The sequence below is a fragment of the Pseudomonas sp. KBN12P06040 genome, assembly GCF_037574965.1.
In the GTDB taxonomy this organism is placed as follows: domain Bacteria; phylum Pseudomonadota; class Gammaproteobacteria; order Pseudomonadales; family Pseudomonadaceae; genus Pseudomonas; species Pseudomonas aeruginosa.
Genome location: NZ_JBBELS010000001.1, coordinates 2068557 through 2507222 on the forward strand (window position 1 = coordinate 2068557; position 438666 = coordinate 2507222).

General features: G+C 66.5%; 438 protein-coding genes, 14 tRNA genes, 1 pseudogene and 5 riboswitches (2 of these 458 running past the window's edge). Of the genes and pseudogenes, 269 read left to right on the plus strand and 184 right to left on the minus strand.

The window, feature by feature from the left end:
• The 3 genes from VQ067_RS09795 to VQ067_RS09805 all read left to right on the plus strand — a co-directional run.
• Positions 1 to 612 carry the 3' portion of an MraY family glycosyltransferase gene (locus tag VQ067_RS09795; RefSeq protein ID WP_023093916.1) on the plus strand. The gene continues 414 nt to the left of window position 1, outside the view, so 612 of the gene's 1026 nt are visible here — the last part of the coding sequence; the start codon falls outside the window, past its left edge; it ends in the stop codon at positions 610 to 612.
• Between the two features lie 12 nt (positions 613 to 624).
• The gene (locus tag VQ067_RS09800; RefSeq protein ID WP_021265047.1) at positions 625 to 2622 is read left to right on the plus strand and encodes a polysaccharide biosynthesis protein; all 1998 of its coding nucleotides are present in this window, start codon (positions 625 to 627) and stop codon (positions 2620 to 2622) included.
• A gap of 190 nt (positions 2623 to 2812) precedes the next feature.
• Positions 2813 to 3142: a ComEA family DNA-binding protein gene (locus VQ067_RS09805; protein ID WP_003091430.1), complete on the plus strand. Its 330-nt coding sequence runs from the start codon at positions 2813 to 2815 to the stop codon at positions 3140 to 3142.
• Positions 3143 to 3214: 72 nt separating this feature from the next.
• On the opposite strand, the gene VQ067_RS09810 is transcribed toward VQ067_RS09805, so the two are convergent.
• Both VQ067_RS09810 and VQ067_RS09815 read right to left on the minus strand, forming a co-directional pair.
• A tRNA-Asn gene (locus VQ067_RS09810) sits at positions 3215 to 3290 on the minus strand.
• Positions 3291 to 3358: 68 nt separating this feature from the next.
• A complete protein-coding gene (locus VQ067_RS09815) occupies positions 3359 to 4555 on the minus strand; it encodes an amino acid aminotransferase (protein WP_003104588.1) in 1197 nt (398 codons plus the stop codon).
• 187 nt (positions 4556 to 4742) lie between these two features.
• On the opposite strand from VQ067_RS09815, the gene uvrB reads away from it, so the two are divergent.
• Positions 4743 to 6755, plus strand: coding sequence for an excinuclease ABC subunit UvrB (uvrB, locus tag VQ067_RS09820; RefSeq protein ID WP_003104590.1), 2013 nt, complete (start codon positions 4743 to 4745; stop codon positions 6753 to 6755).
• Positions 6756 to 6758: 3 nt separating this feature from the next.
• Here uvrB and VQ067_RS09825 read toward each other — a convergent pair whose 3' ends face one another.
• Together VQ067_RS09825 and VQ067_RS09830 are read right to left on the minus strand one after the other, a co-directional pair.
• Positions 6759 to 8258, minus strand: a complete 1500-nt coding sequence (locus tag VQ067_RS09825) for an MDR family MFS transporter (protein ID WP_003130539.1) — start codon at positions 8256 to 8258, stop codon at positions 6759 to 6761.
• 49 nt (positions 8259 to 8307) lie between these two features.
• The gene (locus VQ067_RS09830) at positions 8308 to 9342 is read right to left on the minus strand and encodes an HlyD family secretion protein (protein WP_033990415.1); all 1035 of its coding nucleotides are present in this window, start codon (positions 9340 to 9342) and stop codon (positions 8308 to 8310) included.
• A 102-nt stretch (positions 9343 to 9444) separates the two neighbouring features.
• On the opposite strand from VQ067_RS09830, the gene VQ067_RS09835 reads away from it, so the two are divergent.
• The 11 genes from VQ067_RS09835 (at position 9445) to VQ067_RS09885 (ending at position 16398) form a co-directional block, all read left to right on the plus strand.
• The gene (locus VQ067_RS09835; protein WP_003091419.1) at positions 9445 to 10365 is read left to right on the plus strand and encodes a LysR family transcriptional regulator; all 921 of its coding nucleotides are present in this window, start codon (positions 9445 to 9447) and stop codon (positions 10363 to 10365) included.
• Between the two features lie 37 nt (positions 10366 to 10402).
• On the plus strand, positions 10403 to 11887 hold the full coding sequence (gene gltX, locus VQ067_RS09840; RefSeq protein ID WP_003104596.1) for a glutamate--tRNA ligase: 1485 nt from the start codon (positions 10403 to 10405) through the stop codon (positions 11885 to 11887).
• A gap of 201 nt (positions 11888 to 12088) precedes the next feature.
• A tRNA-Ala gene (locus VQ067_RS09845) sits at positions 12089 to 12164 on the plus strand.
• Between the two features lie 48 nt (positions 12165 to 12212).
• Positions 12213 to 12288: transfer RNA gene (locus VQ067_RS09850), tRNA-Glu, on the plus strand.
• Between the two features lie 93 nt (positions 12289 to 12381).
• Positions 12382 to 12457, plus strand: a tRNA-Ala gene (locus VQ067_RS09855).
• A 46-nt stretch (positions 12458 to 12503) separates the two neighbouring features.
• Positions 12504 to 12579, plus strand: a tRNA-Glu gene (locus tag VQ067_RS09860).
• 158 nt (positions 12580 to 12737) lie between these two features.
• Complete coding sequence (locus VQ067_RS09865; protein WP_003091415.1) at positions 12738 to 13280, plus strand: TetR/AcrR family transcriptional regulator; 543 nt, start codon at positions 12738 to 12740, stop codon at positions 13278 to 13280.
• Positions 13281 to 13291: 11 nt separating this feature from the next.
• The gene (locus VQ067_RS09870) at positions 13292 to 14149 is read left to right on the plus strand and encodes an alpha/beta fold hydrolase (protein ID WP_003160693.1); all 858 of its coding nucleotides are present in this window, start codon (positions 13292 to 13294) and stop codon (positions 14147 to 14149) included.
• A 112-nt stretch (positions 14150 to 14261) separates the two neighbouring features.
• Entirely contained in the window at positions 14262 to 14909 is a 648-nt protein-coding gene (locus VQ067_RS09875; protein ID WP_003091412.1) for a bifunctional 4-hydroxy-2-oxoglutarate aldolase/2-dehydro-3-deoxy-phosphogluconate aldolase, read from the plus strand.
• Positions 14909 to 15346 (plus strand): acyl-CoA thioesterase, encoded by a 438-nt coding sequence (locus VQ067_RS09880; protein WP_003107647.1) that lies wholly within the window; start codon positions 14909 to 14911, stop codon positions 15344 to 15346. Before VQ067_RS09875 ends, VQ067_RS09880 begins: the two co-directional genes overlap by 1 nt.
• Positions 15347 to 15438: 92 nt before the next feature.
• A complete protein-coding gene (locus VQ067_RS09885; protein ID WP_003104220.1) occupies positions 15439 to 16398 on the plus strand; it encodes a tRNA dihydrouridine(16) synthase DusC in 960 nt (319 codons plus the stop codon).
• Between the two features lie 14 nt (positions 16399 to 16412).
• On the opposite strand, the gene VQ067_RS09890 is transcribed toward VQ067_RS09885, so the two are convergent.
• A complete protein-coding gene (locus VQ067_RS09890) occupies positions 16413 to 17159 on the minus strand; it encodes an SDR family oxidoreductase (RefSeq protein ID WP_003104218.1) in 747 nt (248 codons plus the stop codon).
• 16 nt (positions 17160 to 17175) lie between these two features.
• On the minus strand, positions 17176 to 17979 hold the full coding sequence (locus tag VQ067_RS09895; protein ID WP_003091406.1) for a glyoxalase/bleomycin resistance/extradiol dioxygenase family protein: 804 nt from the start codon (positions 17977 to 17979) through the stop codon (positions 17176 to 17178).
• Positions 17980 to 18136: 157 nt separating this feature from the next.
• On the opposite strand from VQ067_RS09895, the gene VQ067_RS09900 reads away from it, so the two are divergent.
• Positions 18137 to 18586 (plus strand): Hsp20 family protein, encoded by a 450-nt coding sequence (locus VQ067_RS09900; RefSeq protein WP_003091405.1) that lies wholly within the window; start codon positions 18137 to 18139, stop codon positions 18584 to 18586.
• 43 nt (positions 18587 to 18629) lie between these two features.
• Here the strand turns inward: VQ067_RS09900 and VQ067_RS09905 are convergent, their stop codons facing one another.
• Positions 18630 to 19958: an SGNH/GDSL hydrolase family protein gene (locus VQ067_RS09905; RefSeq protein WP_023109814.1), complete on the minus strand. Its 1329-nt coding sequence runs from the start codon at positions 19956 to 19958 to the stop codon at positions 18630 to 18632.
• 111 nt (positions 19959 to 20069) lie between these two features.
• Here VQ067_RS09905 and VQ067_RS09910 point away from each other — a divergent pair, with 111 nt between their 5' ends.
• Entirely contained in the window at positions 20070 to 20981 is a 912-nt protein-coding gene (locus VQ067_RS09910; RefSeq protein ID WP_003138496.1) for a LysR substrate-binding domain-containing protein, read from the plus strand.
• Positions 20982 to 21061: 80 nt separating this feature from the next.
• Entirely contained in the window at positions 21062 to 21439 is a 378-nt protein-coding gene (locus VQ067_RS09915; RefSeq protein WP_003115018.1) for a RidA family protein, read from the plus strand.
• A gap of 92 nt (positions 21440 to 21531) precedes the next feature.
• On the opposite strand, the gene VQ067_RS09920 is transcribed toward VQ067_RS09915, so the two are convergent.
• Complete coding sequence (locus VQ067_RS09920) at positions 21532 to 22425, minus strand: LysR family transcriptional regulator (protein ID WP_033990418.1); 894 nt, start codon at positions 22423 to 22425, stop codon at positions 21532 to 21534.
• A 162-nt stretch (positions 22426 to 22587) separates the two neighbouring features.
• On the opposite strand from VQ067_RS09920, the gene leuC reads away from it, so the two are divergent.
• The 16 genes from leuC (at position 22588) to VQ067_RS10000 (ending at position 40881) form a co-directional block, all read left to right on the plus strand.
• Complete coding sequence (leuC, locus tag VQ067_RS09925; RefSeq protein WP_003091399.1) at positions 22588 to 24012, plus strand: 3-isopropylmalate dehydratase large subunit; 1425 nt, start codon at positions 22588 to 22590, stop codon at positions 24010 to 24012.
• A gap of 11 nt (positions 24013 to 24023) precedes the next feature.
• Entirely contained in the window at positions 24024 to 24662 is a 639-nt protein-coding gene (leuD, locus tag VQ067_RS09930) for a 3-isopropylmalate dehydratase small subunit (protein ID WP_003091398.1), read from the plus strand.
• A 71-nt stretch (positions 24663 to 24733) separates the two neighbouring features.
• Positions 24734 to 25495, plus strand: coding sequence for a class I SAM-dependent methyltransferase (locus VQ067_RS09935; RefSeq protein ID WP_003091396.1), 762 nt, complete (start codon positions 24734 to 24736; stop codon positions 25493 to 25495).
• Positions 25496 to 25553: 58 nt separating this feature from the next.
• Positions 25554 to 26636 carry a 3-isopropylmalate dehydrogenase gene (gene leuB, locus VQ067_RS09940; RefSeq protein ID WP_003091395.1) on the plus strand — a complete coding sequence of 361 codons (1083 nt, stop codon included), beginning with the start codon at positions 25554 to 25556 and terminating at the stop codon, positions 26634 to 26636.
• Between the two features lie 69 nt (positions 26637 to 26705).
• Positions 26706 to 27818, plus strand: coding sequence for an aspartate-semialdehyde dehydrogenase (gene asd, locus VQ067_RS09945; RefSeq protein WP_003111187.1), 1113 nt, complete (start codon positions 26706 to 26708; stop codon positions 27816 to 27818).
• Between the two features lie 101 nt (positions 27819 to 27919).
• Entirely contained in the window at positions 27920 to 28930 is a 1011-nt protein-coding gene (locus tag VQ067_RS09950) for an aspartate-semialdehyde dehydrogenase (protein ID WP_003091393.1), read from the plus strand.
• 168 nt (positions 28931 to 29098) lie between these two features.
• Positions 29099 to 31858: a motility hub landmark protein FimV gene (fimV, locus tag VQ067_RS09955; protein WP_023111552.1), complete on the plus strand. Its 2760-nt coding sequence runs from the start codon at positions 29099 to 29101 to the stop codon at positions 31856 to 31858.
• 21 nt (positions 31859 to 31879) lie between these two features.
• Positions 31880 to 32737 carry a tRNA pseudouridine(38-40) synthase TruA gene (gene truA / locus VQ067_RS09960; protein WP_003091390.1) on the plus strand — a complete coding sequence of 286 codons (858 nt, stop codon included), beginning with the start codon at positions 31880 to 31882 and terminating at the stop codon, positions 32735 to 32737.
• Positions 32738 to 32826: 89 nt separating this feature from the next.
• A complete protein-coding gene (locus VQ067_RS09965) occupies positions 32827 to 33462 on the plus strand; it encodes a phosphoribosylanthranilate isomerase (protein WP_003091389.1) in 636 nt (211 codons plus the stop codon).
• A gap of 268 nt (positions 33463 to 33730) precedes the next feature.
• Entirely contained in the window at positions 33731 to 34603 is an 873-nt protein-coding gene (gene accD / locus VQ067_RS09970) for an acetyl-CoA carboxylase, carboxyltransferase subunit beta (protein WP_003104199.1), read from the plus strand.
• Positions 34600 to 35889, plus strand: coding sequence for a bifunctional tetrahydrofolate synthase/dihydrofolate synthase (gene folC / locus VQ067_RS09975; protein WP_015502644.1), 1290 nt, complete (start codon positions 34600 to 34602; stop codon positions 35887 to 35889). The genes accD and folC overlap by 4 nt, the downstream gene beginning before the upstream one ends.
• Before the next feature lie 3 nt (positions 35890 to 35892).
• A complete protein-coding gene (locus VQ067_RS09980; RefSeq protein WP_015502645.1) occupies positions 35893 to 36546 on the plus strand; it encodes an SPOR domain-containing protein in 654 nt (217 codons plus the stop codon).
• 73 nt (positions 36547 to 36619) lie between these two features.
• A complete protein-coding gene (locus VQ067_RS09985) occupies positions 36620 to 37162 on the plus strand; it encodes a CvpA family protein (RefSeq protein ID WP_003113932.1) in 543 nt (180 codons plus the stop codon).
• Positions 37163 to 37383: 221 nt separating this feature from the next.
• Positions 37384 to 38889 carry an amidophosphoribosyltransferase gene (gene purF, locus VQ067_RS09990; protein ID WP_003091383.1) on the plus strand — a complete coding sequence of 502 codons (1506 nt, stop codon included), beginning with the start codon at positions 37384 to 37386 and terminating at the stop codon, positions 38887 to 38889.
• Between the two features lie 16 nt (positions 38890 to 38905).
• Positions 38906 to 40117 carry an O-succinylhomoserine sulfhydrylase gene (locus tag VQ067_RS09995; protein ID WP_021265035.1) on the plus strand — a complete coding sequence of 404 codons (1212 nt, stop codon included), beginning with the start codon at positions 38906 to 38908 and terminating at the stop codon, positions 40115 to 40117.
• Positions 40114 to 40881, plus strand: coding sequence for an SDR family oxidoreductase (locus tag VQ067_RS10000; protein ID WP_003091381.1), 768 nt, complete (start codon positions 40114 to 40116; stop codon positions 40879 to 40881). Before VQ067_RS09995 ends, VQ067_RS10000 begins: the two co-directional genes overlap by 4 nt.
• Positions 40882 to 40975: 94 nt before the next feature.
• Here the strand turns inward: VQ067_RS10000 and xcpQ are convergent, their stop codons facing one another.
• A complete protein-coding gene (gene xcpQ, locus VQ067_RS10005) occupies positions 40976 to 42949 on the minus strand; it encodes a GspD family T2SS secretin variant XcpQ (protein ID WP_022580543.1) in 1974 nt (657 codons plus the stop codon).
• A gap of 4 nt (positions 42950 to 42953) precedes the next feature.
• Positions 42954 to 43661, minus strand: a complete 708-nt coding sequence (gene xcpP, locus VQ067_RS10010) for a type II secretion system protein N (RefSeq protein ID WP_003119750.1) — start codon at positions 43659 to 43661, stop codon at positions 42954 to 42956.
• A 219-nt stretch (positions 43662 to 43880) separates the two neighbouring features.
• Here xcpP and xcpR point away from each other — a divergent pair, with 219 nt between their 5' ends.
• From xcpR to VQ067_RS10070, 12 genes are all read left to right on the plus strand, one after another.
• Entirely contained in the window at positions 43881 to 45389 is a 1509-nt protein-coding gene (xcpR, locus tag VQ067_RS10015) for a GspE family T2SS ATPase variant XcpR (protein ID WP_003091377.1), read from the plus strand.
• A complete protein-coding gene (xcpS, locus tag VQ067_RS10020; protein ID WP_033990419.1) occupies positions 45389 to 46606 on the plus strand; it encodes a GspF family T2SS innner membrane protein variant XcpS in 1218 nt (405 codons plus the stop codon). Before xcpR ends, xcpS begins: the two co-directional genes overlap by 1 nt.
• 4 nt (positions 46607 to 46610) lie before the next feature.
• Complete coding sequence (gene xcpT, locus VQ067_RS10025) at positions 46611 to 47057, plus strand: GspG family T2SS major pseudopilin variant XcpT (protein WP_003130409.1); 447 nt, start codon at positions 46611 to 46613, stop codon at positions 47055 to 47057.
• Positions 47058 to 47063: 6 nt separating this feature from the next.
• Positions 47064 to 47582 (plus strand): GspH family T2SS minor pseudopilin variant XcpU, encoded by a 519-nt coding sequence (gene xcpU / locus VQ067_RS10030; RefSeq protein ID WP_003110066.1) that lies wholly within the window; start codon positions 47064 to 47066, stop codon positions 47580 to 47582.
• Positions 47579 to 47968, plus strand: coding sequence for a GspI family T2SS minor pseudopilin variant XcpV (gene xcpV / locus VQ067_RS10035; protein ID WP_003091373.1), 390 nt, complete (start codon positions 47579 to 47581; stop codon positions 47966 to 47968). Before xcpU ends, xcpV begins: the two co-directional genes overlap by 4 nt.
• Positions 47965 to 48678: a GspJ family T2SS minor pseudopilin variant XcpW gene (xcpW, locus tag VQ067_RS10040; RefSeq protein ID WP_003110067.1), complete on the plus strand. Its 714-nt coding sequence runs from the start codon at positions 47965 to 47967 to the stop codon at positions 48676 to 48678. Before xcpV ends, xcpW begins: the two co-directional genes overlap by 4 nt.
• Positions 48675 to 49676 carry a GspK family T2SS minor pseudopilin variant XcpX gene (xcpX, locus tag VQ067_RS10045; protein WP_003138522.1) on the plus strand — a complete coding sequence of 334 codons (1002 nt, stop codon included), beginning with the start codon at positions 48675 to 48677 and terminating at the stop codon, positions 49674 to 49676. The genes xcpW and xcpX overlap by 4 nt, the downstream gene beginning before the upstream one ends.
• Positions 49673 to 50821 carry a GspL family type II secretion system protein XcpY gene (gene xcpY / locus VQ067_RS10050; RefSeq protein ID WP_023100918.1) on the plus strand — a complete coding sequence of 383 codons (1149 nt, stop codon included), beginning with the start codon at positions 49673 to 49675 and terminating at the stop codon, positions 50819 to 50821. The genes xcpX and xcpY overlap by 4 nt, the downstream gene beginning before the upstream one ends.
• 1 nt (position 50822) lies before the next feature.
• Complete coding sequence (xcpZ, locus tag VQ067_RS10055) at positions 50823 to 51347, plus strand: GspM family type II secretion system protein XcpZ (protein ID WP_003091369.1); 525 nt, start codon at positions 50823 to 50825, stop codon at positions 51345 to 51347.
• A gap of 138 nt (positions 51348 to 51485) precedes the next feature.
• Positions 51486 to 51561: transfer RNA gene (locus tag VQ067_RS10060), tRNA-Val, on the plus strand.
• Positions 51562 to 51577: 16 nt separating this feature from the next.
• Positions 51578 to 51654: transfer RNA gene (locus VQ067_RS10065), tRNA-Asp, on the plus strand.
• A 114-nt stretch (positions 51655 to 51768) separates the two neighbouring features.
• Positions 51769 to 51845: transfer RNA gene (locus VQ067_RS10070), tRNA-Asp, on the plus strand.
• A 287-nt stretch (positions 51846 to 52132) separates the two neighbouring features.
• On the opposite strand, the gene VQ067_RS10075 is transcribed toward VQ067_RS10070, so the two are convergent.
• Both VQ067_RS10075 and VQ067_RS10080 read right to left on the minus strand, forming a co-directional pair.
• Positions 52133 to 53170 carry an AraC family transcriptional regulator gene (locus VQ067_RS10075; RefSeq protein ID WP_003130614.1) on the minus strand — a complete coding sequence of 346 codons (1038 nt, stop codon included), beginning with the start codon at positions 53168 to 53170 and terminating at the stop codon, positions 52133 to 52135.
• On the minus strand, positions 53167 to 54285 hold the full coding sequence (locus VQ067_RS10080; protein WP_033990420.1) for a carbon-nitrogen hydrolase family protein: 1119 nt from the start codon (positions 54283 to 54285) through the stop codon (positions 53167 to 53169). The genes VQ067_RS10075 and VQ067_RS10080 overlap by 4 nt, the downstream gene beginning before the upstream one ends.
• Positions 54286 to 54499: 214 nt before the next feature.
• Here VQ067_RS10080 and VQ067_RS10085 point away from each other — a divergent pair, with 214 nt between their 5' ends.
• The 3 genes from VQ067_RS10085 to VQ067_RS10095 all read left to right on the plus strand — a co-directional run bounded on the left by VQ067_RS10085 (position 54500) and on the right by VQ067_RS10095 (position 59252).
• The gene (locus tag VQ067_RS10085) at positions 54500 to 56539 is read left to right on the plus strand and encodes an NADPH-dependent 2,4-dienoyl-CoA reductase (RefSeq protein ID WP_003110070.1); all 2040 of its coding nucleotides are present in this window, start codon (positions 54500 to 54502) and stop codon (positions 56537 to 56539) included.
• Positions 56540 to 56875: 336 nt separating this feature from the next.
• Positions 56876 to 58315, plus strand: coding sequence for a chromosome partitioning protein ParA (locus VQ067_RS10090; RefSeq protein ID WP_074241308.1), 1440 nt, complete (start codon positions 56876 to 56878; stop codon positions 58313 to 58315).
• 37 nt (positions 58316 to 58352) lie between these two features.
• On the plus strand, positions 58353 to 59252 hold the full coding sequence (locus tag VQ067_RS10095) for a 1-aminocyclopropane-1-carboxylate deaminase/D-cysteine desulfhydrase (RefSeq protein ID WP_023094586.1): 900 nt from the start codon (positions 58353 to 58355) through the stop codon (positions 59250 to 59252).
• Here the strand turns inward: VQ067_RS10095 and VQ067_RS10100 are convergent, their stop codons facing one another.
• The gene (locus tag VQ067_RS10100; protein ID WP_010793219.1) at positions 59253 to 60218 is read right to left on the minus strand and encodes a DUF1853 family protein; all 966 of its coding nucleotides are present in this window, start codon (positions 60216 to 60218) and stop codon (positions 59253 to 59255) included.
• Between the two features lie 124 nt (positions 60219 to 60342).
• Between VQ067_RS10100 and VQ067_RS10105 the strand changes: the two genes are divergently transcribed.
• The 10 genes from VQ067_RS10105 to VQ067_RS10150 all read left to right on the plus strand — a co-directional run bounded on the left by VQ067_RS10105 (position 60343) and on the right by VQ067_RS10150 (position 74429).
• Entirely contained in the window at positions 60343 to 61230 is an 888-nt protein-coding gene (locus VQ067_RS10105; protein WP_003104985.1) for an NAD(+) kinase, read from the plus strand.
• Positions 61230 to 62210 carry a metallophosphoesterase gene (locus VQ067_RS10110; RefSeq protein WP_033938054.1) on the plus strand — a complete coding sequence of 327 codons (981 nt, stop codon included), beginning with the start codon at positions 61230 to 61232 and terminating at the stop codon, positions 62208 to 62210. Before VQ067_RS10105 ends, VQ067_RS10110 begins: the two co-directional genes overlap by 1 nt.
• Positions 62207 to 63067, plus strand: a complete 861-nt coding sequence (locus VQ067_RS10115; RefSeq protein WP_003091333.1) for a rhomboid family intramembrane serine protease — start codon at positions 62207 to 62209, stop codon at positions 63065 to 63067. Before VQ067_RS10110 ends, VQ067_RS10115 begins: the two co-directional genes overlap by 4 nt.
• Before the next feature lie 83 nt (positions 63068 to 63150).
• Positions 63151 to 63414, plus strand: coding sequence for a YeaC family protein (locus tag VQ067_RS10120; RefSeq protein WP_003104989.1), 264 nt, complete (start codon positions 63151 to 63153; stop codon positions 63412 to 63414).
• Positions 63414 to 64247, plus strand: a complete 834-nt coding sequence (locus tag VQ067_RS10125; protein WP_003091329.1) for a DUF2797 domain-containing protein — start codon at positions 63414 to 63416, stop codon at positions 64245 to 64247. Before VQ067_RS10120 ends, VQ067_RS10125 begins: the two co-directional genes overlap by 1 nt.
• 18 nt (positions 64248 to 64265) lie before the next feature.
• Positions 64266 to 66923 (plus strand): aminopeptidase N, encoded by a 2658-nt coding sequence (pepN, locus tag VQ067_RS10130; RefSeq protein ID WP_042852711.1) that lies wholly within the window; start codon positions 64266 to 64268, stop codon positions 66921 to 66923.
• Positions 66924 to 67368: 445 nt separating this feature from the next.
• Positions 67369 to 69333 (plus strand): DUF1302 domain-containing protein, encoded by a 1965-nt coding sequence (locus VQ067_RS10135; RefSeq protein WP_003110074.1) that lies wholly within the window; start codon positions 67369 to 67371, stop codon positions 69331 to 69333.
• 58 nt (positions 69334 to 69391) lie between these two features.
• On the plus strand, positions 69392 to 70759 hold the full coding sequence (locus tag VQ067_RS10140) for a DUF1329 domain-containing protein (protein ID WP_003091320.1): 1368 nt from the start codon (positions 69392 to 69394) through the stop codon (positions 70757 to 70759).
• A 179-nt stretch (positions 70760 to 70938) separates the two neighbouring features.
• The gene (locus VQ067_RS10145; protein WP_023111556.1) at positions 70939 to 72036 is read left to right on the plus strand and encodes a WD40/YVTN/BNR-like repeat-containing protein; all 1098 of its coding nucleotides are present in this window, start codon (positions 70939 to 70941) and stop codon (positions 72034 to 72036) included.
• A gap of 11 nt (positions 72037 to 72047) precedes the next feature.
• Positions 72048 to 74429: an efflux RND transporter permease subunit gene (locus VQ067_RS10150; RefSeq protein ID WP_003138533.1), complete on the plus strand. Its 2382-nt coding sequence runs from the start codon at positions 72048 to 72050 to the stop codon at positions 74427 to 74429.
• A gap of 71 nt (positions 74430 to 74500) precedes the next feature.
• Here VQ067_RS10150 and cprS read toward each other — a convergent pair whose 3' ends face one another.
• The 9 genes from cprS to VQ067_RS10195 all read right to left on the minus strand — a co-directional run bounded on the left by cprS (position 74501) and on the right by VQ067_RS10195 (position 84479).
• Positions 74501 to 75796 carry a cationic peptide sensor histidine kinase CprS gene (gene cprS / locus VQ067_RS10155; RefSeq protein WP_003110077.1) on the minus strand — a complete coding sequence of 432 codons (1296 nt, stop codon included), beginning with the start codon at positions 75794 to 75796 and terminating at the stop codon, positions 74501 to 74503.
• On the minus strand, positions 75793 to 76464 hold the full coding sequence (gene cprR, locus VQ067_RS10160) for a cationic peptide response regulator transcription factor CprR (protein ID WP_003091311.1): 672 nt from the start codon (positions 76462 to 76464) through the stop codon (positions 75793 to 75795). The genes cprS and cprR overlap by 4 nt, the downstream gene beginning before the upstream one ends.
• A 61-nt stretch (positions 76465 to 76525) precedes the next feature.
• Positions 76526 to 77605 carry an alpha/beta hydrolase fold domain-containing protein gene (locus VQ067_RS10165; RefSeq protein WP_003112115.1) on the minus strand — a complete coding sequence of 360 codons (1080 nt, stop codon included), beginning with the start codon at positions 77603 to 77605 and terminating at the stop codon, positions 76526 to 76528.
• A gap of 53 nt (positions 77606 to 77658) precedes the next feature.
• Complete coding sequence (locus VQ067_RS10170) at positions 77659 to 79290, minus strand: BatD family protein (protein ID WP_003113945.1); 1632 nt, start codon at positions 79288 to 79290, stop codon at positions 77659 to 77661.
• Positions 79287 to 81047 carry a VWA domain-containing protein gene (locus tag VQ067_RS10175; protein WP_023081481.1) on the minus strand — a complete coding sequence of 587 codons (1761 nt, stop codon included), beginning with the start codon at positions 81045 to 81047 and terminating at the stop codon, positions 79287 to 79289. The genes VQ067_RS10170 and VQ067_RS10175 overlap by 4 nt, the downstream gene beginning before the upstream one ends.
• Positions 81044 to 82066 carry a vWA domain-containing protein gene (locus tag VQ067_RS10180; RefSeq protein ID WP_023096545.1) on the minus strand — a complete coding sequence of 341 codons (1023 nt, stop codon included), beginning with the start codon at positions 82064 to 82066 and terminating at the stop codon, positions 81044 to 81046. Before VQ067_RS10180 ends, VQ067_RS10175 begins: the two co-directional genes overlap by 4 nt.
• On the minus strand, positions 82059 to 82553 hold the full coding sequence (locus VQ067_RS10185; protein ID WP_003113947.1) for a DUF4381 domain-containing protein: 495 nt from the start codon (positions 82551 to 82553) through the stop codon (positions 82059 to 82061). The genes VQ067_RS10180 and VQ067_RS10185 overlap by 8 nt, the downstream gene beginning before the upstream one ends.
• Positions 82550 to 83488, minus strand: a complete 939-nt coding sequence (locus VQ067_RS10190) for a DUF58 domain-containing protein (RefSeq protein ID WP_003091295.1) — start codon at positions 83486 to 83488, stop codon at positions 82550 to 82552. Before VQ067_RS10190 ends, VQ067_RS10185 begins: the two co-directional genes overlap by 4 nt.
• Before the next feature lie 10 nt (positions 83489 to 83498).
• Positions 83499 to 84479 carry an AAA family ATPase gene (locus VQ067_RS10195; protein WP_003091294.1) on the minus strand — a complete coding sequence of 327 codons (981 nt, stop codon included), beginning with the start codon at positions 84477 to 84479 and terminating at the stop codon, positions 83499 to 83501.
• Positions 84480 to 84819: 340 nt separating this feature from the next.
• Between VQ067_RS10195 and VQ067_RS10200 the strand changes: the two genes are divergently transcribed.
• From VQ067_RS10200 to pelG, 9 genes are all read left to right on the plus strand, one after another.
• Positions 84820 to 85590, plus strand: coding sequence for a hypothetical protein (locus tag VQ067_RS10200; RefSeq protein ID WP_003116459.1), 771 nt, complete (start codon positions 84820 to 84822; stop codon positions 85588 to 85590).
• Between the two features lie 272 nt (positions 85591 to 85862).
• Positions 85863 to 90725 (plus strand): NAD-glutamate dehydrogenase GdhB, encoded by a 4863-nt coding sequence (gdhB, locus tag VQ067_RS10205; protein WP_003109600.1) that lies wholly within the window; start codon positions 85863 to 85865, stop codon positions 90723 to 90725.
• A gap of 561 nt (positions 90726 to 91286) precedes the next feature.
• Entirely contained in the window at positions 91287 to 94133 is a 2847-nt protein-coding gene (locus VQ067_RS10210) for a bifunctional glycoside hydrolase 114/ polysaccharide deacetylase family protein (protein WP_033990423.1), read from the plus strand.
• Positions 94111 to 97692, plus strand: a complete 3582-nt coding sequence (locus tag VQ067_RS10215; RefSeq protein ID WP_033990426.1) for a tetratricopeptide repeat protein — start codon at positions 94111 to 94113, stop codon at positions 97690 to 97692. Before VQ067_RS10210 ends, VQ067_RS10215 begins: the two co-directional genes overlap by 23 nt.
• Positions 97693 to 97731: 39 nt before the next feature.
• On the plus strand, positions 97732 to 98250 hold the full coding sequence (locus tag VQ067_RS10220; protein WP_003091288.1) for a pellicle/biofilm biosynthesis outer membrane protein PelC: 519 nt from the start codon (positions 97732 to 97734) through the stop codon (positions 98248 to 98250).
• Between the two features lie 5 nt (positions 98251 to 98255).
• Positions 98256 to 99623, plus strand: coding sequence for a PelD GGDEF domain-containing protein (locus VQ067_RS10225; protein WP_023108513.1), 1368 nt, complete (start codon positions 98256 to 98258; stop codon positions 99621 to 99623).
• Positions 99601 to 100590: a tetratricopeptide repeat protein gene (locus VQ067_RS10230; RefSeq protein ID WP_003091286.1), complete on the plus strand. Its 990-nt coding sequence runs from the start codon at positions 99601 to 99603 to the stop codon at positions 100588 to 100590. The genes VQ067_RS10225 and VQ067_RS10230 overlap by 23 nt, the downstream gene beginning before the upstream one ends.
• A complete protein-coding gene (pelF, locus tag VQ067_RS10235; protein ID WP_023120393.1) occupies positions 100587 to 102110 on the plus strand; it encodes a GT4 family glycosyltransferase PelF in 1524 nt (507 codons plus the stop codon). The genes VQ067_RS10230 and pelF overlap by 4 nt, the downstream gene beginning before the upstream one ends.
• Before the next feature lies 1 nt (position 102111).
• Complete coding sequence (pelG, locus tag VQ067_RS10240; RefSeq protein WP_003091283.1) at positions 102112 to 103482, plus strand: exopolysaccharide Pel transporter PelG; 1371 nt, start codon at positions 102112 to 102114, stop codon at positions 103480 to 103482.
• Between the two features lie 40 nt (positions 103483 to 103522).
• Here the strand turns inward: pelG and VQ067_RS10245 are convergent, their stop codons facing one another.
• Complete coding sequence (locus tag VQ067_RS10245) at positions 103523 to 103753, minus strand: hypothetical protein (protein WP_003091282.1); 231 nt, start codon at positions 103751 to 103753, stop codon at positions 103523 to 103525.
• A gap of 125 nt (positions 103754 to 103878) precedes the next feature.
• Here VQ067_RS10245 and VQ067_RS10250 point away from each other — a divergent pair, with 125 nt between their 5' ends.
• Both VQ067_RS10250 and VQ067_RS10255 read left to right on the plus strand, forming a co-directional pair.
• Positions 103879 to 104355, plus strand: a complete 477-nt coding sequence (locus tag VQ067_RS10250; protein WP_009313801.1) for a helix-turn-helix domain-containing protein — start codon at positions 103879 to 103881, stop codon at positions 104353 to 104355.
• 37 nt (positions 104356 to 104392) lie between these two features.
• Entirely contained in the window at positions 104393 to 104869 is a 477-nt protein-coding gene (locus tag VQ067_RS10255) for a helix-turn-helix domain-containing protein (protein ID WP_033990429.1), read from the plus strand.
• Positions 104870 to 104973: 104 nt separating this feature from the next.
• On the opposite strand, the gene VQ067_RS10260 is transcribed toward VQ067_RS10255, so the two are convergent.
• The 3 genes from VQ067_RS10260 to VQ067_RS10270 all read right to left on the minus strand — a co-directional run bounded on the left by VQ067_RS10260 (position 104974) and on the right by VQ067_RS10270 (position 109000).
• Entirely contained in the window at positions 104974 to 106878 is a 1905-nt protein-coding gene (locus tag VQ067_RS10260; protein WP_033990432.1) for a M14 family metallopeptidase, read from the minus strand.
• 167 nt (positions 106879 to 107045) lie between these two features.
• Positions 107046 to 108047: an alpha/beta fold hydrolase gene (locus VQ067_RS10265; RefSeq protein WP_003091278.1), complete on the minus strand. Its 1002-nt coding sequence runs from the start codon at positions 108045 to 108047 to the stop codon at positions 107046 to 107048.
• 71 nt (positions 108048 to 108118) lie between these two features.
• Positions 108119 to 109000 carry a DUF6685 family protein gene (locus VQ067_RS10270; RefSeq protein WP_003452519.1) on the minus strand — a complete coding sequence of 294 codons (882 nt, stop codon included), beginning with the start codon at positions 108998 to 109000 and terminating at the stop codon, positions 108119 to 108121.
• Positions 109001 to 109152: 152 nt separating this feature from the next.
• Here VQ067_RS10270 and VQ067_RS10275 point away from each other — a divergent pair, with 152 nt between their 5' ends.
• Positions 109153 to 109374 carry a DUF2835 domain-containing protein gene (locus VQ067_RS10275; RefSeq protein WP_003103227.1) on the plus strand — a complete coding sequence of 74 codons (222 nt, stop codon included), beginning with the start codon at positions 109153 to 109155 and terminating at the stop codon, positions 109372 to 109374.
• 56 nt (positions 109375 to 109430) lie between these two features.
• Complete coding sequence (locus VQ067_RS10280; protein WP_033990434.1) at positions 109431 to 110459, plus strand: quinone-dependent dihydroorotate dehydrogenase; 1029 nt, start codon at positions 109431 to 109433, stop codon at positions 110457 to 110459.
• A gap of 87 nt (positions 110460 to 110546) precedes the next feature.
• Here VQ067_RS10280 and rmf read toward each other — a convergent pair whose 3' ends face one another.
• The gene (gene rmf, locus VQ067_RS10285; RefSeq protein WP_003103238.1) at positions 110547 to 110759 is read right to left on the minus strand and encodes a ribosome modulation factor; all 213 of its coding nucleotides are present in this window, start codon (positions 110757 to 110759) and stop codon (positions 110547 to 110549) included.
• Between the two features lie 460 nt (positions 110760 to 111219).
• Between rmf and rlmKL the strand changes: the two genes are divergently transcribed.
• The gene (gene rlmKL, locus VQ067_RS10290; protein WP_003116467.1) at positions 111220 to 113397 is read left to right on the plus strand and encodes a bifunctional 23S rRNA (guanine(2069)-N(7))-methyltransferase RlmK/23S rRNA (guanine(2445)-N(2))-methyltransferase RlmL; all 2178 of its coding nucleotides are present in this window, start codon (positions 111220 to 111222) and stop codon (positions 113395 to 113397) included.
• A gap of 69 nt (positions 113398 to 113466) precedes the next feature.
• On the opposite strand, the gene dacB is transcribed toward rlmKL, so the two are convergent.
• Entirely contained in the window at positions 113467 to 114897 is a 1431-nt protein-coding gene (gene dacB / locus VQ067_RS10295; protein ID WP_003091272.1) for a D-alanyl-D-alanine carboxypeptidase/D-alanyl-D-alanine endopeptidase, read from the minus strand.
• 310 nt (positions 114898 to 115207) lie between these two features.
• Here dacB and VQ067_RS10300 point away from each other — a divergent pair, with 310 nt between their 5' ends.
• The 3 genes from VQ067_RS10300 to VQ067_RS10310 all read left to right on the plus strand — a co-directional run bounded on the left by VQ067_RS10300 (position 115208) and on the right by VQ067_RS10310 (position 118841).
• Positions 115208 to 115552, plus strand: coding sequence for a YggL 50S ribosome-binding family protein (locus VQ067_RS10300; RefSeq protein WP_003091271.1), 345 nt, complete (start codon positions 115208 to 115210; stop codon positions 115550 to 115552).
• 426 nt (positions 115553 to 115978) lie between these two features.
• Positions 115979 to 116602: a response regulator transcription factor gene (locus VQ067_RS10305; RefSeq protein WP_003091268.1), complete on the plus strand. Its 624-nt coding sequence runs from the start codon at positions 115979 to 115981 to the stop codon at positions 116600 to 116602.
• 13 nt (positions 116603 to 116615) lie between these two features.
• A complete protein-coding gene (locus VQ067_RS10310) occupies positions 116616 to 118841 on the plus strand; it encodes an ATP-binding protein (protein ID WP_033990437.1) in 2226 nt (741 codons plus the stop codon).
• Between the two features lie 10 nt (positions 118842 to 118851).
• Here VQ067_RS10310 and VQ067_RS10315 read toward each other — a convergent pair whose 3' ends face one another.
• From VQ067_RS10315 to VQ067_RS10330, 4 genes are all read right to left on the minus strand, one after another.
• Positions 118852 to 120183 carry a deoxyguanosinetriphosphate triphosphohydrolase gene (locus tag VQ067_RS10315; protein WP_003091265.1) on the minus strand — a complete coding sequence of 444 codons (1332 nt, stop codon included), beginning with the start codon at positions 120181 to 120183 and terminating at the stop codon, positions 118852 to 118854.
• Between the two features lie 116 nt (positions 120184 to 120299).
• Positions 120300 to 120623: a hypothetical protein gene (locus VQ067_RS10320; protein WP_003103249.1), complete on the minus strand. Its 324-nt coding sequence runs from the start codon at positions 120621 to 120623 to the stop codon at positions 120300 to 120302.
• 13 nt (positions 120624 to 120636) lie between these two features.
• Complete coding sequence (locus VQ067_RS10325; RefSeq protein WP_003091263.1) at positions 120637 to 121017, minus strand: phage holin family protein; 381 nt, start codon at positions 121015 to 121017, stop codon at positions 120637 to 120639.
• A gap of 3 nt (positions 121018 to 121020) precedes the next feature.
• Positions 121021 to 121350 (minus strand): DUF883 family protein, encoded by a 330-nt coding sequence (locus VQ067_RS10330; RefSeq protein WP_003091262.1) that lies wholly within the window; start codon positions 121348 to 121350, stop codon positions 121021 to 121023.
• A 469-nt stretch (positions 121351 to 121819) separates the two neighbouring features.
• Here VQ067_RS10330 and VQ067_RS10335 point away from each other — a divergent pair, with 469 nt between their 5' ends.
• Positions 121820 to 123028, plus strand: a complete 1209-nt coding sequence (locus tag VQ067_RS10335) for an ammonium transporter (protein ID WP_023095388.1) — start codon at positions 121820 to 121822, stop codon at positions 123026 to 123028.
• Positions 123029 to 123212: 184 nt separating this feature from the next.
• On the opposite strand, the gene opdQ is transcribed toward VQ067_RS10335, so the two are convergent.
• The 4 genes from opdQ to VQ067_RS10355 all read right to left on the minus strand — a co-directional run bounded on the left by opdQ (position 123213) and on the right by VQ067_RS10355 (position 127058).
• Positions 123213 to 124478, minus strand: coding sequence for a porin OpdQ (gene opdQ, locus VQ067_RS10340; RefSeq protein ID WP_009313808.1), 1266 nt, complete (start codon positions 124476 to 124478; stop codon positions 123213 to 123215).
• Positions 124479 to 124646: 168 nt separating this feature from the next.
• Positions 124647 to 125513: an MBL fold metallo-hydrolase gene (locus tag VQ067_RS10345; protein WP_023875104.1), complete on the minus strand. Its 867-nt coding sequence runs from the start codon at positions 125511 to 125513 to the stop codon at positions 124647 to 124649.
• Positions 125513 to 126445, minus strand: coding sequence for a pyridoxamine 5'-phosphate oxidase family protein (locus VQ067_RS10350; RefSeq protein WP_016263268.1), 933 nt, complete (start codon positions 126443 to 126445; stop codon positions 125513 to 125515). The genes VQ067_RS10345 and VQ067_RS10350 overlap by 1 nt, the downstream gene beginning before the upstream one ends.
• 16 nt (positions 126446 to 126461) lie before the next feature.
• On the minus strand, positions 126462 to 127058 hold the full coding sequence (locus tag VQ067_RS10355; RefSeq protein WP_003091251.1) for a glutathione S-transferase family protein: 597 nt from the start codon (positions 127056 to 127058) through the stop codon (positions 126462 to 126464).
• Positions 127059 to 127223: 165 nt separating this feature from the next.
• Between VQ067_RS10355 and VQ067_RS10360 the strand changes: the two genes are divergently transcribed.
• From VQ067_RS10360 to VQ067_RS10370, 3 genes are all read left to right on the plus strand, one after another.
• Entirely contained in the window at positions 127224 to 127781 is a 558-nt protein-coding gene (locus VQ067_RS10360) for a TetR/AcrR family transcriptional regulator (protein ID WP_003138570.1), read from the plus strand.
• Positions 127782 to 127826: 45 nt separating this feature from the next.
• Positions 127827 to 128066 carry a glutaredoxin family protein gene (locus tag VQ067_RS10365; RefSeq protein ID WP_317951518.1) on the plus strand — a complete coding sequence of 80 codons (240 nt, stop codon included), beginning with the start codon at positions 127827 to 127829 and terminating at the stop codon, positions 128064 to 128066.
• 366 nt (positions 128067 to 128432) lie between these two features.
• Entirely contained in the window at positions 128433 to 129836 is a 1404-nt protein-coding gene (locus VQ067_RS10370) for a cytochrome b6 (RefSeq protein ID WP_009876767.1), read from the plus strand.
• Positions 129837 to 129893: 57 nt separating this feature from the next.
• Here the strand turns inward: VQ067_RS10370 and VQ067_RS10375 are convergent.
• From VQ067_RS10375 to mobA, 3 genes are all read right to left on the minus strand, one after another.
• Positions 129894 to 129970, minus strand: a tRNA-Pro gene (locus VQ067_RS10375).
• 153 nt (positions 129971 to 130123) lie between these two features.
• Positions 130124 to 130345, minus strand: a complete 222-nt coding sequence (locus VQ067_RS10380; protein ID WP_003091247.1) for a YgdI/YgdR family lipoprotein — start codon at positions 130343 to 130345, stop codon at positions 130124 to 130126.
• A gap of 130 nt (positions 130346 to 130475) precedes the next feature.
• Positions 130476 to 131072, minus strand: a complete 597-nt coding sequence (gene mobA / locus VQ067_RS10385) for a molybdenum cofactor guanylyltransferase MobA (protein WP_003109495.1) — start codon at positions 131070 to 131072, stop codon at positions 130476 to 130478.
• A gap of 66 nt (positions 131073 to 131138) precedes the next feature.
• Between mobA and moaB the strand changes: the two genes are divergently transcribed.
• Together moaB and VQ067_RS10395 are read left to right on the plus strand one after the other, a co-directional pair.
• A complete protein-coding gene (gene moaB / locus VQ067_RS10390) occupies positions 131139 to 131678 on the plus strand; it encodes a molybdenum cofactor biosynthesis protein B (RefSeq protein WP_003091240.1) in 540 nt (179 codons plus the stop codon).
• Positions 131675 to 132892 (plus strand): molybdopterin molybdotransferase MoeA, encoded by a 1218-nt coding sequence (locus VQ067_RS10395; protein ID WP_033990440.1) that lies wholly within the window; start codon positions 131675 to 131677, stop codon positions 132890 to 132892. The genes moaB and VQ067_RS10395 overlap by 4 nt, the downstream gene beginning before the upstream one ends.
• A 28-nt stretch (positions 132893 to 132920) precedes the next feature.
• Here the strand turns inward: VQ067_RS10395 and gliR are convergent, their stop codons facing one another.
• A complete protein-coding gene (gliR, locus tag VQ067_RS10400) occupies positions 132921 to 133952 on the minus strand; it encodes an AraC family transcriptional regulator GliR (protein ID WP_003091237.1) in 1032 nt (343 codons plus the stop codon).
• A 176-nt stretch (positions 133953 to 134128) separates the two neighbouring features.
• Here gliR and VQ067_RS10405 point away from each other — a divergent pair, with 176 nt between their 5' ends.
• The 5 genes from VQ067_RS10405 (at position 134129) to VQ067_RS10425 (ending at position 140782) form a co-directional block, all read left to right on the plus strand.
• On the plus strand, positions 134129 to 135724 hold the full coding sequence (locus tag VQ067_RS10405) for an FAD-binding oxidoreductase (protein ID WP_003162439.1): 1596 nt from the start codon (positions 134129 to 134131) through the stop codon (positions 135722 to 135724).
• A 5-nt stretch (positions 135725 to 135729) separates the two neighbouring features.
• Entirely contained in the window at positions 135730 to 137310 is a 1581-nt protein-coding gene (locus VQ067_RS10410; RefSeq protein ID WP_033990443.1) for a glycerol-3-phosphate dehydrogenase/oxidase, read from the plus strand.
• A gap of 20 nt (positions 137311 to 137330) precedes the next feature.
• Entirely contained in the window at positions 137331 to 138890 is a 1560-nt protein-coding gene (locus VQ067_RS10415) for an FGGY-family carbohydrate kinase (RefSeq protein ID WP_003109491.1), read from the plus strand.
• Positions 138891 to 138964: 74 nt separating this feature from the next.
• Positions 138965 to 139873 (plus strand): lipid kinase YegS, encoded by a 909-nt coding sequence (yegS, locus tag VQ067_RS10420; protein WP_003091230.1) that lies wholly within the window; start codon positions 138965 to 138967, stop codon positions 139871 to 139873.
• Between the two features lie 102 nt (positions 139874 to 139975).
• Positions 139976 to 140782, plus strand: coding sequence for an MOSC domain-containing protein (locus tag VQ067_RS10425; protein ID WP_003113973.1), 807 nt, complete (start codon positions 139976 to 139978; stop codon positions 140780 to 140782).
• A gap of 43 nt (positions 140783 to 140825) precedes the next feature.
• Here the strand turns inward: VQ067_RS10425 and VQ067_RS10430 are convergent, their stop codons facing one another.
• Positions 140826 to 141212, minus strand: coding sequence for a lysozyme inhibitor LprI family protein (locus VQ067_RS10430; RefSeq protein ID WP_003091225.1), 387 nt, complete (start codon positions 141210 to 141212; stop codon positions 140826 to 140828).
• A 56-nt stretch (positions 141213 to 141268) separates the two neighbouring features.
• Positions 141269 to 143197 (minus strand): lytic transglycosylase Slt, encoded by a 1929-nt coding sequence (slt, locus tag VQ067_RS10435; protein ID WP_033990444.1) that lies wholly within the window; start codon positions 143195 to 143197, stop codon positions 141269 to 141271.
• Between the two features lie 225 nt (positions 143198 to 143422).
• Here slt and VQ067_RS10440 point away from each other — a divergent pair, with 225 nt between their 5' ends.
• Both VQ067_RS10440 and VQ067_RS10445 read left to right on the plus strand, forming a co-directional pair.
• A complete protein-coding gene (locus VQ067_RS10440) occupies positions 143423 to 145345 on the plus strand; it encodes an ATP-binding cassette domain-containing protein (RefSeq protein ID WP_033990445.1) in 1923 nt (640 codons plus the stop codon).
• A 150-nt stretch (positions 145346 to 145495) separates the two neighbouring features.
• Positions 145496 to 146182: a DUF6901 family protein gene (locus VQ067_RS10445; RefSeq protein WP_003091213.1), complete on the plus strand. Its 687-nt coding sequence runs from the start codon at positions 145496 to 145498 to the stop codon at positions 146180 to 146182.
• A 29-nt stretch (positions 146183 to 146211) separates the two neighbouring features.
• On the opposite strand, the gene VQ067_RS10450 is transcribed toward VQ067_RS10445, so the two are convergent.
• Positions 146212 to 146649, minus strand: a complete 438-nt coding sequence (locus tag VQ067_RS10450) for a universal stress protein (RefSeq protein ID WP_003091210.1) — start codon at positions 146647 to 146649, stop codon at positions 146212 to 146214.
• A gap of 207 nt (positions 146650 to 146856) precedes the next feature.
• Here VQ067_RS10450 and VQ067_RS10455 point away from each other — a divergent pair, with 207 nt between their 5' ends.
• Positions 146857 to 147291 carry a hypothetical protein gene (locus VQ067_RS10455; protein WP_003109487.1) on the plus strand — a complete coding sequence of 145 codons (435 nt, stop codon included), beginning with the start codon at positions 146857 to 146859 and terminating at the stop codon, positions 147289 to 147291.
• 16 nt (positions 147292 to 147307) lie between these two features.
• On the opposite strand, the gene VQ067_RS10460 is transcribed toward VQ067_RS10455, so the two are convergent.
• Complete coding sequence (locus tag VQ067_RS10460) at positions 147308 to 148126, minus strand: hypothetical protein (protein WP_003138583.1); 819 nt, start codon at positions 148124 to 148126, stop codon at positions 147308 to 147310.
• Positions 148127 to 148553: 427 nt separating this feature from the next.
• Between VQ067_RS10460 and fadB the strand changes: the two genes are divergently transcribed.
• The 6 genes from fadB (at position 148554) to VQ067_RS10490 (ending at position 156125) form a co-directional block, all read left to right on the plus strand.
• Entirely contained in the window at positions 148554 to 150701 is a 2148-nt protein-coding gene (gene fadB / locus VQ067_RS10465) for a fatty acid oxidation complex subunit alpha FadB (RefSeq protein WP_003091204.1), read from the plus strand.
• A 30-nt stretch (positions 150702 to 150731) separates the two neighbouring features.
• A complete protein-coding gene (gene fadA / locus VQ067_RS10470; RefSeq protein ID WP_003091203.1) occupies positions 150732 to 151907 on the plus strand; it encodes an acetyl-CoA C-acyltransferase FadA in 1176 nt (391 codons plus the stop codon).
• Between the two features lie 193 nt (positions 151908 to 152100).
• Positions 152101 to 152364, plus strand: a complete 264-nt coding sequence (locus VQ067_RS10475) for a DUF1653 domain-containing protein (RefSeq protein ID WP_003109484.1) — start codon at positions 152101 to 152103, stop codon at positions 152362 to 152364.
• A gap of 90 nt (positions 152365 to 152454) precedes the next feature.
• Positions 152455 to 155061 carry a type I DNA topoisomerase gene (gene topA, locus VQ067_RS10480; RefSeq protein ID WP_003091201.1) on the plus strand — a complete coding sequence of 869 codons (2607 nt, stop codon included), beginning with the start codon at positions 152455 to 152457 and terminating at the stop codon, positions 155059 to 155061.
• 106 nt (positions 155062 to 155167) lie between these two features.
• Positions 155168 to 155686 carry a DUF6586 family protein gene (locus VQ067_RS10485; protein WP_003091199.1) on the plus strand — a complete coding sequence of 173 codons (519 nt, stop codon included), beginning with the start codon at positions 155168 to 155170 and terminating at the stop codon, positions 155684 to 155686.
• A gap of 205 nt (positions 155687 to 155891) precedes the next feature.
• Positions 155892 to 156125 carry a hypothetical protein gene (locus tag VQ067_RS10490; protein WP_003109483.1) on the plus strand — a complete coding sequence of 78 codons (234 nt, stop codon included), beginning with the start codon at positions 155892 to 155894 and terminating at the stop codon, positions 156123 to 156125.
• Positions 156126 to 156146: 21 nt separating this feature from the next.
• Here VQ067_RS10490 and sulA read toward each other — a convergent pair whose 3' ends face one another.
• Together sulA and lexA are read right to left on the minus strand one after the other, a co-directional pair.
• Positions 156147 to 156632, minus strand: coding sequence for an SOS-induced cell division inhibitor SulA (sulA, locus tag VQ067_RS10495; protein ID WP_003091197.1), 486 nt, complete (start codon positions 156630 to 156632; stop codon positions 156147 to 156149).
• A gap of 11 nt (positions 156633 to 156643) precedes the next feature.
• Entirely contained in the window at positions 156644 to 157258 is a 615-nt protein-coding gene (gene lexA, locus VQ067_RS10500; RefSeq protein ID WP_003091196.1) for a transcriptional repressor LexA, read from the minus strand.
• Between the two features lie 231 nt (positions 157259 to 157489).
• On the opposite strand from lexA, the gene psrA reads away from it, so the two are divergent.
• From psrA to VQ067_RS10515, 3 genes are all read left to right on the plus strand, one after another.
• Positions 157490 to 158191 (plus strand): transcriptional regulator PsrA, encoded by a 702-nt coding sequence (gene psrA, locus VQ067_RS10505; protein ID WP_003091195.1) that lies wholly within the window; start codon positions 157490 to 157492, stop codon positions 158189 to 158191.
• Between the two features lie 201 nt (positions 158192 to 158392).
• Positions 158393 to 159391 carry a beta-N-acetylhexosaminidase gene (gene nagZ, locus VQ067_RS10510; RefSeq protein ID WP_003118092.1) on the plus strand — a complete coding sequence of 333 codons (999 nt, stop codon included), beginning with the start codon at positions 158393 to 158395 and terminating at the stop codon, positions 159389 to 159391.
• Between the two features lie 11 nt (positions 159392 to 159402).
• Entirely contained in the window at positions 159403 to 160140 is a 738-nt protein-coding gene (locus VQ067_RS10515; RefSeq protein WP_003091193.1) for an S-methyl-5'-thioinosine phosphorylase, read from the plus strand.
• 45 nt (positions 160141 to 160185) lie between these two features.
• On the opposite strand, the gene VQ067_RS10520 is transcribed toward VQ067_RS10515, so the two are convergent.
• Both VQ067_RS10520 and mfd read right to left on the minus strand, forming a co-directional pair.
• Positions 160186 to 160815 (minus strand): CsiV family protein, encoded by a 630-nt coding sequence (locus VQ067_RS10520; protein ID WP_033990446.1) that lies wholly within the window; start codon positions 160813 to 160815, stop codon positions 160186 to 160188.
• Between the two features lie 10 nt (positions 160816 to 160825).
• Positions 160826 to 164272, minus strand: coding sequence for a transcription-repair coupling factor (mfd, locus tag VQ067_RS10525; protein ID WP_003091189.1), 3447 nt, complete (start codon positions 164270 to 164272; stop codon positions 160826 to 160828).
• Between the two features lie 139 nt (positions 164273 to 164411).
• Between mfd and VQ067_RS10530 the strand changes: the two genes are divergently transcribed.
• From VQ067_RS10530 to sthA, 11 genes are all read left to right on the plus strand, one after another.
• On the plus strand, positions 164412 to 165878 hold the full coding sequence (locus tag VQ067_RS10530; RefSeq protein ID WP_042852707.1) for a glyceraldehyde-3-phosphate dehydrogenase: 1467 nt from the start codon (positions 164412 to 164414) through the stop codon (positions 165876 to 165878).
• 101 nt (positions 165879 to 165979) lie between these two features.
• The gene (locus VQ067_RS10535; protein ID WP_003091187.1) at positions 165980 to 167389 is read left to right on the plus strand and encodes an amino acid permease; all 1410 of its coding nucleotides are present in this window, start codon (positions 165980 to 165982) and stop codon (positions 167387 to 167389) included.
• Between the two features lie 258 nt (positions 167390 to 167647).
• Positions 167648 to 168985: a Na(+)-translocating NADH-quinone reductase subunit A gene (locus VQ067_RS10540; protein ID WP_003109479.1), complete on the plus strand. Its 1338-nt coding sequence runs from the start codon at positions 167648 to 167650 to the stop codon at positions 168983 to 168985.
• 3 nt (positions 168986 to 168988) lie between these two features.
• Entirely contained in the window at positions 168989 to 170200 is a 1212-nt protein-coding gene (locus tag VQ067_RS10545; protein ID WP_003109478.1) for an NADH:ubiquinone reductase (Na(+)-transporting) subunit B, read from the plus strand.
• On the plus strand, positions 170193 to 170978 hold the full coding sequence (locus VQ067_RS10550) for a Na(+)-translocating NADH-quinone reductase subunit C (protein ID WP_003091184.1): 786 nt from the start codon (positions 170193 to 170195) through the stop codon (positions 170976 to 170978). The genes VQ067_RS10545 and VQ067_RS10550 overlap by 8 nt, the downstream gene beginning before the upstream one ends.
• The gene (gene nqrD / locus VQ067_RS10555) at positions 170975 to 171649 is read left to right on the plus strand and encodes an NADH:ubiquinone reductase (Na(+)-transporting) subunit D (RefSeq protein ID WP_003119802.1); all 675 of its coding nucleotides are present in this window, start codon (positions 170975 to 170977) and stop codon (positions 171647 to 171649) included. The genes VQ067_RS10550 and nqrD overlap by 4 nt, the downstream gene beginning before the upstream one ends.
• On the plus strand, positions 171649 to 172257 hold the full coding sequence (gene nqrE / locus VQ067_RS10560; protein ID WP_003091182.1) for an NADH:ubiquinone reductase (Na(+)-transporting) subunit E: 609 nt from the start codon (positions 171649 to 171651) through the stop codon (positions 172255 to 172257). The genes nqrD and nqrE overlap by 1 nt, the downstream gene beginning before the upstream one ends.
• A 10-nt stretch (positions 172258 to 172267) precedes the next feature.
• Entirely contained in the window at positions 172268 to 173491 is a 1224-nt protein-coding gene (gene nqrF, locus VQ067_RS10565; RefSeq protein ID WP_003091181.1) for an NADH:ubiquinone reductase (Na(+)-transporting) subunit F, read from the plus strand.
• Positions 173484 to 174512 carry an FAD:protein FMN transferase gene (locus VQ067_RS10570; protein ID WP_003091179.1) on the plus strand — a complete coding sequence of 343 codons (1029 nt, stop codon included), beginning with the start codon at positions 173484 to 173486 and terminating at the stop codon, positions 174510 to 174512. The genes nqrF and VQ067_RS10570 overlap by 8 nt, the downstream gene beginning before the upstream one ends.
• Positions 174509 to 174736: a (Na+)-NQR maturation NqrM gene (gene nqrM, locus VQ067_RS10575; RefSeq protein ID WP_003091178.1), complete on the plus strand. Its 228-nt coding sequence runs from the start codon at positions 174509 to 174511 to the stop codon at positions 174734 to 174736. Before VQ067_RS10570 ends, nqrM begins: the two co-directional genes overlap by 4 nt.
• 178 nt (positions 174737 to 174914) lie before the next feature.
• The gene (sthA, locus tag VQ067_RS10580) at positions 174915 to 176309 is read left to right on the plus strand and encodes a Si-specific NAD(P)(+) transhydrogenase (RefSeq protein ID WP_003091177.1); all 1395 of its coding nucleotides are present in this window, start codon (positions 174915 to 174917) and stop codon (positions 176307 to 176309) included.
• Between the two features lie 42 nt (positions 176310 to 176351).
• Here the strand turns inward: sthA and VQ067_RS10585 are convergent, their stop codons facing one another.
• Genes VQ067_RS10585 through VQ067_RS10595 form a run of 3 tightly spaced genes read right to left on the minus strand, consistent with a single transcriptional unit; the run spans position 176352 to position 177988 of the window.
• Positions 176352 to 177074, minus strand: coding sequence for a glycerophosphodiester phosphodiesterase (locus VQ067_RS10585; protein ID WP_003091176.1), 723 nt, complete (start codon positions 177072 to 177074; stop codon positions 176352 to 176354).
• Entirely contained in the window at positions 177071 to 177379 is a 309-nt protein-coding gene (locus tag VQ067_RS10590) for a hypothetical protein (RefSeq protein ID WP_003091175.1), read from the minus strand. The genes VQ067_RS10585 and VQ067_RS10590 overlap by 4 nt, the downstream gene beginning before the upstream one ends.
• A 9-nt stretch (positions 177380 to 177388) precedes the next feature.
• A complete protein-coding gene (locus VQ067_RS10595; protein ID WP_003091172.1) occupies positions 177389 to 177988 on the minus strand; it encodes a PilZ domain-containing protein in 600 nt (199 codons plus the stop codon).
• A 102-nt stretch (positions 177989 to 178090) separates the two neighbouring features.
• On the opposite strand from VQ067_RS10595, the gene VQ067_RS10600 reads away from it, so the two are divergent.
• From VQ067_RS10600 to VQ067_RS10610, 3 genes are all read left to right on the plus strand, one after another.
• Positions 178091 to 179341, plus strand: coding sequence for a lipoprotein-releasing ABC transporter permease subunit (locus VQ067_RS10600; RefSeq protein ID WP_340080825.1), 1251 nt, complete (start codon positions 178091 to 178093; stop codon positions 179339 to 179341).
• A complete protein-coding gene (gene lolD, locus VQ067_RS10605; RefSeq protein ID WP_003091168.1) occupies positions 179334 to 180017 on the plus strand; it encodes a lipoprotein-releasing ABC transporter ATP-binding protein LolD in 684 nt (227 codons plus the stop codon). Before VQ067_RS10600 ends, lolD begins: the two co-directional genes overlap by 8 nt.
• Before the next feature lie 69 nt (positions 180018 to 180086).
• Entirely contained in the window at positions 180087 to 181331 is a 1245-nt protein-coding gene (locus VQ067_RS10610) for a lipoprotein-releasing ABC transporter permease subunit (RefSeq protein WP_003105198.1), read from the plus strand.
• 87 nt (positions 181332 to 181418) lie between these two features.
• On the opposite strand, the gene VQ067_RS10615 is transcribed toward VQ067_RS10610, so the two are convergent.
• Positions 181419 to 181952, minus strand: coding sequence for a DUF2062 domain-containing protein (locus VQ067_RS10615; RefSeq protein WP_033990447.1), 534 nt, complete (start codon positions 181950 to 181952; stop codon positions 181419 to 181421).
• A gap of 130 nt (positions 181953 to 182082) precedes the next feature.
• On the opposite strand from VQ067_RS10615, the gene VQ067_RS10620 reads away from it, so the two are divergent.
• The 8 genes from VQ067_RS10620 (at position 182083) to murB (ending at position 188918) form a co-directional block, all read left to right on the plus strand.
• Positions 182083 to 184308, plus strand: coding sequence for a DNA internalization-related competence protein ComEC/Rec2 (locus tag VQ067_RS10620; protein ID WP_058147062.1), 2226 nt, complete (start codon positions 182083 to 182085; stop codon positions 184306 to 184308).
• A 72-nt stretch (positions 184309 to 184380) separates the two neighbouring features.
• The gene (locus VQ067_RS10625; protein ID WP_003091163.1) at positions 184381 to 185016 is read left to right on the plus strand and encodes a MotA/TolQ/ExbB proton channel family protein; all 636 of its coding nucleotides are present in this window, start codon (positions 184381 to 184383) and stop codon (positions 185014 to 185016) included.
• Positions 185013 to 185453 (plus strand): ExbD/TolR family protein, encoded by a 441-nt coding sequence (locus VQ067_RS10630; protein WP_003091161.1) that lies wholly within the window; start codon positions 185013 to 185015, stop codon positions 185451 to 185453. Before VQ067_RS10625 ends, VQ067_RS10630 begins: the two co-directional genes overlap by 4 nt.
• A complete protein-coding gene (gene lpxK, locus VQ067_RS10635; protein ID WP_003130692.1) occupies positions 185453 to 186451 on the plus strand; it encodes a tetraacyldisaccharide 4'-kinase in 999 nt (332 codons plus the stop codon). Before VQ067_RS10630 ends, lpxK begins: the two co-directional genes overlap by 1 nt.
• Before the next feature lie 37 nt (positions 186452 to 186488).
• On the plus strand, positions 186489 to 186674 hold the full coding sequence (locus tag VQ067_RS10640) for a Trm112 family protein (RefSeq protein WP_003091157.1): 186 nt from the start codon (positions 186489 to 186491) through the stop codon (positions 186672 to 186674).
• Positions 186674 to 187438, plus strand: a complete 765-nt coding sequence (kdsB, locus tag VQ067_RS10645) for a 3-deoxy-manno-octulosonate cytidylyltransferase (RefSeq protein WP_003091155.1) — start codon at positions 186674 to 186676, stop codon at positions 187436 to 187438. Before VQ067_RS10640 ends, kdsB begins: the two co-directional genes overlap by 1 nt.
• Positions 187438 to 187902, plus strand: a complete 465-nt coding sequence (locus VQ067_RS10650; RefSeq protein WP_003091154.1) for a low molecular weight protein-tyrosine-phosphatase — start codon at positions 187438 to 187440, stop codon at positions 187900 to 187902. The genes kdsB and VQ067_RS10650 overlap by 1 nt, the downstream gene beginning before the upstream one ends.
• Positions 187899 to 188918 (plus strand): UDP-N-acetylmuramate dehydrogenase, encoded by a 1020-nt coding sequence (gene murB, locus VQ067_RS10655; protein ID WP_003124431.1) that lies wholly within the window; start codon positions 187899 to 187901, stop codon positions 188916 to 188918. Before VQ067_RS10650 ends, murB begins: the two co-directional genes overlap by 4 nt.
• A gap of 156 nt (positions 188919 to 189074) precedes the next feature.
• Here murB and rne read toward each other — a convergent pair whose 3' ends face one another.
• Positions 189075 to 192248 (minus strand): ribonuclease E, encoded by a 3174-nt coding sequence (rne, locus tag VQ067_RS10660; protein ID WP_033990805.1) that lies wholly within the window; start codon positions 192246 to 192248, stop codon positions 189075 to 189077.
• Between the two features lie 576 nt (positions 192249 to 192824).
• On the opposite strand from rne, the gene rluC reads away from it, so the two are divergent.
• The 3 genes from rluC to sppA are packed head-to-tail and all read left to right on the plus strand — an operon-like array spanning position 192825 to position 195439.
• Entirely contained in the window at positions 192825 to 193781 is a 957-nt protein-coding gene (rluC, locus tag VQ067_RS10665; protein WP_003104143.1) for a 23S rRNA pseudouridine(955/2504/2580) synthase RluC, read from the plus strand.
• Positions 193774 to 194466 (plus strand): HAD-IA family hydrolase, encoded by a 693-nt coding sequence (locus VQ067_RS10670; protein ID WP_003091148.1) that lies wholly within the window; start codon positions 193774 to 193776, stop codon positions 194464 to 194466. The genes rluC and VQ067_RS10670 overlap by 8 nt, the downstream gene beginning before the upstream one ends.
• Positions 194459 to 195439: a signal peptide peptidase SppA gene (gene sppA / locus VQ067_RS10675; RefSeq protein WP_003091146.1), complete on the plus strand. Its 981-nt coding sequence runs from the start codon at positions 194459 to 194461 to the stop codon at positions 195437 to 195439. The genes VQ067_RS10670 and sppA overlap by 8 nt, the downstream gene beginning before the upstream one ends.
• An 82-nt stretch (positions 195440 to 195521) precedes the next feature.
• Here the strand turns inward: sppA and VQ067_RS10680 are convergent, their stop codons facing one another.
• Positions 195522 to 196100: a Maf family protein gene (locus tag VQ067_RS10680; protein WP_003110197.1), complete on the minus strand. Its 579-nt coding sequence runs from the start codon at positions 196098 to 196100 to the stop codon at positions 195522 to 195524.
• A gap of 109 nt (positions 196101 to 196209) precedes the next feature.
• Here VQ067_RS10680 and VQ067_RS10685 point away from each other — a divergent pair, with 109 nt between their 5' ends.
• The 13 genes from VQ067_RS10685 (at position 196210) to VQ067_RS10745 (ending at position 206260) form a co-directional block, all read left to right on the plus strand.
• Positions 196210 to 196746 carry a YceD family protein gene (locus tag VQ067_RS10685; protein WP_003091144.1) on the plus strand — a complete coding sequence of 179 codons (537 nt, stop codon included), beginning with the start codon at positions 196210 to 196212 and terminating at the stop codon, positions 196744 to 196746.
• Positions 196747 to 196759: 13 nt separating this feature from the next.
• Complete coding sequence (gene rpmF, locus VQ067_RS10690; RefSeq protein ID WP_003091143.1) at positions 196760 to 196942, plus strand: 50S ribosomal protein L32; 183 nt, start codon at positions 196760 to 196762, stop codon at positions 196940 to 196942.
• Positions 196943 to 196945: 3 nt separating this feature from the next.
• The gene (gene plsX, locus VQ067_RS10695; protein ID WP_071533934.1) at positions 196946 to 197956 is read left to right on the plus strand and encodes a phosphate acyltransferase PlsX; all 1011 of its coding nucleotides are present in this window, start codon (positions 196946 to 196948) and stop codon (positions 197954 to 197956) included.
• A gap of 105 nt (positions 197957 to 198061) precedes the next feature.
• Entirely contained in the window at positions 198062 to 199000 is a 939-nt protein-coding gene (gene fabD, locus VQ067_RS10700; RefSeq protein ID WP_033990807.1) for an ACP S-malonyltransferase, read from the plus strand.
• Between the two features lie 20 nt (positions 199001 to 199020).
• Complete coding sequence (gene fabG, locus VQ067_RS10705) at positions 199021 to 199764, plus strand: 3-oxoacyl-ACP reductase FabG (RefSeq protein WP_003091137.1); 744 nt, start codon at positions 199021 to 199023, stop codon at positions 199762 to 199764.
• Between the two features lie 195 nt (positions 199765 to 199959).
• Positions 199960 to 200196 (plus strand): acyl carrier protein, encoded by a 237-nt coding sequence (gene acpP / locus VQ067_RS10710; protein WP_003091135.1) that lies wholly within the window; start codon positions 199960 to 199962, stop codon positions 200194 to 200196.
• Between the two features lie 128 nt (positions 200197 to 200324).
• Entirely contained in the window at positions 200325 to 201569 is a 1245-nt protein-coding gene (gene fabF / locus VQ067_RS10715) for a beta-ketoacyl-ACP synthase II (RefSeq protein WP_003104132.1), read from the plus strand.
• Positions 201569 to 202384, plus strand: coding sequence for an aminodeoxychorismate lyase (gene pabC, locus VQ067_RS10720; RefSeq protein ID WP_033990808.1), 816 nt, complete (start codon positions 201569 to 201571; stop codon positions 202382 to 202384). The genes fabF and pabC overlap by 1 nt, the downstream gene beginning before the upstream one ends.
• 5 nt (positions 202385 to 202389) lie before the next feature.
• Entirely contained in the window at positions 202390 to 203439 is a 1050-nt protein-coding gene (gene mltG, locus VQ067_RS10725) for an endolytic transglycosylase MltG (protein WP_003130717.1), read from the plus strand.
• A gap of 28 nt (positions 203440 to 203467) precedes the next feature.
• The gene (gene tmk / locus VQ067_RS10730) at positions 203468 to 204100 is read left to right on the plus strand and encodes a dTMP kinase (RefSeq protein WP_003122486.1); all 633 of its coding nucleotides are present in this window, start codon (positions 203468 to 203470) and stop codon (positions 204098 to 204100) included.
• Entirely contained in the window at positions 204093 to 205079 is a 987-nt protein-coding gene (locus tag VQ067_RS10735) for a DNA polymerase III subunit delta' (RefSeq protein WP_033990809.1), read from the plus strand. The genes tmk and VQ067_RS10735 overlap by 8 nt, the downstream gene beginning before the upstream one ends.
• Positions 205080 to 205112: 33 nt before the next feature.
• The gene (locus tag VQ067_RS10740) at positions 205113 to 205469 is read left to right on the plus strand and encodes a PilZ domain-containing protein (protein ID WP_003091119.1); all 357 of its coding nucleotides are present in this window, start codon (positions 205113 to 205115) and stop codon (positions 205467 to 205469) included.
• A gap of 14 nt (positions 205470 to 205483) precedes the next feature.
• Positions 205484 to 206260 (plus strand): TatD family hydrolase, encoded by a 777-nt coding sequence (locus VQ067_RS10745; RefSeq protein ID WP_003091117.1) that lies wholly within the window; start codon positions 205484 to 205486, stop codon positions 206258 to 206260.
• A 225-nt stretch (positions 206261 to 206485) separates the two neighbouring features.
• Here VQ067_RS10745 and VQ067_RS10750 read toward each other — a convergent pair whose 3' ends face one another.
• Positions 206486 to 207619 (minus strand): aminotransferase class V-fold PLP-dependent enzyme, encoded by a 1134-nt coding sequence (locus VQ067_RS10750; RefSeq protein WP_003138612.1) that lies wholly within the window; start codon positions 207617 to 207619, stop codon positions 206486 to 206488.
• Positions 207620 to 207704: 85 nt separating this feature from the next.
• On the opposite strand from VQ067_RS10750, the gene VQ067_RS10755 reads away from it, so the two are divergent.
• The 4 genes from VQ067_RS10755 to VQ067_RS10770 all read left to right on the plus strand — a co-directional run bounded on the left by VQ067_RS10755 (position 207705) and on the right by VQ067_RS10770 (position 210665).
• A complete protein-coding gene (locus VQ067_RS10755) occupies positions 207705 to 208343 on the plus strand; it encodes a TetR/AcrR family transcriptional regulator (RefSeq protein WP_003091114.1) in 639 nt (212 codons plus the stop codon).
• A 166-nt stretch (positions 208344 to 208509) separates the two neighbouring features.
• The gene (locus VQ067_RS10760; protein ID WP_003091113.1) at positions 208510 to 209406 is read left to right on the plus strand and encodes a radical SAM protein; all 897 of its coding nucleotides are present in this window, start codon (positions 208510 to 208512) and stop codon (positions 209404 to 209406) included.
• 64 nt (positions 209407 to 209470) lie between these two features.
• Entirely contained in the window at positions 209471 to 210103 is a 633-nt protein-coding gene (locus tag VQ067_RS10765) for a DUF4823 domain-containing protein (RefSeq protein ID WP_003091112.1), read from the plus strand.
• Positions 210096 to 210665, plus strand: coding sequence for a DUF1285 domain-containing protein (locus VQ067_RS10770; RefSeq protein ID WP_009313837.1), 570 nt, complete (start codon positions 210096 to 210098; stop codon positions 210663 to 210665). The genes VQ067_RS10765 and VQ067_RS10770 overlap by 8 nt, the downstream gene beginning before the upstream one ends.
• Before the next feature lie 49 nt (positions 210666 to 210714).
• Here VQ067_RS10770 and VQ067_RS10775 read toward each other — a convergent pair whose 3' ends face one another.
• Positions 210715 to 212370: an electron transfer flavoprotein-ubiquinone oxidoreductase gene (locus VQ067_RS10775; RefSeq protein ID WP_003091109.1), complete on the minus strand. Its 1656-nt coding sequence runs from the start codon at positions 212368 to 212370 to the stop codon at positions 210715 to 210717.
• A 320-nt stretch (positions 212371 to 212690) separates the two neighbouring features.
• Between VQ067_RS10775 and VQ067_RS10780 the strand changes: the two genes are divergently transcribed.
• From VQ067_RS10780 to fabV, 3 genes are all read left to right on the plus strand, one after another.
• A complete protein-coding gene (locus VQ067_RS10780; protein ID WP_003091107.1) occupies positions 212691 to 213440 on the plus strand; it encodes an electron transfer flavoprotein subunit beta/FixA family protein in 750 nt (249 codons plus the stop codon).
• Positions 213440 to 214369, plus strand: coding sequence for an electron transfer flavoprotein subunit alpha/FixB family protein (locus tag VQ067_RS10785; RefSeq protein WP_003091099.1), 930 nt, complete (start codon positions 213440 to 213442; stop codon positions 214367 to 214369). The genes VQ067_RS10780 and VQ067_RS10785 overlap by 1 nt, the downstream gene beginning before the upstream one ends.
• Positions 214370 to 214553: 184 nt before the next feature.
• Positions 214554 to 215750, plus strand: a complete 1197-nt coding sequence (gene fabV / locus VQ067_RS10790) for an enoyl-ACP reductase FabV (protein WP_003102929.1) — start codon at positions 214554 to 214556, stop codon at positions 215748 to 215750.
• Positions 215751 to 215822: 72 nt separating this feature from the next.
• Here the strand turns inward: fabV and VQ067_RS10795 are convergent, their stop codons facing one another.
• From VQ067_RS10795 to VQ067_RS10815, 5 genes are all read right to left on the minus strand, one after another.
• Positions 215823 to 216770 (minus strand): alpha/beta fold hydrolase, encoded by a 948-nt coding sequence (locus tag VQ067_RS10795; RefSeq protein ID WP_003091085.1) that lies wholly within the window; start codon positions 216768 to 216770, stop codon positions 215823 to 215825.
• A 128-nt stretch (positions 216771 to 216898) separates the two neighbouring features.
• Positions 216899 to 217651, minus strand: coding sequence for a precorrin-4 C(11)-methyltransferase (cobM, locus tag VQ067_RS10800; protein ID WP_003102926.1), 753 nt, complete (start codon positions 217649 to 217651; stop codon positions 216899 to 216901).
• Entirely contained in the window at positions 217648 to 218076 is a 429-nt protein-coding gene (locus tag VQ067_RS10805) for a cobalamin biosynthesis protein (RefSeq protein ID WP_003110203.1), read from the minus strand. Before VQ067_RS10805 ends, cobM begins: the two co-directional genes overlap by 4 nt.
• Before the next feature lie 72 nt (positions 218077 to 218148).
• The gene (locus VQ067_RS10810; RefSeq protein ID WP_009313838.1) at positions 218149 to 218850 is read right to left on the minus strand and encodes a CbtA family protein; all 702 of its coding nucleotides are present in this window, start codon (positions 218848 to 218850) and stop codon (positions 218149 to 218151) included.
• Positions 218851 to 218867: 17 nt separating this feature from the next.
• Complete coding sequence (locus VQ067_RS10815) at positions 218868 to 219050, minus strand: CbtB domain-containing protein (RefSeq protein ID WP_003091059.1); 183 nt, start codon at positions 219048 to 219050, stop codon at positions 218868 to 218870.
• A gap of 102 nt (positions 219051 to 219152) precedes the next feature.
• A riboswitch (cobalamin riboswitch) is annotated at positions 219153 to 219302 on the minus strand.
• 58 nt (positions 219303 to 219360) lie between these two features.
• Positions 219361 to 219551: riboswitch (cobalamin riboswitch) on the plus strand.
• Positions 219552 to 219672: 121 nt separating this feature from the next.
• Here VQ067_RS10815 and cobW point away from each other — a divergent pair.
• Positions 219673 to 220725 carry a cobalamin biosynthesis protein CobW gene (gene cobW / locus VQ067_RS10820; RefSeq protein WP_009313839.1) on the plus strand — a complete coding sequence of 351 codons (1053 nt, stop codon included), beginning with the start codon at positions 219673 to 219675 and terminating at the stop codon, positions 220723 to 220725.
• Between the two features lie 75 nt (positions 220726 to 220800).
• Positions 220801 to 224547 (plus strand): cobaltochelatase subunit CobN, encoded by a 3747-nt coding sequence (gene cobN / locus VQ067_RS10825; protein ID WP_033990812.1) that lies wholly within the window; start codon positions 220801 to 220803, stop codon positions 224545 to 224547.
• Between the two features lie 28 nt (positions 224548 to 224575).
• Here the strand turns inward: cobN and VQ067_RS10830 are convergent, their stop codons facing one another.
• On the minus strand, positions 224576 to 225670 hold the full coding sequence (locus VQ067_RS10830) for a 3-deoxy-7-phosphoheptulonate synthase (RefSeq protein WP_003091055.1): 1095 nt from the start codon (positions 225668 to 225670) through the stop codon (positions 224576 to 224578).
• Positions 225671 to 226240: 570 nt separating this feature from the next.
• On the opposite strand from VQ067_RS10830, the gene VQ067_RS10835 reads away from it, so the two are divergent.
• The 3 genes from VQ067_RS10835 to VQ067_RS10845 all read left to right on the plus strand — a co-directional run bounded on the left by VQ067_RS10835 (position 226241) and on the right by VQ067_RS10845 (position 229180).
• A complete protein-coding gene (locus VQ067_RS10835; protein WP_033990813.1) occupies positions 226241 to 227254 on the plus strand; it encodes an ATP-binding protein in 1014 nt (337 codons plus the stop codon).
• A gap of 20 nt (positions 227255 to 227274) precedes the next feature.
• Positions 227275 to 227919, plus strand: a complete 645-nt coding sequence (locus VQ067_RS10840; RefSeq protein WP_003130735.1) for a vWA domain-containing protein — start codon at positions 227275 to 227277, stop codon at positions 227917 to 227919.
• A gap of 121 nt (positions 227920 to 228040) precedes the next feature.
• A complete protein-coding gene (locus VQ067_RS10845; RefSeq protein ID WP_003110287.1) occupies positions 228041 to 229180 on the plus strand; it encodes a thiolase family protein in 1140 nt (379 codons plus the stop codon).
• Positions 229181 to 229266: 86 nt separating this feature from the next.
• On the opposite strand, the gene paaP is transcribed toward VQ067_RS10845, so the two are convergent.
• Entirely contained in the window at positions 229267 to 230877 is a 1611-nt protein-coding gene (paaP, locus tag VQ067_RS10850) for an aminopeptidase PaaP (protein ID WP_003101464.1), read from the minus strand.
• A gap of 428 nt (positions 230878 to 231305) precedes the next feature.
• On the opposite strand from paaP, the gene VQ067_RS10855 reads away from it, so the two are divergent.
• A complete protein-coding gene (locus VQ067_RS10855; RefSeq protein ID WP_009313844.1) occupies positions 231306 to 232835 on the plus strand; it encodes a nucleobase:cation symporter-2 family protein in 1530 nt (509 codons plus the stop codon).
• 55 nt (positions 232836 to 232890) lie between these two features.
• Here the strand turns inward: VQ067_RS10855 and VQ067_RS10860 are convergent, their stop codons facing one another.
• Positions 232891 to 233139 (minus strand): hypothetical protein, encoded by a 249-nt coding sequence (locus VQ067_RS10860; protein WP_016254239.1) that lies wholly within the window; start codon positions 233137 to 233139, stop codon positions 232891 to 232893.
• Positions 233140 to 233294: 155 nt separating this feature from the next.
• Positions 233295 to 233876 carry a cytochrome b gene (locus VQ067_RS10865; protein WP_003110288.1) on the minus strand — a complete coding sequence of 194 codons (582 nt, stop codon included), beginning with the start codon at positions 233874 to 233876 and terminating at the stop codon, positions 233295 to 233297.
• A gap of 458 nt (positions 233877 to 234334) precedes the next feature.
• Between VQ067_RS10865 and VQ067_RS10870 the strand changes: the two genes are divergently transcribed.
• Positions 234335 to 234466, plus strand: a complete 132-nt coding sequence (locus VQ067_RS10870) for a hypothetical protein (protein ID WP_003091046.1) — start codon at positions 234335 to 234337, stop codon at positions 234464 to 234466.
• A gap of 19 nt (positions 234467 to 234485) precedes the next feature.
• On the opposite strand, the gene cif is transcribed toward VQ067_RS10870, so the two are convergent.
• The 3 genes from cif to VQ067_RS10885 form a co-directional block, all read right to left on the minus strand.
• Positions 234486 to 235445 carry a CFTR inhibitory factor Cif gene (cif, locus tag VQ067_RS10875; protein WP_003110290.1) on the minus strand — a complete coding sequence of 320 codons (960 nt, stop codon included), beginning with the start codon at positions 235443 to 235445 and terminating at the stop codon, positions 234486 to 234488.
• Positions 235446 to 235466: 21 nt separating this feature from the next.
• Positions 235467 to 236645: an MFS transporter gene (locus VQ067_RS10880; protein WP_003091044.1), complete on the minus strand. Its 1179-nt coding sequence runs from the start codon at positions 236643 to 236645 to the stop codon at positions 235467 to 235469.
• A 65-nt stretch (positions 236646 to 236710) separates the two neighbouring features.
• A complete protein-coding gene (locus tag VQ067_RS10885) occupies positions 236711 to 237820 on the minus strand; it encodes an alkene reductase (protein ID WP_033990815.1) in 1110 nt (369 codons plus the stop codon).
• A gap of 125 nt (positions 237821 to 237945) precedes the next feature.
• Here VQ067_RS10885 and VQ067_RS10890 point away from each other — a divergent pair, with 125 nt between their 5' ends.
• Entirely contained in the window at positions 237946 to 238536 is a 591-nt protein-coding gene (locus VQ067_RS10890; RefSeq protein ID WP_033990817.1) for a TetR/AcrR family transcriptional regulator, read from the plus strand.
• Positions 238537 to 238546: 10 nt separating this feature from the next.
• Here VQ067_RS10890 and VQ067_RS10895 read toward each other — a convergent pair whose 3' ends face one another.
• Positions 238547 to 239473: a LysR family transcriptional regulator gene (locus VQ067_RS10895; RefSeq protein WP_033990818.1), complete on the minus strand. Its 927-nt coding sequence runs from the start codon at positions 239471 to 239473 to the stop codon at positions 238547 to 238549.
• Between the two features lie 65 nt (positions 239474 to 239538).
• Between VQ067_RS10895 and VQ067_RS10900 the strand changes: the two genes are divergently transcribed.
• Together VQ067_RS10900 and VQ067_RS10905 are read left to right on the plus strand one after the other, a co-directional pair.
• Entirely contained in the window at positions 239539 to 240153 is a 615-nt protein-coding gene (locus VQ067_RS10900; protein WP_033990819.1) for a LysE family transporter, read from the plus strand.
• Between the two features lie 122 nt (positions 240154 to 240275).
• Positions 240276 to 241784 (plus strand): PA2928 family protein, encoded by a 1509-nt coding sequence (locus VQ067_RS10905; RefSeq protein ID WP_033990820.1) that lies wholly within the window; start codon positions 240276 to 240278, stop codon positions 241782 to 241784.
• Positions 241785 to 241835: 51 nt separating this feature from the next.
• Here VQ067_RS10905 and VQ067_RS10910 read toward each other — a convergent pair whose 3' ends face one another.
• A complete protein-coding gene (locus tag VQ067_RS10910) occupies positions 241836 to 243167 on the minus strand; it encodes an esterase/lipase family protein (protein ID WP_033990822.1) in 1332 nt (443 codons plus the stop codon).
• Between the two features lie 99 nt (positions 243168 to 243266).
• On the opposite strand from VQ067_RS10910, the pseudogene VQ067_RS10915 reads away from it, so the two are divergent.
• Positions 243267 to 243479: pseudogene (locus VQ067_RS10915) on the plus strand (GNAT family N-acetyltransferase); the annotation flags it as partial.
• 9 nt (positions 243480 to 243488) lie between these two features.
• Here the strand turns inward: VQ067_RS10915 and VQ067_RS10920 are convergent.
• Genes VQ067_RS10920 through VQ067_RS10940 form a run of 5 tightly spaced genes read right to left on the minus strand, consistent with a single transcriptional unit; the run spans position 243489 to position 247746 of the window.
• Positions 243489 to 244256, minus strand: coding sequence for an ABC transporter ATP-binding protein (locus tag VQ067_RS10920; RefSeq protein ID WP_003091036.1), 768 nt, complete (start codon positions 244254 to 244256; stop codon positions 243489 to 243491).
• 20 nt (positions 244257 to 244276) lie between these two features.
• Positions 244277 to 244990 carry an ABC transporter permease gene (locus VQ067_RS10925; protein ID WP_003091035.1) on the minus strand — a complete coding sequence of 238 codons (714 nt, stop codon included), beginning with the start codon at positions 244988 to 244990 and terminating at the stop codon, positions 244277 to 244279.
• Positions 244987 to 245676: an ABC transporter permease gene (locus VQ067_RS10930; protein ID WP_003091034.1), complete on the minus strand. Its 690-nt coding sequence runs from the start codon at positions 245674 to 245676 to the stop codon at positions 244987 to 244989. The genes VQ067_RS10925 and VQ067_RS10930 overlap by 4 nt, the downstream gene beginning before the upstream one ends.
• 55 nt (positions 245677 to 245731) lie before the next feature.
• Positions 245732 to 246517: an ABC transporter substrate-binding protein gene (locus VQ067_RS10935; RefSeq protein ID WP_022580239.1), complete on the minus strand. Its 786-nt coding sequence runs from the start codon at positions 246515 to 246517 to the stop codon at positions 245732 to 245734.
• A gap of 59 nt (positions 246518 to 246576) precedes the next feature.
• Positions 246577 to 247746, minus strand: coding sequence for a M20 aminoacylase family protein (locus VQ067_RS10940; protein WP_003114014.1), 1170 nt, complete (start codon positions 247744 to 247746; stop codon positions 246577 to 246579).
• Between the two features lie 100 nt (positions 247747 to 247846).
• On the opposite strand from VQ067_RS10940, the gene VQ067_RS10945 reads away from it, so the two are divergent.
• Together VQ067_RS10945 and VQ067_RS10950 are read left to right on the plus strand one after the other, a co-directional pair.
• A complete protein-coding gene (locus VQ067_RS10945) occupies positions 247847 to 248836 on the plus strand; it encodes a LysR family transcriptional regulator (protein ID WP_003130750.1) in 990 nt (329 codons plus the stop codon).
• Between the two features lie 84 nt (positions 248837 to 248920).
• Positions 248921 to 250558: a methyl-accepting chemotaxis protein gene (locus tag VQ067_RS10950; protein ID WP_003091029.1), complete on the plus strand. Its 1638-nt coding sequence runs from the start codon at positions 248921 to 248923 to the stop codon at positions 250556 to 250558.
• An 11-nt stretch (positions 250559 to 250569) separates the two neighbouring features.
• Here VQ067_RS10950 and VQ067_RS10955 read toward each other — a convergent pair whose 3' ends face one another.
• Both VQ067_RS10955 and VQ067_RS10960 read right to left on the minus strand, forming a co-directional pair.
• Complete coding sequence (locus VQ067_RS10955; RefSeq protein ID WP_003091028.1) at positions 250570 to 250827, minus strand: hypothetical protein; 258 nt, start codon at positions 250825 to 250827, stop codon at positions 250570 to 250572.
• A gap of 53 nt (positions 250828 to 250880) precedes the next feature.
• Positions 250881 to 251654 carry an SDR family oxidoreductase gene (locus VQ067_RS10960; RefSeq protein ID WP_003091027.1) on the minus strand — a complete coding sequence of 258 codons (774 nt, stop codon included), beginning with the start codon at positions 251652 to 251654 and terminating at the stop codon, positions 250881 to 250883.
• Between the two features lie 210 nt (positions 251655 to 251864).
• Between VQ067_RS10960 and VQ067_RS10965 the strand changes: the two genes are divergently transcribed.
• The 3 genes from VQ067_RS10965 (at position 251865) to VQ067_RS10975 (ending at position 254331) form a co-directional block, all read left to right on the plus strand.
• A complete protein-coding gene (locus VQ067_RS10965) occupies positions 251865 to 252701 on the plus strand; it encodes an AraC family transcriptional regulator (RefSeq protein WP_003091026.1) in 837 nt (278 codons plus the stop codon).
• Between the two features lie 50 nt (positions 252702 to 252751).
• Entirely contained in the window at positions 252752 to 253345 is a 594-nt protein-coding gene (locus VQ067_RS10970; RefSeq protein WP_014603924.1) for a LysE family translocator, read from the plus strand.
• Between the two features lie 119 nt (positions 253346 to 253464).
• Entirely contained in the window at positions 253465 to 254331 is an 867-nt protein-coding gene (locus tag VQ067_RS10975) for an MBL fold metallo-hydrolase (RefSeq protein WP_003091024.1), read from the plus strand.
• On the opposite strand, the gene VQ067_RS10980 is transcribed toward VQ067_RS10975, so the two are convergent.
• Genes VQ067_RS10980 through VQ067_RS10995 form a run of 4 tightly spaced genes read right to left on the minus strand, consistent with a single transcriptional unit; the run spans position 254332 to position 259316 of the window.
• Positions 254332 to 255363: a FecCD family ABC transporter permease gene (locus VQ067_RS10980; RefSeq protein WP_023099424.1), complete on the minus strand. Its 1032-nt coding sequence runs from the start codon at positions 255361 to 255363 to the stop codon at positions 254332 to 254334.
• Positions 255360 to 256331: an ABC transporter substrate-binding protein gene (locus VQ067_RS10985; protein WP_003091020.1), complete on the minus strand. Its 972-nt coding sequence runs from the start codon at positions 256329 to 256331 to the stop codon at positions 255360 to 255362. Before VQ067_RS10985 ends, VQ067_RS10980 begins: the two co-directional genes overlap by 4 nt.
• Positions 256328 to 257101, minus strand: coding sequence for an ABC transporter ATP-binding protein (locus VQ067_RS10990; RefSeq protein ID WP_003091019.1), 774 nt, complete (start codon positions 257099 to 257101; stop codon positions 256328 to 256330). Before VQ067_RS10990 ends, VQ067_RS10985 begins: the two co-directional genes overlap by 4 nt.
• Positions 257102 to 257153: 52 nt before the next feature.
• Positions 257154 to 259316, minus strand: a complete 2163-nt coding sequence (locus tag VQ067_RS10995; RefSeq protein WP_033990824.1) for a TonB-dependent receptor — start codon at positions 259314 to 259316, stop codon at positions 257154 to 257156.
• A 99-nt stretch (positions 259317 to 259415) separates the two neighbouring features.
• A riboswitch (cobalamin riboswitch) is annotated at positions 259416 to 259620 on the minus strand.
• A gap of 157 nt (positions 259621 to 259777) precedes the next feature.
• A riboswitch (yybP-ykoY riboswitch) is annotated at positions 259778 to 259944 on the plus strand.
• 8 nt (positions 259945 to 259952) lie between these two features.
• Between VQ067_RS10995 and mntP the strand changes: the two genes are divergently transcribed.
• A complete protein-coding gene (gene mntP, locus VQ067_RS11000; protein ID WP_003091017.1) occupies positions 259953 to 260522 on the plus strand; it encodes a manganese efflux pump MntP in 570 nt (189 codons plus the stop codon).
• Between the two features lie 53 nt (positions 260523 to 260575).
• On the opposite strand, the gene VQ067_RS11005 is transcribed toward mntP, so the two are convergent.
• The 3 genes from VQ067_RS11005 to VQ067_RS11015 are packed head-to-tail and all read right to left on the minus strand — an operon-like array spanning position 260576 to position 263641.
• Positions 260576 to 261304, minus strand: coding sequence for a cobalt-precorrin-6A reductase (locus tag VQ067_RS11005; RefSeq protein ID WP_003138663.1), 729 nt, complete (start codon positions 261302 to 261304; stop codon positions 260576 to 260578).
• Positions 261301 to 262401, minus strand: coding sequence for a cobalt-precorrin-5B (C(1))-methyltransferase (locus VQ067_RS11010; RefSeq protein ID WP_004363317.1), 1101 nt, complete (start codon positions 262399 to 262401; stop codon positions 261301 to 261303). The genes VQ067_RS11005 and VQ067_RS11010 overlap by 4 nt, the downstream gene beginning before the upstream one ends.
• Complete coding sequence (locus tag VQ067_RS11015; RefSeq protein ID WP_033958116.1) at positions 262394 to 263641, minus strand: bifunctional cobalt-precorrin-7 (C(5))-methyltransferase/cobalt-precorrin-6B (C(15))-methyltransferase; 1248 nt, start codon at positions 263639 to 263641, stop codon at positions 262394 to 262396. Before VQ067_RS11015 ends, VQ067_RS11010 begins: the two co-directional genes overlap by 8 nt.
• 85 nt (positions 263642 to 263726) lie before the next feature.
• Positions 263727 to 263977, plus strand: a riboswitch (cobalamin riboswitch).
• A 90-nt stretch (positions 263978 to 264067) separates the two neighbouring features.
• Here VQ067_RS11015 and cobG point away from each other — a divergent pair.
• The 13 genes from cobG (at position 264068) to VQ067_RS11080 (ending at position 275954) form a co-directional block, all read left to right on the plus strand.
• Complete coding sequence (gene cobG / locus VQ067_RS11020; protein WP_033958118.1) at positions 264068 to 265438, plus strand: precorrin-3B synthase; 1371 nt, start codon at positions 264068 to 264070, stop codon at positions 265436 to 265438.
• A complete protein-coding gene (locus tag VQ067_RS11025) occupies positions 265435 to 266061 on the plus strand; it encodes a precorrin-8X methylmutase (protein ID WP_003107929.1) in 627 nt (208 codons plus the stop codon). The genes cobG and VQ067_RS11025 overlap by 4 nt, the downstream gene beginning before the upstream one ends.
• Entirely contained in the window at positions 266058 to 266810 is a 753-nt protein-coding gene (locus VQ067_RS11030) for a precorrin-2 C(20)-methyltransferase (protein WP_074241074.1), read from the plus strand. The genes VQ067_RS11025 and VQ067_RS11030 overlap by 4 nt, the downstream gene beginning before the upstream one ends.
• Positions 266803 to 268482 (plus strand): precorrin-3B C(17)-methyltransferase, encoded by a 1680-nt coding sequence (gene cobJ / locus VQ067_RS11035; RefSeq protein ID WP_033958127.1) that lies wholly within the window; start codon positions 266803 to 266805, stop codon positions 268480 to 268482. Before VQ067_RS11030 ends, cobJ begins: the two co-directional genes overlap by 8 nt.
• 69 nt (positions 268483 to 268551) lie before the next feature.
• Complete coding sequence (locus tag VQ067_RS11040) at positions 268552 to 269400, plus strand: substrate-binding periplasmic protein (protein ID WP_003091009.1); 849 nt, start codon at positions 268552 to 268554, stop codon at positions 269398 to 269400.
• On the plus strand, positions 269397 to 269756 hold the full coding sequence (locus VQ067_RS11045; RefSeq protein ID WP_003091008.1) for a DUF4398 domain-containing protein: 360 nt from the start codon (positions 269397 to 269399) through the stop codon (positions 269754 to 269756). The genes VQ067_RS11040 and VQ067_RS11045 overlap by 4 nt, the downstream gene beginning before the upstream one ends.
• Positions 269756 to 270565 carry an OmpA family protein gene (locus VQ067_RS11050; RefSeq protein ID WP_003091007.1) on the plus strand — a complete coding sequence of 270 codons (810 nt, stop codon included), beginning with the start codon at positions 269756 to 269758 and terminating at the stop codon, positions 270563 to 270565. Before VQ067_RS11045 ends, VQ067_RS11050 begins: the two co-directional genes overlap by 1 nt.
• Before the next feature lie 193 nt (positions 270566 to 270758).
• Complete coding sequence (locus VQ067_RS11055; protein WP_003091005.1) at positions 270759 to 271397, plus strand: response regulator transcription factor; 639 nt, start codon at positions 270759 to 270761, stop codon at positions 271395 to 271397.
• An 86-nt stretch (positions 271398 to 271483) separates the two neighbouring features.
• Positions 271484 to 271852: a hypothetical protein gene (locus VQ067_RS11060; RefSeq protein ID WP_003091004.1), complete on the plus strand. Its 369-nt coding sequence runs from the start codon at positions 271484 to 271486 to the stop codon at positions 271850 to 271852.
• 221 nt (positions 271853 to 272073) lie between these two features.
• Positions 272074 to 273513, plus strand: coding sequence for an aminotransferase-like domain-containing protein (locus VQ067_RS11065; protein WP_003091003.1), 1440 nt, complete (start codon positions 272074 to 272076; stop codon positions 273511 to 273513).
• Positions 273514 to 273840: 327 nt separating this feature from the next.
• Complete coding sequence (gene sbrI / locus VQ067_RS11070; RefSeq protein ID WP_003119848.1) at positions 273841 to 274425, plus strand: ECF family RNA polymerase sigma factor SbrI; 585 nt, start codon at positions 273841 to 273843, stop codon at positions 274423 to 274425.
• Entirely contained in the window at positions 274422 to 275186 is a 765-nt protein-coding gene (gene sbrR / locus VQ067_RS11075; RefSeq protein ID WP_033990828.1) for an anti-sigma factor SbrR, read from the plus strand. The genes sbrI and sbrR overlap by 4 nt, the downstream gene beginning before the upstream one ends.
• A gap of 345 nt (positions 275187 to 275531) precedes the next feature.
• A complete protein-coding gene (locus tag VQ067_RS11080; protein ID WP_003091000.1) occupies positions 275532 to 275954 on the plus strand; it encodes a hypothetical protein in 423 nt (140 codons plus the stop codon).
• A gap of 13 nt (positions 275955 to 275967) precedes the next feature.
• Here VQ067_RS11080 and VQ067_RS11085 read toward each other — a convergent pair whose 3' ends face one another.
• The 8 genes from VQ067_RS11085 to VQ067_RS11120 all read right to left on the minus strand — a co-directional run bounded on the left by VQ067_RS11085 (position 275968) and on the right by VQ067_RS11120 (position 287327).
• Positions 275968 to 277794: a long-chain-acyl-CoA synthetase gene (locus tag VQ067_RS11085; protein ID WP_003138713.1), complete on the minus strand. Its 1827-nt coding sequence runs from the start codon at positions 277792 to 277794 to the stop codon at positions 275968 to 275970.
• 162 nt (positions 277795 to 277956) lie between these two features.
• A complete protein-coding gene (locus tag VQ067_RS11090; RefSeq protein ID WP_033990830.1) occupies positions 277957 to 278781 on the minus strand; it encodes an SDR family oxidoreductase in 825 nt (274 codons plus the stop codon).
• A gap of 51 nt (positions 278782 to 278832) precedes the next feature.
• Positions 278833 to 280818 (minus strand): geranyl-CoA carboxylase subunit apha, encoded by a 1986-nt coding sequence (gene atuF, locus VQ067_RS11095; protein WP_023095412.1) that lies wholly within the window; start codon positions 280816 to 280818, stop codon positions 278833 to 278835.
• Between the two features lie 45 nt (positions 280819 to 280863).
• The gene (atuE, locus tag VQ067_RS11100) at positions 280864 to 281658 is read right to left on the minus strand and encodes an isohexenylglutaconyl-CoA hydratase (RefSeq protein ID WP_003090995.1); all 795 of its coding nucleotides are present in this window, start codon (positions 281656 to 281658) and stop codon (positions 280864 to 280866) included.
• 20 nt (positions 281659 to 281678) lie between these two features.
• Positions 281679 to 282839, minus strand: a complete 1161-nt coding sequence (atuD, locus tag VQ067_RS11105; protein ID WP_003101733.1) for a citronellyl-CoA dehydrogenase — start codon at positions 282837 to 282839, stop codon at positions 281679 to 281681.
• Positions 282840 to 282955: 116 nt separating this feature from the next.
• Positions 282956 to 284572, minus strand: a complete 1617-nt coding sequence (atuC, locus tag VQ067_RS11110) for a geranyl-CoA carboxylase subunit beta (protein ID WP_003114738.1) — start codon at positions 284570 to 284572, stop codon at positions 282956 to 282958.
• A gap of 1 nt (position 284573) precedes the next feature.
• Positions 284574 to 285452 (minus strand): SDR family oxidoreductase, encoded by an 879-nt coding sequence (locus tag VQ067_RS11115; protein ID WP_015502704.1) that lies wholly within the window; start codon positions 285450 to 285452, stop codon positions 284574 to 284576.
• A 72-nt stretch (positions 285453 to 285524) separates the two neighbouring features.
• Positions 285525 to 287327, minus strand: coding sequence for an acyclic terpene utilization AtuA family protein (locus VQ067_RS11120; RefSeq protein ID WP_003101727.1), 1803 nt, complete (start codon positions 287325 to 287327; stop codon positions 285525 to 285527).
• A 253-nt stretch (positions 287328 to 287580) separates the two neighbouring features.
• On the opposite strand from VQ067_RS11120, the gene atuR reads away from it, so the two are divergent.
• Positions 287581 to 288204: an atu genes transcriptional repressor AtuR gene (atuR, locus tag VQ067_RS11125; protein WP_003114740.1), complete on the plus strand. Its 624-nt coding sequence runs from the start codon at positions 287581 to 287583 to the stop codon at positions 288202 to 288204.
• Here the strand turns inward: atuR and VQ067_RS11130 are convergent, their stop codons facing one another.
• Both VQ067_RS11130 and VQ067_RS11135 read right to left on the minus strand, forming a co-directional pair.
• Positions 288205 to 288969 (minus strand): CPBP family intramembrane glutamic endopeptidase, encoded by a 765-nt coding sequence (locus VQ067_RS11130; RefSeq protein ID WP_003090986.1) that lies wholly within the window; start codon positions 288967 to 288969, stop codon positions 288205 to 288207.
• A 232-nt stretch (positions 288970 to 289201) separates the two neighbouring features.
• Positions 289202 to 289369 carry a DUF2897 family protein gene (locus tag VQ067_RS11135; protein WP_003090984.1) on the minus strand — a complete coding sequence of 56 codons (168 nt, stop codon included), beginning with the start codon at positions 289367 to 289369 and terminating at the stop codon, positions 289202 to 289204.
• 236 nt (positions 289370 to 289605) lie between these two features.
• On the opposite strand from VQ067_RS11135, the gene VQ067_RS11140 reads away from it, so the two are divergent.
• Positions 289606 to 290907: a sensor histidine kinase gene (locus VQ067_RS11140; RefSeq protein ID WP_016254237.1), complete on the plus strand. Its 1302-nt coding sequence runs from the start codon at positions 289606 to 289608 to the stop codon at positions 290905 to 290907.
• Position 290908: 1 nt separating this feature from the next.
• Positions 290909 to 291820: a response regulator gene (locus tag VQ067_RS11145; RefSeq protein WP_003090981.1), complete on the plus strand. Its 912-nt coding sequence runs from the start codon at positions 290909 to 290911 to the stop codon at positions 291818 to 291820.
• 8 nt (positions 291821 to 291828) lie between these two features.
• On the opposite strand, the gene VQ067_RS11150 is transcribed toward VQ067_RS11145, so the two are convergent.
• Positions 291829 to 292299, minus strand: a complete 471-nt coding sequence (locus VQ067_RS11150) for a multidrug/biocide efflux PACE transporter (protein ID WP_003101714.1) — start codon at positions 292297 to 292299, stop codon at positions 291829 to 291831.
• A 91-nt stretch (positions 292300 to 292390) separates the two neighbouring features.
• On the opposite strand from VQ067_RS11150, the gene VQ067_RS11155 reads away from it, so the two are divergent.
• Positions 292391 to 293281, plus strand: a complete 891-nt coding sequence (locus tag VQ067_RS11155) for a LysR family transcriptional regulator (protein WP_003090978.1) — start codon at positions 292391 to 292393, stop codon at positions 293279 to 293281.
• Positions 293282 to 293304: 23 nt separating this feature from the next.
• On the opposite strand, the gene VQ067_RS11160 is transcribed toward VQ067_RS11155, so the two are convergent.
• On the minus strand, positions 293305 to 293946 hold the full coding sequence (locus VQ067_RS11160) for a DUF924 family protein (protein ID WP_019371654.1): 642 nt from the start codon (positions 293944 to 293946) through the stop codon (positions 293305 to 293307).
• Positions 293947 to 293992: 46 nt separating this feature from the next.
• Between VQ067_RS11160 and VQ067_RS11165 the strand changes: the two genes are divergently transcribed.
• The 7 genes from VQ067_RS11165 (at position 293993) to VQ067_RS11195 (ending at position 301458) form a co-directional block, all read left to right on the plus strand.
• Positions 293993 to 294886: a LysR family transcriptional regulator gene (locus VQ067_RS11165; protein ID WP_003101696.1), complete on the plus strand. Its 894-nt coding sequence runs from the start codon at positions 293993 to 293995 to the stop codon at positions 294884 to 294886.
• A 96-nt stretch (positions 294887 to 294982) separates the two neighbouring features.
• Positions 294983 to 295681 (plus strand): orotidine-5'-phosphate decarboxylase, encoded by a 699-nt coding sequence (gene pyrF, locus VQ067_RS11170; RefSeq protein WP_003090975.1) that lies wholly within the window; start codon positions 294983 to 294985, stop codon positions 295679 to 295681.
• Positions 295682 to 295939: 258 nt separating this feature from the next.
• The gene (locus VQ067_RS11175) at positions 295940 to 296857 is read left to right on the plus strand and encodes an AAA family ATPase (protein ID WP_003090974.1); all 918 of its coding nucleotides are present in this window, start codon (positions 295940 to 295942) and stop codon (positions 296855 to 296857) included.
• Positions 296857 to 297810, plus strand: a complete 954-nt coding sequence (locus VQ067_RS11180) for a DUF58 domain-containing protein (protein WP_023091607.1) — start codon at positions 296857 to 296859, stop codon at positions 297808 to 297810. Before VQ067_RS11175 ends, VQ067_RS11180 begins: the two co-directional genes overlap by 1 nt.
• Complete coding sequence (tgpA, locus tag VQ067_RS11185) at positions 297807 to 299813, plus strand: protein-glutamine gamma-glutamyltransferase TgpA (protein ID WP_033990832.1); 2007 nt, start codon at positions 297807 to 297809, stop codon at positions 299811 to 299813. Before VQ067_RS11180 ends, tgpA begins: the two co-directional genes overlap by 4 nt.
• On the plus strand, positions 299810 to 300580 hold the full coding sequence (locus VQ067_RS11190; RefSeq protein ID WP_003110280.1) for a CHAD domain-containing protein: 771 nt from the start codon (positions 299810 to 299812) through the stop codon (positions 300578 to 300580). Before tgpA ends, VQ067_RS11190 begins: the two co-directional genes overlap by 4 nt.
• Before the next feature lie 80 nt (positions 300581 to 300660).
• Positions 300661 to 301458 (plus strand): acyl-CoA thioesterase, encoded by a 798-nt coding sequence (locus tag VQ067_RS11195; protein ID WP_003090970.1) that lies wholly within the window; start codon positions 300661 to 300663, stop codon positions 301456 to 301458.
• An 8-nt stretch (positions 301459 to 301466) separates the two neighbouring features.
• Here the strand turns inward: VQ067_RS11195 and VQ067_RS11200 are convergent, their stop codons facing one another.
• The 5 genes from VQ067_RS11200 to VQ067_RS11220 form a co-directional block, all read right to left on the minus strand.
• Positions 301467 to 303044, minus strand: a complete 1578-nt coding sequence (locus VQ067_RS11200) for a GGDEF domain-containing protein (RefSeq protein ID WP_009313873.1) — start codon at positions 303042 to 303044, stop codon at positions 301467 to 301469.
• Positions 303045 to 303053: 9 nt separating this feature from the next.
• Complete coding sequence (locus VQ067_RS11205; protein WP_020750795.1) at positions 303054 to 303542, minus strand: molybdopterin-dependent oxidoreductase; 489 nt, start codon at positions 303540 to 303542, stop codon at positions 303054 to 303056.
• Between the two features lie 86 nt (positions 303543 to 303628).
• The gene (locus VQ067_RS11210) at positions 303629 to 303988 is read right to left on the minus strand and encodes an Mpo1-like protein (protein WP_003101677.1); all 360 of its coding nucleotides are present in this window, start codon (positions 303986 to 303988) and stop codon (positions 303629 to 303631) included.
• 125 nt (positions 303989 to 304113) lie between these two features.
• Positions 304114 to 305586 carry a methyl-accepting chemotaxis protein gene (locus tag VQ067_RS11215; protein ID WP_003110283.1) on the minus strand — a complete coding sequence of 491 codons (1473 nt, stop codon included), beginning with the start codon at positions 305584 to 305586 and terminating at the stop codon, positions 304114 to 304116.
• Positions 305587 to 305724: 138 nt separating this feature from the next.
• Positions 305725 to 306528, minus strand: a complete 804-nt coding sequence (locus tag VQ067_RS11220; protein WP_016852691.1) for a TatD family hydrolase — start codon at positions 306526 to 306528, stop codon at positions 305725 to 305727.
• Between the two features lie 246 nt (positions 306529 to 306774).
• Between VQ067_RS11220 and VQ067_RS11225 the strand changes: the two genes are divergently transcribed.
• Positions 306775 to 308205, plus strand: coding sequence for an MltF family protein (locus VQ067_RS11225; RefSeq protein WP_003138728.1), 1431 nt, complete (start codon positions 306775 to 306777; stop codon positions 308203 to 308205).
• A 98-nt stretch (positions 308206 to 308303) separates the two neighbouring features.
• A complete protein-coding gene (locus tag VQ067_RS11230) occupies positions 308304 to 308738 on the plus strand; it encodes a DoxX family protein (protein ID WP_003090958.1) in 435 nt (144 codons plus the stop codon).
• 167 nt (positions 308739 to 308905) lie between these two features.
• Here VQ067_RS11230 and VQ067_RS11235 read toward each other — a convergent pair whose 3' ends face one another.
• The 3 genes from VQ067_RS11235 to thpR form a co-directional block, all read right to left on the minus strand.
• Positions 308906 to 309928, minus strand: coding sequence for a lipase secretion chaperone (locus VQ067_RS11235; RefSeq protein WP_003110995.1), 1023 nt, complete (start codon positions 309926 to 309928; stop codon positions 308906 to 308908).
• A 49-nt stretch (positions 309929 to 309977) separates the two neighbouring features.
• Positions 309978 to 310913, minus strand: coding sequence for a triacylglycerol lipase (lipA, locus tag VQ067_RS11240; protein WP_003090955.1), 936 nt, complete (start codon positions 310911 to 310913; stop codon positions 309978 to 309980).
• A 195-nt stretch (positions 310914 to 311108) separates the two neighbouring features.
• Positions 311109 to 311657 carry an RNA 2',3'-cyclic phosphodiesterase gene (gene thpR, locus VQ067_RS11245; protein WP_033990839.1) on the minus strand — a complete coding sequence of 183 codons (549 nt, stop codon included), beginning with the start codon at positions 311655 to 311657 and terminating at the stop codon, positions 311109 to 311111.
• Positions 311658 to 311833: 176 nt separating this feature from the next.
• Here thpR and VQ067_RS11250 point away from each other — a divergent pair, with 176 nt between their 5' ends.
• On the plus strand, positions 311834 to 312151 hold the full coding sequence (locus VQ067_RS11250; RefSeq protein WP_003090952.1) for a hypothetical protein: 318 nt from the start codon (positions 311834 to 311836) through the stop codon (positions 312149 to 312151).
• A gap of 12 nt (positions 312152 to 312163) precedes the next feature.
• Here VQ067_RS11250 and greB read toward each other — a convergent pair whose 3' ends face one another.
• From greB to VQ067_RS11265, 3 genes are read right to left on the minus strand one after another with little or no spacing between them, the layout of a single operon-like run.
• Positions 312164 to 312670, minus strand: coding sequence for a transcription elongation factor GreB (gene greB, locus VQ067_RS11255; protein ID WP_033953980.1), 507 nt, complete (start codon positions 312668 to 312670; stop codon positions 312164 to 312166).
• A 51-nt stretch (positions 312671 to 312721) separates the two neighbouring features.
• Positions 312722 to 315214 (minus strand): ABC transporter permease, encoded by a 2493-nt coding sequence (locus VQ067_RS11260; RefSeq protein ID WP_003122524.1) that lies wholly within the window; start codon positions 315212 to 315214, stop codon positions 312722 to 312724.
• A gap of 8 nt (positions 315215 to 315222) precedes the next feature.
• Complete coding sequence (locus VQ067_RS11265) at positions 315223 to 315906, minus strand: ABC transporter ATP-binding protein (RefSeq protein ID WP_003090949.1); 684 nt, start codon at positions 315904 to 315906, stop codon at positions 315223 to 315225.
• 10 nt (positions 315907 to 315916) lie between these two features.
• On the opposite strand from VQ067_RS11265, the gene tesA reads away from it, so the two are divergent.
• From tesA to VQ067_RS11280, 3 genes are all read left to right on the plus strand, one after another.
• A complete protein-coding gene (gene tesA, locus VQ067_RS11270) occupies positions 315917 to 316522 on the plus strand; it encodes an esterase TesA (protein ID WP_003119867.1) in 606 nt (201 codons plus the stop codon).
• 55 nt (positions 316523 to 316577) lie between these two features.
• On the plus strand, positions 316578 to 316856 hold the full coding sequence (locus VQ067_RS11275; RefSeq protein WP_003090947.1) for a hypothetical protein: 279 nt from the start codon (positions 316578 to 316580) through the stop codon (positions 316854 to 316856).
• A gap of 77 nt (positions 316857 to 316933) precedes the next feature.
• Positions 316934 to 317905 carry a L,D-transpeptidase family protein gene (locus VQ067_RS11280; RefSeq protein ID WP_003090946.1) on the plus strand — a complete coding sequence of 324 codons (972 nt, stop codon included), beginning with the start codon at positions 316934 to 316936 and terminating at the stop codon, positions 317903 to 317905.
• 123 nt (positions 317906 to 318028) lie between these two features.
• Here the strand turns inward: VQ067_RS11280 and oprI are convergent, their stop codons facing one another.
• Both oprI and VQ067_RS11290 read right to left on the minus strand, forming a co-directional pair.
• A complete protein-coding gene (gene oprI / locus VQ067_RS11285) occupies positions 318029 to 318280 on the minus strand; it encodes an outer membrane lipoprotei OprI (protein ID WP_003090944.1) in 252 nt (83 codons plus the stop codon).
• Positions 318281 to 318697: 417 nt separating this feature from the next.
• Positions 318698 to 318787 (minus strand) — tRNA-Ser (locus VQ067_RS11290).
• A 155-nt stretch (positions 318788 to 318942) separates the two neighbouring features.
• On the opposite strand from VQ067_RS11290, the gene earP reads away from it, so the two are divergent.
• Together earP and efp are read left to right on the plus strand one after the other, a co-directional pair.
• Positions 318943 to 320073, plus strand: coding sequence for an elongation factor P maturation arginine rhamnosyltransferase EarP (earP, locus tag VQ067_RS11295; protein ID WP_033990835.1), 1131 nt, complete (start codon positions 318943 to 318945; stop codon positions 320071 to 320073).
• Between the two features lie 42 nt (positions 320074 to 320115).
• Positions 320116 to 320682 (plus strand): elongation factor P, encoded by a 567-nt coding sequence (gene efp / locus VQ067_RS11300; protein ID WP_003090942.1) that lies wholly within the window; start codon positions 320116 to 320118, stop codon positions 320680 to 320682.
• Between the two features lie 84 nt (positions 320683 to 320766).
• Here the strand turns inward: efp and ohrR (VQ067_RS11305) are convergent, their stop codons facing one another.
• The 3 genes from ohrR (VQ067_RS11305) to VQ067_RS11315 all read right to left on the minus strand — a co-directional run bounded on the left by ohrR (VQ067_RS11305) (position 320767) and on the right by VQ067_RS11315 (position 322837).
• A complete protein-coding gene (gene ohrR / locus VQ067_RS11305) occupies positions 320767 to 321195 on the minus strand; it encodes an organic hydroperoxide resistance protein OhrR (protein WP_003090941.1) in 429 nt (142 codons plus the stop codon).
• A gap of 144 nt (positions 321196 to 321339) precedes the next feature.
• Complete coding sequence (gene ohrR / locus VQ067_RS11310) at positions 321340 to 321795, minus strand: hydroperoxide stress response transcriptional regulator OhrR (protein WP_003090940.1); 456 nt, start codon at positions 321793 to 321795, stop codon at positions 321340 to 321342.
• 85 nt (positions 321796 to 321880) lie between these two features.
• Complete coding sequence (locus VQ067_RS11315; protein ID WP_009313879.1) at positions 321881 to 322837, minus strand: LysR family transcriptional regulator; 957 nt, start codon at positions 322835 to 322837, stop codon at positions 321881 to 321883.
• Positions 322838 to 322937: 100 nt separating this feature from the next.
• On the opposite strand from VQ067_RS11315, the gene VQ067_RS11320 reads away from it, so the two are divergent.
• The gene (locus tag VQ067_RS11320; protein ID WP_003114755.1) at positions 322938 to 323687 is read left to right on the plus strand and encodes a sulfite exporter TauE/SafE family protein; all 750 of its coding nucleotides are present in this window, start codon (positions 322938 to 322940) and stop codon (positions 323685 to 323687) included.
• A gap of 1 nt (position 323688) precedes the next feature.
• Here VQ067_RS11320 and VQ067_RS11325 read toward each other — a convergent pair whose 3' ends face one another.
• On the minus strand, positions 323689 to 324543 hold the full coding sequence (locus VQ067_RS11325) for a LysR substrate-binding domain-containing protein (protein ID WP_003090936.1): 855 nt from the start codon (positions 324541 to 324543) through the stop codon (positions 323689 to 323691).
• A 96-nt stretch (positions 324544 to 324639) separates the two neighbouring features.
• On the opposite strand from VQ067_RS11325, the gene VQ067_RS11330 reads away from it, so the two are divergent.
• Together VQ067_RS11330 and VQ067_RS11335 are read left to right on the plus strand one after the other, a co-directional pair.
• Positions 324640 to 324873, plus strand: a complete 234-nt coding sequence (locus VQ067_RS11330; RefSeq protein WP_003090935.1) for a DUF1127 domain-containing protein — start codon at positions 324640 to 324642, stop codon at positions 324871 to 324873.
• Positions 324874 to 324955: 82 nt separating this feature from the next.
• On the plus strand, positions 324956 to 326164 hold the full coding sequence (locus VQ067_RS11335; RefSeq protein WP_003110986.1) for a winged helix-turn-helix domain-containing protein: 1209 nt from the start codon (positions 324956 to 324958) through the stop codon (positions 326162 to 326164).
• A 40-nt stretch (positions 326165 to 326204) separates the two neighbouring features.
• Here VQ067_RS11335 and VQ067_RS11340 read toward each other — a convergent pair whose 3' ends face one another.
• Positions 326205 to 327551 (minus strand): class II 3-deoxy-7-phosphoheptulonate synthase, encoded by a 1347-nt coding sequence (locus VQ067_RS11340; protein WP_003117352.1) that lies wholly within the window; start codon positions 327549 to 327551, stop codon positions 326205 to 326207.
• 174 nt (positions 327552 to 327725) lie between these two features.
• On the opposite strand from VQ067_RS11340, the gene VQ067_RS11345 reads away from it, so the two are divergent.
• Positions 327726 to 328475, plus strand: a complete 750-nt coding sequence (locus tag VQ067_RS11345) for a spermidine synthase (RefSeq protein WP_033984787.1) — start codon at positions 327726 to 327728, stop codon at positions 328473 to 328475.
• 26 nt (positions 328476 to 328501) lie between these two features.
• Here VQ067_RS11345 and VQ067_RS11350 read toward each other — a convergent pair whose 3' ends face one another.
• Entirely contained in the window at positions 328502 to 329293 is a 792-nt protein-coding gene (locus VQ067_RS11350) for a crotonase/enoyl-CoA hydratase family protein (protein ID WP_003090929.1), read from the minus strand.
• 310 nt (positions 329294 to 329603) lie between these two features.
• On the opposite strand from VQ067_RS11350, the gene VQ067_RS11355 reads away from it, so the two are divergent.
• The gene (locus tag VQ067_RS11355; protein WP_003119873.1) at positions 329604 to 331307 is read left to right on the plus strand and encodes a DEAD/DEAH box helicase; all 1704 of its coding nucleotides are present in this window, start codon (positions 329604 to 329606) and stop codon (positions 331305 to 331307) included.
• Positions 331308 to 331673: 366 nt separating this feature from the next.
• Here the strand turns inward: VQ067_RS11355 and VQ067_RS11360 are convergent, their stop codons facing one another.
• The 6 genes from VQ067_RS11360 to VQ067_RS11385 form a co-directional block, all read right to left on the minus strand.
• On the minus strand, positions 331674 to 332444 hold the full coding sequence (locus tag VQ067_RS11360) for a DODA-type extradiol aromatic ring-opening family dioxygenase (RefSeq protein ID WP_003109673.1): 771 nt from the start codon (positions 332442 to 332444) through the stop codon (positions 331674 to 331676).
• A gap of 90 nt (positions 332445 to 332534) precedes the next feature.
• Positions 332535 to 333506: a LysR family transcriptional regulator gene (locus tag VQ067_RS11365; protein ID WP_033990836.1), complete on the minus strand. Its 972-nt coding sequence runs from the start codon at positions 333504 to 333506 to the stop codon at positions 332535 to 332537.
• 36 nt (positions 333507 to 333542) lie between these two features.
• Positions 333543 to 334982, minus strand: a complete 1440-nt coding sequence (locus tag VQ067_RS11370) for an efflux transporter outer membrane subunit (RefSeq protein ID WP_003090923.1) — start codon at positions 334980 to 334982, stop codon at positions 333543 to 333545.
• Positions 334979 to 336043: an HlyD family secretion protein gene (locus VQ067_RS11375; RefSeq protein ID WP_052150381.1), complete on the minus strand. Its 1065-nt coding sequence runs from the start codon at positions 336041 to 336043 to the stop codon at positions 334979 to 334981. Before VQ067_RS11375 ends, VQ067_RS11370 begins: the two co-directional genes overlap by 4 nt.
• An 11-nt stretch (positions 336044 to 336054) precedes the next feature.
• Positions 336055 to 337656, minus strand: coding sequence for an MFS transporter (locus tag VQ067_RS11380; protein ID WP_034019610.1), 1602 nt, complete (start codon positions 337654 to 337656; stop codon positions 336055 to 336057).
• 137 nt (positions 337657 to 337793) lie between these two features.
• Positions 337794 to 338726: a LysR family transcriptional regulator gene (locus VQ067_RS11385; RefSeq protein ID WP_003090919.1), complete on the minus strand. Its 933-nt coding sequence runs from the start codon at positions 338724 to 338726 to the stop codon at positions 337794 to 337796.
• 156 nt (positions 338727 to 338882) lie between these two features.
• Between VQ067_RS11385 and VQ067_RS11390 the strand changes: the two genes are divergently transcribed.
• Both VQ067_RS11390 and VQ067_RS11395 read left to right on the plus strand, forming a co-directional pair.
• Positions 338883 to 339329, plus strand: a complete 447-nt coding sequence (locus VQ067_RS11390; protein ID WP_034019615.1) for a universal stress protein — start codon at positions 338883 to 338885, stop codon at positions 339327 to 339329.
• Positions 339330 to 339384: 55 nt separating this feature from the next.
• A complete protein-coding gene (locus VQ067_RS11395) occupies positions 339385 to 340041 on the plus strand; it encodes a thiopurine S-methyltransferase (RefSeq protein WP_033991748.1) in 657 nt (218 codons plus the stop codon).
• 31 nt (positions 340042 to 340072) lie between these two features.
• Here the strand turns inward: VQ067_RS11395 and VQ067_RS11400 are convergent, their stop codons facing one another.
• From VQ067_RS11400 to VQ067_RS11415, 4 genes are all read right to left on the minus strand, one after another.
• Positions 340073 to 341200, minus strand: a complete 1128-nt coding sequence (locus VQ067_RS11400; RefSeq protein WP_003130825.1) for a M14 family metallopeptidase — start codon at positions 341198 to 341200, stop codon at positions 340073 to 340075.
• A gap of 140 nt (positions 341201 to 341340) precedes the next feature.
• Entirely contained in the window at positions 341341 to 342216 is an 876-nt protein-coding gene (htpX, locus tag VQ067_RS11405) for a protease HtpX (protein WP_003090915.1), read from the minus strand.
• Positions 342217 to 342349: 133 nt separating this feature from the next.
• A complete protein-coding gene (locus tag VQ067_RS11410; protein ID WP_003115276.1) occupies positions 342350 to 342802 on the minus strand; it encodes a hypothetical protein in 453 nt (150 codons plus the stop codon).
• A gap of 50 nt (positions 342803 to 342852) precedes the next feature.
• Positions 342853 to 344064: a pyridoxal phosphate-dependent aminotransferase gene (locus VQ067_RS11415; protein ID WP_003090913.1), complete on the minus strand. Its 1212-nt coding sequence runs from the start codon at positions 344062 to 344064 to the stop codon at positions 342853 to 342855.
• Positions 344065 to 344248: 184 nt separating this feature from the next.
• Here VQ067_RS11415 and msrB point away from each other — a divergent pair, with 184 nt between their 5' ends.
• From msrB to ospR, 3 genes are all read left to right on the plus strand, one after another.
• The gene (msrB, locus tag VQ067_RS11420; RefSeq protein WP_003090911.1) at positions 344249 to 344647 is read left to right on the plus strand and encodes a peptide-methionine (R)-S-oxide reductase MsrB; all 399 of its coding nucleotides are present in this window, start codon (positions 344249 to 344251) and stop codon (positions 344645 to 344647) included.
• A 111-nt stretch (positions 344648 to 344758) separates the two neighbouring features.
• A complete protein-coding gene (locus tag VQ067_RS11425; protein ID WP_003090910.1) occupies positions 344759 to 345244 on the plus strand; it encodes a glutathione peroxidase in 486 nt (161 codons plus the stop codon).
• Complete coding sequence (ospR, locus tag VQ067_RS11430) at positions 345241 to 345732, plus strand: hydroperoxide stress response transcriptional regulator OspR (RefSeq protein ID WP_003090908.1); 492 nt, start codon at positions 345241 to 345243, stop codon at positions 345730 to 345732. Before VQ067_RS11425 ends, ospR begins: the two co-directional genes overlap by 4 nt.
• Positions 345733 to 345750: 18 nt before the next feature.
• On the opposite strand, the gene sagS is transcribed toward ospR, so the two are convergent.
• Entirely contained in the window at positions 345751 to 348111 is a 2361-nt protein-coding gene (sagS, locus tag VQ067_RS11435) for a two-component system sensor histidine kinase/response regulator SagS (protein ID WP_003130830.1), read from the minus strand.
• 82 nt (positions 348112 to 348193) lie between these two features.
• Between sagS and VQ067_RS11440 the strand changes: the two genes are divergently transcribed.
• Positions 348194 to 349084 (plus strand): ATP-binding protein, encoded by an 891-nt coding sequence (locus tag VQ067_RS11440; RefSeq protein ID WP_003090906.1) that lies wholly within the window; start codon positions 348194 to 348196, stop codon positions 349082 to 349084.
• On the plus strand, positions 349081 to 349563 hold the full coding sequence (locus tag VQ067_RS11445; protein WP_003090905.1) for a GAF domain-containing protein: 483 nt from the start codon (positions 349081 to 349083) through the stop codon (positions 349561 to 349563). The genes VQ067_RS11440 and VQ067_RS11445 overlap by 4 nt, the downstream gene beginning before the upstream one ends.
• Positions 349564 to 349572: 9 nt before the next feature.
• Here VQ067_RS11445 and VQ067_RS11450 read toward each other — a convergent pair whose 3' ends face one another.
• The gene (locus tag VQ067_RS11450; RefSeq protein WP_033991724.1) at positions 349573 to 350235 is read right to left on the minus strand and encodes a glutathione S-transferase family protein; all 663 of its coding nucleotides are present in this window, start codon (positions 350233 to 350235) and stop codon (positions 349573 to 349575) included.
• A 61-nt stretch (positions 350236 to 350296) separates the two neighbouring features.
• The gene (locus VQ067_RS11455; protein ID WP_003090903.1) at positions 350297 to 351070 is read right to left on the minus strand and encodes a hypothetical protein; all 774 of its coding nucleotides are present in this window, start codon (positions 351068 to 351070) and stop codon (positions 350297 to 350299) included.
• A 217-nt stretch (positions 351071 to 351287) separates the two neighbouring features.
• Between VQ067_RS11455 and VQ067_RS11460 the strand changes: the two genes are divergently transcribed.
• The 3 genes from VQ067_RS11460 (at position 351288) to VQ067_RS11470 (ending at position 351601) form a co-directional block, all read left to right on the plus strand.
• Positions 351288 to 351363, plus strand: a tRNA-Glu gene (locus tag VQ067_RS11460).
• Positions 351364 to 351365: 2 nt separating this feature from the next.
• Positions 351366 to 351441: transfer RNA gene (locus tag VQ067_RS11465), tRNA-Gly, on the plus strand.
• 84 nt (positions 351442 to 351525) lie between these two features.
• Positions 351526 to 351601, plus strand: a tRNA-Gly gene (locus VQ067_RS11470).
• Positions 351602 to 351810: 209 nt separating this feature from the next.
• Here VQ067_RS11470 and VQ067_RS11475 read toward each other — a convergent pair.
• The 13 genes from VQ067_RS11475 to VQ067_RS11535 form a co-directional block, all read right to left on the minus strand.
• A complete protein-coding gene (locus VQ067_RS11475; protein WP_003108983.1) occupies positions 351811 to 352131 on the minus strand; it encodes a RebB family R body protein in 321 nt (106 codons plus the stop codon).
• A 62-nt stretch (positions 352132 to 352193) separates the two neighbouring features.
• Positions 352194 to 352514 (minus strand): RebB family R body protein, encoded by a 321-nt coding sequence (locus VQ067_RS11480; protein ID WP_003108980.1) that lies wholly within the window; start codon positions 352512 to 352514, stop codon positions 352194 to 352196.
• Positions 352515 to 352664: 150 nt separating this feature from the next.
• Positions 352665 to 353210, minus strand: coding sequence for a hypothetical protein (locus VQ067_RS11485; protein WP_003090901.1), 546 nt, complete (start codon positions 353208 to 353210; stop codon positions 352665 to 352667).
• A 53-nt stretch (positions 353211 to 353263) separates the two neighbouring features.
• The gene (locus VQ067_RS11490) at positions 353264 to 353503 is read right to left on the minus strand and encodes a hypothetical protein (RefSeq protein ID WP_003116567.1); all 240 of its coding nucleotides are present in this window, start codon (positions 353501 to 353503) and stop codon (positions 353264 to 353266) included.
• A gap of 23 nt (positions 353504 to 353526) precedes the next feature.
• Positions 353527 to 353721: a hypothetical protein gene (locus VQ067_RS11495; protein ID WP_021264258.1), complete on the minus strand. Its 195-nt coding sequence runs from the start codon at positions 353719 to 353721 to the stop codon at positions 353527 to 353529.
• Between the two features lie 10 nt (positions 353722 to 353731).
• Positions 353732 to 355873: a hypothetical protein gene (locus VQ067_RS11500; protein ID WP_033991722.1), complete on the minus strand. Its 2142-nt coding sequence runs from the start codon at positions 355871 to 355873 to the stop codon at positions 353732 to 353734.
• A 50-nt stretch (positions 355874 to 355923) separates the two neighbouring features.
• The gene (locus VQ067_RS11505) at positions 355924 to 356556 is read right to left on the minus strand and encodes a hypothetical protein (RefSeq protein ID WP_003108962.1); all 633 of its coding nucleotides are present in this window, start codon (positions 356554 to 356556) and stop codon (positions 355924 to 355926) included.
• Between the two features lie 30 nt (positions 356557 to 356586).
• Positions 356587 to 356829, minus strand: coding sequence for a RebB family R body protein (locus tag VQ067_RS11510; RefSeq protein WP_003090893.1), 243 nt, complete (start codon positions 356827 to 356829; stop codon positions 356587 to 356589).
• A gap of 68 nt (positions 356830 to 356897) precedes the next feature.
• Entirely contained in the window at positions 356898 to 357491 is a 594-nt protein-coding gene (locus VQ067_RS11515) for an RNA polymerase sigma factor (protein ID WP_003090892.1), read from the minus strand.
• A 65-nt stretch (positions 357492 to 357556) separates the two neighbouring features.
• The gene (locus VQ067_RS11520) at positions 357557 to 358282 is read right to left on the minus strand and encodes a Crp/Fnr family transcriptional regulator (RefSeq protein WP_003108957.1); all 726 of its coding nucleotides are present in this window, start codon (positions 358280 to 358282) and stop codon (positions 357557 to 357559) included.
• A 264-nt stretch (positions 358283 to 358546) separates the two neighbouring features.
• The gene (locus VQ067_RS11525; RefSeq protein WP_003090890.1) at positions 358547 to 358957 is read right to left on the minus strand and encodes a PA2817 family protein; all 411 of its coding nucleotides are present in this window, start codon (positions 358955 to 358957) and stop codon (positions 358547 to 358549) included.
• Positions 358958 to 359015: 58 nt separating this feature from the next.
• The gene (locus tag VQ067_RS11530; protein WP_003119883.1) at positions 359016 to 359396 is read right to left on the minus strand and encodes a PA2816 family glutamine-rich protein; all 381 of its coding nucleotides are present in this window, start codon (positions 359394 to 359396) and stop codon (positions 359016 to 359018) included.
• A gap of 128 nt (positions 359397 to 359524) precedes the next feature.
• The gene (locus VQ067_RS11535; RefSeq protein WP_003108955.1) at positions 359525 to 361972 is read right to left on the minus strand and encodes an acyl-CoA dehydrogenase; all 2448 of its coding nucleotides are present in this window, start codon (positions 361970 to 361972) and stop codon (positions 359525 to 359527) included.
• Between the two features lie 152 nt (positions 361973 to 362124).
• On the opposite strand from VQ067_RS11535, the gene VQ067_RS11540 reads away from it, so the two are divergent.
• From VQ067_RS11540 to VQ067_RS11555, 4 genes are all read left to right on the plus strand, one after another.
• Positions 362125 to 362796: a transglutaminase-like domain-containing protein gene (locus tag VQ067_RS11540; RefSeq protein WP_003119884.1), complete on the plus strand. Its 672-nt coding sequence runs from the start codon at positions 362125 to 362127 to the stop codon at positions 362794 to 362796.
• A gap of 114 nt (positions 362797 to 362910) precedes the next feature.
• On the plus strand, positions 362911 to 363531 hold the full coding sequence (locus tag VQ067_RS11545) for a glutathione S-transferase family protein (protein ID WP_003108953.1): 621 nt from the start codon (positions 362911 to 362913) through the stop codon (positions 363529 to 363531).
• A gap of 75 nt (positions 363532 to 363606) precedes the next feature.
• Complete coding sequence (locus tag VQ067_RS11550; protein ID WP_003090885.1) at positions 363607 to 364539, plus strand: ABC transporter ATP-binding protein; 933 nt, start codon at positions 363607 to 363609, stop codon at positions 364537 to 364539.
• Entirely contained in the window at positions 364536 to 365315 is a 780-nt protein-coding gene (locus VQ067_RS11555) for an ABC transporter permease (protein WP_003090884.1), read from the plus strand. The genes VQ067_RS11550 and VQ067_RS11555 overlap by 4 nt, the downstream gene beginning before the upstream one ends.
• Before the next feature lie 49 nt (positions 365316 to 365364).
• Here VQ067_RS11555 and VQ067_RS11560 read toward each other — a convergent pair whose 3' ends face one another.
• Both VQ067_RS11560 and VQ067_RS11565 read right to left on the minus strand, forming a co-directional pair.
• Positions 365365 to 366696 (minus strand): sensor histidine kinase, encoded by a 1332-nt coding sequence (locus VQ067_RS11560; RefSeq protein WP_033991720.1) that lies wholly within the window; start codon positions 366694 to 366696, stop codon positions 365365 to 365367.
• Entirely contained in the window at positions 366693 to 367373 is a 681-nt protein-coding gene (locus VQ067_RS11565) for a heavy metal response regulator transcription factor (RefSeq protein WP_003098784.1), read from the minus strand. The genes VQ067_RS11560 and VQ067_RS11565 overlap by 4 nt, the downstream gene beginning before the upstream one ends.
• 125 nt (positions 367374 to 367498) lie before the next feature.
• Between VQ067_RS11565 and ptrA the strand changes: the two genes are divergently transcribed.
• The 3 genes from ptrA (at position 367499) to queF (ending at position 369418) form a co-directional block, all read left to right on the plus strand.
• Positions 367499 to 367690 (plus strand): T3SS anti-activator PtrA, encoded by a 192-nt coding sequence (gene ptrA, locus VQ067_RS11570; protein ID WP_003090881.1) that lies wholly within the window; start codon positions 367499 to 367501, stop codon positions 367688 to 367690.
• Positions 367691 to 367861: 171 nt separating this feature from the next.
• Entirely contained in the window at positions 367862 to 368470 is a 609-nt protein-coding gene (gene copI / locus VQ067_RS11575; RefSeq protein ID WP_022580256.1) for a copper-resistant cuproprotein CopI, read from the plus strand.
• Between the two features lie 117 nt (positions 368471 to 368587).
• Positions 368588 to 369418, plus strand: a complete 831-nt coding sequence (gene queF / locus VQ067_RS11580) for an NADPH-dependent 7-cyano-7-deazaguanine reductase QueF (RefSeq protein ID WP_031685677.1) — start codon at positions 368588 to 368590, stop codon at positions 369416 to 369418.
• Between the two features lie 66 nt (positions 369419 to 369484).
• Here the strand turns inward: queF and VQ067_RS11585 are convergent, their stop codons facing one another.
• The 3 genes from VQ067_RS11585 to VQ067_RS11595 form a co-directional block, all read right to left on the minus strand.
• Positions 369485 to 369748 carry a DUF4404 family protein gene (locus VQ067_RS11585; RefSeq protein ID WP_003090878.1) on the minus strand — a complete coding sequence of 88 codons (264 nt, stop codon included), beginning with the start codon at positions 369746 to 369748 and terminating at the stop codon, positions 369485 to 369487.
• A gap of 73 nt (positions 369749 to 369821) precedes the next feature.
• Positions 369822 to 370403, minus strand: coding sequence for a phosphonate degradation HD-domain oxygenase (locus VQ067_RS11590; RefSeq protein ID WP_003090877.1), 582 nt, complete (start codon positions 370401 to 370403; stop codon positions 369822 to 369824).
• Positions 370400 to 371143 (minus strand): HAD family hydrolase, encoded by a 744-nt coding sequence (locus tag VQ067_RS11595; RefSeq protein WP_031685678.1) that lies wholly within the window; start codon positions 371141 to 371143, stop codon positions 370400 to 370402. The genes VQ067_RS11590 and VQ067_RS11595 overlap by 4 nt, the downstream gene beginning before the upstream one ends.
• 133 nt (positions 371144 to 371276) lie before the next feature.
• Between VQ067_RS11595 and VQ067_RS11600 the strand changes: the two genes are divergently transcribed.
• On the plus strand, positions 371277 to 371996 hold the full coding sequence (locus VQ067_RS11600; RefSeq protein WP_003104061.1) for a UTRA domain-containing protein: 720 nt from the start codon (positions 371277 to 371279) through the stop codon (positions 371994 to 371996).
• Between the two features lies 1 nt (position 371997).
• On the opposite strand, the gene VQ067_RS11605 is transcribed toward VQ067_RS11600, so the two are convergent.
• Positions 371998 to 372402 (minus strand): acyl-CoA thioesterase, encoded by a 405-nt coding sequence (locus VQ067_RS11605; RefSeq protein ID WP_003108942.1) that lies wholly within the window; start codon positions 372400 to 372402, stop codon positions 371998 to 372000.
• Positions 372403 to 372504: 102 nt separating this feature from the next.
• Here VQ067_RS11605 and VQ067_RS11610 point away from each other — a divergent pair, with 102 nt between their 5' ends.
• The gene (locus VQ067_RS11610; protein ID WP_003090872.1) at positions 372505 to 373209 is read left to right on the plus strand and encodes an MlaA family lipoprotein; all 705 of its coding nucleotides are present in this window, start codon (positions 372505 to 372507) and stop codon (positions 373207 to 373209) included.
• A 57-nt stretch (positions 373210 to 373266) separates the two neighbouring features.
• Here VQ067_RS11610 and pilZ read toward each other — a convergent pair whose 3' ends face one another.
• Positions 373267 to 373566, minus strand: a complete 300-nt coding sequence (gene pilZ, locus VQ067_RS11615; RefSeq protein WP_003104055.1) for a cyclic di-GMP-binding protein PilZ — start codon at positions 373564 to 373566, stop codon at positions 373267 to 373269.
• 246 nt (positions 373567 to 373812) lie between these two features.
• Between pilZ and rssB the strand changes: the two genes are divergently transcribed.
• Positions 373813 to 374997, plus strand: coding sequence for a two-component system response regulator RssB (gene rssB, locus VQ067_RS11620; RefSeq protein WP_009313899.1), 1185 nt, complete (start codon positions 373813 to 373815; stop codon positions 374995 to 374997).
• Entirely contained in the window at positions 374994 to 375476 is a 483-nt protein-coding gene (gene rssC, locus VQ067_RS11625; protein ID WP_003104052.1) for an anti-sigma factor antagonist RssC, read from the plus strand. The genes rssB and rssC overlap by 4 nt, the downstream gene beginning before the upstream one ends.
• Positions 375477 to 375561: 85 nt before the next feature.
• Here the strand turns inward: rssC and tal are convergent, their stop codons facing one another.
• Both tal and dusA read right to left on the minus strand, forming a co-directional pair.
• Positions 375562 to 376485 carry a transaldolase gene (gene tal / locus VQ067_RS11630; protein ID WP_003090868.1) on the minus strand — a complete coding sequence of 308 codons (924 nt, stop codon included), beginning with the start codon at positions 376483 to 376485 and terminating at the stop codon, positions 375562 to 375564.
• Positions 376486 to 376564: 79 nt separating this feature from the next.
• Positions 376565 to 377545, minus strand: a complete 981-nt coding sequence (gene dusA / locus VQ067_RS11635; protein WP_074241064.1) for a tRNA dihydrouridine(20/20a) synthase DusA — start codon at positions 377543 to 377545, stop codon at positions 376565 to 376567.
• Positions 377546 to 377688: 143 nt separating this feature from the next.
• Between dusA and VQ067_RS11640 the strand changes: the two genes are divergently transcribed.
• Positions 377689 to 378843 (plus strand): site-specific integrase, encoded by a 1155-nt coding sequence (locus VQ067_RS11640; protein WP_171891557.1) that lies wholly within the window; start codon positions 377689 to 377691, stop codon positions 378841 to 378843.
• Here the strand turns inward: VQ067_RS11640 and VQ067_RS11645 are convergent.
• The 4 genes from VQ067_RS11645 to VQ067_RS11660 form a co-directional block, all read right to left on the minus strand.
• Positions 378817 to 379092 (minus strand): pyocin activator PrtN family protein, encoded by a 276-nt coding sequence (locus VQ067_RS11645; RefSeq protein ID WP_003130859.1) that lies wholly within the window; start codon positions 379090 to 379092, stop codon positions 378817 to 378819. The genes VQ067_RS11640 and VQ067_RS11645 overlap by 27 nt on opposite strands.
• Positions 379093 to 379195: 103 nt before the next feature.
• A complete protein-coding gene (locus tag VQ067_RS11650) occupies positions 379196 to 379408 on the minus strand; it encodes a hypothetical protein (protein WP_003130860.1) in 213 nt (70 codons plus the stop codon).
• Positions 379405 to 380007, minus strand: coding sequence for a DNA cytosine methyltransferase (locus VQ067_RS11655; protein WP_171894645.1), 603 nt, complete (start codon positions 380005 to 380007; stop codon positions 379405 to 379407). The genes VQ067_RS11650 and VQ067_RS11655 overlap by 4 nt, the downstream gene beginning before the upstream one ends.
• A gap of 88 nt (positions 380008 to 380095) precedes the next feature.
• Positions 380096 to 381258 (minus strand): IS3-like element IS222 family transposase gene (locus tag VQ067_RS11660; protein WP_087920907.1). Its coding sequence is split into 2 segments (ribosomal slippage): positions 380096 to 381003 and positions 381003 to 381258, totalling 1164 coding nucleotides; the frame shifts between segments, so codons are not numbered across the junction.
• Between the two features lie 39 nt (positions 381259 to 381297).
• Here VQ067_RS11660 and VQ067_RS11665 point away from each other — a divergent pair.
• The 3 genes from VQ067_RS11665 (at position 381298) to VQ067_RS11675 (ending at position 382820) form a co-directional block, all read left to right on the plus strand.
• Complete coding sequence (locus VQ067_RS11665) at positions 381298 to 381633, plus strand: hypothetical protein (RefSeq protein ID WP_317951521.1); 336 nt, start codon at positions 381298 to 381300, stop codon at positions 381631 to 381633.
• Positions 381634 to 381780: 147 nt separating this feature from the next.
• Positions 381781 to 382185 (plus strand): hypothetical protein, encoded by a 405-nt coding sequence (locus VQ067_RS11670; RefSeq protein ID WP_071536348.1) that lies wholly within the window; start codon positions 381781 to 381783, stop codon positions 382183 to 382185.
• Between the two features lie 50 nt (positions 382186 to 382235).
• Positions 382236 to 382820: a tail assembly protein gene (locus tag VQ067_RS11675; RefSeq protein ID WP_023115896.1), complete on the plus strand. Its 585-nt coding sequence runs from the start codon at positions 382236 to 382238 to the stop codon at positions 382818 to 382820.
• A 26-nt stretch (positions 382821 to 382846) separates the two neighbouring features.
• Here the strand turns inward: VQ067_RS11675 and VQ067_RS11680 are convergent, their stop codons facing one another.
• Positions 382847 to 383290 carry a hypothetical protein gene (locus VQ067_RS11680; protein WP_123809178.1) on the minus strand — a complete coding sequence of 148 codons (444 nt, stop codon included), beginning with the start codon at positions 383288 to 383290 and terminating at the stop codon, positions 382847 to 382849.
• Between the two features lie 145 nt (positions 383291 to 383435).
• Between VQ067_RS11680 and VQ067_RS11685 the strand changes: the two genes are divergently transcribed.
• From VQ067_RS11685 to VQ067_RS11760, 16 genes are all read left to right on the plus strand, one after another.
• Positions 383436 to 387002 carry a phage tail protein gene (locus tag VQ067_RS11685; protein ID WP_003130899.1) on the plus strand — a complete coding sequence of 1189 codons (3567 nt, stop codon included), beginning with the start codon at positions 383436 to 383438 and terminating at the stop codon, positions 387000 to 387002.
• A 959-nt stretch (positions 387003 to 387961) separates the two neighbouring features.
• Positions 387962 to 389086 carry a phage tail fiber protein gene (locus VQ067_RS11690; RefSeq protein WP_224790188.1) on the plus strand — a complete coding sequence of 375 codons (1125 nt, stop codon included), beginning with the start codon at positions 387962 to 387964 and terminating at the stop codon, positions 389084 to 389086.
• A 44-nt stretch (positions 389087 to 389130) separates the two neighbouring features.
• A complete protein-coding gene (locus VQ067_RS11695; RefSeq protein WP_033990692.1) occupies positions 389131 to 389760 on the plus strand; it encodes a glycoside hydrolase family 19 protein in 630 nt (209 codons plus the stop codon).
• Positions 389757 to 390125, plus strand: coding sequence for a hypothetical protein (locus tag VQ067_RS11700; RefSeq protein ID WP_033990690.1), 369 nt, complete (start codon positions 389757 to 389759; stop codon positions 390123 to 390125). Before VQ067_RS11695 ends, VQ067_RS11700 begins: the two co-directional genes overlap by 4 nt.
• Positions 390122 to 390385: a hypothetical protein gene (locus VQ067_RS11705; protein WP_033990688.1), complete on the plus strand. Its 264-nt coding sequence runs from the start codon at positions 390122 to 390124 to the stop codon at positions 390383 to 390385. The genes VQ067_RS11700 and VQ067_RS11705 overlap by 4 nt, the downstream gene beginning before the upstream one ends.
• Before the next feature lie 35 nt (positions 390386 to 390420).
• Complete coding sequence (locus tag VQ067_RS11710; RefSeq protein ID WP_003160542.1) at positions 390421 to 390684, plus strand: hypothetical protein; 264 nt, start codon at positions 390421 to 390423, stop codon at positions 390682 to 390684.
• A gap of 104 nt (positions 390685 to 390788) precedes the next feature.
• Positions 390789 to 391277, plus strand: coding sequence for a hypothetical protein (locus VQ067_RS11715; RefSeq protein WP_021263881.1), 489 nt, complete (start codon positions 390789 to 390791; stop codon positions 391275 to 391277).
• The gene (locus tag VQ067_RS11720) at positions 391274 to 391519 is read left to right on the plus strand and encodes a hypothetical protein (RefSeq protein WP_004354886.1); all 246 of its coding nucleotides are present in this window, start codon (positions 391274 to 391276) and stop codon (positions 391517 to 391519) included. Before VQ067_RS11715 ends, VQ067_RS11720 begins: the two co-directional genes overlap by 4 nt.
• A gap of 129 nt (positions 391520 to 391648) precedes the next feature.
• On the plus strand, positions 391649 to 391996 hold the full coding sequence (locus VQ067_RS11725) for a DUF2388 domain-containing protein (RefSeq protein ID WP_021263882.1): 348 nt from the start codon (positions 391649 to 391651) through the stop codon (positions 391994 to 391996).
• Positions 391997 to 392088: 92 nt separating this feature from the next.
• Positions 392089 to 392472, plus strand: a complete 384-nt coding sequence (locus tag VQ067_RS11730; protein ID WP_023094651.1) for a DUF2388 domain-containing protein — start codon at positions 392089 to 392091, stop codon at positions 392470 to 392472.
• A 247-nt stretch (positions 392473 to 392719) separates the two neighbouring features.
• Positions 392720 to 393882 (plus strand): IS3-like element IS222 family transposase gene (locus tag VQ067_RS11735; protein ID WP_087920907.1). Its coding sequence is split into 2 segments (ribosomal slippage): positions 392720 to 392975 and positions 392975 to 393882, totalling 1164 coding nucleotides; the frame shifts between segments, so codons are not numbered across the junction.
• Positions 393883 to 394231: 349 nt separating this feature from the next.
• Positions 394232 to 394513, plus strand: coding sequence for a hypothetical protein (locus tag VQ067_RS11740; RefSeq protein WP_123809176.1), 282 nt, complete (start codon positions 394232 to 394234; stop codon positions 394511 to 394513).
• Between the two features lie 34 nt (positions 394514 to 394547).
• Positions 394548 to 394697 (plus strand): hypothetical protein, encoded by a 150-nt coding sequence (locus VQ067_RS11745; protein WP_228846173.1) that lies wholly within the window; start codon positions 394548 to 394550, stop codon positions 394695 to 394697.
• 1047 nt (positions 394698 to 395744) lie between these two features.
• Positions 395745 to 396779, plus strand: coding sequence for a hypothetical protein (locus VQ067_RS11750; protein ID WP_317951522.1), 1035 nt, complete (start codon positions 395745 to 395747; stop codon positions 396777 to 396779).
• A gap of 79 nt (positions 396780 to 396858) precedes the next feature.
• Positions 396859 to 397455: a hypothetical protein gene (locus tag VQ067_RS11755; RefSeq protein WP_023097445.1), complete on the plus strand. Its 597-nt coding sequence runs from the start codon at positions 396859 to 396861 to the stop codon at positions 397453 to 397455.
• A gap of 93 nt (positions 397456 to 397548) precedes the next feature.
• Positions 397549 to 397839 (plus strand): hypothetical protein, encoded by a 291-nt coding sequence (locus VQ067_RS11760; protein WP_021205181.1) that lies wholly within the window; start codon positions 397549 to 397551, stop codon positions 397837 to 397839.
• Between the two features lie 100 nt (positions 397840 to 397939).
• Here VQ067_RS11760 and VQ067_RS11765 read toward each other — a convergent pair whose 3' ends face one another.
• Together VQ067_RS11765 and VQ067_RS11770 are read right to left on the minus strand one after the other, a co-directional pair.
• Positions 397940 to 398425: a hypothetical protein gene (locus VQ067_RS11765; RefSeq protein WP_074241234.1), complete on the minus strand. Its 486-nt coding sequence runs from the start codon at positions 398423 to 398425 to the stop codon at positions 397940 to 397942.
• A gap of 434 nt (positions 398426 to 398859) precedes the next feature.
• A complete protein-coding gene (locus VQ067_RS11770; protein ID WP_003130917.1) occupies positions 398860 to 399939 on the minus strand; it encodes a hypothetical protein in 1080 nt (359 codons plus the stop codon).
• 243 nt (positions 399940 to 400182) lie between these two features.
• Between VQ067_RS11770 and mcpN the strand changes: the two genes are divergently transcribed.
• Entirely contained in the window at positions 400183 to 401778 is a 1596-nt protein-coding gene (mcpN, locus tag VQ067_RS11775; RefSeq protein ID WP_031685681.1) for a nitrate chemoreceptor McpN, read from the plus strand.
• Positions 401779 to 401799: 21 nt separating this feature from the next.
• On the opposite strand, the gene VQ067_RS11780 is transcribed toward mcpN, so the two are convergent.
• The 8 genes from VQ067_RS11780 to VQ067_RS11815 form a co-directional block, all read right to left on the minus strand.
• Positions 401800 to 403038 (minus strand): M20/M25/M40 family metallo-hydrolase, encoded by a 1239-nt coding sequence (locus tag VQ067_RS11780; RefSeq protein ID WP_003090852.1) that lies wholly within the window; start codon positions 403036 to 403038, stop codon positions 401800 to 401802.
• A 66-nt stretch (positions 403039 to 403104) separates the two neighbouring features.
• Positions 403105 to 403572 carry a GAF domain-containing protein gene (locus VQ067_RS11785; protein ID WP_003130919.1) on the minus strand — a complete coding sequence of 156 codons (468 nt, stop codon included), beginning with the start codon at positions 403570 to 403572 and terminating at the stop codon, positions 403105 to 403107.
• 114 nt (positions 403573 to 403686) lie between these two features.
• Entirely contained in the window at positions 403687 to 403905 is a 219-nt protein-coding gene (locus tag VQ067_RS11790; RefSeq protein ID WP_003090850.1) for a helix-turn-helix domain-containing protein, read from the minus strand.
• An 8-nt stretch (positions 403906 to 403913) separates the two neighbouring features.
• Positions 403914 to 404471 (minus strand): DUF2975 domain-containing protein, encoded by a 558-nt coding sequence (locus VQ067_RS11795; protein WP_003090849.1) that lies wholly within the window; start codon positions 404469 to 404471, stop codon positions 403914 to 403916.
• A gap of 170 nt (positions 404472 to 404641) precedes the next feature.
• Positions 404642 to 406441, minus strand: coding sequence for a metalloendopeptidase Mep72 (mep72, locus tag VQ067_RS11800; protein ID WP_003130921.1), 1800 nt, complete (start codon positions 406439 to 406441; stop codon positions 404642 to 404644).
• Positions 406442 to 406518: 77 nt separating this feature from the next.
• Complete coding sequence (gene bamI, locus VQ067_RS11805; RefSeq protein ID WP_033939290.1) at positions 406519 to 407178, minus strand: biofilm-associated metzincin protease inhibitor BamI; 660 nt, start codon at positions 407176 to 407178, stop codon at positions 406519 to 406521.
• Positions 407179 to 407655: 477 nt separating this feature from the next.
• Entirely contained in the window at positions 407656 to 407997 is a 342-nt protein-coding gene (locus VQ067_RS11810) for a PA2781 family protein (RefSeq protein WP_003119898.1), read from the minus strand.
• Entirely contained in the window at positions 407994 to 408338 is a 345-nt protein-coding gene (locus VQ067_RS11815) for a helix-turn-helix domain-containing protein (protein ID WP_003115217.1), read from the minus strand. The genes VQ067_RS11810 and VQ067_RS11815 overlap by 4 nt, the downstream gene beginning before the upstream one ends.
• A 405-nt stretch (positions 408339 to 408743) precedes the next feature.
• On the opposite strand from VQ067_RS11815, the gene VQ067_RS11820 reads away from it, so the two are divergent.
• The 3 genes from VQ067_RS11820 (at position 408744) to VQ067_RS11830 (ending at position 411142) form a co-directional block, all read left to right on the plus strand.
• Positions 408744 to 409142 (plus strand): PA2779 family protein, encoded by a 399-nt coding sequence (locus tag VQ067_RS11820; protein WP_003090843.1) that lies wholly within the window; start codon positions 408744 to 408746, stop codon positions 409140 to 409142.
• The gene (locus VQ067_RS11825; protein ID WP_034020060.1) at positions 409127 to 410104 is read left to right on the plus strand and encodes a PA2778 family cysteine peptidase; all 978 of its coding nucleotides are present in this window, start codon (positions 409127 to 409129) and stop codon (positions 410102 to 410104) included. Before VQ067_RS11820 ends, VQ067_RS11825 begins: the two co-directional genes overlap by 16 nt.
• Before the next feature lie 81 nt (positions 410105 to 410185).
• On the plus strand, positions 410186 to 411142 hold the full coding sequence (locus VQ067_RS11830) for a formate/nitrite transporter family protein (RefSeq protein WP_009313936.1): 957 nt from the start codon (positions 410186 to 410188) through the stop codon (positions 411140 to 411142).
• 50 nt (positions 411143 to 411192) lie between these two features.
• Here the strand turns inward: VQ067_RS11830 and VQ067_RS11835 are convergent, their stop codons facing one another.
• Positions 411193 to 412476 (minus strand): NAD(P)/FAD-dependent oxidoreductase, encoded by a 1284-nt coding sequence (locus tag VQ067_RS11835; RefSeq protein ID WP_009313938.1) that lies wholly within the window; start codon positions 412474 to 412476, stop codon positions 411193 to 411195.
• A gap of 183 nt (positions 412477 to 412659) precedes the next feature.
• On the opposite strand from VQ067_RS11835, the gene VQ067_RS11840 reads away from it, so the two are divergent.
• The 4 genes from VQ067_RS11840 (at position 412660) to VQ067_RS11855 (ending at position 414677) form a co-directional block, all read left to right on the plus strand.
• Positions 412660 to 412736, plus strand: a tRNA-Val gene (locus VQ067_RS11840).
• 191 nt (positions 412737 to 412927) lie between these two features.
• Positions 412928 to 413365 (plus strand): type VI secretion system immunity protein Tsi4, encoded by a 438-nt coding sequence (gene tsi4 / locus VQ067_RS11845; protein ID WP_019485083.1) that lies wholly within the window; start codon positions 412928 to 412930, stop codon positions 413363 to 413365.
• A gap of 4 nt (positions 413366 to 413369) precedes the next feature.
• Positions 413370 to 413957, plus strand: coding sequence for a type IV secretion system toxin Tse4 (gene tse4, locus VQ067_RS11850; RefSeq protein WP_003138819.1), 588 nt, complete (start codon positions 413370 to 413372; stop codon positions 413955 to 413957).
• A gap of 198 nt (positions 413958 to 414155) precedes the next feature.
• Positions 414156 to 414677, plus strand: a complete 522-nt coding sequence (locus VQ067_RS11855; protein ID WP_003119901.1) for a hypothetical protein — start codon at positions 414156 to 414158, stop codon at positions 414675 to 414677.
• Between the two features lie 92 nt (positions 414678 to 414769).
• Here VQ067_RS11855 and VQ067_RS11860 read toward each other — a convergent pair whose 3' ends face one another.
• The gene (locus VQ067_RS11860) at positions 414770 to 414940 is read right to left on the minus strand and encodes a hypothetical protein (protein ID WP_003099153.1); all 171 of its coding nucleotides are present in this window, start codon (positions 414938 to 414940) and stop codon (positions 414770 to 414772) included.
• Positions 414941 to 415203: 263 nt separating this feature from the next.
• Here VQ067_RS11860 and VQ067_RS11865 point away from each other — a divergent pair, with 263 nt between their 5' ends.
• Positions 415204 to 415425 (plus strand): hypothetical protein, encoded by a 222-nt coding sequence (locus tag VQ067_RS11865; protein ID WP_003114427.1) that lies wholly within the window; start codon positions 415204 to 415206, stop codon positions 415423 to 415425.
• 6 nt (positions 415426 to 415431) lie between these two features.
• Here VQ067_RS11865 and VQ067_RS11870 read toward each other — a convergent pair whose 3' ends face one another.
• Entirely contained in the window at positions 415432 to 416457 is a 1026-nt protein-coding gene (locus tag VQ067_RS11870; protein ID WP_003114426.1) for a diguanylate cyclase, read from the minus strand.
• A gap of 329 nt (positions 416458 to 416786) precedes the next feature.
• Between VQ067_RS11870 and VQ067_RS11875 the strand changes: the two genes are divergently transcribed.
• From VQ067_RS11875 to VQ067_RS11885, 3 genes are all read left to right on the plus strand, one after another.
• Positions 416787 to 417026, plus strand: a complete 240-nt coding sequence (locus VQ067_RS11875) for a hypothetical protein (protein ID WP_003099145.1) — start codon at positions 416787 to 416789, stop codon at positions 417024 to 417026.
• A gap of 101 nt (positions 417027 to 417127) precedes the next feature.
• Positions 417128 to 417907, plus strand: a complete 780-nt coding sequence (locus VQ067_RS11880; protein WP_003108892.1) for a PhzF family phenazine biosynthesis protein — start codon at positions 417128 to 417130, stop codon at positions 417905 to 417907.
• Positions 417908 to 417928: 21 nt separating this feature from the next.
• Complete coding sequence (locus VQ067_RS11885) at positions 417929 to 418339, plus strand: nucleotide triphosphate diphosphatase NUDT15 (protein ID WP_003138822.1); 411 nt, start codon at positions 417929 to 417931, stop codon at positions 418337 to 418339.
• 150 nt (positions 418340 to 418489) lie between these two features.
• Here VQ067_RS11885 and VQ067_RS11890 read toward each other — a convergent pair whose 3' ends face one another.
• Together VQ067_RS11890 and VQ067_RS11895 are read right to left on the minus strand one after the other, a co-directional pair.
• Positions 418490 to 418972: a DUF6632 domain-containing protein gene (locus VQ067_RS11890; RefSeq protein WP_003099136.1), complete on the minus strand. Its 483-nt coding sequence runs from the start codon at positions 418970 to 418972 to the stop codon at positions 418490 to 418492.
• Between the two features lie 5 nt (positions 418973 to 418977).
• A complete protein-coding gene (locus VQ067_RS11895) occupies positions 418978 to 419946 on the minus strand; it encodes an enoyl-CoA hydratase/isomerase family protein (protein ID WP_015502739.1) in 969 nt (322 codons plus the stop codon).
• Positions 419947 to 420033: 87 nt separating this feature from the next.
• On the opposite strand from VQ067_RS11895, the gene VQ067_RS11900 reads away from it, so the two are divergent.
• Both VQ067_RS11900 and VQ067_RS11905 read left to right on the plus strand, forming a co-directional pair.
• Entirely contained in the window at positions 420034 to 420615 is a 582-nt protein-coding gene (locus VQ067_RS11900) for a TetR/AcrR family transcriptional regulator (protein ID WP_003090825.1), read from the plus strand.
• Between the two features lie 341 nt (positions 420616 to 420956).
• Complete coding sequence (locus tag VQ067_RS11905; RefSeq protein ID WP_073660286.1) at positions 420957 to 421856, plus strand: Dyp-type peroxidase; 900 nt, start codon at positions 420957 to 420959, stop codon at positions 421854 to 421856.
• Positions 421857 to 421903: 47 nt separating this feature from the next.
• On the opposite strand, the gene VQ067_RS11910 is transcribed toward VQ067_RS11905, so the two are convergent.
• Complete coding sequence (locus VQ067_RS11910) at positions 421904 to 422599, minus strand: alpha/beta hydrolase (RefSeq protein ID WP_003090823.1); 696 nt, start codon at positions 422597 to 422599, stop codon at positions 421904 to 421906.
• A gap of 348 nt (positions 422600 to 422947) precedes the next feature.
• Here VQ067_RS11910 and VQ067_RS11915 point away from each other — a divergent pair, with 348 nt between their 5' ends.
• Positions 422948 to 423139: a hypothetical protein gene (locus VQ067_RS11915; protein ID WP_003099127.1), complete on the plus strand. Its 192-nt coding sequence runs from the start codon at positions 422948 to 422950 to the stop codon at positions 423137 to 423139.
• Between the two features lie 14 nt (positions 423140 to 423153).
• On the opposite strand, the gene VQ067_RS11920 is transcribed toward VQ067_RS11915, so the two are convergent.
• Positions 423154 to 423342 carry a hypothetical protein gene (locus VQ067_RS11920; protein WP_003090821.1) on the minus strand — a complete coding sequence of 63 codons (189 nt, stop codon included), beginning with the start codon at positions 423340 to 423342 and terminating at the stop codon, positions 423154 to 423156.
• A 269-nt stretch (positions 423343 to 423611) separates the two neighbouring features.
• Here VQ067_RS11920 and VQ067_RS11925 point away from each other — a divergent pair, with 269 nt between their 5' ends.
• Together VQ067_RS11925 and VQ067_RS11930 are read left to right on the plus strand one after the other, a co-directional pair.
• Complete coding sequence (locus VQ067_RS11925) at positions 423612 to 423821, plus strand: hypothetical protein (protein ID WP_003090820.1); 210 nt, start codon at positions 423612 to 423614, stop codon at positions 423819 to 423821.
• 111 nt (positions 423822 to 423932) lie between these two features.
• Complete coding sequence (locus tag VQ067_RS11930) at positions 423933 to 424277, plus strand: cupin domain-containing protein (protein WP_003090818.1); 345 nt, start codon at positions 423933 to 423935, stop codon at positions 424275 to 424277.
• Between the two features lie 42 nt (positions 424278 to 424319).
• On the opposite strand, the gene VQ067_RS11935 is transcribed toward VQ067_RS11930, so the two are convergent.
• Together VQ067_RS11935 and VQ067_RS11940 are read right to left on the minus strand one after the other, a co-directional pair.
• Positions 424320 to 424691: a hypothetical protein gene (locus VQ067_RS11935; RefSeq protein ID WP_003090816.1), complete on the minus strand. Its 372-nt coding sequence runs from the start codon at positions 424689 to 424691 to the stop codon at positions 424320 to 424322.
• A 156-nt stretch (positions 424692 to 424847) separates the two neighbouring features.
• Positions 424848 to 426128 carry an OprD family porin gene (locus tag VQ067_RS11940; protein ID WP_003090815.1) on the minus strand — a complete coding sequence of 427 codons (1281 nt, stop codon included), beginning with the start codon at positions 426126 to 426128 and terminating at the stop codon, positions 424848 to 424850.
• 364 nt (positions 426129 to 426492) lie between these two features.
• Here VQ067_RS11940 and VQ067_RS11945 point away from each other — a divergent pair, with 364 nt between their 5' ends.
• The gene (locus tag VQ067_RS11945) at positions 426493 to 426807 is read left to right on the plus strand and encodes a hypothetical protein (RefSeq protein ID WP_003090814.1); all 315 of its coding nucleotides are present in this window, start codon (positions 426493 to 426495) and stop codon (positions 426805 to 426807) included.
• 210 nt (positions 426808 to 427017) lie between these two features.
• Here VQ067_RS11945 and VQ067_RS11950 read toward each other — a convergent pair whose 3' ends face one another.
• Positions 427018 to 427905, minus strand: coding sequence for a LysR family transcriptional regulator (locus VQ067_RS11950; protein ID WP_003090813.1), 888 nt, complete (start codon positions 427903 to 427905; stop codon positions 427018 to 427020).
• A 102-nt stretch (positions 427906 to 428007) separates the two neighbouring features.
• On the opposite strand from VQ067_RS11950, the gene VQ067_RS11955 reads away from it, so the two are divergent.
• Both VQ067_RS11955 and VQ067_RS11960 read left to right on the plus strand, forming a co-directional pair.
• A complete protein-coding gene (locus VQ067_RS11955; protein ID WP_003090812.1) occupies positions 428008 to 428451 on the plus strand; it encodes a PACE efflux transporter in 444 nt (147 codons plus the stop codon).
• 186 nt (positions 428452 to 428637) lie between these two features.
• A complete protein-coding gene (locus tag VQ067_RS11960) occupies positions 428638 to 429024 on the plus strand; it encodes a hypothetical protein (protein ID WP_003160516.1) in 387 nt (128 codons plus the stop codon).
• Between the two features lie 52 nt (positions 429025 to 429076).
• Here the strand turns inward: VQ067_RS11960 and eco are convergent, their stop codons facing one another.
• Entirely contained in the window at positions 429077 to 429547 is a 471-nt protein-coding gene (gene eco, locus VQ067_RS11965) for a serine protease inhibitor ecotin (protein ID WP_023090486.1), read from the minus strand.
• A 348-nt stretch (positions 429548 to 429895) separates the two neighbouring features.
• Entirely contained in the window at positions 429896 to 430126 is a 231-nt protein-coding gene (locus tag VQ067_RS11970; RefSeq protein WP_003090806.1) for a DUF2789 domain-containing protein, read from the minus strand.
• 179 nt (positions 430127 to 430305) lie between these two features.
• On the opposite strand from VQ067_RS11970, the gene VQ067_RS11975 reads away from it, so the two are divergent.
• Positions 430306 to 430503 (plus strand): hypothetical protein, encoded by a 198-nt coding sequence (locus tag VQ067_RS11975; RefSeq protein WP_003090804.1) that lies wholly within the window; start codon positions 430306 to 430308, stop codon positions 430501 to 430503.
• Positions 430504 to 430568: 65 nt separating this feature from the next.
• Here the strand turns inward: VQ067_RS11975 and VQ067_RS11980 are convergent, their stop codons facing one another.
• Both VQ067_RS11980 and VQ067_RS11985 read right to left on the minus strand, forming a co-directional pair.
• Positions 430569 to 430898 carry a DUF883 family protein gene (locus VQ067_RS11980; RefSeq protein WP_003090802.1) on the minus strand — a complete coding sequence of 110 codons (330 nt, stop codon included), beginning with the start codon at positions 430896 to 430898 and terminating at the stop codon, positions 430569 to 430571.
• A gap of 110 nt (positions 430899 to 431008) precedes the next feature.
• Complete coding sequence (locus tag VQ067_RS11985; protein WP_003090800.1) at positions 431009 to 431383, minus strand: DUF5064 family protein; 375 nt, start codon at positions 431381 to 431383, stop codon at positions 431009 to 431011.
• A 134-nt stretch (positions 431384 to 431517) separates the two neighbouring features.
• On the opposite strand from VQ067_RS11985, the gene VQ067_RS11990 reads away from it, so the two are divergent.
• Together VQ067_RS11990 and VQ067_RS11995 are read left to right on the plus strand one after the other, a co-directional pair.
• Positions 431518 to 431961 carry a YqaA family protein gene (locus VQ067_RS11990; RefSeq protein ID WP_003114414.1) on the plus strand — a complete coding sequence of 148 codons (444 nt, stop codon included), beginning with the start codon at positions 431518 to 431520 and terminating at the stop codon, positions 431959 to 431961.
• Positions 431962 to 432116: 155 nt separating this feature from the next.
• Positions 432117 to 432434 carry a hypothetical protein gene (locus VQ067_RS11995; RefSeq protein WP_003099112.1) on the plus strand — a complete coding sequence of 106 codons (318 nt, stop codon included), beginning with the start codon at positions 432117 to 432119 and terminating at the stop codon, positions 432432 to 432434.
• Here the strand turns inward: VQ067_RS11995 and VQ067_RS12000 are convergent.
• Complete coding sequence (locus VQ067_RS12000) at positions 432424 to 433323, minus strand: YihY/virulence factor BrkB family protein (RefSeq protein ID WP_003090797.1); 900 nt, start codon at positions 433321 to 433323, stop codon at positions 432424 to 432426. The genes VQ067_RS11995 and VQ067_RS12000 overlap by 11 nt on opposite strands.
• A 222-nt stretch (positions 433324 to 433545) precedes the next feature.
• On the opposite strand from VQ067_RS12000, the gene VQ067_RS12005 reads away from it, so the two are divergent.
• Together VQ067_RS12005 and VQ067_RS12010 are read left to right on the plus strand one after the other, a co-directional pair.
• On the plus strand, positions 433546 to 433779 hold the full coding sequence (locus VQ067_RS12005; protein ID WP_003090796.1) for a DUF3509 domain-containing protein: 234 nt from the start codon (positions 433546 to 433548) through the stop codon (positions 433777 to 433779).
• 65 nt (positions 433780 to 433844) lie between these two features.
• Complete coding sequence (locus VQ067_RS12010) at positions 433845 to 434075, plus strand: hypothetical protein (protein ID WP_003090795.1); 231 nt, start codon at positions 433845 to 433847, stop codon at positions 434073 to 434075.
• On the opposite strand, the gene VQ067_RS12015 is transcribed toward VQ067_RS12010, so the two are convergent.
• Positions 434050 to 434568 (minus strand): thermonuclease family protein, encoded by a 519-nt coding sequence (locus VQ067_RS12015; protein WP_023119350.1) that lies wholly within the window; start codon positions 434566 to 434568, stop codon positions 434050 to 434052. The genes VQ067_RS12010 and VQ067_RS12015 overlap by 26 nt on opposite strands.
• Positions 434569 to 434586: 18 nt before the next feature.
• Entirely contained in the window at positions 434587 to 435300 is a 714-nt protein-coding gene (locus tag VQ067_RS12020; RefSeq protein ID WP_003099106.1) for an endonuclease, read from the minus strand.
• A gap of 156 nt (positions 435301 to 435456) precedes the next feature.
• Between VQ067_RS12020 and VQ067_RS12025 the strand changes: the two genes are divergently transcribed.
• The 4 genes from VQ067_RS12025 (at position 435457) to VQ067_RS12040 (ending at position 437230) form a co-directional block, all read left to right on the plus strand.
• Complete coding sequence (locus VQ067_RS12025) at positions 435457 to 435678, plus strand: ParD-like family protein (RefSeq protein WP_003114412.1); 222 nt, start codon at positions 435457 to 435459, stop codon at positions 435676 to 435678.
• A complete protein-coding gene (map, locus tag VQ067_RS12030) occupies positions 435675 to 436457 on the plus strand; it encodes a type I methionyl aminopeptidase (protein ID WP_003090687.1) in 783 nt (260 codons plus the stop codon). The genes VQ067_RS12025 and map overlap by 4 nt, the downstream gene beginning before the upstream one ends.
• A gap of 53 nt (positions 436458 to 436510) precedes the next feature.
• Positions 436511 to 436744 carry a hypothetical protein gene (locus VQ067_RS12035; protein WP_003090686.1) on the plus strand — a complete coding sequence of 78 codons (234 nt, stop codon included), beginning with the start codon at positions 436511 to 436513 and terminating at the stop codon, positions 436742 to 436744.
• A gap of 198 nt (positions 436745 to 436942) precedes the next feature.
• Positions 436943 to 437230: a DUF3509 domain-containing protein gene (locus VQ067_RS12040; protein WP_003090684.1), complete on the plus strand. Its 288-nt coding sequence runs from the start codon at positions 436943 to 436945 to the stop codon at positions 437228 to 437230.
• Positions 437231 to 437555: 325 nt separating this feature from the next.
• On the opposite strand, the gene VQ067_RS12045 is transcribed toward VQ067_RS12040, so the two are convergent.
• A complete protein-coding gene (locus VQ067_RS12045; RefSeq protein WP_003099098.1) occupies positions 437556 to 437732 on the minus strand; it encodes a hypothetical protein in 177 nt (58 codons plus the stop codon).
• Positions 437733 to 437816: 84 nt separating this feature from the next.
• Positions 437817 to 438143: a hypothetical protein gene (locus tag VQ067_RS12050; protein WP_003090681.1), complete on the minus strand. Its 327-nt coding sequence runs from the start codon at positions 438141 to 438143 to the stop codon at positions 437817 to 437819.
• Positions 438144 to 438334: 191 nt separating this feature from the next.
• Here VQ067_RS12050 and VQ067_RS12055 point away from each other — a divergent pair, with 191 nt between their 5' ends.
• Positions 438335 to 438666, plus strand: the 5' portion of a protein-coding gene (locus tag VQ067_RS12055) for an alpha/beta fold hydrolase (protein ID WP_033991168.1). The gene runs 532 nt beyond the window's last position; only the first 332 of its 864 coding nucleotides appear in the window; it begins with the start codon at positions 438335 to 438337; its stop codon lies off the right edge, out of view.

The following is a 438666-nucleotide window of genomic DNA, read 5'->3' on the forward strand; positions in this document are numbered from 1 at the left end:
TTTGCTTTCTATCTCGTGTGGTTGCTGAATCTCTATAACTTCATGGATGGGATCGATGGACTTGCTAGCCTTCAGGCCATTTTTGTCTGTGTTGGTGGGGCATTATTATACTGGCTGAATGGCCAACTGACGCAGGCTTTGCTCCCCTTATCGCTAGCTTTTGCCGTTTTTGGATTCTTGTTCTGGAATTTTCCACCCGCAAAAATTTTCATGGGAGATGCGGGTAGTGGTTTTCTGGGGATTGTTTTAGGAATTCTTTCCATTCATGCCATGTGGATGAATACGAATTTTTTCTGGGCATGGTTGGTCCTGTTAGGCGTTTTCATCGTCGATGCGACCTATACCCTGATTCGTCGCTTGCTGAGAGGGGACAAGGTGTATGAGGCTCATCGAAGCCATGCCTATCAATACGCAAGCCGATACTATGGAAAGCATGCTCCTGTTACGATTGGCGTCACGGCATTGAACGTCATCTGGCTCCTCCCTATAGCCTTGTTGGTCGGGAGTGGGTCTCTAGAGCCTTTGATGGGCATCGTCATAGCCTACGTCCCTCTCGTTTTTCTGGCAGTGAGGTTCAAGGCGGGTAAGCTAGAGTCGTCCGCTCAGGCCTAAAGGAGTAGGGGAATGCTAGATCGTTTAAGAGTAAAGTTGTTATCCATGCCTCGTCGCTGGAAACGTTTGCTTCAAGTGGCTACGGATATCCTTCTGGTATGGCTGTCTCTGTGGCTCGCTTTTGTGGTCCGTCTAGGCACAGACGATATGATCGACGTGTTCGGCGAGCATGCATGGCTTTTCATCACTGCGCCGGTCATCGCCATTCCACTATTCATTCGCTTCGGCATGTATCGCGCGGTGATGCGCTATCTCGGTAACGACGCATTGATCGCCATCGCCAAGGCGGTGACCATCTCGGCTCTGGTGCTGTCGCTGGTGGTGTACTGGTATCGTGGCGCGCCGGCGCCGGTGCCGCGTTCCCTGGTGTTCAACTACTGGTGGTTGAGCATGCTGCTGATCGGCGGCTTGCGTCTGGCCATGCGCCAGTATTTCATGGGCGACTGGTACTCTGCTGTGCAGTCGGTACCATTTCTCAACCGCCAGGATGGCCTGCCCAGGGTGGCTATCTATGGCGCGGGGGCGGCCGGCAACCAGTTGGTTGCGGCGTTGCGTCTCGGTCGGGCGATGCGTCCGGTGGCGTTCATCGATGACGACAAGCAGATCGCCAACCGGGTCATTGCCGGTCTGCGGGTCTATACCGCCAAGCATATCCGCCAGATGATCGACGAGACGGGCGCGCAGGAGGTTCTCCTGGCGATTCCTTCCGCCACTCGGGCCCGGCGCCGAGAGATTCTCGAGTCCCTGGAGCCGTTCCCGCTGCACGTGCGCAGCATGCCCGGCTTCATGGACCTGGCCAGCGGCCGGGTCAAGGTGGATGACCTGCAGGAGGTGGACATCGCTGACCTGCTGGGGCGCGACAGCGTCGCACCGCGCAAGGAGCTGCTGGAACGGTGCATCCGCGGTCAGGTGGTGATGGTGACCGGGGCGGGCGGCTCTATCGGTTCGGAACTCTGTCGGCAGATCATGAGTTGTTCGCCTAGCGTGCTGATCCTGTTCGAGCACAGCGAATACAACCTCTATAGCATCCATCAGGAACTGGAGCGTCGGATCAAGCGCGAGTCGCTTTCGGTGAACCTGTTGCCGATCCTCGGTTCGGTGCGCAATCCCGAGCGCCTGGTGGACGTGATGCGTACCTGGAAGGTCAATACCGTCTACCATGCGGCGGCCTACAAGCATGTGCCGATCGTCGAGCACAACATCGCCGAAGGCGTTCTCAACAACGTGATAGGCACCTTGCATGCGGTGCAGGCCGCGGTGCAGGTCGGCGTGCAGAACTTCGTGCTGATTTCCACCGACAAGGCGGTGCGGCCGACCAACGTGATGGGCAGCACCAAGCGCCTGGCGGAGATGGTCCTTCAGGCGCTCAGCAACGAATCGGCGCCGGTGCTGTTCGGTGACCGGAAGGACGTGCATCACGTCAACAAGACCCGTTTCACCATGGTCCGCTTCGGCAACGTCCTCGGTTCGTCCGGCTCGGTCATTCCGCTGTTCCGCGAGCAGATCAAGCGCGGCGGCCCGGTGACGGTCACCCACCCGAGCATCACCCGTTACTTCATGACCATTCCCGAGGCGGCGCAGTTGGTCATCCAGGCCGGTTCGATGGGGCAGGGCGGAGATGTATTCGTGCTGGACATGGGGCCGCCGGTGAAGATCTTGGAGCTCGCCGAGAAGATGATCCACCTGTCCGGCCTGAGCGTGCGTTCCGAGCGTTCGCCCCATGGTGACATCGCCATCGAGTTCAGTGGCCTGCGTCCTGGCGAGAAGCTCTACGAAGAGCTGCTGATCGGTGACAACGTGAATCCCACCGACCATCCGATGATCATGCGGGCCAACGAGGAACACCTGAGCTGGGAGGCCTTCAAGGTCGTGCTGGAGCAGTTGCTGGCCGCCGTGGAGAAGGACGACTACTCGCGGGTTCGCCAGTTGCTGCGGGAAACCGTCAGCGGCTATGCGCCTGACGGTGAAATCGTCGACTGGATCTATCGCCAGAGGCGGCGAGAACCCTGAGTCATCGTTCTCCGGAAAAGGCCGCCTAGCGGCCTTTTTTGTTTTCTCCGTACGATGTTTCCGGTGCCGGACCAGGAAGCGACTGCTTTGCTGGGGCTGTCGATCCAGGTGCGTTCCACGGCGATAAGGTGGTTTCGTGGATGGGCATGAAGCCCTCTACGTGGTCATTCATCTCTGAAGGAGTGCACCCATGCACCTAATCAAATCCGCTCTGCTTCTCATCCTGTTCGCCTGTCTTCCGTTTTCGGCTTCCGCCGCACCGGTCGCCGTCGCCAAGAATCCGCTGGCCGCAACGACACCTGCGACGACCGTGTCGCCGGGGGAGCAGGTCAATATCAATACGGTCGATGAGGCCGCCCTGATACGGGGGCTCAACGGTGTCGGCGAGGCCAAGGCCAGGGCGATCCTCGAGTATCGTGCGGCCCATGGTCCGTTCGTCTCGGTGGATCAACTGCTGGAAGTGAAGGGGGTAGGCCCGGCGTTGCTGGAGAAGAACCGGTCGCGGATCGTCATCGAGTGAGGTGCGACTGAAGGGGCGAACTTTCGTCCCGATAACGAAAAAGCCCCCGGCATGTGCCGAGGGCTTTGAATTTGGCTCCGCGACCTGGACTCGAACCAGGGACCCAATGATTAACAGTCATTTGCTCTACCGACTGAGCTATCGCGGAACAGCGAGGCGTATGTTACTGATTAAAAAGGGGAAGTCAAGCCTCTCCCGATGACTTCCCCTTTTTCCCTACAGGACCTGGACGATGGCCTTGGTGATGGTCTCCAGGTTCGATTTGTTCAGCGCGGCGACGCAGATACGGCCGGTGCTGACGGCATAGATACCGAACTCGGTCTTCAGGCGCTCGACCTGGTCGGCGGTCAGGCCGGAATAGGAGAACATGCCACGCTGGCGACCGACGAAGCTGAAGTCGCGCTTGGCGCCGTGGGCTGCCAGTTGCTCGACCATCGCCAGGCGCATGTCGCGGATGCGGTCGCGCATCTCGCCCAGTTCCTGCTCCCAGAGGGCCCGCAGTTCCGGGCTGTTGAGCACGGAGGAGACGACGCTGGCGCCGTGGGTCGGTGGGTTCGAATAGTTGGTGCGGATCACCCGCTTCACCTGGGACAGCACGCGGGCCGATTCATCGCGGCTTTCGGTCACGATCGAGAGGGCGCCGACGCGTTCGCCATAGAGCGAGAAGGATTTGGAGAACGAGCTGGAAACGAAGAAGCTCAGGCCCGACTGGGCGAACAGGCGCACCGCGGCGGCGTCTTCCTCGATGCCGTTGCCGAAGCCCTGGTAGGCGATGTCGAGGAACGGCACGTGGCCCTTGGCCTTGAGCACGTCCAGCACCTGTTTCCAGTCGTCCAGCTCGAGATCGACGCCGGTCGGATTATGGCAGCAGGCGTGCAGGACCACGATCGAGCGGGCCGGCAGGGCATTCAGGTCTTCCAGCAGGCCGGCGCGGTTCACGCCATTGCTGGCGGCGTCGTAATAGCGGTAGTTCTGCACCGGGAAGCCGGCGGCTTCGAACAGTGCGCGGTGGTTTTCCCAGCTCGGGTCGCTGATGGCCACGGTGGCGTCGGGCAGCAGGCGCTTGAGGAAGTCGGCGCCGAGCTTGAGGGCGCCGGTGCCGCCGACGGCCTGGGTCGTGACCACACGGCCGGCGGCCAGCAGCTCGGACTCGTTACCGAACAGCAGTTTCTGTACGCCCTGGTCGTAGGCGGCGATCCCTTCGATCGGCAGGTAGCCGCGCGGCGCGTGGGCCTCGATGCGGGCCTTCTCGGCAGCCTGCACGGCACGCAACAGCGGAATGCGCCCCTCCTCGTTGTAGTACACGCCCACGCCCAGGTTGATCTTGCCCGGACGGGTATCGGCGTTGAAGGCTTCGTTCAGGCCAAGGATGGGATCACGCGGTGCCATTTCGACGGCAGAAAACAGACTCATTTTGCGGCTGCTCGGAGTGTGAAGAGAGGAGGGCAACGCAACCCGTTATGCGGGGGCGCAAAGGGTTGCGCAAACGGGGGGTTATTATAGACACCCCTTGATGCATGCGGCGACATTTAGGTGCATGCTTTCAGCTATTTCTGACGCCGGATTTTCCTTGGCGTCACAGCTCCCTGCGAGGTTTTTCATGGATACGTTCCAACTCGACTCGCGCTTCAAGCCCGCCGGCGACCAGCCGGAAGCCATCCGGCAGATGGTCGAGGGGCTGGAGGCGGGGCTTTCGCACCAGACCCTGCTGGGGGTGACGGGCTCTGGCAAGACTTTCAGCATCGCCAACGTGATTGCCCAGGTGCAGCGCCCGACCCTGGTCCTGGCGCCGAACAAGACCCTGGCGGCCCAGCTCTACGGGGAGTTCAAGACGTTCTTCCCGCACAATTCCGTGGAGTACTTCGTTTCCTACTACGACTACTACCAGCCGGAGGCCTACGTACCGTCTTCCGATACCTATATCGAGAAGGACTCCTCGATCAACGACCATATCGAGCAGATGCGCCTGTCGGCGACCAAGGCGCTGCTCGAGCGTCCGGATGCGATCATCGTCGCCACCGTGTCGTCCATCTACGGCCTCGGTGATCCCGCGTCCTACCTGAAGATGGTCCTGCACCTGGACCGCGGCGACCGCATCGACCAGCGCGAACTGCTGCGGCGACTGACCAGCCTGCAGTACACCCGCAACGACATGGATTTCGCCCGTGCGACTTTCCGTGTGCGTGGCGATGTGATCGACATCTTCCCGGCCGAATCCGATCTCGAGGCGATTCGTGTCGAGTTGTTCGACGACGAGGTGGAAAGCCTCTCGGCCTTCGACCCGCTCACCGGCGAGGTGATCCGCAAGCTGCCGCGCTTCACCTTCTACCCCAAGAGCCACTACGTGACCCCGCGCGAGACCCTGCTGGAGGCGGTCGACCAGATCAAGGCCGAACTCAAGGAACGCCTGGACTACCTGCGCAACAACAACAAGCTGGTGGAAGCGCAGCGCCTGGAGCAGCGCACCCGTTTCGACCTGGAGATGATCCTCGAACTGGGCTATTGCAACGGCATCGAGAACTACTCGCGCTATCTTTCCGGGCGGGCCCCCGGCGAGCCGCCGCCGACGCTCTATGACTACCTGCCGGCCAACTCGCTGCTGGTTATCGACGAATCGCACGTCAGCGTTCCGCAGGTCGGCGCGATGTTCAAGGGCGACCGCTCGCGCAAGGAGACCCTGGTGGAATACGGTTTCCGCCTGCCTTCGGCGCTGGACAACCGGCCGCTGCGCTTCGAAGAGTGGGAGGCGGTGAGTCCGCAGACCATCTTCGTCTCCGCTACCCCGGGCCCCTATGAGGCGGAACATGCCGGGCGGGTCATCGAGCAGGTGGTGCGTCCCACCGGGCTGGTCGATCCGGAGATCGAGGTACGCCCGGCGATGACCCAGGTGGATGACCTGCTCTCGCAGATCCGCCAGCGTGTGGCCAAGGACGAGCGGGTGCTGGTGACTACCCTGACCAAGCGCATGGCCGAGGACCTCACCGATTATCTCGGCGATCACGACGTGCGGGTGCGCTACCTGCACTCGGACATCGATACCGTCGAGCGAGTGGAGATCATCCGCGACCTGCGCGCCGGTGCGTTCGACGTGCTGGTGGGGATCAACCTGCTGCGCGAAGGCCTGGACATGCCCGAGGTGTCGCTGGTGGCGATCCTCGACGCGGACAAGGAAGGCTTCCTGCGCTCGGAGCGCTCGCTGATCCAGACCATCGGTCGTGCCGCGCGCAACCTGCACGGCAAGGCGATCCTCTACGCCGACAACGTCACCGGCTCGATGCAGCGTGCGATCGACGAGACCGAGCGGCGTCGGGCCAAGCAGATCGCTTTCAACGAAGCCCATGGCATCGTGCCCAAGGGGGTGCGCAAGGACATCAAGGACATTCTCGAAGGCGCCGTGGTGCCCGGCGCGCGCGGCAAGCGCAAGGGCGTGGCCAAGGTGGCGGAGGAGAGCGGGCGCTACGAGAACGAACTGCGCTCGCCGAGCGAGATCAGCAAGCGCATCCGCCAACTGGAGGAAAAGATGTACCAGTTGGCCCGCGACCTGGAGTTCGAGGCGGCGGCGCAACTGCGCGACGAGATCCAGACGCTGCGCGAGCGCCTGGTCAACGTCTGAACCTCAGTGAGCCCCGGCGTCGGCGCGGGCGCCGATGCCGGCCGGCAGCGAGCGGGTCAGCAGCACCGCGAGCATGCTCACTGCGAGCACCATGCCGATGACATGGAAAGCATCGTTGTAGGCCATGATCATCGCCTGCTGGTGGGTGATCTCGCTGAGTTTGCCCAGCGCCGCCTGCTGGCTGCCCAGTTGCGCGGCGAGTTGCGCGAGGCGTTCGTCGACCTGCGGGTTGGTCGGCACCAGGGCTTCGCGCAGATAGTCGAAGTACACCTTGGCGCGACTGTCGAGCAGGGTCGCGAGCAGGGCGATGCCGATGGCGCCGCCGAGGTTGCGCAGGATGTTGAACAGGCTCGAGGCCGAGCCGGCATCCTGTGGCTGCAGGTAGGCGGTGGCGATCAGCGAAATGGTCACCATGATCATCGGCTGGCCGAGGGCGCGCAGTAGCTGGATCTGGTTGAACTGCGGTCCGGCGAAGTCCGGGTTGAGCACTCCGGAGAAGAAGCTGGCAAGGCCGAACAGGCCGAAGCCGGCGGCGCAGAGCAGGCGCGGCGAGACCAGCTTCATCAACTTCGGGACCAGCGGGATCAGGAACAGCTGGGGAATGCCCATCCACATGATCACCTCGCCGATCTGCATGGCGTTGTAGCCCTGGATTTGCGCTAGGTACAGCGGCAGTACGTAGATCGAGCCGTACAGGCCCATGCCCAGACCGATGCTGGAAATGCTCGCGAGGCCGAAGTTGCGGTTGCGCAGGATGCCCAGGTCGATCAGCGGGTTCGGCCGCGACAGCTGCAGGATGACGAACAGGACCAGGCTGAACAGGGCGACGCTGCCGAGGCTGACGATCAGTTGCGACTCCAGCCAGTCCTTGCGGTGACCTTCCTCGAGGAAGACCTGCAGGCAGCCCAGGCCGATGCCGAGGGTGACGATGCCGGCGTAGTCGGTACTCTTCAGCAGTTCCCAGTGCGGCGCCTTTTTCTCCAGGCCGTAGAGCAGCCCGGCGATCATCAACAGGCCCGGCGGCACGTTGATATAGAAGATGTATTCCCAGCCGAAGTTTTCCGTCAGCCAGCCTCCCAGGGTCGGTCCGATGGAGGGCGCGAAGGTGGCGGTGATGGCGAACAGCGCCATGCCCTTCGGACGGTGGTGTTCCGGCAACTTGACCAGGGCCAGGGTGAACGCCAGCGGAATCAGCGCGCCGCCGGTGAAACCCTGCATGGCGCGGAACACGATCATGCTTTCCAGGTTCCAGGCGAACGAGCAGAGCAGCGAGGACACCAGGAAACCCACCGAGATCATCACCGCCAGGCGCCTTGCCGAGAGCAGCTGCACCAGCCAGGCGGTCATCGGGATCATGATGATCTCCGCCACCAGGTAGGAGGTGGAGATCCACGAGCCTTCCTCGAGGGTCGCCGCCAGCGCGCCCTGGATGTCCTTCAGCGAGGAGTTGGTGATCTGGATGTCGAGCACCGCCATGAATGCGCCGAGCATGGCGCTGAGCACCGCGATCCAGTCGCGCCGGGTCGGTTCGCCAAGCGGCCGGGCCAGCGCCTCAGCGGTCACGGAGCTCGACCTCGGCTTCGACGGACATGCCGGGGCGGATGCGGCCATGCAGCGGGTTGTTGGCGTCGAACACGATCTTCACCGGGATGCGTTGCACCACCTTGGTGAAGTTTCCGGTGGCGTTGTCCGGTGGCAGCAGGCTGAACTGCGCGCCGGAAGCGGCGAACAGGCTATCGATGCGGCCGTCGATAGGCGTGTCGGGGAAGGCGTCGAAGGTCAGGCGCGCCTTCTGCCCGTCGCGCATGCGGCCGACCTGGGTCTCCTTGAAGTTGGCCTGGACCCAGATGTCTTCGTCCGGCACCAGCGACAGCAAATGGGTACCAACCTGCACGTACTGGCCGTTGCGTGCGCTGCGCTGGCCGACCAGGCCGTTGATCGGCGAATGGATCAGGGTGCGTGACAGGTTGATTTCGGCTTGCGCCAGTTCGGTGCGGGCGCTGGCGATCTGCGCTTCCAGGCGCTTGATCTCGGCGCCCAGGGTGTCGCGCTGGACGCGTTGTGCCTCGAGGTCGGCGCGGGCCTTGGCCAGTTGCGAGCGGGCCACGTGGTTGTCGGCGGTGAGGGTGGTGACCCGTTCCTCGGAAACGTAGCCGGGCTTGCGCAGGGCTTCGGCGCGGTTCAGGTCGATCTGTGCGCGGCCGAGGGTTGCCTGGCTGGCGTTGACGTCGGCGGCGCTGGCGGCGATCAGGCTGTCCTGCTGCACCAGCTTGCTGCGCGCCTGGGCCAGTTCCGCCTCGCGGGTGGCCAGCGCGGCCTGGGCGCGCTCGACGGCGAGCTTGAAGTCGGCGTCTTCCAGGCGTACCAGTAGCTGCCCCTTGTCCACGTGCTGGTTGTCGCGCACCAGGACTTCCTCGACCCGCGCGCCCAACTGGCTGGCCACCCGCGTGATCTCGCCCTGGACGTAGGCGTTGTCGGTGCTTTCCACGTGGCGGCCGATGAACCACCAGTGGAGGAAGAAGGCCAGGGCGATCAGGCCGACGGCCACCAGGAAGACGGTCAGGCGACGTTTGAGTTGGGCGGGCATGGGTGGAGTGTTCCGTCGGCAAAATTCGGCCAATCTAGCAGTGTTCCGCCGGACGTTATAGGCGCTACACTTCGGACTCTTTGTTGCTTATAGGGAACAATAATGGGGCTTGATGATGCGCTGATCTTCACCCGCGTGGTGGAGTACCACAGCTTCACCCAGGCCGCGCAGAGCCTGGGCATGCAGAAGTCCACGGTGAGCCGGCGCATCGCCCTGCTGGAGGAGCGCCTGGGCGTGCGCCTGCTCAATCGCACCACCCGCAAGTTGCGCCTGACCGAAGTAGGGCAGGCCTACTACGAGCGCTGCCGGCAGATCATGCACGATTTCGCCGAGGCCGAGCAGGCGGTCATGCAGTTGCAGCAGGCGCCGTCGGGATTGCTGCGGATCACCTCGCCGATAGAGTTCGGCCAGATGTTCCTCGCCAGCCTGCTGGGCGACTTCATGCGCCAGTACCCGCAGATCACCGCCGAGGTCGAGCTGGCCTCGCGCAGCGTCGATCCGCTGCAGGAGGGCGTCGACATCGTGATCATGGTCGGCCAGCCGGAGGATTCCACCCTGGTGGCCCGTCGCCTGCTCTCTACCAGCCGCTGGCTCTGCGCCAGCCCCGACTACCTGGCGGCGCACGGCACGCCGACATCGGTGGCCGAGCTTGCCGGGCATCGCGCGGTCCTTCTGTCCACCGACTCCCAGCGCTACTGGCCGCTTTCTGGAGACAGCCTGCCCTGCCAGCGGGTGCTGTCCTGCAACAACATCACCTTCGCCCGCGAGGCGGTGGTCGCCGGTGCCGGCATTGCCGCGCTACCGGCGCTGATCTGTGCGGAGAGCGTGCACAGCGGGCGTCTGGTGCGTTTGCTGGCGGACGTGCCGTTGCCGGTCGGCGAACTGTATGCGGTCTATCCTTCGCGGCGTTTCCAGGCGATGAAGGTCAAGGCCTTCCTCGATTTCCTGATCAGCCGCCTGCCGGCCGACACCGGTCGTTTACTGGAGCCGGAGGCGGCCCGCCTGATAACATCGCGCCCCTGAATTTCCGTTTTAACTTCCGCTTGGCAAGAGAGTCTCCATGACCACTGTTCGTACTCGCATCGCCCCGTCGCCGACGGGCGACCCGCACGTCGGTACCGCATACATCGCGCTGTTCAACCTGTGCTTCGCGCGTCAGCACGGCGGTCAGTTCATCCTGCGCATCGAGGACACCGACCAGCTGCGTTCGACGCGGGAGTCCGAGCAGCAGATCTACGACGCCCTGCGCTGGCTCGGCATCGAGTGGGACGAGGGCCCGGACGTCGGCGGCCCGCATGGCCCGTACCGGCAGAGCGAGCGCGGGCACATCTACAAGAAGTATTCGGACGAACTGGTCGAGAAGGGCCATGCCTTCACCTGCTTCTGCACGCCCGAGCGCCTCGATGCGGTTCGCGCCGAGCAGATGGCGCGCAAGGAAACCCCGCGCTACGACGGCCACTGCATGCACCTGCCGAAGGATGAGGTGCAGCGCCGCCTCGCCGCCGGCGAGTCCCATGTCACCCGCATGAAGGTGCCGACCGAGGGTGTCTGCGTGGTGCCGGACATGCTCCGCGGCGATGTCGAGATTCCGTGGGATCGCATGGACATGCAGGTGCTGATGAAGGCCGACGGCCTGCCCACCTACTTCCTCGCCAACGTGGTCGACGACCACCTGATGGGCATCACCCACGTCCTGCGCGGCGAAGAGTGGCTGCCGTCGGCGCCCAAGCTGATCAAGCTCTACGAGTATTTCGGCTGGGAGCAGCCGCAGCTGTGCTACATGCCGCTGCTGCGCAACCCGGACAAGAGCAAGCTGTCCAAGCGCAAGAACCCGACCTCTATCACCTTCTACGAACGCATGGGCTACCTGCCGCAGGCGCTGCTCAACTACCTTGGGCGGATGGGCTGGTCGATGCCGGACGAGCGCGAGAAATTCACCCTCGCCGAGATGATCGAGCATTTCGACCTGTCGCGCGTCTCCCTGGGCGGACCGATCTTCGACCTGGAGAAGCTCTCCTGGCTGAACGGGCAGTGGATCCGCGAGCAGTCCGTGGAGGAGTTCGCCCGTGAGGTGCAGAAGTGGGCGTTGAATCCCGAATACCTGATGAAGATCGCTCCGCACGTGCAGGGACGGGTGGAGAACTTCAGCCAGATCGCACCGCTGGCCGGATTCTTCTTCAGCGGCGGGGTGCCGCTGGACGCTTCGCTGTTCGAACACAAGAAGCTCGATCCGACCCAGGTCCGCCAGGTTCTGCAACTGGTGCTGTGGAAACTCGAATCCCTGCGCCAGTGGGAGAAGGAACGCATCACCGGCTGCATCCAGGCTGTCGCCGAACACCTCCAGCTCAAGCTGCGCGACGTGATGCCGCTGATGTTCCCGGCCATCACCGGGCATGCCAGCTCGGTTTCGGTGCTGGACGCCATGGAGATCCTTGGTGCCGACCTGTCGCGCTATCGCTTGCGCCAGGCCCTGGAGCTGCTGGGCGGGGCGTCGAAAAAGGAAACCAAGGAATGGGAGAAGATCCGCGACGCCATTCCCGGCTGACCGGCTTTCTTCTACAGTCGATGACGAGGCCCGCCCAGTTGCGGGCCTCGTTTTTTGGGGAGGGGAGGTAAGTGATTGTTCTTCCGGTAAAATTTTTTAGGTTTCGATGAAAAATAATGTTGACAGCCTCAAGCCTCGCCCTTAGTATGCGCCCCGTCTTCACGACGAACTCAACGAAGTGAAGCGATCCAGCGGTACTTTGGGGCTATAGCTCAGCTGGGAGAGCGCTTGCATGGCATGCAAGAGGTCGACGGTTCGATCCCGTCTAGCTCCACCAAATTGCCGGGAATACGCGGTTGGTTTTGCGGATTCCTACGAAGGTTTCGTCCCCTTCGTCTAGTGGCCTAGGACACCGCCCTTTCACGGCGGTAACAGGGGTTCGAGTCCCCTAGGGGACGCCACTTCATGTTCATCCGTCCCAGCAATGGATGAGCGTGTCGATGACCGGAAGGTTGTCGAAGCGATCGGAAGATCGCCCGCCTGATGGCGAATTCGGGGCTATAGCTCAGCTGGGAGAGCGCTTGCATGGCATGCAAGAGGTCGACGGTTCGATCCCGTCTAGCTCCACCACATTCCAAGGCCAGCATCGCTGGCCTTACTTTTCGAAGGTTTCATTGTCCCCTTCGTCTAGTGGCCTAGGACACCGCCCTTTCACGGCGGTAACAGGGGTTCGAGTCCCCTAGGGGACGCCACTTTTTCCCGCTCTGCGGGGCTCTATAGGGCCATTCCGAATTGGAATGGCCCTTTTGTTTTTTCCCTTTTCGAATTTCCTGACAGACGGTCCGGCCGTACGCTTGCCGATTTTTATTATGTATATAATATTTCACTCATAATATTTTCGGAGATCGTCATGAGCGACAAGAAAACCCAGACCCGTGCCCGCATCCTCGGTGCCGCCACCCAGGCCCTGCTCGAGCGGGGCGCCGTCGAGCCTAGCGTCGGGGAAGTGATGGGCGCGGCGGGGCTCACCGTCGGCGGCTTCTATGCCCACTTCCAGAGCAAGGATGCGCTGATGCTCGAGGCATTCGAGCAATTGCTCGGCAAGCGCCGCGAACTGCTCGGCGAACTCGACCCCGGATTGTCGGGAAAGGAGCGTCGGGCCTTGGCGGCCGCCTTCTACCTGTCGCGCAAGCATCGGGACGCACAGGTCGACGCCGGTTGTCCGCTGCCGGCGACCCTCGCCGAGGTGGCGCGCCTGCCGGAGGGGTTTCGCGAGGTCTTGAGCAGGCATGTCGAGATCATGGTCGCCAGCCTGGCGGAAAGTCCCGAGGAAACCGACGTCGCCCTGGCCGACCTGGTGTTGATGATTGGCGGTTTGGCGCTGGCCCGGGCATTGGGGCCGGGCGAGCTGTCCGACCGGGTTCTGCGTGCCGCCAAGCAGGCGGTGAACTGAGGAGGTGCGAGATGAGCAGCCTGACCTGGATTCGCGGTTTCAACGGGACGATCGGCCGCATCGCGCCGCGTTGGACGGCCGAGCGTATGCGTCGGGCGTTCATGATGCCTGGCGAGTGGCCGCCGAAGGATTGGGAGCTGCCGCTGCTGGCCAGCTCGGAGCGCGTCACTCTGCGCTTCGGGCTGTCGGTGTTGCGCTGGGGCGAGGGGCCGGCAGTCCTGCTGCTGCATGGCTGGGCCGGCAGGCCGACACAGTTCGCCCATCTGATCGAGCAACTGGTCGGCGCGGGTTATTCGGTGTATGCCCTCGATGCGCCGGCCCATGGCCGCTCGCCGGGCAGGGAGGCGAACGTGGTGCTGTTCGCCCATGCCTTGCTGGAGGCCGCTGGCGAGTTGCCGCCGCTGCGTGCGGTGGTCGGTCATTCCCTGGGTGGCGCGGCGGCGTTGCTGGCGGCCCAGATGGGGCTGCGCAGCGAAGCGCTGGTGACGGTCTCGGCGCCGTCGCGGATTCTCGAACAGTTGCGCCTGTTCGCTCGTTTCGTCGGTTTGCCGGCCCTGGCTCGCTCGCATTTCATCCGCCTGGTCGAGCGGCAGGCGGGCATATCCGCGGCGTGCCTGGATGTGGCGCGCTACCGTCTGGAAATGCCCGGACTGGTGGTGCATGCCGACGACGACACGCGCGTAGCGGTGGAAAATGCCGAGCGCATCCATGCCGCCTGGCCGGCCAGTCGCTTGCTGCGCCTGCCGGGCGGCGGCCACCACCGACTGCTCGGCGAGCGCAGGCTGAGCGAGTCGCTGCTGGCGCTGCTCGAGGAGCGCCCGGCGATGCGCGCTTGCCGGCGCGTGGAAAAGACGGCGAGCGCTTCCTGAGGCGCGTAGCAGAGGGGTTGTCGTTGTCCTGACCTCGGTTCTTCGGTAAAAAGCGCTGTGGCCCGCGCGGAGCGATCCGGCGGGGCGAGCCGTTTCGAATCGAGGAATGCCCATGACATTGCCGCTGGATCGGGTCCTGCTGCAGGCCAGCCCGGTATTGCCGGTGCTGGTGATCGAGGACGTGGCGCTGGCGCCCGACCTGGCGCGCGCGTTGTATGCGGGCGGCGTCACGGTGTTGGAAGTGACGCTGCGCACGCCGCAGGCGCTGGACGCGATCGCCGCCATCCATCGCGAGGTGCCCGAGGTCCTGCTGGGGGCGGGTACCCTGATTCACACCGAGCAGTTTCTCGAGGCACGCGACGCGGGCGCGCAGTTCGCCGTCAGCCCCGGATGCACGCCGCGCCTTGCCGCCGCCGCGGAGGATGCCGGCCTGCCATACCTGCCCGGGGTGATGACGCCTTCGGAAGTGTTGCTGGCGCTGGAGTACGGTTATCGCTCGCTGAAGCTGTTCCCGGCCGATGGCACTGCCAGCGTGAAAATGCTGAAAAGCCTGAAGGGGCCGTTCACCGGCATCCGCTTCTGCCCGACCGGCGGGGTCAACCTGGACAACCTGCTGAATTTCCTCCGCCTGCCCAATGTCGCCTGTGTCGGCGGCACCTGGCTGGCGCCGCCGAGCCTGATCCGGGCGCGGGCCTGGGATCAGATCACACAACTGGCCAGGGAAGCGCGCGAACTGGCCGGCAGCCTGGAGCAGCATTGATGAATTGGGACTACGCCGATCCGTTCGTGATCGACCTCAGGGTCCTCGCCGAGGACATCGACGGGCTCGGCCACGCGAACAACGCCGTCTACGTCAGTTGGTTGGAGCGCTGCGCCTGGCGCCACTCGCAGCGGCTGGGCCTGGACCTGGCCGAGTACCGCCGGCTGGACCGGGCGATGGCGGTGCTGCGCCACGAGATCGACTACCTGGCCGCGGCCTACGAGGGCGACGAACTGCAACTGGCGACCTGGATCGTCGAGTCCGACCAGCGCCTGCGGATGAACCGGCGCTTCCAGTTGGTACGCCCGGCGGATGGCGCCACGCTGCTGCGGGCGCAGACCACCTTCGTCTGCATCGAACTGTCCAGCGGCAAGCCGAAGCGGATGCCGGCGGAGTTCATCGACGGCTACGGCCAGGCTCTGCTCGCCGGGGCCTGACCCGTCGCGCGTCGGCCGGCAGGCATTCGCACTTTGTTCCGGGCGGCGGATTCTCTAGAATCCGCCGCCTGTCATTTTCGAGGTAGTGGTTCGTGCAAATCGCCCTGGCGCCGATGGAAGGTCTGGTGGATGAAATCCTCCGCGACGTGCTGACCCGCGTCGGCGGCATCGATTGGTGCGTCACCGAATTCATCCGCATCACCGATCGCCTGCTGCCGGCCACGGCTTTCCACAAGCTGGCGCCGGAGCTGCGCGACGGCAGCCGGACCCGCGCCGGGACGCCGATGCGTGTGCAGTTGCTCGGCTCCGATCCTGCGTGCCTGGCGGATAACGCCGCGTTCGCCTGTGAGCTGGGCGCCCCGGTGATCGACCTGAACTTCGGTTGTCCGGCCAAGACCGTGAACCGCTCGCGCGGCGGCGCGGTATTGCTCAAGGAGCCGGAGCTGATGCACGACATCGTCGCCGCCGTGCGTCGCGCGGTGCCTAGCGAGATTGCGGTGACCTCGAAGATGCGCCTGGGCTACGACAGTCCCGACGGCGCCCTGGATTGTGCGCGGGCCCTGGCCGACGGCGGCTCGGCCCATGTAGTGGTGCATGCCCGGACCAAGGTCGATGGCTACAGGCCGCCGGCGCACTGGGAGTGGGTGGCGCGGGTGGCCGAGGCGGTGCGCGTGCCGGTGTTCGCCAATGGCGAAGTGTGGACGCTCGACGACTACCTGCGTTGTCGCGAGGTCAGCGGGGTGGAGGACATCATGCTCGGTCGCGGCCTGGTCTCGCGTCCTGGCCTGGCTCGGCAGATCGCCGCCTGGCGCGATGGCGGCGAAATCCGCGAGATGCCCTGGAGCGAGCTGTTGCCGCTGCTGCGCGACTTCTGGCTACAGGCCCGGCGCAAGCTCGCCCCGCGCTATGCCCCGGGCCGTCTCAAGCAGTGGCTGGGCATGCTCACGCGCACCTATCCCGAAGCCGTCGAGCTGTTCGCGCGGATTCGCCGGGAAAGCGATTGCGAAACCATCGACCGGCTGTTGCAGGTGTCGTTCAGCCAGGCGGCCTAGCTTGCGTAGCAGGCCTAGCGGCCGCCGCTGACATCGATGAAGGTGCCGGTGCTGTAGCTGGCTTCGTCCGACGCCAGCCAGAGAATCGCCCGCGCGACTTCCTCCGCCGTGCCGCCGCGTCCTAGCGGTATGCCGCCCTTCAGGCGTTCGATACGGCCGGGCTCGCCGCCGCTGGCGTGGATCTCGGTATCGATCAGTCCGGGCCGCACCGCGTTGACCCGGATACCCTCCGCCGCCACTTCCCTGGCCAGCCCGATGGTCATGCTGTCGATGGCGCCCTTGGCGGCGGCATAGTCGATGTATTCGTTGGGCGATCCCAGCCGCGAGGCCATCGAGGATACGTTGACGATGCTGCCGCCGCGCCCGCCGTGGCGGGTCGACAGGCGCTTCACCGCCTCGCGGGCGCAGAGGAAGCTGCCGGTCACGTTGGTCGCGAATACCCTGTGCAGGCGCGCCGCGTCGATGTTTTCCAGGCGCGTCTGCGCTTCCAGCATGCCGGCGTTGTTGACCAGCACATCGAGGCGGCCGAAACGTTCGTCGATGGCAGCGAACAGCCGCTCGACATCGCCTTCCTCGGCTACGTCGGCCGCCACCGCCAGGGCTTCGCCGCCCTGGCGCTCGATGCGCTGGCGCAGCGCTTCGGCGGCCTCGCGGTTGCGCAGATAGTTGAGGACGACCGCATAGCCGCGTTCGGCGGCGAGCAGAGCGGTGGCGGCGCCGATGCCGCGGCTGGCTCCGGTGATCAGCATGACGTTGCGCATGATGATGCTCCCCAGGTCAGTAGCGAGTGAAGGTCAGGTAGTCGGCGTCCCAGCCCAGGCCCTGCCAGAACAGGTTGGACAGCGGCGCGTCAAGGGCCGATTGCGCGCGGATCAGGCCGGCGCCGCGCGAGCGCAGGGCCTCCTCGGCGCTGCCCACCAGTTCCCGGGCCAGGCCCTGGCGGCGGGCCTGCGGCAGTACGTAGAGCTCTGCGATCTCTCCGACCCGTGCCTGACCGTCCTCGATCTGCCACAGGTGGGCGAGGACGAAACCGCGGGGATGCTGCTGGGCCTCCGCCAGCCAGAGCAAGCGGTTGCGCGAGGCGGCCAGGAGCAGTGCCTGGATCGCCTGTTGGTCGCCGGCATCCAGGGTTTCCCCGGCTTCGCGGACATTGGCTTGCCAGAGCGCGGCCACCGCGGGGACGTCGTCGGCGCTGGCCAGGCGAACCCGGTGTTGCTCTGGCGTCGCATCGAGCTCCTGGCCGACCCGCAGCAGGTTGCCGTCGGGATCGACCAGGGCGAATTCGCGCATACCCCAGGGCTGGTCTTCCAGGGCCGTGATGCGTGGAATCCCCTGGCCGCCCAGGCCGAGGGCCGCGGCCTGGCGATGCAGCGCCTGGGCGTCCTCCAGGCGCAGGTAGGCAGCGCTGCAATTGGTCTTCGGTTCGAGCGCTTCGAACAGCGACAGGTGCAGCTCCAGGGCGCCGCGCTGGAGGATGGCGTAGGTCGGATAGCGAGCGCCAAGGTGGAAGCCGAGGGACTGGTAGAAGGCGCTGGCGCTGTCCAGATCGCGGCAGGGGAAGGTCGGGATTGCGCGTTCCATGGCGACGGTTCTCGAAAGGATGAGTTTCGATCTGAGCACGACGAACGGTCGTTCTCAAGGCTCTTGAAATACTTCCGACGATCCCTATCTAGTTCGTGCGGGATGCCGAAGACGGGTTCCGCATCAGAGTACTTGCTGATAATTCAGGAGATTCGCAATGAGCAACGCTTTTTCCCTCGCCCCGCTGTTCCGTCATTCCGTAGGCTTCGATCGCTTCAACGATCTGTTCGAGTCGGCCCTGCGCAATGAGGCCGGGAGTACCTACCCGCCCTACAACGTCGAAAAGCACGGTGACGACGAGTATCGCATCGTCATCGCCGCCGCCGGCTTCCAGGAGGAAGACCTGGACCTGCAGGTCGAGCGCGGCGTGCTGACCGTCAGTGGCGGCAAGCGCGAGAAGTCCACGGACAACGTGACCTACCTGCACCAGGGCATCGCCCAGCGCGCCTTCAAGCTGTCGTTCCGCCTGGCCGACCATATCGAGGTCAAGGCGGCTTCGCTGGCCAACGGCCTGCTGAACATCGACCTGGTCCGGCTGGTTCCGGAAGAAGCCAAGCCGAAGCGTATCGCCATCAATGGCCAGCGCCCGGCACTGGACAACCAGTAACCGTCAGCGGTGATCGAAAAAAGGCGCCTTCGGGCGCCTTTTTTCATTTCGTTGCGCTATCGGCCCGGGGCTCTGCCGGTGTGCCGTCAGGCACCTCGTCCAGCAGGACGTCGAGGTCGACGGCGGCCGCCATCGCCCGGTTGCCTTCGTCGCTGGGGTGCAGATGGTCGCCGGAGTCGTAGCGCGCGGCGAGCCGCGACGGCTGCTCTGGATCGCGCAATGCCGCGTCGAAGTCGATCACCGCATCGAAGGCGCCGGCATGACGGATCCACTCGTTAACCTGCCTGCGCAGGGCTTCCTTGGCGGGCTGGTAATAATCGCTCAACGGCGTGCCGGGCAGTGCGCCCTCGAACGGCGTGAGGGTCGCGCCGACGACCCGGATACCCCGGTTGTGCGCCCGTTCGATCAATTGCCGGTAGCCGGCGATCAGCGCTTCCAGGGTGGGCGGTGCGGCATTCCGGGCGAAAGCGGTACCGGGCCAGGCAATGTCGTTGATGCCGAGCATCACCACCATGCTGCTTGCGCCTGGCTGGGCCAGTACGTCGCGGTCCAGACGTGCCAGCGCGCTCGCGCCCATGCCGTCGCTCAGCAGACGGGCGCCGGAAATCCCCGCATTGACCACGGCGACGCCATGCGGGGCCAGGCGTTCGGCGAGGAAGTCCGGCCAACGGCTGTTCCGGTCGAGGCTGGCGCTGGCTCCGTCGGTGATCGAGTCGCCGAGCGTCACCAGAGCCCGCGTTGCCGTTTCGGTTTCGACCAGGATACCTGTCAACAGCAGGCGCGCGGTGGTGCTCTGGCTGTCCGCCGCGGCCAACTGCAATGCGTGGCTTTGGGTCTGCTCGCCGGCGACGATCCAGCCCGTCTGGCGGCCGTCCCAGTGGAAGGTTTCCATGGGCGTGGCGGCCGGCAGGTAGAGACTCACCAGCACCTGCGAGAGCGCGGCCACCGGCATCGCCACCGGATCGCTGAGTAGCGTGGCGCCGGGCGCGATGGTCGCCGTCCGGCGTCCGCCAAAGGTCACGTCATGCAGGCTGCCGGTGGCGACCGCGGCGCGCTCGGAACCCGGTTTGGCCAGGGTGGCCTGGCCGATCCGGATCGGGCGCCTTCCATAGGTATTTGCCAGGACGATGCGCACGCGTGTTCCTCCCAGGCTGATTCGCGCCAGTTGCCGCACCGTCTGGTCGTGCAGTTCGGCCGGCACGTTGCTGGGAAACAGGAAGTCCTCAGCCCAGACCGGCTGCGGGCTGGCCTGCCAGCTGGCGGTCCAGGAAGCGGCCGGCGCGGCGCAGGCGTACAACAGGCTCGTCGCGAGCGCGAAGGCCCGGGTTGCGCTGGAGGTCGCGGCGGGAAGTCTTTCGATGGGTCGTTTCATGTCGTTGAATTCAGTGGTTATCCTGTAGCTGATGATGAATTCAAAGATTTAAGGGAAATAGACCGTAGCGGGGAACATCATTTATGAAGCGAAATCATCAGGCAGGGCGCCATGGCCCGGCTTGAAGTCAACCGTTCCGGCGAACTGGAGGTGTTTGCCCGGGTCGTCGAGTCGGGGGGCTTTTCCGCCGCCGCTCGACGTTGCGGCATGACGCCCTCGGCAGTCAGCAAGCTGATCACCCGGCTCGAACAGCGCCTGGGAACCCGCTTGCTGAACCGCTCCACCCGTCAATTGCAACTGACGCCCGAGGGATGCACGTTCTACGAGCGCGGGGTGCGTATCCTGGCCGACCTGGAGGAAGCCGAGCGGTGTGCGAGCGAAAACGCGGCGCCGCGCGGGCGCTTGCGAGTCAACGCCAACGTGCCTTTCGGACATCATTTCCTGCTGCCGCTGGTGCCCGAGTTCCTCGCGCAGCATCCCGAGGTGACGCTGGATATCGTGCTGACCGATGAGGTCGTCGACATCCTCGAGCAGCGCACCGACGTGGCCGTGCGCGCGGGGCCGCTGAAAAGCTCGAGCCTGGTGGCGCGCAAGCTGGGGAGCACGCGCATGCTGATCGTCGGTGCGCCGGCCTACCTGGCCCGGCATGGCATGCCGGCCACGCCGCAGGCGCTGCTGGGGCACAACCGCCTCGGCGCCAACTATGTGCGAACGCGCTCCGGCTGGCCGCTGCGGGACGCCGGCGAGGAACTCGTGGTGCCGTTGTCGGGCAACGCCCAGGCCAGCGATGGCGAGGCGCTGCGCCGTCTGGCCGTGGCCGGCCTGGGCCTGGCGCGGCTGGCCGCGTTCCAGGTGCGCGAGGACATAGCCGCCGGTCGCCTGATTCCCGTGCTCGAGGCATACAACCCGGGCGACCTGGAGGAAGTCCACGCCGTCTACGTCGGCCAGGGCGGCTATCTGCCGCTGCGCGTGCGGGCGTTCCTGAACTTTCTGGCGGAGCGCGTCGATATGAGCCAGGGTTGATTCGCTGTGCCGCATGAATCCACCGATTTCGCGGCCGAAGGCTTTTCTTCCTAGCGCTTCAGTAACAGGAGGCAATCCAGATGAGCGATGACATCCAGCGTTACCCCAGCAGCCTGCCGTTTCCCTTTTCCCGCGCGGTGCGGGCCGGCGGCTTCCTGTTTCTTTCCGGACAGGTGCCGATGAGTCCGAGCGGCGAGGTGGTACGTGGCGATATCCAGACCCAGACCGAAGCGGTGATGGCACGCATCGGCGAGACCCTGGAGAGCTGTGGCGCGCGTTTCGACCAACTGGTGAAGGTCACCGTCTGGCTGTCGGACATGGCTCACTTCGCCGGTTTCAACGAGGTCTACCAGCGTCATGTGCAGGGGGCCTTGCCGGTACGCTCGACGGTGACCGCCGGGCTGGCGCTGGGGGTCGACGTGGAGGTCGAGGTGCAGGCGTGGGTCGGCGAGGGCTGAGTCGCGAGGGCATTGGCATGCAGGTCGGGTGAGCGCTGGCCGCGGACGGCGAAGAGGGGAGGGCCTCCCCGTGGCGTTCGACCTGAATCGCTTCAGGCCGCTGGAGTGCCGTTGCCGAATGCCTGTTCGTCGAGCAGGCGCATGAAGGCGCGCGCGGCGTTCGACAGGGTCCGCTCGGTGTGCAGGATGTAGCCGAGCTGGCGGCTGAGCTGGATGTCCTGTAGCGGCAGGCGCACCACCTGGTCGTCGAGCATGGTCCGCGGCAGCACGCTCCAGGCCAGGCCGATGGAGACCATCATCTTGATGGTCTCCAGGTAGTTGGTGCTCATGGCGATGTTCGGCGTCAGCCCTTCGGCTTCGAACATGCGCCGCACGATGTGGTGGGTGAAGGTGTTGCCGCCGGGGAATACCGCGGGGTGCTTGGCGACGTCGGCGAGGAACACCGTGCCCTGTCGGGCCAGCGGGTGCTCCGGGGCGGCGACGAAGTCCAGCGGGTCGTTCCACACCGGGACTGCGCGCACCGGTTCGGCGGTTTCCGGGGCCAGGGTGATCACTGCCAGCTCCGCACGGCCATGAAGGATCTCCTCGTAGGCCACTTCCGAATCCAGGAACTGGATATCCAGCGCCACCTGCGGATGCGCCCGGGTGAAGGCGCGCAGCAGCGGCGGCAGGCGATGCAGGCCGATGTGGTGGCTGGTGGCCAGGACCAGCCGGCCGCTGACCTCGCCGGTGAGGTTGTTCAGCGCCCGGCGGGTGTCGTCGAGCACGTTGAGCAACTGGTAGGCGCGCGGCAGCAGGGCGCGCCCGGCCTCGGTGAGGTTGACCTCGCGGCCGACCCGGTCGAACAGCCGGGCATTGAGCTGCTGTTCGAGGGCGGCGATGCGCTTGCTCACCGCCGGTTGGGTCAGGTGCAGGCGCTCGCCGGCTTCGGAGAAGCTGCCGGTCTCGGCAATGGCGATGAAGGTGTTGAGGCTGTTCAGGTCCATTGCGGGCCTCCGCTGGTTTCGGCTGCCCGGAGCTTAGCGCCAATGGATTCCTGTTGGGAATGCTTTGGATGAAAAATATGAATTTGAGTTATTCGTAGACAAGCCATAGGATCATCCTCACAAGCCCTGTGGGCATAGAAATAAGCTGATGAGGAAATCCCGATGGCCGGCAAGACCCTCTACGACAAACTCTGGGACATGCACCTGGTCAAGCAGCGCGACGACGGTTCGGCGCTGATCTATATCGACCGCCATATCCTGCACGAAGTGACCTCGCCGCAGGCCTTCGAGGGTCTTCGCCTGGCCGGGCGCAAGCCGTGGCGGATCGACGCCAACATTGCCACCCCGGACCACAACGTGCCGACCACCCGCACCGAGCGCAAGGGCGGCATCGCCGCCATCGCCGACGAGGTCTCGCGCCTGCAGGTGCAGACCCTCGACGAGAACTGCGACGACTTCGGCATCACCGAATTCAAGATGAACGACGTGCGCCAGGGCATCGTCCATGTGGTCGGTCCGGAGCAGGGCGCGACCCTCCCGGGGATGACCGTGGTCTGCGGCGACTCGCACACTTCCACCCACGGCGCCTTCGGCGCGCTGGCCCACGGCATCGGCACTTCCGAGGTCGAGCATGTGCTGGCGACCCAGTGCCTGGTGGCGAAGAAGATGAAGAACATGCTGGTCAAGGTCGAAGGCAGGTTGCCGGCCGGCGTCACGGCGAAGGATATCGTCCTCGCGGTGATCGGCAGGATCGGCACCGCCGGCGGCAACGGCCACGCCATCGAGTTCGCCGGCAGCGCCATCCGCGACCTGTCCATCGAAGGGCGGATGACCATCTGCAACATGTCGATCGAGGCGGGCGCCCGCGTCGGCCTGGTCGCCGTCGACCAGAAGACCATCGACTACGTGAAGGGCCGGCCCTTCGCGCCGAGCGCCGAGCAATGGGACCAGGCCGTCGCCTGCTGGCAGGGACTGGTGTCGGACGCCGATGCGCGCTTCGATACCGTGGTCGAGCTGGACGCCGCGCAGATCAAGCCGCAGGTCAGCTGGGGCACGTCGCCGGAAATGGTCCTGGCCGTGGACCAGAACGTGCCGGACCCGGCCCGCGAGAGCGACCCGATCAAGCGCGGTTCGATCGAGCGCGCCTTGAAGTACATGGGCCTGCGGCCGAACCAGGCGATCACCGACATCCAGCTGGACCGGGTATTCATCGGTTCCTGCACCAACTCGCGGATCGAGGACCTGCGCGCTGCCGCCGAAGTGGCCAGGGGCCGCAAGGTCGCCGCGACCATCAAACAGGCGCTGGTGGTGCCGGGTTCCGGGTTGGTCAAGGAGCAGGCCGAGAAGGAAGGCCTGGACCGGATCTTCATCGAGGCCGGCTTCGAATGGCGCGAGCCGGGCTGTTCCATGTGCCTGGCGATGAACCCGGACCGGCTGGAGAGCGGCGAACACTGCGCCTCGACCTCCAACCGCAACTTCGAGGGCCGTCAGGGCGCCGGTGGCCGTACCCACCTGGTCAGCCCGGCGATGGCCGCCGCCGCGGCCGTCAACGGCCGCTTCATCGATGTCCGCGAATTGCTCGCCTGAGGAGAACCGAGATGAAACCCTATACCCAGACGACCGGTCTCGTCGCTCCGCTGGATCGCGCCAACGTCGATACCGATCAGATCATTCCCAAGCAATTCCTCAAGTCGATCAAGCGCACCGGCTTCGGCCCCAATCTGTTCGACGAATGGCGCTACCTGGATGTCGGGCAGCCGGGACAGGACAACTCGAAGCGTCCGCTGAACCCGGACTTCGTCCTCAACCAGCCGCGCTACCAGGGCGCCAGCGTACTGCTGGCGCGGGAGAACTTCGGCTGCGGCTCGTCCCGCGAGCACGCGCCCTGGGCGCTGGACGAGTACGGTTTCCGCACGGTGATCGCACCGAGCTATGCCGACATCTTCTTCAACAACAGTTTCAAGAACGGCTTGCTGCCGATCATCCTGCCCGAGGCCGAGGTGGACGAACTGTTCCGCCAGGTCGAGGCGAACGAAGGCTACCAGTTGTCCATCGACCTGGCGGCGCAGACCGTTACCCGTCCTGATGGCAAGGTGCTGGGTTTCGAGGTCGACCCGTTCCGCAAGCATTGCCTGCTCAACGGCCTCGACGACATCGGCCTGACGCTGCAGGACGCCGATGCGATCCGCGCCTTCGAGGACGGCTACCGCCAGCAGCAGCCCTGGCTGTTCCGCTGAGCGGCACGCGAGTCCCCTTGCCGGGCGCATCCTGGGTAGGGTGCGCCCGGTTTTTCTCCTGGAGTAGGTTCATGAGCGACCACGATGACGTTGTCCAGCGCCAGTTCGGCGCCCAGGCTGCGGCCTACCTGAGCAGCGCCGTGCATGCCCAGGGCGAGGAATTCGCCTTGCTGCGCGACGCCCTGGCCGGGCGCCCGGAAGCGCGGGTCCTCGACCTGGGTTGCGGCGCCGGCCACGTGAGCTTCCAGGTCGCCGCCCTGGCAGGGGAGGTGGTGGCCTACGATCTTTCCGCCGAGATGCTCGCCGTGGTGGCGCAGAGCGCCGCGGAACGGGGCATGGCGAACATCCGCACCGAGCAGGGCAAGGCGGAGAGCCTGCCCTTCGCCGACGGCGAGTTCGATTTCGTCTTCAGTCGCTATTCCACCCATCACTGGCGCGACGTCGGCCTGGCCCTGCGCGAGGTGCGGCGGGTGCTCAAGCCCGGCGGGGTGGCGATCTTCGTCGACGTGGCGGCGCCCGGGCAGGCCTTGCCGGACACCTTCCTGCAGACCGTCGAGCTGCTCCGCGACACCAGCCATGTGCGCAACTACTCGCCGGCCGAGTGGGCGCGCCTGAGCGGCGAGGCTGGCTTGCTGGTCACCGGAAGCCGGCGCCAGCGTCTGCGCTTGGAGTTCCAGTCGTGGGTCGAGCGGATGCGTACGCCGGAGGTGTTCCGCCAGGCGATCCGCAGCTTGCAGCTGGCGGTGGGCGAGGAAGTCAGGGAGTATTTCGAGATTGCCGACGACGGCTCGTTCAGCACCGACGTGCTGGTGCTGTGGCTGCGTCGGGAGTGACGGTTCGATCACGGCGGCGCATGCCCGCCGTTCAATGAATGAAGGACAAGAGGGTGTTATGAGCAAGCAGATCCTGGTTCTCCCCGGTGACGGTATCGGCCCGGAAATCATGGCGGAAGCGGTCAAGGTGCTGGAACTGGCCAACGACAGGTTCCAGCTCGGCTTCGAACTGGCCGAGGACGTCATCGGTGGCGCGGCCATCGACAAGCACGGCGTGCCGCTGGCCGACCAGACCCTGCAGCGCGCGCGCCAGGCCGATGCGGTGCTGCTGGGCGCGGTAGGAGGGCCGAAATGGGACAGGATCGAACGCGATATCCGTCCCGAGCGCGGTCTGCTGAAGATTCGTTCGCAACTGGGCCTGTTCGCCAACCTGCGTCCGGCCATCCTCTACCCGCAACTGGCCGCGGCCTCCAGCCTGAAGCCGGAAGTGGTCGCCGGGCTGGACATCCTCATCGTCCGCGAACTGACCGGCGGCATCTACTTCGGCCAGCCCCGCGAGCAGCGCGTGCTGGAGAACGGCGAGCGCCAGGCCTACGACACCCTGCCGTACAGCGAGAGCGAAATCCGTCGTATCGCCCGCGTCGGTTTCGACATGGCCCGCGTACGCAACAACAGGCTCTGCTCGGTGGACAAGGCCAACGTCCTCGCCTCCAGCCAGCTGTGGCGGGAAGTGGTGGAAGAGGTGGCGAAGGACTACCCGGACGTCGAGCTTTCCCATATGTACGTGGACAACGCCGCCATGCAGCTGGTGCGCGCGCCCAAGCAGTTCGACGTGATGGTCACCGACAACATGTTCGGCGACATCCTGTCGGATGAGGCTTCCATGCTGACCGGTTCCATCGGCATGCTGCCTTCTGCCTCGCTCGACGCGAACAACAAGGGCATGTACGAACCCTGCCACGGTTCCGCCCCGGACATCGCCGGTCAGGGCATCGCCAACCCGTTGGCGACCATCCTCTCGGTCTCGATGATGCTGCGCTACAGCTTCAGCCAGGCGACCGCCGCCGACGCCATCGAGCAGGCGGTGAGCAAGGTCCTCGACCAGGGGCTGCGCACCGGCGACATCTGGTCCGAAGGCTGCCGCAAGGTCGGCACCCGGGAAATGGGCGATGCCGTAGTCGCGGCACTCAAGAATCTGTAATCTGACGGGCTTGGCCGGCGCCATGATGGCTGCCGGCCAGCTCACTTCTCTCATATAGGTGTAGTTGCGATGAAGCGTGTAGGTCTGATCGGTTGGCGCGGGATGGTGGGTTCCGTACTCATGCAGCGGATGCTGGAAGAGCGGGACTTCGACCTGATCGAGCCGGTGTTCTTCACCACGTCGAACGTCGGTGGCCAGGGCCCGGAAGTGGGCAAGGACATCGCTCCGCTGAAGGACGCCTACAGCATCGACGAGCTGAAGACCCTCGACGTGATCCTGACCTGCCAGGGCGGCGACTACACCAGCGAAGTATTCCCCAAGCTGCGCGAGGCCGGCTGGCAGGGCTACTGGATCGATGCCGCCTCCAGCCTGCGCATGGAAGACGACGCGGTGATCGTCCTCGACCCGGTCAACCGCAAGGTCATCGACCAGGCCCTGGACGCCGGCACCCGCAACTACATCGGCGGCAACTGCACCGTCAGCCTGATGCTGATGGCCTTGGGCGGGCTGTTCGACGCCGGCCTGGTCGAGTGGATGAGCGCCATGACCTACCAGGCCGCCTCCGGCGCCGGTGCGCAGAACATGCGTGAACTGCTCAAGCAGATGGGCGCCGCCCATGCATCGGTGGCGGATGACCTGGCCAACCCGGCCAGCGCGATCCTCGACATCGACCGCAAGGTGGCGGAGACCCTGCGCAGCGAAGCCTTCCCCACCGAGCATTTCGGCGCGCCGCTGGGCGGCAGCCTGATCCCCTGGATCGACAAGGAACTGCCCAACGGGCAGAGCCGCGAAGAGTGGAAGGCCCAGGCGGAGACCAACAAGATCCTCGCCCGCTTCAAGAACCCGATCCCGGTCGACGGTATCTGCGTGCGCGTCGGCGCCATGCGTTGCCACAGCCAGGCACTGACCATCAAGTTGAACAAGGATGTGCCGCTGACCGACATCGAGGGCCTGATCAGCCAGCACAATCCCTGGGTCAAGCTGGTGCCGAACCACCGCGAGGTAAGCGTGCGCGAGCTGACCCCGGCCGCCGTCACCGGCACCCTGAGCGTTCCGGTCGGGCGCCTGCGCAAGCTGAACATGGGCTCCCAGTATCTCGGCGCCTTCACCGTCGGCGACCAGTTGCTGTGGGGCGCTGCCGAGCCGCTGCGGCGCATGCTGCGGATTCTGCTGGAGCGCTGATCGATCCGGCGCCGCCCGCAATGGGCGGCGCCTCGATTGCCTGGGCGAAGGTGGGCAAGTAAAGTGCCACGCCTATTTCGCAGACCGCCGAGGCTTTTCCCATGTCCCAGCCCCTCAATGTCGCAGTCGTAGGCGCCACCGGATCGGTTGGCGAGGCTCTGGTCGGTCTCCTCGACGAACGCGACTTCCCGCTTCATCGTTTGCACCTGCTGGCCAGCGCCGAGTCGGCCGGGCAGCGCATGGGTTTCGCCGAAAGCAGCCTGCGCGTCGGCGATGTCGATAGCTTCGATTTTTCCAGTGTCGGCCTGGCCTTCTTCGCCGCGGCAGCCGAGGTGTCGCGTGCCCATGCCGAGCGCGCCCGCGCGGCGGGTTGTTCGGTGATCGACCTGAGCGGCGCCCTGGAACCGAGCGTCGCACCGCCGGTCATGGTTTCGGTGAATGCCGAACGCCTGGCCTCGCAAGCGGCGCCGTTCCTTTTGTCCAGTCCTTGCGCCGTAGCCGCCGAACTGTGCGAAGTGCTGGCGCCACTACTGGCCACGCTGGATTGCCGGCAACTGAACCTGACAGCCTGCCTCTCCGTCTCCAGCCTGGGGCGCGAAGGGGTCAAGGAACTCGCCCGGCAGACCGCCGAACTGCTCAATGCGCGCCCCCTGGAGCCGCGTCTCTTCGACCGCCAGATCGCCTTCAACCTGCTGGCGCAGGTCGGCGCGGTGGATGGCGAGGGGCACAGCGCCATCGAGCGGCGCATCTTCGCGGAGGTGCAGGCCTTGCTTGGCGAGCGTATCGGACCGTTGAACGTTACCTGCATCCAGGCGCCGGTATTCTTCGGCGACAGCCTCAGCGTGACCCTGCAGTGCGCGGAACCGGTGGACCTGGCCGCGGTGACGCGGGTCCTCGATGCGACGAAAGGTATCGAATGGGTCGGCGAGGGCGATTATCCGACGGTGGTCGGCGATGCCCTCGGCCAGGACGAGACCTATGTCGGCCGGGTGAGGGCGGGGCAGGCTGATCCCTGTCAGGTCAATTTGTGGATTGTGTCTGATAATGTGCGAAAAGGTGCCGCGCTGAATGCCGTGCTCCTGGGTGAGTTGTTGATAAAACACTATCTGTAAAAGATACTTACCCACAGATTTGTAGAATTATTCGAGCTTGTTAATACTGGTTCGATCCGCTGCTGCCGGGGAGCGTCCGTCCATGCATGGCTGGGCGAGCGGACAGCAAGCACCGACGCACTCCCTCTCGTGAAACGAGAAAAGATATTAAAACCAAGGGATTACACTATGGTTCGGCTTCGTACACTGGTTCGGGCAATCGCGGCGGCCTCGGTCCTGACTTCCGGCATGGCGCATGGATTGGGACTGGGGGAAATCACCCTGAAGTCGGCGTTGAACCAACCGTTGGATGCCGAGATCGAGCTGCTCGAAGTTCGTGACCTGGGTTCGGGCGAGGTGATCCCGAGCCTGGCGTCGCCGGAAGAGTTCAGCAAGGCGGGCGTCGATCGCCTGTACTACCTCACCGACCTGAAGTTCACGCCGGTGGTGAAGCCCAACGGCAAGAGCGTCATTCGCGTGACCTCGTCGAAGCCGGTGCAGGAGCCCTACCTGAACTTCCTGGTCCAGGTGCTCTGGCCGAACGGCCGCCTGCTGCGCGAGTACACCGTCCTGCTGGATCCGCCGCTGTACTCCCCGCAGGCCGCGGCAAGCGCTCCGCAAGCGCCGGTCAGCGCGCCGCGCGCGACCGGCGCCCCGCGAGCCCCGCAGGCGCCGGCTCCGGTGCGTACCACCGCGCCGGCAGGCAGCGACACCTATCGCACCGTTTCCAACGATACGCTCTGGGAGATCGCCCAGCGCAACCGTACCGATCGCGTTTCCGTACCCCAGGCGATGCTTGCGTTCCAGGAACTGAATCCGGGCGCCTTCGTCGATGGCAACATCAACCGGCTGAAGAGCGGCCAGGTCCTGCGCATTCCCACCGAACAGCAGATGCTGGAGCGCTCGCCGCGCGAGGCGCTGTCCCAGGTGCAGGCGCAGAACCAGAGCTGGCGCGGCAGCCGCAATCCGGCCGCGGGCAGCGCTGGCGCCAGGCAGTTGGATGCGACCCAGCGCAATGCCGCCGGGTCGGCGCCATCCAAGGTCGACGCCACGGACAACTTGCGCCTGGTGTCTGGCGAGGGCAAGGCCAGCAAGGGTGCCGACAAGGGCGGGAAGGGCGACAGCAAGGCGATCGCCGATACCCTGGCGGTGACCAAGGAAAGCCTCGATAGCACTCGCCGCGAGAACGAAGAACTGCAGAGCCGCATGCAGGATCTGCAGAGCCAGCTGGACAAGCTGCAGAAGTTGATCCAGTTGAAGGACGCCCAGTTGGCCAAGCTGCAAGGGCAGTTGGGCGCCGAAGGCCAGGGCGCAGCCCAGCCGAACGCAGCCCTGCCGGATGCGTCCCAGCCCAATGCAGCCGCGCAGGCGCCGGCTCAGCCCGGGACTCCCGCTGCGGCAGCGCCGACTCCTGCTCCGGCCGGAGAAGCACCCGCCGCTCCGGCGCAGCCTCCGGTGGCGCCGCCGCCCGCGCCAGTTGCCGAGAAGCCTCCGGCACCTGCCGTTCCGGCGCCCGCTCCGGTACAGGCGGCAGAACAGCCGGCACCGAGCTTCCTCGACGAACTGCTGGCCAACCCGCTGTGGCTGGCGGTGATCGGCGGTAGCGCACTGCTGGCGTTGCTGGTGCTGCTGATGATCCTGTCGCGGCGCAATGCGCAGAAAGAGAAGGAAGAAGCCCAGGCTTTCGCCGCGGATGCCGGCGAGGAACAGGAGGATGCGCTGGACCTGGGAAAGGACGGCTTCGACGACCTGACCCTCGACGAGCCTGAACCGCAGGTCGCAGCCGCTGCGCCGCAGGTCGAGAAGACCACTGCGCAGACTTCCGATGCGCTGGGCGAGGCCGACATCTATATCGCCTACGGGCGTTTCAACCAGGCCGCCGAACTGTTGCAGAACGCCATCTACGACGAGCCGCAGCGCACCGACCTGCGCCTCAAGCTGATGGAAGTCTATGCCGAGATGGGCGATCGCGAAGGTTTCGCTCGCCAGGAAAACGAGCTGCGCGAAATCGGCGGCGCACAGCCGCAGGTCGAGCAGCTCAAGTCGCGCTACCCGGCAATGGTCGCGGTCGCCGCGGTTGCCGGCCTGGCCGGCGCCAAGCTGGCGCAGGACGAGCTGGATAGCTTCAGCCTCGACGATCTGTCGCTCGACGACAGCGGTCACGCGGCCAAGCCGGATGCGGCAGGACAGGATCTCGACGACGCCTTCGACCTGAGCCTGGACGACCTGGGCGGCGACGACGTGCAGGCTGACCTCAAGTCCGACAGCGGGGCGCTGGACGACCTGACCCTGGACAGCGATCTGGACCTGGCGGCCTCGACCGCGGCGGACAAGCCTGTCGACGATCTCGACTTCGGCCTGGATTTCGCGGAGTTGGCAGAGACTCCGAGCCAACCCAAGCATGACGACCTGGGCGATTTCTCCCTGGATCTCGATGCGCCGGAAGACAAGCTTTCGGACGACGACTTCCTGCTTTCGCTGAACGACGAAGTGCCCGCCGCGGCGCCCGCCGACAACGAATTCACCCTCGATACCGAGGCTGCCGAAGAGCCGGCGTTGTCCCTGCCGGACGACTTCGACCTGTCGCTGGCCGACGAGCCGACGGAGCCGGCCGCTCCGGAGAAGGGCGAGGACAGTTTCGCCGCCCAGTTGGACGAGGTGAGTGCGCAGTTGGACGAGTTGGCCAGCAACCTTGACGAGCCGAAGAGCGCGGCGCCGAGTTTCTCCGCCGAGGATGCAGCGGTCGCCTCCGCCCTGGACGGAGACGCCGACGATGACTTCGACTTCCTCTCCGGTGCCGACGAAGCGGCGACCAAGCTGGATCTGGCTCGCGCCTACATCGACATGGGCGATAGCGAAGGCGCGCGCGATATCCTCGACGAAGTCCTGGCCGAAGGTAACGACAGCCAGCAGGCGGAAGCCCGCGAGTTGCTGGAGCGCCTGGCCTGATCCGGAAATGAAGCGACCCTCATGAACGATGTTGTTCCGCCAGCGGCAGCCGAATCGGCTGCCGCTGGCGTTTCCAGAATCGCCCTCGGCATCGAGTACAAGGGCTCCCGCTATCGTGGCTGGCAGCGCCAGGAAGCCGGCGTGCCTTCCGTGCAGGAAGCGCTGGAGCGCGCCTTGTCGAAGGTTGCCGCCGAGCCGGTCGGGGTGATCTGCGCCGGCCGTACCGACGCTGCCGTTCATGCCAGCGGCCAGGTGGTGCATTTCGACACCGCGGTGGAGCGCCCGTTGAAAGCATGGGTGATGGGCACCAACGCCAACCTGCCCGCGGATATCAGTGTGACCTGGGCGAGAGTGATGCCGGCGCATTTCCACGCGCGCTTCTCGGCCATGGCCCGGCGCTATCGCTACGCCATCTACAACGATCCGATCCGCCCGGCGCACCTGGCCGAGGAGGTCACCTGGAACCATCGGCCGCTGGATATCGGGCGGATGCGCGAGGCGGCCCAGGTACTGGTCGGCACCCATGACTTCACCTCGTTCCGGGCGGTGCAGTGCCAGGCCAAGTCGCCGGTCAAGACCATGCATCACGTGCGCTTGTTGGAGCATGGTCGGTTGATCGTGCTGGACATCCGCGGTAACGCTTTCCTTCACCATATGGTGCGCAACATCGCTGGCGTCCTGATGACCATCGGTGCCGGCGAGCGGCCGATCGAATGGGCGAAGGAGGTGCTCGAGGCGCGCGACCGGCGCGCCGGTGGGGTCACCGCTCACCCCTACGGACTCTATCTGGTGCGGGTGGAGTACCCCGGGGAGTTCGAGTTGCCCGAGCGCTACCTGGGGCCGCATTTCCTTTCCGGATTGCCCGATATCGTCGGCTGACGTCGAATCGGGCTTTTGCTACCATCGAGAATTCCCGCCGGACCGGCCGTCCGGCGGTTCGTCGCTCACTCGCCGAGGATTCTCCGTCGTTGCCAGCCGTTCGCATCAAGATCTGCGGTATCACCCGAGTCGAGGACGCCCTGGCCGCCGCCGCGGCGGGCGCCGATGCCATCGGCCTGGTGTTCTATGCGAAGAGCCCGCGGGCGGTGGATATCCATCGGGCGCGGGAAATCGTTCGTGCCCTGCCGCCGTTCGTGACCAGCGTCGGCCTGTTCGTCAACGCCAGCCGCTGCGAACTGGGCGAGATTCTCGATGCGGTGCCGCTGGACCTGCTGCAATTCCATGGCGACGAGCGCGCCGAGGACTGCGAGGGACATCGGCGACCCTACCTGAAAGCCCTGCGGATGAAGCCCGGCGACGACATCGTCGGGCGCGCGGCGGCATATCCGGGAGCTGCCGGGATTCTCCTGGATACCTATGTGGAAGGCGTGCCCGGCGGCACGGGGGCGGCGTTCGACTGGTCGCTGGTGCCGGCCGACCTGGGCAAACCCCTGGTGCTGGCCGGCGGTCTGACGCCGGATAACGTCGGCAGGGCAGTCGAGCAGGTCAAGCCCTACGCGGTGGACGTCAGCGGTGGCGTCGAGGCGAGCAAGGGAATCAAGGATGCGGCGAGGGTCCGCGCGTTCGTGGACGCGGTGCGTTCGCGGCGCCGCGACGAGACATGATGTGACGACGGGCGGCCCGCCGCCGTCCACTAGCGTGTCGCCGTTTCCGCGACAACGCCCGGCCGCCGATAGGGAGGCCAGATATTTCGCGATAGCCGCTCGCCGGGTATCGCCCAGGTGACCGCGCAGGCGGGGGATGGGACAGGCCGCGAAACGCTTCGCAGCCGTGGGGCCCACCGCTGCCGGCGGTCACGAAGATGAATTTGCTCAGGGACGCCGTCACCGGATCGGTGCGGCCATCCCGACCTTGCACTGGAGAACAAAGAGCATGAGCAACTGGCTGGTAGACAAGCTGATCCCTTCCATCATGCGTTCCGAGTCCCAGAAGAGTTCGGTACCGGAAGGCCTGTGGCACAAATGCCCGTCCTGCGAAGCCGTGCTGTACCGTCCGGAGCTGGAAAAGACCCTGGATGTCTGCCCGAAGTGCGACCACCACATGCGCATCAACGCGCGTACCCGCCTGGACATCTTCCTCGATGAGGACGGTCGCGAGGAGCTGGGTGCCGACCTCGAGCCGGTGGACCGCCTGAAATTCCGCGACAGCAAGAAGTACAAGGATCGCCTCGCCGCGGCACAGAAGGACACCGGCGAGAAGGACGCGCTGATCGCCATGAGCGGCAAGCTGCAGGGTATGCCGGTGGTCGCCTGCGCCTTCGAGTTCTCCTTCATGGGCGGTTCGATGGGCGCCATCGTCGGCGAGCGCTTCGTTCGCGCGGCCAACGTCGCCCTGGAGAAGCGCTGCCCGCTGATCTGCTTCTCCGCCTCCGGCGGCGCGCGCATGCAGGAAGCGCTGATCTCGCTGATGCAGATGGCCAAGACTTCGGCGGTCCTGGCGCGCCTGCGCGAAGAAGGCATCCCGTTCGTCTCGGTATTGACCGACCCGGTCTACGGCGGCGTTTCCGCCAGCCTGGCGATGCTCGGCGACGTGATCGTCGGCGAACCCAAGGCGCTGATCGGCTTCGCCGGTCCCCGCGTGATCGAGCAGACCGTCCGCGAGAAGCTGCCGGAAGGCTTCCAGCGTAGCGAGTTCCTCCTCGAGCATGGCGCCATCGACATGATCGTGCATCGTGCCGAGTTGCGGCCGCGCCTGGCCAATCTGCTGTCGGCCTTCACTCATTCGCCGAGCCCCGTATCCGCATGACCCAGCGTTCCCTGGCCGATTGGCTGAGCTATCTCGAACAACTCCATCCGACGGCCATCGACATGGGCCTGGAGCGTTCCCGCGAGGTAGCGCGCCGGCTCGGCCTGGGAAGGCCGGCGAAACGCGTGGTCACCGTTACCGGGACCAACGGCAAGGGCTCTACCTGCGCCCTGCTCGCCGAGCTGCTGCGTGAGCAGGGGTTGTCGGTCGGGGTCTACAGCTCGCCGCACCTGCTGCGCTACAACGAGCGGGTGCGGATCGACGGCATCGAGGCCGGCGATGCGCAACTGTGCGACGCCTTCTCCGCGGTGGAGGCCGCACGCGGCGAGATTTCCCTGACCTATTTCGAAATGGGCACGCTGGCCGCCTTCTGGCTGTTCGAGCGCGCCGGGCTGGACTTCGCGGTGCTGGAAGTCGGCCTTGGCGGGCGCCTGGATGCGGTCAACCTGATCGACGCCGACCTGGCGCTGATCACCAGCATCGGCCTGGACCATGCCGAGTGGCTGGGCGATACCCGCGAAAGCGTGGCTTTCGAGAAAGCCGGTATCCTGCGCGCCGGCAAACCGGCCCTGTGCGGCGATCTCGATCCCCCGCAGCCATTGCTGGAGCAGGTGGCTGCGCTGGGGGCACCGCTTTACCTGCGCGGTCGCGACTACGACCTGGCGCTCGCCGATCATGGCTGGCACTGGCGCGGGCTGGCCGCGGACGGCCAGGCGCTGGCGCTGCACGATCTGCCGTTGCTCGAGTTGCCCATGGAAAACGCCGCGCTGGCCCTGCAGGCCTACGCGTTGCTCGAGTTGCCCTGGCAGGCGGAGCGCCTGGCCGAGGCGCTGCGGCGGACCCGGGTGACCGGTCGCCTCGATCGCCGCGACCTGTCCTGGAACGGCCAGCCACGCCAGCTCCTGCTGGACGTCGGGCACAATCCCCAGGCCGCCCAGTACCTGGCGCAACGCCTGCGTGCCGCAGCGCCACGAGGACGCTACCTGGCGGTCTTCGGCCTGCTGGCGGACAAGGACCTGGATGGCGTACTGGAACCCTTGACCGGCTTGGTGCAGGATTGGGCCGTTGCACCGTTGCCGACCCCGCGTTCGCGGCCGGCCGCGGAGCTGGAGGCGGCGCTGATCCTGCGCCAGGTTCCGGCGAGCAGCCATGCGGATATCGCCGCCGCCCTGGACGCGCAGTGCGCCAAGGCTACCGCGGATGATGTCATTCTGCTGTTCGGATCGTTCTATAGCGTGGCCGAAGGCCTGGAATGGCTGGCCCGTAGAACGGATAAGGGGGAGTAAATCATGGCCTTGCTGGAAAGAGGGCTGAAGCAGCGCATCGTCGGGGCGTTGGTGCTGATCGCCCTGGCGGTGATCTTCCTGCCGATGCTGTTCACCCGCGAAGACGAGTCGCGCCAGGTCGTGGTGGAAGCGCCGCCGCGCCCGCAAGCGCCGGCCATGCCCAGTGTCGAGGTGCAGCCGACCGAGGTGCCGGAACTGCAGCCCGGCGAAGAAGACATCGCTCCCGAGATCGTCGAGGAAGGCTCCCCGGCCGCCGCCGGCCAGCCCAGCCAGCCGATCGGCGGCCTGCCGGCGACCCCGCCGGCCACCCAGCCGCCCGCCCAGGCCCAGGCCGCCAGCCCGCCGCCAAGCCAGCCGCAACCGCCCGCTGCGCCGCCGAGCCCGCCGCCTGCGGAGAAGCGCCTGGACGCCAACAACCTGCCGCAGAGCTGGTCGGTACAGCTTGCCAGCCTGTCCAACCGGGCGCGCGCCGAGGAACTGCAGAAGACCCTGCGCTCCCAGGGCTACAACGCCTACATCCGCAGCTTCGACGGGATGAACCGGGTCTTCGTCGGGCCGGTGATCCAGCGCGCCGAGGCGGATCGCCTGCGCGACCAACTGAGCAAGCAGCAGAAGCTCAACGGCTTCGTCGTGCGCTTCCAGCCGGAACGCGGTTGACCGCGACCCGCGGCTTACCGTCGCGGGCGCGCTCTGCTAAAATGCAGCGCCTTTTCTGCTTGTGGGCTGCATAGTGGCATTTACCTGGGTCGATTGGACGATGGTCGCCATCATCGTCGTTTCCAGCCTGATCAGTCTGAGTCGCGGCTTCGTCAAGGAAGCCTTGTCCCTGCTTACCTGGATAGTCGCCGGCGCGGTGGCCTGGATGTTCGGCGGGGCGCTGGCGCAGCACCTGGGCGAATACATCCAGACCCCCTCGGCCCGCATCATCGCAGCCTGCGCGCTGCTGTTCATCGCGACCCTGCTGCTCGGGGCGCTGGTCAACTACCTCATCGGCGAACTGATCCGGGTCACCGGCCTGTCCGGCACCGACCGCTTCCTCGGCATGGTCTTCGGCGGTGCGCGCGGCGTACTGCTGGTCGTGCTGCTGGTCGGCCTGCTCAGCCTGGCCCCGGTACAGCAGGACCCTTGGTGGCAGCAGTCGGTGCTGATGCCGCATTTCCTGATGGTCGCCGACTGGTCGAAGAACTTCATTCTCGGTTTCGCCGGCCAGTGGTTGCCGGCCGCGCCGATAACGCCGCCGAGCGGCATCGGCGGGCTGCTTCCCAGCCAGTGATTTTGGCGGGACACTGGCCGAGGCCGGGTCCCGCGGTTTTCCAGGGCGGCGCGTCGATGGCGCGGCGCCGGCGGCACAGGACGTGCCGCGAGCCAGTCGGCGGCGAAGGTCGCCGATTCGCGGGAGCCAGCGGCCCACAGGCCCTGGTCAGCTCGATGGTCCGGGACGGACCGATCGCGCTTCCCATCTTTCCAGCTTGAGCCAAGTAGGGGTTGCGTCACATGTGTGGCATCGTCGGTATCGTGGGCAAGTCGAACGTCAATCAGGCGCTGTATGACGCGCTCACCGTCCTCCAACATCGCGGCCAGGACGCTGCCGGTATCGTCACCTGCCATGACGATAAGCTGTACCTGCGCAAGGACAACGGCCTGGTCCGCGACGTCTTCCAGCAGCGCCACATGCAGCGCCTGATCGGCAGCGTCGGCATCGGCCATGTGCGTTACCCGACCGCCGGCAGCTCCAGCTCGGCGGAGGCGCAGCCGTTCTACGTCAACTCGCCCTACGGCATCACCCTGGCGCACAACGGCAACCTGACCAATGTCGAGCAGTTGGCCAAGGAAATCTACGAATCCGACCTGCGCCACGTGAACACCAACTCCGATTCGGAAGTGCTGCTCAACGTGTTCGCCCACGAGCTGGCGGTGCGCAACAAGCTGCAGCCCACCGAGGAGGACATCTTCGCCGCGGTTTCCTGCGTGCACGACCGTTGCGTCGGCGGCTACGCGGTGGTGGCGATGATCACCGGCCACGGCATCGTCGGTTTCCGCGACCCCAATGCGATCCGTCCGATCGTCTTCGGCCAGCGGCATACCGAGAATGGCGTCGAATACATGATCGCCTCCGAGAGCGTGGCCCTGGACGTACTCGGCTTCACCCTGATCCGCGACCTGGCGCCGGGCGAGGCGGTATACATCACCGAGGAAGGCAAGCTCTACACCCGCCAGTGCGCCAAGGCGCCGAAATACGCGCCGTGCATCTTCGAGCACGTCTACCTGGCGCGTCCGGATTCGATCATGGACGGCATCTCGGTGTACAAGGCGCGCCTGCGCATGGGCGAGAAGCTTGCCGACAAGATCCTCCGCGAGCGTCCCGACCACGATATCGACGTGGTCATCCCGATCCCGGACACCAGCCGCACCGCGGCGCTGGAACTGGCCAACCGGCTCGGCGTGAAGTTCCGCGAGGGCTTCGTCAAGAACCGCTACATCGGCCGCACCTTCATCATGCCCGGCCAGGCGGCGCGGAAGAAATCCGTGCGGCAGAAGCTCAACGCCATCGAGCTGGAGTTCCGCGGCAAGAACGTGATGCTGGTGGATGACTCCATCGTCCGCGGCACCACCTGCAAGCAGATCATCCAGATGGCCCGCGAGGCCGGGGCGAAGAACGTCTACTTCTGCTCCGCCGCGCCGGCCGTGCGCTACCCCAACGTCTACGGCATCGACATGCCGAGTGCGCACGAGCTGATCGCGCACAATCGCAGCACCGAGGACGTCAGCAAGCTGATCGGCGCCGACTGGCTGGTCTACCAGGACCTGCCCGATCTGATCGACGCGGTCGGCGGCGGCAAGATCAAGATCGATCACTTCGACTGCGCCGTGTTCGACGGCGAGTACGTGACCGGCGACGTCAACGAGGCCTACCTGAACCGGATCGAACAGGCGCGCAACGATGCGACCAAGGCCAAGAGCCAGGCGGTCAGCGCGATCATCGATCTGTACAACGACTGACAAAGGGGAGAGCGGCATGACTCAGGACTGGGATGCCGGGCGTCTCGACAGCGACCTGGAAGGCGCGGCCTTCGACACCCTGGCGGTTCGCGCCGGGCAACGGCGGACGCCGGAGGGCGAGCACGGCGAGGCGCTGTTCACCACCTCCAGCTACGTCTTCCGCACCGCCGCCGACGCGGCCGCGCGGTTCGCCGGCGAAGTGCCGGGCAACGTCTATTCGCGCTACACCAACCCCACGGTACGCACCTTCGAGGAGCGCATCGCCGCCCTCGAAGGAGCCGAGCAGGCGGTGGCCACGGCGTCGGGCATGTCGGCGATCCTCGCCCTGGTGATGAGCCTGTGCAGCTCCGGCGACCACGTGCTGGTCTCGCGCAGCGTGTTCGGCTCGACCATCAGCCTGTTCGACAAGTACTTCAAGCGCTTCGGCATCCAGGTCGACTATCCGCCGTTGAGCGATCTCGCGGCCTGGGAGGCGGCGTGCAAGCCGAATACCAAGCTGTTCTTCGTCGAGTCGCCATCCAACCCGCTGGCCGAGCTGGTGGATATCGCCGCGCTGGCCGAGATCGCCCACGCCAAGGGCGCACTGCTGGCGGTGGACAACTGCTTCTGCACGCCGGCGCTGCAACAGCCGTTGAAGCTCGGTGCGGACGTGGTGATCCACTCCGCGACCAAGTACATCGACGGCCAGGGCCGGGGCATGGGCGGGGTGGTCGCCGGTCGCGGCGAGCAGATGAAGGAAGTGGTCGGCTTTCTCCGCACCGCCGGACCGACCCTCAGCCCGTTCAACGCCTGGCTGTTCCTCAAGGGCCTGGAAACCCTGCGTATCCGCATGCAGGCGCACAGCGCCAGTGCCCTGGCCCTGGCCGAATGGCTGGAGCACCAGCCGGGCATCGAGCGGGTCTACTACGCGGGCCTGCAGAGCCATCCTCAGCATGAGTTGGCCCGGCGCCAGCAGAGTGGCTTCGGCGCGGTCGTCAGCTTCGACGTGAAGGGCGGGCGCGATGCCGCCTGGCGCTTCATCGACGCCACCCGGATGGTCTCGATCACCACCAACCTGGGCGACACCAAGACCACCATCGCCCACCCGGCGACCACCTCCCACGGTCGGCTGTCCCCCGAGGACCGCGCGCGCGCCGGGATCGGCGACAGCCTGATCCGGGTCGCGGTCGGCCTGGAGGATCTCGACGACCTCAAGGCCGACATGGCCCGGGGGCTGGCCGCGCTGTGATCGAACCCAATCTGCGAGGCAACGGCAAGGTCGCCCTGGTCACCGGGGCGGCCCGGGGCATTGGCCTGGGCATCAGTGCCTGGCTGATCGCCGAGGGCTGGCAGGTAGTGCTTGCCGACAACGACCGTGAACGCGGTGCCAGGGTGGCCGAGGCGCTGGGCGAGCACGCCTGGTTCGTGGCCATGGACGTGGCCCAGGAGGGCCAGGTGGCGATGAGCGTGGCCGAGGTGCTCGGTCAGTTCGGCCGCCTCGACGGCCTGGTCTGCAACGCCGCCATCGCCAATCCGCGCAATACGCCGCTGGAGGCGCTGAGCCTCGGCGAGTGGACCCGCACCCTGGCGGTCAACCTGACCGGTCCGATGCTGCTGGCCAAGTACTGCACGCCTTATCTACGCGCGCACAACGGCGCCATCGTCAACATCGCCTCGACTCGTGCCCACCAGTCGGAGCCTGACTCCGAGGCCTACGCCGCGAGCAAGGGCGGGTTGCTGGCGCTGACCCATGCCCTGGCCGCCAGCCTGGGCCCGGAGATCCGTGTCAATGCGCTCAGCCCCGGCTGGATCGATACCCGCGAGGCCGCCGAGCGCGAGGCTGCGCCGCTGACCGAGCTGGACCACGACCAACACCTGGTCGGCCGGGTCGGAACGGTGGAGGATGTCGCGTCGCTGGTGGCCTGGCTGCTCTCCGAGGACGCCGGTTTCGTCACCGGCCAGGAATTCCTGGTCGATGGCGGCATGACCCGGAAAATGGTCTACCTCGACTGAGTGTTGCCATGTCGATGTGAAAAAGGCGCTGACCCGCAAGGGGCCGCGCCTTTTTTGTTGTCCTCCGCTGTCTCGCAGGAGAGCCTGAGGAACGTTACTCCGCTTTCAGGTCGCGCAGGTCGACGGTCTGACCGTCGAACAATTGTCCGGCGCTGCTCGGCAAGATGCTCCCACGGCCTTCTGGGCTGCGACGGCCGTCGAGCACGCGGATGTCGCTGTACTTCTTCCCGGAAATCGCCGCCAGGCCTGCGCCGTCGAGCACTACGGTCGGGCGCAGGAAGACCATCAGGTTGCGCTTGGTGTGAGTGTCCTTGGTCGAGCGGAATAGCTTGCCCAGCCAGGGAATGTCGCCGAGCAGCGGTACCTTGGACTCTGCCTGCACCACGTCGTCCTGGATCAGGCCGCCGAGCACGATGACCTGGCCGTTCTCGGCGAGGATGGTGCTCTTGATCGAGCGCTTGTTGGTGATGATGTCGGTGTTGCTGACCTGCTGCACGCTGGGGGCGATGGAGGAGATTTCTTGCTCGATCTCCAGGCGCAGGGCCGCGCCGTCGTTGATGTGCGGGGTGACCTTGAGGTTGACGCCGATGTCCTTGCGTTCGACCGTGGTGAAAGGATTGCTCGAACCTTCGCTGTTGGTAGTGTAGGAGCCGGTATTGAAGGGGACGTTCTGACCGACCAGTATTTCCGCTTTCTGGTTGTCCAGGGTCAGCAGGCTCGGGGTCGACAGCAGGTTGCTCTTGCTGTTCGCCGACAGCGCGGTGACCAGCGCGCCGAAGCTGCTGCTGCCGATACCGACGATGGCGCCGTCGGGAAGCGCCGGCGGCTTGTCGTCCTTGAGCGCTTGCAGCAGGGTGCCGATGGACAGCCCGGTATTGCCGAAGTTGGTCCTGGTCCCGCCCATGCCGCCCTTGTTGATCGCCCATTGCACGCCGACGGCATCCTGGATGTCGCCGGAGATTTCGACGATGGCCGCTTCCACCAATACCTGGGCGCGCGGCACATCGAGCTGGCGAACGATGTCCTCGAGGGCGTTGACCGTATCCGGGTCGGCCAGCAGGATCAGCGCATTGGTGCTTTCGTCGGCACGGATCAGGATGTTGCTCGGTCGGCCGCCGCCGGTCTGTTCGCCGCCCTGGCCGCCGTTGTTCTTCATGCCTTCGGAAATCTGGCCGAGGGTTTCCGCGAGGGTCTTGGCGTCGTTGTGGCGCAGGCGGATCACCCGGGTATTGGCCGAGCGCGCGGTCGGGGTGTCCAGCGACTGCGCCAGTTGCACCAGCTTGGCGCGCGCCTGCGGCGGGCCGAGGATGATCAGGCGGTTGGTGCGCGCGTCGGCGATCACCTGGGCGCCCGCCGCGCCCTTGGCCTGGCCGCGGCTCATGGCGTTGTTGAGCACCTCGGCGGCGTCCATCACCCAGCCGTAGCGCAGGTTGATCACGCTGTAGTCGTGGCTGCCCTTCTGGTCGAGTTGGCGGATCACGTCTTCGATTCGCGCGATATTGGCGCTGCGGTCGCTGATGATCAGCGCGTTGGCCGAAGGCACCGCGGCGAGGTGGCCATATTGTGGGACCAGCGGACGGATCAGCGGGATGAGTTCCGATACCGGGCTCTGCTGCACCTGGATCACCCGCGTCTCCAGGCGATCCGGCGCGCTCTGGCCGCCGCCGGCCTCGGTCTTGGCCTCGGCGTTGGGCACGATGCGCGCCTGGTCGCCCTGGGCGACCACGGTGAAGCCGTGGGTGCTCATCACCGAGAGGAACAACTGGTAGACCTCGCTCAACGAGAGCTGGGCCTTGGAGACAACGCTGACCTGGCCCTTGACCCGCGGGTCGACGACGAAGGTCTCGCCGGTGATTTCGGAAATCTGGTCGATGAATTCGCGGATGTCGGCATCCTTGAGGTTGATCGTCCAGTGCGCCTCCTGCTGGTTGCCGGCGGGGACGAAGGCGTTCCTGCCGCTGTCTTCGGCGTGCGCCACCTGGATGCCGAGGGCCAGGCTGAGAAGGACGGCGGGAACGTACGAACGACTGGAAGGGGCAAACAGGGCGCGGAGCAAAGGCTGGGACATCGGGTCAGTCGCTTTCCGTAGGCGTGGTCGTGGGCTCGCTCGAGTCTTCTTCGGCGGGTTCTGCGATGGGCGTGGCTTCCATCTGCTGGCGCAAGGCGTCCAGGCGCTCGCGCAATGCTGCAGCGTTCTCATCCTGCAGGCTTTGCAGTTGTTCGATCGAGTCGTTCTCGCTTGTAATGTCGTCCGCGCTGGCCAGCAGTCCCCCGGAACGGTGCGGGAAGGGCAGGCTTTCCAGGCGCCCGCCGCGCTGCAGTTCGACGCGGTCGCGGTAGACCGCGTGCAGCTTCACGCCGTCGCTGATCTCGCCGCCGACCGCGTAGCGGTGCGGCTTGTCGCCCTGGCGCTGGATGATCGCGCTGGACAGCTTGGGATCGCTCTGGACGAAGCTGCCCTTGAGCACCAGGTCGAGGTTGGTGGCCGGTGGCGGGGCGTTGGGGTCCTGGGCGCTGGTGCCGAAGAGGCGCGCCAGGCGGGTCGGATCGCTGCGGATAGACTCGTGGCTGACCGGCGAGGCGGCGACGGCTACCGGGCTGCGTTGCAGGCGCAACCAGCCGGCCGCCTGCCAGGCGAGGCTGATGCTCATGGCGATGATCAGGGCAACAGCCAGAAGGGCCGGGGCGTACCGCTGCAACCAGCGGGAAGAGGCGCCGGAGAAAGGCAATACATCACTCCTGGTCTTTATCGTTATGTCTGAAGATCGCCGAGGGATCATAGCAGTTCGTTGCCGGTAGGCTACCTACTTCTATCAATAGGTGTGACTGGCCGGGCCAGGCACGCTTGTGCTTAAGATAACGGCTCGCCAGGATACTTCTGCAAGAGGAACTCGGGATCGGCCGCACAAAACGACTAACAACTAACAATACTGACGGTAACCGTTCAGTGGTCATATACGACCAAGATACTTCTGTAAGGTTACCGCTATAAGGCATCCATGATGACAGCCCCATTACCCGACATCGCCGCGCCGGCCGCACCGCCACGGCGTCTGCCGTTCAGCTTCGCCAAGCGCCAGGGCCTGTTGTTCCTGTGCCTGGAGGAGCAGTACTGGCTGGCCTGCCGGCCGCAGGTGGAGCTGGCGGCGATTGCCGAGGCGCAGCGCTTCGCCGGCCGCCGCCTGCCGCTCAAGGCGCTCGGCGAGGACGCCTTCAACCAGGCCCTGGCGGCCTCCTACCAGCACGATTCCTCGGCGGCCATGCAGCTCGCCGAGGACCTCGGCGGCAGCCTGGATCTCGCCGCGCTGGCCGACCAGGTCCCGGAAACCGAGGACCTGATGGAGCAGGAGGACGACGCGCCGATCATTCGCCTGATCAACGCGATCCTCGGCGAGGCGATCCGCGAGAACGCCTCGGACATCCACCTGGAAACCTTCGAGAAACGCCTGGTGGTGCGCTTCCGCGTCGACGGCGTGCTGCGCGAGGTGCTGGAGCCCAAGCGCGAGCTGGCGGCCTTGCTGGTATCGCGGATCAAGGTCATGGCGCGGCTGGACATCGCCGAGAAACGCATTCCCCAGGATGGACGGATTTCCCTGCGGGTCGGCGGGCGCGAGGTGGACATCCGCGTCTCGACCCTGCCCTCGGCCAACGGCGAACGGGTGGTGCTGCGTCTGCTCGACAAGCAGGCCGGGCGCCTGAACCTGCAACACCTGGGCATGAGCGAGCGCGACCGCAAGCTGATGGACGAAACGGTGCGCAAGCCGCACGGCATCCTGCTGGTCACCGGCCCCACCGGCTCGGGCAAGACCACCACCCTGTACGCCAGCCTGACCACGCTCAACGACCGCACGCGGAACATCCTCACCGTCGAGGATCCGATCGAATACCACCTGGAGGGCATCGGCCAGACCCAGGTCAACGCCAAGGTCGACATGACCTTCGCCCGCGGCCTGCGGGCGATCCTCCGGCAGGACCCGGACGTGGTGATGGTCGGCGAGATCCGCGACCGGGAGACCGCCGAGATCGCGGTGCAGGCTTCGCTGACCGGCCACCTGGTGCTATCGACCCTGCACACCAACAGCGCCATCGGCGCGATCACCCGCCTGGTGGACATGGGCATCGAGCCGTTCCTGCTGTCCTCCTCCATGCTTGGCGTGCTGGCCCAGCGCCTGGTGCGGGTGCTCTGCCCGGCGTGCAAGGAGCCCTACCGCGCCGACGAGGCCGAGTGCGCGCTGCTCGGCGTCGATCCCGCCGCGCCGCCGACCCTGCATCGCGCCCGCGGCTGCGGCGAGTGCCACCAGCATGGCTATCGCGGGCGTACCGGTATCTATGAACTGGTGGTGTTCGACGACCACATGCGCTCGCTGATCCACAACGAATCCTCCGAGCAGGAAATGACCCGGCATGCCCGCACCAGCGGACCGAGCATCCGCGACGACGGTCGGCGCAAGGTGCTGGAAGGCGTCACTACGGTCGAGGAAGTCCTGCGCGTGACCCGGGAAGAATAATGGCCGCCTTCGAATACCTCGCCCTCGACCCCAGTGGTCGCCAGCAGAAGGGCGTGCTGGAGGCGGACAGCGCGCGCCAGGTCCGCCAATTGCTGCGCGAGCGCCAATTGGCGCCGCTCGATGTGAAGCCCACCCGTACCCGCGAGCAGAGCGGGCAGGGCGGGCGCCTGACGTTCGCCCGCGGACTGTCCGCGCGCGACCTGGCATTGGTAACCCGCCAACTGGCCACCCTGGTCCAGGCCGCGTTGCCGATCGAGGAGGCGCTGCGCGCCGCCGCGGCGCAGTCCACCTCGCAGCGCATCCAGTCGATGCTCCTCGCGGTGCGCGCCAAGGTCCTCGAAGGCCACAGCCTGGCCGGCAGCCTGCGCGAGTTTCCCACCGCCTTTCCCGAGCTGTACCGGGCGACGGTTGCTGCCGGCGAGCATGCCGGGCACCTCGGCCCGGTGCTGGAGCAACTTGCCGACTACACCGAGCAGCGCCAGCAGTCGCGGCAGAAGATCCAGCTGGCGCTGCTCTATCCGGTGATCCTGATGGTCGCTTCGCTGGTCATCGTCGGCTTCCTGCTGGGCTACGTGGTGCCCGACGTGGTCCGGGTGTTCATCGACAGCGGGCAGACGCTGCCGCTGTTGACCCGCGTGCTGATCGGCGTCAGCGACTGGGTCAAGGCCTGGGGCGCGCTGGCCTTCGTCGCGGCGATCGGCGGGGTGATCGGCTTCCGCTACGCGCTGCGCAAGGATGCCTTTCGCGAGCGCTGGCATGGCTTCCTGCTGCGCGTGCCGCTGGTCGGTCGGCTGGTGCGTTCCACCGACACCGCGCGCTTCGCCTCGACCCTGGCGATCCTCACCCGCAGCGGCGTGCCGCTGGTGGAGGCGCTGGCGATCGCCGCCGAGGTGATCGCCAACCGGATCATCCGCAACGAAGTGGTCAAGGCCGCGCAGAAGGTCCGCGAGGGCGCCAGCTTGACCCGCTCGCTGGAAGCCACCGGGCAGTTCCCGCCGATGATGCTGCACATGATCGCCAGCGGCGAGCGCTCCGGCGAGCTGGACCAGATGCTGGCGCGCACCGCGCGCAACCAGGAGAACGACCTGGCGGCGCAGATCGGCCTGATGGTCGGCCTGTTCGAACCGTTCATGCTGATATTCATGGGCGCGGTGGTGCTGGTCATCGTCCTGGCCATTCTTCTTCCGATCCTTTCTCTCAACCAACTCGTGGGGTAATCGCGTGAATCAGAGCCGCCCATTGCAGCGTCGCCAACAGTCGGGCTTCACCCTGATCGAAATCATGGTCGTGGTGGTCATCCTCGGCATCCTCGCCGCCCTGGTGGTGCCGCAGGTAATGAGCCGTCCCGACCAGGCCAAGGTCACCGTGGCCAAGGGCGACATCAAGGCCATCGCTGCCGCGCTGGACATGTACAAGCTGGACAACTTCGCCTATCCGAGCACCCAGCAGGGCCTCGAGGCGCTGGTGAAGAAGCCCACCGGCAACCCGCAGCCGAAGAACTGGAACAAGGACGGCTACCTGAAGAAGCTGCCGGTCGATCCGTGGGGCAATCCCTACCAGTACCTGGCGCCGGGCACCAAGGGCCCGTTCGACCTGTATTCGCTGGGCGCCGACGGCAAGGAAGGCGGCAGCGACAACGACGCCGAAATCGGCAACTGGGACAACTGACCGGACATGCAGGCTTCACGCGGCTTCACCCTCATCGAGCTGATGGTGGTGATGGTCATCATCAGCGTGCTGATCGGCCTGGCGGTGCTCAGCACCGGCTTCGCCAGCACCTCGCGGGAGCTGGACAGCGAGGCCGAGCGGCTCGCCGGGCTGATCGGCGTGCTGACCGACGAGGCCGTGCTGGACAACCGCGAGTACGGCCTGCGCCTGGAGCGCGATGCCTATCAGGTGCTGCGCTACGACGAAGCGAAGGCGCGCTGGTTGCCGGTGGCGCGCGACAGCCACCGCCTGCCGGAGTGGGCGGAGCTGACCTTCGAGCTGGACGGCCAGCCGCTGGTGCTGGCCGGCAGCAAGGGCGAGAAGGAGCAGAAGAAAGGCACCGATCAGCCGCAATTGCTGATCCTTTCCAGTGGCGAACTCAGCCCGTTCCGCCTGCGCCTGGCCGAGCGCGGACCCGAGGGGCGGGCGTTGTCGCTGAGCAGCGACGGTTTCCGCCTGCCACGGGTCGAGGTGGCGCGGCGATGAGGCGCGCGCGTGGTTTCACCCTGCTGGAAGTGCTGGTGGCCCTGGCGATCTTCGCCATGGTCGCGGCCAGCGTGCTCAGTGCCAGCGCGCGCAGCCTGCAGAACGCCTCGCGACTGGAAGACAAGACCCTGGCGATGTGGATCGCCGACAACCGTCTCAACGAATTGCAACTGGAACAGACGCCGCCCTCCAGCGGCCGCAACCAGGGCGAGCTGGAGTTCGCCGGGCGCCGCTGGGAGTGGCGCACCCAGGTCGACAGCACCGCCGAGCAGGATATGCGGCGGGTGATCGTCTGGGTCGCGGCGAAGCCCCTTGGCCGCGAGCGTGGCAGCATCGAGGAACGCGCCGCGGCGCGCCTCGTCGGTTTCCTCGGGAGCCAGCCATGAGGCTACAGCGGGGCTTCACCCTGCTCGAGCTGCTGATCGCCATCGCCATCTTCGCCCTGCTGGCCCTGGCCACCTACCGCATGTTCGACAGCGTGATGCAGACCGACCAGGCGACTCGCGTGCAGGAGCAGCGCATGCGCGAGCTGGTGCGGGCGATGGGCGCCCTGGAGCGCGACCTGACCCAGGCGGTCGAACGTCCGGTACGCGACGAACTGGGCGATAACCGTGGCGCCTTCCTCAGCGAGGGCGAGAACGACCAGATCGTCGAATTCACCCGTGGCGGCTGGCGCAACCCGCTCGGCCAGGCGCGCTCGCGCCTGCAGCGGGTGCGCTGGTCGCTGTCCGGGGAGACCCTCGAACGCCGCTACTGGCTGGTTCTGGACCGCGCCCAGGACAGCAAGCCACGGGTGCAGCAGGTGCTGGACGGGGTTACCGCGCTGAGCTGGCGCTTCCTCGACAAGGAGCACAACTGGCAGGGCCACTGGCCGACCGACGAAGGCAGCGAGGAGGAGCGCCTGGAAAGCCTGCCGCTGGCGGTGGAGATGACTCTGGAGCACCGCCACTACGGCAAGCTGGTGCGCGTCTGGCGTCTGCTCGATCCGCCGCTCAAGCAGGACCAGCCGCAGGGCCAGCCGGGCGGCGAGAATGGCGAGAACGGCGAGGGCGGGGTGCCGCAGCCGCCGGAAGGCATGCCGGGGGCGCCGGAATGAGGCGCGGGCAGAGCGGCGTCGCGCTGATTACCGTTCTGCTGGTGGTGGCGGTGGTGACCATCGTCTGCGCCGGGCTGATCATCCGCCAGCAGTTGGCGATACGCAGCAGCGCCAACCAGTTGCACGTGCGCCAGGCCTGGCACTATGCGCTGGGCGGCGAACGCCTGGCGGAAGCGGTGCTGCGCCGCGACCTGCGCCAGGGCGGCGAGAATACCCGCGAGCCGGTGGACCACCTGGGCGAGGCCTGGGCGCGACCGATGACGCCGTTCAAGCTGGATGACGGCGGCGAGCTGCGGGTGCGGATCGAGGACCCCAGCGGGCGTTTCAACCTCAACGGACTGGTGCGCAAGCGCAAGGTCAAGCCGGATTCGGTGAAGCAGTTCCGTCGCCTGCTGGCCACCCTGGGGATGAAGGAAGAGATCGTCCAGGGCTTGCCGGACCGGCTGGCCGACTGGCTCGACGCCGACCAGAATCCGCAGGGCGAGCAAGGCGCCGAGGACAACCAGTACCTGCTGGAGGCGCCGGCCTACCGCGCCGCCAACCGCAGTTTCAAGGACGTGTCCGAGCTGCGCCTGCTGAAATTGTCGGAAGCCGACTATCGACGCCTGCTGCCGTTCGTCAGCGCCTTGCCCGAAGATGCGCCGCTGAACGTGAACACTGCCAGCGTGCCGGTGCTGGCCGCCATGTTCGAGATCGATCCGGGACAGGCGGAAAACATCGTGGCGGCTCGTGGGCGAGAAGGCTTCCAGGAGAAGACTGAGTTCAGCAAGCACCTGAACGAGTTGGGATCAAAGGCAAGTAACGTCAACTTTGCCGTCGGCACCCGCTACTTCCAGGTGATCAGCGAGGTCAGCCTGGGCGACCGCCGGCAGGTGCTGGTGAGTACCTTGCAGCGGGGCAAGGACGGCAAGATACGCGTGATGGCCCGCGACATGGGGCAGGGCGGCCTGCCCATCCCGTCGACGGGCGGCGACGATTGGAAGAAGGACGAGCGATGAGTGGAGTGAGTGCGCTGTTCCTGCCGCCCGCCAGCACGGCGGGGGCCGATGGGGAACTGGCGGTATGGTGGGTGCAGGATGGCGAGTGCCGGCGCGCGCCGTTCGCCCAGGCGCTGGCGGAAATCCGTGCGCCCTGGCGGCTGTACCTGCCGGTGGAGGCGGTGACCGCCTGCGCGGTGAACCTGCCTACGCAGAAGGCGCGCTGGTTGCGCCAGTCGCTGCCGTTCGCGGTGGAGGAACAACTGGCCGACGATGTCGAGCAGATGCACCTTGCCCTTGGTCCGGCGCTGGCCGACGGCCGCCACCGGGTATTCGCCGTGCAGCGCACCTGGCTCGCCGCCTGGCTGGCGCTGGCCGAGGGCGCGGGCAAGGCGCCGGCTTCGCTGCATGTCGATGCCGATTGCCTGCCGGGCGAGGGCAGTTGCCTGTTCTGGCTGGAAGAGCGCTGGTTGCTCGGCGGCAGCGGCGCCGTACGCCTGGCCTGCGGCAGCGAGGATTGGCCGGTACTGCGCGACAGTTGCCCGCCGCCGCAGCGGGCCTTCGCCGCGCAGGAGGTGGCGCCCCCGGAGGGAGTGGAAGTCCAGGCCCTGGCGGGCAATCCGCACGTCTGGCTGAGCGAGCAGCCGCTGGGCACCGACCTGGCCCAGGCCGAGTTCGCCGCGCGCCAGCAGAGCAGCCAGTGGCGCCGTTGGCGGCCGCTGCTGGGGCTGGTCGGGCTGTGGCTGGTGTTGCAATGGGGCTTTACCCTGGTCCAGGCCTGGCAGTTGCAGCGCGAAGGCGACCGCTACGCGGCGCAGAGCGCAGAGCTCTACCGCCAGTTGTTTCCCGAGGACCGCAAGCTGATCAACCTGCGCGCGCAGTTCGACCAGCACCTGGCCGACAGCGCCAGCAGCGGCGGCGAAGGTCAGTTGCTCGGCCTGCTTGGCCAGGCCGCCACGGTGATCGGCGGCGAGCCAACGGTGAGCGTCGAGCAACTGGACTTCAGCGCCGCTCGCGGTGACGTCGCCCTCCAGGTGCGGGCTCCCGGTTTCGACGTGCTGGAACGGCTGCGTTCGCGTCTCAGCGAGTCCGGGTTGGCGGTGCAGCTGGGTTCGGCCAGCCGCGATGGCTCGACGGTCAGCGCGCGCCTGGTGATAGGAGGTTGAGATGAAGGTGATGACGCAATTCCACGAGCGCCTCAGGGCCCAGGCGGAAACCTCGCAGCTGGCGATCCGCTGGCGCGGGCTGCCGGCGCGGGACCGCCTGGCGCTGCTCTGGCTCGGTGCGTTCCTCCTGCTGGTGGTGCTCTACCTGGCGCTGTGGCGCCCGGCCGAGCGCCATCTGCAGTCGGCGCGGCAGTACTTCACCGAACAGCGCGCGCTGCATGCCTACATCCAGCAGCAGGCGCCCAACGTGCGCCAGGCCGATGCCGCGGCGCCACAGGCGCAGATCGACCCGGCGGCGCTGCAGGGCATGGTCACGGCTTCGGCGGCCCAGGCCGGACTGAGTGTCGAGCGCCTCGACAACGAAGGCGAGGGCGCCGTGCAGGTGGCCCTGCAGCCGGCGCCATTCGCCAAGCTGCTGCCCTGGCTGGAGCAGTTGAACGGGCAGGGCGTGCAGGTGGCGGAGGCCGGCCTGGACCGCCAGGTCGACGGCCGGGTCTCGGCGCGCCTGAGCCTGCGGGTCGAGTGAGCGGCCCGTGGCTGGGGCCGGCATGGGCCCCGGCGCCGACCTTGGCGACAGGCGATCGCCGAAATTTCAAAAAAAATTCAATCAGGGCATTGACTTAGGTTTTTCGGTCGGTAGAATGCGCCCCACTTCGAGAGTGAAGGGTGATTAGCTCAGCTGGGAGAGCATCTGCCTTACAAGCAGAGGGTCGGCGGTTCGATCCCGTCATCACCCACCAATCTCGCAAGTTACGCGCAGCGGTAGTTCAGTCGGTTAGAATACCGGCCTGTCACGCCGGGGGTCGCGGGTTCGAGTCCCGTCCGCTGCGCCATTCACTTCCCCTCCCGAGTTCACCACCCCGAACTCGCCGTCTTCCGCCAGAAGGCGGGCAGCCAGGCTGCAACGAGAGGAAGTCGCTTTACCGGGCATCTTGCCCAGCCGACGCGCAGCGGTAGTTCAGTCGGTTAGAATACCGGCCTGTCACGCCGGGGGTCGCGGGTTCGAGTCCCGTCCGCTGCGCCATACATCTTCACCACGCCGAGGCGGGGTGAGCCACGAAGAAAGCGGCCAATGGCCGCTTTTTTCGTTTCCGTCGTCCCCTGCGCCTTCCGTTTTCTCCTTGTTTGCCGGGTTTCCTGCTCCGTCGGTCCGCGCGCGGTAATCCCGCTGTCATCTTCCTCGTCTACAGCTGAAAGACACAGACGAACGAAAGGTGATCCGCGATGGACGACTACCAGGAAGAACTGCTGGAGCAGCATGCCGCCGAATGCGACCTGCCGGAGCCGGCGGACGACGCCACCGAGATGTGATCAGGCGCTCTGTCGCTGGGCGCGGCGGAATTCGCCGGGCGTCTGCCCGCTCCAGCGCTTGAAGGCGCGCTGGAAGGCTTCCGCCGAGGCGAAGCCGAGCAGGTAGGCGATTTCGCCGAAAGCCAGGTCGGTCTCGCGGATGTAGACCATCGCCAGGTCGCGGCGGGTGTCGTTGAGGATGCTGCGGAACTGCGTGCCTTCCTCGGCCAGCTTGCGCCGCAGGGTCCAGGTCGGCAACTTGAGGCGCGCGGCGACTTCCTCGAGGTCCGGCTCGCGGCCATTGAGCATCGGCCCCAGCAGGCGGCTGACGCGCTCGCGCCAACTGCGGGTGCGGGTCAACTGCTCCAGTTCGCGGTTGCAGAGTTCCAGCATCTGGTTCCAGGTGCTCGGACAGTGCTCGGCATTCGCCAGGGCCAGGCTGGCCTGGCTCAGGCGCAACTGGTTGGTCGGCGCGCCGAATTCCACCGGGCAGCCGAAGAATGCCTCGTAGCGCTCGGCCCAAGGCGGCGCTGGATATTCGATCTCCACCCGCTCCGCTTTCAACGGCTGCCTTGCCAGGGCGCCGAGATGGCTGATCCAGCCTGCCAGCACCGAATCGACGACGAAGCGGTTGTAGGCGTTGTAAGGGCTGATCGAATAGAAGCGCAGCCAGGCGCCGCCGGCGTCTTCCACCAGGCTCGACTGGCCCCGGTAGTTCTGCGCGTAAAGCGGTTCCAGGTGGATCATTGCCCGCGCGGCGGCGCGCAGGTTGGGCGCCTGGGCGACGCTGACGCCGGCCAGGCCCATCTGTCCGAGACGGCTCAGGCGGCCCATCTGCAGGCCGAGGGCGGGGTCGCCGCTGAGCTGTATGGCGGCATGGCCGAGGCGCATGTAGCGAGGGATCGACAGGCGCGCCCCGGGTTCGGCCAGGCGCCGCTGGTCGAGGCCGTACTGTTCGAGCAGTGGCGCGGGCTCGACGCCGGCGGCGAGCAGGGCGTCGGCCAGCGCCTGGACGAAGCCGACCGAGAGGTCGCCGAGGCGAACCCGGGGCGCGCTCATAGCCAGAGATTGACCAGTTGCGCACCGCCGACGGGATTGGCCTGGCGCATGCCCTGCGGCGAGCCGAGCAGGCTCTGGCCGTCTTCGGTGACGTTCCACAGGCGGCTATGGGCGAAGGCCACGGCGGCGCCGCGTGCACCGCTGGCCAGCAGGCGCTCGCCGACCGCCAGGCGCTGCCAGGCCTCGGCGTTGCTCAGGCTGTTCGGCGCCAGGCGCACGTCGCCGGGAACCAGCTCGGCATCGAAGCCGGGCCAGGGTTGCTGCCAGCGACCGCTCTGGTTCAGGGCGGCGGGGATCGCCAGCAGTTCGACGCGCTGTTCGACCAGGGTGGCGTAGGTGTCCGGGTACCAGCTGTCGGTGCCGATCAGCACGCCCAGGCGTCCTGCCGGCGTATCCAGCACCTGCAGGCGCTCGCCGCGACCGTTGTTGAGGTAGCTCAGTTCGTGGCGGGTCGGGAACACCTTGCGTTGCGGCTGGCCGAGCGGCCGGCCGTCGGGACCGAAGGTCAGGCTGACGTTGTACAGCTGGCCGGTGCCGGGACGCAGCTCGCCGTCCTCGACCTCGGGGTCGGGCAGGACGATGGAGCCGGCGACCACCGTCACCTTGAAATCATGGGCGAGCCCGCCGAACAGGGTCTGGTAGTCGTGGGCCATGTCCACCGCCTTCATCCGGAACAGGGTGTCGGTGAGACGCTGATCGCCGCGCGCGGTGATCCAGCCGCGCGCCACCTTCAGCGGGTTGCTCGCGGCCATCCAGTCCATCGCCGTGGGCCAGTCGGCGGCGGCATAGACCTCGGGCTTCTCGCCGCTGGCCACCAGCCAGGTGCCGACATGCTCGGGGAACACCACCACCGTGCGCTCGTTGAGCAGGCCCTGGCGGCGGGCATTTTCCAGGTAGGCGTGGAATTTCAGCTGCAACCGTTCGGCGCTCTGGTAGTCCGGCGTGAACAGTTCCGGTTGGACCGCCAGCAGGTTGCCGCGCTCGCCGGGCTGGCCCTGGACCACGCTGACCTGGCTGCGCAGGTCGGACAGGTAGTGGCCTACCGGGCGGCGTTCGGCCCAGCCGGCGTAGGCGGCGAAGAGGGTGATGAGGATCAGGAAGATCAGCTTGCGCATGCGGGTCTCCAAGGCAGCCCACAGGGTAGGGGAGTGGCGTCGGCTTGCCAAGCATCCCTGTGCATTCCGATCAGTAACTTGTCATTTAGGATCATTGAGCGCTCCGGTGGCGCTCCTTAGAGTCGTCGCCATACCGACCGCTGCCCGTCCCGCGCATTGCGCCCGAGGCCGCGGCATATCCGTGAACGCGTTTCGCCCGATGTGGAGACCCCCGATGACCGCCGCCGTTCCCTATCCGCACCTGCTCGCCCCGCTGGACCTCGGCTTCACCACCCTGCGCAACCGCACCCTGATGGGGTCCATGCACACCGGTCTGGAAGAGAAGCCGCAAGGCTTCGAGCGCATGGCGGCGTATTTCGCCGAACGCGCCCGTGGCGGCGTCGGCCTGATGGTCACCGGCGGCATCGGCCCGAACGAAGAGGGCGGCGTGTATTCCGGCGCGGCCAAGCTGAGCACGCCGGAAGAGGCGGAGAAGCACAGGATCGTGACCCAGGCGGTGCACGAGGCGGGCGGCAAGATCTGCATGCAGATCCTGCATGCTGGCCGCTACGCCTACAGCCCGAAGCAGGTGGCGCCGAGCGCGATCCAGGCGCCGATCAATCCGTTCAAGCCCAAGGAACTCGACGAGGAAGGCATCGAGAAGCAGATCGCCGACTTCGTCAACTGCGCCAGCCTGGCCCAGGTCGCCGGCTACGATGGCGTCGAGATCATGGGGTCGGAAGGCTACTTCATCAACCAGTTCCTCGTGCAGCACACCAACCAGCGCACCGACCGCTGGGGCGGCAGCTACGAGAACCGCATGCGCCTGCCGGTGGAGATCGTCCGCCGGGTGCGCGAGGCGGTGGGGCCGAACTTCATCATCATCTATCGCCTGTCCATGCTCGACCTGGTCGAGGGCGGCAGCAGCTGGGACGAGATCGTGCTGCTGGCCAAGGCCGTCGAGAAGGCCGGCGCGACCCTGATCAACACCGGTATCGGCTGGCACGAGGCGCGCATCCCGACCATCGCCACCAAGGTGCCGCGCGCGGCCTTCACCAAGGTCACCGCCAAGCTGCGTGGCGAGGTCGGCATCCCGCTGATCACCACCAACCGCATCAACACTCCCGAGGTGGCGGAGAAGGTCCTGGCCGAGGGCGATGCCGACATGGTCTCCATGGCCCGGCCGTTCCTCGCCGACCCGGACTTCGTCAACAAGGCCGCCGCCGGCCACGCTGAACGGATCAACACCTGCATCGGCTGCAACCAGGCCTGCCTCGACCACACCTTCGGCGGCAAGCTGACCAGTTGCCTGGTCAACCCGCGCGCCTGCCACGAAACAGAGCTGAACTACATTCCCACCGCCAGGCCGAAGAAGATCGCCGTGGTCGGCGCCGGTCCGGCCGGCCTGGCCGCCGCCACCGTGGCCGCCGAGCGCGGGCACCGGGTCAGCCTGTTCGACGCCGCCGGCGAGATCGGCGGGCAGTTCAACGTGGCCAAGCGGGTTCCCGGCAAGGAAGAGTTCCACGAGACCCTGCGCTACTTCCGCAACAAGCTGGAGAGCACCGGCGTCGAGCTGCACCTGAACCGCCGGGTCGGCGTGGACGATCTGGTCGCGGGCGGCTACGACGAGATCGTCCTCGCCACCGGCATCGTCCCGCGCACGCCGGCGATCCCCGGCATCGAGCATCCGAAGGTGATCAGCTACCTGGACGCGATCCTCGAGCGCAAGCCGGTGGGCGGCAAGGTGGCGGTGATCGGCGCCGGCGGCATCGGCTTCGACGTCTCCGAATTCATCACCCATGCCGGTCCGTCCACCAGCCTGGAGCGCGAAGCGTTCTGGAAGGAGTGGGGGATCGATACCCGCCTGGAGGCCCGCGGCGGCATCGCCGGGGTCAAGGCCGAGGTGCATCCGGCAGCGCGCCAGGTGTTCCTCCTGCAACGCAAGAAGAGCAAGGTCGGCGACGGCCTCGGCAAGACCACCGGCTGGATCCATCGCGCCGGCCTGAAGAACAAGCAGGTGCAGATGGTGAATGCCGTGGAGTATCTCGGGATCGACGACGCCGGCCTGCATATCCGCGTTGCCGAGGGCGAGCCGCAGGTGCTGCCGGTGGATACCGTGATCGTCTGCGCCGGCCAGGACCCACTGCGCGAGTTGCAGGACGGCCTGCTGGCGGCCGGCCGGAGCGTGCACCTGATCGGCGGCGCCGATGTCGCCGCCGAGCTGGATGCCAAGCGCGCCATCAACCAGGGTTCGCGCCTGGCTGCCGAACTCTGAGAACCTGTCCGCGATCTGTTACGTAGCGGAGAAACTGCGTTGAAAACGGCTTTTCTCCAGCTCGCACAGGTTCTGCGTATCGTCCCTGTCCGCGCTCGTCGGCGCGGCGGGGCGCTGCGCACCGGTTTGGTGAACGGTGGCGCTCTGCCACGGTGATCTCCGTCCGCTCAAAACCCGACCGCTTCACAATTTCCCCTACCGCTCGGCGGGCCGTCCGGCATCGCCCGGGTGTCTGCCAACCCAGTCACATTGCCCGCGACATTTTTTCCCCTAGACTTGCCCGAACAACGAGATAGCGCCTGTTTTTCAGGTGACATGCCAGATGGGTACTGCCGGATGCGGGCCGCCTCGCCAGGCGTTCGAGGGTTAGCGATGAGCATGCAGAAAAAGCCACAGATGGCGGAGGCCGTGCTGTTCTTCAACGACAGCGGCGTCTGCAAGGAAATGCTGTATCCCGAATTCGAGGCGCTGCTCGATGGTCTGGTACGCATGCCGGAATACGCCGACCGGCAGATGCACCTGGCCTATGTGTTGATCAATCCGCGCCTGCAGGCGCGGGCAGCGGTGTTCTTCTATCTCGATTTCGACGAGCAGGGCGGCGCCGACACCGGCTGGAACCTGCCTCTGCGCAACCTCGCCGAACGCGCCGGACGCGGCCCCGACATGGGCGGCGGGCCGATCCGCCTGGCCTGTCGCAGCCAGTGCCCGGTGTCCTGGCACCAGATGCACCTGTGGGACCCGGAGAGCAGCGCCGGACGCAACCATTTCGTACTCATCCGCGACGCGCTCAGGCGCAACCAGCTCGGCCTGCTGGTGGACGAGGAGCCTGCCTCGGTGGAGCCGCAGCGGCTGCAGATGGCCGCCGAAGAACAATGGTACGCCGCCGGTCCCGCCGCCCCAAAGGCAGCGCCCGCGGAGCCTCCGCGCAAGCAGGAGGACGAGCAGGCGGCGCGCCTGGCGCAACTGGTCAAGCAGCAGCGGCAACAGCTCGCCGCCCTGGCCCGGCAGCAGGAGCAGCGCCTGGCCGGGCTCGCCCGGCAGCACGAAGAGGAACTGGCCAGGCGCGAACAGGACGCCCGCGGGCAACTGGACATCCTGCGCAGCGAAGTGCTCAGCCTGAAACAGGCCCTGGAACGGCAGGCGCGGGAGAACGCCGAGTTGCAGCAGCGTCTGCTGGAGCAGGGCGAGCAGTTCCAGCGCAACCGCGAGGAACTGACCCGGCAACTGCGTTTCATCGAGAACCAGGGGCGCAACGAGACCGACCTGCTGCGCTCGGAGTTCGCCGACGAACTGGAGGCTCGGGTGGCGGTGGCGGTGGCCGGCTACAAGGAGCAGGTCTCGATCCGCGACGTCGAACTGGCCTACCGCAACGAGCTGGACCAGCAACTGGAGCAGGAACTGGCCGAGCTGCGCGCCGAGCGCGACCGTCTGGCCGCCCAGGGGCCGGAGCAACTGCTGGAGCGTCTATCCGGCCAGGGCGTGGTATTCGTCGCCTACCATCCCGGCGCCGGGCACCTGACCATCCCCTTGCAGGACATCCCGCGTTACCAGGACAATCCGCTGGCCTACGCGGCGGCCAAGTGCTTCGTCTCCGAGAGCCAGTACCGCCAGTGGCTGGACCACTTCCAGCAGCCGCGCTGCGAGGCGCTGCTGCCCGGCGGCGAACGCTGCAACCTGCCGCTCGACCGGGTCGACAACCCGGCGCGCTTCGTCGCCGGCGACACCAACTGCTGCGCCCGGCACAAGACCACGGGGCGCCTGCGCACCGTGAGCTGACTCCTTGCCGTTTCCCCACTGGTCACCGCATACACCCTTGCAGCGTCTCGAACTCGACTGGCTGCAACGGGCCGGGGTCGAACTGGCGCTGCTGCGCCTGGACCAGGCCGATCCGTTGATCTCCGGCAACAAGGGGTTCAAGCTCGCGCCACACCTGGCGCTGGCCCGCGAGCAGGGGCTGGACGGCCTGATCAGCCTCGGCGGCGCCCACTCCAACCACCTGCACGCGCTGGCCGGCGCCGGCGCGCGTTTCGGTTTCCGTTGCGTCGGCCTGTTGCGCGGACACGAAGTCGATACGCCGACGGTGCGCGACCTGCGCAGTCTCGGCATGGAACTGCACTGGCTCGGCTACGGCGGCTATCGCCAGCGGCATGCCGCCGGCTTCTGGCTTCCCTGGCGGGAACGTTACCCAGGCTTGCTGCCGGTCGCCGAGGGCGGTGGCGGGCTGCTGGGCGCGCGCGGTTGCATCGGGCTGGTGGAGCGCATAGCGACCCAGTTGCCGACGCTCGGCTGGGACGATTACGACGCGATCTGGGTGGCCGCCGGTACCGGCACGACACTGGCCGGCCTGGTGCTCGGCGAGGCCGGGCGGCATCCCGTGGTGGGCGCGCTGGCGGTGCCGGAGGACCATGGCGTCGCCGCCCAGGTCGCGGCGACCCTTGCCGAGGCGGGCTGGGCCGATGCCGGCTATCGCCTGCTGGACGCCAGCCGTGGTGGTTTCGCCCGCCTCGATGGGCGATTGGCGCGGTTCATCGTCGAGTTCGAGACGGCCAGCGGCGTCGCCCTCGAACCGCTGTACACCGGCAAGCTGCTGCTCGCCCTGCGCGAGGCTGTGGAGAGCGGCGCGGTGGCTCGCGGCAGCCGGCTGGTGGCGCTGCACAGCGGAGGCCTGCAGGGCCGCCGGGCATTGCAGGAGCGTTTGCTGGCGTTGCTCTGATCAGGCATCCGCGGCCTGGCGCGCGCTACCCCACAGGCTGAGCCCCGGCGGCCAGTCGTCGCTGGCCAGGAACAGGCGCTCGGCCTCTACCCAGTAGCCGTCGCGCGGCACCACCCTTACCAGCATTTGCGGACGTGCCTCGCCGGCGAAGGCGATGTTCCAGCAGGCGCCGTCGCGCGGTGGGTCGAGCGGGTCCTGCCGCCGCATGGCCGGCGCCAGCCAGTGCTCGCGCGACAGATGCAGCCAATGCTGCCCGGCCTGCGGTCCGGCCAGGCTGGCCAGGTACGCCGGCCAGTCGCGCTGGCGGAGCCAGCGGCCACGCAGATGCCGTGGCTCGATGTCGGCGGGCAGGCTGCCCGGCCCGGGCCAGGGATGGAACAGGTAGCCGCTCAGCCACAATGCGGAAACGGCCGATTCGGCGCCATGGGCGGCCAGCACCTGGCGACCCTCGCGGGTCGCCGCCAGCGGCAACTGGTGTCGGCAGAGGTGTTCCAGCTTGCGTGACAGGCGGTCCTGGCCGCCGGGCCCGAGCCAGTCGCCGGGGCCGGACTGGGGCCCCAGGTAGAGTTTGATCGCCAGTTCCAGGTGGTGGATGCCGTCGTCGTCCCGCAGCAGCAGGTCGAGTTCGCCAAGGGTATGCCCGCCGTCGCGCACCGGCAGGTTGGCGGCGATCAGGCGCACGTCCGGGGCCTGTTCCAGGGCGAATTGCCAGAGATGTTCGTAGTACAGGCCGAGACGCTGCCGTGGCCATTGCGCGAGCCAGGCGGCGAGGTGCTGCGGCTGTCGCTCCTGTTCGCGCAACCAGGCGGCCAGGCGCTCCGGTTCCTGGCGCCAGCGGCTGGCGGCGAGCGGATGGCGCTGCGGCTCCGGGGTCCGGCGCAGCAACGGCGGGGCGAGCAGGGTCCAGGCCAGGTCGCGGACGGCCGGGTGGCGCAATTCGTCGAGCAATTCGGTCAGCAGCGTCATACTCAGAGGTTAGCCGGGTTGCGCCACTCGCGGCGATTTCCCGTACATGCGCGGGTTTGCCGCTGTCCGCGGCTTTCGCCCATAATCCGCTCTATCCCGCCCGCCAGCTTTTCGCAGGAACCGCATGGAACCCTTTCGCAATATCGGCATCATCGGCCGCCTCGGCAGCACCCAGGTGCTGGACACCATCCGCCGGCTGAAGAAATTCCTGATCGATCGCCACCTGCATGTGATCCTCGAGGACACCATCGCCGAAGTCCTGCCCGGACACGGCCTGCAGACCTGCTCGCGGAAGATCATGGGCGAGATCTGCGACCTGGTGGTGGTGGTCGGCGGCGATGGCAGCATGCTCGGCGCGGCCCGCGCGCTGGCCCGGCACAAGGTGCCGGTGCTGGGGATCAACCGCGGTAGCCTGGGCTTCCTCACCGACATCCGTCCGGACGAACTGGAGGTCAAGGTCGGCGAGGTGCTGGACGGCCAGTACATCGTCGAGAGCCGCTTCCTCCTCGATGCCCAGGTGCGTCGCGGTATCGACTCGATGGGGCAGGGCGATGCGCTCAACGACGTGGTCCTGCACCCGGGCAAGTCGACCCGGATGATCGAGTTCGAGCTGTATATCGACGGCCAGTTCGTCTGCAGCCAGAAGGCCGACGGCCTGATCGTCGCCACGCCCACCGGTTCCACCGCCTACGCGCTGTCCGCCGGTGGTCCGATCATGCATCCGAAGCTGGATGCCATCGTCATCGTGCCGATGTACCCGCACATGCTTTCCAGCCGCCCGATCGTGGTGGACGGCAACAGCGAGCTGAAGATCGTCGTGTCGCCGAACATGCAGATCTACCCGCAGGTCTCCTGCGACGGGCAGAACCATTTCACCTGCGCCCCCGGCGATACCGTGACGATCAGCAAGAAGCCGCAGAAGCTGCGCCTGATCCACCCCATCGACCACAACTACTACGAGATCTGCCGGACCAAGCTCGGCTGGGGCAGCCGCCTGGGCGGAGGCGACTGATGCAACTCGACCCCGGACTTGGCTACGACCTGATCGGCGATGTCCACGGCTGCGCGCATACCCTGGACCGCCTCCTCGACCTGCTCGGCTACCGCCTGCAGGGCGGCGTCTGGCGCCATCCGCGGCGCCAGGCGCTGTTCCTCGGCGACATCGTCGACCGCGGCCCGCGCATCCGCGAGGCCCTGCACCGGGTGCACGCGATGGTCGACGCCGGCGAGGCGCTGTGCATCATGGGCAACCACGAATTCAACGCGCTCGGCTGGAGCACCCCGGCGGCGCCCGGCAGCGGCCGCCAGTACGTCCGCGAGCATACGCCGCGGCATGCCCGGCTGATCAAGGAGACCCTCGAGCAGTTCGAGGGCCACGATGCCGACTGGCGCGACTTCCTCGGCTGGTTCCAGCAACTGCCGCTGTTCCTCGATGCCGGGCGCTTCCGCATGGTCCATGCCTGCTGGGACGGCGAGCTGATCGCGACCCTGCGCCGGCAGTTCCCCGACGGGCGGATCAGCGAAGCCTTCCTGCAGGAGTCGGCGGAGCCCGGCAGCTTCGCCGACCTGGCCTGCAACCGCCTGCTGCGCGGCACCGACATGCGCCTGCCGCACGGCGCCACCCTGACCAGCAGCGATGGCTATACGCGCGCCTTCTTCCGCACCAAGTTCTGGGTCGAGGACGAGGCGCCGCGCACCTACGGCGATATCGTCTTCCAGCCCGACGCATTGCCCGAAGCGATCGCCCGCGAGCCGCTCAGCGAGGAGCAGAAGTCCAGCCTGCTGACCTACGGCGCCGACGAACCGTTGTTGTTCGTCGGCCACTACTGGCGACGCGGCACGCCGGCACCGATCCGGCCGAACCTGGCCTGCCTGGACTACAGCGCGGTGATGTACGGCAAGCTGGCGGCCTATCGCCTGGATGAGGAAACCCGCCTGGACCGGCACAAGTTCGTCTGGGTCGAAGTGAAGCGGCCGGAGGCTGACGAGTGAGCGCGGTGCAGGTCCTGAAGTTTCCCCTGTCGGTCGACCTGGCCGGCTTCGTCGGCCTGCTGCGGCGTCTGAACGTGCCGCACCGGGTCAGCGAGGAATCCGGCCAGCAGGTCCTCTGGGTGCCCGACGAGCGGCTCGCCGAGCAGGTCCGCGAGTTGTACCGGCGTTATCCCGAAGGCGATCCGCAGGCGACCCTGGAGGCCGCGCCGCGACCGGCGGGGCAGGGTTTCGTCCGGCAACTGCGGATGAGCCCGATGACCGCCGCGGTGTTGCTGCTGACCTTCGTCGTCGCCGCCGTCACCTACCTTGGCGACAACTTCGCGACGATGCGCTGGCTGACCTTCCAGGACTTTCGTATCCAGGGCCAGTACGCGCTGTTCACGCCGTTGGCCGAGAGCCTGGCGGCGGGTCAATGGTGGCGGCTGTTCACGCCGATGCTGATCCACTTCGGCTGGCTGCACCTGGCGATGAACGCCATGTGGTTCTGGGAGCTGGGCCGGCGCATCGAATTCCGCCAGGGCGGCCCGATGCTGCTCGGCCTGACCCTGCTGTTCGGCCTGGTGTCCAACGTGGTGCAGTACGCGGTGAGCGGCGCCAGCCTGTTCGGCGGGTTGTCCGGGGTGCTCTATGGCCTGCTCGGGCACTGCTGGATCTTCCAGTACCTGGCGCCGAACCAGGCCTATCGCCTGCCCAGGGGCGTCGTGGCGATGATGCTGATCTGGCTGCTGGTGTGCCTGTCCGGGGTGATCGACCTGCTCGGTTTCGGCTCCATCGCCAACGGCGCGCACGTTGGCGGGTTGCTGGTCGGTTGCCTCAGCGGTTTGCTGGGCGGCCTGCTGGCGCGGCGTCGCCGTTGAGCGAGGGGCTGCGGCAGCTTCGATGTGCGCCGCCGGCCCCGGCCCGGTAGAATGGCCGGTACGCCTTTTCACCGGAGCCGGCCATGTCGTCCTTCAACCAAGCGATCGAGAACATCACTCCAGAGATCTACCAGAACCTCAAGCTGGCCATCGAGATCGGCAAGTGGCCGGACGGCCGCAAGCTGACCCAGGAGCAGAAGGAACTCTGCCTGCAGGCGGTGATCGCCTGGGAGCTGCAGAACCTCCCCGAGGAGGAGCGCACCGGCTACATGGGCCCGCAGCACTGCTCCTCGCATTCCGACGAGCCGATCCCGAACATCCTGTTCAAGTCGGACTCCGTGCACTGATGGAAGAAATCGCCCGCGGCGCGCTGAGCAAGATGACGGCGCGCCTGGAAAGCAATGCTCCCGTGCAATACGCCTTCCGCCTCGACGACCGCGAAGTCGCGGTGAACCCGCTGATCGGCCGGCCGCTGCGCCTGGAGTACCTCGGCAGCATCTTCTGCACCCATTGCGGCCGCAAGACGAAGAAGAGTTTCAGCCAGGGCTATTGCTATCCTTGCTTCACCCGGCTGGCGCAGTGCGACAGTTGCATCGTCAGCCCGGAGAAGTGCCACTACGAGCAGGGCACCTGCCGCGAACCGGAGTGGGGCGAGCGGTTCTGCATGACCGACCACGTGGTGTACCTGGCCAACTCCTCCGGGGTGAAGGTCGGCATCACCCGCGCCAGCCAGATTCCCACCCGCTGGATCGACCAGGGCGCGCGCCAGGCGCTGCCGATCCTGCGCGTGGCCACCCGTCAGCAGTCCGGCCTGGTGGAAGACCTGCTGCGCAGCCAGGTCGCCGACCGCACCAATTGGCGGGCCATGCTCAAGGGCGAAGCCGAGCCGGTCGACCTGGCGGCAGTCCGCGAGCAGTTGTTCGACCAGTGCGCCGACGGCCTGCGCGAATTGCAGCAACGTTTCGGCCTGCAGGCGATCCAACCGGTTATCGATCTCGATCCGCTCGAGATCGCCTACCCGGTCGAGGCCTACCCGAGCAAGGTCGCCAGCCTCGACCTGGAAAAAACGCCTATCGTCGAAGGCACGCTTCGCGGTATCAAGGGCCAGTACCTGATCCTCGACACCGGGGTGATCAACATTCGCAAATACACGGCCTACCAGATCGCCGTGCATCACTGAGCAGAAGGGCCACAAGCCATGCGCACCGAGCAACCGAAAGTCATCCACCTCAAGGACTATCAGGCGCCGGACTACCTGATCGACGAGACCCACCTGAAGTTCGAACTGTTCGAAGACCACAGCCTGGTGCACGCCGAGTTGAAGCTGCGGCGCAACCCCGAGCGCGGCGCCGGCCTGCCGCCGCTGTTGCTGCATGGCCAGCAACTGGAGCTGTTGGCGCTCGAACTGGACGGCCAGGCGCTCGGCGCGGACGACTACCAGCTGGACGACGAGCAGCTCGGGGTGCAACCGCGGCAGGCCGAATTCGTCCTCAGGAGCACGGTGCGTATCCATCCGGAGAGCAACACTGCGCTGGAAGGCCTGTACAAGTCCGGCAAGATGTTCTGCACCCAGTGCGAGGCCGAGGGTTTCCGCAAGATCACCTATTACCTCGACCGTCCCGACGTGATGAGTCGCTTCACCACCACCGTCAGCGCCGAACAGCAGCGCTACCCGGTGCTGCTCTCCAACGGCAACCCGGTGGCCAGCGGTTCCGAAGGCAACGGCCGGCACTGGGCGACCTGGGAAGACCCGTTCAAGAAGCCGGCCTACCTGTTCGCCCTGGTCGCCGGCGACCTCTGGTGCGTCGAGGACAGCTTCCGCACCATGAGCCAGCGCGACGTGGCGCTGCGCATCTACGTCGAGCCGGAGAACATCGACAAGGTCCAGCACGCCATGGACAGCCTGAAGAAGTCGATGCGCTGGGACGAGGAGGTCTACGGCCGCGAGTACGACCTGGACATCTTCATGATCGTCGCGGTCAACGACTTCAACATGGGCGCGATGGAGAACAAGGGCCTCAACATCTTCAACTCCAGTTGCGTCCTGGCCCGCGCCGAAACCGCCACCGACGCCGCCCACCAGCGGGTCGAGGGCGTGGTGGCGCATGAGTATTTCCACAACTGGTCGGGCAACCGGGTGACCTGCCGCGACTGGTTCCAGCTGTCGCTCAAGGAAGGCTTCACCGTATTCCGCGACTCGGAATTCTCCGCCGACATGAACTCGCGCACGGTCAAGCGCGTCGAGGACGTCGCCTTCCTGCGCACCAACCAGTTCGCCGAGGACGCCGGGCCGATGGCGCATCCGGTGCGCCCCGACTCGTTCATCGAGATTTCCAACTTCTACACCCTGACCGTCTACGAGAAGGGCTCGGAAGTGGTGCGGATGATCCACACCCTGCTCGGCGCCGAAGGCTTCCGCAAGGGCTCGGACCTGTACTTCCAGCGCCACGACGGCCAGGCGGTGACCTGCGACGATTTCGTCAAGGCCATGGAAGACGCCGATGGCGTCGACCTGACCCAGTTCAAGCGCTGGTACAGCCAGTCCGGCACTCCGCGCCTGGCGGTGGAAGGCGAGTACGACGCCGCCGCCCGCCGCTACACCCTGACGGTGCGCCAGAGCTGCCCGCCGACTCCCGGCCAGCCGAGCAAGGAACCCTTCGTCATCCCGCTGGAGCTGGGCCTGCTCGACGGCCAGGGCCACGAACTCCCGCTGCGCCTGGAAGGCGAGGCCGCGGCCCAGGGCGGCAACCGCGTGCTGGCGGTGACCGAGGCCGAGCAGCGCTTCGTCTTCGTCGAGGTGCCGGAGCAGCCGCTGCCATCGCTGCTGCGCGGCTTCTCCGCGCCGGTGAAACTGAGCTTCCCCTACAGCCGCGACCAGTTGCTGTTCCTCATGCAGCACGACAGCGACGGCTTCAACCGCTGGGAGGCCGGCCAACAGCTTTCGGTGCAGGTCCTGCAGGAGCTGATCGGCCAGCACCAGCGCGGCGCGCAACTGGTACTCGACCCGCGCCTGATCGAGGCCTACCGCACCCTCCTGGCGGACGAGGCGCTGGACCAGGCGATGGTCGCCGAGATGCTCTCGCTGCCCAGCGAGGCCTATCTCACCGAGATCAGCGAAGTCGCCGATGTCGACGCGATCCATGCCGCCCGCGAATTCGCCCGCCAGCGTATCGGCGAAGCGCTGTTCGAGCCGCTGTGGCAGCGTTACCAGGCCAACCGCAAGATTTCCCGCGACACCGCCTACCTCGCCGAGGCCTCGCACATCGCCCGGCGCAGCCTGCAGAATATCGCGCTGTCCTACCTGTCGCTGTCGGGCCGGGAGGAAATCCTCGCCGCCTGCCTGGAGCAGTACGAAGGCTGCGACAACATGACCGAGCGCCTGACCGCCCTGGCGGTGCTGGTCAATTCCGGCTTCGAGGCGGAGAAGGGCAAGGCCCTGGCCATGTTCGCCGACTACTTCAAGGACGACCCGCTGGTGATGGACCAGTGGTTCAGCGTGCAGGCCGGCTCGCCGCTGCCGGGCGGGCTGGAGCGGGTCCAGGCGCTGATGCAGCACCCGGCCTTCACCCTGAAGAACCCGAACAAGGTGCGCGCGCTGATCGGCGCGTTCGCCAACCAGAACCTGGTCAACTTCCATCGTCCTGACGGCGCCGGCTATCGCTTCCTCGCCGACCAGGTGATCGTGCTCAACGCACTCAACCCGCAGATCGCCTCGCGCCTGCTGATGCCGCTGACCCGCTGGCGCAAGTACGACGAGGCGCGGCAGGCGCTGATGCGCGGCGAGCTGGAACGTATCCTGGCCTCCGGCGAGCTGTCCAGCGACGTCTACGAAGTGGTGAGCAAGAGCCTGGCCTGATCCGCCAGCTTCTCCCGGAAGAGGGTGTTACTGGCCACTGGCTGGTAACGCCCTTTGTTACTTCTGGGAATCGCTTCACTGTTTTCCATTGATGGAGCCCGCTTAATCGTGTTTCGCGAACCACCCTGCGCAGGCTCTGCGAAGGGACTTTTCGCGCCATTGGCGGAATTCGCCTGGCGCGTTTTGTCGGACACTTCCTGTTTTCTGGTCAGTGAATGAACAGTCATCTGGCAGGAAGTCCTGTTTTGTCGCAATCCATTGAATTCCCTGGAGGATTCCGTTGAATTGGCATCCCGGTTGCACTGCCTCGTCGCGCGGTTCCCTTTCGTCGACGCGAGGCCGGTGACGCCGCGACCACCCATAACAAGGCCGCAGAGAAACGGCCGAACGGCGAACCGCCCGCAGTGGCGGCGCCCAACGCATGACCACATGGAGTGAGTTCCCGATGTACATCCCCAACCGCCAGCCCCGGCTGCGCTCCGCGCCGGCCCGGGCCGGCTTCGCCTTCGCCGGGCTGCTGCCGCTGCTGGGCGGCCAGGCCCAGGCCGTCGAATTCAGCTTCCTCGACAACGAGGTGTCCGGTTCGCTCGATACCACCCTGTCCTACGGCACCCTGTGGCGGGTGCAGGGGCAGGACAAGAGCAACAACGACATCAACACCAACGACGGCAACCGCAACTTCGATACCGGCCTGGTTTCCGAGGTCTACAAGATCACCTCGGACCTGGAGGCGACCTGGCGCAACTATGGCGTGTTCATCCGCGGCACGGCGTTCTATGACACCCAGATCATGGACAAGCGCAACGACTACTACAGCCACAACGATCCATCGCAGCCGAGCCAGAGCTATCCCCACGACGACCGTTTCACCAGCCAGACCCGCGACATCGCCGGGCACAAGGCGGAAATCCTCGACGCCTACGTCTACGGCAGCTGGGACATCGGCAACATGCCGCTGAGCGCGCGCTTCGGCCGCCAGGTGTTCAACTGGGGCGAGGGCATCTTCTACCGTGGCGGGGTCAACACCACCAACCCGGTGGACGCCGCCAAGTACCGCCTGCCCGGTTCCGAGCTCAAGGAAGTGCTGATGCCGGTGGAAGCGCTGAGCTTCAACATCGGCCTGACCGACAACCTGTCGATGGAAACCTTCTACCAGTGGAACTGGAAGGAAACCCGCCTCGACCCGGTCGGAACCTTCTTCTCCGAGACCGACCTGTTCGCCGACGGCGGCAACACCGGCTACAGCGACTTCACCGGCACCGCGCTGGACACCCCGGTGCCCGGCTTCGGCAACGTCATCGGCCTGTACCAGGCGCTGGGCAACAATCCGCTGCTCAGCGGCGCGCTGAAGAACACCGGCCTCTATGCCAACGGCGTGACCCCGGCCTACGGCAACGTGATGAAGGTGTCGTCCATCGGCAAGGACATCAACGCGCGCAACGACGGCCAGTTCGGCGTGGCCTTCCGCTACATCGCCGAGGAACTGAACAGCACCGAGTTCGGCTTCTACTTCGTCAACTACCACTCCAAGGAGCCGACCCTGTACGCCGACATCGGCGACTATGCCGGGGCCGACCTGGCGGCGCTGGCCAACACCCTGCGGCCGATCGCCGGTAACCTCGCCGAAGCCCTGGCCAACGGCCTGGTGACCGCCGACGTGATGGGCAACATCAATGCCCGCCGCGAGTTCGCCGAAGACATCCGCATGTACGGCTTCAGCTTCAACACCACGGTGGGCGACGCCTCGGTGTTCGGCGAGCTGGCCTACCGGCCGAACCTGCCGATCGGCATCGCCGCCACCAACGACCTGATCGGCGACCTCGCCCACGGTGCGGCGGAAGCCGCCAACGGCGGGCAGATCAACGTCGGCGGGCAGATGGTCGGCCTCGGCGGGCAGATCCACAACTACGAGCGGGTCGAGGCGTTCAACACCTCCCTCGGGACCATCTACAACTTCGGCCCGTCACTGAGCTTCGACTCGTTGACCGGCGTCGCCGAGTTGGCCTCGGAACACCTGCGCGGCAGCAGCCTGAAGTACACCGCCTATGACGGCAGCACCCGCTACTACGCCGGGCGCGGCAACAGCTCGTACGTTTCCGGCGGCGACCGTGGCGACCAGGTGAACCGCAACGCCTACGGCTACACCCTGCTGCTCAGCGGCACCTGGAACGACGTGTTCGCCGGGGTCAACGTGTCGCCCTACGTGGTCTACAAGGACGACTTCGAAGGCAACTCCTACCAGACCGGCAACTTCATCGAAGGTCGCAAGGCCTACACCCTGGGGGTCAAGGCCACCTACCTGAACAGCCTGGAAGGCGAACTGCAGTACACCGAGTTCTACGGCGGCGGACAGAACAACAACATCCGCGACCGCGACAACATCGGCCTGACCGTCAAGTACTCCTTCTGACCGAACCGATAACGACACGGGCGCCGCGAGCGCCCGGCACCTCACACGGAGAACCCTCATGTTGAACAAGCACCTGCTGATCGGCGCTTCCCTGGCGCTGGCACTGGGCAGCGGCGGCGCGCTGGCCGGCGTTTCCGCCGGCGAGGCGGCGCAACTGAAGTCGAGCCTCACCCCGCTGGGCGCGGAGAAGGCCGGCAACGCCGCCGGCAGCATTCCCGCCTGGACCGGCGGCATCACCCAGGCGCCGGCCGGCTACAAGCCGGGCCAGCACCACCCGGACCCGTTCGCCGCGGACAAGCCGCTGTTCACCATCGACAAGGCCAACCTGGAGCAGTACAGGGAACACCTGACCCCGGGCCAACTGGCGCTGTTCAAGACCTACCCGGACAGCTTCCGGATGCCGGTCTACCCCAGTCGCCGTTCCGGCTCGGCGCCGCAGTGGCTGTACGACAACACCTTCGCCAATGCCACCAGCGCCAGGCTGCTGGACGGCGGCAACGGGTTCGCCGACGCCTATGGCGGGGTGCCGTTCCCGATTCCGAAGAGCGGCGTGGAGGCGCTGTGGAACCACGTCGCCCGCTACCGCGGTACCTATGTCGTGCGCCGCGCCTCGGAAGTCGCGGTACAGCGCAACGGTAGCTACTCGCTGGTGACCTCGCAGCAGGAAGCGCTGTTCAAGTACTACCTCAAGGGCGGCAGCTTCGCCGACCTGAACAACCTGATGTTCTACTACCTGTCGTTCACCAAGAGCCCGGCGCGCCTGGCCGGCGGCGCGGTGCTGGTGCACGAGACCCTCGACCAGGTCAAGGAGCCGCGCCAGGCCTGGGGCTACAACGCCGGCCAGCGCCGTGTGCGGCGTGCGCCGAACCTTGCCTACGACACGCCGATCGCCGCCGCCGACGGCCTGCGCACCGCCGACGACACCGATATGTTCAACGGCGCGCCGGACCGCTATGACTGGAAGCTGCTGGGCAAGAAGGAAATCTACATTCCCTACAACAACTACAAGGTCAGCAGCCCCGAGGTGAAGTACGAGGAACTGCTCAAGCCGGGCCATCTCGATCCGCAATACACCCGCTACGAACTGCACCGCGTGTGGGTGGTGGAAGGTACCCTGAAGCCGGGCGCGCGGCATATCTACTCCAAACGCACCCTGTACCTCGACGAGGACAGCTGGAGCGCGGCGGTGGTCGACCAGTACGACGGTCGCGGCGAACTGTGGCGGGTGTCCATGGCCTACCTGAAGAACTTCTACGACCTGCCGTACACCTGGAGCGCGCTGGACGTGTTCCACGACCTGCAGGCGCGTCGCTACCACGTGCAGAACCTGGACAACGAGGAGCCGGGTACCATCGACTTCACCCAGGCGATACCGGACGACTCCTACTTCAAGCCCTCGGCCCTGCGCCGCCGCGGCACCCGCTGATCGCTCCGCTCGCCGGCGCCGACCGCTTCCCTCCGGGGAGGAGGGCGGCGCCGATCCCCCGTTACAGACGGCTTACACGCTTAACAAAAGATAACGTGGCTTCAATTGTCTCCGTCGCCAAACGCTGGCTATATAACGCTCACCACGAACCACTAATAACAACAACGGGGACGGTATCCATGCGTGAGCCCATGACGTGGCGCACTTCGCCCGGCCAATCCGCGGACGCTTCGCGGCATCCGGCCATTTCTTCCAGATCGCCCCTGGCCAGCAGGGCCCTGTCGTTTCTCGGGGCGCTTTCTCTTCTGACCTTCGCCGCGACCCCGGTCCTGGCCGAGTCGACGCCAACCGCCGCGCCGCCGCAATTCGCCGTGGAATCGCCGAAGGCCGCCAGCAGCCTGCTGCTCAGCGTCGCCCATGCCGGTAAGCGGCTGGTCGCGGTCGGCGACCGTGGGCATATCCTGCTCTCCGACGACGACGGCAAGACCTGGACCCAGGCCAAGGTGCCGACCCGCCAGTTGCTCACCTCGGTGTTCTTCGTCAACGAGCGCAAGGGCTGGGCGGTCGGGCACGATGCGCAGATCCTCGTCAGCGACGACGCCGGCAGCACCTGGACCAGGCAGTTCGAGGACCTCGGCCGCGAAGCGCCGTTGCTGGACATCTGGTTCGCCGACGAACAGCACGGCCTGGCCGTCGGTGCCTATGGCGCGCTGCTGGAGACCCGCGACGGCGGCCAGCACTGGGAAGACGTCAGCGAGCGCCTGGACAACGAGGACCAGTTCCACCTCAACGCCATCGCCGCGGTCAAGGACAACGGCCTGCTGGTGGTCGGCGAAGCCGGCAGTCTGTTCCGCTCGAAGGACTGGGGCGCCACCTGGGAAAAACTCGAAGGCCCCTACGAGGGCTCGCTGTTCGGCGCCATCGGTACCGCCGATGCGGGCGGCGTGCTGGTCTACGGCCTGCGCGGCCACCTGTTCCGCTCCGCCGATTTCGGCGACAGCTGGGAAGAGATACCGCTGAAGGCGGCGTCCGGCGACCTGGAATTCGGTCTCTCCGACGGCGCGCTGCTGGCGGACGGGCGTATCGTCGTGGTCGGCCACGGCGGCAGTGTCCTCGAAAGCTCCGACGGCGGGCGCAGCTTCAGCGTGTTCAACCGTCCCGACCGGCTGTCCCTGGCCGGCGTCAGCGCCACCGGCGACGGCCACCTGATCCTGGTCGGCCAGGGCGGCGTGCACCTCGCTGCGGCGAACGGTGCCGCGCTCGAACAACCACAATAAGGCGGGGTCGCATGAGTGCCATGAACCAGCATCAGCAAAACAAGGCGAGCCTGCTCGAACGCCTGATCTTCAACAACCGGCCGGTGGTGATCTTCCTCTGCCTGCTGGTCAGCGTCTTCCTGTTCTACCAGGCCACCCAGGTGCGGCCGTCCACCAGCTTCGAGAAGATGATCCCGCTGGAGCACCCGTTCATCCAGAAAATGCTCGAGCACCGCAACGACCTGGCCAACCTCGGCAACACCGTGCGCATCTCGGTGGAGGCGGTGAACGGCGACATCTTCACCAAGGAGTACATGGAGACGCTCCGGCAGATCCATGACGAGGTGTTCTACATCCCCGGCGTCGACCGTTCCGGCCTGAAGTCGTTGTGGAGCCCCAGCGTGCGCTGGACCGAAGTGACCGAGGAAGGCTTCGCCGGCGGCGAGGTGATCCCGCAGACCTACGACGGTTCGCCGCGGGCGCTGGAGGAACTGCGCAACAACGTGCTCAAGTCCGGGCAGATCGGCCGCCTGGTAGCGAACAACTTCAAGTCGAGCATCGTCGACGTGCCGCTGCTGGAGATGTACCCGAATCCGAAGAACCAGAGCGAACTGATCAAGCTCGACTACCGCCAGTTCTCCCATGAGCTGGAAGAGAAGATCCGCGACAAGTACCAGTTGCAGAACCCCAACGTGAAGGTGCACATCGTCGGCTTCGCGAAGAAGGTCGGCGACCTGATCGACGGGCTGGTGATGGTGGTCGGCTTCTTCGGTATCTGCCTGCTGATCACCCTGGTCCTGCTGTACTGGTTCACCAAGTGCATCCGCAGCACCATCGCCGTGCTGATCACCACCCTGGTGGCGGTGCTCTGGCAGCTCGGCCTGCTCAACCTGGTCGGTTTCGGCCTCGATCCCTATTCGATGCTGGTGCCGTTCCTGATCTTCGCCATCGGTATTTCCCACGGCGTGCAGAAGATCAATGGCATCGCCTTGCAGTCCAGCGGCGCCGACAATGCGCTGATGGCGGCGCGGCTGACCTTCCGCCAACTGTTCCTGCCGGGGATGATCGCGATCCTCGCCGACGCCGTCGGCTTCATCACCCTGCTGGTGATCGACATCGGGGTGATCCGCGAGCTGGCCATCGGCGCCTCGATCGGCGTGGCGGTGATCGTCTTCACCAACCTGATCCTGCTGCCCGTGGCGATCTCCTACATCGGCATCAGCAAGAAGGCGGTACAGCGCAGCAAGGACGACGCGGTGCGCGAGCACCCGTTCTGGCGCCTGCTGTCGAACTTCGCCAGCCCGAAGGTGGCCCCGGTGTCCATCGCCATCGCCTTGCTGATGCTCGGCGGCGGCCTCTGGTATGGCAAGCACCTGAAGATCGGCGACCTCGACCAGGGCGCGCCGGAACTGCGTCCCGACTCGCGCTACAACCTCGACAACGACTTCATCATCCGCAACTACTCGACCAGTTCGGACGTGCTGGTGGTGATGGTCAAGACCACCCCGGAAGGCTGCTCCACCCACCAGGCCCTGGCGGCCATGGACGAGCTGGCCTGGAAGCTGGAGAACACCGAGGGCGTGCAGTCGGCGATCTCGATGGTCACCGTGTCCAAGCAGGTGATCAAGGGGATGAACGAAGGCAACCTGAAATGGGAGACCCTGTCGCGCAACCAGGACGTGCTGAACAACTCCATCGCACGTGCCGACGGTCTCTACAACACCGACTGCTCGCTGGCGCCGCTGCTGGTCTTCCTCAACGACCACAAGGCCGAGACCCTCGACCGCGCGGTGGCGGCGGTGCAGGCCTTCGCCGCGGAGAATGACAAGGACGACCTGCAGTTCCAGCTGGCCGCCGGCAACGCCGGGATCGAGGCCGCCACCAACGAGGTGATCAAGCAGTCCGAACTGATCATCCTGGTGCTGGTGTACATCTGCGTGGCGGCCATGTGCATGATCACCTTCCGTTCCTTCGCCGCGACCCTCTGCATCGTCCTGCCGCTGATCCTCACCTCGGTGCTGGGCAACGCGCTGATGGCGGCGCTGGGCATCGGCGTGAAGGTCGCGACCCTGCCGGTGATCGCCCTCGGCGTCGGCATCGGGGTGGACTACGGGATCTACATCTACACCCGCCTGGAGTCTTTCCTGCGCATGGGCCTGCCGTTGCAGGAGGCCTACTACGAGACCCTCCGCTCCACCGGCAAGGCGGTGCTGTTCACCGGCCTGTGCCTGGCGATCGGCGTGGCCACCTGGATCTTCTCGGCGATCAAGTTCCAGGCCGACATGGGCCTGATGCTGACCTTCATGCTGCTCTGGAACATGTTCGGCGCCCTCTGGCTGCTGCCGGCCCTGGCGCGTTTCCTGATCAACCCGGCCAAGCTGCAGGCCAGGAAGGCCTCGCTGTTCGCTCACTGAGTCGCACCGAGCCTCGCCAAGACCGCGGCCCCGGCCGCGGTTTTTTTCGCGCGGAGGAAGGCCGCCGCGCTTCAGTCCGGTGTGGCGGGGAACAGCAGCTCGCAGCGGAAGCGCTGCTCGTCGCTGCTGTAATGCAGGCGCCAGCCGCTCTTCTGGCACAGGCGCTGGACCAGGTCGAGGCCCAGGCCATAACCGAACGCCATCGACTCCTCCGTGCCCTGGGCCGCGCCGATGGGGTTGCTGATCAGCAGGCTGCGGTCGCGCACGACGATTTCCACCACGCCCTCGTCGCTGTACTGCAGGGCGTTGCGCAGCAGGTTGCCGATGATGATCCGTGCGCGGGTCTGCGGCAGGCTGTGTGGCTCCACGTCGAGGTGGAAGGTCAGGCCGCGGCGCTGGCTCAGCGCCTGCTGTTCCTCGAGCAGTTCCTCCAGCAGGCGGCCGACCTCGATGTGTCCGTCGTCGCGCAGTTCGCCGCTCTCGCGGCTGAGCCAGAGCAGGGTCTCGGTCATCTGCTGCATGCCCAGCGCCGAGCGGCGGATGCGTTGCAAGGCATGCGGGGAGGGCGCGCGGCCGGGTTGGTCGAGCAGCTCCAGGTTCATGCCGATCACCGCCAGCGGGGTGCGCAGCTCATGGCTGGCGTAGCGCAGGAAGCGCTCCTCGCGCTGGCTGAAGTCCTTGATCCGGGTCACGCTGTTCCACAGGGTATCCGCCAGCACGTTGAGTTCGCGGTAGTTGAAGCGCGGCCGCTGGCTGTCCGGGGCGAGGTCGTCGAGGGTCATCGACCAGCGCGTCAGCTTGCGCAGCGGGGCGACGATGAACCAGACCAGCAGGCCGACGGCGGCCAGCGAAGGCAGGGTGACCGACAGGGTGACGATCCAGGTCTGCCTGACGCGGGCGTCGATGATGGCGTCGGACAGCGGCGTGTCGATGCTGCCGGCGGCGTCGTTGTCGTAGAGGTAGAGCGTCTTGCCGTCGGCCAGTGGCTGGCGGACCACCACGTAGGCATCGTCGCTGGGCGCGTCGTCATCCTCCTCTTCGTCATCGTCGTCCCAGTTGCCGAGCAGTTGCATGGCGCCGATGCTCTTGTAGGGTGGGGTGTCGAGCATCTCCCTGAGTTTCGGCGGCAGCCCCGCGGTGCCGACGCTGCCCTTGAAGTAGTAGCTGTCCGGCGCCGGCGTAGCCGGGTCTTCCTGGTAGCGCTGGGCGAAGTACAGCCCTTCCTCTTCCATCATCATGCTGAGCAGGTAGAGGGCGCCGGTCTCGCCGTAGTCGCCGAGCATGCGCGTGTAGACCAGCAGCACCCCGGCGAGGATCAGGCTGACGCCGCCACCGACGATGGGGATCAGGCTCAGGCCGCGTTTCATTTGCGCTCCAGTTGGAAGCCGACGCTGTGCAGGGTATGGATCAGAGGGGTGGCGAACCCCTTGTCGACGGTGCTGCGCAGGTGGTGCATGTGCACGTTGAGGGTGTTGCTTTCCGGCGGCTCGTCGCCCCAGACGCTGCGCCCCAGCTGCTCGCGGGTGACCAGCGCGGGGCTGGCGCGCATCAGGCACTCGAGGATCTTCCAGGCGGTGGGGGACAGCGCCAGGGGCGTGCCGCCGCGGCTGGCCTGGCGGCTGTCGAGGTCCATCACCAGGTCGTCGACCTGCAGGCGCTGGGCCTGGCCGCTGCGGCGCCGGCTGAGGGCTTGCAGGCGGACCAGCAGCTCCGGCAGTTCGAAGGGCTTGAGCAGATAGTCGTCGGCGCCGGCGTCGAAGCCGTCGAGCTTGTCCTGCAGGGTATCCAGGGCGGTGAGCATGAGTACCGGGGTCTGCAGGCCGGCTTCGCGCAGCTGGCGACAGACCTGCCGGCCGTTGATGCGCGGCAGCATGATGTCCAGCAGGATCACGTCGTAGCGGTTGGCGCGCGCCAGGTTGAGGCCGGCCTGGCCGTCGCGGGCGTGATCGCAGACCACCCCGGCGGCCTCGAGGTAGTCGATGACGGTGCCGGCGAGATCGAAGTTGTCTTCGACGACGAGTACGTGGATATGCATGGTATCTGTTCGCATGACGGATGGGACGCTGTGCCTGGTTCGCCGCGGGCGTTGCCCGCGCCTACTTGAGCACCTTGATCGGCTTCACCGGGGTGCCGTCGCTCCATTGGCCCATGCCGGTCTGCTCCGGCGTAGCGCCCAGGGCGTACTGGCGGTTGCGGTTGTAGAACGCCGCGTCGGTGAGGCCATCGAACAGCTTCCAGGTGCCGTACCAGTCGAGGGCGTCGATCACCAGCGGGTCGTGGCCGGTATAGCGGCCTTCGGCCTGCTGGACTTCGAGGCGCTTCTCGACGCGGTCGAGCAACCAGTCGCTGTCTTCTTCCTTCGGATACTGCGGGCCGAATACCGGCGCGGTGGGCGCCGCGTGGTTGGCCAGCAGCGGCGGAGCGCCGTGGCGATCGCTGCGCAGCAGCAGGAGGTTCTTGTCGCTGGGCGGAATGTGCCGGCTCTGGCGGTAGATGCGCTTGGCGTCGGTGCAGGCCACGTGGCTGTCCTCGTCGCCGCAGACCGCCAGCAGCAGGGTACCTTTGGCCAGCCCCGACAGGCGTTCCTGGGCCACGCCGTCCCAGCGCTTGCCCTGGCTCTTGCCGGGCTCGACCACCATCAGCGCCTTCGCCGCCGGCAGCTTCAGGCGTTCGCTGGCGGCCGCCAGGTTGGCGGCGAGCAGTCCGCCGGCGGAGTGGCCGAGGTAGGCGACCTGGTTCAGCCGCGGGCGCACCCCCAGCTCGCCGGCCTGCAGGCGCCTGAGGGCGTCGCCGAGGGCGCCGGCGGCATTGTCGAGGAAGTCTGCGTTGGGCGTCTTCAGGTCCGGCTGGTAGCGCGGGTAGACCACCACCATGCCGCGGCGGACGATATGGTCGATCCAGGCGCGGTAGAGGTCCGGCTGCATCACGCTCCAGCCGTGCAGGAAGATCACCAGCGGAGCGTTGCCGGGGACCGGTTGCTCGGGGGTGAACACCCAGTATTCGCGAGCGCCTTCGCCGAAGTGCCACTGATGCACGCTGGCATGGCGATAGGCCGCGCCGCCCGGCCCTTCGGCCGGCTGCGTCGGCGGCGTGGGCGCGGTCGGCGGTTCGGCGGCCGTCGCGGCGTGGCCCAGGAGCAGGCCGCACAGGACGAGGTACAGGGTACGGAAGCGCATGCGGGCCCTCTTGCGGAATCGGAATGTCGTGCCAGTCCTAACCATAGCGCCGTTCAGCGCGGATAGAGCGGTGGCAGGCCGCCATTGTCGACCGCTCCCGCCGGCGCTTGTTCCGTGGTGGGCAGGGCGCGGATCGCCCGCCACAGGTCCTCGCCCTGCCAGGAATGGCCGCTCTCGCTGTACAGCGCGCCGTTGAGGCCATCCAGGGCGTCGGACAGCGGTACGAAGCGGGCCGCCATGTCGGCCAGGGTATCGGGTTGCTGACGGGCCCAGGCGTCCAGGGCCTGGCGGGTCGCCTGGGGATCGTTGGCCAGGCAGGCGCGGCGCAGCTCGTCGAGCAGGCTGCGGCTGCTCGGGCCGTTGGCTGCGGCGCGGATCACCGCCGGCAGCTGGCGGGCGCGCCACCAGAGGCCGAAGCCGAGCAGGGTGGTCAGGGCCAGCACGGCGGTAGCCAGTTGCCAGGGCCAGAGCGTCGGCTCCAGGCGTTCGCCGAGCGGCAGCGCCGCCGCCGGCGGCTCCGCCTCGGCCTGCGGCGCGGCGGCCACTTCCAGGGTGCGCGGTGGCAGGCTGGTGCGCTCCAGGCGGTCTTCGCGGGTGTTCCACCAGACCACTTCGAGCGCCGGCAACTCGATGCGCCCGGCCTGCTCAGGCACCAGCGCCTCGCGTTCCTCGCGACTGCCGATGAGGCCCTGGTCGGTGCTTTGGTCGGCCAGCTGCGGTTGGTCCGGGTAGCGCCGCAGGCCTTGCACGTCGGGCAGCGGCAACGGCGGAAGCTGGGTGCCGGAAAGCCCCTCGACCTTCAGCAGCACGTTGCGCGTCAGCGATTCGCCGACCTGTGCCTGCTCCGGCTGCGGGCTCCAGCTTTCGCTGATGCTCAGCGCGCGGGCCGGCATCCAGGGCGCGTCGGCCGGATAGTCGGCAGGCTTGGGCCGGACCTGCAGCGGGATGCTCGGCGAAGTCACCCGCATCTGCCGGCCGGGGCGCGGGCCGAAGGGGTTGTAGTCGTCGCTGCCACGGTCGACCAGGGTCGCGCTGAAGGCTTGCGCAGGAATCTCCAGGGTGCCGCTCTTCTGCGGGAAGATCGCGTAGCGCACCTCGATCACGCCGTGGCGGATGCCGTTGATCTCCTTCTCGTAGGTGCGCGCCTCGCCGAGCTGTTCGACCTTCGCGTCGTTCATCGCCAGCGGGGTCAGGCTGCTGTCGTCGTATAGCGACACCGAGTGGTAGATGCGCAGGGTGAGGATCGCCTGGGCCTGCACGTAGACCGTCTCCTGGTCGACGCTGGCATCGATGAAGACCGGCGCCAGCTTGCTGCTCTTGGCGCGGTCGCGCGCCTCCAGTACGTGCAGCCTGATCGGCTGGGTGCTGCTGGCGCCGAGGCTGATCGGCGGGATCGCCACGTAGCCGCTCTGCTTCGGCAGGAGGGTGACGATCCAGCGGGTGGTGGCCTGGGCCCGGCCGTTCTGCGTGGCGAGACGGTTGACCTGGCGCGTGCCGAGGACCTCGAAGAGGGCGTCCAGCGGGCTCAGGTCGGGCTTGCCGAAGAGGGTCGGGTCGTCCGATTCCAGCGTCAGTTCGACGCTTTCCCCTTCGGTCAGGCGGGCGCGGTCGACGCTGGCGCTGAAGCTGGCGTGGGCGGAGACGCAGAGGAGCGCGAGAAGCAGGCTGCAGAACAGGCGGATCATGGCGTGGCTTCCTGGCGTTGCTGCTGTTGGTACCAGAACTTGCGCCGCAGCAACTCGGCGGGATCGTCGGGAATCTGTCGCAGCCATTGCTCGAGGGCCTGGCGACGTTCGTCGTCGAGTCCGTCGTCGGCTTCCTCGTCGCCCGTCCGCTCGTCCTCGGCGTCGGGCTGCGGCTGCGCTTGGCCGGGTGCTCCGGCGGTCTTCTCGCCTTCGTCTTCCGGCAGGCTGGTCGAGGGCGCCGCGGCCTGGGCCTTCTGCGCATCGACGGTCGCCGCATCGCGCGGCGGCCGCTGGCTGCTTCCGGATGGCGGGCTCTGCTGGCTCGCTTCCTGGCGCTGTTCCTTGTTCTCGCCGGCCTGCTGCTGCGCCGCCTGTTCCTGGCGCTGGCGCAGCAGTTCCTCGACCAGGGCCTTGTTGCGTTGCGCGGCGACCAGTTGCGGCTGGCGCTCCAGGGCTTGTTCGTAGGCGTCGACGGCGGCTTCCAGTTCGCCCTGGCGGGCCAGGGCGTTGCCACGGTTGTAGTGATCGTCGGCCTGGTCGCCCTGGGCGAAGGCCTGGGCAGCGGCGGCGTAGTCGCGGGCCTGGTAGAGCGACAGGCCTTTCCAGCGGAAGTCCTCGAAGCGCTTCGCCGCCTCGTCCGCCTGGCCCCGTTGCAACAGGCGCTGGCCTTGCTGGTCCGGACGCAGCCAGAGGTCTTCGAACTGGAAGGCCATGGCCGGTTGCGGCAGGCTCAGCATCAACAGCGGCAGGCAGAACAGCCAGCCGCGCCGTCCGGCACAGGCGGCCAGCAGGAGCAGCGGCAGGAGCAGCCAGTAACCCTGGTCGGCCCAGCGCTGCAGGCGCAGCAGGGCGTTCTCGCGGTCTTCCTCCAGCGTGCCGCCGCGGGCCAGCAGGCCGAGGCTGTCGAGGTCGCGGTCGTTCGGCCGCAGGCGCTGGTAGCCGGCGCCGATCTCCGCGGCGAAGCGGCGCAGCCCGCTTTCGTCGAGCCTGGGCAGGAGGATGCCGCCCTGGTCGTCCTTGAGGAAGCTGCCATCCTCCTGCTGCACCGGAGCGCCCTTCGGCGTGCCGACGCCGAGCACGGCGAGGCGCGCCGTCCGGTGCTCGAGGGCGCTGCGGATGCCCTGGCGCTCGGGTTCGCTCAGCCCGCTGGTCAGCAGCAGCAGGCGGCCGCGGCCCTGGGCGCCCTGTTCCAGCAGGTCGAGGGCCTGGCGCACCGCAAGGTCGGCGCGCTGGCCGGGCTCGGGCATGATCGAAGGTTTCAGGGCGTCGAGCAGGTTGCGCGCGGTGAGCTGGTCGTCCGACAGCGGCACCAGGGTATGCGCGCTGCCGGCGTAGACGACGATCGCGGTCTGCGCGTCGTTGCGCGTGCGAAGCAGGTCGAGCAGCTTGCGCCGGGCCTGTTCCAGGCGGGTCGGCGACAGGTCGCCGGCAAGCATCCCGGGAGTCAGCTGGAGGATCGCCACCAGCGGGTCGCTACGCTTCATCGAGGGCTGTTCCAGTTGCTGCCAACTGGGCCCGAGCAAGGCCAGCAGGGCCAGCAGCCAGGCGATACCGAGGCAGATCCAGGGCATGCGGTTCTGCCGCCCGGCGCCGCCGACCAGCAGCCAGGGCTGGAAGGCCGTCGGCAGCAGCAATTGCCAGCGTCCGGCACGACGCTGGCGATGCAGCAGCTTCCACAGCAACCAGCCAAGCAGCGGCGCCAGCAGCAGCCAGTAGGGGCGCAGCCAGTGCGGCCAGGCGTCCAGCAACAGGTTCATGGTTGCCTCCCGGAACGGCGGCGCGGCCAGGTCCGGTTTTCCCGTGGCCAGAGTTCCAGCGCCACCAGCAGCACGCTCAGGCCGAGGGCGGCGGCCAGCGGCCAACTGTACAGCGCCAGGGCCGGGCGCGCCCGGGTAGTCTGCTGGGCGACCGGTTCGAGGCGGTCGAGGGTCGCGGAAATGCTTTCCAGCTCGGCGCTGGATCGCGCGCGGAAGTATTCGCCGCCAGTGCTCTCGGCGATACCGCGCAGGGTCGGCTCGTCGAGATCGAGCCCCGGGTTGAAGCCGAACAGGCCGGGCACGCCGCCCTGCTGCGGGTCGGCGCCGACGCCGATAGTGTAGATCTTCACCTGTTGCTCGGCGGCCAGTTGCGCGGCGATCTGCGGGGCTATCTGTCCGCCGGTGTTGGCGCCGTCGGTGATCAGCACCAGCACCCGGCTTTCCGCGGGCCGCTGGCGCAGGCGCTTGACCGCCAGGCCGATGGCGTCGCCGATCGCGGTGTTCTTGCCGGCGATGCCGATCTGCGCCTCGTCCAGCCAGACCCGCACGGTGTGCCGGTCGAAGGTCAGCGGCGCCTGCAGGTAGGCCTGGCTGCCGAACAGGATCAGGCCGACGCGGTCGCCACGACGGTCTTCGATGAAGTCGCCGAAGAGTTTCTTGATCAGTTCCAGGCGGCTGATCTCGTCGTCCTGCCAGCGCATGTCGCGGTAGTCCATGGAGCCGGAGACATCCACCGCGAGCAGTAGGTCACGGCCGCTGGCGGGGAGCGGCAGGGGTTCGCCGACCCACTGCGGGCGGGCCGCGGCGAGCAGCAGGAGGAACCAGAGCAGGGCGAAGCGCACCTGCTGCCGCCAGGCCGGCAGGCGTGCGCGGGCACGGCGTCCGGCGAGGCTTTCGAGTTCGTCGAGGAAGCTCACCTTGAGCGCCGCCTCGCCGCTGTCGGCGGCCGGCAGCACCAGGCGCAGCAGCCAGGGCAACGGGGCGAGGGCGAAGACCCAGGGCCAGGCGAACTCAAACATGCTTGCGAATCCAGGTGGCGACGGCGGCGTCGAGGCCGTCCACGGCCTTGTCGTCGAGGGTGCAGTCGGCACGGTAGCCGCCTTCCACCAGGATCATCCAGCGGGTCAGGCCGGCGGCCGGGCAACGGTTGTCGAGGAACGCCAGCCAGGCGCGGCCGCTGAGGGCGTGGCTGCCGCTATCTGGCCAGCGCGCCCTGCAGACCCGCTTGAGCAGGCCGTTGATGGCCTGCAGCCAGGGCCCGGCGGAAGCCCTGCCGTAGGGCTTGGCAAGCGCGGCCAGTTCGGCCAGGGCCGCTTCGCGCAGCGGATCCAGCGGCGCTTCGCCGCGGGTGGCGATGGTGCGCCGCGGCAGGTGCCGGCGCAGTCGCCAGAGCCCCCAACCGAGCAACGGCAGCAGGGCGGCCAGCAGCCACCAGCCGGGCGCCGGCGGCCACCAGCCGACGGGCAGGGGGGCGATCAGCGGTTCCAGCCGGTCGAGCGGATTCATGCGCGATACCCCGGCTGGTGTTGTTCCAGCAGGTCCCGCAACTGCTCCACCAGGTCTTCCTGGGTCGACAGCGGCAGCAGCGGCACGCCCAGTCGCTGGGCCAGCCGCTGCCAGCGCGCGCGGCGCGCCTCGGCCAGCTCGCGATAGGCCTGGCGCAGCTCGTCGGCGTGGGTGTCCAGCTCGAGGTCGGCAGCGCCTTCGCGGAAGCGCAGCAGTCCGGCGGCGGGGAGGGCATGGTCGAGCGGGTCGGACAGCGGCAGCAGCACCAGGTCGGTATGGCGTGCGATCAGGCTGAGTTGCTGCTCGGCGACGTCATTGAGGGTGCGCTCGTCGCACAGCACCAGGATCAGGCTGCCCGGGCGCAGCACTTCGCGGGCGCGGCGCAGGGCCAGGCCGAACAGTTCGCCAGGTCGCTCGGCCGGCGTCTCGCGCAGCTCGCGATTGGCCCGCAATAGCTGGTTGAACAGTTGCAGCAGGCTGTGCTTGCTGCGTCGCGGCTTGATTTCGTGGCAGTCGCGGTCGCTGAATACCAGGCCGCCGATACGGTCGTTGTGGGCCAGCGCCGACCAGCCGATGAAGGCCGCCGCGCGTGCCGCCAGCACCGCCTTGAAGCACAGGCCGGAGCCGAAGAACAGGCGCTGGCTCTGTTCGACCAGGACGAACACCGGTCGCTCGCGTTCCTCGTGGAACAGCTTGGTGTGCGGCTCGCGGGTGCGCGCGGTGACGCGCCAGTCGATGGTCCGTACGTCGTCGCCGGGCTGGTAGATGCGCACCTGGTCGAAGTCCACGCCGCGTCCGCGCAGGCGCGAGTGATGCAGGCCGACCAGCGGGCTGCGGCGGTTCTGCGAGGAGAACAGGCGCGCTTCGTGGAGCCGGTGGCGCATTTCCAGAAGCTCGTCGAGGCCCAGTTCGACGCCAGGGGCGGCGCTCAGCATGGCGGCGGCCTCAGGCCACGGCGACCACGTCGAGGATGCGCTGCACGACCCGGTCCTGGTCGATGCCGGCGGCTTCCGCCTCGAAGGTCAGGATCAGGCGATGGCGCAGCACGTCGAACAGCACCGCCTGGATGTCCTCGGGGCTGACGAAGTCGCGTCCGCCCAGCCAGGCGTGGGCGCGCGCGCAGCGGTCGAGGGCGATGGAGCCGCGCGGGCTGGCGCCGTAGGAGATCCATTCGGCGAGTTCCGCGTCGTGCTTGGCCGGGGTGCGGGTGGCCATGATCAGTTGCACCAGGTATTCCTCCACCGCGTCGGCCATGTACAGGCCGAGGATTTCCTGGCGCGCGGCGAAGATGGTTTCCTGGGTCACCCTGCGCTCCGGCCGGGCCTCGCCGTTCAGTGCCTCGCCACGCGCCTGCTGGAGGATGCGGCGTTCCACCGAGGCCTCCGGGTAGCCGATCTTGACGTGCATGAGGAAGCGGTCGAGCTGGGCTTCCGGCAACGGGTAGGTACCTTCCTGCTCGATCGGGTTCTGTGTCGCCATCACCAGGAACAGCTGTGGCAGGTCGTAGGTGCTGCGGCCGACCGAAACCTGGCGCTCGGCCATGGCTTCGAGCAGCGCCGATTGCACCTTGGCCGGGGCGCGGTTGATCTCGTCGGCCAGCACCAGGTGATGGAAGATCGGGCCTTGCTGGAACACGAAGGTGCCGGTCTCCGGACGGTAGATCTCGGTGCCGGTGATGTCGGCGGGGAGCAGGTCGGGAGTGAACTGGATACGGTGGAACTCGGCTTCGAGGCCTTCGGCGAGGTCCTTGATGGCCTTGGTCTTGGCCAGTCCCGGCGCGCCTTCCACCAGCAGGTGGCCGTCGGCTAGCAGCGCGATCAGCAGGCGGTCGACGAGTTTTTCCTGGCCGAGGATCTGGCTCGACAGGTAGCCCTTCAGTCCCTGCAGGGCGCTCTTGTGCTGCGTGCTTTCTGGCTCGTTGCTCATTGTCTGGACTACCGGTTCCAAGGCCTGCTGGGGTGTCGCTCGGTGGCGCACGGCGAGGCCGGCGCGGGCGGGCGGGGAGAAGGCTCCGCTCTGCGGCGGATGACGGCCCCCCGATCCCGCACATGTTAGCGCACGGCGACTGCCTAGCGTACTCTCCGACGCTCGTGCCGCGCCTATTCGTGAACCCGCGCGGGTATGCCGGTGAAAAGCCTCCGCCTCTCGCCGTGACCTGCCTCGCGAAGCGCGGCGGATCGACGCGCCCGGGGAACTTCGCCGGCGCACGCGGGTCGGTTTCCGCGATGCGAACAGCGAATGGACAGAGCGTTTGTCAGGAGCGACATTGCCGGGGCTTGCCCGGCGCAAGGGGGAGGGCCGCGCCCGGCGTGGGTGGCGGCGCTGGGTCGGTGGGCTGCTGTTGCTGCTCGGCGCGCTCGCCAGCGGATGTTCGAACGCGCCGCGCAACGCCGCCGGCGAGGACACCAGCCAGGGTTCGATGCGCGCCGGCGAATTCCTCCAGACCGATGCCGATCGCATGGCCACCCTGGCCATGCGCGACAACCTGCAAAGCCTCTACCAGTTGCTCTGGAAGCTGTACAAGCGCAATCCCGCCGAATGGAAGAAGACCGGCCTGCCGAGCCAGGCCGACGCCGAGCTGGCGATCCGCCGGGCCATCGAGCAGAACCGCGAACTCAGCGACCTGGGCGGCCGCCGCGACATCGCCGCGCTGTCCTACTCCCTCGATCCGGCGTTCAGGGGCGACCGCGTCGGCGCCTTCATCTATTCCCTGGCCAGCATGCTGATCACCGCCCATGGCGGGCGTACCGAGTTCTACGTCTACCAGGGGATCGACGCGCAGTACGTCTACAACGCCGCGCGCAACGTCGAGGTCGCCACCTGGATGCTGGCTACCCGCAAGGACGACAAGGGCGCCCCGTTGCTGCTTTCCAACGCCCTCACCGACGACGCCAGCAACCTCAGCTACGCCCGCGAGTTCGCCAAGATCGTCGCGCGCCTGGACCTGCTCGCCGAGGTGCTCGGCGAACGCTACCGGCGGATCAGCGTGAACTACGCCCAGGGACTGCTGTTCATGCATTTCCTGCCGGTGCAGTGAGCCGATGCTCCCGGGGTGAACGAATATGTCGCAGCACGGTAAGTGTTTTGCCTTGCCGGCTCGTTAAGCTCTGTCGGATATGACCGGCGGGTCGCTCGCCGAAAAGGGCGGTTCCCGGTCAGCCTTTGCTGTGCGCCTGCCTGCCTGGATTAATGCTCAGCTTCTGCTGAACTTCATGGACGCAGCGAGGGTCGGTCCGAAGGTGCGTTGCTCGCGACCTTTCCCGCGAACCGCTCGCCTCCATGAAATAACAAGCCAAGCGGAGTACAACCATGGCGTTCTTCACCGCGGCCAGCAAAGCCGATTTCCAGCATCAACTGCAGACGGCACTGGCGCAGCACCTCGGCGACAAGGCGTTACCACAAGTCACGCTGTTCGCCGAACAGTTCTTCAGCCTGATCTCCCTCGATGAACTGACCCAGCGTCGGCTTTCCGACCTGGTCGGTTGCACCCTTTCCGCCTGGCGCCTGCTGGAGCGCTTCGACCGCGACCAGCCCGAAGTCCGCGTATACAACCCCGACTACGAGAAGCACGGCTGGCAATCCACCCACACCGCGGTGGAAGTGCTGCACCCGGACCTGCCGTTCCTGGTCGACTCGGTGCGCATGGAACTGAACCGTCGCGGCTACAGCATCCATACCCTGCAGACCAACGTCCTCAGCGTGCGCCGCTCGGCCAAGGGCGAGCTGAAGGAAATCCTGCCCAAGGGTAGCCAGGGCAAGGACGTCAGCCAGGAATCGCTGATGTACCTGGAGATCGACCGTTGCGCCCACGCCGGCGAACTGCGGGCGCTGGAGAAGGCCATCCTGGAAGTGCTCGGTGAAGTACGCGTGACCGTCGCCGACTTCGAACCGATGAAGGCCAAGGCCCGCGAACTGCTGACCTGGCTTGGCAAGGCCAAGCTGAAGGTGCCGGCGGAGGAACTGAAGGAAGTGCGCAGCTATCTCGAATGGCTGCTGGACAACCACTTCACCTTCCTCGGCTACGAGGAATTCAGCGTCGCCGACGAGGCCGACGGCGGGCGCATGGTCTACGACGAGAAATCCTTCCTCGGCCTGACCCGTCTGCTGCGTGCCGGCCTGAGCAAGGATGACCTGCACATCGAGGACTATGCCGTCGCCTACCTGCGCGAACCGGTCCTGCTGTCCTTCGCCAAGGCTGCCCATCCGAGCCGCGTGCACCGCCCGGCCTACCCGGACTACGTGTCGATCCGCGAGCTGGACGGCAAGGGCCGGGTGATCCGCGAGTGCCGCTTCATGGGCCTGTTCACCTCCTCGGTGTACAACGAGAGCGTCAACGACATTCCCTTCATCCGCGGCAAGGTCGCCGAAGTGATGCGGCGCTCCGGTTTCGACACCAAGGCCCACCTCGGCAAGGAACTGGCCCAGGTGCTGGAAGTACTGCCGCGCGACGACCTGTTCCAGACCCCGGTGGACGAGCTGTTCAGCACCGCCCTGGCGATCGTCCGCATCCAGGAGCGCAACAAGATCCGCGTGTTCCTGCGCAAGGACCCCTACGGTCGCTTCTGCTACTGCCTGGCCTACGTGCCGCGCGACGTGTATTCCACCGAGACGCGCCTGAAGATCCAGCAGGTCCTGATGGAGCGCCTGCAGGCCAGCGACTGCGAGTTCTGGACCTTCTTCTCCGAGTCGGTGCTGGCCCGCGTGCAGTTCATCCTCCGCGTCGACCCGAAGTCGCGCATCGACATCGACCCGGCGCGCCTGGAGGAAGAAGTGATCCAGGCCTGCCGTTCCTGGCAGGACGACTACAGCAGCCTGGTGGTGGAAAACCTCGGCGAGGCCAAGGGCACCAACGTCCTGGCCGACTTCCCGAAAGGCTTCCCGGCCGGCTACCGCGAGCGCTTCGCCCCGCACTTCGCGGTGGTCGACCTGCAGCACCTGCTCAGCCTCTCCGAGCAGCGCCCGCTGGTGATGAGCTTCTACCAGCCGCTGGCGCAGGGCGAGCAGCAACTGCACTGCAAGCTGTACCACGCCGACACCCCGCTGGCCCTGTCCGACGTCCTGCCGATCCTGGAGAACCTCGGCCTGCGCGTGCTCGGCGAATTCCCCTACCGCCTGCGCCACCAGAACGGCCGTGAATACTGGATCCACGACTTCGCCTTCACCTACGCCGAAGGGCTGGACGTGGACATCCAGCAGCTCAACGAGATCCTCCAGGACGCCTTCGTCCACATCGTCAGCGGCGACGCCGAGAACGACGCCTTCAACCGCCTGGTGCTGACCGCCAACCTGCCGTGGCGCGACGTCGCCCTGCTGCGTGCCTACGCGCGTTACCTGAAGCAGATCCGCCTGGGCTTCGACCTCGGCTACATCGCCAGTGCGCTGAATGCCCACACCGACATCGCCCGCGAGCTGGTGCGGCTGTTCAAGACTCGCTTCTACCTGGCGCGCAAACTCACCGCGGAAGACCTGGAAGACAAGCAACAGAAGCTGGAGCAGGCGATCCTCGGTGCCCTCGACGAAGTCCAGGTGCTCAACGAGGACCGCATCCTGCGGCGCTACCTCGACCTGATCAAGGCAACCCTGCGGACCAACTTCTACCAGCCCGACGGCAACGGCCAGAACAAGAGCTACTTCAGCTTCAAGTTCAACCCGAAGGCCATCCCGGAGCTGCCCAGGCCGGTGCCCAAGTACGAGATCTTCGTCTACTCGCCGCGTGTCGAGGGCGTGCACCTGCGCGGCGGCAAGGTGGCTCGCGGCGGCTTGCGCTGGTCGGACCGCGAGGAAGACTTCCGCACCGAGGTGCTCGGCCTGGTCAAGGCCCAGCAGGTGAAGAACGCGGTGATCGTGCCGGTCGGCGCCAAGGGCGGCTTCGTCCCGCGCCGCCTGCCGCTTGGCGGTAGCCGCGACGAGATCCAGGCCGAGGCGATCGCCTGCTACCGGATCTTCATTTCCGGCCTGCTCGATATCACCGACAACCTCAAGGAAGGCGAAGTGGTGCCGCCGGCCAACGTGGTCCGCCACGACGAGGACGATCCCTACCTGGTGGTCGCCGCGGACAAGGGCACGGCGACCTTCTCCGACATCGCCAACGGCATCGCCGCCGAGTACGGTTTCTGGCTCGGCGACGCCTTCGCCTCGGGCGGCTCCGCCGGCTACGACCACAAGGGCATGGGGATTACCGCCAAGGGCGCCTGGGTCAGCGTGCAACGGCACTTCCGCGAACGCGGCATCGACGTGCAGAAGGACAACATCAGCGTCATCGGCATCGGCGACATGGCCGGCGACGTGTTCGGCAACGGCCTGCTGATGTCGGACAAGCTGCAACTGGTGGCCGCCTTCAACCACATGCATATCTTCATCGACCCGAACCCGGACGCCGCCAGCAGCTTCGTCGAGCGCCAGCGCCTGTTCAACCTGCCGCGTTCGAGCTGGGCCGACTACGATGCCAAGCTGATCTCCGCCGGCGGCGGGATCTTCCTGCGCAGCGCCAAGAGCATCGCCATCACCCCGGAAATGCAGGCGCGCTTCGACATCCAGGCCGACAGGCTGGCGCCCACCGAGCTGATCCATGCGCTGCTCAAGGCGCCGGTCGACCTGCTCTGGAACGGCGGGATCGGTACCTACGTGAAGTCGAGCAAGGAAACCCACGCCGATGTCGGCGACAAGGCCAACGACGGTCTGCGCGTCGACGGCCGCGAGCTGCGCGCGAAGGTGGTGGGCGAGGGCGGCAACCTGGGCATGACCCAACTGGCGCGGGTCGAGTTCGGCCTGCACGGCGGTGCCAACAACACCGACTTCATCGACAACGCCGGTGGCGTGGACTGCTCCGACCATGAGGTCAACATCAAGATCCTGCTCAACGAAGTGGTGCAGGCCGGCGACATGACCGAGAAGCAGCGCAACGCGCTGCTGGTGAAGATGACCGACGCGGTCGGCGCCCTGGTGCTGGGCAACAACTACAAGCAGACCCAGGCGCTGTCCCTGGCGCAACGTCGCGCCCGCGAGCGGATCGCCGAGTACAAGCGGCTGATGGGCGATCTCGAGGCGCGTGGCAAGCTCGATCGCGCCCTGGAGTTCCTGCCTTCCGACGAGGAGCTGGCGGAACGCATCAGTGCCGGCCAGGGGCTGACCCGCGCCGAGCTGTCGGTGCTGATCTCCTACAGCAAGATCGACCTCAAGGAATCGCTGCTGAAATCGCTGGTGCCGGACGACGACTACCTGACCCGCGACATGGAGACCGCCTTCCCGGCATTGCTGGCGGAGAAGTTCGGCGACGCCATGCGCCGCCATCGCCTGAAGCGCGAGATCGTCAGCACGCAGATCGCCAACGACCTGGTCAACCACATGGGCATCACCTTCGTGCAGCGCCTGAAGGAGTCCACCGGCATGAGCGCGGCCAACGTCGCCGGGGCCTACGTGATCGTTCGCGACGTGTTCCACCTGCCGCACTGGTTCCGCCAGATCGAGAACCTCGACTACCAGGTGCCCGCTGATATCCAGCTGACCCTGATGGACGAACTGATGCGTCTCGGTCGCCGCGCCACCCGCTGGTTCCTCCGCAGCCGCCGCAACGAGCTGGACGCGGCGCGCGACGTGGCCCACTTCGGCCCGCGCATCGCCGCCCTCGGCCTGAAGCTCAACGAGCTGCTCGAAGGGCCGACCCGCGAGCTGTGGCAGGCGCGCTACCAGACCTACGTCGACGCCGGCGTGCCGGAACTGCTGGCACGCATGGTGGCCGGCACCAGCCACCTGTATACGCTGCTGCCGATCATCGAGGCGTCCGACGTGACCGGCCAGGACACCGCGGAAGTGGCCAAGGCCTATTTCGCCGTGGGCAGCGCGCTGGACCTGACCTGGTACCTGCAGCAGATCACCAACCTGCCGGTGGAGAACAACTGGCAGGCGCTGGCCCGCGAGGCGTTCCGCGACGACCTCGACTGGCAGCAGCGGGCGATCACCGTCTCGGTGTTGCAGATGCAGGACGGACCGAAGGAGGTCGAGGCGCGCGTCGGCCTGTGGCTGGAACAGCACCTGCCGCTGGTCGAGCGCTGGCGGGCGATGCTGGTCGAACTGCGTGCCGCGTCGGGTACCGACTACGCCATGTACGCCGTGGCCAACCGCGAGCTGATGGACCTGGCGCAGAGCAGCCAGCACGGTGTCTGCATCCCCTGATGCGAGCGGCCTGACGGCAAGCAAGAGCCCCGCCTGAGTGCGGGGCTCTTTCATTCTGGCGCGGCGAAAACCTGCGGTGTTTGCGGTGGCTGAGGCGCTGCGCGGCGACAAATGTCCGGCGCCCGGCGTTAGCCCGGAAAGGACAACCTGACTCACAGATTTAATAAATATTTAGTTATTAGAAACTCTATTAATAGGTTCATATGGATCTATGACTTCTCCGCTTCGTATGCCTTGGCCGGGATCCTGTCGATCGCATAAACCCCCGGCAGCCCGTACTTCCTTCCCCGCCCGGTGAGTTTTCCGATGACGTCGCGGCGGTCACGCGGGAGGCAAGAGCAGGCAAAAGGACACCATGGCGTCATGTATGTGCCTAAAAATTGACAGTTTCCGCTTAAAAAATTAGCAATTAGCATATTTAGTCATTAGATTGACGTTAATCGCCTGCGGCTGCTTTGGCCGTGCCCGCACTGTCAGGGATTCGACGTTGCCATCGGAAACCGCATCCATGCTCCCGACCTGCCGCTTCGGTCGGTATCGACCCTGCCGCGTAGGCTGGGCATGCGGTTCAGCAAGAAAGGAATCGCCGTGCTGCGTCTGCCGTCCCGCCGTAACACCCTTCGACCCATCGAACGCCCGCTCGCCTGGCTTGCCGGCCTGGCGCTGGCGCTTTGTGCCGGCGCTGCCGCAGGGGCTGCCGGCGGGCCGTCCAGCGTGGCGTTCTGGTACGCCGAGCGGCCGCCGCTGGCCGAGCTTTCCCAGTTCGACTGGGTGGTGCTCGAAGCGGCGCACCTCAAGCCGGCCGATGTCGGGTATCTGAAAGAGCAGGGCAGCACGCCCTTCGCCTATCTGTCGGTCGGCGAGTTCGACGGCGACGCCGCCGCCATCGCCGATAGCGGCCTGGCCCGGGGCAAGAGCGCGGTCCGCAACCAAGCCTGGAACAGCCAGGTAATGGACCTCGCCGCGCCGAGTTGGCGGGCGCACCTGCTCAAGCGCGCCGCGGAGCTGCGCAAACAGGGCTACGCCGGCCTGTTCCTCGATACCCTGGACAGCTTCCAGCTACAGGCCGAGGAGCGCCGCGAGGGCCAGCGCCGGGCGCTGGCCAGTTTCCTCGCCCAGCTGCATCGCCAGGAGCCGGGCCTCAAGCTGTTTTTCAATCGCGGTTTCGAAGTGCTGCCGGAGTTGCCCGGCGTCGCGTCGGCGGTGGCCGTGGAGTCGATCCATGCCGGTTGGGACGCCGCTGCCGGGCAATACCGCGAGGTGCCCCAGGACGATCGCGATTGGCTGAAGGGTCACCTGGATGCCCTGCGCGCCCAGGGCATGCCCATCGTCGCCATCGACTACCTGCCGCCGGAGCGGCGCGACGAGGCGCGCGCGCTCGCTGCGCGCCTGCGTAGCGAAGGCTACGTGCCGTTCGTCAGCACCCCGGCGCTGGACTACCTGGGGGTGAGCGACGTCGAGGTGCAACCGCGGCGCATCGCGCTGCTCTACGATCCGCGCGAGGGCGACCTGACCCTGAGCCCCGGCCACGTCTACCTCGGCGGCCTGCTCGAATACCTCGGTTATCGGGTCGACTACCTGCCCGCCGACCAGCCGCTGCCCGAACGTCCGCTGAGCGGTCTCTACGCGGGGGTAGTCACCTGGATGACCAGTGGACCGCCGCTGGCCAGCGACGCCTTCGACAACTGGATCGCTGCGCGTCTCGACGAAAAGGTGCCGGTGGCGTTCCTCGCCGGCCTGCCCACAGAGAACGACGGCCTGTTGCAGCGCCTGGGGATTCGCCGACTGTCGCAGAAGCTCAAGGTCAAGCCGAGCACCGAGACCCACGACCAGGCGCTGCTGGGCGCCTTCGAGGCGCCGCTGGTGATCCGGGTCCGCGACCTGCCGGCGCTCACCGTACTCGACCCGGCGCGGGTGGCCCCGGCGCTCAAGCTCAAGGGCGACGGCAAGGAGTACGTGCCGGTGGCGACCGCCGACTGGGGCGGCTTCGCCCTGGCGCCCTATGTGCTGGAGGAGGGTAGCGAGCACCGGCGCTGGATCCTCGATCCGTTCGCCTTCCTGCGCAAGGCCTTGCGCCTTGCGCCGCTGCCGAGTCCCGACGCGACCACCGAGAATGGCCGGCGCATCGCCACCGTGCACATCGATGGCGACGGCTTCGTCTCCCGTGCCGAGGTGCCCGGCAGTCCCTATGCCGGCCAGCAGGTGCTGGAGGACTTCATCAAGCCCTATCCGTTCCTCACCTCGGTCTCGGTGATCGAAGGCGAGGTCGGGCCGAAGGGCATGTACCCGCACCTGGCCAGGGAGCTGGAGCCGATCGCCCGGCGCATCTTCGCCGACGACAAGGTCGAGGTCGCCAGCCATACCTTCAGCCATCCGTTCTTCTGGCAGCCGCAACTGGCCGAGCAGGGCGAGAACTTCGAGGCCCAGTATGGCTACAAGATGGCCATCCCGGGCTACGACAAGGTCGACTTCGTACGCGAGGTGATCGGGGCCCGCGACTACATCGAGCAGCGCCTGACCACCCCGCGGAAGCCGGTGAAGATGATCTTCTGGTCCGGCGACGCGCTGCCCGACGCCGCCACCATCAAGCTCGCCTACGACGCCGGGCTGATGAACGTCAACGGCGGCAATACCGCGCTGACCCGGGCCTTTCCCTCGCTGACCGGACTCTACCCGCTGATCCGGCCCACCCGCGGCGGCGTGCAGTACTACGCGCCGATCATCAACGAGAACGTCTACACCAATCTCTGGCAGGGGCCGTACTACGGCTTCCGCGGCGTCATCGATACCTTCGCCCTGACCGACAGCCCGCGCCGCCTGCGCGGCCTGCACCTGTACTACCACTTCTATTCGGGGACCAAGCAGGCCTCGATCCGCACCATGCACCAGATCTACGCGGCGATGCAGGCGGAGCATCCGTTGTCGCTGTGGATGAGCGACTACATCCCGCGCCTGGAAGGCCTGCATCGCGCCAGCCTGGCCAAGCGTGCCGATGGCAGCTGGCAACTGCGTGGCTTCGCCGCCCTGCGCACCCTGCGCCTGGACCCGGCGCTGGGTTGGCCGGACCTCGCTCGCTCCACGGGAGTCGCGGGCGTGCGCGACCTGCCCCAGGGGCGCTATGTACACCTGAGTGCGGCGAATGCGCACCTGGTCCTGCGCGACAGCCGCGATCCGCGGCCGGCGCTGGAGGAGGCCAACCTGCCGCTGAAGCACTGGCGCTACCGCGACGATGGCCGCGTCGAGTTCGCCTTCGCCGGGCACCTGCCGTTGCGCCTGGTGGTGCGCGCGGCGGGCGATTGCCGGCTTAGCGCGGCCGGCAAGGCCTTCCCGGGAAAGGCCGGCAACGGCCTGTGGACGTTCGAGTTGCCGATGGAGCAGGTGCGCGATGGCCAACTCGCCTGCCGCTGACAAGCATCCCAAGGCGCGCCTGCTGAATCCCTGGGCCCTGCTGCCGGTCGCTCTCGGGGTGGCGCTGGTGCTGTGGCTGACCTTCAACAGCGAAGAAGTATTCATGCCCAGCGGCGATGGCGAGCCCGACGCGGTCTCGGTGAACTACGCCGAACTGCTGTTGCAGGCGCACCCGGAGAACGACGCGCTGCGCCTGACCCTGATCGACCTGCTGGTCAAGCTCGGCGACTTCGAGCAGGCGCGTCATCACCTCGCCCTTCTGCGCGGCAAGGACCGCCTGGCAACGCCGTTCTACGAGGTGGAACTGGACATCCTCGGCGCCCTGGCCAGGCCCGAGGGCATGGATGAGGAGCAGACGCGCCGATTGCTGGAGCGCCTGCGCAAGATCGAGCATGTTTCGTTGAACGACGCCATGCTCGAACGACTTGCCCGTCATGCCCTGGCCCTGGACGCGCCGGACCTGGCGGCGCGGACCTTTGCCGAACTGGCCGGCCGCGACCCGCAGGGCCGGCAGCGCTGGCTGGACGAGGCGGCGCGCTGGTACCTGGCTTCCGGCGAGCCGCTGCCGGCGGCGGACATCCAGCGGCAACTGGCCGAAGCGCAAACCGAGCCGGCGAAGCGCCTGGCCTATCTGCGCCAGGCCTTCGCCAGCCTGCTCGCTGGCGAGCGCGGCGAACAGGCGGCGTTGTTGCTGGACGAGCGGCTGGACGCCTTGCCGGAGGATGAATCGACCCTGGCCTGGCTCGCCGAGGGCGTACGCGCCGCCGAAGGCAGCCAGCGCTACGACCTGGCCGAACGCTTCATCCGGCGCTGGCGCGAATTGCGCCCCGAGGACCATGAGGCGCTGGCCGCCGACCTGCGCCTGAACATGGCCGCCGGGCGGATCGAGCGGGCCTGGGAGGTCGGCCAGGAGCTGCTGGCCCTGCGCCCGCAGGACAGGACGCTGCTGGCCGATCTCGCGCGCCTTGGCGAATGGACCGGCAACGGCCCGCAGGCCCTGGGCCTGTGGAAGCAACTGCTGGCCGGCGCCGATGACGCGGCCCTGCGCGAGCATGCCTGGCGCCTGTCGCTGCAGATGTTCGATTTCGACAGCGCCATCGAGCTGCTGGCGCCCATCGGCGCGCAGCGACAGATGACCGACGAGGAACTCGATGCGCTGGTCTACAGCCATGAAACCCGCGGCACGCCGGAAGAGGGCGAGGCATGGCTGCGCGGCTACGTGCAGGGTTATCCGAAACAGCGCCTGGCCTGGCAGCGCTTGCAGCAGATCCTCGAACACACCCAGCAGTTGCAGGAAGAGACCGGGGTCTGGGCGCGGATGGCCCGGCATTTCCCGCTGAGCGTCAAGGAACGCATGCAGTGGGCGGAAACCCACTGGAACCTGTTCGATCCGCGCCAGGCCTGGAAGGTCCTCGCCGGCGTGGATACCCGCGCGATCCGCGAGCCGGAGTTCTGGCGCCTGCGCGCGGCGCTGGCCTGGGCCCTGGAGCAGGACGACGATGCCCGCGCCGCCTACGAGCGCATGCTGGCCCTGGACATCCGCCTGAACAGCAGCGACGAGGACCAGTTGATCGCCCTGTACCGGGACAGCAATCCGCAGCAGGCCTTGCAGGTGCTTATCGGCAGTTGGCAGCGCAGCCGCGATCCGCGGCGCCTGGCCAGCGCCCTGCAACTGGCGGAGAACCTCCACGACTGGCCGGCCCTGAAGAGCCTGCTGGCCGAGGCCGAAGGCCTGCCGGAAGCGCAGGGCAGCCCCTATTACTGGGTGGCCAGGGCGCGGTTGGCGGAACAGGAAGGCCATGGCGACGTCGCCGAGCGCCTGTACCGGGAAGCCCTGGTGCGTTTCCCCGGCGAGAACCTGGTGCGCGAACGCCTGCTCTGGTTCTACATCGACCGTGGCCGTCGCGACAGCCTGGCGCCCCTGTTGGCGCAGTGGCATGGCCTGGCGCTGCGGGACAGCACGCTGTGGCTGCCGTTCGCCAGCGCCAGCCTGCTGCTCGAGCGTAACGACCAGGCGCTGGCCTGGTTCCGCCTGTACCTCAAGTCCAATCCCAACGACTGGCTGGTGCAGGCCGCCTACGCCGACGCGCTGGATGCCAGCGGCTACCAGGACAAGGCCCTGCGCCTGCGCCGGCAACTGCTCCGGCGGCTCGACCGCGAGGCGGTCAGGGCCACCCCGGACAGCTTCGCCGCCTACCTGCGCCTGCTCGCCGTGGCCCAGGGGCCGCTGCTCGCCCAGGGCGAGGCGCGGCGGGCCTGGAATGGCGAGCCGGCGATGCTGCAGCTGTGGTTCGAGCAGTTCCTCGACCAGCTCGCCGCCACCAACCAGGAGCCGCTGAAGGATGACTGGCTGGCCTGGGCGCGCGGCCAGGGCTTGAAGATCGGGCGCAACGAAGAGATCCTGGCCGCCCTGCGCAGCCAGAATCGCGCCGCCCTGCAACGCCTGCTGGAGCGCGGCGAGCTGGATCCGGCGCAGCGGGTCGAGGCGCTAGTGCGTCTCGGCCATGGCGGCGAAGCGCTGGGCGAGGCCCTGGGCGCACTGGGCGACGGCCACTCGCGCGACAACCGCGAGCAGTTGCGGCGGCAGGCGGCGGAAATCCTCGAACGCACGCCCCAGGGCCTGCAACTGGGTTGGAACAAGCGCGACTTCGGCGGTCTCGACTTCAAGGGACCGACGCTGCGCGCGGCGCGCCACCTCGGCGACGACTGGTACGCCGATCTCGAACTGGGCAGCGGTCGCTATCACGGTGATGCGCTGGATAGTTCGCTCCTCGGTAGCGAACGCAACGCCAGGCTGACGTTGCGGCGCGAACTGGCCGATGGCTTCGCCGCGGCGACGCTCGATGGCAGTTGGCGCGACGACGAGGACCGCCACGGCCTGGGCCTGCTGCGCAACTGGCGGCTGAGTGCGCGCGACGAACTGGAAGCGGGCCTCGACTGGCACCGCGAGACCGACGAGACCGGCCTGATGCGCGCCCTCGGCATGCGCGACAGCGTGAAACTCGGCGGCCGCCACACCCTCAGCGGGCGCGACCAGTTGAGCTGGTCGCTGGCGCACAACCGCTTCTCCACCCGCCAGGGCGACGACCTCGGCAACGGCGAGGCGCTGTCCCTGGAGTGGGCCCACACACTGTTCTTCGATGGCCCGGCCTGGCAACTGCGCGGCGGCATCGACTACCAGCGCAATCGCCTGGAGAACCGTCTGCCGGACGACCTGCTGGCGGCCCATGGCGGTGCGCTGGCGCTCGATGGCGCGCGCAGCCAGGACCTGCTGCAGGACCGCTATGGCCAGGTCTACCTCGGCAGCACCTGGCGCCGTGGCTTCCCTGGCGCGCTGAACCGCAGCCGTCCGCAATACACCTGGATCGTCGACACCCTGGCCGGCTGGCAGTGGACAGAGAAGGAGTTCAACTACGGCATCGATCTCGGCATCGGCATGGAGCTGCTGGGCGATGACGAACTGGCGTTCACCTTCGGCTACCAGTCGGCTCCCCAGGGCGGCGGCGGCGATGCCGGCGGCACGCTCGGGGTGACCTACAGCACGCGCTTCGGCCGCTGAGCGCGGCCCGGATACGGAATTCAACAGGAGGAACACAACATGCAATCCATCCGCTGCCTGGCTCTCGCGGCCGTCGCTCTGTTCATGGCGGGCTGCTCCAGCTTCACCAGCGAAAGCGCTACGCCGCTGGCGCGCGGCGCGCAGTGGGGCCTGGTGCCGCTGCTCAATTACTCCCAGGCGCCGCAGGCCGGCGAGCGTGCCGAGCAGATCCTGCTCAGCGTGCTGGCCGAGGAGGGTGTGCGGCCGCGCCTGTACCCGGCGCAGCCGCAAGGCGACCTGCAACTGGTCGACGACCGCGAGCGCCAGCAGCGCGCGCTGGACTGGGCACGCCAGCAGAAGCTGGCCTACGTGGTCACCGGCAGCGTCGAGGAGTGGCAGTACAAGAACGGCCTGGACGGCGAGCCGGCGGTGGGCGTCAGCCTGCAGGTGCTGGAGCCGGCCTCCGGGCGGGTGCTCTGGAGCACCAGCGGGGCGCGCGCCGGCTGGTCCCGGGAAAGCCTGGCGGGCGCCGCGCAGAAAGTCCTGCGCGAGCTGGTCGGCGACCTGCGGCTCGAGTGACGGCGATGTCCGCGCACAAGGATTTCACCCTCGCACCGCGCGCCAGCGGCAGTGTCTCCTGGGTCGAGACGCTGGTCATCAGCGCGCTCGCGCTGGGCCTGGGCTGGTGGTTCAGCCCGGACGACCCGCTGCAGGTCAACGCCACCTTTCCCTGGGTGATCCTCGCGCCCCTGTTGCTGGGCATGCGCTACGGCTTCGTCCGCGGCCTGGCCAGCGCGGCGCTGCTGGTGGCCGCGCTGTTCGCGTTCCGCGCCCGGGGCGTCGAGGCCTATGCCCAGGTACCGGCGGCCTTCATCGTCGGCGTGCTGCTCTGCGCCATGTTGGTGGGCGAGTTCCGCGACATCTGGGAACGCCGCCTGGAGCGCCTGGAGCTGGCGAACGAGTACCGCCAGTTGCGCCTCGACGAATTCACCCGCGCCCATCACATCCTGCGCATCTCCCACGATCGCCTGGAACAGCGGGTCGCCGGCAATGACCAGAGCCTGCGCAGTTCGCTGCTCGGTCTGCGACAACTGCTGCGCGAGCTGCCGGGCGAGGAAGCTCCGCTCGATGCGCTGGCGGAAACCGTGCTGGCGCTGCTGGCCCAGTACGGTTCTCTGCGCATCGCCGGACTCTACCGGGTGCGCCACGACCGGACCCCGGAGCCGCAACCCTTGGCGTCGCTCGGCGAGATGCCGGCGCTGGACGCCGACGACCTGCTGGTACGCACCTGCCTGGAGCGCGGCGAACTGGTCAGCGTGCGCCAGGAACTGCTGGAGCGCGGCGAGCAGCGTGCGCACAGCGCGCTGCAGGTGTGCGTCCCGCTGGTCGACACCGATGGGCGGATCCTCGCCCTGCTGGCGGTGGAGCAGATGCCGTTCTTCGTCTTCAACGAACGCACCTTCAGCCTGCTGGCGATCCTCGCCGGGCACGTCGCCGACTTGCTGCAGAGCGACCGTCGCGCGCTGCAGCTGGCCGACATCGACGCCCAGCGCTTCTCCCAGTACCTCAAGCGCTCCCTGCTGGACGCCCGCGACCATGGGTTGCCGGCCTGCCTGTATGCCTTCGAGCTGACCGATGCGCGCTACGGCGAAGAGGTCCAGCGTCTGCTGGAAGGCAGCCAGCGTGGCCTCGACGTGCAGTTGCGACTGCGCAACGACGAGGGCCGGCGGGTCCTGCTGGTGTTGTTGCCGCTGACTTCCGCCGAAGGCTCCCAGGGGTATCTGCAGCGCCTGAGGATTCTCTTCGCCGAACGCTTCGGCCAGGCCCGCGAGCTGGAGTCGCTGGGCGTGCGCATCCGCCAGTACGAACTGGACGCCGGCAACGATCGCCAGGCGCTGGGACATTTCCTTTTCAACGAGTGCGGCCTGAATGATCAGCAAGTGGCTATTTAGCGGCGCCTTCCTGTTCGAGCTGAGCAGTTGGGCGAGCGTCTTCGCCGACCTGCCGATCGGCCAGGCGCTGGCGCTCTACCTGTTCGCCCACGGCCTGGGCAGCGCCCTGCTGTGCGTCGGCGTATGGCTGCTGCTGCCGCGGCGCTACAAGTTCCCGCTGCCGTGGAGCCCGCTGTTCCTCTTCAGCCTGGCCTTCTTCGTGCCGCTGATCGGAGCGGTCGGCGTCGCTGCGGCGGTGTTCCCGGCGCTGTACCTGCCGCGCCAGCGTGGCGAGCAGGCCTGGCAGGCGATGGGCGTCCCCGAGCTGCCGTTCCGGCCGAAGGAAAAGCGCCTCGACATGATGTTCAGCGACGGCGGTCTGCAGGACGTCCTGCGCCATGCGCCGGACCCGAACCAGCGGCTCACGGCGATCTTCGCCACCCGGCGGATGCCCGGCAAGGAGGCGATCCCGATCCTCAAGCTGGCCCTGCGCGACCCCGCCGACGACGTCCGCCTGCTGGCCTACTCGATGCTCGACCAGAAGGAAAGCCGGATCAACCAGCGCATCGAGGCCGCCCTCGGCCGCCTCGCCGGCGCCACGCCGGCGCGACGCGGCGCGCTGCACGGAACCCTGGCGCGCTGGTACTGGGAACTGGCCTACCTGGGGTTGGCCCAGGGCAGCGTACTGGAGCACATCCTCGAGCAGGCGCGCGAGCATACCGACCAGGCGCTACGCGGCACACCCTCGGCCGACCTGCATCTGCTGGCCGGACGCATCGCCCTCGAACAAGGCCGCCTGGAGGATGCCGGGCACGCCCTCCAGGCCGCCGAGGAGGCGGGAATCGATAGCGCCCAGCTGGCGCCGTTCCGCGCCGAGGTGGCGTTCTTCCAGCGGCGCTACCGGGACATCCCCCGGCTTCTCGCCGGAATGCCCGACGACATGCTGCAACGGCCGCCCTTCGCGGCCCTGGCGAGATACTGGACATGACCGAACACACCGCTCCGACGGCGCCCGTCGCCGATGTCTGCCTGCTGCTGGAGGGCACCTGGCCCTATGTCCGCGGCGGCGTCTCCAGCTGGGTCAACCAGTTGATCCTCGGTCTCCCCGACCTGACCTTCTCGGTGTTCTTCATCGGCGGCCAGAAGGATGCCTACGGCAAGCGCCACTACCCGATCCCGGACAATGTGCTGCACATCGAGGAACACTTCCTGGAAACCGCCTGGAGTTCGCCGAACCCGCAGGCGCGACAGGGCAGTAGCGAGACCGAAAAGGCGTTGCGCGACCTGCACCGTTTCTTCCACTACCCGGAGACGCCGGACGTGGAGGAGGGCGACGCGCTGCTCGACCTGCTCGCCGAGGGCCGCATCGGCCGCGAGGACTTTCTCCACAGCAAGGCCAGTTGGGAAGCGATCACCGCAGGCTACGAGCGCTATTGCACCGATCCGTCCTTCGTCAATTACTTCTGGACCCTGCGCTCGATGCAGGCGCCGGTGTTCATGCTCGCCGAGGCGGCCCGGCGGATGCCGCGGGCGCGCATGCTGCACTCGATCTCCACCGGCTACGCCGGCCTGCTGGGCTGCATCCTGCAACGTCGCTGGGGCTGCCGCTACCTGCTCAGCGAGCACGGCATCTACACCAAGGAGCGCAAGATCGACCTGGCCCAGGCCAACTGGATCGCGGAGAACCCCGACGAGCAGCTGAGTACCGGACTGGATGCCGAGGTCAGCTACATCCGTCGCTTGTGGATCCGCTTCTTCGAGCGTGTCGGCCTGCTCACCTATCGCGCCGCCAATCCGATCGTCGCCCTCTACGAAGGCAACCGCCAGCGCCAGGTACTCGATGGCGCCGAGCCACGGCGCACCCGGGTGATCCCCAACGGCATCGACCTCGATGCCTGGGCCGGCGCCCTCGAACGGCGGCCGCCGGGGATTCCGCCGGTGGTCGGGCTGGTCGGCCGGGTAGTGCCGATCAAGGACGTGAAGACCTTCATCCGCGCCATGCGCGGGGTGGTCAGCGCGATGCCGGAGGCGGAGGGCTGGATCGTCGGTCCGGAGGAGGAAGACCCGGACTATGCCAGCGAATGCCGCAGCCTGGTGGCCAGCCTCGGCCTGCAGGACAAGGTGAAGTTCCTCGGTTTCCGTCGGATCGGCGAGGTCCTGCCGCAACTCGGCCTGATGGTCCTCACCTCGATCAGCGAAGCGCAGCCGCTGGTGATCCTCGAAGCCTGGGCTGCCGGCGCCCCGGTGGTGAGCAGCGACGTCGGCTCCTGCCGCGAACTGATCGAAGGCGCCGACGCCGAAGATCGCGCCCTGGGCCGCGCCGGGGAGGTGGTGGCGATCGCCGACCCGCAGGCCACTTCGCGGGCGATCCTCGCCCTGCTGCGCAATCCGCAGCGCTGGCAGGCGGCCCAGGCGGTCGGCCTGCAACGGGTCGAACGCTACTACACCGAGGCGCTGATGCTCGGACGTTACCGCGGGCTGTACCGCGAAGCCACGGAGATTGCATGACATGGCCGGCATCGGCTTCGAACTGCGGAAGATCCTTTCCCGCGATTCCTATACGGCGACCCTGCGCGCCTATCTCTACGCCGGGCTGATCAGCTCCGGTCCCTGGGTGCTGTCGATCGTCAGCGTGATGCTGATCGGCGTGCTGAGCCTCGGCGTGGTGGTGCCGGACGTGCTGGTCCGGCAGTTCCTGATCACGGTGACCTACCTGATGGCGCTGTCGCTGATCTTCACCGGGGGACTGCAACTGTTCTTCACCCGCTTCATTTCCGATCGCCTGTTCGAGCGCAAGCACGAGGCGATCCTGCCCAACCTGGTGGGCGTGCTGTTGCTGGTGACGTTGGCGGCGGGCCTGCTCTCGGCGATATTGCTGGCGACCCTGTTCGATGAGCCGTTCGCCTACCGCCTGCTGGTGATGGCCAACTTCGTGGTGCTCTGCAACCTGTGGCTGGTGATCATCTTCCTGTCGGGAATGAAGGCCTACAAACGCATCCTGCTGGTGATGTTCATCGGCTACGCGCTGATGGTCGCCTGTGCCTACCTGCTGCGTTTCATGCAGATGGACGGCCTGCTGCTGGCATTGCTGATCGGCCACGCCAGCCTGCTGTTCGTCTTCCTCTACGACATCCTCCGCGAGTACCCGGCCAGGCGCATGGTGGCCTTCGACTTCCTCGACCGCCGACAGGTCTTCGTCAGCCTGCTGCTGACCGGCCTCTGCTACAACCTGGGGATCTGGATCGACAAGTTCATCTTCTGGTTCAACCCATCCACCTCGGACCTGGTGATCGGCCCGCTGCGCGCCTCGATCCTCTACGACCTGCCGATCTTCCTCGCCTACCTGTCGATCATTCCCGGCATGGCGGTGTTCCTGGTGCGCATCGAGACCGACTTCGCCGAGTGGTACGAGCGGGTCTACGAGGCGATCCGCGGCGGCGAGACCCTGCAGCACATCGGCCTGCTCAAGGAGCAGATGATCCTCGCCATCCGCCAGGGCCTCCTGGAAATCTGTAAGGTGCAGGGGCTGGCGGTGGTCCTGCTGTTCCTGCTGGCGCCGCAATTGCTCGGCTGGCTGGGAATTTCCCGCTACTACCTGCCGCTGTTCTACATCGACCTGATCGGGGTGAGCATCCAGGTAGTGTTCATGGCCTTGCTCAACGTCTTCTTCTACCTGGACAAGCGCCGCATCGTCCTCGAACTCTGCGTGCTGTTCGTGATCGTCAACGGCGCCCTGACCTTCGTCAGCCTGCTGCTCGGGCCGAGCTTCTTCGGCTACGGCTTCACCCTGTCGCTGCTGGTCTGCGTGCTGGTCGGGCTGTACCGCCTGACCACCGCGCTGGACGACCTGGAGTACGAGACCTTCATGCTCAATCGCTGAGGGGTTTCGCCGGCGGCAGGGTCTTTCAGAAAGGGCCGATTCACCCGGTTGAATCGGCCCCTTTTTTTGCTTCCTCGATGCGTTTTTGCAGCTTCTGCATATCCACCAGGCGTTGCGTACCGAAGGTTCGCATCGGCAGGTCGCCGCTCTCTATCCAGGCATAGAGCAGGTCCGGCCGGTCGCTGAGGCCGGTCAGGAAGGCGAAACGCATCAGGGTTATATAGCGGGGGCACTCGGCGAAACCCTCTTGGGGGAGTTCTTCCACTTTCATCAGGCGTCCTGCACCATGGTCCGATGTTGGAGGGGAACCCTCGGTCTAGAGGGCTTGGATTCATATTGATCTACTAACAGTTAGTGAATCAATATGCATAGGGAACCATCAGACGCGGACTACACATGGTAAAGAATCGACGTTTGTTCACTGCTGGCAAGCGCTTGCGCGCCCTGCGCGAGCTGATGGGCTTGAGCCGTCCGCAGTTCGCCGAGTTGGTGGGGATGACGGCCAAGCGCCTGGAGAACATCGAGAACGAACTGCAGCGCATGCACGACGAGGACTTCGAGAAGGTCTGCGGAACCTTCCCGGAGTTCAGCGACTGGATCGCCTATGAAGGCAGCATCGAGCCGCAGTCGATCGCCTGGAAGGTCGCCGACTCGGCACAGGCGGCCGCGGTCTACCTGGTGGAGCGCAACCCGGTGCTGCTGGAGCGGCACGGCATCGACATGCAGGCCTGGCGCGAACGTCACCGCGAGATACGCGAGGCGCTGTTGGCGGCGGAACAGGCGCCGGAGGCGGAGCCGGCGCCCCTGGAAGAGCCGCCGGAACCCAGGCGCCAGCGGAAGAGGAAAACGCCCGCGAGCGGCAAGGGCGACTGAGGCGCATCGCGCCAGAAACGAAGGGAAGTATCTGTACATGGTCTATGTAGTGAGGAAGCGCTGCCTGTTTCGCGCCGGCGAGCGCCTGTTCGGGTTGCGCGGGCTGACGGGGTTGAACCGACCGCAGTTTTCCGAGGTGGTCGGCATGGATCCCAAACGCCTTGAGAACATCGAGAGTGGCCGGCAGCGCATGCACGACGAGGATTTCGAGAAGGTCTGCGGGACCTTCCCGGAGTTCAGCGACTGGATCGCCTATGAAGGCAGCATCGAACCGCAGTCGATCGCCTGGAAGATCGCCGAGGCCGCCCAGGAAGCGGCGGTCTATCTGGTGGAGCGCAACCCCGAGCTGCTCGAACTCCACGGTCTCGACGTGCCGGTCTGGCGCGAGAAGCATCGGGAAATCCTCAAGAAGCTGCGCAAGCGGGAACTGTCGCCGCCACCTGAAAAACCACTGAAACCCAGGCGCAAGCGCAAGCCGAGAAGCAACCTGCCCACACCCACCGACGGTACCTGAGACCGGCTCCCTCTCCCGCAAGCGGGAGAGGGAACGGGGCTCCCGAAGCCCAGCGGTAGGGCGAACAACGCGCAGCGTTATTCGCCGTCAGCCCCAGGTGGGCCTCAGAACACCACTCCTACCGGATAGACGAAGGCGTTCACGTCGTAGAACGGCGTGCGCTGGTAGAACCATTGCAGGCGCGCCTGCGGATCGGCGGCGAAGGCCTTGTCCTCGCGCAGGCGTTTGTCGAAGGCGGCCTTCAGCGCCGGGCCTTCCGCCAGCATCTTGCGCGCCATCGGCTCCATCACGTATTCCTCCGGCTCCTCGGCGGCCACCAGGGTGGAATTGAAGAAGCCCCAGGACCAGAACGAATCCGGACTCTGCGGTTGCAGCAGGTCGATGGCCAGGACGCCCAGCGGCTGGGCGGTGTCGATCGACAGCGAGCCGGCCGGGAAGGTCTGCAAGCGCTGGAACGGCTTCGGCGTGCCGCTGACCAGCAGGCGACCTTCGTAGCCCGGAATCCGGTTGCCTTGCACGCGATCCGGTTCGAAGCCATCGGCGAGCTTGATGTCGTCCATGCGGTACAGGGTCACGGCGATTTCGGTCGGACGCTCCAGGGTGGTGTAGCGGATGCCGTGGGCCTTGATCCGGGCGATCACCTCGTGCCACTGCGCCGGGACGATGAAACGCTGGGGACGCGGCACCACCAGGTCGGGTACGCCGTTGTCGGTCACCGGTAGTTTCAGCGTCTTCGGCCGGTTGCTCCAGACGATGGTGCGGGCCCCGGTGACCGGCGATTGCTCGTAGCGGTAGTCGCCGACCACGAACGGCGTCTCGGCGGCCTCGCCCGGCTTCCAGGTGAGGATCACCTCCTTCTGCCGCAGCAGGCGCTCGCGGTCGCTGGCGATGGCCTGGCGCAGGCTGGCGGCCTGCCCGCCGATCACCTCGAACATCGCCTTGAGCATCACGTAGTTGCCCAGCACCTGGGTCTTGTACGGATGCAGGGCGTGTTGCTCGATGAGGATCGACGGCACGTTGCGGATGTCGCCGTACTGGTTGGAGAAGCGCGCCAGGTCGGTGCGGTAGGGGTAGTAGCCCTGGGTCGGATCCTGGTTGTCGTTCAGGCTGATGCATTCATGGACCATGTGCCCGAGGCTTTCCAGCGCCTGGTACACCGGCTTGCGCATGACCTGGTCCATCCAGGCGCTGCTCGCCGGTGACCAGCCATTGCCGTTGTGGCAGTAGGAGCTGTCGTAGGGATACATGGCGCCGTCGGTGGAGTGAGTGTCGGCGAAGAAGCTCAGTTCGTAGTGGTTGAACACCCAGGCGACGTTGCGGATCTCCGCGCTGTCGAGCTTGGTGAAGTCGCGGTTGAGATTGAGATTGCGGCCGTTCACCCGCCAGCCGGTCTCCCGCGGGCCGTTCTGGTTGATCCGCCCGTAGGCGCTGCGGCGCAGGTCGCCGTCGACGTTGACCACCGGGATGAACAGCAGGTTGATCTTCTCCAGCAGCCCGGCGAGCGGGCGGTCGGCAGCGCTCATGTCGCGCAGCAGCATGAACATGGCGTCCTTGCCGTTGGCCTCGCCGGGATGGATCTCGGCTTCCACCAGCAAGGTCGGCTTGGCGGAGCGCTTCAGGCCGGCGGCGGACTTGTCGGCCTCGGTGGAGGCGGTCACCAGCAGCATCGGGTGACCCTCGGCGCTGCGCTCGGGCAACTCGCGCAAGGCGATGCGGCCGGAGGAGGCGGCTACCAGTTTCTCCAGGTAGGCGCGGGTCTCGCGGTAGTCGCTGGTGCGCTGGAAGTCGCTGCTCTCGGCCTGGGTGATCAAGGGGTCGCCGGGCTTGGCCAGGTAGCGCAGGCTGCCCAGCTTCTGCTCGAACATCGGTGGCAGGATGCGTTGGCGGGCCGCGGCCGGGTAGGCGCTGTCATCGATGTAGGCGGGCGCGTGGGGCAGCTCCGCGTGAGCGGGCAGGGCGCTCGCCAGCAGGACGCCGGCGAGTAGCGAACGGGGTTGGCAAGGGAACACGATGAACCTCCATGTGGATGAGAACGGCCGCGGCGTGGATGGGCTTGCGCGACGCGAGCCACGCGTCGTCGCGCAGCCAGTGCAGTGAAACGCCGGCGGCAGGCATCGGTGTTGACGCCGGGCAAGGCGCGGCGAAGCCGATGGCGAGAGCGCCGCCGGTGGATGGTTCAGGGCTGGGTTTGCAGACCCTTCAGCAGTGCCTGGTGGAAGCGTTCCGGAGCCTGTATCTGCGGGGTATGGCCAAGGTCGGGGAATTCCACCAGGGTCGCCTGGGGAATCCGTCGGGCGGCGTCCTTGCCCAGTTGCGCGTAGTTGCCCAGCCTGGCTTTCAGTTCCGCCGGCGCGGCGTCCTTGCCGATGGCGGTGTTGTCTTTCTCGCCGATCAGCAGCAGGGTCGGCATCTGCAACCGGTCCAGTTCGTAGACCACCGGCTGGGTGAAGATCATGTCGTAGGTCAGCGCCGAGTTCCAGGCCACCGACTCGCGCCCCTTGCCGCGATACATGCCGGCCTGCATCTGTACCCAGCGATCGAACTCGGGGCGCCATTCGCCGGCGTAGTAGGTGGCTTGCTGGTATTGGCGAATGCCTTCGGCGCTGGTCTGCAAGTCGCGCCTGTACCAGTCGTCGACACTGCGCCAGGGCACGCCCAGGGCCTTCCAGTCCTCCAGACCGATGGGGTTGACCAGCACCAGTCGTTCGACCTGCCGCGGGTAGAGCAGGGCGTAGCGGGTAGCGAGCATGCCGCCCATGGAATGGCCGATCACGCTGGCCCGGGCGACGCCGAGCCGTTCCAGCAGGGCGTGGGTGTTGGCTGCCAGTTGCTGGAAGCTGTACTGGTAATGGGCCGGCTTGCTCGACTTGCAGAAGCCGACCTGGTCGACGGCGATCACCCGGTAGCCGGCGTCGGCGAGCACGTCGATGGTGCGCTCCCAGGTCCCGGCGCAGAAATTCTTGCCGTGCATGAGCAGGATGGTGCGGCCGTTGGCTTTCTTCGGCGCGACGTCGAGGTAGGCCATGCTCAGCGGCTGGCCCTGGGAGGTGAAGTCCAGATAGTGCACCGGATAGGCGTAGTCGAAGCCTTCCAGGCGTTCGCCGTAGACCGGCGCCTGGCTGGCCAGCGCCGGCCCGCAGGCGAGGGCGAGACAGAGACTGAGGCGGGGTAGGGACATGCGATCGCTCCTGTGTGGGTCTGCTGGAGGATGCACGTCAGGGCGCGAGCTGGCCAGTCCTGGCCGGTTGCCTACAGTTGCTTCAGATACTTCACCACGTCTGCTGCGCCAGCCGCCCGCAGACCTTCGCCGAGGGCATCGGCGCGTTCGTCGTTGCGGGGCAGCAACAGGCACTCCGGGGTTTCCGGGGTGAACAGGGCGAGTCGCGCATAGGGCAGGCCGGTATCCAGCAGCAGGCTCATGAAGGTCGGCTCGGACCAGGCCTGGGTCGGAATCCGCAGCATGTGGTAGCGCTGTTCCAGTTCGTCCAGCGCGCCGGGCTCCAGTTCGTAGCGTTCCAGGTGTGCCGGCAGCTTCAGTTCCAGTTCGCGGCGGCGGGCGTAGACGATCGCCGCGGCGAAGGCGCAGGCCTGACGTTCGCCCGCCCAGAACAGGCGCTCGCCGTGCCAGGCGGCCTGGCGCAGGCGGATGCTGTCGCCGTTGGTGAAACGCGGCAGGGCCAGGCTCAGGGCCTTGACGAAATCCTTGTAGCTGATGATCCGTACGCCCCGGCAGACCTCGGCCGTGGCCAGGTCTTCCAGGCGTGGGCAAGGTGTCTGGACGAGGATCTCGCGGCTGCATACGCCTTCGATGGTCTTCAGGTCGACCGACTCCAGGGTGGAGTGACTGACCCGCACCAGGCGCTTGAGGACCGTGTGGGCTTCCGCCTTGTCTTCCTGGACCGGGCCGGACAGCGCGCCGCGCGGCAGATCGACCAGGGTGTGCAGGGGCGGTCCGGCCTGCCACCAGACGCTCGGCTCCGGCCGTCGCAATGGCTGGAACGGCAGCTCGAGGGCGGCCGCCCGTTCGCGCAGCTCCCGGCCATCGCTTCGCGCGGCACCCAGGCGCAGGCGGTTGGCGAGTGCGGAAAGGCGACCGGTGAAGGTGCTGTTGCTACGCGAGTTGGAACTCATGATCGACGGAGGGCTCCTCGGGCTCGGCGACCGACGCGGAAAGGGGCGGGAGGGGACGGCGACGGTCCGTCCATTGAAGCACAGGTTCGGGCGTGACATTCAACCGCGTGGTTTGTGGCAAGCTGTCGTGGTTCATTCAAGCGGGGGGCTCCATGCCCAGTCTCATCATGGATATCGCCCTGTCCGGCGAACGCCTGCAGGCCATCTACGGCGGCAGGGCCAATCGGGTCCTGCTGCGCAGCCGCGACGGTCGCCGGGTGAACCTGCCGGCCCATCACCTGCGTCCGTTCATCGGCCACGATGGCGTGCATGGCACGTTCCGCCTCGATTTCAGCGAGGACGGCCGCCTGCTGGCGCTGCAACGCCTCGCCTGAGCGGGTGCTCGGCGGCTATAATCGGCACCCTTCATTCTGCCGACCGATACCCGACCATGTACACCCTGGCCCGCCAGCTGCTGTTCAAACTGTCCCCGGAAACCTCCCACGAACTGTCCATCGACCTGATCGGGGCCGGCGGTCGCCTGGGCCTGAACCGCCTGCTGACGCCCGAGCCGGCCAGCCTGCCGGTCTCTGTGCTGGGCCTGGAATTTCCCAATCCGGTGGGGCTGGCCGCGGGCCTGGACAAGAACGGCGACGCCATCGACGGGTTCGGCCAGCTCGGTTTCGGCTTCATCGAGATCGGCACCGTCACTCCGCGACCGCAGCCGGGCAATCCCAAGCCGCGCCTGTTCCGCCTGCCGCAAGCCAACGCGATCATCAATCGCATGGGCTTCAACAACCACGGCGTCGACCACCTGCTGGCACGGGTGCGCGCGGCGAAGTATCGCGGCGTACTGGGGATCAACATCGGCAAGAACTTCGATACCCCGGTGGAGCGCGCGGTCGACGACTACCTGATCTGCCTGGACAAGGTCTACGCCGACGCCAGCTACGTCACCGTCAACGTCAGCTCGCCGAACACGCCCGGCCTGCGCAGCCTGCAGTTCGGCGATTCGCTCAAGCAACTGCTGGAGGCACTGCGCCAGCGCCAGGAAGCGCTGGCGCTGCGGCATGGCCGACGGGTACCGCTGGCGATCAAGATCGCCCCGGACATGACCGACGAAGAGACCGCGCTGGTCGCCGCGGCGCTGGTCGAGGCGGGGATGGACGCGGTGATCGCGACCAATACCACTCTCGGCCGCGAAGGCGTGGAAGGCCTGCAGCATGGCGACGAGGCGGGTGGCCTGTCCGGCGCGCCGGTGCGGGAGAAGAGCACGCACACGGTGAAGGTGCTGGCCGGCGAGCTGGGCGGACGGCTGCCGATCATCGCCGCCGGCGGTATCACCGAGGGCGCGCACGCGGCGGAGAAGATCGCCGCCGGGGCGAGCCTGGTGCAGATCTATTCGGGTTTCATCTACAAGGGACCGGCGTTGATCCGCGAAGCGGTGGACGCCATCGCCGCATTGCCGCGGCGGAATTGAAAAGGGCTCCTTGCGGAGCCCTTGGGCTTGCGCCCGCCGCCCGGATGGGGCGTGCCTTGGGGAAATCGGTGCTATCCGTGTTGTCGCTTACACGTGCTGGAGTTGATTGAGACGTTGTAAGCCGGCCGTGCCAGTGAGGCCGTCCCAGTTGTCGCCACGGCCCTCGCGCCAGCCGTTGAGCCAGGACTGCCGCGTCGTAGGATGGGTGAACGGACAAAGATCACGAGATTTACCGGTTATGCCGTTCTGATAACCACGCAAGAAGGCTCTTTCCAACGGATCACGCTTAAGTCTTCTCATAGGGTGTTGCCCTCACTTGTTGACTGTTATGTCCCGTTGGCCCCCAGGGGAGGCCTGGCGAAGCTTTCGCCGAAAGGGGTCGTTGCCGGCGTGACGACCCTCGCCCGACACCGTTGCGGTGGCGGATTAACTGGAGTTCTAACCAAAGCGTTCAGGCGTGTGAATGACCGATTTGTCATAAAGACTTAACGCTTTCGTCGATAGGGCCATATGTTGCAGGCGCATGACGCCTGGTTTCCGGCGCTAACGCCGCAGGGTCGCGGGGTTGCGCCTTATAACGATTTGCACCCCCACCAATTGAGATTTCCTCGCATTCCGACGAAGGGTCGCCCAGACTGCGACTCGGGGTCGCAGCGAGCAACGCCGGGAGCGTTCCGGCAATCGAACCACGGCACCTGGTGCCAAAGAAGTGCCCATGAGGGTGCTTCCACTGACAAGGGCTACGGCCCGGGAAGGCGATATGGCTGATGTTTACGAATTGTTTCTGACCTGCCCGAAAGGCCTGGAAAGCCTGCTCCTCGAAGAGGCGCAGGGGCTCGGCCTGGACGAGGCGCGCGCCCAGGTGTCGGCGGTGCGCGGGCAGGGCAGCCTGGAGGTGGCCTATCGCCTCTGCCTGTGGTCGCGCCTGGCCAACCGGGTCTTGCTGGTGCTGGCGCGATTCCCGGTGGAGAACGCCGAGTCCATGTACATGGCGGTCCACGCGGTGAACTGGGAAGACCACCTGGACGCCGGCGGCACGCTGGCGGTGGAGTTCAGCGGCAAGGGCTCGGGCATCGACAACACCCATTTCGGGGCGCTGAAGGTCAAGGATGCGATCGTCGATAACCTGCGCGAGCGCTCCGGCCGACGCCCGTCGGTGGACAAGGTCAATCCGGACGTGCGCGTCCACCTGCACCTCGACCGCGGCCAGGCGACCCTTTCCCTGGACCTCTCCGGGCATAGCCTGCACCAGCGCGGCTATCGTCTGCAGCAGGGCGCCGCGCCGCTGAAGGAGAACCTGGCGGCGGCGGTGTTGATCCGTGCCGGCTGGCCGAAGATCGCCGCCGAGGGCGGTGCCCTGGCCGACCCGATGTGCGGCGTCGGCACCTTCCTGGTCGAGGCGGCGCTGATGGCTGCCGATATCGCGCCGAACCTCAGGCGCGAGCGCTGGGGCTTCAGCAATTGGCTGGGGCACGTGCCGGCGCTGTGGCGCAAGCTCCACGAGGAAGCCCAGCAGCGCGCGGCGGCCGGCCTGGCCAGGCCGCCGTTGTGGATTCGCGGCTACGAGGCCGATCCGCGCCTGATCCAGCCGGCGCGCAACAATATCGAGCGTGCCGGAGTGGCCGACTGGGTGAAGATCTACCAGGGCGAACTGGCGACTTTCGAGCCGCGCCCGGACAAGGGCCAGACCGGCCTGGTGATCTGCAACCCGCCCTATGGCGAGCGCCTCGGCGACGAAGCCAGCCTGCTGTATCTCTACCAGAACCTCGGCGAGCGCCTGCGCCAGAGCTGCATCGGCTGGAGCGCCGGGGTGTTCACCGGGGCGCCGGAACTGGGCAAGCGCATGGGTATCCGCAGCCATAAGCAATACGCGTTCTGGAACGGCGCGCTGGCCTGCAAGCTGCTGATGATCCAGGTCGAGCCGCGCCAGTTCGTCACCGGCGAGCGTGGCGAACGCAACGACGAAGGCCTGGCGCGGGCGCCGAGCGAGCCGGCACGGCTGAGCGAGGGCGGGCAGATGTTCGCCAATCGCCTGCAGAAGAACCTCCGGCAACTGGGCAAATGGGCGCGCCGCGACAAGATCGAGTGCTATCGCCTGTATGACGCCGACATGCCGGAGTATGCCCTGGCGGTGGATATCTACGGCGATTGGGTTCACGTCCAGGAGTACGCCGCGCCCAAGTCGATCGATCCGGCAAAAGCCCAGGCGCGCCTGTTCGACGCCCTGGCGGCGATTCCGCAGACCCTGGGCGTTGCCCAGGAGCGGGTGGTGGTCAAGCGCCGCGAGCGCCAGGCCGGCAAGAAGCAGTACGAACGGCAGAGCAGCGAGGGCAAGTTCCTCGAGGTGGGCGAGGGCGATGTGCGCCTGCTGGTGAACCTGACCGATTACCTGGATACCGGGCTGTTCCTCGATCACCGGCCGATGCGCCTGCGCATCCAGAAGGAGGCGGCCGGCAAGCGCTTCCTCAACCTGTTCTGCTATACCGCCACGGCCACCGTACATGCGGCCAGGGGCGGCGCGCGCAGCACCACCAGCGTCGACCTGTCGAAGACCTACCTGGACTGGGCGCGGCGCAACCTGTCGCTCAACGGCTTTTCCGACAAGCAGCGCCTGGTGCACGGCGACGTGATGGAGTGGTTGCGGGAAGACGATGGCCAGTACGAACTGATCTTCATCGACCCGCCGACCTTCTCCAACTCCAAGCGCATGGAAGGCGTGTTCGACGTGCAGCGCGACCACGTCGAACTGCTCGACCTGGCCATGGCGCGGCTGGCGCCGGGCGGGGTGCTGTATTTCTCCAACAACTTCCGCAAGTTCGAACTGGACGAGAGCGTGCAGGCCCGCTATGCGGTCGAAGAGATCACTGGCGAAACCCTCGATCCGGATTTCGCGCGTAATCCGAAGATCCATCGGGCCTGGAGAATCACCGTTCGCTGAGGCGAGCGGCATTCATGCAAAAGGCCGCCGGCGGGCAACCGCTGGCGGCCTTTTTTTTCGTACTGCGCCTTATTTCCGCGCGTGCAGGCTCAGCAGTACCTGGTCGAGGATCGCCGAAGCGCCCCACGGCCGCGGGCTGTTGAGGATCGCCACCACCACCCAGTTGTGGCCGCTGGCGTCGCGGCTGAAGCCGGCGAGGGCGCGCACGGTGTTGAGGGTGCCGGTCTTCACGTGCGCCTCGCCGACCAGTGCGGTGCGCCGCAGGCGTTTGCGCATGGTGCCGTCGAGGCCGGCCAGCGGCAGCGAGGAGATGTACTCCGCTGCATAGGGGCTGTGCCAGGCGGCTTGCAGCATCGCCGCCATCTCACGGGCGCTGACCCGTTCCTGGCGCGACAGTCCCGAGCCGTTCTCCATCACCAGGCGCGGCGCGGTGATGCCCTTGCGCGCCAGCCACTGCCGCACCACCCGCTGCGCGGCCTGGGCGTCGTCGCCGTCGGCGCTGTTGCGGAACTGCGCGCCGATGGAGAGGAACAACTGCCGGGCCATGGTGTTGTTACTGTATTTGTTGATGTCGCGGATGATCTCGACCAGGTCTGGCGAGAAGGCCTTGGCGATCAGCGTGGCGTTGCGCGGTACGCTGCCCTGGCGGTCCTTGCCGAGGATGCTGCCGCCCAGTTCCTGCCAGATGCCGCGCACCGCGCCGGCGGTGTAGCCGGGATGGTCGAGCAGCGACATGTAGGTCTGCGCGCTACAGCCCTGGGGAATCTGTCCGGTGGCCAGCAGGGTGGTGCCGTCGAACTGAGTCACCGGGCTGAAGCGCAGCTTCGGCCAGGCCGGGCAGGTGGCCGGCGCGGTCATCTTCACCTGGTTGTCGATGCGTACGTTGGCCAGCGGCGGGTCCATCTGCACGTTGACCTTGTTGCCGTCGGTGCGCACCACCATGCGCACGCTCTTCAGGTTGACCAGCAGCGAGTCCGGACCGACCAGGAACGGCTTGGTGTCGTCGCCGCCGTCGTCGTTGAATACCGGCAACTGCGGGATGTTGAAGTAGCTGCGGTCGAGTACCAGGTCACCTGTGACCTTGGTCACGCCATTGGCGCGCAGGTCGCGCATCAACAGCCAGAGCTTCTCCATGTTCAGTTTCGGATCGCCGCCGCCCTTGAGGTAGAGGTTGCCGTTGAGCACTCCGTTCTTGAGCTGGCCGTCGGTGTAGAACTCGGTCTTCCACTGGTAGGTCGGGCCGAGCATTTCCAGGGCGGCATAGGTGGTGAACAGCTTCATGGTCGAGGCCGGGTTCACCGATACGTCGGCGTTGTAGTAGGTGGGGTTGCCCGGGCCGTCGAGCGGAATCAGCACCAGCGACAGATCGTTGCCGGTCAGCTTGTTAGTCTGCAGGGCTTTCTGCACGTTGGCCGGCAGGGTGGCGTTGACCTGGGCGAGGGTGGGAAGGGCGAAAGGCAGGAGCGTGGCGAAGGCAAGAGTACGCAGCGACTTGAACATTAATGAAGAACTCTTGAAGACGGAGGGTAGAAAATGAAATGAAGATGAAAAACGAAGCGAACCTGAAAAAAGAGACGGACATCACGCGAAGAGGCCGTCTTGCTCATTATGCCGCAAGGCGGATAACGATGCGCTGGAGTTTCGCGGAGTTCGCCGTCATATCGCCGAATGGTCGGAACTGGTAGAGTGCGCCGGCAATCCGGCCGCGCCGCGCGGAGCTTGCCGGGGTTCGCCCGCGGCTCCAGCGGTGTCGGCTACTGTCTGTAATGCGAGGCTCCGCCAATGGAGCGTCAATCCAGGAGATGCCGCCATGGCTACTAATCGTTCCCGCCGCCTGCGCAAGAAATTGTGCGTCGATGAATTCCAGGAGCTGGGTTTCGAATTGAACTTCCACTACAAGGAAGGCGTGGATGCCGATGCGGTGAACGCTTTCATGTTGCGCTTCATCGATCAGGCGATCGAAGCCAACGAACTGACCTATGGCGGCTGCGACGAATTCGGTTTCGTCTGCCTGGCGCGCCGTGGCTCGGTCAATGAAGAGCAGCGGGCCCTGATCGAGGCCTGGTTGAAGCAGCAACCGGAACTGGCCAGCGTCGAGGTCGGCGCGTTGGTCGACGCCTGGTACCCGGAACAGCCTGTCCTGCCGAAGCTCTAAGCGATAGCGCCGCCATCCCGCCCGAGGATGGCGGTCGCGTTTTCCCTCCCTTTCAATCCTGCTCCGGCGCTATCTGGCCCGGCGCCCGTCGTGCTTCCCTTTGCCCTGCCGAAGGCATGTCGGCGGCTTGTGGCCGTACATGCGGATAGCAATACTCCGAAGTCCCTGACGAACTATTCAACTCGCTCTGGCAGATAACGAGCCGGGAGAGCACGTATATATGCGGGTGTTTTTCATGCAGATAACCAGGCCAATTGCTTGGCAATATACGAGGTTTTGAATTCGCCGTAAGAAATAAATTAAGTTTCCGTGAGAATATTCCTTAAAGTATATGAGTTGCCATCGAATATCTCGACAATATGGCTCCCGTCTATATCTTGCTCAGGAGAATTTTTTCTGAATTTTTATTGGCAAGGAAATCAGACAATGAGCCGTATCCTGATAGTCGACGATCATCCCGTGATTCGCATGGCCATGAAGATGTTGCTGGAAGCCGAAGGGCACCAGATCGTCGGCGATACCGATAATGGCGTGGATGCCATCAGCCTCGGGCGGGAGCTGAAGCCGGACCTGGTCATCCTCGATATCGGCATTCCCAGGCTGGACGGCCTCGAGGTCATCAGCCGCCTGATGGTGCTGGCGTTGCCCCTGAAGATCCTCGTCCTGACCGGCCAGAGCGCCTCGCTCTTCGCCCTGCGCAGCATGCAGGCGGGCGCCGCCGGGTTCGTCTGCAAGCAGGGCGGACTGGCCGAACTGGTGACGGCGGTGAATGCGGTCGCCTCGGGATACAGTTACTTTCCCAGCTCGGCCATGCGTCCTGTGCAACAGGGCGCCTATTCCGACGATGTGGAATTGCTCGGACGCCTGTCCGATCGCGAAGTATCGGTATTGCAATACCTCAGCCAGGGTTATTCGAACAAGCAGATATCCGAGCAGATGTTTATCAGCAACAAGACCGTCAGCACTTACAAGGCGCGCTTGTTGTTGAAGTTGAACGCCGGCTCGCTGGTGGATCTCATCGAGTTCGCCAAACGCAATACGCTTATCTAAGGGCCGGAACCGAATGAAGTTCCAGAAACGCAGTGCGTGCATGCTCGGCCTGCTTCTCATATTCGCCTGCATGGCGGGATATGCCGTTCCGGCGAGGGCGACGGCTGGCGAATATGCTTCCATGCTCCGGATTCCCGCTCCGGATCGCCCGGGGGACGCCGATGCGGTCGTCGAAGCGCCGCTACGCCAGGCTGCCGACGGGCTGCGCTCGCCGTCCCCTTCCAGCCTGGTGCTCGGCCTGCTGGTGGCCTGCCTGGTCTGCGTCGGATGCCTGGGCTGGAATACCGTCCTGCAGCTCAGGCTCAGGCGTTGGCAACGTACCGAAGCCGACCTGAGCGGCCGCCTGGCATTGAAGCAGGCGCTGGTCGACGGGATTCCCTACCCGGTGAGCATCCGCACGCTCGACGGTCGCCTGCTGGCCTGCAACCGCAATTACCTGGAAAGCCTGCGGATGACCCGTGAGCAGGCCCGCGGCACCCTGTTGACCGATTCCGACTGGGTCGAGGGCAGCAAGGCACGGCTCATGCACCAGCAGTGCCTGGCGGTGGCTCGGGGAGGAACGGCGAGCTTCACCGACATGGCGGTGCGCATCGGCGGGCAATTGCTGGAGATCCACCATTGGGTCACGCCCTACAGGGATCGCCAGGGACGGGTGCTCGGCCTGATGAACGGCTGGATCGACATCACCGAACGGGAGCGCCTGGCCCGCCAGTTGCGTGAGGCGATGCGCCAGGCGGACGAGGCGAATCGGGCGAAGAGCGTCTTCCTGGCGACCATGAGCCACGAGATCCGTACGCCGATGAATGCGGTCATCGGCATCCTCGAACTGGTCCTGCAGCGCCTGGCGCCGGAGCAGCGCGAACGCGCCTCGCTGGAGGTCGCCTACGAGGCTGCGGGGTCGCTGCAACTGCTCATCGGCGACATCCTCGACGTCGCCAAGATCGAGTCCGGCCACCTGACCCTCACGCCCGAGCGGGTTCGCCTGCGCCATGTCGTGGAGTCGGTGCGCCGCATGTTCGAAGGCCTGGCCCGGCAGAAGGGCCTGAGGCTCGTTGTGGAACTGGACGATGCCCCGGGACGGGACGTGCTGATCGATCCCCTGCGCTTCAAGCAGGTGCTGTCCAACCTGGTGAGCAATGCGATCAAGTTCACCGAGCGGGGACAGGTGACGATCCGTCTCCAGGAAAGGAGCCTGGACGAGGGGAGGGCGATCGTCCGGGTGGACGTGGAGGATTCCGGTATCGGTATCGCTCCGGCGGACCAGGTGCGCCTGTTCCAGCCTTTCATCCAGGTGGCCAAGGGACGCACGGTGCAGGGCGGGACCGGCCTTGGGCTGGCGATCTGTCGGAAGTTGGTGGACCTCATGGGCGGCGATGTCGAGATGCACAGCGAGCCGGGCAAAGGCACCCGGGTGTCGCTCGACCTGCTATTGCGCCAGTGCGGGCCGAAAATGCCTGAATCCGGCCAGGACCCGCTGGCAGCATCCATGGAGCCGTCTCGCCGCCTGCATATCCTCATCGCCGACGACTATCCGCCCAACCGGGTACTGCTGCGCCAGCAACTGGAATTTCTCGGCCACCGGGTGGCGGAAGCGGAGGATGGCCAGGTGGCGCTGGAACTCTGGGCCGACGAGCGCTTCGAGGTGCTGATCAGCGACTGCAACATGCCGCGCCTGAACGGCTATCAGCTGGCACGCAGGATACGCATCCAGGAACGGTGCGAGCGGCGCGCGCCGATCCTGATCCTCGGCTATACCGCCGACGCCGAGCCGGACGAGGTACAGCGCTGTCGCGACGCGGGCATGGATGATTGCCTGTTCAAGCCGCTTGGCCTGGAGACCCTGCGCAACTACCTCGCGACCTCTTTCGGCCGCGACGCCGCGCAGCCCCGGGGGCTCTATGACGCGGACGCTCTCAGCAGCCTCGGTGGCGGCCGCCCGGAACGGCTGCGCGAACTGCTGGAGACCCTGCTAGGCAGCAACCGTCAGGACCTCCAGCGCCTTGCCATCCTCCTGCGCGAGGGCGACAGGACCCGGCTCGCCGAGCATGCCCACCGCATCAAGGGCGCCGCGCGGATGATCGGGGCGCGTACCCTGCTGGAGGCCTGCGAGGCCCTGGAGGACGCCTGCCGGCGAGGTGGCGACGGGGAGTGCCTGCAGGCGTCTGGCGAAAGACTCCGGCTGGCCCTGGAGGCGTTGCAGGAGGAACTCCAGGAGCAGTTGGCGGCCGCTGCGGTATGAGCCCTTCCGTTCAGGAGGGGCTCGAGCGTCCGGTCATTTCCCGGGCCATTTCCGTGGCGTAGCTGTCGGTCATGCCGGCGATGAAATCGATCACCTGGAGAAAGGCGCGGTACAGCGGCCACTGCGGGTCGGGCGCGTTGCGTCCGAGCAGGTCGAGGATGCGCCGGTTCTTGAACGACGGCGTATGCCCGCCGTATTGCTCGAGCGCGGCGCCACAGAAGGCGTTGAGGAGGATCTCCAGAGTGGTGTAGGCGCCGATCTCGTGGAGGGTCTTGCGCTTGTCCTGAAAGATCTTTTCCCGCGCGATGGCCTTGGCCCGCTGCACGCAGAGCTTGGCCGGGCCGTGCATGTGTTCCACCAGGTCGCCGGCAAGCTGCCCGGCGAGCAGGGCCTGCTGCTGGTCGACGAAGGCACGGGCGGCGGCATTGGTCAGGTGCTCGATGGCCTTGCCGCGGAGGATCGCCAGCTTGCGCCGGCGGGAGTCCCTGGGGCCGAGTTGGCGATAGGTGTCGGGCAGGTCGTCGCCGACCAGGCCGAGCAACAGCGCCTCGACCTCGCTGTATTCGAGCAGCTCCATTTCCAGGCCGTCTTCGAGGTCGATCAGGCCGTAGCAGATGTCGTCCGCCGCTTCCATCAGGTAGACCAGCGGATGGCGAGCCCAGCGCTCGTCGTCGAGTTGCGGCATGCCGAGCTTATGGGTGATCTGCTCGAGCAGCGGCAGTTCGCTCTGGTAGCAGCCGAACTTGTGCTTCTTGTAGCCCAGCGCTTCGGCGTGGCGCGAGGTCCAGGGGTACTTCAGGTAGGTGCCCAGGGTGGCGTAGGTCAACCGCGTGCCGCCGTCGAACTGGTGGTATTCCAGTTGGGTGAGGACCCGGAAGCCCTGGGCGTTGCCTTCGAAGTGGAGAAAGTCGGAACGCTCGGCGTCGCTCATCTCGTCCAGCCAGCCACGTCCGGCGGCTTGCTGGAACCAGTTGCGGATCGCGTCTTCGCCGGAGTGCCCGAACGGTGGGTTGCCGATGTCGTGGGCCAGGCAGGCCGACTGGACGATGACCCCGAGGTCGCTGGGGTCGCACCACTCGGGTAGTTCCTCGCGGAGGATCTCGCCGACCCGCATGCCCAGCGAGCGGCCGACGCAGGCGACTTCCAGGGAGTGGGTCAGGCGGGTGTGGATGTGATCGTTGCTGGAGACCGGATGGACCTGGGTCTTGCGTCCGAGGCGGCGAAACGCGCCGGAGAAGATGATCCGGTCATGGTCCTTGTGGAAGGCGCTGCGGCCCAGTTCATCGTTGCTGTGTACCGGCTTTCCGAGCCGTTCGCGGGTGAGCAGGGTTTGCCAGTCCATCGGGAATTCCAGGGATGCGCTGAGGCGATGCGGACACGCTAACGGTTTGCCTCGGCAAGCTCAATCGTCGCGTTGGGGAAACGGAGGGCGCCGACCGCTGCCGGTCGGCGCATCCTTCAACGGCCTTTCTGCTTGCGCAGGCCGAGCAACAGCGGGGCCAGGGCGACGCCCAGGCGCAGCAGACGCTGCCAGCGCCCGCCCTTGCCAAGCAGTACGCCCAGCAGTGCGGCTCCGCCGGCGCCCCAGAGCGCCGCATTGCCACCGCCGAACAGTTGCTGGCTGAGGTTGTGGCCCAGCCCCTGGGCCTGGCGGAAGGGTTGCACCAGCAGTTGGCTTTCGCGGCGCAATTGCTGGCGCTGCATTTCCAGGCGCAGGCGGATCACCGCCTTGCGCAATTCGCGACGCGACAGGCCGGTCGCGTTCACCGGTAGTTGGCTCATGCGCGTTTCCTTGTCATGGCAGCAGTCGCTCGCGGTCGTTGGCCAGTTCTTCCAGGGTGGCGCTGAACGGCGAGCTTTCGTCGTTGATCGACTGGTACAGGCGCCAGCCGCAGAACAGCGAGCCGATCACGTAGAACAGGCACAACCCGAGCGCCGCTGCGAGCCGGTTGGTGTCCCAGAACACGATCAGCACCAGCAGCGACAGGCCGACCAGCAGGAGCAGGGCGAATACCAGGGCCAGCCCGGCGAACAGCAGCAGGCGCAGGGTGTTGGCCTTCTGTTCCTGCAGCTCGATGCCGAACAGCTCGACGTGACCGTGCAACAGGCCGAGGAAGGCGGCGCCGAAGCGCCGCAGGGAGGGGCGGCCGTCCGCCGGGTCCTTTCCTTCGCTCATGGCTCAGCGCCGGCTGACCAACAGGCCAAGCAGGAAGCCGACGCCGGCGGCGATGCCGATGCTCTGCCAGGGGTGTTCGCCGACGTACACCTCGGTGGCGTCCACCGCGGCCTGGCTGCGTTCGCGGACGTTGTCCTTCAGCGAGTCCTTGGTGTCGCGCAAGGTGTCGCGAGCGCGCTTGAGGCTGTCGTGGATCTTGCCGCGGATTTCTTCCGCCTGGTCGCCCGCCACGTCGGCGGTGCTTTGCAGGAGTTTCTCGGTATCGGCGACCAGTGCCTGGAATTCAGCCAACAGTTCATCCTTTGCAGCGTTTGCAGTGGTCTTGCGGGGCATGACGAGCTCCTCTGGTCATGGGGTGTGTTTTTTTCGAGCCGAGCGCGGGGCGGAAGGTTCAACCGGTGGGTAATTTCCGCGCGTTGCCGGTCGCTCCCGGCGCTCCTTTCATTAAAGACTGCCACAGCGTGCCTGTCGGCGCGGCTGCGGCGAGATGACGCCCATCCGGCTGCCTCGCAACGGGGCGCGAACTGGTATGGCGCTTGCAATTCCCTGGTGCGCACGTCGGCCGGAATGCCCCTTGCGAGGGCGCCAGGCGCTCCCGGAGGGTACTTCGGGATGAACGTCCAACCCAATGAAAATCAAGGAAAGTCCGGGAGCTTTCCATGCTGCCTCAGGCACCTTGCGAAACGTCCGCCGAAGAAAAGCGGCGGTTCGCACGACGACTACTGCTTCGTCATGGTGCGTTGAAGGACGGGCGTGGGCGTTTCTGGTGCTTTCTCTCTACGCGCGAAGGCTGCCTCAATCCATGGATAACCTGAATAGTGCGGTGCAAGTCCTGATCCACGGCTCCAATACCCTGTTCATCCTGCTCGGAGCGGTGATGGTGCTGGCGATGCACGCCGGCTTCGCCTTCCTCGAGGTGGGCACCGTGCGCCTGAAGAACCAGGTCAACGCCTTGTCGAAGATCCTGTCCGACTTCGCCATCTCGGCGCTGGCCTATTTCTTCGTCGGCTACTGGATCGCCTACGGCGTGACCTTCTTCCACCCGGCGGCGGCGCTGACCGTGGACAGTGGCTATGCGCTGGTGAAGTTCTTCTTCCTGCTGACCTTCGCCGCGGCAATCCCGGCGATCATTTCCGGCGGCATCGCCGAGCGTGCCCGGTTCGGCCCGCAGTTGTGCGCCACGGCGCTGATCGTGGCCTTCGTGTACCCGTTCTTCGAAGGCTTGGTGTGGAACGGCAATTTCGGCTTGCAGGAATGGCTGAAGCTGGAGTTCGGCGCACCTTTCCACGATTTCGCCGGCTCCGTGGTGGTGCATGCGCTGGGCGGCTGGCTGGCATTGGCGGCGGTGCTATTGCTGGGCAGCCGCAACGGTCGCTATCGCGACGGCAAGCTGATGGCGATGGCGCCGTCGAGCATCCCGTTCCTGGCGTTGGGGTCGTGGATCCTGATCATCGGCTGGTTCGGCTTCAACGTGATGAGCGCCCAGACCCTCGCCGGGGTCAGCGGGCTGGTGGCGGTCAACTCCTTGCTGGCGATGGTTGGCGGCACCATGGCGTCGCTGCTGATCGGCCGCAACGACCCGGGCTTCCTGCACAACGGTCCGCTGGCCGGGTTGGTGGCGGTGTGCGCCGGTTCCGACCTGATGCATCCGATCGGCGCGCTGGCTACCGGCCTGGTGGCGGGGGCCCTGTTCGTCTGGGCGTTCACCGCGACCCAGGTGCGCTGGAAGATCGACGACGTCCTCGGTGTCTGGCCGTTGCACGGTCTTTGCGGGGTCTGGGGCGGGATTGCCTGCGGCATCTTTGGCCAGCAGGCATTGGGTGGGCTCGGCGGGGTGAGCCTGGCCAGCCAGGCGCTCGGCAGCCTGCTGGGGGTGACAGTGGCTTTCGCCGGCGGCCTGTTGGTCTATGGGCTGATGAAGGCGCTGCTGGGCATCCGCTTGAGCCAGGAGGAGGAGTACTACGGCGCGGACCTGTCGATCCACAAGATCGGCGCGATCAGCCACGAATGAGGGGGCGGACTTCCTTGGTCCGGCGGGGTATCGGCGGATAACGCCCCAGGCGCTATCCGTCCTGCACGTTGCGAGCGAGGCATCCCGCCATGAAAGAGGCCACCCAAGGGTGGCCTCTTCGTTCCGCCGCGGGGCTCTGGGGAGGGGCGGATGGCCGTAGCGCGGCTATCCGCCGGTCCTGCCGTTACCAGAGCGGCAGCGTGTAGCTGACGATCAGGCGATTTTCGTCGTAGTCGTTGGTGTAGTTGGTGCGCATGGTCGCGTTGCGCCACTTCACCCCGAGGTTCTTCAACGGGCCGCTCTGGAACACGTAGGCGATGTCCATGTCGCGTTCCCATTCCTTGCCTTCGCCCGAGGTGGTCAGCAGGTCGATGTTGTCGCCCTTGACGTAGCGGGTCATGAAGGTCAGGCCGGGAATGCCGACGCCGGCGAAGTTGTAGTCGTAGCGCGCCTGCCAGGATTTCTCGTCCTTGTTGGCGAAGTCGCCGATCTGGATGAAGTTCACCAGGTAGGGGTCGGCGCCGTTGATGTAGGCGAAGCCGGTGTCGCCGCTCATCTTCTGGTAGCCGACGCCGAAGGCGTGGTAGCCGAGGCTGTAGGTGAACATGGCGTTGAGCGCCTTGTTGTCGACGTTGCTGGAGCCGTCGTCGGTGGAGCGCGCCCAGCGGATGTCGGATTTCAGCGACTGCTTGTCGGCGATCGGCAGGGTGTGCACCAGGCCGAGGTAATGCTGCTTGTAGAAGTTGTCGAGCTTGCCGTAGTGGTAGCTGGTGCTGAGGTTGTCGGTCCACTTGTAGCTGCCGCCGGCGAAGTCGAACTTGTCCGAAGTCAGCCCGGAACGGACCACGATGTTGCGCTTGCCGCCGCCGGTGATGGTCATGTCCTCGTTGTCCGAGGAGTCGCGCTGGTTGACCTTCTTCAGGCGCCCGGCGTCGAGGGTCAGGCCGTCGATCTCCATGGAGTTCAGCGCGCCGCCCTGGAAGGTCTGTGGCAGCAGGCGGCTGTCGTTGGGCATGATCACCGGCAGCTTGGGGGTCAGGGTGCCGATCTTCAGGGTGCTCTTCGACGCCCGCAGCTTGGCGGTGATCCCTGCCTCGCCATAGTCGTCCTGGGCGCGGCCGGTCTCGCGGTCGCGCTTGAGCAGGCCGGTGCCGCTGCGGTCGGGGCTGGAGTCGAGCTTCACCCCGAGCAGGCCGATGGCGTCGACGCCGAAACCGATGGTGCCCTCGGTGTAGCCGGACTCGTAGCGCAGGAGGAAGCCCTGGGCCCATTCCTCGGCCTTGGACTGGCTGGCGCCTTCCTGGCGGAAATCACGGTTGAAGTAGAAGTTGCGGAGTTCGATGCTGGCCTTGCTGTCCTTGATGAACTCGGCATGGGCCAGGGTTGGGACGGTAATGCTGGAACCCAGCGTGGCAAAAGCCACGGCACGGGCGATCGGGGTCATGCTCATTGTTATTGTCTCCTCGAGCGCTTGGGGCAGGCCGATGGCGGCGGCGTGACGCCACGTCGGCCTGTGACAGCCCGGTTACTTAAGCACTACAGGAAGACGGCCACTGTTAGACATTAGTCGAGGGTGGCCGCGAATTGGCACGAACCCTGTCTAGGACGGGCTTTCCCGCTATTCCAGCCAGTGCGGGAAGTAGCCCAGGGCGGCCTGAACCCGCGCATCGTGCGCCGGAATCACGCTCAGGCGCGGGTCGCTGCGGAGCAGCAGGCGGATCTTCGCCAGTTGCGCGAGGGTGCGCGCGGGATCGCGATCGACCAGGGCGCGGCCGGCGAAGAATTTCTGCCGTGGGCCTTCGACGCCTTCGAGTCGCCAACTGGTGTCGCCGCTGAAGAACAGCCGGCGCCCGCTGTCGAGGGTGACGAACAGACCGACCGAGCCGGGCGTATGGCCGGGCAGGGGGACCAGCACCAGGCGGCCGTCGCCAAACAGGTCGAGGCTTTCGTCGAAGCCCATGAACGGCTGCGGATCGAAGCTGTAAGGTCGCCAGCGCACGCCATGGCGGAATTGGCTGGGGAAGGCGGCCGGCGGGGTGGCGATGCGGCTGAAGGCGATCTCCTCGTAGGGTGCCCAGACCGGTACTTCGGGGAAGTCGACCAGGCCCGAGGCGTGATCCCAGTGCGCGTGGGACAGCAGGATGCGATCGACGCGGATACCGGCTGCGTCCAGTTGGTCGCGCGCCGGGACGACTTTCTGGTAAGCGAACAGCGGCGCCGCCCACCAGGGCATGTCGGCGCGGAACTGGGCGTCGATGTCGCGCCCCAGGCCAGTGTCGAAGAGCAGGGTGGCGGCATGGTGCTCGATCAGCACCGAGGTATGGCTGAGCGGCACCCGGCGCACCCAGGAGCCGCCGTCGACGGTGAGCGCATCGAGGGTTTCCACTCCCGAGGTGCGCAACAGGGCGACTCGCATTTCCGCCGCCTGCACCGGCAGGACGAGGAGGGCGATCAACAACGAGGCAAGGCGATACAGGAAAGGCATCAAGATTCACCGGCAGGAAGAAAAGGGGATGGCTGGGGCTCGCCGAATGCCAGCGGCAGGCGGCCGCGCCGCCAGCGCCAGCCTGCGGGGCGCAACGCCAGCAGGCGCTCGGCGCCGGCGGGCCAGGGGATGGATGGCTGCGAACCCGGCCAGAACAGCTCGGCCTCGGCGTGCAGGTGCAGCAGGTCGCCGTTGTCGAAATCGATGAACAGGAGGCCGCAGCGAGGCTCCTGGAGCAGGTTGCCGAGGGTATTGAACAGGCGGTTGCCGGCGTAGTCGGGCAACCACAGGCGGCCATCCGCGCCGAGCCGGAGAAAGCCCGGCGGCCCGCCCCGATGGGAGACGTCGACGCCGCCCCTGAGTGGGTCGGCATGCTGGCTGGCGATGAACAGCGTATCGCTGCGCGAGACCAGCGACAGCCAGCGCGGATCGAGTCCTTCGCCCTGCAACGCGGGACTTGCGACCCTGGAGACGGGCTGATGGCTGCGCGCCTGGATGTACTTGGGACAGTTTCCGAAGGATTGCTCGACGCCGACCGTGAAACCCTTTCCGTCCCGTGCCAGGACCCGTCCATTCATGCGGTTGCGGCGGCGGGTCGGCCATTCCAGGCCGAGGATGCCGAGGCGGGTGCCGGCCTCGAGATTGGCCGCCAGCGGATCGTCCGCTTGCGGCAGGCTGTCGATGCGCAGGCGGGTCGGTTCCGGCGAACGGGCGAAGCCGGGGGGGCCCCAGAGCACCGAGGCGCTGGGGTAGCCGTCGGCGTCGAGGCTGCCCACCAGCAACAGCGGTAGCAGGGCGAAGAACTCCCGATGCTGGTCCGGCATGAAGGTGCGGATCGCGCGGCTGCCGAAGCCGGCGACCTGCTCGCGAACGCCGGCGCGTTCCTGGATCGCCAGTTCGCCGGCGTGGAAGGGGCTCTGTTCCTGGCTCATGCTGCCTCCTGCCGAGCTACAGGCCGGGCATCGGGATGTAGCCGGGCAGCGCGCGGATGCGGGCGATCCAGGCGTTCAGCGCCGGGTAGTGGTCCAGCGCCAGGCCGCCCTCGGGGGCCAGGGCCAGGTAGGGGTAGAGGGCCACGTCGGCGATGCTCGGCTGTTCGCCCTGGGCCAGCCAGCGATGCTCGGCCAGGTGCCGCTCGACCAGGCGCAGCACTTCCAGGCCTCGCTGGTGGGTCTGCTCGCGATCCAGCGGCAGGTCGAAGCGGGCGATCAGCCGGGCGCTGGCCGGACCGTTCTGCACCTCGTTGGCCGAATAGCTGAGCCAGTAGGCGATTCGGCCCTGGCTGACGGGGTCGAGCGGATACCACACGGGATCGGCATGGCGTCGCGCCAGATAGACGAGGATGGCATGGGAGTCGCCCAGTTGCAGCTCGCCGTCTTCCAGCACCGGGATCTGCCCGCGGGGATTCATGCGGAGGAAGGCTTGGGTCTTGTGCTCGCGGTTGAGGAAATCGACCGGCCGCAGCGTCGCCTCGCGGCCGATGAGGGAGAGGAACAGGCGGACCTTGTAGGCGTTGCCGGAGAGATCCAGGTCATGGAGTTTCATCTGAGGGTTCCAGGCGGGTATTGGTGCCTGGATATTAGACAGACAGGTCTGTATATTTCAAGGCACGCGTTCGCCTTTTTCCGTCGGTATTCGTCCGGGGAGCGACGCAGAGCGGTTCAAGGGGGCGGCAGGGTCGCGCATAATGGGCCGCTCAGGAGGCTTTCCATGACATCCCGCAAACGCGAGCAACTGCTCAGCACCGCCGTCGACCTGTTCTATCGCGAGGGTTACCACGCCACCGGCATCGACCGCATCCTGGCCGAATCCGGCGTGGCGAAGATGACGCTGTACAAACACTTTCGCTCGAAGGACGAACTGATCATGGCCGCCCTGGAGGTGCGTCGGCAGCGCACCGCCGAACGCATGCTCGAAGCCGAGGCGCGGTTGCAGCCGCGCGCGGTGATCCTGGCGGTGTTCGATGGTCTGCAGGAGTTCCTCCAGGACGAGGCGTTCCGTGGCTGTGCCTTCATCCATGCCGCCGCCGAGTTCCATGAGCGCTCGCATCCGATCCACCGCCAGGCGGCCGAGCAAAAGGCCTTCGTCGAAGCCTACTTCCAGCGCCAGCTGGAGCGCCTGGGCGTGCGTTCGGCGGCACTGCTTGCGCGGCAGTTGCAATACCTGATGGAGGGCGCCCTGGTGATGGCGCACATCCACGGGCCGGCGGACCAGGCCCGTGAGGCCCGGCAGGCGGCCGAAAGTCTGTTGCAGGTCGCTGGCATCTGAGCGCGGGTGCTACCATCGCCGCGAAACACTGCACAGGTCCTTTCGATGCCCCCGGAATGCCAACTCTTCGGAACCCTCTGTTGCCACCTCTGCGAAGTCGCGGAGGCGGTGCTGATGCCCTTCGTCGAACATGGCCTGCTGGTCGAACTGGTGGACATCGCCGACGACGAAGCCTGGGTCGAGCGCTATGGCCTGCGGATCCCGGTGCTGCGCCGCTGCGACAATGGCGCCGAGCTGAACTGGCCGTTCGAGGCCGAGCAGGTCGCAGCCTTCCTCAGCCGCTGATGCCTATTCATTCGCGCTAAGCGCGGCACCGCTGGTAACCCCGCGCGCTATGCGCAAACCGGACTGCGTTCCGCTTCCTTCCCCCATGCCGCGCGGTGCCTGGCTTCGGCGATGCTGGCGAAGCGATGCATAGGCGTTTCTCAATGGTTTTCATAGCCTGAGCCTATTGGCTCGGCAGGCTGCGTTCGGCTAGGCCTAAGGGCGATGGATAAACCCTGAGTTCCCTTCAGGACTGACTGGAAACAGCCGGGAACCCGCGTGGCGCAGGACGCGTCGCAGGTCGTTCGGTCCGCTGTCGCGGACCGCCGGGGTGTGGGGTCGGGACGACGAGGCTCGGCGTTTCCTCATAACGAAAGAGGACGCCTGATGAAAACGCCCGCCTGGACGCGCCATGCCCTCTGGGTCATGCCGCTCGCCCTGGGGCTGCAATCCGCCGTGGTCGCGGGGGATGAGCAGCCAAGCAAGACTTCCAGCTATTCGCCGGTGGTGATCAACGAGGACTTCGCCACCATCATGAAGCGCATGACGGCGAACAAGCCGTCGATCGAGCAGGCCCACAAGACGCTTCTCGAGCAGCGTTACGATCTCAGCGACAGGCCGGCCAAGGGTGCCAGCATGACGCGCGGCAAGCCGCTGCAGGAAGGGGTCCGGGTGAAGCTGCCGGCCGGCACCAGCTGGGAGGAGCTGGCCAGGCTGAGCCCCGAGGAAATCCGCAAGCAGGGGCTGTTCCCCGGTGGCTTCCTGCCGCTGCCACACCCCAACCATGCCGAAGGCGGGATGGTCTTTCCCAAGTTCCTCATCGACGAGATCAAGCGCCAGGAAAGCCGCGACCTGACCCGTTTCGACCTTGACTACGACCTGCCGGACCACTTCCTGCCGGAATTCCCGGCACCGATGTTCCTTACCACCCGGCCTGACCTGGGCGATGTGTCCAAGGGCAAGCTGGTGACCATCGACAACTATTTCGAGCTGTTCAACGGGATTCTCAATCCCAAGCAACTGGAAGGGCTGCGCCTGCTGCTAACGGCCTTTCCGCAGCAGCAGTTCAACCTCACCGACGATCGCCGTAGCGAGCATCCGAGCCGCGGCGTGGCCTGCTTCGACTGCCATGCGAACGGCCACACCAATGCCGCTACCCACCTGGCCGGCGACGTGCGCCCGCAGCCGTTCCGCCACCGCATCGACACGCCGACGCTGCGCGGGGTGAACATCCAGCGGCTGTTCGGCTCGCAGAGGGCGCTGAAGACCGTCGAGGACTTCACCGAGTTCGAGCAGCGTGCCGCCTACTTCGACGGCGACCCGGTAATCGCCACCAAGAAGGGGGTGAACGTGCTCGAGCGTGGCAGTCAGGTGCATTTCATGGGTGAGTTCCAGGCGCTGCTGGACTTCCCCCCGGCACCGAAGCTGGATGTGGAGGGGCGGCTCGATCCGCGCAAGGCCAGCGAGCAGGAATTGCGTGGCGAAAAGCTGTTCTACGGCAAGGCGGCCTGCGCCGGGTGTCATGCGCCGCCTTACTTCACCGACAACCTGATGCACAACCTGAAGGTGGAGCGCTTCTACGATCCGAAACTGGTCAATGGCGTGATGGCGTCCGCCGACGGGCCGATCAAGACCTTCCCGTTGCGCGGGATCAAGGATTCGCCGCCGTACCTGCACGACGACCGCCTGCTGACCCTGGAGGACACGGTGGAGTTCTTCAACCTGGTGCTGGAGCGCAAGCTGTCCGCGGAAGAGAAGGGCGACCTGGTGGCCTACCTGCGTACCCTGTGAGAAAGACCGAATCGCAGGCAATAAAAAACCCGCCGTTGAGGCGGGTTTTTCGGGATATGGTCGGAGCGACTGGATTCGAACCAGCGACCTTCTCGTCCCGAACGAGACGCGCTACCAAGCTGCGCTACGCTCCGTTTTGTTGGGGCGCATTCTACAGAAAAAGTTTTGGTACACAAGGGGTTAGATGAACTTTTTTTCGAGCCCCGGTTTCCCCGGGCGGAAAAGCAAAGACCCCGTCGCTCGTTCGAGTCGACGGGGTCTTCAGGAAAACCTGTTACGCGACGGTATCAGAGTTCCTTGACGGTGCGGACCTGGTCCTTGTTCACGCGGGCGCGCTTGCCGTCGAGCTGTTCGAACTCGTAGAAGCCGGAATCCTCGTCATAGGAAGGGGTGTCTACGGCCTGGATTTCACGTCCGTCGTTGAGGGTGATCACGGTAGGGCTGGAACAACCCGCGAGGGCGCCGAGGCCTACGGCGAGGAGGAGGGCGGGTAGCATCCGCTTGATCATTGCGCAGTTCTCCTGTGCGGTCAGACTTTGAAGTTACGAGTTTCTGACAGACGAGTTCTAGGAAGAGTTCCCCCTAAAAACGAGTGTTCCCCCCACCTTCGAGAAAATTCGACTCGACGTCCCTTCCGTTTTACTTCAGTTCGCGGTGATTAGCCAACAGCTCGGGGGTGTTCAGGTTGGCCAGCCGCGGATCGCCCGCGGCCAGCTCGATGGCCTCCGCGCCAAGCGGCAACAGGACGTGGCGTGGGCTACGGTCGCCCTGGCGCCAGGCGTGTTCTATCTCTTCGGCCAGGTGCGTCGGGATCAGGCTGAACAGCGGTTCCCACTGGCCGCCGCAGCGCAGCATCCAGGGGCGCGCCGGTGTGCGGCCGGCGGCCTGCAGCAGGGTTTCCAGCAAGGCGCGGTCGATGCGCGGCGCGTCGCAGGGCAGCACCAGCAGCCAGGGATGCCGGGCCACCGCCAGGCCGGCGCGGATGCCGGCGAGCGGGCCGGGGAAGTCTCGGCTGTCGTCGCTCACCAGGCGGTCGGCATAGGCCGCATAGCGTTCCTGGTTGCGGTTGCAGGAGACGATCAGGTCATCGGTGAGCGGGCGCACCAGGCGATGCAGGTGGGCGATCAGGGGCAGGCCCTGCCACTCGATCAGGCCCTTGTCGCGACCGCCCATGCGCTGGCCGCGGCCTCCCGCCAGGAGAAGGATGGAGCAGGGGGGCAGGGCGCTATCGGGCATCTGGGGTCTCCGTGTCGGGCCTGTGATATAACACCGCGATCACGTCCACAAGCAAGGGCCAACCCCATGAGCCACAAGGCCGAAACGGCATTCGTGCCGTTGAACATCGCCGTCCTGACCGTCAGCGATACCCGTACCCTGGAAACCGATACCTCAGGCCAGTTGTTCGTCGACCGCCTGACCGAGGCCGGGCACAACCTGGCCGCTCGCGTGCTGCTGAAGGATGACCTGTACCGGATCCGCGCACAGGTCGCGACCTGGATCGCCGAGGACAGCGTGCAGGTCGTGCTGATCACCGGCGGCACCGGTTTCACCGGCCGCGACAGCACCCCGGAAGCGGTGGCCTGCCTGCTGGACAAGCAGGTGGACGGCTTCGGCGAGCTGTTCCGGCAGATTTCGCTGGCCGACATCGGTACCTCCACCATCCAGTCGCGGGCCCTGGCCGGGCTTTCCAACGGTACCCTGGTCTGTTGCCTGCCGGGCTCCACCAATGCCTGCCGCACTGCCTGGGAAGGCATCCTCGTCGAGCAACTGGACGCCCGTCATCGCCCGTGCAACTTCGTCCCGCACCTGAAACAGGCGGCGCCCTGCGAGAGCCGCGGGTGAGCGGCTGCTGCGAACAGCCGGGGCTGATGCCGGTCGAGACGGCGCTGGAACGGCTCCTCGAACTGGCCGCGCAAACGCCTATCGATACGTGTGAGCAGGTGCCCCTGGAGCAGGCTGGCGGCCGCGTGCTGGCGGTCGACCTGCTGGCCGGCCTGGACCTGCCGCCGTGGCCAAACAGCGCCATGGACGGCTACGCCTTGCGCCTCGCCGACTGGAACGGCGAGCCACTGCCGGTCAGCCAGAAGATCTTTGCCGGACAGGCGCCGGAGCCGCTGCAAGCGGGTACCTGTGCGCGGATCTTCACCGGTGCGCCGCTGCCGGAAGGCGCCGATCTGGTAGAGATGCAGGAAAACGCCGAAGCGCTCGACGATGGCCGCGTGCGCTTCACCCAGCCGTTGCGCGCGGGCCAGCATGTGCGCCCGCGTGGCCAGGAAATCCGCCAGGGCGACCTGGTCCTGCCGGCCGGCACGCGCCTGCGCTCCATCGAACTGGGGCTGGCGGCTTCGCTCGGCTGCGCGGCCCTGGAGGTGCGACGCAAGCCGCGGGTGGCGCTGCTGTCCACCGGCGACGAGCTGGTCGAGGCGGGCCAGCCGCTGCAGGCCGGGCAGATCTACAACAGCAACCGTCCGTTGCTCAAGGATTGGCTGCAACGCCTGGGCTGCGACGTGCTCGACGCCGGTATCCTTCCCGACGACCTGGCACGTACCCGCGAGCGCCTGGCCGGGTTGGCCGGGGTGGACCTTATCCTTTCCACTGGCGGCGTATCGGTGGGCGAGGCCGACTTCCTCGGCATGGCGCTGCGCGAAGCCGGCGAGCTGACCCTCTGGAAGCTGGCGATAAAACCCGGCAAGCCGCTGACCGTCGGCCAGTTCCAGTGCATCCCGGTGATCGGCCTGCCGGGCAATCCGGCTTCGACCCTGGTCACCTTCGCCCTGCTGGCGCGTCCCTACCTGCTGCGCCGGCTCGGCGTGGCGCAGGTCGCGCCGCTGCGGGTGGAGGTACCGGCCGGCTTCGCCTGGACCAAGGCGGGGCAGCGTCGCGAGTACCTGCGTGGTCGCCTGGAGCAGGGCCGCGCGGTGCTCTATCCGAACCAGAGTTCCGGGGTACTGCGCAGCGCTTCCTGGGCCGAGGGGCTGGTGGAGGTCCGCGAGGGACGTACCCTCGTGGAAGGCGAGGGCGTGGCGTTCATTCCGCTGAGCGAACTGCTCGACTGAGCCGACGGTGGCCGGATGGCCGCCGTTCTCATTGCGCCGCCGGCTCCTTCCGCCGTTGCCGGTACTCGCCGGGCGTCTGCCCGGTCCAGCCCTTGAAACTGCGATGGAACGAGCGGGACTCGGTGAAGCCCAGGTACTGGGCGATGTCCTGGATCGGCAGCTCGCTATGCAGCAGGTAGTGCTCGGCCAGTTCGCGGCGCAGTTCGTCGAGGGTCTGCTGGTAGCTGCTGCCGGCTTGCTGCAGGTGTCGTTGCAGGGTGCGTACGGTCATGCCGAACTTCTCCGCCACCCGTTCCTTGCGCGGCAGGCCGTCCTTGAGTAGCTGGCGCAGGGCGTTCTTCACCCGCAGCGGCAGCGGCTCGTCATCGTCCAGCTCGGCCATCAGCGCCAGGGCATGTTCTTCCAGGGTGCGCAGCAGCGTCGCGTCGGCCTGGCGCAGCGGCAGCGCCAGGTAGTCCAGTGGTACCAGCAGCGCCGAACAGGGTTGGGTGAAGCGCACCGGACAGCCGAAGAAGGTCTCGTAGTCTTCCACGCGGGTTCCGTCCGGCAGGTCGTGTTCCAGCCAGACCTCGTCCGGCGAACCTTCCAGGTCGGCGATCCAGCGCGCGTAGAGGACCCAGGAAGCCAGGACGTGCTCGACCATGTGGCGCCGTACCAGGGGTGTCTGGTGGCGGCAGTTCCAGATCAGCCGGACCTGCCCGCCGGCCGCCTCGATGCGGCTGGTGCCCATGTCGCCGACCAGCTTCTCGTAGGGCGTGATGCGGCTCATGGCCTCGCCCAGGGTGGCGCAGTTCATCGCGATGTAGCCGAGCACGCTCCAGGAGCCGGGCTGGACGAAGCGCGCCGAATGCAGGCCGAACAGGGGATCGCCGGAATGCTCGCAGAAATAGCCGAGCAGGCGCTCGTGGGCTTCGCCCGGCAGGCGCTGGCGATTGTCGTTGAGCTGGTCGGCCTGGAGGCCGGCGGCGGCCAGGGCAGGGGCGATGTCCAGGCCGAGCCGTTCGGCGTGGCGCAGGTACTTCAGCAGGGCCGGAACCGAGGTGGAGCCAAGGGTCTGCATGGTCGTTGTTCTTGTCGTGGCGGGTGGAACAGGCCGTCCGGCGTGCGTGCCGGCTGTCTTGATCGGTCACAGGGAGTGTCTCGATCCGACAGTGACAGGCGAGGGCGGCTGGCTAGTATAGGCAGCCAGAAAGGTTCCGATAAACAGGTTGCCGCGACAAGCGAGGGGAGAGGTTCATGCGTCGTTGGAATGGCTGGGGCGAAGAAAGCACCGTGGTCGAATTGCCGGACAGCGCCCGTGGGTTCCTGGCGGAACTGGTCGGGCAGGGCGCACGCTTGCCGGACGCCAGCCTGGAGGCGGCGCTGGCGAAGGTCCCGGCGTCGCGCCTGGAGGCCGATCCGCGCTACAGCATCGACCCCCGTGAGCGTCTGCTGCATGCCCGCGGGCAGAGCCTGCCGGACTGGCTGGCGATGCGCGAGGGCGACTTCGGCGTCTACCCGGACGCCGTGGCCTATCCGGAAACCGCCGAGCAGATCCGCGAGTTGCTGGCCCTGGCCGACTCCCGCGACCTGCAACTGATTCCCTATGGCGGCGGTACTTCCGTGGCCGGCCATATCAATCCGCAAGCCTCGCGGCGGCCGGTACTGACGGTCTCGCTGGAGCGTATGAACCGCCTGCTCGATCTGGACCGCGAGAGCCTGGTCGCGACCTTCGGCCCCGGCGCCGCCGGCCCGCAGGTGGAGAGCCAGTTGCGTGCGCTGGGCTACACGCTCGGGCATTTCCCGCAGTCCTGGGAGTTGTCGACCCTCGGCGGCTGGGTCGCCAGCCGCTCCAGTGGCCAGCAGTCGCTGCGCTACGGGCGGATCGAACAACTTTTCGCCGGCGGGACCCTGGAGACCTTCGCCGGGCCGCTTGAAATCGCTACCTTCCCGGCATCCGCGGCGGGACCGGACCTGCGCGAACTGGTGCTGGGCTCTGAGGGACGCTTCGGGATCATTTCCTCGGTGAAGGTGCGGGTCTCGCCGCTGGCCGAGGACGAGCGCTTCTACAGCGTCTTCCTGCCGAACTGGCAGCAGGCCCAGCAAGCCACCCGCGAGCTGGCCCAGGCGCGCGTGCCGCTGTCGATGCTGCGCCTGTCCAACGCCGTGGAAACCATGACCCAACTGGCCCTGGCCGGCCATCCCGGACAGATCGCCTGGCTGGAGAAATACCTGGCACTGCGCGGCGCGGGCGAGGGCAAGTGCATGCTGACCTTCGGCGTGACTGGCAACCGTCGGCAGAACGGATTGTCGTTGAGCCAGGCGAAGGCCTTGCTGAAACGCTTCGGCGGGGTCTTCACCGGCACCCTGCTGGGGCGCAAGTGGGCGCAGAACCGCTTCCGCTTCCCCTACCTGCGCGAGGCCCTGTGGCAGGCGGGCTACGCCGTGGACACCCTGGAGACCGCCACCGACTGGAGCAACGTCGACGGCCTGCTGCAGAAGATCGAGGCCAGCCTGCGCGACGGCCTGGCCGCCGAGGGCGAGAGGGTCCATGTGTTCACCCACCTCTCGCATGTCTATGGCGAGGGGTCGAGCATCTATACCACCTACGTGTTCCGTCCGGCCGCGAGCTATGCGGCGACGCTGGAGCGCTGGAAGCGTCTCAAGCATGCGGCCAGCCAGGCGATCGTCGACAATCGCGGCACCATCAGCCACCAGCATGGCGTCGGCAAGGACCACGCACCCTACCTGCCCCGCGAGAAGGGCGAACTGGGCGTCGCCGCGCTGCGTGCCATGGCCGGTCACTTCGACCCGGCCGGGCGGCTCAACCGCGGCACCCTGCTGCAGGACTGAGCGGAATGACTTCAGCCTGGAACGAGGAGTGGCGTTGCCGCCGCCTGCCGGCGCTGGCGGGGCAGGAGTGGGACCTGATCGTGGTCGGCGGCGGCATCAGCGGTGCCGGCATCCTCCGCGAAGCCGCGCGGCGCGGCTGGCGCTGCCTGCTGCTGGAGCAGCGGGACTTCGCCTGGGGCACCTCGAGTCGCTCGTCGAAGATGGTCCATGGTGGCCTGCGCTACATCGCCAAGGGCCAGTGGCGGCTGACCCGCGACTCGGTGCGCGAGCGCCAGCGGCTGCTCGGCGAGGCGCCTGGGCTGGTGGAGCCGTTGAGCTTCGTGATGGCCCACTACCGCGGCGGCTTTCCCGGCCCGCGGCTATTCGGCGGCCTGCTGAGCGTCTACGACGCCCTTGCCGGGCGGCGCAACCACCGTTTCTACGACGCCGCCGCGTTGCGCTATCTGGCGCCGGGCCTGAAGGAACAACGGCTGCTCGGCGGCACGCGTTTCTTCGATGCGGTGACCGACGATGCGCGCCTGGTGCTGCGGGTGCTGGCCGAGGCGCGTCACGACGGCGGCGAGGCATTCAACGGCATGCGTGTGCGCGAATTGCTGCGCGAGGGCGGCCAGGTGGTCGGCCTGCGCGCCGAGGATCGCGAGAGCGGCGAGCTTCTCGACTTTCGCTGCCGCGCCCTGGCGGTGGCCACCGGGGCCTGGGCCGATGAGTTGCGCCAGCCCGGCGGAAGCGAGCACATCCGCCCGCTGCGCGGCAGCCATCTATTGCTGCCGGCCTGGCGCCTGCCGGTGGCCCATGCCTTCAGCTTCATGCACGCCACGGACCGGCGACCGGTGTTCGTGTTCCCCTGGGAGGGCGCGACGGTGGTCGGCACCACCGATCTCGACCATCGCGACGGCCTTGGGGAGGACGCGCGGATCAGCCGCGCCGAACTCGACTACCTGCTGGCGGCCTGCGCCCAGCAGTTTCCCGCCGCTGCCATCGAGGCGTGCGACGTGCTGTCGACCTGGGCCGGCGTGCGACCGGTGGTCAGCAGCGGCGACGACAGCGGCAAGCCTTCCGACGAGAAACGCGAGCATGTGCTCTGGCGCGAGCCGGGCTGCGTGACCCTGGCCGGCGGCAAGCTGACCACCTTCCGGCCGCTGGCGGTGGAGGTGCTACAAGCCTGCGCGCCGCTGCTCGGGCGCACGGTCACGGACGATGGCGCGGCGGTGTTCGGCGCCTGCGAAGGCCCGCTCATCGACGGGCTCGGCAGCGGCCAGCGACGCCGCCTGGCCGGTCGCTACGGACGCGACCTGGTCCGCCTCAAGCGGCTGGTGGACACCCTCGGAACGGACTGCGTGGGTGCCAGCGAAACGCTCTGGGCCGAACTGGCGTTCGCCGCCGAGGCGGAAATGGTGCTGCATCTCGACGACCTGCTGTTGCGCCGCACCCGCCTCGGCCTGCTGTTGCCCGGAGGCGGCGCGGCATACCTGCCGCGTATCCGCGCACTCTGCCAAGCGCGCCTGGGCTGGGACGACCCGCGCTGGGAACGTGAGCAACAGGCCTATCTGGACCTCTGGCGCCGGCACTACAGCCTGCCCGTCTGACCAGCCGAGACGAGAACGAGATGAACGACAAGAACTATCTGCTGGCGATCGACAATGGCACCCAGAGCGTGCGCGCCCTGCTGTTCGACTTGCAGGGCAACCTGCTGGGCAAGGGCAAGGTGGAGCTGGAGGCCTACTACTCGAAGCATCCGGGCTGGGCCGAACAGGACCCCGAGTACTACTGGGCGATGCTCGGCGAGGCCTGTCGGCGGCTCTGGGACCAGGTGGACATCGATCGCGGGCTCATCCGCGGGGTGTCGCTGACCACCCAGCGCGGTACGGTGATCCACGTCGATGCCGAGGGCAGGCCGTTGCGTCCGGCGATCCTCTGGCTCGACCAGCGCCGGGCGGAGGTCCGCGAGCGCATCAGGGGGCCGTGGGGCTGGCTGTTCAAGCTGGTCGGCGCCGAGGGCGCGGTGGAGCATTTCCGCGCCCAGGCCGAGGTCAACTGGGTGGCCCAGGAGCAGCCGGAGATCGCCGCGAAGACGGACAAGGTGTTGCTGCTTTCCGGCTTTCTCAGCCACCGCCTGACCGGCCGTTTCGTCGATTCGGTGGGGTGCTGCGTAGCCTACCTGCCGTTCGACTACAAGCGCCTGCGCTGGGCCGCCCCGCGCGACTGGAAATGGCAGGCGCTGGCGGTACGCCGCGAGCAGTTGCCGGAGCTGTTCAAGCCGGGCGAGCGGCTCGGCGAGATCAGCGCCGAGGCCAGCAGGCACACCGGCATTCCGCAAGGCCTGCCGTTGATCGCCGCGGGGGCCGACAAGGCCTGCGAGGTGCTCGGCGCAGGTGCGCTGGAGCCCACCATCGCCTGCCTCTCCTACGGCACCACGGCGACCATCAACACCACTCGCGCCCGCTACCTGGAAACCGTGCCGCTGATTCCACCCTATCCGGCGGCGATTCCCGATCATTTCAATACCGAGGTGATGATCTATCGCGGCTACTGGATGGTCAGCTGGTTCAAGCGCGAGTTCGGCTTGCGCGAGATGCAGCAGGCGCGCGAGCAGGGGGTCGAGCCGGAGCAACTGTTCGACGAACTGGTCAACGGCGTGCCGCCCGGCTCGATGGGCCTGACCCTGCAACCCTACTGGTCGCCGGGAATCCGCGAACCGGGACTGGAGGCCAAGGGGGCGATGATCGGTTTCGGCGACGTGCATACCCGGGCGCACATCTACCGGGCCATCCTCGAGGGCCTGGCCTATGCCCTGCGCCAGGGCAAGGAGCGCATCGAGAAGCGTTCGGGCACGCCGATCGTGCGCCTGCGCGTGGCCGGCGGCGGCTCGCAGAGCGACGCGGCGATGCAGCTCACCGCCGACATCTTCGGCCTGCCGGCCGAGCGCCCGCATGTCTACGAGGCGTCCGGCCTGGGTGCGGCGATCGACTGCGCGGTGGGGCTCGGCCTCTATCCGGACGTCGCCAGCGCGGTGGCCGGGATGACCCGCGTCGGCCGGGTTTTCCTGCCCCAGGCGGAAGCCCGGCAGATCTACCAGCGGCTCTATGGCGAGGTCTACCTGCGCATGTATCGCCAGTTGCGCCCGCTCTACCGCAGCATTCGCGAGATTACCGGCTACCCTGCCTGAACCGGGCGCCGCACTTCCGTCCCGGATACGCGGTCAATAGGCAAAGACAAGGCCACGACGAGGGGTTCGGTTCGATGGACAAGGACAAGGTTCTGCTGGTCCTGCATGGCAAGCAGGCGGGCAACGAAGAGGTTCGTGCCGCGGTCGCGGCGCAGCGCGAGGCCGGACGGGAGCTGGCGGTGCGAGTAACCTGGGAGGACGGCGACGCCCGGCGCATCGTCGAGGAGGCGCTGGCGGCCGGCTATGCGACGCTGGTCGCCGGCGGTGGCGACGGCACGCTGCGCGAGGTGGCCGAAGCGCTGGCGCGCGGGCGAGGCGAGGCGAGCCTGGCGATCCTGCCGCTGGGCACCGCCAACGATTTCGCCCGCGCCGCCGGGATTCCCCTGGAACCGGCCGCGGCGCTGGCGCTGCTCGACCAGACGGCGCGGCCGATCGACCTGGGCGAGGTGAACGGCAAGCTGTTCCTCAACATGGCCACTGGCGGCTTCGGTTCGAAGGTCACGGCGAATACCTCGGAGGACCTGAAGAAGGTTCTCGGCGGTGCCGCCTACCTGTTGACCGGGTTGACCCGTTTTTCCGAAGTGCATGCCGCCCAGGGCCGTTTCAGCGCCCCGGACTTCCAGTGGGAAGGCGAGTTCCTCGCCCTGGGCATCGGTAACGGGCGCCAGGCCGGCGGCGGACACGTACTGTGTCCGCAAGCGCGAGTGGACGACGGCCTGCTGGACGTGAGCATCCTGCCGACGCCGCAGGACATGGTCGGTACCCTGGGCACCCTGCTCGGCGGTGGCAACGGAGTGGAAAGCCTGTTCGTCCGCGCGCGGGTGCCATGGCTGGAAGTGGAGGCGGCGGAAGGTCTCGACGTCAATCTCGACGGCGAGCCGCTGGAGGGACGCAAGCTGCGTTTCTCGGTTTCCCCGGGCGCGCTGCGCGTGCACTTGCCGGCCGGTTCGCCGTTGTTGCGCGAGCCGCCGCGCGAGGACTGAGGGCGGGGCCGACTGATCCGCTGCCTGGAGTGGCGTCTGTGTCTTGTCGGCCTTTCCCGCGACACCGTATAACAGCATCTTTCCACCAAGGATGCTGGTTCCATGTTCCGTCTCTCCGCGCTGTACCGCTATCCGATCAAGTCTTCCGCCGCCGAGTCCCTGGAGCGCGTCGCGCTCGATGCGCTGGGCGTGGTCGGCGACCGACGCTGGATGGCGGTGGACACCGAAACCGGACGTTTCTTCACCCAGCGCCTGCTGCCGCAGCTGGGGCGTATCCAGGCGCGCTGGGCGGCGCCGGAGGTCCTGCGGCTGAATGCGCCGGGGATGTCCGAGCTGAGCCTCGAAGTACCGGCAGCCGACGCCAACCTGCGTGGCGTCACGGTCTGGCGCGATACCTTGCAGGCGCCGGATGCCGGCGACGCCGCAGCGGATTGGCTGACGCGCTTCCTCGGCCGCCCGACGCGCCTGGTGCACATTCCCGAGGCGCGCGCGCGGCAGGTCGATACCGGCTACGCCGAACCGGGGCAGAAGGTGCATTTCGCCGACGGTTTCCCGCTGCTGCTGATCGGCCAGGCTTCGCTCGACGACCTCAGCCAGCGGGTCGGCCGGCCGTTGGAGATGCTGCGCTTCCGTCCCAACCTGGTGGTGGAAGGCAGTGCCGCGTTCGCCGAGGACGGCTGGAAACGCATCCGCATCGGCTCGGTCGAGTTCGTCGTGGCCAAGCCCTGTTCCCGCTGCATCCTCACCACCCTGGACCCGGCGACCGGCGAGCGCAACGAGGACCGCGAGCCGCTGACGACCCTGAAGACCTACCGGGAAAAGGATGGCGCGGTGCTGTTCGGGCAGAACCTGATTGCGCTGGGACAGGGCAGCCTGGAGGTGGGGATGCCGGTGGAAATCCTCGACTGAGGAACGGTCGCCCGCCGTTGCGGCGGGCGGCCATTGCCGGCGATCAGAGCTTGGCGTCGACGCAACCGGTGCTCAGGCACTCGCGCTCGCGTTCGCGGAGGAAGTCGAGGCGCTGGCGGGTCTTCTCGGTGGCGCAGTCGAGATTGACGAAATAACCGTTGTCCTTGCTTTCGCTGCAGGCCGCGTCGCGCTCCTTGATCCAGGCGATCTGGCTCTTCTTCAGCAGGGCTTTCTGGCCGTCGTTCAGGTGCTTGCGCAGGGTGCCGAACTGCTGGTTCAGCTCGCGGTCGGCCTGGGAAAACTCGCCGCTGCGGCAATACACGCTGTCGAAGGCGTTGCGCGGCGTACCGCAGGCGTCGGCGGCCAGGGCGCCGTCGGCGAGCAGCAGGCTGGAGGCGGCGAGCAGGGCGGTAGCGAGGGGCTTGTTCATCTTGAGGTCCTTTTCAAGGTACTGGAAAGGCCCGGGCGTCCGGGCCGGGTTGGGGGTCAGAGATCGTCGAAGTAGCGTTCGTGCCAGTCGACGATGGGCTGCGGTGCATTGAGCTTCTGCCCGTAGATCACCGCATAGGACAGCACGTTCTGCACGTACTGGCGAGTCTCGTCGAACGGAATGGTCTCGATCCACACGTCGAAGGCCAGGTGGCGGGTATCTTTCAGCCACTGGCGGACGCGGCCCGGACCGGCGTTGTAGGCGGCCGAGGCGAGTACCCGGTTGCCGTTGAACTGGCCATGCACCTGGCTCAGGTAGGCGGCGCCGAGGCGGATGTTGACGTCGGGCACGATCAGTTGCTGGGTCGAGGCCAGCGGGATGCCGAACTTGCGCGAGGTCTCCTTGGCGGTGCCGGGCATCAGCTGCATCAGCCCGGTGGCGCCGACTCCGGAACGGGCATCGGACATGAACGCGCTTTCCTGCCGGGTGATGGCGAAGATCCAACTGGAGTGCAGGCCGCGGTTCTTCGCTTCGCGCACCAGGGTGGCGCGGTGCGCCATCGGGAAGCGGATGTCCAGGTCGTCCCAGTACTGCGCCTGGCTGATCGAGCGGATCGCCGGGAAATACCACTGCATGTCGTAGGCCAGCCTGGCCTGGGCGATCAGCTCGTCGCGATCGAACAGGCGCGCGGCGTGGTACCACTCGCGGCGGGCGTTGATCACTTCGCCACGGTTGAAGAACTCCATGGCCCGGCGCGTGCTGGCGGCGTTGCGTACGCGTTGCAGGACGCGCGGGTCGATGTGCGCAGGGCGGTTGCCGAGCTTGTACGGCACGCTCAGGCGGTCGGCGGCGAGGAAGCCGTAGAAGTCGCGCTCGCCGGCGAGCTTCTGGTACAGCGCGATCGGCTCCTTGCTGTTCGGCTGTGCCAGTTGCAGGCTGCGTGCCTGCCAATAGCGCCAGCGGCTGGTGGCGGCGAGATCCTGGGGCAGCGTGCGGGTCAGCGCATAGGCTTCGTCCCAGCGGCCCAGGCGCAGCAGCAGGCGGGTGCGCCATTCGGTGACGGTGTTGTCGCGCAGGCCGGGATCGTACTGGGTCATCAGCGGCAGTGCACGCGGATCGAAGCGCTTGGCCAGGCTGAGACCGATCTCGCGGGCGATGGCGACCTTCTCGTCGCTGGAGAAGGGTAGCGCCGAGCTGTAGTAGTCGAGCAGGCTCAGGGCCTTTTCCGGGTCCTGCCGCGCCAGGCGGCGCAGGCCGAGACCGACCACGTCGGCGGTGGCATGGTCGCGCTGGCTGAAGCGGCCGGTCTGGCTCAGCTGGGCGGGGTTCTGCGCCACGCTGACCATCAGCGCGCCCTGGTTGCCGAGGGTCGGCAGGCGCTGCGCGAGGTGCGAGGCGAGGCTGTAGTTGCGCGCTTCGGCGGCCAGCTTGAGGCGTTTCCAGACCTTTTCCTCGGTGAGCTGGCCTTCGCCCTGCCAGAGGCCGAACAGGGTGTCGCAGGCAGCCGGCTGCGACTTGCCGACCAGCCACAGGCGTTCGCTGGTGGCGTAGCCTTCGGCCTTCTGGCCGTGGCCCAGCTGGTACTGGCCATACAGGCAGTCGAGTTCGGTGAAGTTCAGCTTCGGATCGTAGTAGTTGACGAAGGTCTTCCAGTCGCCGCGGTCGGCCAGCAGGCGCAGCCAGCGCAGTTTCAGCCAGCCGATCTGCGGCAGGTCGCCGTGTTCGGTGAGGAAGCGCTCGACCTCCTCGTTGCTGGCGGTCTTCAGCCGGTGGGTCAGCTCGTCGTAGGCCAGGTAGGGTTCCAGCGGGTAATCGCGCAGGGCGCTGCGCGAGGCCATGTAGGGCGCGCTGTTGCCCTTGGCCAGGGCGGCCTTGGCCTGGTCGTAGAGACGGCGTTGTTCGGTCAGGGAAGCGGCGTGGACCGCGTCGACGGAGGAAATACTGAGCAAAAGGCAGGAAACGAGAGTGAACAGGCGACCGCGCATGACTTATCCGGGCAGGTGATGTCGGGTAACGTCGGCAGGTCCGCAACGGCTGCCTACGGGCGTTTCGACCGCTCGCGGGACTGGCGCGCGACCGCTGTCGCGGGGCGCGCCCGAAGCCGGGCGGATGGCTCGCCTAAGCTTAGCCGTTGCGGCATGGCGGTGAAAGCGCCGTGCCATCCGATGCCTATCCGGCGTAAAATGCGCGCCCTGTTTCCGGAGGCGCCCATGACCCTGCTCAAGTTCACCGATGTATCCCTTGCCTTTGGCACCACTCCCTTGCTGGACAAGGTGTCGTGGCAGATCGGCCGTGGCGAGCGGGTCTGCGTGATCGGGCGCAACGGTACCGGCAAGTCCAGCCTGTTCAAGGTGGTCAAGGGCGAACAGCAGGCCGACGACGGCGAAGTCTGGCGCGCACCGGCGCTGAAGATCGGCGAATTGCCCCAGGAACTGCCGCGTGCCGACGAACGGACAGTGTTCGACGTGGTGGCCGAGGGTCTGGCGGAAGTCGGCAAGCTGCTCGCCGAGTACCACCACCTGAGCCTGAACATCGATACCGACGATGACCTGGCGCGCCTCTCGCGGGTCCAGCAGGAACTCGAGGCGCGCGATGGCTGGCGCCTGCAGCAACTGGTGGACAGCACCCTCAGCCGCCTGCAGTTGCCGGCCGACAAGACCCTCGCCGAACTCTCCGGCGGCTGGCGTCGGCGCGTGCTGCTGGCCCAGGCGCTGGTCGCCGAGCCGGACCTGCTGCTGCTCGACGAACCGACCAACCACCTGGACATCGGCGCCATCGCCTGGCTCGAGGAAGCGCTGCTGGGCTTCAACGGCGCGGTGCTGTTCATTACCCACGACCGCGCCTTCCTGCAATCCCTGGCGACCCGCATCCTCGAGCTGGATCGTGGCCACCTGATCGACTGGAACGGCGATTACGCCAGTTTCCTGGTGCACAAGGAACAGCAACTGGCCGCCGAAGAAGCTGCCAACGCATTGTTCGACAAGCGCCTGGCCCAGGAAGAAGTGTGGATCCGCCAGGGCATCAAGGCCCGCCGCACGCGCAACGAAGGGCGGGTTCGGGCACTGAAGGAAATGCGTCGCGAACGCGCCGAGCGCCGCGAGCGCCAGGGCAAGGCCAGCTTCCAGCTGGAAAGCGCGGACAAGTCCGGCAAGCAGGTGATCGTGGTGGAGCACGTCAGCTTCGCCCATCCCGGCGGCCAGCCGCTGGTACGCGACTTCTCCATGGTCCTGCAGCGCGGCGACCGTATCGGCCTGCTCGGCGCCAACGGTACCGGCAAGACCACCTTGCTCAAGCTGCTGCTTGGCGACCTGCAGCCGACCTCGGGCAAGATCGAGGTGGGCACCAAGCTGGAAGTGGCCTACTTCGACCAATTGCGCCATCAGCTCGAACCCGAGCAGACGGTGATCGACAATATCTCCGAAGGCCGCGAGTTCATCACCATCGACGGCCAGAACCGGCATGTGCTCAGCTATCTCGGCGACTTCCTGTTCAGTCCGCAGCGCGCCCGCACCCCGGTGAAGGCGTTGTCCGGCGGCGAGCGCGCGCGCCTGTTGCTGGCCAAGCTGTTCAGCAAGCCGGCCAACCTGCTGGTGCTCGACGAACCGACCAACGACCTCGACGTGGAAACCCTGGAACTGCTGGAGGAAGTCCTGCTCGGCTTCCAGGGCACCGTGCTGATGGTCAGCCACGATCGGGCCTTCCTCGACAACGTGGTGACCAGCACCCTGGTCTTCGAGGGCGAGGGCAAGGTTCGCGAATTCGTCGGTGGCTACCAGGACTGGCTGCGCCAAGGGGGCACGCCGCGCCTGCTCGGCGTGAGCGAGTCGAAGAGCGGCAAGGCCGAGCTGAATACCGCGCTGGCGCCCGCCGCCGAACCCGCGCCGGCTGCTGCGGCGCCGAGCGAGGCGCCGGCGAAGAAAAAGCTCAGCTACAAGTTGCAGCGCGAGCTGGAGGCCTTGCCCGGGCAGATCGACGCGGTCGAGGCGGAGCTGGCGGGTGTCCAGGAAACCATCGCGCAGCAGGATTTCTATCTGCGCCCGCAGGACGAGCAGCGCGAAACCCTGGCGCGGCTGGACGCGTTGCAGCAGGAACTCGATGCCTTGCTCGAGCGCTGGGCCGAACTGGAAGACTGATCCATCTCGAAAAAAGTGAGCTGCATCAATGTGATAGCGGCTCATCTCGATGATCCTTGCGGGCCTTGCCGGCGGTGGGTGCAGTCCCCCGTCGGTCCCTCTGGCTGGCGTCATTGACGGGCCGGCCGTCTCCCGAGAAAGGATCAGTCCATGGCAATCGAGTACCGCATCACGCTGGACGACCAGCATCAGCTCAACTATCGCATCGAGCTGGAGCGGCACTACGACCCGCAGGCGGCTGCCGCAGCGCCGCGCTGGACGCGCCTGGAACACAATCGCTGCAGCAACTGCCCGCTCGATCGCGAACGCTACAGCCATTGTCCGGCGGCGGTCGACCTGCATGGGGTGATCGAGGATTTCCGCAACCTGCCGGCGTTCCGCAAGGCCGGCATCTGCGTGCGCACGCCGGAGCGTGAGTACATCAAGCAGGCGGGCCTGGAGGAAGGACTGCGCGCGCTGATCGGCTTGATCATGGCCAGCAGCGCCTGTCCGCTGCTGGCGCCGCTGAGGCCGATGGCCATGCAGCACCTGCCGTTCGCCAGCAACCAGGAGTTCGTGCTGCGGGTGGTGCCGCTGTACCTGATGCGCCAGTACTTCAACTTCCGCGAGGGGCGGCATGCCGATTGGGAACTGAAAGGGCTGGTGCGGCTGTTCCAGCAGTTGCAACTGGTCAACCAGGCGTTCTGGCAGCGAATCCACGACACCTGTGTCAGCGATTCCAACCTGAAGGCGTTCCTGACCTTCTTCTCGCTGTCGTCGAGCATCAGCTATTCGCTGGAAACCCAGTTGCAGAAGATCCGCCCGCTGGTGATGAGCGCCGAGGAAACGCTCGGCTGAGGCGCAGGCCCCGGCCGAGCGGGGAGAGATCAGGCTTTCTTCAGGTGCACCGCGAGCACGTCGCAGGGCGCGCCGTGCAGCACGTCGTTGGCAGTGGAACCGAGCAGCAGCGCCAGGCCGTGGCGACCGTGGCTGCCGACCACGATCAGGTCGCAGGCCTGTTCCGCGGCGAGGCGGTGGATTTCCTGGCGCGGTTGCCCGTAGACCAGGTGGCGCTGCTCGCTGCCGAGGTCCGGATAGCGCACGGCGAAGGCATCCAGGCGTTCACGGGCCTGGTCGAACTGCTGCTGCTGCAACATCGACAGGTCCATCGGCACGTCCCCACCGAAGGCCATGGCCATGGGCTCGACCACATGCACCACCGAGAGCCGGGCCTGGTTGCTGGTGGCCAGGGCCGCCGCACGCTTCATCACCGGGTCGCATTCGTCGGTCAGGTCGACGGCGACCAGAATGTGTTGATAGGGCATGAACGTCTCCTCCCAGAAGGGGATAGTGTTTTCATTATGGACTTTCGCGCCGCGCGTGGAACCTGTTCCGTTGCGCTGGGCAAAAAGCTGCTCCGCCGTGGTCGCATTCGCCTGTAAACTGCGCCTCCCTTGGCGACTGCGACCGATCCTGCCTGCGCGCGCGGATCGAGGCAAATGCCTTAACCGTTTTTCGAGTGTCCGTTCCTTATGACCACTTGGCTGGTGATCCTGCTGCTGGCTGTCATGCTCAGTCCCCTGGCCTGGCTGATGCCGTCCAACAGGCAGCGCGGCAAGATGGCCCTGCGCCTCGAGGCGCGCCGTCTCGGCCTGGCCATGCAGCTCGCGCGCCAGGATTGGCCGCATTGGCTGGAGAGCGCTCCGCCGACGTCCTGCGCGCAGTTCCACTGCCCGCGCCGACGCGGCCGGGAAGCCTGGTGCTATTGGCAGAATACCCCGGGCCAGTGGCTGAACCAGTGGCGCGAGCCGTGCGCGGACGATGAGTTGCTGGACGCCCTGCGCAGCCTCCCCGGGGATGTCTACAAGGTGGAGGCGACCGCCCAGTTCCTTGCCCTGTATTGGGGCGAGCGCGGCGATAGCGCCGACCTCGGGCGCATCGCCGAGTTTCTCCGCCAGCGCGCCTGAGGCGGCGCGCCGAGGTTCATTGGTTGCGCGCGGCATACAGCGCGGCGACCTTCTCCAGGCCATCGATGATCCGGTCTGCATTCTTGTTGACCAGGAACGGCACGCTGTTCTGGTTGTAGTTGCGCAGGGACTTCTCGATGTAGTGCCACTTGATCGCCACGCTGCGCAGCGCCCTGGCGATCTCCTCGTCGTTCTGCGGCGCCTGCTGCAGCTTCAACAGGTTGACCGAAAAGCGGCTGGCCAGGTCGTCCAGTGGACGCTCCTCGCCGCCGCCGAAGAAGCTGGCGCCCACCGACGCGTTGCGCGAGGCATAGTCCAGAGCAATGTCCTGCATCAGCAGGCTCTGTTCGCGGCTCTGCTCGGTGAGCGTCGGCACCGTGGCGGCGTTTTCCCGTTGCAGGCTGCGATACAACTGGCCGCCGAGGTCCATCAGTTGCTGGTTGCGCCGTGCCAGGTCGGCGACCGGTTGGAGGTCGCTGTAGCCCTTGGCGCGCACCGCGCCGGTCAGCTTGTCGAGGTCTTGCGCATAGTCCCGCCATTGCTCGCGAAGCTGGCCCAGCAGGCGCCGGGATTCGCTGCCGTTCACGCCGTCGAGTCGCTGCAGGCGGGCTTCCGCCGTCTGCGCCGAGCTTTCGATCAGGCTGGCGTAGCGTTGATCGCCTTCCTGGCCGACGTACATGAAGAAGGCGTTCAGGGATTTCTGCGTGGCGAGCCGCATCTGGTGCAGGGCGAGCAGGTCATCGGCGGTCCCTGCCGCGAAGACGGGGAGGCTCAGCAGGCCGAGCAGGGCCAGACAAAGAGTGAACGGACGGCAGATCATGGGTTCCATCTCCATGTGGCCCTGGAGGCCTTCTTGTTGTTCTTTTGTAACGGCCCGTGGCCGATCATGCATGGCGATCTGCGGCGACTCTAGCCTGCCTTTCCGCACCGGGACAAGCGCCCACGGCGCCGATCATCGAACATCTGAATGGTCCGACAGAGGCTGGCTGAATGGCCCTGCGCAGAGGGCCTGGAGGAGGGCAGGTGTTTTCCGGATGGCTGATTGACAATTCCCGGCTTTTGCCGGAATGTGTGCGCACCCAAGTCAAACGGGCGTATGAATCGAGCGTTTGCCTCGCGCAGGCCTCGACAATAGAGACCCGGTTATCGCGTCGGCGGGTGTGCCGAAGGGTTTGGGACTATGCTCGGCGGTTGCCGAAAGGGTCCCGACACGGCGTCCGATGTGTAAGTTCAAGCTTCCATAATAGCGTGGAGATCAGTTGATGATTTACCAAGGTAAAGCCATCACGGTTAAGCCTCTTGAGGGCGGCATCGTCGAGTTGAATTTCGATCTCAAGGGCGAGTCCGTCAACAAGTTCAACCGTCTCACCCTCAGTGAGTTGCGTGCGGCAGTCGATGCGATCAAGGCCGATGCATCGGTCAAGGGCGTGATCGTGACCAGCGGCAAGGACGTGTTCATCGTTGGTGCCGACATCACCGAGTTCGTTGACAACTTCCAGCTGCCCGACGAGGAACTGATGGCGGGCAACCTCGAAGCCAACAAGATCTTCAGCGACTTCGAAGACCTGGACGTACCCACCGTTGCCGCGATCAACGGCATCGCCCTCGGCGGCGGCCTGGAGATGTGCCTGGCCGCGGACTTCCGCGTGATGAGCGCGACCGCCAAGGTCGGCCTGCCGGAAGTCAAGCTGGGCATCTACCCGGGCTTCGGCGGCACCGTCCGCCTGCCGCGCCTGATCGGCTGCGATAACGCCGTCGAGTGGATCGCCTCGGGCAAGGAAAACAAGGCCGAGGACGCCCTGAAGGTCGGCGCCGTCGACGCCGTGGTCGCTCCCGAGCAACTGCAGGCCGCTGCCCTCGACCTGGCCAAGCGCGCCGTCGCCGGCGAGCTGGACCACAAGGCACGGCGCCAGCCGAAGCTGGAAAAGCTGAAGCTGAATGCAATCGAGCAGATGATGGCCTTCGAAACCGCCAAGGGCTTCGTCGCCGGCCAGGCCGGTCCGAACTACCCGGCGCCGGTGGAAGCCATCAAGAGCATCCAGAAGGCCGCCAACTTCGGCCGCGACAAGGCGCTGGAAGTCGAAGCCGCCGGCTTCGTCAAGCTGGCCAAGACCTCGGTCGCGCAGAGCCTGATCGGCCTGTTCCTGAATGACCAGGAACTGAAGAAGAAAGCCAAGAAATACGACGAAGTCGCCAAGGACGTGAAACTGGCCGCCGTGCTCGGCGCCGGCATCATGGGCGGCGGCATCGCCTATCAGTCGGCGCTCAAGGGCACCCCGATCCTGATGAAGGATATCCGCGAAGAGGGTATCCAGATGGGCCTGAACGAGGCCGCCAAGCTGCTCGGCAAGCGCGTCGAGAAGGGTCGCCTGACCCCGGCGAAGATGGCCGAGGCGCTCAATGGCATCCGTCCGACCATGTCCTATGGCGACTTCGGCAACGTCGACATCGTCGTCGAAGCCGTCGTCGAGAACCCCAAGGTCAAGCAAGCCGTGCTCGCCGAAGTGGAAGGCGCGGTGAAGGAAGACGCGATCATCGCCTCCAACACCTCGACCATCTCCATCAGCCTGCTGGCCCAGGCGCTGAAGCGTCCGGAAAACTTCTGCGGCATGCATTTCTTCAACCCGGTGCACATGATGCCGCTGGTGGAAGTGATCCGTGGCGAGAAGACCGGTGAAACCGCCATCGCCACCACCGTCGCCTACGCCAAGAAGATGGGCAAGAGCCCGATCGTGGTCAACGATTGCCCCGGCTTCCTGGTCAACCGCGTGCTGTTCCCGTACTTCGGCGGCTTCGCCAAGCTGCTGAGCTTCGGCGTCGACTTCGTGCGCATCGACAAGGTGATGGAGAAGTTCGGCTGGCCCATGGGCCCGGCCTACCTGTCCGACGTGGTCGGCATCGACACCGGCCACCATGGCCGCGACGTCATGGCCGAGGGCTTCCCGGACCGCATGGCGGTCGAGGGCAAGACCGCCGTCGACGTGATGTACGAGGCCAACCGCCTGGGCCAGAAGAACGGCAAGGGCTTCTACGCCTACGAGACCGACAAGCGCGGCAAGCCGAAGAAGGTCACCGATCCGCAGGCCTACGAAGTGCTCAAGCCGATCGTGGTCGAGCAGCGCGAAGTGACCGACGAGGACATCGTCAACTTCATGATGATCCCGCTGTGCCTGGAAACCGTGCGTTGCCTGGAAGACGGCATCGTCGAGACCGCTGCCGAGGCCGATATGGGCCTGATCTACGGCATCGGCTTCCCGCCCTTCCGTGGTGGTGCTCTGCGCTACATCGATTCGATCGGTGTCGCCGAGTTCGTGGCCCTGGCCGACAAGTACGCCGAGCTGGGCGCGCTGTACCACCCGACCGCGAAGCTGCGTGAAATGGCCAAGAACGGTCAGAAATTCTTCGGTTAATCGCGGAACGACTAGAGCGAGAGTGAATTTATGAGCCTGAATCCGAGAGACGTCGTCATTGTCGACTTCGGCCGCACCCCGATGGGTCGTTCCAAGGGTGGCATGCACCGCAACACCCGCGCCGAGACCATGTCGGCGCACCTGATCAGCAAGCTGCTGGAGCGCAACCCGAAGGTCGACCCGGCCGAAGTGGAAGACGTGATCTGGGGCTGCGTCAACCAGACCCTGGAACAGGGCTGGAACATCGCGCGCATGGCGTCGCTGATGACCCAGATCCCGCACACCAGCGCCGCGCAGACCGTCAGCCGCCTGTGCGGTTCGTCGATGAGCGCGCTGCACACCGCCGCCCAGGCGATCCAGACCGGCAATGGCGATGTATTCGTCATCGGCGGCGTGGAGCACATGGGCCACGTCGGCATGATGCATGGCGTCGACCCGAACCCGCACCTGTCCCTGTACGCGGCCAAGGCCTCGGGCATGATGGGCCTGACCGCGGAAATGCTCGGCAAGATGCACGGTATCAGCCGTGAGGCGCAGGACAAGTTCGGCGCGCGTTCGCACCAACTGGCCTGGAAGGCCACCCAGGAAGGTAAGTTCAAGGACGAGATCATCCCGATGGAAGGGTATGACGAGAATGGTTTCCTGAAAGTCTTCGACTTCGACGAGACCATTCGTCCGGAAACCACTGTCGAGACCCTGGCCGAGTTGAAGCCGGCGTTCAATCCGAAAGGCGGCACCGTGACCGCGGGGACCTCCTCGCAGATCACCGACGGTGCCTCCTGCATGATCGTGATGTCGGCCCAGCGCGCCCAGGACCTGGGCATCCAGCCGATGGCGGTGATCCGCTCCATGGCCGTGGCGGGTGTCGACCCGGCGATCATGGGCTACGGCCCGGTGCCGTCGACCAACAAGGCGCTCAAGCGCGCCGGCCTGACCATCGCCGACATCGATTTCGTCGAACTCAACGAAGCCTTCGCCGCCCAGGCCCTGCCGGTGCTGAAGGACCTCAAGCTGCTCGACAAGATGGACGAGAAGGTCAACCTCCACGGCGGCGCCATCGCCCTGGGTCACCCGTTCGGTTGCTCCGGTGCGCGCATTTCCGGCACCCTGTTGAACGTGATGAAGCAGAACGGCGGTACCCTTGGCGTGTCCACCATGTGCGTGGGCCTGGGACAGGGTATCACCACCGTCTTCGAGCGCGTCTAAGCGTTCGTAGAAGGGGAAAGCCGGGGCCTCGTGCCCCGGCTTTCGTTTTTCAGTGTCAGTCGTTTCCGGCTGCATCGAGCGAATGACGCCCCGGGAGCGCGGGTTTGCCTATTGTGCGATCCGTGCCTATACCGGGCTGTTGTATGTCGGCATTGTGCCGTTGTTTTCCGATTTTCGAGACAAGGTAAGGAACATGGACCTGCAGGCTGGGCTCTATCGTCATTACAAGGGACAGAACTACCGGGTCCTGGGTGTCGCGCGGCATTCGGAGACGGAAGAGGCGCTGGTGATCTACCAGGCGCTGTACGGCGAATTCGGTCTCTGGGTGCGTCCGCTGGAGATGTTCACCGAGGCCGTGGAGGTCGATGGCGAGTGGGTGCCGCGCTTCGTCCTGGTGAGTCCCGAGGCCGATCCCCTGGGCTTGCAGAAAGCTCCCGGCGGGGAAGACCGCGCTTGACCTTGGCTCGTTCGCCACTATATATAGCGGTGCCGCGCTAGTCGCTCCCTTCTTTATATTCATCTTTTCGACGCAGGAACCTTCCGATCCATGGGTAAATCGCTGGTCATCGTGGAATCCCCGGCCAAGGCCAAGACCATCAACAAGTACCTGGGTAGCCAGTACGTGGTGAAGTCGAGCATCGGCCACATCCGTGACCTGCCCACCAGTGGTTCGTCGAGTTCCAAGGAGCCGGCGGCCAAGGGCCGCAAGAGCGCCTCCGAGGCGCCGGCGCTGTCACCGAAGGAGAAGGCCAGGCGCCAACTGGTCTCGCGCATGGGGGTCGACCCCGAGCATGGCTGGAAGGCCAAGTACGAGATCCTGCCCGGCAAGGAAAAGGTCATCGACGAGCTGCGCCGTCTGGCCAAGGACGCCGACACCGTCTATCTCGCGACCGACTTGGACCGCGAAGGGGAGGCCATCGCTTGGCACCTGCGGGAAGCCATCGGCGGTGACGAAAGCCGCTACAAGCGCGTGGTATTCAACGAAATCACCAAGAAGGCCATTCAGGAGGCCTTCTCCCAGCCCGGCGAGCTCGATATCAACCGGGTGAACGCCCAGCAGGCGCGGCGTTTCCTCGACCGCGTGGTCGGCTACATGGTCTCGCCGCTGCTCTGGCAGAAGATTGCCCGCGGGTTGTCCGCCGGTCGCGTGCAGTCGGTAGCGGTGAAGCTGGTGGTGGAGCGCGAACGCGAGATCCGCGCCTTCGTCCCGGAAGAGTACTGGGAAGTGCATGCCGACCTCGGTACCGCCAAGGGCGCCAACGTGCGCTTCGAGGTTACCCGCGAGAAGGGCGAGGCCTTCAAGCCGCTCAACGAAGCCCAGGCCATGGCGGCCCTGGAAAAGCTCAAGGCGTCGGCCTATAGCGTCGCCAAGCGCGAGGACCGGCCGACCTCCAGCCGACCCTCGGCGCCGTTCATCACTTCCACCCTGCAGCAGGCGGCGAGCAACCGCCTGGGCTTCGGGGTGAAGAAGACCATGATGATGGCCCAGCGTCTCTACGAGGCCGGCTACATCACCTACATGCGTACCGACTCGACCAACCTGTCGGCCGATGCCATTGGCATGGTCCGCGGTTTCATCGAGGACGAGTTCGGCCAGAAGTACCTGCCGGGCAAGGCCAACGTCTACTCGAGCAAGGAGGGCGCCCAGGAAGCGCACGAGGCGATCCGTCCTTCCGACGTCAACCTCAAGCCGACCCAGCTGTCCGGCATGGAGCGCGACGCCGAGCGCCTGTACGACCTGATCTGGCGCCAATTCGTGGCGTGCCAGATGACCCCGGCCGAATACCTCTCGACCAGCGTGAGCGTCACCGCCGGCGATTTCGAACTGCGCGCCAAGGGCCGCATCCTCAAGTTCGACGGTTATACCCGGGTACTGCCGCAGCAGAGCAAGCCGGGCGAGGACGACGTCCTGCCGGAAATGAAGGAAGGCGAGAACCTCAAGCTGATCAAGCTCGATCCGAGCCAGCACTTCACCAAGCCGCCGGCGCGCTACTCCGAAGCGAGCCTGGTCAAGGAACTGGAGAAGCGCGGTATCGGCCGCCCCTCGACCTACGCGGCGATCATCTCCACCATCCAGGAGCGCGGCTACGTAACCACCCACAACCGCCGCTTCTATGCGGAGAAGATGGGCGACATCGTCACCGATCGGCTCAACGAGAGCTTCGCCAACCTGATGGACTACGGTTTCACCGCCGGGATGGAGGAGCATCTCGACGACGTGGCCCAGGGCGAGCGCGACTGGAAGCACCTGCTCGACGAGTTCTACGGCGATTTCAAGAAGAAGCTCGAGGTGGCCGAAGTCAGCGAGAAGGGGATGCGCGCCAACCAGCCGACCCTGACCAACATTCCCTGCCGCGAGTGCGGCCGGCCGATGATGATTCGTACCGCCTCCACCGGCGTGTTCCTCGGCTGCTCGGGCTACAGCCTGCCGCCGAAGGAACGTTGCAAGGCGACCGTCAACCTGATTCCCGGCGACGAGATCGCCGCGGACGACGAGGGCGAGTCCGAGTCGCGGGTGTTGCGTGGCAAGCATCGCTGCCCGATCTGCAGTACCGCGATGGACGCCTACCTGCTGGACGAGAAACACAAGCTGCATATCTGCGGCAACAACCCCGACTGTCCGGGCTACGAGATCGAGGAAGGCCAGTACCGGATCAAGGGCTACGAAGGGCCGAGCCTGGAATGCGACAAGTGTGGCAGCGAGATGCAGTTGAAGACCGGCCGTTTCGGCAAGTTCTTCGGTTGCACCAATCCGACCTGCAAGAACACCCGCAAGCTGCTGAAGAATGGCGAGGCGGCGCCGCCGAAGATGGACGCCATCCGCATGCCTGAATTGAAGTGCGAGAAGGTGGACGATATCTACGTGCTGCGCGACGGCGCTTCGGGCATGTTCCTGGCCGCCAGCCAGTTCCCGAAGAACCGCGAGACCCGCGCGCCGTTGGTGAGCGAGATCATCCCGCACAAGGCCGAGCTGGATCCTAAGTACCATTACCTCTGCGACGCCCCGCAGAAAGACCCGGACGGCCGTCCCGCGGTGATCCGTTTCAGCCGCAAGACCAAGGAGCAATACGTGCAGTCCGAGGTCGATGGCAAGCCCACCGGCTGGCGCGCCTTCTACGATGGCGGCAAGTGGAAGGTCGAAGACAAGCGCTGATGGATGGCGCGCCCGCTTGCATGGGGCGCGCTTATACTGCGCGAAGGCCGGGCGCTGACCTGGCCTGCGCTCCGCATTCCTTCCAGTTTTAATCGGGAGTACCGGCATGGCCCAAGAGCTTTATACCCGCACCAACCAGAAGCTGTATTTCGCCGGGTTGGCTCTGGAGGCCTGGAAGCGAGCCGATGCCGAGCGGGCGATGAATGCCCAGGCGATCATCCAGGGGGAGCGCGAATCGGCGCTGTTCCACCTTTATGGCGCAGTGCTCGGTGTATGCCATGAGATCGCCGGTTACTACCGTCTGCCGCAGGCTGCCGCTCCTCGCGTGGATGCATTGCTGAATGCCGAAGTGCTGGCGGCCGCGCCCAGCCCCGAGCTGGCTGAGCTGGTGGAGTTGGCGTCGCAGCCGGAAACCTGGCTGGGCCAGTTGCTGGGCGCCTACTCCGAGCTGTTCCTGCCGCCGCGACCGACCAAGGCAGCGAAGATCGACCCCAGCACACCGTTGATCGTTGCCGTGAGTATCGACGAAGACGCCCCCTTGCTTTCTCGCGAAACCCTCGAGGAATGGCGGCAGTCGCTGAAGCAATTGGTCCTGCGTTTTCGCGAGAGCTTGACGGAGCTGTAACGCCGTCGTCATTCGCCGATCAGCGGTAGGAAATTTTCCTACCGTTCCACTCGGTTGATTTGCCAGCAAAAAAATTTAGCGGATGCCGTCCGGGCGCTCTGGAACCGCCGTTACAGGCGCGAGAGCGGAACCGGAAGGCGGATGCGGGCTAGGGATGCACTGGATGGGCTGTTACAATGTCGCGTCTTCGTAGAGAGCGTCTGTCATGCCAACATCCTTCCTTGAAATCGTAGAAATGCCCGACGGGCGCATCGTGCTGCGTCGCGCCGATGACGAGGAGGCGTTGGTGACCCTGGAGTTCTCCGGGGACGCGAAGAATTTCCTGCAAGGCCAGCATGTCGAAGTGGCCAAGGCCATGTTCAATGTCGGCGTGCAAATGGCCGGTCGTCTTGCCGAGGGCGAGATGGAACACGACGAAGGCCCCCGCGTCCTGCACTGAACGCTGTCCTCCGCCGTTTTTTCAACCCAGACGAATATTCAGGCTCTGTGCTTGGCCCAGTTGGGCGGCGCGGGACAGTTGCTTGCGCGCCGCCCGGCTCAGCGGTTCCAGCCAACTGACCACGGTGTGGCTGCGGCCCAGGCGCAAGGCCTCGCAACTGAGCGCCAGGGCAGCGGCGTTGTCCTTCGCCTGCAGTAGCAGGATGCGCTCGCGGTTCAGGCCGGCGCGGCGCAGCCATTCATGGGTCAGGCTCGCCGGCGGAGCGATCAGGGTCAGCCAGCGGGCATCCTGTTCCTCGCTGAGCTCGCGGAGAATCGGCGCGAGCAGGGTCAGGCAGTGCCCCGGCAGGCCGCTGAGCGAAAGTTCGCTAAAGGCAGCGGGTTCCTCGATGGAGGCGCTGGAAGGGCTGTCGATGACATCGTCGAGCAAGGGAGCGCCGTTGCTGGCCCAGAACGCTTCCTGGAACAGTGGCAACTGGGCGCTGGGCAGCGAGTGGGAGGTCTGCATGGTATCTCCTGTCAGCGTCGGATCACGCCGACGCTCAAGCCTTCGATGATCAGTTCCTGCTCCTTCAGATCGACTTCGATCGGAGCGAACTCAGGGTTTTCCGCCAGCAGCCAGACCTTGCTGCCTTCGCGCTTGAAGCGTTTCACCGTGACCTCCTCGCCGATCCGCGCGACCACCACCTGGCCGTTGCGCGCTTCGCGGGTGACGTGGACGGCCAGCAGGTCGCCGTCGAGGATGCCGATGTCCTTCATGCTCATGCCGCGCACGCGCAACAGGTAGTCGGCGCGAGGATTGAAGAAGGCGGGATTGATCCGGCAGGATTCCTCGATGTTCTGTTCGGCGAGGATCGGTGCGCCGGCGGCGACCCGTCCGATCACCGGCAGGCCCTCATCGTCGTTGGCGGCATGCGGTTCGAAGCCGGGAATGCGGATGCCGCGAGAGGCGCCCGGAGTCATTTCGATGGCGCCCTTGCGTGCCAGCGCCTTGAGGTGCTCCTCGGCGGCGTTCGGCGACTTGAAGCCGAGTTCCTGGGCGATTTCCGCCCGGGTCGGCGGAAAGCCGTGGTCTTCCAGGCAGCGCTTGATGAAGGAGAGGATCTCGGCTTGGCGGGGCGTCAGCTTCTGCATGTCGTCGCTCTGTGTTTTTATCCAGTGACTGGGATTATATACAGTGAGCGAGGCGTGGCAATGATTTTCCGCATGACATTTCGTCCTGCGTCACGATGAAGTTGGCCAGTGTCTTGCTTCCGTTTTTCGGGACTTCTCTGTAATTTTCCTGACTGGTGCGTCATCTGCCGCTTGACAAGGGATGTGGCTGAAACGTATGTTTCAAACAAGTGTTTGTCAGGCGGAGAAACCATGGCCCAGTCGGAAACCGTCGAACGCATTCTCGATGCGGCGGAACAGCTGTTCGCGGAAAAAGGCTTCGCCGAAACCTCGTTGCGTCTGATCACCAGCAAGGCCGGGGTCAACCTGGCGGCGGTGAATTATCACTTCGGTTCGAAGAAGGCGCTGATCCAGGCGGTGTTCTCGCGCTTCCTCGGGCCATTCTGCGCCAGCCTGGAAAAGGAGCTGGATCGTCGCCAGGCCAAGCCCGAGGCCCAGCACGCCACCCTGGAGGACCTCCTGCACCTGCTGGTGTCCCAGGCGATGGCGGTGAAGCCGCGCAGCGGCAACGACCTGTCGATCTTCATGCGCTTGCTCGGCCTGGCCTTCAGCCAGAGCCAGGGGCACCTGCGCAAGTACCTGGAGGAGGTCTACGGCAAGGTCTTCCGGCGCTACATGCTGCTGGTCAACGAGGCGGCGCCGAAGCTGCCGCCCATCGAGCTGTTCTGGCGCGTGCACTTCATGCTCGGCGCGGCCGCCTTCAGCATGTCGGGGATCAAGGCCCTGCGGGCGATGGCGGAAACCGATTTCGGCGTGAACACTTCCACCGAGCAGGTGATGCACCTGATGGTGCCGTTCTTCGCCGCCGGCATGCGCGCCGAGAGCGGCATCGACGATCCGCTGCTGGCCGGGGCGCAACTGCGCCCGCGGAACAAGACGCCCGCCAAGGCCTGATCGCAGACGGCGCCCGAGGGCGCCGTTTTCCTTTCTCCTTTCTCTGTGCTCCGGGCGGAACTCCATGCGCCGGGCCGGCTCCATTGGCAGGCGCGCGGTACCGCCCCGGGACTTAAGTCTTTCTGCCGGGTGCAGTACAGTGTGCGCTGTCTGAGGCCCGTGACGGCGGGCTTCGCTGATTTCCAGGCCATAGGACTCTTCATGCAAGGCTCTCTGATGCTCGACATCGGCGGCACCTGGCTGACCGCCGAGGACCGCCAAATCCTGCGCCACCCCGAGGTGGGCGGGCTGATCATCTTCGCTCGCAACATCGAGCATCCTGCCCAGGTTCGCGAACTGTGTGCGGCCATTCGCGCCATCCGTCCCGACCTGTTGCTGGCCGTCGACCAGGAAGGAGGGCGCGTGCAGCGCCTGCGCCAGGGCTTCGTGCGCCTGCCGGCGATGCGCGCGATCGCCGACAACCCCAATGCCGAAGAGCTGGCCGAGCACTGTGGCTGGCTGATGGCGACCGAGGTGCAGGCGGTCGGCCTCGACCTGAGTTTCGCGCCGGTGCTGGATCTCGATCACCAGCGCAGCGCCGTGGTCGGTAGCCGCGCCTTCGAGGGCGACCCGGAGCGTGCCGCGCTGCTTGCCGGTGCTTTCATTCGCGGCATGCATGCCGCCGGGATGGCCGCCACCGGCAAGCATTTTCCCGGTCACGGCTGGGCCGAGGCCGACTCCCATGTGGCGATTCCCGAAGACGCGCGCAGCCTCGAGGAAATCCGGCGCAGCGACCTGGTTCCGTTCGCCCGCCTGGCCGGACAGCTCGACGCGCTGATGCCGGCCCATGTCATCTATCCGCAGGTCGACCCGCAGCCCGCCGGCTTTTCCCGGCGCTGGTTGCAGGAGATCCTGCGCGGCGAGCTGAAGTTCGACGGGGTGATCTTCAGCGACGACCTGTCGATGGCCGGCGCCCATGTGGTCGGCGACGCCGCCAGCCGCATCGAGGCCGCTCTGGCCGCGGGCTGCGACATGGGTCTGGTGTGCAACGACCGGGCTTCCGCCGAGCTGGCCCTGGCTGCCCTGCAACGCCTGAAGGTGACCCCGCCGTCGCGTCTGCAACGCATGCGCGGCAAGGGCTACGCGAATACCGACTATCGCCAGCAGCCGCGCTGGCTGGAAGCACTGTCCGCGTTGCGCGCCGCGCAACTGATTGATTGAGGGAGCTGTCGATGAGTGTCTACGCGATTATCGGAGGAACCGGCCTGACCCAGCTGGAAGGGCTGACGCTGAGCGAGTCCCTGCCGATCGAAACGCCGTATGGCGCGCCGTCCGCGCCGCTCCAGCGTGGCCGCTACGCCGGGCGCGAGGTGCTGTTCCTGGCGCGTCACGGTCATCCGCACCGCTTCCCGCCGCACCAGGTGAACTACCGCGCCAATCTCTGGGCGCTGAAGCAGGCGGGTGCCGAGGCGGTGATCGCGGTGAACGCGGTGGGTGGCATCCATGCGGCGATGGGAACGGGGCACCTGTGCGTGCCGCACCAGTTGATCGACTACACCTCGGGACGCGAGCACACCTATTTCGCCGGCGATATCGAGCATGTCACCCATATCGATTTCAGCCACCCCTATGACGAGCCGTTGCGCCAGCGCCTGATCGAGGCATTGCGTGCGTTGGGGCTGGCGCACAGCAGCCATGGGGTCTACGCCTGCACCCAAGGGCCGCGCCTGGAAACGGTGGCGGAAATCGCCCGGTTGGAGCGGGACGGCAACGATATCGTCGGCATGACCGGCATGCCCGAGGCGGCACTGGCCCGCGAGCTGGACCTGCCCTACGCCTGCCTGGCGCTGGTGGTCAATCCCGCGGCGGGCAAGTCGGCGGGGATCATCACCATGGCCGAAATCGAACAGGCGTTGCACGATGGCATCGGCAAGGTGCGCGAGGTGTTGGCGCGGGTCCTGGCCGGCTAGGCGGCCATCGCAACGAAAAAAAGGCCGCTATTGCGGCCTTTTTCGCTATTGCGCAGGAGGTGCGGCGTCGAAACCGCCTTCGACGGGAGGCGCGTCCGCCGGTGCCTGCTGTTCTTCCATTTCCATGGGATTGGGGGCGGCGGGACGGGCGCCGACCGGCACCACCTTGATCAGGATGCCCAGGCTCGGATGGTCGAGATAGGTCAGTTCGCCATTCTTCAGCCGCGTGCCCTGCCTGATGTGCTGGCTGCCGGCGAGGAAACCGTCGTCGCCGAAGCGATTGACCCAGAAATCGGCCTCCATGTCGACGAAGCGCACCTGGCTGAGGGTCAGCGTACCTTCCACCGGGAAATGATGATCCTGTTCCTGGCCTTCGCTGAGGGCGATCTTCACCGGGGTCTCGCCGATGTCCTGGCGCCAGGCCTTGTGCAGCAGCACGGTGTAGCCGTTGTCCTGGCTGAGCTTGGCGAGCTGGTTGTCGAGCGCGGTGGCGCGCAGGGCGTCGCTGGACAGCGGCTGTGCGCCGGTGGCCCAGTCGTCCGGCGCCGGCTGGCTGGACGGCACGGCATCGCCGGCCTGGCGGAACACCACCAGTTCCACCTGGTAGGGACCGCCGGCGAATGCCGCGGGGGCGGCCAGTGAGAGCAGCAGGGCAAGGCAACGGAACAAGCGCATAGGCTAATCCTTAGGTGGTTTGCGGTGTCAGGCGCTCGAACAGCGCCTCCAGGGTATTGAAGCGTTCTTCCGGTCGTTCCATGGGCACCTGGAAGCGGAACAGGGTTGCGCCTTCGAACTTGTAGCGGTTCGGCTGGCCCTGGATCAGCTTGATCAGTACCAGCGGGTCGACCTGGGTATCGGCGGCGAATTCTATACGACCGCCCTGCGGTCCGGCATCGACCTTGAGGATTCCAAGTTTTTCCGCCTGCAGCTTCAGAAGGGTCAGGCGCATCAGGTTCTTCGCCGGATCGGGCAGGAGCCCGAAGCGGTCGATCATCTCCACCTGCAACTCGCGCAAACCTTCCTCGTCAGGGGCGTTGGCGATGCGCTTGTAGAGGATCAGCCGGGCATGCACGTCGGGCAGGTAATCCTCGGGGATCAGCGCAGGCACCCGCAGGTTGACCTCCGGCCCGCCGCCCAGTGGCTGCTCGAGGTTCGGTTGCTCGCCCTTGCGGATGGCCTTCACCGCCCGTTCGAGCATTTCCATGTAGAGGGTGAAGCCGACCGCCTGGATCTGCCCGCTCTGGCCGTCGCCGAGCAACTCGCCGGCGCCGCGGATCTCCAGGTCGTGGGTGGCGAGGACGAAGCCGGCGCCCAGGTCCTGGGCGTTGGCGATGGCTTCCAGGCGTTTCTCGGCGTCCGGGGTCATCTGACGGCGCGGCGGTGTCAGCAGGTAGGCGTAGGCCTGGTGGTGGCTGCGACCGACGCGGCCGCGCAACTGGTGCAACTGGGCCAGGCCGAACTTGTCGGCGCGCTCGATGAGGATGGTGTTGGCGCTGGGCACGTCGATGCCGGTCTCGATGATGGTCGAGGCCACCAGCACGTTGAAGCGCTTGTGGTAGAAGTCGCTCATCACCTGTTCCAGCTCGCGCTCGTGCATCTGTCCGTGGCCGATGCCGATGCGCGCCTCCGGGACCAGTTCGGCGAGGTCGCGGGCGCACTTCTCGATGGTCTTCACTTCGTTGTGCAGGTAGTACACCTGGCCGCCGCGCAGCAGTTCGCGGAGCAGCGCTTCCTTGATCACCGCGTTCTGCTGCTCCATGACGAAGGTGCGCACCGACAGGCGGCGCGCCGGCGGCGTGGCGATGATGGACAGGTCGCGCATGCCGGAGACGGCCATGTTCAGGGTCCGCGGGATCGGCGTGGCGGTGAGGGTGAGGATATCCACTTCGCTGCGCAGGGCCTTGAGCTGCTCCTTCTGGCGCACCCCGAAGCGGTGTTCCTCGTCGATCACGACCAACCCCAGGTTGGCGAACTTCACGTCTTCCTGGAGCAGCTTGTGGGTCCCGATGAGGATGTCGATCTTGCCTTCGGCCAGTAGCCGCGCGGCGTTCTCGACTTCCTTGGCGCTCTTGAAGCGGCTCATCACCTCGACGCTCACCGGCCAGTCGGCGAAGCGGTCGCGGAAGCTGTTGTAGTGCTGCTGGGCGAGCAGGGTGGTGGGCACCAGCACCGCCACCTGCTTGCCGCTATGCACGGCGACGAACGCCGCGCGCATCGCCACTTCGGTCTTGCCGAAGCCGACGTCGCCGCAGACCAGGCGGTCCATGGGCCTGGGTGCGAGCATGTCGGCGACCACCGCCTCGATGGCGCTTTGCTGGTCCGGCGTCTCCTCGAACGGGAAGCCGGCCGAGAAGGTCGCGTAGTCGGCCTGCGGATCCTTGAACGCGAAGCCTTCGCGGGCGGCGCGGCGGGCGTAGATGTCGAGCAGTTCGGCGGCGACGTCGCGAACCTGTTCGGCGGCCTTGCGCTTGGCCTTCTGCCAGGTTTCCGAGCCGAGTCGGTGCAGCGGCGCCAGGGCGTCGTCGGCGCCGGTGTAGCGGGCGATCAGGTGCAGGTTGGCGACCGGCACGTAGAGTTTGGCGTCCTCGGCGTATTGCAGCATGAGGAATTCCGCCTGCTGGTTGTCCACCTCGAGGGTGATCAGGCCCAGGTAGCGGCCGACGCCATGGTCGATGTGCACCACCGGCGCGCCTTCGCGCAGCTCGGTGAGGTTCTTGATCACCGCGTCGCCGCCGTCGCGGGTCTTTTCCCGGCGCCGGCGCTGCATGACGCGCTGGCCGAACAGCGGGCTTTCGGCGACCAGGGCGAGTGCCGGATGGTCCAGCAGCAGGCCCTCGTCCAGCGGCGCGATGCTGATCGCCAGGCGTGCCTGGCTGGCGAGGAAGGCCGGCCAGCCGTCGACTTCCTCGGGGCGCAGCTTCAGTCGGGCCAGCAGCTCCAGCAGGACTTCCCGGCGTCCGGGCGATTCGGCGCAGAACAGTACGCGGCCGGGGAACTCCTCGATGAACCGGCGCAGCGCGGCCAGCGGCTCGGCGGCCTTGGCTTCGATCGCCAGGTTCGGCAGCGGCAGGGCCGGGAAGCGCTCGCGCCCGACGCCCGGCTCGACGTCCTCCTGGCTGGCGACCACCCGTGGCCAGTTCTTCAGCCGGGCGAAGCAGTCTTCCACCGGAAGGAACACTTCCGCCGGCGGCAGCAATGGCCGTTCCGGATCGACCCGGCGGTCCTCGTAGCGGCTGCGTACGTCATTCCAGAACTGCTCGGCGGCCTGTTCGATGCCGGGCAGGGAGAACACCTGGGTGTCTTGCGGCAGGTAGTCGAAGAGGGTCGCGGTTTCCTCGAAGAACAGCGGCAGGTAGTACTCGATTCCCGAGGGTGTCAAACCGCTGGCGAGGTCCTGGTAGATCGGGCAGCGCCGGTAGTCAACGTCGAAGCGCTCGCGGAAGCGGCCGCGGAAACCGGTGACCGCTTCCTTGTTCAGGGGGAATTCGCGTGCCGGCAGCAGGCGGATCGACTCGACCTTGTCGATGGAGCGCTGGGTCTCCGGGTCGAAGGTGCGCAGGGTCTCGATCTCGTCGTCGAACAGGTCGATACGGAAGGGCAACTCGCTGCCCATCGGGAACAGGTCGATCAGCGCGCCGCGGACGGCGAATTCGCCGTGCTCGTAGACCGTGTCGACGCAGCGGTAGCCGGCGCCTTCCAGGCGCAGGCGCATCCGCTCGACATCGAGTTTCTGGCCGACGTCGAGGACCAGGCTGCTGCCGAGCAGGAAGCGGGTCGGCGCCAGGCGGTGCAGGGCGGTGGAGATCGGCACCACCAGCACGCCGTGCTTGAGCTGCGGCAACTGGTAGAGGGCGGCGATGCGCTGGGAAATGATGTCCTGGTGCGGCGAAAAGACGTCGTAGGGCAGGGTTTCCCAATCGGGGAAATGCAATACCGGCAGGTCGGGGGCGAAGAACCGCAGTTCCTGTTCCAGGCGTTCGGCATTCTGGCTGTCGGCGGTCAGCAGCAGGGTGAAGCGCTTGGCGGAACTGGCGGCCTCGGCGACAGCCAGGCTCAGCGCGGCACCGGGGAGGTTGCCCCAGTGTTGCTTGCCGGCGCTGGCCGGCAGGCTGGGAAGACGCAGTACGGACACGGGCAAGCTGGGCTCCGGTCGGGAATTTGACCCGCCGGATTGTAACTTTCCCGACTGCTGGATGTCAGTCTTCCGACTGCTGCAGATTGCCGAGCCTGGCCGGCGCGGTCATAATGTAGCCCCTTTTTTCATCCCCTACATGTGGAAGGTATTGCCCGTGACTCAGAAGCCCGACCAGTGTCTCGGTGAATGGATCGATCGTGAAGCCATCGCGGAAGCCATGATCCCGCTGATTGGCCAGCTCTACCGCAATAACAATGTGGTGACCTCGATCCATGGCCGTGGTCTGATCAACCGCTCGGTGATCGCGATCATGAAGGCGCATCGTTTCGCCCGTCATCGCATGGCTGATGACGCCGAGCTGTCGGTTCACGAGACGTTCCCGATCCTCAAGGCGATGAGCGAGCTCAAGCTGGGTGCCGCTTCCGTCGATCTGGGCAAGATGGTCGCCAAGTTCAAGGCAGAAGGTAACGGCCGCAGCATCGAGGACTTCGTCAAGGCCGAGCTGGCCGAAGTGGCCGACAAGCAGAACGGCGATGCCCGCGAAGGCACCGACGTCGTGCTCTACGGCTTCGGCCGCATCGGTCGCCTGCTGGCGCGTATCCTGATCGAGAAGACCGGCGGCGGCGACGGCCTGCGCCTGCGCGCGATCGTTGTGCGCAAGGGCGCCGAGAACGACCTGGTCAAGCGGGCCAGCCTGCTGCGTCGGGACTCGGTGCACGGTCCGTTCGACGGCACCATCACCATCGACGAAGAAAACAACACGCTGACCGCCAACGGCAACCTGATCCAGGTGATCTACTCCAACGACCCGGCGTCGATCGACTACACCCAGTACGGCATCAAGAACGCCCTGCTGGTCGACAACACCGGCAAGTGGCGCGACGCCGAAGGCCTCGGCCAGCACCTGAAGTGCCCGGGGATCGATCGCGTGGTCCTTACCGCGCCGGGCAAGGGTGCGCTGAAGAACATCGTGCACGGTATCAACCACACCGACATCGGCGCCGACGACAAGATCATCTCGGCCGCCTCCTGCACCACCAACGCCATCGTGCCGGTGCTGAAGGCTGTCAACGACCAGTACGGCATCGTCAACGGTCACGTCGAGACCGTTCACTCGTACACCAACGACCAGAACCTGATCGACAACTTCCACAAGGGCAGTCGTCGTGGCCGCAGCGCGCCGCTGAACATGGTGATCACCGAGACCGGTGCCGCCACCGCCGCGGCCAAGGCCCTGCCGGTGCTGAAAGGCAAGCTGACCGGCAATGCGATCCGCGTGCCGACGCCGAACGTGTCCATGGCGATCCTCAACCTGAACCTGGAAAAGGCCACCACCCGCGAAGAGATCAACGAGTACCTGCGCCAGATGGCCATGCACTCGGACCTGCAGAAGCAGATCGACTTCGTCAGCTCCCAGGAAGTGGTTTCCACCGACTTCGTCGGTTCGCGCCATGCCGGCGTGGTGGACGCCGAGGCGACCATCTGCAACGACAACCGTGTCGTCCTGTACGTGTGGTACGACAACGAGTTCGGCTACAGCTGCCAGGTAGTGCGCGTGATGGAAGACATGGCTGGGGTCAACCCGCCGGCCTTCCCGCGTTGATGCGCAAGGCGTAGAGGAAAACGGGAGCTCTCGGGCTCCCGTTTTTCATTTCTGTGGATAACCAGAACAAGAAACTACTCACTTCGATTTAGGGTTTTTCAATGGATGGTCAACATCTGCACCAGGGCGAGCTGAAGCGTGGCCTGAAGAATCGCCACATCCAGTTGATCGCGCTGGGCGGGGCGATCGGCACCGGGCTGTTCCTCGGCTCGGCGGGCGTCATCAAGACGGCCGGCCCGTCGATGATCCTCGGTTACGCCATTGGCGGCTTCATCGCCTTCCTGATCATGCGCCAGCTCGGCGAGATGATCGTCGAGGAGCCGGTGGCCGGCTCCTTCAGCCACTTCGCACACAAGTACTGGGGCGGCTTCGCCGGTTTCCTCTCCGGCTGGAACTACTGGGTGCTGTACATCCTGGTGGGCATGTCGGAGCTGACCGCGGTGGGCAAGTACATCCAGTACTGGTGGCCTGACGTGCCGACCTGGGCCACGGCGGCGGCGTTCTTCGTGCTGATCAACGCGATCAACCTGGCCAACGTGAAAGCCTTCGGCGAGACCGAGTTCTGGTTCGCGATCATCAAGGTAGCGGCGATCATCGGCATGATCCTGCTCGGTATCTACCTGCTGGTCGGCGGCGGTGGCGGGCCGCAAGCCTCGGTGAGCAACCTGTGGGACCGCGGCGGCTTCTTCCCCAACGGCCTCAGCGGCCTGGTGATGACCCTGGCGATCATCATGTTCTCCTTCGGTGGCCTGGAGCTGGTGGGCATCACCGCCGCCGAGGCGTCCGAGCCGAGGAAGGTGATTCCCAAGGCGATCAACCAGGTGATCTACCGGATCCTGATCTTCTATATCGGCGCCCTGGCGGTGCTGCTCTCGCTGTATCCATGGGACCAGTTGGTGGAGACCATCAACGCTTCCGGCGACGACTACAGTGGCAGCCCGTTCGTGCAGATCTTCTCGTTGATCGGCAGCGGCACCGCGGCCAACATCCTCAACTTCGTAGTCCTCACCGCGGCATTGTCGGTCTACAACAGCGGCGTCTACTGCAACAGCCGGATGCTCTACGGCCTGGCCGCCCAGGGTGACGCGCCGAAGGTGCTGATGTCGGTGGACCGCCGGGGCGTGCCGGTGCTGTCGATCCTGGTCTCGGCGCTGATCACCTTCCTCTGCGTGATCGTCAACTACGTATTGCCGCACAAGGCGCTGGAACTGCTGATGTCGCTGGTGGTGGCGGCGCTGGTGATCAACTGGGCGATGATCAGCCTGTCGCACCTGAAGTTCCGCGCGGCGATGAAGCGGCAGGGCGTGGACACCTTCTTCAAGGCACTCTGGTCGCCGTTCAGCAACTACCTGTGCCTGGCCTTCGTGGTGTTCATCCTTGGCATCATGCTGATGATCCCCGGGATCAACATCTCGGTGTACGCCATCCCATTCTGGCTGCTGCTGATGTGGTTGTGCTACCGGGTCAAGCTGTCGCTGGCGGAAAGGCGCGGGCTCGGCCAGCAGGCCTGAGCCTGCGGGTGGCGCGGGACGGGAGCTTCGGCTCCCGTTTTTCATTTCGCACGGGCAAGTTTTTCTGTCGTTTTCTGTTACGCGTTTCAAGGCCCGGTGTGCGGCTTGGGTGGCTCCCGGGGAGGTGGCTCTTTATAATCCCGGAGTTACCTTGCGGGGCCATTCATCAATCGTGCCAATTCAGTACGTTGTGCGCGATGATGGTCATTTTCTGACTTGGGCCTCGTCTTTTCTGTCCACGACCACTAGGCACTAGACATGATCAAGATAAAACGTGGCCTGGACCTGCCCATCAGCGGCGCCCCCGAACAGCGCATCGAGGCAGCACGCCCGGTACGCAGCGTGGCGTTGATCGGTTTCGACTACCACGGCATGAAGCCGACCATGGCGGTGCAGGTAGGCGACCGGGTGAAGCTGGGGCAGGCGCTGTTCACCGACAAGAAGAATCCCTCCGTCAGCTATACCGCACCCGGCGCCGGTGTGGTCAGTGCCATCCATCGTGGCGAGAAGCGCGTCCTGCAATCGGTGGTCATCGATCTCGACGGCGACGAGCAACTGGAGTTCGCCCGTTATCCCGCGGACCAACTCGCCACGCTGAGCGCCGAGCAGGTCCGCGACAACCTGTTGCAGTCGGGCCTGTGGACCGCGCTGCGGACCCGGCCGTTCAGCAAGGTGCCCGATCCCGAGTCCAGCCCCAGTTCGATTTTCGTCACTGCCATCGATACCCAGCCGCTGGCCGCCGATCCGCAGGTGGTTATCGCGGAGCAGGGCGAGGCCTTCCAGGCCGGGCTGACGGTGCTCGGGCGCCTGGCCCGGGTGTTCCTGTGCAAGGCGGAAGGCGTTTCGCTACCCGGCGAGGCGCTCTCCGGCGTGACCGCGCAAGCCTTCGCCGGTCCGCATCCGGCGGGCCTGCCCGGCACCCATATCCACTTCCTCGACCCGGTGGGTGCCGGCAAGAGCGTGTGGAACCTGAACTACCAGGACGTGATCGCCATCGGCAAGCTGTTCACGACCGGGCAATTGTGGACCGAGCGGGTGATCGCCCTGGCCGGTCCGGTGGTGGAAAAGCCGCGTCTGGTGCGCACCCGCTTGGGCGCCAACCTCGACGAACTGGCCGCCGGCCAGCTGCAGCCGGGCAACAACCGGCTGATCTCCGGCTCCGTGCTGGGCGGTCGCACCGCCCATGGCGCCTACGCCTACCTGGGGCGCTACCACCTGCAGTTGTCCTGTCTCAAGGAGGGCGACCAGCGTGAGTTCCTCCACTACCTGCGCGCCGGGGTGGAAAAGCATTCGCTGCTCAACGTGTTCGTCTCCAGGCTGCTCGGCGGCAAGCGTTTCGCCTTCACCACCAGCACCAACGGCAGCCCGCGGGCGATGGTGCCGGTAGGCAATTACGAGGCGGTGATGCCGCTGGATATCCTGCCGACCCAACTGCTGCGCTACCTGATCGTCGGCGACACGGAAATGGCCCAGAAGCTCGGCGCCCTGGAACTCGACGAAGAGGACCTGGCGCTGTGCAGCTACGTCTGCGCCGGCAAGTACGAATACGGCCCGATTCTGCGGGACAACCTGGCACGCATCGAGCAGGAGGGCTGAGCCATGGGTTTGCGTAACCTGCTCGACAAGGTCGAGCATCATTTCGAGAAGGGCGGGCGCTACGAGAAGTGGTACCCGCTGTACGAAGCCGTGGACACCTTCCTCTATCGTCCCGGCAGCGTCACCCGCACCACTGCACACGTGCGCGACGGCATCGACCTGAAGCGCATGATGATCATCGTCTGGCTGTGCACCTTCCCGGCGATGTTCTTCGGCATGTACAACGTCGGCCACCAGGCCAACCTGATCTTCGCCCAGAGCCCCGACCTGTTGAGCGCCCAGGATGGCTGGCGCTTCGCCCTGATCGGCGCGCTGGCCGGGTTCGACCCGAACAGCCTGTGGGATTGCCTGGTCCAGGGCGCCGCGTACTTCCTGCCGGTGTACCTGACCACCTTCATCGTCGGCGGTTTCTGGGAGGTGCTGTTCGCCAGCATCCGCCGCCACGAGGTCAACGAAGGCTTCTTCGTCACCTCGGTGCTGTTCGCCCTGACCCTGCCGCCGTCCGTCCCGCTGTGGCAGGTAGCCCTGGGGATCAGCTTCGGCGTGGTGCTGGGCAAGGAAGTGTTCGGCGGCACCGGGAAGAACTTCCTCAATCCGGCACTGGTCGGCCGGGCCTTCCTGTTCTTCGCCTACCCGGCACAGATGTCCGGCGACGCGGTATGGACCTCGGTGGACGGCTTCGCCGGCGCCACCTCGCTGAGCCTGGCCGCCGCCGGCGGGGTGGACAACATCCTCGGCCACGGCCTGACCTGGATGGATGCCTTCCTCGGCCACATGCAGGGTTCGATGGGCGAGACCAGCACCCTGGCGATCTTCATCGGCGGCGCCGTGCTGCTGCTGACCCGCATCGCCTCCTGGCGCATCGTCGCCGGGGTGATGCTGGGGATGGTCGCCATGAGCTACCTGTTCAACGCCATCGGCTCGGCCAGCAACCCGATGTTCGCCATGCCCTGGTATTGGCACCTGGTCACCGGCGGCTTCGCCTTCGGCATGATCTTCATGGCCACCGACCCGGTCTCGGCGTCCATGACCGATACCGGCAAGTGGCTGTTCGGCGCCCTGATCGGAGTGATGGTCATGCTGATCCGGGTGGTCAACCCGGCGTTCCCGGAAGGCATGATGCTGGCGATCCTGTTCGCCAACCTGTTCGCACCGCTGATCGACCATTTCGTCGTTCAGGCCAACATCAAGCGGAGGCTGGCGCGCAATGGCTAATCAAGAATCCACCACCCGCACACTGCTGGTAGCCCTGGTGGTGTGCCTGGTCAGCTCGGTGTTCGTCGCCGGCGCGGCGGTGGCGCTGAAGCCGACCCAGGCGGAAAACCGCCTGCTCGACAAGCAGCGCAGCATCCTCGCCATCGCCGGTCTCGGCGAGCCGGGCATGTCCGGCAAAGAGGTCAAGGCGCTGTTCGACAGTCGCATCACCGCCAAGGTGGTCGACCTGCAGAGCGGCACCTTCAGCGATGCCCAGGACCCGCTCGGCTACGACCCGCTGAAAGCGGCCAAGGACCCGGCGCTGTCGGAGGCGCTGCCCGCCGCCGAGGACATCGCCTCGATCAAGCGCCGCGAGCGCTACACCACGGTCTACCTGGTGGAGACCGACGGCAAGCTCGACACCCTGATCCTGCCGGTGCGCGGCTACGGTCTGTGGTCGACCCTGTACGGCTTCCTGGCGCTCAAGGGCGACCTCAACACGGTCGCCGGCTTCGGCTTCTACCAGCATGGCGAGACCCCCGGTCTCGGCGGCGAGGTCGACAATCCGAAATGGAAGGCGCTGTGGGTCGGCAAGACCCTCTACGACGCCCAGGGCGATCTTGCCGTACAGATCATCAAGGGCTCGGTGGACCCGCAGTCGGCGAAGGCGACCCACCAGGTCGACGGCCTGGCCGGCGCCACCCTGACCAGCAAGGGTGTCGACAACCTGCTGCATTTCTGGCTCGGCAAGGACGGTTTCGACGCCTTCCTCGCCAATCTGCGCAAAGGGGAGGCGTGATGGCTGCTCAACCCACGATCCGCGAAGTCCTGTTCAATCCGGTCTTCCAGAACAATCCGATCGGCCTGCAGATCCTTGGGATCTGCTCGGCGCTGGCGGTAACCTCGAACCTGAAGACCGCTACCGTCATGGCCATCGCCCTGACCCTGGTGACCGGCTTCTCCAACCTGTTCATCTCGATGATCCGCCGGCAGATTCCCAGCTCGATCCGGATGATCGTGCAGATGGTGATCATCGCCTCGCTGGTGATCGTCGTCGACCAGGTGCTCAAGGCCTATGCCTATAGCCTGAGCAAGCAGCTCTCGGTGTTCGTCGGGCTGATCATCACCAACTGCATCGTGATGGGCCGCGCCGAAGCCTTCGCCATGGCCAACCCGCCGCTCGTGTCGTTCTTCGATGGCATCGGCAACGGTCTCGGCTACAGCGCCATGCTGCTGGTGCTGGGCTTCGTCCGCGAGCTGTTCGGCGCCGGCAAGCTCTACGGCATCAGCGTGTTGCCGACGGTCAACGATGGCGGCTGGTACCAGCCGAACGGCCTGCTCCTGCTGCCGCCTTCGGCGTTCTTCCTGATCGGCCTGATCATCTGGGCCCTGCGGACCTGGAAGAAAGACCAGGTCGAGGCCCCGACCTACAAGATGGCCCCGCAGGTATCCAGCAAGGAGGCTTACTGATGGAGCACTACATCAGCCTGTTCGTGAAGGCCGTGTTCGTCGAGAACATGGCGCTGGCGTTCTTCCTCGGCATGTGTACCTTCATCGCCATCTCGAAGAAGGTGGAGACCGCCATCGGCCTGGGTATCGCGGTGATCGTGGTGCAGACCATCACCGTGCCGGCCAACAACCTGATCTACACCTACCTGCTCAAGGACGGCGCGCTGGCCTGGGCCGGGCTGCCCGAGGTGGACCTGAGCTTCCTCGGCCTGCTCAGCTACATCGGGGTGATCGCCGCCATCGTGCAGATCCTCGAGATGCTCCTCGACAAGTACGTACCCAGTCTCTACAACGCGCTGGGCGTGTTCCTGCCCCTGATCACGGTGAACTGCGCGATCATGGCCGGCTCGCTGTTCATGGTCGAGCGCGACTACAACCTTGCCGAGAGCACGGTGTACGGCGTCGGCTCGGGCTTTTCCTGGGCGCTGGCGATCGCCGCGCTGGCGGGTATCCGCGAGAAGCTCAAGTACAGCGACGTCCCCGAGGGCCTGCAGGGCCTGGGGATCACCTTCATCACCATCGGCCTGATGTCGTTGGGCTTCATGTCGTTCTCCGGCGTGCAGTTGTAAGGAGAGGCCCGTGATCGGATTCGAGATTTTCCTGGCCATCGGCATGTTCACCGCCATCGTCCTGGGCCTGGTGGCGATCATCCTGGTCGCCCGCGCCAAGCTGGTGTCGAGTGGCGACGTGACCATCCAGATCAACGGCGAGCACAGCCTGACCGTGCCGGCCGGCGGCAAGCTGCTGCAAACCCTGGCGACGAACAACGTGTTCCTGTCTTCCGCCTGCGGCGGCGGCGGCACCTGCGCGCAGTGCAAGTGCGTGGTGGTCGAGGGCGGCGGCGAGATGCTGCCCACCGAGGAGTCGCACTTCACCCGGCGCCAGGCGAAGGAGGGCTGGCGCCTGTCGTGCCAGACCCCGGTCAAGCAGGACATGCAGATCCGCGTGCCTGAAGAGGTCTTCGGGGTGAAGAAGTGGGAATGCACGGTGGAGTCCAACCCCAACGTCGCCACCTTCATCAAGGAACTCACCCTGCGCCTGCCGGACGGCGAGAGCGTGGATTTCCGCGCCGGCGGCTACGTGCAGCTGGAATGCCCGCCGCACGTGGTCGAGTACAAGGACTTCGATATCCAGCCGGAATATCGCGGCGACTGGGACAAGTTCAACATGTGGCGCTACGTGTCGAAGGTCGACGAGACGGTGATCCGCGCCTACTCGATGGCCAACTACCCGGAAGAGCAGGGCGTGGTCAAGTTCAACATCCGCATCGCCTCGCCGCCGCCGGGCAGCGACCTGCCGCCGGGGCAGATGTCGTCCTGGGTGTTCAACCTCAAGCCGGGCGACAAGGTCACCGTGTACGGGCCGTTCGGCGAGTTCTTCGCCAAGGACACCGAGGCCGAGATGGTCTTCATCGGCGGCGGCGCCGGCATGGCGCCGATGCGTTCGCACATCTTCGACCAGTTGCGCCGGCTCAAGTCGAACCGCAAGATCAGCTTCTGGTACGGCGCGCGCTCGCTGCGCGAGGCCTTCTATACCGAGGAGTACGACCAGCTGCAGGCGGAGAACCCCAATTTCCAGTGGCACCTGGCGCTGTCCGACCCGCAGCCGGAGGACAACTGGACCGGCCTGACCGGCTTCATCCACAACGTGCTGTTCGAGAACTACCTGAAGGACCACCCGGCGCCCGAAGACTGCGAGTTCTACATGTGCGGCCCGCCGATGATGAATGCCGCGGTGATCAAGATGCTCACCGACCTGGGCGTGGAGCGCGAGAATATCCTGCTGGACGATTTCGGTGGCTGAGCGTTTCCGTCCGCTTGCCATGGCCGGACTGGCAGCGCTGGCGCTGGTCCTGGCCGGTTGCGGCGACACCCTGGAAAGCTTCGCCGGCCCGACCATGGGCAGCACCTATTCGATCAAGTACGTGCGCGGCGCCTCGGCGCCCGACGTCCAGACGGCGAAAGCCGCGGTGGAAGCGATCCTCGCCGAGGTCGACCGGCAGATGTCCACCTACCGCGACGACTCCCTGGTCTCGCGTTTCAATGCGCTGCCGGCGCAGTCCTGCATGGAGCTGCCGCCACCGATGCTGGAGTTGCTGCGCTATGGCGGCGAGTTGTCGGAACAGAGCCAGGGCGCCTTCGACATGACCGTCGAGCCGCTGATGAACCTCTGGGGCTTCGGTCCGCAGGCGCGGGTGGAGAAGGTTCCCAGCGCCGAGCAGATCGCCGCGGCGCGCCGTGACGTCGGCCATCGACACCTGCGCATCGACGGCCAGCGCCTGTGCAAGGACGCCGCCGTACAGCTGGACTTCGACAGCATCGCCGCTGGATATACGGTGGACGCGGTAGGCGAACGCCTGAAGGAGCTTGGCGTGCGCAGCTACCTGGCGGAAATCACCGGCGAGTTGAAAGCCGAAGGGCGCAAGCCGGACGGCACGCCCTGGCGCATCGCTATCGAAGCGCCGCGCGAGGGCCAGCGGGTCGCCCAGCAGGTGCTGGCGCTGGACGGCTACGGCGTCTCGACCTCGGGCGATTATCGCAACTATTTCGAAGAGAACGGCCAGCGCTATTCGCACACCTTCGACCCGCGCACCGGCGCGCCGATCGACCATCACCTGGCTTCGGTCACGGTGATCGATCCGTCGACGCGCAACGCCGACGGCCTGTCGACCCTGCTGATGGTGCTCGGTCCGGAAGAGGGCTACCGTTTCGCCGAGAAGCACCGACTGGCGGCGCTGTTCGTCAGTCGCCAGGGCAACGGTTTCGACAGCCGCACCACGCCACGCTACGAGCAACTGTTCGGCAACCAAGGAGAACGTCCATGACCTGGCTACTGGTCTTCGTCATCATGCTGCTGGTGGTCTTCGGCATGTCCATCGGGGTCATCATGGGCCGCAAGCCTATCGCCGGTTCCTGCGGCGGCATCGCCAACCTGGGGATCGAGAAGGAATGCTCGATCTGCGGCGGCGACCGGCAGAAATGCGAGGAAGCCAACCGCGACGAATCTGTAGTGCCCGGAAAACTCGCCTACGACGCGACCAAACGCTAATGTGCGACATTTCGCACGGGGCGTAACATATGCCCGCCTCGAGGTCGGACCGAGCCTTGCCCGGCGAATGCCGTCGTTCGCACCGACCCGATGATCGAATCGATCCGCCGCGCACATGTTGTGCAGCGGCTTTGCCGGAGGCGCCAGTGGGCGCCTCGGCCTGTTCTGAGGAGTACGCATGGCTGTCTACAACTACGACGTGGTGATTTTGGGCACGGGTCCGGCGGGCGAAGGGGCGGCGATGAACGCCTCCAAGTACGGACGCAAGCTGGCGGTAGTCGACAGCCGTCGCGTGGTCGGAGGCAACTGCACGCACCTCGGCACCATTCCTTCCAAGGCCCTGCGCCACTCGGTGAAGCAGATCATCGAGTTCAACACCAACCCGATGTTCCGCCAGATCGGCGAGCCGCGCTGGTTCTCCTTCCCCGACGTGCTGAAGAGCGCCGACCGGGTGATCTCCAAGCAGGTCGCCTCGCGTACCGGCTACTACGCGCGCAATCGCATCGACATGTTCACCGGCACCGCCAGCTTCGTCGACGAACGCACCGTCGAAGTGGTGACGCCGAGCGGCGCGGTGGAGCGCCTGGTCGCCGACCAGTTCGTGATCGCCACCGGCTCGCGCCCGTATCGTCCTTCGGACATCAATTTCAACCACCCGCGGGTCTACGACAGCGACACCATCCTGTCCCTGAGCCACACCCCGCGCCGGCTGATCATCTACGGAGCCGGGGTGATCGGCTGCGAATACGCGTCGATCTTCAGCGGCCTGGGCGTGCTGGTGGACCTGATCGATACGCGCGACCAGTTGCTCAGCTTCCTCGATGACGAGATTTCCGATGCGCTGAGCTACCACCTGCGCAACAACAACGTGCTGATCCGCCACAACGAGGAGTACGAGCGCGTCGAGGGGCTGGATAACGGCGTCATCCTGCACCTGAAGTCGGGCAAGAAGATCAAGGCGGACGCGCTGCTCTGGTGCAACGGCCGGACCGGCAATACCGACAAGCTCGGCCTGGAGAACGTCGGCATCAAGGTCAACAGCCGTGGCCAGATCGAGGTGGACGAGAACTACCGCACTTCGGTGAGCAACATCTTCGCCGCCGGCGACGTGATCGGCTGGCCGAGCCTGGCCAGCGCTGCCTACGACCAGGGCCGCTCGGCCGCCGGCAACATCGTCGAGAGCGACAGCTGGCGCTTCGTCAACGATGTGCCGACCGGCATCTACACCATTCCGGAGATCAGCTCGATCGGCAAGAACGAAAGCGAACTGACCGCGGCGAAGATTCCCTACGAAGTGGGCAAGGCGTTCTTCAAGGGCATGGCCCGGGCGCAGATTTCCAACGAGCCGGTGGGCATGCTGAAGATCCTGTTCCATCGCGAGACCCTGGAGATCCTCGGCGTGCACTGCTTCGGCGACCAGGCTTCGGAAATCGTCCACATCGGCCAGGCGATCATGAACCAGCCGGGCGAGCTGAATACCCTGAAGTACTTCGTCAACACCACCTTCAACTACCCGACCATGGCGGAAGCCTATCGGGTAGCGGCGTTCGACGGCCTCAACCGGCTTTTTTGAAGGACTCCGGCCGGCGGCCTGAGCCGGCCGGAGGGGATGTGCTCAGCGATTCCCGAGGGTGGCGCTGGCCAAACCGGGAAAGTCTGTGATCAGGCTGTCCACGCCGAAGTCGGCGAGCCGGCGCATCAGCGCCGGTTCGTTGACCGTCCACACCGAGACGTGAAGCCCCTGGCGCTGGGCCTTGAGCAGGCGCTCCGGGGTGCATAGGGTCCAGTTCAGGGCGAGCAGGGCACAGCCATAGTGCTGGGCGACCTTCAGCGGGTCGAGCCAGGCGTATTCGGCGACCAGCCCGCGCGACAGCTCCGGGGTCAGTTCGTTGAGGGCCTTGAGCACGGTCCGCGAACCGCTGGTGACGGTGACCTTGTCGCGGTTGCCGAAGCGCTCGGTCAGCTCCCTGATCCGCGTTACCGTCCGCGCCGCGCGTTCGCGCGAGGCGCTCTTCACTTCCAGTTGCCAGTGCTCGAACGGGCACTTCTCGAACAACTCCTCCAGCCGCGGGATCGGCGTCGGCCGTACCCAGCCGGGGCCGCCTTCGCGCGCGTCGTAGGTGACCAGGGTGGCCGCGTCGTGTTCGGCGACCTTGCCGCGGCGGCCGGTGGTGCGCTTCAGGGTCGGGTCGTGGATCACCATCAGTTCGCCGTCGCGGGACAGGTGCAGGTCCAGTTCGCAACGGTTGACGCCATGCTCCAGGCAGCGCTGGAAGCTGGCCAGGGTGTTTTCCGGCGCTTCGCCCTTGGCGCCGCGATGTCCATAGATGAGAGTCACTGTGGCTCCTTGTTCGAGGGTTGCGCGGGATTCCGCGGCCGATGATGGCGAACGCTGTCGATCACCCGGCCGCTTTCGAAATATACCGAGAAGTCGCGGTAATCCCAGCGCACGATGGGCGGCTGGCCGACCGCGGGATGTTCCTCGTCGGCCAGGCCGAAGCGTTGCAGCACGGCTTCGCGGCTTTCGCCGCGCGCGGGCAGGGCGACCCGGGTATCGCCCTGGGCGCCCAGCGGAATGCTCAGGGTGTCGGCGAACAGCGGCGGGGCGAGGAGGAGGGAGCACAGCAGTAGCGAACGGAGCATCGGTACATCTCAGGTCGAAGAAGGTTGGCCCGGCTCGCCGAGCGGGCCTTGTCCGGCCCGTGCCAGGCGGCGCTGCTGGGCCTGCTTCTGGAGGATATGCCGGGCCAGCAACTGGCGCTGTGCGTCGCTCAACGCTTCGAACTCGGTGCCGATCTCGAATTCGTCGTCGTGTGGCTGGGCGTGGATTACCCGGGCCCGCAGTTCGAGGCCGAAACCCTGCGGCAACAGGACCATGCGCAGGACGAGCAACTGGCCGACCGGCAAAGCGCGGTCGTGGTGGAAGCTGACGCCCCCCTCGGACAGGCTGACCTTGCGCGGTTCGCCGATCTCCTTGAGCAGGCTCTGCACCATGACCTGGCCAAGCAGGTCGATGCGCTTGTTCATCACCTTCAGGTAGTTGGCCAGCGTGCGGTCGCGTTCGCTGATGTGGCGCAGCAGGTGCTGCGACTCGTAATCCATCAGGTGGAGGTCGCTGAGCAGGCTGAACAGGGTGGCCCCCGGCTCGCTCTCCAGGCCGTCTTCGACGGCCCCGGCAGGGCGAAATTCCAGTGCGAGGGTATCTTCGATACGGTAGTATTCGCGGCGGTCATCCGCGTCACGAGTGGACATGGCGAACCCACGGCGGCAGTGATGGTCAGAGTGTAAGGCCGCCGGCGATGCCTCGCCACTTCGCCATCCCGACGCATCCATTTTCTGCCAGCTAAGGGCGACATGTTCAGACCCCTGTCCGTTTTCATCGGCACGCGCTATACGCGGGCCAAACGTCGCAGCCATTTCGTCTCCTTCATTTCGCTGACCTCGATGATCGGCCTGGCACTGGGCGTGCTGGTGATGATCGTGGTGCTCTCGGTGATGAACGGCTTCGATCGCGAAATGCGTACCCGCATCCTCGGCATGGTGCCGCAGGCCACCGTCGAGTCGTACCAGCCCATCGATGACTGGCGCGCCCTGGCCGAGAAGGTCAAGGCCCACGAGCATGTCACCGCGGTAGCGCCGTTCACCCAGATGCAGGGCATGCTCAGCGCCAATGGCGCGGTGCAGACGGTGATGGTCGATGCGGTCGATCCGCTGGAAGAGGCCAAGGTCTCGATCATTCCCGATTTCTTCAAGCAGGGCTCGCTGGCGGAACTCAAGGCCGGCGGCTTCGGCATCGTCATCGGCCAACTGGCGGCACAGAAGCTCGGCGTCGGCATCGGCGACAAGGTCACCCTGATCCTCCCCGAGGTGGCGGTCACCCCGGCCGGGGTGTTCCCGCGGATGAAGCGTTTCACCGTGGTCGGCACCTTCCGCGTCGGCGCCGGCGAACTGGATGGCGGCCTGTCGCTGATCCACCTGGAAGACGCCGCGCGCCTGCAGCGCTGGAAGACCAACCAGGTACAGGGGCTGCGCCTGAAGCTCGACGACCTGTTCCAGGCGCAGCGGGTGGCCTGGGAGATCGCCCGGACCCTGACCGACAATGACTTCTACGCCCGCGACTGGACGCGCAGCCACGGCAACCTGTACCAGGCCATCCGCATGGAAAAGACCATGATCGGCCTGTTGCTGCTGCTGATCGTCGCGGTCGCCGCGTTCAACATCATTTCCACCCTGGTGATGGTGGTCACCGACAAGAAGTCGGACATCGCCATCCTTCGTACCCTCGGCGCCACGCCGGGGCAGATCATGGCTACCTTCATGGTCCAGGGTACGGTGATCGGGGTGATCGGCACGCTGGTCGGCGGGGTCCTCGGGGTGGTCGCGGCACTCAACGTCAGCGCCTGGATTTCCGCCCTGGAAAAGCTGCTGGGCCACCAGTTCCTCGCGTCCGACGTGTACTTCATCGATTACCTGCCGTCGCAACTGATGCTCGACGATGTCGTGCTGGTCTGCGGCGCGGCCCTGGTCCTCAGCTTCTTCGCCACTTTGTATCCAGCCTGGCGTGCGGCGCGCACCCAGCCTGCGGAGGCTTTGCGTTATGAATGACAAGTCGGTGCTGAGTTGCCGCAACCTGAGCAAGAGCTACGACGAGGGACCGCAATCGGTGCAGGTGCTGTCCGGCGTCGAGTTGAACCTGCTGCCTGGGGAGCGGGTGGCTATCGTCGGCAGCTCCGGTTCGGGCAAGAGCACCTTGCTGAACATGCTCGGCGGCCTGGACACGCCCTCCGCCGGCAGCGTCTGGCTCGCCGGCGAGGAACTCTCGGCGCTGAACGAGACGGCCCGCGGGCTGCTGCGCAACCGCGCGCTGGGCTTCGTCTACCAGTTCCACCACTTGTTGCCGGAGTTCACCGCCCTGGAGAACGTCTGCATGCCGCTGTTGATCGGCCGCACGCCGATCGCGGAAGCCCGCCAGCGGGCGGCCGAGCTGCTGGAGCGGGTCGGGCTGGGGCATCGCCTGTCGCACAAGCCGGCCGAGCTGTCCGGCGGCGAGCGCCAGCGGGTGGCGATCGCCCGCGCGCTGGTCAACCGTCCGCAGCTGGTACTGCTCGACGAGCCCACCGGCAACCTCGACCAGCATACCGCCCAGGGTATCCAGGAGCTGATGCTGGAACTGAGCCGTTCGTTGCAGACCTCGTTCCTGGTGGTAACCCACGATCTCCAGCTGGCCGGGCACATGGATCGCATCCTGCGCCTGGAAGAAGGCCGACTGATCGCCGCGTAGCGGGGCGACGGCGTGCCCGCCGTCCGCTCCCGTCCGGCGAATCCCCCATCGACTCGGTGCATCCGCGACATGTTCAGACCGTTACCGTTCTTCATAGGCCTGCGCTACACCCGCGCCAAACGCCGCAACCACTACATCTCGTTCATCTCGCTGACCTCGATGATCGGCCTGGCGCTGGGCGTGCTGGCGATGATCATCGTGCTCTCGGTGATGAACGGCTTCCAGAAGGAAATGCGCACGCGGATCCTCGGCATGGTGCCGCATGCCACTATCAGCGCGACGCAGCCGCTGGACGACTGGCAGACCGTCGCCAACGCGGCGCTGCGGCACCGCGAGGTGGTCGGCGCGGCGCCGTTCGCCGAACTGCAGGGCATGCTGTCGTACAAGGGCAACATGCTGCCGGTGCTGGTCAACGGCATCGACCCGCAGGAGGAGCGCAAGGTTTCCATCATCGGCGAGCACATCGTCCAGGGCAGCCTGGACGACCTCAAGCCTGGCGAGTTCGGCATCGTCCTCGGCGAGATCACCGCGCGGCGCTTCCATGTCAATGTCGGCGACAAGCTGACCCTGATCGTCCCGGAAGCCACCAGTGCGCCGGGCGGCATCACTCCGCGCATGCAGCGCTTCACCATCGTCGCCCTGTTCAAGGTCGGCGCCGAACTGGACAACTCGCTGGCGCTGATCGACATCGCCGATGCCGGCCAGTTGCTGCGCCTGCAACCGGGCCAGGTGCCGAGCGTGCGCCTGGAACTGAAAGATCTCTACCAGTCGCCGCAGGTCGCCGCCAAGGTGGTCAAGGAGTTGGGGCAGGGCTTCAGGTCCAGCGACTGGACCAGGACCCAGGGCAGCCTGTTCAACGCGATGAAGATGGAAAAGACCATGATCGGCCTGCTCCTGCTGCTGATCATCGCGGTCGCCGCCTTCAACATCATCGCCACCCTGATCATGGTGGTCGCCGACAAGCGCACCGACATCGCGATTCTTCGTACCCTCGGCGCCACGCCGCGGCAGATCATGGCGATCTTCATGGTCCAGGGCACCGTCATCGGCGTGATCGGGACGGTCATCGGCGGGGTGCTCGGGGTGTTCGCGGCGTTGAACATCACCGGGATGATCGACCGCATCGAGCGGCTGGTCGGGCACAAGGTCTTCAGCTCGGACGTGTACTTCATCAACTACCTGCCTTCCGACCTGCAGGTGCTGGACGTGGTGCTGATCTGCAGCGCTGCATTGCTGATGAGCTTCCTCGCCACCCTGTACCCATCCTGGCGCGCGGCGCGGACACAACCGGCCGAGTCGCTGCGCTACGAGTGAGCGAGAAGGCCTGCGCCAGTCCCTGCACGGGGCGGACAAGGCCCACGAAAAAGCCGCCTTCGAGGCGGCTTTTTCATGTCAGGCGGATCACTTCGTGGCGACCCGTTCGCGACGTTGCCGGCAGCGTCGGCTCCAACTGCGCTGCACCCACCAGCGCCAGTAGAGCATCGTCAGCGCGTAGCCGAGGATGGCGGCGATGATGCCGCACACCACCGAACCGAGCAGGAAGGGCTGCCAGAGGCTGGACAGCTCCTGGCTGATCCATTCCCAGGTGAGATGGTCCGGCAGGGTGCGCGGCGGCACCTGCATCAACCAGGCGCCCAGCTTGTAGGTGCAATAGAAGACCGGGGGCATCGTGATCGGATTGGTCAGCCAGACCAATCCGACGGAGATTGGCAGATTGCTCCGAATCCACACCGCCAGACCGGCCGCCAGCAGCATCTGCATCGGCATCGGGATGAAGGCGGCGAACAGCCCGGCGGCCATGGCGCGCGATACCGAGTGGCGATTGAGATGCCAAAGGTTGGGATCGTGCGTCAACTTGCCGAGAAAGCGCAGCGACTTCTGCGAGCGGATGCTTTCCGGATCGGGCATGTAGCGCTTGAACAGGCGACGCGGCATGTGGGCTCTCGGTGGATATAGGCTTGCGTATTATGCCAAGCAAGATGACAGGATTTCGTTGCCCATTGTATGACCCCATGTGACATGTCGGGGAGCGGAGGGCACGCCACGGGGATGGGAGGAACCGTTCATGCGCCTGGGATTGCCAGCCCTCGCCGCGGGGCTGCTGGCCCTGCGCTTCCTGGCGGAATTGCCGTCGGTCGGCTGGCTGCTGGGCATGGCCGCCGCCGGACTGTTGCTGCTGTTCGGCCGGCTGTACTGGCTGGGGTTGTTCCTGCTCGGGTTCGCCTGGGCCTGCGGCTCGGCGCAAGTCGCCCTGGACGGACGCCTGATCGCCGAGCTGGATGGTCGCACCCTTTGGCTGGAGGGGCGTGTGGTCGATCTGCCGGCGAGCGGCGAGGGCGTCACGCGCTTCCGGCTGGAGGAGGTCAGCGCTGCGCGGGGCGTGCTTCTTCCCGAGCGTCTGCGCCTGAGCTGGCGCGGCGCGCCGCCGCTGATGGGCGGCGAACGCTGGCGCCTGGCGGTGACCCTGAAACGCCCCCGCGGCCTGGTGAACGCGGCGGGTTTCGACTACGAGGCCTGGTTGTTGGCGCAGCGGGTCGGTGCTGTGGGCACGGTGAAGGCGGGCGAACGCCTGCAGCCGGCCAGCGGCCTGGATGCCTGGCGCGATGCCTGGCGCCAGCGCCTGCTGGCGGTCGACGCACAGGGGCGCGGCGCCGCCCTGGCGGCGCTGGTGCTGGGGGATGGCTCGGGATTGAGTGCGGCCGAGTGGCGCATGTTCCAGGACACCGGCACCGTGCATCTGATGGTCATCTCCGGTTCGCATATCTCGTTGCTGGCGGGGATGCTCTATGGCCTGGTGGCGGCCTTGCATCGCCTGGGCTGCTGGCCGCGGCGCCTGCCCTGGCTGCCCTGTGCCTGCGCCCTGGGTTTGCTTGGTGCATGGAGCTACGGGTTGATGGCGGGTTTCGAGGTCCCGGTGCGGCGCGCCTGCCTGATGGTCAGCCTGGCGTTGGTCTGGCGCCTGCGTTTCCGCCACCTGGGCTTGCTGACCCCGCTGCTGGGAACGCTGGTGCTGGTCTTGCTGGTCGAGCCGCTGGCCAGCCTGCAGGCGGGGTTCTGGCTGTCGTTCCTGGCGGTTGCCCTGCTGCTCTGGCTGTTCGCCGGGCGCCTTGGGCGTTGGCGCTGGTGGGCGGCCTGGGGGCGGGCGCAGTGGGGGATGGCGCTGGGGCTGGCGATGCCGCTGCTGGCGCTGGGCCTGCCGTTGAGCCTGAGCGGAGCGCTGGCCAACCTGCTGGCGGTGCCTTGGATCGAACTGTTGGTAGTGCCCCCGGCCCTGGCGGGGAGCCTGCTGCTGTGGGTGCCCGGGCTGGGCGAGGGGCTGCTTCGCGCCGCTGGCGTTTCGCTGGACCTGCTGTTTCGTGCACTTGGCCTGCTGGCGGGCCTGGCCGAGGCCTGGCAGCCACCCGCCGCAGCGGCCTGGAGCGTAGCGCTGGGCATGCTCGGCGCGCTCTGCTGGCTGGCGCCGGCTGGCTTGCCGTTGCGTGCCCTCGGTGCCGCGTTGCTACTGCCGGCGTTGTTGCCGTCATCGCCGCCTGTCGAATGGGGGCGGGCGGAAGTGCGGGTGCTGGACGTCGGCCAGGGGCTGGCCGTGCTGGTGCGTACCCGGGAGCATGCCTTGCTCTATGACAGCGGTGCGCGGCAGGGGGCGTTCGACATGGGCGAGCGGGTGGTGGTGCCGGTGCTGCGCAGCCTGGACCTGCGGCGCCTGGACGGCCTGTTGCTGAGCCATGCCGACAACGACCATGCAGGCGGTGCTCCTACGGTCGCTTCCCGATTCCCGCCGGGTTGGCTGGTCAGCGGCGAACCCGCGCGCCTGCCTTCGCCGTTGTTCGCGGACAGCTGCGACGAGCGGAGCTGGTCCTGGGATGGCGTGGTTTTCGAACAGTGGGCATGGGCGCAGGCCGGCGACAGCAACGACCGCTCCTGTGTGCTGAGGGTCGAGGCCGATGGCGAAGTCCTGCTGCTGACCGGGGACATCTCGCGTGCGGCCGAGCATGCCTGGCTGGCGCGACAGGCCGATCCGCGGGTCGACTGGTTGCTGGCGCCGCATCATGGCAGCCGCAGTTCCTCCGGAGTCGCCTTCGTGTTGCGTACGCGACCTCGCCATGTGCTGGTCTCGCGAGGTTGGCGCAACGCCTTCGGCCATCCCCATGGCGAAGTGATGGAGCGTTACGCGAGGGTCGCCGCGCAGGTCCACGACACGGCACGCGACGGTGCCCTGACGTTTCTCCTCGGAAGCCGTGGCGGCGCACGCCGGGAGCGTGATTCGGCGCACTTCTGGCGGGAAAAATGAGAACCGTGGCGGTCGGCGGAAAATGGTCGCTGTGCTAGAGTGGCGCCACTTTTTTTTCGGGGATATGCCACTGTGTGGGAACTGGTTCAAGCCGGCGGCTGGATGATGCTGCCGATCATTCTGAGTTCGATCGCCGCCACCGCCATCGTCGCGGAGCGCCTGTGGACGCTGCGCAAGAGCCGCGTCGCGCCGCCCGAGCTGCTCGGCCAGGTGTGGAAGCAGATCAAGGGCAAGCAACTGAGCGCCCAGAAGCTCAAGGACCTGCGCGCCAACTCGCCGCTGGGAGAGATCCTCGCCGCCGGTCTGGCCAACTCCAAGCACGGTCGCGAGATCATGAAGGAGTGCATTGAGGAGGCTGCTTCCGGTGTCATCCACGAGCTGGAGCGCTACCTCAACGCCCTCGGCACCATCGCCGCGATGGCGCCGCTGCTGGGCCTGCTGGGTACGGTGTTCGGCATGATCCAGATCTTCGGCGCCTTCATGGACAACGGCATGGCCAACTCGCCGATGCTCGCCGCGGGCATCTCCAAGGCATTGATCACCACCGCCGCCGGCCTGCTGGTGGCGATTCCGGCGGTGTTCTTCCATCGCTACCTGCTGCGGCGGGTCGACGAACTGGTGATCGCCATGGAGCAGGAGGCCATCAAGCTGGTGGAAGTGGTGCAGGGCGATCGTGAAGTCGACTACGTCGAGGAAGGCAAAGCGTGAAATTCCGCCGCAGACGGGCGGGTGCCGCCCGTGAAGACGTCTTCATCAACCTGGCGTCGCTGATCGACGTGATCTTCGTCCTGCTGCTGTTCTTCGTGGTCAGTACCACCTTCACCCGCCCCGAGCAGCTCAACATCGAGCTGCCATCGGCGGAGAGCGGCGAAACCGCCGGCACCGAGCAGAAGCAACTGGAACTCTCGGTGGATGCCGAGGGGCACTACGCCTTGAACGGGCAGGCGCTGGCCAAGAGCGACCTGGCCACCCTGATGGCGGCGATGCAGCGTGAATCGGCGGGCGACAACAACCTGCCGGTGGTGATCAGCGCCGATGCCAAGTCCACCCACCAGTCGGTGGTCACGGCGATGGACGCAGCGGGCAAGCTGGGCTTCGTCCACCTGCGCATCACCACGGTCGAGAACACGGCGGCCAAGCCCTGATGTCGTTCTCCGAGCGGCTGCTCGCCGCCTGGTACCAGGGGCATCCGGCGCTGGCGTTGCTGCGTCCGCTGGAGGCTCTCTATCGCCGGGTGGCGAACGGCCGCCGGGCGGACTTCCTGTCCGGGCGCAAGCCCGCCTATCGGGCGCCGCTGCCGGTGCTGGTGGTAGGCAACATCACCGTCGGCGGAACCGGCAAGACGCCGATGATCCTCTGGATGATCGAGCACTGCAGGGCTCGCGGCTTGCGGGTTGGCGTGATCAGCCGCGGCTATGGTGCCCGGCCGCCCACCACGCCGTGGCGGGTGCGGGCCGAGCAGGACGCCGCGGAGGCCGGCGACGAACCGCTGATGATCGTCCGGCGCAGCGGCGTGCCGCTGATGATCGACCCGGATCGTCCGCGCGCCCTGCAGGCGCTGCTCGCCGAAGAGCAGTTGGACCTGGTCCTCTGCGACGATGGCTTGCAGCACTATCGCCTGGCGCGCGATCTGGAGCTGGTGCTGATCGATGCCGCGCGCGGTCTCGGCAATGGTCGTTGCCTGCCGGCCGGTCCGTTGCGCGAGCCGGCGGAGCGTCTGCAAAGCGTCGACGCGCTGCTTTACAACGGCGCCGACGAGGATCCTGACGGCGGTTACGCATTCCGCTTGCAGCCTACTGCGCTGATCAACCTGCAGAGCGGCGAGCGCCGACCGCTGGAGCATTTTCCCGCGGGCCAGGAAGTCCACGCCCTGGCCGGGATCGGCAATCCGCAGCGTTTCTTCAGGACGCTCGAGGCGCTACACTGGCGGGCGATTCCGCATGCCTTCCCGGATCACGCGACCTACACGGCGGCCGAACTGGCGTTCAGCCCGCCGCTGCCGCTGCTGATGACCGAGAAGGATGCCGTTAAATGCCGGGCTTTCGCAGCGGCCGACTGGTGGTACCTGGCGGTCGATGCGGTGCCTTCCCCTGCATTCGTCGCCTGGTTCGACGCCCGACTCGAGCATCTCCTGGCGCGCTGACCGGCGGCCGTGCCGCCATTGTATGAAGGACTCCGCCATGGACCCGAAACTCCTCGATATTCTTGCCTGCCCGTTGACCAAGGGCCCGCTGGTGCTCAGCGAAGACAAGACCGAACTGATCAGCAAGCAGGCCGGCCTGGCCTATCCGATCCGCGACGGCATCCCGGTGATGCTGGAGAGCGAGGCTCGCTCCCTGAACGTGGACGAGCGGCTGGACAAGTAATGACCCAGGCGTTCACTGTCGTCATTCCCGCCCGCTACGCCTCTACTCGTCTGCCCGGCAAGCCATTGCAGGATATCGCCGGCCAGCCAATGATCCAGCGTGTCTGGAATCAGGCCCGCAAGAGCGCCGCCAGCCGCGTGGTCGTCGCCACCGACGACGAACGCATCCTGGCGGCGTGCCAGGGGTTCGGCGCCGAGGCGCTGCTGACGCGTGCCGAGCACAACTCCGGCACCGATCGCCTGGAGGAAGTCGCTTCCCGGCTCGGCCTGGCCAGCGATGCCATCGTGGTCAACGTCCAGGGCGACGAGCCGCTGATCCCCCCGGCGCTCATCGACCAGGTGGCGGCCAACCTGGCGGCTCACCCGGAGGCCGCCATCGCTACCCTGGCCGAGCCGATCCATGAAGTCTCCGCGCTGTTCAATCCGAACGTGGTCAAGGTCGCCACCGACATCGACGGCCTGGCCTTGACTTTCAGTCGTGCGCCCTTGCCCTGGGCTCGCGACGCCTTCGCCCGCGATCGCGACAGCCTGCCGGAGGGCGTGCCCTATCGTCGCCACATCGGCATCTACGCCTATCGCGTGGGTTTCCTTGCCGATTTCGTCGCCTGGGGACCGTGCTGGCTGGAGAACGCCGAAAGCCTCGAGCAATTGCGCGCGCTCTGGCACGGGGTGCGAATCCATGTGGCCGATGCCCGCGAAACCATGCTTCCGGGCGTGGATACGCCGGAAGACCTCGAACGCGTTCGCCGCGTGCTGGGGGGCTGATGCGCGTCCTGTTCGTCTGCCTGGGCAACATCTGCCGGTCGCCCACCGCCGAAGGCGTGTTCCGGCGCAAGGTCGAGGAGGCCGGGCTGGCCTCCCGTATCCATGTCGATTCCGCCGGCACCGCCGGCTGGCATGTCGGCAAGGCACCTGACCAGCGCACCCGCCTGGCCGCGCAAAGGCGCGGCTACGATCTGTCGGCACTGCGTGGACGCCAGGTCGGCATCGAGGATTTCTCCTGCCATGACCTGATCCTGGCCATGGACCTGTCCAACCTGGCCGACCTCGAGACCCTGCGTGCCGGGCGCGGTGCCGCCGAGCTGGATCTGTTCCTGCGTCGCTACGGATCCGAGCGGGACGAAGTACCCGATCCCTACTATGGCGGCGAAGAAGGCTTCGAGCAGGTCCTCGACCTGATCGAACATGCCTGCGACCGTCTGTTGATCGAAGCCAAGGGGCGACTGTGAGCCTGGAACTGCAAGAGCATTGCTCGCTGAAGCCCTATAACACCTTCGGCATCGACGTGCGCGCCCGCCTGCTGGCCCACGCCCGGGACGAGGCTGATGTGCGCGAAGCCCTGGCCCTGGCTCGGGAGCGTGGATTGCCGCTGCTGGTGATCGGTGGTGGCAGCAACCTGCTGCTGACCCGTGACGTCGAGGCGCTGGTATTGCGCATGGCCAGCCAGGGGCGGCGAATTGTTTCCGATGCCGCGGATTCGGTGCTGGTCGAGGCGGAGGCGGGCGAGGCCTGGGACCCATTCGTGCAATGGAGCCTGGAACGGGGCCTGGCCGGTCTGGAAAATCTCAGCCTGATTCCCGGCACCGTGGGTGCGGCGCCGATGCAGAACATCGGCGCCTATGGCGTGGAGCTGAAGGACGTCTTCGACAGTCTGACGGCGCTGGATCGCCAGGATGGAACCCTACGTGAGTTCGATCGCCAGGCCTGCCGTTTCGGCTACCGCGATAGCCTGTTCAAGCAGGAGCCGGATCGCTGGCTGATCCTCCGCGTGCGCCTGCGCCTGACGCGGCGGGAGAGGCTGCACCTGGACTACGGGCCGGTACGCCAGCGCCTGGAGGAGGAGGGCATCGCCAGTCCGACGGCCAGGGACGTAAGCCGGGTAATCTGCGCCATTCGCCGGGAAAAGCTGCCCGACCCCGCCGTATTGGGCAATGCCGGCAGCTTCTTCAAGAACCCGCTGGTGGATGCGGCGCAGGCCGAACGCTTGCGTCAGGCCTTCCCGGATCTGGTCGGCTATCCGCAGGCGGACGGTCGGCTGAAGCTGGCTGCAGGCTGGCTCATCGACAAGGGTGGCTGGAAGGGTTTCCGCGATGGCCCGGTGGGGGTACACGCGCAGCAGGCGCTGGTCCTGGTCAACCATGGCGGTGCCACCGGTGCCCAAGTCCAGGCATTGGCGGAGCGTATCCAGGAGGACGTCCGTCGGCGTTTCGGCGTCGAATTGGAGCCTGAACCCAATCTCTACTGAGGGTGCGGCTGGAGAATGAAAAAGGGATGCCGGCGGCATCCCTTTTTCATTGTGCGTGTTCGGCGGCTCTGGTCATGACGGGCGGTATGCCGGAGTGCCGCGGAATGACACGCAAAAAAGGGGATGCCATGGCATCCCCTTTTTTCAGTCTGTCACTCAGGCATGCGGGCGCGAGGTTTCGCTTTCCTCGGTCTTTTTCGCGTGCTCCGTGTCGGTGGCGTCTTCGCCGGAAGCTTCAGGCTCGGCCTGTACCGCTTCCTGGGCTTCGTCCGCCTGGGACGGAACGTCGGCCTGGGCGATTTCTTCAGCCTGGGGTGCAGCAGGTTCCTCCTGGACCGACGCTTCCTCGCTCGCTACAGCCGGGATCTCCTCGACGGCGGGAGCGGCCTGAGCTGCCGCTTCGGCTGCTGCTGCGGCTTCGCGTGCCAGACGCTCGGCTTCGCGTTGCAGGCGACGTTTTTCCCGTGGGTCGTTGAGGGCACGGCCAGTCGCGTTGGCCGGCACCGCCGCGATGGCCGGGGTCGGCTCCTCGGTGGCTGCGGGCTCGCTAGGGGCTGCTACTTCGACGGGCACCGGGGCGGCAACTTCTTCGGCCGCTTCCGTTGCCGGTTGCACGGCGCTCTCGGTGTCTTCGCGGCTTTCCACGCTTTCGCTGGCGAAGGGAGCTTCTTCAGTGACTTGCGCGACCAGCAGGGTGCTCTGGTCGGCTTCGTCCCGGACCACGCTGACGGTCACCGGCGCTTCGATGTCGGCGGTTTCGCCGGCATTGGCCTCGCTGTCCGCGCCCTGGGTTTCGACGGCTTCGCTGGTCGGCGCGTCGGTTTCATCGCTTGCCGTGGTTTCGCTGGCAGCCTCGCTGGTAGTGGCCGGGGCTTGCTCCACGTTTGCTTCTACGGCTTCGCTGGCGACAGCGATACCGGCAGCAGCGGCGGCTGCGACGGTGTTCAGCGGCGCGGCGGCGTTATCGGTCGCCTCGCTGCCTTCCAGTTCGCCGCTGACCTCGCGCTGGCGTTCGCGGCGGTTGCTGCGACGACGCTGGCCGCGGGAGCGGCGGCGCGGGCGCTCGCCATCGGTATCGTCCTGCTCGTCCTGCTCCAGGCTCTCGTCGTTCGGCAGCGCCTCGGCTTCCAGGGCCGCGGCGTCGCGAGCCTGGCGATCCTCGCGCGGCTGGCGCTCTTCGCGGGCCGGGCGCTCGGCGCGTTCTTCACGGCCTTCGCGGGGTTGGCGCTCTTCGCGAGCCGGGCGTTCGGCGCGCTCTTCGCGGCGGCGTTCGCTGCGTTCCTCGCGACCTTCGCGGCCTTCGCGCGGCTGGCGTTCTTCGCGGGGCGTCCGCTCGGCGCGCTCTTCACGGCCTTCGCGCGGCTGGCGCTCCTCGCGAGCCGGGCGCTCGGCGCGCTCTTCGCGGCGGCGTTCGCTGCGCTCTTCGCGATTCGGGCGTTCGGCGCGCTCTTCGCGCGGTTGACGTTCTGCGCGTTCCTCGCGGGGCTTGCGCTCTTCGTCGCGGCGATTGCCATCGCGGCCATCGCGGCGGCGGTTCTGCTGGCGGCCGTTGCGACGCTCGTCCTGGCGGGTTTGGCGCTCGGCAGCCGGCTTGCTGGTTTCAGCAGGCTTGGCGGCAGGTTGATCCTTGCCTGCGAACAGGCCGACCAGGGACTTCACCAGGCCCTGGAACAGGCTCGGCTCGGGCATCGGCTTGGCCGGCTCGACCGGTGCTTCGGTGTGTTGCGGTGCGGGCTGCTGGGGAGCGACGGTCTTGACTGCTGCTTCCTGGCGGACCAGGGTGCGGGTCGAGCTGACCGGCTGGGCTTCTTCGTGCTCGACGGTGGCCATTTCGTAGCTGGTCTGGCCGGCAACCAGTTCGGGGCTGTCATCGCGCAGACGCTGGACTTCGAAATGCGGGGTTTCCAGATGATCGTCCGGCAGGATGAAGATGCGCGCGCGGGTACGCAGTTCGATCTTGGTGATGGCGTTGCGCTTCTCGTTGAGCAGGAAGGCGGCGACCTGGAAGGGCACGCGGGCGCGGACTTCCGCGGTGCGGTCCTTCAGGGCTTCTTCCTCGATCAGGCGCAGGATGGCCAGCGACAGCGACTCGACATCGCGGATGATGCCCTGGCCGTTGCAGCGCGGGCAGACGATGCCGCTGGTCTCGCCGAGGGACGGACGCAGGCGCTGGCGGGACATTTCCAGCAGGCCGAAGCGCGAGATGCGACCGACCTGGACGCGCGCGCGGTCGGCCTCGAGGGCTTCGCGGACACGCTCTTCCACGGCGCGCTGGTTCTTCGCCGGGGTCATGTCGATGAAGTCGATGACGATCAGGCCGCCGATGTCACGCAGGCGCAGCTGGCGGGCGATTTCCTCGGCCGCTTCCAGGTTGGTCTGCAGGGCGGTTTCCTCGATGTCGCCGCCCTTGGTGGCGCGCGCCGAGTTGATGTCGATGGAAACCAGGGCCTCGGTCGGGTCGATGACGATGGAGCCGCCGGACGGCAGCTTCACTTCACGCTGGAAGGCGGTCTCGATCTGGCTCTCGATCTGGAAGCGATTGAACAGCGGAACGCTGTCCTGGTACAGCTTCACCTTGCTGGCGTACTGCGGCATCACCTGGCGGATGAAGTTCAGGGCTTCTTCCTGGGCGTCGATGCTGTCGATCAGCACTTCGCCGATGTCCTGGCGCAGGTAGTCGCGGATGGCGCGGATGATGACGTTGCTTTCCTGGTAGATCAGGAAGGGCGCGCCACGTTCGCCGGACGCTTCCTTGATCGCGCTCCACAGTTGCAGCAGGTAGTCGAGGTCCCACTGCAGTTCCTCAGTGCTGCGGCCGAGGCCGGCGGTGCGCACGATCAGGCCCATGTCGGCCGGTGCGTTGAGGCCGTTCAGGGCCTCGCGCAGCTCGTTGCGCTCTTCGCCTTCGATACGGCGGGAGATGCCGCCGGCGCGCGGGTTGTTCGGCATCAGCACCAGGTAACGGCCGGCCAGGCTGATGAAGGTGGTCAGGGCGGCGCCCTTGTTGCCGCGCTCTTCCTTCTCGACCTGGACGATGACTTCCTGGCCTTCGCTCAGGACTTCCTTGATGTTGATCCGGCCTTCGGGGGATTTCTTGAAGTATTCGCGGGAGATTTCTTTGAGGGGGAGGAAGCCGTGGCGTTCGGCGCCGAAGTCGACGAAGGCGGCTTCGAGGCTGGGTTCGACGCGAGTGATGCGGCCTTTGTAGATGTTGGCCTTCTTCTGCTCGCGGGCGCCCGACTCGATGTCGAGGTCGAACAGGCGTTGGCCGTCGACCAGTGCAACACGCAACTCCTCGGGTTGAGTCGCGTTGATCAGCATTCTTTTCATGTAGTACCAATGGTTTCCGGGGCTACCGGAAACGGCGATCGGCACACACGACTCTCACGGTCGGTGCTCGGGCGCGTATTCAGGAATGGCGGGCCATTCCCGTGTCCAGCGGCGCTCGGCACTGGGTGCCGGTCCGCGACTACGTCTCCTGCTTCCTGTGTTTCAGAAGCACTTGAGTCAGGAGGAGGAATCGGCTGTCGGAGGCGGACGAAAAATGCGTCTGGATCAAGCTAGAAGCTACGCAGTCCAACAGCCGTACATCTCCACCCTACACATGTTCCTTAAGAATCGGGCGCCGCTCGCAGTATCCGGAGCGGGTTGGCATCTCGCGCTCACCGAAGTGGTCGCGGCTCATGTTTCAAGGCTTTGGTTTCGAGTCGTTAGCGGGTTGGAAATTTTCGTATTTCCGCTGAAACGCCTCTGTAGGACGGCCTGACGTCCGTTCAAAGTGTTTGCAGGCGAGGGGGAAATGCAGGTTGGCAATCATCCGCAGGCCAGGCCGCTTATGGCGGCTTCCCGACTATAGCAGCAATGATTAAGTGCTTCAATTGAATGAAAAATTGTTATGATGTACGGATGACTACTCCCGCCTCTCCGACCACCGGTGTCCAGCTGCTCGATGTGCCGCCGGAACTGGCTGGTCAACGTATCGACAATTTCCTTATCGCCCGTCTCAAGGGTGCGCCCAAGACCCTGATCTATCGCATCCTGCGTAAGGGCGAAGTGCGCGTGAACAAGGGGCGGATCAAGCCCGACTATCGGCTCCAGGCCGGAGACCAGGTGCGCGTGCCGCCGCTGCGCCTGGCCGAGCGCGATGAGCCGGCGCCGCTGGCGCAGGGGCTGCTGGAGCGGATGGAGGCGGCGATCGTCTACGAGGACAAGGCGCTGATCGTGGTCAACAAGCCCGCCGGGATCGCCGTGCATGGCGGCAGCGGCGTGAGCGCCGGGGTCATCGAGGTGTTTCGCCAGTTGCGCCCCGATGCCAAGGATATCGAATTGGTGCATCGTCTCGATCGCGATACCTCCGGTCTGCTGATGATCGCCAAGAAGCGCAGCATGTTGCGTCACCTGCATGAGGCCCTGCGGGGCGAGAAGATCGTCGACAAGCGCTATCACGCCCTGGTCCGTGGCCACTGGCCGGCTGGCAAGAAGAACGTGCGCGCGCCGCTGCTGAAGAACAACCTGCGTTCGGGCGAGCGGATGGTCGAGGTGAACGTCGAGGGCAAGGACGCGCTGACCGAGTTCCGGGTGCTGCGTCGCTTCGGCGATTTCGCCACCCTGGTGGAAGCGCGCCCGATCACCGGGCGGACCCACCAGATCCGCGTGCATGCCAAGCACGCCGGGCATGCCATCGCCGGCGACCCGAAGTATGGCGACGAGGATTTCTCCCGCGAGATCCGCGAGCTGGGCGGCAAGCGCCTGTTCCTGCATGCCGCGCAGTTGCGCGTGCCGCTGCCCGACGGGCAGGTGCTGGAGCTGGAGGCGCCGGTGGACGAGATGTGGCAGCGTTCGCTGGAGCGTTTGAATGACTGACTACGCGTTGCTGGTATTCGATTGGGACGGCACCCTGGTCGACTCGATCGCGCGCATCGTCGATTCGATGAAGGCAGCGGCGCGGGAAACCGCTCTGCCGGAGCGGGACGATACCCGGATCAAGGGCATCATCGGCCTCGGCTTGCCCGAGGCGATCGCTTCGCTCTATCCGGAGGTTGGCGATCCTGCTCTGGTCGAGCGTTTCCGGCGTGCCTACAGCGAGCATTACCTGGCGCAGGAGGCGCAGCCGTCGCGGTTGTTCCCCGGCGTGGCCGAAGCCATGGTGCATTTTCGCGAGGCCGGGTTCCGCCTGGCGGTCGCCACCGGCAAGAGTCGGCGCGGCCTGGACCGGGTGCTGGCGGGGCATGGCTGGAGCGATTTCTTCGATATCACCCGCTGCGCCGACGAAACGGCCAGCAAGCCGGACCCGTTGATGCTCCACGAGATCCTGGCGCACTGCCGGGTCGAGCCGGGGCGGGCGCTGATGATCGGTGATTCGCCGTTCGACCTGGAAATGGCGCGACGGGCGGGGATGGATTCGGTTGCGGTGGCCTATGGCGCCCAATCGCTGGAGCAGTTGCGGCCTTATGCGCCGCGGCTGGAAGTTGAGCATTTCACCGAGTTGCGCGCCTGGTTGGGCGGTGCTCGACGTGAGGCGGTTTCAGGAGTGGTTGAGCATGTCTGACGAGTGGAAGTCGGAAACGCCGAAGGCGAATGACGACAAGAGCTGGAAGCTGCTGGAGAAGGCGGTCCTCGCCGGGGTCCAGGAGCAGCGGCGGGCGCGGCGCTGGGGGATATTCTTCAAGTCGCTGACCTTCATCTATCTCTTTGTCGTGCTGCTGGCCTTCAGTCCGTTCGGCAGCCTGGAGAAGTCGGCCTCGCGCAGCGGTAGCCACACGGCGCTGATCGAGGTGAAGGGCATGATCGCCGACGATGAGCCGGCCAGTGCCGACAATATCGTCACGGCCTTGCGCGCGGCGTTCAAGGATGAGGGTACCAAGGGGATCGTCCTGCGGATCAACAGTCCGGGCGGCAGTCCGGTGCAGTCGGGCTATATCTATGACGAGATTCGTCGCCTGCGCGGCGAGCACCCGAACGTCAAGGTCTATGCGGTGATCAGCGACCTGGGTGCCTCCGGCGCCTACTACATCGCCAGCGCCGCCGACCAGATCTACGCTGACAAGGCCAGTCTGGTCGGTTCCATCGGCGTGACGGCGGCCAGCTTCGGTTTCGTCGGCACCATGGAGAAGCTCGGTGTCGAGCGACGCGTCTATACCTCCGGCGAGCACAAGTCGTTCCTCGATCCTTTCCAGCCGCAAAAGCCCGAGGAGACCCAGTTCTGGCAGCAGGTGCTGGATACCACCCACAAGCAGTTCATCGACAGCGTGAAAAAAGGGCGCGGCGACCGGCTCAAGGTCGAGGGGCATCCGGAGCTGTTCTCGGGTCTGGTCTGGTCCGGCGAACAGGCATTGCAGCTCGGTTTGATCGACGGTCTGGGCAATGCCAGCTATGTGGCGCGCGAAGTGGTGAAGGAGAAGAAGATCGAGGACTACACCGTGCAGGAGTCGCCGTTCGATCGCTTCGCCAAGAAGTTCGGTGCCAGTGTGGCGGAGCGCCTCGCGCTTTGGATGGGCTGGCAGGGGCCGGTACTGCGCTGAGAGCGTTTCCCTTCCTTATATAAAGAAGCCCGGCTGAAGCCGGGCTTCTTTATATGGGAATGCCGGATATGGGAATGCCGGCTCAGGGGATTTCGACGCCTTCCTCGAGGAGCATGTCGACCAGGCGGATCAGCGGCAGGCCCACCAGGCTGGTGGCGTCCTCTCCTTCGGTGGCGCGGAACAGGCTGACGCCCAGGCCTTCCGCCTTGAAGCTGCCGGCGCAGTCCAGCGGGCGTTCCGCTTCGACGTAGCGGCGGATGCGGCTCTCGTCGAGGTGGCGGAAGTGCACGGTGAACGGCACGCATGCCACCTGGATGCGCCGGCTGGCGCTGTTGAGGAGGGCCAGTCCGGTGAGGAAGGTCACGCTCTTGCCGCTGGCGTCCCGTAGCTGCTGGATGGCGCGTTCGGGGGTGTGCGGCTTGCCGAGGATGTCGCCATCGAGTACGGCGACCTGGTCGGAGCCGATCACCAGGTGTTGCGGATAGCGTCCGGCCAGCGCTTCGGCCTTGCTGGCGGAAAGGCGGCGCACCAGTTCCTCGGCACTTTCCCCGGGGCGATGGCTTTCGTCGATATCGGGGCTGGCGCTTTCGAAGGGAAGGCGCAGGCGGGTCAGGAGTTCGCGTCGGTAGGGGGAGCTGGAGGCGAGGATCAGGTCGGGCATGAGGTTCTCCGTGGCGAGCGGCCGATTTTAACGAAAAGACTCGTCCTTACAGCGGTTTATGGCTAATTTCCTTTGACAGGCGCGGGGGCGTCCCTATAATGGCGCGCTTATGTTGAATGGGCCGATTCCACCTCATATCGATCCGCGCAAGTTGGTCGACCGCGGCGCCACCCTCGAGGGTGTGTACGCGCTCGCCGATATGCCGCGTGTATGCGAGCAACTGACCAGCGATGCCGGTGAGGTGCGCGTGAAGGTTTCCTTCGAGCGCGACCACCAGAAGCTGGCGGTCATGCATATGCAGCTCGATACCGAGGTGAGCATGGTATGCCAACGCTGCCTGGATGCGGCGGCCATTCCCGTGCATGGCGAATATACCTACGCCATTCTTCGGGAAGGTCAGTCCGCCGACGGTCTGCCGAAGGGGTACGATGCGCTGGAAGTGGGGGAGGAACCCCTGGACCTGCTGGCGCTGGTCGAGGACGAGCTGTTGCTCGCCTTACCCATCGTTCCGGCCCATGACCCCGAAGTATGTCAGCACCCGGCTGGATTCGTCGTCGAAGACGAGCCGGAGTCGAGCGAAGTCGAGGACAAGCGTCCTAATCCGTTCAGCGTACTGGCACAGTTGAAGCGTGACCCAAACGTTTAGGAGTTAATCAATCATGGCTGTTCAGCAGAACAAAAAGTCTCGTTCCGCTCGTGACATGCGTCGTTCCCACGATGCGCTCGAGTCCAATGCTCTGTCCGTGGAAAAGAGCACCGGTGAAGTCCACCTGCGCCACCACGTATCCCCGGACGGCTTCTATCGCGGCCGTAAGGTAGTAGACAAGGGCTCCGACGAGTAATCCTTGTCCGCACCAATCATCGCGATTGATGCAATGGGTGGGGACTTCGGTCCCCACTGCGTTGTTCCGGCCTCTATTGCCTTCCTGGCCGAGAATTCCTCTTCGCAACTGATCCTCGTCGGTCAGCCTGCCCTCCTCGAAGAACTGCTTTCCCGCTATCCGTCGCTCGACCGGCAGCGCCTGCGCGTGCATGCGGCCAGCGAAGTGATAGGTTCAGACGAACGTCCCTCCCAGGCCTTGCGTGGCAAGCCGGACGCTTCCATGCGCGTGGCGCTGGAGCTGGTCCGCGACGGCCGGGCGCACGCGTGCGTCAGCGCCGGCAATACCGGGGCGTTGATGGCGCTGTCGCGGCACCTGCTGAAGACCCTGCCCGGTATCGACCGCCCTGCGATGGTGACGGCGGTTCCGACCGAGAAGGGGCATTGTCATCTGCTCGACCTTGGCGCCAACGTGGATTGCAGTGCCGAGCATCTCTACCAGTTCGCGGTGATGGGCGCAGTGGCGGCAGAGGCCTTGGGCTGCGTCTCGCCCCGGGTCGCCCTGCTCAACGTGGGGACCGAGGAGATCAAGGGCAACCAGCAGGTCAAGCTGGCGGCGAGCCTGTTGCAGAAGGCCCAGGGGTTGAATTTCAGCGGATATATAGAGGGCGATGGCCTGTATCGCGGCGAGGCCGACGTGGTGGTCTGCGACGGTTTCGTCGGCAACATCCTGCTGAAGGCCAGCGAAGGCCTGGCTGCCATGGTGTCGGCGCGGATCGAACAGCGCTTCCGCGATGGACTGGCGGCGAAGCTGGTCGGTGCGCTGGCGTTGCCGCTGCTGCGCCGGCTGCGCGGCGATATCGCTCCGGCACGCTATAACGGCGCCAGTTTCCTCGGATTGCAGGGGATAGTGGTGAAAAGCCATGGGTCTGCCGCCGAGGAGGGTTTCCAGAGCGCCTTGCGTCGCGCGGCACTGGAAGTCCGGGAAAACCTGCCGCAACGATTGCATGGCCGTCTCGAGCATCTGCTGCTCTAATGTGTGACCGGGCGGTCCAGGCAGCCATCCAACACTCAGTTTCCTGCGCCAGTCGCGGCTGGCGCGTTATCTCTGACGAGCAAAAGACCACAAGGGACCTATTCAATGTCTGCATCCCTCGCATTCGTCTTCCCCGGCCAGGGTTCGCAATCCCTCGGCATGCTGGCCGAGCTGGGCGCCCAGCAGGCGCTGGTGCGCGATACCTTCGCCGAGGCCTCCGAGGCGCTCGGTTACGACCTTTGGGCGCTGGTCCAGAATGGTCCTGAAGAGCGCCTGAACCAGACCGACAAGACCCAGCCGGCCATCCTCACGGTTTCGATCGCGCTCTGGCGCCTCTGGCTGGCCGAGGGCGGTGCGCGCCCGGCGTTCGTCGCCGGGCACAGCCTGGGCGAATATTCCGCGCTGGTCGCGGCCGAAAGCCTGGCGTTCGCCGATGCGGTCAAGCTGGTCGAGCGTAGGGGCCAACTGATGCAGCAGGCGGTTCCGGCGGGGCAGGGCGGCATGGCCGCGATCCTTGGCCTGGAAGACGCCGATGTATTGGCGGCCTGTGCCGAGGCGGCCCAGGGCGAGGTGGTCAGCGCGGTCAACTTCAACGCGCCGGGGCAGGTAGTGATCGCCGGTGCCGCGGCTGCCGTTGAGCGTGCCATCGAGGCATGCAAGGCACGCGGCGCCAGGCGCGCGGTGGCGCTGCCGGTCAGCGTGCCGTCGCATTGCGAGCTGATGCGTCCGGCCGCCGAGCGGTTCGCCGCCTCGGTCGAAAGCCTGCAGTGGCAGGCGCCGAAGATTGCGCTGGTGCAGAACGTCAGCGCCGCCGTGCCGGCTGATCTCGATACGCTGCGCCGCGACCTGCTGGCACAGCTGTACAGCCCGGTTCGCTGGGTGGAGAGCATCCAGCTGCTGGCGGAAAAGGGCGTCACCGAGCTGGTCGAGTGCGGGCCGGGCAAGGTCCTGGCAGGCCTCAACAGGCGCTGCGCGAAGGGCATCAATACCCATGGCCTGGATGGCGTCGAGGCGTTCGCCGCCACGCGCGCCGCCCTGGCCTGAGAGAGAAAGGAGAGAATCCCATGAGTCTGCAAGGTAAGGTCGCATTGGTAACCGGCGCCAGCCGTGGCATCGGCCAGGCGATTGCGCTGGAACTGGGGCGCCTGGGTGCCGTGGTCATCGGCACCGCGACCAGCGCGTCCGGCGCCGAGAAGATCGCCGAAACCCTCAAGGCCAATGGCGTCGAGGGTGCGGGCCTGGTCCTGGACGTTTCCAGCGACGAATCCGTAGCCGCGACCCTGGAGCACATCCAGCAGCATCTCGGCCAACCGCTGATCGTGGTCAATAACGCCGGCATCACCCGCGATAATCTGCTGGTGCGCATGAAAGACGACGAGTGGTTCGATGTGGTCAACACCAACCTGAACAGTCTCTACCGTCTGTCGAAAGCCGTTCTGCGCGGTATGACCAAGGCCCGCTGGGGGCGCATCATCAACATCGGTTCCGTGGTCGGCGCCATGGGCAATGCCGGGCAAACCAACTATGCCGCGGCGAAGGCCGGCCTGGAGGGCTTCACCCGTGCGCTGGCCCGGGAAGTCGGTTCGCGTGCCATTACCGTGAATGCGGTGGCGCCGGGCTTCATCGACACCGACATGACCCGCGAGCTGCCGGAAGCCCAGCGCGAAGCGCTGCTGGGCCAGATTCCGCTGGGTCGCCTGGGGCAGGCGGAAGAGATCGCCAAGGTGGTCGGCTTCCTCGCTTCGGACGGCGCAGCCTATGTGACCGGGGCCACCGTGCCGGTCAATGGTGGGATGTACATGAGCTGAATGTGACGTTACCTTTCTCGGGTCTGTCATAAGCGCTGTCTAGAATTCGTTGCGGAATTGCAGCCGGGTTATTAGATAGAATTATCGAAGTGGCCGTGGGAAGGTGAGGCGTTCAGCTTGAAAAGCAGAAAACCCTTTCTATACACTTACCCGCAGCCCAGCTGCTCGGATTTTCCATAGGAGTGAAAACAAGGTATGAGCACCATCGAAGAACGCGTTAAGAAGATCGTCGCTGAACAACTCGGCGTGAAGGAAGAAGAAGTCACCAACAGCGCTTCCTTCGTCGAAGACCTGGGCGCCGACTCCCTTGACACCGTCGAGCTGGTGATGGCTCTGGAAGAGGAATTCGAGACCGAAATCCCTGACGAGAAAGCTGAAAAGATCACCACCGTTCAGGAAGCCATCGACTACATCGTTGCTCACCAGCAATAAGTAGTCGTCGGATTTTCCGACGTGGAAAAGCCGCACAGCCTGTAAGGGCGTGCGGCTTTTCTTTAGCGCCTTACCTACTCTGGTAGTCTGTCGGCGCAACCCCGTGAAATGAGAAAGAGGAAGTCGTAGTGTCGCGTAGACGCGTCGTCATTACTGGCATGGGCATGCTGTCGCCGCTGGGCCTGGATGTCCCGAGCAGTTGGGAAGGTATTCTCGCCGGTCGCAGCGGGATCGCCCCGATCGAGCATATGGACCTGTCCGCCTATTCCACCCGCTTCGGTGGTTCGGTCAAGGGTTTCAATGTCGAGGAATACCTGTCCGCCAAGGAAGCCCGCAAGCTCGACCTGTTCATCCAGTACGGTCTCGCCGCCAGCTTCCAGGCCGTTCGCGATTCCGGCCTGGAGGTCACCGACGCCAATCGTGAGCGTATCGGCGTATCCATGGGTTCCGGTATCGGCGGCCTGACCAATATCGAGAACAACTGCCGATCCCTGTTCGAGCAGGGGCCGCGGCGCATCTCGCCGTTCTTCGTGCCCGGTTCGATCATCAACATGGTTTCCGGCTTCCTGTCGATCCACCTGGGTCTGCAGGGGCCCAACTACGCCCTCACCACCGCCTGCACCACCGGTACCCACAGCATCGGCATGGCTGCTCGCAACATCGCCTATGGCGAGGCCGACGTGATGGTCGCCGGCGGTTCCGAAATGGCTGCCTGCGGTCTCGGCCTGGGCGGTTTCGGCGCGGCTCGCGCGCTCTCCACTCGCAACGACGAGCCGACCCGTGCCAGCCGTCCGTGGGACCGGGATCGCGACGGCTTCGTCCTGTCCGACGGTTCCGGCGCCCTGGTGCTCGAAGAACTGGAGCACGCCCGTGCCCGCGGCGCGCGGATCTATGCCGAGCTGGTTGGCTTCGGCATGAGCGGCGACGCTTTCCACATGACCGCGCCGCCGGAAGACGGCGCCGGTGCCGCCCGCTGCATGAAGAACGCGCTGCGCGATGCCGGCCTGGATCCTCGTCAGGTCGATTACATCAACGCCCATGGCACCTCCACCCCGGCCGGCGACATCGCCGAGATCGCCGCGGTGAAGAGCGTGTTCGGCGAGCATGCCCATGCGCTGTCGATGAGTTCGACCAAGTCGATGACCGGCCACCTGTTGGGTGCCGCCGGTGCGGTGGAGGCGATCTTCAGCGTGCTGGCCCTGCGCGACCAGGTCGCCCCACCGACCATCAACCTGGACAACCCGGACGAAGGTTGCGACCTCGACCTGGTGGCCCACGAAGCCAAGCCGCGCAAGATCGACGTGGCCCTGTCGAACTCGTTCGGTTTCGGCGGGACCAACGGCACCCTGGTGTTCCGCAGGTTCGCCGACTGATGCTGGACTGGGTCGACGGCCGGCCCGCCGCCGAGCTGTCCGTGCGCGATCGCGGACTGGCCTATGGCGACGGGCTGTTCGAGACCCTGGCGGTGCGCGCCGGCACGCCGCGTCTCCTGGAACGCCACCTGGCGCGCCTGGAAGAGGGGTGTCGACGCCTGGCGATCCCTCTCGACGCCGCAGCGTTGCGCCAGGAGTTGCTGGCGTTCTGCGCGGCGCTGGGCGACGGTGTCGCCAAGCTGATCGTCACCCGCGGCGAGGGTTTGCGTGGCTACGCGCCGCCTGCCGAGGCCTCGCCGCGGCGAATCCTCTCCGGATCGCCGCGTCCGGCCTATCCCGAGCGCCACTGGCAGCAAGGCGTGCGCCTGTTCGCCTGCCGTACGCGCCTGGCCGAGCAGCCCCTGCTGGCCGGCCTCAAGCACCTCAATCGCCTGGAGCAGGTCCTCGCCCGTGCCGAGTGGAGCGACGCCCGGCATGCCGAAGGGCTCATGCTGGACGTGCACGAGCGGGTGGTGGAGGGGGTGTTCAGCAACCTGCTGCTGGTTCTCGACGGCACCCTCGTGGCGCCTGACCTGCGGCGCTGCGGCGTCGCGGGAGTGATGCGCGCGGAATTGCTCGAGCGCGCCGAAGGAATCGGCGTCCCGCTGGCGATACGGGATGTTTCCATGGCTGAACTGGCGACGGCCGACGAGGTCTTTCTGTGCAACAGCCAGTTCGGCATCTGGCCGGTCCGGGCATTGGACGAGCACGTCTGGCCGGTCGGCGAGCTGACCCGTAAACTGCAAGACCAACTTCGCGACGACCTGGATTTCTGACTTTGATGCGCAAACTGCTGGTGCTGCTGGAGAGTGGCCTGTTGTTCGTTGGCCTCTGCGTCGGCCTGGCTGCATGGCAGCAGCAGCGGGCGCTGGAGCAGCCCCTGCAATTGACCGAGGAGCGCCTGCTGGACGTTTCCTCGGGCTCCACGCCGGGCGGCATGCTCGCGCGTCTGGAGCAGGAAGAGGTGCTCCATGGCGCGTTCTGGCTGCGCCTCTACTGGCGTTTCAACCTGCCGGGCCAGGCCCTGCACAGCGGTGAATACCGCCTCTTGCCGGGGATGACGGGCGCCGACCTGCTGGAACTCTGGCGTGAAGGCGAGGTGGTGCAGTACAGCCTGACCCTGGTCGAGGGCTGGAGTTTCCGCCAGGTGCGCGAAGCGCTCGCCAGGCAGGGCAAGCTGGAGCAGACCCTGGCCGGCCTGAGCGACGGCGAGATCATGCAACGCCTCGGCAAGCCCGACGAAGTGGCCGAAGGGCGCTTCTTCCCCGATACCTACCGCTACACCCGTGGCATGCGCGACATCGACATACTGCGCAAGGCCTACCAGCGCATGCAGACCATCCTCGCCAAGGAATGGGATGGCCGCAGCCAGGATCTGCCTTATCGCGACGCCTACCAGGCGCTGATCATGGCCTCGCTGGTGGAAAAGGAAACCGGCGTGCCGGAAGAGCGTTCGCAGATCGCCGGCGTCTTCGTCCGCCGCCTGCAGCGCGGCATGCTGTTGCAGACCGATCCGACGGTGATCTATGGCATGGGCGAGCGCTACAACGGCAAGATCACCCGCGCCGACCTGCGCGAACCGACCCCTTACAATACCTATGTGGTGCCGGGCATGCCGCCGACCCCGATCGCCCTGGCCGGGCGCGAGGCGATTCGCGCCGCGCTGCATCCGGCCGAGGGCGAGACCCTGTATTTCGTGGCGCGCGGCGATGGCAGCCACGTGTTCTCCAGCAGCCTGGACGAACACAACAAGGCGGTCCGCGAGTATCAGTTGAAGCGTCGCTCGGACTATCGCTCCAGCCCCGCGCCCATCACCCCGCCGCCACAATGAGCGGCGCAGCCAAGATAAGGAGTGCCGTGTGACCGGCCTGTTCGTCACCCTGGAGGGCCCGGAAGGGGCCGGCAAGAGCACCAACCGCGACTACCTGGCCGAGCGCCTGCGCGAGCGCGGCATCGAGGTGCAGTTGACCCGCGAGCCTGGCGGCACGCCTCTCGCCGAGCGCATCCGTGAGCTGCTGCTGGCGCCCAGCGACGAGCCGATGGCCGCCGATACCGAGCTGTTGCTGATGTTCGCCGCGCGGGCCCAGCATATCGCCGGGGTCATCCGTCCGGCACTGGCGCGCGGGGCCGTGGTGCTCTGCGATCGCTTCACCGATGCCACCTATGCCTACCAGGGCGGCGGGCGCGGCTTGCCGGAGGCGCGCATCGCCGCGCTGGAAAGCTTCGTCCAGGGCGACCTGCGGCCCGACCTCACGCTGGTCTTCGACCTGCCGGTGGAAATCGGCCTGGCGCGGGCGGCGGCGCGTGGCCGGCTCGACCGTTTCGAGCAGGAGGACCGACGCTTCTTCGAGGCCGTGCGTCAGACCTACCTGCAGCGCGCCGCGCAGGCCCCGGAGCGTTACCAGGTGCTCGACGCCGGGTTGCCGCTGGCCGAGGTGCAGGCTGGCCTGGATCGGCTGCTGCCGAATCTGCTGGAGCGTCTGAATGGCTGATATCTATCCCTGGCAGCAGGCGCTCTGGAGCCAACTGGGCGGCCGCGCCCAGCACGCCCACGCCTATCTGCTCTACGGTCCCGCCGGGATCGGCAAGCGCGCCCTGGCCGAGCATTGGGCCGCCCAGCTGCTCTGCCAGCGGCCCGCCGCCGCTGGCGCATGCGGCGAGTGCAAGGCCTGCCAGTTGCTGGCCGCCGGTACTCATCCGGACTACTTCGTGCTGGAGCCGGAGGAAGCGGAGAAACCGATCCGGGTCGACCAGGTCCGCGACCTGGTTGGCTTCGTGGTGCAGACCGCGCAACTGGGCGGGCGCAAGGTCGTGTTGCTCGAGCCCGCCGAGGCGATGAACGTGAATGCCGCCAACGCCCTGTTGAAAAGCCTCGAAGAGCCCTCGGGCGATACCGTGCTGCTGCTGATCAGCCACCAGCCCAGCCGCCTGTTGCCGACCATCAAGAGCCGCTGCGTGCAGCAGGCCTGCCCTTTGCCGGGTGCGGCGGCGAGTCTGGAATGGCTGGCGCGGGCCCTGCCCGACGAGCCGGCCGAGGCCCTGGAGGAACTGTTGGCGCTTTCCGGCGGCTCGCCGCTCACCGCCCAGCGCCTGCACGGCCAGGGTGTGCGCGAGCAGCGCGCGCAGGTGGTCGAGGGGGTGAAGAAGCTGCTCAAGCAGCAGATCACCGCCAGCCCACTGGCCGAAAGCTGGAACAGCGTGCCGCTGCCATTGCTGTTCGACTGGTTCTGCGACTGGACGCTGGGCATCCTGCGCTACCAGTTGACCCGCGACGAGGAGGGGCTGGGGCTGGCCGACATGCGCAAGGTGATCCAGTACCTGGGCGACAAGTCCGGGCAGGCCAAGGTGCTGGCCATGCAGGACTGGCTGCTGCAACAGCGGCAGAAAGTGTTGAACAAGGCCAACCTCAACCGTGTCCTGCTTCTCGAAGCCCTGCTGGTGCAGTGGGCAAGCCTGCCCGGGCCGGGCTAGAATCCCGCTGATATTCGACTGGCAGGAACCTGCATGAGTTTGCCACCCAATCTGGGGCCGCGTAACGGCATCCTGTCCTTGACCATCAAGGACAAGTCCGTGCTTTACGCCGCCTACATGCCGTTCATCAGGAACGGCGGGCTGTTCATTCCCACCAACAAGAACTACAAGCTTGGCGACGAGGTCTTCATGCTGCTCAACCTGATGGAAGAGCCGGAGAAGATCCCGGTGGCCGGCAAGGTCGTCTGGATCACCCCGAAGGGCGCTCAGGGCAACCGTGCGGCGGGCATCGGCGTGCAGTTCAACGACGGTGACAACACCGCCCGCAACAAGATCGAAACCTACCTGGCTGGGGCGCTGAAGTCGGACCGGCCGACCCACACGATGTAACGCTAGACAGGATCATGCTGGTCGATTCCCACTGCCACCTCGATCGCCTCGACCTGGCCGCCCATGGCGGCTCGCTCGATGCGGCGCTGGATGCCGCGCGAGCGCGTGGCGTCGGTCAATTCCTCTGCATCGGCGTCAGCGCCGACAATGCCCAGGCGGTGAAGGCCCTGGCCGAGCGCTATGCCGACGTGCACTGTTCGGTCGGCGTGCACCCGCTGGACCTGGAGCCCGGAAGCGCGCCAGCGCTGGACTGGCTGCTAGGCGAACTGGCGCATCCGCGGGTGGTGGCGATCGGCGAGACCGGCCTCGACTACCACTACGAACCGGAAGCCGCCGAGTTGCAGCAGGAGGCGTTTCGCCTGCACCTGGAAGCCGCGCGGATCACCGCCAAGCCAGTGATCGTGCACACCCGCGAGGCGCGCGCCGATACGCTGGCGCTGCTGCGCGAGGCGGCGTTGCCGCAGGCCGGCGTGCTGCATTGCTTCACCGAGGACTGGGAGATGGCGCGATCGGCGCTGGACCTGGGCTTCTACATTTCCCTGTCCGGCATCGTCACCTTCCGCAATGCCGATGCCCTGCGCGAGGTGGCTCGCCAGGTACCGGCCGACCGCCTGCTGGTGGAGACCGACTCGCCCTACCTGGCGCCGATTCCCCATCGCGGCAAGCCGAACCTGCCGGAATACGTGCGCGATGTCGCCGAATTCCTCGCGACGTTGCGTGGCGTCAGCCTGGAAACCCTGGCGGAGCAGACTACCGCCAATTTCCATCGGCTGTTTCCGTTGGCCCGCTAGGCCGACAAACGGATAAAAAAAACCCGGGTTCTGGGGGATGAATCCGGGTCAAGACCATTAGGAGTGGAACAAAGGTACGCATTCCTCGGTACCTTCACTGGCTGGGTACTTGGGGGGAGATACCGCGCGCCAGTACCTTTCAGTATTGGTCATGTTCGTGGGGCGTCCAGACAGGGCTGGCGGTTTTTTAAACAGATTTGGAATACCCTCGCCGTCCTTGAGCACCTAGGTGCCTGCGACCTGGCGCAAGATCGCCAGGGTGTCGTCGATCACCGTCGAACTCGTGTAGAAGTGCGGGGAAAAACGGATACCTCCGCCACGCTGGGCGCAAATGACCCGCTCCTGGCGAAGCGTTTCGAAGAGTGTCCGGCTGTCCTGGCCGTCCAGGCTGAAGGTCAGGATACCCGCGCGTCGGCTCGGGTTCCGCGGACTGTGCAGGCGTACCCCGGGAATTCCCGACAGACCGTCCTGTAGCCACTGGACGCGCTCGGCGATGTCTCTGCCGACCCGCTCCATGCCGACCTCCTCCAACAGCCCCAGGCTGGCCTCCAGGGCCATCGCGCCGAGCATGTTCGGGCTGCCGCATTCGAAGCGCCGGGCGCTGCGCGCCGGCCGCCAGTCGCGACGCTCGTAATCGAGGGCATGTTCCAGCATGTGCCAGCCATATTCGTGCAGCGCCAGGCGCTCGCGCTGCTCGGGATGGCAATAGAAGACGCCCAGCCCTTCGGGGCCGAGCATCCACTTGTGCCCATCGGCCATGGCGAAGGCACAATCGTAGGCCTGTACGTCGAAGGGCAGGGCGCCGAGCTGCTGGATCGCGTCGATGCAGAACAGCACGCCGCGGCGGCGACATCCCGTGCCGATGCGCTCCAGGTCAAGGCGCAGGCCGCTGGCGTACTGCACCGCGCTGATCGACAGCAGGCGGGTGCGTGGGCCGCAGGCGGCGAGCAGGGCGCCCTCGGGGTCGTCGCCGGCGAGACCGACCTCGACCACTTCGACGCCGCGCGGGCGCAAGGCTTCCCAGACCACTCTATTGGAGGGGAACTCCTCGTTGCCGATGACGACCTGGTCGCCCTCTCGCCAATCCAGGCCGAAGGCTACGAAGGAAAGCGCCTCGGAGGTGTTCTTGACCAGTGCGAGGTCGCTGCCGGCGCGCGCATTGAGCAGTCGGGCAAGGCGCTCGCGCAGGCGATGTTCTATCTTCAGCCATTCCGGATAGTCGCTGGCGCCGTGGGCGACGTTCTCCCGGGCGAAGGCGCTCACCGCGTCGGCGGCGCGTCTAGGCCAGGGTGCGACCGCTGCGTGGTTGAGGTAGCGCAGACCGTTGGTCTGGTCGAATTCGTCCTGGTAACAATTCATCGTCGGATGTTCCGTGCATTTTCGTGCTGAATAGGCATAATACGCGGCTTCGATTTTTGACTCATTTTGACCTGACAGTCTTTTTATGCAGAAAGAGCCTCGCAAAGTTCGTGAATTTCGTCGCCGTGAACAGGAGATTCTCGATACCGCCCTCAAGCTGTTCCTCGAACAGGGGGAAGACAGCGTAACGGTCGAGATGATCGCGGATGCCGTCGGCATCGGCAAAGGCACGATCTACAAGCACTTCAAGTCCAAGGCGGAGATCTACCTGCGCCTGATGCTGGACTACGAGCGCGATCTCGCCGCCCTGTTCCATTCCGAAGACGTAGCCCGCGACAAGGAAGCCCTGTCGCGCGCCTACTTCGAGTTCCGCATGCGCGATCCGCAGCGCTACCGCCTGTTCGACCGCCTGGAAGAGAAGGTGGTGAAGACCAGCCAGGTGCCGGAGATGGTCGAGGAACTGCACAAGATCCGCGCCTCCAACTTCGAACGCCTGACCCAGCTGATCAAGGAGCGTATCGCCGACGGCAAGCTGGAGAATGTTCCGCCGTACTTCCATTATTGCGCTGCCTGGGCGTTGGTGCATGGCGCCGTGGCGCTGTACCACTCGCCGTTCTGGCGCGAGGTGCTGGAAGACCAGGAAGGTTTCTTCCACTTCCTGATGGATATCGGCGTGCGCATGGGCAACAAGCGCAAGCGCGAAGGCGACGCTCCCAGCGCCTGATGCCTGTGGTGCCGGGACGCAGTCACTGCGCCCCGCGCACTCTTTGCCGGCAGGGATATACTCGTCGCCCATCGATCCGCCGGCGGGACGTCGGCTGCCCATTTCCGGCGAATCCGCCGGCGGCACCGGCCCGCTGGCGGCTCCACGTTCGTTCAGGAGTTCTCCGATGAGTGTCCGTGAATTCCCTATCCACTACATCGAACCGGTGTTCCGGCCCCCGAGCGAGGCGCATTCGCTGATCCTCCCGGTGACCAATGGCTGTTCCTGGAACAAATGCGGCTTTTGCGAGATGTATACCCAGCCGCAAAAGAAATTTCGCGCCCGCGACGAGAACGAGGTACTGGAGGAGATCCGCCGCTGCGGCGAGCGCCTGATCGTCAAGCGGGTGTTTCTCGCCGATGGCGACGCCCTGGTATTGCCGACCCGCCGGCTGCTCGCGGTGCTGCAGGCGATTCGCGAGCACTTGCCGGAGGTGGAGCGGGTATCCAGCTACTGCCTGCCGCGCAACCTGCGCAGGAAGTCGGTCGACGAGTTGCGCGAACTGGCCGACGCCGGGCTGCGAATGGCCTATGTCGGCGCCGAGTCCGGCGACGACGAAGTGCTGGCACGGGTCAACAAGGGCGAGACCTATTCCTCTACCCTGGATGCGCTGGAAAAGCTTGGCGAGGCGGGGATCAGTCGTTCGGTGATGATCCTCAACGGTCTGGGCGGAATGACCCTGAGCGCGCAGCACGCGGACAACTCCGCGCGCCTGATGAACGCCGCCCAGCCGGAGTACCTGTCGACCCTGGTGGTGAGTTTCCCTACCGGCGAGCAGCGTTTCCGTGCTGGCTTCGCCGATTTCGAGGCGCTGGATCGGCGTGCCCTGTTCGTCGAGGTCGAACGCCTGTTGCAGGGATTGGAGCTCGAAGACACGGTATTTCGCAGCGACCACGCTTCCAACTATCTGGTGCTCAAGGGCGAGCTGGGTGCCGACAAGGCGCGCCTGCTGGCCGAGGTCCGCCAGGCCATCGAGCAGCCGCAGCACGCTGCCCTGCGCCAGGAGTGGCAGCGTGGCCTGTGATGGCGCGGAAGCTGCATCGGCTCGTCATTCGCCGGTTTTCCGACGCCGGCAGGGGAGATGACCGATGTTGCACCTGTTCCGTATTGCCCTGGCGATGCTCCTCCTGGGCAGCCTGTCCGCCTGCATGAAGCCCAGCGACCTGGCCGACGGCGCCGACTACTACCTGCGCGACGCCGGGGTGCTCGATCACAGCGCCAGCCAGCGCAGCAACAACCGGCGGATCCAGGCCGACTCCTTCATCTACATCGGCCAGGGCCCGTTCGTGCCGCCGGGCTACCGGTACGCGCGGCCGAACGTGGTGGCCGAGCAGGCCTTCGAAGGTTTCGTCGAGTATTTCCCGCTGGTGCGCCGCGCCAAGGCGCCGCTCGGCCTGGACGACGCGATGCGCGAGGCGCGTGCCGCCGGCGCCCACTACCTGCTGTACTGCCGTTTCGCCCGGGGCGACAACAGGATCGGCAACTGGGAGGAGTGGGAAGACGAAGAGGAACTCGGCCGGGTCGGGCGCGATCGCAGTGTCATCCAGGTCATGCTGATCGAGACCAGCACCCGTTTCCTGGTGGACAGCGCGACCATTCGCAGCCGCGGCGGTTTCCTGACGTTCTACGACGCCACCCCGGAAGACCTGCTGCGTCCGCCGCTGGAGCAATACGCCCAGGAATTGCTGGGCCTGAACAGTCGAGGAACAGGCTATGAGTGATACCGGCAAGGCCAACGACCTGCTGGCGCAGATCCCCAGGGGCGAAAAGAAGGGCCTGCCGCCCGTGCACCTGTGGAATCCGCCGTTCTGCGGCGACATCGACATGCGCATCGCCCGCGACGGCAGCTGGTTCTACCTGGGCACGCCGATCGGACGCAAGCCGATGGTGAAGCTGTTCTCCAGCATCATTCGCCGCGACGGCGACGACTATTTCCTGGTGACTCCGGTGGAAAAGGTCGGTATCCGCGTCGACGATGCGCCCTTCGTCGCGGTGACCCTGCAGGTGCAGGGCGAGGGCGGGGCGCAGGTACTGCGCTTCGCCACCAACGTCGAGGACGAGGTCGAGGCGGACGCCGGGCATCCGCTGCGCGTCGAGATCGACCCCCGCACCCAGGAACCCACGCCCTACCTGCGGGTGCGCGACAACCTCGAGGCGCTGGTGCATCGCAACGTGTTCTACCAACTGGTCGAGCTGGCGGTGCCGCGCCGGATCGACGGCATCGAATGGCTCGGCGTCTGGAGCCACGGCGAGTTCTTTCCCATCGGCCCGCAGCCGGACTGACAGGCGCAGCATGAAAAAAAGGCTCCCGAGGGAGCCTTTTTCGTTTGCCTTACATGTTGGGGTAGTTCGGCCCGCCGGTACCTTCCGGCGCCACCCAGGTGATGTTCTGCGCCGGGTCCTTGATGTCGCAGGTCTTGCAGTGCACGCAGTTCTGCGCGTTGATCTGGAAGCGCTTGCTGCCGTCGTCGTTGGCCACCACTTCGTACACGCCTGCCGGGCAGTAGCGCTGGGCCGGCTCGTCGTAGAGCGGCAGGTTCTTCTCGATCGGAATGCTCGCGTCGGCCAGCTTGAGGTGGATCGGCTGGTCTTCCTCGTGGTTGGTATTGGAGAGGAACACCGAGGACAGCTTGTCGAAGCTGAGCTTGCCGTCCGGCTTCGGGTAGTCGATCTTCGGCGCTTCGCTGGCCTTCTTCAGGCAGGCGTAGTCCGGCTTGTCGTCATGCAGGGTGACGGGGATCTTGCCGCCGAAGATGTTCTGGTCGATGAAGTTGAACGCGCCGCCGCCGATAGCGCCGAACTTGTGGATGGCCGCGCCGAAGTTGCGGCTGCGGAACAGTTCGTCGTACAACCAGCTGGCCTTGAACGCATCGACGTAGTTGGACAGCTCGTCGCCGCCTTCGCGGCCGGCGGCCAGGGCCTCGGCGATCGCGTCGGCGGCGAGCATGCCGGACTTCATCGCGGTGTGGCTGCCCTTGATCTTGGCGAAGTTCAGGGTGCCGAGGTCGCAACCGATCAGCGCGCCGCCGGGGAAGACCATCTTCGGCAGCGAATTCAGGCCGCCCTTGCAGATGGCCCGGGCGCCGTAGGCCACGCGCTTGCCGCCTTCCAGGTACTGCTTGACCACCGGGTGGTGCTTGTAGCGCTGGAACTCGTCGAACGGCGACAGGTGCGGGTTGCTGTAGGACAGGTCGATGATCAGGCCGACGAACACCTGGTTGTTCTCCAGGTGGTAGAGGAACGAGCCGCCGGTATTTTCGTCGTTCAGCGGCCAGCCGGCGGTATGGACCACCAGGCCGGGCTTGTGCTTGGACGGGTCGATGTCCCAGATTTCCTTGATGCCGATACCGTAGTGCTGGGCATCGGCCTCGCTGTCCAGGTTGTATTTCTTGATCAGTTGCTTGCCGATGTGCCCGCGGCAGCCTTCGGCGAACAGGGTGTACTTGGCCCGCAGCTCCATGCCGGGGGTGTAGTAGCCTTCTTTCGGGTTGCCTTCGCGGTCGACGCCGAGGTCGCCGGTGACGATGCCGCGGACCACGCCGTTCTCGTCGATCAGCGCTTCCTGGGCGGCGAAGCCCGGATAGATCTCCACGCCCAGTCCTTCGGCCTGCTGGGCCAGCCAGCGGCAGAGGTTGCCCAGGGAGATGATATAGTTGCCCTCGTTGTGCATGGTCTTGGGCACGAAGAAGTTGGGCACCTTGGTAGCGCTCTCGGCGCTCTTCAGGACGTAGATGTCGTCGCCGGTCACCGGAGTATTGAGCGGCGCGCCGAGTTCCTTCCAGTCGGGGAACAGCTCGTTCAGCGCGCGCGGCTCGAACACCGCGCCGGAGAGGATGTGGGCGCCCACTTCGGAACCCTTCTCGACCACGCAGACGCTGATCTCTTGACCGGCTTCGGCGGCCTTCTGCTTCAGTCGGCATGCGGCGGACAGACCGGCGGGGCCGGCGCCGACGATGACGACGTCGAATTCCATGTATTCGCGTTCCACTATCGATCTCCTACTCAAGGCTCACGGTATCTGTTTATTGGTGGCTGAGATCTTTCCCTGATCAGAGCGGGCGCATTATATATAGCTGCATGGGCAGGTCCAATACAAACGTTTGTTTGAATTCTTTGGAAGCCTGATAGAATCGGCATTCGAGGGGGGGAAACCACCCTTTTGCCGTATTGACCGAAAAGGGTGATCCGGTCAAGATACGGGCGGTTTTGCGGTCGCTGTCTAGCAGAGTGTCGGTTTCCGGCCGGCGAGCATCACCGGCCAGGCCTGTCTGGCGACATCCTTATTCACCGGAGAATAACGAGGAATCCATGAAGGTTCTTGTAGCAGTCAAACGAGTGGTCGACTACAACGTCAAGGTCCGCGTCAAGGCGGACAACTCCGGCGTCGACCTCGCCAACGTCAAGATGTCCATGAACCCCTTCTGCGAAATCGCCGTGGAAGAAGCCGTACGCCTGAAAGAGAAAGGCGTGGCTACCGAGATCGTCGCTGTCTCCGTCGGCCCGACCGCCGCCCAGGAGCAACTGCGCACCGCGCTGGCGCTGGGCGCTGACCGTGCGATCCTGGTGGAGAGCAACGACGAGCTGAACTCCCTGGCCGTGGCCAAGCTGCTCAAGGCCGTGGTCGACAAGGAGCAGCCGCAGCTGGTGATCCTCGGCAAGCAGGCCATCGACAGCGACAACAACCAGACCGGCCAGATGCTCGCCGCGCTGACCGGCTACGCCCAGGGCACCTTCGCCTCCAAGGTCGAGGTCGCTGGCGACAAGGTCAACGTGACCCGCGAGATCGATGGCGGTCTGCAGACCGTCGCGCTGAACCTGCCGGCCATCGTCACCACCGACCTGCGCCTGAACGAGCCGCGCTACGCGTCGCTGCCGAACATCATGAAAGCCAAGAAGAAGCCGCTGGACGTGGTGACCCCGGACGCCCTGGGCGTTTCCACCGCTTCCACCGTGAAGACCCTGAAGGTCGAGGCGCCGGCTGCACGCTCCGCTGGCATCAAGGTCAAGTCCGTGGCTGAACTGGTAGAGAAACTGAAGAACGAGGCGAAGGTAATCTAATGGCTATCCTGGTTATCGCTGAGCACAACAACGCGGCCCTGGCGGCTGCCACCCTGAACACCGTTGCCGCTGCCAAGGCCATTGGCGGCGACATCCACGTGCTGGTCGCCGGACAGAACGTTGCCGCCGTGGCCGAAGCCGCCGCCAAGGTCGAGGGCGTCTCCAAGGTGCTGGTCGCCGACAACGCCGCCTACGCCCATCAACTGCCGGAAAACGTCGCACCGCTGATCGCCGAGCTGGGCAAGAACTACAGCCACGTGCTGGCCCCGGCTACCACCAACGGCAAGAACTTCCTGCCGCGCGTCGCCGCGCTGCTGGACGTCGACCAGATCTCCGAGATCGTCGAAGTGGTCAGCCCCGACACCTTCAAGCGTCCGATCTACGCCGGTAACGCCATCGCTACCGTGCAGTCCTCGGCTGCGGTCAAGGTGATCACCGTGCGTACCACCGGCTTCGACGCCGTCGCCGCCGAAGGCGGTTCGGCTGCCGTCGAGCAGGTTTCCGGCCCGGCCGATGCCGGCAAGTCCGCCTTCGTCGGCGAAGAGCTGGCCAAGTCCGACCGTCCGGAACTGACCGCTGCCAAGATCGTGGTCTCCGGCGGCCGCGGCATGCAGAACGGCGACAACTTCAAGATCCTCTACGCCCTGGCCGACAAGCTGGGTGCCGCAGTCGGCGCTTCCCGCGCCGCGGTCGACGCCGGTTTCGTGCCGAACGACATGCAGGTCGGCCAGACCGGCAAGATCGTCGCCCCGCAGCTGTACATCGCGGTAGGTATCTCCGGTGCCATCCAGCACCTGGCGGGCATGAAGGACTCGAAGGTGATCGTCGCGATCAACAAGGACGAAGAGGCGCCGATCTTCCAGGTCGCCGACTACGGCCTGGTCGCCGACCTGTTCGACGCCGTACCGGAGCTGGAAAAGGCCGTCTGAGCCCGATTCCAAGCCGACAAGACCCGCTCCCCGGAGCGGGTTTTTTTATGTCCGGGCTGCGACGCGTGACCCTTTGGTCACGATTCCTGCCTTCGGTCCGCCCAAGCGGAGGTGTCTCATTTACAATGCGCGACGTCTCTAGCTCCTGAATGTGCTTTTCCGGCATCTAGCAACCGAGGTTTTCATGATCATCAAACCGCGCGTGCGTGGCTTCATCTGCGTCACTACCCATCCGGCAGGCTGCGAGGCCAACGTCAAGCAACAGATCGACTACGTCGAGGCCAAGGGCCCCGTCGTCAACGGACCGAAGAAGGTCCTGGTCATCGGTTCCTCCACCGGCTATGGCCTGGCTGCCCGCATCACCGCCGCGTTCGGTTCCGGCGCCGATACCCTCGGGGTGTTCTTCGAGCGTCCGGGCAGCGAGAGCAAGCCGGGCACCGCCGGCTGGTACAACTCGGCGGCCTTCGAGAAGTTCGCCCACGAGAAAGGCCTGTATGCCCGCAGCATCAATGGCGACGCTTTCTCCGACGAGGTGAAGCGGTTGACCATCGAGACCATCAAGCGCGATCTCGGCAAGGTCGACCTGGTGGTCTACAGCCTGGCCGCGCCGCGCCGTACCCATCCGAAGAGCGGCGAAGTGTTCTCCTCGACCCTCAAGCCGATCGGCAAGTCGGTCAGCTTCCGTGGCCTGGACACCGACAAGGAAGTGATCAAGGACGTGGTCCTGGAGGCGGCCAGCGACCAGGAAGTCGCCGATACCGTTGCGGTGATGGGCGGCGAGGACTGGCAGATGTGGATCGACGCGCTGCTGGAAGCCGACGTGCTGGCCGACGGCGCGAAGACCACCGCGTTCACCTACCTGGGCGAGAAGATCACCCACGACATCTACTGGAACGGTTCCATCGGCGCGGCCAAGAAGGATCTCGACCAGAAGGTCCTCGGTATCCGCGACAAGCTCGCCCCTCTGGGCGGCGATGCGCGCGTGTCGGTGCTCAAGGCGGTGGTGACCCAGGCCAGCTCGGCGATCCCGATGATGCCGCTGTACCTGTCGCTGCTGTTCAAGGTGATGAAGGAGCAGGGCACCCACGAAGGTTGCATCGAGCAGGTCGACGGCCTGTACCGGGAGAGCCTGTACGGCGCCGAGCCGCGCCTCGACGAGGAAGGCCGCCTGCGTGCCGACTACAAGGAACTGCAGCCGGAAGTGCAGTCCCGTGTCGAGGAGCTGTGGGACAAGGTAACCAACGAGAACCTTTACGAGTTGACCGACTTCGCCGGCTACAAGAGCGAGTTCCTCAACCTGTTCGGTTTCGAGGTCGCTGGGGTCGACTACGAGCAGGACGTCAACCCGGACGTGCAGATCGCCAACCTGATCCAGGCCTGAGGCCTGTATCCGAGCCGTCCTCGCGACGGCTCCCGCTCCCCCGAACCGGCGCCCAGGCGCCGGTTCGCGTTTTCAGCGACCGGCCACCTGGGCGTTCCGTACGCCGTCGAGGAAGGCCTGGTAGTGCTGCGCGGTTTCCTCCGGGCGTTCGACCATCGGCACGTGTCCGCAGTTTTCCATGATCACCACGCTGGGCCGCTTCAGCAGCGGACGCATCACCTCGATGCTGGAGACGTCCAGCACGCGGTCGCGGTCGCCCCATAGCAGCAGGGTCGGTGCCTCGATCTTCGGCAGTTCCGGCTCCAGCGGGATGTAGCGCTGGCGCAGTTGTTCGAATATCTGCGCGTTGAACGCCGACGCGGCTACCGCGCGTTCGCCGAGGTAGCGCTTGAGCGGCGCCGGCAGCGGCGGTTGCTGGACGAACACGAAGTCGAGCAGCTTCTGGAAGTCTTCCGGCTGGCGCACCACCAGGGGATTCTCGCCGCGCTCCAGGTCCTCGAACAGTTCGCTCTTGCGCGCCGGCATTACCCCGGCGTTGTCGATCAGCGCCAGCGATAGCACCTGTTCCGGATGGCGCGCCGCGTAGAGCGCGGCGATGTGCCCGCCCATGGAGTTGCCGGCCAGGTGCAGGCGGCGCACGCCGATGGCGGCGGCGAAATTGGCGACTCGCTCGGCCTGGGTGCCGACGTCGTAGCTGGCCTGTTGCGGCTTGCTGCTGTCGCCGAAGCCGGGCAGGTCGAGGGCGACCACATGGTAGCGCTCGGTCAGCGGCCGGGCGAAGCGCAGCCAGTTGTCCTTGTCGGCGCCGAAGCCGTGGATCAGCAACAGGGTCGGGTTCTTTTCCGAGCCGCCTTCCAGGTAGGCGATCTCCAGGTTGTCGACCTGCACGCTGTGCTCGCTGAGACCGGCGAGGCCGCGCTCGACGGTGCGTACGCTGGCGAGGAGGGTAGCCGGGACGAAGTAGAGGACGCCGGCGGCGACCGCCAGCAGCAGAACCAGACCGAGGAGGAATCGTTTCATGGGTGTCCGAAGGCTTCAGGAAAAAAGGGGCCAGCGCTGAACGCTAGCCGTGCCGGCCCGCTGTCGCAAGCCTTGCGACGAGTCTAGGCGTGCTGCCGGTGGTCGGCGCCGAACCTAAGGACGGCGGTTCATTCGCCGGGTCGATAGAGATGTCGATGCTCGGCGCGGTACAGCGAAGAGTCGGCGAAGCCTTCGGCGGCCAGCACCTCGCCGACCAGGATCAGCGCGGTGCGACGGAAATTCCTGGCGGCGACCTTGGGCAGGATGTCGCCGAGGGTGCCGCGAACCTGTTCCTGGTCGGGCCAACTGGCCCGGTGGATCACCGCGACCGGGCAGTCGGCGCCGTAGTGCGGCAGCAGTTCCTCGACGATCTTCGCCAGGTGGGCGACGCCCAGGTGGATCGCCAGGGTCGCCCGGTGCCGCGCCAGGTCGCCCAGGCTCTCGCCTTCCGGCATCTTCGTGCGTGCGGCGTAGCGGGTCAGGATCAGCGTCTGGGACACTTCGGGCAGGGTCAGCTCGCAGCCGAGCAGGGCGGCACAGGCGGCGGTGGCGGTGACTCCGGGGACGATCTCATAGGGGATGCCGAGTTCGCGCAGGTGGCGAATCTGCTCGCCGATGGCGCCGTACAGGGAGGGATCGCCGGAATGCACGCGGGCTACGTCGAGGCCGCGGCGATGGGCTTGCGCGAGTAGCTCGACGATCTGTTCGAGGTCCAGCTCGGCGGTGTTCACCACCTGGCCGGCCTGGTGCCCCTCGAGCAGCGCTTGCGGAACCAGCGAGCCGGCGTAGAGGATCACCGGGCACTGGCGGATCAGGCGCTGCCCCTTGACGGTGATCAGGTCGGGGTCGCCGGGACCGGCGCCGATGAAATAGACGGTCATGGGAGTTCTCGTTCGGTGAGAAGACGTGCCAGGGCGATGCTCGCCCGATCATCGCTGCGTTTCGCCCCGAGCAGATCGGCGCGACTGCCACCCAGGCGTTCGGCCAGGGCCAGGGCGGCGGCCTCGGCGACGCTGGAGCAGCCGGTTTCGCGCAGCGCGACGGCGGAGGGGCTGAGCAGGCGCGGCTCGTAGTCGTGCAGGACGGCGGGCGCCAGGAAATGCACGGGGCGTTCTAGCAGCGTGGCCAGTTGCCGCAGGCCGGGTTCGTCGCGTTTGCCGTCGATGCTGGCGAGGGCGTCCAGGTCGGCCAGGCTGCGCCCGTGTTCGCCCAGCGTTCGCTCCAGCAGCGCGCGTAGATGCTCGGCGCTACAGCCTCGGCGGCAGCCGATGCCGGCGATCAGCAGGCTGGGGATGGGCAGGGGCATGCGCGCACCGGAGGAGATGGAAGGAGAGGCACTATGGACCCGCGACCGGCAAGGGTCGCGGGTGGCAGGAGGTCAGGCGTCGACGCCGCCCCGGTTGCGCCGGAACAGCCAGGCAGCGGCCAGGCCGAGGGCGGCCCAGAACAGCGCATTGCTGACCAGCGAGGCGATCACGAAACGCTGGGCCAGGGCTTCCGGCGCCAGGCTGGCATGGACCTCGGGCTGCGGCGCGCCGAACAGGTGCGGCAGCGCCAGCAGGACGGCGCCGACCAGCTTCAGCGGCCAGTTGCCGCCGAACACCAGCAGGGCCAGGCCCACCGCGGTGGCGGCGGCGGTGGCGATCCACCAGTACTGGCGTTGCACCAGGTCGGCCGCGGCGGTACCCGGCAGCTCCGGCGGCAGGCCCAGCGACGGCGCAAGGCAGAACACCGCGTAGCCGGCCAGGCCCCAGAGCAGGCCCTGCCAGGTCTGGCCCGGCGCGCGCAGGGTGAAGAGGCCGGCGAGCATCAGGGCGAAGCCGACCGCCACCACCAGGTTGCCGCCGGTGGTGGAGAGGGTACGCTGCCAGCCGTCCTCCGGCTCCCAGGCCTCCTCGTCGTGGACATGGGCGGCGACGCCGGGGGCGTGTTCGTGGGGCTGGGTCGCGACCGGCTCGCTCTTCTCGTAGGTCTCCGCCTCGAGGATCAGCGGGGTGACCCAGAGAATCTGCAGCAGGGTCAGCAGCAGGGCGGCGAGCAGGCCGGCGAAGCCGGCGGTCTGGGCGATGCGCTTGATCATTCTGGTTCTCTCGCGACTCAGTGGCAGGGGAAGCCGGAGCTGTGCCGGGTATCGTGGGCGGCGTTGTGTACCGCGTCGATGTGCGAGAAACCGGCGAAATAGACCAGCAGCGCGCCGAGCAGGCCGGCGCCGATGGCCAGGCTCAGTCGCTTCGACAGGGAGGTGGTGGAGCTGGCGTGCGCCAGGGTGCTGCTGGACATGGTGCGTTCCCTCTGGATTGGCATGGGCGTGGCAGAGGAGTACGCACGAGGAACGGGACCGGACGGCCCGCTTCACGCTTGCGCCCGCCCACCGCGGGTGAATCAAACGAAAGGTTCCAGGCCGGTCTCCGGGCTCGCGCGCGATGCGCTTACCGTTGCGGGGGCAGCGCCGGACTGGCTCGGAGAGCGTCACCGGCTTCCCGTTTCACCTCGTGCGCGCCGGCACGAGACACCTGGGACAACCCGCCTAGGACAGCATGAAGGACCGCCGGGCGTCAACCGGCCCGATTGACCCTGGCCCGCGCACTGCGTAGCCTTGCCGGTTCGAGGTTCCTCGCCGGCGACGGCGGGGCTAAGAGGGAACGCGGTCGATGCCGCGGCTGCCCCCGCAACTGTGAACGGCGATCGTTCCCCAATGCCACTGCGTGACGCGGGAAGGCGGGGAACCGGCGGAGACGCCAGACCGTGAGCCAGGAGACCTGCCTCGTCGATCCCGTGGCGCGATGCCCGGGGACAAGACTTCCATACAACCGGGCGGGGTGATCCGGTGGCGAATCCGTTGCGCGGCCCCTGCGTCCGCGCCACTCGTCCGCATGCCCGCCGAGCTGAACAAGGGCTGCCCATGAAAACCCTGGCGAAACTCCCCGTCACCATCGTCACCGGCTTCCTCGGCGCCGGCAAGACCACCTTGCTCCGGCACATGCTGGACAACGCCGAAGGCCGGCGCATCGCGGTGATCGTCAACGAGTTCGGCGAACTCGGCATCGACGGCGAGATCCTCAAGCAATGTTCCATCGGTTGCAGCGAAGAAGAGGCGCAGGGCCGCGTTTTCGAGCTGGCCAACGGTTGCCTGTGCTGCACCGTGCAGGAAGAGTTCTTCCCGGTGATGCGCGAGCTGGTGGCGCGCCGCGGCGACCTTGACCAGATCCTCATCGAGACCAGCGGCCTGGCCCTGCCCAAGCCGCTGGTGCAGGCTTTCCAGTGGCCGGAAATCCGCAACGCCTGCACGGTCGACGCGGTGATCACCGTGGTCGACAGCCCGGCGGTGGCGGCCGGCACCTTCGCCGCCCATCCCGAGCAGGTGGACCAGCAACGCCGCCAGGACCCCAACCTCGACCATGAATCGCCGCTGCACGAACTGTTCGAGGACCAGTTGGCCAGCGCCGACCTGGTGATCCTGAACAAGGCCGACCAGCTCGACGCCGAGGCCCTGGCGCGGGTCCGCGCGGAGATCGCCGGGGAGCTGCCGGCGGCGGTGAAGATCGTCGAGGCGAGCCGGGGCGAGCTGCCGCTCCCGGTCTTGCTGGGCCTCAACGCCGAGGCCGAGCTGCACATCGACGGCCGGCCGACCCACCACGACCACGAAGGCCACGAGGACCACGACCACGACGAGTTCGACTCCTTCCACGTCGATCTCCCCGAGGTGGAGGAGTCTGCGCTGCTCGAGGCCCTCGGCGAACTGGTGGAGCGTCACGACATACTTCGCATCAAGGGGTTCGCCGCCATTCCGGGCAAGCCCATGCGCCTGTTGGTGCAGGGCGTCGGCAAGCGCTTCGACAGGCATTTCGACCGCAAGTGGCTGGCCGACGAAGCCCGCAGTACCCGGCTGGTGGTGATCGGCCAGGAGCTGGACCAGGCCGCCATCGCCAACCAGCTGCGCACAGCGCTTGCCTGATCCGTGATCCCCGGCCGGGGCCGGCGATGGCGATTCGCCGGCCCCAGCTTCTTGCGTCCTACCGGTAGAACGTCCATGCACCTGTTGCGCACCCAACCTGGCGGCTTCGTTCCCGACGACGGCATCGCCCACCTGGCCCAGACTCCCGCCGAGCTGGTGATCCTCTGCAGCGGCGATTCGCACCTGGCATTGCTGGCCGAGGCCGCCCGTGCGCTGCCGGACGACTACCCGAGCCTGCGCCTGGCCAACCCCATGCAGTTGCAGAACCACGCCTCGGTGGACCTCTACGTCGAGGAAGTGCTGCGGCACGCACGGGTGATCCTGCTTTCGCTGCACGGCGGCATCGGCTACTGGCGCTACGGCGTGGAGCAACTGGTGGCGCTGGCCGAGCGCGGCGCGCTGCTGATCCCGGTGCCCGGCGACGACCGCCCCGACCCGGAGCTGAGCGCCCTCGGCAACCTGCCGGCGGAGCAGGCCGAGCGCTTCTGGCAATACTTGCGCCAGGGTGGCCTGGAGAACGCCGGGCAGTTCTACCGCTGCCTGGCCAGCCAGTGCCTCGGCCGCGACTACGCCTGGCGCGAACCGCAGGCGCTGCCGCGGGTGGCGCTGTTCCATCCACGGCATGCCGAGGCGACCCTGGAACACTGGCGTGCCGACTGGCAGGCCGGGCGTCCGGTGGTCGCGTTGCTGTTCTATCGCACCCACCTGCAGGCAGCCAACACCGCCTTCATCGCACGCTTCTGCGAACGCCTCGCGGCGCAGGGGCTCAACCCGTTGCCGATCGCGCTGGCCAGCCTCAAGGAAAGCACCTGCCTGGCGCAGGTGGAAGACTGGCTGGAGCGCAGCGACGCCGCGCTGATCGTCAATACCACCGGTTTCGCCCAGTCCAATCCGGAGGCGCCCGAGTTGCGTCCGTTCCGTCGCGACGTGCCGGTGTTGCAGGCGATCTGCTCGCTGGACAACCGCCCGCTCTGGCTGGACAACCCGCAAGGCCTGGGGCCGCGCGACCTGGCCATGCACGTGGCGCTGCCGGAGCTGGACGGACGTATCGTCACCCGGCCGATCAGTTTCAAGGGCCTGGCCTGGCGCAGCGAACGCAGCGAGAGCGACGTGGTCTGCTACCTCGCCGACGACGAGCGCATGGGTTTCGTCGCCGAACTGGCGCGGCGCTGGGCCGAGCTGGCGCGCAAGCCAAACGCGGAAAAACGGGTGGCGCTGGTGCTGGCCAACTACCCGACCCGCGATGGCCGGATCGGCAACGGCGTCGGCCTGGACACCCCGGCCGCGGCGCTGAACATCCTTCGTGCCCTGCGCCAGCAGGGCTACCCGGTCGACGGACTGCCCGCCAGCGGAACCGAGCTGATCCGCCAGTTGCTCGGCGGCGTCAGCAACGACCTGGAGCATCTCGACCTACGGCCCTGCGCCCAGAGCCTGGCGCTGGACGACTACCTGGCCTGCTTCGCACGCCTGCCGGAGCGCAATCGCCAGGCGGTGCTGGCGCGCTGGGGCGAGCCGCAACAGGACCCGATGTTCCGCGACGGACGGATGATGGTCGCCGGCCTGCGCTATGGCCTGACCTTCGTCGGCATCCAGCCGGCGCGCGGCTATCAGCTCGATCCGGCAGCGATCTACCACGATCCCGACCTGGTGCCGCCGCACGGCTACCTGGCGTTCTACTTCTGGCTGCGCCACGCCTACCGCGCCGATGCCCTGCTGCACGTCGGCAAGCACGGCAACCTGGAATGGCTGCCGGGCAAGGGAGTCGGCCTGTCCGCCGAATGCTGGCCGGACGCGTTGCTCGGTCCGCTGCCGAACATCTATCCGTTCATCGTCAACGACCCGGGGGAGGGCGCCCAGGCCAAGCGCCGCACCCAGGCGGTGATCATCGACCACCTGATGCCGCCGCTGACCCGCGCCGAGAGCTACGGCCCGTTGCGCGACCTGGAGCGCCTGGCCGACGAGTTCTACGACGCCTCGCTGCTCGACCCGCGCCGCGCCGAACAGTTGCGCGGCGAGATTCTCGTCCTCCTGCGCGACAACCGTCTCGACCGCGAGATCGGCTTGCAGCTCAGCGACGATCCGGACAGCTGGCTGCCGCAGCTGGACGCCTATCTCTGCGACCTGAAGGAGTCGCAGATCCGCGACGGCCTGCATGTGTTCGGCGAATCGCCGAGCGGGCGATTGCGCCTGGATACCCTGCTGGCGCTGCTGCGGGTTCCGCGCGGCGATGGCAAGGGCGCCAACGCCGGGTTGCTGAAGAGCCTGGCGGACGACCTTGGCCTGGGCTTCGATCCGCTGGCCTGCGACATGGGCGAGGCCTGGCAGGGCGCGCGGCCGGCCTGCCTGGAAGAGCGGGGCGGGGAGCCCTGGCGTACTCTCGGGGATACCCGCGAACGCCTGGAATTGCTGGCGTTGCACTGGATAGAACGCTGCCTGGGCGGCGAATCGCCGCCTGCCACCTGGCGTGCCAGCGGCGAGGTGTTGCGCGGCTTGTGCGAACAGGTGGCACCGACCCTGGACGCCTGTGGCGCGGCCGAGATCGACGGGCTGCTGGCAGCCCTCGAAGGGCGCTTCGTACCGGCCGGTCCGAGCGGCGCGCCGAGTCGCGGGCGACTCGACGTGCTGCCCACCGGACGCAACTTCTTCTCGGTGGACGTGCGCAACCTGCCGACCCCGACCGCCTGGCGCATCGGCTTCCAGTCGGCCAACCTGCTGCTCGAGCGTCACCTGCAGGAACATGGCGATCACCTGCGCCAGCTCGGCCTCTCGGTGTGGGGCACGGCGACCATGCGCACCGGCGGCGACGACATCGCCCAGGCCCTGGCCCTGCTCGGCGTGCGACCGGTCTGGCAGGCCGGCAGCCAGCGCGTCGCCGATTTCGAGATCCTCCCGGTCTCCCTGCTGGACCGCCCGCGGGTCGACGTGACGCTGCGGGTCTCCGGGTTCTTCCGCGACGCCTTCGCCAACCTGATCCGCCTGTTCGATGCGGCGGTGCAGGCGGTCGCCGAGCTGGACGAGGCGGAGGAGCTGAACCCGCTGGCCGCTCGCGTACGCCTGGAACGCCAGCGCCTCGAGGCGCAGGGCACGGCGCCGGCGGAGGCGCGCCGGCAGGCCGGCTGGCGGATCTTCGGCGCCAAGCCGGGTGCCTACGGCGCCGGCGTGCAGGGCGCAATCGAAGAGCGGCTGTGGGAGACCCGCGCCGACCTTGCCGAGGTCTACCTGAACTGGGGCGGCTACGCCTACGGTGCCGCCGACGACGGCACGCCGGCGCGGGAACGCTTCGCCCAGCGCCTGGAACGCCTGCAGGCGGTGCTGCACAACCAGGACAACCGCGAGCACGACCTGCTTGATTCCAACGACTACTACCAGTTCCAGGGCGGCATGCTGGCCGCGGTGGAAACCCTGCGCGGCGCGCCGGTGGCCAGTTACCACGGCGACCACAGCCAGCCGGACAACCCGCGCATCCGCACGCTCAAGGAAGAACTCAACCGGGTGGTGCGGGCGCGGGCGGTGAATCCGAAGTGGATCGCCGGGATGAAGCGCCACGGCTACAAGGGCGCCTTCGAACTGGCGGCGACGGTGGACTACCTGTGCGCCTTCGATGCCACCAGCGAGCTGATCGACGACCACCAGTACGCGCTGCTGGCCGACGCCTACCTGCTCGACGCGGAGACCCGCGAGTTCGTCCGCCAGCACAATCCGCAAGCCTTGCGCGACATGGCCGAGCGCCTGGTGGAGGCGCAGCGGCGCGGGCTCTGGCAGGAGCCGGGGGCCTATCGCGAGGCCTTGGAGAACCTGCTGCTGGACGTCGAAGAGGAATAGCGGAGCGGCATGGCCGCTCGCGCCGCTTTCAGCGCCCCTCGGCGAGCCGCCGGGCGGCGTCGCGGAGAATCCGCTCGGTGCCTTCCCAGCCGAGGCAGCCGTCGGTGATCGAGACGCCGTAGCGCAGTTCGCCGCCGAGCGCCTGGCAACCGTCGAACAGGTGGCTTTCCAGCATTACCCCGACCAGGTCGCTGGCGCCGACCAGGCGCTGGTCCAGCACGCTGGCGAGGACGCCGGGCTGGTTCAGCGGGTTCTTGCCGCTGTTGGCGTGACTGCAATCGACCATCATCCGCGTGGCGATGCCCTGGCTTTCCAGGGCCTGGCGTACGGCCTGCACCTGCTCGGGACCGTAGTTCGAACCGTGGCGGCCGCCGCGCAGCACCACATGGGTGTCCGGATTGCCGCGGGTCTCGATCAGCGCCGGGTGACCGTGCGGGTCGAGGCCGAAATGGCGGTGGCCGTGGGCCGCCGAACGGATCGCGTCGCAGGCGATGCCGACGCCGCCGTCGGTGCCGTTCTTGAAGCCCACCGGCAGGCCGAGGCCGCTGACCAGCTCGCGGTGGATCTGCGATTCGCTGGTGCGCGCGCCGATCGCCGCCCAGCTCAGCAGGTCGTCGAAGTAGCCGGCGGCCAGCGGTTGCAGGAGTTCGGTGGCCAGCGGCAGGCCGAGGCGCAGCATGTCCAGCATCAGTTGCCGGGATAGCGCCAGGCCGGCGGCCATGTCGTCGCTGCCATCCAGGTGCGGGTCGTAGGCGAGGCCCTTCCAGCCCACCGTGGTGCGTGGCTTTTCCACGTAGGCGCGCATCACCAGGAGCAACTGGCCGTCGAGTTCGTCGCTCAGCGCGGCGAGGCGTTCGGCGTATTCGAGGGCGGAGCGGGGATCGTGGATCGAACAGGGACCGACTACCACCAGCAGGCGTGGGTCGTCGCCGTCGAGGATGGCGCGGATGGCGTCGCGGCTGGCGGCGACCTGGCTGGCCAGCTCCAGCGGCAACGGCTGGCGAGCCTTGAGTTCGAGCGGGCTGGGCAGGCGTTCCAGGGCGGTACGGGCGGTGGCGCTGGGCAGGGCGACGGCCTGGGCGTTCGGCGAAAGGGCGGTCAGTGCGGATACGGATGAGTTCATGGTCTGGCTTCCTGGGCTGGCGGCGGGCATCCCGCGCGCGTCGTGCCCTATCGAGGTGTTCGGCAATGTCGTGGGTTGGCGAGCGGCTGGCGGCCGTCGCTAAATCGCCAGGTGTTGAGCGGGTAGCCAGTGCGGTAGCGGTATGCGGTCATGATCGATGTCCTGTGCGTTGGTCTGTGGTTGTGGCCTTGTGGGCCGGAAAATCGGGCTGGAAAAACAAAACCCCCGGTCGGGGAGCCGACCGGGGGTTTGCGTGTGCAGGGTAGGCGTCCCGTATACCGTGGGCGCCGTTGGGGTATCAGGCGCCGGAGTGGCTAAACCAATACCCGAAGAAATACGCGGCACGGGGTGCCTGCGGCGCACGCGCGCGCAACGACAGGCCAGGGCGCGAGGCGCTGGAGTGCAGGTGCGGATGGCGGGTGTGCGGCATGGGTTTCTCCCGTGAACGAGTCCCGAGCTTACTGCAAGCGAGGCGGCCGGTTCAACGACTGTTTCACGGTTCGATACCGGCGCCGCCGGCCTGATAGACTTGGCGGTCCGTATTTCCGTCCGTCCGCCGCAGGAATCCCCATGAGCGCTACCGTGCATTACCCCCTGTCCGCCGTGGTCGCCGCCGACGAACTGAAGCTGGCGCTGTGCCTGGCCGCGGTCGATCCGGCGATCGGCGGGGTACTGATCGAGGGGCCGCGCGGAATGGCCAAGTCGACCCTGGCGCGGGGCGTCGCCGAACTGCTGCCGGCGGGCGAGTTCGTTACCCTGCCGCTGGGCGCCAGCGAGGAGCGCATCGTCGGCAGCCTCGACCTGGACGCCGCCCTCGGCGAAGGTCGCGCGCGGTTTTCCCCGGGCGTGCTGGCCAAGGCCGACGGCGGCGTGCTCTACGTCGACGAAGTGAACCTGCTGCCGGACCACCTGGTGGATTTGTTGCTCGACGTCGCCGCCAGTGGCGTCAACCTGGTCGAGCGCGATGGCATTTCCCACCGGCATCCGGCGCGTTTCGTGCTGATCGGCACGATGAACCCGGAAGAGGGCGAACTGCGCCCGCAACTGCTCGACCGTTTCGGCCTCAACGTGCGCCTCGACACCCAGCCGCCGCCGGCCGAGCGGGCAGAGATCATCCGTCGCCGGCTGGCCTTCGATGCCGACCCGCAGGCCTTCGTCGAACGTTGGGAAGGCCAGCAGGACAACCTGCGCCGCCGTTGCGCCGAGGCACGCCGGCAACTGGCGCGGATTCCCCTGGACGATGCGGCGCTGGACAGCATCGCCCGACGCTGCTTCGAGGCGGCTGTCGATGGCCTGCGCGCCGACCTGGTCTGGCTGCGCGCGGCGCGCGCCCATGCGGCCTGGCGCGGCGGCGAGCGGATCGAGGCGGAGGACATCGATGCGGTGGAACATTTCGCCCTGCTGCATCGCCGTCGCCAGTCGAGCCCGCCGCCATCGGCGGCCAAACCACCGCCACCGCCCGCGGCCCCTGCCGCGCTCCCGGAGCGCGCCGGCGACGGCGAAGGGCAGTGGGGCGAATTGCCGGCTCGGCCGGTGGCCATGGGGACCGCCCGCGAGCTGCCGCGCTGGCCAAAAAAGCCCTGAGCATCCGCCCGCGCTCGGTCATGGGTGCGGATGCCAGGAGCAGACCCGGAGCCCTGCGCGGCGGTCTTGGCGGCGCCCTGAGCCAGGGTGCGGAGGGCGCCATCCAATGGTTGCCGACCCTGCTGCGCGGACGTCCCCGACAGCGCCGCGACCTGCTTCGCCAGCCGCGCAGCCGGCGCCCGGGCGAACTCTGGCTGGTGATCGTCGATGCCTCCGCCAGCACCCGCCGGTACGGCGCCCTGGCCCAGGCCAAGGGGTTGTTGGCGACGCTGTTCGAGGAGGCCTATCGGCAGCGCGTCCGCCTGGCCGTGCTGCACGCCACCGGGCAGCAGGCGCAATGGCTCTGGCAGGGGCAGAAGGCTTCGCGGGAGTTGCAGGACTGGCTACGCCAGCTGGGCGCCGGCGGCGGTACGCCGCTGCTCGACGCCCTGCACCAGGCCGCTGGCTGGCTGGCGCGCCGACAGCGGCAGAAACCCGCCGAGCATCAGCGTCTGCTGGTGCTTACCGACGGCCGCCTGCGCGACTGGCCGGCGCTGCCGGAGGCTGCCTGCCCGAGTCTGCTGATCGACCTCGAAAGCGGCCCGTTGCGCCTGGGCAAGGCCGAGCGCCTGGCCCGGGAACTGGGGGCCGAGTATCGGCATATCAGCGAATTGAACGAAGTCTGAGGGCGTTTCGGCGAGCCCTGCGGCTTTTTCGGTCAAATTGTATTTCGACTGTCATTCAATAAATATTATGCGCGTAATATCTTCCTGCGATCCAGCCAATCCATCTCACGGAGATATCCTCATGTCGCCGATTTCAGTCGTTATCGCCGGTTACGCCCGTTCGCCGTTCCACTTCGCCAGGAAAGGCGCGCTGGTCGATATCCGCCCGGATGACCTGGCCGCCGCGGTGCTCAAGGGCCTGGTGGAGAAACTCGATCTCGACCCTGTTCTGCTGGAGGACGTGGTCATGGGCTGCGCCTATCCGGAGGCGGAACAGGGCATGAACATCGCGCGCATCGCCAGTTTCCGCGCCGGCTTCCCGCAGAGCCTCGGCGGCGCGACCCTCAACCGTTTCTGCGGTTCGTCCATGAGCGCTGTCCACTACGCCGCCGGGCAAGTCCTGCTGGGCGCCGGAGAAGCCTTCATCGCCGCCGGGGTGGAGTCGATGACCCGGGTGCCGATGGGCGGCTTCAACCTGTCGCCCAATCCCGCGTTGCTGCAGGACTATCCGGCGGTATACATGAGCATGGGGCAGACCGCCGAGAATGTCGCCGAGCGCTACGCCGTCAGCCGCGTCGAGCAGGAAGAGATGGCCGTACGCTCCCACGCCAAGGCAGTCGCCGCGCGCGAGGCCGGCTTGCTGCGCGAGGAGATCGTCGCCATCGACACCCCCGCCGGCCGGGTCGCCGAGGATGGCTGCATCCGCCCGGGTACCAACCTGGAGAGCCTGGCCCAACTGAAGCCGGCGTTCGGCGGCAGCGTCACCGCCGCCACCTCGTCGCCGCTCACCGATGGCAGCGCCGCGCTGCTGGTCTGTAGCGAGGAATTCGCGCGCCGCCACGGGCTGGCGATCCTGGCGCGGATCAAGGCGGTGGCGGTGGCCGGTTGTGCGCCGGAGATCATGGGCATGGGTCCGGTGCAGGCGACGCGCAAGGTTCTGCAACGGGCCGGGCTGGGCATCGCCGACATCGACCTGGTGGAGATCAACGAGGCCTTCGCCAGCCAATCCATCGCCTGCATCCGCGAACTGGGGCTGGACATGGACAGGATCAACCTGGATGGCGGCGCCCTGGCCATCGGCCATCCGCTGGGCGCCACCGGCGCGCGGATCACCGGCAAGGCCGCCGCGTTGCTGCGGCGCACCGGCGGGCGCTATGCCATCGCCACCCAGTGCATCGCCGGCGGCCAGGGCGTGGCGACCCTGCTGGAAGCGGTGGAGTGATCGCGCGCCGATGAAAAAAGGCCCGGTGGATGAGCCGGGCCTGGATGGGGAACCTGCGCCGGCGGCCCGGCGCAGGGTAGTCGCGGTTACTTGATGAAGTCGTGACCCCAGCGTTCGATCTGGCTGGCGCTCTTCTGCATCTGCAGCGACCGCGATTGTGCTTTCTGGCCGGCGGCGGCGATCTCGTCGTCGACCACCTTGGTCGACAGCGACAGCCAACTGGTCACGAAGGCCATGGCGTCGCTGTGGATCTCCAGGGCGTCCTGGTTGATGTTGGCGATGCCGTCGCACTTGCTGTGGTAGCACTCGTCGTAGGCCTTGCCGGCGGTGCCGCCGTACTTCTGCGCCTGCTCTTCGGTCTTCAGGCCCTCGGCGCCGGTGAACAGGCCGCCGAAAGCGATGCCGCTGTTGAAGAACTCGGCGTAGTCGGAGCGGAAGTCGATCTCGGTGCCTTCCGATTGCTGGCCGCGCAGGCGGAAGTAGGCTTCGAACAGGCGCTCGATGGCGGCCGAGCCGGGCGGACCCTGGAGGCCGAAGTCGGAACCGTCGCCGTCATAGATGAAGTTGCCGAAGTTCGGCGAGCCGATCATGTCGAAGTTCAGGTAGGCCTTGATCTTCTTCTTCTCTTCCGGGGCGAGGTTCTGCACGTAGTGGGTCGATCCCACCAGGCCGGCTTCCTCGGCGCCCCACCAGGCGAAGCGCACCTTGTTGACCGGCAGCGCCTTGGCCAGCAGCACGGCCATCTCCAGTTGGGCGGCGCTGCCCGAACCGTTGTCGTTGATACCGGGGCCTTCGAACACCGAGTCGAGGTGCGCGCCGACCATCACCACGTTGTTCGGGTTGCCGCGACGGGTCTCGGCGACCACGTTGTAGGTCTCGGTCTTCTTGCGTACCACGTCGACCACCAGGTGCAGCTGCAGGTCCGGGGTCTGCGACCAGGCCACGCCGTTGTCGTAGGTGGCGAAGATCACCGGGATGCCGCCCTCGTAGGACTCGCCCACGGTGACGTTCTCCAGGCCCTTGCGGTCGTCGGTGTTGCCCTGGTTGAAGATGATCACCCCGGCGGCGCCGGCGGCCGCGGCGTTCTCGGCCTTCTGCTCGAAGTTGCAGGTGCCGCGCTGGATCAGCGCGATCGAGCCGGCCGGGAAGTTGGCGAAGTCTTCCGCTTCGCAACCGCTGGTGGAGGTGTTGCCGGCGCCGAGGGACAGGTCCACCGGGACCACCTTGGCGGTGACATCGCCTGCCTCGGTCTGCGACAGGTAGGTGAAATCCTTCTCCCATTCGTAGGTGACCGGCTGCGGCACGGTGGCGCTCAGGCTACCCGGGCCTTTCGGGTAGTAGGCGGTGAACGGGAAGGGCTGCACGCTGACCTTGTAGCCGGCTTTCTGCAGGGTCTGCTTCACGTAGTCGACGGAGGCCTGGTAGCCCGGCGTGGCGGCGGCGCGGTTGCCGTCGTTGAGGCTGGCGATGTCTTCCAGCTTCTGCAGGCGCTTGACCACGTTGCTGGCTTGCAGGCAGCGCGGCAGGCCAAGCGGGGTGCTGACCAGCAACGGCGATTTGCAGATCGACGGGTTGGGTTTGCCGGGGGTCCAGAACTCGGTGAACTGTTGCGCTTCCGAAGGTGCCGCCAGGGATGCGGCGGAAACCGAGAGGGCGAGGGCGCCGAGTGCGTATCTGAGATTGTTCTTGTTGCTCATGAGACTCCGTTCCTTGTGAGGCGATGATCGATAAGCCGTTGATGGCATGGCGCTATTGCCCGAAATGTCGCCTCGGGCACGGCCTGACTGCCAGACTAGGAGCGCTTTCCGGGCTGTCCTGGCGTAATTCCTGAAATGTGAATTTCATCAACTTTTCGCGGAAGAATTGCTGATAGCTCGCTGGCGGGATGGAGGGCGGCTTTCTATCGTTAATGCCCTTCGGCGCGGGCCCATGGCCGTTGGTCGGGGCTGGGAGGATGGTGCAGCAGGAAGGAAACCGTCTGGCGCGCGGATAAGCGCGCGAGCGGAGGTGAACGGCGGCAGCGCTGTCACAGATTTGTTGGAATTTTTGTATACATTCTTCTGGATATTTTCGGATCGAATTGTCTACAGTGTGCGCACAACAATAAAAGCGAGAACAGCGCACCATGAAAACGACGTCCTCCGGAACTCCATCCGTTCCACGGCCTGAAGACGAGAACCTCGGTGTCGGCGCCAACATGGCCTACGGCCTGCAACATGTGCTGACCATGTATGGCGGTATCGTCGCGGTCCCCCTGATCCTCGGCCAGGCCGCTGGCCTCGCGCCCGGCGACATCGGCCTGCTGATCGCCGCTTCGCTGTTCGCCGGCGGCCTGGCGACCCTGCTGCAAACCCTCGGCGTGCCGTTCTTCGGCTGTCAGTTGCCGCTGGTCCAGGGGGTGTCCTTCGCTGGCGTGGCGACCATGGTGGCGATCATCGGCAGCGGTGGCAGCGGCGGCATTCCCGCAGTGCTCGGCGCGGTGATGGCGGCCTCGCTGATCGGGTTGCTGATTACGCCGATCTTCTCGCGCATCACCAAATTCTTCCCGCCGCTGGTGACCGGCATCGTCATCACCACCATCGGCCTGACCCTGATGCCGGTCGCCGCGCGCTGGGCGATGGGCGGCAACAGCCACGCGCCGGACTTCGGCAGCATGGCCAACATCGGCCTGGCGGCGATCACCCTGGTCATCGTGCTGCTGCTGAGCAAGCTCGGCAGCGCCTCGATCTCGCGCCTGTCGATCCTCCTGGCGATGGTCATCGGCACCGTCATCGCGGTGTTCCTCGGCATGGCCGACTTCTCCAAGGTCACCGAAGGCCCGCTGGTGGCGTTTCCCACGCCGTTCCACTTCGGCATGCCGACCTTCCAGGTCGCCGCGATCATCTCGATGTGCATCGTGATCATGGTGACCCTGGTGGAAACCTCGGCGGACATCCTCGCGGTAGGCGAGATCATCGACACCAAGGTCGACTCGCGGCGCCTGGGCAACGGCCTGCGCGCGGACATGTTCTCCAGCATGCTGGCGCCGATCTTCGGCTCCTTCACCCAGAGCGCCTTCGCCCAGAACGTCGGCCTGGTGGCGGTGACCGGGATCAAGAGCCGCTACGTGGTCGCCACCGGCGGGTTGTTCCTGGTGATCCTCGGCCTGCTGCCGGTGATGGGCCGGGTGATCGCCGCGGTGCCCACCGCCGTGCTCGGCGGCGCCGGCATCGTGTTGTTCGGCACGGTCGCCGCCAGCGGCATCCGCACCCTGTCGAAGGTGGACTACCGCAACAACATGAACCTGATCATCGTCGCCACTTCGATCGGCTTCGGCATGATCCCGATCGCCGCGCCGACCTTCTACGATCACTTCCCCAGCTGGTTCGCCACCATCTTCCATTCCGGCATCAGTTCCTCGGCGATCATGGCGATCCTGCTCAACCTGGCGTTCAACCACTTCACCGCCGGCAACTCCGACCAGCAGTCGGTGTTCGTCGCCGCCAGCGAGCGGACCCTGCGCTACCAGGACATCGCCGCCCTGCACGAAGGCGACTATTTCCTCGACGGCAAGCTGTACGACGCCCAGGGCAACGAAGTGCCGCTGGCCGGCGACGACAGCCATGGCGCGCCGCCGCGACGGCGCAGCGAAACCGCTGAAGCCGGCAGCGCCTGAGCGGCGCCGCGATGAACGACGGCCCTCCTTGCGAGGGCCGTTTTCGTTGTGCGCTTCAGAACAGCGCCTTGCCGCGGTCCAGGCGCTGGTCCACCAGCCATTTGCCGTGGGCGATGGAGGCGCGCTGGGCGTTTTCCAGGTTGGCGAGGAAGGCGAAGCGCACGGGCAGGGCGATGCGCTTGCTGGTGTGGCCTTCGGGATCGGTGATGTGGCAGCCACCGGCCCAGGGCGTGGGAATGCCCGGATGCTCGACGACGTCGGCGGTGATGGTGTAGCTGCGATGCTGGCAGTGCAGGCTGGCCATGGCGTGCTCCTCTCTGTCGGAGGCCGACCCGGCTACCTGCGCGACGCCTGTGGTTGCCACGGAGGAGCCTCGGGGCGGCGAGGTTTTCCCTGCGTGTCCCTACCTCTATAGCAGATCGTCGCCGAGCCGCCGCGAGAGCCGACGAAGGGCCCCGCTCAGCGGCGCTGGCGACGGCCGAGCATGCGCTCCAGGGTGCCGTCGCGGCGGACCCACTGGTGATAGCCGGCGGCGAGCGCATGGAGCAGCACCACCGAGGTGCTCAGCCACAGGCCGACCACGCGGTGAACGGCGTCGAAGGGCTTCTCGAATGCCTCCCAGCTCAGGTTCCAGGTTTGCGAAATCCAGGCGAACAGCGCGGTGTCCTTGAAGCTGGGTACCACGAACAGGCCGAAGTCGGTGGGCAGGCGGGTGCCGACGTAGCCGGTGAGCGGCATCACCAGCATCAAGGCATACAGCGACAGGTGCGCGTAGTGCGCCAGGCGGTGCTCCAGCGGCGTGCCGGGGACCGCTGGCAGGCGCGGCCCGCGCAGCCGTGAGACGATCCGAGGGATCAGCAGCAGGCCGACCAGCAGGCCCAGCACCCAGTGCAGGTTGAGTACCGGCAGGCGCTGCGGGTGGTCGTGGCCGAGCACCCAGATGACGAAATAGGCCAGCACGATCGCGCCGATGAAACAGAACGCCATGCTCCAGTGCAGCAGGCGGGTGGACAGGCTGTAGACGGTCGCTGGATGCGTCACGGGAATGCCTCGCAGAGAGTGAAGGCGTGCAATCTATGAAACGTCCGGAGAGCGATCAAACGTATTTATGGATAATCGATAACGGAAAACTTAATCGAAACTTTCACATGTGACGTTATTGCACCGAAACAGTGCTGCGAGTCGCTTTTTTCCGAAACGGAGCCCACTTGGCGGAATAATTCCGGGTCGGGATCATTGTAAGTGGGTTTTTCCTTCGCCGAGGCTATTCCTCACGCTGGGAGAGCCTGGGGGCGGCGCGCGGCAGACCCCGCAAGCATTATCGGGAAATATATTCCGTTGTCTTTCCGCTGACGTTTTGCCGACAGCAAGCTGACACAGATGTAATTGAACTCGATCGCTTCGTTTCTATAGTCTTCGAACACTTCGCCGTGCACTTTCAAGGACGGCAAGTGCATATCCTGCGTCTTTTCCGCCATGACGATTCTCGAGGTGAGAGCATGAGTAGTGAGCACGATGGCAAGGACCAGGACGACCTGTTCTCCCCGTTGCCTTACCTGCTGGTTTCCGGCGCTGTCGTGCTCATGACCCTGCTGCTGCGCTGCCTGTTCTGCCCGGGCGAGCAGTTCTGATCGCCCGGACCGGGACGACTCAGCGACCGCGGCTGAGGAAGTCGATCACCAGGCGATTCATCGGCGCTGCGCACTCTTCCGGCAGCCAGTGGCCGCAGCCGGGCAGGACATGGCCTTCGACGTCCTCCGCATAGGCTTTCATCTGCTCCAGCTGGAACGTGCCCATGCCGCCGTGGCCGCCGCCGGCGAGGGTCATGGTTGGCATCTGCAGGCGGGTCTTCGCCAGTTCGGCGTTCTGCCGCACGCTCTCGTTCAACGCGCGGTAGTACTCGAACGAGGCGTTCAGGCTGTGCGGCTTGGCGTACGACCTGGCGTACAGATCCAGCAGGCGCTCGCTGAACACCTCGGTGTTGCTGGCATGGGACTTGATGAAGTGCTCGAGGAAGAAGCGTTCCTTGCCGGCGATCAGGGTTTCCGCCAGGCGGTCGTCGGCGGCGAAGAAACTGAAGTGCCAGACCAGCGACTCGCCCTGGGCGGTGAAGGCCGGGAAGCGGTAGATCCGCGCGTCCGGGATCGGCGCTTCCATGTACACCAGGCGGGCGATGTCGGCCTGGTTCTTCACCACCATCGGGTAGGTGTTCCAGATACCGATGTCATGGGCCACCAGGTCGAACGGGCGATCCGGGCTGAATTGCCGGGCCAGCTTGTGCAGGTAGACGGCGACCTGTTCGCCGCTGTAGCCGGTCTTCGGCGGCTCGGACTGGCCGAGGCCGGGCAGGTCCGGCGCGATCACGGTGAAGCGCTTGGCCAGTTCCGGCATCAGTTGGTGCCATTCGTACCAGGTCTGGCCGAAGCCGTGCACCAGCATCACCAGCGGCCCCTGGCCGCCTTTCACGTAGTGCAGCTTCACGCCGTCGACTTCCCGGTAGGCGCTTTCGAAGCCATTCGGGACGGGGAACTCCTCGGCGGCGAAGCCGCCCAGGGAGAAGGTCAGGGCGATGCCGGCCAGGAGGCCGCGGCAGAGTCTATCGAGGATCATGGTTGTGCTTCCTTGGTGGGGTCAGTGAGGGATGTGGCCGCCGAGGGACGGCTCGGTGGCAGCTTGGCGTGGCGCCAGCATCAGCAGCAGGGCCACGGCCATCGCCGCCAGGCAGACCAGCGCGCCGACCTCGCCGAGCGGCGCCAGGCCGCTGCCGTCGATCACCCGGCTGCCGGCGAGGGCGCCGATGCCGATCCCGGCGTTGCAGGCGGAGATGTTCAGCGAGGCGGCGAACGCCGGGGCCCGCGGCGCGGACTTCATCACCCGCACCTGGCCGACGATGAACAGTGCTGCCTGGGCCACGCCCCAGGTCGCCAGGGTGGCGGCGAGCAGCCAGGCGTTGCCGAGGGTCGGCACCAGGGCGAGCATGCCCAGCGCCATCAGCAGGACGAACAGCAGGGTTGCGCCCAGCGGGCTGCGATCCACCAGGCGCCCGCCGAGCCAGTTGCCGAGCAGGCCTACCGCGCCGAAGCCCATCAGCGTCCAGCCGACCAGCGAACCGCTGAAGCCGGCCAGGCGCTGGAGGATGTCGGCCAGGTAGGTGTAGGGGGTGAACATGCCGGTGAAGACCAGCAGCGACAGCAACAGGTGGCCGAGCACCAGCGGTTGGCGCAACACGCTCGCCTGGCTGCGCAGCGAGACGCCCGGCCGTCCGGGAATGCGCGGCAGCCAGGCGGCCAGCAGCAGCGCCTTGGCCAGGGCCAGCGCGGCGAGTGCGGCGAATGCCAGGCGCCAACCCCAGGCGTCGGCGATCAGCGTGCCGATGGGAATGCCGAGCACGGTGGCGGCGACGATGCCGAAGAACACCAGCGCCACGGCGCGCCCTTCGCGCGAGGGGCCGGCCAGGTGCGCGGCGGTTTCGCTGGCCATGGCCCAGAACACCGGGAGCGCCAGGGCCGGGACGAAGCGCGCCACGGCCATCGTCCAGATATCGCCGGCCACGGCGGCCAGCGCATTGGCCGCGGCGAACAGCAGCAGGCAGGCGACGAACAGCCGCTTGCGTTCGACGCCCGCCAGCGCGGCGGTGAGGAACGGACCGAAGGCGGCGACGCTGAAGGCGAACAGGCTGACCAGCAGGCCGGCCTGGGCGACGCTGACCTGGAGGTCTGCGGCAAGCGCCGGGAGCAGGCCGACGATGACGAACTCGGTGGTCAGGATGGTGAAGCCGGCGGCGGCCAGCAGGAGGATGGGCAATAGCACGGCAAGACTCCTCCGCGAGCGCAGCCGTGGCCGCGCCCGGGAACGATGCATGGGAGGGAAGGGAATCAGGCCGTAGCGGACTGGCCGAGGGTCGGGTAATCGGTGTAGCCGGCGGCGTCGCCACCGTAGAACCGCGCCTGGTTGGCCTCGGCCAGCGGCGCGCCGAGACGGATCCGCTCGACCAGGTCGGGGTTGGCGATGAACGGCCGGCCGATCGCCACCGCGTCGGCCAGTCCGGCCTGGAGTATCGCTTCGGCGCGCTCGGCGTCGTAATTGCCGCAGACGATCAGCGGCGCGCGGAAGCGTTCGCGCAGGTGCTCGCGGAAGCCTTGCGGGTAGGCCGGGCCGCCGCTCCATTCCCACTCGGCCAGGTGCAGGTAGGCGATGCCGCGTCGCTGCAGGGCTTCGGCGAGGTAAAGGGTCATCGCTTCCGGCTCGTCGTCGTGCATGTCGTTGATCGTGCCCCAGGGCGACAGGCGCAGGCCGACGCGCTCGGCACCGACCGCGGCGACCAGCGCGTCGACGATCTCCAGCAGGAACCGCGCGCGGTTCTCCAGGCTACCGCCGTAGGCATCGCTGCGCCGGTTGCTGGCGCTGGCGAGGAACTGGTCGATCAGGTAGCCATTGGCGCCATGCAGCTCGACCAGGTCGAAGCCGGCGTCGAGCGCGTTGCGTGCGGCGCGGACGAATTCGTCGCGGACCCGGCGGATGTCTTCCAGGGTCATTTCCCGCGGCGCGTCGGCCGGCGCCATGGATCCACCGCCCTGGCCATCGGCGATGAACACCTGGGCCTTGGCCTGGATCGGCGAGGGCGCGATCGGCGCCTCGCCGCCGGCCTGCAGCGAGCGATGCGACATGCGCCCGACATGCCAGAGCTGCGCGGCGATCAGTCCGCCGGCGGCGTGCACCGCCTCGGTGACCTGGCGCCAGCCGGCCAGTTGCGCCTCGCTGTAGATACCGGGGGTGTAGGCGTAGCCCTGGCCGAGGCGGGAAATCTGCGTGCCCTCGCTGACGATCAGCCCGGCGCCGGCGCGCTGCGCATAGTAGAGAGCGTTCAGGGCGGTCGGCACGTCGCCCGGCTGTTGCGCCCGGGAGCGGGTCATCGGCGCCATGACGATGCGGTTGCGCAAGGTCAGGTTGCCTACGGCGAGCGGGGAGAGGAGCAGGTTGGACATGGTCTTTTCCTTTCGAAGGCGGCAGGGAGATGGCTTGAATATCTGTATCGGTCGCTAAATAATATGGCGACGGCAACGCTCGTCAAGTAAATTTATAGTGATCGATACAAATAATGGAGGTCAGGATGGCAGCGCGAGGCAGGCCACGGGCATTCGACAGGGACACCGCCCTGCAGCGAGCCATGGACGTGTTCTGGGTGCGTGGCTACGAAGGCGCTTCGCTGGCGGCCCTGACCGAGGCGATGGAAATCAGGCCGCCCAGCCTGTACGCCGCCTTCGGCAGCAAGGAAGGGCTGTTCCGCGAAGCCCTGGCCCACTATCTCGGCCAGCACGGCCGCTATCGCCGGGATGTCCTCGATGGCGCGCCGAGCGCCCGCGAGGGCGTGGCCGAGCTGCTCCGCGAGACCGTCGCGCGCTTCTGTTCCGACGAGTTCCCGCGCGGTTGCCTGGTGGTGCTCGCGGCGCTGACCGGAACCCCGGAAAGCGAGGCGGTGCGGGACGCGTTGAGCGCCGAGCGCGGCGAGTCGATCCGCCTGTTCCGTGAGCGCATGCGGCGCGGCATCGCTGACGGCGACCTGGCGGCGGACACCGACGTGGAGGAGTTGGCGACCTTCTATGCCACCGTGCTGTTCGGCCTCAGCGTGCAGGCCAAGGACCGGGTGCCTTGCGAGCGCCTGATGGCGGTGGTCGAACGGGCGCTGCGCGCCTGGCCCTGAGCGGGCCGCATCAGGCCGCCGCGCTGCGGCGCAGCCATTCCAGCAGCAGCGTGGCAGGCTCTCCGGCCTGCAACGGTCGCGGGGTCAGCAGGTGATAGCTGCTGCCGTCGGCGAGGAATCCCAGTGGCGCCGCCAGCAGGCCGGCGGACAGATCGTCGCGCACCAGTTGCCAGGGGCCGATGGCCACGCCGAGTCCGGCGCCGGCCGCCTGCAGGCTCAGGTAGAAGTGCTCGAAGCGCTGCCCTTCGGTCGTCGCCGGCGCCTGTCCGGCGAGACGGGTCCAGGTGTTCCAGGCTTGCGGGCGGGTCGCCGTGTGCAGGCGCGGTGCGACGGCGCGAAGCCCGGGCGGGCCTGCATCGAGGTGGAAATGCCGTTCGACGTCGCTCGCCCGGCAGACCGGCCCGACCTGCTCGTCGAACAGCCAGTGGGCATGGCTGCCGGGCGGCCAGGGGAAGTCGTTGCGGCGGATCGCCAGGTCGATGCCGCGGCCGAAGGCGAACGGCCCGCCGCCGGCGACCAGTTGGATCGACAGTCGTGGCTGTTCCTGCATGAATCCGGCGATCCGCGGGATCAGCCAGCGCATCAGCAAGGTCGGTTCGCAGGACAGCACCAGCGCGGTGGGGCCGGCCTCCGCGCGCAGGACCTCGCCGGTGCGCTCGATCAGGTCGAGGGCCGGGCCGGTGCCGGCGAGCAGGCGCCTGCCGGCCTCGCTGAGGAAAACCCGCTGGCCGCGGCGTTCGAAGAGCGCACAACCGAGTTCCTCCTCCAGGGTCCGCACGGCGCGGCTGATGGCACCGTGGGTCAGGCACAGGGCCTCGGCGGCACGGGAAAAGTTCTCCAGGCGGGCGGCGGCCTCGAAGCAGCGCAGGGCGTTCAGCGAGGGCAGGCGACGGCGCCTGAATGGTGAGTTTTCCTCACCATGATTGTCAGTATTCATCGTTCTCGCTCGGCGCTGAAGGTCGGTAGATTGTGCCATTCATTCTACCTTGGAGCCTTCCGGGCATGACAGAGTTGCTAGCTTTCCTGACCATCACTGTGCTTGCGGTGATCAGCCCCGGCGCCGATTTCGCCATGGTCTCGCGCAACAGCCTGCTGTATTCCCGCCGCGCCGGCCTGCTCACCGCGCTGGGCATCGGCGCGGGGGTGACGGTACATGTCGGCTACAGCATCCTCGGCGTCGGCGTGCTGGTGCGCGAGTCGCTGGCGCTGTTCACCGCGCTGAAGCTGGCGGGCGCCGCCTACCTGGTGTTCCTCGGCCTGCGCATGCTGCTGGCGCGAGAGGACACGGTGGCGGAGGAGGCGGCGGGCGGCGGCGGGGTTTCGTCCTGGGCGATGTTGCGCAGCGGCTTCCTGACCAATGCGCTCAATCCGAAGACCTGCCTGTTCGTGGTCAGCCTGTTCATGCAGGTGATCGATCCGCATACCGCGTTGCCGGCGCAACTGGGCTACGGGGCCTTCATCGCGCTCGCCCACGTGGCCTGGTTCGGCCTGGTCGCCTGCTTTCTCTCGAGCCCGGCGGTGCGCGGCCGGCTCCTGCGTTTCCGCCGGCGCATCGACCAGTTCTTCGGCGCCCTGCTGGTCGGTTTCGGCGTCCTGCTGGGGGCGAAAAGCCCATGAGCATGGACCACTGATGGCCGCTTGCCGCCTTTGAAGCGAGGCCGGCGGCTCCCTAGAATGCGCCGTTCATGCCGTCGCCAGTTGAGGGACGGTCCCAGGATCGCGGGACGCATGGGAGTTGCATGAAGAAGGGAGCGACGCTTTTCGCCGTCCTCTGGGCGGTACTCGGCCTGGGCCTGCTGGTCAGTTTGCCGGTGGCCATCCATTTCATTCTCGGCCAGTACGACGAGGCCGGGTTCAGCGGGCCGCAACTGGTCTTCGAGGAACAGGGCCATTCCTACCTGGCGTTCACCCTCGACGACTATCGCGCCAACGAAGTGGACAACGGCGTGGTGCACGGCAGCAGCCGCAGCTATGCCCAGGTGGTCGATCTCGAGGACGGCAGCCTGCGCTGGAGCGCGCGCCTGGATGCCGACAACGAGCGCGGCGACGACTGGGGTTCCGGCGAACTGCTGGGCCAGTCGTCGCGCTACCTGTTCTTCCTGCGCAACGAACTCTACGTACTCGACCGGCGCGACGCCGCCCCTGCGCTGGCGTTCGACGAGCTGGAGCGGCGCACTGGCGGCCTGCCGTTGAAGTCGGCGCCCTGGGGGAAGGACGCCTATCGCTACGACGAAGGCCGGGGCGGATTGCTGATGCTCGCGCTGGACGGCCGCGTCTGGTTCCTCGACGGCGACAGCCTGGCTCTGCGCGAAGCTCCGGAAGTCGATGCCGCGCGGTATTTCCAGGGCGACCCGCCGCCGCCGGCGAGTGCCGGGATCGCTTGGCAGGCGCCGGGCCTGACGCGCCTGCCCGACGGACGCCTGCTGATCCTCGCCAGCGATCACGAGGCCCGCGCGCTGGAGCGTGGCGAGGCGCTGCCGGCAGCGAACCAACGGGCGCGACGCCAGCGCCTGTCACTGGGCACCCTGGATTGGCGGTCGCCGGCAGAGAACCGACTGCGTCCGCTGCTCGACGCGGCCTTTCTGCAGGCTGGCCTGCTGCCCGATCCAGCCGCTGCCGAAGAGCCGCAGCGGCTGCTCGAGCGACCGTCCGAGCGGCAGCGCCAGCGTCCGTCGCTGCCGCCCGAGCCGCAGCCGCCGGAAGAGTTCGACGAGCGCGTGGAGCGTTTTCCCAGTACCCGTGCGTTCCTTGCGGCGCGCGACGCCTACCGCCAGAAACGGCGACGCTGGATTGCTGCGCACGATGCCTGGCGGGAACGGGTCGCCGACCTGGAGGCGGCGGCGGATGCCGAGTACCGTCGCCGGCGCGACGAGCAGACGCGCGAGGAGGCGTTGTACCGTCGCTATGCCTCGGCGCTGCCGGGCGGCGATTCCTGGTTGGCGCGCCGTCCCTGGCGAGTCGACGGCAACTGGCTGGTGCTGCACCGGCGCAGCCTGGCCGAGCGTAGCGAGCTGCTGCTCAGCTCGGTGTCTGCCGACGGCAGCTTGCTCTGGACCCTGGAGCTGCCCATCGAGCGTCCCGAGCGGCTGTTCCGCCTGGATGCCCACAACCTGCTTCTCAGCGGCCGTGGAGAGGAAGGCGGGCGGTTGGTGCGGGTCGATCTGCGCCGGGGCAGCGGCATCGTCCATCGCCTCGGGCGCGGCGGCGCGCCATTGCAGCGGGTCGAGTGGCCCGAAGGCCAACCGTGATCGCCTGCGCCCGGCCTGGGTGGCTGCCCAACGGGGGGGCCGGGCGCCGATTCAGGGGTTCCTGAAGACGAATACGCCGCTGTCCACCAGGCGCGTCAGGCGGATGCGCAGCAGCAGGGTGCGGTGGGCGGCGAGGAAGCGCGGCACCTGCGCCAGCGGAATTGCCAGGCCTTCGCTGTCGCCGGGGCCCACCGCGGTATAGCCGACCGGCTGGCGCGGCGGATCGAACGGCGGCTGGGCCGACACGCTGAGCGACAGGGTGTCCACGGCGAAGCCGGCGAGCAGGTCGTCGAGGGAGTCGATCGACAGGTACAGCGAGCGGTAGGCGGGGTTGTCCTCGTAGGTATGGACGTCGGCGATGACCTGCTCGTAGAAGCGCTGCTCGAAACGCCGGTCGCTGTTCAGCTTGCGGAAGAACTGGATGAAGTAGTCGCGCACCTCCTGGTCGAGGTCGTCGCAGACGTGGCTGACCAGGTTCAGGTAGCGCGGCGAGCGGCGCTCGATGCCGGGGTCGAGCTGATCGATGCGGCGCTGCCAGGGGAAGCTTGCGCCGCTGCTCCGGTAATCGGCGTCCTCGACCTCCAGTGCGGCGCGGATCAGCTCCAGGGTCTGCGGGTTCTTCGGCCCGCGGTCCTTCAGCGCCACGCTGGCGTGGTTCTCGCCGTCGACGATGGCGAAGGCGATCTCGCCGCGCGATTCTTCCAGGCGCCAGCCGGGCCTGGCGCGCTGGCGGACATCCAGTTCGAGGCTCAGGCGGCAGGCGTTGAGGTTCGCCGTGGCGATCCGCACCGTGCCGTCGCCGCCGGCTTCGTTGGCGATGGCTTCGACGCCGCTGTAGCCGACATTGCCCACCAGTACCGTGGCGAGCAGGCGGCCGGCGCCGTACCAGGCCTCGGCGCCGAACAGGTCGCGCTCGGCGAGTTGCCAGGAGTACGGCGAGCCCAGCTCCAGTCCCTTCAGCACCTGGGTGCCGGTCTGCCCGACGAAGCGGTTCCAGCCTTTCAGTACGCGACCGATGAAGGAGCGTCCCTTGTGCGCCAGCGGCGAGCCGAAGTTGGCCGGGGCGAGCATCAGGAAGCGCTTGACCGGCGCGCTGGCGGGGTCGAAGTGGCGGGTCAGCCAGTCGCGCAGCACCAGGGCGCCGGTGCTGTGCACCACCACGTCCACCGTGCGCGGCGCCCGCGACAGTCCCTGGGCGGTCCAGGCGCGATCCAGGGCGGCGGCGAGGTCGGCGTAGGTGACGTCGTCCTGCAGGGAGATCCAGTCGGCGAGGCGGATCTGCGTCGGCGCGCTGCCGAACCAGGCTTCCAGCTGCTCGGCGAGGCGGCGGAACGACTTCGAATCGTCGCTCCAGCCGTGGACGATGACGATCGAACGGGGCATGTCCGGCATCCTCTGGGGCTGATCCGGGCGACTATAGATCATGCGCCGCGGCGATGTGCCCTGACCTGTGAAAACGTCTAGGATGCGGCGGTCGCTCCCGACTACCGCCGGCGCGGCATCGCCAGCGCCTTGCTGCGGCAGGCGCGGGACGACTGTCGCGGCGACCGCCTGTTCACTTCCCGCAACCGCTCCAACCTGCCGATGCGGCGCCTGCTGGAGCGCGAGGGATTCCAGCCGAGCGGGGTGATCGACAACCTCGACGAAGGTGATCCGGAGCTGGTCTTCGTGCGTTTCCTCGCGCCGTCGCGCTGAGCCCCGGGCTCATTTCAGGTTGCCGGCGAGGAACTGGCGCAGGCGCTCGCTGCGCGGCGCGCCGAACACCTGGTCCGGCGTCCCTTGCTCTTCGATCACGCCCTGGTGGAGGAAGATCACATGGCTGGAAACCTGGCGGGCGAAGGCCATCTCGTGGGTGACCAGGACCATGGTGCGACCTTCCTCGGCCAACTGCTGCATGACTTTCAGCACTTCGCCGACCAGTTCCGGATCGAGCGCCGAGGTCGGTTCGTCGAACAGCATCACCTGCGGCTCCATGGCCAGGGCGCGGGCGATCGCCACGCGCTGTTGCTGGCCGCCGGAGAGTTCGCAGGGATACTGCCGTTCGACCTTCTCCGCCAGGCCGACCTTGGCCAGGTAGTGGCGCGCGCGGGCCACGGCGTCGTCGCGGTTCATTCTCAGGACGTTGACCGGGCACTCGACCACGTTCTCCAGCACCGTCAGGTGGCTCCACAGGTTGAAATGCTGGAAGACCATCGCCAGCCGGCTGCGGATCCTCTGCAACTGCCGGGGATCGGCGGCGCGCAGCTCGCCCAGGGCGCCGGGACGGGTGCGCAGTTCCTCGTCGCCGACGCGGATGCGCCCGGCACAGGGCTTTTCCAGGAAGTTGACGCAGCGCAGGAAGGTGCTCTTGCCCGAGCCGGAGGAGCCGATGATGCTGATCACGTCTCCCTTGCCGGCCCTGAGCGAAACGCCCCTGAGCACCTCATGGCTGCCGTAGCGCTTGTGGATGTCTTCGACCTGCAGGCTGTACATGCGCGTGTCTCCGGGAGAGGTCAGTGGGTTTGCGGTCTGAGGTAGGCCAGCCAGCGCAGCTCGCCGCGGCGGAACAGCCAGATCAGCAGGAAGGCGGTGCCGGCGTAGAGCGCGCCGGCGATGCCGAAGGACAGGAACGGCGCATAGGTGGCGGAATTGACGTCGCGGGCCACCTTGAGCAGGTCCGGCACGGTGGCGGTGAACGCCACCGAGGTGGAGTGCAGCATCAGGATCACTTCGTTGCTGAAGTACGGCAGTGCCCGGCGCAGCGCCGAGGGCAGGACGATGCGCCGGTAGAGGGTGAAGCCGCCCATGCCGTAGGCGCGCGCCGCTTCCACTTCGCCGTGGGGCGTGTTCCTGATCGCGCCGGCGAAGATTTCCGTCATGTAGGCGCAGGTGTTGAGGACGAAGGCCAGTACCGTGCAGTTGAAGCCGTCGCGGAAGAACGCGTTGAGGAAGTCCTGGGCGCGTATGGCATTCAGGCTGTAGACGCCGGTGTAGAAGAACAGCAACTGGATGTACAGCGGGGTGCCGCGGAACACGTAGGTGTAGAGCCAGACCGGGTAGCGCAGCAGCGGGTTGCCGCAGGTTCGCGCCACCGCCAGCGGGATGGCCAGCAGGAAGCCAAGCGCCACGGCGAGGATCAGCAGCCACAGGGTCATCGCCAGTCCGGTCAGTTGCAGGCCGTCGGTCCACAGGTAGGCCTGCCAGTATTCGTCGAGTACCGCGTTCATGGCAGCGGCCTCCTGACGCCCAGCGAGCTGCGCCGCTCCAGCCACAGCAGCGCGGCGTTGGAGATTGCGGTGATGGCCAGGTAGATCAGCCCGCAGACCAGGGTGAAGTGGAAGAACTGCAGGGTGCCCTTGCCGGCGTCCTGGGTGGCCTTGACCAGGTCGCCGAGGCCGATGATCGAGACCAGCGCGGTGGACTTGACCAGCACCTGCCAGTTGTTGCCGATGCCCGGCAGGGCGTAGCGCAGCATCTGCGGCAGGAGTACCCGGCGGAACACTCGCCAGCGCCCCATGCCGTAGGCTTGCGCGGCTTCGACCTGGCCGGCCGGGACCGCCTGGAAGGCGCCGCGGAAGGTTTCCGTGAAGTAGGCGCCATAGATGAACGCCAGGGTGACGCAGCCGGCGGCGAACGGGTCGATGTCGACCTGGCCGATGCCGAGGGCGTCGGTGACGCGGTTGAGGAGGATCTGCAGGCTGAAGAACAGCAACAGCATGATGACCAGGTCGGGGACGCTGCGGATCAGCGTCGTATAGCCGCTGGCCAGGGCGCGCAGCGGGCGGTTGGCGGCGAGCTTGGCGCTGGCGCCGAGGAGGCCGATGAGCACGGCGCCGAGCAGGGAGCCCAGCGCCAGTTTCAGGGTCACCAGGGTGCCGGCGAGTATCTGCGGGCCGAAGCCGTCGAGGAACATTTCACTCTCCATTGCTTGTTGTTGTCGGTCGAGGTGAAAAACGGCCGGACGCCGTTCAGGGCGCGCCGTAGAGGTCGAAATCGAAGTAGCGGGCGTTGATTCGCGCGTAGGTCCCGTTGGCGCGGATTGTCGCCAGCGCCTTGTTCAGGTCCTCGCGCAGCGCCACGTCCTCCTTGCGCAGGCCGATGCCGTCGCCGACCCCGAAGTAGCGGGGGTCGTCCAGCACCGCTCCGGCCAGTTCGAAATCCTTGCCGACCGGCTTGTCGAGGAAGCCGTAGCTGGCCTGCACCGCGCCTTGCAGCGAGGCGTCGAGGCGGCCCATGACGAGGTCGGCGTAGACCTGGTCCTGGTTCTGGTAGGAGACGACCCGCACCCCCTTGGCGGCCCATTCGGCCTTGGCGTAGGCCTCCTGGTTGGAGCCCTGGCCGACCCCCACGCGCTTGCCGCGCAGGCTCTCGGCGTCGGGCAGGAGCGCCGAGCCGCGGCGTACCACCAGGCGGCTCGGCGCGTTGGAGACGCGGTCGGTGAAGGCGATGTGCTGTGCGCGTTTCGGCGTGATGGTCATCGACGAGACGATGGCGTCGATCTTGCGCGACAGCAGCGCCGGGATGATGCCGTCCCAGTTGCTTTCGACCCATTCGCAGCGGGCTCGCAGCTCCGCGCAGAGGGCTTCGCCGATCTCGATGCCGAAGCCTGCCAGGCGGCCGTCCGGCTGCTTGTATTCGAGCGGCGGGTAGGTCGGGTCGACGCCCAGGCGCAGGACCTTGCCGGTCCAGTCGGCGGCGCCGGCCGGTGCGGCGAGGAGGAGGGAGAGGGTGATGCTGCCGAGGGTTCTTGTCATTGTGGTTGTCCTCTGTCGATCCGCGCGCGCCAGGCCGCGCGCCCGTTGAAAACCCTGGCTCAGGCCAGGAAGCGCTCGGCCAGTCGCACCCAGTAGCTGGCGCCGACGGCCAGGCAGTCGTCGTTGAAGTCGTAGCCGGGGTTGTGCAACTGGCAGCCGCTCTCGCCCTGGCCATTGCCGATCACCAGGTAGCTGCCGGGACAGCGTTCGAGGATGAAGGCGAAATCCTCGCTGGCGGTGAACGGCCGCAGTCCGTCGATCAGGCATTCCTCGCCCAGCCAGTCGCGGGCCACCTCGCGGGCGAACGCGGTCTGCCCGGGATGGTTGACCAGCACCGGATGGCAATGCCGGTAGTCGACCTCCGCCCGCGCGCCGAAGCTGGCGGCCTGGCCGCGGGCCAGTTCGCCGATGCGGCGCTCCAGCAGGGCACGGGTTTCCGCGGTCAGGGCGCGGACGCTGAGGATCATTTCGGCGCTGGCCGGGATCACGTTGGAGACCGTCCCGGCATGGATCGCGCCGACGCTGACGATCGCGGTGTCCTGCGGATCGACGTTGCGCGAGACGATGCTCTGCAAGGCCAGCACGATGGCGGAGCAGACCACCACCGGGTCGACGGTGCGCTGCGGCACCGCGCCGTGGCCGCCGCTGCCGATCACGCGGATGACCACGGTGTCGGCCGAGGCCATGAAGGGGCCGGGATGGAAACCCAGGTGGCCGACGGGGTATCCCGGGACGTTGTGCATGGCGAAGATGGCGTCGCAGGGGAAGCGCTCCAGCAGCCCGTCGTCGAGCATCGCGCGGGCACCGCCGAGGCCCTCTTCGGCAGGCTGGAAGATCAGTTGCAGGGTGCCGCGCCAGTGCGGCGACTCGACCAGGTGCCTGGCCGCGGCGAGGAGCATCGCGGTGTGGCCGTCGTGGCCGCAGGCGTGCATCACGCCGTCCACCTGGCTGGCGTAGGGCAGGCCGGTGGCTTCCTGGATCGGCAGCGCGTCCATGTCGGCGCGCAGGCCCAGCGCGGGGCCCTCGCCGCGGCACAGGGTGCCGACCACGCCGGTGCGACCCACCCCACGGCTGACCTGGTAGCCCCAGGCCTCCAGGCATTCGGCGACCAGCGCGGCGGTTCGCCGTTCCTCGAAACCCAGCTCCGGGTGGGCATGGATGTGGCGGCGCAAGGTAACCATCTCTTCCCGCAGCGCCGCGATGGCGGGCAGGACGGCAGGCTCGGTCATTCTTCTTGTTCTCCTCAAGGGCTCCGACCGGTGGGCGGCAGGGTGTTGTCGAAGCCGATGGTAGGCAAGCGGGGGACTGGCGGGGAGGCTCGCTTTGGCTATGATGACAACCTTTCGTTGTCACCTCGGTAAGCCCGTGAAACTCCACCAGTTGCAAGCCCTGGTCGCCAGTGCCGACGCCGGCGGCATCCGCGCCGCCGCCCGCGCCCTGGGGATTTCCCAGGCGGCCGTGACCCGCGCGCTGCGCGAACTGGAAACCGAACAGCATCTGCCGCTGTTCGTCCGCACGCCCAGCGGCCTGACCTTCACCGAATACGGCAAGGCGCTGCTGATCCACGCCCGGCTGGTGCTCAAGCAACTGGAGCACGCGCAGGTCGAACTCGACCACCTGCGTGGCCAGGCCAGCGGCCGGCTGTGCATCGGGGTGACGCCTTGGGTGGCGCTGACCTTCCTCTCGGAGGCGGTGCAGGCGTTCCGCGAGCGCATGCCGGAGGTGCGCCTGGAGCTTTTCGAAAGCCTGATGGCGGTGGCCCAGCCATTGCTTCGCGACGGCAGCATGGATTTCGCCATCGGCCCGCTGCACGGCGCCCAGGCGGCCCAGGAATTCGCCTGCGAGAAGCTGCTCGACTACGACACCGCGGTGCTGGTCCGCCAGGGGCATCCGCTGGCGGGTTGCGGCTCGATCCACGAACTGCTGGAACAGGATTGGGCGTTGAACTACACCGGCGACGGCCACGACACCCTGATGCGCGAGCTGTTCTGGCGCCACGGCGCCTTGATCGACGAGCGGCGCATCGTCCGTGCGCACTCCGTGGCGATCCTGCAGACCCTGGTGGAGCAGGCCGACATGTGCACCTGGGTGCCGGCGATCATCGGCGCCGCCCCGCCGTTGCTCGGCCGGGTAGTGCCGCTGGCGCTGCGGGAAACCTTCGAGCCACGGCGGCTGGGCATCATCACCCGGCGCGGCGGCGCCCTCAGCAATCCGGCGCAATGCTTCGTCGAGTGCCTGCTGCAGGTGATCCGCCGCCACGCCCGCTCGGCGAAGAAGGATGACCGGCGCCTGTTCGAAACCCTGCGCCTGCTAGTCTGATTCCTACTGGCACGGACGTACGGTCGCTCAAGATCGGTCGTGCTGCGACCGATAGCCTGGAAAGCCACGAGCGAGGATGCCGGCATGCTGCAATGGTTCGCTAACCTATCGTTCCGCAGGAAAATCGCCCTGCCGATCCTCTTGCTGGCGGTGCTTCTGCTGCTGGTGGGCGCGCTCGGCGTGCATGGCATCGCCCAGCAGAACGAATCCAACCAGCGCCTGGGCAAGCGTTTTCTCCCCGGCATCGCCCTGCTGCTCAACGCCGACCGCGATCTCTACCAGGCCTTCGTCGCCGAGCGCAGCCTGCTCGATAGCCTCCTGAACGCCGAGCAGATCGCCGGCCTGAGGAACGATCACGCGGAAAACCTGCAGCAGGCCCTGGATCGGGTGCGCCAGTACGCGGCGATGCAGCCGGGCGAGGCGGAACTGGCCAAGGTCGCCGAGTTCGAGCGCGGCTATGCCCTCTGGAGCGCGACCTCGGCGCGGGTGCTGAGCCTGGCGGCCAGCGATCCGAGCGCCGCGGCGCAGCTCAGCTACGGTGACAGCGATCGCCAGTTCGGGGCGATGCGCGAGGTGATCAACCAGCTCGACGAGATGGAAGAGGCGGCCGCGGCCGCCGACGGCGAGGCGTCCTCCGCGCTGGGCGAGCGGCACCGCTGGCAGCAGGTGGCGCTGGTGGCGTTCGGCCTGCTGGTGTGCCTGTCGCTGGTGCTGGTGTTCCCCGGCCTGGTGACCCGTCCGTTGCAGCGCCTGCTGCAACGCCTGGAAGAGATCGCCAACGGCGATGGCGACCTGCGCGTGCGCCTGGAGGTCACTTCGCGCGACGAACCCGGCCGCCTCGGCAGCGCCTTCAACGCCTTCCTCGACAAGTTGCAGCCGCTGATCCGCGAGGTCGGCCGGGTCACCGGCGAGGTCGCCGATTCCGCCGGTTCGCTGGCCGGCATGACCGCCGCTAACGATCGTCTGATCAACAGCGAGCACGCGTCGGTGGACCAGGTCAGCACCGCCGCGACGCAGATGAGCAGCGCCGTCCACGAGGTGGCGCGCAACGCCCAGAGCGCCGCGCAGGTGGCCCATGACGCCCGCCGGCAGGCGCGCGAGGGCGCCAACGTGGTGGAGGCGACCATCGAGGTGATCCGCCAGTTGGCGCAGGAAGTGGAGAGCAGTTCCGAGAGCATCCAGCAACTGGCCCAGGAAACCGCCAGCATCGACGCGGTGCTGACAGTGATCAAGGGCATCGCCGAACAGACCAACCTGCTTGCCCTCAACGCCGCCATCGAGGCCGCGCGGGCCGGCGAGCAGGGTCGCGGTTTCGCCGTGGTGGCCGACGAGGTGCGGGCGCTGGCGGCGCGCACCCAGGATTCGACCAAGGACATCCAGGCGCGCATCGAGCGCCTCCAGGCCGGGGTGCAGAACGCCGTGCGGGCCATGCAGTCGGGCAGCCTCAAGGCGCGCGACAGCGTCGAGCGCGCCGCCGGGGTCGACGGCGTGCTGGCGGCCACCGGCGACGCGGTGGGGCGGATCAACGACCTCGCCGCGCAGATCGCCTCGGCCTGCGAGGAGCAGAGCCGGGTGATCGACGAAATCGCCCGCAACATCAGCGAGGTGCGCGAGCTTTCCGCCCAGGCGGCGGAACATTCGGAGCAGGGTACCGGGGCCAGCCGCCGGCTGTCCGAGCTGTCCTCGGAACTGGCGCGGCTGGTCGGGCGTTTCCGCGTCTGAAGCGCCGCCGCCTAGCGCGGCGCCAGCCAGATCGCCACGCCGGCCAGTGCCGCCGGGACCAGGAAGACCAGCAGCAGGATCGGCAGTTCTTCGCGCAAGCCGTAGCCGGCGTGCTGGACGCCGACCCACAGGTTGACCAGCGCGACGGCCAGCCAGGTCGGCAGGAACAGGCCGGCAGCGGGCGCCGGTCCGGCCTCCCAGAGTTCGCCGAAGAGCAGGAACAGGCCGAGCAGGATGATCCCGCCGGCGATTACCAGGGTCACGTGCATGGGGTCTTTCCCGGACAGGTGCCGGTCGCCGTGGCGGCGACCGGGACGCTGGGTCACTTGGTGGTGTAGCCGCCGTTGATGAGGATGGTCTGGCCGGTGATCCACCAGCCTTCGCTGACCAGGTGGCGGATGAACGGCACCACGTCCTCGATGTCGGTCAGGCCGGTCCTGGAGAAGGGCGACAGCGCCGCTGCGGTCTTGTGGTAGGCCACCGCGTCGGCGCCCTCGGCGGGATAGAAGAAGGGCGTGTCCATCGGACCCGGGCCGACCGCGGTGACCGAAATGCCGCGCGCGCCGAATTCCTTGGAGGCGGCGCGGGTGAAGTGCTCCACCGGCGCCTTGGTGCCGGCATAGGCGGCGTAGTACGGGGTATAGGCGCCAAGCAGGGAGGTCACCAGGGTGCAGATCTTGCCGTTGTCGTTGACGTGCTTGCCGGCTTCGCGCAGGAAGAAGAACGCAGATTTGGCATTGACCGCGCTCATCTCGTCGTATTCGGCCTCGCTGATCTCGGTGAAAGGCTTCTTCAACACCTTGCCGACGGTGTTGATGGCGATGTCCGGCTTGCCCACCGCGGCGATGGCGTCGGCGAACAGCTTTTCCATGGCCGCGGCGCTGGTGAGATCGCCCTGCAGCGCTACCGCCTTGGCCCCGGCTGCCTGCAGCGCGGCGACGGTGGCGTCGGCGTCGGCCTTGCTCGCGGCGCTGTTGTAGTGGATGGCGATGGCCTTCGCGCCGTGGGCGGCGAGATCGCGGGCGATCAGCCCACCCAGGTTCTTGGCGCCGCCGGTGACGAGGACGGTCTTGCCTTTGATGGAGTGGTCGACCATGGGGTGTTTCTCCTGCGGTGAGTGGAGAACCCAGTCTAGGGAGGGCGGCCTTGCGGAGTAATCGCGGCGGCCTGGATAGATTGTCCAGAAACGCCGATCAATTCCCGCCTCCGGAGGAGCGCAGCCGGCTGCACGAATCTTCTAGAACCCCGGGACGGGCGCGTTATAGTCGCGACGACGAAACCAACGAGTGGGAAGACCTGACGCACGATGGGCAGCCGAGACTGGATCGACCTGGCCCGCGACGCCGAGACCGGGATCGAGACCCTGCGCGCCCATTTCGAGGGCCACGCCTACGATCCGCATTGGCACGACAGCTACCTGATCGGCTACACCGAGATCGGCGTGCAGCAATTCAACTGCCGCCGACGCCGACACGACAGCACCGCCGGCCAGGTATTCCTGGTCGAGCCGGGGGAGATCCACGACGGCCGCGCGCCGATCGCCGGCGGCTTCACCTACTCGATGCTGTACCTGCAGCCGGACTGGTTGCGGCGCGAACTGCGGGCGACCTTCGACGACGCGCCCAGCGACCGCGATCCCGGCTTCCACGCCAACCTCACCGAAGACCCGCGCCTGACCCTGGCCATCGCCCAGGCCTTCCGCGTCCTGCATGGCCGCGAGCTGCGACTGCTGCGGCAGACCGCCCTGGAGCTGGTGCTGGAGCGGCTGCGCGTGCACCTCGGCTGGCGCGAGGCGAAGCCGTTCGATCCGCGCCTGCCGCTGGTGGCGCAGAAAGCCCGCGACTACCTGCATGCGCACTTCTACCAGGACATCGGCCTGGACGAGCTGGCCAGCGCCTGCGGTACCGACCGCTTCCGCCTGAACCGTGCATTCAAGGCCGCCTACGGCTTGCCACCCTACGCCTACCTGGTCCAGTTGCGGCTGGCCAAGGCGCGGCAGATGCTCGCTGTCGGCGGGCAACCGGCGGACCTCGCCAGCGCCCTCGGCTTCGCCGACCAGAGCCATCTCGGCCGCTGGTTCCGGCGCGCCTACGGGATGACTCCGGCGGCCTACCGCAGGCAGTGCACCCAGCTTCCAGACTGAGGCCCGGTGCGCCGCCAGGATGAAGGCTCCCCCGCCACAGGAGCCCGTCCATGCAATCCCTCGCGCCCTTCCTGCTGTTCGCCGTCGTCGCCTCGATCACCCCCGGACCGACCAACATCCTGGTCCTGAGCAACAGCCAGCGCCACGGCCTGGCCGCCGCCTGGCCGATCGTGCTCGGCGCCTGCGCGGCGGTGGCGGCGCTGATCCTGCTGCTCGGGCTCGGCCTGGGCGAGCTGCTGCGGCGCCACCCGTTGCTCCAGCAGGGGCTCGCCTGGCTTGGCGTCGGCTGGCTCAGCTACCTGGCCTGGAGCCTGTTCCGCAGCGCGGGCGGCATCGACGGCGCGGAGCCGCCGCGGCGCCTCGGCGTGCTCGGCGGCGCGGCGTTGCAACTGGTCAATCCCAAGGCCTGGATGATGGCCCTCGCCGCGCTGGCGCTGTTCGCCGGGGAAGGCGCCGGACAGGCCGGGCGGATCGGCCTGCTGGCGTTGCTGTTCTTCCTGGTTTCGCTGCCGTGCCTGGCCAGCTGGGCCTTGCTCGGCGTCGGCAGCGCGCGGCTGCTGCGCTCGCCGTCGCTGATGAAGCGCTTCAACCAGGGCATGGCGCTGTTGCTGCTGGCCTCGGCCTGGGCCGCCCTGCTGCTCTGAGGCGGTCCGGTAGCTTCCTGACAAACCTGTGGGTTGGTACGCCGGGCCCGGGTTGGCTATGGTGGGACGATCCGTAGCCATGGCGCGGTCGCCGTCAGCACGCCGCGCAAGGAACCTCCATGTTGAAACCCGACATCACTGCCTTCTTCGACCCGGCCACCTCCACCTACAGCTATGTGGTGCGCGACCCGTCCAGCCGCGCCTGCGCCATCGTCGACCCGGTGCTCGACTACGACCCGGCCGCCGGGCGTACCAGCCATGCCAGCGCCGAACGCCTGATCGGCCACGTTCGCCAGCACGACCTGCAGGTGGAATGGCTGCTGGAGACCCACGTGCACGCCGACCACCTGTCGGCGGCCATCTTCCTGCAGCGCGAACTGGGCGGGCGCCTGGCCATCGGCGCGCGAATCACCCAGGTGCAGGCGAAATTCTCCGGCCTGTTCAACCTGGGCGAGGCGTTCCCGGTGGACGGCCGCCAGTTCGAGCACCTGTTCGAGGACGGCGAGTCGTTCCGCATCGGCGCCCTGGAATGCCGCGCGCTGCATACCCCGGGGCATACCCCGGCGTGCATGACCTACCTGGTCGGCGACAGCGCCTTCGTCGGCGATACCCTGTTCATGCCCGACTACGGCACCGCCCGCTGCGATTTCCCCGGCGGCGACGCGCGCCAGCTGTATCGCTCGATCCAGCGCCTGTTCGCGCTACCCGACGCGACCCGCCTGTTCATGTGCCACGACTACACGGCTCCCGGCCGCGACGAGCACCGCTGCGAAACCAGCGTCGGCGAGCAGCGCCGGCACAACGTGCACGTCCGCGAAGGCGTCGACGAGGAGGCGTTCGTCGCCATGCGCCAGCAGCGCGATGCCACCCTCGGCATGCCGTCCCTGATGCTGCCGGCGATCCAGGTCAACATGCGCGGCGGCAACCTGCCGCCGGTGGAAGGCAACGGGGTGCGTTACCTGAAGATCCCGCTGGATCTGTTCTGATCAGCTGCGGCGACGCAGCAGGAGAATGAAGAACAGCCCACCGATGGCCGCGGTGGCGATGCCGATGGGCAGGTCCTGGGGGGCGATCAGGGTGCGCGCGGCGACATCCATCCAGACCAGGAACAGCGCGCCGAGCAGGGCGCACACCGGCAGCAGTCGGCGGTGCTCGGCGCCCACCAGCAGGCGCGCGGCGTGCGGCAGCATGAGACCGACGAAGCCGATGGCGCCGCTCACCGAGACCAGCACGCCGGTCAGCAGCGAGCAGCAGACGAAGACCCACAGGCGTACGCGACGGGCGTCCAGGCCGAGGGTCACGGCGGTCTGTTCGCCGGCCATCAGCGCGTTCAGCGCACGGCCCAGCCCGAGCAGTACCAGCAGGCCGCCGGCCACGCACAGCGCCGGCAGCCAGATCAACGACCAGCGCGCCAGGCCGAGGCCGCCGAGCATCCAGAACAGCACCGAGGAGGCGGCGCGGTGGTCGCCGAGGAACAGCAGCAGGTTGGCCAGCGCCAGGAGCACGAACGACACCGCGACCCCCGCCAGCAACAGCCGGTCGCTGCCCAGGCGGCCGCCGCGGCTGGCCACGCCGAGCACCAGTAGCATGCTGCCGAGGGCGCCGAGGAAGGCCGCCAGCGGCAGGGTCAGCAGGCCGATCACCTCGCCGATGTAGAGCACCACCAGCACCGCGCCGAGGGTCGCGCCGGAGGTGGCGCCGAGCAGGTGCGGATCGGCCAGCGGATTGCGCGTGACCGCCTGCAGCGCCGCCCCCACCAGCGCCAGGCCGGCGCCGACGCAAGCGCCGAGCAGTACCCGCGGGGCGCGGATCAGCCAGACGATGTGCTCCTGGCCAGCGCTCCAGGCGCCGGGCTCCGCCGCCACGCCGAACAGGCGCTGGAGGACGATGCGGCCGACCAGGCCGCTGTCCAGTCGCGCCGGACCGAAGCCGAGGGCGAGAACGCAGGACAGGCCGAGCAACAGGACCAGGCTGCCCAGCAACAGGCAATAGGCGCGAGGGCTGCGGAACAGGGTCATGGACGTGGCGCCCGAGGGTGGAGGCCGGCGACCAGGGTTTCTATCGCCGCGGCGTTGCCGATGCCCGGCGTGGCCTGGTTATAGGGCAGGACGATGAAGCGTCGCTCGCGGATCGCGGTCAGGCTGCGCAGCGCCGGGTTCTCTTCGAGGAAACGCTGCTTCTGCGCGGCGCTGGTCTCGCCGTAGTCGACGATGACGATGACCTGCGGATCGCGGGCGACCACGCTTTCCCAGTTGACCTGGGTCCAGCTGGCCGCCACGTCGTCGGTCACGCTGCGACCGCCGGCGGCCTCGATCAGCGCCTGCGGCATGCCCAGGCGGCCAGAGGTGAAGGGGCGGTCCTCGCCGCTGTCGTAGAGGAACACCCGCGGCGCCTCGGCGTTCGCCGGGATGCCGGCGCGGGCGCGCTGGATGCGTGCCTGGAGGCTGGCGACCAGGCGCTCGGCGCGCGGTTCGACGTCGAAGATCCGTCCCAGGTTGCGCAGGTCGCGGTACAGCTCGTCGAGGCTGGCGCGGCGCGGCTCGCCGATCTGCGCGCAGGATTCGCTCAGCTCGTAGACCTTCACCCCCAGCGGCTCCAGGCTGGCCGGAGTGAGGTCGCCGCCGACGCGCATGCCGTAGCCCCAACCGGCGAAGAAGAAGTCGGCGTCGACATCGAGCAGGGTTTCCGCCGTGGGGTAGCGCGCCACCAGCTCGGGCAGCGGCTTGAGCGCGGCGATCAATCCGGGATCGGCATTCTTCCACCAGCCGCTGATGCCGGTATAGCCGACCATGCGCGTCTGCAGACCGAGGGCGACCATCATCTCGGTGAGGTTGATGTCGTGGCTGACCGCGCGCGACGGCGCGCGCTCGAACGTCACTTCGCGCTCGCAACTGCGCACGCTGAGCGGGTAGCGCTCGGCCAGCGCGGCATCGGCGCAGGCGAGCAGGGCGCCGAGCAGCAGGTGGTGCAGGATCGGGTGCTTCATGCTTGGGTAATCCAGGTCAGGCGCGGGTGGTCGGCGAGGGGGTGGCGGTCGACCAGGGCGCGGACGCCGAACACCCGCCACAGCAGGTCGGCGTCGAGCACCTCGGTCGGCGTGCCCTGGGCGACGATGCGCCCGCCGTCGAGCACGTAGAGGCGGTCGCAGAAGGCCGCCGCCAGGTTGAGGTCGTGGAAGCTCGCCAGGGTGCTCAGGCCGAGGCCGCGCAGCAGGCGCAGAAGCTCCAGCTGGTAGCGCGGGTCGAGGTGGTTGGTCGGTTCGTCAAGGATCAGCAGGCGCGGTTCCTGGACCAGCGCGCGAGCCAGCAGGGCGCGCTGCTTCTCGCCACCGGAGAGGCTGGCGAAGGGGCTCGCGGCACGCCCTTCGAGACCGACCTGGAGCAGCGCCTGGCGGACCCGCTGGCGGTCGTCCGCGCCGTGGCCGTCGAACAGGCCCTTGTGCGGCGTGCGGCCCATGGCGACCACGTCCTCGACGGCGAGGCCGAAGTCCTCGGGGAATTCCTGCAACACCACCGCGATGCGCCGGGCGGCCCAGCGCGGCGGCTGGCGCCAGAGGTCGTCGCCGTCGAGCACCACCCGGCCGCGCTGCGGTCGCGCATAGCGGAAGGCGCAGCGCAGCAGGCTGGTCTTGCCGCTGCCGTTGGGGCCGATCAGGCCGACGAAACTGCCGGCCGGGACTTCCAGGTGCACGCCGCGCAGCAACTCGGTGGAGGCGTCGGGCGACCAGTGCAGGGCATCGAGGTGAAGGGACGACATGGCTACTCGCAGGTCCGGTGGTTCAGCAGAGACGATTGCCGCGGCGCCGGCTTCAGAAACTGAAGTCGGCGGTGACGTTGAACGAGCGCGGCTGGCCCATGATCCATTGCTGGCCGTTGTTGTTGTCAGCCAGGGCGTACTGGCGGTCGAACAGGTTGTACAGCTCAAGGCCGAGGGTCAGGTCCGGCCGTACCTGCCAGCCCAGGTTGGCGTCGACCACCGTGTAGCCGGGCAGGCTGGCCTGGTTGGCGGCGTCGGCGTAGCGCCGGTCGACGTAGCGCAGCCCGGCGCCGACGCGCAGGGTATCGGCGAAGGACTTGTCCAGCCAGAGGTTGGCGGTGCGCCGTGGCACGTTCCTGGGGCGGTTGCCGTTGCGCGAGTAGGTCTGCTTGTCGATCGTTTCGTCGAAGTCGTCGTATTCGGCACGCACCAGCGCGGCGTTCGCTGACAGCCGCCAGTCCTGGGCCAGGTTCAGTTCCAGGCTGGCCTCCAGGCCGTCCGAACTCTGCTGGCCGACCTGCTGCGCGTCGTGCGGCGGCAGCGGGTTGGCGCTGAGCAGCTTCTTCTTGACGATATGGTAGGCGGCCAGGGTCCATTCGCCGCGACCGTCCGGGAACAGTTGCTTGAGGCCGACCTCGGTCTGCTTCGAGTGGGTCAGGTCCATCTGCTGCTGGGCCGTGTTGAGGGTGATCAGGTTGCTCACGCCGTCCTCGCTGGTGGAGTACTGGCCGTACAGCGACAGTTCCGGGGTCAGCGCGAAGACCAGCCCGGCGCGCCAGTTGCCGCCCTGCAGGCTGCGGTCGCTGCGGGTGCCGGCGCGCAGGTCGTCGCGGTCGATATGGTTCTGGTCGCGGCGCACCCCGGTCACCAGCGACAGGCGCTCGTTGAGTTGCAGGCGGTTCTCGGCGAACAGGGCGAAGGTGCGGGTCTGGCTGCGCGAGTGCGGCCGGTAGGGCGAGCGGCTTTCGAAGTAGCCGGGCGCGGGATGCCAGGGGTCGATGCTTTCGCCGCCGTCGACAACGTCCTCGTATGGTGAGTTGTTGGTCAGGCGGAAGCGGATGCGGTTGTACTCGGCGCCGACCAGGGTGCGGCTGTCTAGGCCGAACAGGGCGTGCTGGAAGGCGAAGGTCTGGCGGTCGCCGATCTGCTCCTGCTCGTGGCTGATGCGCAGGTAGTCCTTGCGCAACAGCTCTTCGCGCGGGACGTCCCATTCGTAGGTTTCGGCGTTGCGCCAGTGGCGGCGGGCCTTGATGTAGTACAGCTGGTTGCTCGCGGTGACGCTGTCGGAAAGGCTCCAGTCGCTGGTCAGGCGGGTCCACTGGTCGTTGTAGCGCTGCACGTCGTTGCGCACGTTGTAGTTCTTCTCGCGCAGGCGCTTGTGGTACTTGCCGCCGACCAGCGGGGTGCCGAAGTCGTTCATCGGCTCCTGGTCGCCATAGTCGTGGGCGAGGGTGAAGGCCAGATCGTCGCTGGCCTGCCAGCGTAGCGCCGCGCTGATGCCCAGGTTGCGCGAGTCGCCACGGTCGATCCAGCCGTGGCTCTGCTGCTGGTTCAGGTTGAGCCGGTAGCTGAGGCTGTCGGTCAGCGAGCCGCCGCTGTCCAGGGCCAACTGTCGGTTGTCGTAGGAGCCGTAGCCGAGGCGCAGGTGGTTGCGGATCTCGCCGGCGAAAGGCTTCTTCGGCACCACGTTGATCACCGCGCCGGTGGCGCCTTCGCCGTACAGCACCGAGGCCGGGCCGCGGATCACGTCGATGCGCTCGACCATCCACGGATCGCTGGGGAAGTTCACCGTGCCCATGCCGGTGTACAGGCGCGTGCCGTCGAACAGTTGCATCACCGATGCGTGGCCGCTGAAGCCGCGCGCCGAGAGGCCGGTACCGCCATCTCCGGGGGTGCCGATGAAGCTGATGCCGGGGCTGCGGGTGACGGCGGCCTGGACGCTGGGGTTGTTGCGCCGGCGAACTTCCTCGCCGCTGATGCTGCTGGTGCTCGCCGGGGTGTCCAGGGCGCTGAGGCCCAGGCGCGAACCGGCACTGACCGGCGTGGCGAGATCGATGTGGTCGAGTTCGGCGGGATCCTGGCGAACGCTGACCAACTGGCTGGGCAGGGCGAGGGCGGCTTCCTCGGTTTCGGCGAGGGCGGGCGGTACCAGCAGCAGGCTGGTGGATAGGCCGAGGGCGAAAGGCTCGGTGCGCAAACGGCTGAAGCGGGGCATGGGCGTTCCATCTCATGACCGGGCAGGACGGAACGCGCAGGAAATCGCAGGCGCGACAGCGCCTCGAACAACCGGCTCGCTCCCGCCCACCGCGGGTGTGCCAACAGGGCGTTGCAGGCCGGTCTCCGGGCTTGCGAGGGTCGTGAAATCCTCGCCTTCCCATGCCGGAGCACAGTGGCCTGAAGAGGATTTCGCTCGCTTACCGTTGCGGGGGCAGCGCCGGACTGATCACTGAAGTGACGCACCGGCTTCCCGTTTCACCTCCTGCGCGGCGGCAGGAGGCACCTGGAACGGGCCGGATGGGAACATCCGCACCGTTTCCAGTCAAGCCTTGAACGATCTGAATTGAATAAAATGTTATACTATAACAATTCGCTTGTGCAGTCTTTCTTCGCCGGACCCCACGCCCTGGCGCAGCTTCCCGGGGCATCACATTTTCTTCACGCCGGCCTGCTATGCTGCCGGCCTTCCTTGGGGAGTAGCCTGCCGTCACCCGTTGACGGCGCGCTGGTCAACATTCTTGGCAACCCGCCATGGCCAGCGCATCCATCCGGATTGGTGAGACCAACGACATTCCTGCGCCGAAGCCGGGCCGCGGGGTCATGTCGTTGACTCATGCCCGGCTGGAGTATCCGCGTGAATCCCGTTTCCCTGATCTTCCTCGCCTTCGCCATGTCCACCGATGCCTTCGCCGCGGCCATCGGCAAGGGCTCCAGCCTGGATCGGCCGCGCCTGTCGGAGGCGCTGCGCACCGGGATAATCTTCGGCGTGATCGAGGCGATCACCCCTCTGGTCGGCTGGCTGCTTGGCCAGGCCGCCAGCCAGTTCGTCGCCGACTGGGACCACTGGATCGCCTTCGTCCTGCTGGTGCTGCTCGGCCTGCACATGATCCACAACGGCCTGCGCGCGGATCATGCGACGGAACAGGAAAAGCCCGGCCAGCATTCGTTCTGGATTCTCGCGGTGACGGCGCTGGCCACCAGCATCGACGCGCTGGCGGTGGGCGTCGGCCTGGCCTTCGTCGATGTCAACATCTTCCTCGCCGCCGGTGCCATCGGCCTGGCCACCATGACCATGGTCACCCTCGGCACCATGCTCGGCCGGGCGCTCGGCGCAGTGACCGGCAAGCGCGCGGAGATGGTCGGCGGGGTGGTGCTGATCCTGGTCGGTGCGACCATTCTCTACGAGCATCTCAGCGCGGCGTGAGCGGCATCGGAGACGGGGCGGGACAGGTCGCGGCGAGTGGGTGGGCGTTCGCTTCAGGCGCTTTCCCAATCGCGGATTGCCGCCAGCAGCGCCTCGCCGTCGGCGAACTCGCGGTCCGCCGGCGGCAGCGCCGGACGTGCCAGGACCAGCACCGGCAGGCCCATTTCCCGCGCCACCTGGAGCTTCGGCTGGGTGGCCTGGCTACCGCTGTTCTTGCTCACCAGCACGTCGCAGGCGAGGCGCTCGAACAACGCCCGTTCGCCATCCAGGCTGAACGGCCCGCGCGCGCCGATCACCTCGGCGCGCGGCGCGGCCGGCTGGCCTTGCAGGCAGCGCACGGTCCAGTGCTGGTGCGGCGGGACCTGGCCGAGATGCTCCAGCGGTTCGCGGCCGAGGGTGAACAGCGGACGGCGGAAGGGTGCGAGGGCGGCGATCAGCTCGCGCCAGTCGGCTACCTCGCGCCAGTCGTCGCCGGGCCCGGCCTGCCAGCCGGGCCGGCGCAGCGCCCAGCAGGGCACTCCGGCCAGTCGCGCGGCGCGCACGGCGTTCTGGCTGATCCGTGCGGCGTAGGGGTGGGTGGCGTCCACCAGCAGGTCGAAGCCCTGCTCGTCGATGAACGCCGCCAGCCCTTCGGCGCCGCCGTAGCCGCCGACCCGGACCCGGCAGGCCAGGTCGCCGGGCACCTTGCCCAACCCGGCGAGGCTGTAGAGATGCGCCGGACCGAGCCGGCGGGCGAGGGCCAGGGCCTCACCGATCCCGCCGAGCAGCAACAGGCGCTTCATCGGCGCTCCTCGCAGGCCTGGCCGACCAGGTTGCCCTGGCGGTCGATGGCGAAGACTTCCAGCGCCACCTCGGTGGGCACGATGCCGCGGGCGAAGCGCAGGGCGTGGGCGCAGACCGCATCGCCCAGGGCCACGCCTTCGGCGTGTGCCTGGGCCAGCGCCTGCTGGCTGGTGTTGGCGGCGCGCATGCAGTCCTGTAGCGCGGCGCTGGCGCCGAGCGCGGCAGCCCAGCCGGCCAGTTGCGGCAGGTCGATACTGGAGTGGCGGCTGTGCAGGTCGAGGTGGCCGCCGGCGAGCTTGCTGATCTTGCCGAAGCCGCCGCACAGGCTGAGTTTTTCCACCGGTGCCTTGCGCAGGTGCTTGAGCACCGCGCCGGCGAAGTCGCCCATCTCGATCAGGGCGATCTCCGGCAGCCCATAGCGCCGGCGCATGGCGTCCTCGCTGGCGTTGCCGGTACAGGCGGCGATGTGGCGGACGCCGTTGGCGCGAGCGACATCGATGCCCTGATGGATCGAGGCGATATAGGCCGAGCAGGAGAACGGCCGGACGATGCCGCTGGTGCCGAGGATCGACAGCCCGCCGAGGATGCCCAGGCGCGGGTTCATGGTCTTCAGCGCCAGCTCGGCGCCGCCCTCCACGCCGATGGCGACCTCGAAGCCGCCGGCGTAGCCCCGTTCGGCGGCGAGCTGGGCGAGGTGACGTTCGATCATCTGGCGCGGCACCGGATTGATCGCCGGCTCGCCGACCGCCAGGGTCAGCCCTGGGCGGGTCACCGTACCGACCCCGGGGCCGGCATGAAAGCGCACGCCAGGCTCGGCGCCCAGGCGCACCCGGGCGAACACCAGGGCGCCGTGGGTGACGTCGGGATCGTCGCCGGCATCCTTGAGGGTGCCGGCTTCCGCGCCGTTTTCCCAGGCGCGGCAGAATTCCAGGCGCATCAGCACCTGCTGGCCCTTGGGCAGGACGATCTGCACCGCGTCGCTGGTCGTGCCGCCCAGCAGCAGGCGCGCCGCCGCCAGGCTGGTGGCGGTGGCGCAACTGCCGGTGGTGTAGCCGCTGCGCAACGGCGCGGGCTGCTCGGGGGTTTCCTCACGCATCGCGGGGAGGCTTCCTGGCGGCGGGTTTGCGCAATTCCAGCAGGGTGATCGGCAAGGCCTGGCGCCAGGTATCGAAACCGCCCAGCGGTCGCGCGTGGGCGACGCCGAGGCGGGTGAGGTCGCCCCCCAGGCGTTGCTGCCAGTCGAGCAGCACCCGTTCGCTCTGCAGGGTGACCGCGTTGGCGAGCAGGCGGCCGCCGGGCCGCAGGCGCTCCCAGCAGGTTTCCAGCACGCCCTCGGCGGTGACCCCGCCGCCGATGAAGATGGCGTCCGGCTCGGGCAGTTCCAGCAGCGCCTCCGGGGCGCTGCCGGCGACCAGGTGCAGGGACGGTACGCCGAGGGCGTCGCGGTTGTGGCGGATATGTTCCTGGCGCTCGTCGTTGGCTTCGATGGCGATCGCCCGGCAACTGGGGTGCGCGCGCATCCATTCGATGCCGATGGAGCCGCAACCGGCGCCGACGTCCCAGAGCAGCTCGCCGGGGCAGGGCGCCAGGCGCGCCAGGGTCACGGCGCGGACGTCGCGCTTGGTCAGCTGGCCGTCGTGGCGATAGGCCTCGTCGGCCAGGCCCGGGGTCAGCGGCAGGCGCACGGCGCCGGCGCCGGCGCGGCATTCCACCGCCACCAGGTTGAGATCGGCGGCGCGCGGCAGCGACCAGTCGCCAGCGAGGCCGTCGAGACGGCGCTCGAGCGGCCCGCCGAGGTGTTCCAGCACGCTCAGGCGACTGGCGCCGAAGCCACGGGCGCTCAACAGGCGGGCGATGGCGGCCGGGCTGTCGCCGTCGTTGCTGAGGACCAGCAGGCGCCGGCCGTCGTGGACCTGTGCCTGCAGCGCCGCCAGCGGACGCGCCACCAGTGACAGGCAGGCGACTTCCTGCAGGGCCCAGCCGAGGCGGGCGGCGGCCAGCGAGAGGGAGGAGGGCGCCGGCAGGACCCGCAGTTCGGTCGCCGGCAGTTGCCGGGCGAGACTGGCGCCGACGCCGAACAGCATCGGGTCGCCGCTGGCCAGCACGCAGGTCGGCTGGCCGCGCCGGGCCAGCAATGGTTCCAGGGAGAACGGCGTCGGCCAGGTTTCGCGGGCGCCGCCGATGCACGGCGGCAGCAGTTCCAGCTGGCGCGCCGCGCCGACGATCCGGCTGGCTTGTAGCAGGGCACGCCGGGCCTGCTTGCCGAGGCCGGGATAACCGTCCTCGCCGATGCCCACCAGGGTCAGCCAGGGCGGCGTCGAGTCTGCCGATGACACGGTTCCGATACTCCTGAAATGCGTCTGTGAAGGGCCCGCGACGGCTTCCGGACGGAATGGGTTTTCCCGGCCCCGGGCTGGGCGGCATAATAGCGCGTTCGTCGGTGCCCGGCCCTTTCGCGTTAGCGCGGGGCCAACGAGGGCCGAAGAGGGAACACGGAGCCGCGGTCTTTTCGAAGCCCGGGCCTAGCCGTGGCTGCCCCCGCAACTGTATGCAGCCTGTATTCGCGCCATTCGCCACTGGATTACCGGGAAGGCGGCGTGAAGCGGAGGTTCCTCCCCCGGGTGGAACGCCGGGCTGCGAGCCAGGAGACCTGCCGCCGAAACCAGTCGCGAGTGCCAACATCGGGCGGGGTGTACCGATGCCGTGGTCTGTCCCTGGGGGACAGCGGTGCGGTCGCCGCGACGCCGATTCGAGTAGCGTTTTTGAACGACGACCAGACCCCGGCGCCCCTGCCCGTACCACGTCCGTCACCCTGTCCCGGCCTGCTGCGTATCGTCCAGGCGCTGGACGGCGGCATCTGCCGCATCAAGCTCGATGCCGGTCGCCTGGACGCCGCCCAGGCACGCGCTGTGGCGGCCGCGGCGCGGGATTGCGCCAGCGGCGTGATCGAGGCGACCAACCGTTCCAACCTGCAATTGCGCGGCGTCCGTCGCGGCGAGGAAGAGCGGCTTGTCCGCCGCCTGCTGGACGCCGGCCTCGGTCCCCGGCATGGGTCCCTGGCCGGCGCCGACGACGTGCGCAACCTGATGCTCAGCCCGGCCGCCGGGCTCGATCCGCACCTGTCGCTGGACGTGCGCCCGCTGGCCGCTCGGCTGTTGCTGCGGCTCCAGGCGGACAGCCGCTACCACGCGCTGTCGGCCAAGTTCGCCATCCAGCTGGACGGCGGCGAAGACCTGGCGATGCTCGAACATCCCCATGACATCTGGCTCTCGCCGATGCCCGCGGCGCCGACCGCGACGCTGGTCTTCGGACTCGCCGGCTGCCCGGCCCGCGACCGCCCCCTGGCGGCGTTGCCGGCGGAGCGGGGCGAGTCCCTGGTGCTGGCGCTGCTCGACCTGTTCCTCGAACGCGCCCAGCCGCAACAGACGCGGATGCGCCACCTGTTGCAGGAGCTGGCCGGAGAACCCTTGCTGGAGGCCTTGCAGGCGCGCCTGGATTTCCCTCTGCGGCGTGACGAGCGGGTGGCGGCCTGGCGGCGTTCGCCGGGGCGTCCGTGGAGTCATCTCGGCGTCCAGCCGCAACGCCAGCCGGGCCTGGTGATGGTCGGCGCGGCGGCGCCGCTCGGCCGGCTCGACAGCGCTTGCCTGGAAGGCCTGGCCGAGCTGGTCGAGCGCCATGGCGACGGCAGCCTGCGCCTGACCCCCTGGCAAGGCGTGCTCCTGCCGAACCTGGCGCAGGCCGAGGCCCACCAGGCGCTGCTCGGCCTGCGCGGACTCGGCCTGCTGACCGAGCCCGACGCGCCGTTGGCGCGGCTGATCGCCTGCAGCGGTTCCAGCGCCTGCGCCAGGGGCTTGGCCGACACCAAGGGCGACGCCTTGCGCCTGGCCGAACGCCTCGGCCCGCGCAGCGACCTGCCGCAACTGCACCTGTGCGGCTGCGAACGGTCCTGCGCCGCTGCCCACCGCGCGCCGCTCACCCTGCTGGCGCGCAGCGGCGGGTTCTACGACCTGTACCGGCGCGACCCATGCCACCCCGGATTCGGCCAGTTGCTGGCCAGCCGCCTGACTTTCGCCACGGCCGCCGATTACCTGGCGGCCCTGCCTTCCCAGCCCACTTCCGGAAAACCCGCATGATTGACTACATCCGCGATGGCCAGGCGATTTATCGCCAGTCGTTCGCCACCATCCGCGCCGAAGCGAACCTCGCCGGCATCCCGGCCGACCTGGAAAAGCTCGCGGTCAGGGTGATCCACGCCTGCGGCATGGTCGACGTGGTCGACGACCTGCGCTTCTCGCCCGGCGCCGGCGCCGCCGGCCGCGCCGCGCTGGCCGCCGGCGCGGCGATCCTCTGCGACGCGCGGATGGTCGCCGAAGGCGTGACCCGCTCGCGGCTGCCCGCCGCCAACCGTGTGATCTGCACCCTCAACGAAGCGGACGTGCCGGCGCTCGCCACGGAACTCGGCAATACCCGCTCGGCGGTGGCCCTGGAGCACTGGCGCGAGCACCTGGAGGGCAGCGTGGTGGTGATCGGCAACGCGCCGACCGCGCTGTTCTACCTGCTGGAAATGCTCGACGCCGGCGCGCCGAAACCGGCGCTGATCCTGGGCTTCCCGGTCGGCTTCGTCGGCGCCGCGGAATCCAAGGAGATGCTCGCCGCCGATAGCCGCGGGGTGCCCTACGTGATCGTCCGCGGTCGCCGTGGCGGCAGCGCCATGGCCGCCGCGGCGGTGAACGCCCTGGCCACGGAGCGCGAATGATGAGTGTCGTGAAGGGCCGCCTGCTGGGCCTGGGCGTCGGGCCCGGCGATCCCGAACTGATCACCCTCAAGGCCCTGCGCCTGCTGCGCGCGGCGCCGGTGGTCGGCTATTTCGTGGCCAAGGGCAAGAAGGGCAACGCCTTCGGCATCATTGAGGCGCACCTGGACCAGGCCCAAGTGCGCCTGCCGCTGGTCTATCCGGTGACCACCGAGAAGCTGGAACCGCCGCTGTGCTACGAGACCATCATCAGCGATTTCTACGACACCGCCGCCGCACAACTGGCCGCGCACCTGGACGCCGGCCGCGACGTGGCGGTGATCTGCGAGGGCGACCCGTTCTTCTACGGTTCCTACATGTACCTCCACGACCGCCTGGCGACGCGCTACGAAAGCGAAGTGGTGCCTGGCGTTTGCTCGATGCTCGGCGGCGCGGCGGTGCTCGGTGCGCCGCTGGTGTACCGCAACCAGAGCCTCTCGGTGCTCTCCGGAGTGCTGCCCGAGGAGGAGTTGCGCCGGCGCCTGGCGGATGCCGACGCGGCGGTGGTGATGAAGCTCGGCCGCAATTTCGACAAGGTCCGCCGCGTGCTGGTCGAGCTTGGCCTCGAGCGCCGCGCGCTGTACGTCGAGCGGGCGACCATGGCCAACCAGCGGATCGTGCCGTTGGAACGGGTGGAGCCGATGGCCTCGCCGTACTTCTCGCTGATCGTCGTTCCCGGCGACAAGTGGCAGGGAGGGGCCGGCGGTGAGTGACGCCCAGCAGGTTCCGGCCATCGTCATCCTCGGCCAGGGCGCGCTGGATACCGCGCGGCGGGTCCAGGCTCGCTATCCCGGAGCGCTGGTCCATGGGCTCGCCGGGCGGGTCGAGGCCGACCGTTCCTATACGGATTTCGGTGACACCCTGCGCGAATTGTATTGCGCCGACCGCCCGATCGTCGCCCTGTGCGCCGCCGGCATCGTCATTCGCAGCCTGGCGCCGTTGTTGCAACGCAAGGGAGCGGAGCCGCCGGTGCTGGCCCTGGCCGAGGACGGCAGCGCGGTGGTGCCGCTGCTCGGCGGGCTGGCCGGGGTCAACCGGCTGGCGCGGGAAATCGGCGAGGTGCTGGCCGTGGCGCCGGCGATCACCACCAGCGGCGAGCTGCGCTTCGGCACCTGCGTGCTCAACCCGCCCGCCGGTTATGTCCTGGCCGACCTGGAGCAGGGCAAGCGCTTCGTTGCCGATTTGCTCGGTGGCCAGCCGGTGCGCGTCGAGGGTGCCGCCGGCTGGCTCGACGCGGCCCGTTTGCCGCGCGACCCGGAGGCAGCGCTGGCGATTCACGTGACGCCCTCGGCGCGTGCGCCGCGGGCCGAGGAACTGCTGATCCATCCGCGCTGCGTGCTGGCGGCGCTCGAACCTGCCGACGCGGCGGCGGACGCGGTGCGCCAGGCGCTGGTCGATGCCGGCCTGGCCGCGGCGGCGCTCGGCGGCTTGCTGGCCGACAGCGCGCGGATGGCCGATCCGCGCCTGCAGGCCGCCGCCGATGCGCTCGGCGTACCGCTGCGCTTCCTGCCGCAGACCGATCCCGCTGCGCGCCTGCGCCAGGCCTTGCCCGCCGCCGAGCAGGTCGGCGACCGGCTGGCGGTGGCCGCTGCGCCCCTGGCGATGGACCGCATCGGCCAGCGTCGCGGCCGACTCACGGTGATCGGCCTGGGGCCCGGCTGCGCCGAGCTGATGGTGCCTGCGGCGCGGCGGGCACTGGACGAGGCCGAGGACATCCTCGGCTACCAGACCTACGTCGACATGGCCGGACCCTTCCGCGCCGGACAGGTGCTGCATGGCAGCGACAACCGCGAGGAATTGCAGCGCGCCCGGCATGCCTTCGAACTGGCGGCGACGGGCAGGGCGGTGGTGCTGGTATCGTCCGGCGACCCCGGCGTGTTCGCCATGGCCGCCGCGGTGCTGGAAGCCCTGCATGGCGCTGGCGAGCCGGCCTGGGACGCGGTCGAGCTGCGGATCTTCCCTGGTGTCTCGGCGGCCCTGGCCACCGCGGCCAGGGCGGGGGCGCCTCTGGGCCACGATTTCTGCCTGCTGTCGCTGTCCGACAACCTCAAGCCCTGGGAGGTGATCGAGCGGCGCCTCGACCTGGCCGGCGCCGCCGACCTGGCGATGGCTTTCTACAATCCGATCTCGCGGGCGCGGCCCTGGCAACTGGGACGGGCGCTGGAGATCGTCGCCCGCCATCGTTCGCCGCAGACCCTGGTAGTGCTCGGTCGCGACATCGGGCGGCCCGGCGAGCGCCTGCTGCGCACCACACTGGGCGAGCTGCGTGCGGAGCAGGTGGACATGCGCACCCTGGTGATCATCGGCTCGTCCACTACCCGCAGCTTCCCGCGCGCCGACGGCGAAGCCTGGGTCTACACGCCGCGCTGGTACCCATCGGAATAGCGGGGCGGGAGCGCGCGCGGAAATGTGGCAGACTGCTGCGCGCATCCCTGTACCGCGGAGCCTGAATCCATGTCCTTTCGCTGTTCCCCGTGCCGCCTGGCCGGCATCCTGCTGGCGGCGCTGTTCGTTCCGGGGCTGGCCGCGGCGGCCGGCTCCTGCGAGCGCCTGGTGGCCACCGGCAACCCGGAGTACCCACCCTACCTGTGGCGCGACCCGCAGGATCCGAAGCGCCTGATCGGAGCCAATGCCGACCTGTTGCAGCGCCTGGGCAAGGAACTTGGCGTGCGCATCGACGTGCTCTACAGCGGCTCCTGGGAGAAGGCCCAGGAAGAGGTGACCAGCGGTCGCGCCGACCTGCTCGCCGGAGCCTACCTGACTCTGGCACGGCTCGGCAGCATGGACTACGTGCATCCGCCGTTCCTGATGACCAGCGGGGTGGTCTGGGTGAACAAGGACGCCGCGTTCCCGTTCATCGGCCGCGACGACCTGATCGGGCACAAGGGCAGCGTGCTGGCCGGCAGCAGCCTGGGCGAGGAGTTCGACCGTTTCGCCAAGGCCAGCCTCGACCTGAAGCCGGTGCCGAGCCTGACCCAGGGCTTGCAGGACCTGATGCTCAAACGCAGCGAGTTCCTCCTCTACCAGGCGCTGCCCGGGCAGGCTCAGGTCGAGGCGCTGGGCATGGCCGACGACCTGGAGGCGCTGGAACCGGTGCTGAGCAGCGAGGGGCTGTACCTGACGCTGTCGCACAACTCCGCTTGCAACGATCCGTGGCTGCGCGGACAACTGGCGAAAAAGATGACAGAATTGTCGGCTGCCGGCGTTCCCGTAACGCTCTTGCAGGACAATCTCGAACGCTGGAAAGCCCAGCAATTGCCGGCTTCCGGCGCCAGTTCGACTACGCAGGAAAGTGACTTGTGAGCATTCGATGGATGATGGCCGCAGGCCTCGCCGCGCTGACCCTGAGCGGTTGTGCGAGCAACGACCCGGCTCCGCTGGAGCAGATGCGCCTGACCGAACAGGCGCTGGAGCAGGCCAAGGCGGTGGGTGCCACCGACGACGTGGCCGAGCTGAAACTGGCCCAGGACAAGTACGCCGCGGCGCAGATCGCGATGACCGCGGAGTCCTACAAGAAGGCGCGCCTGTTGGCCGAGCAGGCCGAGCTGGACGCACGCCTCGCCGAGTCCAAGGTGCTGACGCAGAAGAGCAAGGACCAGCTCGGCGAGCTGGACAAGAGCCTGAAACGTCTGCGCAAGCAACTGGGGGAGACCGACTGATGCCGGGCAAAGCGACTCTCTTCGCCACCCTGCTGGCCTGCGCCGCGCTGGCTGGCTGCGCCGACCACAAGCTCAGCGAACAGTCGCTGGCCAAGGCGCAGAGCGAGTTCGACCAGGTCAAGGAAGATTCCGACGTGCTCCGCGCGGCGCCCAAGGATGTGATCCGCGCCGGCGAATCGCTGGCCCGCGCCGAACGCCTGTCCAGCTACTGGGGCAGCAGCAGCGACGTGATCCAGTATGCCTACCTGAGCCAGCGCTACAGCGAGATCGCTCGCCAGCACGCCTTGCTCAACCTCAACCAGGAGCGCCTGACCCGCCTGCAACTGGAGCGCGAGCGCCTGCAACTGGCCCTGCGCGAAGCCAAGCTGCTCAGCGTGCAGGAGCAGGGCCAGCGCCTGAGCGAGGAGATCGCCAGTCTCAGCACCGAGGAAACCGAGCGTGGCCTGGTGCTCACCCTTGGCGACGTGCTGTTCGACTTCAACCGCGCCGAACTCAAGCCGGCGGCCAACCGCACCGCGCTGAAGCTGGTGCAGTTCCTCCAGCTCAATCCGCGGCGGGTGATCCGCATCGAAGGCTATACCGACAGCGTCGGCGACAGGCAGGCCAACCTCGACCTGTCGCGCGAGCGCGCCCAGGCGGTGGCCGACGTGCTCGCCGATCTCGGCGTGGATCCCGCGCGCATGCAGGTGGTCGGCTACGGCGAAGCCTTCCCGGTCACCGACAACGCCTCCAACCGGGGACGGGCGCAGAACCGCCGGGTGGAGATCGTCTTCTCCAACGACAAGGGCCAGCTCAGCGCGCCGCGCTGAGAACCGCGCCGCCGCAGGAAGCCCCGGTACCCCAAAGGGTCCGGGGCTTTTTTCGTCTGGCGAACCGGGTGGCGCTGGATTCCTCTGTCAGAACTTGCGCAAGAGCGGGCTATCATCGGGATCGAACTAGTTCGAGCGGCAATCCGTGCAGCATAAGCACCTTGTATTTCGTTATAACGAGTAGAGAGGCGCCATGAGTTCGAACGAAACCCTGCCGGGGTTGGTGATCGCCGATTCCTTCCCGGTCATGCAGTGGGCGCTGCAGCGCTACCTCAGCGAGGAGTGCGGACGCCAGGTGCTGGCGGTGGTCGGCGATAGCGACAGCCTGGTGGAGCGCCTGGCCGACCTGCCGCCGGAAAGCATCCTGATCACCGAGCTGGGCTTGCCTGGCCAGCGCAGCCGCGACGGTATCCACCTGGTGGAATGGCTGACCCGGCACTGCCCGCAAATGAAGGTGATGGTCTACTCGGTGTTCAGCGCGCCGTTGCTGGCCAAGGCGGTCCTGCGCAGCGGCGCCTCGGCCTACATCAGCAAGCGCAGCCCGCTGGAGACGCTGAAGGCGGCGCTGGAGTGCATGGCGCTCGGACAGACCTTCCTCGACCCCGGCCTGCACCCGCAGCGGCATACCGGCAAGCCGCTGAGCCCAACCGAGGTGGACATCCTCCGGCGCCTGGCGCGTGGCGACACGGTCAGCGAGATCGCCCAGCGGACCATGCGCAGCGTGTCGACCATCAGCACCCACAAGAAGAACGCGATGGTCAAGATAGGCCTCAACAGTGACGCCGAACTGATCGCCCTGGGCGTGATGAACTGGCTCCACGAACTCGCCTGACCGGGGTTCGAAACATCTCGACCGCCAGTTGCGGAACAATCCTCGCCAGCCCCCGGGAGCCATCCCGCCGCAGCCGAGGAATCCGCATGATCCGCCAGCCCCGCTTTGCCCGTTTCGTCCTGCCGTTGTTGCTGAGCCTGTGCCAGCCGTCCTTCGCCGCCGAACTCCGCGCGGTTGCCGAAGCACGCCGCCAGGAACTCCTGCTGGAGGACTCGCCGGTGGCGTGCGGCGAGGCGGGCTGCACGGCGCGGGAAAGCCTCAGCCTGGTGGCATTGCAGGTGCAGGCCCGGGTTCTGGTCACCCGCCTCAGCCGCGATGACTTTTCCCCGACCTCCCGCCAGCCCGCCGCCGTCCCGGACTACCGCCTGTTCGGCGATCTCGGCCTGGCGCCAAGCCCCTTCGCCTGGCAAGCGTCGACCGGCGAGAGCGCGGCGGCGGACGCGTTGCGTTTCTGACTTTCCCTATGGCCGCTCCCCAGGCGGCTCTTGGCGGACTATTTCCCGCCCGCACCCGGCCGGTGGCGACCGACCGGGTTTTCTTTTCCTCGCAAACGCGCCGTCTCTGCGACCGACCCGTACAGTTTTGCGACTGTATGCCTAGTTGTCGGCCGAACTGTTCTGGAGCAGTTTCACGAATTGAGCTACTGTTTCGGTTCAATCGCCGAGGAAAACCCGCCATGACCAATCTGCTGCTTTACCAACGCATCGCCCAGCAGTTGGCCGAGGACATTCGCCGTGGCGTCTACCAGCCGGGCGAGCGGGTACCGTCGGTGCGCAAGCTCAGCACCCAGTTGAACGTCAGCCACGCCACCGTGCTGCAGGCCTACGCCACCCTCGAGGACCAGGGACTGATCCGTGCCCGTCCGCAATCCGGCTTCTACGTCCACCGCACCCCGGCGCTGACCGCGCCGACCCCGGATATCGCGCGGGTCGAGCGTCCCGGCCTGGTCACCCGCAGCAGCATCATCAACCAGGTGCTCGCCGAGTCCCGCCGCGAAGGGGTATTCCCGCTCGGCGCGGCGGTGCCGCATGTGGACTACCTGCCGGTGCGCGCCTTGCACCAGCAACTGGCCAAGGTCACCCGCTTCCAGAGCCCACGGGCGTTCAGCTACATGTTCAGCCCCGGTTTCGAGCCGCTCCGGCGGCAGGTGGCGATCCGCATGCGCGACGCCGGCGTGGTGGTCGACCCGTCGCAGGTGACCATCACCCACGGCTGCGTGGATGCGATCCACATGGCCCTGCGGGTGCTGACCCGTCCCGGCGACCTGATCGCCACCGAGTCGCCGAGCTACTACGGCCTGCTGCAACTGGCTGACGTGCTGGGCCTGAAGGTCATCGAGATCCCCAGCGACCCGCGCACCGGGATCAGCCTGGAAGCGCTGCAACTGGCGGCCAACCAGTGGTCGATCAAGGCCTTGGTGCTGACCGCGCGGCTGAGCAATCCCTTCGGCGGGACGATTCCCGAGGATCGCCAGAAGCAACTGCTGAAACTGACCGCCGAACACAACATCGGGGTGGTCGAGGACGACATCTACGGCGAACTGATGTTCGACCAGGGCCAGGCGCGCTCGCTCAAGTCCCACGACCGCGACGGCCGGGTGATCTACTGCTCGAGTTTCTCCAAGACCATCTCGCCCGGCGTACGCATCGGCTGGATCATCGCCGAGCGCTACCAGGAGGAGATCCGTCGCTTGCAGACCTTCACCACCCATTCGGCTTGCACCGTGACCCAGATGGGCGTCGCCGCCTACCTGGAGAACGGCGGCTACGACCGCCACCTGCGCTACATCCGCCAGGAGTACCGGAAGAACATGACCGCCTACCAGTTGGCGGTGCAGCAGTACTTCCCGGAAGGTACGCAGATGACCCGGCCCAAGGGCGGCTTCATTCTCTGGGTCAGCCTGCCGGCCAAGGTCAACACCAAGGAACTCCACGTGCGGGCCCTGGAGCAGGGCATCAGCATCGCCCCGGGGCTGATCTTCAGCAACACCGAGCAGTTCAACAACTGCCTGCGGCTGACCTGCGGGATTCCCTGGAACCGCGAGGCGGAGCGGGCGATCATGACCCTCGGCATGCTTGCCGGGCAGCTTTGCCAGGAAGGCCTGATCGCCGCCTGAGCGCGAGGCGCTCCCTTGGCTGAGGGGCGCCCGTGGCAGTCCGCGAAGAATTTTTCCGGGGATTAACCCGAATCCACCGACAGCTTCGTCTCAGCGGGTATCTCCGCTGCACGACGAGGTCGTCTCGATGTTTTTCCCGGCTTCCATCCGGACCGGCACTTTCGCCGAACTGTCCGACGCTGGAAAATGTCTACCGATAGCCGCTCCGGCCGCGCTTCTGGCGACGGCCCGGGCGTTTCGTGGCGACGCCGATGCGTGCCGCGAAGGATGTGGCCGATGAGCCTGCTCTCGGTCGCCTTTGACACAGGACAGGAGTCGACCAGCGGCATGCATGCCTCCACCAGCGCCACGACGGCCGCCGGCAGCGACGAAACGCTGCTGGCGCGTTACCGCAAGGGCGACAGCGCGGCCTTCGAGGTGCTCTACCAGCGCCATCGGCAAGGTCTCTACCGTTTTCTCTGCGGCCTGGCCGGACAGACCGAACTGGCCGACGAGATCTACCAGGAAACCTGGCTCAGCCTGATCCGCAGCGAGAGCCAGCCGCAGGGCCGGGCGAGCTTCCGCACCTGGCTCTACCAGATCGCCCGCAACCGCTTGATCGATCATTGGCGCAAGCATGGCCAGCGCCAGCCGTTGCAGGACAGCTACGACGAACAGTTGCACGCGCAACCCGACCAGGGCGCCGGCCCCGAGCAGCAGCTCAGCCTGAGCCGCGACGGCGAGCGCTTGCAGAGCGCGCTGGAGACCCTGCCCGAGGAACAGCGCGAGGTATTCCTGATGCGCGCCCACGGCGAACTGGAACTGGCCGAGATCGCCACGCTCACCCAGTCGCCGCTGGAGACGGTGAAGAGCCGTTTCCGCTACGCGGTGCAGAAGCTGCGCCGGCTGCTGGCCGAGGAGGTGGCGGTATGAACCCACAGAAGCATTCCGCGAGCGTCGCCGAAGAGCAGATGCTGGCGCATTTCCGCGCCCACGCGCCGCAGCAGCCGGCGCCGGCGCTGGACCAGGCGATCCTCGCCGCCGCGCGACGCCAGGCGGCGCATGTCGAACCCGCCCGGTCCTGGTGGCGGCGCTGGCTGGAAGCCTCCCGCAGGCCGCGTTGGCAGGCGGCCTTCGCCAGCCTGCTGGGCGTGGCGCTGGTGCTGGGGCTGGTCAGCCACAACGTGCTGGACGACGCCGAGCGCCAGGCCCGCCCCGAAGTGGCGTTCAGCGATGTGCCCCTGCGCGACGGAGTCGCCGGGGCCGCTGCGGCGAAGCGGGCCATGCGCGCGCCGGCGGCGCCGGCTCCGCTGTCCAGCGAGATGTCGGAGTCCCCGGCCTTGCTGGCCAGCTACGCATCGTCCGGGGAGGCGCCGCAACTGATGGCCGAGGCCGCGCCGCCGGCTCCGGTTGCCCTGGCCGACCGACCGCCGGCCCAGGCCGCGCAGCAGGCGAAGGTCCAGGCGGAGCTGGCTGGCGACTTCGTCGCCCAGGCCAGGGGCAAGGCGGTTGCGGTGAAGCCGGAGGTGCTCGACGAGGCGCTCGGGGCGGTCCTTGCACTGCGTGAGCAGGGCAAGACGGAGCAGGCCGCGACCCAGTTGGCCGAGCTGCAGAAACGTTTCCCCGGAGAGAACCTGGTGGAACGACTGGAACGCCTCGCGACGATAGCCGCGAGCGCCAAGAAACGGCCGTGACGACCATGGCCCGCGACGCCGTGATGGCGTCGCGGGCTGACATCAAGCGGTTATCCGTGCATGACAGGTTAGACATGGGGCGAACAACCGAGAGAGTGCCAGGATGACGATAGTGACCCCTTGCCTTGGTTGCAGTCTGCCGTCAGCATTGCCGCAATTGGCCATACCTGCGTGACTATGAAACGTCTTTGCCGAATTTGCGTCGTTGTTCTTTTCGGTTGCTTCCTGGCGGCCTGTGATGACGGCTCCAAGGCACCGGAAAAGAAAGCCCCGGAAGCACCGCCGCAGGAGCAGCGCGCCCCTGCCAAGCCAGTGAAGCCTGCACGAGCGGAGCCAGCGCCTGCCGTGCCTGCCGCGCCGAAAACAGCTTCGAAGAAGGTCGCGCCAGCCGCGGAGCAGGTTGCCGAACCCAAGCCGCCGGCCAAGCCGAAGCCTGCGGCTGCGCCGCCGAAGCCGGCCAGCAGGCCGGTCGCCAAGGACAAGCCGGCGCCGGCGAAGCGCGCTTCCACCGCTCGTCTCGACCCCGAGGTGCGCAAGCCGCTGCCGAGCGCCAAGCTGGACCTGCGCCTGCCGAAGGAACTGGTGCAGAAGATGGCGCCGCCCGGCACGGAAGAGACCCATAAGCCCAAGCCGCTGTTGCCGCCGATGTTCGAGGAAAAGGACGACAGCGACTTCCGCCTCAACGGCCAGTTGCTCTATCGCGACCGCGAACTGGGCGTGTCGCGGCCCCTGGAAGGGGCCGAGTTGCAGTTCGAGTTCCGCCAGTAGGCCGCCCCGGCGCTCAGAAGCGGTAGCGCTGCTCCTGCAACGCCTGGTACAGCTCCGCGTCCAACGGCTGGTAGCCGGCGCTGCCGGGCAACCTGACGAAGAGTTTGTCGCTCACCCGCGCGGGATCGTAGGCGTCGCGCTTGAGGTCGGTCTTCTTGTACTTGAAGGTGCCGGTGGTCTCGACTTCGCGCAGCAGGCGCAGGAACACCGGCGTGGCATAGGCCGGCAACTCGCGGTCGAGGTGCGCGGCGAGGGCGTCGCGGTCCAGTTCGACGCCATCGGCCAGGCGCAGTGCGGCCATCCCGCAGCGGCCGTTGGTGCCGGGAATCTCCACGCCGTAGACCACCGCATCTTCGACCCCGTCGAAGGCGCCGAGAGCGTTTTCCACCTCGGTGGTGGAAACGTTCTCGCCCTTCCAGCGGAAGGTGTCGCCGAGACGGTCGACGAACTGGGTGTGCTTGAAACCGATGTCGCGCATCAGGTCACCGGTGTTGAACCAGGCGTCGCCCTTCTTGAACACGTCGCGGAGGATCACCGCTTCGCTCTTGGCCGGATCGGTGTAGCCGTCGAACGGCCACTTCGCGCTGATCTCGCTGATCAGCAGGCCGACCTCGCCCTTGCCGACCTTCTCCATGAAGCCCTTGGCGTCGCGCACCGGGCGGTCGTTCTCCAGGTCGTAGCGGACGATGGCGTAGGTGGCTGGGGAGAAGCCCACCGTATTGTCGAAATTGAATACGTTGGTGAAGCCGATGTTGCCTTCGCTGGAAGCGTAGAACTCGGTGATCCGCTGGATCTCGAAGCGTTGCTTGAACTCGGCCCAGATCGACGGGCGCAGGCCGTTGCCGATCATGCAGGTCAGGCTATTGCCGCGTTCCTCGGCGCACGGTGGCTGGTTCAGCAGGTAGCGGCAGAGCTCGCCGATGTAGCCGAAGCAGGTCGCCCGGTAGTGCTGCACGTCCTTCCAGAAACCGCTGGCGGAGAACTTGCGGCGCAGGGCCATGGCCGCGCCGCCGGCGAGCGCCGCGCTCCAGCAGACGGTCACGGCGTTGTTGTGGTAGCAGGGCAGGGTCAGGTAGAGCACGTCGTCGCGGCCCAGGCCCAGGCCGGAATGGCCGAAGCCGCCGTAGGCCTTGATCCACTTGCCGTGGCTCATGATCGAGGCTTTCGGCAGGCCGGTGGTGCCGGAGGTGTAGATGTAGAAGCAGGAGTCCTTGAGCCGCACCCTGCCGGTGTCCTCGAGGTTCTCCGAGGTCTGTCCCTGGGCCAGGCGCATCAGGTTGCGCCAGCCCATCGGCGGCGAGCCGGGATCGCCGAGGGTGTCGCCGTCGTCGACCCAGTAGCAATGGCCGGCGTTGCCGAGCACCTCCTGGCGGACTTCCTCGAACACCTCGCGCAACTCTTCGCCGACCACGAAGTGGCCGGGCTTCACCAGGTTCAGGCTGTGCACCAGGACCTTGCCGCGCTGGGTGGTGTTGACCAGTGCGCCGATGGCGCCGAGCTTGGCCAGGGCGGCGAGGATCGCCAGCAGCTCGACGCGGTTCTCCAGCATCACCGCGACCACGCTGCCGTGGCCTACGCCCTCGGCCTTGAAGGCGCGCGCCAGGCGATTGGCCCAGCCGTTGAACAGGGCGTAGCTGATCCGCCGCTGGCCGTCGAGCACCGCCGGGTTGTCCGGGTACAGGCGTGCCGCGCGCTCCAGCGCCCAGCCCAGGGACAGGCTCTTCTCGCGGTTACGGATCGCGGTGTAGTACAGGCCGCGCAGCATGCGCGGCACGCGGCCGAAGGTGGCAGGCAGGCGGGCAACGAAACGGTTGAAAGTGATCAGGTCGGCGTGGGTCATGGCTCTCGCGCTTTGTCGTTGTTGTGCGGGGCGTAGGACGCTCCCGCGACTCTAGACCGCAGCCGCCGCCTCGGCTATGACCGTTGCGCGGTCGCCCCGGGGCACTTCGGCAAATAGCCCGGAAGCCCGCCGCAGAGCGCCGCGCGCCTTTCGTCGGAGACCTCAGTCGAGGAACAGGTCGGGCACCAGCGCGCCACCCTCCGGGTCGTAGCGGTACTGCTCGAAATCGCTCTGGCCGCGCTCGCGCAGCAATTCCTCGTCGACCAGCAGGCGCCCGCTGAGGCTGCGCCCCTCGCTGGTGAGAATGGCGTGCGCGGCGTCGGCCATGATCGCCGGGGTGCGCGCGCGGCGGAAGGCGTCACGGCTGCCCAGCTCGAACTCGATGGCGGCGGTGGCGATCATGGTCTTCGGCCACAGCGCGTTGACGCTGATGGCGTATTTCCCGAACTCCTCGTGCATCCCCAGGGTAAGCATGCTCATGCCGTACTTGGTGACCGTGTAGGGGCCGTGCTGGGCGAACCACCTGCCGGCCAGGTTGATCGGCGGCGACAGGCTGAGGATGTGGCCGTTGGCGCTCCTGCGCAGGTAGGGCAGGGCGGCCTGGCTGCAGACCAGCACCGCGCGGGTGTTGATCTGGTACATCAGGTCGAAGCGCTTGGGCTCCAGCTTCTCCACCCCGACCAGGCGGATCGCCCCGGCGTTGTTGACCAGCGCGTCGATCCCGCCGAAGCGTTCGGCGGCGCGGGCCATGGCCGCCGCCACGTCCTGCTCGTCGCGCACGTCGAGTTGCAGCGGCAGGGCCTGGCCGCCGGCGGCCTCGACCTCGGCGGCGACGCTGAAGATGGTGCCTTCCAGCTTCGGATGCGGCTCGGCGCTCTTCGCCGCGATCACCAGGTTGGCGCCATCGCGCGCGGCGCGCAGGGCTATCTCCCGGCCGATGCCGCGGCTGGCGCCGGTGATGAACAGGGTCTTGCCGTGCAGTGACATGGGCGTCTCCGTTTTCTTGTCGTTGTCGTTGCGGATGAGCGGCGGGGTGTCTCAGGCGTCGGCTTCCACCTCGACCAGCACCTGCCGGTTGCGCACCTGCTCGCCACGGCCGACCTGGACGCGGCGGACCACGCCGTCGACTCCGGCCTTCAGCGGGTGTTCCATCTTCATTGCCTCCAGCACCAGCAGCAGTTGGCCCTTGCCGACCCGTTCGCCCTCGCCGACCAGCACCTCGACGATGGCGCCGTCCATCGGCGCCTTGAGCGTGCCGGAACTGGCGCCGACCTGGGCGCTGGCGCCGGCGTGGGTGACGTCGAGCAGTTCGAGGTTGCCGCCGTGGCCGTATAGCCAGAGGCGCCCGCCGTCCAGGTGGTAGGCGTGGCGGCGGCGAATGCCGTCGAGTTCGGCGCTGGCCCAGCGTCCGTCGCAGTCGAGCAGGCGCACGGCGATCTCGCGTCGCTCCAGGCGCGCCAGCAGTCGCGGCCGGCGACCGCTTTCGAGGACCTCCAGGCCGATCTCCAGGCGCTGTTCGGCGTGCTTCAGGACGATCTTCCACGGTGCCCCGGCGGCGCTGCGCCAGCCGGCCAGGCCGGGCTGGTGAGCACTGGCCTCGGCGCCGGCCTGGTAGAGCAGGGCGGCGGCCAGGGCCAGTTCCTCGGCGCCCGGCTGGCGCGGTTGCAGGCTGGGGTCTTCGGCGAAGCGTTCGCCGATGAAGGCGGTGGTCGCCTCGCCGGCGGCGAAGTCCGGATGCGCCAGGAGGTTGGCGAGGAACCGCTGGTTGCCGTCGACCCCCAGCAGCACGCAGCGCTCCAGTGCGCGGATCAGCTTGCGCCGGGCTTCGTCGCGGGTCGCCCCGTAGGCGATCAGCTTGGCCAGCATCGGGTCGTAGAAGGGCGTCACCGCCTGCCCCTCGACCAGGCCATGGTCGATGCGTACGCCGGGCAGCAGTTCCGGGTCCCAGCGCAGCACCGTGCCGGTCTGCGGCAGGAAGCCGCGACCGGCGTCCTCGGCGTAGAGGCGGACCTCGATGGCGTGCCCGCGCAGTTCCACCTGCTCCTGCCGCAGCGGCAGCGGATGGCCCTCGGCGACGCGGATCTGCCAGGCCACCAGGTCCTGGCCGGTGACCAGTTCGGTGACCGGGTGTTCGACCTGCAGGCGGGTATTCATCTCCAGGAAGTAGAAGCGACCATCCTCGCCGAGAAGAAACTCGACGGTGCCGGCGCCCACGTAGTTGACCGAGGCCGCGGCCTTCACCGCCGCCTCGCCCATGGCGCGACGCAGGTCGGCATCGAGCACCGGGCAGGGGGCTTCCTCGATGACCTTCTGGTGGCGGCGCTGCACCGAGCAGTCGCGTTCGCCGAGGTAGAGCAGGTTGCCGTGGCGGTCGCCGAACACCTGGATCTCCACGTGGCGCGGGCGCGGCACGGCCCTCTCCAGGATCAGCTCGGCGCTGCCGAAGGCGCCCAGCGCTTCCGAGCGCGCAGTGCGCAACTGTTCCAGCAGTTGGCCGGGTTCCTCCACCAGGCGCATGCCGCGGCCGCCGCCGCCGGCGCTGGCCTTGATCATCAGCGGGTAGCCGATGCGTTCGGCCTCGCGCCGCAGGGTCGCGTCGTCCTGTTCGGCGCCTTCGTAGCCGGGGATGCACGGCACCCCGGCGGCGAGCATGGCGATCTTCGACAGGCGCTTGCTGCCCATCAGGTGGATGGCTTCCGCATCCGGGCCGATGAAGACGATCCCGGCGGCTTCGCAGGCACGGGCGAACTCGGCGTTCTCGGAGAGGAAGCCGTAGCCGGGGTGGATCGCCTCGGCGCCGCTGCGACGGGCGGCGTCGAGGATCGCCTCGAGGTTCAGGTAGGACTGCGCCACCGCTGCCGGGCCGATGCACACGGCCTCGTCGGCCAGTTGCACATGGCGGGCGTCGGCGTCCGCCTCGCTGTACACGGCGACGCTGCGGTAGCCCAGTTCATGAGCGGTGCGCAGCACCCGGCAGGCGATTTCACCGCGGTTGGCGACGAGGATCTTGTTGAAGCTGGGCATGTCGTTCGGCTCCTGGAGGCTGTTGCCCTGTTTCGCGGTCGTGGCTCACTGGGCCCAGACCGGCTTGCGTTTCTGTACGAAGGCCAGGGTGCCTTCGCTGCCTTCGGCGCCGCCCACCGCTTCGGCGAACTGGCGCGCCGCATCGTCCAGCAGGGCGCCGAGTTCGCCGCTTTCGCTGGCCAGCAACAGGGCCTTGGTGGCGGCGTTGGCGTTCGGCGCACAGCGGCGCAGTTGCTCGAGGGTTTCCTCCAGGCGCTGTTCGAGGGCATCGGCGTCGGCCTCGCAGAAATGCACCAGGCCCAGGCGCAGTGCCTCGCGGCCGTCGAAGCGGGCGGCGGTGAGGGCCAGGCGGCGGGCCTGGGTCAGGCCGATGCGGCGGACCACGAAAGGCGCGATCTGCGCCGGGAGAATGCCGAGGCTGGTTTCCGGCAGGCCGAACTGCGCATCGGCGGCGGCGATCGCTACGTCCGACACGCAGGCCAGGCCGAAACCGCCGCCGAGCACCGCGCCTTCTACCAGCGCCACCAGCAGTTGCGGGGCGGCCTGGGCTTCCTCCAGCAGGCTGCCGAAGGCGCGGTTCAGCGTGCGGTAGGCTTCCGCCCCGGCGGCGCGGGCACCGGCCATGTCCTTGATGTCGCCGCCGGCGCAGAAGTGCCCGTCGGCGCCGCGCAGCACCAGCGCCCGCACGCTACGGTCGTCGCGCACGGCGGCGAGCACCGCGCGCAGTTCGCCGACCATCGCCAGGCTCATGGCGTTGCGGCTTTGCGGGCGGTTCAGGGTGATCCGCAGGACGCCCTCGACGGGTTCCAGCAGCAGGGTCTCGCAATGCGGCAGGCTCATGCCGGTTTCCTCCTGGAACGTCAGCCTTTCTTCTTGCCCGGCAGGATGCCCATCAGCTTGCAGATGATGCCGAGCATGATCTCGTCGGCACCGCCGCCGATGGATACCAGGCGGGTGTCGCGGTAGGCGCGGGAGACCGGGTTGTCCCACATGAAGCCCATGCCGCCCCAGTACTGCAGGCAGGCGTCGCTGACCTCGCGGCCGAGGCGGCCGGCCTTGAGCTTGGCCATGGAAGCCAGGCGCGTCACGTCCCTGCCTTTCACGTACAGCTCGGTGGCCTGGTAGACCAGGGCGCGCAGCGCCTCGACCTCGGTCATCATCTCGGCCATGCGGAAGTGGATGACCTGGTTGTCGATCAGCGGCTGGCCGAAGGTCCTGCGCTCCTTGCAATACTCGATGGTGACGTCGATGCAGTGCTCCAGGCCCTTGATCATGTTGGCCGCGCCGAACAGCCGTTCTTCCTGGAACTGCAGCATCTGCATCATGAAGCCGGCGCCTTCCGCGCCGATGCGGTTGCGCTGCGGTACGCGGACGTTATCGAAGAACACCTGGGCGGTCTCCGAACTGCGCATGCCGAGCTTGTCCAGGTGCGGGCTGAGGGTAATGCCCGGGGTCTTCATCGGGACCACGATCAGCGACTTGTTGACGTGCGGCTTGTCGTCGGAGGTATTGGCGAGCAGGCACATGAAGTCGGCCGACGGCGAGTTGGTGATCCACATCTTGCTGCCGTTGATCACATAGTCGTCGCCGTCCTTGCGCGCGGTGGTCTTCAGGCCGGCGACGTCGGAGCCGGCGCCGACCTCGGAGACGCCGATGCAGCCGACCATCTCGCCGGCGATGGCCGGGCGGAGGAACTCCTCGCGCAACTCGTCGGAACCGAAGCGGGCCAGGGCCGGGGTGCACATGTCGGTCTGCACGCCGATGGCCATCGGGATGCCGCCGCAGGTGATGCTGCCGAATTCCTCGGCGGCGACGATCGAGTAGCTGTAGTCCAGGCCCATGCCGCCGAACTTCTCCGGCTTGGAGATGCCCAGCAGGCCGAGTTCGCCGGCCTTGCGGAAGATCTCGTGGATCGGGAAGCGGCCGTCCTTTTCCCACTGGTCGACGTTGGGGTTGATTTCCCGCTCGACGAAGCTGCGAACGGTGCGGCGGAGTTCCTCGTGTTCCTGGGTGAAGATCATGGGTTGTCTTTCCTCCTGGGCATCATTGTTTTCCGGCAGGATCCGCTTGCTCTCTCCCAACCCTCTTCCTTCAGGGAGAGCGGGGAGAGGGGCTGTCGCCGGCTCGCCTGTTGCAGTCAGAACCTCGCGACCCCGAAGCTGTTGCCCTTCAGCGGCCGCGCCTCGGCTTCCGCGCAGATATCCAGCAGGTAGCCGAGCAGCCTGCGGCTGTCGCGCGGGTCGACCAGGCCGTCGTCCCACAGGCTGGCGGTGCCGTAGAGCGCGGTGGACTGGCTGTCGAGCTTCTGCGCGGTGACGGTTTCCAGCATCTCGAGCATCTTCGGATCGGCTTCCTTGCCTTCCTTGGCGTGTTTCTCCTCGGTGACGATGCGCAGCACCTTGCCGGCCTGGGCACCGCCCATCACCGCGGTGCGACTGTTCGGCCAGGCGAAGATGAAGCGCGGGTCGAGGCCGCGTCCGCACATCGCGTAGTTGCCGGCGCCGTAGGAGCCGCCGACCACCAGGGTCAGCTTGGGCACGCGGGCGTTGGCCACCGCCTGGATCATCTTCGAGCCGTGCTTGATCACGCCCTGGCGCTCCGACTCGGTGCCGACCATGAAGCCGGTGGTGTTGTGCAGGAACAGCAGCGGCGTGTTGCTCTGTTCGCAGAGCTGGATGAACTGCGCCGCCTTGGCCGCGCCCTGCGGGGTGATCGGTCCGTTGTTGCCGATCAGGCCGCAGGCGTGGCCCTCGATGCGCAGGTGGCCGCAGACGGTCTGGCCGTCGAACTCGTTCTTGAAGTCGAGGAACTCGGAGCCGTCGGCGATGCGCGCGACGATCTCGCGGACGTCGTAGGGCTTCTTCGGGTCGGCCGGAACCACCCCGAGCAGCTCCTCCACCGGGTACAGCGGTTCGCGCCAGGAACGCGCCGGGCGCGCCGGCAGTTGTGCGTTCCACGGCAACATGCCGACGATCTCGCGGGCCAGGCGCACGCCGTCGGCGTCGTTTTCCGCCAGGTATTCCGCGGTGCCGGCGACCTGCGCGTGCAGTTCGGCTCCGCCGAGTTCCTCGTCGCTGGCGATCTCGCCGGTGGCGGCCTTGAGCAACGGCGGCCCGGCGAGGAACATCTTGGCCTTGCCGCGCACCACCACCACGTAGTCCGACAGCCCCGGCTGGTAGGCACCGCCGGCGGTGCTGGAACCATGCACCACGGTGACCTGGGGAATGCCCATGGCGGAGATCCGCGCCTGGTTGGCGAAGCCGCGCGCACCTTCGACGAATATCTCCGCCGCATAGTTGAGGTTGGCGCCGCCGCTTTCGGTGAGGGTCACCACCGGCAGCTTGTTCTCCATGGCGATCTGCTGCAGGCGCAGGGTCTTCTTCAGCCCGGTTGGGGAGATGGTGCCGCCCTTGATCGCGCTGTTGCTGGCACTGACCAGGCAGCGCACCCCGGCGATGTAGCCGATCCCGGCGATGATCCCGCCGCCGGCCTGGGTGCCGTCCTTGTCGTCGTGCAGCTTGTAGCCGGCCAGCGAGGACAGTTCGAGGAACGGCGCGCCCGGGTCGAGTAGCAGCGCCAGGCGTTCGCGCGGCAGCAGTTGGCCGCGTTTCTCGAACTTCGGCCTGGCCTCGGCGGCCTTGTCCAGGACCTTCTGCTCCAATTCGCGGAAGCCGGCCACGGCGGCGAGCATGGCCTCGCGGTTGCGGGCGAAGTCCTCGCCGTTGACGTCGAGTTCCGACTGGATCGCGGGCATGTCAGTCCTCCTGGTCCTTCAGTACGTCGGGCAGGTAGGCGCGGTGGAAGCCGTTGTACGCGCGGCTCTGTCCCGGCTTGCCCTTGAGCAGCGGGAAGGCGCGGCTGCCCTGGCTGGCGGCGCCGTCGATGCGGATCGTGTTGCCGCTGACGAAGGCGGCGCCGGGGGAGAGCAGGAAGACGATGGCGGCGGCGACTTCCGACTCGCTGCCGATGCGCTTGAGCGGCACGTGCTCGCGCAGGGTCGGGATCACCGCCTTGAACGCGCCTTCGTAGGTATCCATGCCGCTGGACGCGATCCAGCCCGGCGCCACCGCGTTGACCCTCACGCCGGCATGGCCCCACTCGACGGCGGCGGTCCTGGTGAAATTCTCCATGCCGGAGCGTGCGGCGCCGGAGTGACCCATGCCGGGCATGCCGCCCCACATGTCGGCGAGCATGTTGACGATGCTGCCGCCGGTCTTGCTCATCGACTGGTTGAACACTTCGCGGGCGACCAGGAAGCCGCCGACCAGGTTGGTGCGGACCACGGTCTCGAAGCCCTTCTGGCTGATCGAGGCGAGGGGCGAGGGATACTGGCCGCCGGCGTTGTTGACCAGGTGATGGATGGTCCCGCGTTCGGCCAGGATATTCGCCACCAGCGTCTTCACCGCTTCCTCCTCGCGGATGTCGCAGGCGTGCCAGCTGACGCTGCCGCCGTCTTCGACGATCTCGCCGGCGGTCTTCTCCAGCTTTTCCGCCTTGCGTCCGACCAGCACCACGTGGGCGCCGAGGGCCGCCAGCTCATGGGCGGTGCAGCGGCCGATGCCACTGCCGCCGCCGGTGACGATGATGGTCTGGCCGTCGAACAGGCCAGGTCGGAAGATCGAGTCGTAGCTCATTGTTCTGGTGACTCCGATGAATCCCGTGGGGTGGTTGCAGCGGAACGCCGCATTCGTCGTTCCTGGTCGTGGTTATCTGCCCTGCGTTTCCAGCGCGTCGGCGAGCGCCTGCGGCACCGCCACCGGGAACTCCAGCAACTGCTGGGCGAAGGCCTTGCCCTGCGGGTCGATGCGCAGGCTGGCGACGCCGCCGCCGCCGAGGGCGTTCTCCAGCAGGAAGTTCAGGCTGTGGCTGCCCGGCAGGTACCAGCGGCCGACCCGGCCGGTCTGCGGGTCGAGCACATGCTGCATCCAGTCCACCACCGCGCCTTCCTCCAGCGCCTCGGCGATCCACGGCAGGTACTCCGGACGCCGCGCCATGACCCCGATGTTGCTGTGGTTGCCCTTGTCGCCGGAGCGCGCCACCGCCAGCTTCACCAGCGGCACGCTGGCGCTGGCGGGCTGCTCCGGGCGTGGCGGCTGGCGCGCCTCGGCCAATCGTGCCGGGTCGAAGGCTTCGAGGACCGGCAGTTCCAGCGGATGGCGCTGGCCGTCGATCTCCACGCTCAACGCGCATTGCGCCTTGTCGATCAGGAAAGAGAACAGGCGGATCACCGGATACACCGTCGGTCGGCCGCCGACGATGCCGGTCAGGCCGGGCGCCATCCCGGTGGCGGCCTGGGCGATCTCGCGGGAGAACAGCACCAGGGCTTCCTTGCGCGGATGCCGGACGGCCAGCTTGACCACCACTTCGCGGCTGTCCTGCCGTCGCCCATGGGGACCATAGGTGGCTTCGCTGCCGAGCAGTTCGACATTGACCTCGCGGTAGGGCTCCCAGCCGCGCTCGGCGAAGATTTCCTCGGTCCTGGCGATGATCGCCTGGCTGACCCGCTCGGCCTTCTTCAGCGCATCGATGCCGGCGATCAGGCAACTGGCGGTGCAGCGGAAACCGTCCGGATAGGTGGCGCTGACCTTGTACCGGTCGGTGGGCGGCAGGCCGCGCGCGCCTTCCACCGCGACCCGGTCGGGACCGGCCTGGCGCAGGCGCACCTCGGTGAAGTCGCAGACCACGTCGGGCAGCAGGTAGGCGCGTGGGTCGCCGATCTCGTAGAGCATCTGTTCGCCGACGCTCAGTTCGCTGACCAGGCCACCGGTGCCGGGCGCCTTGGTCACTACGAAGCGCCCGTCGGCCTCGACCTCGACGATGGGGAAGCCGATGTGCTCGTAGTCCGGCACCTGCTCCCAGTCGGTGAAATTGCCGCCGGTGCATTGCGCGCCGCATTCGACGATGTGCCCGGCGAGGGCGGCCTGGGCCAGTCGGTCGTAGTCGTCCCAGGCCCAGCCGAACTCGTGCACCAGGGCGGCGCTGACCACCGCGCTGTCGACCACCCGGCCGGTGATCACGATGTCCGCGCCCAGGCGCAGGGCCTCGACGATGCCCGGTGCGCCGAGGTAGGCGTTGAGCGAGACGCACATCGGCGGGAAAGGCGCGTCGCTGAACATCTCGCGGATGCCGGCCTTGGCCAGTTCGGCCTGGCGCGCTTGCAGGTTGTCGCCATGGAGCACGGCGATCTTCAACTGCACCCCGGCCTTCTCGCAGGCCGCGGCGAGGGCGGCGGCACAGGCCTGCGGATTGATCCCGCCAGCGTTGCTGATGACGCGGATCTTCTTCTCGGCGATCTCGCCCAGCAGCGGTGCGAGGACCTCGACGAAATCGGTGGCGTAGCCGGCGTCCGGCTGTTTCAGGCGGGCGCCGGCCATGATCGACATGGTGATCTCGGCCAGGTAGTCGAACACCAGGTAGTCCAGCGGCGCGCCGCGCACCAGCTGCGCGGCCGCGGTGCAGGTGTCGCCCCAGAAGGCCGAGGCGCAGCCGATGCGTACGGTCTTTTGCATTGTTCTTGACCCGTGACGGCGGAAGTGTGGGGCGACATTACCAAGCAAGCGCTTGGTTGAGAAGAGGGCAGAAACAAATCCGTTCGCGGCTGTTACCCAAGCGCTTGCTCGGTCGTCTTCGCAGGCATACATTTCATGAATGCCGACAAGCACTTGCGGGGCAATCCCGAGGCCGGTCGGCAAATACGGAGCGGCCGGGCGCGCGGATGAGCGGCACCGAGCCGCCGACGATCCGGAAAAGGGGTACTCAGCGTTGGACGATCAGAAAGCCCGGGAAGTGATGCTGGAGCTGGTGGCTACCGGACAGCTCACCGATCCGGAAAGCGCCCGCGGCAAGCTGCTGCAGACCGCCGCCCACCTGTTCCGCAGCAAAGGCTACGAACGCACCACGGTGCGCGACCTGGCCAGCGCGGTGGGCATCCAGTCGGGCAGCATCTTCCATCACTTCAAGAGCAAGGACGAGATTCTGCGCTCGGTGATGGAAGAGACCATCCTCTACAACACCGCGCTGATGCGCGCCGCCCTGGCCGACGCCGAGGACCTGCGCGAGCGGGTGCTGGGACTGATCCGCTGCGAGCTGCAATCGATCATGGGCGGCACCGGCGAGGCGATGGCGGTGCTGGTCTACGAGTGGCGCTCGCTGTCCGCCGAAGGCCAGGCGTACATCCTCGGCCTGCGCGACATCTACGAGCAGATGTGGCTCGACGTGCTGGGGGAGGCGCGGCTGGCCGGCTACTGCCAGGGCGATCCGTTCATCCTGCGGCGCTTCCTCACTGGCGCGCTGTCCTGGACCACCACCTGGTTCCGTCCGGAAGGACCGATGAGTCTCGACCAGCTCGCCGAGGAGGCCCTGGCGCTGGTGATCAAGAACGCCTGATCACTCGGAGATCAGGCGGAACGGGTAGCTCAGCAGGAGGAAGTGCAGGGTGTTGATCGAAGCGTGCAGCAGCACCGCCAGGGACAGCCGCCCGCTGAAGTGCAGGACCATGCCGTAGCCCAGCCCGGCGATCCCGGCCAGCAGCGCGTACACCGGGTTCACCAGCAGGTGCAGCGCGGCGTAGGCGAGGGTCGCGACGATGATTCCCGGCCAGGCGCCGAACCAGCGGATCAACTGGCTTTGCAGCAGGCCGCGGAAGAACGCCTCCTCGGCCAGGGAGACCACCCCGACGTTCAGTACCAGCCACCACCAGAAGGCATCCGGCCACTTCGGCTGCCAGCTCGCGGCATTGGTCATGATCGACAGCAGCGGCACCACGAAGAAGGTCAGGCAGAAGGCCAGCGCGGTGATATCCAGCGACACCAGCGGCTGCTTCGGCCGGCGTAGCCACCAGGCGAGCAGGGTAAGGGCGACCAGGGCCTTGTCCCAGGGCAGCCAGATCATCTGGATCGGCGGGCTGGCGCTGGCCAGGTCCCAGGGGAACAGGCGCAGGGGAATGAAGCCGGGCAGGTAGTGGATGGCGATCAGGGCGCTGGCGGCGAGGCTCACCGGCCACCAGAGCAGGGTCGGCAGCCAGCGTTCGGCGTAGGTCACCCAGATGATGTAGAGCAGGACGATGACCGCCGTCAGCAGCGCGATGTGCCCGGTGAAGAAGCCCCCGAGCAGGAACAGAATGGGTAGAAGCGGTATCAGACGCCCGAGCATGCAGCCTCCCGTTTAAAGGAGGGATTCTAAAGGCATTTCGACCCGCGGATGGGAAAAGCGCAAGGAACGGACCTTCTGCCAGAGGGAAACACACGGGGAACGAACCCCAGGTTGCGCAGGAAAAACCATGCGCGGCCCGCATGACTCCGCCACGCGAGTCTTCGCCTCGCCGGTTTTTCGCCCGCCGGGGTTTTCCTACGAGACCTAGTGACCCGCCGGCAGGCCAATAGGTTCAGCGGTCCTTCGCCTCCTGCGCGTCCAGCTCGGCGTTGCGTTCATGGATGCGTTTGAGCTGTTCCTCGCTCAACGGCAGCTTCTTCGCCGAGTCGCGCAGCAGCAGGAGTCCGCCGACGATGGAGCCCAGGGCGAGGACGATGATCAACCAGGCGTACCAGGGCATGTTGTTCTCCCTCATCGATATGAATGTTCACCATACGCCGGGTTTGCCTTTCTGTCAGGCAACGTTCCGGCGCGAGGTCCTGTGGTTGAGACTCCCGGCGGCGCTCGGAAGTTGCGGGCGGAGAAAGCGCTGAGCCTGGTCGGCGTGATGCCTGTCACATGTTGGCAATCTGACATTGCTTAACTGGCGGGTATCCCTTCATTGCCCCGTCCGGGCCTGCCAGCGAGAGGTTGCCGATGTCTCCGAGCGCGTTGTCCCGTCTGTTGCGCCCGGTGGAACCCCTGACTCCGGCGATGAGCATCAGCGACGTCGCCGACCGCCTGCTGATGCCGGAGCACCGTGCCTTCCTCTCGCTGCCGGTGGTCGACGACGAGCGCCGGGTCCTCGGCCTGGTCAGCCGCTACACCCTCCAGGACATCTTCATGCAGCGTTTCGGCCGCGACCTCTGGGGCCGCCATCCGGTGCGCGACGTCATGAACCGGGCGCCCCTCAGCGTCTCCCTCGGCGCCAGCCTGGAAGAGGCGGCGCAGCAGGTCACCGGTCGCCTGCAGTATCCGATCACCGAGGACTTCGCCCTGGTCGACGAAGAGGGCCGCTACCGTGGCCTGGGCACCGTGCTCGACCTGCTGAAGGCCATGGAGGCGCGCATCGCCCAGCGCAACCGGGTGCTGCGCAAGGCGCTGGTGGACCTCAAGGAGTCCCAGGCGCAACTGGTGCAGTCGGAAAAGATGGCTTCGCTCGGGCAGATGGTGGCCGGGGTCGCACACGAGCTGAACACGCCGCTCGGCTACGTCGGCAACAACCTGGCGCTGCTGGAGGAGCTGAGCGATCCCTTGTTGCGCCTGGCCGATGCCCAGGCGGCGCTGGTCGACTGCCTGGGCGACCCGCAGTGCGACGAAGCGCGCCTGGCGCAGGCGCTGCAGGCGGCCGACGCGGTGCGCCGCGAAGCCGCCGTCGAACAGTTGCGCGAGGACCTGCGGCAGTTGTTCGTCGATACCCGCTACGGCCTCGGCCAGATCGGCGAGCTGGTTTCCGGGCTCAAGGACTTCGCCCGCCTGGACCGCGCCTTCAGCGAGGAGGTCGACCTCAACGACTGCGTGCGCAACGCCTTGCTGATCGCCCGCACCGCCATCAAGGACAAGGCCGAGATCAGCAGCCAGCTCGGCGAGCTGCCGCTTATCGCCTGCGCGCCGTCGCAGATCAACCAGGTGCTGCTGAACCTGCTGACCAACGCCGCGCAGGCCATGGAGCGTTTCGGCCGCATCCTGCTGAAGAGCTGGGCCGACGAGCGCCAGGTGTTCCTCTCCGTGCAGGACAACGGCAAGGGCATGCCCGCCGAGGTCCTCGGGCGGATCTTCGACCCGTTCTTCACCACCAAGCCGGTGGGGCAGGGCACCGGGCTCGGCCTGTCGATCAGCTACAAGATCATCCAGCAACATGGCGGGACCATCCGCGTGGCCTCCGAACCGGGCCGCGGAACCCGCTTCCTCATCAGCCTGCCGCGAGAGCAGGCCCGCGAACTGAAACGGAGCGCCTGACATGAGCCCATCTCCCGTCCGCATCCTCTTCGTCGATGACGAGGAGCGCATCCTGCGCAGCCTGGCCATGCAGTTCCGTCGCCATTACGAGGTGCTCACCGAGAGCGACCCGCGGCGCGCCCTGGAGCGCCTGAAGACGGAACGGATACAGGTGCTGGTCAGCGACCAGCGCATGCCGCAGATGAGCGGCGCCGAACTGCTGGCGCAGGCTCGCGAGCGCTATCCGGAGACCCTGCGGATTCTCCTCACCGGCTATTCCGACCTCGACGCCGCCGTCGACGCGCTCAACGACGGCGGCATCTTCCGCTACCTGACCAAGCCCTGGAATCCCCAGGAAATGGCCTTCACCCTGCGCCAGGCGGCGGAGATCGCCAGCCGCCAGGGCCTGCCGGCACCGCCCGCGGCCACGCTGGCGGCGCCGCTGAGCGTGCTGCTGCTCGACGACGACCCGGAAACCCTGGACTGCGTCGGGGCCTTCTGCCATGCCGGCGGGCACCGCCTGCTGCGCGCGCGCAACCTGGCCGAGGCGCTGGTGTGGCTGAACACCGAACCGGTGGAGGTGCTGGTCAGCGACCTGAAGCTGGCCGGGGAGCATACCGCGCCGCTGCTGAAATCCCTGGCCCAGGCCCATCCGCGCCTGCTCAGCCTGGTGGTTACGCCGTTCCGCGACACCCAGGCCCTGCTCGAACTGATCAACCAGGCGCAGATATTCCGCTACCTGCCCAAGCCGATCCGCAGGGGATTGTTCGAGAAAGGCCTGAAGGCGGCCGCCGAGCAGGCCTTGCTGTGGCGCGGGCGAAGCCTGCCGGAGGTCGACCGGCTGGCCGAGGTGCCGCGCGACGAGCGCGAGAAGGAACGGGTCGGCAGCCTGCTCGGTATGCTCGGCCGCCTGCGCGAGCGGCTGACGGCCTGAACGCCGGCCTAGCCGGCGTCGCAACCGGCGGCCTTGGCCTGGCGGCTTTCCACCAGGCGTGCGCGGAGTACGTCGTAGCTCCAGTTGAAGGCCATGGTGTAGGGCAGGAAGAACAGGATCAGGCCCATGTCGAGGAGGAACGCCTCGACCAGTCCGATCGACAGCCACCAGGCGGCCAGCGGTACCAGCACCACGATCAGGCCCAGCTCGAAGAGCATCGCATGCAGCACCCGGACCTGCAGGGTGCGCTGGAAGCCCATGCGCCGCTGGGCGCGGTCGAAGAGGCTGTTGAAAAGCATGTTCCAGAGCATCGCCACGGTGGAGAACATCAGCGTCAGCGCACCCATGTGCGCCAGGGGCTTGTTCATCACCAGCGACAGCACCGGCGCGGTGAGGAGGACGGCCAGGCCCTCGAAGGCCAGGGCGTGGAAGATCCGCTCCTTGAGAGTCTTGTCGAGGGCGGTGTGGGTGTGGGTCATGGCGAACGCTCCCGGTTCGTCGTTGAAGTCGGGCTGTATTGTCATCGGTCTTTGGGATAGGGTTAAGTTGGATACCATCGGAAAAACCGATATGCATTTGTCGCCCGAATCCCTCGAGGCCTTCGTCCAGGCCGTTTCCCTCGGCTCCTTCAGCGCCGCCGCGCGCAAGCTGGGCAAGAGCCAGTCGACCGTCAGCGAGGCCATTGCCCGGCTGGAGATCGACCTCGGCCTGGAACTCTTCGATCGCAGTGGCCGCCAGCCGCAACTGACCGAGGCCGGGCGCACGCTGCTGGGACGGGTCGAGGAGGTCCTCGGCGCATCCGACCGCCTGCGCCGGGTCGCCGCGCTGCTCGCCGGCGGCTCGGAGCCACGGGTGACCCTGGCGCTATCCGACACCTACCATTCGGCGCGCTACGAGGCGCGCCTGGCCGAACTGGACGAGCGTTACCCTGAGCTGGAGTTCGAATGCCTGATTGCCGAGGACCAGGACGTGATCGCTCAGGTCAGCCGCGGCCGCGCCACCCTCGGCCTGCTCGCCGCGCAGCCGCACTACCCGCCGGAGCTGGGCGTGGCGGCGGTCGCCGAGCGTGCCGAGTTCGGCCTGTTCGCCGCCGTCGACCATCCGCTGGCGGGCCTGGAGCGGGTCAGCGAGCGTGACCTTTCCGAATGGCGTCTGCTGCGCCTGAACACCTATAGCGAGACCGGCGCGGCGATCAACGACGGCCTGCCGTCCAGCGGCGGGCGCTGCTGGTCGGCGCCCAACTACCTGTTGCTGCTGGAAATGGCCACCCACGGCTTCGGTTGGGCCGAGCTGCCGCGCTGGCTGGTCAGCGGCTACGCCAACGGGCGGCTGAAGGAGTTGCCGGTGTCCGGCTGGCCGCGCAGCCAGGCGGTGGATGTGGTCTGGTCGCGGCAGCGGCCGTTGGGACCGGCGGCCAACTGGTTGCTGGACCGCTTGCTGGATCGCGACCTGCCTATCTAGGGAGGGGCCGGCTGAGCCCCGGTTCAGCCGGCGAAGCCGCCGGCGGCGAGGAAGGCGAGTTCCTCGGCGCTGGACAGGCGACCGAGGATCGGATTGCGATGGGGAAAGCGCCCGAAGCGGCGGATGATCTCGCGATGCTCACGAGCGTGGGCGAGGAAGGGCTGGCCGAGTCCGTGGTTCAGCGCTACCGAGCGATCCTGGTCGGCAAGGTTCTCGGCATGGGCGAACGGCAGGTAGAAGAACAGCCGCAGCGCGTCCCCGACCTGGCGGTCGAGGCCTTGTCCCAGAGCCCGCTCCGCCCAGCGCCGCGCTTGGGCGTCGCTGGCGTACATGCGCGGGGTTCCACGGAAGGCGTTGCGCGGGTACTGGTCGAGCAGCAACAGCAGGCCGAGATGGTCCTCGGCTTCACCGGCAGCCGGGCGCAGCGCGTTGGCGCAGGCAAGCTCGTAGAGGTGGGCGAAGCGCTCGCGGAAGCGCCGGTCGAAATCGGCGTTCCTGGCGAACCAGAGGGTAGGGCCGGCATCGCGCCAGAAACCGACCACTTCCGGCAGCGGGGACGCGCTGGGAGGAGGCAAAAGCGCTGCATGGGGCATCTGCGGATCCAGGAAGTAGAGTAGGGACTCCAGGCTATTGGTCCGGGTTCTTTGGATAAACGTGGGTGGCATGGATAGACTGTCCAGCCATCCCGAATAGAGAGAAGGGGGCCTGCCCATGGATCGTCTGGACAGCATGCGCGTGTTCCTGCGCGTTGCCGAAACCGGCAGCTTCACCAAGGCCGCGGATCTGCTGGACATGCCGCGGGCGACGGTCTCGGCGGCGGTCCAGCAGCTCGAAGCGCAACTCGGCAGCCGGCTGTTGCATCGCACCACCCGGCAGGTCCAACTGACCCACGACGGCAGCGTGGTGCTGGAGCGTTGCCGTCACCTGCTGGAAGACATGGAAGAGCTGGAGAGCCTGTTCCACGACGGCAGCCGCGCCAGCGGCCGGCTCAAGGTCGACGTGCCGAGCCGGGTGGCGCGACTGCTGATCGCCCCGGCGCTGCCGGAATTCTTCCGCCAGCATCCGGACATCGAACTGGAACTGGGCTCGAGCGACCGTTCGGTGGACCTGGTGCAGGAGGGCGTCGACTGCGTCCTGCGGGTCGGCCAGTTGGGCAACAGCAGCCTGGTGGCGCGACGCCTTGGCGAGATGCAACTGATCAATTGCGCCAGTCCCGCCTACCTGGAAGAGCATGGCGAGCCACGGACGCCGGCCGACCTCGACCGGCACTGGGCGGTCAACTATGCCTCGCCCAGCAGCGGCCGGGTGTTGCCCTGGGAGTACCGCGAGGATGGGCGCACCCTGACCCGCGCGTTGCGCAGCCGGGTCACGGTGAACAACGCGGAAAGCTACATCGCCTGCTGCCTGTCCGGACTGGGCCTGATCCAGATCCCTGCCTACGACGTGCGCGAGCACCTCCAACGCGGCGAGCTGCGCGAGGTGCTGCCGCAGTGGCGGGCCGAAGCGATGCCGGCGTACGCCCTGTATCCGCACCGGCGGCATCTGTCGCGGCGGGTCAGGGCATTCGTCGACTGGCTGGAGCAACTGCTCCGCGCCCGCCTCTAGTCCACGACGTTCATCTCCCCGGCGCGTTCCGGGCTACGGCAAACGGCCGGATTCTGCGACAATGCGCGCCGTTTTCGATTCGCCGCGAGAGAGCCCATGTCCGCCTGCCAGTCCCCCATCATCGTCGCCCTGGATTTCCCCACCCGTGAGGCCGCCCTGGCGCTGGCCGATCAGCTGGACCCGAAACTGTGCCGGGTGAAGGTCGGCAAGGAACTCTTCACCAGTTGTGCCGCGGGTATAGTCGAGACCTTGCGCGGCAAGGGCTTCGAGGTGTTCCTCGACCTGAAATTCCACGACATCCCGAACACCACGGCGATGGCGGTGAAGGCCGCCGCCGAGATGGGCGTGTGGATGGTCAACGTGCACTGCTCCGGCGGCCTGCGCATGATGGCCGCCTGCCGCGAGACGCTGGAGGCCTTCAGCGGACCCAGGCCGTTGCTCATCGGCGTGACCGTGCTGACCAGCATGGAGCGCGAGGACCTGGCGGGCATCGGCCTCGACATCGAGCCCCAGGAGCAGGTGTTGCGCCTCGCCGCCCTGGCGCAGAAGGCCGGCATGGACGGCCTGGTCTGCTCGGCCCAGGAAGCGCCGGCGCTGAAGGCCGCCCATCCGGGCCTGCAACTGGTCACGCCGGGCATCCGCCCGGCCGGCAGCGCCCAGGACGACCAGCGGCGCATCCTCACCCCGCGCCAGGCCCTGGACGCCGGCTCCGACTACCTGGTGATCGGTCGGCCGATCAGCCAGGCCGCCGACCCGGCCAAGGCGCTGGCGGCGATCGTCGCCGAACTGGGCTGAGGCGGCTTCCCCCACGCCTGCCGTCGGCGACCGTCGCGCGTCGTGTCGAGCCGGACATGGCGCAGGCATCATCCGCGCCGGCGCCCAGGGGGGCGCCTGCGGTCGCCTGTCCCTCCCCAGCGTCTAGGCTTGTAGCGGGCACTCCGGCAAGTACCGGTGGCAACGGTTTCACAGTTTCGTGAGGAAAAATTGCAAGTGCCTTGCCGGCTGGCCCCAGGCCAGTAGGATCGCTGTTTTCCCCGGAAACGCGAGGTCGGGATGCTGAACACCCTGGAAGCCTGCCTGAAGGCGGTCGATGAGATTCTCCTGGGCAAGGACCGCCAGGTGCGCCTGGCCCTGGCCTGCCTGCTGGCCCGTGGGCACCTGTTGATCGAAGACCTGCCGGGGATGGGCAAGACCACCCTCAGCCATGCCCTGGCGCGGGTGCTCGGGCTCAGTTTCCAGCGCATCCAGTTCACCTCGGACCTGCTGCCGGGCGATATCCTCGGTACCTCGGTGTTCGACAAGGACAGCGGGCAATTCGTCTTCCATCCCGGGCCGATCTTCGCCGAGCTGGTGCTCGCCGACGAGATCAACCGCGCCACGCCGAAAAGCCAGAGCGCCTTGCTCGAGGCGATGGAAGAAGGCCAGGTGACCATCGAGGGCGCCACCCGGCCCTTGCCGGAACCGTTCTTCGTCATCGCCACGCAGAACCCGGCCAGCCAGGGCGGCACCTTCTCCCTGCCGGAATCGCAGCTGGATCGCTTCCTGATGCGCCTGTCGCTGGGCTACCCCGGACGCGCGGCGGAACGCTCGCTGTTGCTCGGCGAAGCCCGGCGCGATCTGCTGCCGCGCCTGGAGCCCTTGCTCGACCACGCGGCGCTGGCCGCTTTCCAGGCCGAAGTGCCGAAGGTCCGCGCCAGCGATGCGCTGGTGGACTACGTGCTGCGCCTGGTCGAAGCGACCCGCACGCAGCCGGCCTTCGCCCTCGGCCTGTCGCCGCGCGGTAGCCTGGCGTTGCTCGCCGCGGCGCGTGCCTGGGCGCTGCTGGCGGGACGCGACTATGTGATTCCGGAAGACGTCCAGGCGGTGTTGCCGGCGGTCGCCGGGCATCGCCTGCGCGACCAGGCGGACCCCACCGGGCACGGTGGCGGCGCGCTGGTGCAATGGCTGCTGCGCGAAGTCCCGGCGCTCTGATGCGCCTGCGCAACTGGCCGCGCTGGCAGCGCTGGCTGAACCGGCGGATACCGCCGGCGAGCAGCGTCGAGCTGAACCAGCGCCGCGTATTCATCCTGCCGACCCGCCAGGGCGGCGCTTTCGGCCTGGCGCTGCTGGTGATGCTGCTGGCGGCGATCAATTACCAGAACAGCCTGGCCTACGGGTTGACCTTCCTGCTGCTGTCCCTGGGCGTGGTGACCATCCTCCATACCTATCGCAACCTTGCCGGCCTGCGCCTCACCGCGTTGGGAGCGGACCCGGTGTTCGCCGGCGAGCGCGCCGGTTTCCGGGTGCGCCTGGAAAGCCCGCGGCGGGCGCGCCAGGCCATCGCCGTCGGCTGGCCGGAGCGGCCGCTGGAATACGCCGACCTGGCAGGCGACGCGGCTGCCGAGGTGCTGCTGTTCCACCCGACCGAGCGACGCGGCTGGCTGCGGCCGGGGCGCCTGCGGGTGGAGAGTCGCTTTCCCCTCGGCCTGCTGGTGGCCTGGAGCTGGGTCGACCTGCGCCAGCAGGCGCTGGTCTACCCTCGGCCGCTGGCCGGCGAGTCGTTCCTCGCGCCGGGCGCGGAGGATGCCGAGGACCAGGGGCGCGCGCTGGCGAGCGCGGGCGTCGACGACTACCAGGGGCTGCGCGCCTACCAGCCGGGCGACTCGCGGCGGCGCCTGCACTGGAAGGCATTTTCCCGTGGCCAGGGGCTGCTGGTGAAGGACTTCGCCGCGCTCGGCGGGGAAGACCTGTGGCTGGAATTCGAGCGCCTCGGCGGGGACCTCGAAAGTCGCCTGGGCCGCTTGTGCCATGCAGTCCTGGAACTCTCCGCGCGGCAGCAGCCCTATGGCCTGGCGCTGCCCGGCACGCGCCTGCAACCGGCCAGCGGCGAGGCCCAGCGCGAGGCCTGTCTGCGCGCGCTGGCGCTGTTCGGAGCGGCACGATGAACGCGATTCCGCGGGTCGCGCTGGTCTGGCTGCTGGTGGCGCAGGTACTGGTGATCCTGCCGCACCTGGCCTACATGCCGCTGTGGATCGCGGCCATGTGGCTCGGTTGCGCGGCCTGGCGGGTGCAGGTCTTCCGCATGCGTGCCGGCTATCCGCGCGCCTGGGTCAAGCTGGCCCTGGCGTTGCTCGCCGGGGCCGGGGTCTGGTTGTCGCGCGGCAGCCTGGTGGGCCTGGACGCGGGAGCGGTGCTGCTGATCGCCGCGTTCATCCTCAAGCTGGTGGAAATGAAGACCCGCCGCGATGCGCTGGTACTGGTGTTCCTCGGTTTCTTCGCAGTGGTGGTGGGCTACCTGTTCGACGACGGTTTCCTCGCCGCGCTCTACAGCCTGCTGCCGGTGACCGCGTTGCTGGCGGCGCTGATCGGCTTGCAGCAGAGCGCTTTCGCCAGCCGGCCCTGGCCGACCCTGCGGCTGGCCGGCGGGCTGTTGCTGCAGGCGCTGCCGCTGATGCTCCTGCTGTTCCTGTTCTTCCCCCGCCTGGGGCCGCTGTGGTCGTTGCCGATGCCCGGCAACAAGGGGGTCACCGGACTCTCGGAGAGCATGGCGCCAGGGGATATCGCCGAGCTTGGGCGCTCCGCCGAACTGGCGTTCCGGGTCCGCTTCGAGGGCGCACCGCCGCCGCGCGAGCAGCTCTACTGGCGCGCCTTGACCATGGAGCGTTTCGACGGACGACGTTGGGCTCAGGCGCCGCAATGGTCGGGCGAGGATGCTCTGCACTGGCAGAAGCGTGGCCCTGAGTTGCGCTACGACGTGATCATGCAGCCCAGTTCGCAGCCCTGGCTGTTCGCCCTCGACGTGGCGCAGACCGACCAGACCGACACGCGCCTGATGAGCGATTTCCACCTGCAGCGGCGGCAGCCGGTCGAGCAACGTCTGTTCTACCGAGTCAGTTCCTGGCCACAGGCGCTGCGCGAGTCCAGCATCGATCCGCGCATGCGCTGGCGCAACCTGCAGTTGCCGATGCACGGCAATCCGCGCGCGCGAGCGCTGGCCGAGGAGTTGCGCCAGGCCCATGCGCAACCGCAGGCGCTGGTCGCGGCCCTGTTGCAGCGCTTCAACCGCGAGCCCTTCGCCTACACCCTGAAACCGCCAGCGACCGGTGCCGACGGGGTGGACGATTTCCTGTTCGACACGCGCAGCGGCTTCTGCGCGCATTACGCCGGGGCGATGGCTTTCGTCTTGCGCGCCGCGGGCATTCCTGCGCGAGTGGTGGCCGGTTACCAGGGCGGCGAGCTGAATCCGGCGGGCAACTACCTGCTGGTGCATCAGTTCGACGCCCACGCCTGGGTCGAGTATTGGCAGCCGGAGCAGGGCTGGCTGAGCGTCGACCCGACCTACCAGGTGGCGCCCGAACGGATCGAACAGGGGCTGGAGCAGGCCCTGGCCGGAGACAGCGAGTACCTCGCCGACGCGCCGCTGTCGCCGTTGCGCTACCGTGGCCTGCCCTGGCTCAACGACATGCGTCTGGCCTGGGACAGCCTGAACTACGGCTGGCAACGCTGGGTCCTGGCCTACCAGGGTGAGCAGCAGGGCGCCTTCCTGCAGCGCTGGTTCGGCGGGCTCGATCCGACCCGACTGGGCCTGTTGCTCGGTGCCGCGGCGATATTGTCGGTCGGTCTGCTCGCGCTGTTCCTGCTCAAGCCCTGGCAAGGCCGTGGCGATCTGCGCAGCCGCCAACTGCGCCGCTTCGAACGCCTGCTGGAGATGCATGGCCTGCGCCGTTCCCCCGGCGAAGGGCTACGCTCCTACGGCGAGCGCGCCGCCCGCGTCCTGCCGGCGCAGGCGCCAGCCATCGCGGCCTTCGTCGGCGCGCTCGAAGCGCAACGCTATGGACACGGCGGTGCCGATGATCCAGGGTTGCGTCTGCGCGCATTGCGCCGGGCGCTGCCCTGGCGCCTGGTGCGCGCGCCCACGCGGGATGGCCGGGGAGAGGAGAAGGCATGACGGGGTTCATCGATGAACTGCTGGCCGAGGTGATCGGCCAGCAGGTGGCGTTGATGTCGGCGGTCGCCCGCCTGGAGGCGCGCACGGATGGCGAGGCACTGCACGACCTGCGCATCGCCCTGCGCCGTCTGCGCAGCCTGCTGCGGCCGATCCGCGGGGTTCCCGGCGTCGAGGAACTGGAGCATGCCGCCGCCGAGATCGGGCGGCTCAGCGGGCCGATCCGCGACCTGGAGGTGCTGCTGCCGGCGCTCGCCGCCGAAGGGCTGCGGGATGCGCTGGCGGTGCGCCGGCCGGTGCTGGAGTCCGGCTACGTAGCGGTTCTCGCCAGCCAGCCGCTGCACCGCCTGCAGCTTTGCCTGGACGTCTGGCCGGCCCTGTTGCGTACGGCCCAGCGGCATGCCGTGCTGGATGGCTTGCACGGCCGGGTGCGCAAGCGCCTGCGCCGGCAATGGAAGACCCTGCGCGCCGAGCTGGCGGACACCACCTACGAGCACTGGCACCCGCTACGGCTGCGGATCAAGCGCGTGCGCTACGGGCTGGAGGCCTATCCGCACGATTGCAGCATTCCCGGCTCGCTGCTGGCGCCGCTCAAGGCGGCCCAGTCGGCGCTGGGCGATTGGCACGACCTCGAACAGTGGCTGTTGCGATGCCAGCGCGAGCCGGACCTGGCGCCCGTGCGCGAGGTCTGGACGGCCCGCTTCGAACTGGCCCGGGAGCGTGCCGGACGGGCCCTGTCGACATTGCAGCAGGCGCTTGCCGGGCACTGACGCCGCCGGTATTCCGATCGGCTTTTTCCCAAGGATCGCCTCGCCTAAGATGGGCCCTCGAATCCCCTCGCGAGGCACACATGAATTTTTCCGAATTGATCCAGGCGGTCCGCCGCGACCCTTCCTCGGTGGTAGTACCGGCCAGTTGGGGCCAGGGCCGCGCCACCTTCGGTGGCCTGGTGGTGGCGTTGGCCTACGAGGCCATGCTTGCGGTGGTCGAGGCGGGGCGTCCGTTGCGCTCCATCGGCGTCAGCTTCGTCGGACCGCTGGCCCCCGAGCAGCCGGCTAGCTTCAGCGCCCGGTTGTTGCGCGAGGGCAAGGCGGTGAGCCAGGTACAGGTCGAGGTCCGTCAGGGCGAGCAGGTGGTGACGCTGGTCCAGGCCAGTTTCGGCGTCGCCCGCGCGTCGGCGGTGGCGGTGGAAGCGTTGCCGGCGGCCGGGATGAAGGGCCCCGAAGAGAGCCAGGAGCTGCCCTATATCCGTAACGTGACCCCGGAGTTCACTCGCTACATCGCCATGCGCTGGGCAGTGGGCGGCCTGCCGTTCTCTTCGAACAAGTCGCGCCAGATGGGCGGCTGGATGCGTTTCCGCGATGAACCCGAGGGAGAGCCCATGGAGGTTTCCCACCTGCTGGCGCTGCTCGACTCCTGGCCGCCGGCGCTGTTGCCGCATCTGGGCACCCCGGCGATGGCCAGCTCGCTGACCTGGACCGCCGAGTTCCTCCAGCCGCTGCCGCAGCAAGGCAGCGGCGACTGGTGCCGTTACCTGGCGGAGATCGAGGAGGCGCGCGACGGCTACGGCCACGTGGCGGCGCGGATGTGGAGCGCCGACGGCCAGTTGCTGGCGATCAGCCGGCAGATGGTCACGGTGTTCGGCTGAGGCGCATGTCAGGCGGGCGCGTACTCGGTGCGGTTGCGCCCGCCGCTCTTGGCCTGGTAGAGCGCGCTGTCGGCGCGCACCAGCAGGCTTTCCAGGTCGTCCCCAGCGTCCCTGCGCAGGGCGACGCCGATGCTCACGGTCATTCGCAACGGTTCGCCGTCGGGATTGCTCACCCGCAGCGCCTCGACGCCGGCGCGCAGCCGTTCGGCGACGTCCAGCGCCTGGTCCAGGCCGATTTCCGGTAGCAGCGCGGCGAATTCCTCGCCGCCCAGGCGGCCGAGCAGGTCCACTTCGCGCAGGCCCTGGCGCAGGGTCTCGGCGACACGTTGCAGGGCGCGGTCGCCGGTCAGGTGGCCGTGGCTGTCGTTGATGTTCTTGAAGTGGTCGATGTCCAGCATCAGCGCCACGCAGGGGTGGTGGAAGCGTTCGGCGGCCTTGAGCATGAGTTCCGCCTGGTGCAGGAACGAGTGGCGGTTGTGCAGGCCGGTCAGGGTATCGGTGCTGGCCAGCAGGCGCAGTTCCTGCTCCATGGCCTTGCGCCGGCTGATGTCGTAGCACCAGATCAGGGTCGCCGGCTCGCCGTCGATTTCCAGGTGGCGCGCGCAGATCACCGCCCAGCAAGGCGTTTCCCCGCATAGCTGGGCTTCCCAGCCATCCACCTGGCCGCGCGCCTCCAGGGCGTTCTGCAGGCGGCTGTATTCGCTGGCGCTGGCGAACAGCCGGGGCAGGTTGAAGTCGTCCTGGGCCTGGCAACCCAGGCGCTTGAGCAGGCGCGGGCTGACGTAATGGATGCTGGCGCCGCAGGCGCTGAGCAGGACCACGTCGCTCGGGCTGGCCTCGAGGATGAAATGCAGCAGCGCCTTGCCTTCGCTGAGCTGGCGGGTGCGCTCGCCGACGCGTTTCTCCAGGGTGGCGTTAAGCTCGATCAGATGCCCGGCCAGTTGCTGCGCGCGCTTGAAGTCGGCGACCAGGCGCAGCACCAGCAGGGCACCGCCGGCACCGATCCCGAGCAGCGCCCAGAACAACGCGTAGAACGCCCGGTGCAGGCGCTTGCGGTCGACGTCCAACTGGTTGGTCAGGGCGATGTTGCTGGCGACGACGATCTGGTGGGTCGGTTCGAGCAAGGGCGGGACCTGCTGGACGATCTCCGCGGCCAGGCGGCGCGCGGCGACGGGATCGCCCCAGGGGGCCTGGTCCGACCAGCGATCGCTGAGCTCGATCAGGCGTTGCAGGGTGGCCTGTACCTCCGGACGCGGTTCGGCGAGATGCCTGAACAACGACTGGCGGCGCAGCGGCGCGATCAGGCTGGCGAGGACTTCGAGACGGATCGCCAGGTCGTCGGCTTGGCCTTCGCCGCTCTCGATGTGCCGCGCGGCGTCCAGCGTGCGATCCAGTTCGGCGCGCAGCGAGTAGGTCTGCCACAGCTCGTTGTGCAGGTTCGGCTGGGCCAGTTGCTGGGCCTGGCGCACCGCCAGCCACAGCGCAGCCCCGGCGATCAGCGCCATGAGCAGCACCAGGCCGAGCAACAGCCCCATGATCTGGCGTTGCCGGCGCAGCTTTGTCGGATCGAGCAGCGGCACAGTCATGTCCGTTACTTACTCAAGAGTGATGGAGCTGACCTGCCAGACGGTACGGTTGTAGTAGACCTGGTTTCTCAACTCAGGATAGCGGGCCATCGGGTAGATGATGAAAAGCGGTCCGCGTTCGCGGATCGCCATGTAGGCGCCGTTGCGGCGATAGGCGAGGATGGGCTGGTAGCTGTCGAGGTCGCTGTACGGGATGATCGCCGAGTAGTCGTTCAGCGCCAGCACGCGCAGGCGCTTGGGCGGCGCCAGGTCCAGGTGGCGCAGCAACAGGCTGAGGCGCACGCCTTGCCAGCGGGCGTTGGCCTCGCCGGGGAGCTGGGCTTCCAGGGTCTCGCTGGGCAGGGCTTCGAGGTCGGACAGGGTCAGCCGTACGGGAGCGCCGCCGGACCGCTGCAGGGTGACGATCGGACGTCCGCCCAGCGGCACGGGTTCCGCGGCCTGGGCAAGAGGCAGCCCCAGGCAGCAGGAAAAGACGATTAATTGACGCGTTGACGGCATGTTGTCGGTCCACGACAGGATTCCGTCGATTATATCGGCAGCGTCGCGCTAAAACTGAAGGGCTGTGCAAAATCCCGGACGAACTGTCACTTATGCCGTTCGCGCCAGGCCCGCCACCAGGCGCCGCTGAGGACGAAACGGGGGAAGGTGACGAACTGCTCGACGAGCAGGCGACTGACAGCGTCGCGCCGATCGCTGAATGGCTCGGGTGCCTGTTCCTCCAGCGCGTGTCCCTTGGCCTGGATCGCCAGGCCGGCGCCGATGCCGATGACACCGAGTACCACCTGCAGCAGGTCCAGGCCGAACAGGCCGCCGAGCAGCAGGATCGCAGCGACGATGAACAGCGGCACGGCGATCAGGTGCAGGACCAGGTTGGTCGGGTTGCGGTGGTTGGCGGCATAGCCGCGCCATTGCCAGGCGAGCAGGTTGGGATGACGTTTGCCCATGTTCTCGGTACTCCGTGACGGCGACCCGCGAGGCGGGTCGTTACATGTCGTCGAGTCTAGGCGGGGTGCGGTAGCGCGGCGAATGATTCCTGCCTATCCGGGCGATAGGCAGGTGCGCCGGCGGATCAGAGGCGTAGCTGGCCGATGGCGCGGGTCAGATCGCCCGCCAGGTCGACCAGTTGCTGGCTGGTGGCCGCCGACTCGACGGTCTGCTGCACGGTGAGTTCGGTGACGTCGCGGATGCCCACCACCGAACGGGTCATCTCTTCCGCGACCTGGCTCTGCTGTTCCGCGGCGACGGCGATCTGCGTGTTGCTTTCGCGCATCTGCGCCACCGCGTTGGCGATCGCCGCCAGCGCCTCGCCGGCGTCGCCGGCCTGGCTGACGCAACCGTCGGCCTTGAGCGAGCTTTCCTGCATGAACTCCACGGCGTCGCGGGTGCCCGACTGCAGGGCGAGGATCATCTGGGTGATCTCGTCGGTGGAGTCCTGCACGCGACGGGCGAGGTTGCGCACCTCATCGGCCACCACGGCGAAGCCGCGGCCCATTTCCCCGGCCCGCGCGGCCTCGATGGCGGCGTTGAGGGCAAGCAGGTTGGTCTGTTCGGCGATGCCGTGGATCACGTTGACCACGCCGCTGATCTTCTGGCTGTCCTCGGCCAGCTTCTGGATCATCTCGGCGGTGTCCTGGACGCCCTGGGACAACCCGGCGATCGACGCGCTGACCCGGCTCACCGCCTGCTGGCCGGCGCCGGCCAGGCGGTCGGCTTCCTGCGACTGGTCACGGGTGTCGGCAGCGTGCTGGGCGATATGGAAGACCGTGGTGGACATCTCGTTGATCGCGGTGGCGGTCTGGTCGGTCTCGCTCTGCTGGCCGAGCATGCCCTGGCGTACCTGGCCCATGCTGCGGGCCAGCGCCTGGGCGCCTTCGTCGAGCTTGGTAGCGGCCGCGGCGACGGTGCCGACGATGCGCTGGTAGCCGGCCTGCATGGCGTTGAAGGCGCTGGCCATCTGGCCGACTTCGTCGCGTCCCTGCAGCGGTACGCGAGCGGACAGGTCGCCGCTCTTCTCGACGTGCAGCATCACGTCCTTGAGGGTATGCAGGTGGGTGAGGATGAAGCGGATCAGCAGTTGCGAGGCCGCCAGCAGCGCCAGCATCAGCACCAGCACGGCGACGGCGTAAGCGCCGGCCCGGTCGGCGAAGACCTGCCACAGGTCGCTGGCCGGGGCAAGCACGGCGAAGCGCTGGCCGGAGCCGGTCTGGCCGACCCAGGCGCCGAGTAGCGGGGTATCGCCCTGGCGCGCGCCGGACAACTCGATCCAACCCTGCCCCTTGCCCAGCGCCTGGGCAGCGGTGCCGCCCAGGCTCGCGGCCTGTTCCAGCGGCAGCAGGTTGCTGCGGGCGGGCAGGGCGCTGCCCGCCGGCCAGCTCTGAACCAGCTCGCCCTCGGCGGCGGCGGCGCGCTGGGCGGAAGCGTTGCGCCCGGCGGCTTCCTGCTGCATGGCGAACAACACCAGCAGCAGGGTGGTGAAGAAGGCCACCGCGTTGACGGCCCAGAACTTGTATTTCAGTGGAATGTCGCTGATCCAGGTGCCCATAGGGGGATTTCTTCTTATCGGCAAGCTAATGGCAAGGCGCCATTATCTTGAAAGCTGAGTAAGGGGCAATCGTTGATGCGGGTCAACGAGACCGTTCGTCAGCTTAGCGGCCGATCCGCCGGGAGCTTGAGGGCGATCTCAGTCGATCGTCGGCAGGCCGAAGAACGCCCGCGCCGCGGCGCTGGTGTGAGCGGCCAGGCGCTCCGCGCTCTCGCCGCGATGGCGGGCCACGCAGTCGAGCACCTCGACTAGGTAGGCCGGTTCGTTGCGCCCGTTCTTCGGCTTCGGCCGCAGGCTGCGCGGCAGCAGGTAGGGCGCGTCGCTTTCCAGCATGAGACGGCCGACCGGGATCTCGCCTACCAGATCATGCAGGTGGGTGCCGCGGCGCTCGTCGTTGATCCAGCCGGTGATACCGATGTGCAGGTCGAGGTCGAGGTAGCCATACAGCGCCCGGCGCTCGCCGGTGAAACAATGTACGACGGCGGCCGGCAGGCGATCGCGGAAGTCGTGCAGGATCGCCAGCAGGCGCTCGCTGGCGTCGCGTTCGTGGAGGAACACCGGACGCTGTAGCTCGACGGCCAGTGCCAGTTGTTCCTCCAGGGCCTTTTCCTGGGCCGGACGAGGAGAGAAGTCGCGATTGAAGTCGAGACCGCATTCGCCCACCGCGCGTACCCGCTGGTCGTCGAACAGGGCGCGCAGGCCGCGAGCGGTGTCGCCGTTCCAGTGGCTGGCCTCGTGGGGGTGGACGCCGGCGGTGGTAAACAGCCGGCCGCCCTCGTCGAGTTCGCCGCAGAGCTGCAGCGCCTGTTCGCTGTCGGCCAGGCTGGTGCCGGTGATCACCATCTGCACCACCCCGGCGGCGCGCGCGCGGGCGAGCAGTGCTTCACGTTCCGGGGCGAAGCTGGCGTGGGTCAGATTGACGCCGATATCGATGAGTTGCATGGTGCCTTCCTGGAATTCGCAGCGAGGCGGCGCCCCCTCGATCGCGCCGGACCCGCCGGGGGATGGGTGGCAAACCGCTTGTAGAACAATCCGTTATAATCGCAGATCGGGTTCTTCGGCGCCCGGATTATCTACCCAATGCCTCCGTTTGCAGCCGCTGTCGGAGAGGAACTTGCCAAGACTGCCATGCTCTGATTGATCCGGTCCCCCGGAGAGGGACATCGAGCCTGGCCTCTGGAGACCTGGATGACGCGTCTGTTGCTGCTTTCGCTTTGCCTGCTGGTGCTCGCACCCTTGCCGGCGGCTGCGCGCATCACCGGCCAGCCGGACAACTGGCACAAGGAACAGCCGGAGACCCGCGACCTGGCGAGCATCCGCCGCGCTGGCGTGCTCAAGGTGCTGGTCAACCAGAGCCGCAACAGCTCGGGCGAGGTGAAGGGCGAGCCGATCGGCGTCGAGTACCGTCGCCTGCGCGCCTTCGAGCAATACCTCAACAGCCGCTCGCCGTCCGCGCGGAACCTCACCCTCAAGCTCATACCCAAGCCCAAGGACCAGTTGCTTGCCGCCCTGCAGCGTGGCGAAGGCGACCTGGTCGCCCCCGGCGAACTGCTGCCGGCGCACGACGGCCTGCAGGTCAGCCCGAGCGCGCCGGTGCGCGCCGATGTACCGCTGGTGCTGGTGGCGCGCAAGGGCAATCGGCGCTACACGCGCCTGGAGCAGTTGTCCGGGCGGACCATCCCGCTGCCGGCCGGCAGCGCCGCCGAGGGCGCCATCGAACTGGTCAACCAGCGCCTGGCGCAACGCCGCATGGCACCGATCCGTATCGAAAAGCTGGACGCTTCCCTGGCCGTCGAGGATGTGATGGAAATGGTCCAGGCAGGCATCCTCGGCTTCACCGTGGTCGAGCAGCCCATCGCCGAACGCTGGGCCAAGGTGCTGCCGAAGCTGCGCGTCGACCGCCACCTGGTGCTGGACAATCGCGCCGACATGGCCTGGTACGTGCGCCGCGATGCCAGCACCCTGCGCGCGACCATCGACCGCTTCCTCGCCGACTACCGCGCGCCGGCCGACCAGGACGTGGCTTTCCAGCGCGTCTACCGGCGCGCCTACAAGGTCCGCAACCCCCTCGGCGCGGCGGACCGCAAGCGCCTGGAAGCGGTCCGTCCACTGCTGCAGCGCTACGCGCAGCAGAGCAGCATGGACTGGCTGGCGCTGGCGGCGGTGGCCTACAAGGAGTCGCACCTGAACCCGAAGGCGCGCGGTTCCGGCGGCGCCAGCGGGCTGATGCAGATCACCCCCGCGGCGGCGCGCAGCGTCGGGGTCGGCAATGTGCACGACAAGGACAGCAACGTGCTGGCCGCCAGTCGCTACCTGACCAAGATCCGCAAGCAGTTCTTCTCCAGCAAGCACCTCGACGAGCGCGAGCGCCTGGCGTTCACCCTGGCGGCCTACAACATGGGCCCGGAGCGGGTGCAGAACCTGCGCACCCAGGCGCGTCGCCGGGGGCTCGATCCGAATCGCTGGTTCTTCCAGGTAGAGCGGGTGGCTGCGGAAGAGATAGGCATGGGTGTGGTGAGTTATGTCAGCAGCGTCAACAAGTACTACCTTGCATATGAACGCGAACGGGTTCGCCTGGAGCCCGGGGTGCGTGCGAAGACGGCGACGGCTCAAAAATAATCTATAAATTCGATATTGATAACGCGTTTTTTGCGGTTTTAATATCGAATTATCTTGCCTATAGTGTGCCCATCTTATCCCACACCTGAGGACGCACCATGAATCCACTGATCAAGACCATCCTGTCGACCAACGCCGGTGCCGGCCTGGCCATCCTGCGTATCGTCACCGGTCTTACCCTGATGTCCCACGGTTCGCAAAAGCTCTTCGGCATGTTCGGCGGCGCCGGCCTGAATGGCATGGCGCAGTGGTTCGAATCCATCGGCCTGACCCCTGGCTACCTGCTGGCGACCCTGGCCGGCAGCGCCGAGTTCTTCGGCGGCCTGGCGCTGGTGATCGGCCTGCTGGTGCGTCCGGCGTCGGTGGTGGTGGGCTTCACCATGATCGTGGCGATCTTCAGCGTGCACATCGGCAATGGCTTCTTCATCACCGACAACGGCTATGAATATGCCCTGACCCTGCTGATGATCAGCGTGGCGCTGCTGATCGATGGCGCCGGCAAGTTCTCGCTGGACGGCAAGCTGTCCCGCTGAACCGGGCTGGCGACGAAAAAGGGCGGACACCTTCGGGTGGCCGCCCTTTTTCGTTGCGGCGCGCAGCACAAGGTTTCCGCCTCGCCGGCCACGCCAGGGCTGCACCCCTGAGGGTAGCGTTATCCGCCGAAGCGCCCTTCGCCGCGTTCTTGGCGTTTCCGTGTCGGTCAGCGCTGCTCGGCCTGGCGCATCTGTTCCAGCGCGCCCAGGCGCAAGCGTTCCTGTTCGCTGAAGCGCTCCTCGGCCAGGCGTTCGACCGCCGCGCGGCGGTCGGCTTCGCTCAGGCCGGTATTGCCTTCGATCCGGCTCTTCTCGGCGAAATAGTCGTCCAGCCGGCCCTTCCAGGCCGAGCGTTGCCGATCGAGTTGCTCCAGGCGGGTGGTGGCTTCGGCGCCCACCAGTTGCTGACGCATCTGGCGGATGGCTTCCGGGCCGGCGCCAGCGGCCTGGAGGGCGGCGGTCTGCTGCTGCAGTTCGCTTTGCAGTTGCGGCAGCACGCTTTCCTGCTGGTCTTCCGGCAGGCTGGCGCGCAGGCGGTCGATGGCGGCGGCCTTTTCCTCGGCGCTGAGCTTGCCGTCCTGGCGGATCGCCAGGCGCTCCAGGGTGAACTGGTTGTAGGTTTCCTCGTCGGCGAAGAACGCCACGTGCGCTTCGTTGCTGAAGATCCGCGCGCGCAGGGCTTTCACCGCGGCTTCCCGCTGGCGCAGGGCGTCGAGGTCGGCCAGGCGCGGCAGGTCGCGTTCGAGCAGCACCAGTTCCTTCTTGTAGTCGATGTATTGCTGCATCAGCGCCAACGCCTGGCCGCGCGCCGGCTCCTGGAGTTCGGCGGCGATGTAGGCGCGCAGGCGGTCCAGGCTTTGCTGCAGGGGCTCTTCGCCGACGGCGCTGAGGAAGTAGTCGAACAGGTTGCGGATGTCGCGGGTGATCAGCAGGTTGCCGCTGGCGTCGACGCTGAAACTGCCATCGACGCTGGTGCCCCTGAAGGAGGTTGGCAGCGGCGCGACCTTGGCCGGCATGACCTGGGGGGCCGGCACCGCTTCTCCCGCGGAGGCTGCTGGCGGGGCGTGGTCTGCGCCCGCCTGCGCGCTGGCCGGGGGCGCCGTCTCGGGTGCGGGGGAAGGTTCCAGCCAGACGAACCAGGCCAGGCTGGCGGCGAACGCCAGTGGAATCAGCAGGAGGATTTTCTTCACGCGAGGGGGCTTCCGGGAAAGGGCCGGGGCCGAGGCCCCGGCCGGGGTCCTACAGGCTGGCGTTCTTCAGGCGGTTGGCGTGCTGGCGGTAGACGCTGACCGGGCTGGTCTCGAACAGGCTGGTGAGGCCGAAGACCTGGTTCACCTCGTCCAGGTGGTTCATCCGGTAGTTGTCGCGGATCACCATGCCCAGGTGCGAACTGCAGGTGCCGACCAGGCCGTCGTTGGCGGTGCCGTTCTTGAAGGTCAGCGACGAGGCGCCGAGGAAGGCGTCGCTCGGATCGAGGAAGTTGGTCAGCGGCGAGGAACCGCTCCAGGAGTAATAGCTCACGCCGTTGACCTTGTAGGCGCCTTCGCCGCAGGCCGAGGTGGGGATGCCCTGCGGGTACTTGGCGTTGAAGCGCGCGGCACCCTCGCTGTTCAGCGACTCCAGCGAGCCCAGTGAATTCTGCGTACCGGTGCTGCCGCTGGAAAGGAAGCTGATCAGCGCGCCGAGGCTGTTGACCAGCCCGGAGAGGACTGCCTCGCCGGCCGAACCCGGAGGGATCTGGCGCAGGAAGTCGGCGGTGTCCGAACCCTTGTGCGGGGCGCCGACGCTGGTGGCGGAAGCGATCAGGTCGGGACGTACGGCGGCGACGTAGCGGATGGTCGGCCCGCCGTGGCTGTGGCCGATCAGGTTGACCTTGGGCTGGCCGCTGAGGGCGACGATTTCCTCCACCTGTTGCAGCAACTGCTCGCCGCGGACTTCCGAGGTGTCCAACTGGCTGACTTCGGTGACGTAGACCTGGGCACCGTCACGGCGCAAGGCGCTGGGAATGCCGAACCAGTAGTCGACCCCGAGGATGTTGTCGAAGCCGAGCATGCCGTGGGCCAGCACGATGGGGTATTTGGTCTGGGTGTAGGTGCTGGCCTGGATCAGAGGGCTGGCAGCGAGAGAGGCGAGGCCGATGGCCAGGCCGAGGGGGAGCAGAGACTTCTTCTTCATGTTGTTCTCATCTCAGGTTGATGGGGCCGAGGGGCGCGTCCTGCCAGCCATCGCCCGAATCCTTCCGGGAGAACCGCTTCGCTGTCCCTTGCGCAGGAACCGTGCCAGCTTCGGCTTTTTTCCTCCAGGCCAGGAAATCCGCGGCTTCCTGGCGGCCGGTCATAACCTGCGTGGCAGAGCGGAAGAGGCGGGTTGTTACGGCGCGAAACGCTCGTTTGAATCTTCCCCGCACAACGCCCAGCGACCGAGTGTGCGGTAGCGCACGCCCGCGGCGTCGTTTTGCGAGCAAAACAGGCTGAAATGGTCGACCTGCCATACGAAGGTTGGGGGTAGCGGGACGTCCTCCAGCGGCGCGGCATCGCGAGCCAGGGTCAGATGGGCGCTGAATGGGCGGGTTTCCACAGGCAGCTCCAGTTCGGCAAGGCCTGAGCGCAGGGCGCGGCGCAGGCGCAGGAGGGCGCCGGGCGGTTGGCTGGGGGCCAGCAGCAGGATGCCGTTCCTCCAGCGCAGCAGACGGTCGAGACACAGGTCGAAGGGCGCGGCCTCGATGGCCGCGGCCATGTCCAGCAGGGCCTCGAGCCGAGCGGACGGGACCTGCCCGAGGAAGGCCAGGGTCAGGTGCAGGTTCGCCGTCGCCACCTGGCGTCCGGGCAGTGGCTGGTCATCGCGCCACCGGCCGATCCGCTCGGCGAGGGGAGGTGGACAGGGCAGGGCGAAGAACAGGCGAAGAGAGCGATCGGGCATGGGCGCCTCCGCGTGTTTCTTGACAGTCTCCATGCGGCTTTTCTAGGATGCGCGTGCGCCGATTTAAACAGCAACTTGCGGGGCGCTCGGCAGCAGCCGAAATACCGCTAAAGCGCTGGCTCGGTGTTGCCTCTCACCGCTGTCCAGCGGGACCGAAGAGGCGGAGACATGACGTCATGACCTGTCCCAGCACGCAATTGCGCCTGGCACCCATCACCACCGGCCTGGTCCGGCGGAACCCGAGGATTCTCCTCAGCGGGCCGCACCAGCCGACCCTCGTCCGTTACCTCGAAGGCTGGCCGAAGCGCTGGAACGGTTCGCGTACCTTCCTTATCCAGTTCGCCCAGGACGGCAAGGACCTGGCGCGCTTCCCCAGCGACGCGTTCGACTTCGCCGTGGTCCAGGCCCCCGGGGCGGAAGACCTGGACCTGGTGGTCCGGCAACTGATCCGGGTCGCCCGCCAGGGCCTGATCACCCGCCGTATCCTGCGCTGAGCGCGTGGCCCCTCAGGGCGCCGGCGGATACTCGATCTCGACGACGAACCAGAGCTTTTCCCCGGCCGGGGTGCGCACCAGCACCTCGGCGTCCAGCTCCTTGCCGACCAGTGCGCGGGCGAGCGGCGAGTCGATGCTGATCTGGTTGTTGCGCAGGTCCAGTTCGTCGGGGCCGACAATGCGATAGCGGGCCTGCTCGCCGTCTTCGTCTTCCAGGGTCACCCAGGCGCCGAAGTACACCCGGTTCGGATCCGCCGGCCGCTCGCCGACCACTTTCAGGTTCTCCAGGCGCTTGCGCAGGAAGCGCACGCGGCTGTCGATCTCGCGGAGCATCTTCTTGCCGTAGATGTATTCGGCGTTTTCCGAGCGATCGCCGAGGGCGGCGGCTTCGCTGACCGCCTGGGTCACCTGGGGACGGCGCACGTGCCAGAGTTCATGCAGCTCTGCACGTAACCGCGTGGCGCCCTCCGGAGTGATCAGCGGGGTGCCGGCGGTGCGCGGTGGACGATAGCGACTCATGGTTCGGGTGGTTCCACAAATGAACGGATGAAAGCCTGCCAGTGTATCCGATCAGCCCTCGCGCAGGACCCGCAGCGGGCTGCTGTTGAGGGCGCGACGGGTACCCAGCAGGCCGGCGCCGCCTACCAGCACGGCGCCTACCAGAGGCAGCGCGAGCAACCAGGGGTGCGCTTGCCACGGCAGGTCGAAGACCAGTCGGTAGAGCAGCAGGCTGACCGCCTCGCAGCCGAGCGCCGCGAGCAGGCCGCTGACTGCGCCGAGCAGGGCGAACTCGACCCGCCGGGTACGTTGCAGCAACTCGCGCTCGGCACCCAGCGCGCGCAGCAGGGCACCCTGGCGCACGCGCTCGTCGAGGGTCGCCTGGAGGCCGGCGAAGAGCACCACGAAGCCCGCCGCGAGAACGAACACCAGCACGTACTCCACGGCCAGGGTGACCTGGTCGAGGATGCTCCGCAGCTGGCTCAGCAGGGCGTCTACCGGCAGCAGGGTGACGGTGGGGAAGGCGCGGGCCAGTTCGATCAGGTCGCGTTCCTGGCTGGCCGGCAGGTAGAAGCTGGTCAGGTAGGTCACCGGCAGGTCGGTCAGGGTGCCGGGCTGGAAGACCATGAAGAAGTTCGGCTGGAAATTGTCCCACTTCACCTTGCGCAGGCTCTGGACCTGGACCTCGCGATTCTGCCCGGCGACGCTGAAGGTGAGCCGGTCGCCGACCTGGATACGCAGGTTGGCGGCCAGCTTCTCTTCCACCGACACGCCCGGCAGGGCCCCCGGCTGCGGCGCGCTCCACCAGCGTCCGGCGGTGAGCTGGTTGCCGGAGGGCAGTCGCTCTGACCAGGTCAGGCCGAGGTCGCGCTGCAGGGCACGCTCGCTGCGCACGTCTTCGTCGAGCGCCTGGACCGGCTTGCCGTTCACCGCTACCAGGCGCCCGGGAACCATGGGGAACAGCGGCTCGGCGCCGGGGGAGAGCTTTTGCACGCGACGTTCGAAGGCGTCCTTTTCCGTCGGCAGGATGTTCAGGGCGAAATGGTTGGGGGCGTCCGGCGGCAACTGGGCCTGCCAGGTATCCAGCAGTTCGCCGCGAAGCAGGGCGATCAGGGCCATGGCCAGCAGGATCAGGCCGAAGGCCAGGCTCTGTCCGGCGGCGGCCAGCGGGTGCCGCAACAACTGGCCGAGTCCCAGCCGCCATGGCAGGCTGGCACGCGCCAGTGCCCGGCGCAGGCCGTTTAGGCCGAGCAGCAGGAGGGCGCCGAGCACCAGCGTGGCGACCAGGCCGCCGCCGAGCAGGGCGAGGGTCAGCTTCAGGTCGAGACTCAACCGCCACATGATCAGGCCCAGGGCGAGCAGGGCGCAGGCGTAGGCCATCCAGGTGCGCATCGGCACCGGCAGCAGGTCGCTGCGCAGGACCCGCAACGGCGGTACCCGGCCCAGGGCTGCCAGCGGCGGCAGGGCGAAGCCGGCCAGCGCTACCAGGCCGGTGGCGATCCCGGCGAAGGCGGGGAACAGGCCGCCGGCCGGTACGTCCGGCGGCAGCAGCGTGGCGAGCAGGCGGAACAGGCCGAGCTGTGCCAACCAGCCGAGCAGGGCGCCGATGGCGCTGGCGAGCAGGCCCAGCAGCAACAGTTGCAGCGCGTAGAGGAGCAGGGTTTCGCTGCGCGACAGACCGAGGCAGCGCAGCAGCGCGCTGGCGTCGTAGCGCCGTGCAGCGAAACGGGCGGCGGACAGCGCCACGGCGACGCCGGCGAGCAGCACCGCGGCCAGGCTGGCCAGGTTCAGGTAGCGCTCGGCACGGCCGAGGGCATCGCCCACCTGGCGGTTGCCGTCGCGGGCATCCTGCAGGCGCTGGTTGGCGGCGAGGCTGCCCTTGACCTGCTGGCGATAGGCCTGGAGGGCTTCCGGCGGGCCTTCCCACAGATCGCGGTAGCGCACCCGGCTGCCCGGCTGGACCACCCCGGTGGCATCGAGGTCGGCCAGGCTCATCATGGCGCGGGGCGTCAGGCTGTAGAAGTCGCCGGCGCGGTCCGGCTCGTAGGTAAGGATGCGCGCGATGCGCAGCGGCTTGCGGCCGATCTCGATGCTGTCGCCGACCTTCAGGTCGAGGCTGACCAGCAGGCGCGATTCGACCCATACCTCGCCCGCCTGCGGACGACCGCCGGCCTGCTCGGCGGCGAACGGCGCGGCAGCGCTCTTGAGCTGGCCGCGCAAGGGGTAGCGGTCGCCGACCGCCTTGATGCTGCTGAGCTGGATGCCCTGGTCGGTGGCGATCACGCTGGAAAACTCGACGCTGTCGGCGTGGCGCAGGCCCAGACGGGTGCCGCGTTCGATCTGTTCGGCGCTTGCCGGCTGGGTACCGTTGAGCACCAGGTCGGCGCCGAGGAACTCGGCGGCGCGGGCGAGCATGGCGCCGTTCAGGCGGGCGCTGAAATAGCCGATGGCGGTGCTCGAGGCGACCGCGATCAGCAGGGCGAAGAACAGCACGCGCAGCTCGCCGCTGCGCGACTCGCGGAACAATTGGCGACCGGCGAGGCTCAGCAGGCGGGAGAGGGGCACCGGCTTCATCAGGGTTCGACCCGGTCGATCAGGCGTCCGCTTTCCAGACGGATCAGGCGCCGGCAGCGATGCGCCAGACGCTCGTCGTGGGTAACCAGGACCAGGGTGGTACCGCGTTCGCGGTTGAGTTCGAAGAGCAGGTCGCTGATCCGCTCGCCGGTGGCGCTGTCGAGGTTGCCGGTGGGTTCGTCGGCGAACAGCACGTCCGGCTCCGCCGCGAAGGCGCGGGCAATGGCGACCCGCTGCTGCTCGCCGCCGGAGAGCTGGCGCGGATAGTGGCCCAGGCGTTGGCCGAGGCCGACTCGCTCGAGCAGTTCTCTGGCGCGCTGGCGAGCGTCGGCGCGGCCTTCCAGCTCCAGGGGCAGCATCACGTTCTCCAGCGCATCGAGGCTGTCGAGCAACTGGAACGACTGGAACACGAAGCCTACATGGGCCGCGCGGACGCGCGCCCGCTGGTCCTCGTCGAGGTCGCCGAGGGCGTGCCCGGCGAGACGGACCTCGCCGCCGCTGGGCTGGTCGAGCCCGGCGAGCAGGCCGAGCAGGGTCGACTTGCCGGAGCCGGAACTGCCGACGATCGCCAGGCTGTCGCCGCGGGCGAGGTCGAGGGAGAGGTCGTGGAGGATGGTCAACTTGCCTTCCGCGCTACCGACAACCTTGCTAAGGTTCTGCGCGTTGAGAATGCTGGCGCTCATGGAGGTTCCGATGCGTGCATTGCTGTTGAGCGGCTGCCTGGCCCTGGTCCTGCTGACCCAGCAGGCCGCGGCGCAGACGCTGTTGGTCGTGGGCGATAGTATCAGCGCCGCTTTGGGACTGGATACCAGCCAGGGCTGGGTCGCCCTGTTGCAGAAGCGCCTCGCCGACGAAGGTTACGACTACCGGGTGGTGAACGCCTCGATCAGCGGCGACACCTCCGCGGGCGGCCTGGCGCGCCTGCCGGCGCTGCTTGCCGAGGAGAAGCCGGCGCTGGTGGTGATCGAGCTGGGAGGCAACGACGGGCTGCGCGGAATGGCGCCGGCGCAATTGCAACAGAATCTTGCCAGCATGGCGCAAAAGGCCCGGGCGGAAGGGGCGAAGGTGCTGCTGCTGGGTATCCAGTTGCCGCCGAACTACGGCCCGCGCTACATCGAGGCCTTTTCCAAGGTCTACGGCGCGGTTGCGGCGCAGGAAAAGACCGCCCTGGTGCCGTTTTTCCTCGAAGGGGTCGGCGGGGTCCAGGGGATGATGCAGGCGGATGGCATCCATCCGGCGCTCGCCGCCCAGCCGAGGCTCCTGGAAAATGTCTGGCCGACGCTGAAACCGCTGCTTTGAGACTTCCCCGGGAAACCGCTTTCGGCTAAGGTTGCGCACCCCTCAGGAGCCCCCCATGCCGCGTCCCGCCTGGACCCTCTACGCCTATCAACTGATCGAGCCCGACGATCAGCTGGACCTGTTCGCCTGTCGCGAGGTCCGGGTGCATGTGGTGGCGCGTCAGCTGGAGCTGGATACCCCGGCGGACCGCACGCTTTGCGGCAAGCTGCTGCCGGCCCAGCCGCGCTGGCAGCCGCTGGAACGGGCGCGTCTGCGCGACCGGCTGCTGTGTCCCGATTGCCGGAAACAACTGGAGGCGGAAAAGCGCGGGGAGCGCCTGTCCTGGTTGGTCTGAGCCCTCCCGGTGAAACCTGGCGGGGTGTTACACTGTCTTTCCTACTCCTTCATCGCACTCGCCAAGGATTCTCCGGAATGTTGTCGCGCGTACCCGTTGTCTCACTGTCTTTCGCCGCGCTGCTTTCGGCCGGCTCCGCATCGGCCCTGGAACTGCAGCTCCCGCCTCCGGGCGAGGACGTCGTCGGCCAGGTCCAGGTGATCAAGGCCAAGTACGAGGACACGTTCGCCGACCTCGGCGAGCAGTACAACCTGGGCTACAGCGAAATGGTCGCCGCCAACCCGGGCGTCGATCCCTGGCTGCCGGGCGTCGGCACCGAGGTGATCATCCCGACCCGCTTCGTGCTGCCGCCTGGCCCGCGCGAAGGCGTGGTGATCAACCTGGCCGAGTACCGCCTGTACTACTACCCGAAAGGGCAGAACGTGGTGCACACCTATCCGCTGGGCATCGGCCGCGAGGGCTGGGGTTCGCCGATCGCGAACACCCGCATCACCGCCAAGACCAAGGACCCGGCCTGGTATCCGCCGGCCTCGATCCGCGCCGAGCACGCCGCCGATGGCGATCCGCTGCCGACCGTGGTGCCGCCGGGCCCGGACAATCCGCTGGGACCGTACAAGCTGACCCTGGGTGTGCCGGGCTACCTGATCCATGGTTCGAACAAGAAGTTCGGCATCGGCACCCGCACCAGCCATGGCTGCTTCCGCATGTACAACGCCGACGTGACCCACCTGTTCTCGATGATCAGCGTCGGCACCAGCGTGCGTATCATCAACGAGCCCTACAAGTTCGGCGTGAGCAACGGCAAGGTCTACCTGGAGGCGCATACGCCGCTGAACGACCATGGCGACCCGTCGGTGGTGGATAAGCACACCGCGGTGATCAATACCCTGCTCAAGCGCGACGACCTGGCCAAGCGTATCCAGTTGAACTGGGACGTGGTCCGCGAAGTGGTGGCCTCGGAGGATGGCGTGCCGGTGGAAATCGCCCAGGAATCGGCGCCGGCGATGACCGCGACGGTGGATAGCGATCCTACCCAGCTTACGCCCTGACGGAGAGCGTCGAGGCAGAGGCCCGCGTACCCGCAAGGGACGCGGGTTTTTTCATGCCCGGCGAAACGCAGGCATAAAAAAACCGGCCCCGAGGGACCGGTTTTCAACAGGTCGTGAGACCTATTACTTGCGGCTGGCTTTTTCCAGCATGCGCAGGGCACGCTCGTTAGCCTCGTCAGCGGTCTGCTGAGCTTTCTGAGCAGCGCCCAGAGCTTCGTCAGCCTTGCGATAGGCTTCGTCAGCGCGAGCCTGAGCACGAGCAGCTGCGTCTTCGGTAGCGGTCAGACGAGCTTCGGTTTCTTTGGAGTGGCTGCTGCAACCGGTGGCCAGAACAGCAGCCAGAGCCAGAGCAGAGAATTTCAGAACGTTGTTCATCGTGTTCCCCTTAAGGTGGACATTTCCATAACAGCAATCTCCCCAGCCGGGGAAATTAGCCGGCTACATACTACCCATTACTTGTAGTAAGTAAACTGACCAAGCGCAAGCCGAGCAACTTTTTTTTTTAGCCCCCCCGACTTTAGCAGTAGTTGGAGTGTCGTTTGTTCAAAAAATATCCAGCGTGCGGCGCAAGTAAGCAATTTCCCGGACCTTGGGTAGAGTTGCTGCAAGAGGCGGGGGATGAGGGCTGCCGGGTTGTCGAGAATGTTCCGCCGGAGTGGCTGGCGCTTATCGACTTGGCGGGGAGTGGCAAGTAACAACTAAGTTGCCAGCATGTTGCCGGAAATGCCGTAAGTATTGGTGCGGAAATGAAAAAGGCCCGGCTAACTTGATTAGCCGGGCCTTCTTGCGATCTGGCGGTGAGGGAGGGATTCGAACCCTCGATACGGTTTCCCGTATACACACTTTCCAGGCGTGCTCCTTCAACCACTCGGACACCTCACCAGGTTCTCGACAGCGCCGTGTCTGTCGAGGCGCGCAATTTACTCGAACATTTCCCGCTTGGCAAATATTTTTTTAACTTTTTCATCGGCTTAGGTCGTCGGAGGAAAGTCCGCGGGGTGCCTTGGTAGACTGCCGGGCACGAAGAGGAGAGGCGGATGGCGAGCTGGGACATTTTCTGTAGCGTGGTCGACAACTATGGCGACATCGGCGTCACCTGGCGCCTGGCTCGCCAACTGGCCGCCGAGCACGGTCAGGCGGTGCGCCTGTGGGTGGACGAGCCGCAGGCCTTCGCCCGGATCTGTCCGCGGGCGGACCCGGCGGCGCACGTGCAGTGCCTGGATGGGGTCGAAGTGCGTGCCTGGGGCCGGCCGTGGGCATCGGTGGTGGCGGCCGACGTGGTGATCGAGGCCTTCGCCTGCGAACTGCCGGAGGCGCACCGGCAGGCCATGCGCGAGCGCGAGCGGCCGTCCCTGTGGCTGAACCTGGAGTACCTGAGTGCCGAGGAATGGATCGGCAGTTGCCACGCATTGCCGTCGCTGCAGGCGTGCGGGCTTTCCAAGTACTTCTTCTTTCCCGGGTTCCGCGAGCCCAGTGGCGGCCTGTTGCGCGAGGCCGGCCTGCTGGAACGTCGGCGCCGTTTCCAGGCCTCTGCCTCGGCGCAGGATGAGTTTCTCGCCTCCCTCGGCGTGCGGCGGAAGGTTGGCGAGCGACTGATTTCGCTGTTTGCCTACGAAAACCCGGCGCTGCCTGGCTGGCTGGAACAACTGCGCGACGCCCGCCAGCCGAGCCTGCTGCTGGTGCCGGAGGGGCGGGTGCTGGCGGATGTCGCCGATTGGCTGCGGGTGGCTACCCTGGCCGTCGGGGACGTCCACGTGCGCGACGCGTTGCGGGTCCAGGTGCTGCCGTTCATGGCGCAGGACGACTACGATCGCCTGTTGTGGTGCTGCGACCTGAACGCGGTGCGCGGCGAGGACTCCTTCGTTCGCGCGCAGTGGGCGGGACGGCCGCTGCTCTGGCACATCTATAGACAGGAAGAGGAGGCGCACCTGGCGAAGCTCGAGGCATTCCTCGAACTCTATTGCGCCGGCCTGCCCGTCGACCTGGCGGAAAACCTGCGCACCTTCTGGCTGGCGTGGAACGCCGGCGGTGGACTTGCCGGGGCCTGGGAGGGGCTGGAGAGGCAACTGCCCGAGTGGCGTAGGGAAGCGCAGCGCTGGGCCGACGAACAGGGCATGCGTCCGGATCTTGCGGCAAGGCTGGTGCAATTTTACGCAGATTGGCTATGATACGCGGCCTGATTTTTTGTCTTTCATCCATCGGATATTCGTATGAAAACCGCTCAAGAGTTCCGCGCCGGCCAGGTTGCCAACATCAATGGCGCTCCCTGGGTCATCCAGAAGGCCGAGTTCAACAAGTCCGGCCGTAACGCTGCCGTCGTCAAGATGAAGCTGAAGAACCTGCTGACCGGCGCCGGTACCGAGACCGTGTTCAAGGCCGACGACAAGCTGGAGCCGATCATCCTCGATCGCAAGGAAGTGACCTACTCCTACTTCGCCGACCCGCTGTACGTCTTCATGGACAGCGAGTTCAACCAGTACGAGATCGAGAAAGACGATCTGGAAGGCGTGCTGACCTTCATCGAAGACGGCATGACCGACATCTGCGAAGCCGTGTTCTACAACGACAAGGTGATCTCGGTAGAGCTGCCGACTACCATCGTTCGCCAGATCGCCTACACCGAGCCGGCCGTCCGCGGCGACACCTCGGGCAAGGTGATGAAGACCGCGCGCCTGAACAACGGCGCCGAGCTGCAGGTTTCCGCGTTCTGCGAAATCGGCGACTCGATCGAGATCGATACCCGCACCGGCGAGTACAAGTCCCGCGTCAAGGCCTGATCCCGCGCGACGAGAAAAAGCCCGGCATTCGCCGGGCTTTTTCGTTTCCGCTGTCCGCCGCCGCGGCGCGGAGAGTCAGAAGCTTCAAACCGACACGTTCAGGCGTACGTCGATATTGCCGCGGGTAGCGTTGGAGTAGGGGCAGACCTGGTGGGCGGCGGCTACCAGCGCTTCGGCGGCTTCGCGCTCCAGGCCCGGCAGGCTGATGTGCAGTTCGACCTCCAGGCCGAAGCCGCCGGGAATCTGGCCGATGCCGACCTTGCCGGTTATCGAGGCGTCGGCGGGAAGGGTCTGCTTGCGCTGGCCGGCAACGAACTTCAGGGCCCCGATGAAGCAGGCCGAGTAGCCGGCGGCGAACAGTTGTTCCGGGTTGGTGGCCGCGCCGCCCTGGCCGCCCAGTTCGCGCGGAGTGCTGAGTTTCACGTCGAGCACGCCGTCCGAGGATACCGCACGGCCGTCACGGCCTCCGGTGGCGGTTGCGCTTGCGGTGTAGAGAGCCTTGATGGTTTGCATGAGGGTCACCTGTCTAGGTTGTGCGTTAATTTCTTGCGCGCTAAGTAAGTGCGTGAAATGAAATTTATCGTCATGCTATTTTGTGCGCAAGATAAATCGTTGGAAGATTTGGCGATAAAAACCAGACAGGTAGGTATAAGCCCCTCAGTCCGGTGCTTGCAGGTTGCCGCGCAGGGCCAGCAGCTCATCCTTGAGGGCGACCAGCTGTGGCAAGTCGAGGCCGGTACTCTCCAGGATGCAGGCGGGAATGCTCTCGGCCTGTCGCTGCAGGGCGCGGCCCTTGTCGGTCAGGCGCAGCAGGACTACGCGTTCGTCTTCGCTGCTGCGAGTGCGGGTAATCAGACCTTCGCCCTCCAGGCGCTTGAGCAGAGGCGTGAGCGATCCCGGGTCGGTAAGCATGCGTGCGCTGATTTCGCCCACGGTCAGGCCGTCGCGTTCCCATAGCACCAGCATGGCGATGTACTGCGGATAGGTGAGGCCGAGCGCTTGCAGCAGGGGCTTGTAGACCTTGGTCATCTGCAGCGAGGTGGAATACAGGGCGAAGCACAGCTGGTTGTCCAGCTTGAGCTGCTCGCAAGGGGTGGTGGGCAGTCGGGACATGGCTGTCTTCCAAGTAAGTAGGGCGCTGTGCATGAATTTAGCGTAGTGGCTATTGGCTTTCCAGGTTTCCCGCCGGGTGGTGTCTTCAGCGCTCGCCGAGACGCTGCTGCAGGGTCTGGTCCCAGGGTGGCGGAAAACCGAAGCGCTCGCGGAGGAAAGCCAGCAGCAGGCGGGTTCGCGAACTGGCTTCGCGTTCCAGGCGCAGGGCATAGATGCAGGTGGGCTCGGCGGCGGGCAAGCCGTCGTCGCAGAACAGTGCCTGCAGTTCGCCGCGCAGCAGGTACTCGCTGCACAGCCAGGTCGGCAGGTGGGCGATGCCGAGGCCGGCCAGCGCCGCGTCGACCATCGCTTCGGCGTTATTGGTGGCCAGCCGCGTCCGTTTCGGCCGCAGGTGCTGGAGCTTGCCGTCGTGCTGGAAGCGCCAGGCATAGGGTGGCGACAGGTTGTCCCAATCGATGGCGGCATGCTCCGGCAGTTCGCCGGGGGATGCGGGAACGCCGTGTTCGCGCAGGTACTCCGGGCTGGCGCAGACCACCCGCACCATCGGCGCCAGCGAAGTGGCCACCAGGCGGCTGTCGGGCAGCGGGCCGGCGCGCAACACCAGGTCGACCTCGCCGAGATGTTCGCCCTGCAGGTCGATGAAGCTGCCGATCAGGCGCAATTGCACGTCCAGGCCGGGGTTGGCCTTGAGGAAGTCGGCGATCGCCGGGGCCAGGTGGCGGCGGCCGAAGGGCACCGGCGCATCGATACGGATCAGGCCCTGCGGCGCGGTGCTCAGGGACACCGCTTCGGCGCGGGCCAGGCGCAGTTCGGTGACGATCCGCCGGGCGCGGTCGGCGAAGGCCAGGCCGGCCGGCGTGGCGCGTACCGCATGGGTGGTGCGCACCAGCAGGGTGCTGCCGACGGCGCGCTCTAGGGCGTCCATCCGGCGCGCCACGGCGGACGGGGTGAGCGGGTGCTTGCGGGCAGCGGCGGAGAAGCTGCCGCCATCGAGGACATCGAGGTAGAGAACGAACTGTTCGCTGAGGGTATCGGGCAACATGCTCATGCCTTTGCGTGATTGGCATAGCCATTGTGCTTTCTTGTGCGTTTCCCATCCAGCCACGCTTGCCTAGCATGGAGGCGTCGAAAGAGGGGCTGACATGCTGGATGTATTTCTCGATTTCCTGCTGGGGATGGTGCTCGGTTGCCTGGGCGGTCTGTTCGGGATAGGCGGCGGCCTGCTGGCGATCCCGGCGCTGGGGGTGATCTTCGGCCTCGACCAGCAATTGGCGCAGGGTACCGCGCTGGTGATGGTGGTACCGAACGTGGTGCTGGCGTTGTGGCGCTACCACCAGCGCAACCGCATCGATCCGCGCCAGGCCGGAGTCCTTGCCCTGACCGGCCTGCTTTGCGCGTTCCTGGCGTCCAGCGTGGCCGCGCGGATCGATGCGGCGCGGATGCGCGAAGCGTTCGTGATCTTCCTCCTGGCGCTGGCCGGCTACATGTTCTGGCGCCTGTTCCGGCGCCCGCCGCAGGGCGGCGCGACGCCGCGCTACGGTTTGCCCTGGATGGGCGTGCTGGGCCTTGGCGCAGGTTCGCTCGGCGGGCTTTTCGGGGTCGGTGGCGGGGTGCTGGCGACACCGGTGCTGACTTCGGTGTTCGGCCTCGCCCAGGTCGTCGCCCAGGGCCTCGCGCTGGCCCTGGCCGCACCGAGCACGGCGGTGGCGCTGGGGACCTACGCCATGCACGGTCATGTCGACTGGCGGATGGGGATCCCCCTGGCGCTGGGCGGCCTGCTGAGCATTTCCTGGGGCGTGAGGCTGGCCCACGCCTTGCCCGAGCGCAGCCTGCGCATGGCCTTCTGTGCCTTCCTCGCGTTGTGCGCGGTGCTCCTGCTGGTGCGCGGTTGAGTCAGAGACGGAAGCCCTCGCCGATGTATTCGGCGAGCTTCTCGGTGACCGGCGACTGGCTGTGCGGGTTGCGCATCAGCATGATGCTGGCCGAGGGCAGGGCGGGCAGGCCCTCGCTCTCGTCGAGGATGCGCAGGTTGCCGGTGAGCAGGCTACGCAGTTGCACGGTCACGGCGAGGCCGGCGCTGACCACCGCGAACAGCGCCGACAGGCTGGGGCTGCTGTAGGCGATGCGGTAGTCCAGTTCCGCCGCCTCCAGGGCGTTGCAGGCCCAGGCCCGGCAAAAGCAGGTGGTGTTGAACATGGCCAGCGGGATCGGCCGCTGGTCGTGGGGGCAGAAGCCCTCGGCGGCCATCCAGACGAAGGGCTCCTGGCGCAGCAACTGGCCGATCTCGGTGCCCGGCTCACGGGTGACGATGGACAGGTCGAGGTCGTTGCGCGCCAGCAGGTTGAGCGAGGTGTCGCAATGCACCTCGACCTGCACCAGCGGATAGGCTTCGGCGAAGCGCGACAGGATCGCCGGGAGGAAGCGCATCACGTAGTCGTCCGGGGTGCCGATGCGCACCGAGCCGACCATGTGCGGGCGGCGCAGGGTGTTGAACACCTCGCCGTGCAGCTTGAGGATCCGCCGGGCATAGCCGAGCAGCACCTGGCCTTCGGCGGTGAGGCGGGTCTGTCTTCCGTCGCGCTCGAACAGCGAGCGCTGCAGGACGTCCTCCTCTAGCCGCTTCATCTGCATGCTGACCGCCGACTGGGTGCGATTCACCGCCTCCGCGGCACGGGTGAAACCACCGTGCTCGGCGATGGCGACGAAGGTGCGGAGCAATTCCGTATCGATGCCGGGCTGGTAGCTCATTCATCAATCTCCAAGATGCATTGCATAAGAATGATTCGTTGGATTGATCCTATGCCTGGCGGGAGACTGTGCCTATCCCGAACGGAGGGCAAGACGATGAAAGGTCAACAGGATTATTTCGGCAGTCACTGCCACGCTGCATCCCATCCCGCCTCGACCGCTGCGCCGTCGTTGTGGCGTCGCTGGCGGCGCTGGTTGCAGTTGGCCCGCGAGCGCCGGGAACTGCTGAGGATGAGCGACGAAGCGCTGAAGGACCTCGGCCTGAGTCGGGCGGATATCTTCCAAGAGGGCGAGCGGCATTTCTGGGACGACCCGCTGCGTCGGCATTGAGCGAACCGCAGCGGCGCGCCGGGCTGGCGCGGCGGCGGGGGCACGATAGACTCGCAGTCTCCTTCATCGACTGGGGCGCTCCATGAGTCTTTCGCTTTCCCTCGCCGAAGCCCGCCGCCTGGCCCTGGCCGCGCAGGGCTTCGACGGCCGGCGGACGCGCCGCAGCGTGCAGCGGCGGCATCTGCGCGAAATGCTCGCGCGCCTCGGCCTGCTACAGATCGATTCGGTGAATGCGCTGGTGCGCTCGCACTACCTGCCGCTGTTTTCCCGCCTCGGTCCCTACTCCATGACGCTGCTCGACGAGGCAGCCTGGAGTGTCGGCCGTCACCGCCAGTTGTTCGAATACTGGGGGCACGAGGCCTCGCTGCTGCCGCTGGAGCACTACCCGCTGATGCGCTGGCGGATGCGTCAGGCCGCCGACGGCCAGGGCATCTACCAGCAACTGGCACGTTTCGGCCGGGAACAGCAGCCACTGATCCGCCAGGTGTTGCAGGCGGTGCGCGAGCAAGGCGCGCTGGGTGCCGGCAGCCTGAGCACGCGGCAGGAGCGGGCCGGTCCCTGGTGGGACTGGAGCGCGGAAAAGCATGCGCTGGAATGGCTGTTCGCCGCCGGTGAGCTGACGGTGGCCGGACGGCGCGGCTTCGAGCGGCTCTATGACCTGCCGGAGCGAGTGTTTCCCGCGGAATTGCTGGCGCGTCCCGAGCTTTCGGAGGCACAGGCCCAGCGCGAGCTGTTGCGGATGGCGGCGAGCGCCCTGGGCGTGGCCACCGAAAAGGACCTGCGCGACTACTATCGGCTGAGCCCGGCGCAGAGCCGCGCGCGCCTCGCCGAACTGGTGGAGGCTGGCGAGCTGCTGCCGGTCCGGGTCGAGGGCTGGAGCCAGCCGGCCTACTGCCCCGGCGAACCGCAGGTGCCGAGGCGGCTGGGCGCCAGTGCCTTGCTCTCGCCCTTCGACTCGTTGGTCTGGGAGCGGGCGCGGGCCGAGCGCCTGTTCGATTTCCGCTATCGCCTGGAGATCTACACGCCGAAGGAAAAACGCGTGTACGGCTACTACGTGCTGCCATTCCTGTACAACGGCCGTCTGGTCGGCCGCGTCGACCTCCGCGCCGAGCGGGCGCGGGAGCGCCTGGCGGTGCATGCGCTGCATGCCGAGGCGAACGGCATGGACGATGCCGCCCTGCACGAGCTGGCCGAGCAGCTGCGCAGCATGGCCGCCTGGCTGGGCCTGGCGACGGTGGCGATCGAGGGGCGCGGGGAGTTGGCGGTGCGCTTGCGCGGGGTGCTGCTCTAGCGAACGCTCCCGCCGGGCGGCGGGAGCGGCCGCGGCGCGCTCAGCGGCGTACCTGCTTCAGGGTTTCGGCGATCAGGAAGGCCAGTTCCAGCGACTGGTCGGCGTTCAGCCGCGGGTCGCAGTGGGTGTGGTAGCGGTCGCTGAGGCCGTCTTCGGTGATCGGTCGCGAACCGCCGATGCATTCGGTGACGTTCTGCCCGGTCATCTCGATGTGGATGCCGCCGGCGTAGCTGCCTTCGGCCTGGTGCACCTCGAAGAACTGGCGGACTTCGGCGAGCACGCGGGCGAAGTCGCGGGTCTTGTAGCCGCTGGAGGCCTTGATGGTATTGCCGTGCATCGGGTCGGAACTCCACAGCACCTGGCGGCCCTCGCGCTGGATGGCCTGGATCAGGCGCGGCAGGTGGTCGCCGACCTTGTCGGCACCCATCCGCACGATCAGGTTGAGGCGGCCCGGATCGTTGTCCGGGTTGAGAATATCGATCAGGCGGATCAGCTCCTCGCTGTCCATGCTCGGCCCGACCTTGACCCCGATCGGATTGCCTACGCCGCGCAGCATCTCGACATGGGCGCCGTCGAGCTGGCGGGTGCGGTCGCCGATCCAGAGCATGTGCGCCGAGCAGTCGTACCACTCGCCGGTCAGGCTGTCGCGGCGGGTCAGGGCTTCCTCGTAGTTCAGCAGGAGCGCTTCGTGGGCGGTGAAGAAGCTGGTTTCGCGGAGCTGCGGCGCGCTGTCCAGGCCGCAGGCGCGCATGAAGGCGAGGGTCTCGTCGATGCGGTCGGCGAGTTGCTGGTAGCGCTCGGCCAGCGCCGAGTTGGCGATGAAGTCGAGGTTCCAGCGGTGCACCTGGTGCAGGTCGGCGAAGCCGCCCTGGGCGAAGGCGCGCAACAGGTTGAGGCTGGCGGTGGACTGGTGGTAGGCCTGCAACAGGCGCTCCGGGTCCGGCACGCGGCTCTTCTCGTCGAAGCCGATGCCGTTGACGATGTCGCCGCGATAGGCAGGCAGGGTCACGCCGTTCTGCGTTTCGTCGCCGGAGGAGCGCGGCTTGGCGAACTGGCCGGCCATGCGCCCGACCTTCACTACCGGGCAGCCGGCGGCGAAGGTCATTACCACCGCCATCTGCAACAGTACCTTGAAGGTATCGCGGATCTTCGCCGCGGAAAATTCGGCGAAGCTTTCCGCGCAATCCCCGCCCTGGAGCAAGAAGGCGCGTCCGGCGGTGACTTCGGCGAACTGCCGGCGCAGCTCGCGAGCCTCGCCGGCGAAGACCAGCGGCGGGTATCCGGCGAGGGTCTGCTCGACCCTGGCCAGGTGCGCGGCATCGGGGTACTCGGGTTGTTGCTGGATCGGCTTGGCCCTCCAGCTCTCGGGGCTCCAGGACTGGCTCATCTACGACTCTTGGCAATGCTCGGGAAAGCGGATTGCGGCATGGTAGAGCAGCTCGCCGCAGCGCCGCCAGCGATCGTTGCAATAGCGGAAATCCATCGTCGGGCCGGCTTTGCTATGCTGCGGTGCTTTTGCCGGAGCGCCTGGCGATAGCCGGCGAAGCGGCGGGGGAGGTGAGTGGTGAGCGAAGAACGTCTGCTGGTCGAGGAGCGCGACGAATACGGGATCATCCGGGTCATCGAGTCCGGCGACTATCGCTTCCTCGAGTTCGGCGACGGTGTCGAGCAGAGCTGCGTGTTCATGCCCGATCCGGCCTGGCTGGAATACGACTACACCCGCGCCATGCTGCTAGGCGGGCTCTGCCATTCGCAACCGCGTCGCGCGTTGTTCCTCGGTTTCGGCGCCGGTAGCCTGACCCAGGCCTGCCTGCGTCACCTGCCGCTGGAGGAGGCCGAGGCCATCGAGCTGCGCCCGGCGATTCCGCGCCTGGCCCGTGAGCATCTGGGGCTGCGCGACGACCCGCGCCTGCGATTGCGCATCGGCGACGCACTGGAGAGCCTGGGCGAATGCGCGGAGGCCGACCTGATCTTCCTCGACCTCTATACCGATACCGGCCCGTCGGCCGCGCACCTGGCCTGGAATTTCCTCGGCGCCTGCCAGGAGCGCCTCGCCGAGGATGGCTGGCTGGTGATCAACCAGTGGAGCGGCACCGATGGCAAGCCGCTGGGCGCGCCGCTGCTGCGCGGGCGCTATCACCATCATTACTGGGAGTGTCCGGTGGCCGAGGGCAACGTGGTGATGCTGGTGCCGGCGAACCTGGCCCTCGAACTCGACCAGGAAGCCCTGCGGACGCGTGCCGCGGCGCTGGAGCCGCAACTCGGCTATTCGTTGCAGGGCTATATCGACAGCCTGCGCCCGGCCCAGTAGCCAGGGCGCGCGGACAAGGGCCCGGCCTAGCGTCCTTCGAAGCGTCCCGGGCGGCGTTCCTGGAGCGCGCGCAGGCCTTCCTTGGCGTCCTCGCTGTCGAGCAGGCGCCTGGCGGCTTCCGGCAACGCAGCGGCGGCGACCGCTTCGCCTTCCAGCAGGGCCTGGCGCGCCGAGCCGAGGGTGGCGCGCACGCCGAGCGGCGCCTGGGCCGCGACCCGTTCGGCGAGAGCGACGGCGTGGTCGAGGAGGTCTTCCGGGGCGGTGACTTCCTGCACCAGGCCGAGACGATAGGCTTCGTGGGCGTCGAATTCGTCGCCGGTGAGCAGCCAGCGCATGGCGTTGCCCCAGCCGGCGACCTGGTGCATGCGCAGTGTCGCGCCACCGAACGGGAGGATTCCGCGCTGCACTTCGAGCTGGGCGAAGCGCGCGTTGCTGGCGCAGAGGTTGATGTCGGCCGCCAGCATCAGTTCGATGCCGATGGTGTAGCAGTAGCCTTGCACGGCCACCACCAGCGGCTTGCTTGGACGCCGGCCGCCGAAGGTGCCCCAGGGATCGACGGCGCCTTCGGGGAGTTTCCAGCCCTGGCGGAAGGTCTCGCCGACATTGGCCAGGTCCAGCCCGGCGGTGAAATGCTCGCCGTGGGCGAAGAGCAGGGCACAGCGCAACTTGTCGTCGGCCTCGTATTCGCCGAGCGCGGCGACCAGGTCGTCGAGCATCGGCAGGTCGAAGGCGTTGCGCTTGGCCACGCGGTCGAGGCCGAGCAGCAGCAGGTGGCCGCGCCGTTCGCGGCTGATGCGTCCTGGGAGGGTGTCGTTCATGCGGCGGTTTCCTGGCGGGGGGCGGGCAACGTCGGTATAGACGTCTGGAATCGGGATGTCCATTGTCAGTCTCTCCGATGACGCATGTCGGAAAAAACGCACACAAACGTCAAAATTCCGGTATGATGCGCGCCGGTCAAAACTGACCCCGTTCAGGACCTGCATTTTTCGGAGCGCTGTGCTCTGGCTGTGTATCCGCTCTGCGGATTTCCTTTACGTAATCTTCTAATTCAAAAGCAATCTCGCAAATCCCCGCCCCAGCTGCCTGGGTGGCCGTTTCGGCCGTACAGGGCATGAGCAGCCATGGGTCATGGGTCTTTGCGGATGTATACGAGGCAAACCCATGACTCAGGAAACCGTCGGCTTCGCCGCGCTCGGTATTCACCCCAATGTGCTCGCGGCAATCGTCGCCGTAGGCTACGAAGAGCCTTCGCCTATCCAGGCTCAATCGATTCCGCTGATCCTCGAAGGCCACGACATGATCGGCCAGGCGCAGACCGGTACCGGCAAGACCGCCGCGTTCGCCCTGCCGCTGCTGTCGCGCATCGACCCGAGCCGTCGCGAGCCGCAGATGCTGGTGCTGGTGCCGACCCGCGAGCTGGCCCTGCAGGTCGCCACCGCCTGCGAAACCTATTCCAAGCAATTGCCGGGCGTCGGCGTGGTCGCCGTCTACGGCGGCGCGCCCATGGGGCCGCAGCTGAAGGCCCTGCGCCAGGGCGCACAGATCCTCGTCGCTACCCCCGGCCGCCTGTGCGACCACCTGCGCCGCGACGAGAAGCTGCTGGCCACCGTCCAGCGCCTGGTGCTCGACGAAGCCGACGAGATGCTCAAGCTCGGCTTCATGGACGACCTGGAAGTGATCTTCGAGGCGCTTCCCGAATCGCGCCAGACCGTGCTCTTCTCGGCGACCCTGCCGGCGTCCATCCGTGGCATCGCCGAGCGCCACCTGAAGCAGCCCAAGCACGTCAAGATCGCCGCCAAGACCCAGACCGTGGCGCGCATCGAGCAGGTCCACCTGATGGTCCATGCCGACCAGAAGGCCGGTTCGATCCAGCGCCTGCTGGAAGTCGAGCAGTTCGACGCGCTGATCGCCTTCGTCCGCACCAAGCAGGCCACCCTCGACTACGCCGAATTGCTCGAGCGCCAGGGCTACCGCGCCGCCGCGCTCAACGGCGACATGCCGCAGGCCCAGCGCGAGCGGGTCATCGAGTCGCTGAAGGACGGTTCGCTGGACATCGTCATCGCCACCGACGTTGCTGCCCGGGGCCTGGACGTACCGCGCATCACCCACGTGCTGAACATCGATATGCCCTACGACCCCGAGTCCTACGTGCACCGCATCGGCCGTACCGGCCGTGCCGGTCGGGAAGGGCGCGCGCTGTTGCTGGTGACTCCGCGCGAGCGGCGCATGCTGCAGGTGATCGAGCGGGTCACCGGGCAGAAGGTCGGCGAAGTCCGCCTGCCGGATGCCGAGACCGTACTGGAGGCCCGCCTGGCGCGCCTGGCCGCGAGCCTGACGCCCTTGCTCGACAGCGCCGTCGAGCAGCGCGGCGCGGTGCGCGACGAGCTGTGCCGTCGCCTCGGCTGCGATGCCGAGACCCTGGCCGCCGCACTGCTGGCGCGCCTGACCGCCGGCAAGGCGCTGGACCTGGAGTCGGTGCGCCGCGAACAGCCGCTGACCCCATCGGCACCGCGCGAGCGTGCCGACCGTGGCGAACGCGGCGAGCGTCCGGAGCGCAGCGGCGAGCGTCGTCCGATGGCGCCGCCGAGCGAAGGCCGTGCCCGCTGCCGCACCGCCCTCGGCGCGCGCGACGGGGTCGCGGCGAAGAACCTGCTGGGCGCGATCCTCAACGAGGGCGGCCTGTCCCGCGAGGACATCGGCCGCATCCAGATTCGCGATACCTTCAGCCTGATCGAACTGCCCGAGGCCAACCTCGAGCGCCTGCTGACCAAGCTCAAGGACACCCGCGTCGCCGGCAAGGCCCTGCGCCTGCGCCGCTATCGCGAGGACTGAGGTCCAGCGCGATGAACAAAAGCCCCGCTTCGGCGGGGCTTTTTCATGGGCTTGATGTTTGCTGGCCGGGCTGTTTTTCGCGCCTGCCCCGGCTTCTCGTTTCGTCACCCCGGGCGAGCCCCTCTGGCAAGCGTCTAAAGGAAACAAAAGACTCGCCCAGCCGCCAGGGCAGGCACCACGTCGTGCATGCCAGACCTGCACATACCGAAGCCCTGATCCGCCGCCTATCCATGACATCGCGGATAACGCCTATGGCGTTATTCGCGCTACAGGACTATATCGCTCGCGATTTCCTGGCTGCCAGCCGAGTCCACCCAGCTTGCGGCGGGAAGCCAATGCTCTCCGCCAGTCCCACGAGAAGTTCTGTCAATCGAAGCGATAGATATCCATCCCCAACGAGCCCAGGGTAAAGCCGCTGTGCTCGACGCGCATCCCGCCGCCGCCCGCGCCGCGGGCGAAGAACAGCGGCAGCAGGTGCTCGTCGCTGGGGTGGTTGCGCGCCGCCCAGGGCGCCTGCCGGCGGTAGTCGTGAAGCGCGGCCTCGTCGTCGGCCTGGAGCTTTTCCACCATCCAGTCACGGAACTCCCGCGCCCAGGGCGCGATGGCTTCCGGTCCGGCGTGCCAGTCCAGTTCGCCCAGGTTGTGGGTGATGCTGCCGGAACCGATCAGCAGCACGCCTTCCCCGCGCAGTTGGCGCAGGGCCTGGCCGACGCGGCTCTGCAGGGCCGGACCGAGGCGGCTCGGCAGGGACAGCTGGAGCACCGGGATGTCCGCCTGCGGGTACATCAGGCTCAGCGGCACCCAGGTGCCGTGGTCGAATGGTCGCTGTGGGTCGGCCTGGGCCGGCAGGCCGGCGGCCTGGAGCAGTTCGATCGTCCGCTGCGCCAGCGCCGGCGCGCCCTTGGCCGGGTAGCGCACGGCGTAGAGGGGCGGCGGAAAGCCGTAGAAGTCGTGCCAGATATCCGGCGCCGCGGCGCCGGTTACTCGCAGGTCGTCGCTTTCCCAGTGCGCGGAAACCACCAGGATCGCCTTCGGCCGCGGCAGCTCTGTAGCCAGGCGGCGCAGTTGTACGCCGCTGGCGCCCGGTTCGAGGGCGAGCATCGGTGAGCCGTGGGAAATATAGAGAGTCGGTAGCATGATTCACCTCATGACTCGGATGAGCCATGTTCCTCCCTCGATCAATCGAAAACCAGTATATGTTTTTGAGGATACCTATCGATCCAGACGTTAGGTCGCGGTCTCGCGCGCTACGCCGGTTGGGCTTTCCGCCCAGTAGCGCCGATCGTCGAGGATCGCCCGGTCACGCTCGAACGCCAGGGGCAGGCGTTCCCTGAGGAAGTCCACCCAGGTGCGGATCTTGGCGTCCAGGTAGCGCCGCGAGGAGTACAGCACGAACACCTCGCGGACATGCAGTCGATGGCCCGGCAGTAGCCGCAACAGGCTGCCTTCCTGCAGCGCGCGGGCGGCGACGAAGCCGGGCAGCAGGCAGACGCCGAGCCCGGCCGCGGCGGCGGCGCAGGCGGCCTCGGGGAGGTTGACCTTGAGCGCCTCGTCGAGATTGAGCAGCGTTTCGCCGCGTTCGCCGACGAAGACCCAGCCCTGCGGGCAGGACGGCGCGGCCACGTTCAGGCAGCGATGCCGCAGCAGGTCCTCCGGCGTGCGCGGCACGCCATGCCGTGCCAGGTATTCCGGCGCGGCACAGACCACGCTGAACACCTGGCCGAGATCGCGGGCGACCAGGGTCGAGTCCGGCAAGGTTCGGCCGAGGGTGATCAGCACGTCCAGGCCTTCCTCGAGCAGGGCCGGGGTGCCCTGGGCCAGCGTGAGGTCGACGGAGACGTCCGGGTGGCCGTCCAGGTAGTCCACCAGTAGCGGCATCAGGTGCTCGAGGCCCAGTTCGGTCACCGCGTGGAGGCGCAGGCGACCACTGGCGTGGGACTGGCTGTCTTCGACGTCCGCCGCGGCGGCGGCGACCGTACGCAGGATCTGCTTGCAATGCTCGTAGTAGCGCAGACCGCTTTCCGTCACCACGACGCTGCGCGTATTGCGTTGCAGCAGGCGCGCCGAGAGCGCCTGTTCGAGCCCGGCGACCTGGCGCGAAACGGTCGCCGGAGAGGTGCCCAGCGCCTGGGCGGCCTGGGTGAAGCTGCCGTGCTCCACCACGCGGACGAAGGTCCGGATACCGTGCAGCAGGTCCATTTCCAACTCCTTCGCCGGTCCGCGCCCGGCGTCGTCTCAGCCCGACGCCGGGTCGGACGTTGGGCTCCAGCCGCCGCCCAGCGCCTTGTAGAGGTTGACCAGGGTCAGAGACACCGCTTCGTCGCTGGCGACCTGCTGTTCCTGGTTGTCCAGCAGTTGCCGCTGGCTGTCGAGCACGCTGAGGAAGTCCACCGCGCCGGCGCGGTATTGCTCGCGGGCGCTCTGCAGGGCGCGGCGGTTCTGCGCCACGGCTTCGCCGAGGCGCTCCTGGCGGCGCTGGTTGGCGGCGTAGTCGTGCATCGCGTCGTCGACTTCCTGCCAGGCACGCAGCACGGTGCGCTGGTAGTCGATGGCGGCTTCCTGCTGCTGTGCCTCGCGTAGCTCCAGGCGTCCGCGCAGGCGTCCGCCTTCGAAGATCGGCAGGCTGAACGCCGGGCCGATGGCGAACTGGCGATGGTCCCAGTCGCCCAGGCTGGACAGTTGCAGGGATTCGAAACCGAAGTTGCCGTTGAGCGTGATGCGCGGATAGAAGTCCGCCTTGGCCACGCCGATGCTGGCGGTAGCGGCGTGCAGGCGCGCTTCGGCACGACGGATGTCGGGGCGGCGCTGGGCCAGTTCGGACGGCAGGCCGACCGGCACGCTGCCCGGCGGACGCGGAATCTCCCGCGCCGGGCCGAGTTCGGCGAGCAGGCTGCCGGGGCTGGCTCCGACCAGGTAGCCAAGGGCGTTGACCAGGTGCGCCTGGTTCTTTTCCACCTCGGGCAGGCGTGCCTCCATGCTGGCCACCTGGGCCAGCGCCTGGGCTACCTCGAGGTCGGTGGCGACGCCGTTGGCCAGGCGCGTGCGGGTGAGTTCCAGGCTGCGCCGTGCGGTCTCGAGGTTGTCACGGATGATCGCCGCACGGCTCTGTTCGCCGCGCAACTGGATATAGTCGCGCGCGGCTTCCGCCAGCACCGAGACCTGCACGTCGCGCAGTTCGTTCTCGCTGGCTTCCACCGTCGCGTCGGCGGCTTCCAGCTCGCGTCGCACGCGGCCCCAGAAGTCCAGCTCCCAAGAGGCGTCGAAGCCGGCCAGGGCGTGGTTGTAGTTGCCTTTGCCGGCCTTGCCGGAAGGATCGAACAGGCCGGCGCTGGTGGTCCGCTGGCGCTGGTAGTTGCCGCTGGCGTCCACCGAGGGCAGGGCGTCACCGCCGAGGCTGCGACGGATCGCGCGGCTCTGCTGCAGGCGCGCCGCGGCGCTGCGCAGGTCGAGGTTGGCACGCTGGACCCGTTGCAGCAGGGCGTTCAATTGCGCGTCGTCGAACAGCGTCCACCATTGTGCTGCGAGTGGCGCGGCGGCGAGGTGGCTGGGGTTGCCGGCAGCGGCCTGGAGCGACCAGTCGCCGGGCGCAGGGCGGTCCGGGCGGGTGAAGTCGGGGCCGAGGCTGCAGGCGCCGAGCGCAAGGCTGGCAATAAGCAGGAGCGGAGTGCCTTTCATTGCTGGGCGACCTCGGCGGAGTGGGTGCCGGTCGCGGTGTCGATCCGTGCTTCCACCGACATGCCCACACGCAACTTGCCCGCCATGGCCTGGCGCGGCTCGAGAACGATCTTCACCGGGATCCGCTGGACCACCTTGGTGAAGTTGCCGGTGGCGTTGTCCGGGGCGATCGGCGCGAAGCTCAGGCCGGTGGCCGGGGCGATGCTGTCGACATGGCCGCGCAGAACCTCGCCGGGGAAGGTATCGACGCGGATCTCCACGGCCTGTCCGGGAGAGACGTGGGTCAGTTGGGTTTCCTGGAAATTGCCGACCACGTAGGCCTGCTGCAGCGGCACCACCGCCAGCAGCGCGCTGCCCGGCGTGACATAGGCGCCGACGCGCAGTTGGCGGCGGCCGACCAGGCCGTCGAAGGGCGCGCGGAGTTCACAGTAGGAGAGGTCCAGGCGGGCCTGGTCGCGTCGCGCCTGCATGCGTTGCAGGTCGCCACGGGCCTGGCCGACGCGGGCTTCGAGGACGCTCACCTGCTTGCGCGTGGCATCCACCGCGGCCTGGCCCTCGGCCAGCCGGGCGCTGGCGGTATCGATCCGCGATTGCGCCTGCTGGGCGTTCTGCAGGCTGCCGGCGCCCTTGCTGGCGAGGGTCTGGTAGCGGCTTTGCTCGTGACGGGCGAAGACCAGCTCGGCCTGCTCGGCGCGGACCTTGGCCCGCGCCTGTTCGATCATTGCCTGCTGGCGTTGCAGGTTGGCCTCGGCATTGGCCAGGTTGGCCTCGGCACCGAGTACGTCGGCCTCGGCGGCGGCCAGGGCGGTGCGGAAGTCGCGGTCGTCGAGGCGGGCGAGCAACTGGCCGGCCTTGACCGGCTGGTTGTCCTCGACCAGGACGTCCTGGACGAAGCCGGCGACTTTCGGCGCGACCAGGGTGAAATCGGCGTGCACATAGGCGTCGTCGGTGCTCTGCACGACCCGTGGGGCGAGCAGGTGGAACAGCAGGTAGACCAGTAGGATCAGGACCAGCAGGGCGGCGAGCAGCAGGCTGCCCTTGCGCGAAGTGATGAACGACATACAGCGACCTTTCAGTGTGTGGGAGCGACCGGGCGGGGCGGGTAGGCCCGTTGCGGCAGGATCGGAATCAGGATCAGCAGGGCGCAGGCCAGGCCGGTCATCGCCAGCAGCACGTCGGCGTTGCCCAGCACCTGAGCCTGTTGGCGGGCCTGTTCGGCCAGGTGCTGCCAGTGCGCGCCGGAGTCGGCGCCCGGTTGCAGGCCGGCGATCTGTTGCAGGCGCAGTTCGACGGCCTGGGACGCATTGCCCAGGTGATCCACCAGGCGGTTGGAGTGGTAGTGCTCGCGGGCGGTGCCGAGGGCGCCGATCACCGCGGTGGCGACTACCCCGGAGAAGCCGCGGACGGTGTTGAACCAGGCTGAGGCGAAGGGCCCCTCGATGGGCGCGATGACGCTGGTGGAGAGCATCAGCAGCGGAATCACCGCCATCGGCTGGCCGACCACCAGTAACAGCATCGGCAGGTAGAAGTCCTCGCGCACCCAGTCCGCCGTCAGTTGGCTGAAGCTCAGGCAGGCACCGGCGCACAGGCACAGGCCGCAGGCCAGCACCCAGCGGCAGTCGACCCGCGGGATGTTGCAGAGGGCCGCCACCAGCGGCAGCGCGACGAGCTGCGGAAGAGCCACCAGCAACACCATGGGTACGCTCTGCAGGGGGCGGTAGCCGCGGATTTCGGCGAGGAATTCGGTCGGCACGCCCATGCTCGCGCCGAGCACCACCAGCACGCCGGCCAGGGTGATCAGGGCGAAGGTCAGGTTGCGCCGCTTCAGCAACTGCAGGCGGAAGAACGGCAGCGGGTGGCTCCATTCGTTGACCAGGAACAGCCCCAGCAGGAGGCTGCCGCTGCCCAGCAGCAGGCAGATCAGCGGCGACTCGAACCAGTCCAGGCGTTCGCCTTGCAGCAGACCGATCACCAGGGCGCAGATCGCCGGGAAACCGGTGAGCAGGCCGATGCCGTCGAACTGGCGGAAGCGTTCCAGGCGCACCGGGTCCTGGGGCAGGCCATGGGACACCGCGGCCATCGCCACCAGGCACAGCGGAATGACCTGCCAGAACACCCACTGCCAGCCGACGTATTCGAACCAGAACGCCGCCAGCGGCAGGCCCAGGTTGGGCCCGAAGGTCGCGGTGAGGGCATAGGCGCCCAGGCCGTAGAGCTTTATCCCCGGCGGCAGGAAGCGTAGCGCCACGGTCATCAGCATCGGCGGCAGGCAGCCGGCCATCAACCCTTGCAGGGTGCGCAGGACCAGCAGGCTCTCGAGGTTCGGCGCGAACGGACAGAGCAGGGCCAGCAGGGCGAAGCCGCCGATGGCGAAGAGCGTGAAGCGGCGCAGGGAAAAGGTCACCGAACACCAGGGCGCGAATGCCATGGCGGCGACCTGGGTGGCTTCGTAGAGCACGGTCAGCCAGGTGCCTTCGTCATGGCCGATGGCGAGTGCGCCGCGCACATCGGTCATGGCGATCTCGGTGACATGACCATTGAGACCGGCGGTGAGCGAGGCGAGCAGCACGCCGAGCAGGCCGACCACGATGCGCGCGCCGAAAGGCTGGGCGGCGGGGGCGGCGGGGGCTGCGGTTGGCGTCGGCTGGCCGAGCGGGGTGGCGAGCGAAGTCATCGCGACCTCGCTACGGCGAGGGTGGGGAAACAAGGCATGGGCGGAAACTCTTCTGATTTCCGCCGCAGTCTAGGGGCGTCTAGATAGTGTGAAAATTGAAATGATCGAAATGAATCAGTGCGTTTTACGCATCTATATCAGTTGGAGCCCAGCAGCGGATGGGGATCGTTCTGCACTTCCTCGCAAAGCCGCTTGACCGTTTGCCGGAACCAGCGGTGCGCGGGATCGTTGTCGAAGCGTGGATGCCAGGCCTGGACCACCATCACGGTCTTCAATGGCACCGGGATGTCGAACTGGCGCAGGCCCAGGCCCAGTCGGTTGGCCCGCCACAGGGAGTGCTCGGCGATCGGCAACAGCAGGTCGGAACCGGGCAGGGCGAAGATCGCCGAGTGGAAGGTTGCGCAGACCAGCTTGACCTGGCGGGTCACCCCCAGCTCTCCCAGGGCTTGGTCCAGCGGGCCGTGGTGGAGTCCGCGGCGCGAGACGCTGATGTGGGGGAAGGCGGCGAAGCGCTGCGGGGTGATGTCGCCGTCGAAGATCGGATGCCCCTGGCGGGCCAGGCCGACGAAGCGGGTGGTGAGCAGTTGCTGGGTCTTGACCTCGGGCTCCATCCAGGACGAGGCGCCGATGTAGAGGTCGATGCGGTTCTGCCGCAGGGCTTCGTCGTCTATGTCCGATTCCGGGGCGAAGCGCAGGGTACAGCGTGGCGCTTCCTTGCTGAAGATTTCCAGTATGCGGGTGGCCAGACCGCCGACCAGGGTGTTGTTGGAACGCAGGGTGAAGCAGCGCTCCAGCTTGTCCAGTTGGATGGTCTCGCGGGTGTTGAACAGGTCGCGGGCCTGATCCACCAGTTGTCGGACCTGCTCCTGCAGTTCCAGGGCGCGGGGCGTGGGCACCAGCTTGCGGCCGGCGCGGACCATGATCGGATCGCCTACCGCCTCGCGGATCCGTGACAGGGTACGGCTCATCGCCGGTGGGCTGAGGTGCATGCGGCGCGCGGCTCCGACCACGCTGCCCTCTTCGAGAAGAACGTTGAGGGCGACCAGGAGATTCATATCGGGAAGATGCATGGAGTGGAAGTATAAGCATCCTTTAGTGCGCAAGGTGCAGTCTTTTGCTCTCCCAGGCGTGCGTTCGCTGCATTGCTGGATTGCGTCCGCGATGCCTTTACGCGCGCCGGTGGCTACCGAAGAATGCCGGTGTACGCCCTGTCCGAGGATTTGCCGATGTTCCATACACTCCTGGTCGCCATCGACGGCGGCCCGCAGACCCGTCGCATTGCCGAGCTGGCGCGGCAGGCCGCCGCGCCGGGCGCGCGGGTCCACCTGCTGTGCGCGGTGGACGCCGGCTATGCGTTGCCGGGCCGGCCGACGCTGCTCGACTATCCGCCCGCCGCGCACGAGTGCGAAGAGGCCCAGCAGGTGCTCGACGAGGCCCGTGCGCTGCTAGCCGGGTGCGAGCTGGAGGTACGGGCCGAGCTACGCGCCGGCGACCCGGTGCAGGTGATCCTGGGCGAGGCGCGGCGCCTGGGCTGTGAGCTGATCGTCATCGGCCATCGGCACCTGGGACGGCTGGAGCGCCTGCTCGATCCTTCAGTTGGCGACCGGGTGATCCGCGAGGCGCCGTGTCCGGTGCTGGTGGAAGTGCGCGAGGAAGATGCGCAGGGGAGTTGACCTGCCGGCCGATTGTCGCCACCTTGCGGGTTTTTCCACGAATGCGGAGGGCAGGATGCAGGCGGATTTTTGGCACGCCCGCTGGGCGAACAACCAGATCGGCTTCCATCTGGACGAGATCAATCCCTACCTGATGCGCCACCTGTCGCGGCTGCGATTGCAAGCGGGCGAACGGATCCTGGTGCCGTTGTGCGGCAAGACCCTGGACCTGGCATGGCTGGCCGCCCAGGGGCTGGAGGTGCTGGGGGTGGAGCTTTCGGAAAAGGCCGTGAGCGACTTCTTCGAGGAGCACGACCTGCGCCCCGAGATCGATCAACTGGGTGGTTTCCGCCGCTACCGGGTCGCCGGCATCACCCTGCTGCAGGGTGATTTCTTCGCCTTGCAGGCAGAGCACCTGGCGCAGTGCAGGGCGTTCTACGACCGCGCCGCGCTGATCGCCCTGCCGCCGGAGATGCGCGAGTGCTATGCCGGGCATCTCCAGGCGGTCCTGCCGACGCGCAGCCTCGGCTTGCTGGTCACCATCGACTACCCGCAGGCGGAGATGGCCGGTCCGCCGTTCGCCGTGCCCGACGAGGAGGTGCGTGGCTACTACGCTGGCGGTTGGCGGATCGAGGAACTGGAGCGTGGCGACGTGCTCGGCGTCAACTGGAAATTCCTCGAGCGCGGGGTGTCCTGGCTGAACGAGGCCGTCTACCTGCTGGAGAGAGGCTGAAACGGGGCGCCGCGCGGGGCCCCGTCCATTTTCAGCGGAGTTCGTCGACCAGCACCGCAAGGGTGCTCAGGACGTCCTGGCCGAGTCGCTTGGAGCGGGCGCCGGACCAGCCGGTCGCGGGCTCCGGGTTGTCGTCGTGGTCCTTGAACGGCATCTCGATGGTGAACGCCAGGCAGTCGTAGGTCTGCCCGACGAAGTTGCAGGCCAGCGCCAGGTTGGCCTGGCCCGGCGCACTGCGTGGGTAGCCATGGCGGATCTGGAATTCGCCGCGCGCCATCAGTTCCTCGCGGAAGCGTTGCTCGAGCCGTTCCAGGCGGGGCGTATAGCCCGGGTTGCCCTCGCAGCCGGCGGCGAACACATGAGGGATTTCCTCGTCGCCGTGGATGTCGAGGAACAGGTCGACGCCATGGCGCTTCATCTCCTGCTGGACGAACCAGACTTCCGGGCTGCGCTCGGCGCTCGGCTCCAGCCAGGCCCGGTTGAGATCCTGGCCGGCGGCGTTGGTGCGCAGGTTGCCGTGGAACGCGCCGTCCGGGTTCATGTTCGGCACCAGGTACAGGTCGGCCTTTTCCAGCAGGCGCTGCATTTCCGTGTCGTCCGGCCGCTGCAGGCGCTCGATCAGGCCTTCCATGAACCATTCGGCCATATGCTCGCCGGGATGCTGCTGGGCGATGACCCACAGCTTCAGGTGGCTGTCGGGATGGCGCCTGACCCGCAGCAATTCGATGTCGCGGCCTTGCACGCTGGTGCCGACGGCGAGCCGTTCGACGCCCTCGATGCCGAGCGCACGTTCGACCAGGCGGGCATGCCGTTCGCGGCTGTAGGGCTCGAAGTAGGCGAAGCGGACTTCGCTTTCCTCCGGTTCCAGCTGGAAATGCAGGCCGTCGGCGTCGTATTGCGACGGTACGCGGAACCAGCGTTCGCCATCGTACGAGGCGACTGCCTGGTAGCCGCTCCAGGCATGGCTGTAGGCCGACTGGCCGGCGTTGACCAGGGTGAAGCGGTGCTCGGTGGCGGCAGCCATGCCCTCGACCTTGAAGTGGAACCACTGGAAATGCTGGCTGGCCAGGTCGGGACGGATCGCCAGGCGGATCCGGCGGGGATCGCTGGCATCGATGACCTGGATGTTGCCGCTGTCGAAATCGGCGCGGATCTGCATGGGAACCTCATCGGGCGAAATCACGGACCCGCATGTTCCGGGGCTGGCCCGCGGCTGTCAAAGCGACCATGGATAGGTGGCTTTCCCGGGCATAAAAAAAGGGCGACCGATGGTCGCCCTGTCCCAAGTGTGAAAGCGGATCAGCGTGCGCTGGCGCGCAGCGCTTCGATACGATCTTCCAGCGGCGGGTGGCTCATCAGCAGGCCGGCCAGGCCGTGCTTGAGGCCGCCATTGATGCCGAAGGCGTTCAGGGTGTCGGGCATCTGCACCGGCACGCCCTGTTCCGAACGCAGGCGTTGCAGCGCGGCGATCATCGCGCCGGTGCCGGCCAGGTGGGCGCCGGCGGCGTCGGCGCGGAACTCGCGGCGGCGCGAGAACCACATGACGATGATGCTGGCGAGGATGCCGAGCACCAGTTCGGCGAAGATGGTCGCGACGAAGTAGCCGATGCCCGGGCCGTCCTCGTTCTTCAGGATCGCCTTGTCGACGAAGTTGCCGAAGATTCGCGCGAAGAACATCACGAAGGTGTTCACCACGCCCTGGATCAACGCCAGGGTGACCATGTCGCCGTTGGCGACGTGGCCGATCTCGTGGGCGAGGACGGCTTTCACCTCATCGGGCGAGAAACGTTCGAGCAGGCCCTGGCTGACCGCGACCAGCGCGTCGTTCTTGTTCCAGCCGGTGGCGAAGGCGTTGGCCTCGTAGGCGGGGAAGATGCCGACCTCCGGCATCTTGATGCCGGCCTCGCGGGACAGCTCTTCGACGGTCTGCAGCAGCCACTGTTCGTGACGGGTGCGCGGCTGGCTGATGACTTCGGTACCGGTGCTCATCTTCGCCATCCACTTGGAGATGAACAGCGAGACCAGCGAACCGGCGAAACCGAACACGGCGCAGAAGACCAGCAGGCTGCCGTAATTCTGGCCGGTGAAGCGGTCCACCCCGAGCAGTTTCAGGGTGATGCTGGCAATCACCAGGACTGCCAGGTTGGTGGCCAGGAACAACAGGATGCGCATCATGGTGTAAAGCTTCTCCTCACGGCTGAAGGCACGGAGCGCGGTTCGCAGGCCGCCGGGGCGGGCGAACGGGCTCCTGATAATCATGCGGGGTTATATAAGGGGCGGTCCATGGCGATTCAATCGAGGGACTATTTCAAACTGTGTCGCCTTGCGCGCCCAGGTTGCCCTCGAACAGCAGGCGGGTCAGCCCGGCCAGGCGTTCGCCGTCGCCCTGCGCCAGCGCCTGGCGCAACTGGTTGGCCAGGCTGGCCTGTTCGCGGCGGACGCTGGCCGGCGCCTCGGCCAGCGCCGCCGCGGCCCGGGGGACGATACGGGTAAGTCTTAGGAAGGCCTTTTCGCTGAGCACCGCCTGGTCGAGAGCCTCGTAATGAATGGTGTTGGCGAAGCGCAGGTAGCCTTCCTCGGCGAGCCAGAGCAACGCGCCCAGACAACTTTGGTGACGTTTGCTCGGCAGGCCGAACTCGTCCGGCGCCTCGCGGCCGATCAGGTCTTCGACGTAGAGCGCGGTCTTGCGCGGAAACGCCTGGTAGAGAAGCAGGAGGCCGCCAGCGGCGTCCTTGTGGAAGTCGTCGATCTGCAGGTCCATGGATGGGTCGCCGGGTAGGGCGGCGCCAGCGGCGCCGCGGGAGCGGGGGGTTACTGCTGGTAGCCCTTGAGGAAGCTGCCGATGCGCAGGATCGCCTGCTCCAGGTCATCGACGCGGGGCAGGGTGACCACCCGGAAGTGGTCGGGCCACGGCCAGTTGAAGGCGGTGCCCTGGACGATCAGCAGTTTTTCCGAGAGCAGCAGGTCGAGGACGAACTTCTCGTCGTTGTGGATCGGGCAGACCTTCGGGTCGATCCGCGGGAAGGCGTACAGCGCGCCCATCGGCTTCACGCAGCTGACGCCGGGGATGTCGTTGAGCAGTTCCCAGGCGCGGTTGCGCTGCTCCAGCAGGCGCCCCGGCGGCAGGACCAGATCGTTGATGCTCTGGTAGCCGCCCAGGGCGGTCTGGATCGCGTGCTGCGCCGGGACGTTGGCGCACAGGCGCATGTTGGCGAGGATGTCGAGACCTTCGATATAGCTCTGTGCCCGCTGCTTGGGTCCGGAGATCGCCACCCAGCCGGAGCGGAAGCCGGCCACCCGGTAGGATTTGGACAGGCCGTTGAAGGTCAGGCAGAGCACGTCCGGCGCCAGCGAGGCGGTGGAGACGTGGACGGCGCCGTCGTAGAGGATCTTGTCGTAGATCTCGTCGGAGAACAGCACCAGGTTGTGCTGGCGGGCCAGTTCGACCATGCCTTCCAGCACTTCCCTGGAATACACCGCGCCGGTGGGGTTGTTCGGGTTGATGATCACCATCGCCCTGGTGTTCGGCGTGATCTTCGCCTTGATGTCTTCGAGGTCCGGCCACCAGTTGGCCTGCTCGTCGCACAGGTAGTGCACCGGCTTGCCGCCGGCGAGGCTGACCGCGGCGGTCCATAGCGGGTAGTCGGGAGCGGGGATCAGCACCTCGTCGCCGTTGTTCAGCAGCGCCTGCATGGACATCACGATCAGTTCCGACACGCCGTTGCCGAGGTAGATGTCCTCGATGCCGACGCCCTCCACCTGCTTCTGCTGGTAATACTGCATCACTGCCTTGCGCGCGCTGAACAGACCCTTGGAGTCGCTGTAGCCCTGGGCGGTCGGCAGGTTGCGGATGACGTCCTGGAGGATTTCCTCGGGAGCTTCGAAACCGAACGGCGCCGGGTTGCCGATATTCAGCTTGAGGATGCGGTGACCCTCTTCCTCTAGGCGTTTGGCGTGCTTGAGCACCGGCCCGCGAATGTCATAGCAGACGTTGGCGAGCTTGTTCGATTTGCTGACCTGCATGATGTGTCGAGTCCCGAAGTGAGCGAACACCGTGGAACAGGCTGCGAAAAGCCCGCTGGATCGCGGCTTGGCAGGCTGTAACGCGGATGACAGACTGGCGTCTATAAGGAGCACGCATGATACGTGCGGCCCGTCCCCCGGAAAAGGGAGCGCCGGGCATTTTTCAGATCGCGAGGTAGAGCCGATGAGCAAGATCGACAAACCCCTGGACTCCTGGCGCGAGGAGTTGACCGAAGAGCAGTTCCACATCTGTCGCCTGGGCGGTACCGAACGCGCCTTCAGTGGCGAATACCACGCCACCAAGACCCCCGGGATCTATCATTGCACCTGCTGCGGCACGGCGTTGTTCGACTCCGACGCCAAGTACGACTCCGGCAGCGGTTGGCCGAGCTATTTCCAGCCGGTGGACGCCGAGGCGGTCCGCGAACTGGACGACTTCAGCCACGGCATGCACCGCATCGAAGTCCGCTGCGGCCGCTGCGATGCCCACCTGGGGCACGTCTTCCCGGATGGCCCCCGGCCCACCGGGTTGCGTTACTGCATCAACTCGGCCTCGCTGAAGCTGGTGCCGCGGGAGAGCTAGAGAGCGACGACCCGTCTTTGGTTCGGGTCGTTTTTCATTCAATCAAGTTGTGTGCAATTGAATTGCGAGCTACTTTGTTTCGAGACCCACCCTCAACAAGGAAGACAAGCCATGAGCGATTCGCTGCTGAGCATTCCCTGCACCACCATCAAGGGCGAACAGAAGACCCTGGCCGATTTCGGCGGCAAGGCGTTGCTGGTGGTGAACACCGCCAGCAAATGTGGCTTCACCCCGCAGTACCAGGGGCTGGAGGCCTTGTGGGAAAAATACCGTGAGCGCGGACTGGTGGTGCTCGGCTTCCCCTGCAACCAGTTCGGCAAGCAGGAACCGGGCGACGAGGGCGAGATTTCGCAGTTCTGCGAACTGAACTACGGGGTGAGCTTCCCGCTGTTCAGGAAGATCGAGGTCAACGGCGCCGGCGCCCACCCGTTGTTCGTCAGCCTGAAGAAGCGCGCGCCGGGCCTGCTCGGCAGCCAGGGCATCAAGTGGAACTTCACCAAGTTCCTGATCGGCCGCGATGGCCAGGTGGTGAAGCGCTACGCGCCGACCACCAAGCCGGAGGAGCTGAGCTCGGCGATCGAGGCGCTGCTTGAATGAGCACCCGGGGAAAAGTCGCCAGGCCGGATGGCGTCGAAGAATCGCTGCTGCTCGACAACCAGCTGTGTTTCAAGCTGTACGCCGCCTCGCGCGCAGTGATTCGCGGCTATCGGCCGCTGCTCGAACAGATCGGCCTGACCTATCCGCAGTACCTGGTCATGCTGGTGCTCTGGGAGTGGCATGCGAGCCCGCCGGAGCAGCCGACGGTGAAGGCCCTGGGCGACCGCCTGCTGCTCGACTCGGGAACCCTGACGCCCTTGCTCAAGCGCCTCGAACAGCTCGGCCTGGTGGATCGCCGTCGCGCCAGCCACGATGAGCGGGAGGTGCACCTGGCGCTGACGGTGCCAGGGATCACCTTGCGCGAACGGGTCATTCCGCTGCGCCAGCAACTGATCTGCAGCACCGGTTTCGACCTCAACGAGATGTTCGACCTGCACCAGCGCCTGGGCGGGTTGCTGTCGCGTTTTCGCCTGGTGGTGGGAGGCTAGCCGTCGTCGCGAGACCGGCTAGTCGCCCGCGGTGAGCGGGCACCAGCGGTCGAGGATGGCCTTCAGTTCGTCGCGGTGGAAGGGCTTGGCCAGGTAGTCGTCCATGCCGGCGGCACGACAACGTTCGCGCTCGTCCGGCAGGGCGTTGGCGGTCAGCGCGATGATCGGCAGGCCGCCCCAGCGTCCGCTGTCGCGGATCTGCCGGGTCGCTTCGTAGCCGTCCATCACCGGCATGTTGCAGTCCATCAGGACCAGGTCGATGGGATGCTCCTCCAGCATCTTCAGGGCATTCAGCCCGTGCTCGGCGATCCATACCTGGCAGCCGAGCTTGTGCAGCAGGCCCTTGGCGACCAACTGGTTGACCGGGTTGTCCTCCACCAGCAGGACCCGGGTGTTGCGCTGTTCTCCCGCGGTGTCCGAGGCGCTCGACGGGGCTATGGCGGTGTGTTCGAGCACGTGTTTCAGGGCCTGGTACAACTGGTTGCGACTCAGCGGCCTGGCCAGTTGGCGCAACGGCGACAGGCGGCGGGCCAGCTCCGGTTCGAGGAAACTGCCGTAGGCGGTGACCAGCAGGATCGGCGTACCGATGCTCGGACGCAGTCCCATCAGGCAGTCCGGGCAATCCGATATCAGTACGTCGAGCGAGTGGCCGAGCAGGCTGTCGTCGGTCTCCAGACGCTTGTACTCCAGGCCCCAGCGCGGCAGCCAGGTTTGCAGCAGCTGCGCCAGCCCGCTGTTGGCCGAGCATTGCGCGATCACCCGGCCGCGCAGCGGCAGCGCCTGTAGCGGAGGGCTGACCGGTGCCAGCGGCAGGCCGACGCTGAACAGGCTGCCCAGGCCGACCGTCGACTCCACCGTCAGTTCGCCCTGCATGGCCTCGCACAGCTTGCGCGTGAGGGCCAGGCCGAGGCCGGTGCCGCCGTATTGGCGGGTGATACCCGCGTCGGCCTGGGTGAACGGTTGGAAGATGCGATCCAGCGCCTCCTGGGCGATGCCGATGCCGGTGTCGCGCACACTGATGCGCACACCCTCGGCGGTGGCTTCCACGCGAACGTCGACCCGCCCCAGGCGGGTGAACTTCAGCGCGTTGGACAGCAGGTTGCTGACGACCTGGCGAATCCGCGTCGGGTCGCCGGAAACCTGGGCGGGCAGGGCGGGGTCGACCAGGCAGGTCAACTCCACGCCGGCCGCGGCGTTCTGCGAGAGGAGGCTGGCGGTGTCTTCCACCAGGACGCCCAGGTCGAACGGGATCTGTTCCAGGACCAGTTGCCCGGCCTCGAACTTGGAGAGGTCGAGCACGTCGTTGAGCAATTCCACCAGCACCTTGCCGGAGTCGTGGGCGATCGACAGTTGCTGGCGCTGTTCCGGGGTGAGCGGGCCGTCGAGGCTCAGCGAGAGCATGCCGAGCAGGCCGTTCAGCGGCGTGCGGATCTCGTGGCTCATGTTGGCCAGGAAGCTGGCGCGGGCCTGGGCCATGTCGAGAGCGGTCTGGCGGGCTTCTTCGAGTTCCTGGTTGGACAGCGTCAGGCGCGCGTTGGCGGCCTTCAGCTCGGCGGTACGGGCGGCGACGATGCTTTCCAGCTCCTCCAGGTACTGGGTCAGGCGGTTCTCCGCCTCCCGGCGCTGTTCGATCTCTACCGAGATGCGCCCGAGCTGGCGGTTGATGACTTCCACCAGCACGCCGATCTCGTCGCGTTCGTGGCCCTTGGGGCAGGGCAGGCGCATACGTGCCGGCGAGCGTGGATCGTGTCCGCTGAGGGCCTGGATCAGGCTGACCAGGGGCTTGGTCAGCAGGGTGTAGAAGAGCACCAGCAGGATCAGCGACAGCAGCAGGCTGCGCACGAAGCCGGAGAGCAGGGTGATGCCGGCGCGACGGAGGAAGTCGTTGCCGAACACGAAGGTGTCGATTTCCAGCTGCAGTACGCCGAGGGCCTCGCCCGGCGCATGGTCGACATGCAACGGGTCCTCGTAGACCCGCTTGTGGCCGAAGAGGAAGTCGCTGAGCGGCCGCAGGCGGCTTTCGGCGGGTTCGCGCGAGGCGCTGGCCAGCGGCAGGCCGGAGGTGTCGATGATTTCCGCGCGGACTACGGCGGGCGAACGCAGCAGGCCGAGGACCAGCTCCTGGGCCAGCTCCGCATCGATGTTGTAGGCGATTCGCGCGGCGGGGTTGTGGCTGACGTCCAGCAGCGCGCGCACTTCGCGATTGATGGATGCGTCCTGGCTGGCATAATCGACGCCAACCTGAATCAGGCTGAGCAGGGTTCCCAGGATAAAGGCCACCAGCACGGTGAGGCTGGCCTGTTTGAACGACAGGCGATGGGTCAGCGCTATATCCATGGGGGCGGGGATCAGCCTTGGCGAGGTTCTGCCGCCTAGCATAGCCCATCCCGACCGTCTGTCGGGGTTCCTGGGCGCAACCGATGATCGATCCGTGACGTCAGTCCGATCCGAGGAGAACAGAGTGGATTCCCGATTGAGCGATTTTCTTGCCCGCGCCGAAAGCGTGCTCGCGCGCCTGGAGCCGCTGCTGCCGGCCGTACGCGAAGCCGTCGACTGGGAGCGCAGCCTGGCGGCGCGCTGGCACCGCGACGGCCGCAGTGGCTACCTGCAGCCGCTGGAGGTCAGCCTCGACCTGCGCCTGGCCGACCTGCTGGGCGTAGAGCGGCAGCGCGAGCAACTGGAACGCAACACCCGCCAGTTCGTCGCCGGCCAGCCGGCCAACCACGCGTTGCTCTGGGGGGCCCGCGGGACCGGCAAGTCCTCTCTGGTTCGTGCGCTGCTGGCCGAGCTGGCCGGCGCCGGGCTGCGCCTGATCGAGATCGAGCGCGACCACCTGGCCGACCTGCCGCGCGTGGTCGAGCAACTGCAAGGCCTGCCGCAGCGCTTCGTGCTGTTCTGCGACGACCTCTCGTTCGATGCCGGGGAAGGCGACTACCGGGTACTCAAGAGCGTGCTCGACGGCTCGCTGGAGCAGGCGCCGGACAATGTGCTGCTCTACGCCACCTCCAACCGCCGGCACCTGGTTTCGGAGAAGCAGAGCGACAACGAGAACTGGAAGATGGTGGACGGCGAGCTGCACCCCAACGAAGCGGTGGAGGACAAGATCGCCTTGTCCGACCGTTTCGGCCTGTGGCTGTCGTTCTATCCCTTCACCCAGGAGCATTTCCTCAGCGTGGTTCGCCACTGGGTGGACGTGCTCGCGGAGAAGGCCGGGCTGGCCTGGAGCTGGAGCGAGGAACTGGAGAAGGAAGCGATCCGCTGGGCGCTTGGCCGCGGCAATCGCAACGGCCGTTGCGCCTATCAGTTCTCCCGCTACTGGGTGGGCAAGCAACTGCTGGAGCGCCAGGCATGATCGATCTGCAGCAATCTGGCGCCGGGCTGGCCGGCTACGCCCTGCTGGCGGCGCAGGCCGAGGCGCTATTCGCCGACGAGCGTGATTTCATCGCCAACGCCGCGCAGTTCTCCGCCTTTCTCTTCCATGAGCTGGGCGACCTGAACTGGGCCGGCTTTTATCTGAACCGCAACGAGGAACTGGTCCTGGGGCCGTTCCAGGGCAAGGTCGCCTGCGTCCGCATTCCCTTCTCCAAGGGCGTCTGCGGCGCCGCGGCGCGTACCCGGCTGACCCAGCGGGTCGACGACGTCCACGCGTTTCCCGGCCACATCGCCTGCGATAGCGCTTCCAGCAGCGAACTGGTGGTGCCTCTGCTCAAGGACGGCCGCCTGGTCGCTGTGCTCGATCTGGACAGCCCGAGCGTGGGACGCTTCAGCGCCGAGGACCAGGCCGGGATCGAAGGCCTGGTGGAGATATTCCTGCGCCTGACGGACTGCTGAGCGACGCGTTCAGGCTTTCGCTGCGAGCTTGTCGAGGGTCCGTCGCTCCCCCGGCAGCAGCGCTTGCATCGCCGGGCGTTCGAGCATCCGCGCGAAATGCGCGGCGAGGGCCGGCCAGCGTTGCTCGTCCAGGTTTTCGCCGGCGTGACGCAGGTTGACCAACTGGCTGGCGATCGCCAGGTCGGCGAGGGTCAGCCGCTCGCCGATGAAGAAGGCCCGGCCGTCGAGATGGTTTTCCAGGTAATCGAAGTGCGCTGGCAGCTTTTCCTCCAGCGCGCGACGCACGTCGTTCTCCTCGCAGGCCTGGCCCATCGCCGGCTTGAGTATCCGGTTGCGGAAGATCGTCAGCGTGGCCAGGGGAGCGATCTCGTAGTCGGCGTATTTTTCCAGCCAGCGCACCGCTGCGCGGCCGGCGGGGGCGTCGCCCTGGAGATTCGGCGGTTCGGGATAGCGTTCTTCCAGGTACTGGCAGATCACGCTGGAGTCGGCGAGGGCCAGGTCGCCGTCGCGCAACGCCGGGATGCGGCCCAGCGGGCTGATCTCGCGATACCAGGCCGGCTGGCCGAACGGGGCGATCGCTTCCAACTGGTAGTCGAGGCCCTTTTCGGCCAGGAGCAGGCGGACCTTGCGGACGAACGGAGACAGCGGGGCTCCGTAGAGTGTCAGGCTCATAACGATTTCCTCGGTCGATATGAGCCTGGGTTATAGCACGGCTGCCGTGGGCAGGCCGGAATCAGTCGTAGACGTTCTTCTTCTTCCACAGGTCGTCTGCATCGAGGGCCTTCAATCCCTCGTTGAGTTCGCTGGGCTCCTCGCTCGCCGGCTGGCTGTTGTTCAGCACCATCGCGTTGGCGCGGGCCAGCTGCGCTTCCATCTGCTGCAGCTCCGCCTGGTAGCGCGCCAGCTCGGGCTGCTTGCGCAGGTACTGGGCGCCGCGCTCGAAGGCCAGGCGCGCCTGGCGCGGTTCGTTCTGCTGCAGGGCCTGCTGGCCGAGATTGCCGAAGAACTCGATATGCAGGCGCACCAGGAGGTGGCGAATCTCCTTGACCCAGATCTGCGCCTCGCTGCGCGGCAGGTGGCCGTCCTGGGTGAAACGGGTGAGCTGGGCATGCAGGGCTTCGAAGAGGAAGCGGACTTCCTTGGCCTTGTCCTCGGTCAGGATCGCCTGGGGCGGATTGCGCACCGGGATCGACTCGCCCTTGGCGACCAGCGCGCGCAACTCTTCTATACGAGCCTTGAGCCCGGCATCGGCTTTCTTCTCCAGTGCCAGTTGCTGTTCGCTGAGGCTGAGCTCGATCTGGCTCATCAACAGCTTCAGCGACGGGCTGACGAACTGGCCGGGAAGGCTCTCGGAAATCTGCGCGCAGCGCCGGACCCGGTCGTTGAGTTCGGCTTTCAGGCGCGCTTTCTCCAGCTTGCTGTTTTCCACCACGTGGTTGATATAGCCAATGGCGATTAGGAGGGCGATCCCGCCGATGATGAGGGCGGTAATGAGGAGTGGCGACACCTTGGGACTCCGCTGTAAGAATTTTCTCAGTCTAATGTCTTGGTGCTACCACTGATAGCAGCAGCTCATTATTTGCACAGAAGTCTTTGATTTAAAAAAATTTTCTCAGAAGGGTTGACGCCTCCCCGGACGCTCCATAAAATGCGCGCCACTTCCAGCGTGAAGCCAAGCGCGAAACACTGGAAGCCGGAAATATCTGTTGTAAGTTCCGGGCCGCGTCCCCTTCGTCTAGTGGCCTAGGACACCGCCCTTTCACGGCGGTAACAGGGGTTCGAGTCCCCTAGGGGACGCCATTGCGGGAATAGCTCAGTTGGTAGAGCACGACCTTGCCAAGGTCGGGGTCGCGAGTTCGAGTCTCGTTTCCCGCTCCAAATTCTACAGCCTGGCTTCGGCGGGGTTGGTGAAAGTTAGGCGTCAAAGGTTCGGTTTCGGCCGAACGGGCAACAAGTTGTAACGCGGGAATAGCTCAGTTGGTAGAGCACGACCTTGCCAAGGTCGGGGTCGCGAGTTCGAGTCTCGTTTCCCGCTCCAAACATGATCCAGGTTTAGGCCTGGGTCGAAGAGAAAAGGGCCTTCGGGCCCTTTTTTCGTTTCTGCGATCCGCACCGCCCTGGTGCTTTTCCCGATTCCCCCCATGTTCCCCTCGGCAGGCCGCTGTCCCGCCGCATCTGCTCGCTCGATCGTCGAGACGAAAAAGGCCACTCGTGGAGTGGCCTTCTCTGGTGTAGCGACGGTGGCGATCAGGGTAGCGCTTTGAGCACTGTCAGCAGGCTGGTGAGGTTGTCGGCCACGCCCAACTGGCCGATCTTCTCGGTGGCGCCGCCGGCGGCGCTGGTATCCAGACTGTAGATCTGCATCACGCCCATGTTGGAAGCGGCCAGGGCCAGGGCGTTCTGCTGTTGCTGGGCAGCTACCGAATTCTCGAACAGGATGCCGGTGGAGTGGGCCATGGTCTGGAAGATCGAGCCCAGCGCCATGGCCGGGGCTTCACCGATCACCTTGACGTTGGACTGGGTGACGGCATCGGTGATCTGGTTGTTTACTGCGGTCGGGAAGCTCATGGTGATTCTCCTGAATCATTGCGAAGGATGTACGGCGATTGCTTGGACCCGGCGGGTCAGGCTCAGGTGAAGGATTTCAGTACGGTCAGCAGGCTGGTGAGGTTGTCGGCCACGCCCAACTGGCCGACTTTCTCGGTGGCTCCGGCATCGGCGGCGGTGTCGAGGCTGTAGATCTGCATCACGCCCATGTTGGAGGCGGCCAGGGCCAGGGCGTTCTGCTGTTGCTGGGCGCTCACCGCGTTCTCGAAGAGAATCCCGGTGGAGTGGGCCATGGTCTGGTAGATGGTGCCCAGCGCCATGGCTGGCGCCTCACCGACGACCTTGACGTTGGACTGGGTGACGGCATCGGTGATCTGGTCGTTGACTGCGGTCGGAAAACTCATGATGTGACTCCCTGTGAGTGAACGGCACGGCTCATGTCGTGCTGTCTTGATGAACGCTCCAGCCAGGGAGTTGTGAATCCGTCGGCGCCAGGCCTGGCGGGCGGCGAAAATGCAAGCGCCCCGCGAGGCGGGGCGCTTGTCGGTGCGGTCTCATGCGGCGGGCGGGTCGGGCTTGTCCGGCGGCGGTGCGGACGTGTTGTGGTTGCTCTGGTTGAAGATGGCGATAGCGTTCTCCAGTTGCTGCTTGAGCGAGCCGAAGTTCTGCTCGAAGCACAGGCGTACCTCGCTCTTCACTAGGTTGGCCAGGCGGTCGGCAATCTGCGACATCACCAACTGGTTGGCGCTTGCCTGGCCGCTCTGCAGGTGGCCGGGACGCAGTTCGGCCAGGCTGCCGGCGGCATTGACCGCCTCGAGAATCGCCTGCTCGCCGCTGTCCTGGGCGCGGAGGGCCTGGGTCGAGGCCTGCTGGACGTTCTGCAGGATCTGGCGGATGGAGCCTTCGGAACGCTGCCGGCCGTTCTCGATCACCTGTTCGGCCTGCTGTCGCGCGTGCACGGCCGGATCGCTGCTGGCGTCGTTGCCGAGGCCGAGCTGGAACTGTCTCAACTGCTCGTGTTCTTCGCTGGTGAGGGGGCGTTTCAGCCAGCGTTGCGCCAGCTGGACCAGATTCCTTCCCAATTCTTCCGAGATCGACATGCGCGGACTCCTCTGCGATGGACGCGCGGTGCGCGGGGTGTCGTGGCGAGGCTTCAGTACTGCTGCGTGCCGTCCGCCGAGGGGGCCTGCGCGCTGCCGCCGGTATCGCCGGGGTAGGCGGCGGCAGCGGCCTGCAGGGTGCTGTAGGCGGTGCTCAACTGCACCGCCAACTGTCCGAGGCTGGCCGGGTCGTCCACGCTGTCTCCCTGGGACAGGGCCTGGAGCCAGCCTTGCAGGCATTCGGTGAGGAGTGCCTTGACCTGGGTGACGAGGGTTTCGAGTTCTTCCTTCATGACGCTTCTCCTGGGGTGGGTGCTCATCCGAGCAGTTTCAGCACGGCCAAGAGCTTGGCCGCATCGCTGTCCGATATTTCCAGCAGGCGCTTTCCGCTCGCCGGCCTGCTGGGGTGCGGTTGGTCCCGTGCCTCCTCGCTGGCGTCCGGCGAACGCTGCGCCGGGCGGTCCGCGGCGGCGAGCGCGCGGCGTCTGATGTAGCGTGCGTAGGCGCTCATCGGTCGCTCCTCAACTGCTGCGGGTGGAGATGCGCACGACCGAGGCGGGGGCGGCGAACCCTTCGAAGCGCTGCAGCTCTCGGTCCCGATGGGGCGCGCCGGCCAGGTCGACGGCGCCGATGGTTTCCTCCCAGTAGGCGCTGCCCAGTTGCACCAGCAGGCGTTGGGCATTCTCCAGCGAAGCGACCGGTACCCGGCCGTGGCGGTCCGCGGCGGCATAGTTGAGCAGGAGCGCCATGCGGATCGCTTCGTCCTGTACGTTGGAGTGCTCGACACCCTGGCCGTCGGCGCCCAGCAGATAGGAGCGCCAGTTGAGGACCTGGGCGAAGAGGCGCCGGTAGGCTTCGAACTGGAAGTAGCGATCCTCCTCGGAGCGGTAGAGCGCGCACTGACTTGCGAAGAACTGTTCCAGCGCGGGTTTCGCCCAGCCGGGTGTACCCGGGAGGTGTTCGCCCAGTTCGTCGAAGCCGCTCTGGCTTTCCGCCAGGGCATGGACGTACTGCATCTGTTGTGGGTCCAGGCGCTGTTCGCCCTGGTAGGCGATGGCCAGACTGAGTTCCTTGAGCTGGTCGGTGCCGACGTATCCATCGAGATGGCGCAGGCCACGGTTCAGGCGGTATTCCTGCAGCGAGTCGAAGAGGCCGGAGGCGCCGGTAATGAAATTGCTTCCCAGGTTGGTGTCGAAGCACAGCTCGGGGAACTTGCTGGCCAGATAGTTGCGGTAGTAGTAGGCATGGCCGATGCGCAGGCTGAACAGATCGCTCTCCAGCAGGCGGCGGTAGTAGCTGTTGCCGTCGGCGTCGCGGCTGGCCAGCGCCTGGCAGAGGTTCACGACGTTGGTGCGGGCGTAATAGGCGACCAGGGCCTGGGTAGTCCCGCTGGTGATGTCGAAGCGGCGTAGCCGCAGGCCGGAGGCGGTCAGGCTGTTGCCGAAAAACAGTTCGTCGAAAAGGCCGGCGAGGGCGCTGGGCGCCTTGTCACGGTCCTGCAGGTTCTCCCGTTCGCGTAGCCGCGCCTTGCCCTGGCGGATGGTGTTGCCATAGCACTTCCAGGCATAGGCGGAGAGCGCTGCGTAGAAATCGTCCAGCGCGTTGGCGTTGCGCAGGAAGTAACCGCACAGCGACCGGTTGTCGTCGGACACCCCGGTCCCCTCTCCACAATGGATGTGCAGGACCACCTTGCGGGTTTCCGGCTTGCCGTCCAGGTAGCGGCGAAACACCGCGGCCTGTCCGAGGAGGAAGTCGAAGAACTGTCGGTACAGGCCGGTAGCGGTCTCCATGCCGAGCAGGTCGATGCCGACCAGCCGGGCCTGCGGTGGCTGCCCCTGCTGTATTTCGAAATGACGGAGGATCCTGTGCAGCTCGGCATCGAAGGCGGCTTCGCTGGCATAGCCATGCGCGGTGTGGGCGAGCAGGCGGTAGGCGGTCTTCTCGGAGGCGTTGAATTGTTCGAACAGGGAATCGAGGACGGCCACCTCGTCTTCCCCCGTCGCCGTCTGGGTATGGCTGATTCCTTCGTGGAGGAGGAACCCCAGCGTCAGGCAGGCGAATTCGCCCGGATGGCGATCGCGGATGGCGCCGCGGGCCCAGTAGGCGTCGTCGAACGGCGTGTACTTGTTGCCGCTCCAGATCTTGCGGTTGAAGTAGCGGACGAACTGGTCCGTCTCGCTGTCGCGAACCGCGCTCGCACCGAGCAGTTCTAGGGTGCCGAGGTAGATCGCCGGTTGGTCGATGGCCGCTGGCGGCGAGGTCCGGCCAAAACGTTGCGCCAGGATGAGGCAGGCGAGATAGATGTTCTCCGCCGCGCATTCGCCGCGCAGGTAGCCCTGACGGTCGGTCGCGGCGAACGGATTGCGCCTGACCATCCGCTGCAGAGCCAGTTCGAACAGCTCATAGTGCGCGGCCTGGCGAGCCTCCTCCAGCGCCTTGCCGTCGACCTCCGGGGCGACGCCGCGGGCACTCATCAGCAGCCCGATCAGGGAAAGCTCCTGGCCTTTCTCCAGGCTCACTTGCCGCTCGCCGACGCGGAAGACCCGGCGGTCGCGCGTCCAGCGGCTGTTGCTTTCCACCGGCAGGATGCCGGCGAAGTGACTATGGAAGTCGAAGGGATAGCGATGGAACCTGACCGGTTCTTCCAGCTTGAAATAGGCCATGACGGCTCTCCTGTGCCAGGGCCGGACGCCGCCGGCCCCGCCGGTGGTGGCTACGATTGGGTGTCCTTGCCGCCGCGACTGGCGAGGGTCTCGCTGTACTTGGCGATGCTCTGGTCGATCTTGTCGATGGCGAAGCTGGCCGATTCCGCCTCGATCGCCCCGGCCGCCGCGGCTACCGCGGCGGCGGCGCCCATCAGCAGGTCGGTGGCGAGGGCGCCGAGCGCGTCCTCGGCAGCCTGGGCCAGCTTGTTTTCGGCGATGTTCTGGGTCATCTGCCGGAGCAGGATCGCCTGGCTGGCCAGGGCGATCTTGCTGACTCCGTCGAAGTAGCTGGCGGCGGATTGCGCCACCAGCCCGGAGGCCTGGCTGATCATCATGTTCGGCGCGATGGCGATCTGCGACGGCGCATAGCCGGCGGTTTCGCTGTTGCTCATCTGCACCGCCTGCACGACTTGACTGTTCAGGGCGCTGGTGTCCGGCGGCGGCGCCTCGGTCTGCTTGAGCAGGCGCTCGCTCATGCCGGCCAGCGGCGAAGGGCGCGACGGCAGCTTCACGTCGCCGTTGGCGGACGCCCTGCCGCCGCTGGCTGGCGTCTGCCGGCCGGCCTCGCCGGGGGCGGCGGCTTGCTCGCTGTCGCCGGATGGCGCGGGCGCGGGCGCGGATTTCTTGCCGAAGCCGAACATGTCTGGGCACTCCTGGGATCAAGGGGCGGGTCAGATACCTTTCTTGTCTTCTATCGCCATGATCATCGACACCGCCTTGGAAACCACCGCGGTGGAGATCTGGTTCAGGGCCTGCTGGCTGTAGACTGCGTTCTGCAGGGACAGGCCGGCGGAATGGCTGGCGATCTGGTAGAGCGCGGCGATGGCCTGGGCCGGGGCTTCGGCGACCACCTTGACGTTGGTCTGGGTGACGGCATCGGTGATCTGGGCATTCACAGCCGTGGGGTCAGCCATGGGACTCTCCTTGAATGGGCAGGTGCTCGTCGGGCAGGGGGCCGGTCGCACGGGCCTCGACTCGCTTGTCAGGAATGAACGCGGCTGCGTCTGTCTTGTGAAACGTCGCCGGCGAAAAAGTCGGCGCTCAGCCGCGAGCGCAGCAACTGCACGCGCTTGCGCACCAGCGGCGGGGCTATGCCGAGCTGGCTGGCGATGTCGGCATAGGGCAGTTCCTCGATGAAGCGCAGTTCGAAGAGCTGCTGCTGTTGGCGCGACAGCGAGGCCAGGGCCTTGTCCACCTGGTCGAGACGTTCCAGCTGCTCCAGGCGTTCCAGCGGCGAGCCGACGGCGGCGAAGCGCTCCAACTGGCCATCGTGCAGGTCGATGCCGCGGTCGATGAGGCGGTCCTCGCGGATCTGGTGGCGCGCGCTGTCCAGGTAGACGTGTTCCAGGACCAGGAACAGGAAGCCCTGGGGGTCGCGTACCCGCTCCGGTGACTGGCGCAGGAACAGCAGCGCCTTGACCGCGGTGCTCGACAGCCATTCTTCGGCCCGATGGCTGTTGCCGCGCGCAAGGCGTTGTGCGCGTTTGCGCAGGCCAGCCTGCGCGGCACGCCAGCTTTCCTCGAACAGGCGATCGGAACCGGTTTCGTTGCCGCCTGGCTGATTCGGACGATCCATAACCGCTACCTCCCTGGTTGCTCGTGTCGGCGAGCAGTCTGTGAGGCGGGCGGTGGGCGAGGCTGTTACCTGGGTGACAGGGGCGCGGCTGGTAGTTCGGCCTTGCGTCGCAGGCGACCGAGGTCGTTGATCAGGATCCGGTCGTTGCGGCAGCTGATCAGCCCTTCGCGTTTCCATATTTGCAGTTGCGCGTTGAGCTTCGGCCGGCTGGCGTTGAGCATCGCTGCTAGGATGCTCTGGTTGGTCGGTAGCGTCGCGCAGGCTCCCTCGGGTTGTTCGCTCGCCAGGCTGGCCAGGAGATGGCGCGCCAGGCGCGACTCCAGGCGATGCAGGCAGACCCTCTCGACGAAACCGGAGGCTTCGCGCAGGCGCGAACAGAGGAGGGCCAGCGCGCGGTTGAGGAATTCCGTGTCGGCGATCAACGGGGCGAAGTGACGTCGGTGGAGGATCAGCACCGACGCCGCGCCGGAGGCGTAGGCGGAGGTCTCGCGGCGGTTCGGCTGGATCAGCGCGGTTTCCCCGATCACTTCGCCAGGACGGATGTCATTGACGATCAGCTCCCGCCCGTCCGGCCCGTAGAGCACGGTATAGAGGTGTCCGCCGAGGACCAGGCCGATGAAGTCTTCAGGGTCGTGCTTGAGGAACAGGACGTCCTTGTCGCGCAACCGGCGCTCCGACGCATGGGTCGCCACGTGCCGCAGCAGATCGGGCAGCCCGTGCAGCAGCGGGCACCGTTGCAGCAGGGTGTAGTGGCGTGAACAGCGGTCTTCCGTTGACTCGTTCGAGTGCATGCCTGCGCCTTCGCCAGATTGATCGGCAGCTCCGGCGAGGTACGACATGCTCGCTGCAGAGCAATCAGTGGGGACGTGTGCGGCGAAGGGGTGTGAAGCTCCGGCTACCCGGCAGAACTGCTAGGTACGGACTCGGCGCGCTCCGGCAATCGGGCGGGCGGTCCGTTTTTTATTCGGAAAGGGTAGCGAGGTTTGGGCTGGCGGGAGGCGGCCCCGAGCGCACGGATGGCGGTCGGGGCGGGACGGCCGGTGGCCGTTACGGGCTCAGTGCCGCGGGCTGTCCTCGGGCAGCGCGAGCAACTGCTTTTCGCGGTTCCAGTCGAACGTTTCGCCGCGCTCTTCGGCTTCGTAGCGGCGCTCGTCGAGGCGCTGGAACAGGTCGATCTCTTCGTCCGGCATGAAGTGCAGGCAATCGCCGCCGAAGAACCACAGCAGGTCGCGCGGTACCAGGTGGGCGATCTGCGGATAGCGGTGGAAGACCTGGGAAATCAGGTCCTGGCCGAGGTATTGGGCGCCTTCCGGGTCGCGCGGCAGTTCGTCCATCAGTTCGTCGAAACGCTCGAGGAACAGCCCGTGGTTTTCTTCCGGCACCTGCTCGGCCTCGCCCAGGGCGCCGAGGATGTTGCGCAGGTGCTGGAGCAGGGCGAGGTGGTGCTCGAGGTAGGAGTTGGCCATGACGGGTCCTCTGGAAAAAAGCTGGGCAGTATAAAGGGTTTCGCGGCGCCGGCCAGTTTCAGCGGATCGCCGGGGACTGGCTCTGGCGCCGGCGGTTTTCCAGTTGCCGGCGTTCGCTATCGAGGCGCCGCTGGTCCTGCTCCAGGCGCCAGCGCTGCTGGTCCAGTTGCTGCTGGCGGATCAGGTTGTCCTGCATCTGTCGCTGCTGCCGTTGCCGCTGCAAATTCTGCTGCTGGCGTTGCAGTTGATCCTGCTGCAATTGCAGGCGTTGTTCGTCGAAGCGCTGGCGCTGTTCCTGGAGCTGGCGTTGGCGCTGTTCGCCGGCGCGCTGCACCGCCTGCTGGTGCGGCTGCACGCCATAGGGCGCAGGCGGTGCGGCCTGCGCCGGGGGCAGGAGGAGAAACGAGGCTGCCAGGCCGGTGGCAAGTAGCTTGAGCATGATGGCCTCCCGTACGTCAGGGATGTGCCCGTCGATTCTAGCCAATCGCCCGGGTTTGGGTGGGTGAAGACGACAAAGGCGCCGGAAGGCGCCTTTGTCGGTTGCGACCGTCGCTTTGCCGCGGAGTGTCAGCGGATCCTGCCGTCGGCCAGTTGCAGTTCCTCCTTGGCGAAGTCGTCGACGTCGATCACCTTGCGCCGTGCCGCTTCGGCCTGGTGCAGGGCTTGCGCCTGCTCGGCGCTCAGCACGCCGGCGGCGGCGCCGGCATCGATCGGGTTCTGCCCCGCTTGCGGCTGGACCCTGCCTTCCTTGATCGCCTTGTGCAGGGTTTTCTCCAGCGCGGCGCTTTCGCGTACCGCGTCGAAGGCGTGGGCGAGGGCACCGACCGGGTCCTGCGGGTCCTTCGGCAGGAACGCGCCAGCGAGGATCGCCTGCAACGCCGGGTCGTCGTCCGGACGGCCGAGGATTTCCGCGATCTCGGCGTCCAGTTCGTCGCCCGGCCCTTTGTGCCGGCGGCCGAACGGCAGTACCAGGACCTTCAGCGCGCAGCCGAAGAAGCGGCTGGGGAAGTTGTTCAGCAGGTCCTCCAGCGCCGCCTCGGCCTTGCCGAGGTTTTCCTCCATGGCCCAGCGCAGCAGCGGATGCAGGTAGTCCGGGTTGCCCAGGTCGTGGTAGCGCTTGAGCGCCGCCGAGCCCAGGTAGAGATAGCTGAGGACATCGCCGAGACGCGCGGAGAGGCGTTCCTTGCGCTTCAGTTCGCCGCCCAGCAGCATCATGCTGAAGTCGGCGAGCAGGGCGAAGGACGCCGCCAGGCGGTTCAGCGCGCGGAAGTAGGGACGGCTGATGCGGTCGCCGGGCGCGTTGCCGAGGTGGCCGCAGCTGAGACTGAGGAGGAAGCTGCTGGCGGCGTTGCCGACGGCGAAGCCGATGTGCTTCACCAGCAGCGCGTCGAACTCGCGGGCGGCCTGGTCCTTGTCCTCGCGCTGGGCCAGTTCCATTTCCTTGAGTACGTACGGATGGCAACGGATCGCGCCCTGGCCGAAGATCATCAGGTTGCGCGAGAGGATGTTCGCGCCTTCCACCGTGATGAAGATCGGCGCGCCCTGCCAGGAACGACCCAGGTAGTTGTTCGGGCCCATGATGATGCCCTTGCCGCCATGGATGTCCATGGCATGGGCGATGCACTCGCGGCCGCGCTCGGTGAGGTGGTACTTGAGGATCGCCGAAAGCACCGAGGGCTTCTCGCCGAGGTCCACCGCGTTGGCGGTGAGGATTCGCGCGCTGTCCATTAGCCAGGCGTTGCCGCCGATGCGGGCGAGCGCCTCCTGGATGCCTTCGAAGGCGGCGATCGGCACGTTGAACTGCTCGCGGACCTGAGCGTAGCGACCGCTGACGTAGCTGCTGGCCTTGCCAGCGCTGGTGCCCACCGCCGGCAGCGAGATGGAGCGTCCGACCGATAGGCAGTTCATCAGCATCATCCAGCCTTTGCCGATCATTTCCTGCCCGCCGATGATGTACTCCAGCGGCACGAACACGTCCTTGCCGGAGTTCGGACCGTTCATGAAGGCGGCGCCCAGCGGCACGTGGCGGCGGCCGATCTCGACCCCGGGGGTGTCGGTGGGAATCAGCGCCAGGGTGATGCCCAGGTCCTCCTCGTCGCCCAGCAGATGGTCCGGGTCGTGGCACTTGAAGGCCAGGCCGAGGAGGGTGGCCACCGGGCCGAGGGTGATGTAGCGCTTTTCCCAGGTCAGGCGCAGGCCGAGCACCTCGCGACCTTCCCATTCGCCCTTGCAGACGATGCCGACGTCGGTCATGCCGCCGGCATCGGAGCCCGCGTAGGGGCCGGTGAGGGCGAAGCAGGGGATGTCGTCGCCCTTGGCCAGGCTCGGCAGGTAGCGCTGGCGCTGCTCGTCGGTGCCGTAGTGGAGCAGCAGCTCGGCCGGGCCGAGGGAGTTCGGCACCATCACCGTCGAGGCCAGGTCGCCGCTACGGGTGGCGAGCTTCATCACCACCTGTGAGTGGGCGAAGGCGGAGAAGCCCTTGCCGCCGTACTCCTTGGGAATGATCAGGCCGAAGAAGCCGTGCTGCTTGATGAAGGCCCAGGCTTCTTCCGGCAGGTCCATGCGCTGGCCGATGTCCCAGTCGCTGACCATGGCGCAGAGTTCTTCGGTCGGGCCGTCGACGAAGGCCTGCTCTTCTTCGGTGAGTTGCGCCTTGGGGTAGTCGAGCAGTTTCTGCCAGTCCGGGCGGCCGCTGAACAATTCGCCATCCCACCACACGGTGCCCGCCTCGATGGCCTCGCGCTCGGTGTCGGACATCGGCGGCAGGACTTTCTGGAACCAGGCGAACAGCGGACCGCTGAGCACGCGCCGGCGCAGGTCGGGCAGGGCGAGGGGAAGCGCCACCGCCAGCCAGAGCAGCCAGAAGACCAGCAGCAGCCAGCCGGGCGCGTGGCTGAACACGCCCATCAGGATCAGGTAGGCGGCGCTGATGCCGAGCGCGGGAGCGGGTGGGGTACGCCGATGGGCGAGGTAAGCGACACCGAGTACCAGTACGACTAACCAGAGCAACAACATGCGGAATCCTCCATGAAGACGCCAGGCGGCGTCTCGAGCTTAGCCCGTTTGCCGCCGTTTGGCGGCAGGGCCGGTCAGCTTGGCCGGTTTGTCACGTTATAGGCGAAAACTTCCCGTTTAGACTGGGACAAATTGCCCGCCGGGAGCCCGCCATGCAGTCCTACCTACAATCCGGCCGCTTCGTGGATAGTGACCACCCCGTGGTGGTGGAGTTCGCGGAAAAATCCCGGGGGAACTCGGCGAAACCGCGTGACCAGGCAGTCGCGCTGTACTACGCGGTACGCGACGGGGTGCGCTACAACCCCTACGTGTTCAGCCGCGATCCGCAGACCCTGAAGGCCAGCCACGCCCTGCAGCAGGGCGAGTCCTATTGCGTGCCCAAGGCCATCCTGCTCGCCGCCTGCGCCCGGCATTGCCGGATTCCGGCGCGGATCGGCCTGGCCGACGTGCGCAACCACCTGGCCACGCCGCGCCTGCTGGAAGCGCTGCGCAGCGAGGTGTTCGCCATGCACGGCTATACCGAGCTGTACCTCGAGGGCCGCTGGGTGAAGGCCACCCCGGCGTTCAACCGTGCCTTGTGCCGCGCCTTCGACGTCGCTCCGCTGGAGTTCGACGGCGTCGCCGACAGCGTCTTCCATCCGTTCAACCGCCAGGGCGAGCGCTACATGGAATACCTGGCCGATCACGGCCAGTTCGCCGACCTGCCGGAGGAACTGTTCTTCTCTCACCTGCAGCAGCACTATCCGCACCTGTTCTCCGGCCGCCCGCTGGCCCTGGGCGGCGATTTCCAGGCCGAGGCCGGACAAGATGAAGGGCGTCGATAGTCACCATCAGCCGGCGCGTCTTCCTTCTTCGGTCCATCCTCGGTAGGGTGCGGCATGTCGTCCGGGCGCTCCGGCGACCCATCCGCCGCATCAACCGAAGAGGGAACGCAGAGTATGTTGACCATCTGGGGCCGGAAGAACTCGAGCAATGTGCGCAAGGCGCTGTGGTGCGCCGAGGAGGCTGGCCTGGAGTACCGGACGGTGGATGCCGGCGGGGCGTTCGGCCTGGTGGATGAGCCGGCGTTCCGCGCGATGAACCCGAACGGTCGGGTGCCGGTGATCGAGGACGACGGCTTCGTCCTCTGGGAGTCCAACGCCATCGTCCGCTACCTGGCCGCCCGCTATGCGCCGGGCGACCTCTATCCGCAGGACCCGGTGCGCCGCGCCGACGCCGACAAGTGGATGGACTGGACCACCTCGACTCTCGCCGGGCCGTTCCGCGACCTGTTCTGGGGAACGCTGCGTACGCCGCCGGAGCAACGCGACGAGGCCCTGATCGCAAAGGCGCTGCAGACCTGCGGCGAGTTGCTGCGGGTGCCGGACCAGACCCTGGCCGGCCAACCCTGGCTGTCCGGCGAACGCTTCGGCATGGGTGACATTCCCCTGGGCTGTTTCATCTACGCCTGGTTCGAGATGCCCATCGAGCGCCCGCCGCTGCCCCACCTCGAGGCCTGGTACCTGCGCTTGCGCGAGCGCCCGGCGTTCCGCACCGCGGTAATGACCGAACTGACCTGAGCCGGCTACTGTTGCATTTTGTTACCCGTAGCCTTATCTAGCTCTTCCTCTTCACCTTCCGACACGGGAAGCCTAATGAGTTCCGCCCTGTCCATCCGTCAATTGACGAAAACCTACGGCAACGGTTTCCAGGCCCTCAAGGGCATCGACCTGGACGTCGCCGAAGGTGATTTCTTCGCCTTGCTCGGCCCCAACGGCGCGGGCAAGTCCACCACCATCGGGATTCTCTCGACCCTGGTGAACAAGACCAGCGGTTCGGTCTCGGTGTTCGGCCACGACCTCGACAAGGACCCGGCCGGCCTCAAGCGTTGCCTTGGCGTGGTGCCGCAGGAGTTCAACTTCAACCAGTTCGAGAAGGTCTTCGACATCGTCGTGACCCAGGCCGGCTACTACGGCATCCCGGCGAAGATCGCCAAGGAGCGCGCCGAGCGCTACCTGACCCAACTGGGCCTGTGGGACAAGCGCAACGAAGCCTCGCGGATGCTCTCCGGCGGCATGAAGCGGCGCCTGATGATCGCCCGCGCACTGGTCCACCAGCCGCGCCTGCTGATCCTCGACGAGCCCACCGCCGGGGTCGACATCGAGCTGCGTCGTTCGATGTGGAGCTTCCTCACAGAACTCAACCAGGAAGGCATCAGCATCATCCTCACCACCCACTACCTGGAAGAGGCGGAGCAGCTCTGCCGCAACATCGCCATCATCGACCACGGCGAGATCGTGCAGAACACCAGCATGCGCGACCTGCTGATGACCCTGCATTCGGAAACCTTCCTGCTCGACCTGAAGAACGTCCAGGCCCTGCCGCCGACTCTCGACGGCTACCCGACGCGGCTGGTGGACGATCACACCCTCGAAGTGCAGGTGGAGAAAAGCCAGGGCATCAACGATCTGTTCGCCCAGTTGGGCGCACAAGGCATCGAGGTACTGAGCCTGCGCAACAAGACCAATCGCCTGGAGGAGCTGTTCGTGTCGCTGGTGGAGAAGAACCTGACGAGGATCGCCCGATGAGCAGCGAGCTGAGCGCCAACCTGGTCGCCCTGAACACCATCGTCTACCGCGAGGTGCGCCGCTTCACCCGGATCTGGCCGCAGACCCTGCTGCCGCCGGCGATCACCATGGTCCTGTACTTCGTGATCTTCGGCAATTTGATCGGCCGCCAGATCGGCGATATGGGCGGCTTCACCTACATGGAATACATCGTGCCCGGCCTGATCATGATGTCGGTGATCACCAACGCCTACGGCAACGTGGTGTCGAGCTTCTTCGGCAGCAAGTTCCAGCGCTCGGTGGAGGAGCTGCTGGTGTCGCCGGTATCGCCGCACACCATCCTCCTCGGCTACACCATCGGCGGTGTGCTGCGCGGCCTGGCGGTGGGGGTGATCGTGACCATGCTGTCGCTGTTCTTCACCAAGCTGCAGGTGCACCACCTAGGCATCACGGTGCTGGTGGTGGTGCTTACCGCGACCATTTTCTCCCTGGGCGGTTTCATCAACGCGGTGTTCGCGCGCAACTTCGACGACATCTCGATCATCCCGACCTTCGTGCTGACGCCGCTGACCTACCTGGGCGGGGTGTTCTACTCGATCAACCTGCTGCCGCCGTTCTGGCAGACGGTGTCGCTGGCCAACCCGATCCTGCACATGGTCAACGCCTTCCGCTACGGCATCCTCGGCGTCTCCGACATTCGCATCGGCGTGGCCATCGGCTTCATGCTGCTGGCCACCGCGGTGCTCTATCTCGGCTGCGTAAGGCTGCTGGTGAGCGGGCGCGGCATGCGCCAATGAAACGCTCGAAGGCATGAAACAGAAGCCCCCGTCATGGGGGCTTCGCGTTTCATCGGCGCGGGCGAGCGAAATCGATGACGAAACGGGTCCAGCCGTCGGCAGACTCGCAGCGGATCTCGCCGCCGTGGGCCTGGACGATGGAGCGGCAGATCGCCAGGCCGAGCCCGGCGTGTTCACCCTGGCCTTCGCGGCGCGCCGGATCGGCACGATAGAACCGGTCGAACAGGCGCGGCAAGCGCTCGGGAGGAATCGCCGGACCCTGGTTCTCCACGCTCAGGCGTCGGTCGCCGAGACGGATACGTATCTCGCCGCCATCGGCGGTGAAGCGCAGGGCGTTGTCCAGCAGGTTGGCCAGCACCCGCCGCAGCATGCCGCGGTCGCCGGGCAGGCTCAGGCTGCCTTCGCGCAGCAGGCGGATGTCGCGGTCTTCCGCCAGCGGCTGGTAGAACTCCAGCAGCGAGTCGACTTCCGCGCCCAGGTCCAGGGCCTGGCGGCTGGGCGCCAGCAGGCCGTGGTCGGCCTTGGCCAGCAACAGCATGTCGTTGACCATCGCGGTGAGCCGTTCCAGCTCCTCGAGGTTGCCGTGCAGGGCCTCGCGATAATCCTCCAGCGAGCGTGGGCGGGACAATACCACCTGGGTCTGGGTCAGCAGACTGGTGAGCGGGGTGCGCAACTCGTGGGCGATGTCGGCGGAGAACGCCGAGAGGCGCTGGAAGGCTTCTTCCAGGCGCGCCAGCATGGCGTTCAGCTCGCCGGCCAGTCCGCGCAGCTCCTCTGGCATCCGGCTGGCGTCGAGGCGGGTGGTGAGGGAGTTGGCGGAAACCCGCGCGGCGACTTCGCGCATCCGTCGCAGCGGCGCCAGGCTGGCGCCGGTGGCCCAGGCGCCGAGCAGCGCCGTGGCCAGCGCCGACAGGCTCATGGTCAGCCAGATCAACTGGCGCATGCGTTGCAGGAAGTGCTGGTGATGACTGATGTCGAGGATCACGGTAAGTCGCGGCGAAGCGTCGTTGCCGGGCTCCAGCGGGGCGCCGAGTTCGCGGTTGGCGGGCAGGCCGGGATGCGCAGGCTGCGGCAGGCGCTCGAACCAGAGGTTGCCATCCGGGCCGTTCAGGCGCAGGCCGAGGTCGGGGTGGCGTGCCAGTTCGCGCAGCAGTTCCGCTTCGCGGCGGCGCATCTGCTGTTCCGAGCCGAGGCCGCGCAGTTCGTCGCGAAACACCGCGAGCTTGGCGGACATCGCCAGGTGGTCGAGTTCGACGAAATGCTCGTCGATGGCCCTGCTGAAGATCAACCCGGCGATCAGCGAGACCGCCGCCGTGCAGGCGGCGAACAGCAGGCTCAGGCGGACGCCGAGGGACATCCGCGAGCCGAACCCGGCGCTCATTCGTCGCGCTCTTCGAGAACGTAGCCCATGCCGCGCACGGTATGGATCAGGCGCTGCGGGTAGTCGTCGTCGACCTTGGCGCGCAGGCGGCGAATGGCCACCTCGATGACGTTGGTATCGCTGTCGAAGTTCATGTCCCAGACCTGCGAGGCGATCAGCGACTTGGGCAGCACCTCGCCGCTGCGCCGCAGCAGCAGTTCGAGCAGGGCGAACTCCTTGGCGGTGAGGTCGATCCGCTTGCCCTGGCGTTGCACCCGGCGGCGCAGCAAATCGAGTTCGAGGTCGGCCAGTTGCAGGGTGGTCTCCTGCAACTGCTGGCTGCCCCGGCGCAGCAGGGTGCGCACCCGGGCGAGCAGTTCGACGAAGGCGAACGGCTTCACCAGGTAATCGTCGGCGCCTTGTTCGAGGCCGCGCACGCGGTCCTCTACGGCATCGCGGGCGGTCAGGAACAGCACCGGTACGGTCATCCCGGCGTCGCGCACGCTGCGCAGGATCTGCCAGCCGTCACGGCCGGGCAGCATGACGTCGAGGATCAGCAGGTCGTAGTCGCCGCCCAGGGCCAGTTGCTCGCCCTCGTTGCCATCGTCGCTCAGGTCGACGGCGAAGCCTGCCTCGGCGAGCCCCTGGCGCAGGTACTGGCCGATGCGCGGTTCGTCTTCGACGATCAGCAGTTTCATGTTCATCCCTCGTTACATTTGCCGGCCATGCCGACCTGTTTCTGACAGCATCGTAATCAGTGGGTAACGGGGGCGACAGTGGCCCCCGCGCAGACTACAGGGGAACTCATTCGAGGAGACTTCCCATGCGTACCTTCACTGCCTCCACCCTCGCTTTCCTGCTGGTCCTCGCCCCGACCGTTCCGGCCATGGCCGACAGCGGCGGCGACATCGTCTTCGAGCGCATGCAGGCCCAGGCCGCCAAGGCTCGTGCCGCGCACCAGGAAAAACTGGCGAAGCAGGCCGAAGCGACGAAGAAGGACAAGGAAAACTGCTGATCGCCAGTTCTTCCACCCCCGGCTCCACACGGGATGACGGAGGGCTCCGATCCCGTCTTCACCCGCCACCGGTTCCCTGGTTTCCGGTCGGCGGGTTTTTTATGCCCGTCGGTGGCGCTGGGCGATCTTAGCCTTCGCGGTCCGCAACGGCGGCAAGCTGACAAAGATGTAATGCTCCCGACAGCCAGCCGGCAGGCGCAGCGACACAGGATAGGCGACATCAACCCGATGGAGATTCCCCGTATGTTTCCGCGCCGCCTGCTTCCCGCTTCCCTGATCGTCCTCGGCGTGCTTTTCGGTGCCAGCGCCCAGGCTTCACCGGCCCACGGCCAGGCCTTCGGCAAGCCGGCCCAGGCCGCGCAGGCCAGCCGCAGCATCGAGGTGGTGCTCGGCGACATGTACTTCAAGCCGCGGGCGATCGAGGTCAAGGCCGGCGAGACGGTCCGCTTCGTGCTGAAGAACGAAGGCAAGCTGTTGCACGAGTTCAACCTGGGCGACGCGGCGATGCATGCCGAGCACCAGAAAGAGATGCTGGAGATGCAGCAGTCCGGGATGCTCACCCCGACCGGCATGGCGTCGATGGACCATAGCCAGATGGGTCACGGCATGGACCATGGCCGGATGATGAAGCACGACGACCCCAACAGCGTACTGGTCGAGCCGGGCAAGAGCGCCGAGCTGACCTGGACCTTCGCCAAGGCCACCCGGCTGGAGTTCGCCTGTAACATCCCCGGCCACTACCAGGCCGGGATGGTCGGTCAACTGACCGTGCAGCCCTGAGCCGGCGGACGGCCGGCGTGAAGATGCCGGCCGATCCGTATACACTTGCCGCCGCCCGCCAGTGCGGCGCGGCGCGCGGGGAAGGGCCCTGCGCGATTCATCCAGCAGGTTTCCCGCATGCAGCATCCCGCCGAACATTCGCCGCTGGGCAAGACCAGCGAATACGTCTCCAGCTACACGCCGTCGCTGCTGTTCCCCATTTCACGCACGGCGAAATGGGCCGAGCTTGGCCTGAGCGCCGAGACTCTGCCTTATCGCGGCGTGGATATCTGGAATTGCTACGAGCTGTCCTGGCTGACCCCGGCCGGCAAGCCGGTGGTGGCGATCGGTGAGTTCTCGATCCCGGCGGACTCGCCTAACATCATCGAGTCGAAGTCGTTCAAGCTCTACCTCAATTCCCTCAACCAGTCCGCCTTCGACAGTCGCGAGGCGCTCCGTACGGTGTTGGAGAAAGATCTCTCGGCCGCTGCCGGGGCGCCCGTGGGCGTGCGCCTGCGCAGCCTCGACGAGGTGGCCGAGGAGGGCATCGGGCGCCTGCCGGGGCACTGCATCGACGAGCTGGACATCGCCGTCGACGGCTACGAGCAGCCGCGCCCGGAACTGCTGCGCTGCGACGCCGGGCGGATCGTCGAGGAGCAGCTCTACAGCCACCTGCTCAAGTCCAACTGCCCGGTCACCGGCCAGCCCGACTGGGGCACCCTGGTGGTCGACTACCGGGGCCCGGCGCTGGACCCGGCCAGCCTGCTGGCCTACCTGGTTTCCTTCCGCCAGCACCAGGACTTCCACGAACAGTGCGTCGAACGCATCTTCCTCGACCTGCAGCGCCTGCTGCAGCCGCAGGCGCTCAGCGTCTACGCACGCTACGTACGCCGTGGCGGCCTGGATATCAATCCCTACCGCAGCCTGGCGGAGGTCGCGCCGGACAACCGACGCCTGGTGCGCCAGTAACCCCTCGCAACACGCGGATACGAAAAAGCCCCGGCCATGCCGGGGCTTTTCATTTCGGCAAGTCGTTCAGATACCCATGTTGGCCAGGCTCTGCACGATGGAGCGGAGCGTGCCGGCGAGGGTCGGGTGGCTGACCTCGAAGCGCTCGACGGCGAGGTTGACCCCATCGACCAGGCTGCCTTCGTTGAGGGCGTCCTCGTTGGCCAGTTTCAGTTCGATGTCCCTGATCAGGAGTTCCAGTTCGGCGCGCTGCTCTTCGTTCAGCGGCGGTTGTTGCTCCAGTTGCTCGCGCAGGGCGGACAGTTCGCGCAGCAGACTCTCTTTCGGCATGGCATTTCCCTCGACGTACAAGTCTTCGGTGGACCTCCGGCGGGCGCCGAAAGGTCCGTCCATGCCGAACAGATTAACCTGTCGGGCGCAGATGTGCGCGATCCGGATCAATCCGCAGCAGGCGTTCCAGCAGCGGGAAGAAGTGCGTCAGTTCGGGGGTGCGCATGGCCGGGTCCTTGGCCAGGTCGTCGAGGCGGCGCAGGGTCAGGCCGTCCTGGGCATAGGGCGCCTTGATGTAGGCCGCGGCGGCACGCTCGTCGAACGGCCCGCCTTGCAGCACCAGGCTGTGCCGGGAGGCCGGCGACAGGCTGGCGTGGTAGCTCGGGTCCACCGCGCAGAGGAAGCGCTTGGCCGATACGTGCAGGCGCACCGGCTGCCAGACCGACTCGGGGAACAGCTCGCGCAGCAGGCGTGCGCCGAATTCCTCGTGGCGCAGGTCCTCCTCGTCGATCTGCGCCGGGTCTTCATAGAGGTGGCCGATATCGTGCAGCAGGGCGGCGACTACAAGGCTGTCCGAGCAGCCGGCGCGCTCGGCCAGGGTCGCACACTGCAGCGCGTGCTCGGCCTGGCTGACTGCCTCGCCATAGGGCTCGGCGCCATGGCTGGCGAAGCGTTCGGCCAGTTCGTCGAGAAAGCGGTGACGGGCGCGGCTCATGGTTTTTCTCCTTTCAGGCGGCGGACGGCGAGGTCGTGCAGGCAGGGTTGCAGCTCGCCCAGGTGATCGATCACGGAATGCACGCCCAGGCGGTACAGTTCCAGGGTGGCGTCGGCGCGCAAGCGGTCGCGCTCGGTATGTCCGAGAGCGTCCCAGTCGGCTGGCGAGAGGCCGCACGACGGCCCGCTGGCGGCCAGGCCGATGGTCCATAGCCCGGCATTGAGTCCGGCCTGGAGTTGACGCGGTTGGGCGCTGACCAGCACGCAGCCGTCGAGGCGCTCGATGCCCAGCCGGGCGAGGGCCTGCCAGCAGCCATCGGGGGCCGGCCAGGGGCGCGCGCCGGCGAGGGGGATCAGGGCGTCCGCTCGGCCGAGCGGCGCGGCAAGGCGCTGGCAGACCGATTCCGGTAGCTCGTCCTGCCAGGCGTAGGGAATCCGTTGTTCGTCCAGGCTCTCCAACAGGGCCACGGCACCGGTGATGGCCTCGGCCTGTTCCTCGGCGGCTTCGTCGAGGGCCTGCTCCAGGCGCTGGCGCTCGCTCTTGTTCGGTTTGCGCCGCAACAGGAAGCTTTGTGCCTCGGCGAAGGGCAGCAGACTGGCGTCGCGGAGGTGTTCGGCAGGGCTATGCGGATGGCTGCGCAGCAGCGCCAGGGACAGGGTCCGGGCGCCGAAATCCACCAGGCCGCCGGAGAGTCCGAAGAGCAGGGCGGTGAAGCGCGGGAGTTGGTCGGAGCTGGGCATGCGAAAGGCGTCTGGCAAATGGTCTAGGCCAGCCTAGAGGGGTTTTGTGACGCTGCCGTGACGTTTTCGTGGCAGTGGCGATAGGCCGACGGGCTGCCGTTATAATCGGCCGGTCTGAATCAGCGAGGCCGTCATGCCGGTCGATCAATCTCGTCAGTACCTGCGCATCCGCGACCAGCTCGCCGCGGATATCGCCCAGGGCGTGCTGCAGGTGAAACTTCCCTCCGAGCGGGAGTTGGCCGAGCGCTTCCTGTGTACCCGCATCACCCTTCGCGAAGCCCTGCAGCAACTGGAAACCGAAGGCCTGGTCTATCGCGAGAACCGCCGCGGCTGGTTCGTCGCGCCGCCGCGGATCCGCTACAACCCGACCCGTACCACCGGCTTCATGGAATACGTCAGCGCCCAGGGACGCCAGCCGCGTACCGAGACGCTGCACGCCGAGCGGCGAGCAGCCGGCGCCTGGCTGGCCAAGCGGATGGGGCTGGAGGACAGCGCGCCGGTGTATTTCCTGCAACGGCGCCGCTGGGTGGACGAGCGTCCGGTGCTGATCGAACTGATCGCCCTGGATGCCGGGTGGTGCCCGGGCCTGCTGGACCACGACCTCGATACTTCGCTGATGAGCCTGCTGCGCGAGCGTTTCGGCCTGCAGCCGACGCGCTGCCAACTGGCGATGCATCCGACCGCGCTGAACGCGGCCCAGGCCGAGCCGCTGCAACTGGCGCCGGGTTCGCCGGCGCTGTACCTGGAGCGACTGAGTTACGCGGAGGGGCAGAGGGTGGTCGAGTTCGACCAGGAGTTCTGGCGCCCGGACGCCCTGGAGATCGTGCTCGACGCGGCCTATCCGGGCGCCTGAGTCAGGCGATCGCGGCGCGTATGCTGTCCGGCACGGGCGTCGAACGGTTTTCCGCGTGGCGCACCCAGACCAGCTTGCAGTGGCCTTCGCCATAGGTGCCTTGCGGATCTTCCAGGGTGCTCAGGCGATGTTCCAGTACCAGGCTGCTGGTGCCCAGCTTGCCGGCGTACAGTTCCACCACCACGGTGGCCGGATGCACCACCGGCTTCAGGTAGGTGTGCAGGCTTTGCAGCACCACCGGCCCCTCGGCAGCGCCTTCCAGGTCGATGCCAAGGGTTTCGAACCAGGCCACCCGGGCTTCTTCCAGGTACTGGAAATAAAGGGTGTTGTTGACGTGCCCGTAGCTGTCCATGTCGCCCCAGCGCACCGGGATATGGGCCGTGTGTAGCAATTGTCTGTCAGCCATCTCGTAACTCTTCTAGTCTCAAAATCAATGCGAGCCTATATACTGCGCGCACGCTGAAGCCGCGCTGGCGGCCAAGACTAGTCATGCAAAGGAGATACAGCAATGCGCGCCCGCGGCGTGAACTGGATCGAACGTAGTGCCCGAATCCTGGCTTGCGCCAGCCTCGCATTGGCACCCACGCTGTCCCTGGCGGCCAGTGAAGAAGACCCTTGGGAAAGCATCAACCGTCCCATCTTCACCTTCAACGACACCCTGGACACCTATGCGCTGAAACCGCTGGCCCAGGGTTACCAGAAGGTCACCCCGAACTTCGTTCAGGACGGCGTGCACAACTTCTTCAACAACCTCGGCGACGTGAAGAACCTGGCCAACAACCTGTTGCAGGCCAAGTTCCACAACGCCGGCGTGGACACCAGCCGCCTGCTGTTCAACAGCACCTTCGGCCTGGCCGGCTTGATCGACGTGGCGACCCCGATGGGCCTGCAGCGCAACGACGAGGACTTCGGCCAGACACTGGGTTATTGGGGCGTCGGCAGCGGCCCGTACGTGATGCTGCCGTTCCTCGGCCCGAGCACGCTGCGCGATGCCCCGGCGAAGATCCCGGACATCTATGTCGGTCCCTACCACTACATGGACGACGTACGCGCGCGCAACGTGATGTTCGGCATCAACACCGTCGACACCCGTGCCAACCTGCTGAAGTCGGAAAAACTGATCAGCGGCGACAAGTACATCTTCATCCGCAACGCCTACCTGCAGAACCGCGAGTTCAAGGTCAAGGACGGCGAGGTGGAGGACGACTTCTAAGTCGACCCGCTTCGTGCGACACCTGGAAAGGCGGCCCTTGGGTCGCCTTTCGTCGTTTCAGTGGATCGCGACGATGCTCAGCCCCAGGCTATGCCGCCCCGGGCCGAGCCGTTCGCAGCGCACCACGCGGGCTTCCAGTTCCAGGCCGGTGAGGGTCTCGTGGGTGGACGGGATGCTCACCCGCAGGTGGTCGCCCGGAGCCAGCTCGCTTTGCGCTTCCAGCAGCAGCCCGCTGGCGGACAGGTCCCGGCACAGGGCCACCGACTCGCGGCCTTCGCAGCGGATGGTGACCGGGGTGTCGAGCTTCATGCGGATGAAGTCGCGCTTCTCGCTGTAGTTGTGCTCGATGGGCTGCATGGGCTGATCCTCATGGTCGGGGCGATGGGGGGGCGACTGGCAATCCTGGCGATTATCGTCAAAGTTTATACCGTGCGGACGGGATCGGACGGACAAAGGCGGATTTTCCGGCAAAGGTCAACGGCTTGAACTGCTCAACGGATGGGAGTACCGTCTGCGCCTTGTCGAACCCCGTAGCCGCGCTGTTGTCACTTACAATAAGCGCCTAGGACCCACTGTTTCCGGCGCCGTTTGCCTGGATGACCCATGCATAAAGTCAGTGCCACGCTGCTGATCATCGATGACGACGAGGTGGTGCGCGAAAGCCTCGCTGCCTACTTGGAAGACAGCAACTTCAAGGTGTTGCAGGCCCTCAACGGTCTGCAGGGCCTGCAGATCTTCGAAAGCGAACAGCCGGACCTGGTCATTTGCGATTTGCGCATGCCGCAGATCGACGGCCTCGAATTGATCCGCCGCATCCGCCAGACCGCTTCGGAAACGCCGATCATCGTGCTTTCCGGAGCCGGCGTGATGAGCGATGCGGTGGAAGCCTTGCGCCTGGGCGCCGCCGACTACCTGATCAAGCCCCTGGAAGACCTCGCGGTGCTCGAGCATTCGGTGCGCCGGGCCCTGGATCGCGCCTACCTGCGGGTCGAGAACCAGCGCTACCGCGACAAGCTGGAAGCCGCCAACCGCGAATTGCAGGCCAGCCTGAACCTGCTCCAGGAAGACCAGAACGCCGGACGCCAGGTGCAGATGAACATGCTTCCGGTGACGCCGTGGAGCATCGAGGGGCTGGAGTTTTCCCACCGGATCATTCCGTCGCTGTATCTCTCTGGCGACTTCGTCGACTACTTCCGGGTCGACGAGCGACGCGTGGCGTTCTACCTGGCCGACGTTTCCGGCCATGGCGCTTCCTCGGCCTTCGTCACGGTGCTGCTGAAGTTCATGACCACGCGTCTGCTCTACGAGTCACGGCGCAACGGCACGCTCCCGGAGTTCAAGCCGTCCGAGGTGCTGGCGCACATCAACCGCGGCCTGATCAATACCAAGCTGGGCAAGCACGTGACCATGCTCGGCGGGGTCATCGACCTGGAGAAGAACAGCCTGACCTACAGCATCGGCGGCCACCTGCCGCTCCCGGTACTGTTCGTCGACGGGCAGGCGAGCTACCTGGAAGGCCGTGGCCTGCCGGTGGGCCTGTTCGACGATGCGAGCTATGACGACCGGGTCATGGAGTTGCCCCCTTCCTTCAGCCTGTCGCTGTTTTCCGATGGCATCCTCGATGTGCTGCCAGGAGCTACGCTGAAGGAGAAAGAGGCTTCGCTACCGGAGCAGGTGGCAGCCGCCGGAGGCACCCTCGACGGGCTGCGCCAGGTCTTCGGGCTGGCCAACCTGGCGGAGATGCCGGATGATATCGCCTTGCTGGTGTTGAGCAGGAACCTTGCATGAGTACCGGTAAAATCCAGTTTGCCGAACAGAACGGCTCCTTCGTTCTGAAATTCGTCGGTGAGGTCCGCCTCACCCTGTGCTCGGCCCTGGATTCCACCATCGAAAAGATCTTCGCTGCGCTGAATTTCTCGGCGATCATCATCGATCTTACGGAAACCCAGAGCATCGATAGCACCACGCTCGGCCTACTGGCCAAGCTGTCCATCCTGTCGCGGCAGAAAATCGGCCTGTTGCCCACGCTGGTGACCACCAATCCGGACATTACCCGTCTGTTGCAGTCGATGGGTTTCGATCAGGTGTTCAATATCGTCGATCGTCCGATTCCGTGTCCGGAGTGCCTGTCCGACCTGCCGCCGCAGGACCAGTCGGAAGATGTGGTGCGCGACAAGGTCCTGGAGGCGCACCGCATCCTGATGGGCCTCAACGAATCCAACCGCGAAGCCTTCCACGACCTGGTCAGCGCCCTGGAGCGCCATTAACCGGTCGATCCCTTCCCGAACTCCTGCTGAATTCCGCTGCGCCGGAACGGGACGCCCTGCATGCGCGTCCCGCCGGCAGCGGCGATCAGTGGCGGGTCGCCAACTGGTATTCGAGCTTTTCCTGGTCGCGTGCGAACAGGCGGATGCCTTCGGCCAGCTTTTCGGTGGCCATGGCGTCCTCGTTCATCTGCCAACGGAAAGCGCTCTCGTCGAGCACCTGGCGCGGCTCGCCTTCGCCCGGCAGCAGCAGGCGCGGCAGCTCGCCCTGGGCGTCAGCCAGTTGTTGCAGCAGGTCGGGACTGATGGTCAGGCGGTCGCAGCCGGCCAGTTGCTCGATCTGGCCGAGATTGCGGAAGCTGGCGCCCATCACCACCGTCTTGTAGCCGTTGGCCTTGTAGTAGCGATAGATGCGCGAGACCGACTGCACGCCGGGATCCTCGGCGCCGGCGTAGTCGCGATTCTCGCTCTTCTTGTACCAGTCGTAGATGCGCCCGACGAACGGCGAGATGAGGAACACCCCGGCGTCGGCGCAGGCCACCGCCTGGGCGAAGGAGAACAGCAGGGTCAGGTTGGTCTGGATGCCCTCGCGTTCCAGAATCTCGGCGGCGCGGATTCCTTCCCAGGTGGAGGCGATCTTGATCAGCACCCGCTCGCGGTCGATGCCCTGTTCGTCGTACAGCTCGATCAGGCGGTGGGCGCGGGCGAGGGTGGCCTCGCTGTCGAACGACAGGCGCGCGTCGACTTCGGTGGAAATACGTCCGGGAATGACTCCGAGGATGTCCTTGCCGACTGCCACGGCGAAGCGGTCGCAAGCCAGTCCGGCGTCGCCGCCGCTACCCGCGGTAGCCTGTCGAAGGTGCTCGGCGTAGCGCGGCAGGGCAGCGGCCTTGAGCAGCAGCGACGGGTTGGTGGTGGCGTCCACCGGCTTCAGGCGGGCAATGGCATCGAAGTCGCCGGTGTCGGCGACCACCGTGGTGTATTGCTTGAGTTGTTCCAGCTTCGAAGTCATGGCGAGGTCTTGTCAGGTGGGTTCTTGGGAAGAAGAATCCCCCGACCTTACCCGAGCCGCAGGCGCGGCTCAATGGGAGCTATCGCCCCGCCAGAAGTTCCAGCGCCTGGTCGAAAACCCGTAGCGGATCGGCGGCCTTGTGCACGTCCACCGAGAGCAACTGGCGGAATCGCCGGGAGCCGGGGAAGCCCTGGGCCAGGCCGAGGATATGGCGGGTCACGTGATGCATCGCGCCGCCTTCGGCCTGGTGTCGCTCGATGTACGGACGCAGACGGAGCAAGGCCTCGCTGCGACTGAGCGGCGGCGCTTCGCTGCCGAACAACTGGCTGTCCACCGCGGCCAGCTGGTAGGGGTTGTGGTAGGCCTCGCGACCGAGCATCACGCCGTCGAAGGTCTGCAGATGCTCGCGGCAGGCCTCGAGGGTCTTGATGCCGCCGTTGAGGACGATCTCCAGGTCCGGGAAGTCCTTCTTCAATTGCGCCGCGACCTCGTAGCGCAGCGGTGGCACCTCGCGGTTCTCCTTGGGCGAGAGCCCTTCGAGGATGGCGATCCGCGCATGCACGGTGAAGCTCCGGCAGCCGGCCTCGCGTACCTGGCCGACGAAATCGCAGAGTTCGGCATAGCTGTCGCGCCCATTGATACCGATGCGGTGCTTCACCGTCACCGCTATCTCCACCGCATCCAGCATCGCCTTCACGCAGTCCGCCACCAGCGCCGGATGCCCCATCAGGCAGGCGCCGATCATGTTGTGCTGGACCCGGTCGCTGGGGCAGCCGACGTTGAGGTTGACCTCGTCGTAGCCGGCCTCTTCCGCCAGCCGCGCGCAGGCCGCCAGTTCCGCCGGCACACTGCCGCCCAGTTGCAGCGCCAGTGGGTGCTCGCATTCGTCGTAGCGGAGGAAGCGCTGGCGATCGCCGTGCAGCAACGCGCCGGTGGTGACCATCTCGGTGTAGAGCAAGGTGTGACGGGACAACTGGCGCAGGAAGAAGCGGCAGTGGCGATCGGTCCAGTCCATCATCGGCGCAACGGAGAAGCGGCGGGACAGTGTAGGGCGCGTCATTTCTGGCGTTGAGGCTTGATTCATCAGGTCTTTTGTGTGCGCTTTATCGGTGCGTTTTTCGGGGTTTTCGGGCATATTTGGCGGGTTGGTGGTAAAAATTACCACTCGCCTAACGCCTTTTACCACCGGGACCGGGAGTTACGATGGCCACTATTCGCGCTCGGCGCAACGCCGATGGAACGGTGATGTACACCGCGCAGATTCGTATCAAGCGCGGAGGCGCGCAAGTCTATCAGGAGAGCGCAAGTTTCAGCCGGAAAAAGGCCGCTGAAGCATGGGCGCTCCGTCGGGAGGCTGAATTGGCCGAGCCTGGTGGCTTGGAGCGGGCCACGAAAAAGGGGGTACTGCTTCGGAACATTATCGCGCAGTACCTGGCCGACCGGGATAAGACTCGCCCGCTGGGTAAGACCAAGATCGCCACGCTGACCGCCATCGCCGCTTCCCACTTGGGCGATACCATCGACCGGGATATCACCAGTCAGGTGCTCGTTGACTATGCACTGTGGCGTATGGGGCCGGACGGGGGAGGGGTGAAGGCGCAGACAGTTGCCAATGACCTGGCACATCTTGGGTCGGTGTTAGGAGTGGCGGAGGCAGCCTGGGGGTATCAAGTCGACCCGGACGTTATGGCGAAAGCCCGCAGAGTTCTCAAGAACCTGGGTTACAAGTTGCGCAGCAGGGAGCGTGATCGGCGCCCGACACTTGAAGAGTTGGATCGGTTGTTTCAGGCGTTCGAGCGCTCATGGCGATCGCGGCCGACCTCGATGTGCATGGCGAAGGTCGCTGCCTTCGCATTGTTCTCCAGCCGAAGGCAGGAGGAGATCATCCGTATCCGGTGGGCGGATCTGGACGAGGCCCGGGGCGCCGTCCTGGTCCGGGACATGAAGAACCCAGGCGACAAGTGGGGTAACGACGTGTGGTGTCAGCTACCCGAGGAGGCAATGGCGGTCATCAAGAGTATGCCGCGGGCCTTCGACGAGATCTTTCCATACACCACCGATGCGATTCAGGGGGCATGGAGTCGCGCGATCACTGCCGCAGGTATAGAGGATCTGACGTTTCACGATCTGCGCCACGAAGCGATCAGTCGGCTGTTTGAGCTGGAGTGGGACATTCCCAAGGTGGCTTCGGTCAGCGGGCACCGAGATTGGAACTCTCTTCGGCGATATACCCATCTGCGTGGGTCTGGCGATAAATATGCTGGCTGGGAATGGCTCCCGAAGGTCCTGGCGATGCCGGTGTCCTTCGGGGAATGGGTTTCCAAGAAGAAGTTAGGCCGCCGGTCGGGCTCGGTTTAGCCGTTCATGGTCTTTCAGGGCGACCTCGCGCTGTTTGTCCAGATACGCCGCCAGGTCCGCCAAGTGAATGCCTCGGGCAGCCTTCTGGCTGGACTCGATCCGCGTGATAGGGATCTGGATCTGTCCGGCCAGGACCTTCCGCTGGAACTGCTCGACAGTCAGGTGACTGAAGTAGTCGGCGCATACTCTATTCAGCGGGATGATGGCGAGGCCGTTGTACTGGGCCATGAGAAGGAACAGGGTATTCATCAGTAGCACCCCGCTTGCCAGGCGGCCAGCGTGCGGAGGGCTGGGAACACCTCTGCAGCGAGCACCGCGGCAAGGCCGAGGGCGGCGATGATGCCGAGTGCGGTCAGTGCTCTACGCATTGTTGCTCCCCCTCAGTCTTGTTGATGTTGGACAGTGCGTGGGCGCGCTGGTCGAACCAGACGGAGGTCAGTGGGCGGGATACGCCGGCGCACGGTGCGGAACCGGTCAGAAACTCGGTGGAGTGCTCCACGCTGAACTCTGGAAGGTCGACCACCTCGACGATGGGGCGGCTGTCTTGTTGGGTGTTCTGGCTCATGCTGCCTCCCTCATGGTTTCTTCGGGGAAGAGGGGGTTGGCTTTGAGGAGGGCGTAATAGGGCTTGGGCGACACCGAGTTGCCGCACATCTTCACTTTGGCCTTGTTGCTGAAACGGCGGCCGTCGTGCCCTACGTCGATCTTGTAGGTCTTGGGGAACCCTTGGATCAGGAACAGCTCCAGCGGCGTGAGCATCCGCATGCCGATATCTACGATCACGTAGGGATTTCCCTTGATCGTCACGGTCACCAGTGCGAGGCGGTCGCGGGTGGTGATGGTGGCGGCCGGATCTCGCGGATCGTAGGTGTTGTCGGACCCGTAGTACCCCATGAGGAAGGCCGCCACCCGCAGCGCACCGGCTTCGTTCTCCGGCGATAGCGTGCATTCCATGAGCGCCAGGTCATCGGCGCCGGCGGTTATCGCTGGGGCTCCTTCTCGGAGATCGCGGCCGGTGCAGCCGTTGCGCAGTGTTACTAAGCTGGCGGTCACGACGTTCTGTTGGCTCCCGCTGGTGGTCAGGGCGGTGGCTGGCTCCGCAGGATGGCGGCCGAGTGTCGCGTTGTACCCGCCATTGTGTTGCGCCAGGTAGGCGACGCCCACGGCACGGTGGTTTTCAGTAAGGACCGTGCCGGCCGGTTGTCCGCAACTGGTCGGTTTACCGCCGTAGGAAGGGCCGCCAGTGTAGTGGTCAACCCATCCCGGACAGTGGGTTGAGTTTTTCTTCGGCCACCGCAGGTGGTAACCCGTCGTTGAATTGATGCGGCCTGATCCAGTTGTAGCGGTGCATCAAGTAATGACTGATGTCCCGTTGGGCCTCCTGCGCCGTCAGGTAACCCGTTGACGGGACCCACTCCGACTTCAGACTGCGGAACAGGCGCTCCATCGGCGAGTTATCCCAGCAATTCCCCCGACGGCTCATGCTCTGCTGCATCCGATAGCGCCAGAGCCGTTGCCGAAACAGGCGGCTGGCGTACTGGCTGCCCTGGTCTGAATGGAACAGCACCTGCTGTGGCCTGCCGCGCTGTTCGTAGGCCATGTCCAGGGCCTTGATCACCAGTTCGGCATCCGGCTTGGCCGAGAACGCCCAGCCGATCACCCGCCGGGTATGCAGATCCAGCACCGCGGCCAGGTAGTGCCAACGGCCTTGCGCCCAGACGTAGGTGATGTCGCCACACCACACCTGATTGGGATGCTCGGTCGCGAATTTGCGGTTCAGCCGATTCGGGATATCCGGCCGCTCAACCGTGGCCTGTTTGTAGGCGTGCGAGCCCGGTTGCTTGCTGACCAGGCCCAGCTCACGCATCAACCGACGCACTCGGAAACGGCCGATGGTCACGCCCTCTTCGCGCAGCATGCCCAGAATGCTGCGGCTGCCGGCCGAGCCCCGACTCTGGCTGAACAACTGGTTGACTTGGCTGCGTAGCGCCACGCGGCGAGCATCGACACGCCGCCGTCGAAGACGGTGGACGTAGTAGCAAGACCGCGCCACATCGAAAGCTGAACAGACCACTTCCACCGACTCCTGCTCACTCAACTGGTCTATCAGCGCGTACGATCGAGTTCGTCCGACATCAAGAGAGCGGTAGCCTTTTTTAATATCGCTTTCTCCCGCTCCAACCGGTTGATCCGGGCTTCCAGCTCCTGGATCTTTTGCTGCTCAGGCGTCAACGCCTTGCTCTTCGGGGTCACACCCTGGCGCTCCGCCTCGAGCTGCTTCACCCAACGGCGCAAGGCCGAATCCACCACCCCCAGCGAACGGCAGGCGTCGATATGGCTGTAGCCTTGGTCCAACACCAGGGCCGCGGCCTCTCGTTTGAACTCGGCGGAAAACGTACGTCGTTGCTTGCTCATCAGACACCTCTCTCACGGCGAGGATTCTCGCCTAAATCGGTGTCCGGGATCAGTAGACCACTACAGGCCGACCGGCTCGACAGCGCGCGGAACTTCATCGCCGCCTACGCCTTGGAAGGCGAGTGGCTGCCGAAGGATAGAGCCGCGTCGGCCGTCGACACCTGCTCGTGGTCGAACATCGCGTTTCTGGTCGACTGCGTGGAGAAGTGCTGGAAGATCGTTGAGAGCCGTCGCCTGGCCACTCACCTGAGCGGGCTCGGTTGTAATGCTGGCGTCGAGTTGGCGGGCTTTCTGTGGGATGGGCTGGGTTCCGCAGCGCACGTGAGGAAGCACTGTGCCAAGCAACTGAACTGGTCGACGCGGGCTTCGGCATGAGCATGGAACTGCTCATCCTAGGGTATGGGCCGTAAACGGCATGGAGAGGGCGCCTTCAGGCGCCCTCTCTGTTTCTGCCGAATGAGCCCTGGGTCTTGATGCTGGCTATTTGGTATCCTCCGCCACAATTATATTGTGGAGAGTCGTATGGATGCCGACGAAAAGAAATGCCCCTTCTGCGCTGAAGTAATCAAGGCTGAAGCGATTAAGTGCAGGTACTGTGGCGAAGCACTTAATGAGGAAGTAGGGCTGCCGCAAAATCTTCAAAAGCCCACTATGGGGGCAGCAAAAAAAGTCCTGATCTGTTTAGTGCTGCTACCAATAGGTGCTCTGGTGGCTCTCCTAATTCTTGGTGCAGTTCTAGAAAGCACAGAGACCCCTGAGTCCAGGGATAAGGATAGGGCTCGAGTAGCTATCGATTTGTGCTGGAAAGATGTTGATGATCGACTTTTAGACATGTCGGCTAGGCGTTTCGCTAAGTCGGTATGCCAGAAACTGGCTGCTGATTATGAGGCGAAGTACGGCCGATCATCCTTCATACGGAAGGAATGAATAATCGCATAAACCGCCTCCGGGCGGTTTTTTATTACCTGGAGAAACGCATGACCACCGCAGCGCACCACACTCCGATGACCACCATCAAACTCTACGGCGCGCTCCGGCAGTTCGGTCGGGAGTACCGTATGCTCGTCGGGTCGACTGCGGAAGCGATCAAGGCCCTGTGCGTGCAGATTCCTGGCCTCGAGCGCTTCCTCGCCAATGCCCACCTGCGAGGTCTGGAGTTCGCTGTATTCCGTGGGAAACGGAACATTTCCGAAGATGAGCTGCAGTTCGGGGGCGCCGAGGAAATTCGCATTGCTCCGGTCATGCGTGGCCGGAAGCGTGGCGGGTTGGTGCAGACGATAGTCGGGGCTGTGCTGATCGCTGCTTCCTACGCTTTTCCCGTCATAGCCCCGTATGCGCTGCCTGCAGGGATAGGGATGGTTGCAGGCGGCGTCATCCAAATGCTCAGCCCCCAGGCCCAGGGCCTGAAGCAGAGCGCGGCGCCGGAGAACCAGCCCAGCTACGCCTTCGGCAGCGCCAGAAATACCACCGCCAGCGGGAACCCGGTGCCGATCTGCTACGGGAAGCGCCGGTGGGGCGGGGCGATTATCTCGGCTTCAATTTACGCTGAAGATAAGTCCTGAGTTTCTATCAGAAATTAACTTTAACTTTAGAGGGCGGATGAGTCTGGATTGCTTTCTATGTAGGCTGAAAGTTCGTCTTTTACCTTGAGGCCAGCGGCCTTTGTTGTGCCAGGTCCACTATGTGGAATGTAATAGGTGTCAATTCCGCGAGGGTCTTTAAGGCGTTGATGTGTGTCGAGCTCTGATGTCCAGGGTAACAATATATTTCCTTTCTTAAAGTCGGACTTTGTTTTTCCAGTCTCTAGATAGAGTTCTATTAGTTCTCCGGAGCTGTTGGTGGTGGTGGCTTTTCTGTTTTTCTTCAATTCCTTAGCCGTTTTTTCGTCAAGTGCGTATTTTAGGCTGTCGTCTAGGGAGTCAATTTTGTCTGGTGATACAATTAAGACTTGTTTTGCTCCTTTCGAAGCCAAGTCAAGAATACGTCCGAACTCGGCATCCCTTTGGATGTATTCTTCGCTGTGAAACTTCATTTTACTTTCCTTGCTGTTAAGAAATTTGCTTGATAGTGCAGTGTCGAAATTACATCCCTGTGATGGCTGCTGGCTACTGCTAATGCATACAGTTTAATTGGCCTTTCAGTCCGCGAGAGCGGACTTTTTTTGCCCGGAGGAAAGCATGGGCACAGAAAACCAGCACCTGGCCGGTCGCAAGGGCGGCAGTAGCAAGCCGAAACAGCCGGTCGAGGCACCCGACAGCCTGCGCTCGGTCGCGATGGCCAAGATCCTGCTCGCCGTGGGCGAGGGCGAGTTCGCCGGCGTTCCGAGCGAGCGCGATATCTACCTCGACAACACCCCACTGATGGACCCGAGCGGTAACCTGAACTTCCCCAACGTTAAGTGGGAGTGGCGCGCGGGGGCGGTGGACCAGGACTACATCCCTGGCATCCCTGCCGTTGAGAACGAAACCAGCGTCAACGTCGAGTTGCGCAGCGATACGCCCTGGGTGCGCTCGCTGAGCAATACCCAGCTTTCCGCAGTGCGTCTGCGCTTCGCCTGGCCAGCGCTCCAGCAGCAGGACACCAACGGCAACATCGGCGGGTACCGGATCGAATATGCCGTAGATCTGGCCACCGACGGCGGCGCCTATCAGGAGGTGCTGCGCGAGGCCGTCGATGGCAAGACCACCACCCGCTACGAGCGTTCCCGCCGGATCGACCTGCCGGCGGCCACCAATGGCTGGCAGGTGCGCGTCCGCCGCCTGACGCCGAACCAGAACAACAACCGCATCGCCGACACCATGCTGATCGCCGGCTACACCGAGGTGATCGACGCGAAGCTGCGCTACCCGAACACGGCGCTGCTGTACGTCGAGTTCAGCGCAGAGCAGTTCAGCAACATTCCGGCTGTCACAGTCGACTGCCGCGGGAGGAAGGTCCAGGTGCCGAGCAATTATGATCCGGAGACCCGGGCCTACCTCGGCATCTGGGACGGCACGATGAAACAGGCCTGGACCGACAACCCGGTCTGGCACACCTACGACATCGTGACCAACGATCGCTTCGGTGTGGGTAAACGCATCAAGGCCTGGATGGTAGACCGTTGGGAGATGTACCGGATTTCCCAGTACTGCGACCAGTTGGTGCCGGACGGGAAGGGCGGCCAGGAGCCGCGACACACCTGCAACCTGAACCTGCAAAGCCGCGCCGGGGCCTGGGAGCTGCTGCGTGACCTCACCGCGATCTACCGTGGTATGGCGTACTGGGCCCAGGGCCAACTGAAGATCCAGGCGGATATCCCGCGCGCCACCGACGTCGATTTCGCCTACACCCGGGCCAATGTCATTGACGACCGCTTCAGCTACGGCTCGGCCAGTGAGCGCACTCGCTACAGCCGTGCCTTGGTCAGCTACGACAATCCGGCGAACAACTACGACACCGACGTGGCTGTGGCCACCGATAAGCGCCTGCAGCGGCGTTACGGCGACAACCCGGTCGAGGTGGCAGCCATTGGCTGCACCCGCGAGAGTGAGGCCCAGCGGCGCGGAAAATGGGCGATCCTGACCAACAGCCAGGATCGCACGATAACGTTCCGTACCGGGATGGACGGAGCAATCCCGCTGCCGGGATGGGTGATTCCGGTGGCTGATGCGCTGTTGGCTGGACGGGAGATCGGCGGGAGGATCTCGGCGGTTGCTGGCCGAGTGATCACCTTGGATCGCGATACTCAGGCGAAGGCTGGCGACCGGCTGCTCCTGAACCTGCCCAGCGGTAAGGCTGAGGCGCGAACCGTGCAGTCGGTAACCGGGCGCGCGGTGACCGTGACGACAGCCTACAGCGAGACCCCGCTACCGGAACTGGTCTGGACCCTCGATGCCGACGACCTGGCGGTGCCGCTCTACCGTGTGATGAAAGTCAGCCAGCCGGAGCGGGGTGTCTTCGAGATCACCGCTCTGCAGTATGAGCCCGGGAAGTTCTCGGCGATCGACACTGGTGCCAAGTTGGAGAGCCGGCCGATCAGCGTTATCCCGATCACCACAGTTGCGCCGCCGGCGAGCGTCACGCTGACCTCGCACTACCAGTTCGATCAGGGGTTGGCGGTCAGCACGATGACCATCGCCTGGCCTGTTGTAGAAGGGGCGGTGGCATACGACGTCGAGTGGAAGAAGGACAGCGGCAACTGGATCCGCCTGCCGCGTGCCGGCACCACCAGCGTCGATGTGACCGGCATCTACGCAGGAGGCTATCTGGCGCGGGTGCGCGCGGTGTCGGCGTTCGACATCACGTCGGTCTGGAAGAGCTCGATCCTGACCCAGCTCAGCGGTAAGACCGGCGCGCCACCGGCGCTGGCGTTCCTGCGTACCACCAGCGGACCGTGGAAGATCGGCCTGGAGTGGGCATTCCCGGCCAGTGGCGCGGCGGACACCGCCTACACCGAGATCCAACAGTCGGTTACCCCGGGCGGCAGCGAACAGAACGCAACTGCCCTGGGCTTGTTCGCATACCCGACCGACACCCACACGCTGACCTCGCTGGCGGCCGGCGCTCGCCTGGCCTTCCGCGGGCGGCTGATCGACCGGACCGGCAACGTCGGCCCCTGGTCGGCCTGGGTCGACGGTATCAGCTCGACGGATGCGAGCGAGTACAACGAACTGATCACCAAGGAGTACGTCGAGTCCGCGCTGGGCGAGCAGTTCTTCGCCGACATCGATCAGATGCAGGTCGATATCAGTGGCCTGCAGGACCAGATCGACAATCTGACCGATGTGCTGGCCTACGACCCGACGAAGACCTACGCGAAGAACGATATCGTGCGGGTCGGCAACCGGCTGTATCAAGCGAAGCAGGCGGTGCCGCTCAACGCCTCTCCGCCGAATGCGACCTACTGGGCCGACATCGGACAGTCGATCGAGACGGCCAACGGCCTGGCCCAGCAGGTGGCCACCAACACTGCGGATATCACCGAGCTCGACGGTAAGGTCGAAGCGGCGGCTTCGAGCCTGGATGTTCTGCAGGCTGCCGCCCGCCGGGAGCCGGCGACCGGAGAGAAGGCCGATGCGCTGAAGGGCTGGGACACCATTGCTCGAGCCGCCACCGAAGTCACCGTGCGGGCGAACGAGGACGAAGCGCAGGCGAAGCGGACGAGCTTGCTTGAAGCGCGGACTGCAACTGCGGAGGGGCGCATTACCACGGTCGAGCAGGTGACCGCGAGCGACAGACAAGCCACTGCCCAGCGCATCGACCAACTTTCAGCGGAGGTGGGTAGCAACAGTGCGGCAATCCAGACGACGTCCCAGGCAGTGGCCTCTCTGGATGGGAACGTTCAGGCGCTCTACAGCGTAAAGCTCCAGGCCCATGCCAATGGGCAGTCGTACGCCGCTGGCTGGCAACTGGGCTTCGACAGCGGCACGAGCGTGACGACCATGGCGTTCCAGGCTGATCGGTTCCTCTGGTTCAACAGTTCCAGCGGGCAGACCGTGGCGCCGGTCTCGATCGTCGGAGGCCAGATGTTCATCAACAACGCGATGATTCAGGACGGTTCGATTACGAACGCGAAGATCGGCAACGTGATTCAGTCGACCGCACTCGGTGCCAACGGCGAGCCGCTGTGGAAGCTTGATAAAGCAGGGAGTTTGACGATGAACAGCGCAACGTCCGGAGGCTTCATGAGGCAGACAGCGGAGGCCGTTAAAGTCTACGACGCGAACCTGGTGTTACGGGTACAGATCGGGAATCTCGACGCATGAGCTATGGCATCCGAATTCGAAACGCAGCCGGAGGGATCGTGATGGACCTCACCGGCCAGTCGGCGCGGACTGTATATCGACAATCGATTGGAGCGATCACAGGAGGAATGGCAGTGAGTATTCCCGGCTTTGATCCCGCTCGTGGTGTAGTTTTCTTAATCTCAAGCGGCTACCCATTTGGAAACGTCCCTTCCTATAGAATATCTGGAAATGTAATTACGTTTTTGCGAGACGGATCTCCAAATGTTACCTATGTCCTGCATGCGGTAATGTTCTCATGAGCTACGGTATCCTTGTTCGAGGGAACAATGGGCAAACAATTATCGATGACTCAAACCCCTGCATGCATATTGTTGAAGGTGGGGTGTATGGCGTTCAAGGAGCGGTGGAAATTGTTGTAAACTACTCGGCGCCAATTAATTCGCCCTACGAGCCATATGTATACTTCTGTCCTAATGGGCCTCACCAGATTTATAGATTTCGACATCTGGGAGGGGCTGGGGCTTGGTCTGGATTTGCGTTTTACCAGTCTAGTTTCCAAGATACCGACCCGCCGGTATATGGAGGAAAGTGGAAGGCCGCAGCAGTCATGCTACCCCGTATAGGAGGGTGGGGCATGCATGTATTCGATGCTCAGTCGCGTGTCATGTTCGACAGTAATCGCGAGATTGTGCGGTTTGTTGGAGGGGCGCAGGAGTGGGAGTTATACGCCCATAACCCTAATTGGCCCGGAGGTATGCACATGCAAACATGGGCACTTCCATATCCATATGGGTTGTCCACCTATTTTCTGGTGAGTCATTTTAATCTAAAGCATATCTATACTCTGGAACCCCCTCGTATAGGGTTCCTGTACAATTCCCGGGCCATGATTTTCGTCTCCTCGTTAGTTCCGGATGAGATCGGATTTAAGTTCAACTGGCCACTCATTGTTGTCGCGTAATTTGAAGGAGGCTTAAATGGCATGGTATTCAACCGGCACCGTCGCGGTGACAGAAAATAGCCCGACCGTCACCGGCACCGGAACTCAGTTTTCTTCGAATGTCCGGGTAGGCGACGCCTTTATTGCCCCTGACGGGCGCCTCTACGAAGTGAGCAACGTCGCCAGTTCGACGGTCATGTCGATAAAGCCCAACTACCGGGGCAGCACGGCTAGCGGCCAGCCCTATGCGGTTGCGCCAATCCTGGGTTACGACAAGGAGCTGAGCGATCGATTCAACCTGATAGCGAACCAGTGGGGAGGGACGCTGGCCGGCATTCAGCCGTGGGCAACGGCACCGACGCCGGCCCAGGCGAGGAACTCGCTCGAGTTGCGCAGCGCCGCCCAGGCCGATATCGGTACAACGCTTGGAAACGCCATGCCGGTCGGCGCATTCGGGATTGGTTCTGAGCGTCCTGACCGAGCACCATCGATTCATCGTTATGCGACAAGCGTCGAGATATTCGATTCGACAACTGTTGACTCCGTGGCAACTGGCATTAGCAACGGATCTGTGTTGACGATCGGCTACGACGGATCCGACTTGCGAGGAGCGCAGATGTTTTTCGGCCAGGTGCCGGCATCTACGGTCAAAGGTCGGTGCGGGAAATTCTCGTCTGCCCCTATTTTCGAGTTCTACACGACTATAAACACGACGAGAGCAACCGACGGGACGCTTCGTGCTGCATCGCCGGTCGTGCGTATCGCCAACGTTGATGGGAGCTTGAGACCGGACCTCAACGAACTGGACTTCGAGCCTGCGGGGGCTTGGGGTGTAGCCAACGCAGAGGCCCGCGGCGTTACTGTTCAACGGCTCGCCGTTGGCGTCTACAAGGTCTCTGGTAGCCTGGGGCTAGCGAAAGAGGGCTGGCGCGTGATCGACCCTGCGTCTCCCGACGGCGGTCGCCCACTCGGTATCACTGACAGCGAACAGGCTGAGGATGGGACGGTCACCATCCGGCTCTTCAAACAGCGCTGGACACTCAGTGACGACGGCGAAATGGTGCTCGGGAAGGGCGCCCCACTGGATGTCCCGCTCAACAGTTGGATCGATGTCCGATTGTCGATGCCGGCACCTCCCGAGATGCAGCCCGAGACTCTATGACCAGCCCGCACTCTGCGGGCTTTTTTTTGTGCCTGGAGATCAGCATGCCTATCACTGAGCAGCAACTGCTGCAAATCCTCCCGAACGCCGGCCCTCGCGCCGGCGTTTTTGTTGGTGCGCTGAACCGAGGGATGACGCGCTTCGGTATCACGTCGCCTGTGCGAGTCGCCGCGTTTCTGGCCCAGATCGGCCATGAAAGCGGCCAGTTGACCCGCCTGGTGGAGAACCTCAACTACAGCGCGCGCGGCCTGGCTGCTACCTGGCCGATTCGCTACCTCGGCGCCGACGGGCAGCCCAACGCGTTGGCGCAGCGCCTGGCGCGCAATCCTCGGGCCATCGCCAACAACGCCTACGCCTCGCGCAACGGCAATGGCGACGAGGCCTCCGGCGACGGCTGGCGGTACCGCGGGCGCGGGCTGCTACAGATCACCGGCCGGGCGAACTACCGCGCCGCCGGCGCCGGGCTGGGCCAGCCGCTGGAGCAGGAACCAGAGCTGCTCGAGCAGCCGGAATTCGCTGCGCTGTCGGCGGCCTGGTGGTGGGCCAGTCACGGCTTGAACGACCTGGCCGACCGCGGCGAGTTCGCCGCCATCACTCGGCGCATCAACGGCGGCACGAACGGCCAGGCGGAGCGCCTGGCGTTGTGGGAGCGCGCAAAGGCGGTGCTGTCGTGATCTGGTCCCGTGTTGTCTCGGTCGCGCTGGGCTGCCTGCTACTGCTCGGCCTCGGCGCCGCCGGCGGTGTCTGGATCGGAGCGCGGCACTACCGGCCGCAGTTGGATGCCGCACGGTCGGATCTGGTCGCCTGCCGTGTCTCCCGGGGAGAGTTGGAGTCCGCAGTGGCGGAGCAGGTCCGGCAGGTTGCCGCGCTCCGCCTGGCCGGCGAGCAGCGCGCCCGGGATGCCGCGCAAGCTGTGGATCGGGGACGACAGCAGGCCGCCGAGCAGTATGCCGAAGCCCAGCGCCTGGTACGTGAGCGAACCGCCGGCGGGCAGTGTGCGGCCGCCGAGGCGGTCATTGATCAGGAGTTGGGTCTATGAGGATGGTGCTGATGCTGGTGGTGTTCGCGCTGGCGGGATGCGCCGGCCAGGTCTTGCCGGAGCCGCGCACGGTGCGCGTAGAGGTGCCGGTGGCGGTGCCGTGCCGGGTGCCGGCGGTGGAGGTGCCCGCATGGGCCACGGCGGGGCTGCGGAAAGACGACGACCTACAGACCAAGGTCCGTGCGCTGCTGGCCGAGCGGCGGCAGCGGATTGGTTACGAGGCGCAACTCTTGGCTGCGAACCAGGCCTGTCAGAATTAGGAGTAGACTACGGCCTTTTCCTACGGATCAGGGCGATGCTGGTGATTCGATTCAAGGGCTGGTCGGTGAAACTCGACCACCAGGTGGGTGGAGCAGGGAAGTTCGGCATCTGGTCATTCCACGGCTCGGAGAGCAGCTACGTCCCAGACATGCAGACGATTCTCCGGCATGCAGCGATCCGGCCGGCGGAGCCGAAGGAAAGCGGCGAAGTCGAGGTATTCATCTGCGACGCGCGCATGCCGCAGAATGAGTGGCGTGCCATAGGGACGGGCGTTGCTGCCTATGAGGCGGAGCGCTGAGTCTAACTCCGTCTGGGCGTGGATGTTGAGAGCTAGCTGTTTTGCTAGTGGTTGCGGTGTTGTTGGCTACCGAAACTGCGCGCTCGAAGCACGGAAGGAACGCCATGGATATCGAACGGACGCATATTCACAGCCAGCACGGCATCAACTTCAGCTTGGCGATCATTCGCCTCGCATGGGCGGAGCGTAGCCGGCTGCTTCACATGAAGTACTGTCCGTCAGTGAAAGCCAGTCACGCGACTGCTGATCTTGCGGTTGAGGTTTTCGACCGGATGCAGGCAAAGGACCGACCTTGCATACTGAGGGTTTTTGTCTCGCTGCCCTTGACCCGAGCTCAGGCTGACTCTCTGAACCAGCAGCGTGTCACCGTTGCTGGCATGGTCGGTATGCTTGCGGGTGTAGCCGGTAAACGCATCAACACTTTTGTTGGAGTTGGCAGCGGCCTTGCAGTTCGTTGGGCGACCCAAGAGAGTCTGCCGACTTACCACTCCGGTGATGTCGTAATCAGCGTTGAAGGGGAGGTGTCCGGCGGGATCGGGCCTCAGCATTCGGTCAAGTCGGAGATCGTCCAGAGCGCGGGAGAGCCCGCATGAATGATGTCATCCAGTTCGCCATCTGGACTGTAGTCATTGTTGCGGTCGGTCACCTAGTGCGCAACAGGGAGGTCCGTAAGTGGCTTGGGATCGCTGTGTTTGTTGCGGCTTGGGTGCTTATTCTTCGATTCTCCTCGGTCAAGTTGGCAGGCTTTGGTCTTGATATCTTGGGGATTTGCCTTGGCATCCTCGGGGTTGACCTTTTTTTTCGACGGGACAAGTTCTCAAAAGCAGATGAATGATGGCGCGCAGGCCGGCCGAAGTGATGGTATTGAAAAACACTACGTCAGCCCAAGACCCTGCCCCCGGCTTGGCCGTCTGGTAATGGACAAGCGGTGTATAGCCGATGACGAACAGAGGATGTTCAAGTTATGGAAACGAAAAAACGTCGGGGCCGCATCTGGCTCTTCCACATCGTATTTTCCTGTCAGATATGCGTCGCCGCCGAGGTCTCGGACGGATTGGAGGAGCTTGCCCGTGGCACCGTCATTCTCACTGTAATGGGCACTTCAGCAACCGGCCACACAAGCGATCATTTCGGGCACAACAGCTATGCCTATGCCCGCGAGGACGCGGCAGCATTTGTAGCCTCAGAAGGAGCAATCTACGGCGTGCAACTGGAGCGCGCCTGGAGGAAATATCAAGCCGACACTCCTGAACCCAGGCTGGAACTGAGCTCCTTTGCTACCGGCCTATTGGCACGTAGTGAGATGCAGTGATGGCGGCAGCAAGCGCTAGGGCGGAAAGCTGCGATATCACTATGCCTGGCCAAAGATGGCAACGAAAGGATGGCATTCAATCGGGGCTTTTCATGTCATCCAAGCTCTTGCTGCTGGTCAAACTACTGGTATGCCTGCCTGTCCACGCCGGGATTGACCTAACGCGGGATAGGCAGGACCACCCCGTTATTGCCAGCAGTTTCTACAGTTCGATATTGCTGGCGACAACGACCATCGGCACCAGCGACCCAAGAGAAGGTACAGAACTCTCTGGAGACGTATCCAAGGAAATCAGCAGCTACGACCGGAAGCTCAAGCTGGCGCATGACGATGCGGCCGCTTTCATCGCTAGCAACGGCGCGATCCGCGGTGCGATGCTGCAAGCGGTGCTGGACACCTTGCGCCAGCGCGCCGAGCTTGCGCGCTACAGTGATCTGCAACTGGCGTTGGCGGTATTGACCTATCCGCCCCGCTAGCCGCTGGTGCTAGTGAAAGGGCCTATAGGAGATCCGCGGCTAGGATGACTTTGCTACGGATTTGCTACAGCAAATTGAGCTTATTTCGTATCTATATGATTTTATTAGGTAATTTTTTCTAGTTTGACCGATCCATCATCGGCGCAACGGAGAAGCGGCGTGAGAGGGCGGCGGGGGCGTTGTGTAGTGGTCTACTGATCCCGGACACCGATTTAGGCGAGAATCCTCGCCGTGAGAGAGGTGTCTGATGAGCAAGCAACGACGTACGTTTTCCGCCGAGTTCAAACGAGAGGCCGCGGCCCTGGTGTTGGACCAAGGCTACAGCCATATCGACGCCTGCCGTTCGCTGGGGGTGGTGGATTCGGCCTTGCGCCGTTGGGTGAAGCAGCTCGAGGCGGAGCGCCAGGGTGTGACCCCGAAGAGCAAGGCGTTGACGCCTGAGCAGCAAAAGATCCAGGAGCTGGAAGCCCGGATCAACCGGTTGGAGCGGGAGAAAGCGATATTAAAAAAGGCTACCGCTCTCTTGATGTCGGACGAACTCGATCGTACGCGCTGATAGACCAGTTGAGTGAGCAGGAGTCGGTGGAAGTGGTCTGTTCAGCTTTCGATGTGGCGCGGTCTTGCTACTACGTCCACCGTCTTCGACGGCGGCGTGTCGATGCTCGCCGCGTGGCGCTACGCAGCCAAGTCAACCAGTTGTTCAGCCAGAGTCGGGGCTCGGCCGGCAGCCGCAGCATTCTGGGCATGCTGCGCGAAGAGGGCGTGACCATCGGCCGTTTCCGAGTGCGTCGGTTGATGCGTGAGCTGGGCCTGGTCAGCAAGCAACCGGGCTCGCACGCCTACAAACAGGCCACGGTTGAGCGGCCGGATATCCCGAATCGGCTGAACCGCAAATTCGCGACCGAGCATCCCAATCAGGTGTGGTGTGGCGACATCACCTACGTCTGGGCGCAAGGCCGTTGGCACTACCTGGCCGCGGTGCTGGATCTGCATACCCGGCGGGTGATCGGCTGGGCGTTCTCGGCCAAGCCGGATGCCGAACTGGTGATCAAGGCCCTGGACATGGCCTACGAACAGCGCGGCAGGCCACAGCAGGTGCTGTTCCATTCAGACCAGGGCAGCCAGTACGCCAGCCGCCTGTTTCGGCAACGGCTCTGGCGCTATCGGATGCAGCAGAGCATGAGCCGTCGGGGGAATTGCTGGGATAACTCGCCGATGGAGCGCCTGTTCCGCAGTCTGAAGTCGGAGTGGGTCCCGTCAACGGGTTACCTGACGGCGCAGGAGGCCCAACGGGACATCAGTCATTACTTGATGCACCGCTACAACTGGATCAGGCCGCATCAATTCAACGACGGGTTACCACCTGCGGTGGCCGAAGAAAAACTCAACCCACTGTCCGGGATGGGTTGACCACTACAGGCGGGGGGCTTGGGAGTGGTTGTTCCTCGTTTATGGGCCCACAAGATGGAACCTACCGGCTCCTTACTGCGGCAGCGGTGCGGCTCGACATCTCCTGGCCAGTTGTTCTGCCGCCGGCCAGCCAGCAGGAGTCGTCGGCATGGATGATGGGGCCATTCACCCAGCATCTCCTTCGACGGATCTTGCCTATCTCGCAGCCGACGTCCACCAGTGCGCCTTAGAACTCTCGGCTTTCAGAGGGGAGAACAGGCTACTTCGTCTTTAGGAAAATTCTCAATTGAATTGATAATTACTCGTGTTTAACGTGTTGTGAAATATGATGCAAGTAGGGGAATGAGAAATGAGTAAGGCACCTCTAAATCTAGTTTCTACTACGATCTACGGCGACAACACCTCTATAGATGGGCTTGGAGATCCTGCTGGAGGTGGCACTGGAAAGGGAAGGCGTGTTCCTGGTGTCGAGGCTAGCGAATATCCATTTCTACAAGTCATGCAGGAAGAGTCAATTGTTCGTAGTGGAATTGAAAAAGATGGATACCCAGAGGTCAAGAAGAAAACAGAGAGTAAGATGAGGTCCGCTGCTGCCAAAGCGCGCAAGGCAGCGAGAGATAAATGGTGCTAGGGGCGCTGCCGCAGGATTGTCGGAGCAGATCTTATTGAGAGCGGCAGGTGCTACTCAGACTCTAGCAGGAACCTCTGATAAAGATTTTGGGGCTTGGTGGGCGGGTACTCCGTATGGCGACAATCCCGTTGATCAGATATGGATTAAGGCGGGAATAGACTATGCGAAGTCGAAAGGGTACTAATTTTGCTCTGATAGGGCTCTCGTGTTTGGCTCTGGGGTTGTTTGGTTATATATATTTCACTTCGCCAAGTATGCCTTCTCCAGCAAGGATTGTCTCTGTTAAAGTGGTTGGAAATGGCGGGGCTATATACGAGGTCCTATATGTCTCTGGTGGGGCTACAGTTCCGTTTGTCTATCGCTATTTTTTGATGGAGTTTCAGACTGATGATGCTGAGGCTCTGAAGAAGCTGAGAGGTGCAGAGCCCTTTCTGGTAACGAAGAGTCCTAATGCTGTGCGTGAAATTCATGGTGATCGAGCAGATTTGTATGTCACGGATACTATCTATAAGTATAGGAGTCAGGGATTCTTTATTATCGAAGGGCGACTGGTACCCATTAGGTTCAACCTGAAGGCTACCATGCCTTGACAAATGAAGCGCCGTCACCGCAGGGATGGGAGTGTGGTGGCGAAGTTTTTGTGCTTTAGGATGCAGCAGTCCCTGGTCACATAGGAGTTCCAACACCTCTGCTGGACACCATTCCCTGCCTGCTGAAAGCGCGACTCCCATTATGCGTAGCTGGTCGAGTATCGTTGCCTGTGCCATATCGTCGGTGGCGAGCAATTCCAACTGTCTACCATGGGCGTCCGAGAACCCAAGACCTTCCAGCGAGGCTCGTATGCTGTTAGCCAATCGCTCGATGCGGATGACATCCCCATCAGCCTTCTTGACATAGGCTGCGACCGTTTTTCAGTCACTGACAAAACCTCCGTAATATAGTGCTTACACCTGGTACATCTGGAAACTCTCCGAAGAGACTGGCGTGGCCTCAATGCGCGCGGGACCCACTCTTCCGGATGTGCACGTTTCCCGAGCCTGGCCTGCCAGACAACGCCGCTCCCAATGCCTGGAGGTTTGCGTAGGCGTAGAACCAACGAGAGCCGTGGCAGCTCCTGGCCCTGCCGGTGTGCCCCTGCCGACCTAGTTCATTTGAAATATTGCGATCCAGGCTGGGGCCAGTAAGATGGGCCGTCCGACGACCCGCACCAGCCTCTATCAAGGATCGATGCATGAGACTGCCCCGCCCGCGTTTTGCCCTTTCCGCCGCCTTGCTGCTTTGCCTTTCCGGTTGCGTGTCTGAACTCGATTCGGGCGCCTATGGCAGCATGGACGATCCGCGCAACGCGCAGATGTTGGACCTGGTCGACCAGGCGCTGAAAGGGAACATGGCCGTGGTACTGGTGGCCGACGTGATGCCGCACAAGTCCCTGAGCGATGCGCTGACCATGACCCAGTGGACGCCAACGGCGATCTGGGAGTACGAGAAGGACCCGAAGGTGACCTTCGGCCGCAAGTTCCAGACCAACGCGCTGCAGCGGAAGCCCGACGAGACCTATCTGTTCAAGGCCTTCGAGGTGCATATCCTGCCGCCCGGCAAGTACCTGCTGACCGGCGGCGACGACTACCAGATCCATGGCTTGCTCGACCAGATCGGCGCCCGCAGCGGTCCGCCCGGTTCGGGCCATGGCGCCAACGGCACCGCGTACCTGTCCCCCGAGCTGTATCGCGAGTACTACCGGGAAGAAGTCTGGAAAGATGCCACCTATGGCAGCGAGATCAAGACCGAGAAGGTCTGCACCGCCGTGCATGTGGCCTCGGGCGCCTGCGTGAGCTGGGGCGAGCAGCAATACACGCAGACGACCCAGGGCTCCCAGGCCGGCTATTACCAGCAGACCGATTCCCGCGACGTGCCCTCGATCAAGGTCCAGGCGCGCCTGCCGGTCGACAAGGCGCTGGCCAGCTTCAGCGTGCAGGGCGGGCAATTGCTGCTGGCCCCGCGCATGCACCTGAAGACCCCCGGCTACAAGTACCAGCAGTCGAAGTGCCGGGCGATCGATCCGAAGAAGATCGAATGCCCATTGGAAAACCTGACCGTCTACACCTGGCCGGCGCCGATGGACTTCAGCCAGTCCCTGATCGCCCAGCGGGCCCTGAGCGACAAGCACCAGCAACTGCTGTCCAGGCTCCAGCCCCTGCAGATCACACCGCTGCGCAAGCAGGGCATGGAGGACCCGGTCTGGGGCGTGCCGCTGTCATTGAAATAGCGGGTGTTCGCTCAGGGGCGCCGGGTGCCGCCCCTGTCCACGATCGGCAGGGAAGCGTTTCCCCACAAAGGAAGGTGACATGAACGTATATCGCAAGGTTTCCCGCAGTGCCGCGACTTGGCTGTGCGCCGCGCTGCTGGCCGCATCCGGCCATGCCTGGGCCGAAGACTGGTGGGTGGTACACAAGGGCGACGACCCTGCCGAGCTTGACGTGTTCCTGGCCGATGCCGATTCGCTGGCACCGGTGCCAGGTATCGAAAACGCCTGGCAGGTGCAGATCGCCATGCTGTTCGACTCCTTCCATCTGCTCAGCGCGCATCAGTACCGCTGCGATACGCGAGAGGTGAAGGTGGTCAACGCCAAGACCTTCTCCAACAACGGGCAACCCACGAACCTCCAGTTCACCTTCGCCAAGGGCTGGACCCCGCTGCCCAACGAAAGCCATGAGGCTGTCCTCCAGTTCATCTGCGCGCCGCAGCAACGCGAACGCAACGGCATGCGCTCCACCGGCAGGGGCGTGCCATTGCAGGCGGTGATCACCGCCGTCGGCATGGTCGAGATGGAGCGCGCCCAGGCCAATCTCGCCGAGGCCCGGCGCAAGCTCGAAGAGGCCAAGAGCGATCGCGTCATGGGCGAACTCGATCGTCTGCTCGGCAACGAGCCCCGGAAGCCCTGAGCCGCTCTGACTGAAGCAGGGTGAGGCGAGGCGGATCGGGCCGTTTTCCGGGACGATCGGCGTAGGTCCGGAAGGCGCGCCGGGAGGGTATCGATGAAGTGGTATAGCCGCATCAGCCTGGGGCTCAGCCTCGCGGTCGCGAGCGCTTTCCTGGTGGCGTACTGGCGATCGCTCGACAGCCATGGCTATCCCAATATGAATGCGCCTGGGCTGTTCGCCTACCTGCTGGTCTTTCCTGCCTGCGCCCTGTTGCTGCATTCCACTGCGTTGGCATTCGTGCTCCAGCAGCGAAAGCTGGGGAGCGCTCGCGAAAGAGCGCTGCAATGGACGATCAACCTGGCGCTGTGGATGGCGCCGCTTTGTTTCATATTTTCCAGTCTTTAATCAGGCACTCGCGGCTCCCGCGAGTGTGGAGCTCGAGTAAGCGGACTGCTTTGACATCTCCCTTGCTAGCGGCGGAATACAGGTGCGTCCTTTGAATCGCTCAGCGCTTCGGCGCAAAGACCATCTTCACCGGCGCATCGTGCTTCAGGCGCGAGCCGTCCGCTTGGTTTCCGGGCTCGAAGCTAGGGTGCCAGGCCCTGAGTTCCGTATCGGACAGCCACTCCAGTTGCAATTCGTCCGCGGATGCGCGCAGGTTGAATTGCGCCAGCGACTGCACGACTGCATGGCACTTTTCCGATTTCCCGGTTTCGAGGAGGGAGACCTGTATTTCTTCGCCCCAGGTGATCGAACCTTTCTCCGGGCATTTCCGAACCTCGACGTGGTATTGCCCGTTCGGCGACGGCAGGTCGGAAATCAGCTTGTCGGGGCCGCAGGCGGCGAGGAGTACGCTCAGTATCAGCAGGGGGCTTTTTTTCATCCATGACCTCTGTGGAAATCTCGGAAAGGAATTCCTTTCTTTTCCTGGCGGAAAATGGGCAGGAAGCGTGCCTGCCCATCCTACGCGCGGACTGCTCGATCTGCCCATGGGCATCCACAGCTTCGTAGATGAGCGATATCAGATGGCACTGAGCGATTTCAGGATCAGATAGGTGCAGATGAGCACCCCTGCCATGGACAAGAGGCCCAGGGCGACAATGCTGAGTTTCATCGGGTTTCCTCGTTGAACTGCGATGGGCTGCTGTATCAAGGAGGGGAGAGGCAGCAGGTGAGAGGGAAAGCCCCGGGGGGATGAGCGGCCCCCGGGGCTTTGGTGACCACCATAGGAGAAAGTCACCTTGATAAGACTAGCCCTGTTTCGCTGTGCGGCAAGCGAAGCGGCATCGCTTTTCCCGCGGGATCGGGAAAATGCCTAGCCATACCGCAGTGATGGCCACGGAGGGTCCATGCGCCTCGTCCATTTCCTGATTGCCCTTCCCGCCGCGCTGCCGGCTGAGCCTCAGATAACCGCGAGGCGCGGGTTCAGCGGTCGTCGCCGATCTCCAGTTCGATGAAGTCGATGACTCCTGCCGCGCGGTTGTCGAGGCGCTCGAGTTCCTGGCCGTCCAGCGTCTGCAACAGCGAGGTGCCGTGTTCCAGGCGCTCGCCGGAGGCATGCGAAGCGGCTTCGCGGGTAGGACTGAACAGCCAGGCGTGCGGATGTTGCGCGCGCCAGGCGGCGCGGGGCGAAAGGCTGACCTCGGTGCCCGCCGGGTAGTGCCAGGCGCCCAGTTGCAAGGCCTCGGCGAGGACCGTGCCGCCGAGGCCGTACAGGCGGCGGTCGCGGTCGAAGGCCAGGGCGCCGCCGCTCAGCGCGATGCCGCGCACCGACACCCGTTGCCCGGTTTCCGGCATTACCCGCCAGCGCTCGGCGTCGCGGTAGCCGTCGGTGTAGACCATGCCGTCGCTGGCGAACAATCGCGCACCGGCGGGGAAGTCGATCTCGTCGGCGCGGTTGCCGGTCGCCAGGCTACAGCCTTCGAAGGCGGCGGGACGCCCGTCGCGCTCGCTGGCGAAGGCGATTTCCTGGCTGGCGTCGCAACGCCAACCTTCGATCTCGGCGACGCCCTCGCCACGCAGGCGCAGCGAAGTGGGATGGACGCCGGTGGTTTTCCATGGGTCCTGCGGGTCGTCCTGCTCGCTCTGCAGCCAGCGTTGCAGGTGGCGGGTGGCGACGCCGCGGATCGTCACCGGGGTGGGGAATTCGGCTTCGCGGAAGCTTTCTGGCTGGTGCTTGAGTTCCAGCTTCAGCCGGGTGCCGGCAGGCATCTCGATGCCTCCGAGGCGCGAGGGGCGCTCGAGCACGGCGCTGTGCGCGGCTTCCTCGCGCGCGCGTTCGCGCTCGTACTGCCAGAGACCGATCTCCAGCCAGGCGCGCAGTCCCAACGGGATCAGCAGGAGCAGCATCAGCAGGCCGCGGCTCGGCCAGCGGCGGCGCAAGCGCTGGCGCGCGCGCGGGCTGAAGGCCAGGAGCGATAGCCAGACCAGCAGCCAGATGCCGGCGACGAACGACGACAGGTAGATGAGCGGGACGATCAGGGGAAGAGGGGCGACGGGGATCACGCGGGCGTCCTTGCGGGCTGGGTTCCATGACGTCTCCGGCGCGGCGTGCCGGGTACCTGCCAGAGTTTACAGGGCGCGTCCCGATGCCGCAGCGGCAAACTGTCTTCAGGCCTTGCCCGCCGGGGGCCACGCCCTGGAGAGGGAGGCGCTCGGGGACGGAATCGGCGAAGTGACGATTCAAGCCCAGGCGCGACGGGCCGATGGCGTGGTTATCGGTTTCTGCAGTCCAGTGGGGAAAAGCCAATGAACGAAAGCGTCGCCAGGGTGTTCGATCGGATTCTGCGGGGGCTCGGGTTGAAGACCCTGAACGCCCAGTTCCTACTGTCCTATGCACTGATGTTCGGCCTGGCCGCCTGCGCCTCGGTGGCGTTGTACCTGAGCATGTCGATCTCGCCGGAAACCATCAACGTGGCCGGTGCGCAGCGCATGCTCAGCCAGAAGATGGCCCGCGAGGCGCTGCAATTGCGGCTCGGTGCCGGCGACCCAAAGGCCCTGGCCGCGACCATCGCCCAGTACGAGCGCTCGGCCGCCGACCTGGATGCGGGCAATGCCGAGCGCAACGTGAGCCGGATGGGCGCGCCGGAGATCGCCGCCCAGCGGCAGAAGGTGGCGCAGATCTGGGGCCGCTATCGGACCATGCTCGACCAGGTGGCACAGCCTGCCAGCCAGGTCGACCTGCGCGGCTTCTCGCAGTATTCCACCGAGCTGTTGGGCGAGCTGAACAAACTGGTCTCGCTGATGAGCGCGCGCGCCGACAGTGTCCAGCACACCCAGATGTGGATCGCCTTCGGTTGCCTGTTGGCGATCCTGGTGCTGGTGGTGCTCGGCCGGCAGTTCGGCCTGGCGCCGCTGATGCGGCAGTTGCGCGGGTTGGAGGTGGCGCTGACCGAGGTCGGTGCGGCTAACTTCACCCATGCCCTGGCGGCGGGCCATGCGGACAACGAGATCGGCCGCATCGTCGCCGGCTACGAGCGGATGCGCCAGGACGTCAGCGGTCTGCTGGCGAACGTCAAGCGCAGCGCGGCAGAGACCGACAAGGACGTGGCCGAGGCCCTGGAGCAGGCGCTCGGTGCCGGCGACCAGGTGGCGCGCCAGCACCAGGACCTGGACCAGGTGGCCACCGCGATGAACGAGATGAGCGCCACCGTGGCCGAGGTCGCCCGCCACGCCAACCATGCGGCGCATTCCACCCGCGACGCCGCGGCCCTGGCCCACGAGGGACGCCGTCTGGTGGAGCACGCCAGCAGCCAGACCGGTGCCTTGGCGGAGGAACTGGAACAGACCGCCCTGGCGCTGAACACCCTGCACCAGCACGCCGGCAGCGTCGGCCAGGTGCTTACGGTGATCAGCAGCATCGCCGAGCAGACCAACCTGCTGGCGCTCAATGCCGCCATCGAGGCGGCGCGGGCCGGGGAGGCCGGGCGCGGCTTCGCCGTGGTGGCGGACGAGGTGCGTTCGCTGGCCAACCGTACCCAGCAGTCGACCCAGGAGATCCAGGGGCTGATCGAGCAGTTGCAGGACGGCGCCAACGATGCGGTAGCCGCCATGCGCGGTAGCGCCAGCCATGCCCAGAGCAACCTCGCCGAGGCCGACAGCGCGGCCCAGGCGCTGGGGCGCATCGTCGCCACGGTGGAAGAGCTGGACGGCCTCAACCAGCAGATCGCGACCGCCGCCGAGGAACAGAGCCAGGTGGCCCAGGACATCGACCGCAACATCACCAACGTCTCCGGACTCTCCGAGCAGGCCCACGAAGGGACCGCCGCAGTGCTTTCGGCCAACCAGAGGGTCAAGGAGCACATGGCTGGCTTGCGCGTGGTGCTCGGTCGCTTCCGCACCTGAGGCTGGCTGCGGGCGTCGGCGCTAGTCGGCGGACAGCTCGCGGATCAGCGCCACCGTCAGGTACAGGCGCGGGGCGATGCTCGACAGTTCGAGGTATTCCGCCTCGCTGTGCAGGCCGGCGCCGACCACGCCGAGGGTTTCCAGCACCGCCGGCTTGTCGCTGCCGGGCACGTAGGCGTAGCCGGCGTCCGTGCCGAAGCGCATGGCGATCGGCTCGATGCGCTTGCCGATTCGGCCGTAGAGCGTCTGCGCGGTTTCCGCCAGGCGCTGCGAGGCGGGGTTCTTCACCAGGGGCGGACGACCCTTGTCGAGACGCAGACTGACTTCGGTATCGGCGATCAGGCGTTCGCCGGTCAGCTTCCGGGCGTCGGCCAGTACCCGCTCGCTCTCGGCCGGGTCCGAGTAGCGCATGTCGGCTTCCGCCGAAGCCTCGGCGGGAATGATGTTGCGCTTCTCGCCGCCCCTGGCGAGGGTCCAGTTCAGCGTGGTGCCTTTCGCCGGATCGCCGAGGTCCTTGAGACGCAGCAACTGGTGCGACAGTTCGAGAATGGCGTTGCGGCCTTGCTCGGGTGCCGAGCCGGCATGGGACGAGCGACCCTTCACCTCGAGCAGCAGGCCGTCGATGCCATTGGTGGCTACCGTCACTGCGTCCCGGTCCGGCGGCTCGTAGGAGAAGACGTAGTCCTGCTGCCGGGCCAGCTCGGCGATCAGTTGCTTCGAGCCGGCGGAGCCGGTTTCTTCGTCGGGATTGAACAGCACGGTGATCCGTCCGTAGTCCCTGAAGCCTTGCTGCCTGAGCAGCGCCAGGGCATGCAGCACCATCGCCACGCCGCCCTTGGCGTCGGCCACGCCGGGTCCGTAGGCGCGCTCCGCGTCCTCGCGGAACGGACGCTTCGCCGCGCTGCCGGCGGCGAACACGGTGTCGTAGTGAATCATCAGCAGGAAGCGCTTGCTGCCGGTGCCATCGAGGGTGGCCACCAGGTTGTCGCCGGCCGAGGGCGTCGCCGGTGCGCTGCGGACTTGCGCGCCGAGCGCCTGCAGGCGTTCGGCGAGCAGCGCGGACAACTGGCCGAGGCCTTCGGCCTGGCCGGTACCGCTGTCCACCGCGACCAGTTGTCGGAGCGTGTCGAGGTAGGCCGGGCGTTCGGCTTCGGCCTGGCGCAGCAGCTCGGTGGCTGGCGTGTCGGCAGCGAAGGCGGCGGGCGAAAGCAGGAAGGCGAGGGCGAGCGGCAAGAGGTGGGGCAGGCGGCGGGCGTGCACGGAAGGTCCTCGTCTGGCGGGCGGAGGCGGCGCGGTTGTGCGCCGCGGTATCCGATTGACCTTAGGTCATGAGACGGTTTCCGCCAGCAGCGCCTCGACCTTGCGCCGCAATTCTTCCAGCAGGGCCCGTTCCTCGGCCGAATAGTCGCGCGGTCGGCTGTCGAGTACGCAGACGGTGCCGTACGGGGTGCCGTCGGGCGTATGAACCGGATAGCCAAGGTAGTTGCTCAGGCCGAACTCGACTTCATCCTCGTTGCCGGCCCATTCCGTCTCCTGGCGCGAGTCGCGCACGTGCAACGGGGCGTCGCGGTCGACCACGCGTTCGCAGTAGAGGGGTTGGGCGCCGTCTTCATGGACGCTCTTGCGGCCTTCGGCGCCGATCGGGTAGGTGTCCTCCAGGCGTCCGGCGGAGGCCTCGACGCGCATGTGCCGGGGCAGGGAACGCATGATCAGCACCGACGGCACGTCGAGCCGGCGGGCCAGTGCGTCGATATCCCGGCGCAGGGATTCGAATCGTTCGGAGGATTTCGCCATGCCCGACCTCGCCCATGTCTGGTGGATGAACCGCGACTGTAGCGGCGAAAGGGGGCTTGGCCTAAATACCCTTTGTTGCGCTCCCCCTCGCTCGAGCGCATAAGCGCCCGGCTGTCACCCCTCGGTCGGGCCGGGCAGGTACTCCAGCAGGTCTCCCGGCTGGCACGCTAGGTAGGCGCAGATGGCCTCCAGGGTAGCGAGGCGAATGCCCTTTACCTTGCCCTGCTTGAGCAGCGACAGGTTCTGTTCGGTGATGCCGATGGCCTGGGCCAGGTCCTTGGACCTGGCCTTGCGCAGGGCGAGCATGACGTCCAGCCTGATTTCGATGGGCATGGCGGACCTCAGACGAACTGGCGGTTTTCCTCGGCGAGCAGGGCGGCCTTGCGCTGGATGCGCGCGATCACCATCACCGAGGCGGCGGCGAACAGGCTGACCAGTTCCGCCGAACCGAAGCTGAGACTGACGATGCGTTGCCCCTGGGGTTGGAGGAAGGTGACCCAGACCGTCAGCAGCGGTTCCAGCAGGAAGTTCGCCAGCACCCAGCAAGCCAGGCACAGGCCGACCTTGCCGAGCAGCGCCGCGGCGTCTTCGCAGAAATACTCGCCGCGCCCGTAGTGCTGGAACAGCCTTCGCAGCGCCTGCAGTCCACTGGCCAGGACCAGCAGCGGCAGGCTCGACAGGAGGATGCCGCCGAGGGCCTGCCAGAGCGGCATGTCCCGCGCCACAACGCCGAGGTCGCCGGCGACACCGGTGGCGGTGAGGGCGAAGCCGAGGCCGTGCTCGCTGGCGAGGTCGGGGAAGATCCAGCACGCGGCGTTGAGCAGCAGCATGCCGGCGATCAACAGCAGGGTCAGGGTAGCCATCAGGCGGCTGTAGCCGGCCAGGCGGTCGCTTGTCATCGGGGGTACTCCTGGGAAGGTGGGCAGGCCCCTCGGAAACGAGGGAAACCGGAGTGATCATAGTTTAATAATAAATTATCGTAAAACGATAATTTCATGATCGCTGCATCCAGCCTGGAGCGCTCCGCAAAATCCCCCCGTGCCTGCCGGGGGCACGGAGGGGAAGCGTCCTACTTCTGCAGCAACTGGACGTTGTCGATGAACATCGACTCCTGCTGGTTACCGCTGAGGATCATCAGTTCAGCACGCTTGATCGGCCCCTTCGGCAATTGCACCTGGCCGCGCAGGCTGGCCCAGCGGCCATTCTCGACCACCTTGTAGCCCAGGGGCAGGTATTCGCCGGGCCGACCCTGGCTTTCCAGGTAGAGGTAGGCATAGGTCATGGCCTGCGAGCCGCGACCGTCGCCGACCCGTACGTCCGCGCTGAACGCGTAGGTCCGGCCTGCTTCCAGGTTGCCCAGCAGGCTGGTGCTCGCGCCGGTGCCGGCGTAGCGCCGCTGGTAGGCTTCCAGGGCCAGCCGCCCGGCGCTGGCGACGCGCGTGGCGCGGGTGCTGGCATGCACGCCGCTCCAGCCGCCGATGCCGCTCTCGAAGTCGTAGGCGATGCGTTTCGGCGCCGGCGGTACGCTCGGCGGCGCGGCCTGCGCTTCCTGCAGGTTCATCTCGTCGACCAGCAGGCTGGCGCCGCTGTCGCTCCAGACCGCCACGTAGAGGTTGCGCTGGTCGGCGGCGGGACGGTAGTCGAAGGTCTTCTCCAGGCGACTGAACTCGTTGCCGCTGACCGACAGTTCGACGCTCTGCGCCGGGTTGTAGGCCAGGGCGCCATCGGCGCGTTCGCTGAGCAGCGCCATGCGCACGGTTTCACGGGTATTGGCGGCCTTGAGCATGACCTTGCCGCTCAGCCGGTAGCCGCTGCCGGCGCGCAGGGGGGCAATGGGGCGGACCAGCAGATCGAAGCCACGCACGTCGACCAGCAAGGCATTGTCGCGGCAGCCCTTGGCGACGTTCACCAGGCTCAGCTGGGCGTTGCCGGACCATGCGCGCCAGCCTTCCATGCTGGCGAACTCGCCATCGCCGAGCAGGCCGCCGAGCTTGGCTTTCGTGCACCATGGCAGGTCCGGCGGGGTCGGCGTGTCGCCGCCGGAGCCCGGGTTGACCGTGCCGGGTACCTTGGTCGGGCGAAAGTCGGCGATCTGCGTGGCCATGCTGTTCAGCGCGCGTACGGCGTCGGCGTGTTCTTCGCGACCGCAGGGCTGGTTGGCGCATTCGGCGTTGACCAGGCGCGGGTTGGCGAAGAACGGTGCCTGCTTGTTGGTGCCGAAGGCATGCGGGTAGGCCATCACGGTGGCGAAGCGCCCCTGCACGCCGTAGCCGCGGCTCCATTCGTAGGTGCCGCTGTGGGCGTAGCGCGGATCGTAGTAGCTGGACTCCAGGTCCTGCTCGTAGGAGTGGCGCAGGCCCATGTTGTGGCCGGCTTCATGGGCGAAGGTGTTGAGCCCGCAGTCGACCCCGGTGAGGTTGTAGGCAATGTCCTTGGCGTTGCCGTGGAAGCGCCCGCTGTTCTTATCGCCCGAGCCCATGTAGCCGATGCCGCAGGTGATGTAGCCGTTGCCGCTGTTCTGCGAGCGGTTGACCAGGCTGACCAGGTCGGCGCCGTACTGCTCGCGCAGGCGCTGCACCTGCGGGTCGCGCATGAAGCGATCGAGGTTGGTGCCGGTCACCGTCGGGTAGTCGGCCCAGTCCAGGCGCTGCTTGTGCACCAGGCGCAGGCGCAGGTCGACGCCGCTCTTCTCGTAGGCGGTGTTGGCGAACTCGATGTAGCTGGCGATCCGCGCATCGATGTCGCGTCCGTTTCCGGTCTGGGTCGCCGCGGGGGTGTAGAGCACCATGATGTCGACGGTCTTCGGCGCGGCCTGGGCGGCAGAGGCTACCGCCAGGGCGAGGGTGGAGCAGAGCAGGGATTTCTTCATGGGTTGCCTGTGTTCGGACAATAGGAAGCCATGGCGCCCCGAGGGCACCGCTGGGGAAACATGCTGGGAAGGTGGGCTCAGCCCTGGGCGGGCGGCGGCATCGGTGGCAGCTCGGCGAGCGGCGCGTCGACATGATCGCCATGCGGGTCGCTACGCGCGGCGATGTCGTTCTCGTCGATCACCCGGGTCTTGCCGCTGCGGTTGTCGACGATGATCGAGTAGCTGCCGTCGAGGGTGGCGACATTGATGTGGGTTTCCAGGCTGCCGCGCACCACGGTCAGGCTTTCCGCCTCGTCGCCGTCCACCAGGCCGCCGCGCCAGACCGGCAGGCCGGCGCTGTTATGGGTGCTGGCGAGGCGTGCCTGCAAGGGCCGCTCGCGACCCGGCAGGCTCATTTCCAGCACCTGGCCGAGCGCCAGCGTGTCGAGCAGGGCGGGTTCGATCTGCGCCAGGTATTCGGGAATGCCCTGGGCGCCTTCGCGGCTGCGCAGTTCGCCTTGCCAGAGCGTCACCCGCTCGCGTGGCGCGGGCGCTGCGACGGGGGCCGGGGCGAGCATGTGGGTAGTGTCCGCCGTCGGCGCCGCGAGCGCCGCTGCTGGGGCGGCGACTGCCTGGGCGGCGGGGGACTGGCGGGCCTGCGGCGGTGCCTCGGGCGGAGCCGGGTCGAGCAGCCAGCCGCCGATCAGCGCACCGCCGATGGCGGCGGCCGAGGCTGCGTAGATCCATGTCTTGGCCACGTTGTTTCTCCTTTGAGTGAACGTGGCGCGGAGTCTAGGAAGAAGCCTCTCCCGGCGTGGCGGCAACCGTTCACATTTGCGCCAGGCCGCGCGCCGGCGTGACGAAACTGCGAATCAGGCCGGAGCGCTGCGGGCGCCAGGTCACGTGCGCTCTGTGCGCTGCGGCAAGGCTGGCGTTCGGCCGCCACGCTGTTCGCGGCGGAAGGCCCCGGGCACCTGGCCGACCTCGCGCTTGAAGAACTGGACGAAGTTGTTCGGCTCGTCGAAGCCGATGCCATCGTCTACGGCAGCCCCACCTATATGGGCGGACCGGCCTGGCAGTTCAAGAAGTTCGCCGATGCCACCTCAAAGCCCTGGTTCGTCCAGCTGGCTTCGCTGACGCCTCGCGCTGGCTATGGGGTGTCGACATCCCGGCCGACGCTGGCATGTTCGCTCCTCTCCAGGCAACCCGGTACGGCCTCTAGCCGCGCCGGGGCCTCAGCCTCGCGCCAGTTGCAGGAGACGGGCGCGCTCCTGCATCAGCGGCCGGCAACTGCGGATGCCTTCGACGATGCTGTAGAGGCTTTCGATCTGCTGCTGGCTGAGGCTGTTGTTCTGGGCCCAGCCGAGCAACTGCAGCCAGGTCCAGCGGGCGATGGTCTCGCTCTGCGTCTCGGCCTTCCTGCGGTCGTCCCCGTCGCTCTGTCCGACCAGGGTCTCCACCAGCCCCGAGGCGCACAACGGCAGCAGCTCCCGGTACTGCTCCGGGTGCGTGTCGCGCAGGCGACGCAGGGCCATTATGGCGGTGGTTATCGAGTCTGAATCCAAGCTTTTGTTCACAGTTCACTCCTTGTGCGTACAGGCTGGCGGCTGGTTGATCCCTGGGCCGCGAGCAACTGTTCGATGAAACGCGTCAGCTCTTTCTTGAACTCGGGTGTCAGGCTGGACACCTTGAGGATGAGCTCGGCCAGCTCGTCCTCGGGGCAATAGAGGTAGGCCATGGGGACCTGGAGGACCATGGCCAGCTGTTCGGAAGTCCGCATGTTGGGGGAGTGCCGTTCGCGTTCGTATTGGTTCATCCGTGCGCTGGCGGAAAACTCGTCCATTCCCACCAACATGCCCAACTGCTTCTGCGAGTATCCCGCTCTGATTCTTGCGGCTTTTAGCCGGGTACCTAGCATCCATACAACTCCCGTCCCGTTGGCCCGCTCGCTCAAGGTTGGGCAAATCTGGACAAGATGGAAGCTCAGGAATCCTTAGTTTTCGCCGTGCCGGAGGCTCTGTCGTCCGGGGCGGCGCGCGGTTTCGACGCCGTGTACGAGGCTGCGGCGGGGATATGCGTCGATGTCGCCGAGATCGCGCATGCTCCGGTTTTCTCGCGGCGAGCCGGAGTATATGCGAATTGCATAAAAACGAATGCCGCTTCGTCGCCTGGGCGCGGCGGGTCGTCGTGCCGCCTGGGGCGGGCATCGGCGCCGAGGCGGCGGAAAACGGCGATCGGGACGATACTCAGGGGAGGTCGGCGACGCGGAACCAAGCTTCGCCTCCCAGGGCTGATAGTCGGGTTTCACGCAGAGGTCATTCCCATGAGAACAACAACAAGCATTCGCCGTGTCGCTGCCGTCCTGGCTGCGCTGCACCTGCTCACCTTCGCCGAGGTTCCGCTCGCCCAGGCGGCGATGATCGGCACCGCCGAGGTCATGCAGCAACAGCAGCACAACCTCGATCGCCAGCAACTGCTGAAGATGCTCGACGACCAGGGTGTACAGAAGAAACTGGAGGCCATGGGCGTGCCCCGCGACCAGGTGGCGAGCCGCATCAACAGCCTGACCAACGCCGAGCTGGCACAGTTCAACCAGCAACTGGACCAGGCACCGGCGGGCGGCATCATCGGCATCATCGTGCTGTTCCTGGTGATCTTCATCATCACCGACATGCTTTGCGCCACGGACATCTTCAGCTTCATCAAATGCATCAATCGGTGAGGCGGCTGGCAGGGGCGCTGCTGCTCGCCGCATTGCTCGGCGGCTGCGCGCAGCCGCCGAGGCTGCCGCCGGAAAGCGCGGCGCTGCCCGCACGGGTGGAGCTGCGCGACGTGCCGTTCTTCCCTCAGGAAGCCTACCAGTGCGGTCCCGCCGCGCTGGCCACGATGCTCGGCCAGCGCGGCCTGGCGTTGACGCCGGGACAATTGAAGGACGAGGTGTTCATTCCCGGTCGCGAGGGCAGCTTGCAGTTGGAGATGGTCGCCGCGGCGCGCCGCCACGGCATGCTGGTCTATCCGCTGCAAGGCGGACTGGAGAGCGTGCTCGAGGAGGTCGCGGCGGGCAACCCGGTGCTGGTGTTACAGAACCAGGCTTTCTCCTGGTGGCCGCGCTGGCACTTCGCGGTGGTGGTCGGCTTCGATCGGGAGCGCCGAGAACTGGTGCTGCGCTCGGGCATCACCCGGCGCTGGGTCACCGACTTCACCAGCTTCGAATCGACCTGGCAGCGTTCGGGACGCTGGGCGGTGCTGACCCTGCCGGGTGACCGCCTGCCGGCCACGGCAGCGGCGGTCCCGTGGCTCAAGGCCGCCAGTGACAGCGAGGAAACCGGCCACCCCAAGGTTGCCCGGCGCGCCTACGAAGAAGCCGTGCGACGCTGGCCTGAGGACGCCTTCGCCTGGTTCGCCCTGGGCAACAGTCGCTACGCCGCAGGCGATTCCGCCGCTGCCGAACAGGCCATGCTCACCAGCGTCGAGCGTCGCGCGGATTTCGCCGCGGGTTGGTTCAACCTGTCCCAGTTGCTGGCGGAACGCGGTTGCGCGGCGCCGGCGCGCCAGGCGCAGGCCTGCGCGCGGGCATTGCAGCCTGGGGAAGCCCGCTTCGCTGCGGCCTTGCCGCAGGCCGTCGCACCCGCGGCTCGGTGCGCCGAGCTGCCGGCCTGTCCCGTTGGCGCACCGCCCCGCTGAGGCGGCCCAGCCGAAGGTTGTCGGAACCCCGTTCCAGCGAGACGGCTCTATACCTGGGTGGACCCCACTCAGGTGCAGAGCATGGCCAACGACAAGCAGACTTCGACTCCCGGCCCCCGACAACCGGCCAAGGGCGGCGCGGCGGGCAAGCGCCAGGGGCGTGCAGCGGAGGGCGCGCGCAAGCCGCGTGCGCGCGGCGAGGAGCGGAAAGAGAAACCGGCCGACGGACGTTCGGCCACGGCGCTGACCGCCAACGAGCGGCGGGAGATCGACGACAAGCAGCCACCGCGCGCCGCTGTCCTGCACGAGGTGATTCGCGTCCAGGGCGAACACGAGCTGCAGCGCACGGTGGCGGCGCTCTGGTGGTCGGCGGTGGCGGCGGGACTGACCATCGGCCTTTCGTTGATGGGCATGGGCCTGTTCCGCGCGGCCCTGCCCGAGCAGGAATGGGCGATCATCGTCAGCAGCTTCGGCTATCCCATGGGCTTCCTGGCAGTGATCCTCGCCCGCCAGCAACTGTTCACCGAAAACACCCTGACCGCCGTGTTGCCGGTGATGACCGAGCCGACCCTGGAAAAGGCCTGGCAACTGTTGCGTCTCTGGAGCGTGGTGCTGTTCGGCAATATCGTCGGTACGCTGCTGTTCGCCTGGGCGGTGCTGCATCTGCCGATCTTCAATGAAGCGGCCGACGCGGCGTTCCTCGAGATCGGCCGCGAGGTGATGCACAACGACCTGGCGCAGATGTTCGCCAAGGGCATCGTTTCCGGCTGGATGATCGCCACCATGGTCTGGCTGATCCCGGCGGCGGAGGGCGCGAAGATCTGGATCATCGCGATGGTCACCTATCTGATGGCGCTGGGCAGCTTCACCCACATCGTGGTGGGTTCGGCGGAGGTAGGCTACCTGGTGTTCGCCGGGGAAATCGACTGGTCCGAGTTCCTGCTGAAGTTCGCCCTGCCTACCCTGGGCGGTAACATCGTCGGCGGTAGCCTGATCTTCGCCCTGATCAGTCATGCGCAGATCCGTAGCGAAGGTTGAGGCGCGGACAGAAAAAACGGCACCCCGGGGTGCCGTTCTACCGACGCGGACTAGACCCCGAGCTTGTCGCGCAGGCTGTAGTACCAGGCGCCGATGGCGGTGAACGGTACGCGGAACAGCTTGCCGCCGGGGAAGGGGTAGTGCGGCAGGCCGGCGAATGCGTCGAAGCGCTCGGCCTGGCCGCGCAGGGCTTCGGCCAGGACCTTGCCGGCGACGTGGGTGTAGGTCACGCCGTGGCCGCTGCAACCCTGGGAATAGTAGATGTTGTCGCCGATGCGGCCGACCTGGGGCAGGCGCGAGAGGGTCAGCAGGAAGTTGCCGGTCCAGGCGAAGTCGATCTTCACGTCCTTCAGTTGCGGGAAGGTCTTGAGCATCTTCGGCCGGATGATCGCCTCGATGTCCGCCGGATCGCGAGCGCCATAGATCACGCCGCCACCATAGATCAGGCGCTTGTCGCCGGAGAGGCGATAGTAGTCGAGCAGGTAATTGCAGTCTTCCACGCAGTAGTCCTGCGGCAGCAGGCTGTGGGCCAGTTCCTCGTTCAGCGGCTCGGTGGTGATCACCTGGGTGCCGCAGGGCATCGACTTGGCCGCCAGTTCCGGGACCAGACCGTTGAGGTAGGCGTTACCGGCGACCACGATGAACTTCGCCTTCACTTTGCCTTGCGGGGTATGCACCACTGGGCTGGCGCCGCGCTCGATGCGGGTCGCCGGGCTCTGCTCGTAGATTCTGCCGCCGAGTGACTCCACTGCCGCCGCTTCGCCGAGGGCGAGGTTCAGCGGCTGGATGTGGCCGCCGCTCATGTCGAGCATGCCGCCTATATAGTTGTCGGTCGCCACCACCTCGCGGATGCGCTTGGCGTCCATGATCTCCAATTGGTTGTGGCCGTAGCGTTCCCACAACTGTTTCTGTGCGCGCAGGTGATCCATCTGCTTCTCGGTGAAGGCGGCGAACACCCCGCCGTCCTTCAGGTCGCACTGGATACCGTAGCGGGCCACACGCTCGCGGATGATGCGCCCGCCTTCGAAGGCCATCTCGCCGAGCAACTGCGCTTCGCGCTTGCCGACGGTGCGCTCGATCACGTCGATGTCGCGGCTGTAGCTGTTGACGATCTGGCCGCCGTTGCGCCCGGAAGCGCCGAAGCCGACCTTGGCGGCTTCCAGTACGGTGACCTTGAAACCATTCTCCAACAGGAACAGGGCGGTGGAGAGGCCGGTATAGCCGGCACCGATCACGCAGACGTCGGTTTCGACCTCGCCCTGGAGTTCCGGGCGGGGCGGCGCGGGATTGGCCGACGCGGCGTAATAGGAGGAGGGGTAGGGGGTGTGCGGCATCTTGCACCTCTGTTTTTTATTTTTTACGGATGCCCGGATGCTACCCGAGTCGAAATCGGCCGGCTAGCCTCCGTGCAAAATTTTCAACGGACCCCATGAAAATAAAAATTCCACTTTTTCAGAGAGTTAGCGAAAAAAAAGCTTGACGGTGTTTTTGGGGTCTGTAGAATGCGCGCCATCAGCAGGCACGTAGCTCAGTTGGTTAGAGCACCACCTTGACATGGTGGGGGTCGTTGGTTCGAATCCAATCGTGCCTACCAAACAAATCCCGCGCTGCTGGCGGGACAAGAAAGGCGATCCGAAAGGGTCGCCTTTTTTCGTTTGCGCCCCGAAAAAGGCCGCTCGGCCCGTGCTCGCCTGGGCTCGCGCTTCATCGCATAGCCGCTATTGACAGCGGGGGCGGTCTTTTCCGACCCTAGCGCCTTCACGGATGATTCAGGCGACAAGGCTCATGACGACCTCTTCCGGTTCGCGTATCGGCGGACTTCTTCACGCTTCCCTTTTTTTCCTGCTCGGACTCGGCCTCCTGCTCGCCGGCGGTTTCAAGACCGTCGAGCAGTACCATTTCCTGCGTACTGCGCAGGAAGCCCAGGGGACGGTCAGCGCCTTGAATGCCGGTGGTTCGCATCCGCAGATCGATTTCACCAGCGTTTCCGGCGAGCGGATTTCCTATCCCCAGGGCGGCTTCATCTTCGGCTACCAGGTGGGCGAGCCGGTTCGCGTCCTCTACGAGGCTGGGCGGCCGGCGGCCAGCGCGATAGTCGACGATGCCGGCGCGCTCTGGGGAACCAGCGCTTTCCTCTGCGGCTTCGGCGCACTCTTCGGTATTGTCGGGTTCAGGGGATTGCTGGGCCTGCGTTCTTCTCAACCGACCTCAAAAGGACATTGAAGTCATGTCGCAACTTCCCATTCCCTTGCCCCTCAACGAGAGTCGCTGGCGCTATGTGACGGCCAGCGGCGGAGGTGTGACCGTGGCCTTCCTGGCGGGCAGCGGCGGCTCCATCACGTTGCTCTCGCCGGAGGGTGAGAACGTGTCCTTCCGCTATGGCGGGGTGGGCGGCGGGATCGGACTGGGCATGCGCCTGCCGCGCTTCGGCAAGGTCAACCTCAATGTCAAGGGCAAGAGCGTTGGCGGGGCCGGTGCGCTGGAGGCGTTGCCGAGCACCGGAACCGTCTTGGTCGCGGACGGCCTGGTGGGGCGCGACTTGTCCCGCGGCGACTTCACCGGGCCCTGCATGTACGTAGAACTCGGCGCGGGAGTCATCGCCGGCGGTTCGGGCACGGCGATCCTCTTCGGCCTCGATCCCAAGCTGCTGGCGGCGGTGGCGCTGGCGAGCGCCTCGCCATTGACCGCCGCGCTGGGCGCCAGCATGTCGCGGCAATTACTGCAATCGTCCCGTGGCGCCCTGTTGATGGCCGGGGTCAACGTCGGTGCACAGTTCGGCGGCGGCGCGGCGGCTTACCTGGGGGCGTTGTTCTGATGCAGGAGGGCGATCCGGGAGGATCGCCCTTTTTACCTTGCGCAGGCGTGCGGCGGCCAGGGCCCCGTGGAGTTCCATGGCCAGCGGGGCGGTGGCGGAAATCGTTACCGGCGCGGGGAACGGTCGTCGGAGATTCCGAACCGGCGTGGATCGGTTCTTTCCAAACAAGCCCATCCATTCGTTCGAGGTGTCGTGCTTGTGTCCAGGTTGATCATGCCCGGAGGGCCGTTGTCGCAAGAATCCGATGTCCGGATCTTCTGTTCAGCCAAGGAGCGGCTGGACTTCTACCGGCGGGAAATCCACTACGAGACGGGCCAGCTATCCAGTCGGACCAACGCCTACCTGACGGCACAGTCGTTCCTGGTCATCGCCTACGCCTCGTCGATGGCCAACCTGAACCCGGCCTGGGGCGAGCTGTTCACCCTGGTAGTGCCGGCGCTCCTGGCACTGCTCGGGATCGTCAATTCCCTGCATGCCTGGCCGGGCATCCAGGCATCCTCGGAGATCATCTGCCACTGGCAGTTCAAGCAGTCCTGCCTGCTGCACAGCGATCCGGAAATCGGCCTGGCCTACGATGATTCGCCATTGTTCAGCGAACGCGAGGTCAACCGCGGCAGCTTCGAGAAAACCTTGCTGTTCTCGCGACGCGTGCCGTTCCTGTTCGCCGGCTTCTGGTGTGCGCTGGGCGTGTTTTCGCTCTGGTTGCAACTGGCCGGTTAGCGCTGGTGGCCCATCGCTTCGGCAAGGCTTGGCGTTGGCGGAGGCTTGCCGGCTCGATAGGCGGGCGCCGTCGGATCCGGGAACGCCCGGCGTCAGGGCGCTGCCTGCTCGCAGAGATCGTTGCCGAGGAGGCGCGCGCCCAGGCCGCGAAGCAGGTAGGTCTCGACATGGCTGCCGTCCGGGCAGTCGACTCGGTAGCCGAGCGCCAGGCCGGCGGAAAGAAGAACGAACAGGAACAGGCCGATATGTTGCAGTTTGCTCATGGTGTTTTCTACGAAAGAGGCTTGAGGGCGCAGGCGCTGCGCCGGGCGATTCTAGTGCAATGAGGCAGGGGGAGGAGCCGATTTGCATGCCTAAGCGTTCTACATGGTCCAGGGCGCCCAGCGATTCGACAGTCGCCCTGCGCCGATCGACGGCGAGCCGGAGCGAATCCGGCTGCAACTGCGTCTGTACCTGGGTTGAGCCGTTGACGGGCGCTGTCGCTGCCTTTATAAGACCGCCTCACGCAGCCGGCAGGCAGTCGAAGATGAGCGACGAAGACGATATTCACGAACCCGAACACGATCACCTGCTGGATAACGATTACCTCGAGGACGAGCGTGACGAAGATACGTTCGGCGCGCTCGACGAGCCCGATGCCTGCGGAACCGGCAGGCGACGTTCCTGCGAATATTGCGACGCGGTCCAGGTGCCAGTCGATAGCGAGGGTTTCTCTATCTGCGCCGATTGCGCAGGGCTGGAGGACTAGCCCTGGTCAGACGCTGACCACCCGGTTGCGTCCGGCACGCTTGGCGTCGTACAGCGCGGCATCCGCCCGGGCGAGTGCCCGTTCCGGTTCTTCGCCGCTGCCGGCCAGGGTACAGCCGGCACTGATGGTCACCGGCACGGACGTGCCGGCACAGTCGATCGGGGTCGCTTCCATCAGTTCGCGGATGCGATTGGCGATCATGGTCAGTTCCGTGGTCTCGCGGACCCGGACCATCGCCACGAACTCCTCGCCGCCGAAACGCGCCAGGAGATCTTCCGGCCGCAGCGCCGCGCGCAGTCGCGAAGCCGCCTCGCGGAGGACGCTGTCGCCGGCCCGGTGCCCCAGGGTGTCGTTGATACGTTTGAAATGGTCGATATCGCTGTAGATGATGCCGATGCGCTGGTCGCTGGCCCGCGCCAACTCCAGTTCATGCTGGTGCAGCGCGTGGAAGCCGGCCCGGTTCCACAATTGGGTGAGGGGGTCGAGCAGTGACTTGCGCTGCTCCCGGTCGATCTCCTGGCGCAGGAAGCGGGTGTGCTCGGTGAGGCTGCGTAGCTGGAGATATCCTTCGGCCAGGATCGACAGTCGATTGAGCTGGCGTCCTTCCCGGAGATCCAGCAGCCGCGGGCTCGGGTCGATCAGGCAGAGTGTGCCGATGGCCTGGCCATTGCTGGCGTGCAGGGGCTCGCCGGCGTAGAAGCGGATGAAGGGCGGCCCGGTGACCAGCGGATTGTCGTGAAAACGCGGATCCCTGGAGGCGTCCGTCACCATCAGCGGTTCGCTGGCCAGGATGGCGTGGCCGCAGAAGGACAGGTCGCGCGGCGTCTGTTCGGCATCCAGGCCGATACGGGCCTTGAACCATTGGCGGTCGTGGTCGATCAGACTGATCAGCACGGTCTTCACCCCGAAGGTTTCCCGCGCCAGTTCCACCAGGGCGTCCAGGTAGTGTTCGGCGGGGGTGTCGACCAGCGCCATGTCGTCCAGGGCCTGCTGGCGCAGGGCTTCGTCGGGAGGGAGGGGGCAGGCGAGCATACTGGATCCTGATCACGGTGGAGACTTTCGGTATAGCTGCCGGACAGGCTGAAGGCCAGCCTGGCGTCCGCAGTCGGCGCAAGGGTGAAGGGCAAAAAAAATCCCGGCCGCGTGGAGCAGGCCGGGAAAGGATCCAGGGATGTACAGCGCCCACAGCTTATGTCGGCGGCGGTTTCGATGAAGCTGCCGGATCTGGTAGGCGCGATTTTCGCGTCGATGTGTGACCCGCTTCGCCGACTATCCTGGCAAGTGGGGTCGCGAACCAATAGGATTTGCGGGTTTTATTCAATCTGGGTGAATGCGTGCAGGAAATCTACTCTGAAGAACAGATGCGCAAGGCGCTGGGCCTTGCCGAAACACGACCGAAAAAGGCCCGGACCGAGGCTAGCCAGCCGGTCCGCTACACCATCGTCGAACTGAGCGTGCGCAAGGACGGGGCGGGATTGCCGCTGCGTTTCGAGCATCGCTCGCGCTCCATCAGCAAGGTCACCGCGCAACTGGAGGCGGAGAAGGAAGCCAAGCGCCAGGGTTACCAGGTCTGGGCGCTGCTGGATATCCGGCAGATCTGAGCGAGGCGCCTGCGCTGGCGCAACCGCGCGGGGGCGCGGCATTGTCCTGGTCGAGGTCCGGCTGCTAAGGTGCGCAGCCCATCGATACAGGAGTCCGGAACATGGAACTGACGATCTTCCAGGTAGACGCATTCGCCGACAGTCCCTTCCAGGGCAATCCGGCGGCGGTCTGCCCCCTCGATGCCTGGCTGGACGACGAGCGTCTGCAGGCCATCGCGGAAGAGAACAATCTTTCGGAAACCGCCTTTGTCGTCGGCCGCGACGGCGACTATCGATTGCGCTGGTTCACGCCGCAGGTCGAGGTGGACCTGTGCGGCCATGCGACCCTGGCGACGGCCTGGGTGCTGATCCACAAGCTCGACGACGCTTCCCCGGTACTGCGTTTCGCCACCCGCAGCGGCGAGCTGAGCGTACGGCGCGAGGGCGACTCGCTGGCGATGGACTTCCCGGCCAAGCGTCCGGAACCTTGCGCGACACCGGACGGACTGCTGGAGGCGCTGGGCATTGTCGAGGCGGAAGTGCTGAAGACCGACGATTACCTCGTGGTGGTCGACGACGAAAAGACGATCGCTGCCCTGGCGCCTGACTTCGCCCGGCTGAAGGGCCTGCCGTGCCGCGGGGTGGCGGTGACCGCGCGCAGCCAGCGCTTCGATTTCGTCTCGCGCTGGTTCGGGCCCAACGTCGGCGTCAACGAAGACCCGGTGACCGGTTCCGCGCATACCTCCCTGGCGCCGTACTGGGCGCAGCGCCTGGGCAAGACCCGGCTGAGCGCCGAGCAGGGCGGGGCGCGCAAGGGGCGCCTGGAATGCGACGTGCGCGGCGAGCGGGTGGTCATCTCCGGCAAGGCGGCGTTGTACATGAGCGGTACGCTCCATCTCTGATCCCGAAGCAGGAGTGCGACGATGCCGGCACCGCAGGTAGGCGTGGGCGTCCTGATCTTGCGGGACGGCAAGGTGTTGCTGGGGCGCCGCAAGGGCAGCCACGGCGCTGGCTGCTGGTCGGCGCCCGGCGGCCATCTCGAGTTCGGCGAGGCGGTGGAGGACTGCGCCCTGCGCGAAGCCCTGGAAGAGACCGGCCTGGCGCTGAGCGAACTGCGCCACGGCCCGTTCAGCAATGACGTCTTCGAGGGGCGCCACTACCTCACCGCGTTCATCCTGGCCGGTTGCGCGGAGGATGCCGAGGCGCGCCTCATGGAGCCGGGCAAGTGCGACGGCTGGGCCTGGTTCGATTGGGCCGATCTGCCGGAGCCGCTGTTCGCGCCCCTGGCGAGCCTGCGCCGGCGGGGCTATTCGCCCTTCGATCCGGTGCGCTGAGCGACAGGCAAAAAAAATCCCGACCGCGGGGGAGCTGGTCGGGAAATACCCTTGGGGTTCGCACACACCGTGAGCATAGGCCAGTCCGCAACGGCATCAAGAGGAGCCTGTTCGAACTGCTAGGCCCCTTTGGGGGCCGTTCCACTGTCGTCACCTCCGCTCGACGGCGAGCGAAGGGGCTGCCCGCTTGCGTTGCGGTATCCAGAACAGCATCAGCGGCAGCAGCGAGGCCCAGCCCAGCAGGACATCGCCGGCCAGGTGGATGTGTTCGCCGGGCATCAACAGTCCCTGCAGGAACATCAGGCCGAAGTGCGCGGCATTGGCCGCCACGGTGAAGTCGATGAACAGCCGGTGGCGGAAGGGCTGGCTGGCGGCGCGCCAGAGGAATGCGCCCCAGACCAGGTAGATCGTCGAGATCATCAGCTCATAGTGCTGTCCGCCGCCTTGCTGGTCGCCCCAGCGAACCAGGCGGAGCAGCAGGCGCCCGGCGTCGGAGTCGAGCAGCGACTGGTCGAGCCGCAGGAGCAGCGTGGCCAGGGCCAGGCCGAAGAACAGCAGGAAGCCGCCGGCCATCAGGCGAATGCTCAGGGTCAGCCAAGGCGTGGCGGAAACCGGGGAAGGGGAGGCAGTCATGCAGATCACCTGTAGGCCATGTCGATGGCGTTGCCTTCGGTCAGGTCGTCGAAATCCGCACGGCGGAAAGGACGCTCTTCGCGGGTGATGGTGCGCACCCGTTCGATGTATTCGCGCATGGCGCGGCGGGTATTGCCTTGGGAGGCGGCGGAGAGGAAGCCGGCCTTTTCGCTGGCCATACCCTCCGTCCAGTCGCGGGAAGCCGCCTGGTAGATCGAACGCTTGATCAGGTGCACCGCCTGCGGCGAGCGCCGGGACAGGCGTTGCGCCAGCGCGTCGGCGGCTTCCAGTAGCTCCTCCGCTGGCGCCAGCCCGTTGACCAGGCCCAGCGCAAGGGCCTGGCGCGGCTCCAGCAGTTGCCCTTCCAGGCACAGCTCCAGGGCCCTGGCTACGCCCAGGCTGCGCGCCAGCATTTGGGTGCCGCCGCCTCCCGGTATCAGGCCGATGAGTACTTCCGGCTGGCCGAGGAAGCGTTCCACCTGGTCGTCCTCGGCCATCAGGCGCAGGTCGCAGGCCAGCGCCAGCTCGCAGCCGCCGCCCAGGGCCAGGCCGTTGATCGCGGCGATGAACACCTTGTCCATGCGGCGCATGTGCGCGGTGACCTCATGGAACAGGTTCATGTCGGCGACGCCTGCCAGCAGGGTGCGCCGCAGCAGCTTCCTCGCCCCAGGCAAGTGGCGCAGGAGGCTTTCGCTTTCCAGCAGCAGGCGTGTCAGCCAGGCCGGCATGGAAAAGGTGATGGGGGCGACGGCGCGCTCGATCTCGTCGACGTCGAAGTGGGTCAGGAAGACCCCATCCGCCGCTCCGGAAAGGATGACGGCACCGATGTCCTGGCGCTGCTCCAGGTCGTCCAGCAGGTCGGCCAGTTCCTGCATCACCGCCGTGGTGAGGAAGTTCGCCGGGGGATTGTCGAGCAGGACCTGCAGGACGCGTCCTCGTTGTTCTATGCGCAGGTGTCGCGGTGCTAGAGTCATTGCGGCTTCCTCATTGGATAACGATTGTTATATAACGATCATTATCCAATGTCGCGCCATCGTCTCCCCAACCAACGGATAGTCTGCATGCGCTACAAACCGGAACAGAAACAGGCCACCCGCGCCCTGTTGTTGAGCAAGGCCGCTCCGCTGGTGAAGCGCCAGGGCTTCGCCAGCACCGGCCTGGACACCTTGATGAAGGCGGCTGGTCTTACCACCGGGGCGTTCTACTCGCAATTCTCCAGCAAGGCGGAGTTGCTCGAAGCGATCCTGCAGCGCGAGCTGAGCGCCCAGCACGATGCCTTTCCGCTGGACAGCCTGGAGCAACTGGCCGGCGCCACCCGTCTCTACCTCAGTCGCGGTCATGCGCAGCATGCCGACATGGGCTGCCCGATTCCGGCACTGGCCGCCGAGGTGGGCCGGGCAGGGCCCGAGGTGCGGGAAACCTTCGAACGCGCCCTGGAACAACGGCAACGGCGGCTGGCCGAACTGATGGGCGACGAGAACCGGGCCTGGGTGCTCACCTGCCTGTCGGTCGGCGCGGTGCTTCTCGCGCGTGCCCAGGCGAGCGAGGTGGCGCGCGACAAGGTCCTGGATGCGGCGCTGGAGCATGCGCTGGGCCTGCTTTCGGCGAGCGGAGCGGTTTCGCCGCAAGCGGACCGGGACTGATTGCACAACTGCAATGTTCGGCGTCTAGCGTCAGGCTTTCCCTCCGACAGGTAAGCCCATGAACGCCCATCATCTCGAACTCGCCAAGGCCCTGCTGGTGTTTGCCCTTGCCGTCGCCGGCCTGGTGGTCGGTCTCATGCCGATGGAGTTCTGAGCGACGCAGGTCCGGCTTCGCGCTTTTCCCTCGTCTTCGAGTGGTCTCTGGCGTTGCACCGGTTTAGGATGCGCGGGTATTTCGGAGCCGCTTCGCTTGGCGTCGCCCGCCGCTGCGCTCCGAGACCGAGCATTGCTCGAACCAGAACGAGATCGAAGGTGCATCGCCACGAGCGGCGCACGGCCTGATGATAGATGGAGGCAACATGAGCGCGGCTCAGCCAGGCATTCTCACCCCGATTCCGGTGGTGGGTCGCTACCTGTTTTTCAGTATTTCCCAACCCGAGCAGGTGGCCGCGACCTTGGCCAGCCTGGCCGCGGCCACCGATGGTTACCAGCTGGTGGTGGGTATCGGCCATTCGCTGATGCTCAGCCTCGGCAAGACCGTCGAGGGCATGAAGGACTATCCGGTGCTCGCCGCGCCCGGCATCGACCTGCCGTCCACGCCCTCCGCGCTGTGGTGCTGGCTGCGCGGCGAGGATCGCGGCGAGGTGACGCTGCGTTCGCACGCGCTGGAACGGTCGCTGGCGCCGGCCTTCCAGCGGACCGGCGCGGTGGATGCGTTCCTCTACGGCGAGGACCGCGACCTGTCCGGCTACAAGGACGGCACCGAGAACCCCAAGGGCGATGCGGCGCTCGAAGCCGCGCTGGTCTCCGGGCGCGGTGCGGGCCTGGATGGCGGCAGTTTCGTTGCTGTCCAGCAGTGGCTGCATGACTTCGACCGGATGCAGGCGATCCCCGGCGAGGAGATGGACAACATCATCGGCCGCCGCAAGTCCGACGATGAAGAACTGGAAGACGCGCCGGCCTACGCCCACGTCAAGCGCACCGAGCAGGAAAGCTTCGAGCCCGCCGCGTTCCTCCTGCGGCGCGGCGCGCCCTGGTCCGACGAGCACCGCGCGGGGCTGTTGTTCGCCGCCTTCGGCCGCTCGTTCGAGGCCTTCGAGCTCCAGTGGCTACGGATGATCGGCGTGGAAGACGGGGTGCTCGATGGCCTGTTCCGTTTCACCCGGCCGATCAGCGGCAGCTACTTCTGGTGTCCGCCCATGGCCGACGGCCGCCTCGACCTGTCCGCCCTCGGCCTCTGAGCCCGCCGCGGCAGCAGGCCAGGCCTGCTGCCGCGTCCTGCGCGGCGCTAGTGGGCGGTGGCCACGGCGGCCTCGTCGATCAGCGCCGCTACTTCCTTCGCTCGCGAGGCCAGTGACGCGTGGCTGGCATCGAGGGTGACGATCTTCCTCGGTGCGATCCGCGCGGCCATCCGCTCCTGGTTCTCCGGCGCAATCATGCGATCGGCGCTGGAAATCTGGTACCAGGAGGGCTTGCTCTTCCAGGCCGGGCTGCCGATGGCATCGCCAAAAGTGCTGGCCAGCGGAGCCTTCTGGGTGATGCCCATGACCAGCCCTTCGTCCGCAGCGAGATCCTGGCAGAAGCTTTCGTGGAACCTGTCCGCCTTCACCCAGAGATAGCCATCGCTGTCCGGCGCCAGGTTCGCTGCGGCCAGGGGCAAGTGCTCCTGGGTGATGCCACCGGGACTTTCGCCGCTGTCGGGGGCGAAGGCGGCGATATAGACCAGCCCGACCACATTCGGCTGGTTGCCGGCCTCGGTGATCACCGCGCCGCCATAGGAGTGTCCGACCAGCAGGACCGGCCCCTGTTGCTGCGCGATCATCTTGCGCGTCCGCTCGGCATCGTCCGCCAGCGAGGTCAACGGTAGTTCGACGGCATGCAGGTTGTCGTGGCCGAGGCGTTTCAGTTCGAGAATGACCTTGCTCCAGTGGGCGGCGCCGCCCCAGAAGCCGTGGACCAGGATGATCGCAGGCAGGTTGCTCATCGTGTTGCTCCCTTGTGGGTGAGGGTTGCTGGCATGAGGCATCGCCCGGCGAGCATACGAGGTCGCGATGGGCGGGCGATAGCGGGAGGCGAGGACGTTCGTCGAAAAGAACAACTCCTTGTTCCGGTAGGCGACGTGATATCGGCACGGCGGTATGTTGCAAGTCCGGACCCGACCGATCGGGTTGTCGCGACGGGCATGGAGGGGTGATCGGTCGGTCGGGTTCGCGTCTTTTCGGGGCACCCGAATCTGAAAAAATCTTGCTTCTCGCCATACCGGGGGAGCGGGGCGGGTAGATTTTCTTCCGAATCCTTCACTTTCTACCCGGTCATGGAAAAAGCTCTGAAATTGGCGTCATGCCTCTACGGCCTGCTGATCCTGCTCAGCCTGGCGATGGTCGCCTTCCTCAGCCAGTTTCCGTTTCTCCTCAGCTCGGGAGCGGAAAACCTCTCGATGTCGATCCTGCCGCTGCTGATCCCGCTGATGGTCGGGCTGGTCGTCTGCGAGGCGGTGCGGGCGGTGGTGCCGAAGAAGCGCTAGGCGCGGCGCCGGGATCAGCGGCCGAGAATGCGCTGGCGGCGCAGCCGGTACTGCTCGTAGGGAAGGCCCTGGCGGTTCAGCTCTTCCAGCTGGCGTTCGCTGGCGCTGCGGGAAAACGATTCCTCGACTATCGAGTCCGGCGTGACAGGCTGTGCGCAGGCGCTGACCAGCAGCACACCCAGGACCAGGGCAATGCGTGGCATGCGATCTCCATGGACTACGGCAGAAGGGAAAAAAAGGCCATTACCAAGCGGGGGGAGGGTTGGTAATGGCCTGTACAAGGGACATTTGCCAGGCCTTGGGGATCTGGCGAAAAAGACGATATCAAGGGGGAATTTGATTAGCCAGCTAACAAAGTGGAATGAAGTTTTGCGGCAGGCGTAACAATTCTGTCCGAATCGTCATTCTTGCGTCACCGCCGGGACAGAGCGGTTTCGGCAGACTGCGGGGGAGTCGCCGAAGGAGATTCGTCGTGGACGATACGCTCAGGTTCGCCTCGCGCTTGTGCAAGTTCATCGTCGCCGCCAGCTTCCTGCTCGTGGCGGTCGCCAGCCTTTGCCTGTGGTGGACGGGTCAGGCCTACGAATACGCGGCGCTGGCGTTCTTTCCGTTCGCCGTACCCATGCTGCTGCTGATCATGGTCTGCGACCTGCTGGCAGCGCTGAATGGCAGGCGTCGCTGAGCGCCCGGGCTGCCTAGCGCTTTCAGCTAGGCCGATGTCGAACCCAGACAACCGGCGCCCCGCGCGTGGCCCTATGGTGAGGCATTCATCCACTGCCTTCCTGGAGCGACCATGTCAGATTTCATCACCGTACTGCGCGATACCTGTCCCGTACCCGTGCTGGACGCCACCAAGTGGAAGCGGATCGACGGCGATCCGCATACCGTCAACCTCAACGCATACGCCTCGGCGGACGGCAGCAAGCTGATGGGCACCTGGATCTGCACGCCGGGCAAGTGGGAGGTGAACTACGAACGCTGGGAGTTCTGCCACTTCCTCGACGGCTACTGCATCATCACCCCGGAAGGCGAGCAACCGGTGCACCTGAGGGCGGGCGACGTGTTCGTCATCGAGCCGGGCCTGCGTGGTACCTGGGAGGTAGTGGAGACGGTGCGCAAGTACTTCGTCTTCGCCTGACGGTATTGCCGCACGTCCGGCATGCCTGCCGGGCGTCGCGCCTCAGTCCTGGTGGACGATGCGGCGGATGGTGCCGCCGCAGGACTGGTAGCAACTGCGGTACTCGTCCTGGCAGTCGTCGCCGAAATCGAAGTTGCGCTGCGGGTAGGGACAGGACTTGCGCTTCTTCTTGTCGCTGTTCTGCATGCAGTAGTTGTAGGCCGTGCTCTGCGCCTGGTAGAGCGCCTCGTCCTGGCGCTGCTGCAGCTTTGCGAGGGTCTTGCACTGGCGCTTCTCGGCATTGCACTGGGTCACGCAGTGCAGGCCGGCATCGCTGGTCGGCGGAATGTAGGAGTAACTGACACTGGGGCCGCAACCGCCGAGCAGCAGGGCAAGACCGAGGAGGGGGAGCAGAAGGTGTTTCCGGAACGGCATTGTCGATATCGATAAGCAATGGCAAGCGAGAGCGAATGCTATCACCGGCTTTCCGATGCTGTGCGGCGCCACCCGATAAGGTTGAACTGGAGCACGAAACGCAAAAAAGAAAACCCCGGGACTGGCCCGGGGTTCTCGTCGCGCTCGTGGGTTCGATCAGAACACGCTGAACGGGTACTCGACGAAGGCACGGATTTCGTTGCCGCCACTGAAGTAGCTATCGCGGGCATCAGCGGAAACGCGAGCAAACGAGCTACGCAGGCGCAGGGTGAGGTCCTTGGCCGGGCCGCTCTGCACCACGTACTGGACCTGGTTGAAGATCTCGCGCTCCTTGCCGTTGCTGGTCTCGGCGGTCTTGATGTTGTCGCCGCGCACGTAGGCTACGCGGTAGGTCAGGCCGGGCACGCCGTACTTGGCGAAGTCCAGGGCGTAGCTGACCTGCCAGGAACGCTCGTCCTCGGCGTTGAAGTCCGACCAGTAGGAGTTGGCCAGCCAGATGGTGGTGCCGCCGTCGCCGATGCCGCCGGCGTTCTGGTACCAGCCGTAGTTGTAGCCGGTGTCGCCGGTGTTGCGCTGGTGGGCGATCATGAAGGTGTGGGCGTCGATGGTGTAGGACGCCGCCAGGCTCCAGATCTTGTTGTCGCGGTTACCGTTGAAGTTCTGGTCGGCGAAGTCGCTGTCCAGCTTGGTGCGATAGCCGTTGAAGTCGAAGTTCAGCGACTGGTCGGCCTGCAGCGGGATGGTGTAGTTCAGGTTGATGTACTGCTTCTTCAGTACGTCCTCGACGTCGGAAGCGTACAGCGAGGCGTTGAAGTGATCGGTGAAGGCGTACTTGCCGCCGAACACGTTGATGCTCTTCAGGCCGCCGCTGTCGCGCCCTTCGGCGCTCTTGCGGGATTCCGCGGTGAAGCGACCGGCGTTCAGCTCCAGGCCCTCGATCTCCTTGGAGGTGATCAGGGTGCCGCTGTAGCTTTCCGGGAGCAGGCGCGAGTTGTCGTAGCTGAGCACCGGCAGGCTGGGCATCTGGTCGCCGTACTTGAGCACGGTGTTGGAGATGCGGAACTTCACCGCCGCGCCGCCCTTGGACAGATCGTCCGCCGCGGAGCCGCTGTCGCCCTGCTTGAAGAAGTCGATACCGGCGGCGCCGCTACGACCCTTGCCGCCGTCCAAGCGAACAGCGTACATACCGAACACGTCCACACCTATCCCGATGGTTCCTTGGGTGAAGCCGGAAGTGAAGGTCGCGGTTGCGGCCTGGCCCCACTCTGCTTGGTCCTCTGTACCGTACTTCTTGTCGCGTTTGATATATGCATTGCGGAAGAACAGATCGAGGTGGCTGTCCTCGACAAACCCCTTTGCTGCTTCTTGGTCATTGGCCATCGCCTGGCTTGCAGTCGCGATGCCCAGTGCCAGCAGGCAAATCCTTTTCTTCAACATCTTATTGTTCCTGGTTGTTGGCTTGATGTGCGCTGAAATTGAAGGAAGCGCAAGGTTCGAAGTGCACGGGAGTCATTTGTCCCATTTACCGTGCGTGGCGGTTCTGGTTTCTTGTTTCTCCCGTTGGCGGCGCAACAATACCAGAACATTGTTCGATCCAAGAAAGCTTCGAGTCATTTGCTAATAACCAAAGCGCAAGGAAAGCCCCTTCCATAGGCTCTGAATCGGGCGTTGCCGGATCGCTTCGTCATGCGCCTGCAATATCAACCTTATCGATAAGTACCATGCCGCGAAGTCGCTGCAGTTCTCGCTTTGGGCGGTGATACCGTCGAATCGTGAACGGATCGACAAAGAGGGACGTGACATGAAGATTCTTATCGCTGTATTCGCCGCCCTGGCCCTGTCCGCCTGTGCCTCGCCTCCCGCTTCGAACGCCCCGGCGCTGGCCGCCAGCACCAGCAAGGCTCCCTACGATTACGCGATGTGCGTCTTGCCCAAGTGGCAACGCCAGGCGCCCGGCGTGGCGCTGGTGGAGGAAGGCCGCGGCTATCGCCTGGCGGACGCTGGGCAGTGGCTGGAGGTGCAGCCGGCGAGGGGTGGCAGCCTGGTGCGAATCCATGACCAGCAGCCCTGGGTCACCCGCGGGGCCTTCATCGATGCGGCCAGGACCTGTTCCTGAGCCGCGAGGAAGAGGGAAGAGCTCCGGCCCCCCTAGCATGAAGTGTCCGGAGCTCTACGGCCGCAAACGGAGGATGGCCGCAGAACGATCATCTGCCTATGGCCGGCGCTGCGCTTGATCGAGATCAAGTACTGGAGGTCGGGGCGCCGGCGTGTGCGGCGATTCGCGTGACGGGTCTCGTTTTTTCTGTGAAGTGCACTGCATAACGCTTCAATCGGGACGGGTGGCCAGCATGCCAACCAGTTCCTGGGCGGCCTTGCGCAATGGCTGGTTTTTCAGCCAGATAGCGTGGACAGGCAGTTTCAGCTCGTTCTTGGTATTCCTGAAGTCCAGGCGTACCAGCCTTCCCGTTGCCAGCAGCGGCGCGACCCGGGACAACGGGAAATTGCCCCAGCCGATCCCCGCCTCGACCATTTCCAGCGCCGTGCCCAGGCTGTCGGTGCGCCAGCAGGCGCCGGCAATCAGCGGACGGGTGTCGGCCAACGGCAGGTCGCAACTGGCCACCAGGATCTGCCGCACGTTCACCAGTTCTTCCAGGTACAGCGCCTGCCCCGGCTTCTGCAGGGCGGGATGGTGCGGCGAGATGGTCGCGACCAGCGATTCCGCGCCGACATACTGGAAGCGCTCCTGCGGGTTCACGCTGATGCCGGCGAATCCGAAGCACAGGCTGATGCGGCCGCCATGGAGCAGGGCGAGGGCATCGTCCTGCGCCGCGCTGAGCACCTCGACATCGAGCAGCGGGTAGCGCTCGGAAAGGGTGCGGAGGGCGCCGAACAGCCGCCCGCTGTCGATGTCCGCAACCACGCCGAGCGACAGGCGGCTTTCCAATCCCTGGGAGAGTTCCAGCGCATGCACCTGCAACTGGGCGAGCTGCTCGGCGATCATCCGCGCTTGCGGTGCCAGGGCCCTGGCCAGCGCCGTAGGACGGGCTTCGCGGTGGGTTCGCTCGAAAAGGGCGAAACCCAGCTCCGCCTCCAGGTTGGCGATGCCCATGCTCACCGCCGAAGGCACTCGACCCAAGGCACGGGCGGCGCCGGAAAAGGAGCCGCGGTCGAGGACGGCGAGGAACAGCTCGATGGTATCGCTGGAAAAGTTCATGGCAATTCTCCTATCAGCAGATCTGAAAGCTGCTGACTTTTTCTGTCAAGAAAATTGATCCAACCTTGCCCGCCTTTCCGCTATCACGCCCGAGAGGTCCACGTGCAAGGCATCAAGCGCAAACTGGTCTACGTGACCGCCTACGAATTGATCGGGATGAGTATCTCGACCCTGGGCCTGGCCCTGCTCGCCGGTTCCACGCCCACTACCACCGGCCCCCTGGCGGTGGTGATTACCACCGTCGCGGTGACCTGGAACTTCATCTACAACTGCCTGTTCGAGTTCTGGGAGCGGCGCCAGGCCGTGCGCGGACGCAGCATTGCGCGGCGGGTGGCGCACGCCATCGGCTTCCAGCTGACCCTGGTGGTCTACCTGATCCCGCTGATCGCCTGGTGGATGGGGATTTCCCTGCTGGAGGCGTTCTGGCTGGACCTGGCGCTGATCGTCCTGATCCCGTGCTACACCTTCCTCTTCAACTGGGCCTTCGATCGCCTGTTCGGCCTCCCGACCTCCGCGTTGCCGGCCGGCGAGGCGGCCTCCGTCTGAGGATTTTTTTTCTTCAGCGCCATTCGCGCTCGCCTTGGCCGGGGCAAATCGCCTACCTTAGACGGACGTGCGCTGTGGTGCCGGTTCAGGGAGGAAGTACGACCGCAAGCCATGAAGGTCTGCCCCGGCGAGGATGGGGTGCGGCATTTCGATGAACGGATTGGGGTCACTATGCGGATTTTGGGGATGCTACTGGGGGCCGTCTTGCTGGCGGGTTGTTCGACATCGACGCCCTCGCTCGACGAGACGGACCAGGTACCGAAGGAGCGTTTGTACAACTACCAGTTCCGTGACGACGGCGACGCCTTCCTGGTGGTTTCCCGGGACCGCGAGTTCCTCGGCAGCGTCTGCAATACCCGCTTGATCATCGATAGCCGCCTGGCCGCCGAGATCCAGGCCGGCGAGAGCGCGCGTTTCCGTCTTCCGGCGGGGCTGCGGGTGGTATCCGTGCAGGGCGATGGGATCTGCCGCGGCGAGGCGCCCAAGCAGGTGGTCCATGTGCAGAACGGGCAGACCACGCATTACCGGATCACCGTGGACTCCGGCCTGAATATCGGCCTGGTGCCGGGCTGAAGCCGACGCAACGAAAAAAGCCGCCCGTGGGCGGCTTTTTCATGCGCGGCGTTTATTCGCTGACCGCTTTCTCGACCTTTTCGGACGCCGACCAGATCCGATAGCGGACCTCCACGTCCTTCGGCGCATAGACCACGATCGGCAGCTTGCTGTTGTAGCGCAGCAGGAAGCCTTCGCCGACCACCGGGATGAAGCGCTGCTCCTTCTTCTGGCCGGGGCAGGCCATCATCGTGCTCATCGGCCCGCTGACCTTGTCCAGGCGGTAGTAGGTGTAGCCCCAGCCTTCCAGGGTGTGTTCTTCCAACTCGCCGCCCAGGCGCTGCTGGTTGCAGTCGGCCTCGAGGGTCTTGCCGGCGATGATCTCGACCTTGAATGCGTCTTCCGCGTCCTGTTTCGGCAGGTGGATGACCTGGCGGGTGAAGCCGGCATCTGCCTTCGGGTAGGGAACCTTTTCATCCAGTTTGGCGGCCATGGCGGTGCTGGAAAGAGCGGCAACGCCGGCGGCGATCAGTAGTGCTTTCATGTCCTTGAGGTTCTCCTTACGTGGTAACGCGAGCAGGGTAAGACACCGAGGCACGGGTGAAAAGTTCAGTGGGGGACGTAACGGAATGTTCCATGCCCTGGGCCAGCCGGTCGGGACACGGCCGAATCGCGGGCAAAAAAAAGACCATCTGCGGGGGGAGGGCGATGGTCTTCAAAGGAGCGTCGGGGACTTGGGGTTCTCCCGACGCCGCTACGATCTCACGCCGCTCCACTGGGGAAAAATGCTTTGGGCTGATAGTGGCTATCGATGCCGGTGACTTGAAATTCCCCGCCAACTCATAGCAAGTTCCGCACGATAGAGCCGTCAGCGCAACAGTTTGCGATTTTTTCAGCGGGTCAGTTGCAAGGCCAGTTCATCGACCTGCTCGGCCCAGTCGGAGTCCTCGGCCAGGGCCTCGCGCAGGAAGCTGGCCTGGGCAGGGTTCCAGAATGGCGCATCGGGCAGCGCCGTGCCCTCCTCGAGGTGGTGCCGGGCGAGAAAGGCGACGATGTCGTCCCGCCCAGCGGGGAGCCCCAACTGGCGGAACAGGTTGGAAAAGGTGTGCGGGCTGGTGTCCATGACGGTTCCTCCTGGATTCGCTGTTTTTCCACTATAGCCGGCGGGACGGCAGGGCCGCCGTGGGAGCCGGGGGGTGGGTAATTTTGTCGCAGATGAAAAAGACTGTTGTGCGCGGCGCGCTTCATGGCGAAGGGGCGGGCGCTTATTATTAGCAAGCTAATGATAACCGGAGTCAGCCTATGTCCAGAATCGAAGTCGCCGTGCTGGTGGGGACGTCCGTTCCCGAATCGCTGCGCAGCAAGGGATTGCTGGCCTGTTGGATCCTGATGGTGGACGGCGCCATGTGGGCCGGCCCCTTCACCAGCCGTGACGAGGCGGAAGCCTTGAAGGGAACCTGGGAACTGAGTTGGCCGCTGGAGGCGGCGATCTCCGCCTGAGCCAAGGCCCTTGCCTTGCCGAAAAGCCCGCCGAGCGCGGGCTTTCTGTTGCCTGCGGAAACGCCCTAGCGGCGGCCCACCAGCAGGCCGAGGAGGAAGCCGGCGCCGGCCGAGACGGCGATGGTCTGCCAGGGATGGTCCTCGACGTATTCCTCGGTCGCTTCGGCGGCCGCCTGGCTGCGTTGCACCACGCCGCGGCGGGTGCGCTCGATGGCGTCGCGACCACGATGCAGCACGGAATTGATCTGTTCACGCAGGTTTGCGCCCTCCTTGCCGGCCAGGCTGCCGGTGCCGCTCATCAACTGGTCCACCTCGGCGATCAGGTCCTGCAGTTCGGCCATGGCCTGGTCCTGGATAGCCTGCTTGGCGCGAGCGGAGCGGGTTTTCAGAGTCATGTCGGTCTCCTTGACGAGGATGGTTACCTAGGTATGGAGTCGCCCGCTTCGCTGAAAGTTGCACGGCATGGCCTGCGTCGGGGGTTTCCGTAGCATGCGGGAGAGCCGTTTCAGGATGCCCCGGCCTCGCCGCGCAGGTAGCGGTCGAGGTCGATCGCTTCGCCGCTCTTGAGTTTCAGGCGTCGGCGCAGGTCGTCGAACATAGCGTCGTACTCGCGGCGCTGGCGCACGATCGGTCCCTGCCGCAAGCGCAGGCCGTGGCGCCGGGCCAGGCGACTGGCACGGCTGGCGAAATGCACGGCGGCGTCGCGTGGCAGTTCGAAGCTTTCGCTGAAAGGCTGGCCGTCGATCCGGCCCTCCATGTCGAAGTGTACGGCCACCGGGCGGGCCTCGGCCTCCAGGACCCGGTAGCGCAGGTGGATATCGAATGCCTGGCGGTCGACTTCGCTGGCCGAGGCGAGATGCAGATGGCCGGGAATGAACATGGCCTGCCTCCTTTTCGGATAACCGGGGAAATGCCCTTGCCTGCCAGGGTATGCTTCGCCGGCCTCGGGACGGCTGTCCCAGGTCAGTTTTTTTCGGATTGGAGTGGGGATGCGAATGGCGCTGGGAGCGTTCGGTGTTGACTGACTGGGCCGCGTACGCCGGGCTGTTCCTCTCGGCGTTCGGTTCGGCGACCCTGCTGCCGTTGCAGTCGGAAACCGTGCTGGCCGCCTTGCTGCTGCGCGGCGGCCAGTCGGTCGCGTGGCTGCTGGCGCTGGCCATCGTCGGCAATGTGCTGGGTTCCTGGGTCAACTGGTGGCTGGGTCGCTACCTCGAGCATTTCCGCGGTCGCCGCTGGTTTCCCGTGGGCGAGGTGCAGTTGCTCAGGGCGCAGCGACACTATCGCCGCTACGGCCGCTGGACCCTGCTGCTCAGTTGGGTGCCGGTCATCGGCGATCCGCTGACGCTGGTGGCCGGCATCATGCGTGAGCCCTGCTGGAGTTTCCTGCTGATCGTCGGCCTGGCCAAGACGCTCCGCTACCTCGTCCTGGCTGCGCTGGTGCTGGGCTGGGCCGGCTGAGCGCTTCGTCGGCGAGCGTAGAACTATTTTTCGCGGGGCAATGTCCATTGCTGCGAGGTGTAACTGCCGCCTCATCGCCCCCGGGGCCTTTAGTTGCCGCTGTGGTCCCGGGGGCTTCTCTTTTCCTGCCTGTTTCCGGCGATGCGAGGTGCGCAATGTCGAGGGTGGTAGCGGGATCGCTGGTCTGCCTGCTGCTCGGTTCGGCGCCGGCCTGGGCATCTACGGCCGAGGCGTGGCAGGCGCACGACGCCATGGTGCGTGCCGCCTGCCTGAAAGCCAGCGGCTTGCGCCAGGTACGCGCGGTGGGGCAGGTACTGCCCTTCGACGATGAGGTGGGCTATTCGGCGCTGCTCCTGCAGGGCCGCTATCCGCAGTCGCACATGCAGGGCCGCCAGGGCCGCGAGCTGTGTCTGTACCGGCGCGCCACCGGCAAGGCCAGCGTCAGCGAGGCCGACGCCCTGCTCAAGCCTTGAGTTCGGGGTCGTCGTTGTCCGGAAGTTCGCGCTCGCCAGGGTCCTTGCCGTCTTCCGAATGGTGTTCGATCACCGCGTTCAGCTCGGCGCCGAACAGCACCACTGCCGCCGACAGGTAGAAGTACAGCAGGAGGATGATGATCGCCCCGATGCTGCCGTACATGGCGTTGTAGTTGGCGAAGTTCTTCACGTAGAAGCCATAGGCGAGGGACGCGGCGATCCAGGCGATCACCGAGAGCACCGAGCCTGGAGTGATGAAGCGGAAACGCTGCTCGACATCCGGCACCAGGTAGTAGAACAGCGCCACCGCGAGCATCAGCAGGAACACCGCAAGAGGCCAGCGCAGCCAGGTCCAGAGCGTCACCAGGTACTGTTCCAGACCGACCAGGCCGGCGATCCAGGCGATCACCTGCGGCCCGGTGACCATCAGGCCGGCCGCCACCAGCAACAACAGGGCGATGCCGAGGGTGTAGAGGATCGACAGGGAGAAGCGCTTCCATACCGGGCGGCTCTCCTTCACGTCGTAGGCGGCGTTGAGCGCGATCATCATCGAGCGGATGCCCGCCGAGGAGGTCCACAGCGCCACCGCGATACCGATCGACAGCAGGCCGCCTTTCTGCTGCTGCAACTGGTCGATCACCGGGTTGACCTGATCCATCGCCTCGGGCGGCAGCAGCAACGCCGCCTGCTCGCGCAGCCAGGCGAAGAACTCCGGCAGGTGCAGGTAGCCTACGAGGGTGATCAGCACCAGCAGGAACGGAAACAGCGAGAACAGCATCTGGTAGGCGAGGGCCGAGGCGTAGGTCGGCATGTCGTCCTCAAGGAACTCGTTCACGGTGCGCTTGACCAGGCCGAACAGGCCTATTTCCCGATAAGCCGTACGGAACATTCCATCTCCTTGCTGTGTGCGTGCCGATGACGATCGACCACCGATGGCCGCTTGCCGCCAGGCATTTTCCGTTGGGTGAAATTCGTCGCGTCCTTTCTGGGACGCCACGGCGGGCGAATTGGTTCGTCGCCGGCGTCATCATTCGGTCGCATCCGTTAGCCAGACTGCGCCTGCCCGCCGCGCGGCGGGCCTCCGTCCAACTTCTCAGAAATGGAGCGCACCATGTCTGTCGACCTGAAGAAAATCGCCGCTGCCTTTCCCGAGTTCCAGTTGTCCAGCAAGAGCCGCCACGACGGCGCGCTGTTGTTGCAGTTGCAGGCCGCCGACGGCCGCTACGTGGCTCGCACCATACCCTCGCCGCAGCTCAGCGCGCCGCCGGAGACCGAGTGGCTGATCCGCAGCATCCGCCGGGAACTGGCCGTGCCGGGCATGGAAATGGCGATGGCGGCACGCTGAGTTTTTTCGCCGCGGGAACCGATGATGCGATAATTCCGCCTTTCCACACAGCTGACGGGAAGGCAATGAAGCGCGAGAAGGTTCGGGACAGGCAGGCGGCAGGGAAGATCTCGGCGACCCACATCATCGCCAATCCCACCCTGGCCAGGGAATGGATCGTGTTCTTCAAGAAGGACGGCGGGCGCAGTTATTTCCTGGTCGACGAGAGCGACGAGGTGATGTCGTTCCGCCGGCTCGACGACGCGGTCAAGGAGCTGCGCGGGCTGGGCATCAAGTTCGCGGAGATCCATCTGTAGGAGCGGCGTCGCGCGGTCCCCACTGGCCAGCCTTGCGCGCCCGCGCTTCTTCCTCGGCGAACCGGTACTGGCCGCGCGCCTCGGCCGTCTGGCCGCTGTCCGGCGCGTCGCGCCAACTGGCCAGGCCAATGGTCAGCAGGGCCAGCCCGGCATCCAGGGTATGTCCGCAGGTGGGGCAGTCGGCCGGGGTCACCCAGGCCGCGCCGAGGATGCGGAAGCGCGCGTCGCGGCCTTGCTCGCGGATGGTCGCCGATTTGCCGAGCAGCATGTCTTCCAGGGCTTCCCGGGCGCGCCGACGCCAGGGCTCGGCGGCCGGTAGCTCGACGGCGTTGAGCTGGATGCGTAGCGCCTTGTTCGCGCCGGGCAGGCGGCAGCCCAGGCTGGCGTCGTCGTGTATCGCCACCACCGTGCAGTCGAAGCGGCGCTCCCCGGCGTCGGCGGCGAACGCCAGGGCGGCGCAGAGCGGCAGCAGGGCGAGGGTGCGGAAGATCATGGGCTACTCCGGCGGAGGTCAGCGTCGACGCGAGGATAGGTTGCTGCAGGTCGCCAGGTCCACCGGGCCGACATAGGGATTGCCCCAGCCCATCACGCAGCCGACCATGTGGTTGCGCTGGCGCTCCCAGGTCTGTGGCGGGTACTGCTTGTGCCAGGCGTTGTAGAGCTGGCGATCCTGCTTCGACAGGCGCAGGCCGTAGCGGTCGCTCATGTAGAAGTAGGTGCGGGCGATCATCCCGCGAATCTGCGGGCGTGGCATCGCCTTGCGCGCCTTGAAGTCCACCACCATCGGGCAGGCGCCGTATTGCTGGGGTTTCTGCGGCAGCCAGCCGAAGCCGAAGTTGCTGCGGTCGCCGTTGACCTCGCCGATGCTCGGCACCAGGTTGTGCAGGTCGGCCTCGGCGCGCTGGTAGGTGCTGTCGTGCCTCGCGCAGTTGCTCCGCCCGCCGTTCTGCCAGCAGCGTCGCTGGTGACCGATCACCCAGGCTGGGACGATGTGTTCCCACTCGATGCGCCGCGCGCGGTTGGCGTTCTTCCTCGGCTTGTAGCCGCAACTGGCGAGGTCGACACGATTTCCCGAGTAGCGACAGCCGCAGTAGAACTCCACGGATTGCCGGGCGTAGAGCTTCCAGCCGATTTTCTTCGCTTCGGAGAACGTGCGCGGGGCGTTGGCCTGGCCGGCGCTGGCGAGGAGGAGGGCGAAAAGGCCTACAAACAAACGGGAAAGCATGCGGCAACTTCCAAAAAAATCCGCATGTTACTGATTTTGCAGGAGATGCCAATCGTGGCCAGTCCATGGCCAGGCGAGGGCGGACCTTCCCGTTTGCGCCGCGTCCATGCGATGGTTAATATGCGTTCCGTATATGTTTTGTAGTCGAGGTGTAGTGTGGGCCTGGTGAAGATTTCCGAGCAATTGCACGAAGAGGCGCGCATCGCCTGCAAGGCCATGTCGCGCTCGATCAATGCCCAGGCCGAGCACTGGATGCGCATCGGCATGCTGATCGAAGCCAATCCCGGCCTGACCTATGCGCAGGTGCTACGCCAATTGATGGACGAAGCGCGCGAAAGCGACCGCCGCGAGCAGGGCGCGGCGAGGATCTCGGGATGATCAAGAGCGCGGAGGAAATCCAGCGCATGAGCGTGGCCGGCGCGCTCACCGCGAAAGTCCTCGAAGCCCTCGACGAGGTGGTGCGGCCAGGCATCAGCACGGCAGAGATCGACCGCTTCTGCGAGCGCTACATCGTCGACACCCTCGCGGCGATTCCCGGCAGCAAGGGGCAGTACGGCTATCCGTTCACGGTGAACACCTCGGTCAACGAGGTGGTCTGCCATGGCTGGCCGTCGGCGCAGCAGATCCTCCGCGACGGCGATATCGTCAACGTCGACGTCACGGTGATCAAGGACGGCTATTTCGGCGACAGCAGCAAGATGTACCGGGTCGGCGCCATCGACCGCCAGGCGCAGAAGCTGCTCGACGTCACCCGCGAATGCCTGTACCGGGCGATCCGCGTGGTGCGCCCGGACGCCACCCTCGGCGATATCGGGCATGCCATCCAGAGTCACGCCGAAGCCAACGGTTATTCGGTGGTCCGCGAATACTGCGGGCATGGCATCGGCCGCAAGATGCACGAGGCGCCGCAGGTCCTGCACTTCGGTCGCGCTGGCGCGGGTGCGCGGCTGAAGGCCGGGATGACCTTCACCATCGAACCGATGATCAACCAGGGCGGCCACGCGGTGAAGCTGCACAAGGACGGCTGGACCGTGACCACCCGCGACCGCCGCCTGTCGGCCCAGTACGAGCACACCGTGCTGGTCACCGAGCGGGGTTGCCGGGTCCTGACCCTGCGCGAAGAGGAGCGCGAGGCGCTGGCCGACCTGGCTGGCTGATCGACGCCCGGCCTGGTTACACTGCGACGACTTTTCCGAAGGGAGGCTGGCGGGTGTCCGGCAGGCGTTTTGGCGAGTTCGAACTGCGCGCCACCTGGTTGCGCGAGGACAGTGGCTATCTGGCCGAGATCGAGATAACCAGCATCGACGACGGACGCACCGAATGGCTGGTGCTGCCGGGCCAGCCGCCGTGCGAGAGTCCGGCGGCCGCGCTGTCGCTGGCGGAAGCGGCGCTGTACCGGGTGCGCGGCTTCGATGCGCGGGGCCGGCCGCTGTTTTCCGACTGAGCCTGCTGGCAAATCGCATGATGCATTTCGCACGATCTTGCAGTTTGCACGGACCGCTTCGCTGAGTCTTTTCGTAAGTTATTGATTTTGAATGTTTTTAATTTTCCATGTGGCTGGCATGAAAGCTGCCACCTTTCCCCGTGTTGCGGCTGCGCTGAAGTTCGCGGTCGGTTTTCATGCAAGAGGGGATAAACGATCATGGAAAAGTCCATCAAGATGCTGTTCGATGCCTTCCAGGCCACCTTTGCCGTATCCACCCAGATGCGTCCGGACGGCGGCGCCCTGCTGACCCTGCGCAACGGCGAAGAGATCGTGACCCGTCGCGTGGTGTCCGCCGCCCAGTTGGCCGACGAGAAGCGCATGTACTGGTTCATCAACGCCGTGCGCCGTGACCTGGCCCTGGAGGCGGGGAGCCTGCCGGTGGATGTGGTCGGCACCCTGCGTCGTCTGCAGGAGCGCGGTCTGCCGAGCTACATGGCGGGCTGAACGGTTCGTCCGGAATCCTGGCGGAGACCTCCGGCAGGGCGGGCGAGAGTGCTAGAGTGAAGCTTCGAGGGGGCTGGGCGAGGATCGACCGGCCCCGCTCGTGTCGGAAGGGAAGGCCAGGGCTGGCCTGCCCGTTCGGCGCTTCGGCAGGCTGGCGCAGAACGATGCAAGGTCGTTCGGGTCAGCATCAGGGATGAAATGACTGACAGGAGTCGGGATGCTGCGTTACGTCGTGGGTTTTCTCGCGTTCACCGTGCTGGCGGCCTATCTGTTGCTGGGGGTTTCCCAGCACGCCTTCCTGCCGTGACCGGTCGGCATGGCGGCTTCAGCTGCGTTGCGGAAGAGGCTGTGGCGGCCGTGCGGGATGCCGGTTTTCGGCTTGCCGTGCCTTGCGTTGCAGGCGTGCGCGCCGACGCGGCACGCGCAGGAAGGCCCACAGGGTGACGCCGGCGAGGCCCAGCCAGGCGACGATCAGCAATGTGACGAAGGATTCGGGAGTCATGGTTCGTCCTCCTCTTACCCAAGGATAGACCCTGCGGAAAGGGGAATTACTGCAATCGGTCTTCGACCATGGTCTGAAACGCGGTCACTCGGGGCCGGCGCCGACCAGGGCCAGGCAGCCGGTGAGGCTGGTCAGCAGGGGCAGGGCGAGCAGGAAAGCCAGCCAGATGGCCTCCATGCGCAACAGCGTGGCGCCGAGGAACAGCGCGACCAGGAGGATGGTCATGAGCAGGGCGGTCCAGCCGAAGTACATGGCGAAGTTGTCGATGCCCAGGCCGATGCCCCAGCCCAGCAGCAGGGCCCATACCCCGGCCAGCGCCAGGCCGAGGGCCAGCATGCTCGCCAGGGTCCGGGCGGACGGGGCATGCAACGGGTGGTTGCGGAATAGCTCGTAGAAGATCGGCGTATTCATCGGCGTCACCTCCGCAGGGGAACTTCCAGCCTAGTCCCGCGGGCGAGACGGCCCTAGACCTATTTGTCATTACGGGGCGTGACCTCAGGCCGTTAACATCCATCTTTTCCAGGCGATGCCGTGCATCGGGCTGCGGGCCCGATCACCGTTCGTCGCGCTGAGTCGAAAAAGAAACCGAAAGGGTTGCGTGCATGAGTGGCGAACTCGCCTCGTTCGAGGTGGATGGGTATCAACTGGTCTATCAGGACCGGGGTGAGGGCACGCCGGTGCTACTGGTCCACGGTTCGCTGTGCGACTACCGCTACTGGCAATGGCAGTTGCGCAGCCTCGGCGAGCGCCACCGGCTAATCGTGCCGAGCCTGCGTCACTACTACCCCGAGCGCTGGGACGGGCAGGGTGCGGACTTCACCAGCGCCCGCCACGTCGCCGACCTGCTGGCGCTGGTCGAGCGGCTCGGCGAGCCGGTACACCTGCTCGGCCATTCCCGTGGCGGCAACCTGGCGTTGCGCCTGGCGCTGGCCGC

What these genes read in the sequence shown, in the direction of transcription:
- VQ067_RS10955 (WP_003091028.1), bottom strand. Translation starts at nt 250,827, where the DNA reads ATGCACGTGACCCTGGTAATCGCCGGCGGGATCATCCTGCTCGGCCTG.
- VQ067_RS11500 (WP_033991722.1), bottom strand. Translation starts at nt 355,873, where the DNA reads ATGGCCTATTTCAAGCTGGAAGAACCGGTCAGGTTCCATCGCTATCCC.
- ptrA (WP_003090881.1), top strand. Translation starts at nt 367,499, where the DNA reads ATGCGTACCTTCACTGCCTCCACCCTCGCTTTCCTGCTGGTCCTCGCC.
- VQ067_RS11545 (WP_003108953.1), top strand. Translation starts at nt 362,911, where the DNA reads ATGTTGACCATCTGGGGCCGGAAGAACTCGAGCAATGTGCGCAAGGCG.
- VQ067_RS10170 (WP_003113945.1), bottom strand. Translation starts at nt 79,290, where the DNA reads ATGATCCGCCTGTTCTGCAGCCTGCTTCTCGCGCTCCTCTGCGTCTCC.
- VQ067_RS10265 (WP_003091278.1), bottom strand. Translation starts at nt 108,047, where the DNA reads ATGTCCCTACCCCGCCTCAGTCTCTGTCTCGCCCTCGCCTGCGGGCCG.
- VQ067_RS10175 (WP_023081481.1), bottom strand. Translation starts at nt 81,047, where the DNA reads ATGAACCTGTTGCTGGACGCCTGGCCGCACTGGCTGCGCCCCTACTGG.
- efp (WP_003090942.1), top strand. Translation starts at nt 320,116, where the DNA reads ATGAAAACCGCTCAAGAGTTCCGCGCCGGCCAGGTTGCCAACATCAAT.
- VQ067_RS10345 (WP_023875104.1), bottom strand. Translation starts at nt 125,513, where the DNA reads ATGCCTTTCCTGTATCGCCTTGCCTCGTTGTTGATCGCCCTCCTCGTC.
- VQ067_RS11730 (WP_023094651.1), top strand. Translation starts at nt 392,089, where the DNA reads ATGTCATCCAAGCTCTTGCTGCTGGTCAAACTACTGGTATGCCTGCCT.
- accD (WP_003104199.1), top strand. Translation starts at nt 33,731, where the DNA reads ATGAGCAACTGGCTGGTAGACAAGCTGATCCCTTCCATCATGCGTTCC.
- VQ067_RS10350 (WP_016263268.1), bottom strand. Translation starts at nt 126,445, where the DNA reads ATGAGCCAGGAACAGAGCCCCTTCCACGCCGGCGAACTGGCGATCCAG.
- VQ067_RS10460 (WP_003138583.1), bottom strand. Translation starts at nt 148,126, where the DNA reads ATGGAGATGGAACCCATGATCTGCCGTCCGTTCACTCTTTGTCTGGCC.
- dacB (WP_003091272.1), bottom strand. Translation starts at nt 114,897, where the DNA reads ATGTTCAAGTCGCTGCGTACTCTTGCCTTCGCCACGCTCCTGCCTTTC.
- ohrR (WP_003090941.1), bottom strand. Translation starts at nt 321,195, where the DNA reads ATGCAAACCATCAAGGCTCTCTACACCGCAAGCGCAACCGCCACCGGA.
- VQ067_RS11510 (WP_003090893.1), bottom strand. Translation starts at nt 356,829, where the DNA reads ATGGCTGACCCCACGGCTGTGAATGCCCAGATCACCGATGCCGTCACC.
- VQ067_RS10490 (WP_003109483.1), top strand. Translation starts at nt 155,892, where the DNA reads ATGCCAACATCCTTCCTTGAAATCGTAGAAATGCCCGACGGGCGCATC.
- atuC (WP_003114738.1), bottom strand. Translation starts at nt 284,572, where the DNA reads ATGCCCGCGATCCAGTCGGAACTCGACGTCAACGGCGAGGACTTCGCC.
- VQ067_RS11425 (WP_003090910.1), top strand. Translation starts at nt 344,759, where the DNA reads ATGAGCGATTCGCTGCTGAGCATTCCCTGCACCACCATCAAGGGCGAA.
- copI (WP_022580256.1), top strand. Translation starts at nt 367,862, where the DNA reads ATGCTCCCGACAGCCAGCCGGCAGGCGCAGCGACACAGGATAGGCGAC.
- VQ067_RS10735 (WP_033990809.1), top strand. Translation starts at nt 204,093, where the DNA reads ATGGCTGATATCTATCCCTGGCAGCAGGCGCTCTGGAGCCAACTGGGC.
- VQ067_RS09805 (WP_003091430.1), top strand. Translation starts at nt 2,813, where the DNA reads ATGCACCTAATCAAATCCGCTCTGCTTCTCATCCTGTTCGCCTGTCTT.
- VQ067_RS11200 (WP_009313873.1), bottom strand. Translation starts at nt 303,044, where the DNA reads ATGACTGTGCCGCTGCTCGATCCGACAAAGCTGCGCCGGCAACGCCAG.
- VQ067_RS10960 (WP_003091027.1), bottom strand. Translation starts at nt 251,654, where the DNA reads ATGGTCGACCACTCCATCAAAGGCAAGACCGTCCTCGTCACCGGCGGC.
- VQ067_RS11380 (WP_034019610.1), bottom strand. Translation starts at nt 337,656, where the DNA reads ATGACTTCGCTCGCCACCCCGCTCGGCCAGCCGACGCCAACCGCAGCC.
- VQ067_RS09800 (WP_021265047.1), top strand. Translation starts at nt 625, where the DNA reads ATGCTAGATCGTTTAAGAGTAAAGTTGTTATCCATGCCTCGTCGCTGG.
- xcpY (WP_023100918.1), top strand. Translation starts at nt 49,673, where the DNA reads ATGAGTGGAGTGAGTGCGCTGTTCCTGCCGCCCGCCAGCACGGCGGGG.
- VQ067_RS11740 (WP_123809176.1), top strand. Translation starts at nt 394,232, where the DNA reads ATGAGTAAGGCACCTCTAAATCTAGTTTCTACTACGATCTACGGCGAC.
- VQ067_RS11280 (WP_003090946.1), top strand. Translation starts at nt 316,934, where the DNA reads ATGTTGTCGCGCGTACCCGTTGTCTCACTGTCTTTCGCCGCGCTGCTT.
- VQ067_RS10450 (WP_003091210.1), bottom strand. Translation starts at nt 146,649, where the DNA reads ATGCCCTATCAACACATTCTGGTCGCCGTCGACCTGACCGACGAATGC.
- VQ067_RS11145 (WP_003090981.1), top strand. Translation starts at nt 290,909, where the DNA reads ATGAGCCCATCTCCCGTCCGCATCCTCTTCGTCGATGACGAGGAGCGC.
- VQ067_RS12010 (WP_003090795.1), top strand. Translation starts at nt 433,845, where the DNA reads ATGAAGCGCGAGAAGGTTCGGGACAGGCAGGCGGCAGGGAAGATCTCG.
- VQ067_RS11330 (WP_003090935.1), top strand. Translation starts at nt 324,640, where the DNA reads ATGAAAGGTCAACAGGATTATTTCGGCAGTCACTGCCACGCTGCATCC.
- VQ067_RS10780 (WP_003091107.1), top strand. Translation starts at nt 212,691, where the DNA reads ATGAAGGTTCTTGTAGCAGTCAAACGAGTGGTCGACTACAACGTCAAG.
- VQ067_RS10885 (WP_033990815.1), bottom strand. Translation starts at nt 237,820, where the DNA reads ATGTCCAACCTGCTCCTCTCCCCGCTCGCCGTAGGCAACCTGACCTTG.
- VQ067_RS11830 (WP_009313936.1), top strand. Translation starts at nt 410,186, where the DNA reads ATGGCCAACGACAAGCAGACTTCGACTCCCGGCCCCCGACAACCGGCC.
- VQ067_RS11945 (WP_003090814.1), top strand. Translation starts at nt 426,493, where the DNA reads ATGAAGATTCTTATCGCTGTATTCGCCGCCCTGGCCCTGTCCGCCTGT.
- VQ067_RS11685 (WP_003130899.1), top strand. Translation starts at nt 383,436, where the DNA reads ATGGGCACAGAAAACCAGCACCTGGCCGGTCGCAAGGGCGGCAGTAGC.
- pyrF (WP_003090975.1), top strand. Translation starts at nt 294,983, where the DNA reads ATGTCCGCCTGCCAGTCCCCCATCATCGTCGCCCTGGATTTCCCCACC.
- VQ067_RS10315 (WP_003091265.1), bottom strand. Translation starts at nt 120,183, where the DNA reads ATGGACTGGCAAACCCTGCTCACCCGCGAACGGCTCGGAAAGCCGGTA.
- VQ067_RS10985 (WP_003091020.1), bottom strand. Translation starts at nt 256,331, where the DNA reads ATGAAGCACCCGATCCTGCACCACCTGCTGCTCGGCGCCCTGCTCGCC.
- VQ067_RS12045 (WP_003099098.1), bottom strand. Translation starts at nt 437,732, where the DNA reads ATGACTCCCGAATCCTTCGTCACATTGCTGATCGTCGCCTGGCTGGGC.
- VQ067_RS10905 (WP_033990820.1), top strand. Translation starts at nt 240,276, where the DNA reads ATGAAGAAGGGAGCGACGCTTTTCGCCGTCCTCTGGGCGGTACTCGGC.
- VQ067_RS11590 (WP_003090877.1), bottom strand. Translation starts at nt 370,403, where the DNA reads ATGAGCCGCGCCCGTCACCGCTTTCTCGACGAACTGGCCGAACGCTTC.
- VQ067_RS11970 (WP_003090806.1), bottom strand. Translation starts at nt 430,126, where the DNA reads ATGGACACCAGCCCGCACACCTTTTCCAACCTGTTCCGCCAGTTGGGG.
- VQ067_RS11595 (WP_031685678.1), bottom strand. Translation starts at nt 371,143, where the DNA reads ATGCCCAGCTCCGACCAACTCCCGCGCTTCACCGCCCTGCTCTTCGGA.
- VQ067_RS10845 (WP_003110287.1), top strand. Translation starts at nt 228,041, where the DNA reads ATGTCGCCGATTTCAGTCGTTATCGCCGGTTACGCCCGTTCGCCGTTC.
- VQ067_RS11160 (WP_019371654.1), bottom strand. Translation starts at nt 293,946, where the DNA reads ATGCCACCCACGTTTATCCAAAGAACCCGGACCAATAGCCTGGAGTCC.
- fadA (WP_003091203.1), top strand. Translation starts at nt 150,732, where the DNA reads ATGAGCCTGAATCCGAGAGACGTCGTCATTGTCGACTTCGGCCGCACC.
- VQ067_RS11485 (WP_003090901.1), bottom strand. Translation starts at nt 353,210, where the DNA reads ATGTCGATCTCGGAAGAATTGGGAAGGAATCTGGTCCAGCTGGCGCAA.
- VQ067_RS11065 (WP_003091003.1), top strand. Translation starts at nt 272,074, where the DNA reads ATGACCAATCTGCTGCTTTACCAACGCATCGCCCAGCAGTTGGCCGAG.
- VQ067_RS11670 (WP_071536348.1), top strand. Translation starts at nt 381,781, where the DNA reads ATGGATGCCGACGAAAAGAAATGCCCCTTCTGCGCTGAAGTAATCAAG.
- atuD (WP_003101733.1), bottom strand. Translation starts at nt 282,839, where the DNA reads ATGATCTTCACCCAGGAACACGAGGAACTCCGCCGCACCGTTCGCAGC.
- VQ067_RS10965 (WP_003091026.1), top strand. Translation starts at nt 251,865, where the DNA reads ATGGGCAGCCGAGACTGGATCGACCTGGCCCGCGACGCCGAGACCGGG.
- xcpU (WP_003110066.1), top strand. Translation starts at nt 47,064, where the DNA reads ATGCAGGCTTCACGCGGCTTCACCCTCATCGAGCTGATGGTGGTGATG.
- earP (WP_033990835.1), top strand. Translation starts at nt 318,943, where the DNA reads ATGGCGAGCTGGGACATTTTCTGTAGCGTGGTCGACAACTATGGCGAC.
- VQ067_RS10765 (WP_003091112.1), top strand. Translation starts at nt 209,471, where the DNA reads ATGTTGCACCTGTTCCGTATTGCCCTGGCGATGCTCCTCCTGGGCAGC.
- VQ067_RS10925 (WP_003091035.1), bottom strand. Translation starts at nt 244,990, where the DNA reads ATGAACGCGGTACTCGACGAATACTGGCAGGCCTACCTGTGGACCGAC.
- VQ067_RS11935 (WP_003090816.1), bottom strand. Translation starts at nt 424,691, where the DNA reads ATGCCGTTCCGGAAACACCTTCTGCTCCCCCTCCTCGGTCTTGCCCTG.
- VQ067_RS11220 (WP_016852691.1), bottom strand. Translation starts at nt 306,528, where the DNA reads ATGCAACTCATCGATATCGGCGTCAATCTGACCCACGCCAGCTTCGCC.
- lexA (WP_003091196.1), bottom strand. Translation starts at nt 157,258, where the DNA reads ATGCAGAAGCTGACGCCCCGCCAAGCCGAGATCCTCTCCTTCATCAAG.
- VQ067_RS11400 (WP_003130825.1), bottom strand. Translation starts at nt 341,200, where the DNA reads ATGCAGATCCGCGCCGATTTCGACAGCGGCAACATCCAGGTCATCGAT.
- sppA (WP_003091146.1), top strand. Translation starts at nt 194,459, where the DNA reads ATGTCTGACGAGTGGAAGTCGGAAACGCCGAAGGCGAATGACGACAAG.
- VQ067_RS09915 (WP_003115018.1), top strand. Translation starts at nt 21,062, where the DNA reads ATGAGCGATGACATCCAGCGTTACCCCAGCAGCCTGCCGTTTCCCTTT.
- VQ067_RS11865 (WP_003114427.1), top strand. Translation starts at nt 415,204, where the DNA reads ATGAGCGACGAAGACGATATTCACGAACCCGAACACGATCACCTGCTG.
- truA (WP_003091390.1), top strand. Translation starts at nt 31,880, where the DNA reads ATGAACGATGTTGTTCCGCCAGCGGCAGCCGAATCGGCTGCCGCTGGC.
- VQ067_RS10620 (WP_058147062.1), top strand. Translation starts at nt 182,083, where the DNA reads ATGCGCCTGGGATTGCCAGCCCTCGCCGCGGGGCTGCTGGCCCTGCGC.
- VQ067_RS11950 (WP_003090813.1), bottom strand. Translation starts at nt 427,905, where the DNA reads ATGAACTTTTCCAGCGATACCATCGAGCTGTTCCTCGCCGTCCTCGAC.
- VQ067_RS10540 (WP_003109479.1), top strand. Translation starts at nt 167,648, where the DNA reads ATGATCAAGATAAAACGTGGCCTGGACCTGCCCATCAGCGGCGCCCCC.
- VQ067_RS11795 (WP_003090849.1), bottom strand. Translation starts at nt 404,471, where the DNA reads ATGACAAGCGACCGCCTGGCCGGCTACAGCCGCCTGATGGCTACCCTG.
- fabD (WP_033990807.1), top strand. Translation starts at nt 198,062, where the DNA reads ATGTCTGCATCCCTCGCATTCGTCTTCCCCGGCCAGGGTTCGCAATCC.
- lipA (WP_003090955.1), bottom strand. Translation starts at nt 310,913, where the DNA reads ATGAAGAAGAAGTCTCTGCTCCCCCTCGGCCTGGCCATCGGCCTCGCC.
- VQ067_RS11980 (WP_003090802.1), bottom strand. Translation starts at nt 430,898, where the DNA reads ATGACTCTGAAAACCCGCTCCGCTCGCGCCAAGCAGGCTATCCAGGAC.
- VQ067_RS11765 (WP_074241234.1), bottom strand. Translation starts at nt 398,425, where the DNA reads ATGGGCAGATCGAGCAGTCCGCGCGTAGGATGGGCAGGCACGCTTCCT.
- pelG (WP_003091283.1), top strand. Translation starts at nt 102,112, where the DNA reads ATGGCCGGCATCGGCTTCGAACTGCGGAAGATCCTTTCCCGCGATTCC.
- VQ067_RS10360 (WP_003138570.1), top strand. Translation starts at nt 127,224, where the DNA reads ATGACATCCCGCAAACGCGAGCAACTGCTCAGCACCGCCGTCGACCTG.
- VQ067_RS11890 (WP_003099136.1), bottom strand. Translation starts at nt 418,972, where the DNA reads ATGACTGCCTCCCCTTCCCCGGTTTCCGCCACGCCTTGGCTGACCCTG.
- VQ067_RS10080 (WP_033990420.1), bottom strand. Translation starts at nt 54,285, where the DNA reads ATGCGCAAGCTGATCTTCCTGATCCTCATCACCCTCTTCGCCGCCTAC.
- VQ067_RS10640 (WP_003091157.1), top strand. Translation starts at nt 186,489, where the DNA reads ATGGACCCGAAACTCCTCGATATTCTTGCCTGCCCGTTGACCAAGGGC.
- VQ067_RS10535 (WP_003091187.1), top strand. Translation starts at nt 165,980, where the DNA reads ATGGATGGTCAACATCTGCACCAGGGCGAGCTGAAGCGTGGCCTGAAG.
- lolD (WP_003091168.1), top strand. Translation starts at nt 179,334, where the DNA reads ATGAATGACAAGTCGGTGCTGAGTTGCCGCAACCTGAGCAAGAGCTAC.
- VQ067_RS11560 (WP_033991720.1), bottom strand. Translation starts at nt 366,696, where the DNA reads ATGAGCGCCGGGTTCGGCTCGCGGATGTCCCTCGGCGTCCGCCTGAGC.
- nqrE (WP_003091182.1), top strand. Translation starts at nt 171,649, where the DNA reads ATGGAGCACTACATCAGCCTGTTCGTGAAGGCCGTGTTCGTCGAGAAC.
- yegS (WP_003091230.1), top strand. Translation starts at nt 138,965, where the DNA reads ATGGACAAGGACAAGGTTCTGCTGGTCCTGCATGGCAAGCAGGCGGGC.
- sbrI (WP_003119848.1), top strand. Translation starts at nt 273,841, where the DNA reads ATGCATGCCTCCACCAGCGCCACGACGGCCGCCGGCAGCGACGAAACG.
- eco (WP_023090486.1), bottom strand. Translation starts at nt 429,547, where the DNA reads ATGAAAGCACTACTGATCGCCGCCGGCGTTGCCGCTCTTTCCAGCACC.
- xcpR (WP_003091377.1), top strand. Translation starts at nt 43,881, where the DNA reads ATGATGACAGCCCCATTACCCGACATCGCCGCGCCGGCCGCACCGCCA.
- VQ067_RS11005 (WP_003138663.1), bottom strand. Translation starts at nt 261,304, where the DNA reads ATGAAGCGCCTGTTGCTGCTCGGCGGGATCGGTGAGGCCCTGGCCCTC.
- VQ067_RS10225 (WP_023108513.1), top strand. Translation starts at nt 98,256, where the DNA reads ATGTCCGCGCACAAGGATTTCACCCTCGCACCGCGCGCCAGCGGCAGT.
- tgpA (WP_033990832.1), top strand. Translation starts at nt 297,807, where the DNA reads ATGAACGCGATTCCGCGGGTCGCGCTGGTCTGGCTGCTGGTGGCGCAG.
- VQ067_RS10945 (WP_003130750.1), top strand. Translation starts at nt 247,847, where the DNA reads ATGATGACAACCTTTCGTTGTCACCTCGGTAAGCCCGTGAAACTCCAC.
- VQ067_RS09950 (WP_003091393.1), top strand. Translation starts at nt 27,920, where the DNA reads ATGTCCCAGCCCCTCAATGTCGCAGTCGTAGGCGCCACCGGATCGGTT.
- VQ067_RS09815 (WP_003104588.1), bottom strand. Translation starts at nt 4,555, where the DNA reads ATGAGTCTGTTTTCTGCCGTCGAAATGGCACCGCGTGATCCCATCCTT.
- cprR (WP_003091311.1), bottom strand. Translation starts at nt 76,464, where the DNA reads ATGCATATCCACGTACTCGTCGTCGAAGACAACTTCGATCTCGCCGGC.
- VQ067_RS10415 (WP_003109491.1), top strand. Translation starts at nt 137,331, where the DNA reads ATGAACGACAAGAACTATCTGCTGGCGATCGACAATGGCACCCAGAGC.
- VQ067_RS11175 (WP_003090974.1), top strand. Translation starts at nt 295,940, where the DNA reads ATGCTGAACACCCTGGAAGCCTGCCTGAAGGCGGTCGATGAGATTCTC.
- VQ067_RS10770 (WP_009313837.1), top strand. Translation starts at nt 210,096, where the DNA reads ATGAGTGATACCGGCAAGGCCAACGACCTGCTGGCGCAGATCCCCAGG.
- mobA (WP_003109495.1), bottom strand. Translation starts at nt 131,072, where the DNA reads ATGCCCGATAGCGCCCTGCCCCCCTGCTCCATCCTTCTCCTGGCGGGA.
- VQ067_RS11705 (WP_033990688.1), top strand. Translation starts at nt 390,122, where the DNA reads ATGAGGATGGTGCTGATGCTGGTGGTGTTCGCGCTGGCGGGATGCGCC.
- VQ067_RS10745 (WP_003091117.1), top strand. Translation starts at nt 205,484, where the DNA reads ATGCTGGTCGATTCCCACTGCCACCTCGATCGCCTCGACCTGGCCGCC.
- VQ067_RS10855 (WP_009313844.1), top strand. Translation starts at nt 231,306, where the DNA reads ATGAAAACGACGTCCTCCGGAACTCCATCCGTTCCACGGCCTGAAGAC.
- VQ067_RS10980 (WP_023099424.1), bottom strand. Translation starts at nt 255,363, where the DNA reads ATGACCCTGTTCCGCAGCCCTCGCGCCTATTGCCTGTTGCTGGGCAGC.
- cobN (WP_033990812.1), top strand. Translation starts at nt 220,801, where the DNA reads ATGCACCTGTTGCGCACCCAACCTGGCGGCTTCGTTCCCGACGACGGC.
- VQ067_RS10140 (WP_003091320.1), top strand. Translation starts at nt 69,392, where the DNA reads ATGTTGAACAAGCACCTGCTGATCGGCGCTTCCCTGGCGCTGGCACTG.
- VQ067_RS11385 (WP_003090919.1), bottom strand. Translation starts at nt 338,726, where the DNA reads ATGCATCTTCCCGATATGAATCTCCTGGTCGCCCTCAACGTTCTTCTC.
- VQ067_RS10610 (WP_003105198.1), top strand. Translation starts at nt 180,087, where the DNA reads ATGTTCAGACCGTTACCGTTCTTCATAGGCCTGCGCTACACCCGCGCC.
- VQ067_RS09900 (WP_003091405.1), top strand. Translation starts at nt 18,137, where the DNA reads ATGAGCAACGCTTTTTCCCTCGCCCCGCTGTTCCGTCATTCCGTAGGC.
- VQ067_RS11315 (WP_009313879.1), bottom strand. Translation starts at nt 322,837, where the DNA reads ATGTTGCCCGATACCCTCAGCGAACAGTTCGTTCTCTACCTCGATGTC.
- fadB (WP_003091204.1), top strand. Translation starts at nt 148,554, where the DNA reads ATGATTTACCAAGGTAAAGCCATCACGGTTAAGCCTCTTGAGGGCGGC.
- VQ067_RS10835 (WP_033990813.1), top strand. Translation starts at nt 226,241, where the DNA reads ATGAGCGCTACCGTGCATTACCCCCTGTCCGCCGTGGTCGCCGCCGAC.
- VQ067_RS11335 (WP_003110986.1), top strand. Translation starts at nt 324,956, where the DNA reads ATGAGTCTTTCGCTTTCCCTCGCCGAAGCCCGCCGCCTGGCCCTGGCC.
- VQ067_RS11930 (WP_003090818.1), top strand. Translation starts at nt 423,933, where the DNA reads ATGTCAGATTTCATCACCGTACTGCGCGATACCTGTCCCGTACCCGTG.
- VQ067_RS11995 (WP_003099112.1), top strand. Translation starts at nt 432,117, where the DNA reads ATGTCGAGGGTGGTAGCGGGATCGCTGGTCTGCCTGCTGCTCGGTTCG.
- VQ067_RS10860 (WP_016254239.1), bottom strand. Translation starts at nt 233,139, where the DNA reads ATGGCCAGCCTGCACTGCCAGCATCGCAGCTACACCATCACCGCCGAC.
- pepN (WP_042852711.1), top strand. Translation starts at nt 64,266, where the DNA reads ATGCGCACCGAGCAACCGAAAGTCATCCACCTCAAGGACTATCAGGCG.
- rssB (WP_009313899.1), top strand. Translation starts at nt 373,813, where the DNA reads ATGCATAAAGTCAGTGCCACGCTGCTGATCATCGATGACGACGAGGTG.
- VQ067_RS10190 (WP_003091295.1), bottom strand. Translation starts at nt 83,488, where the DNA reads ATGCTGAGCGCCGCCCCTGGCGTCGAACTGGGCCTCGACGAGCTTCTG.
- VQ067_RS11025 (WP_003107929.1), top strand. Translation starts at nt 265,435, where the DNA reads ATGATTGACTACATCCGCGATGGCCAGGCGATTTATCGCCAGTCGTTC.
- VQ067_RS11250 (WP_003090952.1), top strand. Translation starts at nt 311,834, where the DNA reads ATGACCTGTCCCAGCACGCAATTGCGCCTGGCACCCATCACCACCGGC.
- VQ067_RS09905 (WP_023109814.1), bottom strand. Translation starts at nt 19,958, where the DNA reads ATGAAACGACCCATCGAAAGACTTCCCGCCGCGACCTCCAGCGCAACC.
- VQ067_RS10595 (WP_003091172.1), bottom strand. Translation starts at nt 177,988, where the DNA reads ATGTCCACTCGTGACGCGGATGACCGCCGCGAATACTACCGTATCGAA.
- tsi4 (WP_019485083.1), top strand. Translation starts at nt 412,928, where the DNA reads ATGACGACCTCTTCCGGTTCGCGTATCGGCGGACTTCTTCACGCTTCC.
- VQ067_RS10445 (WP_003091213.1), top strand. Translation starts at nt 145,496, where the DNA reads ATGGCAATCGAGTACCGCATCACGCTGGACGACCAGCATCAGCTCAAC.
- VQ067_RS11010 (WP_004363317.1), bottom strand. Translation starts at nt 262,401, where the DNA reads ATGCGTGAGGAAACCCCCGAGCAGCCCGCGCCGTTGCGCAGCGGCTAC.
- VQ067_RS09935 (WP_003091396.1), top strand. Translation starts at nt 24,734, where the DNA reads ATGAGCGACCACGATGACGTTGTCCAGCGCCAGTTCGGCGCCCAGGCT.
- VQ067_RS10275 (WP_003103227.1), top strand. Translation starts at nt 109,153, where the DNA reads ATGCCCAGTCTCATCATGGATATCGCCCTGTCCGGCGAACGCCTGCAG.
- VQ067_RS11120 (WP_003101727.1), bottom strand. Translation starts at nt 287,327, where the DNA reads ATGCAAAAGACCGTACGCATCGGCTGCGCCTCGGCCTTCTGGGGCGAC.
- mep72 (WP_003130921.1), bottom strand. Translation starts at nt 406,441, where the DNA reads ATGAAGAAATCCCTGCTCTGCTCCACCCTCGCCCTGGCGGTAGCCTCT.
- VQ067_RS11205 (WP_020750795.1), bottom strand. Translation starts at nt 303,542, where the DNA reads ATGCCGTCAACGCGTCAATTAATCGTCTTTTCCTGCTGCCTGGGGCTG.
- VQ067_RS10785 (WP_003091099.1), top strand. Translation starts at nt 213,440, where the DNA reads ATGGCTATCCTGGTTATCGCTGAGCACAACAACGCGGCCCTGGCGGCT.
- atuE (WP_003090995.1), bottom strand. Translation starts at nt 281,658, where the DNA reads ATGAGCCTGCCGCATTGCGAGACCCTGCTGCTGGAACCCGTCGAGGGC.
- VQ067_RS11505 (WP_003108962.1), bottom strand. Translation starts at nt 356,556, where the DNA reads ATGTTCGGCTTCGGCAAGAAATCCGCGCCCGCGCCCGCGCCATCCGGC.
- VQ067_RS11190 (WP_003110280.1), top strand. Translation starts at nt 299,810, where the DNA reads ATGACGGGGTTCATCGATGAACTGCTGGCCGAGGTGATCGGCCAGCAG.
- xcpQ (WP_022580543.1), bottom strand. Translation starts at nt 42,949, where the DNA reads ATGTCCCAGCCTTTGCTCCGCGCCCTGTTTGCCCCTTCCAGTCGTTCG.
- pilZ (WP_003104055.1), bottom strand. Translation starts at nt 373,566, where the DNA reads ATGCAGCCCATCGAGCACAACTACAGCGAGAAGCGCGACTTCATCCGC.
- msrB (WP_003090911.1), top strand. Translation starts at nt 344,249, where the DNA reads ATGAGCAAGATCGACAAACCCCTGGACTCCTGGCGCGAGGAGTTGACC.
- VQ067_RS11835 (WP_009313938.1), bottom strand. Translation starts at nt 412,476, where the DNA reads ATGCCGCACACCCCCTACCCCTCCTCCTATTACGCCGCGTCGGCCAAT.
- cprS (WP_003110077.1), bottom strand. Translation starts at nt 75,796, where the DNA reads ATGAAACGCGGCCTGAGCCTGATCCCCATCGTCGGTGGCGGCGTCAGC.
- tse4 (WP_003138819.1), top strand. Translation starts at nt 413,370, where the DNA reads ATGTCGCAACTTCCCATTCCCTTGCCCCTCAACGAGAGTCGCTGGCGC.
- VQ067_RS10185 (WP_003113947.1), bottom strand. Translation starts at nt 82,553, where the DNA reads ATGAATCCGCTCGACCGGCTGGAACCGCTGATCGCCCCCCTGCCCGTC.
- cif (WP_003110290.1), bottom strand. Translation starts at nt 235,445, where the DNA reads ATGATCCTCGATAGACTCTGCCGCGGCCTCCTGGCCGGCATCGCCCTG.
- VQ067_RS10300 (WP_003091271.1), top strand. Translation starts at nt 115,208, where the DNA reads ATGGCTACTAATCGTTCCCGCCGCCTGCGCAAGAAATTGTGCGTCGAT.
- VQ067_RS11085 (WP_003138713.1), bottom strand. Translation starts at nt 277,794, where the DNA reads ATGACCCACGCCGACCTGATCACTTTCAACCGTTTCGTTGCCCGCCTG.
- VQ067_RS09830 (WP_033990415.1), bottom strand. Translation starts at nt 9,342, where the DNA reads ATGCCCGCCCAACTCAAACGTCGCCTGACCGTCTTCCTGGTGGCCGTC.
- VQ067_RS10600 (WP_340080825.1), top strand. Translation starts at nt 178,091, where the DNA reads ATGTTCAGACCCCTGTCCGTTTTCATCGGCACGCGCTATACGCGGGCC.
- atuF (WP_023095412.1), bottom strand. Translation starts at nt 280,818, where the DNA reads ATGCCCAGCTTCAACAAGATCCTCGTCGCCAACCGCGGTGAAATCGCC.
- VQ067_RS11415 (WP_003090913.1), bottom strand. Translation starts at nt 344,064, where the DNA reads ATGCAGGTCAGCAAATCGAACAAGCTCGCCAACGTCTGCTATGACATT.
- gltX (WP_003104596.1), top strand. Translation starts at nt 10,403, where the DNA reads ATGACCACTGTTCGTACTCGCATCGCCCCGTCGCCGACGGGCGACCCG.
- VQ067_RS11365 (WP_033990836.1), bottom strand. Translation starts at nt 333,506, where the DNA reads ATGGACCTGCTGCACGGTATCCGGACCTTCGTCCGCGTGGTGGAGCAC.
- VQ067_RS11370 (WP_003090923.1), bottom strand. Translation starts at nt 334,982, where the DNA reads ATGAAAGGCACTCCGCTCCTGCTTATTGCCAGCCTTGCGCTCGGCGCC.
- VQ067_RS10245 (WP_003091282.1), bottom strand. Translation starts at nt 103,753, where the DNA reads ATGAAAGTGGAAGAACTCCCCCAAGAGGGTTTCGCCGAGTGCCCCCGC.
- VQ067_RS10330 (WP_003091262.1), bottom strand. Translation starts at nt 121,350, where the DNA reads ATGCCCCGCAAGACCACTGCAAACGCTGCAAAGGATGAACTGTTGGCT.
- VQ067_RS11530 (WP_003119883.1), bottom strand. Translation starts at nt 359,396, where the DNA reads ATGCTCAAGCTACTTGCCACCGGCCTGGCAGCCTCGTTTCTCCTCCTG.
- lpxK (WP_003130692.1), top strand. Translation starts at nt 185,453, where the DNA reads ATGTCGTTCTCCGAGCGGCTGCTCGCCGCCTGGTACCAGGGGCATCCG.
- VQ067_RS11350 (WP_003090929.1), bottom strand. Translation starts at nt 329,293, where the DNA reads ATGAACGACACCCTCCCAGGACGCATCAGCCGCGAACGGCGCGGCCAC.
- VQ067_RS11755 (WP_023097445.1), top strand. Translation starts at nt 396,859, where the DNA reads ATGAACGTATATCGCAAGGTTTCCCGCAGTGCCGCGACTTGGCTGTGC.
- sagS (WP_003130830.1), bottom strand. Translation starts at nt 348,111, where the DNA reads ATGCTAGGCGGCAGAACCTCGCCAAGGCTGATCCCCGCCCCCATGGAT.
- VQ067_RS09910 (WP_003138496.1), top strand. Translation starts at nt 20,070, where the DNA reads ATGGCCCGGCTTGAAGTCAACCGTTCCGGCGAACTGGAGGTGTTTGCC.
- VQ067_RS10150 (WP_003138533.1), top strand. Translation starts at nt 72,048, where the DNA reads ATGAGTGCCATGAACCAGCATCAGCAAAACAAGGCGAGCCTGCTCGAA.
- VQ067_RS11860 (WP_003099153.1), bottom strand. Translation starts at nt 414,940, where the DNA reads ATGAGCAAACTGCAACATATCGGCCTGTTCCTGTTCGTTCTTCTTTCC.
- VQ067_RS10110 (WP_033938054.1), top strand. Translation starts at nt 61,230, where the DNA reads ATGCAACTCGACCCCGGACTTGGCTACGACCTGATCGGCGATGTCCAC.
- purF (WP_003091383.1), top strand. Translation starts at nt 37,384, where the DNA reads ATGTGTGGCATCGTCGGTATCGTGGGCAAGTCGAACGTCAATCAGGCG.
- VQ067_RS10530 (WP_042852707.1), top strand. Translation starts at nt 164,412, where the DNA reads ATGTGGAAGGTATTGCCCGTGACTCAGAAGCCCGACCAGTGTCTCGGT.
- moaB (WP_003091240.1), top strand. Translation starts at nt 131,139, where the DNA reads ATGAGCCACAAGGCCGAAACGGCATTCGTGCCGTTGAACATCGCCGTC.
- folC (WP_015502644.1), top strand. Translation starts at nt 34,600, where the DNA reads ATGACCCAGCGTTCCCTGGCCGATTGGCTGAGCTATCTCGAACAACTC.
- VQ067_RS11150 (WP_003101714.1), bottom strand. Translation starts at nt 292,299, where the DNA reads ATGACCCACACCCACACCGCCCTCGACAAGACTCTCAAGGAGCGGATC.
- VQ067_RS11495 (WP_021264258.1), bottom strand. Translation starts at nt 353,721, where the DNA reads ATGAGCGCCTACGCACGCTACATCAGACGCCGCGCGCTCGCCGCCGCG.
- VQ067_RS11960 (WP_003160516.1), top strand. Translation starts at nt 428,638, where the DNA reads ATGCTACTGGGGGCCGTCTTGCTGGCGGGTTGTTCGACATCGACGCCC.
- VQ067_RS10475 (WP_003109484.1), top strand. Translation starts at nt 152,101, where the DNA reads ATGGACCTGCAGGCTGGGCTCTATCGTCATTACAAGGGACAGAACTAC.
- psrA (WP_003091195.1), top strand. Translation starts at nt 157,490, where the DNA reads ATGGCCCAGTCGGAAACCGTCGAACGCATTCTCGATGCGGCGGAACAG.
- VQ067_RS12040 (WP_003090684.1), top strand. Translation starts at nt 436,943, where the DNA reads ATGGAAAAGTCCATCAAGATGCTGTTCGATGCCTTCCAGGCCACCTTT.
- VQ067_RS11230 (WP_003090958.1), top strand. Translation starts at nt 308,304, where the DNA reads ATGAATCCACTGATCAAGACCATCCTGTCGACCAACGCCGGTGCCGGC.
- VQ067_RS11785 (WP_003130919.1), bottom strand. Translation starts at nt 403,572, where the DNA reads ATGGCGAAATCCTCCGAACGATTCGAATCCCTGCGCCGGGATATCGAC.
- rlmKL (WP_003116467.1), top strand. Translation starts at nt 111,220, where the DNA reads ATGGCTGATGTTTACGAATTGTTTCTGACCTGCCCGAAAGGCCTGGAA.
- VQ067_RS10120 (WP_003104989.1), top strand. Translation starts at nt 63,151, where the DNA reads ATGTCGTCCTTCAACCAAGCGATCGAGAACATCACTCCAGAGATCTAC.
- VQ067_RS10890 (WP_033990817.1), top strand. Translation starts at nt 237,946, where the DNA reads ATGGCAGCGCGAGGCAGGCCACGGGCATTCGACAGGGACACCGCCCTG.
- nagZ (WP_003118092.1), top strand. Translation starts at nt 158,393, where the DNA reads ATGCAAGGCTCTCTGATGCTCGACATCGGCGGCACCTGGCTGACCGCC.
- mcpN (WP_031685681.1), top strand. Translation starts at nt 400,183, where the DNA reads ATGAACGAAAGCGTCGCCAGGGTGTTCGATCGGATTCTGCGGGGGCTC.
- queF (WP_031685677.1), top strand. Translation starts at nt 368,588, where the DNA reads ATGCAGCATCCCGCCGAACATTCGCCGCTGGGCAAGACCAGCGAATAC.
- opdQ (WP_009313808.1), bottom strand. Translation starts at nt 124,478, where the DNA reads ATGAGCATGACCCCGATCGCCCGTGCCGTGGCTTTTGCCACGCTGGGT.
- VQ067_RS10930 (WP_003091034.1), bottom strand. Translation starts at nt 245,676, where the DNA reads ATGTTCCTCGACGGCTTCGGCCCGCAGATACTCGCCGGCACCCTGGTG.
- VQ067_RS09995 (WP_021265035.1), top strand. Translation starts at nt 38,906, where the DNA reads ATGACTCAGGACTGGGATGCCGGGCGTCTCGACAGCGACCTGGAAGGC.
- VQ067_RS10380 (WP_003091247.1), bottom strand. Translation starts at nt 130,345, where the DNA reads ATGATCAAGCGGATGCTACCCGCCCTCCTCCTCGCCGTAGGCCTCGGC.
- map (WP_003090687.1), top strand. Translation starts at nt 435,675, where the DNA reads ATGATCAAGAGCGCGGAGGAAATCCAGCGCATGAGCGTGGCCGGCGCG.
- VQ067_RS10995 (WP_033990824.1), bottom strand. Translation starts at nt 259,316, where the DNA reads ATGCCCCGCTTCAGCCGTTTGCGCACCGAGCCTTTCGCCCTCGGCCTA.
- VQ067_RS12000 (WP_003090797.1), bottom strand. Translation starts at nt 433,323, where the DNA reads ATGTTCCGTACGGCTTATCGGGAAATAGGCCTGTTCGGCCTGGTCAAG.
- VQ067_RS10830 (WP_003091055.1), bottom strand. Translation starts at nt 225,670, where the DNA reads ATGAACTCATCCGTATCCGCACTGACCGCCCTTTCGCCGAACGCCCAG.
- VQ067_RS11690 (WP_224790188.1), top strand. Translation starts at nt 387,962, where the DNA reads ATGGCATGGTATTCAACCGGCACCGTCGCGGTGACAGAAAATAGCCCG.
- VQ067_RS10760 (WP_003091113.1), top strand. Translation starts at nt 208,510, where the DNA reads ATGAGTGTCCGTGAATTCCCTATCCACTACATCGAACCGGTGTTCCGG.
- VQ067_RS11140 (WP_016254237.1), top strand. Translation starts at nt 289,606, where the DNA reads ATGTCTCCGAGCGCGTTGTCCCGTCTGTTGCGCCCGGTGGAACCCCTG.
- VQ067_RS11030 (WP_074241074.1), top strand. Translation starts at nt 266,058, where the DNA reads ATGATGAGTGTCGTGAAGGGCCGCCTGCTGGGCCTGGGCGTCGGGCCC.
- VQ067_RS11275 (WP_003090947.1), top strand. Translation starts at nt 316,578, where the DNA reads ATGCCGCGTCCCGCCTGGACCCTCTACGCCTATCAACTGATCGAGCCC.
- pelF (WP_023120393.1), top strand. Translation starts at nt 100,587, where the DNA reads ATGACCGAACACACCGCTCCGACGGCGCCCGTCGCCGATGTCTGCCTG.
- xcpV (WP_003091373.1), top strand. Translation starts at nt 47,579, where the DNA reads ATGAGGCGCGCGCGTGGTTTCACCCTGCTGGAAGTGCTGGTGGCCCTG.
- VQ067_RS11885 (WP_003138822.1), top strand. Translation starts at nt 417,929, where the DNA reads ATGCCGGCACCGCAGGTAGGCGTGGGCGTCCTGATCTTGCGGGACGGC.
- VQ067_RS09880 (WP_003107647.1), top strand. Translation starts at nt 14,909, where the DNA reads ATGAATTGGGACTACGCCGATCCGTTCGTGATCGACCTCAGGGTCCTC.
- leuC (WP_003091399.1), top strand. Translation starts at nt 22,588, where the DNA reads ATGGCCGGCAAGACCCTCTACGACAAACTCTGGGACATGCACCTGGTC.
- VQ067_RS11265 (WP_003090949.1), bottom strand. Translation starts at nt 315,906, where the DNA reads ATGAGCGCCAGCATTCTCAACGCGCAGAACCTTAGCAAGGTTGTCGGT.
- VQ067_RS11790 (WP_003090850.1), bottom strand. Translation starts at nt 403,905, where the DNA reads ATGCCCATCGAAATCAGGCTGGACGTCATGCTCGCCCTGCGCAAGGCC.
- VQ067_RS09980 (WP_015502645.1), top strand. Translation starts at nt 35,893, where the DNA reads ATGGCCTTGCTGGAAAGAGGGCTGAAGCAGCGCATCGTCGGGGCGTTG.
- VQ067_RS11975 (WP_003090804.1), top strand. Translation starts at nt 430,306, where the DNA reads ATGTCCAGAATCGAAGTCGCCGTGCTGGTGGGGACGTCCGTTCCCGAA.
- VQ067_RS11155 (WP_003090978.1), top strand. Translation starts at nt 292,391, where the DNA reads ATGCATTTGTCGCCCGAATCCCTCGAGGCCTTCGTCCAGGCCGTTTCC.
- VQ067_RS10755 (WP_003091114.1), top strand. Translation starts at nt 207,705, where the DNA reads ATGCAGAAAGAGCCTCGCAAAGTTCGTGAATTTCGTCGCCGTGAACAG.
- kdsB (WP_003091155.1), top strand. Translation starts at nt 186,674, where the DNA reads ATGACCCAGGCGTTCACTGTCGTCATTCCCGCCCGCTACGCCTCTACT.
- VQ067_RS11445 (WP_003090905.1), top strand. Translation starts at nt 349,081, where the DNA reads ATGATCGATCTGCAGCAATCTGGCGCCGGGCTGGCCGGCTACGCCCTG.
- VQ067_RS11130 (WP_003090986.1), bottom strand. Translation starts at nt 288,969, where the DNA reads ATGCTCGGGCGTCTGATACCGCTTCTACCCATTCTGTTCCTGCTCGGG.
- VQ067_RS10650 (WP_003091154.1), top strand. Translation starts at nt 187,438, where the DNA reads ATGCGCGTCCTGTTCGTCTGCCTGGGCAACATCTGCCGGTCGCCCACC.
- VQ067_RS11605 (WP_003108942.1), bottom strand. Translation starts at nt 372,402, where the DNA reads ATGGCTGACAGACAATTGCTACACACGGCCCATATCCCGGTGCGCTGG.
- VQ067_RS11390 (WP_034019615.1), top strand. Translation starts at nt 338,883, where the DNA reads ATGTTCCATACACTCCTGGTCGCCATCGACGGCGGCCCGCAGACCCGT.
- VQ067_RS11355 (WP_003119873.1), top strand. Translation starts at nt 329,604, where the DNA reads ATGGGTCTTTGCGGATGTATACGAGGCAAACCCATGACTCAGGAAACC.
- VQ067_RS11490 (WP_003116567.1), bottom strand. Translation starts at nt 353,503, where the DNA reads ATGAAGGAAGAACTCGAAACCCTCGTCACCCAGGTCAAGGCACTCCTC.
- VQ067_RS09835 (WP_003091419.1), top strand. Translation starts at nt 9,445, where the DNA reads ATGGGGCTTGATGATGCGCTGATCTTCACCCGCGTGGTGGAGTACCAC.
- acpP (WP_003091135.1), top strand. Translation starts at nt 199,960, where the DNA reads ATGAGCACCATCGAAGAACGCGTTAAGAAGATCGTCGCTGAACAACTC.
- VQ067_RS10550 (WP_003091184.1), top strand. Translation starts at nt 170,193, where the DNA reads ATGGCTAATCAAGAATCCACCACCCGCACACTGCTGGTAGCCCTGGTG.
- VQ067_RS10545 (WP_003109478.1), top strand. Translation starts at nt 168,989, where the DNA reads ATGGGTTTGCGTAACCTGCTCGACAAGGTCGAGCATCATTTCGAGAAG.
- VQ067_RS10975 (WP_003091024.1), top strand. Translation starts at nt 253,465, where the DNA reads ATGTTGAAACCCGACATCACTGCCTTCTTCGACCCGGCCACCTCCACC.
- VQ067_RS11320 (WP_003114755.1), top strand. Translation starts at nt 322,938, where the DNA reads ATGCTGGATGTATTTCTCGATTTCCTGCTGGGGATGGTGCTCGGTTGC.
- VQ067_RS11050 (WP_003091007.1), top strand. Translation starts at nt 269,756, where the DNA reads ATGCCGGGCAAAGCGACTCTCTTCGCCACCCTGCTGGCCTGCGCCGCG.
- VQ067_RS11880 (WP_003108892.1), top strand. Translation starts at nt 417,128, where the DNA reads ATGGAACTGACGATCTTCCAGGTAGACGCATTCGCCGACAGTCCCTTC.
- VQ067_RS11535 (WP_003108955.1), bottom strand. Translation starts at nt 361,972, where the DNA reads ATGTTGTTGCTCTGGTTAGTCGTACTGGTACTCGGTGTCGCTTACCTC.
- VQ067_RS11090 (WP_033990830.1), bottom strand. Translation starts at nt 278,781, where the DNA reads ATGTCACTGCACGGCAAGACCCTGTTCATCACCGGCGCCAGCCGCGGC.
- VQ067_RS10485 (WP_003091199.1), top strand. Translation starts at nt 155,168, where the DNA reads ATGGCCCAAGAGCTTTATACCCGCACCAACCAGAAGCTGTATTTCGCC.
- VQ067_RS11825 (WP_034020060.1), top strand. Translation starts at nt 409,127, where the DNA reads ATGCATCAATCGGTGAGGCGGCTGGCAGGGGCGCTGCTGCTCGCCGCA.
- sbrR (WP_033990828.1), top strand. Translation starts at nt 274,422, where the DNA reads ATGAACCCACAGAAGCATTCCGCGAGCGTCGCCGAAGAGCAGATGCTG.
- pabC (WP_033990808.1), top strand. Translation starts at nt 201,569, where the DNA reads ATGCTGGACTGGGTCGACGGCCGGCCCGCCGCCGAGCTGTCCGTGCGC.
- VQ067_RS10425 (WP_003113973.1), top strand. Translation starts at nt 139,976, where the DNA reads ATGTTCCGTCTCTCCGCGCTGTACCGCTATCCGATCAAGTCTTCCGCC.
- VQ067_RS10195 (WP_003091294.1), bottom strand. Translation starts at nt 84,479, where the DNA reads ATGAGCAACGAGCCAGAAAGCACGCAGCACAAGAGCGCCCTGCAGGGA.
- VQ067_RS12015 (WP_023119350.1), bottom strand. Translation starts at nt 434,568, where the DNA reads ATGATCTTCCGCACCCTCGCCCTGCTGCCGCTCTGCGCCGCCCTGGCG.
- VQ067_RS11600 (WP_003104061.1), top strand. Translation starts at nt 371,277, where the DNA reads ATGCCGGTCGATCAATCTCGTCAGTACCTGCGCATCCGCGACCAGCTC.
- VQ067_RS09890 (WP_003104218.1), bottom strand. Translation starts at nt 17,159, where the DNA reads ATGCGCAACGTCATGCTGATCACCGGAGCCAGCCGCGGCATCGGCGCC.
- thpR (WP_033990839.1), bottom strand. Translation starts at nt 311,657, where the DNA reads ATGCCCGATCGCTCTCTTCGCCTGTTCTTCGCCCTGCCCTGTCCACCT.
- VQ067_RS10615 (WP_033990447.1), bottom strand. Translation starts at nt 181,952, where the DNA reads ATGCCGCGTCGCCTGTTCAAGCGCTACATGCCCGATCCGGAAAGCATC.
- VQ067_RS10165 (WP_003112115.1), bottom strand. Translation starts at nt 77,605, where the DNA reads ATGCGCTTCCGTACCCTGTACCTCGTCCTGTGCGGCCTGCTCCTGGGC.
- fimV (WP_023111552.1), top strand. Translation starts at nt 29,099, where the DNA reads ATGGTTCGGCTTCGTACACTGGTTCGGGCAATCGCGGCGGCCTCGGTC.
- gliR (WP_003091237.1), bottom strand. Translation starts at nt 133,952, where the DNA reads ATGCAGACCCTTGGCTCCACCTCGGTTCCGGCCCTGCTGAAGTACCTG.
- VQ067_RS11540 (WP_003119884.1), top strand. Translation starts at nt 362,125, where the DNA reads ATGCAGTCCTACCTACAATCCGGCCGCTTCGTGGATAGTGACCACCCC.
- VQ067_RS10870 (WP_003091046.1), top strand. Translation starts at nt 234,335, where the DNA reads ATGAGTAGTGAGCACGATGGCAAGGACCAGGACGACCTGTTCTCCCCG.
- VQ067_RS11750 (WP_317951522.1), top strand. Translation starts at nt 395,745, where the DNA reads ATGAGACTGCCCCGCCCGCGTTTTGCCCTTTCCGCCGCCTTGCTGCTT.
- leuD (WP_003091398.1), top strand. Translation starts at nt 24,024, where the DNA reads ATGAAACCCTATACCCAGACGACCGGTCTCGTCGCTCCGCTGGATCGC.
- VQ067_RS11650 (WP_003130860.1), bottom strand. Translation starts at nt 379,408, where the DNA reads ATGAGCCAGAACACCCAACAAGACAGCCGCCCCATCGTCGAGGTGGTC.
- VQ067_RS11375 (WP_052150381.1), bottom strand. Translation starts at nt 336,043, where the DNA reads ATGTCGTTCATCACTTCGCGCAAGGGCAGCCTGCTGCTCGCCGCCCTG.
- VQ067_RS10680 (WP_003110197.1), bottom strand. Translation starts at nt 196,100, where the DNA reads ATGCCCGACCTGATCCTCGCCTCCAGCTCCCCCTACCGACGCGAACTC.
- VQ067_RS11940 (WP_003090815.1), bottom strand. Translation starts at nt 426,128, where the DNA reads ATGTTGAAGAAAAGGATTTGCCTGCTGGCACTGGGCATCGCGACTGCA.
- VQ067_RS11820 (WP_003090843.1), top strand. Translation starts at nt 408,744, where the DNA reads ATGAGAACAACAACAAGCATTCGCCGTGTCGCTGCCGTCCTGGCTGCG.
- VQ067_RS09895 (WP_003091406.1), bottom strand. Translation starts at nt 17,979, where the DNA reads ATGGAACGCGCAATCCCGACCTTCCCCTGCCGCGATCTGGACAGCGCC.
- VQ067_RS12050 (WP_003090681.1), bottom strand. Translation starts at nt 438,143, where the DNA reads ATGAATACGCCGATCTTCTACGAGCTATTCCGCAACCACCCGTTGCAT.
- VQ067_RS09865 (WP_003091415.1), top strand. Translation starts at nt 12,738, where the DNA reads ATGAGCGACAAGAAAACCCAGACCCGTGCCCGCATCCTCGGTGCCGCC.
- VQ067_RS10105 (WP_003104985.1), top strand. Translation starts at nt 60,343, where the DNA reads ATGGAACCCTTTCGCAATATCGGCATCATCGGCCGCCTCGGCAGCACC.
- VQ067_RS10430 (WP_003091225.1), bottom strand. Translation starts at nt 141,212, where the DNA reads ATGAACAAGCCCCTCGCTACCGCCCTGCTCGCCGCCTCCAGCCTGCTG.
- VQ067_RS11165 (WP_003101696.1), top strand. Translation starts at nt 293,993, where the DNA reads ATGGATCGTCTGGACAGCATGCGCGTGTTCCTGCGCGTTGCCGAAACC.
- VQ067_RS11695 (WP_033990692.1), top strand. Translation starts at nt 389,131, where the DNA reads ATGCCTATCACTGAGCAGCAACTGCTGCAAATCCTCCCGAACGCCGGC.
- rmf (WP_003103238.1), bottom strand. Translation starts at nt 110,759, where the DNA reads ATGAGAAGACTTAAGCGTGATCCGTTGGAAAGAGCCTTCTTGCGTGGT.
- xcpP (WP_003119750.1), bottom strand. Translation starts at nt 43,661, where the DNA reads ATGATCCCTCGGCGATCTTCAGACATAACGATAAAGACCAGGAGTGAT.
- VQ067_RS09920 (WP_033990418.1), bottom strand. Translation starts at nt 22,425, where the DNA reads ATGGACCTGAACAGCCTCAACACCTTCATCGCCATTGCCGAGACCGGC.
- leuB (WP_003091395.1), top strand. Translation starts at nt 25,554, where the DNA reads ATGAGCAAGCAGATCCTGGTTCTCCCCGGTGACGGTATCGGCCCGGAA.
- VQ067_RS10100 (WP_010793219.1), bottom strand. Translation starts at nt 60,218, where the DNA reads ATGACGCTGCTGACCGAATTGCTCGACGAATTGCGCCACCCGGCCGTC.
- VQ067_RS10280 (WP_033990434.1), top strand. Translation starts at nt 109,431, where the DNA reads ATGTACACCCTGGCCCGCCAGCTGCTGTTCAAACTGTCCCCGGAAACC.
- VQ067_RS11640 (WP_171891557.1), top strand. Translation starts at nt 377,689, where the DNA reads ATGGCCACTATTCGCGCTCGGCGCAACGCCGATGGAACGGTGATGTAC.
- cobW (WP_009313839.1), top strand. Translation starts at nt 219,673, where the DNA reads ATGAAAACCCTGGCGAAACTCCCCGTCACCATCGTCACCGGCTTCCTC.
- VQ067_RS10255 (WP_033990429.1), top strand. Translation starts at nt 104,393, where the DNA reads ATGGTCTATGTAGTGAGGAAGCGCTGCCTGTTTCGCGCCGGCGAGCGC.
- VQ067_RS11610 (WP_003090872.1), top strand. Translation starts at nt 372,505, where the DNA reads ATGCGCGCCCGCGGCGTGAACTGGATCGAACGTAGTGCCCGAATCCTG.
- VQ067_RS10405 (WP_003162439.1), top strand. Translation starts at nt 134,129, where the DNA reads ATGCGTCGTTGGAATGGCTGGGGCGAAGAAAGCACCGTGGTCGAATTG.
- VQ067_RS11040 (WP_003091009.1), top strand. Translation starts at nt 268,552, where the DNA reads ATGTCCTTTCGCTGTTCCCCGTGCCGCCTGGCCGGCATCCTGCTGGCG.
- greB (WP_033953980.1), bottom strand. Translation starts at nt 312,670, where the DNA reads ATGAGTCGCTATCGTCCACCGCGCACCGCCGGCACCCCGCTGATCACT.
- VQ067_RS12020 (WP_003099106.1), bottom strand. Translation starts at nt 435,300, where the DNA reads ATGCTTTCCCGTTTGTTTGTAGGCCTTTTCGCCCTCCTCCTCGCCAGC.
- VQ067_RS10515 (WP_003091193.1), top strand. Translation starts at nt 159,403, where the DNA reads ATGAGTGTCTACGCGATTATCGGAGGAACCGGCCTGACCCAGCTGGAA.
- dusA (WP_074241064.1), bottom strand. Translation starts at nt 377,545, where the DNA reads ATGACGCGCCCTACACTGTCCCGCCGCTTCTCCGTTGCGCCGATGATG.
- VQ067_RS10355 (WP_003091251.1), bottom strand. Translation starts at nt 127,058, where the DNA reads ATGAAACTCCATGACCTGGATCTCTCCGGCAACGCCTACAAGGTCCGC.
- VQ067_RS10455 (WP_003109487.1), top strand. Translation starts at nt 146,857, where the DNA reads ATGACCACTTGGCTGGTGATCCTGCTGCTGGCTGTCATGCTCAGTCCC.
- VQ067_RS10250 (WP_009313801.1), top strand. Translation starts at nt 103,879, where the DNA reads ATGGTAAAGAATCGACGTTTGTTCACTGCTGGCAAGCGCTTGCGCGCC.
- VQ067_RS11410 (WP_003115276.1), bottom strand. Translation starts at nt 342,802, where the DNA reads ATGGACCTGCAGATCGACGACTTCCACAAGGACGCCGCTGGCGGCCTC.
- nqrM (WP_003091178.1), top strand. Translation starts at nt 174,509, where the DNA reads ATGACCTGGCTACTGGTCTTCGTCATCATGCTGCTGGTGGTCTTCGGC.
- VQ067_RS11920 (WP_003090821.1), bottom strand. Translation starts at nt 423,342, where the DNA reads ATGCCACGCATTGCCCTGGTCCTGGGTGTGCTGCTGGTCAGCGCCTGC.
- VQ067_RS10740 (WP_003091119.1), top strand. Translation starts at nt 205,113, where the DNA reads ATGAGTTTGCCACCCAATCTGGGGCCGCGTAACGGCATCCTGTCCTTG.
- VQ067_RS11195 (WP_003090970.1), top strand. Translation starts at nt 300,661, where the DNA reads ATGAATTTTTCCGAATTGATCCAGGCGGTCCGCCGCGACCCTTCCTCG.
- ospR (WP_003090908.1), top strand. Translation starts at nt 345,241, where the DNA reads ATGAGCACCCGGGGAAAAGTCGCCAGGCCGGATGGCGTCGAAGAATCG.
- VQ067_RS11525 (WP_003090890.1), bottom strand. Translation starts at nt 358,957, where the DNA reads ATGGCCAACTCCTACCTCGAGCACCACCTCGCCCTGCTCCAGCACCTG.
- VQ067_RS11985 (WP_003090800.1), bottom strand. Translation starts at nt 431,383, where the DNA reads ATGTTCATTCCCGGCCATCTGCATCTCGCCTCGGCCAGCGAAGTCGAC.
- asd (WP_003111187.1), top strand. Translation starts at nt 26,706, where the DNA reads ATGAAGCGTGTAGGTCTGATCGGTTGGCGCGGGATGGTGGGTTCCGTA.
- VQ067_RS11905 (WP_073660286.1), top strand. Translation starts at nt 420,957, where the DNA reads ATGATAGATGGAGGCAACATGAGCGCGGCTCAGCCAGGCATTCTCACC.
- slt (WP_033990444.1), bottom strand. Translation starts at nt 143,197, where the DNA reads ATGCGCGGTCGCCTGTTCACTCTCGTTTCCTGCCTTTTGCTCAGTATT.
- VQ067_RS10795 (WP_003091085.1), bottom strand. Translation starts at nt 216,770, where the DNA reads ATGAAACGATTCCTCCTCGGTCTGGTTCTGCTGCTGGCGGTCGCCGCC.
- oprI (WP_003090944.1), bottom strand. Translation starts at nt 318,280, where the DNA reads ATGAACAACGTTCTGAAATTCTCTGCTCTGGCTCTGGCTGCTGTTCTG.
- VQ067_RS11395 (WP_033991748.1), top strand. Translation starts at nt 339,385, where the DNA reads ATGCAGGCGGATTTTTGGCACGCCCGCTGGGCGAACAACCAGATCGGC.
- VQ067_RS11520 (WP_003108957.1), bottom strand. Translation starts at nt 358,282, where the DNA reads ATGCACTCGAACGAGTCAACGGAAGACCGCTGTTCACGCCACTACACC.
- VQ067_RS10590 (WP_003091175.1), bottom strand. Translation starts at nt 177,379, where the DNA reads ATGCTCCGTTCGCTACTGCTGTGCTCCCTCCTCCTCGCCCCGCCGCTG.
- VQ067_RS10990 (WP_003091019.1), bottom strand. Translation starts at nt 257,101, where the DNA reads ATGTCGTCCCTTCACCTCGATGCCCTGCACTGGTCGCCCGACGCCTCC.
- VQ067_RS09870 (WP_003160693.1), top strand. Translation starts at nt 13,292, where the DNA reads ATGAGCAGCCTGACCTGGATTCGCGGTTTCAACGGGACGATCGGCCGC.
- VQ067_RS11760 (WP_021205181.1), top strand. Translation starts at nt 397,549, where the DNA reads ATGAAGTGGTATAGCCGCATCAGCCTGGGGCTCAGCCTCGCGGTCGCG.
- VQ067_RS11115 (WP_015502704.1), bottom strand. Translation starts at nt 285,452, where the DNA reads ATGAGCTACGACTCGATCTTCCGACCTGGCCTGTTCGACGGCCAGACC.
- VQ067_RS10685 (WP_003091144.1), top strand. Translation starts at nt 196,210, where the DNA reads ATGTTGAATGGGCCGATTCCACCTCATATCGATCCGCGCAAGTTGGTC.
- VQ067_RS10075 (WP_003130614.1), bottom strand. Translation starts at nt 53,170, where the DNA reads ATGAGCGCGCCCCGGGTTCGCCTCGGCGACCTCTCGGTCGGCTTCGTC.
- VQ067_RS10320 (WP_003103249.1), bottom strand. Translation starts at nt 120,623, where the DNA reads ATGAGCCAACTACCGGTGAACGCGACCGGCCTGTCGCGTCGCGAATTG.
- tal (WP_003090868.1), bottom strand. Translation starts at nt 376,485, where the DNA reads ATGACTTCGAAGCTGGAACAACTCAAGCAATACACCACGGTGGTCGCC.
- VQ067_RS10310 (WP_033990437.1), top strand. Translation starts at nt 116,616, where the DNA reads ATGAAGTTCCAGAAACGCAGTGCGTGCATGCTCGGCCTGCTTCTCATA.
- VQ067_RS10940 (WP_003114014.1), bottom strand. Translation starts at nt 247,746, where the DNA reads ATGACCGAGCCTGCCGTCCTGCCCGCCATCGCGGCGCTGCGGGAAGAG.
- VQ067_RS10920 (WP_003091036.1), bottom strand. Translation starts at nt 244,256, where the DNA reads ATGTACAGCCTGCAGGTCGAAGACATCCACAAGCGCTACGGCAGCCAT.
- VQ067_RS10270 (WP_003452519.1), bottom strand. Translation starts at nt 109,000, where the DNA reads ATGAGTTCCAACTCGCGTAGCAACAGCACCTTCACCGGTCGCCTTTCC.
- VQ067_RS11720 (WP_004354886.1), top strand. Translation starts at nt 391,274, where the DNA reads ATGAATGATGTCATCCAGTTCGCCATCTGGACTGTAGTCATTGTTGCG.
- rssC (WP_003104052.1), top strand. Translation starts at nt 374,994, where the DNA reads ATGAGTACCGGTAAAATCCAGTTTGCCGAACAGAACGGCTCCTTCGTT.
- VQ067_RS11895 (WP_015502739.1), bottom strand. Translation starts at nt 419,946, where the DNA reads ATGACTCTAGCACCGCGACACCTGCGCATAGAACAACGAGGACGCGTC.
- VQ067_RS10520 (WP_033990446.1), bottom strand. Translation starts at nt 160,815, where the DNA reads ATGCGCTTGTTCCGTTGCCTTGCCCTGCTGCTCTCACTGGCCGCCCCC.
- VQ067_RS11340 (WP_003117352.1), bottom strand. Translation starts at nt 327,551, where the DNA reads ATGAGCCAGTCCTGGAGCCCCGAGAGCTGGAGGGCCAAGCCGATCCAG.
- cobM (WP_003102926.1), bottom strand. Translation starts at nt 217,651, where the DNA reads ATGACCGTCTATTTCATCGGCGCCGGTCCCGGCGACCCCGACCTGATC.
- VQ067_RS11550 (WP_003090885.1), top strand. Translation starts at nt 363,607, where the DNA reads ATGAGTTCCGCCCTGTCCATCCGTCAATTGACGAAAACCTACGGCAAC.
- VQ067_RS10215 (WP_033990426.1), top strand. Translation starts at nt 94,111, where the DNA reads ATGGCCAACTCGCCTGCCGCTGACAAGCATCCCAAGGCGCGCCTGCTG.
- VQ067_RS10815 (WP_003091059.1), bottom strand. Translation starts at nt 219,050, where the DNA reads ATGTCCAGCAGCACCCTGGCGCACGCCAGCTCCACCACCTCCCTGTCG.
- fabV (WP_003102929.1), top strand. Translation starts at nt 214,554, where the DNA reads ATGATCATCAAACCGCGCGTGCGTGGCTTCATCTGCGTCACTACCCAT.
- xcpX (WP_003138522.1), top strand. Translation starts at nt 48,675, where the DNA reads ATGAGGCGCGGGCAGAGCGGCGTCGCGCTGATTACCGTTCTGCTGGTG.
- VQ067_RS10230 (WP_003091286.1), top strand. Translation starts at nt 99,601, where the DNA reads ATGATCAGCAAGTGGCTATTTAGCGGCGCCTTCCTGTTCGAGCTGAGC.
- VQ067_RS11870 (WP_003114426.1), bottom strand. Translation starts at nt 416,457, where the DNA reads ATGCTCGCCTGCCCCCTCCCTCCCGACGAAGCCCTGCGCCAGCAGGCC.
- VQ067_RS11450 (WP_033991724.1), bottom strand. Translation starts at nt 350,235, where the DNA reads ATGAGCCTGACACTCTACGGAGCCCCGCTGTCTCCGTTCGTCCGCAAG.
- sulA (WP_003091197.1), bottom strand. Translation starts at nt 156,632, where the DNA reads ATGCAGACCTCCCACTCGCTGCCCAGCGCCCAGTTGCCACTGTTCCAG.
- VQ067_RS10210 (WP_033990423.1), top strand. Translation starts at nt 91,287, where the DNA reads ATGCGGTTCAGCAAGAAAGGAATCGCCGTGCTGCGTCTGCCGTCCCGC.
- fabG (WP_003091137.1), top strand. Translation starts at nt 199,021, where the DNA reads ATGAGTCTGCAAGGTAAGGTCGCATTGGTAACCGGCGCCAGCCGTGGC.
- VQ067_RS11565 (WP_003098784.1), bottom strand. Translation starts at nt 367,373, where the DNA reads ATGAAACTGCTGATCGTCGAAGACGAACCGCGCATCGGCCAGTACCTG.
- xcpZ (WP_003091369.1), top strand. Translation starts at nt 50,823, where the DNA reads ATGAAGGTGATGACGCAATTCCACGAGCGCCTCAGGGCCCAGGCGGAA.
- VQ067_RS11135 (WP_003090984.1), bottom strand. Translation starts at nt 289,369, where the DNA reads ATGCCCTGGTACGCCTGGTTGATCATCGTCCTCGCCCTGGGCTCCATC.
- uvrB (WP_003104590.1), top strand. Translation starts at nt 4,743, where the DNA reads ATGGATACGTTCCAACTCGACTCGCGCTTCAAGCCCGCCGGCGACCAG.
- VQ067_RS11215 (WP_003110283.1), bottom strand. Translation starts at nt 305,586, where the DNA reads ATGGGCACCTGGATCAGCGACATTCCACTGAAATACAAGTTCTGGGCC.
- VQ067_RS10750 (WP_003138612.1), bottom strand. Translation starts at nt 207,619, where the DNA reads ATGAATTGTTACCAGGACGAATTCGACCAGACCAACGGTCTGCGCTAC.
- VQ067_RS11875 (WP_003099145.1), top strand. Translation starts at nt 416,787, where the DNA reads ATGCGCAAGGCGCTGGGCCTTGCCGAAACACGACCGAAAAAGGCCCGG.
- VQ067_RS10135 (WP_003110074.1), top strand. Translation starts at nt 67,369, where the DNA reads ATGTACATCCCCAACCGCCAGCCCCGGCTGCGCTCCGCGCCGGCCCGG.
- VQ067_RS10935 (WP_022580239.1), bottom strand. Translation starts at nt 246,517, where the DNA reads ATGACAAGAACCCTCGGCAGCATCACCCTCTCCCTCCTCCTCGCCGCA.
- VQ067_RS10370 (WP_009876767.1), top strand. Translation starts at nt 128,433, where the DNA reads ATGAAAACGCCCGCCTGGACGCGCCATGCCCTCTGGGTCATGCCGCTC.
- VQ067_RS11680 (WP_123809178.1), bottom strand. Translation starts at nt 383,290, where the DNA reads ATGAAGTTTCACAGCGAAGAATACATCCAAAGGGATGCCGAGTTCGGA.
- xcpS (WP_033990419.1), top strand. Translation starts at nt 45,389, where the DNA reads ATGGCCGCCTTCGAATACCTCGCCCTCGACCCCAGTGGTCGCCAGCAG.
- VQ067_RS11715 (WP_021263881.1), top strand. Translation starts at nt 390,789, where the DNA reads ATGGATATCGAACGGACGCATATTCACAGCCAGCACGGCATCAACTTC.
- VQ067_RS10805 (WP_003110203.1), bottom strand. Translation starts at nt 218,076, where the DNA reads ATGCCCCTGCCCATCCCCAGCCTGCTGATCGCCGGCATCGGCTGCCGC.
- VQ067_RS11475 (WP_003108983.1), bottom strand. Translation starts at nt 352,131, where the DNA reads ATGAGCTTCCCGACCGCAGTAAACAACCAGATCACCGATGCCGTCACC.
- VQ067_RS10125 (WP_003091329.1), top strand. Translation starts at nt 63,414, where the DNA reads ATGGAAGAAATCGCCCGCGGCGCGCTGAGCAAGATGACGGCGCGCCTG.
- VQ067_RS12005 (WP_003090796.1), top strand. Translation starts at nt 433,546, where the DNA reads ATGTCTGTCGACCTGAAGAAAATCGCCGCTGCCTTTCCCGAGTTCCAG.
- xcpW (WP_003110067.1), top strand. Translation starts at nt 47,965, where the DNA reads ATGAGGCTACAGCGGGGCTTCACCCTGCTCGAGCTGCTGATCGCCATC.
- VQ067_RS11710 (WP_003160542.1), top strand. Translation starts at nt 390,421, where the DNA reads ATGCTGGTGATTCGATTCAAGGGCTGGTCGGTGAAACTCGACCACCAG.
- VQ067_RS11645 (WP_003130859.1), bottom strand. Translation starts at nt 379,092, where the DNA reads ATGAATACCCTGTTCCTTCTCATGGCCCAGTACAACGGCCTCGCCATC.
- VQ067_RS10970 (WP_014603924.1), top strand. Translation starts at nt 252,752, where the DNA reads ATGCAATCCCTCGCGCCCTTCCTGCTGTTCGCCGTCGTCGCCTCGATC.
- VQ067_RS10305 (WP_003091268.1), top strand. Translation starts at nt 115,979, where the DNA reads ATGAGCCGTATCCTGATAGTCGACGATCATCCCGTGATTCGCATGGCC.
- VQ067_RS11210 (WP_003101677.1), bottom strand. Translation starts at nt 303,988, where the DNA reads ATGGGCAAACGTCATCCCAACCTGCTCGCCTGGCAATGGCGCGGCTAT.
- ohrR (WP_003090940.1), bottom strand. Translation starts at nt 321,795, where the DNA reads ATGTCCCGACTGCCCACCACCCCTTGCGAGCAGCTCAAGCTGGACAAC.
- VQ067_RS10840 (WP_003130735.1), top strand. Translation starts at nt 227,275, where the DNA reads ATGGGTGCGGATGCCAGGAGCAGACCCGGAGCCCTGCGCGGCGGTCTT.
- topA (WP_003091201.1), top strand. Translation starts at nt 152,455, where the DNA reads ATGGGTAAATCGCTGGTCATCGTGGAATCCCCGGCCAAGGCCAAGACC.
- tesA (WP_003119867.1), top strand. Translation starts at nt 315,917, where the DNA reads ATGCGTGCATTGCTGTTGAGCGGCTGCCTGGCCCTGGTCCTGCTGACC.
- VQ067_RS10895 (WP_033990818.1), bottom strand. Translation starts at nt 239,473, where the DNA reads ATGAATACTGACAATCATGGTGAGGAAAACTCACCATTCAGGCGCCGT.
- VQ067_RS11900 (WP_003090825.1), top strand. Translation starts at nt 420,034, where the DNA reads ATGCGCTACAAACCGGAACAGAAACAGGCCACCCGCGCCCTGTTGTTG.
- VQ067_RS10410 (WP_033990443.1), top strand. Translation starts at nt 135,730, where the DNA reads ATGACTTCAGCCTGGAACGAGGAGTGGCGTTGCCGCCGCCTGCCGGCG.
- VQ067_RS10950 (WP_003091029.1), top strand. Translation starts at nt 248,921, where the DNA reads ATGCTGCAATGGTTCGCTAACCTATCGTTCCGCAGGAAAATCGCCCTG.
- VQ067_RS11725 (WP_021263882.1), top strand. Translation starts at nt 391,649, where the DNA reads ATGGAAACGAAAAAACGTCGGGGCCGCATCTGGCTCTTCCACATCGTA.
- VQ067_RS10220 (WP_003091288.1), top strand. Translation starts at nt 97,732, where the DNA reads ATGCAATCCATCCGCTGCCTGGCTCTCGCGGCCGTCGCTCTGTTCATG.
- VQ067_RS10085 (WP_003110070.1), top strand. Translation starts at nt 54,500, where the DNA reads ATGACCGCCGCCGTTCCCTATCCGCACCTGCTCGCCCCGCTGGACCTC.
- VQ067_RS11585 (WP_003090878.1), bottom strand. Translation starts at nt 369,748, where the DNA reads ATGCCGAAAGAGAGTCTGCTGCGCGAACTGTCCGCCCTGCGCGAGCAA.
- VQ067_RS11910 (WP_003090823.1), bottom strand. Translation starts at nt 422,599, where the DNA reads ATGAGCAACCTGCCTGCGATCATCCTGGTCCACGGCTTCTGGGGCGGC.
- VQ067_RS11180 (WP_023091607.1), top strand. Translation starts at nt 296,857, where the DNA reads ATGCGCCTGCGCAACTGGCCGCGCTGGCAGCGCTGGCTGAACCGGCGG.
- VQ067_RS10900 (WP_033990819.1), top strand. Translation starts at nt 239,539, where the DNA reads ATGACAGAGTTGCTAGCTTTCCTGACCATCACTGTGCTTGCGGTGATC.
- VQ067_RS11325 (WP_003090936.1), bottom strand. Translation starts at nt 324,543, where the DNA reads ATGAGCTACCAGCCCGGCATCGATACGGAATTGCTCCGCACCTTCGTC.
- VQ067_RS11480 (WP_003108980.1), bottom strand. Translation starts at nt 352,514, where the DNA reads ATGAGTTTTCCGACCGCAGTCAACGACCAGATCACCGATGCCGTCACC.
- VQ067_RS11675 (WP_023115896.1), top strand. Translation starts at nt 382,236, where the DNA reads ATGACCACCGCAGCGCACCACACTCCGATGACCACCATCAAACTCTAC.
- gdhB (WP_003109600.1), top strand. Translation starts at nt 85,863, where the DNA reads ATGGCGTTCTTCACCGCGGCCAGCAAAGCCGATTTCCAGCATCAACTG.
- sthA (WP_003091177.1), top strand. Translation starts at nt 174,915, where the DNA reads ATGGCTGTCTACAACTACGACGTGGTGATTTTGGGCACGGGTCCGGCG.
- htpX (WP_003090915.1), bottom strand. Translation starts at nt 342,216, where the DNA reads ATGATGCGCATCCTGTTGTTCCTGGCCACCAACCTGGCAGTCCTGGTG.
- rne (WP_033990805.1), bottom strand. Translation starts at nt 192,248, where the DNA reads ATGAAAAGAATGCTGATCAACGCGACTCAACCCGAGGAGTTGCGTGTT.
- VQ067_RS10145 (WP_023111556.1), top strand. Translation starts at nt 70,939, where the DNA reads ATGCGTGAGCCCATGACGTGGCGCACTTCGCCCGGCCAATCCGCGGAC.
- VQ067_RS10180 (WP_023096545.1), bottom strand. Translation starts at nt 82,066, where the DNA reads ATGTTTGAGTTCGCCTGGCCCTGGGTCTTCGCCCTCGCCCCGTTGCCC.
- VQ067_RS11060 (WP_003091004.1), top strand. Translation starts at nt 271,484, where the DNA reads ATGATCCGCCAGCCCCGCTTTGCCCGTTTCGTCCTGCCGTTGTTGCTG.
- VQ067_RS10440 (WP_033990445.1), top strand. Translation starts at nt 143,423, where the DNA reads ATGACCCTGCTCAAGTTCACCGATGTATCCCTTGCCTTTGGCACCACT.
- VQ067_RS10325 (WP_003091263.1), bottom strand. Translation starts at nt 121,017, where the DNA reads ATGAGCGAAGGAAAGGACCCGGCGGACGGCCGCCCCTCCCTGCGGCGC.
- paaP (WP_003101464.1), bottom strand. Translation starts at nt 230,877, where the DNA reads ATGAGCAACAAGAACAATCTCAGATACGCACTCGGCGCCCTCGCCCTC.
- VQ067_RS11555 (WP_003090884.1), top strand. Translation starts at nt 364,536, where the DNA reads ATGAGCAGCGAGCTGAGCGCCAACCTGGTCGCCCTGAACACCATCGTC.
- VQ067_RS10335 (WP_023095388.1), top strand. Translation starts at nt 121,820, where the DNA reads ATGGATAACCTGAATAGTGCGGTGCAAGTCCTGATCCACGGCTCCAAT.
- VQ067_RS10090 (WP_074241308.1), top strand. Translation starts at nt 56,876, where the DNA reads ATGCGGGCCGCCTCGCCAGGCGTTCGAGGGTTAGCGATGAGCATGCAG.
- VQ067_RS09875 (WP_003091412.1), top strand. Translation starts at nt 14,262, where the DNA reads ATGACATTGCCGCTGGATCGGGTCCTGCTGCAGGCCAGCCCGGTATTG.
- VQ067_RS11360 (WP_003109673.1), bottom strand. Translation starts at nt 332,444, where the DNA reads ATGCTACCGACTCTCTATATTTCCCACGGCTCACCGATGCTCGCCCTC.
- mltG (WP_003130717.1), top strand. Translation starts at nt 202,390, where the DNA reads ATGCGCAAACTGCTGGTGCTGCTGGAGAGTGGCCTGTTGTTCGTTGGC.
- VQ067_RS10910 (WP_033990822.1), bottom strand. Translation starts at nt 243,167, where the DNA reads ATGCCCCGTTCGATCGTCATCGTCCACGGCTGGAGCGACGATTCGAAG.
- VQ067_RS11815 (WP_003115217.1), bottom strand. Translation starts at nt 408,338, where the DNA reads ATGCTAGGTACCCGGCTAAAAGCCGCAAGAATCAGAGCGGGATACTCG.
- VQ067_RS10365 (WP_317951518.1), top strand. Translation starts at nt 127,827, where the DNA reads ATGCCCCCGGAATGCCAACTCTTCGGAACCCTCTGTTGCCACCTCTGC.
- rpmF (WP_003091143.1), top strand. Translation starts at nt 196,760, where the DNA reads ATGGCTGTTCAGCAGAACAAAAAGTCTCGTTCCGCTCGTGACATGCGT.
- VQ067_RS11225 (WP_003138728.1), top strand. Translation starts at nt 306,775, where the DNA reads ATGACGCGTCTGTTGCTGCTTTCGCTTTGCCTGCTGGTGCTCGCACCC.
- VQ067_RS10810 (WP_009313838.1), bottom strand. Translation starts at nt 218,850, where the DNA reads ATGATCAAGCGCATCGCCCAGACCGCCGGCTTCGCCGGCCTGCTCGCC.
- VQ067_RS11515 (WP_003090892.1), bottom strand. Translation starts at nt 357,491, where the DNA reads ATGGATCGTCCGAATCAGCCAGGCGGCAACGAAACCGGTTCCGATCGC.
- VQ067_RS11055 (WP_003091005.1), top strand. Translation starts at nt 270,759, where the DNA reads ATGAGTTCGAACGAAACCCTGCCGGGGTTGGTGATCGCCGATTCCTTC.
- rluC (WP_003104143.1), top strand. Translation starts at nt 192,825, where the DNA reads ATGACTACTCCCGCCTCTCCGACCACCGGTGTCCAGCTGCTCGATGTG.
- VQ067_RS10670 (WP_003091148.1), top strand. Translation starts at nt 193,774, where the DNA reads ATGACTGACTACGCGTTGCTGGTATTCGATTGGGACGGCACCCTGGTC.